Origin of the sequence: Moritella sp. 36 (genome assembly GCF_018219415.1) — a bacterium.
Classification (GTDB): domain Bacteria; phylum Pseudomonadota; class Gammaproteobacteria; order Enterobacterales; family Moritellaceae; genus Moritella.
This window is the reverse complement of the sequence record NZ_CP056120.1, coordinates 980,416-1,441,788: the sequence shown is the minus strand read 5'-3', so window position 1 is coordinate 1,441,788 and position 461,373 is coordinate 980,416. Positions and strand designations below refer to the sequence as shown.

General features: G+C 40.2%; 382 protein-coding genes, 13 tRNA genes and 5 pseudogenes (2 of these 400 cut by a window edge). 132 read left to right on the top strand and 268 right to left on the bottom strand.

Going from position 1 to position 461,373, the window contains the following annotated elements; all coding sequences use genetic code 11:
- The 4 genes and pseudogenes from HWV03_RS06485 to HWV03_RS06470 form a co-directional block, all read right to left on the bottom strand.
- On the bottom strand, window positions 1–743 hold the 5' portion of the coding sequence (locus HWV03_RS06485) for a DUF350 domain-containing protein (protein ID WP_211674600.1). Its footprint begins 148 nt before the window's first position; only the first 743 of its 891 coding nucleotides appear in the window; its start codon is at window positions 741–743; its stop codon lies beyond the left edge, outside the window.
- 89 nt (window positions 744–832) lie between these two features.
- Entirely contained in the window at window positions 833–1,807 is a 975-nt protein-coding gene (locus HWV03_RS06480) for a CHAD domain-containing protein (RefSeq protein WP_211679002.1), read from the bottom strand.
- A gap of 148 nt (window positions 1,808–1,955) precedes the next feature.
- Window positions 1,956–4,337, bottom strand: coding sequence for a fatty acid cis/trans isomerase (locus HWV03_RS06475; RefSeq protein ID WP_211679001.1), 2,382 nt, complete (start codon window positions 4,335–4,337; stop codon window positions 1,956–1,958).
- Window positions 4,338–4,541: 204 nt separating this feature from the next.
- Window positions 4,542–4,685, bottom strand: a pseudogene (locus tag HWV03_RS06470) (AbgT family transporter); the annotation flags it as partial.
- A 563-nt stretch (window positions 4,686–5,248) separates the two neighbouring features.
- Here HWV03_RS06470 and HWV03_RS06465 point away from each other — a divergent pair.
- Both HWV03_RS06465 and HWV03_RS06460 read left to right on the top strand, forming a co-directional pair.
- On the top strand, window positions 5,249–5,938 hold the full coding sequence (locus HWV03_RS06465; RefSeq protein ID WP_211679000.1) for a response regulator transcription factor: 690 nt from the start codon (window positions 5,249–5,251) through the stop codon (window positions 5,936–5,938).
- Window positions 5,931–7,274 carry an ATP-binding protein gene (locus tag HWV03_RS06460; RefSeq protein WP_211678999.1) on the top strand — a complete coding sequence of 448 codons (1,344 nt, stop codon included), beginning with the start codon at window positions 5,931–5,933 and terminating at the stop codon, window positions 7,272–7,274. Before HWV03_RS06465 ends, HWV03_RS06460 begins: the two co-directional genes overlap by 8 nt.
- A 17-nt stretch (window positions 7,275–7,291) precedes the next feature.
- Here the strand turns inward: HWV03_RS06460 and HWV03_RS06455 are convergent, their stop codons facing one another.
- Window positions 7,292–7,912, bottom strand: coding sequence for a 3'-5' exonuclease (locus HWV03_RS06455; RefSeq protein WP_211678998.1), 621 nt, complete (start codon window positions 7,910–7,912; stop codon window positions 7,292–7,294).
- A 117-nt stretch (window positions 7,913–8,029) separates the two neighbouring features.
- Between HWV03_RS06455 and HWV03_RS06450 the strand changes: the two genes are divergently transcribed.
- The gene (locus HWV03_RS06450; protein ID WP_211678997.1) at window positions 8,030–10,432 is read left to right on the top strand and encodes a Lon protease family protein; all 2,403 of its coding nucleotides are present in this window, start codon (window positions 8,030–8,032) and stop codon (window positions 10,430–10,432) included.
- Window positions 10,433–10,628: 196 nt separating this feature from the next.
- Here the strand turns inward: HWV03_RS06450 and HWV03_RS06445 are convergent, their stop codons facing one another.
- From HWV03_RS06445 to aspS, 24 genes are all read right to left on the bottom strand, one after another.
- Window positions 10,629–11,027, bottom strand: a complete 399-nt coding sequence (locus HWV03_RS06445; RefSeq protein WP_211678996.1) for a 3TM-type holin — start codon at window positions 11,025–11,027, stop codon at window positions 10,629–10,631.
- A gap of 39 nt (window positions 11,028–11,066) precedes the next feature.
- Complete coding sequence (locus HWV03_RS06440) at window positions 11,067–11,549, bottom strand: hypothetical protein (protein ID WP_211678995.1); 483 nt, start codon at window positions 11,547–11,549, stop codon at window positions 11,067–11,069.
- 69 nt (window positions 11,550–11,618) lie between these two features.
- The gene (locus HWV03_RS06435) at window positions 11,619–13,382 is read right to left on the bottom strand and encodes a hypothetical protein (protein WP_211678994.1); all 1,764 of its coding nucleotides are present in this window, start codon (window positions 13,380–13,382) and stop codon (window positions 11,619–11,621) included.
- A 31-nt stretch (window positions 13,383–13,413) separates the two neighbouring features.
- Window positions 13,414–14,430 (bottom strand): hypothetical protein, encoded by a 1,017-nt coding sequence (locus HWV03_RS06430; RefSeq protein ID WP_211678993.1) that lies wholly within the window; start codon window positions 14,428–14,430, stop codon window positions 13,414–13,416.
- A gap of 53 nt (window positions 14,431–14,483) precedes the next feature.
- Window positions 14,484–16,130, bottom strand: a complete 1,647-nt coding sequence (locus HWV03_RS06425) for a contractile injection system tape measure protein (protein ID WP_211678992.1) — start codon at window positions 16,128–16,130, stop codon at window positions 14,484–14,486.
- A gap of 15 nt (window positions 16,131–16,145) precedes the next feature.
- Window positions 16,146–18,554, bottom strand: a complete 2,409-nt coding sequence (locus HWV03_RS06420; RefSeq protein WP_211678991.1) for a hypothetical protein — start codon at window positions 18,552–18,554, stop codon at window positions 16,146–16,148.
- 84 nt (window positions 18,555–18,638) lie between these two features.
- Entirely contained in the window at window positions 18,639–20,018 is a 1,380-nt protein-coding gene (locus HWV03_RS06415) for a tail fiber protein (RefSeq protein ID WP_211678990.1), read from the bottom strand.
- 133 nt (window positions 20,019–20,151) lie between these two features.
- Window positions 20,152–24,885 carry a hypothetical protein gene (locus tag HWV03_RS06410; protein ID WP_211678989.1) on the bottom strand — a complete coding sequence of 1,578 codons (4,734 nt, stop codon included), beginning with the start codon at window positions 24,883–24,885 and terminating at the stop codon, window positions 20,152–20,154.
- 74 nt (window positions 24,886–24,959) lie between these two features.
- A complete protein-coding gene (locus HWV03_RS06405; RefSeq protein WP_211678988.1) occupies window positions 24,960–25,406 on the bottom strand; it encodes a hypothetical protein in 447 nt (148 codons plus the stop codon).
- Between the two features lie 37 nt (window positions 25,407–25,443).
- The gene (locus tag HWV03_RS06400; protein WP_211678987.1) at window positions 25,444–25,857 is read right to left on the bottom strand and encodes a GPW/gp25 family protein; all 414 of its coding nucleotides are present in this window, start codon (window positions 25,855–25,857) and stop codon (window positions 25,444–25,446) included.
- 3 nt (window positions 25,858–25,860) lie between these two features.
- Entirely contained in the window at window positions 25,861–26,052 is a 192-nt protein-coding gene (locus tag HWV03_RS06395; RefSeq protein WP_211678986.1) for a hypothetical protein, read from the bottom strand.
- Between the two features lie 8 nt (window positions 26,053–26,060).
- A complete protein-coding gene (locus tag HWV03_RS06390) occupies window positions 26,061–27,542 on the bottom strand; it encodes a hypothetical protein (RefSeq protein ID WP_211678985.1) in 1,482 nt (493 codons plus the stop codon).
- On the bottom strand, window positions 27,539–28,234 hold the full coding sequence (locus tag HWV03_RS06385) for a CIS tube protein (RefSeq protein ID WP_211678984.1): 696 nt from the start codon (window positions 28,232–28,234) through the stop codon (window positions 27,539–27,541). Before HWV03_RS06385 ends, HWV03_RS06390 begins: the two co-directional genes overlap by 4 nt.
- A gap of 3 nt (window positions 28,235–28,237) precedes the next feature.
- Window positions 28,238–28,381, bottom strand: a complete 144-nt coding sequence (locus HWV03_RS06380; RefSeq protein ID WP_211678983.1) for a hypothetical protein — start codon at window positions 28,379–28,381, stop codon at window positions 28,238–28,240.
- 15 nt (window positions 28,382–28,396) lie between these two features.
- On the bottom strand, window positions 28,397–29,047 hold the full coding sequence (locus HWV03_RS06375; RefSeq protein WP_211678982.1) for a phage tail protein: 651 nt from the start codon (window positions 29,045–29,047) through the stop codon (window positions 28,397–28,399).
- Between the two features lie 8 nt (window positions 29,048–29,055).
- On the bottom strand, window positions 29,056–29,691 hold the full coding sequence (locus tag HWV03_RS06370) for a hypothetical protein (protein ID WP_211678981.1): 636 nt from the start codon (window positions 29,689–29,691) through the stop codon (window positions 29,056–29,058).
- 54 nt (window positions 29,692–29,745) lie between these two features.
- Window positions 29,746–30,189, bottom strand: coding sequence for a phage tail protein (locus HWV03_RS06365; RefSeq protein ID WP_211678980.1), 444 nt, complete (start codon window positions 30,187–30,189; stop codon window positions 29,746–29,748).
- 195 nt (window positions 30,190–30,384) lie between these two features.
- On the bottom strand, window positions 30,385–32,055 hold the full coding sequence (locus tag HWV03_RS06360) for a phage tail sheath family protein (RefSeq protein ID WP_255547098.1): 1,671 nt from the start codon (window positions 32,053–32,055) through the stop codon (window positions 30,385–30,387).
- Between the two features lie 181 nt (window positions 32,056–32,236).
- On the bottom strand, window positions 32,237–32,854 hold the full coding sequence (locus tag HWV03_RS06355) for a hypothetical protein (protein WP_211678979.1): 618 nt from the start codon (window positions 32,852–32,854) through the stop codon (window positions 32,237–32,239).
- Between the two features lie 191 nt (window positions 32,855–33,045).
- On the bottom strand, window positions 33,046–33,417 hold the full coding sequence (locus HWV03_RS06350; protein WP_211678978.1) for a hypothetical protein: 372 nt from the start codon (window positions 33,415–33,417) through the stop codon (window positions 33,046–33,048).
- Window positions 33,418–33,472: 55 nt separating this feature from the next.
- Window positions 33,473–33,931, bottom strand: a complete 459-nt coding sequence (locus tag HWV03_RS06345) for a glycoside hydrolase family protein (RefSeq protein ID WP_211678977.1) — start codon at window positions 33,929–33,931, stop codon at window positions 33,473–33,475.
- Window positions 33,924–34,457, bottom strand: coding sequence for a transcription termination/antitermination protein NusG (gene nusG, locus HWV03_RS06340; protein WP_211678976.1), 534 nt, complete (start codon window positions 34,455–34,457; stop codon window positions 33,924–33,926). Before nusG ends, HWV03_RS06345 begins: the two co-directional genes overlap by 8 nt.
- 112 nt (window positions 34,458–34,569) lie before the next feature.
- On the bottom strand, window positions 34,570–35,157 hold the full coding sequence (locus HWV03_RS06335; protein WP_211678975.1) for an RNA polymerase sigma factor: 588 nt from the start codon (window positions 35,155–35,157) through the stop codon (window positions 34,570–34,572).
- A 361-nt stretch (window positions 35,158–35,518) separates the two neighbouring features.
- Window positions 35,519–37,297: an aspartate--tRNA ligase gene (gene aspS, locus HWV03_RS06330; protein WP_211678974.1), complete on the bottom strand. Its 1,779-nt coding sequence runs from the start codon at window positions 37,295–37,297 to the stop codon at window positions 35,519–35,521.
- Between the two features lie 374 nt (window positions 37,298–37,671).
- Here aspS and cmoA point away from each other — a divergent pair, with 374 nt between their 5' ends.
- From cmoA to HWV03_RS06300, 6 genes are all read left to right on the top strand, one after another.
- Window positions 37,672–38,400: a carboxy-S-adenosyl-L-methionine synthase CmoA gene (gene cmoA / locus HWV03_RS06325; protein ID WP_211674592.1), complete on the top strand. Its 729-nt coding sequence runs from the start codon at window positions 37,672–37,674 to the stop codon at window positions 38,398–38,400.
- An 81-nt stretch (window positions 38,401–38,481) separates the two neighbouring features.
- The gene (gene cmoB / locus HWV03_RS06320) at window positions 38,482–39,474 is read left to right on the top strand and encodes a tRNA 5-methoxyuridine(34)/uridine 5-oxyacetic acid(34) synthase CmoB (RefSeq protein ID WP_211674591.1); all 993 of its coding nucleotides are present in this window, start codon (window positions 38,482–38,484) and stop codon (window positions 39,472–39,474) included.
- A gap of 51 nt (window positions 39,475–39,525) precedes the next feature.
- Window positions 39,526–40,386: an ATP-dependent zinc protease family protein gene (locus tag HWV03_RS06315; protein WP_255547097.1), complete on the top strand. Its 861-nt coding sequence runs from the start codon at window positions 39,526–39,528 to the stop codon at window positions 40,384–40,386.
- Between the two features lie 425 nt (window positions 40,387–40,811).
- Window positions 40,812–41,495 carry an ATP-dependent zinc protease family protein gene (locus HWV03_RS06310; protein WP_255547096.1) on the top strand — a complete coding sequence of 228 codons (684 nt, stop codon included), beginning with the start codon at window positions 40,812–40,814 and terminating at the stop codon, window positions 41,493–41,495.
- A 2-nt stretch (window positions 41,496–41,497) separates the two neighbouring features.
- Entirely contained in the window at window positions 41,498–42,994 is a 1,497-nt protein-coding gene (locus HWV03_RS06305; RefSeq protein ID WP_211678972.1) for an inactive transglutaminase family protein, read from the top strand.
- A 2-nt stretch (window positions 42,995–42,996) separates the two neighbouring features.
- On the top strand, window positions 42,997–43,956 hold the full coding sequence (locus HWV03_RS06300) for an alpha-L-glutamate ligase-like protein (RefSeq protein ID WP_211678971.1): 960 nt from the start codon (window positions 42,997–42,999) through the stop codon (window positions 43,954–43,956).
- Between the two features lie 99 nt (window positions 43,957–44,055).
- On the opposite strand, the gene HWV03_RS06295 is transcribed toward HWV03_RS06300, so the two are convergent.
- Together HWV03_RS06295 and HWV03_RS06290 are read right to left on the bottom strand one after the other, a co-directional pair.
- Window positions 44,056–44,349 (bottom strand): DUF406 family protein, encoded by a 294-nt coding sequence (locus tag HWV03_RS06295; protein WP_211678970.1) that lies wholly within the window; start codon window positions 44,347–44,349, stop codon window positions 44,056–44,058.
- Between the two features lie 159 nt (window positions 44,350–44,508).
- On the bottom strand, window positions 44,509–45,036 hold the full coding sequence (locus HWV03_RS06290) for a ferritin (protein WP_211678969.1): 528 nt from the start codon (window positions 45,034–45,036) through the stop codon (window positions 44,509–44,511).
- Window positions 45,037–45,375: 339 nt separating this feature from the next.
- Between HWV03_RS06290 and adhE the strand changes: the two genes are divergently transcribed.
- Window positions 45,376–48,027 (top strand): bifunctional acetaldehyde-CoA/alcohol dehydrogenase, encoded by a 2,652-nt coding sequence (gene adhE, locus HWV03_RS06285; protein WP_211678968.1) that lies wholly within the window; start codon window positions 45,376–45,378, stop codon window positions 48,025–48,027.
- A 51-nt stretch (window positions 48,028–48,078) separates the two neighbouring features.
- Here the strand turns inward: adhE and HWV03_RS06280 are convergent, their stop codons facing one another.
- Together HWV03_RS06280 and HWV03_RS06275 are read right to left on the bottom strand one after the other, a co-directional pair.
- Complete coding sequence (locus tag HWV03_RS06280) at window positions 48,079–48,249, bottom strand: DUF1315 family protein (RefSeq protein WP_157534166.1); 171 nt, start codon at window positions 48,247–48,249, stop codon at window positions 48,079–48,081.
- 1 nt (window position 48,250) lies between these two features.
- Window positions 48,251–49,420, bottom strand: a complete 1,170-nt coding sequence (locus HWV03_RS06275) for a quinone-dependent dihydroorotate dehydrogenase (protein WP_211678967.1) — start codon at window positions 49,418–49,420, stop codon at window positions 48,251–48,253.
- Between the two features lie 442 nt (window positions 49,421–49,862).
- Here HWV03_RS06275 and HWV03_RS06270 point away from each other — a divergent pair, with 442 nt between their 5' ends.
- From HWV03_RS06270 to ggt, 4 genes are all read left to right on the top strand, one after another.
- Window positions 49,863–51,131, top strand: a complete 1,269-nt coding sequence (locus HWV03_RS06270) for an HD-GYP domain-containing protein (RefSeq protein ID WP_211678966.1) — start codon at window positions 49,863–49,865, stop codon at window positions 51,129–51,131.
- Between the two features lie 80 nt (window positions 51,132–51,211).
- Complete coding sequence (locus HWV03_RS06265) at window positions 51,212–51,979, top strand: DeoR/GlpR family DNA-binding transcription regulator (protein ID WP_211674582.1); 768 nt, start codon at window positions 51,212–51,214, stop codon at window positions 51,977–51,979.
- 145 nt (window positions 51,980–52,124) lie between these two features.
- Window positions 52,125–52,673: an acyl-CoA thioesterase gene (locus HWV03_RS06260; RefSeq protein WP_211678965.1), complete on the top strand. Its 549-nt coding sequence runs from the start codon at window positions 52,125–52,127 to the stop codon at window positions 52,671–52,673.
- A gap of 119 nt (window positions 52,674–52,792) precedes the next feature.
- Window positions 52,793–54,574: a gamma-glutamyltransferase gene (gene ggt / locus HWV03_RS06255; RefSeq protein WP_211678964.1), complete on the top strand. Its 1,782-nt coding sequence runs from the start codon at window positions 52,793–52,795 to the stop codon at window positions 54,572–54,574.
- 81 nt (window positions 54,575–54,655) lie between these two features.
- Here ggt and HWV03_RS06250 read toward each other — a convergent pair whose 3' ends face one another.
- The gene (locus tag HWV03_RS06250) at window positions 54,656–55,654 is read right to left on the bottom strand and encodes a DUF2860 family protein (RefSeq protein WP_211678963.1); all 999 of its coding nucleotides are present in this window, start codon (window positions 55,652–55,654) and stop codon (window positions 54,656–54,658) included.
- 338 nt (window positions 55,655–55,992) lie between these two features.
- On the opposite strand from HWV03_RS06250, the gene HWV03_RS06245 reads away from it, so the two are divergent.
- Both HWV03_RS06245 and HWV03_RS06240 read left to right on the top strand, forming a co-directional pair.
- Window positions 55,993–56,565: an NAD(P)H-dependent oxidoreductase gene (locus HWV03_RS06245; RefSeq protein WP_211678962.1), complete on the top strand. Its 573-nt coding sequence runs from the start codon at window positions 55,993–55,995 to the stop codon at window positions 56,563–56,565.
- Between the two features lie 2 nt (window positions 56,566–56,567).
- Complete coding sequence (locus tag HWV03_RS06240) at window positions 56,568–58,490, top strand: monovalent cation:proton antiporter-2 (CPA2) family protein (RefSeq protein ID WP_211678961.1); 1,923 nt, start codon at window positions 56,568–56,570, stop codon at window positions 58,488–58,490.
- A gap of 113 nt (window positions 58,491–58,603) precedes the next feature.
- Here the strand turns inward: HWV03_RS06240 and HWV03_RS06235 are convergent, their stop codons facing one another.
- The 3 genes from HWV03_RS06235 to HWV03_RS06225 form a co-directional block, all read right to left on the bottom strand.
- The gene (locus HWV03_RS06235; protein ID WP_211678960.1) at window positions 58,604–60,004 is read right to left on the bottom strand and encodes a MipA/OmpV family protein; all 1,401 of its coding nucleotides are present in this window, start codon (window positions 60,002–60,004) and stop codon (window positions 58,604–58,606) included.
- Window positions 60,005–60,105: 101 nt separating this feature from the next.
- Window positions 60,106–60,684 carry an Lcl C-terminal domain-containing protein gene (locus HWV03_RS06230; protein ID WP_211678959.1) on the bottom strand — a complete coding sequence of 193 codons (579 nt, stop codon included), beginning with the start codon at window positions 60,682–60,684 and terminating at the stop codon, window positions 60,106–60,108.
- Between the two features lie 46 nt (window positions 60,685–60,730).
- Window positions 60,731–61,447: an Lcl C-terminal domain-containing protein gene (locus HWV03_RS06225; RefSeq protein ID WP_211678958.1), complete on the bottom strand. Its 717-nt coding sequence runs from the start codon at window positions 61,445–61,447 to the stop codon at window positions 60,731–60,733.
- Between the two features lie 212 nt (window positions 61,448–61,659).
- Between HWV03_RS06225 and HWV03_RS06220 the strand changes: the two genes are divergently transcribed.
- Window positions 61,660–62,691: an NADP-dependent oxidoreductase gene (locus HWV03_RS06220; protein WP_211678957.1), complete on the top strand. Its 1,032-nt coding sequence runs from the start codon at window positions 61,660–61,662 to the stop codon at window positions 62,689–62,691.
- Window positions 62,692–62,700: 9 nt separating this feature from the next.
- Window positions 62,701–63,315, top strand: coding sequence for a glutathione S-transferase family protein (locus HWV03_RS06215; RefSeq protein WP_211674572.1), 615 nt, complete (start codon window positions 62,701–62,703; stop codon window positions 63,313–63,315).
- A gap of 97 nt (window positions 63,316–63,412) precedes the next feature.
- Here the strand turns inward: HWV03_RS06215 and HWV03_RS06210 are convergent, their stop codons facing one another.
- Window positions 63,413–65,026 carry a right-handed parallel beta-helix repeat-containing protein gene (locus HWV03_RS06210; protein WP_211678956.1) on the bottom strand — a complete coding sequence of 538 codons (1,614 nt, stop codon included), beginning with the start codon at window positions 65,024–65,026 and terminating at the stop codon, window positions 63,413–63,415.
- A 173-nt stretch (window positions 65,027–65,199) separates the two neighbouring features.
- Window positions 65,200–65,574: an MmcQ/YjbR family DNA-binding protein gene (locus HWV03_RS06205; RefSeq protein ID WP_211674570.1), complete on the bottom strand. Its 375-nt coding sequence runs from the start codon at window positions 65,572–65,574 to the stop codon at window positions 65,200–65,202.
- A gap of 367 nt (window positions 65,575–65,941) precedes the next feature.
- Between HWV03_RS06205 and HWV03_RS06200 the strand changes: the two genes are divergently transcribed.
- Genes HWV03_RS06200 through HWV03_RS06190 form a run of 3 tightly spaced genes read left to right on the top strand, consistent with a single transcriptional unit; the run spans window position 65,942 to window position 68,759 of the window.
- On the top strand, window positions 65,942–66,760 hold the full coding sequence (locus tag HWV03_RS06200; protein ID WP_211674569.1) for a metal ABC transporter ATP-binding protein: 819 nt from the start codon (window positions 65,942–65,944) through the stop codon (window positions 66,758–66,760).
- On the top strand, window positions 66,757–67,617 hold the full coding sequence (locus tag HWV03_RS06195) for a metal ABC transporter permease (RefSeq protein WP_211674568.1): 861 nt from the start codon (window positions 66,757–66,759) through the stop codon (window positions 67,615–67,617). The genes HWV03_RS06200 and HWV03_RS06195 overlap by 4 nt, the downstream gene beginning before the upstream one ends.
- 44 nt (window positions 67,618–67,661) lie before the next feature.
- Complete coding sequence (locus tag HWV03_RS06190) at window positions 67,662–68,759, top strand: metal ABC transporter solute-binding protein, Zn/Mn family (RefSeq protein ID WP_255547095.1); 1,098 nt, start codon at window positions 67,662–67,664, stop codon at window positions 68,757–68,759.
- 109 nt (window positions 68,760–68,868) lie between these two features.
- Here HWV03_RS06190 and HWV03_RS06185 read toward each other — a convergent pair whose 3' ends face one another.
- The 3 genes from HWV03_RS06185 to HWV03_RS06175 form a co-directional block, all read right to left on the bottom strand.
- On the bottom strand, window positions 68,869–69,972 hold the full coding sequence (locus HWV03_RS06185) for a nickel/cobalt transporter (protein ID WP_211678955.1): 1,104 nt from the start codon (window positions 69,970–69,972) through the stop codon (window positions 68,869–68,871).
- A gap of 25 nt (window positions 69,973–69,997) precedes the next feature.
- Window positions 69,998–70,666: a DUF1007 family protein gene (locus HWV03_RS06180; protein WP_211678954.1), complete on the bottom strand. Its 669-nt coding sequence runs from the start codon at window positions 70,664–70,666 to the stop codon at window positions 69,998–70,000.
- Window positions 70,667–70,812: 146 nt separating this feature from the next.
- Window positions 70,813–71,229 (bottom strand): Lrp/AsnC family transcriptional regulator, encoded by a 417-nt coding sequence (locus HWV03_RS06175; protein WP_211678953.1) that lies wholly within the window; start codon window positions 71,227–71,229, stop codon window positions 70,813–70,815.
- Window positions 71,230–71,416: 187 nt separating this feature from the next.
- Between HWV03_RS06175 and lysA the strand changes: the two genes are divergently transcribed.
- The gene (gene lysA / locus HWV03_RS06170; protein WP_211678952.1) at window positions 71,417–72,817 is read left to right on the top strand and encodes a diaminopimelate decarboxylase; all 1,401 of its coding nucleotides are present in this window, start codon (window positions 71,417–71,419) and stop codon (window positions 72,815–72,817) included.
- Window positions 72,818–72,944: 127 nt separating this feature from the next.
- Window positions 72,945–73,601 carry a Qnr family pentapeptide repeat protein gene (locus HWV03_RS06165; RefSeq protein WP_211678951.1) on the top strand — a complete coding sequence of 219 codons (657 nt, stop codon included), beginning with the start codon at window positions 72,945–72,947 and terminating at the stop codon, window positions 73,599–73,601.
- Between the two features lie 233 nt (window positions 73,602–73,834).
- Here HWV03_RS06165 and HWV03_RS06160 read toward each other — a convergent pair whose 3' ends face one another.
- A complete protein-coding gene (locus HWV03_RS06160) occupies window positions 73,835–74,374 on the bottom strand; it encodes a porin family protein (RefSeq protein WP_211678950.1) in 540 nt (179 codons plus the stop codon).
- A gap of 583 nt (window positions 74,375–74,957) precedes the next feature.
- On the opposite strand from HWV03_RS06160, the gene HWV03_RS06155 reads away from it, so the two are divergent.
- A complete protein-coding gene (locus tag HWV03_RS06155; protein ID WP_211678949.1) occupies window positions 74,958–75,587 on the top strand; it encodes an SHOCT domain-containing protein in 630 nt (209 codons plus the stop codon).
- A 92-nt stretch (window positions 75,588–75,679) separates the two neighbouring features.
- On the opposite strand, the gene HWV03_RS06150 is transcribed toward HWV03_RS06155, so the two are convergent.
- From HWV03_RS06150 to HWV03_RS06095, 12 genes are all read right to left on the bottom strand, one after another.
- Window positions 75,680–77,623 carry a bifunctional diguanylate cyclase/phosphodiesterase gene (locus HWV03_RS06150; protein ID WP_211678948.1) on the bottom strand — a complete coding sequence of 648 codons (1,944 nt, stop codon included), beginning with the start codon at window positions 77,621–77,623 and terminating at the stop codon, window positions 75,680–75,682.
- A gap of 5 nt (window positions 77,624–77,628) precedes the next feature.
- Window positions 77,629–78,261: a transglutaminase-like cysteine peptidase gene (locus tag HWV03_RS06145; protein ID WP_255547175.1), complete on the bottom strand. Its 633-nt coding sequence runs from the start codon at window positions 78,259–78,261 to the stop codon at window positions 77,629–77,631.
- 102 nt (window positions 78,262–78,363) lie between these two features.
- On the bottom strand, window positions 78,364–78,960 hold the full coding sequence (locus tag HWV03_RS06140) for an OmpA family protein (protein ID WP_211678947.1): 597 nt from the start codon (window positions 78,958–78,960) through the stop codon (window positions 78,364–78,366).
- Entirely contained in the window at window positions 78,960–80,372 is a 1,413-nt protein-coding gene (locus tag HWV03_RS06135) for a TolC family outer membrane protein (RefSeq protein ID WP_211678946.1), read from the bottom strand. The genes HWV03_RS06140 and HWV03_RS06135 overlap by 1 nt, the downstream gene beginning before the upstream one ends.
- A gap of 37 nt (window positions 80,373–80,409) precedes the next feature.
- Window positions 80,410–81,777 carry an HlyD family type I secretion periplasmic adaptor subunit gene (locus tag HWV03_RS06130; protein ID WP_211678945.1) on the bottom strand — a complete coding sequence of 456 codons (1,368 nt, stop codon included), beginning with the start codon at window positions 81,775–81,777 and terminating at the stop codon, window positions 80,410–80,412.
- On the bottom strand, window positions 81,774–83,951 hold the full coding sequence (locus HWV03_RS06125) for a type I secretion system permease/ATPase (protein WP_211678944.1): 2,178 nt from the start codon (window positions 83,949–83,951) through the stop codon (window positions 81,774–81,776). Before HWV03_RS06125 ends, HWV03_RS06130 begins: the two co-directional genes overlap by 4 nt.
- Window positions 83,952–83,995: 44 nt before the next feature.
- Window positions 83,996–101,329, bottom strand: a complete 17,334-nt coding sequence (locus HWV03_RS06120) for an Ig-like domain-containing protein (protein WP_211678943.1) — start codon at window positions 101,327–101,329, stop codon at window positions 83,996–83,998.
- 404 nt (window positions 101,330–101,733) lie between these two features.
- Window positions 101,734–103,056 (bottom strand): TRAP transporter large permease, encoded by a 1,323-nt coding sequence (locus HWV03_RS06115; RefSeq protein ID WP_211678942.1) that lies wholly within the window; start codon window positions 103,054–103,056, stop codon window positions 101,734–101,736.
- Window position 103,057: 1 nt separating this feature from the next.
- On the bottom strand, window positions 103,058–103,591 hold the full coding sequence (locus HWV03_RS06110) for a TRAP transporter small permease subunit (protein WP_255547094.1): 534 nt from the start codon (window positions 103,589–103,591) through the stop codon (window positions 103,058–103,060).
- A gap of 67 nt (window positions 103,592–103,658) precedes the next feature.
- On the bottom strand, window positions 103,659–104,675 hold the full coding sequence (locus HWV03_RS06105; RefSeq protein ID WP_211678940.1) for a TRAP transporter substrate-binding protein: 1,017 nt from the start codon (window positions 104,673–104,675) through the stop codon (window positions 103,659–103,661).
- 316 nt (window positions 104,676–104,991) lie between these two features.
- Window positions 104,992–105,504: a gluconokinase gene (locus HWV03_RS06100; RefSeq protein ID WP_211678939.1), complete on the bottom strand. Its 513-nt coding sequence runs from the start codon at window positions 105,502–105,504 to the stop codon at window positions 104,992–104,994.
- An 84-nt stretch (window positions 105,505–105,588) separates the two neighbouring features.
- On the bottom strand, window positions 105,589–106,602 hold the full coding sequence (locus HWV03_RS06095) for a LacI family DNA-binding transcriptional regulator (RefSeq protein ID WP_211678938.1): 1,014 nt from the start codon (window positions 106,600–106,602) through the stop codon (window positions 105,589–105,591).
- Window positions 106,603–107,002: 400 nt separating this feature from the next.
- Here HWV03_RS06095 and gndA point away from each other — a divergent pair, with 400 nt between their 5' ends.
- From gndA to HWV03_RS06055, 8 genes are all read left to right on the top strand, one after another.
- Window positions 107,003–108,505, top strand: coding sequence for an NADP-dependent phosphogluconate dehydrogenase (gene gndA, locus HWV03_RS06090; protein WP_211678937.1), 1,503 nt, complete (start codon window positions 107,003–107,005; stop codon window positions 108,503–108,505).
- Window positions 108,506–108,640: 135 nt separating this feature from the next.
- Window positions 108,641–109,402 (top strand): AzlC family ABC transporter permease, encoded by a 762-nt coding sequence (locus HWV03_RS06085; protein ID WP_211678936.1) that lies wholly within the window; start codon window positions 108,641–108,643, stop codon window positions 109,400–109,402.
- Window positions 109,399–109,701, top strand: a complete 303-nt coding sequence (locus tag HWV03_RS06080; protein WP_211678935.1) for an AzlD domain-containing protein — start codon at window positions 109,399–109,401, stop codon at window positions 109,699–109,701. The genes HWV03_RS06085 and HWV03_RS06080 overlap by 4 nt, the downstream gene beginning before the upstream one ends.
- Before the next feature lie 352 nt (window positions 109,702–110,053).
- Complete coding sequence (gene glmS, locus HWV03_RS06075) at window positions 110,054–111,886, top strand: glutamine--fructose-6-phosphate transaminase (isomerizing) (protein ID WP_211678934.1); 1,833 nt, start codon at window positions 110,054–110,056, stop codon at window positions 111,884–111,886.
- Window positions 111,887–112,191: 305 nt separating this feature from the next.
- Window positions 112,192–112,926: a glutathione peroxidase gene (locus tag HWV03_RS06070; protein WP_211678933.1), complete on the top strand. Its 735-nt coding sequence runs from the start codon at window positions 112,192–112,194 to the stop codon at window positions 112,924–112,926.
- 263 nt (window positions 112,927–113,189) lie between these two features.
- A complete protein-coding gene (locus HWV03_RS06065) occupies window positions 113,190–115,196 on the top strand; it encodes a type VI secretion system Vgr family protein (protein ID WP_211678932.1) in 2,007 nt (668 codons plus the stop codon).
- On the top strand, window positions 115,196–115,765 hold the full coding sequence (locus tag HWV03_RS06060) for a DUF6931 family protein (protein ID WP_211674539.1): 570 nt from the start codon (window positions 115,196–115,198) through the stop codon (window positions 115,763–115,765). Before HWV03_RS06065 ends, HWV03_RS06060 begins: the two co-directional genes overlap by 1 nt.
- A 1-nt stretch (window position 115,766) precedes the next feature.
- The gene (locus HWV03_RS06055) at window positions 115,767–116,063 is read left to right on the top strand and encodes a PAAR domain-containing protein (protein WP_006030359.1); all 297 of its coding nucleotides are present in this window, start codon (window positions 115,767–115,769) and stop codon (window positions 116,061–116,063) included.
- 50 nt (window positions 116,064–116,113) lie between these two features.
- Here the strand turns inward: HWV03_RS06055 and HWV03_RS06050 are convergent, their stop codons facing one another.
- The 19 genes from HWV03_RS06050 to HWV03_RS05960 all read right to left on the bottom strand — a co-directional run bounded on the left by HWV03_RS06050 (window position 116,114) and on the right by HWV03_RS05960 (window position 140,686).
- On the bottom strand, window positions 116,114–116,779 hold the full coding sequence (locus HWV03_RS06050; protein ID WP_211678931.1) for a protein kinase domain-containing protein: 666 nt from the start codon (window positions 116,777–116,779) through the stop codon (window positions 116,114–116,116).
- Entirely contained in the window at window positions 116,780–120,235 is a 3,456-nt protein-coding gene (gene tssM / locus HWV03_RS06045) for a type VI secretion system membrane subunit TssM (RefSeq protein ID WP_211678930.1), read from the bottom strand. It lies immediately after the preceding gene.
- On the bottom strand, window positions 120,235–121,383 hold the full coding sequence (icmH, locus tag HWV03_RS06040; RefSeq protein WP_211678929.1) for a type IVB secretion system protein IcmH/DotU: 1,149 nt from the start codon (window positions 121,381–121,383) through the stop codon (window positions 120,235–120,237). Before icmH ends, tssM begins: the two co-directional genes overlap by 1 nt.
- A 9-nt stretch (window positions 121,384–121,392) precedes the next feature.
- Window positions 121,393–122,715 carry a type VI secretion system baseplate subunit TssK gene (gene tssK / locus HWV03_RS06035; protein WP_211678928.1) on the bottom strand — a complete coding sequence of 441 codons (1,323 nt, stop codon included), beginning with the start codon at window positions 122,713–122,715 and terminating at the stop codon, window positions 121,393–121,395.
- A gap of 2 nt (window positions 122,716–122,717) precedes the next feature.
- A complete protein-coding gene (gene tssJ / locus HWV03_RS06030; protein WP_211674534.1) occupies window positions 122,718–123,191 on the bottom strand; it encodes a type VI secretion system lipoprotein TssJ in 474 nt (157 codons plus the stop codon).
- 1 nt (window position 123,192) lies between these two features.
- A complete protein-coding gene (locus HWV03_RS06025; protein ID WP_211678927.1) occupies window positions 123,193–124,215 on the bottom strand; it encodes a type VI secretion system-associated FHA domain protein in 1,023 nt (340 codons plus the stop codon).
- A 1-nt stretch (window position 124,216) separates the two neighbouring features.
- A complete protein-coding gene (locus HWV03_RS06020) occupies window positions 124,217–124,870 on the bottom strand; it encodes a substrate-binding periplasmic protein (protein ID WP_255547093.1) in 654 nt (217 codons plus the stop codon).
- Between the two features lie 71 nt (window positions 124,871–124,941).
- A complete protein-coding gene (locus HWV03_RS06015) occupies window positions 124,942–126,078 on the bottom strand; it encodes an ABC transporter substrate binding protein (protein WP_211678926.1) in 1,137 nt (378 codons plus the stop codon).
- Complete coding sequence (locus HWV03_RS06010) at window positions 126,075–128,297, bottom strand: MFS transporter (protein WP_255547092.1); 2,223 nt, start codon at window positions 128,295–128,297, stop codon at window positions 126,075–126,077. Before HWV03_RS06010 ends, HWV03_RS06015 begins: the two co-directional genes overlap by 4 nt.
- An 8-nt stretch (window positions 128,298–128,305) precedes the next feature.
- The gene (locus tag HWV03_RS06005) at window positions 128,306–129,460 is read right to left on the bottom strand and encodes a D-alanine--D-alanine ligase family protein (RefSeq protein WP_211674531.1); all 1,155 of its coding nucleotides are present in this window, start codon (window positions 129,458–129,460) and stop codon (window positions 128,306–128,308) included.
- Between the two features lie 61 nt (window positions 129,461–129,521).
- Window positions 129,522–132,131 (bottom strand): type VI secretion system ATPase TssH, encoded by a 2,610-nt coding sequence (gene tssH, locus HWV03_RS06000; RefSeq protein WP_211678925.1) that lies wholly within the window; start codon window positions 132,129–132,131, stop codon window positions 129,522–129,524.
- A gap of 8 nt (window positions 132,132–132,139) precedes the next feature.
- Window positions 132,140–133,120: a type VI secretion system baseplate subunit TssG gene (locus HWV03_RS05995; protein ID WP_211678924.1), complete on the bottom strand. Its 981-nt coding sequence runs from the start codon at window positions 133,118–133,120 to the stop codon at window positions 132,140–132,142.
- Window positions 133,102–134,886 (bottom strand): type VI secretion system baseplate subunit TssF, encoded by a 1,785-nt coding sequence (gene tssF, locus HWV03_RS05990; RefSeq protein ID WP_211678923.1) that lies wholly within the window; start codon window positions 134,884–134,886, stop codon window positions 133,102–133,104. The genes HWV03_RS05995 and tssF overlap by 19 nt, the downstream gene beginning before the upstream one ends.
- Window positions 134,879–135,301, bottom strand: a complete 423-nt coding sequence (gene tssE, locus HWV03_RS05985) for a type VI secretion system baseplate subunit TssE (RefSeq protein ID WP_211674527.1) — start codon at window positions 135,299–135,301, stop codon at window positions 134,879–134,881. The genes tssF and tssE overlap by 8 nt, the downstream gene beginning before the upstream one ends.
- Before the next feature lie 2 nt (window positions 135,302–135,303).
- Entirely contained in the window at window positions 135,304–136,674 is a 1,371-nt protein-coding gene (locus HWV03_RS05980) for a type VI secretion system contractile sheath domain-containing protein (protein WP_255547091.1), read from the bottom strand.
- A gap of 41 nt (window positions 136,675–136,715) precedes the next feature.
- Window positions 136,716–138,197 carry a type VI secretion system contractile sheath large subunit gene (gene tssC / locus HWV03_RS05975; RefSeq protein ID WP_211678922.1) on the bottom strand — a complete coding sequence of 494 codons (1,482 nt, stop codon included), beginning with the start codon at window positions 138,195–138,197 and terminating at the stop codon, window positions 136,716–136,718.
- The gene (gene tssB / locus HWV03_RS05970) at window positions 138,197–138,706 is read right to left on the bottom strand and encodes a type VI secretion system contractile sheath small subunit (protein WP_211678921.1); all 510 of its coding nucleotides are present in this window, start codon (window positions 138,704–138,706) and stop codon (window positions 138,197–138,199) included. The genes tssC and tssB overlap by 1 nt, the downstream gene beginning before the upstream one ends.
- Window positions 138,707–138,772: 66 nt before the next feature.
- On the bottom strand, window positions 138,773–139,291 hold the full coding sequence (locus HWV03_RS05965) for an Hcp family type VI secretion system effector (RefSeq protein ID WP_249185452.1): 519 nt from the start codon (window positions 139,289–139,291) through the stop codon (window positions 138,773–138,775).
- Window positions 139,292–139,330: 39 nt separating this feature from the next.
- Complete coding sequence (locus tag HWV03_RS05960) at window positions 139,331–140,686, bottom strand: type VI secretion system protein TssA (protein WP_211678920.1); 1,356 nt, start codon at window positions 140,684–140,686, stop codon at window positions 139,331–139,333.
- A gap of 813 nt (window positions 140,687–141,499) precedes the next feature.
- Here HWV03_RS05960 and HWV03_RS05955 point away from each other — a divergent pair.
- Window positions 141,500–141,895, top strand: coding sequence for a hypothetical protein (locus HWV03_RS05955; protein WP_211678919.1), 396 nt, complete (start codon window positions 141,500–141,502; stop codon window positions 141,893–141,895).
- Window positions 141,896–141,907: 12 nt separating this feature from the next.
- Window positions 141,908–142,513, top strand: coding sequence for an S-(hydroxymethyl)glutathione synthase (gene gfa / locus HWV03_RS05950; protein WP_211678918.1), 606 nt, complete (start codon window positions 141,908–141,910; stop codon window positions 142,511–142,513).
- 115 nt (window positions 142,514–142,628) lie between these two features.
- Here the strand turns inward: gfa and HWV03_RS05945 are convergent, their stop codons facing one another.
- The 3 genes from HWV03_RS05945 to HWV03_RS05935 all read right to left on the bottom strand — a co-directional run bounded on the left by HWV03_RS05945 (window position 142,629) and on the right by HWV03_RS05935 (window position 147,202).
- The gene (locus HWV03_RS05945; protein ID WP_211678917.1) at window positions 142,629–144,659 is read right to left on the bottom strand and encodes a M4 family metallopeptidase; all 2,031 of its coding nucleotides are present in this window, start codon (window positions 144,657–144,659) and stop codon (window positions 142,629–142,631) included.
- 319 nt (window positions 144,660–144,978) lie between these two features.
- Window positions 144,979–146,196 (bottom strand): M24 family metallopeptidase, encoded by a 1,218-nt coding sequence (locus HWV03_RS05940; protein ID WP_211678916.1) that lies wholly within the window; start codon window positions 146,194–146,196, stop codon window positions 144,979–144,981.
- 88 nt (window positions 146,197–146,284) lie between these two features.
- On the bottom strand, window positions 146,285–147,202 hold the full coding sequence (locus HWV03_RS05935; protein ID WP_211678915.1) for a LysR family transcriptional regulator: 918 nt from the start codon (window positions 147,200–147,202) through the stop codon (window positions 146,285–146,287).
- Window positions 147,203–147,310: 108 nt separating this feature from the next.
- Here HWV03_RS05935 and HWV03_RS05930 point away from each other — a divergent pair, with 108 nt between their 5' ends.
- The gene (locus HWV03_RS05930; protein ID WP_211678914.1) at window positions 147,311–147,604 is read left to right on the top strand and encodes a putative quinol monooxygenase; all 294 of its coding nucleotides are present in this window, start codon (window positions 147,311–147,313) and stop codon (window positions 147,602–147,604) included.
- Window positions 147,605–147,686: 82 nt separating this feature from the next.
- Complete coding sequence (locus tag HWV03_RS05925) at window positions 147,687–148,343, top strand: nitroreductase family protein (protein ID WP_211674517.1); 657 nt, start codon at window positions 147,687–147,689, stop codon at window positions 148,341–148,343.
- 104 nt (window positions 148,344–148,447) lie between these two features.
- Here HWV03_RS05925 and HWV03_RS05920 read toward each other — a convergent pair.
- The 4 genes from HWV03_RS05920 to HWV03_RS05905 all read right to left on the bottom strand — a co-directional run bounded on the left by HWV03_RS05920 (window position 148,448) and on the right by HWV03_RS05905 (window position 151,362).
- Window positions 148,448–148,524, bottom strand: a tRNA-Arg gene (locus HWV03_RS05920).
- Window positions 148,525–148,625: 101 nt separating this feature from the next.
- Window positions 148,626–149,408: an ABC transporter ATP-binding protein gene (locus HWV03_RS05915; protein ID WP_211678913.1), complete on the bottom strand. Its 783-nt coding sequence runs from the start codon at window positions 149,406–149,408 to the stop codon at window positions 148,626–148,628.
- Entirely contained in the window at window positions 149,405–150,445 is a 1,041-nt protein-coding gene (locus tag HWV03_RS05910; protein WP_211678912.1) for a FecCD family ABC transporter permease, read from the bottom strand. The genes HWV03_RS05915 and HWV03_RS05910 overlap by 4 nt, the downstream gene beginning before the upstream one ends.
- Before the next feature lie 2 nt (window positions 150,446–150,447).
- On the bottom strand, window positions 150,448–151,362 hold the full coding sequence (locus HWV03_RS05905; RefSeq protein WP_211678911.1) for an ABC transporter substrate-binding protein: 915 nt from the start codon (window positions 151,360–151,362) through the stop codon (window positions 150,448–150,450).
- A 220-nt stretch (window positions 151,363–151,582) separates the two neighbouring features.
- Between HWV03_RS05905 and HWV03_RS05900 the strand changes: the two genes are divergently transcribed.
- Entirely contained in the window at window positions 151,583–152,116 is a 534-nt protein-coding gene (locus tag HWV03_RS05900; RefSeq protein ID WP_067040562.1) for a cobalamin adenosyltransferase, read from the top strand.
- Between the two features lie 211 nt (window positions 152,117–152,327).
- Here HWV03_RS05900 and HWV03_RS05895 read toward each other — a convergent pair whose 3' ends face one another.
- Complete coding sequence (locus HWV03_RS05895) at window positions 152,328–152,963, bottom strand: alternative oxidase (RefSeq protein ID WP_211678910.1); 636 nt, start codon at window positions 152,961–152,963, stop codon at window positions 152,328–152,330.
- A 299-nt stretch (window positions 152,964–153,262) separates the two neighbouring features.
- Between HWV03_RS05895 and HWV03_RS05890 the strand changes: the two genes are divergently transcribed.
- Window positions 153,263–153,709: an Rrf2 family transcriptional regulator gene (locus tag HWV03_RS05890; RefSeq protein WP_211678909.1), complete on the top strand. Its 447-nt coding sequence runs from the start codon at window positions 153,263–153,265 to the stop codon at window positions 153,707–153,709.
- A gap of 98 nt (window positions 153,710–153,807) precedes the next feature.
- On the opposite strand, the gene HWV03_RS05885 is transcribed toward HWV03_RS05890, so the two are convergent.
- The 5 genes from HWV03_RS05885 to HWV03_RS05865 all read right to left on the bottom strand — a co-directional run bounded on the left by HWV03_RS05885 (window position 153,808) and on the right by HWV03_RS05865 (window position 164,111).
- The gene (locus tag HWV03_RS05885) at window positions 153,808–155,457 is read right to left on the bottom strand and encodes a response regulator (protein ID WP_255547090.1); all 1,650 of its coding nucleotides are present in this window, start codon (window positions 155,455–155,457) and stop codon (window positions 153,808–153,810) included.
- A 237-nt stretch (window positions 155,458–155,694) separates the two neighbouring features.
- Window positions 155,695–156,789, bottom strand: a complete 1,095-nt coding sequence (locus tag HWV03_RS05880; RefSeq protein WP_211678908.1) for an OmpA family protein — start codon at window positions 156,787–156,789, stop codon at window positions 155,695–155,697.
- 682 nt (window positions 156,790–157,471) lie between these two features.
- Complete coding sequence (gene glgB, locus HWV03_RS05875; RefSeq protein WP_211678907.1) at window positions 157,472–159,406, bottom strand: 1,4-alpha-glucan branching protein GlgB; 1,935 nt, start codon at window positions 159,404–159,406, stop codon at window positions 157,472–157,474.
- Between the two features lie 22 nt (window positions 159,407–159,428).
- Window positions 159,429–161,636 (bottom strand): 4-alpha-glucanotransferase, encoded by a 2,208-nt coding sequence (gene malQ, locus HWV03_RS05870; RefSeq protein WP_211678906.1) that lies wholly within the window; start codon window positions 161,634–161,636, stop codon window positions 159,429–159,431.
- Between the two features lie 18 nt (window positions 161,637–161,654).
- Window positions 161,655–164,111 carry a glycogen/starch/alpha-glucan phosphorylase gene (locus tag HWV03_RS05865; protein ID WP_211678905.1) on the bottom strand — a complete coding sequence of 819 codons (2,457 nt, stop codon included), beginning with the start codon at window positions 164,109–164,111 and terminating at the stop codon, window positions 161,655–161,657.
- Window positions 164,112–164,493: 382 nt separating this feature from the next.
- Between HWV03_RS05865 and malT the strand changes: the two genes are divergently transcribed.
- Window positions 164,494–167,205: an HTH-type transcriptional regulator MalT gene (malT, locus tag HWV03_RS05860; RefSeq protein WP_211678904.1), complete on the top strand. Its 2,712-nt coding sequence runs from the start codon at window positions 164,494–164,496 to the stop codon at window positions 167,203–167,205.
- A 65-nt stretch (window positions 167,206–167,270) separates the two neighbouring features.
- Here the strand turns inward: malT and HWV03_RS05855 are convergent, their stop codons facing one another.
- The 6 genes from HWV03_RS05855 to malE form a co-directional block, all read right to left on the bottom strand.
- Window positions 167,271–167,594, bottom strand: coding sequence for a hypothetical protein (locus HWV03_RS05855; protein ID WP_211678903.1), 324 nt, complete (start codon window positions 167,592–167,594; stop codon window positions 167,271–167,273).
- A 422-nt stretch (window positions 167,595–168,016) separates the two neighbouring features.
- Entirely contained in the window at window positions 168,017–168,808 is a 792-nt protein-coding gene (locus HWV03_RS05850) for a PhzF family phenazine biosynthesis protein (protein ID WP_211678902.1), read from the bottom strand.
- A gap of 311 nt (window positions 168,809–169,119) precedes the next feature.
- Window positions 169,120–169,479, bottom strand: coding sequence for an Imm51 family immunity protein (locus HWV03_RS05845; RefSeq protein ID WP_211678901.1), 360 nt, complete (start codon window positions 169,477–169,479; stop codon window positions 169,120–169,122).
- 390 nt (window positions 169,480–169,869) lie between these two features.
- Window positions 169,870–170,760 carry a maltose ABC transporter permease MalG gene (gene malG / locus HWV03_RS05840; protein WP_211674501.1) on the bottom strand — a complete coding sequence of 297 codons (891 nt, stop codon included), beginning with the start codon at window positions 170,758–170,760 and terminating at the stop codon, window positions 169,870–169,872.
- A gap of 38 nt (window positions 170,761–170,798) precedes the next feature.
- A complete protein-coding gene (malF, locus tag HWV03_RS05835; RefSeq protein WP_211678900.1) occupies window positions 170,799–172,397 on the bottom strand; it encodes a maltose ABC transporter permease MalF in 1,599 nt (532 codons plus the stop codon).
- 142 nt (window positions 172,398–172,539) lie between these two features.
- A complete protein-coding gene (gene malE, locus HWV03_RS05830) occupies window positions 172,540–173,715 on the bottom strand; it encodes a maltose/maltodextrin ABC transporter substrate-binding protein MalE (RefSeq protein WP_211678899.1) in 1,176 nt (391 codons plus the stop codon).
- 396 nt (window positions 173,716–174,111) lie between these two features.
- Between malE and malK the strand changes: the two genes are divergently transcribed.
- Window positions 174,112–175,221 (top strand): maltose/maltodextrin ABC transporter ATP-binding protein MalK, encoded by a 1,110-nt coding sequence (malK, locus tag HWV03_RS05825; protein ID WP_211678898.1) that lies wholly within the window; start codon window positions 174,112–174,114, stop codon window positions 175,219–175,221.
- Between the two features lie 386 nt (window positions 175,222–175,607).
- Window positions 175,608–177,287 carry a methyl-accepting chemotaxis protein gene (locus HWV03_RS05820; protein ID WP_211678897.1) on the top strand — a complete coding sequence of 560 codons (1,680 nt, stop codon included), beginning with the start codon at window positions 175,608–175,610 and terminating at the stop codon, window positions 177,285–177,287.
- 241 nt (window positions 177,288–177,528) lie between these two features.
- Here the strand turns inward: HWV03_RS05820 and lamB are convergent, their stop codons facing one another.
- Complete coding sequence (gene lamB / locus HWV03_RS05815; protein ID WP_211678896.1) at window positions 177,529–178,767, bottom strand: maltoporin LamB; 1,239 nt, start codon at window positions 178,765–178,767, stop codon at window positions 177,529–177,531.
- Between the two features lie 579 nt (window positions 178,768–179,346).
- Here lamB and HWV03_RS05810 point away from each other — a divergent pair.
- The 6 genes from HWV03_RS05810 (at window position 179,347) to glgX (ending at window position 187,349) form a co-directional block, all read left to right on the top strand.
- Complete coding sequence (locus HWV03_RS05810) at window positions 179,347–181,473, top strand: LruC domain-containing protein (protein WP_255547089.1); 2,127 nt, start codon at window positions 179,347–179,349, stop codon at window positions 181,471–181,473.
- Window positions 181,474–181,482: 9 nt separating this feature from the next.
- On the top strand, window positions 181,483–182,001 hold the full coding sequence (locus tag HWV03_RS05805) for a hypothetical protein (RefSeq protein WP_211678895.1): 519 nt from the start codon (window positions 181,483–181,485) through the stop codon (window positions 181,999–182,001).
- 216 nt (window positions 182,002–182,217) lie between these two features.
- Complete coding sequence (locus tag HWV03_RS05800; RefSeq protein WP_211674494.1) at window positions 182,218–183,651, top strand: ATP-binding protein; 1,434 nt, start codon at window positions 182,218–182,220, stop codon at window positions 183,649–183,651.
- Window positions 183,652–183,654: 3 nt separating this feature from the next.
- Window positions 183,655–184,332, top strand: a complete 678-nt coding sequence (locus HWV03_RS05795) for a response regulator (protein ID WP_211678894.1) — start codon at window positions 183,655–183,657, stop codon at window positions 184,330–184,332.
- A gap of 145 nt (window positions 184,333–184,477) precedes the next feature.
- Entirely contained in the window at window positions 184,478–185,167 is a 690-nt protein-coding gene (locus HWV03_RS05790; protein WP_211678893.1) for an EF-hand domain-containing protein, read from the top strand.
- A gap of 214 nt (window positions 185,168–185,381) precedes the next feature.
- Window positions 185,382–187,349 carry a glycogen debranching protein GlgX gene (gene glgX, locus HWV03_RS05785; RefSeq protein ID WP_211678892.1) on the top strand — a complete coding sequence of 656 codons (1,968 nt, stop codon included), beginning with the start codon at window positions 185,382–185,384 and terminating at the stop codon, window positions 187,347–187,349.
- On the opposite strand, the gene HWV03_RS05780 is transcribed toward glgX, so the two are convergent.
- The 6 genes from HWV03_RS05780 to HWV03_RS05755 form a co-directional block, all read right to left on the bottom strand.
- Entirely contained in the window at window positions 187,320–188,438 is a 1,119-nt protein-coding gene (locus tag HWV03_RS05780) for a lipase secretion chaperone (RefSeq protein ID WP_211678891.1), read from the bottom strand. The two genes, glgX and HWV03_RS05780, sit on opposite strands and share 30 nt — an antisense overlap.
- A 70-nt stretch (window positions 188,439–188,508) precedes the next feature.
- Window positions 188,509–189,498: an esterase/lipase family protein gene (locus tag HWV03_RS05775; RefSeq protein WP_211678890.1), complete on the bottom strand. Its 990-nt coding sequence runs from the start codon at window positions 189,496–189,498 to the stop codon at window positions 188,509–188,511.
- Window positions 189,499–190,093: 595 nt separating this feature from the next.
- Window positions 190,094–190,363, bottom strand: coding sequence for a YfcL family protein (locus HWV03_RS05770; protein WP_198438012.1), 270 nt, complete (start codon window positions 190,361–190,363; stop codon window positions 190,094–190,096).
- A 3-nt stretch (window positions 190,364–190,366) separates the two neighbouring features.
- The gene (locus HWV03_RS05765) at window positions 190,367–191,500 is read right to left on the bottom strand and encodes an ATP-NAD kinase family protein (protein WP_211678889.1); all 1,134 of its coding nucleotides are present in this window, start codon (window positions 191,498–191,500) and stop codon (window positions 190,367–190,369) included.
- Window positions 191,490–192,104 carry an elongation factor P hydroxylase gene (locus HWV03_RS05760; RefSeq protein WP_211678888.1) on the bottom strand — a complete coding sequence of 205 codons (615 nt, stop codon included), beginning with the start codon at window positions 192,102–192,104 and terminating at the stop codon, window positions 191,490–191,492. The genes HWV03_RS05765 and HWV03_RS05760 overlap by 11 nt, the downstream gene beginning before the upstream one ends.
- Before the next feature lie 136 nt (window positions 192,105–192,240).
- Window positions 192,241–193,197, bottom strand: coding sequence for a hypothetical protein (locus tag HWV03_RS05755; RefSeq protein WP_211678887.1), 957 nt, complete (start codon window positions 193,195–193,197; stop codon window positions 192,241–192,243).
- Between the two features lie 356 nt (window positions 193,198–193,553).
- Between HWV03_RS05755 and trhA the strand changes: the two genes are divergently transcribed.
- Window positions 193,554–194,240: a PAQR family membrane homeostasis protein TrhA gene (gene trhA / locus HWV03_RS05750; protein WP_211678886.1), complete on the top strand. Its 687-nt coding sequence runs from the start codon at window positions 193,554–193,556 to the stop codon at window positions 194,238–194,240.
- Window positions 194,241–194,269: 29 nt separating this feature from the next.
- Here trhA and HWV03_RS05745 read toward each other — a convergent pair whose 3' ends face one another.
- The 7 genes from HWV03_RS05745 to HWV03_RS05715 form a co-directional block, all read right to left on the bottom strand.
- Window positions 194,270–196,942, bottom strand: a complete 2,673-nt coding sequence (locus HWV03_RS05745; RefSeq protein ID WP_211678885.1) for a nitrate reductase — start codon at window positions 196,940–196,942, stop codon at window positions 194,270–194,272.
- 242 nt (window positions 196,943–197,184) lie between these two features.
- Window positions 197,185–198,906: a phospho-sugar mutase gene (locus tag HWV03_RS05740; protein WP_211678884.1), complete on the bottom strand. Its 1,722-nt coding sequence runs from the start codon at window positions 198,904–198,906 to the stop codon at window positions 197,185–197,187.
- Between the two features lie 322 nt (window positions 198,907–199,228).
- A complete protein-coding gene (locus HWV03_RS05735) occupies window positions 199,229–199,858 on the bottom strand; it encodes a LysE family translocator (RefSeq protein ID WP_211678883.1) in 630 nt (209 codons plus the stop codon).
- 165 nt (window positions 199,859–200,023) lie between these two features.
- A complete protein-coding gene (locus tag HWV03_RS05730) occupies window positions 200,024–200,233 on the bottom strand; it encodes a PhzF family phenazine biosynthesis protein (protein WP_211678882.1) in 210 nt (69 codons plus the stop codon).
- Between the two features lie 19 nt (window positions 200,234–200,252).
- Complete coding sequence (locus HWV03_RS05725) at window positions 200,253–200,528, bottom strand: putative quinol monooxygenase (RefSeq protein WP_211674479.1); 276 nt, start codon at window positions 200,526–200,528, stop codon at window positions 200,253–200,255.
- Window positions 200,529–200,750: 222 nt separating this feature from the next.
- The gene (locus tag HWV03_RS05720) at window positions 200,751–202,349 is read right to left on the bottom strand and encodes a BCCT family transporter (protein WP_211678881.1); all 1,599 of its coding nucleotides are present in this window, start codon (window positions 202,347–202,349) and stop codon (window positions 200,751–200,753) included.
- 245 nt (window positions 202,350–202,594) lie between these two features.
- The gene (locus HWV03_RS05715; RefSeq protein WP_211678880.1) at window positions 202,595–203,719 is read right to left on the bottom strand and encodes a DUF1800 domain-containing protein; all 1,125 of its coding nucleotides are present in this window, start codon (window positions 203,717–203,719) and stop codon (window positions 202,595–202,597) included.
- A 176-nt stretch (window positions 203,720–203,895) separates the two neighbouring features.
- Between HWV03_RS05715 and HWV03_RS05710 the strand changes: the two genes are divergently transcribed.
- Entirely contained in the window at window positions 203,896–204,747 is an 852-nt protein-coding gene (locus HWV03_RS05710; protein ID WP_211678879.1) for a tetratricopeptide repeat protein, read from the top strand.
- A gap of 58 nt (window positions 204,748–204,805) precedes the next feature.
- On the opposite strand, the gene HWV03_RS05705 is transcribed toward HWV03_RS05710, so the two are convergent.
- Window positions 204,806–205,690 (bottom strand): LysR family transcriptional regulator, encoded by an 885-nt coding sequence (locus HWV03_RS05705; protein ID WP_211678878.1) that lies wholly within the window; start codon window positions 205,688–205,690, stop codon window positions 204,806–204,808.
- A 116-nt stretch (window positions 205,691–205,806) separates the two neighbouring features.
- On the opposite strand from HWV03_RS05705, the gene rhtB reads away from it, so the two are divergent.
- The 7 genes from rhtB to purB all read left to right on the top strand — a co-directional run bounded on the left by rhtB (window position 205,807) and on the right by purB (window position 215,683).
- Window positions 205,807–206,430: a homoserine/homoserine lactone efflux protein gene (gene rhtB, locus HWV03_RS05700; protein ID WP_211678877.1), complete on the top strand. Its 624-nt coding sequence runs from the start codon at window positions 205,807–205,809 to the stop codon at window positions 206,428–206,430.
- Window positions 206,431–207,073: 643 nt separating this feature from the next.
- Window positions 207,074–209,311 carry an NADP-dependent isocitrate dehydrogenase gene (locus HWV03_RS05695; protein ID WP_211678876.1) on the top strand — a complete coding sequence of 746 codons (2,238 nt, stop codon included), beginning with the start codon at window positions 207,074–207,076 and terminating at the stop codon, window positions 209,309–209,311.
- A 271-nt stretch (window positions 209,312–209,582) separates the two neighbouring features.
- Window positions 209,583–211,460, top strand: coding sequence for an acyltransferase family protein (locus HWV03_RS05690; RefSeq protein ID WP_211678875.1), 1,878 nt, complete (start codon window positions 209,583–209,585; stop codon window positions 211,458–211,460).
- A 181-nt stretch (window positions 211,461–211,641) separates the two neighbouring features.
- The gene (locus HWV03_RS05685) at window positions 211,642–212,349 is read left to right on the top strand and encodes a pseudouridine synthase (protein WP_211678874.1); all 708 of its coding nucleotides are present in this window, start codon (window positions 211,642–211,644) and stop codon (window positions 212,347–212,349) included.
- A 176-nt stretch (window positions 212,350–212,525) separates the two neighbouring features.
- Window positions 212,526–213,665 carry a tRNA 2-thiouridine(34) synthase MnmA gene (gene mnmA / locus HWV03_RS05680; protein ID WP_211678873.1) on the top strand — a complete coding sequence of 380 codons (1,140 nt, stop codon included), beginning with the start codon at window positions 212,526–212,528 and terminating at the stop codon, window positions 213,663–213,665.
- A 2-nt stretch (window positions 213,666–213,667) separates the two neighbouring features.
- The gene (gene hflD, locus HWV03_RS05675; RefSeq protein ID WP_211678872.1) at window positions 213,668–214,291 is read left to right on the top strand and encodes a high frequency lysogenization protein HflD; all 624 of its coding nucleotides are present in this window, start codon (window positions 213,668–213,670) and stop codon (window positions 214,289–214,291) included.
- 24 nt (window positions 214,292–214,315) lie between these two features.
- Window positions 214,316–215,683, top strand: a complete 1,368-nt coding sequence (gene purB, locus HWV03_RS05670) for an adenylosuccinate lyase (RefSeq protein WP_211678871.1) — start codon at window positions 214,316–214,318, stop codon at window positions 215,681–215,683.
- A gap of 84 nt (window positions 215,684–215,767) precedes the next feature.
- Here the strand turns inward: purB and HWV03_RS05665 are convergent, their stop codons facing one another.
- From HWV03_RS05665 to HWV03_RS05655, 3 genes are all read right to left on the bottom strand, one after another.
- Window positions 215,768–217,141 carry a DUF1329 domain-containing protein gene (locus HWV03_RS05665; RefSeq protein WP_211678870.1) on the bottom strand — a complete coding sequence of 458 codons (1,374 nt, stop codon included), beginning with the start codon at window positions 217,139–217,141 and terminating at the stop codon, window positions 215,768–215,770.
- A gap of 22 nt (window positions 217,142–217,163) precedes the next feature.
- Window positions 217,164–218,948 (bottom strand): DUF1302 domain-containing protein, encoded by a 1,785-nt coding sequence (locus HWV03_RS05660; protein ID WP_211678869.1) that lies wholly within the window; start codon window positions 218,946–218,948, stop codon window positions 217,164–217,166.
- A 124-nt stretch (window positions 218,949–219,072) separates the two neighbouring features.
- Window positions 219,073–219,930 carry a DUF547 domain-containing protein gene (locus HWV03_RS05655; protein WP_211678868.1) on the bottom strand — a complete coding sequence of 286 codons (858 nt, stop codon included), beginning with the start codon at window positions 219,928–219,930 and terminating at the stop codon, window positions 219,073–219,075.
- Window positions 219,931–220,367: 437 nt separating this feature from the next.
- Here HWV03_RS05655 and HWV03_RS05650 point away from each other — a divergent pair, with 437 nt between their 5' ends.
- From HWV03_RS05650 to HWV03_RS05640, 3 genes are all read left to right on the top strand, one after another.
- A complete protein-coding gene (locus HWV03_RS05650; protein WP_211678867.1) occupies window positions 220,368–221,000 on the top strand; it encodes a 2OG-Fe dioxygenase family protein in 633 nt (210 codons plus the stop codon).
- A 118-nt stretch (window positions 221,001–221,118) separates the two neighbouring features.
- Window positions 221,119–222,357, top strand: a complete 1,239-nt coding sequence (locus HWV03_RS05645; RefSeq protein ID WP_211678866.1) for a cysteine desulfurase-like protein — start codon at window positions 221,119–221,121, stop codon at window positions 222,355–222,357.
- Between the two features lie 226 nt (window positions 222,358–222,583).
- Window positions 222,584–223,063, top strand: a complete 480-nt coding sequence (locus HWV03_RS05640) for an Mpo1 family 2-hydroxy fatty acid dioxygenase (RefSeq protein ID WP_211678865.1) — start codon at window positions 222,584–222,586, stop codon at window positions 223,061–223,063.
- A gap of 63 nt (window positions 223,064–223,126) precedes the next feature.
- Here HWV03_RS05640 and HWV03_RS05635 read toward each other — a convergent pair whose 3' ends face one another.
- The 3 genes from HWV03_RS05635 to HWV03_RS05625 form a co-directional block, all read right to left on the bottom strand.
- On the bottom strand, window positions 223,127–224,878 hold the full coding sequence (locus tag HWV03_RS05635; RefSeq protein ID WP_211678864.1) for a flotillin family protein: 1,752 nt from the start codon (window positions 224,876–224,878) through the stop codon (window positions 223,127–223,129).
- Window positions 224,879–224,945: 67 nt separating this feature from the next.
- Window positions 224,946–225,578, bottom strand: a complete 633-nt coding sequence (locus HWV03_RS05630) for a YqiJ family protein (RefSeq protein ID WP_211678863.1) — start codon at window positions 225,576–225,578, stop codon at window positions 224,946–224,948.
- A 338-nt stretch (window positions 225,579–225,916) separates the two neighbouring features.
- On the bottom strand, window positions 225,917–226,363 hold the full coding sequence (locus HWV03_RS05625) for a GNAT family N-acetyltransferase (protein WP_211674463.1): 447 nt from the start codon (window positions 226,361–226,363) through the stop codon (window positions 225,917–225,919).
- 230 nt (window positions 226,364–226,593) lie between these two features.
- Between HWV03_RS05625 and HWV03_RS05620 the strand changes: the two genes are divergently transcribed.
- On the top strand, window positions 226,594–227,223 hold the full coding sequence (locus HWV03_RS05620) for an outer membrane beta-barrel protein (protein ID WP_211678862.1): 630 nt from the start codon (window positions 226,594–226,596) through the stop codon (window positions 227,221–227,223).
- Between the two features lie 73 nt (window positions 227,224–227,296).
- On the opposite strand, the gene HWV03_RS05615 is transcribed toward HWV03_RS05620, so the two are convergent.
- A complete protein-coding gene (locus HWV03_RS05615; RefSeq protein ID WP_211674461.1) occupies window positions 227,297–227,791 on the bottom strand; it encodes a GNAT family N-acetyltransferase in 495 nt (164 codons plus the stop codon).
- Window positions 227,792–228,026: 235 nt separating this feature from the next.
- Here HWV03_RS05615 and ahpC point away from each other — a divergent pair, with 235 nt between their 5' ends.
- Both ahpC and ahpF read left to right on the top strand, forming a co-directional pair.
- The gene (ahpC, locus tag HWV03_RS05610; RefSeq protein WP_211678861.1) at window positions 228,027–228,584 is read left to right on the top strand and encodes an alkyl hydroperoxide reductase subunit C; all 558 of its coding nucleotides are present in this window, start codon (window positions 228,027–228,029) and stop codon (window positions 228,582–228,584) included.
- Window positions 228,585–228,777: 193 nt separating this feature from the next.
- Window positions 228,778–230,367 carry an alkyl hydroperoxide reductase subunit F gene (ahpF, locus tag HWV03_RS05605; RefSeq protein WP_211678860.1) on the top strand — a complete coding sequence of 530 codons (1,590 nt, stop codon included), beginning with the start codon at window positions 228,778–228,780 and terminating at the stop codon, window positions 230,365–230,367.
- A 204-nt stretch (window positions 230,368–230,571) separates the two neighbouring features.
- Here ahpF and HWV03_RS05600 read toward each other — a convergent pair whose 3' ends face one another.
- From HWV03_RS05600 to HWV03_RS05545, 12 genes are all read right to left on the bottom strand, one after another.
- Window positions 230,572–230,949, bottom strand: coding sequence for a nuclear transport factor 2 family protein (locus HWV03_RS05600; protein WP_211678859.1), 378 nt, complete (start codon window positions 230,947–230,949; stop codon window positions 230,572–230,574).
- A gap of 41 nt (window positions 230,950–230,990) precedes the next feature.
- Window positions 230,991–231,395 carry a GFA family protein gene (locus tag HWV03_RS05595; protein ID WP_211678858.1) on the bottom strand — a complete coding sequence of 135 codons (405 nt, stop codon included), beginning with the start codon at window positions 231,393–231,395 and terminating at the stop codon, window positions 230,991–230,993.
- Window positions 231,392–232,159 carry an AAA family ATPase gene (locus tag HWV03_RS05590; protein ID WP_211678857.1) on the bottom strand — a complete coding sequence of 256 codons (768 nt, stop codon included), beginning with the start codon at window positions 232,157–232,159 and terminating at the stop codon, window positions 231,392–231,394. The genes HWV03_RS05595 and HWV03_RS05590 overlap by 4 nt, the downstream gene beginning before the upstream one ends.
- Window positions 232,160–232,180: 21 nt before the next feature.
- Window positions 232,181–232,654, bottom strand: coding sequence for a GNAT family N-acetyltransferase (locus HWV03_RS05585; protein WP_211678856.1), 474 nt, complete (start codon window positions 232,652–232,654; stop codon window positions 232,181–232,183).
- Window positions 232,655–232,731: 77 nt separating this feature from the next.
- Entirely contained in the window at window positions 232,732–233,289 is a 558-nt protein-coding gene (locus HWV03_RS05580; RefSeq protein WP_211678855.1) for a TFIIB-type zinc ribbon-containing protein, read from the bottom strand.
- A gap of 217 nt (window positions 233,290–233,506) precedes the next feature.
- Window positions 233,507–234,253 carry an amino acid ABC transporter ATP-binding protein gene (locus tag HWV03_RS05575; protein ID WP_370629419.1) on the bottom strand — a complete coding sequence of 249 codons (747 nt, stop codon included), beginning with the start codon at window positions 234,251–234,253 and terminating at the stop codon, window positions 233,507–233,509.
- A 66-nt stretch (window positions 234,254–234,319) separates the two neighbouring features.
- Window positions 234,320–235,399 (bottom strand): amino acid ABC transporter permease, encoded by a 1,080-nt coding sequence (locus HWV03_RS05570; protein WP_211678854.1) that lies wholly within the window; start codon window positions 235,397–235,399, stop codon window positions 234,320–234,322.
- Window position 235,400: 1 nt separating this feature from the next.
- Complete coding sequence (locus HWV03_RS05565; RefSeq protein WP_211678853.1) at window positions 235,401–236,585, bottom strand: amino acid ABC transporter permease; 1,185 nt, start codon at window positions 236,583–236,585, stop codon at window positions 235,401–235,403.
- A gap of 101 nt (window positions 236,586–236,686) precedes the next feature.
- Complete coding sequence (locus HWV03_RS05560) at window positions 236,687–237,700, bottom strand: amino acid ABC transporter substrate-binding protein (protein ID WP_211674451.1); 1,014 nt, start codon at window positions 237,698–237,700, stop codon at window positions 236,687–236,689.
- Between the two features lie 874 nt (window positions 237,701–238,574).
- On the bottom strand, window positions 238,575–239,294 hold the full coding sequence (locus tag HWV03_RS05555) for an SDR family oxidoreductase (RefSeq protein ID WP_211680024.1): 720 nt from the start codon (window positions 239,292–239,294) through the stop codon (window positions 238,575–238,577).
- 251 nt (window positions 239,295–239,545) lie between these two features.
- A complete protein-coding gene (locus tag HWV03_RS05550; RefSeq protein WP_211678852.1) occupies window positions 239,546–242,674 on the bottom strand; it encodes an efflux RND transporter permease subunit in 3,129 nt (1,042 codons plus the stop codon).
- A gap of 3 nt (window positions 242,675–242,677) precedes the next feature.
- On the bottom strand, window positions 242,678–243,838 hold the full coding sequence (locus HWV03_RS05545) for an efflux RND transporter periplasmic adaptor subunit (RefSeq protein ID WP_211678851.1): 1,161 nt from the start codon (window positions 243,836–243,838) through the stop codon (window positions 242,678–242,680).
- 262 nt (window positions 243,839–244,100) lie between these two features.
- Between HWV03_RS05545 and HWV03_RS05540 the strand changes: the two genes are divergently transcribed.
- The 4 genes from HWV03_RS05540 to glpC all read left to right on the top strand — a co-directional run bounded on the left by HWV03_RS05540 (window position 244,101) and on the right by glpC (window position 249,396).
- Entirely contained in the window at window positions 244,101–245,030 is a 930-nt protein-coding gene (locus HWV03_RS05540; protein ID WP_211678850.1) for a LysR family transcriptional regulator, read from the top strand.
- Window positions 245,031–245,198: 168 nt separating this feature from the next.
- Window positions 245,199–246,842, top strand: a complete 1,644-nt coding sequence (gene glpA, locus HWV03_RS05535) for an anaerobic glycerol-3-phosphate dehydrogenase subunit A (protein WP_211678849.1) — start codon at window positions 245,199–245,201, stop codon at window positions 246,840–246,842.
- Window positions 246,832–248,175, top strand: a complete 1,344-nt coding sequence (gene glpB, locus HWV03_RS05530; protein WP_211678848.1) for a glycerol-3-phosphate dehydrogenase subunit GlpB — start codon at window positions 246,832–246,834, stop codon at window positions 248,173–248,175. Before glpA ends, glpB begins: the two co-directional genes overlap by 11 nt.
- Window positions 248,176–248,187: 12 nt before the next feature.
- Window positions 248,188–249,396, top strand: coding sequence for an anaerobic glycerol-3-phosphate dehydrogenase subunit GlpC (gene glpC, locus HWV03_RS05525; protein WP_211678847.1), 1,209 nt, complete (start codon window positions 248,188–248,190; stop codon window positions 249,394–249,396).
- Between the two features lie 184 nt (window positions 249,397–249,580).
- Here glpC and dbpA read toward each other — a convergent pair whose 3' ends face one another.
- Both dbpA and HWV03_RS05515 read right to left on the bottom strand, forming a co-directional pair.
- Complete coding sequence (dbpA, locus tag HWV03_RS05520; RefSeq protein ID WP_211678846.1) at window positions 249,581–250,981, bottom strand: ATP-dependent RNA helicase DbpA; 1,401 nt, start codon at window positions 250,979–250,981, stop codon at window positions 249,581–249,583.
- A 130-nt stretch (window positions 250,982–251,111) separates the two neighbouring features.
- Window positions 251,112–251,318, bottom strand: a complete 207-nt coding sequence (locus HWV03_RS05515; protein WP_211678845.1) for a cold-shock protein — start codon at window positions 251,316–251,318, stop codon at window positions 251,112–251,114.
- Window positions 251,319–251,635: 317 nt separating this feature from the next.
- Between HWV03_RS05515 and HWV03_RS05510 the strand changes: the two genes are divergently transcribed.
- The 3 genes from HWV03_RS05510 (at window position 251,636) to fusA (ending at window position 256,009) form a co-directional block, all read left to right on the top strand.
- Complete coding sequence (locus tag HWV03_RS05510) at window positions 251,636–252,982, top strand: DEAD/DEAH box helicase (RefSeq protein WP_211678844.1); 1,347 nt, start codon at window positions 251,636–251,638, stop codon at window positions 252,980–252,982.
- Window positions 252,983–253,167: 185 nt separating this feature from the next.
- The gene (locus HWV03_RS05505) at window positions 253,168–253,683 is read left to right on the top strand and encodes a DUF3087 family protein (protein ID WP_211678843.1); all 516 of its coding nucleotides are present in this window, start codon (window positions 253,168–253,170) and stop codon (window positions 253,681–253,683) included.
- Between the two features lie 238 nt (window positions 253,684–253,921).
- The gene (fusA, locus tag HWV03_RS05500) at window positions 253,922–256,009 is read left to right on the top strand and encodes an elongation factor G (RefSeq protein WP_211678842.1); all 2,088 of its coding nucleotides are present in this window, start codon (window positions 253,922–253,924) and stop codon (window positions 256,007–256,009) included.
- Between the two features lie 247 nt (window positions 256,010–256,256).
- Here the strand turns inward: fusA and HWV03_RS05495 are convergent, their stop codons facing one another.
- Window positions 256,257–257,396, bottom strand: a complete 1,140-nt coding sequence (locus HWV03_RS05495) for a cupin domain-containing protein (protein WP_211678841.1) — start codon at window positions 257,394–257,396, stop codon at window positions 256,257–256,259.
- 309 nt (window positions 257,397–257,705) lie between these two features.
- On the opposite strand from HWV03_RS05495, the gene HWV03_RS05490 reads away from it, so the two are divergent.
- Window positions 257,706–258,362 (top strand): hypothetical protein, encoded by a 657-nt coding sequence (locus HWV03_RS05490; RefSeq protein WP_211678840.1) that lies wholly within the window; start codon window positions 257,706–257,708, stop codon window positions 258,360–258,362.
- Window positions 258,363–258,787: 425 nt separating this feature from the next.
- The gene (locus HWV03_RS05485) at window positions 258,788–259,714 is read left to right on the top strand and encodes a patatin-like phospholipase family protein (protein WP_211678839.1); all 927 of its coding nucleotides are present in this window, start codon (window positions 258,788–258,790) and stop codon (window positions 259,712–259,714) included.
- Window positions 259,715–259,816: 102 nt separating this feature from the next.
- Here HWV03_RS05485 and HWV03_RS05480 read toward each other — a convergent pair whose 3' ends face one another.
- The 55 genes from HWV03_RS05480 to uvrY all read right to left on the bottom strand — a co-directional run bounded on the left by HWV03_RS05480 (window position 259,817) and on the right by uvrY (window position 307,200).
- A complete protein-coding gene (locus tag HWV03_RS05480) occupies window positions 259,817–260,566 on the bottom strand; it encodes a hypothetical protein (protein ID WP_255547088.1) in 750 nt (249 codons plus the stop codon).
- Between the two features lie 210 nt (window positions 260,567–260,776).
- Entirely contained in the window at window positions 260,777–262,045 is a 1,269-nt protein-coding gene (gene ccmI, locus HWV03_RS05475) for a c-type cytochrome biogenesis protein CcmI (RefSeq protein WP_211678838.1), read from the bottom strand.
- A 1-nt stretch (window position 262,046) separates the two neighbouring features.
- Window positions 262,047–262,514: a cytochrome c-type biogenesis protein gene (locus HWV03_RS05470; protein ID WP_211678837.1), complete on the bottom strand. Its 468-nt coding sequence runs from the start codon at window positions 262,512–262,514 to the stop codon at window positions 262,047–262,049.
- Window positions 262,515–262,523: 9 nt separating this feature from the next.
- On the bottom strand, window positions 262,524–263,072 hold the full coding sequence (locus tag HWV03_RS05465; RefSeq protein WP_211674435.1) for a DsbE family thiol:disulfide interchange protein: 549 nt from the start codon (window positions 263,070–263,072) through the stop codon (window positions 262,524–262,526).
- A 14-nt stretch (window positions 263,073–263,086) separates the two neighbouring features.
- Window positions 263,087–265,051: a heme lyase CcmF/NrfE family subunit gene (locus tag HWV03_RS05460; protein WP_211678836.1), complete on the bottom strand. Its 1,965-nt coding sequence runs from the start codon at window positions 265,049–265,051 to the stop codon at window positions 263,087–263,089.
- Between the two features lie 11 nt (window positions 265,052–265,062).
- A complete protein-coding gene (gene ccmE, locus HWV03_RS05455; RefSeq protein ID WP_211678835.1) occupies window positions 265,063–265,542 on the bottom strand; it encodes a cytochrome c maturation protein CcmE in 480 nt (159 codons plus the stop codon).
- Entirely contained in the window at window positions 265,539–265,745 is a 207-nt protein-coding gene (ccmD, locus tag HWV03_RS05450; protein ID WP_211674432.1) for a heme exporter protein CcmD, read from the bottom strand. Before ccmD ends, ccmE begins: the two co-directional genes overlap by 4 nt.
- Before the next feature lies 1 nt (window position 265,746).
- Complete coding sequence (locus HWV03_RS05445) at window positions 265,747–266,487, bottom strand: heme ABC transporter permease (protein ID WP_211678834.1); 741 nt, start codon at window positions 266,485–266,487, stop codon at window positions 265,747–265,749.
- A gap of 85 nt (window positions 266,488–266,572) precedes the next feature.
- Window positions 266,573–267,241 (bottom strand): heme exporter protein CcmB, encoded by a 669-nt coding sequence (ccmB, locus tag HWV03_RS05440; protein ID WP_211678833.1) that lies wholly within the window; start codon window positions 267,239–267,241, stop codon window positions 266,573–266,575.
- Window position 267,242: 1 nt separating this feature from the next.
- Window positions 267,243–267,875, bottom strand: coding sequence for a cytochrome c biogenesis heme-transporting ATPase CcmA (gene ccmA, locus HWV03_RS05435; RefSeq protein ID WP_211678832.1), 633 nt, complete (start codon window positions 267,873–267,875; stop codon window positions 267,243–267,245).
- Between the two features lie 103 nt (window positions 267,876–267,978).
- The gene (locus tag HWV03_RS05430) at window positions 267,979–268,392 is read right to left on the bottom strand and encodes a DUF2802 domain-containing protein (protein ID WP_211678831.1); all 414 of its coding nucleotides are present in this window, start codon (window positions 268,390–268,392) and stop codon (window positions 267,979–267,981) included.
- A gap of 85 nt (window positions 268,393–268,477) precedes the next feature.
- Window positions 268,478–268,966 (bottom strand): chemotaxis protein CheW, encoded by a 489-nt coding sequence (locus tag HWV03_RS05425; protein ID WP_211678830.1) that lies wholly within the window; start codon window positions 268,964–268,966, stop codon window positions 268,478–268,480.
- Window positions 268,967–268,982: 16 nt separating this feature from the next.
- The gene (locus tag HWV03_RS05420; protein WP_211678829.1) at window positions 268,983–269,978 is read right to left on the bottom strand and encodes a chemotaxis protein CheW; all 996 of its coding nucleotides are present in this window, start codon (window positions 269,976–269,978) and stop codon (window positions 268,983–268,985) included.
- Complete coding sequence (locus HWV03_RS05415; protein WP_211678828.1) at window positions 269,971–270,759, bottom strand: ParA family protein; 789 nt, start codon at window positions 270,757–270,759, stop codon at window positions 269,971–269,973. Before HWV03_RS05415 ends, HWV03_RS05420 begins: the two co-directional genes overlap by 8 nt.
- A gap of 26 nt (window positions 270,760–270,785) precedes the next feature.
- Window positions 270,786–271,991 carry a protein-glutamate methylesterase/protein-glutamine glutaminase gene (locus HWV03_RS05410; RefSeq protein WP_211678827.1) on the bottom strand — a complete coding sequence of 402 codons (1,206 nt, stop codon included), beginning with the start codon at window positions 271,989–271,991 and terminating at the stop codon, window positions 270,786–270,788.
- Window positions 271,992–272,061: 70 nt separating this feature from the next.
- On the bottom strand, window positions 272,062–274,224 hold the full coding sequence (locus HWV03_RS05405) for a chemotaxis protein CheA (protein WP_211678826.1): 2,163 nt from the start codon (window positions 274,222–274,224) through the stop codon (window positions 272,062–272,064).
- An 11-nt stretch (window positions 274,225–274,235) separates the two neighbouring features.
- Window positions 274,236–274,988 (bottom strand): protein phosphatase CheZ, encoded by a 753-nt coding sequence (locus HWV03_RS05400; protein WP_211674422.1) that lies wholly within the window; start codon window positions 274,986–274,988, stop codon window positions 274,236–274,238.
- A 12-nt stretch (window positions 274,989–275,000) separates the two neighbouring features.
- Window positions 275,001–275,384, bottom strand: coding sequence for a chemotaxis response regulator CheY (gene cheY / locus HWV03_RS05395; protein WP_017220961.1), 384 nt, complete (start codon window positions 275,382–275,384; stop codon window positions 275,001–275,003).
- A 99-nt stretch (window positions 275,385–275,483) separates the two neighbouring features.
- On the bottom strand, window positions 275,484–276,209 hold the full coding sequence (locus tag HWV03_RS05390) for an RNA polymerase sigma factor FliA (RefSeq protein WP_211678825.1): 726 nt from the start codon (window positions 276,207–276,209) through the stop codon (window positions 275,484–275,486).
- Between the two features lies 1 nt (window position 276,210).
- Window positions 276,211–277,086 (bottom strand): MinD/ParA family protein, encoded by an 876-nt coding sequence (locus HWV03_RS05385; RefSeq protein ID WP_211678824.1) that lies wholly within the window; start codon window positions 277,084–277,086, stop codon window positions 276,211–276,213.
- Between the two features lie 2 nt (window positions 277,087–277,088).
- Window positions 277,089–278,585 carry a flagellar biosynthesis protein FlhF gene (gene flhF / locus HWV03_RS05380; protein ID WP_211678823.1) on the bottom strand — a complete coding sequence of 499 codons (1,497 nt, stop codon included), beginning with the start codon at window positions 278,583–278,585 and terminating at the stop codon, window positions 277,089–277,091.
- Window positions 278,586–278,631: 46 nt separating this feature from the next.
- A complete protein-coding gene (flhA, locus tag HWV03_RS05375; protein WP_211678822.1) occupies window positions 278,632–280,731 on the bottom strand; it encodes a flagellar biosynthesis protein FlhA in 2,100 nt (699 codons plus the stop codon).
- Between the two features lie 89 nt (window positions 280,732–280,820).
- Entirely contained in the window at window positions 280,821–281,951 is a 1,131-nt protein-coding gene (gene flhB / locus HWV03_RS05370; RefSeq protein ID WP_211678821.1) for a flagellar biosynthesis protein FlhB, read from the bottom strand.
- 35 nt (window positions 281,952–281,986) lie between these two features.
- A complete protein-coding gene (fliR, locus tag HWV03_RS05365; protein WP_211678820.1) occupies window positions 281,987–282,772 on the bottom strand; it encodes a flagellar biosynthetic protein FliR in 786 nt (261 codons plus the stop codon).
- A gap of 3 nt (window positions 282,773–282,775) precedes the next feature.
- On the bottom strand, window positions 282,776–283,045 hold the full coding sequence (gene fliQ, locus HWV03_RS05360) for a flagellar biosynthesis protein FliQ (RefSeq protein WP_075471620.1): 270 nt from the start codon (window positions 283,043–283,045) through the stop codon (window positions 282,776–282,778).
- Window positions 283,046–283,123: 78 nt separating this feature from the next.
- On the bottom strand, window positions 283,124–283,870 hold the full coding sequence (gene fliP / locus HWV03_RS05355) for a flagellar type III secretion system pore protein FliP (protein ID WP_211674415.1): 747 nt from the start codon (window positions 283,868–283,870) through the stop codon (window positions 283,124–283,126).
- Window positions 283,860–284,183, bottom strand: a complete 324-nt coding sequence (fliO, locus tag HWV03_RS05350) for a flagellar biosynthetic protein FliO (protein ID WP_211678819.1) — start codon at window positions 284,181–284,183, stop codon at window positions 283,860–283,862. The genes fliP and fliO overlap by 11 nt, the downstream gene beginning before the upstream one ends.
- Before the next feature lies 1 nt (window position 284,184).
- Complete coding sequence (gene fliN, locus HWV03_RS05345; RefSeq protein WP_211674413.1) at window positions 284,185–284,568, bottom strand: flagellar motor switch protein FliN; 384 nt, start codon at window positions 284,566–284,568, stop codon at window positions 284,185–284,187.
- A 9-nt stretch (window positions 284,569–284,577) separates the two neighbouring features.
- Window positions 284,578–285,624: a flagellar motor switch protein FliM gene (fliM, locus tag HWV03_RS05340; RefSeq protein ID WP_211678818.1), complete on the bottom strand. Its 1,047-nt coding sequence runs from the start codon at window positions 285,622–285,624 to the stop codon at window positions 284,578–284,580.
- 7 nt (window positions 285,625–285,631) lie between these two features.
- Window positions 285,632–286,141 carry a flagellar basal body-associated protein FliL gene (fliL, locus tag HWV03_RS05335; RefSeq protein ID WP_211678817.1) on the bottom strand — a complete coding sequence of 170 codons (510 nt, stop codon included), beginning with the start codon at window positions 286,139–286,141 and terminating at the stop codon, window positions 285,632–285,634.
- 54 nt (window positions 286,142–286,195) lie between these two features.
- A complete protein-coding gene (locus HWV03_RS05330) occupies window positions 286,196–287,761 on the bottom strand; it encodes a flagellar hook-length control protein FliK (protein ID WP_211678816.1) in 1,566 nt (521 codons plus the stop codon).
- Window positions 287,762–287,831: 70 nt separating this feature from the next.
- The gene (gene fliJ / locus HWV03_RS05325; RefSeq protein ID WP_211678815.1) at window positions 287,832–288,278 is read right to left on the bottom strand and encodes a flagellar export protein FliJ; all 447 of its coding nucleotides are present in this window, start codon (window positions 288,276–288,278) and stop codon (window positions 287,832–287,834) included.
- 18 nt (window positions 288,279–288,296) lie between these two features.
- Complete coding sequence (gene fliI / locus HWV03_RS05320) at window positions 288,297–289,634, bottom strand: flagellar protein export ATPase FliI (protein WP_211678814.1); 1,338 nt, start codon at window positions 289,632–289,634, stop codon at window positions 288,297–288,299.
- Window positions 289,634–290,434 carry a flagellar assembly protein FliH gene (locus tag HWV03_RS05315; RefSeq protein WP_211678813.1) on the bottom strand — a complete coding sequence of 267 codons (801 nt, stop codon included), beginning with the start codon at window positions 290,432–290,434 and terminating at the stop codon, window positions 289,634–289,636. Before HWV03_RS05315 ends, fliI begins: the two co-directional genes overlap by 1 nt.
- Window positions 290,435–290,461: 27 nt before the next feature.
- Complete coding sequence (gene fliG, locus HWV03_RS05310) at window positions 290,462–291,505, bottom strand: flagellar motor switch protein FliG (RefSeq protein WP_211678812.1); 1,044 nt, start codon at window positions 291,503–291,505, stop codon at window positions 290,462–290,464.
- Window positions 291,498–293,207 (bottom strand): flagellar basal-body MS-ring/collar protein FliF, encoded by a 1,710-nt coding sequence (gene fliF / locus HWV03_RS05305; RefSeq protein ID WP_211678811.1) that lies wholly within the window; start codon window positions 293,205–293,207, stop codon window positions 291,498–291,500. Before fliF ends, fliG begins: the two co-directional genes overlap by 8 nt.
- Window positions 293,208–293,229: 22 nt before the next feature.
- A complete protein-coding gene (gene fliE, locus HWV03_RS05300) occupies window positions 293,230–293,559 on the bottom strand; it encodes a flagellar hook-basal body complex protein FliE (RefSeq protein WP_211678810.1) in 330 nt (109 codons plus the stop codon).
- 121 nt (window positions 293,560–293,680) lie between these two features.
- Entirely contained in the window at window positions 293,681–295,072 is a 1,392-nt protein-coding gene (locus HWV03_RS05295) for a sigma-54-dependent transcriptional regulator (RefSeq protein WP_211678809.1), read from the bottom strand.
- Window positions 295,073–295,076: 4 nt separating this feature from the next.
- Window positions 295,077–296,132, bottom strand: coding sequence for a sensor histidine kinase (locus tag HWV03_RS05290; protein ID WP_211678808.1), 1,056 nt, complete (start codon window positions 296,130–296,132; stop codon window positions 295,077–295,079).
- A gap of 167 nt (window positions 296,133–296,299) precedes the next feature.
- On the bottom strand, window positions 296,300–297,769 hold the full coding sequence (locus tag HWV03_RS05285) for a sigma-54 dependent transcriptional regulator (protein WP_211678807.1): 1,470 nt from the start codon (window positions 297,767–297,769) through the stop codon (window positions 296,300–296,302).
- A 271-nt stretch (window positions 297,770–298,040) separates the two neighbouring features.
- Complete coding sequence (secF, locus tag HWV03_RS05280; protein ID WP_211678806.1) at window positions 298,041–298,976, bottom strand: protein translocase subunit SecF; 936 nt, start codon at window positions 298,974–298,976, stop codon at window positions 298,041–298,043.
- Window positions 298,976–300,814: a protein translocase subunit SecD gene (gene secD / locus HWV03_RS05275; RefSeq protein ID WP_211678805.1), complete on the bottom strand. Its 1,839-nt coding sequence runs from the start codon at window positions 300,812–300,814 to the stop codon at window positions 298,976–298,978. Before secD ends, secF begins: the two co-directional genes overlap by 1 nt.
- A 273-nt stretch (window positions 300,815–301,087) precedes the next feature.
- A complete protein-coding gene (locus HWV03_RS05270) occupies window positions 301,088–301,561 on the bottom strand; it encodes a hypothetical protein (protein WP_255547084.1) in 474 nt (157 codons plus the stop codon).
- Window positions 301,562–301,685: 124 nt separating this feature from the next.
- A tRNA-Leu gene (locus HWV03_RS05265) sits at window positions 301,686–301,771 on the bottom strand.
- Window positions 301,772–301,908: 137 nt separating this feature from the next.
- Window positions 301,909–302,457: a prepilin-type N-terminal cleavage/methylation domain-containing protein gene (locus HWV03_RS05260; RefSeq protein ID WP_211678804.1), complete on the bottom strand. Its 549-nt coding sequence runs from the start codon at window positions 302,455–302,457 to the stop codon at window positions 301,909–301,911.
- A 311-nt stretch (window positions 302,458–302,768) separates the two neighbouring features.
- A tRNA-Leu gene (locus tag HWV03_RS05255) sits at window positions 302,769–302,854 on the bottom strand.
- A gap of 87 nt (window positions 302,855–302,941) precedes the next feature.
- A tRNA-Cys gene (locus HWV03_RS05250) sits at window positions 302,942–303,015 on the bottom strand.
- A gap of 87 nt (window positions 303,016–303,102) precedes the next feature.
- Window positions 303,103–303,188 (bottom strand) — tRNA-Leu (locus HWV03_RS05245).
- An 87-nt stretch (window positions 303,189–303,275) separates the two neighbouring features.
- Window positions 303,276–303,349, bottom strand: a tRNA-Cys gene (locus HWV03_RS05240).
- 88 nt (window positions 303,350–303,437) lie between these two features.
- Window positions 303,438–303,523, bottom strand: a tRNA-Leu gene (locus HWV03_RS05235).
- A 67-nt stretch (window positions 303,524–303,590) separates the two neighbouring features.
- Window positions 303,591–303,664 (bottom strand) — tRNA-Cys (locus tag HWV03_RS05230).
- A 38-nt stretch (window positions 303,665–303,702) separates the two neighbouring features.
- Window positions 303,703–303,788: transfer RNA gene (locus HWV03_RS05225), tRNA-Leu, on the bottom strand.
- Between the two features lie 226 nt (window positions 303,789–304,014).
- Complete coding sequence (gene pgsA, locus HWV03_RS05220; RefSeq protein ID WP_211678803.1) at window positions 304,015–304,593, bottom strand: CDP-diacylglycerol--glycerol-3-phosphate 3-phosphatidyltransferase; 579 nt, start codon at window positions 304,591–304,593, stop codon at window positions 304,015–304,017.
- A 49-nt stretch (window positions 304,594–304,642) separates the two neighbouring features.
- The gene (uvrC, locus tag HWV03_RS05215) at window positions 304,643–306,520 is read right to left on the bottom strand and encodes an excinuclease ABC subunit UvrC (protein ID WP_211678802.1); all 1,878 of its coding nucleotides are present in this window, start codon (window positions 306,518–306,520) and stop codon (window positions 304,643–304,645) included.
- A 35-nt stretch (window positions 306,521–306,555) separates the two neighbouring features.
- Window positions 306,556–307,200: a UvrY/SirA/GacA family response regulator transcription factor gene (gene uvrY / locus HWV03_RS05210; RefSeq protein ID WP_067040185.1), complete on the bottom strand. Its 645-nt coding sequence runs from the start codon at window positions 307,198–307,200 to the stop codon at window positions 306,556–306,558.
- A gap of 374 nt (window positions 307,201–307,574) precedes the next feature.
- On the opposite strand from uvrY, the gene HWV03_RS05205 reads away from it, so the two are divergent.
- On the top strand, window positions 307,575–307,736 hold the full coding sequence (locus HWV03_RS05205; RefSeq protein ID WP_211678801.1) for an oxidoreductase-like domain-containing protein: 162 nt from the start codon (window positions 307,575–307,577) through the stop codon (window positions 307,734–307,736).
- A gap of 75 nt (window positions 307,737–307,811) precedes the next feature.
- Here the strand turns inward: HWV03_RS05205 and HWV03_RS05200 are convergent.
- The 3 genes from HWV03_RS05200 to HWV03_RS05190 form a co-directional block, all read right to left on the bottom strand.
- Window positions 307,812–307,902, bottom strand: a tRNA-Ser gene (locus HWV03_RS05200).
- Between the two features lie 293 nt (window positions 307,903–308,195).
- A tRNA-Ser gene (locus HWV03_RS05195) sits at window positions 308,196–308,286 on the bottom strand.
- 311 nt (window positions 308,287–308,597) lie between these two features.
- Window positions 308,598–308,688 (bottom strand) — tRNA-Ser (locus tag HWV03_RS05190).
- 192 nt (window positions 308,689–308,880) lie between these two features.
- Here HWV03_RS05190 and HWV03_RS05185 point away from each other — a divergent pair.
- The gene (locus HWV03_RS05185) at window positions 308,881–309,543 is read left to right on the top strand and encodes a Bax inhibitor-1 family protein (protein WP_211678800.1); all 663 of its coding nucleotides are present in this window, start codon (window positions 308,881–308,883) and stop codon (window positions 309,541–309,543) included.
- Between the two features lie 181 nt (window positions 309,544–309,724).
- Complete coding sequence (locus HWV03_RS05180; RefSeq protein ID WP_211680015.1) at window positions 309,725–310,054, top strand: TusE/DsrC/DsvC family sulfur relay protein; 330 nt, start codon at window positions 309,725–309,727, stop codon at window positions 310,052–310,054.
- A 155-nt stretch (window positions 310,055–310,209) separates the two neighbouring features.
- Here HWV03_RS05180 and serS read toward each other — a convergent pair whose 3' ends face one another.
- The 6 genes from serS to lrp all read right to left on the bottom strand — a co-directional run bounded on the left by serS (window position 310,210) and on the right by lrp (window position 317,403).
- A complete protein-coding gene (serS, locus tag HWV03_RS05175) occupies window positions 310,210–311,496 on the bottom strand; it encodes a serine--tRNA ligase (protein WP_211678799.1) in 1,287 nt (428 codons plus the stop codon).
- A gap of 145 nt (window positions 311,497–311,641) precedes the next feature.
- Window positions 311,642–312,025, bottom strand: a complete 384-nt coding sequence (gene crcB, locus HWV03_RS05170; RefSeq protein ID WP_211674390.1) for a fluoride efflux transporter CrcB — start codon at window positions 312,023–312,025, stop codon at window positions 311,642–311,644.
- Between the two features lie 58 nt (window positions 312,026–312,083).
- Complete coding sequence (locus tag HWV03_RS05165; RefSeq protein ID WP_211678798.1) at window positions 312,084–313,421, bottom strand: replication-associated recombination protein A; 1,338 nt, start codon at window positions 313,419–313,421, stop codon at window positions 312,084–312,086.
- Window positions 313,421–314,041, bottom strand: coding sequence for an outer membrane lipoprotein chaperone LolA (lolA, locus tag HWV03_RS05160; RefSeq protein WP_211678797.1), 621 nt, complete (start codon window positions 314,039–314,041; stop codon window positions 313,421–313,423). Before lolA ends, HWV03_RS05165 begins: the two co-directional genes overlap by 1 nt.
- A 3-nt stretch (window positions 314,042–314,044) precedes the next feature.
- Window positions 314,045–316,681 (bottom strand): DNA translocase FtsK, encoded by a 2,637-nt coding sequence (locus tag HWV03_RS05155; RefSeq protein WP_211678796.1) that lies wholly within the window; start codon window positions 316,679–316,681, stop codon window positions 314,045–314,047.
- A gap of 227 nt (window positions 316,682–316,908) precedes the next feature.
- A complete protein-coding gene (gene lrp / locus HWV03_RS05150) occupies window positions 316,909–317,403 on the bottom strand; it encodes a leucine-responsive transcriptional regulator Lrp (protein WP_019440948.1) in 495 nt (164 codons plus the stop codon).
- Between the two features lie 447 nt (window positions 317,404–317,850).
- On the opposite strand from lrp, the gene trxB reads away from it, so the two are divergent.
- The 4 genes from trxB (at window position 317,851) to infA (ending at window position 320,662) form a co-directional block, all read left to right on the top strand.
- Window positions 317,851–318,807 carry a thioredoxin-disulfide reductase gene (gene trxB, locus HWV03_RS05145; protein ID WP_067040162.1) on the top strand — a complete coding sequence of 319 codons (957 nt, stop codon included), beginning with the start codon at window positions 317,851–317,853 and terminating at the stop codon, window positions 318,805–318,807.
- Window positions 318,808–318,881: 74 nt separating this feature from the next.
- Window positions 318,882–319,610: a leucyl/phenylalanyl-tRNA--protein transferase gene (aat, locus tag HWV03_RS05140; RefSeq protein WP_211678795.1), complete on the top strand. Its 729-nt coding sequence runs from the start codon at window positions 318,882–318,884 to the stop codon at window positions 319,608–319,610.
- 12 nt (window positions 319,611–319,622) lie between these two features.
- Window positions 319,623–320,306, top strand: a complete 684-nt coding sequence (locus tag HWV03_RS05135; RefSeq protein WP_211678794.1) for an arginyltransferase — start codon at window positions 319,623–319,625, stop codon at window positions 320,304–320,306.
- Window positions 320,307–320,443: 137 nt separating this feature from the next.
- A complete protein-coding gene (gene infA / locus HWV03_RS05130) occupies window positions 320,444–320,662 on the top strand; it encodes a translation initiation factor IF-1 (RefSeq protein ID WP_006032603.1) in 219 nt (72 codons plus the stop codon).
- Window positions 320,663–320,833: 171 nt separating this feature from the next.
- On the opposite strand, the gene HWV03_RS05125 is transcribed toward infA, so the two are convergent.
- Together HWV03_RS05125 and HWV03_RS05120 are read right to left on the bottom strand one after the other, a co-directional pair.
- Complete coding sequence (locus HWV03_RS05125) at window positions 320,834–321,124, bottom strand: YeaC family protein (RefSeq protein WP_211678793.1); 291 nt, start codon at window positions 321,122–321,124, stop codon at window positions 320,834–320,836.
- A 213-nt stretch (window positions 321,125–321,337) separates the two neighbouring features.
- Window positions 321,338–322,765 (bottom strand): glyceraldehyde-3-phosphate dehydrogenase, encoded by a 1,428-nt coding sequence (locus HWV03_RS05120; protein WP_211678792.1) that lies wholly within the window; start codon window positions 322,763–322,765, stop codon window positions 321,338–321,340.
- 363 nt (window positions 322,766–323,128) lie between these two features.
- Between HWV03_RS05120 and HWV03_RS05115 the strand changes: the two genes are divergently transcribed.
- Complete coding sequence (locus tag HWV03_RS05115) at window positions 323,129–324,001, top strand: DUF2989 domain-containing protein (protein WP_211678791.1); 873 nt, start codon at window positions 323,129–323,131, stop codon at window positions 323,999–324,001.
- A 4-nt stretch (window positions 324,002–324,005) separates the two neighbouring features.
- Here the strand turns inward: HWV03_RS05115 and HWV03_RS05110 are convergent, their stop codons facing one another.
- The gene (locus HWV03_RS05110) at window positions 324,006–325,325 is read right to left on the bottom strand and encodes a hypothetical protein (protein WP_211678790.1); all 1,320 of its coding nucleotides are present in this window, start codon (window positions 325,323–325,325) and stop codon (window positions 324,006–324,008) included.
- A 495-nt stretch (window positions 325,326–325,820) separates the two neighbouring features.
- Here HWV03_RS05110 and gap point away from each other — a divergent pair, with 495 nt between their 5' ends.
- Both gap and HWV03_RS05100 read left to right on the top strand, forming a co-directional pair.
- Window positions 325,821–326,834 carry a type I glyceraldehyde-3-phosphate dehydrogenase gene (gene gap / locus HWV03_RS05105; protein WP_211678789.1) on the top strand — a complete coding sequence of 338 codons (1,014 nt, stop codon included), beginning with the start codon at window positions 325,821–325,823 and terminating at the stop codon, window positions 326,832–326,834.
- 83 nt (window positions 326,835–326,917) lie between these two features.
- Window positions 326,918–327,805: a D-hexose-6-phosphate mutarotase gene (locus HWV03_RS05100; protein WP_211678788.1), complete on the top strand. Its 888-nt coding sequence runs from the start codon at window positions 326,918–326,920 to the stop codon at window positions 327,803–327,805.
- A 73-nt stretch (window positions 327,806–327,878) separates the two neighbouring features.
- Here the strand turns inward: HWV03_RS05100 and HWV03_RS05095 are convergent, their stop codons facing one another.
- Window positions 327,879–329,048 carry a hypothetical protein gene (locus tag HWV03_RS05095; protein WP_255547079.1) on the bottom strand — a complete coding sequence of 390 codons (1,170 nt, stop codon included), beginning with the start codon at window positions 329,046–329,048 and terminating at the stop codon, window positions 327,879–327,881.
- Window positions 329,049–329,238: 190 nt separating this feature from the next.
- A complete protein-coding gene (ydiJ, locus tag HWV03_RS05090) occupies window positions 329,239–332,307 on the bottom strand; it encodes a D-2-hydroxyglutarate dehydrogenase YdiJ (RefSeq protein ID WP_211680013.1) in 3,069 nt (1,022 codons plus the stop codon).
- 324 nt (window positions 332,308–332,631) lie between these two features.
- Here ydiJ and HWV03_RS05085 point away from each other — a divergent pair, with 324 nt between their 5' ends.
- From HWV03_RS05085 to HWV03_RS05075, 3 genes are all read left to right on the top strand, one after another.
- The gene (locus HWV03_RS05085) at window positions 332,632–334,473 is read left to right on the top strand and encodes an SUMF1/EgtB/PvdO family nonheme iron enzyme (RefSeq protein ID WP_211678786.1); all 1,842 of its coding nucleotides are present in this window, start codon (window positions 332,632–332,634) and stop codon (window positions 334,471–334,473) included.
- Window positions 334,474–334,924: 451 nt separating this feature from the next.
- Window positions 334,925–336,772 carry an SUMF1/EgtB/PvdO family nonheme iron enzyme gene (locus HWV03_RS05080; protein ID WP_211678785.1) on the top strand — a complete coding sequence of 616 codons (1,848 nt, stop codon included), beginning with the start codon at window positions 334,925–334,927 and terminating at the stop codon, window positions 336,770–336,772.
- 272 nt (window positions 336,773–337,044) lie between these two features.
- Entirely contained in the window at window positions 337,045–337,893 is an 849-nt protein-coding gene (locus tag HWV03_RS05075) for a hypothetical protein (protein ID WP_211678784.1), read from the top strand.
- Window positions 337,894–337,980: 87 nt separating this feature from the next.
- Here the strand turns inward: HWV03_RS05075 and ppsA are convergent, their stop codons facing one another.
- Window positions 337,981–340,356, bottom strand: coding sequence for a phosphoenolpyruvate synthase (gene ppsA / locus HWV03_RS05070; protein ID WP_211678783.1), 2,376 nt, complete (start codon window positions 340,354–340,356; stop codon window positions 337,981–337,983).
- Between the two features lie 191 nt (window positions 340,357–340,547).
- Between ppsA and ppsR the strand changes: the two genes are divergently transcribed.
- Window positions 340,548–341,357 (top strand): posphoenolpyruvate synthetase regulatory kinase/phosphorylase PpsR, encoded by an 810-nt coding sequence (gene ppsR, locus HWV03_RS05065; protein ID WP_211674361.1) that lies wholly within the window; start codon window positions 340,548–340,550, stop codon window positions 341,355–341,357.
- A gap of 65 nt (window positions 341,358–341,422) precedes the next feature.
- Here ppsR and pabC read toward each other — a convergent pair whose 3' ends face one another.
- The 4 genes from pabC to HWV03_RS05045 are packed head-to-tail and all read right to left on the bottom strand — an operon-like array spanning window position 341,423 to window position 344,343.
- A complete protein-coding gene (pabC, locus tag HWV03_RS05060) occupies window positions 341,423–342,262 on the bottom strand; it encodes an aminodeoxychorismate lyase (protein WP_211678782.1) in 840 nt (279 codons plus the stop codon).
- A gap of 15 nt (window positions 342,263–342,277) precedes the next feature.
- A complete protein-coding gene (locus tag HWV03_RS05055; RefSeq protein ID WP_211678781.1) occupies window positions 342,278–342,991 on the bottom strand; it encodes an HD domain-containing protein in 714 nt (237 codons plus the stop codon).
- A 57-nt stretch (window positions 342,992–343,048) separates the two neighbouring features.
- Complete coding sequence (locus tag HWV03_RS05050; protein ID WP_211678780.1) at window positions 343,049–343,852, bottom strand: glycerophosphoryl diester phosphodiesterase; 804 nt, start codon at window positions 343,850–343,852, stop codon at window positions 343,049–343,051.
- A gap of 38 nt (window positions 343,853–343,890) precedes the next feature.
- A complete protein-coding gene (locus HWV03_RS05045) occupies window positions 343,891–344,343 on the bottom strand; it encodes a PaaI family thioesterase (protein WP_211678779.1) in 453 nt (150 codons plus the stop codon).
- A gap of 238 nt (window positions 344,344–344,581) precedes the next feature.
- Between HWV03_RS05045 and HWV03_RS05040 the strand changes: the two genes are divergently transcribed.
- On the top strand, window positions 344,582–345,799 hold the full coding sequence (locus HWV03_RS05040) for a pyridoxal phosphate-dependent aminotransferase (RefSeq protein WP_211678778.1): 1,218 nt from the start codon (window positions 344,582–344,584) through the stop codon (window positions 345,797–345,799).
- Window positions 345,800–345,905: 106 nt separating this feature from the next.
- Here the strand turns inward: HWV03_RS05040 and HWV03_RS05035 are convergent, their stop codons facing one another.
- The 4 genes from HWV03_RS05035 to HWV03_RS05020 all read right to left on the bottom strand — a co-directional run bounded on the left by HWV03_RS05035 (window position 345,906) and on the right by HWV03_RS05020 (window position 349,394).
- Window positions 345,906–346,322, bottom strand: coding sequence for a GFA family protein (locus tag HWV03_RS05035; RefSeq protein ID WP_211674354.1), 417 nt, complete (start codon window positions 346,320–346,322; stop codon window positions 345,906–345,908).
- Between the two features lie 236 nt (window positions 346,323–346,558).
- Window positions 346,559–347,347, bottom strand: a complete 789-nt coding sequence (locus tag HWV03_RS05030; RefSeq protein WP_211678777.1) for a metal ABC transporter permease — start codon at window positions 347,345–347,347, stop codon at window positions 346,559–346,561.
- 3 nt (window positions 347,348–347,350) lie between these two features.
- On the bottom strand, window positions 347,351–348,256 hold the full coding sequence (locus HWV03_RS05025) for a metal ABC transporter solute-binding protein, Zn/Mn family (RefSeq protein ID WP_211678776.1): 906 nt from the start codon (window positions 348,254–348,256) through the stop codon (window positions 347,351–347,353).
- A complete protein-coding gene (locus tag HWV03_RS05020; protein WP_370629428.1) occupies window positions 348,246–349,394 on the bottom strand; it encodes a DUF4179 domain-containing protein in 1,149 nt (382 codons plus the stop codon). The genes HWV03_RS05025 and HWV03_RS05020 overlap by 11 nt, the downstream gene beginning before the upstream one ends.
- 188 nt (window positions 349,395–349,582) lie before the next feature.
- Here HWV03_RS05020 and yfbR point away from each other — a divergent pair, with 188 nt between their 5' ends.
- Window positions 349,583–350,161 carry a 5'-deoxynucleotidase gene (gene yfbR, locus HWV03_RS05015; protein WP_211678774.1) on the top strand — a complete coding sequence of 193 codons (579 nt, stop codon included), beginning with the start codon at window positions 349,583–349,585 and terminating at the stop codon, window positions 350,159–350,161.
- A gap of 97 nt (window positions 350,162–350,258) precedes the next feature.
- Here yfbR and HWV03_RS05010 read toward each other — a convergent pair whose 3' ends face one another.
- Together HWV03_RS05010 and HWV03_RS05005 are read right to left on the bottom strand one after the other, a co-directional pair.
- Window positions 350,259–350,897, bottom strand: coding sequence for a hypothetical protein (locus HWV03_RS05010; RefSeq protein ID WP_211678773.1), 639 nt, complete (start codon window positions 350,895–350,897; stop codon window positions 350,259–350,261).
- A gap of 57 nt (window positions 350,898–350,954) precedes the next feature.
- Entirely contained in the window at window positions 350,955–352,301 is a 1,347-nt protein-coding gene (locus HWV03_RS05005; protein WP_211678772.1) for an aminotransferase-like domain-containing protein, read from the bottom strand.
- Window positions 352,302–352,516: 215 nt separating this feature from the next.
- Here HWV03_RS05005 and HWV03_RS05000 point away from each other — a divergent pair, with 215 nt between their 5' ends.
- On the top strand, window positions 352,517–353,398 hold the full coding sequence (locus HWV03_RS05000) for an NAD(P)-dependent oxidoreductase (RefSeq protein WP_211678771.1): 882 nt from the start codon (window positions 352,517–352,519) through the stop codon (window positions 353,396–353,398).
- 74 nt (window positions 353,399–353,472) lie between these two features.
- Here HWV03_RS05000 and HWV03_RS04995 read toward each other — a convergent pair whose 3' ends face one another.
- The 4 genes from HWV03_RS04995 to HWV03_RS04980 all read right to left on the bottom strand — a co-directional run bounded on the left by HWV03_RS04995 (window position 353,473) and on the right by HWV03_RS04980 (window position 358,225).
- A complete protein-coding gene (locus tag HWV03_RS04995; protein WP_211678770.1) occupies window positions 353,473–354,630 on the bottom strand; it encodes a Bcr/CflA family efflux MFS transporter in 1,158 nt (385 codons plus the stop codon).
- Between the two features lie 101 nt (window positions 354,631–354,731).
- Window positions 354,732–355,460: a helix-turn-helix domain-containing protein gene (locus tag HWV03_RS04990; RefSeq protein WP_211678769.1), complete on the bottom strand. Its 729-nt coding sequence runs from the start codon at window positions 355,458–355,460 to the stop codon at window positions 354,732–354,734.
- Window positions 355,461–355,619: 159 nt separating this feature from the next.
- Complete coding sequence (locus HWV03_RS04985) at window positions 355,620–357,347, bottom strand: MOSC domain-containing protein (RefSeq protein ID WP_211678768.1); 1,728 nt, start codon at window positions 357,345–357,347, stop codon at window positions 355,620–355,622.
- A 113-nt stretch (window positions 357,348–357,460) separates the two neighbouring features.
- Window positions 357,461–358,225: a helix-turn-helix domain-containing protein gene (locus HWV03_RS04980; RefSeq protein WP_211678767.1), complete on the bottom strand. Its 765-nt coding sequence runs from the start codon at window positions 358,223–358,225 to the stop codon at window positions 357,461–357,463.
- 222 nt (window positions 358,226–358,447) lie between these two features.
- On the opposite strand from HWV03_RS04980, the gene HWV03_RS04975 reads away from it, so the two are divergent.
- Complete coding sequence (locus tag HWV03_RS04975) at window positions 358,448–359,212, top strand: 4'-phosphopantetheinyl transferase family protein (RefSeq protein WP_211678766.1); 765 nt, start codon at window positions 358,448–358,450, stop codon at window positions 359,210–359,212.
- On the opposite strand, the gene HWV03_RS04970 is transcribed toward HWV03_RS04975, so the two are convergent.
- From HWV03_RS04970 to pssA, 4 genes are all read right to left on the bottom strand, one after another.
- Window positions 359,188–359,829 (bottom strand): M50 family metallopeptidase, encoded by a 642-nt coding sequence (locus HWV03_RS04970; RefSeq protein ID WP_211678765.1) that lies wholly within the window; start codon window positions 359,827–359,829, stop codon window positions 359,188–359,190. The two genes, HWV03_RS04975 and HWV03_RS04970, sit on opposite strands and share 25 nt — an antisense overlap.
- A gap of 2 nt (window positions 359,830–359,831) precedes the next feature.
- Window positions 359,832–360,473: a peptide-methionine (S)-S-oxide reductase MsrA gene (gene msrA, locus HWV03_RS04965; protein WP_211678764.1), complete on the bottom strand. Its 642-nt coding sequence runs from the start codon at window positions 360,471–360,473 to the stop codon at window positions 359,832–359,834.
- A gap of 35 nt (window positions 360,474–360,508) precedes the next feature.
- A complete protein-coding gene (locus HWV03_RS04960; RefSeq protein ID WP_211678763.1) occupies window positions 360,509–360,841 on the bottom strand; it encodes an HlyU family transcriptional regulator in 333 nt (110 codons plus the stop codon).
- 256 nt (window positions 360,842–361,097) lie between these two features.
- Window positions 361,098–362,447, bottom strand: a complete 1,350-nt coding sequence (gene pssA / locus HWV03_RS04955) for a CDP-diacylglycerol--serine O-phosphatidyltransferase (RefSeq protein ID WP_211678762.1) — start codon at window positions 362,445–362,447, stop codon at window positions 361,098–361,100.
- Between the two features lie 313 nt (window positions 362,448–362,760).
- Between pssA and HWV03_RS04950 the strand changes: the two genes are divergently transcribed.
- Both HWV03_RS04950 and pdxH read left to right on the top strand, forming a co-directional pair.
- The gene (locus HWV03_RS04950; RefSeq protein ID WP_211678761.1) at window positions 362,761–363,024 is read left to right on the top strand and encodes a GrxA family glutaredoxin; all 264 of its coding nucleotides are present in this window, start codon (window positions 362,761–362,763) and stop codon (window positions 363,022–363,024) included.
- Between the two features lie 9 nt (window positions 363,025–363,033).
- Entirely contained in the window at window positions 363,034–363,687 is a 654-nt protein-coding gene (pdxH, locus tag HWV03_RS04945) for a pyridoxamine 5'-phosphate oxidase (RefSeq protein ID WP_211678760.1), read from the top strand.
- 90 nt (window positions 363,688–363,777) lie between these two features.
- On the opposite strand, the gene HWV03_RS04940 is transcribed toward pdxH, so the two are convergent.
- The 3 genes from HWV03_RS04940 to tyrR form a co-directional block, all read right to left on the bottom strand.
- Window positions 363,778–365,181 carry a cobyric acid synthase gene (locus HWV03_RS04940; protein ID WP_211678759.1) on the bottom strand — a complete coding sequence of 468 codons (1,404 nt, stop codon included), beginning with the start codon at window positions 365,179–365,181 and terminating at the stop codon, window positions 363,778–363,780.
- 22 nt (window positions 365,182–365,203) lie between these two features.
- Entirely contained in the window at window positions 365,204–365,914 is a 711-nt protein-coding gene (locus tag HWV03_RS04935; protein WP_255547075.1) for a DUF3108 domain-containing protein, read from the bottom strand.
- A gap of 105 nt (window positions 365,915–366,019) precedes the next feature.
- Window positions 366,020–367,582: a transcriptional regulator TyrR gene (gene tyrR, locus HWV03_RS04930; RefSeq protein ID WP_211678758.1), complete on the bottom strand. Its 1,563-nt coding sequence runs from the start codon at window positions 367,580–367,582 to the stop codon at window positions 366,020–366,022.
- Window positions 367,583–367,875: 293 nt separating this feature from the next.
- Here tyrR and sapA point away from each other — a divergent pair, with 293 nt between their 5' ends.
- From sapA to HWV03_RS04905, 5 genes are read left to right on the top strand one after another with little or no spacing between them, the layout of a single operon-like run.
- Window positions 367,876–369,489 carry an ABC transporter substrate-binding protein SapA gene (sapA, locus tag HWV03_RS04925; RefSeq protein ID WP_211678757.1) on the top strand — a complete coding sequence of 538 codons (1,614 nt, stop codon included), beginning with the start codon at window positions 367,876–367,878 and terminating at the stop codon, window positions 369,487–369,489.
- 3 nt (window positions 369,490–369,492) lie between these two features.
- The gene (locus tag HWV03_RS04920) at window positions 369,493–370,458 is read left to right on the top strand and encodes an ABC transporter permease (protein ID WP_211678756.1); all 966 of its coding nucleotides are present in this window, start codon (window positions 369,493–369,495) and stop codon (window positions 370,456–370,458) included.
- Entirely contained in the window at window positions 370,445–371,335 is an 891-nt protein-coding gene (locus HWV03_RS04915; protein WP_211678755.1) for an ABC transporter permease subunit, read from the top strand. Before HWV03_RS04920 ends, HWV03_RS04915 begins: the two co-directional genes overlap by 14 nt.
- Window positions 371,335–372,348, top strand: coding sequence for a peptide ABC transporter ATP-binding protein (locus HWV03_RS04910; protein WP_211678754.1), 1,014 nt, complete (start codon window positions 371,335–371,337; stop codon window positions 372,346–372,348). The genes HWV03_RS04915 and HWV03_RS04910 overlap by 1 nt, the downstream gene beginning before the upstream one ends.
- Window positions 372,333–373,157 (top strand): peptide ABC transporter ATP-binding protein, encoded by an 825-nt coding sequence (locus HWV03_RS04905; protein ID WP_211678753.1) that lies wholly within the window; start codon window positions 372,333–372,335, stop codon window positions 373,155–373,157. Before HWV03_RS04910 ends, HWV03_RS04905 begins: the two co-directional genes overlap by 16 nt.
- Window positions 373,158–373,162: 5 nt before the next feature.
- Here the strand turns inward: HWV03_RS04905 and HWV03_RS04900 are convergent, their stop codons facing one another.
- The 7 genes from HWV03_RS04900 to tig form a co-directional block, all read right to left on the bottom strand.
- The gene (locus tag HWV03_RS04900; RefSeq protein WP_211678752.1) at window positions 373,163–373,543 is read right to left on the bottom strand and encodes a hypothetical protein; all 381 of its coding nucleotides are present in this window, start codon (window positions 373,541–373,543) and stop codon (window positions 373,163–373,165) included.
- 127 nt (window positions 373,544–373,670) lie between these two features.
- On the bottom strand, window positions 373,671–375,575 hold the full coding sequence (locus HWV03_RS04895; protein WP_211678751.1) for a SurA N-terminal domain-containing protein: 1,905 nt from the start codon (window positions 375,573–375,575) through the stop codon (window positions 373,671–373,673).
- A gap of 87 nt (window positions 375,576–375,662) precedes the next feature.
- The gene (locus HWV03_RS04890; protein ID WP_211674314.1) at window positions 375,663–375,938 is read right to left on the bottom strand and encodes an HU family DNA-binding protein; all 276 of its coding nucleotides are present in this window, start codon (window positions 375,936–375,938) and stop codon (window positions 375,663–375,665) included.
- Between the two features lie 128 nt (window positions 375,939–376,066).
- Window positions 376,067–378,418, bottom strand: a complete 2,352-nt coding sequence (gene lon / locus HWV03_RS04885; RefSeq protein ID WP_211678750.1) for an endopeptidase La — start codon at window positions 378,416–378,418, stop codon at window positions 376,067–376,069.
- Between the two features lie 154 nt (window positions 378,419–378,572).
- Window positions 378,573–379,847 (bottom strand): ATP-dependent protease ATP-binding subunit ClpX, encoded by a 1,275-nt coding sequence (clpX, locus tag HWV03_RS04880; RefSeq protein WP_211678749.1) that lies wholly within the window; start codon window positions 379,845–379,847, stop codon window positions 378,573–378,575.
- 81 nt (window positions 379,848–379,928) lie between these two features.
- Window positions 379,929–380,552, bottom strand: a complete 624-nt coding sequence (clpP, locus tag HWV03_RS04875; protein ID WP_045111436.1) for an ATP-dependent Clp endopeptidase proteolytic subunit ClpP — start codon at window positions 380,550–380,552, stop codon at window positions 379,929–379,931.
- Window positions 380,553–380,647: 95 nt separating this feature from the next.
- Window positions 380,648–381,958, bottom strand: a complete 1,311-nt coding sequence (tig, locus tag HWV03_RS04870; RefSeq protein ID WP_211674310.1) for a trigger factor — start codon at window positions 381,956–381,958, stop codon at window positions 380,648–380,650.
- Between the two features lie 438 nt (window positions 381,959–382,396).
- On the opposite strand from tig, the gene HWV03_RS04865 reads away from it, so the two are divergent.
- The 13 genes from HWV03_RS04865 (at window position 382,397) to HWV03_RS04805 (ending at window position 397,046) form a co-directional block, all read left to right on the top strand.
- On the top strand, window positions 382,397–382,669 hold the full coding sequence (locus HWV03_RS04865) for a hypothetical protein (protein ID WP_211674309.1): 273 nt from the start codon (window positions 382,397–382,399) through the stop codon (window positions 382,667–382,669).
- A 149-nt stretch (window positions 382,670–382,818) separates the two neighbouring features.
- Window positions 382,819–383,991 (top strand): cytochrome c oxidase subunit II, encoded by a 1,173-nt coding sequence (coxB, locus tag HWV03_RS04860; RefSeq protein WP_211678748.1) that lies wholly within the window; start codon window positions 382,819–382,821, stop codon window positions 383,989–383,991.
- 16 nt (window positions 383,992–384,007) lie between these two features.
- Window positions 384,008–385,630 carry a cytochrome c oxidase subunit I gene (gene ctaD / locus HWV03_RS04855; protein WP_255547074.1) on the top strand — a complete coding sequence of 541 codons (1,623 nt, stop codon included), beginning with the start codon at window positions 384,008–384,010 and terminating at the stop codon, window positions 385,628–385,630.
- Window positions 385,630–386,169: a cytochrome c oxidase assembly protein gene (locus HWV03_RS04850; RefSeq protein WP_211678747.1), complete on the top strand. Its 540-nt coding sequence runs from the start codon at window positions 385,630–385,632 to the stop codon at window positions 386,167–386,169. Before ctaD ends, HWV03_RS04850 begins: the two co-directional genes overlap by 1 nt.
- 10 nt (window positions 386,170–386,179) lie before the next feature.
- Window positions 386,180–387,076: a cytochrome c oxidase subunit 3 gene (locus HWV03_RS04845; protein ID WP_211678746.1), complete on the top strand. Its 897-nt coding sequence runs from the start codon at window positions 386,180–386,182 to the stop codon at window positions 387,074–387,076.
- Window positions 387,077–387,492: 416 nt separating this feature from the next.
- Window positions 387,493–388,743 carry a DUF819 family protein gene (locus tag HWV03_RS04840; protein ID WP_211674305.1) on the top strand — a complete coding sequence of 417 codons (1,251 nt, stop codon included), beginning with the start codon at window positions 387,493–387,495 and terminating at the stop codon, window positions 388,741–388,743.
- Window positions 388,744–388,888: 145 nt separating this feature from the next.
- Window positions 388,889–389,920 carry a dihydroorotase gene (gene pyrC / locus HWV03_RS04835; RefSeq protein ID WP_211678745.1) on the top strand — a complete coding sequence of 344 codons (1,032 nt, stop codon included), beginning with the start codon at window positions 388,889–388,891 and terminating at the stop codon, window positions 389,918–389,920.
- A 218-nt stretch (window positions 389,921–390,138) separates the two neighbouring features.
- Window positions 390,139–390,879 (top strand): SURF1 family protein, encoded by a 741-nt coding sequence (locus HWV03_RS04830; protein ID WP_211678744.1) that lies wholly within the window; start codon window positions 390,139–390,141, stop codon window positions 390,877–390,879.
- A 2-nt stretch (window positions 390,880–390,881) separates the two neighbouring features.
- Window positions 390,882–391,412 carry a hypothetical protein gene (locus HWV03_RS04825; protein WP_211678743.1) on the top strand — a complete coding sequence of 177 codons (531 nt, stop codon included), beginning with the start codon at window positions 390,882–390,884 and terminating at the stop codon, window positions 391,410–391,412.
- Window positions 391,413–391,437: 25 nt separating this feature from the next.
- On the top strand, window positions 391,438–392,466 hold the full coding sequence (locus HWV03_RS04820) for a COX15/CtaA family protein (RefSeq protein WP_211678742.1): 1,029 nt from the start codon (window positions 391,438–391,440) through the stop codon (window positions 392,464–392,466).
- Window positions 392,463–393,359 (top strand): heme o synthase, encoded by an 897-nt coding sequence (gene cyoE / locus HWV03_RS04815; RefSeq protein ID WP_211678741.1) that lies wholly within the window; start codon window positions 392,463–392,465, stop codon window positions 393,357–393,359. The genes HWV03_RS04820 and cyoE overlap by 4 nt, the downstream gene beginning before the upstream one ends.
- A gap of 350 nt (window positions 393,360–393,709) precedes the next feature.
- The gene (locus tag HWV03_RS04810; RefSeq protein ID WP_211678740.1) at window positions 393,710–395,101 is read left to right on the top strand and encodes an L-serine ammonia-lyase; all 1,392 of its coding nucleotides are present in this window, start codon (window positions 393,710–393,712) and stop codon (window positions 395,099–395,101) included.
- Window positions 395,102–395,441: 340 nt separating this feature from the next.
- Window positions 395,442–397,046 (top strand): wax ester/triacylglycerol synthase family O-acyltransferase, encoded by a 1,605-nt coding sequence (locus HWV03_RS04805; RefSeq protein ID WP_211678739.1) that lies wholly within the window; start codon window positions 395,442–395,444, stop codon window positions 397,044–397,046.
- 49 nt (window positions 397,047–397,095) lie between these two features.
- Here HWV03_RS04805 and cysB read toward each other — a convergent pair whose 3' ends face one another.
- Complete coding sequence (cysB, locus tag HWV03_RS04800) at window positions 397,096–398,070, bottom strand: HTH-type transcriptional regulator CysB (protein WP_211674297.1); 975 nt, start codon at window positions 398,068–398,070, stop codon at window positions 397,096–397,098.
- 103 nt (window positions 398,071–398,173) lie between these two features.
- Between cysB and HWV03_RS04795 the strand changes: the two genes are divergently transcribed.
- Window positions 398,174–398,911, top strand: coding sequence for a sensor histidine kinase (locus HWV03_RS04795; protein ID WP_211678738.1), 738 nt, complete (start codon window positions 398,174–398,176; stop codon window positions 398,909–398,911).
- Window positions 398,912–398,967: 56 nt separating this feature from the next.
- Complete coding sequence (locus HWV03_RS04790; RefSeq protein ID WP_211678737.1) at window positions 398,968–399,741, top strand: DNA repair protein; 774 nt, start codon at window positions 398,968–398,970, stop codon at window positions 399,739–399,741.
- A gap of 72 nt (window positions 399,742–399,813) precedes the next feature.
- Here HWV03_RS04790 and HWV03_RS04785 read toward each other — a convergent pair whose 3' ends face one another.
- Window positions 399,814–401,097, bottom strand: a complete 1,284-nt coding sequence (locus HWV03_RS04785) for a CinA family nicotinamide mononucleotide deamidase-related protein (RefSeq protein ID WP_211678736.1) — start codon at window positions 401,095–401,097, stop codon at window positions 399,814–399,816.
- A 167-nt stretch (window positions 401,098–401,264) separates the two neighbouring features.
- Window positions 401,265–402,362 carry an RNA-guided endonuclease TnpB family protein gene (locus HWV03_RS04780; protein WP_211678735.1) on the bottom strand — a complete coding sequence of 366 codons (1,098 nt, stop codon included), beginning with the start codon at window positions 402,360–402,362 and terminating at the stop codon, window positions 401,265–401,267.
- A gap of 72 nt (window positions 402,363–402,434) precedes the next feature.
- On the opposite strand from HWV03_RS04780, the gene tnpA reads away from it, so the two are divergent.
- The 9 genes and pseudogenes from tnpA (at window position 402,435) to HWV03_RS04735 (ending at window position 410,214) form a co-directional block, all read left to right on the top strand.
- Window positions 402,435–402,854, top strand: a complete 420-nt coding sequence (gene tnpA / locus HWV03_RS04775; RefSeq protein WP_211678734.1) for an IS200/IS605 family transposase — start codon at window positions 402,435–402,437, stop codon at window positions 402,852–402,854.
- A 597-nt stretch (window positions 402,855–403,451) separates the two neighbouring features.
- Window positions 403,452–403,895, top strand: a complete 444-nt coding sequence (locus tag HWV03_RS04770) for a hypothetical protein (protein ID WP_211678733.1) — start codon at window positions 403,452–403,454, stop codon at window positions 403,893–403,895.
- A gap of 615 nt (window positions 403,896–404,510) precedes the next feature.
- Window positions 404,511–404,768, top strand: a complete 258-nt coding sequence (locus tag HWV03_RS04765; RefSeq protein ID WP_211678732.1) for a hypothetical protein — start codon at window positions 404,511–404,513, stop codon at window positions 404,766–404,768.
- A gap of 66 nt (window positions 404,769–404,834) precedes the next feature.
- Window positions 404,835–405,082: pseudogene (locus tag HWV03_RS22525) on the top strand (transposase); the annotation flags it as partial.
- 80 nt (window positions 405,083–405,162) lie between these two features.
- Window positions 405,163–405,747, top strand: a complete 585-nt coding sequence (locus tag HWV03_RS04755) for a type 1 fimbrial protein (protein WP_211678730.1) — start codon at window positions 405,163–405,165, stop codon at window positions 405,745–405,747.
- Window positions 405,744–408,095: a PefC/AfrB family outer membrane usher protein gene (gene pefC / locus HWV03_RS04750; protein ID WP_211678729.1), complete on the top strand. Its 2,352-nt coding sequence runs from the start codon at window positions 405,744–405,746 to the stop codon at window positions 408,093–408,095. Before HWV03_RS04755 ends, pefC begins: the two co-directional genes overlap by 4 nt.
- Window positions 408,085–408,789, top strand: coding sequence for a fimbria/pilus periplasmic chaperone (locus tag HWV03_RS04745; RefSeq protein WP_211678728.1), 705 nt, complete (start codon window positions 408,085–408,087; stop codon window positions 408,787–408,789). The genes pefC and HWV03_RS04745 overlap by 11 nt, the downstream gene beginning before the upstream one ends.
- Window positions 408,790–408,878: 89 nt before the next feature.
- Window positions 408,879–409,391 (top strand): DUF5462 family protein, encoded by a 513-nt coding sequence (locus tag HWV03_RS04740; protein WP_211678727.1) that lies wholly within the window; start codon window positions 408,879–408,881, stop codon window positions 409,389–409,391.
- A gap of 76 nt (window positions 409,392–409,467) precedes the next feature.
- Entirely contained in the window at window positions 409,468–410,214 is a 747-nt protein-coding gene (locus HWV03_RS04735; protein ID WP_211678726.1) for a F4 family fimbrial subunit, read from the top strand.
- Here HWV03_RS04735 and HWV03_RS04730 read toward each other — a convergent pair.
- Window positions 410,153–411,184, bottom strand: coding sequence for a reverse transcriptase domain-containing protein (locus HWV03_RS04730; protein WP_211678725.1), 1,032 nt, complete (start codon window positions 411,182–411,184; stop codon window positions 410,153–410,155). The two genes, HWV03_RS04735 and HWV03_RS04730, sit on opposite strands and share 62 nt — an antisense overlap.
- A 250-nt stretch (window positions 411,185–411,434) precedes the next feature.
- Between HWV03_RS04730 and HWV03_RS04725 the strand changes: the two genes are divergently transcribed.
- From HWV03_RS04725 to HWV03_RS22735, 3 genes are all read left to right on the top strand, one after another.
- Window positions 411,435–411,644, top strand: a complete 210-nt coding sequence (locus HWV03_RS04725) for a hypothetical protein (RefSeq protein WP_211678724.1) — start codon at window positions 411,435–411,437, stop codon at window positions 411,642–411,644.
- Window positions 411,645–412,071: 427 nt separating this feature from the next.
- Window positions 412,072–413,037: an OmpA family protein gene (locus HWV03_RS04720; protein WP_211678723.1), complete on the top strand. Its 966-nt coding sequence runs from the start codon at window positions 412,072–412,074 to the stop codon at window positions 413,035–413,037.
- Window positions 413,038–413,053: 16 nt separating this feature from the next.
- Complete coding sequence (locus HWV03_RS22735; protein ID WP_211678722.1) at window positions 413,054–413,320, top strand: transposase; 267 nt, start codon at window positions 413,054–413,056, stop codon at window positions 413,318–413,320.
- A gap of 21 nt (window positions 413,321–413,341) precedes the next feature.
- Here HWV03_RS22735 and HWV03_RS04710 read toward each other — a convergent pair whose 3' ends face one another.
- The 21 genes from HWV03_RS04710 to HWV03_RS04610 form a co-directional block, all read right to left on the bottom strand.
- On the bottom strand, window positions 413,342–415,453 hold the full coding sequence (locus HWV03_RS04710; RefSeq protein ID WP_211678721.1) for a motility associated factor glycosyltransferase family protein: 2,112 nt from the start codon (window positions 415,451–415,453) through the stop codon (window positions 413,342–413,344).
- Window positions 415,454–415,462: 9 nt separating this feature from the next.
- Entirely contained in the window at window positions 415,463–415,780 is a 318-nt protein-coding gene (locus HWV03_RS04705) for a hypothetical protein (RefSeq protein WP_211678720.1), read from the bottom strand.
- A 2-nt stretch (window positions 415,781–415,782) separates the two neighbouring features.
- Window positions 415,783–416,205, bottom strand: coding sequence for a flagellar export chaperone FliS (gene fliS / locus HWV03_RS04700; protein WP_211678718.1), 423 nt, complete (start codon window positions 416,203–416,205; stop codon window positions 415,783–415,785).
- 48 nt (window positions 416,206–416,253) lie between these two features.
- Window positions 416,254–417,648, bottom strand: a complete 1,395-nt coding sequence (fliD, locus tag HWV03_RS04695) for a flagellar filament capping protein FliD (RefSeq protein ID WP_211678716.1) — start codon at window positions 417,646–417,648, stop codon at window positions 416,254–416,256.
- Window positions 417,649–417,738: 90 nt separating this feature from the next.
- Window positions 417,739–418,152, bottom strand: coding sequence for a flagellar protein FlaG (locus HWV03_RS04690; protein ID WP_211678714.1), 414 nt, complete (start codon window positions 418,150–418,152; stop codon window positions 417,739–417,741).
- A gap of 59 nt (window positions 418,153–418,211) precedes the next feature.
- Window positions 418,212–419,033, bottom strand: a complete 822-nt coding sequence (locus HWV03_RS04685) for a flagellin N-terminal helical domain-containing protein (protein WP_211678712.1) — start codon at window positions 419,031–419,033, stop codon at window positions 418,212–418,214.
- Between the two features lie 371 nt (window positions 419,034–419,404).
- Complete coding sequence (locus HWV03_RS04680) at window positions 419,405–420,232, bottom strand: flagellin N-terminal helical domain-containing protein (RefSeq protein ID WP_211678710.1); 828 nt, start codon at window positions 420,230–420,232, stop codon at window positions 419,405–419,407.
- A gap of 498 nt (window positions 420,233–420,730) precedes the next feature.
- On the bottom strand, window positions 420,731–421,555 hold the full coding sequence (locus HWV03_RS04675; RefSeq protein ID WP_211678709.1) for a flagellin N-terminal helical domain-containing protein: 825 nt from the start codon (window positions 421,553–421,555) through the stop codon (window positions 420,731–420,733).
- A gap of 116 nt (window positions 421,556–421,671) precedes the next feature.
- Window positions 421,672–422,910 (bottom strand): flagellar hook-associated protein FlgL, encoded by a 1,239-nt coding sequence (gene flgL, locus HWV03_RS04670; RefSeq protein WP_211678707.1) that lies wholly within the window; start codon window positions 422,908–422,910, stop codon window positions 421,672–421,674.
- 5 nt (window positions 422,911–422,915) lie between these two features.
- Window positions 422,916–424,895: a FlgK family flagellar hook-associated protein gene (locus HWV03_RS04665; protein WP_211678705.1), complete on the bottom strand. Its 1,980-nt coding sequence runs from the start codon at window positions 424,893–424,895 to the stop codon at window positions 422,916–422,918.
- A 99-nt stretch (window positions 424,896–424,994) separates the two neighbouring features.
- Window positions 424,995–425,978, bottom strand: a complete 984-nt coding sequence (gene flgJ, locus HWV03_RS04660; protein ID WP_211678703.1) for a flagellar assembly peptidoglycan hydrolase FlgJ — start codon at window positions 425,976–425,978, stop codon at window positions 424,995–424,997.
- A 280-nt stretch (window positions 425,979–426,258) separates the two neighbouring features.
- Window positions 426,259–427,392, bottom strand: a complete 1,134-nt coding sequence (locus HWV03_RS04655; RefSeq protein WP_211678701.1) for a flagellar basal body P-ring protein FlgI — start codon at window positions 427,390–427,392, stop codon at window positions 426,259–426,261.
- Between the two features lie 141 nt (window positions 427,393–427,533).
- Entirely contained in the window at window positions 427,534–428,289 is a 756-nt protein-coding gene (locus tag HWV03_RS04650; protein ID WP_211678699.1) for a flagellar basal body L-ring protein FlgH, read from the bottom strand.
- Window positions 428,290–428,336: 47 nt separating this feature from the next.
- On the bottom strand, window positions 428,337–429,125 hold the full coding sequence (gene flgG / locus HWV03_RS04645) for a flagellar basal-body rod protein FlgG (protein WP_211678698.1): 789 nt from the start codon (window positions 429,123–429,125) through the stop codon (window positions 428,337–428,339).
- Between the two features lie 50 nt (window positions 429,126–429,175).
- Window positions 429,176–429,919 (bottom strand): flagellar basal-body rod protein FlgF, encoded by a 744-nt coding sequence (gene flgF, locus HWV03_RS04640; RefSeq protein WP_211678696.1) that lies wholly within the window; start codon window positions 429,917–429,919, stop codon window positions 429,176–429,178.
- A gap of 186 nt (window positions 429,920–430,105) precedes the next feature.
- Entirely contained in the window at window positions 430,106–431,413 is a 1,308-nt protein-coding gene (gene flgE / locus HWV03_RS04635) for a flagellar hook protein FlgE (RefSeq protein WP_211678694.1), read from the bottom strand.
- A gap of 21 nt (window positions 431,414–431,434) precedes the next feature.
- A complete protein-coding gene (locus HWV03_RS04630) occupies window positions 431,435–432,145 on the bottom strand; it encodes a flagellar hook assembly protein FlgD (RefSeq protein ID WP_211678692.1) in 711 nt (236 codons plus the stop codon).
- A 16-nt stretch (window positions 432,146–432,161) separates the two neighbouring features.
- Window positions 432,162–432,581, bottom strand: a complete 420-nt coding sequence (gene flgC, locus HWV03_RS04625) for a flagellar basal body rod protein FlgC (RefSeq protein WP_211678690.1) — start codon at window positions 432,579–432,581, stop codon at window positions 432,162–432,164.
- A gap of 2 nt (window positions 432,582–432,583) precedes the next feature.
- The gene (gene flgB, locus HWV03_RS04620; protein ID WP_211678688.1) at window positions 432,584–432,979 is read right to left on the bottom strand and encodes a flagellar basal body rod protein FlgB; all 396 of its coding nucleotides are present in this window, start codon (window positions 432,977–432,979) and stop codon (window positions 432,584–432,586) included.
- A gap of 326 nt (window positions 432,980–433,305) precedes the next feature.
- Window positions 433,306–434,130, bottom strand: a complete 825-nt coding sequence (locus tag HWV03_RS04615; protein WP_211678686.1) for a CheR family methyltransferase — start codon at window positions 434,128–434,130, stop codon at window positions 433,306–433,308.
- A gap of 54 nt (window positions 434,131–434,184) precedes the next feature.
- Window positions 434,185–435,120, bottom strand: coding sequence for a chemotaxis protein CheV (locus HWV03_RS04610; protein WP_211678684.1), 936 nt, complete (start codon window positions 435,118–435,120; stop codon window positions 434,185–434,187).
- A 165-nt stretch (window positions 435,121–435,285) separates the two neighbouring features.
- Here HWV03_RS04610 and flgA point away from each other — a divergent pair, with 165 nt between their 5' ends.
- From flgA to HWV03_RS04595, 3 genes are all read left to right on the top strand, one after another.
- Window positions 435,286–435,987 carry a flagellar basal body P-ring formation chaperone FlgA gene (gene flgA / locus HWV03_RS04605; RefSeq protein ID WP_211678683.1) on the top strand — a complete coding sequence of 234 codons (702 nt, stop codon included), beginning with the start codon at window positions 435,286–435,288 and terminating at the stop codon, window positions 435,985–435,987.
- A gap of 73 nt (window positions 435,988–436,060) precedes the next feature.
- Window positions 436,061–436,375, top strand: a complete 315-nt coding sequence (flgM, locus tag HWV03_RS04600; RefSeq protein ID WP_211674273.1) for a flagellar biosynthesis anti-sigma factor FlgM — start codon at window positions 436,061–436,063, stop codon at window positions 436,373–436,375.
- Between the two features lie 18 nt (window positions 436,376–436,393).
- Window positions 436,394–436,822: a flagella synthesis protein FlgN gene (locus HWV03_RS04595; protein ID WP_211678681.1), complete on the top strand. Its 429-nt coding sequence runs from the start codon at window positions 436,394–436,396 to the stop codon at window positions 436,820–436,822.
- 26 nt (window positions 436,823–436,848) lie between these two features.
- On the opposite strand, the gene HWV03_RS04590 is transcribed toward HWV03_RS04595, so the two are convergent.
- Window positions 436,849–438,216, bottom strand: a complete 1,368-nt coding sequence (locus tag HWV03_RS04590; RefSeq protein ID WP_211678679.1) for an L-serine ammonia-lyase — start codon at window positions 438,214–438,216, stop codon at window positions 436,849–436,851.
- A 369-nt stretch (window positions 438,217–438,585) separates the two neighbouring features.
- Here HWV03_RS04590 and HWV03_RS04585 point away from each other — a divergent pair, with 369 nt between their 5' ends.
- Complete coding sequence (locus HWV03_RS04585; RefSeq protein WP_045111479.1) at window positions 438,586–439,434, top strand: MurR/RpiR family transcriptional regulator; 849 nt, start codon at window positions 438,586–438,588, stop codon at window positions 439,432–439,434.
- Window positions 439,435–439,612: 178 nt separating this feature from the next.
- Window positions 439,613–441,049, top strand: coding sequence for a pyruvate kinase (gene pyk / locus HWV03_RS04580; protein ID WP_211678677.1), 1,437 nt, complete (start codon window positions 439,613–439,615; stop codon window positions 441,047–441,049).
- A gap of 156 nt (window positions 441,050–441,205) precedes the next feature.
- Here pyk and HWV03_RS04575 read toward each other — a convergent pair whose 3' ends face one another.
- The 3 genes from HWV03_RS04575 to HWV03_RS04565 all read right to left on the bottom strand — a co-directional run bounded on the left by HWV03_RS04575 (window position 441,206) and on the right by HWV03_RS04565 (window position 446,041).
- Window positions 441,206–443,494, bottom strand: coding sequence for an acyl-CoA dehydrogenase (locus tag HWV03_RS04575; protein WP_211678675.1), 2,289 nt, complete (start codon window positions 443,492–443,494; stop codon window positions 441,206–441,208).
- 85 nt (window positions 443,495–443,579) lie between these two features.
- Window positions 443,580–444,227 (bottom strand): TetR/AcrR family transcriptional regulator, encoded by a 648-nt coding sequence (locus HWV03_RS04570; RefSeq protein ID WP_211678673.1) that lies wholly within the window; start codon window positions 444,225–444,227, stop codon window positions 443,580–443,582.
- A 305-nt stretch (window positions 444,228–444,532) separates the two neighbouring features.
- Window positions 444,533–446,041 (bottom strand): fumarate hydratase, encoded by a 1,509-nt coding sequence (locus HWV03_RS04565; protein ID WP_211674268.1) that lies wholly within the window; start codon window positions 446,039–446,041, stop codon window positions 444,533–444,535.
- A gap of 296 nt (window positions 446,042–446,337) precedes the next feature.
- On the opposite strand from HWV03_RS04565, the gene pabB reads away from it, so the two are divergent.
- Both pabB and HWV03_RS04555 read left to right on the top strand, forming a co-directional pair.
- Complete coding sequence (gene pabB / locus HWV03_RS04560; RefSeq protein WP_211678671.1) at window positions 446,338–447,732, top strand: aminodeoxychorismate synthase component I; 1,395 nt, start codon at window positions 446,338–446,340, stop codon at window positions 447,730–447,732.
- A 319-nt stretch (window positions 447,733–448,051) separates the two neighbouring features.
- Window positions 448,052–448,126: transfer RNA gene (locus tag HWV03_RS04555), tRNA-Gly, on the top strand.
- Window positions 448,127–448,557: 431 nt separating this feature from the next.
- Here HWV03_RS04555 and HWV03_RS04550 read toward each other — a convergent pair.
- Complete coding sequence (locus HWV03_RS04550) at window positions 448,558–451,368, bottom strand: RHS repeat domain-containing protein (protein ID WP_211678669.1); 2,811 nt, start codon at window positions 451,366–451,368, stop codon at window positions 448,558–448,560.
- Between the two features lie 357 nt (window positions 451,369–451,725).
- Here HWV03_RS04550 and HWV03_RS04545 point away from each other — a divergent pair, with 357 nt between their 5' ends.
- Window positions 451,726–452,487, top strand: a complete 762-nt coding sequence (locus tag HWV03_RS04545) for an RNA-guided endonuclease TnpB family protein (protein WP_211678667.1) — start codon at window positions 451,726–451,728, stop codon at window positions 452,485–452,487.
- A 1,367-nt stretch (window positions 452,488–453,854) separates the two neighbouring features.
- Here HWV03_RS04545 and HWV03_RS04540 read toward each other — a convergent pair.
- The gene (locus HWV03_RS04540) at window positions 453,855–454,217 is read right to left on the bottom strand and encodes a hypothetical protein (protein WP_255547071.1); all 363 of its coding nucleotides are present in this window, start codon (window positions 454,215–454,217) and stop codon (window positions 453,855–453,857) included.
- Between the two features lie 6 nt (window positions 454,218–454,223).
- A pseudogene (locus tag HWV03_RS22730) lies at window positions 454,224–454,268 on the bottom strand (hypothetical protein); the annotation flags it as partial.
- A gap of 211 nt (window positions 454,269–454,479) precedes the next feature.
- Here HWV03_RS22730 and HWV03_RS04535 point away from each other — a divergent pair.
- Window positions 454,480–454,767: a hypothetical protein gene (locus HWV03_RS04535; protein ID WP_211678665.1), complete on the top strand. Its 288-nt coding sequence runs from the start codon at window positions 454,480–454,482 to the stop codon at window positions 454,765–454,767.
- A gap of 571 nt (window positions 454,768–455,338) precedes the next feature.
- On the opposite strand, the pseudogene HWV03_RS04530 reads toward HWV03_RS04535, so the two are convergent.
- The 8 genes and pseudogenes from HWV03_RS04530 to HWV03_RS04495 all read right to left on the bottom strand — a co-directional run.
- Window positions 455,339–455,977 (bottom strand): annotated as a pseudogene (locus HWV03_RS04530) (IS6 family transposase); the annotation flags it as partial.
- Window positions 455,978–456,173: 196 nt separating this feature from the next.
- The gene (locus HWV03_RS04525) at window positions 456,174–456,572 is read right to left on the bottom strand and encodes a GFA family protein (RefSeq protein WP_211678664.1); all 399 of its coding nucleotides are present in this window, start codon (window positions 456,570–456,572) and stop codon (window positions 456,174–456,176) included.
- 82 nt (window positions 456,573–456,654) lie between these two features.
- Window positions 456,655–456,910: pseudogene (locus HWV03_RS22725) on the bottom strand (transposase); the annotation flags it as partial.
- 205 nt (window positions 456,911–457,115) lie between these two features.
- Complete coding sequence (locus HWV03_RS04515) at window positions 457,116–458,105, bottom strand: FAD-binding oxidoreductase (protein ID WP_211678660.1); 990 nt, start codon at window positions 458,103–458,105, stop codon at window positions 457,116–457,118.
- Window positions 458,106–458,445: 340 nt separating this feature from the next.
- Window positions 458,446–459,309, bottom strand: a complete 864-nt coding sequence (locus HWV03_RS04510; RefSeq protein WP_211678658.1) for a sugar phosphate isomerase/epimerase family protein — start codon at window positions 459,307–459,309, stop codon at window positions 458,446–458,448.
- A gap of 4 nt (window positions 459,310–459,313) precedes the next feature.
- Window positions 459,314–460,354, bottom strand: a complete 1,041-nt coding sequence (locus HWV03_RS04505) for a LeuA family protein (RefSeq protein WP_211678657.1) — start codon at window positions 460,352–460,354, stop codon at window positions 459,314–459,316.
- The gene (locus tag HWV03_RS04500) at window positions 460,347–460,685 is read right to left on the bottom strand and encodes a hypothetical protein (protein ID WP_211678655.1); all 339 of its coding nucleotides are present in this window, start codon (window positions 460,683–460,685) and stop codon (window positions 460,347–460,349) included. Before HWV03_RS04500 ends, HWV03_RS04505 begins: the two co-directional genes overlap by 8 nt.
- Window positions 460,682–461,373: the 3' portion of an AzlC family ABC transporter permease gene (locus tag HWV03_RS04495; protein WP_211678653.1), read on the bottom strand. It continues 16 nt past the right edge of the window; the window shows 692 of its 708 coding nt (coding positions 17–708); its start codon lies off the right edge, out of view; its stop codon occupies window positions 460,682–460,684. Before HWV03_RS04495 ends, HWV03_RS04500 begins: the two co-directional genes overlap by 4 nt.

The following is a 461,373-nucleotide window of genomic DNA, read 5'->3' as shown; positions in this document are numbered from 1 at the left end:
ACCGAAAAGATAACGACACTAACAACAGCAAAAAATGCCCAATACATGAGACTTAAACCAATATTATCGGCAGCATATGGTGCAAGGCCTGTCGCCGCAGTGATCGCTAAGCCAGACCCAATTAAAAACCCAGCATAACGAATACCAACAGCCAGATTATCATCTAAGATAAGCTGTTGCAGGCAATCACCTGTGCGTTTAAATAAGTGCACACGATATTTACTCACTAATAGCATAATAATGTTAGCCACAACAAACGCGGCAATCACCACAGGTAAACCATGCCAACCTTCTGTAAGCACCCAAATCAGCGCAGAACGCACCACAATTGCAACCGTGACAATATGACCAAACTCAACAAACGCGGCAGTCACATTACCTTTAACTATTTCATCGTGCAGACTGACTTTTTGTAATGCCACCTTATCTTGGAAAAAATGACCTGCTTTAATTAGCGCGATCGCTAATACGCCATACCCTGCCATTTGTGTTGCTTCTTCAAAGAGTGAATCAGCAAAATCACCACTGGTGACACCTGTTAATACAATAGCTAGTCCAGCTAAACCAGCCGCAAAACTAATACCAAAAGCAAAGTTATCACGCTTTGCAATTTCATCATTGGCATGTAAATTTGATACCCAGCCTTTGATCATTTTTAAACTAACGAACAAAGCAATGATAATAATAAAATCAATCACCAATGCTTGTGTCGTCCACATCGTTAATCCATCAAACTTGTACATACTTAATCTCCATAACTTATTCTATCTATTTGCTCACGGCGTTCGATATATTCGCTCATGACAGTTCTATCAATTTGTTATAATAGCTACTATTTACCGCGTCTCACACCACGTGATGTACGGCTGCCACTATTACGAAATGACCCCGTATTACTTGTAGCTTTACTACTTGTGAACGACTTTTTCGGTTTAGAATAACTACTCACAGTTTTCGTTGGCGTGTAGCTAGAGCGGCTCAAACCGGCAGAACCTGAACGTTTTTTCGCATAAGGAGAGCTAAATGATTGGCCTTTACGCTGAAAAGACTTGCGAGTCTTAGTTTCAACAGCGGCTTGCTTAGCACTTTGCTTGGGACTGGTATAACGTGAACGGCCATAATCACTGTAATAACTATAACGGCGGTTGTTACTCCAGTTTGAATAATTAACACGACCCGTTAAATCACCAAGCATGCGATACATACCGTACCACTGCCAGAAACTAGTACCGCCACTGCCGCTTTGCCAGTTACCATAATTCGGGTTACCAACCATTTGACTACCCGCACCATAGTCCGAGCCATCGCCCGAACTTCTTTCAGCGATTTGACTAATAGCGCCAACACGTGCGAGGTGACCATCAGACATATCCGCCAACACATTAATTGGATCTGTTAACGCATCATTAAATAAACTCGGACTTGCCGCTTCTTGAATACGAGTAAGCTCATCAAGTAATGAATTAGCATTATCTAACGTGACCGACTCTGATTTAACATCTCTTAAACGCATACCAAGATTCTGATACAAAGGCCCTTGTCGAGTCGCATCTTCTGCAATCAGATTCGCTATACGTGTTAGCTCTGGTTTTTGTTGTTTTAAAACTTGCGCATACTCAGTTAACAGTCTTGCATTTCGAATACTGCCATTGTCAATTGCCGAGCCCAATCTATCAAGATCGCTTTCAACCCTTACAACTTGCTGGTTAATTGTCGTTTGTGTTTGTTCAAGTTTTGATTCACAGCCAGCTAATAACTGTAAAATAAATAACAGACTTATTAACTTCCATGGTTTAATCATTGACATAAATGGTCACCTATCTTGCCTGCCGACTCTAATATAATCAGCCATGACGTTCTGCGAATATCGATTTACACATCTCGTTCTGACTTTCTAATCCTTTGCTACTCTACGTTTTAAGCATCAAAAAATCAATTGGTTATAACCTAGTAAATTACCTATTTTGTAAACGATTATAATCTAATAAACCCGCGTTAATAGGCTGTAGCTGTTGATTTAGTGTCTGGATCACATCACTATGTTGCCAGAATCGAGTATCTGAGCGTCTAACACCATAATCATCTAACCAAGCGGTATAATCCTCAGCTGTTTTCATCGCAGCCAAATGCGCGACGAATACTGGAAGTTTATCGACCTCTACTGTTAAATAAACACTCGGATAGTCACCAATAATACCACTCACAACCGTTAGCGTATCTTCTGCTGGTAACAAATTAGACTCTTCATCGAGTAAACTCGAAATATTGCTGTGCGCTACATTTTTCAATAAGGTATAAACCCGTTTGTTATCACCATCATTCACGAGTAATACTGATACTTCAGGTAACTGATTGACTGGCGAGCCCACTAATTCCATAATCACCTGCATTAATGCTACTTCTTTAACAGGTGTACCTGGTTGTGCTAACGCATATTGGTTGGGTAATACCTTTTCTAAATGCGTCTTCAATAACGAAAAAAGCTCAGTTTTGTGCTTTTGTGTTTTGTAGTTAATATCAGTATTTTTCGCAAAAAAGTGATCGTTATTTTCTAAATACTTTTTGACATTAATACCTTCATCACGATACCAATAATCATGTTCTTTTTGACGGCTTTCTTTTGGCAACAAATTTAAGAAATTAAACTCTGCTTCCATACGTAAAAAATCCATATATAAACGAGTATTTAGCTGATGACCAACATTGCCATAGACGTCAAATCCAGCCACTAGCAAATAATGAATACGCTCAAGTAATGGATAATCAATTAACCAGGCTGTTTTAGGTTCTTGGCCAACAAGCCCTTTAACCACTGTTGCACTATCAAAATGACGAAAGATCGTCAATGCCGCATTATCATTTCCTTTCGGATCTTGACTGGTCGTAGTTAGGTTTTCACCACTCCAAACTAAGTGTAAATCCAATAATGAATCTTTATTAAGCAACTGATTAACCTTACGACTTTTAGCTTCTAAATATCCTTTTTGTGCTTGTGAATATTGAAACCAATTAACCACTACACCAGCATTACTTTCTGATTCAGCAGGTAACCGTAAATGTGCTTTTTGCTGAGAAAGAAAGTTATCGCTATTCAATCCAGCTTGTGCTTCTTGTGTAACAAAAAACACCCAGAAGTGATCATCGATAACATTTAAAGCAATTTGGCCTCGACAAACAGGACCTTTAATAAACCCCATGATGGTATTTTTGGCTTCTTGCAGCATAAATTTATAACGAGACTGTGGTGGTATCGCCTCAAACGTAACAAACGGATTAGATGCCACTTCTGGCTCATAGCTTGGTAAATGATCTACTTCATATTCTGGCTGATAAAATATTTCTTCAAATGTCGACATACGCGCAGCATTAAGCGCATATGGTAAGTGCGTCTTCGCTAAAATAGTCTCACGTTCACGCTGTAAACGATAATAAACACGCTCAATATTAGGGTCATCATACGGACGACGAGTCGCAATAATCTCAATGGGTTCCCCAGGCGGGGTTATCGAACGGACAAGCTTAAAATAAGTGTTATCTAGTTCATTAAAATACAGGTGCGACAAAAACAAATGTTCATAAATATAACGGCTCACCAACTGGTTTTTTAGTGGTGCTTGATTAAACCATTTTTCCCAATATGCTACTTGCACGATATGCTCATCAGACAGCGCTGGTAATGACGACATTTTTGCGCCTTTCATTAACCAAGAGGTTAATATTTTGAACTCATCATTATTTAATGCCGGTAAACCGTAAGGCATGCCACCTTCAGGATGCTGTAATTCATAATCATCAAACTCCCCTATCGTACTACATTGCTGTTCTCGGTTAAGTGAAAAGTCATAACTGTCAGACAACACTGTTGTTGATGCGGTTTCTCCAGTTAACACATCTCGCTGCTTTAGCTCCAAAGAGCGGTACAGCACACTGGCCATTAAGTTTGCTTCTTCAACTTGTTTACGCTCATTCAATACCGCAGAAAATCCTTGCTCACGCCACGCTTGTGTCGTCGTTGCGTCTTTATATAAACGACTTGGTGGTACAGCAAGTAATCGAGATCCACTGTGTAGCAAAGATTTACTTAATCCACGCTCAATACCCTCTGGAGATGTTAGTTTTAACTGACAAGGCGCATCATAGCAACCATGACAAACAACACATCGTTGATTTAACAATGGCTGAACATCATTAAGGTAAGTCGCGGCTTGCGAGCTTGATAGAGGCACCGAGCGATCTTGCACGTCTTCAGCGCCATACATAACATCGTAATTAACCGCGACCACCGCAGCACAACCAGATAAAAGAATAAACAAAACAAAAAAGAAAAAGCGAGACATTAGCATCCTTTCACAACTGATATTTATATATAAAACGTAAACACAGTAGGCTTTATATTAAAAGAAGGTTGATCATGATATACCGAGCCAAGTTACAAATACAAATTGCCTCACTATTTGCTTATATTACCACCTCTGAACACATAAAAAACCAATTCAAGTATATGCTTAAATTGGCTTTATTTTATATTTTAACAAAATTATTTAAATATTACGTCTACTAGCCCATCTATAATCATAAGGTGCTTGTATTCCAAGTGGAATACCAAGCGCCCAATAACCAAGCAAGAATATCGTCCAGCCAATTAACATTGCGATAGAGTAAGGCATCATTAACGCTAATAACGTCATCGCCCGATTTAAACGAACCAGAAGTACGGCCGTAAACAATACAGGAATAATAAACAACACAAAGATAAGCGGTACAATTGACTAAAAAGCGAGTGAATACCAGCAAACTGATTGAGAGTGGGCTTGGATTAGAGGTAGATAAGAATATATAACCAAAAAGTAGAATGTTAAAGCTGTGTAAATTAATTCAACAAATGATTTACCCTCCGCACTTATTAGCCAAACTTAGTTATATTTAGCCATGTATTATTTGCAACCAAATTCTATTGTAACGTGATTAAGCCCCATTTTTATTGTAAGCAAGTGTAAGAGAAAAAATCAATAATACAGGCTCAATAAGCACAAAATTGTAACTTAATCGCTATAAATGCAAATAAATGCAAATAAAGCACTTAAATATGCCCAAAAAGAACATTATAAATCACTGTTATTGTCACGCCTAATTTCGTACCAATTACGGATAGGTTACAGAACAATAAATATGTTTATACTCCACGGCAACAATCGTGTGTAGCTAAACCCACACACTCAGTATCAATATAGTTTTAAGGGAGAGGTCAATGCCTAGTACACGAATATTAATCGTCGAAGATGACCACGAAATTGCAAGATTAACCGCTATGTATTTAAACAGCGAAGGTTATGAAACGAAGGTTATTAATGATGGTGCTATAGCCTTGACTGCTATAAAGCAATATCAACCTGGCCTACTTATTTTAGATCTAATGCTGCCAGGTTTATCAGGCATGGACATTTGCGCTCAAGCGAGAACCTTTTTTAAAGAACCCATTCTAGTATTAACCGCTTGTGATGATGAGTTAAGCGAAATTAGCTTATTCAAACTCGGTGCTGATGATTATCTCACCAAGCCAGTGCGCCCACATATTATGGCAGCACGGATCGCAGCATTACTACGCCGCACAAGCAGACAGCAAAAAAGTAGCCCTGACGAAATTGAACTTAAAAGACTCAAAATAGATCCGAGAAGACAGCGTGTTGAATTTAGAGGGAAAGCCTTAGATCTAACCGATTCCGAATATGATCTACTGTTATTATTGACCCAAAATGTAGGTAAAATTATTTCTCGCGAAGAGTGTTGCCAACAACTGCGTGGTATCGACCATGATTTCTCTGATCGATCTATTGATATGCGGATCTCAGGCTTACGCAAGAAACTCAATATTGATTGCTCGACTCAGCAGATCATAAAAACAGTCCGTAACAAAGGCTATATGTTGATCAATGAATAATCGTCTGACTTCACTCTTCTCGCATATTTATATCTGCATCGTAATTGCTATCTGCGCCTGTATTTTGTTAACAGTATGGTTAATGAATATATTCGCTCATCAAAAAGATACCGAGCATTTTTACCAAAATACGATGCAAGTTTATCGAGTGTTGGAGTCCCAACGTAATAGTATATCGATGAATGCAGATGATTTTTATCAACGCGCCGAAGTTGATTTATACAACTACGACATTGAAAAAATCAGCTTATTAAAAAGCTTATCTCCTTGCCAAGAATGCAAGTACATAAAGTCTATTAATAAAGTCGATATTTATATGCAAAAAAGTAACGAATATCTCGCCGTGTACCGGCTCAGCAATGCCATAGCAGCGATCACCATAAGTGAAGATCTTTATGATGATCAACTTAGAAACGGCGTTAAAGACGATCTAATCTTACTTGGCACATTTGCTTTTATGCTTTTTCTTATTGCCCTAAACTTATATCGCCCTATTCGTAAGTTACAACTTCAGATAAATCATTTAGTTGAAATAAATCATACCTTTGGTAAAGGAGACCTGAATGCACGAGTAGATCTTCGAACCACCCCGCTACTGCATGATCTCTCTATTAGTTTTAATGCCATGGCAAAAGCAATTACTGAACGCGTTGATGAAGGTGAAATTTTCGCACAAGCCTTACCTCATGAAGTAAGAACACCGCTTAGCCGCATACAACTAGCCGTCGGAATCTTGAAACGAGATATAAGCGGAGATAAACATACAGAATTACTGGATAGTATCGATGACTATGTCGATGACATGGTTGAATTGTCAGAGCAGATAACCACGTTTTCACGCGTCAGCGCTAAACACTCCCATTATAATGATAACGCACAATCCATTATAATAACCGATTTCATTCAATCTCGAATCGCGCTATATCAGGTACCTAATAGTATAAAGGTAACTTATCGAGCTGATGATAAAATAACAATGACGACTAGCCAGATGTGCTTACGCTTAGCATTTGATAACTTACTAAAAAACATGTTGAATCATGCGCAGTCAGCTGTTCAGGTAAGCATTATTCAACTTGCTAGCACCATAAAAATAACAGTCGAAGATGATGGTCCAGGTATTCCTCCCGAAAACTATCATCAAATTTTTATTCCTTTTGCTCGCTTAGATAAAAGCCGCAGCCGTAAAACAGGTGGTTTAGGACTTGGTCTATCAATTGCGAAAAGTGCTTCAAAGCGCTTAGAAGCTCAAATAGTCGTATCAAAAAGTCAACTTGGCGGCGCTAAATTTGAGCTTATAATCCCTGTACACAAAAATGTACTGCCACCCTATTAAAGGTGACATAATGAGGGTTAATTGGCACAGTGAAGTAATAGTCTATCCACCGATTTTTTTGGTGTTTTTGCGATTTTCTGAACTAAATTAAAGGGGATATCAACTAACTGGGTACGTGATTTTATTTCATTTAACATCACTAACCAAAGCTTCGTTGTCATTTCCGAATCAAATAATGCTCGGTGAAAACCACCGCCTGACGGTATATTTGTATACTTAATCAGTTCACCTAATTTATGGCTCGGTGCATCTTGAAAGATACGCCTTGCCACCAATAATGAACAACTGAACTCACCATCATACTCGCGACCGATTAGCGCTAATTCCGCATCTAAGAAACGTTTATCAAATGATGCGTTATGCGCAACCAAATTATAACCCTGAATAAAATCAGCAAAACGATGCATCACCTCTTCACAAGGCGCAGCATCTTCTAACATGCTATTAGTAATACCAGTGTAATTAGCAATAAAGCCACTCACTCGTCGGCCTGGGTACATCAGTTCTTGAAAGCGTTCAGTGATCTCACCATTTTCTATCTTCACCGCACCGATCTCAATCGCACGGTCACCCATATTAGGTGATAATCCGGTAGTCTCGAAATCTAATATAATCAGGGTGTCAGCGTTCACTATCATTCTTTCTTTCTCTCTCTTTGTAGCCTATAAGCTGGCAGTAAAGTATAAAACAGTATGCTAACACAAGCGATCTATGTCTACACTAGGGGTAATGACTGTTTTAAAAGAGGGAACTGTATGTCAATAACACCTCTACGTGGTGGTCAATTATATCGACCTTCAACACTATCAAAGCTTGCTGCCGACTGTAAATCAACTAAGCACCTTCAACCATTAGATCAAATTATTGGTCAAGATCGTGCGCAACAAGCCGTCGAATTTGCCATGTCGATTAAAGAAAAAGGCTACAACATTTATGCGTTAGGTAACAATGGTCTAGGTAAGCGTACCATGATATTACGGTACTTAAATCGTCATGAACCTAACGACAATAACAGTGCCGTATTTGATTGGTGTTATGTCATTAATTTTGATGATGCTCGCCACCCTAAAGTGCTAAAACTACCTGCAGGAGAAGGACATCAATTCAAAAAAGATGTTGAGAGTCTGATACATCGATTAGTAAAAGCATTACCGATGGCCTTTGATAATGAAATCTATTTCACCCGATCCGATAAGTTAAAGAGCCAGCTGGAAGAAAAACAAGAGGCGGTACTGCAAGACTTAACCAAGTCAGCAAAACAACACAGCATCAGCCTATCACTCACAGCACAAGGTGATTACCAACTCATTGCGGTTGATCCCAAAGGTGAGGCCTATACGGAAGAAGGTTTCGATCAATTAACAGACAAAGAAAGAAAGCATTTTGAGAGTAATATCTCTGAACTTGAAAGCAAATTGCGTGACATAATCCGCCAGTTAACCATCTGGGAAGAAGAGTATACTGATAAAAGTCAGAAGATGGATGAACAAATCGCACTCGAAGTATTAGTACATTGCACCACGCCTTTAAAAGAAAAATATAATCATCTTTCAGAAGTTAAAGCACACCTCAGTGCGATGAATAAAGACATACTCACTAACCTCGAAATATTTGTAGAAGGCAGTGAGGATGATATTTCATTAGCTTATGCAGCGTTAGATAAAAAAATGCCTCGCCGCTATCAAGTCAACGTCTTGGTTTGCCAAGAAGCAGATTCCTTTCCTATCGTGGTAGAAGAAAGTCCTAACTACCATAGTATTTTTGGTTATATTGAAAATGCAACATTTAAAGGCACTGTTTTTACCGATGCCTCATTGATCCGCAGTGGCAGTTTACACCGAGCCAACGGCGGCGTATTGATGATCGACGCGGTTAAAGTCCTTGAGCGCCCCTATGTTTGGGACGGGTTAAAGCGAGCCTTACGCGCCAATAAATTAAATCTAAGCTCACTCGAAAGAGAAGTCAGTTTATCGGGTACTATCTCGTTAGACCCAGAACCGATCCCACTGTCAGTTAAAATTATCCTCTTTGGCGATTATGAAACTTACCAGCTTCTTCAGCAATATGACCCTGAATTTAAAGAGCTGTTTCGTGTGACGGCTGACTTTGAAGATGTGATGCCGAGAAGCGATATTGCAGAAGCGCACTATGCTCAGTTCATTTCGAGCATCGTGCATGATAACGCTATGTTACATTGCGATCGAAAAGCCATAAGCAGGATCATTGAATACAGCTCTCGTCAGGCTGAAGATCAAGAAAAACTATCGTTACATTCGCTTGATATAGCCAACCTATTACGCGAAGCAAACTACTGCGCACGCTTAGCTAATGCGACGCTGATCAGGCAACATCATGTCGAACAAGCGCTCTCAAATAAGCAGCAACGTGTCGGTCGACTACAAGACTACCTATTACAAAGCTTTATCAATGGCTCTACGTTAATCGATATCAGTGGTAAAAAAATTGGCCAGATCAACGCCTTGTCCGTCATTAGTACCTCCGAACATCAATTTGGGATCCCCGGACGAATAACCGCGACCGCCTCATTTGGTGAAGGAGAAATATTTGATATAGAACGTCAAGTGAAACTCGGTGGGAGTATACACTCTAAAGGGGTCATGATCTTATCTGCCTATCTTGCCTCTGCGTTTGGTCAAACCGCCAAGATCCCACTCACGACACGTTTAACCTTCGAACAATCTTACGGCCAAGTCGACGGTGATAGTGCATCACTAGCGGAATGTTGTGCGATCATATCCGCTTTTTCTAAATTGGCATTACGTCAAGATATCGCGATCACGGGTTCGATGGATCAGTTCGGCCATGCTCAACCCATAGGTGGTGTTAATGAGAAAATAGAAGGCTTCTTTGACGTGTGTTCAGCAAAAGGGTCACTCGCCACTCAAGGTGTGATCATACCACAAGCTAATGTCCATAATTTAATGCTACGCTGTGATGTCGTCGAAGCCATTGAGAATGGGTTGTTTCATATCTGGGCAATTGATCATGTAAAAGAGGCAATTAATCTTCTAATCAATATCGTAGCAGGTTCCAGTGATGCTGATGGGAAATATCCTGATAGCTCAGTATTTGGTATTACTCAATTCCGACTTAATAATTTGCGTGAAAATAATAATAGTGCAATCCCACGTAACTAAATGAAAAACATTGATAAACATTGATGAACATTGATGAACATTAACAAACTACTCATTTAGAGTTAAGCATTCATCAAATCAGTTGACATACTTTAATGCCAAAAATAAAAACTTATGTAATTCTGTAAATATGCGCATAAAAAATTAATAGATGTAAAAAAGCCAGCTACATGCTGGCTTTTACTGTCTATTAATATTATCTCGTTACACCTTTAATTTTCTCAACAGTGCGTAACCCTGCAAGTCCTAACATTGCCAGTGTTAATTCCATCATGACATTAAGGGGTAACTCTGGTGCACCAGCCCTTGGTAGTCCCCACTGTAATAAAGGGTTTATCACAAATGAGAATAAAAAACCGACACCACACACCCACATTAAAAACGGTCTCGCGCCTGCCACAAAAATACTTCGATGCTGCACTTGAGCTTGCATTATCGCAGCCTGAGCTAGCGCTGGTTTTTGTGCTAGTCGCTGTTTAACCAGCGCTAGTGACAATTCCTCTTCGTCAGACGTAAACAGATCATCAAGTACTGATCCCACCGCTTTAATCGGCTCAGTAGCACCTTGATTAAAAAAACTCGCGAACAAGTTCATATCTTCTCCAAGTAAGTAATAACCAGATACTAAAACTCACTACGCGCAACCAATAACGACTCGCGCAACATCGTGAATACCGAACTCTATATCTGCAAGTGGAAATTGAGTAATCACCACACCATATTGCGCCTGAGCATCTATCGGTTGCTCAATAATATCGTACGCAATATCCAATTTCTGTAATTGACGCTCTGCATAATCCCGAGTGCAGCCAATAATCAATGGCATGATTAACTTAACTTGCTCTTCGTCTATGCTTTCTGGCGCAAACTGAACACTGACAGTCGTATAATGTTCACCACCAAGCTCAATAAGCTTACTTGGGTCGACCACAATTACCTTCTCTGCATCTGCGAGTACAATTTTTGCTTCAACTTTGAAATCTGTTAATAATGCTTTGTTAGCACAGAGCAATTTTGCTTGATGAACCTGTCTCCCCAAATTTGCGACAAACTGCCCCATATCATAAATTCGTCCAAGTTCGTGTTCTGCACCTTGTTCAATATTACCTTCGTTCATTATAAACCTCGTAAATTACCTACTTAATACACAAGCGAATACCGCCAAAATAACACCCTAAATTAACGGCTATGCTAAAATCTGACATCCAGTAGTGAGCGAGCCCCTAACACCTTCAACCCCCTGAACAACGAGTTCAAACTGTTCGTTATTTTCAACAATACCATCGTCTCTGAATGGCACATTAAATGTCATGCGAGACTCTCCAGCAGATATCGAAAAATATTGTGTACCAACACTTCCTAATGTTCTTAGCCAAGTACCGACCCCATTAAACACCGTTATTTCAGACGTAAAGTCATTTTGCTCAGTATTTAAGTGACGGATAAATAATTTGGCACAAGTAACATCGCCAGTCGGCTTATCTATAATCAACTCGAAAGTAGCATACCCCCCCTCTTTCCAAGTACTAGGATCAGAAATAACTTTCAACGAACTTAATATGGGTAAATCCACCAGCGAATCATCTTCTAAAATGATCCCCTGTGCACTCACTAAGCCTGTCACACCAGATACGGCTTCGATGACGATCTTAAATCGTTCATGCCCTTCCATATCTGCATCTTCTTGAGTCTGAGCGTCAATATTGACGACAGTAACACTCGCAGGAATGGTAATCGTTGCATCCCCGTTGACAATATCAACCCATTGAGTTTGTCCAAGACTATCAACATAACTGGCTTGTAATAGTAAGAAATCATTAGCGTCTGTATCTTGGTGCTCTATTTTTACATTTACTTGATAATCGTCAGGTGACGCCTTATCAAGTGTCATGACAAATTTATGATTGAGCCCACCTTGACCTTGATTTAATGAGTCATCATCTGACCAACCACCTTCATAACGCTCTTCAACACCAGCCATATCAGCAACTAAAAGTAACGCAGGCAAAGTATTTTCACCTGTTGCGACAAGGGTGGTTTTGCGTAATTCATTTTTAGAAAATTTGAATGTCACGGGTAACTGCAACTCGCCTTTATTTATTTTGGCATTCGCTATTCTAAGCTCAACTTGTCCACTCTCGTTCGTGATTAACTCTGTTTGTCCAATACTGAGTAACTCACTAAAGTTGTTACCATTGAGGTTACTTGCCAGATCATGATCGATCGTAATCGAGAGAACTCGATTAGTAATAGGCTTACTTTCACTGTCTAAAACCGTAAAAATCATCGATAATAATTGTTCATCCCAGACCTGAGAATATAGCGTTACCAGACTCGGTTCTTGCTCAACATTCCCAGTTAAGGCAGTCAAAATAAAAGATTTATTCATAACTTCACAATGAATATCTATCGGGAAATCAAGATTCCCTTTGCCCGATATTGGCACTTGAATTTGAAACCTAACCTCACCGTCATCGTCCGTATATGCGATTGGATTCAATACCTTAAATTCAGACAAATCGACTAGATTATTCATATTTCTAGCTAAACTATGATCAATATTGATTTCAACTTTAGCTTGTTTAATGGGTGGTTCATCAATATCGTCGCCAAGAAAAATGACGGCGGTTACATCAAGCAGTTGCTCATTTTGCTCTACCACTTTAAGCTTGATCTGATTACTTACATAACAGCCGCTTTGGCAGGCAATCAATTTTCCTTCAACCCTACTTATCGGCAATAAATGATGAGCATGTGCGACAGGTTTCACCCTCAGTCCAGGATCACCGTGTCCTGAATGAAGCGATGACAATGCTAACTTAAGATCAAAACCAAGTTCCGGTAATTCATAAGGTAATTGCTCAGTTCTTAAATATTGGCGCGTACGCTCAACATCATGTGCTAAGGATGATAAAACACCACTGATCTTAGCTTTATTATTTAATGACATACCTGTCCTCCCTTAAATGTAATAAAGTTAACTAATCCAGTAATGTTTGTAATTGAACTAATGTTAATTCTTCGATAGCGTTTTTATCATAATTACTAATGCTTGTTTGATAAGTCGCAAGATTAGCCTCGACTAATCCGCTGACACCGGAGTCTTCCAATAGCTCAAACGTGATTGAATCCAGATTACTTAGCAATACATAACTAATAATATTAGCAATCGCATTAGTCTGTTCAACAGCGATCTGCAATAAATCAACATTATTTAAACTATTCAATTCATTAAACCTACGGCGATAATGCGCTAAATTCTGGTCGACGGTATTTATCACTCCCGTAGCATATAACTCGGTCATCATCATCGGACGTAAGTCATTAGCGAGTATATAAGTGCGTATAACAACCAATGCATTTATTTTGGTAATAATCTGCTGTAAATTCCCCACATCAGGCATTTCATCTGGATGTAACGTTTGCAATTTAGCCTTATAGTCAGATAAGTTAGCGTCAACTAACTCGTGGAGACTGGCCCTTTCTAACTGCAGGATCGTGAGCGAGTTTAAATCGGCGTTAATCACATATTCGCGAATAACCAAAAAGGCTGCATTAATATATTCTTTAAGCATTTGAGCTACACGTTTTTCAAACACATTTGGCACTGACGATGGCACCAGTTTAACCGACACTTCTGATGCGCCTAACGGGTCAAAACCATAGCGGCTGGTATAGTTTTCGCTTAATAAACTGCCAGTCACTGTCAATAAGTCATCGTTGTTTGCTCGTTCCAACTGCATGGCCATTTTCAAATTAATATTCGTTTCACCCAGCTGGTAAAACTCAGGCACAAAGCCAAGTTCTAGCAAAGAATATTTGCTGGTACCAAACTCCAATTGCTCATCGGGATCCGCACCGGCCATCCGCTGAGCGACAGCCATTGATTCTTGGTTTAGTTTTTCCTGAGTGTTGATGATGCTTTTAGATACTGTCTCTAAGATCTCATCCAGTGGTGCACTAACAAGGTGCTCAGACAGGGCTGCATTATAAGACATAATAAGTCTCCAAATTAAAAGGTAAAATTAAGGTCGGTTTAAAATTGATAGGATTAATTCAAATCATGTCCCCACTCCACGACAAGTGGATAAGGAGACCAAGAGGGGTGAATAGGTTTAAATTCAGGTATATTAGCTTGTATCAGCACATCTCTACCTTCAGCTTCAACACGTAATAACCAAGCCTGAGATCTTATACTAATCGAACCTCTACGCTGGATGTAAACACACTTAAAGTCTGCCAATGACATCCCATCATCATTGCAAATCAGTGTTATCAATCGAGTCATAAATTCATCACAAATATTAGTTTCTTGCGTACTCAGATCAACCTTGTGCCAAACTGGCTGTTCAGGTGAAATACCACACAAAATTTTATTCAAAACTAATTCAGGTTCAGCATAATCTTGCTCACCAACGACCATGTATTGCAAGATATGAACGGCACGTTGCTGTGCGTTTTCATTTACAAAAAAACCGTCTTTATTGGTGAAGGATAATTGCTTAAATAGGTCAGGTAAGTGAGGCAGACATAATGCTAAACCTGCATTATCTACCAATATATTATCTATTAACTCTAATTGCGGGTTAGAGGTTGATTGCGGTAATGTGGGAGACAGAAATAACGATTCGGGCACGACACAATCTATGTTTACAGGTGTTATTTTTGCATTTTCTAAAAAATACCAAAATAGAGTATCTTGACGCACTTCCGCACTATAAGACAATTGTGCACGCCAGCGCTCAAATCCAGACATTTGTTGCCAATCTTCTATCACCTGTTGTGATAATAGAACCTCGTCTAGCTGCCTATAATGATTCGAAACTATGGTATGCCACGCGGTTCGGATAAACTCATAGTGGTCAGAAACCGCTTCACAAGACTGTAAAATTAAGCGTAAAACGACTTGGCCAGCTCCCAGTTCATTCATGCCTTCAAGTACTTCAAGTTGAAACGGAATAGACCACTGATAACAGATTCGAGAAATTAACTCTGGCCTCTTTAGAATACGAGACAGTAAGATCCCCGCATCACGATGATCCAATTTAAAGTAAATATCACTTAATAGTTGAGCAATGTTTTCATTTGCCCACCAAGGTAATAACCCCGTATCCAAATAGTACCAAAATAACTCTTCATCGCTATGATCATGCGATTCAGCAATACCACTTAGACGAAGATTTTTATCCACCTCTGAATTGCTCTTTAGATTTCCCTCAATCAATTTCGATATAAAATCATCTGACTGTCGATTAACTAAAGAGACCCCCTCTTCCAGACGCGGTTGATTTAACCCATTCTTTTCTTCATATTCAACTTCATTGCGTTTTGCTAAAAAACGTTTGGCATTCGTCGTATTTTTAATCGTAATGTCTGAATTCGTTTTTACTTGCTGGGCGATTTCATTGGTAATTGCTTTGGTGATTATCTTAGGGAAGTCACGTAACAGTTTTGCTTGATCTAATCCTCTCTGATATTTACCTAAATCAACCTCCAAACGGTCAATACGAAGGTGCTCAATATTGTTATCCTTAAGAATTTCAGTGAAAGTTTCATCCAGCTTTCGTTTAAGCTTCCCTCGGCACAATCGACTAAAGCTATTTTGTAACTCAACGGCTTTGACTTGACTGTCTGTGTTAATGTCGACAGTCACTCTTTTTATATAATGCTTATCCCTAACTCGACGAGATATATCCATAAATGAACCTCATCGTTATAACAAACCAGCCATAACAGCGTTAGATTTACCATCAAGTGTCTCGCGAGTTATGGCTTCATCACCGAGTAGATAGCCCTGATATGTGGCTTTCCACTCTGTAATATGCGACGTAAACTCATTCCAATGACTCTCATCAAGCCAACGTAAATGCAGCTGAATATGCGCAGGCATCTCAGCACGTGCAATTCGTGCGACTAAGTTCCTGAATTCTGCATCCTTAAAACGACCTTGCTCGCGAGGTAGTACAACAGAGACTTGCATCGCATAAGGGTTTTTATACGTTATGCCCCGCTGCCACTTAACTGTAAACGTCTTATCTCGATCTGCGGCAGAGTCCAAATCAATACCCAAATCCAAAGCAATATCAATCTGATTAGTATCGACAATATTGACACTGTAATTACCTTCATATTCACTATGTTGGAATACACTGATAATCTCTCCCTCAATCAGCTGATGGTCATTACTTTCTAAAACAGTGTAATAATTACCATCATTACGCAATTGAGTAAGTAAAACACCATCATGATGTACATCTGGAATTTCAGTCTCGCTGTAAAGCAGCATATGCTCAATAACATGTAGTGCTTCAGTCTCTTCCTCAACGGCTAGTTTTGCCCTTAATCTACGCTCAAATCCTGATTTAACGTCATCTTGGTTATAGTTCTGCCCTTGATAACGATCGTGCGCGAGATCGGCCAGTTCATTCAAACAACGGTGTTTATCATGAAGGTATTGCTGGAACCCTGTGGCATTTAACGAGCGTTTAAGTAAATCATGGTCTGTAAACTGCTCCCCCAACCGAGCAAACAAGTGTGTAAGTAACCGATCTTCGTGTTTCAAATTATTAATCGCGCCCCAATCATGTTCCGCCTCATTCAGCACAGGTTCTAAAATATCTTTCATCGATTGCCAATAATCACCAGCCATGACGACCGAATCTCCCTGACAAGAAAACTCAGCAGCTTGATAAGTACGTGGTATATAAACATTTGAATCGACATCGTCGAGCTGTACATGTGAACGTGTTTTCATACTCAGTAGATCGCCCGTCATCGCAACTTGCTGTGTATAGTTTGCCAATAATTGATCAAATAATAATAAAAATGCTTGTAACTGTTTGACCTGGGCTAGGCGAGCGTCACCAGCAACAACCGGTAATTCATTATCTCCAACGCCATACACTGCGGGAAATATTTGTTGTACCGATTCATAACTTAAATCTACTTTAGCGCCGCCTGGTATCGGTAAGTCATACCAGAGCTTGTCTTCCAGCATTTGGTCTTGTTCGATCTTTCTCGCACTTAATAATGCATCAACGCGCTCATTATCGATGACACACAAGCTGTCATCTTTATAGCAATCAATAAAACTAGTCGCGATATTAGACACTTCGTCCATTTCATAAATCGCGTCTAAACGTGGAACACGGCCGCTTGAGATCGGCAGTACCCACTTACGCCAATCATCATCTTGCGGAACGGTGAAATTACTTATCGCGATCCCTTTAACTTGATTTACCTCGTCAAAATCCAGAATGATGCGTAATAGATCTGACACTCTAATATCTCTTCGTACCGTGACGGTATCAAGCAAGCTATCGCTGTAGTAACCAGTGTCTAAACGTGGACCTTGGTAAATACGGTCAATACTGAGCCCTTTATCTTTAAGTTCGACCTTACTTTCAACCACCAGCGTTGGATTAATATATTCTTCTATAGCGAGGTGAATATTCGTTAGTAGTAACTCCACATCTGTTCCCGATTTTACCTCGATGCCACCGTTAATCTTAATGTATTCAGGTTCAAGTAAGATTATTTCAACCAGCTCTTCACACAAGTTACGATAGCCAGACAACGTCAATGTGAGTTCTCGACGTAACAACTCTTTTTCATCCATCGTCAATTCAAGGTCAGGTTCAACCAGCGCTCGATAACGACCAGTAATATGAATAGGTTGAGTATATTCATCGGCGTCGTAATCCAGTTTATTCAAGCTCGAATTCCAATACATTGGGGACTCTAATAAACCAACAGGTTCAATCCAACCATTGCGAACTTGTTCATGGTCAAGCAGCACCCGACGTAAATCAGTCGCAGTGATGGGCGCACATGTTAATACTTCATCAGCGGTAAAAAAGTTATCGTCAGCCGATTCAGGCGTAACTCGCACTGGCATCGGAAGCGAAATATCGCCCCTACTAGCCAACAGACTCGGTATATCTAACTGTAACTTTTCTGCGATTTGAGCAAACTTAGCAACGAGTTGCTCTAAAATTGTAATACCAGGATCGGATACGCCATGATCCGTCCAACTAGCTTGGCTATATTGCTTAATATCTTCGAGCGTAAAATCGCGTAAAGAATTAAAATCCATTTTTTCAGGGAAATTGGTATTTTTCATAAGAAACATCTACATGTGAGTTAAAATGATGATTGCGCACAATGACACGGCAATAAGAATTAAAGCATTTAAGATGAGAGAGGATTAATGACTCGTTGTTTTAATTATGTAGCTAAGCGCATAATATGGAGGTCTATTTTCGTGAGCCTGCGAACCACCGACCGTACTTGTCTCAAAGCTGTGTGAATGAGAACCTGCCGATTCGGTATTTTGTTTATTTGAGCCTTCATCAAGTGGTGCATTACCACTTTTATTTGACCCCCATGATGCCCCAAAGTCCTTCCACCCGAGATCTACAACATGTTGATGTTCACCATTTGTTGAGGTTTCTCCACTATGCTTATGCGCTGGCATCTGCGCTTCAGTTAAAGTAACTTGATTTTCGCCGCCAGTCGCATGAACTTGATAATCAGCACCGGCACCAACAATGAATCGATTTAATAGATTAGGACGGCCGTCATTACCATCACACAATGCCCAACCAGTTGGAATTTGAGAGCCAGCCCACATAATAATGGCTCCCTTAGGCATAATTTGGTGGATATAAGTATTGATTGCATTCTCTGTCAGCAACTTATTATCATCATTGCCATTATCCGTTGACGTCGCAATATGGTTAATCGAAGTGCCATTTTGAACCGCTAATGACCCCGAAATTTCAACATCATCATCTATGATCAACGCCTGTGCATCCGAACCCATTAATTTCCCGGGGATACTCACTTTGTCATTATTATGATCGCCCAATAGGATTTTTTGCCCTTCAGCGCTAAGTGTCGCTTTAATTTCTAGCTCTTGTTCAACAATTAACTTACCGCTAATCGATAAATCACCATTGATTTTGGTGTCTTGATTAACCTCTAAGTAAGGCGTATCAGCAATTGCGGTGCCATTAAATGCGACCGCGCCATTTTCATTAATATGCAACCAGCTTTTATTTGTCGTTTCGTTCACCACGTTTATTGAACCGTTCACATATAAATCAGCATCCTCAACTTCATCTTCGCTCGACTTGATATAAACATTACCCGAGTTACTGACACGAAACGGCGTTGTATCCCCCTCTGCATCCTCAACATAAATGGCATCCTTACCTTGGTCGCCCGATAAATTCACATGTAACTTTGCTTTTGGCTGTGTTGTGCCAATCCCTATATCCCCAGCGCCTTGTTCTACAAATAGTCGACTATTACCACTGCCGGTCGTGAGGTTGAATCCCGAATAAGTCGCATCTGGTAACATATTAATGCGCCAGTTATGCGTTGTATCATCATAAAAATCCAATATATTTTTATCCGAACCAAAACTGGTAAATCGCAATGGTAAATAGGATTCTGAAGGCTTATTTATACCGTCATCACGTTTATTTAACACCGAATCAATTACATCGGCATAATCTTGCTCTGTAGGCTGTGCACCCGTTCTAAATTTTTCTTTTAACTCTCTGCGATTTTGTTCAGACATAATTCACTCTTTTGAATAGGTAGACTTATCCCTTAAAACGGATAAGTCTTAATTGAAAATTAGGATTAAATGAAGTTTTATTACAATGAAAAGTAACAGCTAGGATATGCGCCAGCTGTTTGAAGATTCGCTTTTAACGGACAATATTGTCTAATTCCATAACCACATAGCCGACGCCTTGAAATTTTTCGGCCTGGAAGTGTTCACTCGATATCACATCAACGACATGATCAACACTTGATACTAACAAACCGTCAGGGCGAGAAACTTGAGTTGAAAGTCCATCGATTTCACGCCATACCTGACTCTCATCATCCGTCCCTTCATATAAAGTCTCTTGTTCAAAGCCTTTAAATACTGCGACGTAATCGACATATTCTAATCGGTCAAGAAAATCGATAAGTTCACTAAAATATTGTTTATTACCGAGCTTTAATGCGGCTGAGCTATGATCTGACCAGGGTGTCAATTTACGCTTTAACGCTTCTACAATTTTAGCCCGGTAAATACCAGGTCCATAACCTGGTTTAAACCGTACCGCCATACGGTATTTACGTGCTTCGTGGTAAGGGCTATTAACCGTCAGTTTTACCCCCTGAGGAGCAAGACCTGCCAACTTATCTTCAATTCGCGTTAACAGTTCAGATGTGACCGCGGGCTCTAATACTGAATCTAATGGTTGACCAGATAAATCAGGTATAACCATCATATTCACCTGTCCAGGATCTACCGATTCATTGGCAAGTGTAACCTGCTCTCCTGCAGCCAAACATTTGGTATGGCGTAGTTCAGGGAAGTATTGCAATGCCAAACGTTCATAGTCCCATATGTTAACAGCACGTCCTCGATGGCGTAATCGCTCAGCACTATCCCGATAATATTGCTGACTATCAGCACCAGACTGGCCGCCATAAGAAGGATAGAACTGAGTCACGTTAATAATATCTGCATTTCCAGCCACAAAGCCAGTCACACTCTCTGCCGCAATCGTTGACGACTGGCCAGAGCCCATAGGAGTTATGCGTGTTGCAGACATTCCCTGAGATACAAGTTTAACCACTTTAGCTGCTGCATCAGCGTTTTTAGGAACCTGCATTGCTAACCAATGCTTTCCTTCTGGCATCAAAGGTCCCTCTGTCGTCGCGTCTTCTGGTAGTCGTACGCGGGTCACCCCCGAAAAGCTCATCGATTGTGTTGTATCGTCAAGGATATTTTCAACCGGTAAACTACGCCAACCGAGCTCTGTACGGTAGAACCAATGTACGTGAGGAGTATCGAGTTGAGCAGCTCCAGAGCCCGATATAACTTGGGTGAAAATATTAATCTCATCCAATGGTTGCGCATCCGTTAAACCAAGATATAAATAACCTTCGTCTTTAAACTCAGGCAACATACTCGCACCTAGCTCTTCTCGATTAGGGTTAATTGTCCAATCAACATTAACACCGCCAAATGGATGAATATGCGCTAAAAAGCTATGTTCATTATCATTCCAGATGTTCGGTGTTAATGTCTCTTCTGCTTTATAATTAACCGTGATCTTTTGTACCTTAGGTGTGTACGGTTCATTTATTATGTCGAGCTCTGATCCAGCTTGCTGACTTGCTTCAAGCATCTGTTTACGCATGACTAACGGATATATTTTATGCTGAAAATCCGGTCCCTTAAGATCTAATTTAAAATAGCGATTATGTTCTTGTGGTGATGATGACTTACTCTCGGTGTAATCAGGTAAGAATGTATAAGCACCATGCTTAAATCCTTGTGAAGCATGGATATGACTGATGCCTTCAGGGTCAGTATCAAATAATAATGGCGGTACATCGTCCAAATTAATCCAACCACGTTGATTATATAATGCAAGACCCACATTAAATTGGTTATTATTTAATGCCGGAACCTGAGTCGGATATGCATCGGTATAAGCTTTATAATAATCAGCTAAGTTGTCCGGTAATTGGACCCAGTCCAAATTAACAGTAATATCAGACAATTTTTTACGTGCTAGTTCATGATGCGTAAAATACAAGGCACTACCGACAAACGGTTGAAGGCCAAAAGGTTCACAAGGCTGATTAGCATTTAGCTCCCCGTCATCATTTCCTAAAATTAAAGACTCTAACCCCTCTACTTCCACCGATAGGTTCACATTCTCAAGCCGAATATGACGGAAGTACTCATAGGCCATATTGACGGCATCCTCACCTGACTCCTCGGGTGAAATATGACGAAGTTGGATCTTAAGTGCAGGCTCTGTTGCATTAAACCCTGGCACTGGCTCTGTCGGTGGTAGAATAGCCGGGTCTGTTCCTGCCAAATTAATATCAAATAAGAAGCCTGGGTACGTTTCCAATAGATAAATTTTATTCACATTAGCATTATCAACAGTTTCTGCATTCCATGCTTGCTCAACAGCAAGTGCATAGCGATAGCCTAGTTCGATATCCTCCTCATCCCCTTCAGGGTCTGGATCTTGTAAATAACGCAACTGTACAACGAGACCATTTGGATAAGTGACAATACGGTCAATATGCTCTGCGGTAAAAGGAAAGACATTACTGTCACTGCTCTTTAATGCCACAATTGATAAGTCATTACTAATGCGTTGATCACCAGATAATGCCAGATTAGTGAAGCGATACGCCAGTGTTTCGGTAACGCCTAACGACTTGCTCATCTCCTCCGGTAAATAGCCTAGAGGAGTAACACTTGCAGTCACACCACTCGCAGAAACGCTATCAACAGAAACCATTAAACCTGAATCTAATAAGATGAACTGACCTTGCTCTAACGATTCAGTAATTGCACCAAAACCATTATCTTCCGAGACTAAACTGATCTCTTGCTTACTGGGCGCATAGCTCAAACCAGTTAATGTTGTTGGCTGCTGTTTAAAACTAAGGTTATTCATGACAATATCTTGACCAGCACTTAGCCCCTGAATTCGGCCAAGGTAGACAAGTGATGCTTGCGAGGTACCCGCATCATATAAAACAATTTTCCAAATTGAACCATCTTTCATCAGTACATAGTTCTCACCATTAACCCTGCCAGCTAATTGAACCTGAAGGTATAAAGATGAGGTAGAAAATGTACTAACAATATCCTGACCTATATTAGCGACTTCAACATTAACAGCTTCATCTTGCGTACTTAATTCGAACCAATCATCACCTGCACTAAGCGATAAGTTAAAATGTAATAGCCCACTGTCTTGGGCTAAGGTCAAATCATCCAGCGGGAAACCTGTTTGCTGGCAGGCAACTGCAACCTTAATATTTCGTTCGCCCTCTGCCATCGCTAAAATAGGCGATACAATAGCGAGACCAGGTCCATAATAATCATTAGGGTCTTCACTTGTACTCATTTCACCAAATGCCGCTGTACCGACTTCATCGAATTCAACATTATCATTCGCAACAATATTTAGGACATCCCAACGGCCAACACTTGGCGCAACCTTACTGCGTGTTTGAGCATCTAAACGCTGTAAAATAGAGAAGAATCGAGGCCAATCCTCACCTTGAGTTCCATCAAGTACTTCTTCCACATTCTGCGCATACAAGTTAGTAGAAGTCGCATGAGTAGCGTGAATAAAACAATACTCATCAACAGTTAAACCTATAAATTGTGTTACGTACCGTGCAGATAAACTAAAATCATCAGTGGCTTTTAATTCAATATCATTAAGCGTCTCATAAAGGCTTTCTAACGTTGATGATGTCGTGGGTAAAGGTGGAAGTGGATCACTTGGGTTTGGCGAGCCTGCCACAAATTCTAATAACGCCTTAAGTCGACCTAATTCACCCAGGCTTGCAGGCTGATACAATTCAACCAGTTGTTTCGTTTGATTTTGCTTCCAACGTGAATCAAATGCGTCCTCAATATGTTCCATCGCGGTTACCCACAGATCTTCACTTGGGTAGTCTAATCCCTCATCGATAGATTGTTTATACACAGACATACAATCAATAAAGGCTGATAATGATATAAAACCTAACTGTACTTTTACGTAATAAACTAAATCGATGTTAAGGTCTTTGTCATCAGGTTCATCTGCTAACACTTGTTCATATTTTTCAAGCAATAAATCTAAGTTGATAGGCTCGTCGTAATAACGCCCTCTTGGATAAGGGGCCAGTAGATCACCTTGAAAATATTGGCCTAGCGCCCAACGAATCGCGACCTCAAAACCATTTTTATATTGCTTACGTAATATATTCAGTCCTTGATATTCCTGAGCAACACGTAAGCTTTTCACTTCTGTTATTTGAGCCTTATTAATACTATAAGTATCATCTAAGGCGTATTGAATAGCGGCTCCGCTCTCGTCGGTTCCTCCATCAAGTAAGCTCCCCTTAACGACAGTAGCGCCCTGAGCAGTCGCATTTAACTCAGCCACTACATGTAAATGATCAGCTTGACCTTCGTTAGGACTAATTTGTAATACTTGCTGGTAATAAAAATCAAGATGGCGCTGAGTTAAATCGGCAAACTGATAACGCATGACCTGTGTCATCCGTAAAAACAGATATACCATCACCCGCTGTGGCTGGCTTAACCTTGATAGACGGTCTAACTGTTCGCGCTGACGTCCTATAGGTAACTCGGTATCGACAGAAAAAATTTCTGGATTATCTATATATGCAAGTATCTGTTCTGGTTCAAGCGCGAGCAATCCAGACCAATCGCCTTCAACCTCACCTGATTCATTAATAAAATGGATATGTTTTGTCAGTTGCTGCATAAAAGCCAACTGCTGATCAATTGAGCGTTCTTCAATCGAGACAAATTCCGCGCTCAGCTCAGCAGCCAAGCGCTCATGTTGTTGGGTACCATTGCGCGCAATGGCATGCTGTATATTCATGAGGGCATGTTCCAAATAATAGTTAAAATTTAATTGATACAAAAACAGAAGGGGCTGTAACGAGATAAACGATACTAGGTAAACTGTATACGAAATTGGCCTTGTAATTTAAACTCACCGGTACCGGTATATTTGTTGTGTACACCGTCAACTTCAAAGGTTGCAGGCGGCATTATATTTTGCGAGGGTTGTGTCACGGTAAAAACGGCATCAAACAACTTACCTTGTAGAATAAAAAAAGCATTATTGTTCATTTTCGTGATTTTAGATTGCTGTTGCGATTTAAGCGCTTTAATAGTGAGTTCGCCTATACCTGGGGTATTATGTCCCGTTTTTAAATATTGAGCAGACACTTTCACACTTGTTTCATCGCCTTTAATACAGCATATTTTATTGCGGGTTTGAGGTAGGCCTTTCCCTTTAATTGACACAGGAGGAATCGAACCAAGTAAACTAATACCAGTAAAACTATTTACATCAAACACAACAAAATCATCCTGCATAATTACATTATCAGGCATATTGATAATCCTTTGTAGATGTCGAGCAGGTATGACGTTAGAGACTAATCGCTTTGGTTGCATTTAGATCCGCGATAACGGTATCCTGAGCAAATTCATTTGTTGATGTTGTATAGGCCACTTTAATCTGCAAAAGGCCCTCTTGAACTGTGGCTGGCACTGCTTCGACATTTTGTAATACTAAACGTGATTCATACGTTTCAACAGCATGACTAACGATGTCCTCAACACCTTCAAGTAGCTCATAAGACAAACTTTCAAAAGCATAACTGCTAAGATCACAACCATAATTTGAATGGCCAATTCGTTCTCCAGGCTGTATTGCCAACATAAGCTTCATACATGTAGACAATTGTGCAACCCCTTGGTCTGTTGCTGCGGCTTTATTATTAATATTAAAACGAGGGGGAAAAGTCCACCCAGTTTGGTCTAAGGTTCCGTTTTCTGACATAACTTAATCCTTGTTTTCTTTAAACACTATCTCATCAGCATTTAGTATTATTTTTTTTGCATTCAGTATTAACGTACCAGTATTTTCGTTGTACTCCATATAGTCGTGCTTAGCGTCGTTTTCACTATCTTGGCTACTTTTAGTAATGTAGCTATAAAATATAGTGTCTTCTACGACTTTTACTTCATATGCCATAATCAATCCTACCTATTTTTTGTATGATAATATCCAACAGCAACTGGATTGTTAGGATTATCATCCAAAAAGTTAATAATAATGAAATCATCTTTCTCATATAGTGGATATTCAATCTGAGTCTTTGAATAATTTACCTGTGTCGTCAATGCCATCTTTCTGGCTTTAACTTTTACATCAAGCTCTGGTTGCTCCCAAACATCGCCATCTAAGAGGTTAACCTCAACAATCGCAGAATTTGATGCGGATACTTTAGTTACTTGGCCAACAAGCATTCCATTCACACTTGGGCTTTCTCCAGAGGCAGGCACAGCATTAATATCAAAGTATTCTTCTATGTGTAATTTAGGTGATAAGCCATAGCCAATGTCAATATACCAACCTTCTTTATTAATCGTATGCTTGATAGAAGAAACAACAGAAGGCACTAATTTAAATTTGTCGATATTTAATGATATTAATCGTCCTAAGCATAAGTTTTTTGCACTATCCCCACTCTGTCCAATATCTGATAGTCCTTCAGCTAATACCCTGACAACACCACACCTTTCGGTATGAACAGAGTGGAGTGATTTTATTTTTTTAAATTTAATATTAGAGATGTTATTGCATAAATTACGTAAAGAATCATCGGCCTCACCTTCATAAGAAATAATTCTACGAGAGAGATCTAGTGGTTGTTTACTGATACTATATTCATCTACACCGTTCCCTTTTTTATAATCAATTTTACCGACCTGAAAGTTAGGAGCAAAGTTGAATTTATCTACCTCTGGCAGCGTAAAACTTCCTTCAATAAAACAATCATACTGATAATTATTTAACTCATATTCAGTTAAAGTCTTAAGATTATCTTCCGATACTTTTAAATCACCTATCAATCTGCGTCTTTTTTCCTTTAACTGAATACCCGCTTTTGTTGCAGTTTCCCCTCCATGCCAGCCTCCTAGTAGCACAGGTTCTGTTTTTTGAAGCTCACTGTTAACGCGATCTCGTTTCTGAGATGGGGTAAGACCATTTACACCTAATATTAAGACTGATTCTTTATCCGCAGTACATATGATATGCCGACCTGTCCTATCAGCAATCGACATTAAATGATCCCAATCAGAACAATTATATTGTACTGACATTGCTTTATTATCAATTTGATGTTGTACAAATCGTCTATTATTCGTCAGTTTAAAAGCTTGGTGTTTCAATTCAAGATACATATAGTGTCCGTCTGAATCACCTGAATATGACATTTTTTTTATAAACCCAACGAACTTGAATTCAGTCTTGTTTTGACTATGTGTAATTATTACTTTTAATGAAGTGCTCGCCTTATATATTTTATATATAGATTTAAAAGTAGCTGGATCTATATTATTAACTAACTTCATCACCATTGTCGGGATTTTATCGACTGCGCTATCAGTTAAAACTTCAACAATATGCTCGCTAATTTCAAGTTTTCCAGTCTGGGACGAAACTGTAAAATTAATCATGTGTTTTCACCGATATAATCCTCTAAGAAGACACAATCAAGCTCTGCACGCAAGGGCTCTCCAGCACTCGAAAATAAAGTATAATTGACATCAACACTTTGTAATAAACAAGGATAACTCGGTTGCCTTTTCGCTGCCCGTGTCCTCTTGTCGCCATTATTTGGCCGAGTGAATATAGAACCGAACTCGACCGTTAGAAATGCATAAGATAAGTCATCGTAATTAGAGCCTTTGTAAACATTCTTTTGTGTTGTCATATTCAAAAAATGTTCGACATACTTAACCACAAGATTTCCTCTATCACTACTATTCAGAGGGATTATTTTATATTCATCAATAGAGTAAGGATTTGATCTTGATACTTTAATTACACTACCTTTAGTGTCAAAACCAAATGTTCCTGAGTATTTCACAACATCAGAGTCGCAGATAATTAACTTACATCTAATTTCTTCCGGCTCGTTTGCTTCCAACGTTAAGCTGGCACCTGGAGCACCTAAAGCAATAGGACGTGATATATCATTATTATAAGAAACAGAGACTGATTCAGGGTTGAACTGGCATGTAAAAGTCGCATATCTAAATTCATATTCTCTTTTCTGATCAGCAAATACCCTGACTTTAAATTGGTTATCTTTGTTTGGTTTGTTAATAACATATTTATCAATACCTGCAGTTGCAGCGCCTAGCATAAATTACCTCCTCATTGATTTTTCTAACCATCGTTTGAATTTTTTTTCTGCCACATGGTTCGCCTGTTTATTTTCTTTACTTTCATTCGGGAGTTTCCTCACTTGGCTGACTTCGGCCTTTATCACTAACTCTCTAATTTCTAACATGTTAACTCCATTAAGTTAAATTCTAAGAGGAACACAATGACTGTAAGCAAATTCCATGGTTTCCATAGCCACATCGTTATCATCAGACCATAAATCAGAGTTTGACCATGCAACAGGATAAGCATTTCTATAAACCCAGGCCGAGATAGGTATTTTACCTGGTGTTTGTAAAGTGACTAAAACCTCTCCAGGGAAAGTAACGAACAAATTCATCGCAACACCAAACTCTATCGTTAACGGTGAACCGATAAATATCCCCCGCTCTAATACCAAATTATCATGTACGACACGATTGGGTAGCTGTAGCATTTGTGTATTCATTCCACCCACTCGGATATCTTCAACTTCAATTTCCTGCGCTAACCCAGACACTTTATTAAATCTGAAATCTAGCGGGTTTAAGCCAAGCGAAGGCAACAAACCTCCGAAGATAGCCTCGTAATTCGGCTCACCATCGATTATAGAGGATGCAATCGTATTCCCTACAATTGGAGTTCCGGCTAGTGCCCATGCTAGCTTCTTGTATGCTTTATCCTGAGATAAGAGCACCATTTTAAGTGGGTTTAGCCACGCTGGATAAAAGCTAACTTCAAAGTAGCAACCAGTAGGTGGGTATTCATTCGCAGATAACTGCTCACCGCCATAAGTAAGACCTTGAACTGCCATGTAGCCTCCTATAATGTTGTTAATTCTGATTCTTTAAGATAGGTATCATCTAGAAAATTTGACGAACTTATGGCTTGAGCAACAAAGGTAAGCTCTGCAACATTTATATCCTGATGGGGGTTCTGCTTTATTACCGCGTTCGTTGCTATTGCATTCGTTAACCTGAATATACAAACGCTGCCTTGACTGCCTAATACTTCGTTATCATTCTCATCAATAATCTTGGAATAAACATGTACTGGGGCACGATCTATTTTTCCACTGTTAATCAACTCAGCCCATTTAAATATACTTAACTCTTGGTCTGAACGATCACCAAATGATAATGACGTATTTTTTCCCAATTGATAAAGCCGTTTACCGAGAATTTTTGTTCCACTTTTGTTCGTAATATCCAGTGTTTTTCTAAATACAAATTGGATAGGATTAGTCGCACCTTTTGAATAATGTAAATTACCAGTCCCCTCTGTATATAGGCCGACACCAAGTTCAGCCTCCATAGAGACGATGCTATCAAACCTAAATGTCGACCACCTCCTGGGCGTCCCCTCACCAGTAATCCCATCAACAGCATCAGATTCATGCAAAAATGTTAAATGGTATTCATTTTTTAAATATAAATTTTTATTTTGTAACGTAGACATTTTAATCCCTCAACCAAGGGTGCTTATCATGAAAAACACCCTTGACTTCGCTAACTATTCAGGAAACTCAACCTCTAAATCTTCAGCGATGAGTTCTATTTTTTCAACGGCAATACTGTTTTCTTCAGCATCCCATTCAGGCGCATGTAGAGCCACAGGGAAAGCACGTTTTACACGCCAAACAACCGCAGGTTCATCCGTCTTTTGTGCGTTGTTATATAATGTAATAAGAATTTCTTTCTTGTCGACATCTCCATTACGAACATTCTTAAACCAGCTATAGAGGCCTTTTAGTCCCTTACCGACACCGCGCTCAAGGGTTAATGTGACAGGCTCAATATCACCGGCAATATTTTCCATTTTTCCGGTTTGATTAATTGAGCGAGCAGTCTTTAAACGTAGGTTTAAGCCATATACTTTTTTGAATACAATTGGGGCTTCTTCACCATCAATTGCTTCAACAAATTCAACACTGTAATTAGAGGCAAGTAGTGCCATATAAACTCCTAGTAAATTGTAATTATTCCATCAAAAAACAGACATGCGAAAGACTCATTCAAGCTGTTAACTGAATAAAAACAATGACAATATGTAGATTAAAATTTTAGAACGGCAACGCATGTTTAACGCACTCAGACATAGAGCCGCATTTGCATTGACTTGATAATTTAAAGTAGCGCGATGAAGTTAGATTTAGTTATCTTGCACATGATGGGTAAAGTTAATCGTAATGAACTCGGCAGGTCGACTCGCACGTAGACCAACTTCAATATTCATGCGGCCATTAAGGATATCATCCTCATTCATAGTGATACCCTTACCGACCTTAACAAAAAAGGCCTCTTCTTTCGTGGCGCCAACTAAACCACCAGCTTGCCATAGATCTTCTAAATAGCTCTCCATCATGGCACGTACTTTTAACCATGTAATAGGTGTATTCGGTTGGAAAACAGCAAAACCAGTCGCCTTTTGTAATGATGCTTTAACCATGTTAAATAAACGACGAACGTTAATATAACGCCACTCATTATCATTGCCCGCTAACGTACGCCCCCCCCATACTAGATGGCCTTTGCTGGTAAAAGAGCGGATCACATTAATCGATTTACCGGCTTCGACATCCACATTCAAATTTTCCTGCTCTTTATTGTTGATCTTACGGATAGGCTCAATCACAGAAGATACACTAATATTTGCTGGTGCCTGCCAAACACCAAAGTTACTGTCTGTATTCGCGTAAATACCCGCAATAGCTGATGATGGAGGCATGACCATTCGCTGCTGTTGTAACTCACTAAGAATGTCGTTATACAGTGCGCTTCTGTCATACTTAAGATCAATTAGCTTAACATTAGCGTCTTCGCTGTAAGTCAGCGTGGTTTTGACTAAAGCCGCGAGCACAACATTACCAGCCCCCTGCACCTGCACATCAAAATCACCTTGTGCTGCTTCAGTCTGCTTTTGCCATGCTTCGAACATTAAACCAGGTGTACGTAAACTTTCATCTTTTGGCAGTGTGACCGTTAGCGAAAGACCTGTATTAGCGAACAAGAAATCGGAATCATCAATCTCTGATACTTCAAAAGTTAGCTCACTTGTATTTTCGACATTACCGCTGTAATAAACAGCCACACCATTTTCATCGGTAATATGCTGAGCAATTTCATCGATATAACCTGCAATTTTGATTTGTTTATCATCAAATGCATGCGTTAATGTTGTTTGCAAATAAGGATAATATGAAGCACCATATTTCAGGTTATTATTACCAATGCCATTACGGAAATTAGCAACAGCGTCTTCTGTTGATAAAATATCACCATCATCATTACTATTTAATACATCAAAAATGCAAAAACGATTATCCATTTCTGAACAATGTAATAACGAGGACTGGATAAGCGCATGATAATCAGCGGTAGGTAAATTAATCGCATCACTTAACACAATAAGTGTCGGTTGCTCGTATTTATCAAGAACCGTAATAGCGTCATCAAAATGACCTGCAGAAATAGCCGTATCGTAGTCGCCTAACGAAATCACATAACAAACCCCACCGCCATTGCGATAAAATAAATCTAAGCTAGGTGATAAGGTATACTTAGTGTCAGGCACCTCAATATCAGTGATCTCATTTTCATCAATTGCTACTGTGTAACTTGGATCAAGATAAGCGCCACCAAAGGTTTCCGTAAACTCAAGCATTGAACTAATGCGTATAGGTTTAGGTAAACCATCTTCTTTGTCTACTGCGGTTTCGGTATAACCGATAAACACGGGAATTGCGGTTGCAACCTCGGCAACAGACGGTGCGAGTACGGCAGTTTCTTTGGTATACACGCCAGGTGTTTTTAATTGTGGCATTTTAATTCCTTTAATTATTGTAGGACAGTGAAGAAGAAATCAAATAAGACGTATTAATACGTTTAAATGAATAAATCCAAACGGTAATAAGAGGGTTATTACGCATTCAAAAAACAGTTTATTTATTAGTAAACAACGATGTCACAATGCAATTATCTACACATTCGTTGTAATAATCGGATTAACTACCGTGAGTCTGTAGTGGTTGATGAACAATTTCTAAAACTTTGTTCACTTCTATTTGTTCAAGCGTTTGCATACTGGCGACAACGTCTAATGTCATCCATACTTTATCGTCAGCTCGCTCAACATCGATAAATTCAACTTGATGTATCACGTTTTGATCAATACCAAATTCACCTGAATTAGGTGCTACCTGCAAGCCAAAATCTAATTTTCTGCTTAAATCTTGGCATAGGTATTTAATTAAGGTACTTATCACGAGTAGCTCTGCTGATTGCCCCTGAAGTTGATTGTCTATAAAGGGGGATTTCAATAATGCAGAATCATTCACATTTATCGCTAATTTAAATTTGCAATCAAGCCATACCGGAGCCATCACTTGCTGAAACATAATTTCATTATCATCTTGCTCAGGTAAAGCTAATGTCATGCCTTTTAATTCACCACGCTCCTTTATTTTCTCCAACATGAGGTAAATATCAACATCTGCTTCATCGTTCGGTTGTTGTGATAATGAACTCGCATTTTTGCTAAAGCTTAATGCTAAAAACGAATCATTAAGTTTAAGTTTGGATTCAAAGAAATCCAAAATAAGCTGGTTTAATTCCAATAACATAATGTTCCTATTTGGTTATAATAAGATGATAATTTGATAATTTGATAGGTAGGCTTCGCCACATTAGTCACATTGAAGTTAACTAATGTCGTTAATTATGAATATTAATTATTTAAAAATATTAACGTTGGGTTATATTTAATTCTTATACTATATAGACGGGTAAGCACTAATCTTGTGACATTTAATGATCAGTCATCTTTTAATACCTGAATATCAACTTGTGCCTTTTCCATATCTTTCTGCATGCGTTCCAAGATCACTTTGTTATAAACCATACTTTGTAATACATGTTGCATTTCTTTAAATTGTCCCGTTAATGAATCAATTAATAAGAACTGTTTTGAATCTGATGGTGAGTCACCTAACTGGCCTCGTGGCCACTTGATCCTAAAATCATTATTAAGCGAGAGATCTTTTTCTATTATTTCCAATTTGGTTTGATGAATATTTAGTTTTTCGACTAGCGTTGAATAAGTCCAAACACTGATCCCAGAAAATATAATAATACCGATAATTGACTTAATATCAGTGCTAACCTTAGTTTCTTCATTGAATTTCATATTGCACAACCTCGATATTTGATAACCTATCCATTTGATATACTTTATACATATTTCACCGATTTTTTTTATTACTAAAATCAATATGTCCCCCTTCCCTCATCATGACCGACAATTCTAAGGAGCGGGAACCAACCTGCCTTGCCCAATTAGAATTAAGCATTTCATCCGCGGCTAAATCATAATGTCCAAACCTCAATGCTCTCAGCATCATGCGAAATTCCAATAGTCCATTAACACCAAGATTGAATGCCATATTAAATATTACCAGTTTCCGTTCTTCTGATATGTCATTAATAAATGGGCACTTTTTTATGACTTGCTTTTCAATATCATTAATATCATTATCGAGTAAATACATCGCTTCTCGTTCGCTAATGCCCCGATCTGATAAGTTACGTCCAACACCAATCGTGTCTTTACCTGCCGAACATTGATACAAATTTAATTTTAATCCCTCATGTCTAATTAACTGTTCTTTTAATTCATCGCGCCAATATTGTTTTTCATTCATGATTCACAAACTCCGCAGTTGAATACACTTTGATTATATTTTCTAGTGGTACTGTTATTAGCATTGATTGTTGAAGCTGCTTAACTTCAATGGCTATTTTTTTAGCCCCATGATGTTCTGTGAGAATGCCTTTGTATCCAGTTAATACTCCTTTTATTATTTTTACCCGGTCTCCTTTCACCAGCTGAGTGGCAACGATATCGGTATTTTGTTGCATCGTGATTATATTTTTCATTAGATCTATTTCGCTCTGCTGTATTTCAGTTGGATAAGCACCAAAACGAATAAAATGAGAAAAACCAGGCTGCTTTTTCACAACCTGCAATCCATCTAAATCAACAAAAACAAATAAGTATGATTTAAATACTGGTAATGTTATTTTTTTTACTCGGTCAGTCCATTGCCGAGTAACTAATTTAAGTGGTAGATAGGATTCTAATTTGTGGCTTAGAATCCTTTCATGTAATTTCTTTTCAGCGTTTGAGTGTGTATAAACCGCATACCATTTTTTGCTTCCATGCTCCATGGTGACTCCCCATAAAATAAACTTAGCCTTATCAGTCCTATTAATAAATGAACTAACGTATTGGATGTAATTTACTAAATAAACGGAGATAGGGTTCATCTGTGACAGAAAATCATGAATCTAATACATATTTTCGTAATTGAGAGCGAGCTAACTGAACTTTTTTACGTACATTTGCAGTACTGATATTTAACCGCTCAGCTATTTCTTGATATTCCATACCATAAAGAGTGCGATATTTAATCGCTAACCGTTGTGTATCAGGTAGTTTACTCATTCCTAGCATAATGTTATCGACAAACTCCATATCACTATAAATATCATCCTGAGTCTCAGATTGATTACTCGAAAAGAAAAATGTATTTGGAAGATCTTGAACTTGCTTTACTAACTCACGCTGGCGTTTTGTATCACGGTGAACATCAATACAAACGTTGTAAGCCAATCGATATAGCCACGCCGAAAAGTTATTGATTTTACGTTCGGATAAAAAATTTAAAAATGCTTTTTCGGCAATCAAAGACATCGCTTCATCAACTTGATCTTCACATCGATTCAACCACCTACAACACCGTTTATACAGCTCACTTTTGTTTAACAGCCATAGTTCACTGAATTCACAGTTACTTTTAGCAATACAATATATACTTTCGTTTAACTCGTTATATGACAAATCCTTTGCACTATTAGCTAACAACATATTTTCTCCTTGAATATTGCTTTTACATATAAGAGACGGAGAAAATGTAGTTTTGTGAATTTTAACCCTTAATTTTCATGCAGTTATAAGTCACAGATTTGATATGTCATATATTCATATATAATTTATAAAGTAAGTTAGGCAATGAAGGTAAGTTAATTAGGTAAAAAAAATTGCAGAAGGGAAATTAAAATTGACACTAGGTAGCCATTGAAATCATAACCACTTATCTATAAAGGTATGAAATATAAACAAAAAAAAGCGGGTTTACTCGAAGGAGTAAATCCGCTTTTCATGACGATGTAATGTAAAATACAAAACGATTTAAAGTACGACCATTAACTCAAAAATAAATTAATGGTTACTCAGCGTCTTGTTTCTTTTCTTTTTTTACAACAGTAATGCTTAGCTCTTCAAGGGAAGCAGGGTTTGCTTCGCTTGGTGCAGATGTTAATAAACACGCAGCTGTTGTTGTTTTAGGGAATGCGATAACGTCACGAATGTTATCAGTACCTGTTAGCAACATCGCTAGGCGATCTAGACCAAATGCTAAACCAGCATGTGGCGGCGTACCGTATTTAAGTGCTTCAAGTAAGAAACCAAACTTGTCTTGTTGCTCTTGCGCTTCGATACCTAAGATCTCGAATACTGCTTTTTGCATTTCACCTTTGTGAATACGCACAGAACCACCACCAACTTCATAGCCATTGATAACCATGTCGTAAGCGTCTGAGATTGCGTTCGCTGGATTTGCTAGTAACTCTTCTGCGTTAACATCCATTGGCGCTGTGAATGGGTGATGAACCGCGTGTAGGTTTCCTTCTTCATCTTCTTCAAACATTGGGAAGTCAACAACCCAAAGTGGTTTCCAATCGTTTGAAGTAAGCTCTAAATCAGTACCCACTTTCAGGCGTAGCGCACCAAGCGCTTCTGTTACAACTTTGTTTGTATCTGCACCGAAGAAGATAATATCGCCGTCTTTCGCGTTAGTACGCTCAAGTAATGCAGTGATAACGTCCGCCGTTAAGAACTTCGCGACTGGCGATTGTACGCCTTCAGCACCCGCTGCAACGTCTTTCACTTTCATCCATGCCATGCCTTTAGCGCCATAGATGCCAACAAATTTAGTGTATTCGTCGATTTGCTTACGAGACAGTTTAGCGCCGCCAGTAACACATAATACTGCAACACGACCTTTCGGGTTGTTTGCAGGTTCTGCGAATACTTTGAATTCAACATCTTTTAGAATGTCAGCAACATCAACAAGCTCTAATGGGTTACGTAGATCTGGTTTATCAGAACCAAAACGACGCATTGCATCAGCATACGTCATGCTTGGGAACGCTGGTAATTCAACGTCTAAGATCTCTTTCCACATACTTGTGATTAAACGTTCAGTCACTTCACGCACTTGTGGCGCAGTCATGAATGATGTTTCGATATCTATCTGAGTAAATTCAGGCTGACGGTCAGCACGTAAATCTTCATCACGGAAACATTTAACTATTTGGTAATAACGATCAAAACCAGACATCATCAACAGCTGCTTAAATAACTGTGGTGATTGTGGCAATGCGAAGAATTGACCTTTGTGTGTACGGCTTGGTACTAGGTAATCACGTGCGCCTTCTGGCGTCGCTTTTGTTAGTACTGGCGTTTCAATATCAAGGAAACCGTGGTCATCCATGAAACGACGTACAAAGTTACTTGCTTTAGCACGGATCTTAAGACGGTTGCTCATTTCTGGGCGACGTAGATCCAAGAAACGGTGCTTAAGACGTTGCTCTTCCGTATTTGTTTGGTTGAAATCAAGCGGCAAAACGTCTGCTTTATTGATAACTTCAAGTTCTAGACCTTGAACTTCAATGCCACCAGTAGCCATGTCTTTATTTACTTGGCGTTCATCACGAGCACGTACTTTACCTGTAATTTTCACACAGAATTCGTTACGTAATTGGCTAGCACGTTCAAATACAGCTTCTACATCTGGATCATAAACAACTTGCACAATACCTTCACGGTCACGTAAATCGATAAAAATAACACCGCCTAAATCACGACGACGATTAACCCAACCACACAACTCAACCTGTTGGCCGATATGTGCTTCATTTACCTGTCCGCAATACACTGTACGCATCTGTATAATCCTACTAAATCGATGAATCGGGTAGCTACGTTTAGCTATCCTCAAAAAATTACCGTTATTGTAATAGAAATTAGCACGGCAACCAATAGCTATACTAAAACAACTTCAAGTAATGCCAAAACTACTAACAGTTATAGCCAAACTACTTAAAAAGCCACTGATTCGTTGCTGTTCCGATTGCGTCTTGCTGGTTAAATAACCGTTATTTTATTAACAAAAAAGTCTTTTTCACCGATGAAAAAACCAACACGATAGCGAAACAATGAAATTATTCACCCTATATACTGTTTAAGTAGAGACAAAGCCGGTCATTTTAACTAAAATACGCCGCCTTATTTTGATAATTTTTATTGCAGGTTATAACAATGCAACAACGCGATCAGATTTTCTCCGCCCCGTTAGATCAAATCGGTGATTTCACCTTTGACGAACGTGTTGCAGAAGTCTTTCCAGATATGATAAAACGTTCAGTACCTGGTTACTCTAATATCATTTCTGCGATAGGTATGATGACCGCGCGTTATGCCCAAGACAACACCCAACTTTACGATCTGGGTTGCTCACTTGGCGCAGCTACCATTTCAATGCGCCGTAACGTTCAAGCGCAGAACTGTAATATCGTTGCCATAGATAACTCACAAGCAATGGTTGAGCGTTGTGAACGCCATCTATCCGCTTATAAGAGCGATACACCAGTACAAGTTCTGTGTGATGATATTTGTGCGGTAGAGATTCATAACGCCTCAATTGTCGTCTTAAACTTTACCCTGCAATTTATTCCACCAGCTGAACGCCAAGCTCTACTGACCAAAATCTATGATGGTTTAGTACCCGGTGGTATTCTTATCTTGTCAGAAAAATTCTGCTTTAGTGATAACAAGGTCAATGACCTACTCATCAATTTACACGAAGATTTTAAACGAGCTAATGGCTATAGCGAGTTAGAAATCAGCCAGAAACGCAGCGCAATTGAAGATGTCATGCGCCCAGACAGTATTGAAACCCACTTAAACCGCTTTAAAAAGATTGGCTTTAGCAGCGCAAACTCTTGGTTCCAGTGTTTTAACTTTGGCTCAATGGTTGCTATCAAATAAGCTTAATCATCAGCACCATTATTAACATAACGATTTAGCACATACATCGAATTAATTTAAAGCAGTACACAAAGGTTACCCATGATCGACTTTTCAAATTTTTACCAGATAATTGCGAAAAACAAATTACACCATTGGCTTTACACGCTACCAGCACAAATGCACGAATGGGAGCGCGAACATAAACATGGTTTTTTACCGCGCTGGGAAAAAGTATTAAAAAAACTACCAAAAGTCGAAACTAAACACATCAATATCACTGACAAGTTTGAAGTTGGTGCACCGGGTGAATTAAGCGAAAGCGACTTACGTAAAACCGAAAGTTTGTTACAAAAATTTCATCCGTGGCGTAAAGGCCCCTTCAATATTCATGGTATTCATATCGATACAGAATGGCGCAGCGATTGGAAATGGGAGCGTCTACGTGAGTTTATCTCACCGCTAAAATACCGTTATGTACTCGACGTTGGTTGCGGTAGCGGCTACCACATGTGGCGTATGCTCGGTGACGATGCCGAATTTGTCGTGGGTATCGACCCAAGTCAATTATTTTTAGTACAATTTGAAGCGATACGTCATTTTGCTAACAATGACCAACGTGTACATTTATTACCACTTGGTATTCAAGAATTACCTAAATTACGTGCATTCGACACGGTTTTCTCTATGGGTGTCCTGTACCATCGCAAATCGCCGATTGATCACATTGAACAACTTAAAAACCAATTACGTGATGGTGGTGAGCTTGTTTTAGAAACACTGGTGATTGATGGTGATGAACAAGCAGTATTAGTACCCGGCGATCGTTATGCACAAATGCGTAATGTTTGGTTCTTACCAAGTTGTGCCGCATTAAAACTTTGGGTTGAAAAACTGGGCTTTGAAAATGTCCGTATCGTCGATGTATCCGATACCAGTATTGAAGAGCAACGCGCAACTGAATGGATGAGAAACGAATCTCTGGTTGATTTTCTTAATCCAAACGATCACAGTAAAACGATTGAAGGCTACCCAGCACCTAAACGCGCCGTACTTATTGCCACTAAACCTTACGCCGAACAGCTAGACGAATAACACGATATCAGCATCGGAAACGGTGCTCGATAAAGAATAAGGGAATATGTTATGCGAATTGTCAATTATTTAGAATTAGGAATGGATACTTTGAAAACACACCGTCAATTACTCACCGGTATTATCCTTAGCGCCTTACTCTCTGGGTGCGCGAGTGTTGACCAATTTCTAAATCAAGACGGTACATCGCCACAAACACTACATTCACAAATAGTGCAACAGAACCAACAAATCGAGCTATTAGTTAAGCAGCAAAATACCATATTGGCTGAATTACAAAAGCAACCAGCGTTATTCGAACAGCAAAAACAGGATATTGCACAGCTAAATCATAAACTCGAAAGTTATATTAAATTACGCCAACAAGTAACCAACAATAGCCAAGTTATCGCGAGTTACCAGGTTGATAAATCCGTTGAAGAAATTAACAATACTGAACATCTTCCCCTTGTACAGTCTTCAGAATCAATTACACCTATTGATAAATTAGTTATTGGTTCAGAAGAGCTGGTATTGCTCAATGATCTGCAAAGCAAATATAAAGCCCGCATTGATACTGGCGCAACAACTTCATCACTTAATGCAACCGATATTGTTGAATTTGAACGCGATGGTAAAAAATGGGTTCGTTTTAACTTCAGCCAAGAAGTTGATGATAATGAAGCGCAGATTATCGAAGCAAAAATTGCGCGTACAATTCTGATCCGTCAAGCAAACAACAGTGAACCTACGCGTCGTCCGATTATCGAATTACCCGTGCAACTCGGTGATATAAAAATGCTGACAGAGTTTACACTTGCCGACCGCAGTCGCATGACATTTCCAGTATTACTGGGTCGTACATTTTTAAAAGATATCGTCATGGTCGATGTAGCACGCACTTATACACTGACAGAATCTGCGATACAGTAATTTAAATATGCTATTAAAATAAAATACGCATCTATACTTTAGATGCGTATTTTATATAGACCAACACGCTTCATAGTTTCGTCTTATGCCGTATATAATGCTATTCCCCCGCCTTTTTCCTCTCCTGTCATATAATAAAGCACAGCGATAAATTGCTATTTACAAATAACTGACGTATAAATATTTGATATATAAGAATTGTATTCGATATGATTATTATCTCAATAGCGATTATACTTTATTAAATAATATGATTTATAATCAAATAACGGAACTATTTACCCACTTTAGCGAACTAACCCTCTTTTTCATCAGCTAACAGGGCCAAATACCTAATGAAAGATACAACAGCATTTTTCACATTAAAAACATCAAAGATAACTATTGCTAGTGTACTTAGTCTTGTATTTTTAAATGGCTGCTCCATGACACAAAATAAAGCTAATACAGCCATTGTGACAAAACAACAGGCACAAATTGAAACCATTTTGCAGCAGCAACAACAGATATTAACGACTTTGCAATCACAGCCTAATCAGTTCAAGGAACAAGATAAAGCGATAGCCAAATTAACAGATCAACTGGACGAACTAGGCGCTAAGCCTCCCGTGAAAAAAACAACACCAATCGTGGTACCTTTAGCTAAAAATAATACCGCAGGTAAGGTGATTCTTGGTCAAGAAGAATGGGTATGGTTTGATGAATTGCAAACCAACTTTAAGTCACGTATCGATACAGGTGCAACAACATCATCATTAAATGCAACAGAGATAGTTAAATTTGAACGCGATGGTCAAGACTGGGTTAAATTCAATTTATCCCACAAAGACGATAAAGCAGTGTTCCCAATGGAAGTACCTGTCGTCCGTACAATTAAGATCCGTCAAACCAACGCTGTCGAAGCATTACGACGCTATGTAGTCAGCTTACCCATCGAACTGGGCGATATTAAAACCGAAACAGAATTCACATTAGCCGACCGTAGTCGTATGATCTTTCCTATCCTCCTCGGTCGAACTTTCTTAAAAGATATTGCGATTGTCGATGTTGCACAAGAATACACTCAACCAAAAAAACAACCTAAACCTGCCAGCAAAGGGGCTAACTAACCATGCCGTCTAAGATCCCATTTCGCATTTTTGTTGCGATACTTTTCCTCCTTGGTGTAGGCTCTATCGCTCAACGCCATTACAGTGGTGAGATCCCTTGGTTTCCCGGAGAAACCTACTCAACGTGGATGATTGAAGCGAAAGTCGAATTTACAGCGCAAGGCGACGCCGTTAATGCGTCCTTCGCCACACCGTCTACCCAGTCTAACTTCACCGTATTAAGCCAAACAGCGGCATCACCTGGTTATGGATTGTCCTTTCTTGATAATCGCGCACAATGGACAATTCGTAACGCCGAAGGCAAACAGGATTTATACTATAAAGTTAACGTATTGACGAATGATATCCCACAAGATGTCATTAATGAGCAAGACGTGACAATTAATAAAACCACCTGGCTACCACCGTATGATATAGCCGCAGAGCAGCTCGTTAATAGTGCGATGGAAAAAAGCGCCGATGCTTTTTCATATAGCCGTGAATTACTCAAGCTACTGTCTGTCGATGATTTAGGTCAAAATGCGAAATTAATGCTACAAGAAAATAGCAAATCAACGTTATTTGTAGCCCTGCTAAATGAAGCAAATATCCCGGCATTACTGGTTAAAGGCCTATATCTTGAAGATGGCCGTCGCCAGCAGCAGTTACAACCATTTGTACTGGTATTTGGCCAAGATGATACGCGTTTAATCGATGTCAAATTAGGCAAAATAGCTGACGCGAAAAACTTGCTACTGTGGGAACAAAATGGCGAACCGACGTTAGATCTGATTGGAGGTACAAATTCTCGAGTTAGTTTCTCTGTTATTCAGCAAACTCAGCCTGTCATGCAAGTATTAAAAGAAAAATCAAACGATACGAACCTGTCAAACTTTAGTATCTATAGCCTGCCACTCGAAGAACAAGCACTATTCAAAGGGATTTTACTTATCCCATTAGGTGTGATGATCGTGGTAATGATGCGTATTCTTATCGGCTTACGCACGTCTGGTACTTTTATGCCCGTGTTAATCGCAATGGCATTTGTACAAACCAGTTTAGCAACCGGTTTGATTGGCTTTACGTTAATTGTCGGTGTAGGCCTTGTGATCCGCTCTTATCTGTCCCGGTTAAACCTCTTGCTTGTATCACGAATATCCGTGGTAATCATCACGGTTATCGCCATTATCTGTTTGTTCTCAGTGTTATCTTATAAAATAGGGTTAACAGAAGGACTCAAAATCACTTTCTTCCCGATGATTATTTTATCTTGGACCATCGAACGTATGTCTATTTTATGGGAAGAAGAAGGCCCGAAAGAGGTATTTGTACAAGGTGGTGGCAGCCTGTTTGTAGCAGTACTGGTCTACCTAACAATTAGCAATGAACTATTTCGTTACTGGGCATTCAACTTCCTTGGTCTGCAACTTATCATTATGGCAATCATCTTAATGTTAGGTACTTATACTGGCTACCGTCTGTTAGAACTACGCCGCTTTAAAGACATGCAAGGTGAGTAAAGATGACATTTTCGTTTTTTAAAGAATTCGCTAAGCCGAGTAAGTTAAAGCAACAAGGTATTCTGGGGATGAACCAGCGCAATAATATGTACATATCGCGCTACAATCCCAGAAATCTATTTCCATTAGTGGATAACAAATTAAAAACCAAAGAGATAGCCGAAGAGGCCAATGTCAGCACCCCAGAACTTATTGGCGTCGTTGATAGTCAACACTCTGTTAAATCCGTTGATAAGCTTATCGCAGGTTTAAATGGCTTTGTAATCAAACCGGCAAAAGGCTCTGGTGGTAAAGGTATTCTAGTGATCACCAAAATAGAAGATGGTCGCTATTACAAACCCAGCGGCAGTGAATGTTCACTCGATGATATTGAACGTCATTGCTCGAATATTTTAGCTGGTCTATTTTCACTCGGTGGTGGCATTGATGTGGCCGTTGTTGAAGCGCTTATCGTATTTGATGATAGCTTTGAGGGTTATAGCTTTGAAGGTGTGCCTGATGTACGCGTGATTGTATTTAAAGGTATCCCGATGATGGCTATGATGCGGCTATCAACATCCATGTCGGATGGTAAAGCCAATTTACACCAAGGCGCTGTCGGTGTGGGTATTAACATCACCACAGGCGAAGCGCTCAACGCCGTGCAATATGATGAAGTTGTCACTCACCATCCTGATACACAAAAAGAATTAGCCCTATTAAAAGTGCCCCATTGGGAAGACGTTATTCGTTTAGCGGCACAATGTTACGATATCTCAGGCTTAGGTTATTTAGGTGCGGATGTGGTGTTAGATCGTCATCACGGTCCTATGCTATTAGAACTCAATGCACGTCCTGGACTGGCCATTCAAATCGCCAATGGCATGGGATTGCTACCAAGGTTACAACAAATTGAAACGGCGAACACCGAGAGTATGGATCTAGACCAGCGTCTTGCTTATTGCAAACAACACTTCAGATAGATATGTTGTAGAAACGAATAAATAAAGACATAAATATAAAGGCATACAGTACATTTTGTATGCCTTTAATCATTGAGCTATTTAAAAAGGCGAAACCTTTTAAGCCAATAAATGACGTAAATTCATTTCGAAAATCATTTTTTCTGCAGTACAAGTAAAGCTCAATGTTACTAAATAGGCATGTTCATCTTGCGCGGTAAAGGTAATCGTGACTTCTTCATCAAATTGCTCATTAACATAAGCCTCAAGCTCACTGCGTTTTTCATCAGCAGCCTGTTGCGAATCAAATGTAATAGGAAAAGAGAGCTCAGTATCATCAGGCTGAATGATACTGCCAATTTCAGCAAACGCACCACAGCAATCTTTAATATCAGTATTGTTATTATTCGACATAATTATTCTACCTATTGATTAAAATCCACGATTAACACCGCAAGAGTACCACTAAAGTGTATTTTGTAAAAATAAAAAACCGCTTACACCAAGGTATAAGCGGTTTTATATTCAAATAATCATAATTTTAGCGTATATAAATTTGTTAGCTAAAGTCGATTAAATAACAATTGACGGCGCTGCAGGCGCTTTGCTCATTGCTTTTAACTCTTGATCCATAATAAATAGACCGTGACCATTATCAACACCAACACGGCGGATTTGACTCACAATACCATTAAATAATGCTTCTTCTTCTGTTTGCTCTTCCATCAAGGTATTCAGATGAGCTACAGATTGAAAATCGCGAAGTTCGTGCGCCAAACCAAGAATTTCAGAAATAGATTCGGTGATCATCACTTCATGATCCAAGGCTTTGCGAAACACATCAAGTAGATCTGTAAATTCAGACTCTGCCGCAGGAATAGCTTCCATTAATGGCTGGATACCGCGATCGATCATGTAACGGAATAACAATTGTGCGTGTTGCTGTTCTTCAGCTGCATGCTTATAAAAGAAATCACCCGCGCCAATAAAATCAGAGGCGTAGCAAAAAGATGCCATGCTGCGGTAAAGGTGCGATGCAGTAAACTCTTTTGTCATTTGTTGGTTAAGTGCTGTAGCCATAACCTTAGATAATTTCGGCATTGTATAACGTCCTATAATAAGCGGTTAAGGCAATGCTACCTAATGGCTCTAAAATTAACAATAACTTTGTTTGTTTTACGTCTTTTTTTTAAATTCAGCGTGTTACAGCCCTATAAATGAGTCTTAATCGTATTGAAATAAAATTACAAATGAAAGTGTTTACACATATTTACGACCAACTTAACACTATTTTGAAAATATAATACGTAATATTACTACAATTGATTTGCATCAATTTTAAATCCTTAAGATTACCTATAATTTAAATCAAAGGTATTCACTAAGAGGTAGCCCTTAGTAAATAACTTTTAGATTTTAAATGAATTTTAAGGATATATTATGACTGTCAAAAACATAGAAACACTCAATGCGATGGTTGCGAAAGTAAAGGGCGCGCAACAAGAATTCGCTACATTTAATCAAGAACAAGTTGATAAGATCTTCCGTGCAGCAGCCCTTGCTGCATCTACATCTCGTATCCCGCTAGCACAGATGGCTGTTGAAGAATCTGGTATGGGGGTTATCGAAGATAAAGTAACTAAAAACCATTTTGCATCTGAATACATCTACAACAAATATAAAGATACTCTAACATGTGGCATCATTGAAGAAGATAACGAATTTGGTACTATTACAATCGCAGAGCCAACCGGCATCATTTGCGGTATCGTACCAACGACCAACCCTACTTCAACGGCTATTTTTAAAGCGTTAATTTCACTAAAAACACGAAACGGGATCATATTTTCGCCACATCCTCGAGCAAAAAATGCCACCAATACAGCCGCTAAAATTGTACTCGATGCAGCAGTTGCAGCAGGTGCACCTGAACACATCATTGGTTGGATTGATGAACCATCAATTGAACTATCAAATGCATTGATGCATCACGATGATATCAACCTTATCCTTGCGACTGGTGGCCCTGGCATGGTTAAAGCAGCCTACTCTTCAGGTAAACCTGCGATTGGTGTTGGTGCGGGTAATACGCCTATTGTTATCGATGAAACTGCAGACATTAAACGTGCAGTATCTTCAATCTTAATGTCAAAAACATTCGATAACGGTGTGGTATGTGCTTCGGAACAAGCTGTTATTGTCGTTGATGACGTTTATGACGCGGTAAAAGCACGTTTCATTACACATGGCGGTTACATCTTATCGAAGAAAGAAGCAGATAAAGTACGTTCTATTGTGTTAATCAACGGTAATATGAACCCTGATATTGTAGGTCAATCTGCAATTAAAATAGCGGCAATGGCGGGGGTTACCGTACCTCCTTTCACAAAAATCCTCATTGGTGAAGGTCCAGAAGTACACGTTGATGATGCATTCGCTCACGAAAAACTATCGCCGACCTTAGGTATGTTCCGTGCTCGTGACTATAACCATGCTGTTGAACAAGCGATAACTATGGTTGAGCTAGGCGGTATCGGTCATACATCTGGTATTTACACAGACCAAGATGCTAACGAAGATCGTATCAAAGACTTCGGCGATAAAATGAAAACCGCACGTATTCTGATTAACCAACCAAGTTCACAAGGTGGTATCGGTGATTTATATAACTTCGGTTTAGCACCATCATTAACACTAGGTTGTGGTTCTTGGGGTGGTAACTCTATCTCAGAAAACGTGGGTCCTAAGCACCTTATCAATAAAAAGACTGTTGCAAAGCGAGCTGAAAATATGTTGTGGCATAAACTACCTGAATCAATTTACTTCCGCCGTGGTTCATTACCCATTGCGATGGATGACCTTGTTGGCAAAAAACGTGCTTGTATCGTTACCGATAAGTTCTTATTCAGTAATGGCTATGTTGATGACTTAGTAACGATTCTAAAAGAAAAAGGCATTGATACCGAAATATTTCATGATGTAGAAGCCGATCCGACACTGGCTATCGTAAAGAAAGGTGCAGCAGTGATGAACAGCTTCCAACCTGATATCATCATTGCCTTTGGTGGTGGTTCACCAATGGATGCTGCGAAGATCATGTGGGTAATGTACGAACACCCAGATGTACACTTTGAAGATCTTGCAATGCGCTTTATGGATATCCGCAAACGTATCTACAAGTTCCCTAAAATGGGAGTCAAAGCCAAAATGGTGGCGATCACAACAACCTCAGGTACGGGGTCTGAAGTCACCCCCTTTGCAGTAGTAACCGATGAAGTAACAGGGCAAAAATACCCAATCGCTGATTACGAACTCACACCAAATATGGCTGTTGTTGATGCTAACCTAGTCATGAATATGCCTAAGTCACTGACCGCATTTGGTGGTTATGATGCCGTAACACATGCTTTAGAAGCGTATGTATCTGTATTGCAAAATGAATACTCAGACGGTCAAGCACTACAGGCTCTTAAACTATTAAAAGAGTACTTACCAAGTTCATACAAAAACGGTGCAAAAGACCCAATTGCGCGTGAAAAAGTACACAATGGTTCAACTATTGCTGGTATAGCTTTTGCCAATGCATTCTTGGGTGTTTGTCACTCAATGGCACACAAGATCGGTGCTGAGTTCCATATTCCACACGGGTTAGCAAACGCACTACTTATTACCAATGTGATTCGCTACAACGCAACTGATATGCCAACCAAACAAGCCGCATTCTCACAATACGATCGCCCGAAAGCACGCGCTCGTTACGCTGAAGTTGCAGAACATTTAGGCTTCCGTGAAGGTAAAACAGCTGACAAGATTAACGCATTATTAAATTGGTTAGACGAACTAAAAACTGATTTAGATATTCCTAAATCAATTCAATCTGCGGGTGTAAACGAAGCCGACTTCCTTGCAAAGATTGACCAGTTAGCGATTGAAGCATTCGATGACCAATGTACTGGAGCTAACCCTCGCTACCCGTTAATCAGCGAATTAAAAGCACTATTACTTGCTTCTTATTACGGTAATGATTATCACGAAAGCTATGAAATGGAAATAAAACCAGAACAAACAAAAAATAAAGTTATTGAAAAATAATTTATAAATAAAATAGCCCAGTTAACATTAATTACTTAACTGGGCTATTTATTAATGATTACAGTTAGAATCATTACCTTCATGATAAAACAAAACCTGTTCACAGATCCGCCGTTGCTGCTCTGTTAACAGTAATCCACTCTTCCAACAGCCCTGTCTTAACGCTTGGCGAAACTCATAACAAATAGCCTGCGGTAAATTAACAGATACCTGTTCAAACATACTAAGCCACCTCTGCAACTTCCTCTATCGCCTCTTGAATTGCTAACTCTGGTAGAGGATTTCTAGAACCCACAGCTTGCTCAATTGAAGTAAAACCATCTGCTTTTAATAATTTAACTAAACCACGGTTTATTTCACTAATATTTTGCGGTCCATCAAAGATCATGGTAGTGATCATATGCAATAGATTAGCCCCAGATGTAATTTTTTCATACGCATCTTTTGCCGTGAAAATGCCCCCCACACCAATAATAGTAAGCTCACCCCGAGTACGACGATAAACATGGCGAATAACATTAGTAGAAATACGCTGCAGCGGTAACCCACTCATCGCACCTTTTCCTTCGGGTAATAAACCAAGTTTAGATGGGTATTCAGCCGAGATATGTTCTTGGTTACAGCCTGGTTTAGCAAGATTTGTTAATACAAAACCATCCATCTTATACTCAATACAACCATCAACAATGACATCGATCTCGTCAAAAGTAAGATCAGCCGCTAACTTAACATAAATAGGTTTATCCGAAATTGGTCTAATATTTTCATTCACAGCGGCCAATAGAGCCCCTAAATTATCAGCATCAACAAAAGGTTCGCCATCTTGAGTATTTGGACAACTAATATTAATTGTATAGTAATCACCAATATCCTTAAATAGAGTCATCGTTTTAAGATAATCACGAATTGATTCTGCTAATACAAAGTCAGGAGAGACATTAGATTTAGCTGCATTAATACCAACACGTAAATCACCAAAATCAGCGTCAGCGAGTCGAGCTGATATTTTTTCTGCGCCAAGGTTATTTAGGCCATACCACACCACAATAGACTTAGATTTTACCATCCGGAATAGACGTTTACCTGGATTTCCCGGACAAATTTCGCCGGTAAAAGAACCTAGTTCAGCTAATCCAAAGCCCAGATATGGGTAAATTTTTGTAAGTTCACCATCTTTGTCAAAACCCGCTGATAAACCGACCGGATTACGATATTTGACTCCGTCGACCTCTGTGTTCAAACTCTTATGGCTATAATTAAATAACAATCCTGTGATTAATCGTGTGATTACATTACTGCCTAAGAACACCCCTATTTTCTTAAGCGCGTAATGGGCTTGCTCTGGATCCATCAAAAATATTATCGGACGAAATATCCGATACAATATTTTCAAAATATAATTCCTTAACCCAACAATAGCACTCATAGAAATCCCTTATTTGTAAATGTCTGCAATCGTTATTGATCGCAAAAGAACGTAATGATAATCGATCTCATTCGCATTTACAACATGGTAGGTATGAGTCTTTAAAATATCTATTATGTTAATCCGTTTCACGTACCACGATTTTTTCAGTGATAGATAACATTGAGGCGTTAATATGCAGGTATAATAATTTAGAAAATAATGAACGAAAAAACGTCTAAGAATAAAGTTAATAAAATAAACACCAGCTAAAAATTTGGTCTTTGTCTATCCTCTACATTTATTTTTATCACAATAAATATATTCCCTATAATTATTAAAATCTTATTAATAATTATTAATAGTTATTTACAATGTCACAATAAACAATTAGGTTGTTATTATTAGGAAGGTTGTATAAGGAATAGAAATGGAAAATGTCTCATTAGCGATTAAAGACCTTAAAGTCGGTCATTATATTAATCTTCCCATCGGTTGGACATCCCACCCTTTTATCCTTAATTCATTTATAATTAAGGATACAAAGCAATTACAAATATTACAGCACCTTGGCTTCAAGACTATTGCCGTTGACCTATCTCGCAGTAAAGTGGCACAATCAGTACAATCAGCAGCACAGCGAACACCGGCAGCTAATGATCTCGCTTTAGCGGAAAAAATAGCAGAACAACAAGCTATATTAAAGCAAGCTGAAGAACAAAAAACACAATCATTACAACAGCAGCTATGGTGGAAACAGATCCGCCAAACTCGCTCAAAATACCAAAGTAAGGTTACTATACTAAAAGATATTTACAGCAAGTTCAGCCTTGAACCACAGCAAGCTATATCCCAATTAGAACAGCTCTCTGGTGAATTAACTATCGCGGCTGAACAACAGCATGATTATAGCTTTGTTTTATGCAATGAAGAATTATCTGGTGATACGCTTTATCAAAACGCCATGAATATTGCCGTATTAAGCACACGCTTGGCCCAGCAATTATCCTTTAGCTCACAGGATATTGCCATAGTGATGCAAACCGCGCTGCTTAGCCAATTCGGTATGTTATGGGTACCCGCTTCAATTCGTAATAAAAAATCAGAACTGACAAAGCCCGAAATTAATTATCTTAAACAACACCCTGCCTACGCATCGCAAAAACTGCAAGGTATTGAATCACTTACCGATATCGTGATTAACAGTGTATTACAGATAAATGAAAAATTTGATGGTAGCGGTTACCCACGTGGTATCAAGAAAGATAAAATATCTAAATACGCGCAATTAATTGCGGTCACTTCCCGCTATAACGAGATGTGTAATGCTAATTTACCTCAGCACCGTTATTCACCTAATCTCGCCATTGGATTACTGTTTAAAGCCGCAGACAAGCATTACAACAAAACTTATCTTGAACAGTTTATTAAAATGATGGGTATATATCCGATTGGTACAATCGTCAATTATGATAGCAACCAAGCGCAAGTACTGATGGGTATTATTAATAGCCTTCGAAAGCCCCTCATTGTCGACTTTAATAAACTTGAACCATTAAAAAAACAGCCATTGTTACGCCACTGTGGCCAGGACAATATTACGATTGCTAAAGCGATTAGCTGCAATGATATCGCACCTGACAAGTTAAATAAATTTAATCTCATACAACGCAGTAATTTATACTTTCCTGCGAGTTAATTTAGATTACTACTGACGTTAATTCATTATATTGCTACACTCCTATTTTAAATAAAGAACTAACAAGAACTCATTAAATTATGTCAAAACGTAACACTCAACAACGTCGTCATACCATCATTAAATTACTTGAAAAACAAGGTAAACTCAGCGTTGATGAATTAGCCCAACGTTTTGAAACATCAGAAGTAACCATTCGTAAAGACCTAACAGCCTTAGAGCAAAATGGTCTATTATTACGCCGTTATGGCGGTGCGGTTCCGCTCCCTAAAGAACTCTTACCTGAAATTGAAACAGATAAGGTTTCCCAGTGTAAAACAGAAATTGCAATTGCCGCCGCATTACGTATTCGCGATCATAATCGTATCATTATCGATAGCGGCACAACTACGGCCAGTTTAATTAAGCAGCTCGCAAATAAGAGAGGGTTAATAACCATGACAAACTCTCTACAAGTAGCGAATGCATTAAACGGCTTAGAAAATGAACCTACGTTATTGATGACAGGAGGTACATGGGATCCTCACTCAGAATCTTTTCAAGGCCAAATTGCAGAACAGGTACTGAGATCATATGACTTTGATCAGCTGTTTATCGGCGCAGACGGTATTGACTTAGAACGTGGCAGTACCACATTTAATGAACTAATTGGACTCAGTCGCGTGATGGCCGAAGTATCAAGAGAAGTCGTAGTCATGGTCGAATCAGATAAGATCAGCCGCAAAATGCCAAATTTAGAGTTAGCATGGGACACGATTAATACGTTAATTACCGATGCTGATATTACTGATGAACAACGCACTGCAATTGAAGCAAAGAATATTACGGTCATCGTAGCATCGAGATAAGGTGTGGCCTGCTGGTTACGTTTGGCGGGATTTACCACATAGGAATAAGTCGCAATTAACATTTTGATTACAATTGACGTGACAATAATAAAGAACGCAGTAGACTCTTTATTCTATTTCCTATAACAATCATTATTGAGGCTTTATGATCAGTGAGTTGATTCGCTGCTTTTACCTACGTAATAAGCAAACAAACCCGAAAGGCTTTTTCGATACTATCACCCGCTCTTTTCGAGTAGGGTTTCGTCATATCGATCTGAATCTACATATTAACAATGCAAAATATCTCATGTTTCTTGAAAAAGCGCGTTGGGATCATTCTATTCAGACCAATACGTTCAACCCATTATTGAAGAATAAATTAAACTTCATAGTGGCAGGTGTGGAGGTCGGTTATATTCGTGAGATCCGTTTATTCAAAAAGTTCGATGTAGAAACCACTTACTTAGGCTGGGATGAGAAGTATTTTTACTTAGAGCAAAAATGTGTCGCCGATGGAAAACTATGTAACTACAGCTTAGTAAAGGCTGTATTTACTCAACGAGGAAAAGTCGTGTCTCCGAATAAAGTCATGGAAATTATTCCCATGGAACAACGTACACAACAGTTACCAGAACATATGCAAATATGGAAAAATCTCGGTATCTCCAAACGCAACTTTTCCACCAGCGAATCAGCAGATAAAGTAGCTTAAACCTATTTATGTGAGTTCACGTGCAATTACGACCACCTAAAAGTTGATAGTTAAAACCATTTGCTATGCTGTTTTATATCAATTACATAACACTATGGACAATCGAATAGGGAACATTCATGTCAACAACGCATCTCATTAAAGGTTTTACCTTTGGACTCATCAGCTGCATGAGCTTAACGTTACCAACCGCCATTGCAAAGACGAACACAACAAGCACAGAAACAGTTGCCAATGTTAAACCATCAACCAGTGCTATTTATAATAAAATGGCGATCCATCATCCAGTATGGGCAGCAAACGGCATGGTAGCTAGCCAAGAAGCGCTTGCAACACAGGTAGGTGTCGACATTATGAAGCAAGGTGGTAACGCTATTGATGCGGCAGTTGCCGTTGGTTATGCGTTAGCTGTTACCCTGCCCCGCGCTGGTAATTTAGGTGGTGGTGGTTTCATGCTGGTTTATTTAGCAGAAGAACAGCGCGCGATTGCGATTGATTACCGAGAGGTAGCACCACAGGCTGCTTACCCAGATATGTTTTTAGACGGTGCTGGCAATGCAGACAGTCAACTGTCTCGCTTTCATGGTCTAGCCGTCGGAGTACCTGGCACAGTATTAGGCTTTGAACTCGCACTAAATAAATACGGCAGTATGTCATTAGCACAAGTAATGGCCCCCGCAATAAAATTAGCCCGTGACGGTATTGTTGTTACGCCTGACTTAGCAAATTCACTCCGCGCAACGAAAAAGCGCTTAAGCCGATGGCCAAGCACACAATCTATTTTCTACAAAGCAGACGGTAGCAGTTATCAGCCAGGAGAAATATTAAAACAGACCGATCTTGTCAATACGCTAACAACCATTGCTAAAAAAGGCAGTCCTGCATTTTATCAAGGTCCCATTGCCAAACAGATCAGTGATTCGGTACGTAATGCTGGCGGCATGATGACAATGCAAGATTTAGCCACTTATAAAGCCATAGAGCGAAAACCAGTTACCGGTGACTATCGCGGTTACCAAATAATATCAATGCCACCACCCTCTTCTGGCGGCGTGCATATTATTCAAATGCTGAATATGCTTTCGCAGTTCCCGATTGATAGAATGGGCCATAACAGTGCTGCAACAATCCATGTGATGGCAGAGTCAATGCGTCGTGCCTACGCAGACCGTAGCTTATATTTAGGCGACCCTGATTTTGTTAACGTGCCCGTTGCACAATTAACCAATAAGCAATACGCGAAGCAGCTTGTTAGTCAGATTAATCCAAACAAAGCGACACCAAGCAGCGAAGTGTCCCCTGGTACATTATTGCCTTACGAAAGTAACCAAACCACCCATTACAGTGTGGTAGATAAATTTGGTAACGCGGTCAGTAATACCTACACCCTTAACTTTAGTTATGGATCAGGACTCGTTGCTGATGGAACAGGGGTGCTACTCAACAATGAAATGGATGATTTTTCTGCGAAGCCTGGTACACCAAATGCTTACGGCCTCATTGGCGGAAAAGCAAACGCCGTCGCAGCCAAAAAACGTCCACTTAGCTCAATGACACCGACCATCGTCCTAAAAAATAATAAACCTTATTTGGTCACAGGTAGTCCAGGGGGCTCACGTATTATCACCACAACGCTACAAGTGATCATGAATGTGATTGACCATAATATGAATATTGCAGAAGCCAGTGCGGCAACACGTATTCATCATCAATGGTTACCGGACATGATCCGTATTGAGAAAGGGTTAAATGTCGATACGATTAACCTATTAGAGAGTAAAGGGCACAAGCTTGAAGTGAAAGCGGCAATGGGCAGTACCCAAACCATTATGCTGACAGAAGAAGGCGTTTACGGCGCATCTGACCCACGCAGACCGAGCGCGCTTAGCTTGGGTTATTAACACAATCCAGAGCAATCGGTAAAAGAAAGGGACATGATGCTCACTGTATCACGTCCCTTTTTGTTCTTTCTAATTCTCATTCTAGTTAAAACTATAACTCATACCGACTGAAAATAATTTTGTCGAGCTATCATAAAACGCAATGTTGGCATCATTTTTTTTGTTTTGATAAATAATATTAAGGTTGGTACCTTCTATATCAAACGGTTCAGAATAAGAATAAATAAATGAATAACGGGTAACATCGTCCTTTTGTACCTCTCCAAATATTGGATTTTTGGCATTGTATTCACGATCGCTAAATGCCGCTTGTACGGAGACAAAATGTCTTTCATATTTAGTCATAATACTAAGGCTATAATGAAATTCATCAAAACTCTGACTTTCACCTTTAGCATCTTGAGCACCATAAAACACATTCGCTTTACCGTATATCCCTTGCCATAACGGAAATAAGCTTTCTAAACTAAGTCTTTGATAATCACTGTCTCGATTTAACGAGGCTTGATCTTCTACACTCATTTGACTACCACTTTGCTCATTTTCTATCGAATATGATGCATACGAATATTCAATCTGAACAGGGGAAAATTTATAAGCTAAACGTACTGCACTCGAATCAATGTCACTCTTTTCTCTTGGCGCGTTGATCAAAAATGGATCTGACCAAGTTTCTTTTAAAAACGGTACGTCCGGAATATAAGCAAAAGTCATACTCTGACGTTCGTCAAACTGGTGTTTCACACCTATTTCATATTGTATGGCACTGTTTAATATTTTGTCAGGACTTTGGCCAATAAAATACTGAGTTTGTAAGTCCGAAGTTGTATAGTCCAGACGAAAAAAAGGAAAAAATATCTCAGTTGACACCGCTTTCCCATCGTTACTCAAATCTTGGGTTTGCTCATTATCATCATCAATATGAAATTGACTTTGCGTATCACTTACACCCATATTAATACCGACCGTACCAGAAAAACCAGCGCTTTTTGCCAATGGTTTTGCGACTGCAACACTACCAATTAAACCACAGGTCAATAATAAAGTGAGTGAAAGTATGCGATGGTTTTTCAAAATCATGTGTAAAAAGTGCCCCCAACAGTTAAGTTATTACCAATTAATAATGTCAAATATTGACCGAAATCAATTTAGTGACGAAAGCATAACATAACAACTAAAACATAAGACGCTTAATAATAGTGAATATGATTAATAATATTAACGAGCAGTAACCATTCAATAATTAGAAAATAAGAGTGATATCGGCCATATCAGTCAGAACAACTAAAAAAACACTGAAATAATTTGTTTTATATTATAAGCTTAGATTACAACAACTGATATAATTAACGTCTTAAACGCTAAACTATTGAATGCAGTTAAAAAGACCTATTTCAATAAAGGATGATTGAAAATATATGTACAAAATTCTCGTTTTATTCGCCCATCCTGCATTACAAAAATCTCTCGCACATAAATCACTATTCAATGAAATTCAAAATATTGAAGGCATCACTTGTCACGATCTTTACGATGCTTACCCCGATTCATTTATTGATATTAAGCATGAACAAGCCTTATTATTGAATCACGATATCATCGTATTTCAATTTCCACTTTATTGGTATTCATGCCCCGCGATTTTAAAAGAATGGCAAGATCTGGTGCTCGAACATGGTTTTGCTTATGGTGAAAATGGAGACAAACTCGCAGGCAAAAAACTCATGCTAGCTATTTCTACTGGTGGGAGTACAAACTCATATTCCGAATCAGGTTACAATGAACACAATATTAGCGAGTTCTTATTACCTTTTAGCCAGATGAGCAAAATATGTAATTTAGAATACCTGCCACCATTTGTACTCCATGATATTCATAAACGTCATGAATCACAGCGTATTGCACGTAAAGCAGCAGAATATCGCCAGCAATTATTAATGCTACAACAAACAGATGATGGAACCGTCGCAAAAAAAATGGAAGGTAACTAACCATGGAACATGGCGTATTATTTAATACTTTCATCTATCTTGCAGCAGGTGTCGTGGCAGTCCCAATCGCAAAACGTTTGGGACTTGGTTCGGTACTGGGATATTTGATTGCAGGCGTAATTGTCGGACCTTATGCATTAAGCTTAATTTCCAATCAAGAAGATGTCATGCATGTTGCCGAATTCGGTGTGGTTTTAATGCTGTTTTTGGTTGGCCTAGAATTAAGACCTGCTTTACTATGGCAATTAAAAATACCTATTTTGGGGACGGGTGGTTTACAACTTAGCGCCACGACCTTGTGCATTTTCTTGTTATTACTTGCTTGTGGACTTGCGTGGCAAACAGCACTCGCTATCGGTTTAATTGTTGCCTTGTCATCGACTGCGATTGTGCTGCAAAATTTACAAGAGCGGGAGTTGATGAAAACCGAAGCCGGTAAGAATGCCTTTGCGGTGTTATTATTTCAAGATATTGCCGTTATCCCGATTTTATCCATATTACCGCTGCTCGTTATACAAGACACAGCTATTGTTGAATCGACAATACCAAGTTGGCAAAGTGCATTAATGATTGCAGGCGTTATTGCTGGCATTATTATTGGCGGCCACTTTCTCGTTGTACCGCTACTGCGTATTATTGCGGGGTCTCGCTCTCGAGAGATTTTTATTGCAACCGCATTAGCACTGGTTGTCGGCATTGCCTTGGCGATGGAAGCCGTTGGTTTATCTGCCGCACTCGGGACTTTCTTAGCTGGTGTGGTATTAGCAGATAGTGAATACCGCCACGAACTTGAAAGTGATATTGAACCTTTCAAAAGTTTATTATTAGGTATCTTCTTTATCTCAGTTGGTGCCAGTATCGATTTTACCCTCCTACTTAATCAACCTATATTAATCGCCTTACTGGTAGCTGCATTGATTGCAGTTAAGTTTATTGTACTGTTTATCACCGGGATCGTATTTAAGATCCAGCGCAGTCAAAACTGGTTATTTTCTTGTGCCCTTGCACAAGGTGGTGAATTTGCGTTTGTATTAACATCATTCTCTCTGCAACGACAAGTACTGGATAATGAAACAGCTAGCCTGCTCGTATTAGTGGTTACTTTATCTATGGTGTTTACCCCACTACTGCTAATTATTTACGATAAAATTATCGCACCAACATTCAAACGAAAAATACCGCTGGCTGAAAATACAAGTACTCCTGAACATCAGATTCCAAATAATACTCACGGCTCTGTTATTATCGCTGGCTTTGGTGGTTTCGGACAAGTTGTGGGTCGATTGCTACATGGTTACCATATCAATACCACTATTTTAGAAAATGATGTAGGCCAGATAGAGTTATTGCAACAATTCAAATACAAAGTGTTTTATGGCGATGCTGAACAGCTAAATTTATTACATTCTGCAGGAGCCGATAACGCTAAACTATTTATTATTGCCGTCGAAAGTGCAAGCCGGACTAAACGCATTTTAATTCAAGTAAAAAAACATTTTCCACACTTAACGGTATTAGTCAGGGCAACAGATCGTAACCATGCCCAGCAATTAATCCGCCTTGGCGCTGATCACGTATTTCGGGAGTCGCTCGACTCTGGCATCAGTTTAGGTGTTGAAACATTAAAAGCATTAGGGATGCGTGCCAATCAGGCTCATCGTGCAGGTCAAGTATTCCGTCGCCATGACGAAGCAGTGTTGCATGAAGAAGCAAAACGAATGCATGAACAAGAGCCAGAATTTGTAAACCGCAGTCTTACTGAACGACGAATATTGAAAAAATTATTAGGGTTAGATGCATTAACTTATTACGACAACCTCAATGATGCTTGGTCAACAGAAGCCCACAGTAATGAAGATAAGAATACAGTTGGTAACTTAGCAGCCGCCCATAAACACAACAAATCGACAAGCGAGCAGACTTAATTAATAAATAAAAGAGCCAAGATGTTGACGATAGCGACTATCGTCAACTGCACCGTTTCTAATCATTGAGATAGTGCATTATTCTTAAAAAGAGGATGTCAGATTTACGGGGGCTAAAAGTGCCACTGTAAATAAACCGTTTGATAGTTACTGCCACCTTTAATACGCCCGAACACCGAGCTAGTTTCAAAAATACCCGAACGGTGATGAATGCTATAGCCAAACCAAGTTTTCGCTAACGCCTTACTTCCAAAAATATCCCCCACATTCACATCAAAGGAGAAGTCTAAATAATTAAGTAGTTTCGATGAGTTTTCATAACCACGTTTACTGTCTTCACCTGTCAATTCAAACCCTTCGATATAGGTAATATCAAATACATAAGATAGGCCTTCAGCAATACCTAAGCGCCAACGAGGACCAAGCCTAAAAGTATAGAAACCTTTAATCGCAAGCGCAACTTCAGTAATATCTTTTTGTACATCAGAGCTATAATGCCAAACAAGGCCAGGCGTAAAATAAAGATCAATAGGCATTGTTAATAAACTATCCGCAATTTGGGTACCATAAAATACAGAGCTCATTTGATTGTTTTCACTATCGCGTTCGGCTTGGAATTTTAAGATATCTCCAATATTCGACGGTGTTGCCCAACCATATGCTAAACGTAAGTATTCATCATTCTTATATTGCGTTGAAGTTGGGTTAAAAGGCTTATCATATTCAGGATAAAAAGCGAAACCGAAAAAAGATTCAACCTGATAGTTTTTATTAACAGAATCTAGATCGTATACATCATCTTCTAAGCGCGTTAGACCCAATTGACCAATCAGATAGAAATTGCTCGCTACATGGTATGACCCTTCCAGACCACCAGCCATTGAAACTCCAGCACCAGCGTCCTCTTTATCAAAGCCATAATAATGATTGTTAAAATCAGCACTTTTCCATTGTAACTCAGCAAATGGTACTAATGACCAACTACCTTGCTGCCAATTATACTTAATCCGAGTATAACTATAGTTGCGCTGATAGTGATCGGATAAAACAGCAATATCAGATTCCCAAGGACCATCGATGTAGCGATATTGCAAACCAAAGTCAAATGACTGTCCCTTAATTGAATTTTGAAACGCTTTAGGCACATCATGGAAACGGAAACGACTATATACATTAACTTGATGGTCTGCATTTTTCCATAAATGAATACCACCTTCTAAACCATGTAAAAAGCCATGATCATTTTCAAACCGCATTAATGGTAAAATATCATAAACAGCAGTATCTTCATTGTCATCTTTGACTGCAAATGGAATATCTGCACGGCGCATTCCAATACCAAGCCCCCACTTTTTGACATCTAATGCAGGAGCTTCCACTGTATCAATATCCAACGAACGTTCACTAACTTCAAGTACAAGATTATCGACTGGCACACTTGCAGCATGACTAATACTTGAACATAAACCGGAAATTAATGCTAAGCATATAATATTTTGATGGTCTAATAGCATATACTTCTAATATCCAAAAATTATAAATAATGGCGTATATTACTTATGAGAGTTAGAAACCACAATATAAATATACTTATAGCGGTTAAAGTATACTTAGGCTAATCATATACTTGCTGGCAAACTTCATCACAGCTTCGAACTAAACGTACTGTTAAGCGCTCGCCATTCGAAATGTCATATAATAATCCATTTTGAAAGTCGACTTGCCAAGCTTTACTTTGGTTACCACCACTTGGTGTACTCGACCACGATTTAGATACCGCTGGAGATAATGGGTGATTAGGAAAGATGGATTTATTTAAGCTTGGCTCTTCGCATGCTGTTTCTATAATACTATAAAGCTCTTTAATGTGAGGTAATCGCCAATCAGTATTACCATCATTTGTAGCATTAAATGCAGCTGGTTCTATCATCGCTTCCCACCACGTAAAATAACGAACTGTACCATTCTGACATCGATTTCCCATCAGGCCACGAACACAAGTTTGCCATTCTAAGCGGGTTGCTTTATCAAATAAAAATCCTTGCCTAGTATTAAAAAAACGTTGCCCTGGTGTTGATATCTCAGCATTATCATTACAGCGTTGTTCGAGTCCTTTGGCAGTCATCGACATCACGACTAATAAAATAGTGCTCGTAATAAGTAATAGGTGCCGGGTTATATTAAAGCTCATCATTAACATCCTTTTATGACAACTAAATAGCTTATATCAACGCTTTTAATTACTGGTTTTGATTACGCACTAAGCGTACAGCCCTTGGAATATTGGTTAAATTACCTTGAATATGACCGTATAAAAAATTAACCATCCAAGCTGATTCCAAATCGTCAATATCAATATCAGCAGTCCAGTAATTAAGACTTTGAGTATGAGGAAAAAATACAGTTTCAACGGCAGGTATTATTTGCGAATAATTGATAATACTTTGTAGCTCTAAACGAGTAGGTAAACGCCAATCATTGTAACCACACCAATCGAGTCCGTTCATAGCGATTTTGAATTTTTCAGTGTCACAACTACTGCTATCTACACAAATACCACCATTTTCGGTAACACCATGGCCATTAAAGTCAGCATCATTCGATTTAAACCACGAATAACTATAGTCAGCATCATTTACATCGCCACTACCAACCACCGATTTAACTTCCCACATCAATTTTGTTTTATTATCTAAAACACAAAACCACTCAGGTGAATCTTCTTCCACGCTCACGCCCTCAGGTCCTATTTTGGTTAAATCGAGTAAGTCTTCTCGCCGATTCTGCTTATCATCAAGACGGAGTCCAGCGGGGTTTAAATTGAGCCGTATGGCATAATCAGGTAGCAAAGCATCGCCGCCCTCACCGGGATAGCTATTCCGCTCAACGTTACCATCACTGCCAGTGGGACAACCAGTCAATAACAAACAACTTAAAAATATAGCTAAATATTTCATGATAATACTCGAATAAAAACAATAAAAAACGTGATGCACATCGAAGTTTAGATTACAAATATTGATAAGTCCTCAAAAAAAACCGCGAGTTAGTATACGACCGGTCTACTAAAGTGTATCGTTAACGCGTTAGAAATTAATCAAGATTTGCACATCCAATAAAAAGACGAACGGTCATCTAGTATCGTAAACGACTTAAATAAGGGTCTTCTATGCCTCAATCGCATTCAATTAATCGCCATATTACACTTGCTTCACGTCCTGTTGGCGCACCTACATCAGCTAACTTTAGTCTTAAAGAAACTGCCATACCTTCTCCTGAAAAAGGCGAAATATTATTACGTACAAATTATTTATCACTTGATCCTTACATGCGTGGTCGTATGAATGCCGGTGCATCTTACGCTGAACCTGTCGATATTAATGGCACTATAGTTGGCGCGACCGTGTGTCAAGTTGTTACCTCTTTACACCCTGATTATCAAGCTGGGGAATGGGTTCTTGCTTATATCGGCTGGCAAGATTATGGCATTTCAGACGGTGAAGGCCTGATAAAATTAGGCGCTGAGCCAACTAATCCCTCTTATGCGCTTGGCATCTTAGGTATGCCTGGCTTTACTGCTTATATGGGACTGTTAGATATAGGTCAGCCTAAATCAGGTGATACGCTTGTTGTTGCAGCAGCAACTGGTCCAGTGGGTGCAACAGTCGGTCAGATTGGTAAATTAAAAGGCTGCTACGTAGTAGGTATCGCAGGTGGAGCTGAAAAATGTAAATACGCAGAAGACGTATTAGGTTTTGATAAATGTATTGATCATAAAGCTGACGACTTTGATACACAATTACAAGCAGCTTGCCCTAACGGCATTGATGTTTACTTTGAAAATGTTGGCGGTAAAGTATTTGATAGTGTCCTACCCCAGTTAAATACCGGTGCACGTGTTCCTGTTTGTGGTTTAGTGTCGCAGTACAATGCAACCGAATTACCATCAGGGCCCGATCGTTTATCTCTATTAATGGGCACTCTATTGGTTAAACGTATTAAGATGCAAGGCTTCATCATTTTTGATGATTATGCACATCGCTATAACGAGTTTTTTGAACAGATGATGATGTGGCTACAATCGGGTGAAATTAAATATCGTGAGCACATGATTGACGGCTTAGAAAATGCGCCATCAGCATTTACCGGTATGCTACAAGGTGAAAATTTCGGCAAACTTGTAGTTAACGTAGCTAAGTAAGAGGTTAAAATGATTAAATTACACCATCTAAATAAATCACGTTCTAAACGTATCATCTGGTTATTAGAAGAATTAGGTGTGGACTATGAAGTCATCGCCTACCAACGTGATAGCCAAACATTCTTAGCCCCTCCAGAACTAAAAACCATTCATCCCTTAGGTAAATCGCCGGTAATCGAAGATGATGGACTTGTGATTACCGAATCAGGTGCAATCACAGAGTACCTTATTAATAAGTATGCCGCAGATAGGCTCGCACCAAAGCAATCATCACAAGAGTATGTCGATTATTCACAATGGATCCACTTTGCAGAAAGCTCTGCTATTTTACCGCTTTTACTGAAAATGTTTGTTGAAAAAGATGGTTGCGAAACAAACTTCATGGCTGCTTATGCCGATATAGAAATAACAAAAGTGATCAGTTATTTCGATGAATCGTTAACAGATAAAACTTACCTTGTTGGTGAGAAATTAACGGGGGCCGATATCATGATGTCATTCATTGTTGAGATCTTAGCAAATAATAACGTACTTGATAATTTTGCTAACCTTTCCCGTTACAGCAAACGACTTCACTCTCACGCGAGTTTATTAAAAGCGATAGAGGTTGAAACTAAGTACTAAAATAGCTGATTAGATCCAATGATAGTAAATGGATAAAATGCCACAAAGCCCTAATAAATTATCTATCAGGGCTTTTTATTCTATGACAATAGGCTAATTAATCATACTGACGAGAAAACACTCCACTACAATCGTCGCCAATCAAATAGTTACCAGACGATTTTAACATCACCTGATAATTACCATCGGATAAATTCTCAGCCCCAATGTCAAATGTCCAACCATTACCACCTAACATTAATTTATTACCATAACTACTCGTACAGATCTGCATTAATTGGGAGTGTGAAGCAGATGCGTTTGAATCCAGATATTGATCATTATAAGTGACTTCAACTACAGGTGGCTTAACATCTGTTCTTTCATTACCGAAAGAATCAACAAGCGCAATGTCAAGATTAAGAGCCATATCATCGCCTAATAAAGGCTTACCAGTAATTAATGCGGGTTGACAGGATAAAGTATCTACCACACTCGAATCGACCCCCTGTGACCCCAATGGTTGGCCCAATGTATTCGCCGTTAGTGCCCAGCTTGTAGGGTTGAACAAAAACACGCTACTTAACTTAGGATCATTTTCAAACAGCTGTGTGAAAGTTAAGTTCTCATGTACTAATTTCTTGAAATTATGCACGGATATATGGGTTAACTGGTTTTGTGCGTAAGATTGGCTTTTCGCGTCAATACCAATAGAGTTCAACTTATCGTTACCATAGAATAATGAGTTAATAACACTATTATTGGTACTTGGACCACCCATTTCAGAAAACCAAACACCACGCGAGGCATTGACTGATGTATGCTGGGAAATAACATTGCCCGATGATCGATAAAGTAAAATAGAAATACCATAACCTTCAAAATCATCAGTAAAGTAATCTAGATTATTTTCCATGGTGTTGTTATTTGAATTAATACTAAAATATACATTCTCATGAGTATTATCCCACAAAGTATTATGCTCAATAATGTTATTCAAACCTTGTGATAAACTGATACCCCATGTATTTTTATAAGAGGTGTTATAGGCAACATAATTATCATTACCTTGAATATTGATACCGCCACGGTTTCGCATCAAATACTCATTACCATTACTATAAACCGTATTGTTTAGCACGTGCATATCCGAACTCCAATAACCAACAGTAATACCATTACCGTTATCAGAATTCGCAATATTATTACGGGCAATACCACCACTTACATTGTGTAACCATAAATCATTGCCATTATTATTAAATACATTATCTTCTATGATTAAATCTTCACGCTGATCCGCTTTTGTATGGAGCACAAATAAACCATAACTCGCATTTTTAAATTCACAGTTTCGGACAATAATAGAGGTTCTTGCCCCTGTAGACACGAGCTTGTTCGATACCCCTTCACCATCAAATGTTATCCCGTCGATGACAATACCATCTCGGCCGATATGTAATATGCCTTGATAGGCGGATCCAGTACCTGTTAACGTCGGTGACTGTCCGGGTTCTGCGCGAATCGTTAAATTTCCTTTATAAACATTTAACCCTTCTTCATATGTTCTACTATCTGTAAATACAAGTTCATCACCCGGACTTGCTGCTTGGTATGCACTGCTTAAACTATCAAAATCAGAATATTCACCAATTTCTAATATTTCAGCATATGTCCCCCCAATCGAAAACACCCATACAACGAATAAAAACAAATGCTTACATAAATTCATGGTAATTTCCCTACATACAAGGCAATGAGTCATCAAATGAAATGAAGTGAAAGTGAAACATGCTATTTGAAGTTATACGTAAGTTTAGACTAGAATTATAAACGTGCTCCAGATCACACTTTTTAATCGATTAACAACAGAGTAAGTTATTTATAATCATCTGAAATTAGCCATTATTCTTTTTCAATATAGGCTAGTTCATCCAATTCCAGCTGTAATTTTTTAGTCAATTTACTCACAACTAAAGCATAAGATTGACTAGCTAAGTTTTCGATCATCCCTGCTGGTACATCCCCTTTAAGCTTTACGGTTATCCAATGTCTTTTGTTCATATGATAACCTGGGCTAATCGCCATAAATTCATCTACCAACACCTCAACATCACTCGGCTGAGCCTTAAAATTTACACTGCATCCAGCTTCATTTTTTGTCAGAAGAGCAAACATCTTACCCATCACTTTATAGACCAATACATCTGGTCCAAAGGGGTATCCTTGCTGGGCGGCTTTTAAATTATGGAGGTAATGTTCTAAATGCGCTTGTTCCATCTCGCTATCATCCTTAGCATATTATTTACTGACATGATGTCTTGGGATTAGTATAAGTTCAGTATCACACCCAGCTTGTTTAAACTCAAGTTAGGCATAAACATGCATAATTGTTTTGTTATAACATAACATTATTCTTGCACACCTATATTGTTATGTTATAACATTGCTTCAAATTCAATTGAAGTATTAGAAATCGATATAAAATGCCAGCATTATCATCTTATACACCAGAAAATAGTCATGCAATAAATCAAAGACAGCGATTATCTTTACTGCTATGCAGCCTATTCTCACGCCTTGCTATCTCTGCCATCATCACTGTTTTTCTGTGGTCTACTCTGTTTAAATTCATAGGGTAATGACCATGATCAAAATAAATGATTTAAGCGTTGCTTATCAGCAAAATCTCGCACTGAGCCATATAACAACCACCATTGACAATGGGGATTTAGTCGCGATTGTAGGGCCTAACGGTGCCGGAAAATCAACCTTATTAAAAAGTATCATGCAACAAATGACCGTAGAATCGGGCTCTATTGAGCTTGGTCACTTAAGTTTAAACAACATTGCCTACTTACCACAAACGAATCAGATTGATCGTAAATTCCCTATCACAGTGACTGAGTTTGTTTCTGCTGGCGCTTGGCAACGTTGTAGTTTTTGGCGGATATTTAGTCGTAAGGAACAGCATTTATTACAACAGGCATTAGCAAAAGTAGATCTAGAAAATATGGCTGAACGTCAAATAAGTCAGTTATCTGGTGGACAATTTCAGCGCATGTTATTTGCTCGCATGCTATTGCAAGACGCTGATATCCTGCTACTTGACGAACCATTTGGTGGCATTGATGCACAAACGACTGAATTATTAATGCGCGTGATTAAGGAATGTCAGCAACAAGGTAAAACTGTGATCGCTGTTATTCATGATCTGGCGCTGGTACAACGTTATTTCCCTTCAACACTCCTAGTTGCAACCACACTGATCGCAGCAGGAAAAACAAAAGATGTGCTTACCCAATCACATTTGATCCAAGCGGGTTATCAACATTTTGCCCATTGTGCTGTTCATAACACGTTTAATAATCCTTTTCATAGCCCTATACATAACATCCCAGACAGTAGCACTAACGAAAACACTGTGGCTTCTGTTTCAGCTGGTATCGAGAGTCAAGCATCATGAGTGCACAGTTATATGAATTATTTATCGCACCTTTTTCCGAGTTTGTATTTATGCAACGGGCATTATGGGGAATTCTCGTACTTAGTATTAGTGCCACACCGGTCGGCGTATTTTTAACACTTAGGCGCATGAGTCTAACAGGCGATGCAATGGCACATGCCATTTTACCTGGTGCTGCGATTGGTTTTCTTATCTCGGGTTTATCTGTCACTGCTATGACGATAGGTGGTATTGTCGCGGGCTGTGTTGTAGCTGTATTAGCTGGCATGGTGGCACGCCATTCCAATGCCGAAGAGGACTCAAGTTTAGCCGCCTTCTATCTACTTTCACTCGCGATCGGTGTATTAATCATTTCGGCTAATGGTAGTAATGTGGACTTATTACATGTGCTGTTCGGTTCAACGTTAGCACTTAATGATGATGCTTTAATACTACTCACCATTATCGCTACAATCTCTATTTTAGCACTCGCGATACTGTATCGTCCTTTAGTCATGGAGTGTGTTGACCCTCACTTTTTTAAAACCATCAGCAAACTGAGTGCTGTTGCTCACTATGGTTTTTTACTACTTGTCGTGCTCAATTTGGTTGCTGGTTTTCATGCATTAGGTACATTAATGGCGGTTGGTTTAATGATCCTACCCGCAGCGATTGCCCGTTTTTGGTCTAATCGCTTAGGTGGCATGCTGTTCGTGGCTTTTATCACAGCAGTTATCAGTGGCTATTTCGGTCTATTTCTTTCTTACCATGCAAGTTTAGCAACCAGTCCCGCGATTGTACTGGTACTCGGCATACTTTATATCATTTCATTAATATTTGGCCGTCAAGGCGGATTAATCTTTAAAAATAACAGCTAGAAAAAACTCAACGCGTTAATATCTAGCCCTATAAGGACAATAACATGTTTAAATCAACCCTTACTTCCTCCATGATAATTCTTGGTTTAAGTACCAGCAGCGCAGTAATGGCTGAGCAAAAAATTGCTGTCATCAGTAGCTTTTCGATTCTAGGCGACCTTGTATCAGAGGTAGGTCAAGAGCATGTAAACGTGACAAATTTAGTTAAAATTGACGGCGATGCGCACGTATTTAATCCGACACCTCAAGATGCTAAAGCAATATCCAAAGCACAGCTAGTTGTCACGAATGGATTACAATTTGAAGGCTGGATGCCACGTTTAATTGAAGCGGCTAACTACCAAGGCGTGCAAGTTGTTGCAGCTAACGGTATCGAAGAGATCAGCACAAAAGAAGGCCATAGCTGCGGACATGCGCATCATGACGACGAGCATAAACATCACGACAATGAACATAAACATCATGACGACGAACATGAACACCATGACGACGAACATGCACATCACGACGACGAACATGCACATCACGACGACGAACATGCACATCACGACGGCGAGCATAAACATCACGACGGCGAGCATGAACATCACGACCATGCACATCACGACCATGGCGATATAGATCCTCATGCTTGGCATAGCATAAAAAATGTAAAAGTTTACGTACACAATATCGCAAAAGGCTTGATTCAAGTAGATCCTGAAAATAAAAATGACTATCAGCAAAATGCGAAAGACTATATTCAAAAACTAGATAAATTAGAATTAAAACTAAGTGCTCAACTTGCGACGGTACCAGAAGCGCAGCGTAAAGTGATCACCCCACACGCTGCATTTGGTTACTTCGCACGTGACTTTAATGTAACCTTCTTAGCGCCGCAAGGAACCAGTACCGGATCAGAAGCAAGCGCAGCGGATGTAGCCGCATTAATTAAACAAATTCGTCACGACAACGTAAATGCTGTATTTATGGAAAACATCGCCGATAATCGTCTAATTGAACAAATAAGTCGTGAAACAGGCGTTAAAGTTGGTGGTAAATTGTATTCAGATGCGTTATCTGCTGCAGATGAACCCGCAGCAACATACTTAAAAATGATGCAATATAATGTTGATACGATCGTGAATGCGTTGCATAAGTAAAATCTATATCTAAACTACCTCAAGATACTATCTTTGAGACTAATTTGGATATAGCAATAAAAAAGCCCGAAACATAATATGTTCGGGCTTTTTTTATTACATTGAACAATTAAAACATCGGAGACATACCTGCAGGTCTCGATTCAAGTAATAACATCCCCAATAATATTAATAATAATCCACCAATAATTGGCACAATAAATTTAGCTATTTTGGGACTATTTTTAGAACGTTCTTTTCGTTTTCCTGTCGCTAAATAACGTCTTACAGCTTGCTTACCGGTAATGGTCATTATCGCAATAGTCGATGTGGTAAGCGCAGTACCTAACGCCATGACCACAGCACTGACAATACCAAGCCAATAAATATCAAGCATATTAGCAAACAACAACACCATAATTGCGCCCGTACAAGGACGAATACCAATACTCAAAATAATAGTTAAATACTCTTTGAATGAAGAGGCATCGTTAATTAGCTCTGGAGCCACGACATGTTGATGCCCACAGCCACAATTATCATGGTGCTCGTGATCAATAAGCGATGAACTTGCAGGAGCAGCGTACTGAGCAACAGATACCGATGGCCTCACAGGTGTTAATCGTTTAATCACCCTATCAGAGCCATTCGATACGCCTTGATTTTCTGTATCCTTGTGCTTTTTAATTACACGATACATCAAGACTAAGTTACTAAAAATAATAACAATACCTAATAAAATGACAGTATAAAAACTTAATGGAATGAGCAGTTCTGCTTTCTGATTAACTTCACGCATCGATGCATCAAATAGCATTAATAATACAGATACTAGCCCCACAGCAACTAAGGCCTGCACAAGCGAAGACACAAGCGTGATAATAAGGCTTAACTTCACTTTAGCTTCTTGTGTCGCAATATAAGTTGTCACAATCAATTTACCATGACCTGGTCCAACGGAGTGCAAAACCCCATACATAAAACTAAGTCCGATCAGTGATACCCCTGCCATTAAACTTTCATTTTTAGCGGCGTGTAATAATTCACTCAACTCATTATTTATCTGTTTTTGCCACTGCATACCAGTGGTAATAAGTGTTGGCCAAACCTGCCAAAGCACATAACCTAAAGCAAAAAATAAAGAAATCATGCCAACGAAACCAAGCATAGGTAACAAAGGCGACTTATTTGTATTTCCCTTAGCCATTCGGCTATTCGAAACTAACGGTGTCATTATTTATCCTTGTATAAAAGTAACGTTAAGGTTGGCAGTTGATAATGGCAGATTGAGTGAATAATTCGCCAATCGCATTATCTCTCTCAGCATCAACAGGTAATGACATAACATACGCAAGTTGTTCAGACGTAGGTGTCGCTTCAATAAGAGACAATTTACAATATTGACTCAGCTCCGGAGAAAGCTGAACTGCATTTTTTGCAGGCCAACTCATATCAACATAATAACTTGGATCATAAATAAGTAACTTGAGTGATTTATCAGATAGCACAAGGGGCTCTGCTAACGGTAGATAAAACTGTAGCGTCGCCTTTATTTTGTCTTGCACTAAAGTACCCTCTTTCGCGAGTGCATACTTAACTGGCTTCCCCCCTTCATAAAAATAGGTAAGGTAATGATTAGTCGTCATATTTGTCATAATCGAATCAGCGAGGTCCTGTAACGTCTGCGCTTTATTTTTAGCGGAGAGATCCTCGCCATCTAACATGTAAGCAGAAGTCATTGCATCAAACTCCCATGTCATTAAAAATCCAGTGATCTGCTTTCCATCTCCTTGGATCTCTGTTTTCATATCAATCCACGAGTGTGGATGAGCAGTACTATTCATACTCATTAATACACCAATGAGCATAATCGCCACTTGCAATAAGCGCCCTATGTACTTTAGTTTTAATACATATAAAAACATCATTTCAACTCTCAAACAGTAAACGCCAAATAGTCTAAAAACCATATTTCCACACAAAAATAATGATTTTCAACACCCCAGCGTATGTTATAACATAACAATGTCATTATAAAGAATGATTAGGATTAATATCGTAAATTAGGGGGAAACTAAACTAATGTATCTAATACACTAAACGTTTGGAGTTTATCTAAGTCAGGTAATGCTGCAAGTAGCTCTCTAATCTGCGAAACGCGTGTCATAGACTCCGCTTCGACATATACAATTAAATCGGTATCACCGCACAAAGTATGCGCGCGGGTTATTTCACCAATACCCTGTAAATACGGCGCAATTGACTTTGCATCAAATGGTCTAAATGTAAGTTGAAAATAGACCACCACTTTTGCCCCTTCAGCACTTCTCACATCGATGGTATAACGTAGGATAACGCCTGAATCTTTCAAGCGTTGGATTCGATCATTAACGGCGGTACGCGATAATCCAATGTCCTCACCAATGCTGGCAATTGAACGTCGTGAATTAGCAACGAGTGCATCAATAATTGCTTGATCGAACTTATCCATAAGTAGCTCTGTTTATATCTTATAAAACAGCTACTTTACACTTATTCATTGCTTTAACCAAGTTAAACACACGGCAGACAAAATCACCGTAATAACGATATTTTGTCATATCAAAACGTTATTTTCACATTGTGCATAATACCTCACTTAATTATCCTATTAGTTCATCAGCAAAAGGATTTAAGCCATGACACAATTACCCCCTCAACTGCGTTATTTACCGAATGTACAACAACAAGCATTATGGCTAGAAAATGTATCAATTCAGCAGTTAGCATCTCAAGTCGCCACGCCTTTTTACTGCTATTCGAAAGCTGCACTACTTAATAATATCCATGCTTGCAAAGCCGCATTTGAACCAGAAAATATCCATATTCACTACGCCATGAAAGCGAACAGCAATCTGTCATTATTACGCATTGTCGCAGAACAAGGATTAGGTGTTGATATTGTCTCTATCGGCGAAATGCGACGGGCACTCAGCGCCGGATTCAAAGCTGAAGATATTGTCTTTTCAGGCGTAGGTAAAACAACTGCAGAACTCACCGAAGCCGTACTTGCAGGTGTCGGACAATTTAACCTTGAATCTAAAGAAGAATTAGCGGTTTTAATCACAATTGCAGATAAATATCAACAGCTGGTTTCTGCACTCATTCGCGTCAACCCAGAAGTCACTGTTGATACGCATAAGCACATCACTACTGGTGCTAAAGGCAATAAATTTGGTGTTAACTTTAGCGATGTATTACCTATGTTAGAAACAGCTGAATATTCGCCGTTCTTGAAAATAAATGGGCTGGCAATGCATATCGGTTCACAAATACGCACAACACAACCTTACTTAGATGCGATAGCTAAAATACAGATATTGATAAACGACCTTAAAACACAAGGTTACTCCCTAACTCAGCTTGATCTCGGTGGCGGCTTTGGAGTTCAATATAAAGACTACCAACGACTTATTCGTAATACAGTACAACAAGGACAAGATTATTTAGCGTTTAGTGATTTTGCTAACGCGATAAAGTCTGCCCTAGCTCATTGGCAAGGACGCATTAGTATTGAACCCGGGCGCTCATTGATGGCCGATATCGGCGTAATGGTATGCGAAATAACGTATATAAAAGAAAGCCGACCAACATCATTTATCGTATTAGATGCGGCAATGAATGATTTAATGCGTCCAGCGCTGTATCAAACAACCCATGCATTAATACCCGTACAGTCACCTTCTAGCTCATTGCTAACCAAATACGACGTAGTCGGCCCTATTTGTGAAAGTACAGATACATTTTCCAAATCAGCATCGCTGCCAACTGATTTAGCCGCTGGAGACTTAATGTGTTTCTTATACACGGGGGCTTATTGTGCGGTGATGAGTAACAGTTATAACAGCCGTACAATTGCAGCCGAAATTTTAGTGGATGATGACCAAGCGTACGTGATCAGACAGGCGATTACCCAAAATGACTTAATGGTATTTGAACAACACAGAACGTTAATTCGAACAATACCTAAACAATCTGTAGAGGTTAATATAATTCTTCCTGCTACGCGGCCTCACTCGCCTAACAAAACGCAGCTCTGAGCGCTGATTTGACAGCTTACACTTGCGATTTGAGCGATCTCAAGGTAATGATTTAAAAGGGTTTTCTTTTGTTGTAATTTTTAATGCAGATGATAGTCTTCTGATCTATTCAACACAAGGGGGATTTATGTCAGAAGATTACGAAGTGTTTAATGAAATTGATTTTTCTAATCAGGATTTGAGTGAGTCTCATTTTAAGCGTTGTAAGTTTTATAGATGCGATTTTGGTAGTGCTAATTTAAGAGAGGCTCGATTTGTTGATTGCATTTTTATAAAACAGGGTGGTATTGAGGGCTGTCATTTTAATTATAGCGATCTACGCGATTCATCTTTTATAAACTGTCAATTATCAATGTCTAATTTCACTGGAGCGAAATGTTTTGGGGTCGAATTTAAGGATTGCGATCTAAAGGGGGCTAATTTCATACTCGCTACTTTTTCAAATCAGGTAAGTAATAGAATGTATTTCTGCTCCGCATATATTACGGGATGTAACTTATCCTACGTGAATTTTGAACGGCAGTGCATAGAGAAATGCGACCTCTTTGAAAACAAATGGATTGGCGCAAATCTACAAGGTGCTTCTTTAAAAGAATCTGATTTAAGTCGGGGTTCATTTTCAGAAGGTTGTTGGAGTCAATTTCACATGCAGGGTTGTAACTTAAGTCATTCGGAATTGAATGGATTAGATCCTCGTAAAATTGACCTTAATGGTGTCAAAGTCTGTGCTTGGCAGCAGGAACAGTTACTTGAACAACTCGGACTAATTATTTTACCCGACTAGTTATACTTTATGCGTGTGTAGTGGTTATTTGAATTAAGCCTCCGACTATGAAGGGAGGCTTTTTTCTCCTAATATAAATTCATCAATGCATACCCGATTTAACATTTGAAGGTTATATGTATAACGATGATCGGGTTTGGTAATGCTTGTTCTGAACTTACATAATATACGTTATGTGAATAATACTTATGGAGTATTATAAGGTTAGCTATACCACTACAATCAACTTTATTTTAAAAATGATAACTAGCACCTACATAAACGTTATTCATCTCAAGGATGGAATTTTTACCGTACTGGTAACCTAAATTAATACCTATCCCAGAGTTAAAGACTATTTCCCAGCCGAGTTGTAAATCGACTCCAACCTCACGCTCGGATTTATCTACTTTATTTAGGGTATAGTCAACTTGATAATAACTAGCGCCCAATTTAGTATAAAGAGCATTAGAACTATTTAAAGGGTATTGACCATATAGTGATAATCGAGGACCAGAAAACTCCGTAACGTTAAGCTCAGTGAATGTTCCGGTAATACCACTAAATATGCCTCCTATACTGTCAACATAACCAGCGTCAACACCTATATTTTTAGTCATCATTCGTCGATAATATAGATCATAGGTAAAATTATCACCGTCATTAGCGGTATGATTTTTAAAATTAAATTCTTGTGTACCATAACCGAGCGTTCCACCAAGAACATTATCATCCGCATTGGCCATCGCAGACATAGTAATCAAAGGAATTAAACAGCAAAGAAGTTTTTTCATAGAGTGCGGCCCGTTAAATATCATAACTATCATAACCTTATCAAACTTACCTAATAATGAACACATGAACGGGGGGATATTTTAAACGCCCCCAAAATCTACGCAGCCAGTTAAAGAAGCTATCACGGTAACATACTACATATTAAGTAAATCGTAGTTAAGCGTAGGCCATTACGCCAATATTTTATATGGCAGTAAAATTCATAATAACCGTCAACTAAGATTAAAGTATCATCAAATTTATACTTCCTCAAACTTTTAAATTCCTATACATGAACAGTATAACCTTACCTTCCCACCATACGATCTGCTCAATAAATACTAATATAACGGCTAAACTCTTTGGCAGCTAAATTACTCTACATATTGATTAGTAAGGTATAATCACACATCAAGTTCAATTATCAACGGTAATTACATCCATTTAGAGATAATAAGTTTGTTTAATGACTTAAAAGCTAAGTGTAATAATATTTTAAAAACTAATCACATTCCTGTATGGTGATGCTCAATAAACTGCCTATTTACATTGTCTGTAATTACAGTGTAAACAACACCATTTGTACGACATCAGGGAATAGTTATGAAAATTATCAGCCAAAAAATACGTAAATTATTATTGGTTATCGCGTTACCAGTATTAGCCTCGGGCTGTGCAGGCAATATCGAAAAACTTAATGCAGATACTGAGTTTGGCCCTGCGCCACAAGCATATCAACAAACCATTAAGGATTACTTTGCAGAAGAGTTAAATAACCCTGAAGTCGCTGAGTACGTGATTAGCGAGCCGATGAAATTTTATCGTTCAAAACCATCACTTGCTGGTCTTGGTGGCGGTATAAAGTGGCACGCTTGGGTAGCTGAAGTCGGTATTCCAGGTAAAGCAATATACAAATTCCTATCGGGAAGCGACAACGAGCTTGTTCATTACTATGTTCGTTTCAACGGTAATGATATTGACACTGTATATGAAGGCAATGGTTATACTTCATTAAAAAATGAAACTGGTTTCACTGTTGGTGAATACGCAACAATTGACAATATCACCCTTACTGCAGAAACAGCAAAAGTAATTGAAGATGAAAAAGCAAGAGAAGATGCAGAACTAATCAAAAGCTTCGAATCGATTCGAGAGTTAAACAAGCTGTATAAAGAAGGTATTATTACCGAAGAAGAATATAGCTTAAAGAAAAAAGCAATATTAAAAATATAGTTATTAATTTAACTGCTGTAAATCCAAAATAAAAACCGGAGTATCATCCTTGATACACCGGTTTTTATTTATCATTAATTTATCGAGTATGGTTAACTTAAGTGATCACCTGAATTATTAATGACATCTTCCGGTGAAGAAATATAGCCCTGATAACCTTGAGCACGTAATGGTTTTATTCTATCTAGTTGCTGCTGATTTTCTATCGCAGTGATGATCACATCAATACTTAACCCCTTACCAATATTAATCAAAGCACGACATAATTCATTGTTTTGTTGATTATTACTGTAGACAGACAAGGATTGATCTAATTTCACATAATCAGGTTTCAATTGTTGTAGATAACTTAATGACCCCATTTGGCGACCGCAGTGATCAATACCGAAATGAGCGCCGTATCGACGAACAATACTCGCTAATTGCGAACTCTCATGAGGATTATTACTTGCAGAAGACTCGGTTATTTCAATATATATTTGTTCTGCTGAGATCGTATTTTGTAAAAAGTGCGCTAACCACGAATGAAACGTCGGATCGAGCAAACTATCCTGAGTTAAATTAACTGCTACAGGCTCTTTATTTAGATCAAGTATATTTTGCGAAATTAAGCTTTCTAATAAACATCGGTCCAGTTGACTGCCTAACGATAATAGCTCAACGTACGGCATAAATTGGCCAGCTTTAACCTGCTGACCATCAATATTCAGACGACAGTAAAGTTCTCGCTGCAACACTTCACCACTATCCATCTGTAAGATAGGCTGCCATTGAAATACAAACTGATTATGATTAATCGCCGATAATAAACGTTTACGCCATTCTTCTCGGTTAAATTCATGCTGGCAATGACTATTGAACCAGCTACTCGTCTTATTATCGATAAGCGCTTGTTGCAATGCGTTATCCGCTTGAGCGAGCAATTCAGAAGGTGTCATCTCATCATTACGCTCCGTTATGCCAATCGCAAAATCACTATTAGGCATACAACCAGCTTTAAACATTTCTTGATTAATTAAACGAATAAGCGCCTGTAAATAAGACGCTATTTTCTGATGATCACCTTTGGTTATTAAAAACGCAAACTCCGTATTTGAAATACGAGCAATAACACATTCAGCAACATCCGGTAATTGCTCTGTCATGCGGAATGCGAGAACTCGGATACTTTCATCACGAACCTGATAGCCATATTTACTGTGTACTTCATTCAGCCAATCTAATTTAGCTAGCAATAAGCCACCATAACCAGGATCTGTTAGCCAACTTGTGACTTGCCCTGTTAAATATTGTCTATTTGGTAAATTCGATACACGATCAACAAGGTTATCATGCTTTAAACTATCGACTTCATCGTCCAAGGTTTGAAATACTTGTTTGAGCTGTCCCGACATCGAATTTATTGCTTTTACTACTACACGTAACTCTGCAGTAGCAGGTAAGTCCATATCAGGGTTAAATACCCGCTGTGATATATCACTAGCATGGCTAGCAATATCATGTAACGGCTTAAGTAAATATTTAAGATGAAAATGTAATACAAAAATAGATATCAAAAATAAAAGAGAGATAATCAATAACGTATTATTCATTACCCGCCACAATTCACGATAACCTAATCCAGGATGCGCTTCTATTTTTAATTTTGCGAGTTGTAACCAACCCGATTGAATTAAACTTTCTTTGGTTTGAACCTCAAATAATCCAAGATCAATGAACCACTGTGGCACCCCTTCAACGACAATTGGATTTTCCCATGATTGCTGCTTTTGATCGGCAAGCCAAGTTAAATTAACCTTACGATAAAAACCACCCTCAAAAATGACATTTACCAAAGTCTCAACCGCAGCGATATCACCCGTTTGTAAATGTGGTTTTAACATCAAACTTAATGATGTAGTGGTGTTATTAAGTTCAGACTCCATCTGATTAGCCATGAAATCACGTGTTTCTGTAAATTGAAAATACACCAGACTCGACATTACTAAGACAAATAAACCAAATAATAATGAATAGATCTGTTTAAACAAGGTCATTAATTTTACTCCAAACTCAGCTTAGGTTGCATCATACTGGACACGCCCATTCGCTGATTTAAATTACTCCAACGCTTTAATCGCTGTGATTTACCGGCCAAAATTCCTTGGCCCTTTTCTTTGTTCAACCATAATTGCTTACCGTTAAAACTGTATACAGGTAATAAATCATTGCGTTGATCTGCAGGCTTTATTTCGCCATCAATGTTATCCAAAATTAATGGGATGGAGCCAGGTGTAGGATAATAAGCGACAACCATATGGTATTGATTTAGAGTCAATGACTTCACCATAGTGATACGCATTTTTTCATCTTCAATACCTACCTCTAATAAGCTAAAATATTTCGCAATAGCAAAATCCTCACAATCCCCACCATTAGCACCGATAAACTCCAATGGAGTAGCCCAGTAATTTTCTTTTCCCCAAAGCTTAATATCATCAATAAATATCAACTGATTAAAAAAACCATTGACCTTATTCAGTTTATCTTCCAATGGAAGCGCCCTGCTTGATGCCATAATCTGTAGCCAAGTACGCCCTCTGAGAGCAGCTCTTTCACCATAATTTTTATCTAACGCAATAATAATGTCTTGATCATTTAAGCGCGCAGTTGGATTTGCAGATAACTCCCACAACCAACTAGAGAAAAATAAAAATATAACGGCTACACACTTATGACCCACTTTATTTGGCACTACACTAACCTGTAACAATATGACTATGAATAGATATAAGCATTATTTATCAACACTGTAAATATTCCATTTCATGTCTTTAGTCGTGCTTTCACTCGTAAGCTCAGCCACAATACGTCTATTTTTGGCATGTGCGCTTTTCGTATTACCATCATCGAGTATCCGCTCAAAGCCATAGCCAACCGCAGACACTCTGGATGTCGCAATACCAAAATTATTCACCAAAATGTTCATCACAGCTTGTGCACGCTCTTGAGATAAACGCATATTTAATGATTTACTGCCTAATTTACTCGTGTGTCCTTCAATAACAACTTCAGTATCAAGGTGTTTTTTCATAAAATTGGCTAACGCTTCAATATCACCAAAATATCGTTTACTCACGACTGCCGAATTACTGGCAAAGTTAACTTTTAGCTCTTGCCTCACTTTATTAATAATATCAGCACCACAACCATAATTATCCACTTTAGAACCAGCAAAAGAAGCAGGGCATTTTTCTCGACTTGTGATAACACCATCGTTATCAGCGTCACTCAAATCCTGCAGTTGAATCTGTGTATTATCTGCCATATCAACAATAGGTGTCGTACATGCCATTAATAACAATGACGAAATCAAAACAATAATATATTTCATTACTTAACGCCTCCAGCATATTCATCTTCACCCATCCAAATATCAGGTCTGGTTACCCGTAATGAATCTAATAATTGCCCTGTCGCATTTAATAAACGATAACGTGCAATTATTTCACTAAATTCTGCATCAACAAATTCTTTACGAGCTTGAAATAATTCATTTTCAGTATCAAGTAAGTCCAATAGGCTACGTTGACCTAGTTTGAATTGCTGTTCATAAGCGGCTTGTGAATCTTTCGATGCCACAACATGCGCTTGTATATAATATTTTTGTTCGTTCAATAGTTCATATGCATTCCAGGCTAAGTTATACCCTTCCGTCACCTGACGGTATGCACTTTGATTTAGCTCACTCGCTTCTGTAATTTTATAAGCCATTTCCCGTGCGTACGCTTTATCACGTCCACCTGAATATAAGTTATAAGAAAAGCGTACCATTGCGACTACGTCATTGTTATGACCGCCGACACCCGATATGCCATTATGCCCATCTTCACCATCAAGATCGTTGTTAAAGTTAGCATCAACCTCGAACGTTACTTTCGGATAGTAATTTGAATTTGCTGCATCATACTGATAATGAGCAGCAGTTATGTCATTAGTCGATGATTTAATAATTGGATGGTTCGCTAATGCTTGGTCTAAGCCTATTAGCCTATCTGTAGGTAATAAATCTGCGTCAGGCACAGGGACAACAAGGTTATCAGCGCGTTGCTCTGTAACACGATAAAATTGCGCTTCTGTATCGAGGTAATTGTTCTTTGCTGAAATAACATTAGATTGTGCTCGAGCCAAACGACCTGTAATTTGAGAAAGATCAGCAATACTCCCTAGCCCAGAATCTGTCCGTTGTTTTATCTGACTATAAATGGTCTTATGCGTCGTTAAATTCTTTTCCGACAATACTAAGATCTGCTTTGCTTTTAATAAGTTAGTGTACACTTTCGTTACTTCGAGTGCTACGTCTTCCGCGGTACTGAATAACCGCCATTGCTCAGCACTCGTTTCATGAATCGTACGATTAACATCGCTCGATGTTTGAAAACCACTAAACAAACTTTGCTTTAAGCTAATACCAAATTCACCACGGCGTAGTTCTTCAGTGTTATCGTGATCATTGACATCACTCTTTCTTGTCCCCGGGCTATCAGTATATTCATAGCCATAACCCCCTGTGAGATCAATACTCGGTAAATACCCAGATGATGCTTGCTTAACCTGTTCTTCACGTACTTTAAATTTACTAAAGGCGATGCGGATTTCAGGATGACTGCTTAATGTCAGCGCAACAGTTTGCTCTAACGACTGGGCATTGCCCATTGTCGGAACAGCCATAGCTGAGCACATTATCGCGAAATAAAGAAAACCCTTATAGCCTCTTTGTTTCGAGTAAAAATTAGTCGGGTTCATGTTATCTCCATTTTTATTATATGTTTTCAATAGCAATTTATAACTCCCTAAGCGCCATTGCTTTAGCCCTTAAAACAGGATTCAATATATATTCTAATACCGTACGTTTACCTATCATCACATCAACAGATGTCATCATACCGGGAATTATTGGCATATCCTGATTACCCTGAATATCGGAAATTTTAGTGCGGACACGGATAATATAAAAACTATTACCGTCTTCATCCTGAGTTGTATCCGCACTTATGTGCTCAACAACCCCTTTTAAACCACCATAACGGGTAAAATCATATGCAGTAATCTTCACCACTGCTGGTAAGCCCAGATGAATAAAGGCAATATCTTTCGGTTTTATTTTGGCTTCAATCAGTAATTTATCTTCGGTTGGTACAATCTCTAGTAACACCTGGCCCGGTTGCACAACCCCACCCATAGTGGTGATATGTAACGTTTTGATAGTCCCGACTACAGGTGAAATGATTAATGCTTTCTCTACCTTATCCTTAACCCCAACTTGCGCTTCAGTAATACGTGAGAACTTACCTTGCAATTCATTTAACTGCGCTCGTGCATCAGCACGATAATTAAGTACCGCTTCACGACGCTTTAACACCGCTTCTGCCATCACCGATTTTAATTTTGGTACTAATAAACGAAGAGAATCAAGCTCACCTTTAATGCTGTTAACACTCCGCTCTAACTTGAGTAACTCCACCTCAGGTACTATGTTCTTTTTCGCTAAAGGTCGTGTCAATTCAATTTCCCGCGAAGCCAATTTATAACTTATTTCCAAGGTTTTTATTTTTGACTTTAATTCCCTGCTTTCTTCATAACGCTGTTGAATTTGCTGAGCCTGAATAGCAACCTGATTGCTAAGACTATCTAACCGAGCCTGATATTCATCTTGTTGACGCACGACTAAATGCGGTAAGTTCTGCTTTAAATCATCAGGAAATATCAAGGTTTTTTTAGCTATCTTAATTTGTAATTGCCAGTCTGGAACATCGGCAACCAAGATACTCGTTAACTCACTGCGCAAACGAATAATATCCGCCCGCAAGCTATCAACTTCTTGACGTTGTTGTGCTAAGTCGGCTCGAAAACGTGTATCATCAATTCTCGCCAGTGGCTGATCTTTACTGACTATCATGCCTTCAGTTACATATAACTGTTGTAAAATACCACCATCTAAACTCTGAATAATCTGGATCTGCGAAGAAGGTACAACCTTACCCATTCCCGTTGCCACTCGGTCTAATTTGGCAAAGTAAGCCCATATAAGAAAGCTAAGTACAAATGCAGCCAACGCCCAAATAGTTAATCTGTGAACCTGCGGCGTTTGCGCTAACATAGCACCGTACACATCATCAGCCATCTCTAGGTCTTGCTTACTAACCTTCATTGCACAGCTCCCGGAGTCAGCAGTCCATTTTTCAATTTATTTAAAATAACCTCTTTATTGCCATCAGCAACCAAATGACCTTTATCTAATACTATGATCCGATCCACTAACTGTAATAGGTGCATTTTGTGCGTGATCAATACTAACGTACGATCTTGTGCGGTAACGTTCATGGACTGGATAAACTGCTTTTCTGCTCGCGCATCCAAACTTGCAGTAGGTTCATCAAGTAATAATATTTGAGGTTCGTTTAAGATCGCGCGCGCTAAAGCGATAGATTGACGTTGACCGCGAGATAACGCTTTACCGCCTTCACCGACTTGCTGATCTAACCCCTGCGAATCAAGATCTGTAAATATATTGACCCCGGATAATTGTACTGCGCGAATAAGCTGATATTCAGTTACTTGTTTAGCACCAAACAAAATGTTTTCGCGAATAGTACCGTGAAACAAGGTTATATCCTGTGGTAAGTACCCAAAGTTACGGCGCAAATCACTTGGATGGATCTGCTTGTGATTCATGCCGTCATAGTGCAAGCTACCCGTGGTCGGCAGATATAAACCTAACAATAGTTTAGCGAGGGTACTTTTCCCTGAACCATTACGCCCTATCACAGCGACTTTTTCACCAGGTTTAATCACTAAAGACAAGGGGTATAAACTCGGTTTATCGATGTCAGGATAGCTAAAACCAAGTTGTTCTAAACTGATATTACCTTCAAGTTTACGACGACTAATCAAATGTGCTTTGTCTTCAAATTCATCTTTCTGCGCCATGATCGCATCAAGTTGACGCATAGCACTCACGGTTTGATTAGAGCGAGTCATTAATGAGGCTATTTTTGCCATCGGTGCTATTGCGCGGCTCGATAACATAACAGCAGCAATAATAGCGCCCATCGAAATAGCATTATCCGCAACTCGATAAACCCCTAAAACCACCACACCAATTACCGATACTTGCACAATAAAACTTGCAACGTTAGACACGGAATTGGTTAATACTTTAGATTTAAGCTGCCAGCTAGAAATATGACCAAGCATCTGCTGCCAACTGTTTTGCACCACACCTTCTGCACCGTTGGCTTTAATCAGCTCTAATACCGATAAACTTTCAATTAAATGACCGTGTCGTAGACTAGAAAATTTATTACTTTCTTCAATTGCATGACGTAAACGTGGCTGGACAAGTAAGGTATAACCTAGGATAAGTAAGGTCGCAATAACGGAAAAAACCACGAGATCGCCAGCGACAAGCCAAATAATAAACATAAATAACAGTGCAAAAGGCAGGTCAACTAAGGCAGTTATCGTCGCCGAAGATAAAAACTCCCGCACACTGTCAAATTCACTGAGCTGCTTGGCCATGCCTCCGACACTGGCCGCGCGTTTTTCTAACGGCATGCCAATCACTTTAGCAAACAATTTAGCAGAGGTTTGTAAATCAATTTTCTTACCTGCTACATCAATAAGGTAACCACGTAATTGCTTCATGATAAAGTCAAATATGTAAGCGATGGTCGCACCAATCGCTAATACCCAAAGTGATTCAAAAGCTAAATTCGGTACTACTTTGTCGTACACATTCATCACAAATAACGGGGATGCTAAAGCAAATAAGTTAACCAAAATAGACGCGACAATAACATCACGATATATCGGCGCAGCAGACTTAATTGTTTCCCATAACCAATGCTTTTTAGTTTCATGTAGGTGTACATCAAAATCACGGTCACCATGATATTGCTGCTTAATCAAAAACAGATAACCAACATAGATCGCTTCAAGTTCAGTGATCGTTAATGATATTTCACCGCCAGTTTCAGGCATTGAAATAATGGCTTTATCTTGACTAAAATCCAGTTCCTGTAATACGCAGGCTTTTTGATCTTTTAATAACAAAATACACGGTAATAGCATACTCGGTAATTCATTCAGACCTTTTTGACTGAGTTTAGCACTCAGGCCCGCACGACCAGCCGCTTGTGGCATTAACTCGGGGGTAAGATTCGAACCCGATATAGACAGGCCAGCAGTGAGCGCATCTGCAGAACAGGGATTGCCAAAGTGCTCAGTGAGCAAAATTAAGCAATCCAGTAGTGCATCCTCAGTAATATGCTGAGAAGCTTTGATTGTCCACTGTGTCTTATTTGCAGTCTTAGTCGAGTCCACGTGTAATATTTCCCTCAAATTCCTTAATAAACAAACCTGTTGATTTAGAAGATCAATGGGTCTGCAACATCATCTAATATGCTATTAATGCCGCTAGGACTGGTAATATCCACATTTGTATAAGCGTCTCTGAGATCTACACTATCCAAAATAATCACTTGGCTGACTGCAGAACCAGCACCTTCTGTATGAATATTTATAGTTGTAGTAACGGTACCACCCGTTGCAGTGGCAAAGCTAAAGTCAAGGTAATCATCAAGCTCTCCGCTATTTACACTTTGTAATAAATCACTAAGATCGAGCTTATCTTCACTTATATTAAAATCGGTAATATGGTCAACGGCTGGCGCTTGCTCGGTCCCCTGATCACCATCCAACCAAACTGCAGTATCAATACCTGTGCCACCCGTTAATATGTCATTACCTGCGCCACCAATTAATATATCATCATCAGCTCCGCCACTTAACGTATCTCCGCCATCTTGGCCCATTAATAAATCATCGCCAATACCGCCACTGAGATCATCGTCACCAGCACCAGCAACTAAAGAATCATCACCCGCATTACCAATAAGCATATCCGCATTATCACCACCAAGCAGGATTTCATCGAATTCACCACCAGTGATAGTTGCACCACTGACTTCTTCAAATGTGATTTCAGCTTGATCATTTGCACCGCTATTATTTAATGTATAGCCGAAACTTACGTCATTAATGTTACTACCTGAAGCAACAGTGACCTGAATAGTCTCAAGCGGTGTACCATTACCAATAACCGTTGCATTTACCTCATCACTGATAGATGAGATTTCAGCTGATGCTCCTTTGGTGTCGTTGTGCATTAATGCCAACGTAGGGATCTCTAATGTTGTAACACCATTTTGGTTAGTTAGGATTAGATCTCGATTAGCGTCAAGATTTGCTTGATATTCCAAATTGATCGTCATATTAAGCTGTGTACTATCGCCATCATTATCGACAATCGTGATTTCAAAAATATCTTGTTCACCAGTAATACTTTCGTCTAATTCAATATTGTAGCTGTAATTTAAGGTAGCTAAGTCTAAGGTCAGAGTCCCCCCTTTCTCTGTTACAACTGATATTACCGAGTTTGCATCACCAGGTTGATAGGTATAAACCACACCATCGATAGTAATTGTTGATATGTAGCCACCATCAGCACCTAAAGCAGCACCTGCATTTCCACTTGCAGCCAGTAATGAAACGTTACCGCTAAGAATACCGCTATCAATCGTACTCAATAAAGTATCAGATAGCTCAGCAGCTGATGAGATTTTGATAGTATTTGGTTCGAGTTCACCACTATCATTCGTATTCGGATAACCAATAGGATTTAATTCATTTAATGAAGTGCTAGCACCAATACCAATCGAAAATGAGGTATCGATATTATTATTATCAAGGAAACCTTCCCAAGTTGCTTGATCTGTACCATCAATGCCATGACCTGAGGTTGGTGCACCATCAGAAATAAAGTAAACAAGTGATTTATCAGCCGCATTACCTGTAGGAGCTTGGTAATTGTCCATAACTGAATTTAGGGCTTCATCATAGTACGTCACACTTCCCGGGATAATTTGAGTTTCTAAATAATCCATAGCTGTAAATAAATCATCTTCAAACCACGGTGACTTAGTCGCTGCATAATTGAAGGCAACAAATTGGACATTAACATTACCCACTTTGTCATACTCTGCAAGCATACTCGTGATCGCTTCTTTGGCGACTTCCATACGAGTACGCCCTGTACCATCGCCAGCTGACCATCCCATTGAACCAGATTTGTCTAATACAACGGTTAAATTGACGGTATATGCTTCTGATGCGGCTTCCAGAGTCAACTCAACATTGTTGGCTACAGGTGCATCATCGACAATATTGACATTGAATTGTGCGGTAGTTTGGTGTCCGCTATTTTGATCCGTTAACTGATAATTAATAGTATCTACAGTACCATTACCGGCAACTTGAACTGCATTAGTTAAGGTATAAGTATAATCGCCCGCTCTATGACTACCGTCATCTTCGACATAAACAGTTAATAAACCTTGGTCCATATTAACCGTGACACTTGAGCTAGAACCAGGTGCAACCCCGTCCACAGAAGTTATTACTGTTGACGCACCAATACCCGCATCATTATCTAATAAATTACCAGTGAGAACCGTTGTTGAAACGCCCTCAGCAGTGCCATCTGTTAGACCTGATTCAAATACAGTTCCGCTATCATCAAATGCGGTTGAATCGCCAGAATGTTCAATCGTTAAGGTTGCATCACTGCTGTCACCATCCGAATCAACAATATTGTAATCAAATGTTTCATCTGGAATTACGCCGTGATCTGCTGGGATAACAGCGCCTGTTAATACAACGCTAGAATTATTATGCTGGTATACGGAGATGTAGGACACTTCCGTGCTAAACATAAATTCTTCAGATACTGTATTGTCAAGCTCTCCACTTACCCATTTGATACTATCAACGACATTACCACTGGCATCATAACCATAAACACTGATGTACTCATTATTACTTAATTCAGCAAAACTTAAATTCACTTTTTTAGTTGCAACACCTAAATCAAGTACGATTGATTCACCATGACCAACCGTAGAAGAATTACCAGTACCAACACCAATACCATTACTTGAAATATTTGAATGTGCAGTATTTGTCGCGCTATTAAGATTACTTGGGTTTAGTCCTAACTGAGGTGAATCACTCTGATAAACATTAGAAGAATCTGCATTAAAGTCATTAAAACCGTAAATAGTAATACCCGAATCATTCCAACTAGATGATTCTAAGTTTCCATTAGCAATAGCTGTATCAGCCAAGTCAGAAGTGTACTGATAACTGCCATCATCATGAAAAATTATTAAACCATTAGCAGTATCCAGCGTTAATTCACCGTTAACTAAATTTTGGCCATTTACACTCGTTAAAGTAACAGTATCAGCACCTAATGTATCAGCACCGTCATCTTGACCACCTGCTCCGGAGATCACATTACCATAAATCGTACCACCGTAACCGACACTATCAAGGTCATCCATAGATACTGGAGCACTATCAATTACAACCACATTAAGGTCAACACTCGTCGATGCGGTTTCATTCGCACCAGTACCATTTGCCTCAGTTGAGGTAGCTGTAAAACTTAATGTGTGCGTTGTACTATCACCCGTAGCTAGCCCATTAAATGTTAATGTACTTAAATCCCAATCACTGATATCAATTACAGAACCACCACTGGTGACAGAATTAGTACCATCACTGATAACGGCACCGACTGGCACACCACTCACCGTTATAGCAAAACTTTCTGAACCATCTAGATCAACAAAATCCGCATTAACACTTGAAAGTGAAATATCAGTATCTTCGATACCTTCATTCAAGCGTACAGGATAAAATCCTCCATCATTATTGCTATTCTCGGCATATCCACTATGTTGGCCATCTAACGAATTAACTTCGTTAATATCTGCATACGTTGGTAATACTGATAACTCTTGCTCTGCGCCACCATTAATTTTAACACTTACATCATAAGAACCGACACCAGAAGCGTTATAAGCATACATCTCAAAGCTGTAATAACCAGATTCAGATGGTACAAATGCCGTCGATGTGTAATTCCCCCAACTGTCAAATCCTTGAGAAAATACTTGCTCGCCGCCGATCTCCATATGGAAAGTATCATCACGATAACCGGTAAACTCATAACTAATGCCAGCTTCAAGGTAAATTAAACCAGTAGCTTTAACAGCACTATCCGTGGCTAAGTTAATTGTTCCGCCTGCGTCAGTAAGTGATAGCAAATTCTCGGTACTGTCTGGTGTTTCATTCGCCAGAGCCTGTTCCATGTAACCAGCGTTACTGCCAGATACATCAGATATATTAAACGCCGTTACATTATTAAATGTTTCAACTGACAAACCTGCACCTTGAGGGGCTACATAATTTGCAGAACTCACCACACCGCTTGATACTGTTAATGTCGGTACATCGGCGACCGCTTCAACATTCACTGTTGCAGTTACCGAATTACTCCACTCTGCACCATCTGATACACTAAAATCAAAATCACTATAACCTTGCCCCGATTCATGCTCATCATTCACAAAACGTAAATTACCGGCATTAATATCTGTAATAGATACCGTTTGACCATTTGTGACACTATTCCAACTCGAACCATCATATAATTGCAGCTCCCCATCACTGGGCAAGCTATCAATACGAATACTCACTAATGCATCACTGGCATCGCTATCTGCGAAATTAAAGTCACTTACATTCAGTATGTAAGGGGCATCCTCGGTAGCATCGATAGCCGCAGCTGTCGTTGTAGGCGCTATATTTATTTCGACAGTTTGCTCTGCTGTAGCACCTTGATTACCTGCAATATCAACGATACGCATCTCGTAATCGAAATCCGCTGTATGCGTATTAGCTGTATCATCATGGCTCCAGGTAGTGCCAGAAACGCTGCTCACATCAACCCAAGTTGCGCCGTTATCTGTGCTTATTTGTAGAGTTTCATCTGACTGTAGTGTATTAGCTAGACTACCATTAACAATTAGGTTGGTATCCGTTGTTTTAAAGTCATTACTATCAAGGCCAGTGTCATCAGTTATCGCCGCAATTGTAATTGTGTTTGCTGAGACTGTTGTATCAAAGGTAACAGCATGCTCTGCAGCGTTACTTACTACGGTATTACCTGCTGCATCTGATGAAGCCACGCTTGCATCAATGGTATTATCAACTTGTAAATCTGTGGTATTTACGTCAACAGTGTAGTTACCTGAACCATCTACAGTTGTGGTGTAAGCTGTGCCATTTACCGTCACGGTAACTGTATCGCCAGTGCTAATATCTCCGCCAGTCGCAGTACCGCTTACTGCGATAGTTGCCGCGCTAGCTTCAACGGCATTGATCACATCATCGCCTGCAACCGTTGATATGGTTACCGTACCTGCATCAGCTGCACCATCAAAAGTAACAGCATGCTCTGCAGCGTTACTTACTACGGTATTACCCGCCGCATCTGATGAAGCCACACTTGCATCAATGGTATTGTCTGCTTGTAAATCTGTGGTATTTACATCAACCGTGTAGTTACCTGAACCGTCTACAGTTGTGGTGTAAGCTGTGCCATTAATCGTCACGGTAACCGTGTCGCCAGTGCTAATATCACCGCCACTCGCTGTACCGCTTACCGCAATAGTCGCCGCGCCAGCTTCAACTGCGTTGATCACATCATCGCCCGCAACCGTTGATATGGTTACCGTACCTGCATCAGCACTTGTATCGAATGAGATCGCGTGTTCAGCCGCATTACTAACCACGGTATTACCCGCAGCATCAGATGAAGCAACGCTTGCATCGATAGTATTGTCTGCTTGTAAATCTGAAGTACTTACGTCAACTGTGTAGTTACCTGAACCATCAACTGTTGTTGTATAAGCAGTGCCATTTACCGTCACGGTAACTGTATCGCCAGTGCTAATATCACCGCCAGTCGCAGTACCGCTTACCGCGATAGTTGCCGCGCCAGCTTCAACGGCATTGATCACATCATCGCCTGCAACCGTTGATATGGTTACCGTACCTGCATCAGCTGCACCATCAAAAGTAACAGCATGCTCTGCAGCGTTACTTACTACGGTATTACCCGCCGCATCTGATGAAGCCACACTTGCATCAATGGTATTGTCTGCTTGTAAATCTGTGGTATTTACATCAACCGTGTAGTTACCTGAACCGTCTACAGTTGTGGTGTAAGCTGTGCCATTAATCGTCACGGTAACCGTGTCGCCAGTGCTAATATCACCGCCACTCGCTGTACCGCTTACCGCAATAGTCGCCGCGCCAGCTTCAACTGCGTTGATCACATCATCGCCCGCAACCGTTGATATGGTTACCGTACCTGCATCAGCACTTGTATCGAATGAGATCGCGTGTTCAGCCGCATTACTAACCACGGTATTACCCGCAGCATCAGATGAAGCAACGCTTGCATCGATAGTATTGTCTGCTTGTAAATCTGAAGTACTTACGTCAACTGTGTAGTTACCTGAACCATCAACTGTTGTTGTATAAGCAGTGCCATTTACCGTCACGGTAACTGTATCGCCAGTGCTAATATCACCGCCAGTCGCAGTACCGCTTACCGCGATAGTTGCCGCGCCAGCTTCAACGGCATTGATCACATCATCGCCTGCAACCGTTGATATGGTTACCGTACCTGCATCAGCTGCACCATCAAAAGTAACAGCATGCTCTGCAGCGTTACTTACTACGGTATTACCCGCCGCATCTGATGAAGCCACACTTGCATCAATGGTATTGTCTGCTTGTAAATCTGTGGTATTTACATCAACCGTGTAGTTACCTGAACCGTCTACAGTTGTGGTGTAAGCTGTGCCATTAATCGTCACGGTAACCGTGTCGCCAGTGCTAATATCACCGCCACTCGCTGTACCGCTTACCGCAATAGTCGCCGCGCCAGCTTCAACTGCGTTGATCACATCATCGCCCGCAACCGTTGATATGGTTACCGTACCTGCATCAGCACTTGTATCGAATGAGATCGCGTGTTCAGCCGCATTACTAACCACGGTATTACCTGCTGCATCTGATGAAGCCACGCTTGCATCAATGGTATTGTCAGCTTGTAAATCTGTGGTATTTACATCAACCGTGTAGTTACCTGAACCATCCACTGTTGTCGTGTAATCTTGACCATTTACCGTTACCGTTACGGTATCGCCAGTGCTAATATCGCCGCCAGTCGCTGTACCGTTAACCGCGATAGTTGTCGCGCCTGCTTCAACTGCGTTGATAACATCATCGCCTGCAACCGTTGATATGGTTACTGTGCCTGCATCAGCACTTGTATCGAATGAGATCGCATGCTCAAGCGCATTACTAACCACGCTATTACCCGCGCTATCTGATGAAGCAACGCTTGCATCAATGGTATTATCCGCTTGTAAATCTGTAGTATTTACATCAACTGTGTAGTTACCTGAACCGTCTACAGTTGTGGTGTAAGCTGTGCCATTTACCGTCACGGTAACTGTATCGCCAGTGCTAATATCACCGCCAGTCGCAGTACCGCTTACCGCGATAGTTGCCGCTCCAGCTTCAACTGCATTGATCACATCATCACCTGCAACAGTCCCAATTGTGATGGTACCTGCGTCAGCTGTTGTATCGAATGAGATCGCGTGTTCAGCCGCATTACTAACCACGGTATTACCTGCTGCATCTGATGAAGCCACGCTTGCATCAATGGTATTGTCTGCTTGTAAATCTGTGGTATTTACGTCAACTGTGTAGTTACCTGAACCATCAACTGTTGTTGTATAAGCAGTGCCATTTACCGTCACGGTAACTGTATCGCCAGTGCTAATATCACCGCCAGTCGCTGTACCGCTTACCGCGATAGTCGCCGCGCCTGCTTCAACTGCGTTGATAACATCATCACCTGCAACCGTCCCAATCGTTACCGTGCCAGCATCAGCACTTGTATCGAATGAGATCGCGTGTTCAACCGCGTTACTTACTACGGTATTACCTGCTGCATCTGATGAAGCCACGCTTGCATCAATGGTATTGTCTGCTTGTAAATCTGTGGTATTTACATCAACCGTGTAGTTACCTGAACCGTCTACAGTTGTGGTGTAAGCTGTGCCATTAATCGTCACGGTAACCGTGTCGCCAGTGCTAATATCACCGCCACTCGCTGTACCGCTTACCGCAATAGTCGCCGCGCCAGCTTCAACTGCGTTGATCACATCATCGCCCGCAACAGTTGATATGGTTACCGTACCTGCATCAGCACTTGTATCGAATGAGATCGCATGCTCAACCGCATTACTAACCACGGTATTACCCGCGCTATCTGATGAAGCAACGCTTGCATCAATGGTATTATCCGCTTGTAAATCTGTAGTATTTACATCAACCGTGTAGTTACCTGATCCATCAACCGTTGTTGTGTAATCAGTACCATTTACCGTCACGGTAACTGTATCGCCAGTGCTAATATCACCGCCAGTCGCAGTGCCGTTAACCGCAATAGTTGCCGCGCCAGCTTCAACTGCATTGATAACATCATCGCCTGCAACAGTCCCAATTGTGATGGTACCTGCGTCAGCTGTGGTATCGAATGAGATCGCATGTTCAAGCGCATTACTAACCACGCTATTACCCGCGCTATCTGATGAAGCCACGCTTGCATCAATCGTATTGTCAGCTTGTAAATCTGTAGTATCCACATCAACTGTGTAGTTACCTGAACCATCAACTGTTGTTGTGTAAGCAGTACCATTTACCGTCACGGTAACTGTATCGCCAGTGCTAATATCGCCGCCAGTCGCTGTACCGCTTACCGCGATAGTCGCCGCGCCAGCTTCTACTGCATTGATCACATCATCACCAGCAACAGTCCCAATTGTGATGGTACCTGCGTCAGCTGTTGTATCGAATGAGATCGCGTGTTCAGCCGCATTACTAACCACGGTATTACCCGCAGCATCAGATGAAGCAACGCTTGCATCGATAGTATTGTCTGCTTGTAAATCTGAAGTATTTACGTCAACTGTGTAGTTACCTGAACCATCAACTGTTGTTGTATAAGCAGTGCCATTTACCGTCACGGTAACTGTATCGCCAGTGCTAATATCACCGCCAGTCGCAGTACCGCTTACCGCGATAGTTGCCGCGCCAGCTTCAACGGCATTGATCACATCATCGCCTGCAACCGTTGATATGGTTACCGTACCTGCATCAGCTGCACCATCAAAAGTAACAGCATGCTCTGCAGCGTTACTTACTACGGTATTACCCGCCGCATCTGATGAAGCCACACTTGCATCAATGGTATTGTCTGCTTGTAAATCTGTGGTATTTACATCAACCGTGTAGTTACCTGAACCGTCTACAGTTGTGGTGTAAGCTGTGCCATTAATCGTCACGGTAACCGTGTCGCCAGTGCTAATATCACCGCCACTCGCTGTACCGCTTACCGCAATAGTCGCCGCGCCAGCTTCAACTGCGTTGATCACATCATCGCCCGCAACCGTTGATATGGTTACCGTACCTGCATCAGCACTTGTATCGAATGAGATCGCGTGTTCAGCCGCATTACTAACCACGGTATTACCCGCAGCATCAGATGAAGCAACGCTTGCATCGATAGTATTGTCTGCTTGTAAATCTGAAGTACTTACGTCAACTGTGTAGTTACCTGAACCATCAACTGTTGTTGTATAAGCAGTGCCATTTACCGTCACGGTAACTGTATCGCCAGTGCTAATATCACCGCCAGTCGCAGTACCGCTTACCGCGATAGTTGCCGCGCCAGCTTCAACGGCATTGATCACATCATCGCCTGCAACCGTTGATATGGTTACCGTACCTGCATCAGCTGCACCATCAAAAGTAACAGCATGCTCTGCAGCGTTACTTACTACGGTATTACCCGCCGCATCTGATGAAGCCACACTTGCATCAATGGTATTGTCTGCTTGTAAATCTGTGGTATTTACATCAACCGTGTAGTTACCTGAACCGTCTACAGTTGTGGTGTAAGCTGTGCCATTAATCGTCACGGTAACCGTGTCGCCAGTGCTAATATCACCGCCACTCGCTGTACCGCTTACCGCAATAGTCGCCGCGCCAGCTTCAACTGCGTTGATCACATCATCGCCCGCAACCGTTGATATGGTTACCGTACCTGCATCAGCACTTGTATCGAATGAGATCGCGTGTTCAGCCGCATTACTAACCACGGTATTACCTGCTGCATCTGATGAAGCCACGCTTGCATCAATGGTATTGTCAGCTTGTAAATCTGTGGTATTTACATCAACCGTGTAGTTACCTGAACCATCCACTGTTGTCGTGTAATCTTGACCATTTACCGTTACCGTTACGGTATCGCCAGTGCTAATATCGCCGCCAGTCGCTGTACCGTTAACCGCGATAGTTGTCGCGCCTGCTTCAACTGCGTTGATAACATCATCGCCTGCAACCGTTGATATGGTTACTGTGCCTGCATCAGCACTTGTATCGAATGAGATCGCATGCTCAAGCGCATTACTAACCACGCTATTACCCGCGCTATCTGATGAAGCAACGCTTGCATCAATGGTATTATCCGCTTGTAAATCTGTAGTATTTACATCAACTGTGTAGTTACCTGAACCGTCTACAGTTGTGGTGTAAGCTGTGCCATTTACCGTCACGGTAACTGTATCGCCAGTGCTAATATCACCGCCAGTCGCAGTACCGCTTACCGCGATAGTTGCCGCTCCAGCTTCAACTGCATTGATCACATCATCACCTGCAACAGTCCCAATTGTGATGGTACCTGCGTCAGCTGTTGTATCGAATGAGATCGCGTGTTCAGCCGCATTACTAACCACGGTATTACCTGCTGCATCTGATGAAGCCACGCTTGCATCAATGGTATTGTCTGCTTGTAAATCTGTGGTATTTACGTCAACTGTGTAGTTACCTGAACCATCAACTGTTGTTGTATAAGCAGTGCCATTTACCGTCACGGTAACTGTATCGCCAGTGCTAATATCACCGCCAGTCGCTGTACCGCTTACCGCGATAGTCGCCGCGCCTGCTTCAACTGCGTTGATAACATCATCACCTGCAACCGTCCCAATCGTTACCGTGCCAGCATCAGCACTTGTATCGAATGAGATCGCGTGTTCAACCGCGTTACTTACTACGGTATTACCTGCTGCATCTGATGAAGCCACGCTTGCATCAATGGTATTATCCGCTTGTAAATCTGTAGTATTTACATCAACTGTGTAGTTACCTGAACCGTCTACTGTTGTTGTGTAATCTTGGCCATTTACCGTCACGGTAACTGTATCGCCAGGAGTGATATCACCGCCAGTCGCTGTACCGCTTACCGCGATAGTTGCCGCGCCTGCTTCAACTGCGTTGATAACATCATCGCCTGCAACCGTTGATATGGTTACCGTACCTGCATCAGCACTTGTATCGAATGAGATCGCGTGTTCAGCCGCATTACTAACCACGGTATTACCTGCTGCATCTGATGAAGCCACGCTTGCATCAATGGTATTGTCAGCTTGTAAATCTGTAGTATCCACATCAACGCTGTAGTTACCTGAACCATCAACCGTTGTTGTGTAATCTTGACCATTTACCGTCACGGTAACCGTGTCGCCAGTGCTAATATCGCCGCCAGTCGCTGTACCGCTTACCGCGATAGTTGCCGCGCCTGCTTCAACTGCGTTGATAACATCATCGCCTGCAACCGTTGATATGGTTACCGTACCTGCGTCAGCTGTGGTATCGAATGAGATCGCGTGCTCAACAGCGTTGCTGACAACTGTATTACCCGCGCTATCTGATGAAGCAACGCTTGCATCAATGGTATTGTCTGCTTGTAAATCTGTGGTATTTACATCAACCGTGTAGTTACCTGAACCGTCTACAGTTGTGGTGTAAGCTGTGCCATTAATCGTCACGGTAACCGTGTCGCCAGTGCTAATATCACCGCCACTCGCTGTACCGCTTACCGCAATAGTCGCCGCGCCAGCTTCAACTGCGTTGATCACATCATCGCCCGCAACAGTTGATATGGTTACCGTACCTGCATCAGCACTTGTATCGAATGAGATCGCATGCTCAACCGCATTACTAACCACGGTATTACCCGCGCTATCTGATGAAGCCACACTTGCATCAATGGTATTGTCAGCTTGTAAATCTGTGGTATCCACATCAACGCTGTAGTTACCTGAACCATCAACCGTTGTTGTGTAATCTTGACCATTAACCGTCACGGTAACTGTATCGCCAGTGCTAATATCACCGCCAGTCGCAGTACCGCTTACCGCAATAGTCGCCGCGCCAGCTTCAACTGCATTGATAACATCATCGCCTGCAACCGTCCCAATCGTTACCGTGCCAGCATCAGCACTTGTATCGAATGAGATCGCGTGTTCAACCGCATTACTTACTACGGTATTACCTGCTGCATCTGATGAAGCCACGCTTGCATCAATGGTATTGTCAGCTTGTAAATCTGTAGTATCCACATCAACTGTGTAGTTACCTGAACCGTCTACAGTTGTGGTGTAAGCTGTGCCATTTACCGTTACCGTTACGGTATCGCCAGTGCTAATATCGCCGCCAGTCGCTGTACCGTTAACCGCGATAGTTGTCGCGCCAGCTTCTATGGCATTGATAACATCATCGCCTGCAACCGTTGATATGGTTACCGTACCCGCATCAGCTGCTGCATCAAACGTAACAGCATGTTCAGCCGCATGACTAACCACGGTATTACCCGCGCTATCTGATGACGCCACGCTTGCATCAATGGTATTATCCGCTTGTAAATCTGTAGTATTTACATCAACTGTGTAGTTACCTGAACCGTCTACTGTTGTTGTGTAATCTTGGCCATTTACCGTCACGGTAACTGTATCGCCAGGAGTGATATCACCGCCAGTCGCTGTACCGCTTACCGCGATAGTTGCCGCGCCTGCTTCAACTGCGTTGATAACATCATCGCCTGCAACCGTTGATATGGTTACCGTACCTGCATCAGCACTTGTATCGAATGAGATCGCGTGTTCAGCCGCATTACTAACCACGGTATTACCTGCTGCATCTGATGAAGCCACGCTTGCATCAATGGTATTGTCAGCTTGTAAATCTGTAGTATCCACATCAACGCTGTAGTTACCTGAACCATCAACCGTTGTTGTGTAATCTTGACCATTTACCGTCACGGTAACCGTGTCGCCAGTGCTAATATCGCCGCCAGTCGCTGTACCGCTTACCGCGATAGTTGCCGCGCCTGCTTCAACTGCGTTGATAACATCATCGCCTGCAACCGTTGATATGGTTACCGTACCTGCGTCAGCTGTGGTATCGAATGAGATCGCGTGCTCAACAGCGTTGCTGACAACTGTATTACCCGCGCTATCTGATGAAGCAACGCTTGCATCAATGGTATTGTCTGCTTGTAAATCTGTGGTATTTACATCAACCGTGTAGTTACCTGAACCGTCTACAGTTGTGGTGTAAGCTGTGCCATTAATCGTCACGGTAACCGTGTCGCCAGTGCTAATATCACCGCCACTCGCTGTACCGCTTACCGCAATAGTCGCCGCGCCAGCTTCAACTGCGTTGATCACATCATCGCCCGCAACAGTTGATATGGTTACCGTACCTGCATCAGCACTTGTATCGAATGAGATCGCATGCTCAACCGCATTACTAACCACGGTATTACCCGCGCTATCTGATGAAGCCACACTTGCATCAATGGTATTGTCAGCTTGTAAATCTGTGGTATCCACATCAACGCTGTAGTTACCTGAACCATCAACCGTTGTTGTGTAATCTTGACCATTTACCGTCACGGTAACTGTATCGCCAGTGCTAATATCACCGCCAGTCGCTGTACCGCTTACCGCGATAGTTGCCGCTCCAGCTTCAACTGCATTGATCACATCATCGCCCGCAACCGTTGATATAGTTACTGTGCCCGCATCAGCTGCACCATCAAAAGTAACAGCATGCTCTGCAGCATGACTTACTACGGTATTACCCGCGCTATCTGATGAAGCCACGCTTGCATCGATAGTATTGTCTGCTTGTAAATCGGTAGTATTTACATCAACGCTGTAGTTACCTGAACCATCAACTGTTGTTGTGTAAGCTGTGCCATTTACCGTCACGGTAACTGTATCGCCAGGAGTGATATCGCCGCCAGTCGCTGTACCGTTAACCACGATAGTTGTCGCGCCAGCTTCAACTGCGTTGATAACATCATCGCCTGCAACCGTTGATATGGTTACTGTGCCTGCATCAGCACTTGTATCGAATGAGATCGCATGTTCAAGCGCATTACTAACCACGCTATTACCCGCGCTATCTGATGAAGCCACGCTTGCATCAATGGTATTGTCTGCTTGTAAATCTGTGGTATTTACATCAACCGTGTAGTTACCTGAACCGTCTACAGTTGTGGTGTAAGCTGTGCCATTAATCGTCACGGTAACCGTGTCGCCAGTGCTAATATCACCGCCACTCGCTGTACCGCTTACCGCAATAGTCGCCGCGCCAGCTTCAACTGCGTTGATCACATCATCGCCCGCAACAGTTGATATGGTTACCGTACCTGCATCAGCACTTGTATCGAATGAGATCGCATGCTCAACCGCATTACTAACCACGGTATTACCCGCGCTATCTGATGAAGCAACGCTTGCATCAATGGTATTATCCGCTTGTAAATCTGTAGTATTTACATCAACGGTGTAGTTACCTGAACCATCCACTGTTGTTGTGTAATCTTGACCATTAACCGTCACGGTAACTGTATCGCCAGTGCTAATATCACCGCCAGTCGCTGTACCGCTTACCGCGATAGTTGCCGCTCCAGCTTCAACTGCATTGATCACATCATCGCCCGCAACCGTTGATATAGTTACTGTGCCCGCATCAGCTGCACCATCAAAAGTAACAGCATGCTCTGCAGCATGACTTACTACGGTATTACCCGCGCTATCTGATGAAGCCACGCTTGCATCAATGGTATTGTCTGCTTGTAAATCTGAAGTATTTACGTCAACTGTGTAGTTACCTGAACCATCAACTGTTGTTGTGTAAGCTGTGCCATTTACCGTCACGGTAACTGTATCGCCAGGAGTGATATCGCCGCCAGTCGCTGTACCGTTAACCACGATAGTTGTCGCGCCAGCTTCAACTGCGTTGATAACATCATCGCCTGCAACAGTCCCAATTGTGATGGTACCTGCGTCAGCTGTGGTATCGAATGAGATCGCATGTTCAAGCGCATTACTAACCACGCTATTACCCGCGCTATCTGATGAAGCCACGCTTGCATCAATCGTATTGTCAGCTTGTAAATCTGTAGTATTTACATCAACGGTGTAGTTACCTGAACCATCCACTGTTGTTGTGTAATCTTGACCATTAACCGTCACGGTAACTGTATCGCCAGTGCTAATATCACCGCCAGTCGCAGTACCGCTTACCGCAATAGTCGCCGCGCCAGCTTCTACTGCGTTGATCACATCATCGCCCGCAACCGTTGATATGGTTACCGTACCTGCATCAGCACTTGTATCGAATGAGATCGCGTGTTCAGCCGCATTACTAACCACGGTATTACCCGCGCTATCTGATGACGCCACGCTTGCATCAATGGTATTATCAACTTGTAAATCTGTAGTATCCACATCAACGCTGTAGTTACCTGAACCATCAACCGTGGTTGTGTAATCTTGACCATTTACCGTCACGGTAACTGTATCGCCAGTGCTAATATCACCGCCAGTCGCAGTACCGCTTACCGCGATAGTCGCCGCGCCTGCTTCAACTGCGTTGATAACATCATCACCTGCAACCGTCCCAATCGTTACCGTGCCAGCATCGGCTGTGGTATCGAATGAGATCGCGTGTTCAACCGCGTTACTAACAACCGTATTACCCGCTGCATCTGATGAAGCCACGCTTGCATCAATGGTATTGTCTGCTTGTAAATCTGTGGTATATACGTCAACTGTGTAGTTACCTGATCCATCAACCGTTGTTGTATAAGCAGTACCATTTACCGTCACGGTAACCGTGTCGCCAGTGCTAATATCACCGCCAGTCGCTGTACCGCTTACCGCGATAGTTGCCGCGCCTGCTTCAACTGCGTTGATCACATCATCGCCAGCCACAGTCCCAATCGTTACCGTGCCTTCATCGGCTTGTAAATCTGCATCTGCAGCAGATACAGAGGCAGATGCTGAGACATTACCTGCAATATCAGTTACCCTCGCTGTTACCGTATCGCCTGGAGCCACTTCAACACTGATACCTGTCACAATATTTACTTCGGTCAATTCAACCGAAATAGGATTTGCGCCATCAATGATATAAGTTAAAACATCGCCAATAACGGCATCATCAGGAACAGTGATAGTTGCAGTGATCGTTCCGTCGCCCCCCACTTCAGCTGCGTTATAAATTGCGTCATCACCGGTTGATTCAAAGGTTATTGTCGGGGCGTCAGTTGCATGGGTATCTAAAATAAATTCAACAGGGGTACTTTCACTACTATTACCAGCGGTATCCGTTTGACGAACAACCACGCTATTATCACCTTCCACAGGAGTATATTCTGTCGACCAATCACCGCCATTAACGCTGTATTCAACCGTTGCACCACTTTCGATGCCTGACACATCTAATGTGCCATCACTTGAAATTAAATCACTACCGTTAGCGGTATCGTTAGTTAATCTAACTATAGGCGGGGTGATCTGAGTGTCTAACGTTAAGGTTAACTCGCTGCTATTAGAGACATTACCCGCGACATCAGTCTGACGAACTGCAACTGTATTGCTGCCTTCAACCGGACTAAAGCTGTTGGTCCAAGTACTGCCGCCGTCAACGCTATATTCAACTACTGCTCCAGCTTCAATACCAGAAACATTAAGAGTGCCGTCACTTGAAATTAAGTCACTACCGTTAGCCGTATCGTTTGCTAATTCGACTATTGGCGCTGCTATTTGTGTATCGAGTTCAAATGATAAAGACGTCGTTAGAGAGACTCCTCCAAACCCATCAATCTGTCGAACATAAACCGTATTACCGCCTTCAATTGGAACAAAGGTATTACTCCAATCTATACCATTAATACTATATTCAATCGTAGCACCATCTAGCTTACCACCAATAACGAGAGCTCCATCACTGGTGATTAGATCATTCACCGCGGTATCGTTACCTAATGTTACCGTTAATGCAGGAAGTTGATTAGCTGAAACCCCTTCATCACTGGAATCATCGCTTTCAAAGTCATTCCCATTCACACTAAAAAATGCCGTGGTATTAAATTCCACATCAGCTAATGTTTCCGACGCACTCCGCTCTAAAGATACCGCAGAAGAACGGCCTCCATCACTTACATTACCTGCAGCAGTACTAACAGGGTCAATGAATTCAGCATCCGATTTAATGAGTGCTTGAATTGCCTCAATTTCTTCTAATGTTTCATCATCTATTTGTTTGTTTGTCAAATCAGCCAAGTCATCAGATGCAAAAACCTTAGCCTCTGAATAATGTTCATTAATAATAGCAATCGAGCCATCTGCATATTGCAAAACAATCTCGGCTCCAGGAGTTATGTCAATTGCACCTCCCGCTGGTATAGTGTGTCCATCAGCTAACAACTCCTCATTTAGTTCCAACCTAAAAGTTGCCTTACCGGTAACACTAATTACCTGCGCATGCTGTGGGGTGACAAATGTAATCATAGCTAAAGCCTTCCGTTATTTTCCATTATTCAGGAGCAGTTCTACATAGCACGATTATTTCATGCGTTATTGTCAGGCGATTAATATAATTAGACTGGGAAATCTTGGCGCTTGTTTACAGTAAGTTACTATACGTTACACAATGAAGGGTTAAGCCCCAAAATAGCTCACATTTCATACACTGCGATTACATTTGCTTACATTACCTGACACATTGATACATATTGCACATTTAAATAACATATTTAAATACGACTTAATGGATAAATATTGAACATTCTACGTTAAGGCTAGATAGAGAAATAAAGAAAGGGTACAAGAAGCAAGTAATTTATTTGTAAAAAAGCCCGATGTTATTGCTAACATCGGGCTTTGATTCTTATTTTATGCCTTATTCAGAGAGGCTACCTCCACCATAAAGCCAAATCAGGGAAAATGATTAATAGTGCTAGTGCAACAACTTGTAAACAGATAAACGGTACAAGTGCACTGAAGATTTCACCTAAGCTGATGTCTTTGGGTGCTACCGATTTAAGGTAGAAAGCAGCAGGACCAAATGGTGGTGACAAAAATGATACCTGCATATTCATACAGAACACCACACCAAACCAAATAGGATCAAAACCTAGCCCAACGACAATCGGAACAAAGATTGGCATCGTTAATAATGCAACACCAACCCAGTCAAGGAACATGCCTAATACAAACAACACTGCCATCATGATAAGAATAGTACCCATTGGGCTACCACCACTCATCGCCAGAATACCGTCACTTACAAAATCAATACCGCCCATTAAATTGTAAACACCAACTAATGCGCTCGCACCAATACCGATCCAGATGATCATGCCGCAAGTTCGTAAAGTCGCAATCGAGCTATCTTTTAACATGTTCCAGTTAAGTTCACCTCGGATAGCCGCACTGATTGCAATACCGACAACACCTAATGCAGATGCTTCAGTGATTGACGCGATACCACTGTAGATACTACCCAGAACAACACCAACAGATAGCATTGGGAATAATAATGCTTTTTTGAAGTTAATATCTTTCGCTGCATCTTCTGCTAATTCTTCGGCCGTCGGTAATGGTGCTAATGTCGGGTTTAAGTGACAACGAATTAATACATACAAAATATACAGTAACGCTAATATCGCGGCGGGTAAGAATGACGCTTTAAACAGATCGCCAATTGATACACTGGCCGTTAGACCATAAATAATCAATACGATACTTGGTGGTAACATAGTACCCAGCGCACCACCGGCACAGGTTGTACCGATCGCTAATTTACGATCATAACCAAGGCGCAGCATTTGTGGTAATGCAAGAATACCAAGTAGTACTGTTTCACCGCCGATCACACCCGACATTGACGCCAGTAATACCGCTACTAATAGCGTTTGAACCGCAACACCACCAGGGACATTACGACCCACTTTTTTCATTGCATCGAACAAATCACGCGCAATACCAGAACGATCAAGCAAGGCGGCCATCAATACAAACATAGGCACGGCTAAAAATACGTACCCACTAACAAAACTATAAATTCGACTGGTGATTAGCGGTAAGACCTCTGGCCCAAACCAACCGAATGTAAATATAACCGCAACTAAACCAGTAACAAATGCTAACTGCATACCAGTTAACAACAGGCCAATCATAAGCACCAGCATTAATAAACTGCCGTAACCAATACCAATAGATGAAAGATCAAACATATTATTTTTTCTTCTTAATTAAACCGTGGACTTCTTGAATCAGGTGCAACACAAACTGAACTGACATTAAGCACAAAGTACCAAAAATTAGCGCTTTAAGTAGCGCAGGAAATACAGGATTCCAAGCTGAGCCAGATGTCTCTAAACGCATCTCACCCCAAGGTGCATACCAGGCGCCTTCCACCATGGTATAAGCGGCATAAGAAAGTAATATCGTAAACAACAAACCCATAATATGGTGGAATACATTCAAGTACTGCTTTACACGCTCCGATACATGATCATAAATAAGCACAACGCGTACGTGTTTATCTGCTGCTAATCCATAAGCACCACCGATCACAAATAATGACCCACCAACGAAGGAAGCTGTTTCATGAACCCAAATTGTTGGCGCGTTGAATACGTAGCGCATAAGCACTTCATAAAACGATATTAATACCGTAAACAGAAACAAGATACTTAATACATTACCTGTCCATATAATGCCTGAGTCGAGACGATTTTTTGGTTGGAGTTCTTCTGGATTACTCATCGATTTTTTCATCTTCTAAGTGGAAAAAAGGCTGCGAAGCAGCCTTCATATATATCGCTTATTTGAATTACAGTAAGTTTTTCGCTTTCAAGTATGTCGTTATAGAGTCATATACTTTTTGTGCGTTTGGAGAACGTTTTGCGTATATTTCCCATTGGCTACGCGCAATAGTACGGAATTTTTTACGTTCTTCTGCAGGCCAGTCATGTATGGTGATGTTTGGATTTTTCATTGCGTCTGCAACCGCTTCCGCATCTGCTTTTTTCAGTGTATCAACCATAGTGTAAGCAAATGTTTTAACTGAATCTTGCATTACTTTTTGTAGATCAGCTGGTAGTTTGTTCCACGATTTTGCACTGATTGAAACTTCAATTGCAGGTAGAGAATGGAAACCAGGATATACCGGATGTGGTGCGATATCATTTAGACCCGCTTTATGATTCGTTGAGAATACAGTGTAATCAGCGGCATCAATAACGCCCTTACTTAGACCTGTAAATACTTCTGAACCCGGTAAATTAACTGGTGAAGCACCTGCTGCTGCGAATACCTGTTGTACTAGACCTTCTGGTGCACGTAATTTAAGCCCTTTAAGATCTGCAACACCGTTAAGTGGTACTTTAGAAACAAACGCTTCAAGACCTGTTGCTGATGCGCCAATATAGTAAATACCATAAGGTTTGTAGATTTCACGCATTAGCTCGTTACCGCCGCCGTTATACATGTAATCTAATAGTTGTATTGGATCAGACCAAGCACCAACTGTGTTACCCATTAAACCAAATGCAGGATCCTTACCAGCAAAGAAGCTTGTTGCTGTAATGTGGCCTTGTAAAACACCAAACTTAATACCATCAAGTGTTTCTGTATGCTTAATTACGGCACCTACTGGTAACATAGTCACATCGATACGACCGTTAGAATCTTTTTCTAATTGGTCAGCCCATGCTTGTTGCACTTGGAAGTTTTTCTCACCCGATGGATCAGATGATTGAAATTTGAAGTTAAATTCAGCAGCGAATGCAGATGCACTCATCATAGTTGCAACTGATGCTGCAATAATTGTTTTAGAAATGGTTTTCATTAGTAGCGGTATCCTTGTTTCTGACAAACCCGATAATGATGTTATCCAACCGTGTTACCGGTAACTGTTGGTGTAATCTTACTATTACAAACAGCTAAACTCTAGGGTTAACATCACATTTTTATATAAAATCATCGGATAATTTCAACTTTTAAGTCACTATTGTTACATATAATCAACTTTTAATTTCCATTTAAAATATAAAGTCGAGATAAAAAAAACGGTCATATTTTGATTAAAATATGACCATTATTATGGTTTATGGATATGCTGATATTTTATAAATCCTGTAGAATATCAATCCAAAATCGTAATACTAGTTCCGCGTTAAAGCAGTAATACTGAGGCTTACGATGTCGTCAATTGTACCATCAATAGGAACAGAAAGTACGTCTTTTTCGTCCTTAAGTGGTAACTCCAAAGTATTAAACTGACTTTTTAACATGTCATCTCCACTAAAGAAGTGCCCTGCTCGCTCTTTCATACGTGCTAAAATTAAATCAAAACTACCATCTAAGTAGATAAAAATTACGGATTTATTACCATCTCGAATTTGATCTCGATAATCTTTACGTAATGCAGAACAAACGATAACGCCTTTTTCATTCTTTTTTTCAATGCTAAAACATGCATCACGAACACGTTCTAACCAAGGCGTACGGTCTGCATCATTTAACGGTTGGCCAGCAGCCATTTTTAGAATATTCGCTTTAGGATGTAGGTCATCACCATCAATAAATTTAGCACCGAGCTGCTGTGCAATTTTTAATCCTATCGTAGATTTTCCGCTACCAGATACGCCCATGACTATAATACTTCTGCCTATCATATTCTTTACTTCTTAACATCGCTCTAAATCAACTAACGCAATGTTACCGATAACACAATAAAACACAAGTATTATCAGTGTGACTTAAGTGCTAGCACGCTCAGAAATAATAAAACCGAGATCTAAATGCTTATTTTCAATCGGTTCATCATTGATTTTTTTAAGTAACAATTTAGCCGCTTGCTCACCTATATCAAAACGAGGGATAGATACCGACGTTAACTTTGGATTTGTCGCAGAGCAAATATCAAGATCGTTAAAGCCAACTAAGGCGATATCTTTCGGTACTTTTAGATTACGACGTTGACACTCAAATAGTGCCCCTGCAGCCAAATCGTCATTGCAAAAGAAGATGCAGTCAGTATCAGGCCATTCACCTAATAACTCAGTCAACATATCAGCACCCATTTGGTAAGTCGAAGCATAGGTACTGGTCACCACACGCTCATCGCTCAATTCTGTTTCCCAAATTGCTTTACGCCAACCATCTAAACGTAACTGTGCACGTAAATCCATTCGCGCACCGGCAAAGCCGATATTTTTATAACCTTTACTGATTAGATGCTCGGTAATCTTATAACCCGCTAGGGCATGATCTAAACCCACAGACATATCGATCGCGTTATCATTGCACTCCATGATCTCCACAACCGGTAAGTTTGATTTACGTAATAAACGATTACTGCGTTCAGTGTGATGCGTACCAGAAATAATGATGCCATCGATACCAAACTGTAAATAGGTTTCGATTAAACGTTCTTCTTCTAATAGAGAATAGCCAGAGTGACCCAGTAAGATCTGAAAGCCTTCATTTAGCATCACATCATTAATACCGCGTACTACATCAGAAAATACACCGTTAGATAAGGAAGGGACAATTAATACAATAGTTTTACTTTGCTTAGTGCTTAACATGCTAGCAGCACGATTTGGTACATATCCCATTTGTTCAATGGCTTTGTGAATAGTCAAGCGTAATGATTCAGACACTTTTTCGGGTGTACGGATCGCCCTTGAAACAGTAATTTTTGTAACACCAACTTTATTAGCAACATCTTGTAAGGTCACGCGACCAGACTTACGACTGTTGGAACTCATACACCTAATATCCTTATTTATAAAATACTTACCTATATTACACCTATATATAATTAGGGGTAAGTAAAGTTTCCTATTAACTTTGAACCAGAAAATCTGTATAACTTTTAACATAACTGTAAATAATTTTAGCTAAACTTGTATAACTGAACAGGAAAGGCACAGGCTTAAATTCAAACTAACAATGATTATGTGAGGCAGATCTCATCTCGATAATCAGATTAACCATATAGATTTTAATGATTTAAAATTAGCTCATCAAAAATCTCGATTTAAATGAAAAAGCTAAATAACAGTAGTGTTCATATTGTATCTTTTTCTACTTTCTATATCATGCCTTAAACGACAAGGCATTAGCCCAATTCTCACCTTCATGACTTGCTAAGGCACAGAGGACCAGATGAATAAAAATATTGATATTGCAGTAATAGGTTTAGGCGTAATGGGTGCCAACATGGCATTAAACTTAGCTGAACGTGGATTTTCCGTTGCAGCTTTTGACATTAACGAAAGCCGTCGTACTGACATCGTTAAGCGTCATCAACCTCTAACAGCAGCAAAATTAATTGCGGTTGCCGATCTTGCAGAGCTAATTAACCAACTTGAAACACCACGTCGAATAGTGCTTTCTGTTCCAGCAGGTCCTGTTGTTGACATTATTTGTAATGACTTAATTGCAGCAGGCTTAGAAGCAAGCGACATTGTTGTTGATACAGGTAACAGCCAATGGCGTGATTCTATTGCACGTGCAGATACTTACGCAGGTAAGTTCAGCTTCTTCACTTGTGCTATTTCTGGCGGTGAAGTGGGTGCTCGTTTTGGTCCATCGTTAATGCCTAGTGGCGACAAAGCAGCTTGGGAATGGCTAAAACCTATGTGGCAAGCAATGTCTGCGAAAGTAGATCCTATCACTGGTATTGAAATTGCACGTACACACGTAGATCAGCCTCTACCAGAAGGTGAACCTTGTGCCGAATATATCGGTCCAATCGGTTCTGGCCATTTTGTTAAAATGGTACATAACGGTATCGAATACGCAGATATGCAAATGATTGCTGAAGTTGTACAGTTCATGCGTCAAATCTTAGGTATGTCAGCAGTTGAAGTTGGCGAAGTATTCAGCGAATGGAACAAAGGTAAATTACAAAGCTACCTAATCGAAATCACAGGTAACATCCTAAAAGTTGTTGATGAAACAACAGGTAAACCTATGGTTGACGTGATAATGGATCAGGCAGGCCAAAAAGGAACTGGTAACTGGACTGCACGTGAAGCACTCGAGCTAGGCGTGCCAGCAAACGCAATTGCAGAATCTGTATTTGCCCGTTGCCTAAGTACACAAAAATCTATCCGTCAGGTTGGCGCGACTAAACTTGCAGGTCCAGCGGTAACAACCGAAGACCGAAATGTATGGCTAGCAAAACTGGCTGACGCACTCTATTGTTCAAAGATCTGTAGCTACGCACAAGGTTTTGAATTGATGTCTGCAGCACAAAAAGAACATAACTGGACGCTTGATTACGTTGCAATTTCAAAAATCTGGCGTGCTGGCTGTGTGATCCGCGCTCACTTCTTAGATGATATCTCGAAAGCTTATCAAGCTGAACCAGAGTTATTAAACCTAATGTTAGCGGATCGTTTCACTACTACATTAGCTGAAAGCCAAATGGCATGGCGTGAAGTATTAGCGAAAGCGATAATGCAAGGTATGCCAATGCCATCGATTAGCGCAGCAATGAGCTATTACGATTGTTACCGTGAAGCAGATTCTTCAGCAAGCCTTATTCAAGCGATGCGTGACTACTTTGGTGGCCACACTTACCGTCGTAAAGATCAAGATGCAAGTCAAAGCTTCCACTATGATTGGCACTTTGGCAGTGGCGAGCACAAAGCCCAACACTAATTGATTGATGATAAATCATAAGTAATATATCTTCATAGGTATGACGATTGAAAACCCAGTTCGCTGGGTTTTTTATTACCCCCAGTTTTTATATTCTCGAATATAGTACACCACCGCCATCACAAGGATAATGCGATGCAGGATCAACAATCCGACTCAGAACAAGCGTCACCATCTAAACTAAAATCAGCATTGAAAGGCGCGGCTGCAGCAATGCCGCTAAGTATTGCGGTGATCCCTTGGGGTATTTTGGCAGGCTCTTATGCCATTGAAGCAGGGTTAGATGTCATTCAAAGCCAAGCAATGTCGGCGATTGTGTTTGCTGGCGCAGCACAACTTGTTGCAGTTGGAATGATCAAATCAGGAGTTGGACTGGCTAGTATTCTATTAACTACACTACTCATTACCTCTCGCCATTTTTTATATGGTATGGCCATGCGTCATCAAATGAGTCCCCTACCTTTACGCTGGCGACTAACATTAGGCTTCTTGCTCACCGATGAATTGTTTGCCATATGCAGCGAAACCAAACAGCACAAATTTGATCGCTGGTTTGCATTTGGGGGGGGCTTTAGTTTTTATCTTATTTGGAATATTGCTTCTGCGGTCGGTATTTTGGCTGGTCAACAGATCCCCAATTTAGATGAACTCGGTTTAGACTTCGCCATTGCTGCAACCTTCATTGCTTTAGTCGTCCCTTCCATTAAAACGCCCTCAATTTTAGTCAGTGTATTAGTTTCTTTAGTGACAGCGGTACTTTGCGAACTGTTCCATATACCCGGCGGGTTATTAATTGCGGCCTTATCTGGTATGAGCGCAGGTATGTTAACAGCCAAACTAACCCATGAAACGCATCCGAATAAAACCATATTAACCAGACCAGGAGACGGCTTATGATCTGGCTTACCATAATACTGATGACAGTAATCATCTTCATTAGTCGCTATATTTTCATTGAACCTAAGCTGCCATTGCGTCTTAGTCCCAGTTTAGTTAAGTTTTTAAGTTATTCTGCCCCGGCCGTACTCACCGCTATTTTAGCGCCGATTGTATTTATCCAAGAGAATACCTTGCACCTAAATTTGGATAACAGCTACCTGATTGGTGCTATTTTTGCGGTACTACTTATTCTGATTACGCGTAATACCTTACTGACAGCGATCCTTAGCATGCTACTTTTTTTCTTAATTCATTAGCTTTGTTTCATTACTTTGTTTCAAACCACTTATTACCTACAACTTTAGATGGACAAACGAAACAAACGAAACTAAAATACCGAAACTACGAAACTTAGTTGGTATTCATTGCTAAATCAAGCCATCTAGTGGGTAAGTGAAACTAGATAAATCACTATTACGCACTATATTTAAATGAAACGTAACTAATACATTCAATGTTAAGTTACGATTGAATATTTTAATGATAAAAGTTTCGCTTTCAAAATCATTAAAACAAGTTGTATAAGGACGAACGTCGTCACGGATCGATAGACAGCACTATCACGTGGTTATTACTTGTTTAAAAAGTTTATACATTTAGGAGAAGACCATGTGTGGCATTGTTGGTGCAGTAGCGCAAAGAGATATAGCTGAAATTTTAGTTGAAGGTTTACGTCGTTTAGAATACCGCGGTTATGACTCTGCAGGTGTTGCTATTGTTGATCAAGAGAATAACCTGCAGCGTGTACGTAGCCTAGGTAAAGTACAAGAGCTAGCAAATGCCGTTGACACTGAACAGCCTGTTGGCGGTACTGGTATCGCCCATACGCGTTGGGCAACACATGGTGAACCCTCACAAGCAAATGCACATCCACACGTATCAGGTGATATTGCAGTAGTACATAACGGTATTATTGAGAATCATGAGATGTTACGTGAATTATTACAACAACGTGGTTATATTTTCCAATCTCAAACAGACACTGAAGTCATTGCGCATCTTGTTGAATGGGAATTACGTTCAACAGATAGCCTACTTGATGCAGTTCAAAAAACAGCAGCTCAATTAGAAGGTGCATACGGTACTGTAGTACTAAACCGTCTCGAACCAGGTAAATTAATTGTGGCACGTTCAGGCAGCCCAATTGTGATAGGTTTAGGTGTAGGCGAAAACTTCTTAGCATCCGATCAACTTGCACTGCTTAATGTTACACGCCGTTTCATGTACCTTGAAGAAGGTGATGTGGCTGAAGTTACGCGTCGAGATGTGTCAGTATTTGATATTGATGGTAATCCAGTAACACGTGAAGTAACGGAGTCGAATGCAGAGCATGACGCTGCTGATAAAGGTAAATTCCGCCATTTCATGCAAAAAGAGATCTTCGAACAACCTGTCGCACTAACCAATACAATGGAAGGCCGCCTTACAGCTAACAGCGTTATTACAGAAAGTATCGGCGTTAACGCGGCAGAGATTTTAGCGAAAGTTGAACACATTCAGATCATCGCTTGTGGTACGTCTTACAATGCAGGTATGACAGCCCGATATTGGTTTGAATCGTTAGCAGGCGTAAGTTGTGATGTCGAAATCGCATCTGAATTCCGCTACCGTAAATTTGTAACACGTCCGAATAGCCTGTTGATCACGTTATCCCAATCAGGTGAAACCGCAGATACGTTAGCAGCAATGCGTTTAGCGAAAGAAAAAGGTTACATGGCTGTAATGACCATTTGTAACGTGGCAGGTTCTTCATTAGTACGTGAATCTGACTTTGCATTTATGACCCGTGCGGGTACCGAAATTGGTGTTGCTTCGACTAAAGCATTCACGACACAATTATCAGCATTGTTAATGCTTGTAACCGCATTAGGTAAACAAAAACACGTTATCGATGCAACTAAAGAAGCTGAAATCGTAACGGCATTACATGCATTACCAACACAAATTGAAAATGCATTATCATTTGATAAAGACATTGAAGCACTGGCTGAAGATTTCGCTGACAAGCACCATACCTTATTTCTTGGTCGCGGTGAGTTCTACCCTATCGCCATGGAAGCGGCGCTTAAGCTTAAAGAGATCTCTTACATTCACGCCGAAGCATATGCTGCGGGTGAATTAAAACACGGTCCTTTAGCACTCATTGACGCTGACATGCCTGTTGTGGTTATCGCACCAACCAATGAATTATTAGAAAAACTAAAATCAAATATTGAAGAAGTTCGTGCACGTGGCGGCCTACTTTATGTATTCGCAGATGCTGACGCTGGTTTTGTTGAATCAGAAGGCATGAAGATCATCACGATGCCGCATGTAAGTGAAATTACAGCGCCGATCTTCTATACCTTACCAATGCAGTTGCTTTCATATCATGTTGCACTGATTAAAGGGACAGACGTGGATCAACCACGTAACCTCGCTAAAGCTGTAACTGTAGAATAATTACGACTTTAGACTACATATCAAACTGAGCCCCAATATTTATTGGGGCTTTTTTATAACCGGAAATAACCTCAATTAACCCTCTCAATAGATAAAAATAAATAACAAGAATCCATTCCAAAAAACTATCGATAACAAAGGTTTAATCGATTGTGCCTATGATGGGTATTTCGACATAATAGCTACATCAAGACGACACAGACACAACGTCTTCACCCTATTTATTTTTATAGAACAATTTATATCAAACCTCTTTATAACAAACATAAGTTAGCTTAATTAATAGCTACGTTAAGGAATATATTATGACAACATTAGTATCGAAAGAAGGCCAAGCGGTTCCACAAGTTACATTCCCTATTCGCCAAGGTGACGCATGGGTTAACCGCACAACAGAAGAACTTTTTGCTAACAAAACAGTAATCGTATTTAGCTTACCGGGTGCATTCACACCAACGTGTTCTTCAAGCCATTTACCACGTTACAACGAATTAGCTAGCGTATTTTCAGCACATGGCGTTGATGACATATTATGCGTATCAGTAAACGATACCTTTGTAATGAACGCATGGAAAGATGACCAAGAAGCAGAAAACATCACTTTTATTCCAGATGGTAATGGTGACTTCTCTGCAGGCATGGGCATGTTGGTCGACAAATCTGACATCGGTTTTGGAAAACGTTCATGGCGTTACAGCATGCTAGTTAAAAACGGCGTGGTAGAAAAAATGTTTATCGAAGCTGACGAACCAGGCGACCCGTTCAAGGTTTCTGATGCAGATACTATGCTAGGTTATGTGGCTCCTGAGTACAAAGTACAAGAATCAATCACCGTATTTACTAAACCGGGTTGCCCGTTCTGCGCAAAAGCAAAACAAACGTTAATTGACCAAGGCCTAAACTACGAAGAAGTGGTATTAGGTAAAGACGCAACAACAGTCAGTCTACGAGCAGTAACAGGTCGCAGCACAGTACCACAAATATTTATCGGTGGTAAACACATAGGTGGTAGCGAAGAATTAGATAATCACTTCGCTTAATCATTCGATTTAATATTATCGGATAAGACACTAACGAATAGCCATACTCACATGCCATTATTCGTCATCGAAGGAAGCAGAAATGCTTCCTTTTTTCGTATCAAAAATACAGCGCTGCCCCCCCTTTACCCACAAGATACAACGCTCACAAACGCTTACATAAAAGCAATCCTGCATTATTTTTTCTTATGTTAGGATTTAGTGCGAATTGATATAACAAATAGTAACCATCGCATGGTAAAAAATAGTAACAAGGGTCCATTATGACAGCTTCAGCATATACTCAAAAACACAGGCCAACACTGGCTAAGTTAGACGGTAAAGGCCCTTATATTGTCACCGACTTAACCGTTACAGAACAGATATTTTCACGTTCCGATTATGCCGCAGTATTAATATCCAAAGACAAGATATCAGAATCCTTATTAGGCAAAGCGATTGATCTCAGCTACTCACCGGGTCTCGAAGGAAACAGAAAAGAAGCGCGCCGTTTTCATGCATTAGTCTCATCGATAGAAAGTCTCAGTTTTGATCCTGCAAAAGCACTTTACACCTACCGTATCGAAGCGATAGATCCATTGTCCGTATTTAACTATCGCGTATCGAGTCGTACTTTCCAAGACATGACCAGCAAACAAATCATTGAAAAAGTCTTGTCCGACTCCGGTTTAAAAAGCTATTTCAAACTATCAATGCGTAGTGCTGGCAGTAAGCACACCTATTGTATCCAATTTAACGAAAACGATTACGATTTCTTAAGACGAATGATGGCAAGTGAAGGCTGGCATTATCACAGTGATCATAACGGGAATCAGCCGTGTATTATCATCGGAGATAACAATCAAGACTTTGCAAATCTAGATAACAGCAAAATTCCGTTTATTACAGGTGCAAAAGATAAAACACACGCCATCATACATTGGCACGTACGTAGTATTCTTGGCGTAAGCAAATTATCACTTGGCGATCACAATGCCGAACTCGCCGAATGCCTGTCGAGTGGTAATAGGACAACGACCAATAGCGTTAAAAATAATGCCTTAACACAATACTTTTTTGGTCAGGGGCATAGCGATAAAAATACCATCAGAGATTCAGCTAAGCGCCAAATGGAAAGCATCGATACACAAAAAATAAATATTACGGCACAATCATCCATCCCAGCATTAGGGGCTGGATTGCGTTTTACACTAACTGACCACAGTGACAGTGAGCACAATCAAGAATACGTGGTAACACAAGCACAACATCACTTCTCAGCAACAGAAAGTGGTCATAAAACCGAATACACTAATACATTTCAATGTATGCCTGCATCCATTTTATGGCGTCCACCCTTCTTGCCAAAACCACAAATCCACAGTGTACAAAGTGCAGAAGTCACTGGGCCAAGTGGAGAAGAAACCAATCAAGACAAACAAGGACGAATTAAAATCCACTTTCATTGGGACCTACAAGGTAAAAAAGACGAAAAAAGCTCGTGTTGGGTACCCGTTTCGCAAGCCACAGCCAGTAACGGATTTGGCGTGCAATTTATTCCTCGTGTTGGTGACGAAGTATTAATTAACTTTATTGATGGCGATCCTGACCGCCCTGTTGTTTGTGGTTCTATCTACACAGGGAAGAACAAACCGCCCTACAGTACAGCAACACAATCAGGGATCAAAACCAGAAGCACGCCGAAAGGTAATGCCAGTACTGCGAATGAACTCAGATTCGAAGACAAAAAAGACAAAGAAGAAATCTTTTTACAAGCCGAAAAAGATCTGACAATCAATGTAAAGCAAAATAACAAAAAGACCGTCACTGGCACGTCGTTATTAACCGTCGAAAAAACAATAAATATCAGTAGTAAAGAAGCGACAAACCTGGAAAGTAAAGATGCCTTATCAACTAAATCTGTAAAAGATACTAATATAGCGTCAGATGCGAACATCAGTTTAGATGCAGGTAAAAATGCCAACATTAGTGCAACTTCTGCGATCAAGATTGATGGTCAGACAATTGAACTAAAAGGTAAAACAAAAATAAAGTTATCCGTTGGGGGCAGCAGTATCGAAATAAGTCCAAGCGGTATAAAAATAACGGGCCCACAGATCGCAATCGAAGGACAAGGTAGTGCGACCCTCAAAGCTACTATCATCACTGTCGAAAGCAAAGCAAAAACAGATATTAAAGGGGCACTTGTCGGCATTAATGGCAGTGCAATGACACAAGTTAAAGCAGGTGCCATGGTTCAAATACAGGGCGCGATCACAAAGGTAAACTAATGCATTATTTAAAGATCCCACACCAGCATGCACAAGACATTTTATCTTTGTATGAAGCAAGTGATGAAATAACCGCGCTCGCAGCGCAACATCTCACACCCGCTGCAGTCATAGATATGGCCATTGCAGCTGAACTTTTTGCCGATACCGCCTTATTCCTTGCGCATGCATTACCCGTCCGAGAAGCAATCTGGTGGGCATGTTGCTGCGCAAGTCAACGTAGCGACTGGAATGAAAACGAAGCCAATGCAATTCGTTCTGCCAAGGCATGGGTTCATGAACCCGATGAAACAGCACGTCGATTTGCCGAAGAGATGGCAAAAAAGGCAGACTTACAAACCGGTGCTGGTTGGGTTGCTCAGGCTGCATTCTGGAGTGGTGGTAGCATGACAGCTCCGAGCGAGCCCATTGTTCAGCCGCCTGAGTACTTATATTCACAAGCTGTAGCAGGCGCAGTTAACTTAATCGCAGCCCTGCCCGATGGCGAACATGCCACAGAACGATATGAACACTATTTTAAACTTGGATTGCATATTGCCCAAGGTGGCAATGGTCAATTAGGAGAATAATATGTTACCAGCAGCACGCGCGACCGACATGCATGTATGCCCTATGCAAACTCCCGCATTAGTCCCGATCCCACATGTTGGCGGGCCGCTGCTACCTCTGCCTACAACCGTATTAATCGGTAATTTACCCGCGGCGACCGTAGGACAAATATGTATGTGTGTTGGCCCACCAGACAGTGTAGTAAAAGGCAGTGCAACCGTTTTAATCAACAGTAAGCCTGCTGCAAGAATGGGGGATACCACCGCCCATGGAGGGACCATTATCATGGGGATGCCAACAGTGTTAATTGGTGGATAATTTTAAAATAGCAATGAAGAATAGAATAATTTTTTACTTGCTCTTAACTGTTAATCCGCATTCGGCTTATCTTTCATTTTGATAAGCCAATTAAGCCAGCGTGTTAATAACAGCTGTTCTGGCAAGGTTAAATCCGAATTATACAACTGCAATAACCACTGATAAAAAGCATACCAATCATCCTGAGGCACCACGATGTGCGACTGTTCATAACGATCTGCGGAACAAAAACCAGGGGTCACTTGCCATGATGACAAATTCGACAATGTCGTACCAGACTGTAATGCAGAGCCACAATCAATTAACGATATTTCACCTTTATTCACATTATAAATAACATTTGATGGCTTAATATCGCCATGCACCCAACCTTGCGCATGCATCGCCATAATCGCACGCACTATCTGTGGTACAAGTAGCAGAAATTCACTTGTTTGATGCACACTAAAAGAGAGTAATGACTCCCCTTCAATGAATGGCATCAATAATAAATTTTCCGACTTAAAATACTCCCTTACAGGACGAATGTAATACGAATGGCAGTCAGCTAAACAGAGCAACTCTCGTTTCATTGCAATGGGATCTGCTCGCTTCAGCACCATATACTCTGATGCTGAAGCAGATTCGCGATCTCGAACCAACCATGTCGTCGATGACAGTAATTTGATCACTGTAAAACGAGAAGCAAGTCGACCGTTTATCGCGTCCGTCATCATTTATAAACGCGCAGGTAAACCAAAGCGGGTAAACAAAGACTTATCAAATATTTGGTTACTACCTCTCAGACTATATTGTAAGACGATATTCTCATTATTAAGCTTATAGGTTAATTTCTTAATGCGTCGATCACCCGTTGCACTGGTACGCCCATCAAACAAGGCTCTGAACAGTGCCCATTGCCCTGAATATGACTTACTCGCGACACGGTTATCACCACTAAAGAAGTTCACCGACATGTAATCATCTTCACCGATTGATGGCCATGCAATGCTTTGCCATAATCGAGGGCCATGGCGATACGAGAATATGTTTTCTGTTTCCATGATATTAAATTGCGTCACAGAGGTACTCATCGAACTCGCTTTTAATTTCAACGTCATCGCTAGCTCTTGCCCTGATGCACCGAAGAACAACTCTCGAATCGTTTTTGCCTGTTTAAGTTGCTGTAAGCTTTTCGCATTAATTGGCAGCTTTTCACCATCAAATTCAGCCAATTTTAAAGTGCCATTATCCCAATACGTAAAGGGATGAAGCACTTCACTGACGAACTTATCTATACGTCCTTCAGGCTTGAACATCAATGCAAAATCATCAATGGCAACTTCGCCGCGCCCTGTTAACAAGAATGGGAAACGCCCTTCAACCGCTTGACGATAAAACCCATGTACTTGCTCTTTCCATTGCTGATTAACATGTTCTGCACTGCCGTTGATCACACTCTTCCATGACTGCGCGTACAAGGATTTAATCCAGCTTGCCACCTGGTTCGGCGAGCGACTTGATTGGCGACGGAAATTAACCAATATATCTTGGCTGCCTGACGCATGATCTTGTGCATACTGATATAACGCACGACTTGGATCGCCACTTGATAACGCAGTATCAAAATACGTATTCAATTGATCTAATTCAGCCATCAATTCATCTACGGGTGTTGTTTTACCTTTGCTCGCCATGAATATTGAATAAGGGCTAAACGCCTCATTAACAACATACGAAGGCTGTAAACGTAATAACTTATCACCCCCAAAGCGATTAACTTTTTCAACTTTTTTCAATACCGATGCCGTTTTTTTCAAACCTAATTTACCGACAGCCTTTGCGTTAGGTGCACCCTCAGCATTTTTAGCCAGGGTTGTATTAACAATTAATGCATCAAGCACATCAATAATCGGGCTACTGGCGGGTGAACGCGCAGTTTTAACCGCATAAGCAAGATCATCGATCGTATTAAATGGCTTCACTTCAATGTGGTTAATAAGTTCTTTCCACTGATATATGTAATCCGCATAATACAGACGCTGTACCTTCTTACTCAGATCTACAAGCTCAGAAATAGACGCACCCGACATATCACCTTGGATACTTTTAAATTCATTTAGCTGCTTTTTAAGTAACCTTGATTTCGCACTCAGATCGATATTTGCTTGTCCCTGACGAGTAAATAACTCAGGCAATAAATAACCATTAAATCCGGTTTTAAATTGAAATAGCACATCAAACTTATCCCCTAATTGACGACGCGTATCAACGCGATTACGGTATTCAGGAAGTGATTTTATACGGGTGTAAATCAGGCGTTCTGGTGATAAACCTTCTAAATTTTGCGTTGCCACCGAAATCAAATCATCACTAGGAACAAGCACCGTCTCATAATCACTACTGAATAAATCTTCCATTAACATGGTTAACGTTTCTATATTATCCAGCGAAATATCACCTTGTTCATTTAGCGTTTCAACCAAATAAGCTAATAATTCAGTCATGTCTAAACGTTGCTTATCAAACAGCATTTGATAATAACGCAGCACTTCAAATATCTTGCTAGAATTGCCCAAATTAACATATACATACAGTTCACTGCTTAATACTTCAACCAGCTTAGGCAGCAAGAACATCTGTAGTTGAGCTTCATAGCTCAAGTAGATTTGTTCCGTCGTTTTAGGCTGGTTAACACTGATACGTTGATATAAAGGTGTAGGTTTACGCCCTTCTTCAACCACCAGACGCAATTCATTTAGTACTGGAATAATGTCTTCAAAACCAACATTAGTATTACGTAATCGTTCCATGTCTTGCTGGTACAATGCTAATTGAGTAACCGCATGGTTTCGATAATCTTCATCTTTATTCCAGTTATCGCGCAACAGTAAGCCAAGTACAACAATCATCCCGATAAAACCTAACATCATCGATATTCGCGATGCAAGGTAACTATAATGACGCAGCTGGTTAACACCAACAATACTCGATTCAGGCAATACACTCTGCTGCAATATATTCATTGAGAACAATTGCTTACGGCCTGATAGTTGTTCTCTTGTCGTATTGGCATTAAACGCACTGCTGCTAGCAACAAGTTGTGTCAGTAAATCGTGACAGTTACCACCTTGCTGTGTCGAACATAAATACATGCCTCTTAACCACACAACATCTCGAACCCGGTTTTCCCGGCTTATACCCTCTAAGAACTCGGTAGCCTGCTCAAAGAAAAGACGTAACTGATAAGGGAGTGCAACTACAGAATGCGCATCCTCTTGACGTGTTTCTCGTAATGATTGGAATTGCTGCTGAGCTAACACATCGAGTAATTTCTGACATTCCAGCTCAAACATGCTGACTTCAAATCGATGGTCATCCGTGTTTGGAAACGTAATCCCCAAAGGTCGATCGATATCGCATCCCGAGTTACTCGAGAAAAACTCAACAAAATCAGCAATCGTATCTGACTTTGTGAATAATGTATAAACAGGCAGCGCTAACCCACAATGTTCGCCGAGTGTTAAAATAGCATCTTGTAAATTTGAGCTAAGAGATAAACGTTCTTTTTTATCCCCCGTTAATAATCGCTCACAGCTAATCGCGACTAACACGCCATTGATTGCTTGACGAGGTCGGTATTTCATTAATTGCTGAGCAAACACACGCCACAACGCGTCATCAATACCGTCTCGATCGAATAATCGGTGGTCGACTTCAATAACCACCATGTTTTCATTACTCCAAAACCGCATATATTGTGACGTTTCACTTTTATCACGATCGCGATAGTTAACCGGTTCTAGGTTATTTTGGTGTAGTAAGCTACTTTTTGCATCATCTTCACCTCCAATCAAAACATACCAAGGCAGCTCATACAAACTACTAAGCTTACTACCCTTATGCCCTTTCAACTTTATAACTGCTGACTTAAACAGTGAATTAATGACTTTCACATCTTGTTTAAATAAAATAACTTGCTCGTGGACAGCCGACTTTTCTTCACGCAGGTGTTGCCAAACCGCAATCACGAGAGCTATCGTAATCAAAGACCCACCAGAAATAGTAACCACCAGCCTTAATAATTTATCCCCTTCATCTAAGGTTGGGAGGTATATCCAGCTAAGTCCAGTACAAATCAATAACGCTAGCGCAATAAGTAAACACGCTATTTTTAATGTTATTTTTTTCATTATTTATCATCTACCTTATTACTACGGCGTATAACTGCATTTAATCCAAAGCGAGCATTAATTTCATTTTTTAAAAGTTTCGCCTTTGCTAAATCGCGATTGTTCGGAATAAATAATTCCACACCGGTAGGCACTTCGTTTAATACAACTTTATACCCAATAGCTTGTATGTCTTTTTCTAACCGCACAGCGCTGGCTTTCGTCGCAAAATTCGCAACGACGATATTCCATGAGATCGTATCAATAAGCGCAGCTGGTTTCACGCTCACAGCTTCTTGCACTTCAATGCCTAAGTCTTCAGGCGTACTCGTGTAAATCAAATCATCGTTATTCGTGCTATTGGTAAAACCTGCCATATCCAACGAGCTAAATGCGATTAAGGTTGATTGACTACGCTGGTCATACCAAAATTCTGAAAAACAATACGTACTGATGATTAATAATACGCTAATCCAAGATAATTTAACCGCACTGATAAATCGCCAAGGCGAGGTTGTTTCCGGCATCGAAATCGGCGTTGGCGGTTCCAGTATAGATTCGCTACGGTAGTGTCGGATCATACTGTAAAGTTCAGACTGTAACTCATTCATTTTCTGGCGATTATCATGACGATACTTGCCTAAAAAACCGAGCATGATCAACACATATTGAAGCTCTAAGAAGTCCACCAGCTTTGCAGGTTGACGGCTTGCTTGTTCAAGCAGTTGGAAGAAAACCTCACCACCATTACGCTGGCTAAAGACCTTACTGAGTAATGAATGATTTTCCCAACGAGCCACTTCGCCCCACGAGGTATACAAGATCAATTCATCAAACGCCGCGCATAATATAAAGCAAACCTTTTCAATCACACTAGGGTGATAATCTAAAAACAGCCCTTTGCGTTTAAAGTCTGCGATACCATCCAGCAATTGTTGACGAAAGGCATTAATATCTAAAGGTGAGGTTTGTCTTTCGACACTTGCCAAAATACCCAATAATTCACTGCATTCTTTTAAGATTGGATTGTTATAATTCGCTAATTGAGCGATTAACTTTTCAGAGCCTCTTAAATCAAGCTGTACCTCACCACTCGTTTTCACTGCTTTACGCGGGCTGTTACTGCGACGAATTGAAATCGTCGGTTGTTCATTAAATAATGATGTCATAGCGCCCCCCTACCGAATTACGTACAATTCAATATCAACATCGCCAATGCGATTATCGACATGTAATGCTATCGGTTCGTCTTTCTTCACGAGCTGCTGCCACAAATCAGATTGCGTATCTAGCTCGAAATAGGCCACATCAGTACGTGATTTTAATTCCGATGGCGCAATAGGTAACGCGCGTACTGGCACACCAGATAACGCATTACGCACGAGATCAGCAACCATGCTGTTACCTGCTAGCTTAACCGCGAGTGGGAATTGTTTACTTAACTGCACTGCACCTAACGGTGACGATACTACCAAAATAAATCGCCCGGCATTATAAAGGCTTGAGTCCTGCACTAACGTACGTAATAAACGACGCTTATCAAACAAGCTCTTATCCCAAACTAACGTAGTCACACTATCGAGTTGAACTTCACGTAATAGCACGCGAATATCAGAAAACAAGATCGAGAAGAGGCTATACAAACGGCCATTGTTCCAGCTGTCATATTCTTTTGGCATCTTGGTGTCTAAGCCCTGCATTTCACCTGCCATTGACATACATTCTTGGTAAATTTCTTGCGGTGATGTGGTCCCATTATCAAGCCAATACTTAATATTTGGTAACCAACGACCTAAAGCCTGTAGCCATAAATAATCACGAATTAACGCTTGATAGCTTTTGTTAGCAGAATCTACCTGTAAGCGTTGTGAGATGGTGCTCGCGCGGTATTTCATCTGTGCATATAGATCATTCACGTTATCTTTTAAGTATTCAGACACCGTGAAATAAAGTGACATTGGGATAAACGCACGGTTTAGCTCAATTCCGCCATCTGACTTATGCTCAGTGATATGCGCAATCGGGATCTGGGTATAATCCTGTAACTCTTCGCCTTCAAGCTTGAGTACGATGTTTAATTCCGCTAACTCCAATTGCAACGCATCGGCATTGTCTCGGGTCGTATCAAACACGTCGTAATCAGTGCGGTGGTAACGGCGGTGAGGGTCATCTTTACAACCTACATTCATCACACCAGATCGATAAATTGGCATCGCTAAATACACTAACTTATCCATGGCACCAGCAGGAATATCAAGCGCTAATCCATTACGAATATCAAAAGGAGTGCCATCAGGAAAAATACCTTTTGCACGCTTGATCCCAACTTTGCCAATATTAACTAATGAATAATCAAGTTCTAACTCAGCCAAACCGTGGCGCATTGGATTCATCAGACTGCAATATTGTTTGGTAAACTCTTCAAAATAACGTTCTTGTTGTTGAAAATGTTGCGGGCTTAAAAACATCCCCTCAGACCAAACTACTTTTTTCTTATCCATTATTAATCCTCTTCACCTGTCACGGTAATGTTTACGCCGTCAATACTGATGTTTACAACAATCGAAAATCCAGATTGCACACTCAAAATTGCGGTACTTTTGGCTTCTCTGTAATTAGAAAAAGCCGCTACCACACCGACATATTTAATTTCGCTGTTTTGTGGCAGCGCGACCTTGTGTGTTTCGCTCGGTAAGATACTGTCGAGCTGGCGTTTAGATAATAATCCCGCCTTTAACACACCTTGATCATCACGATACAAATCAATAAAGTTCGCCTGCGTAAATGCTTCACTGTCAGCCAGCTGATAGATTCGAATCTCAAGGGGTGACGCTAAACCATTTATATTAGGGTTGATGTTGTTTTCAGCCTCAATATTAACGACCACTTGCAATGCCTGTGCGTCTCGCCAAAACATCCAGCTACTACAGCCACTTAAAAATAAAGTACACATCAAAAAGACAAGCACACGTTGCATATTACTTGTCTCCCATTGACTGCTTAATGCGTAAACTTTCACTAAAATACGCTTTAAATTTCATCTGCCATTCTTTGTTCTCTTTCTGACGAGTAAAGAAGCGTTTGTACACAGTCCAATAGTCCGCTTTCTTTTGCCAGAAACGTCGCGGCGCAAAGTCATCAAAGAAACTTTCGAGCTCCGTCGGTGAAATATCTGACAATAATCGTTCTAACGCCATTTCTGCTGATTGCACCATCAGGTCATGCTGCTTAAGTTGTAACAACATCAGTTGCTGTGATTCCAACGCAGAATAATTAGATCGTGAACTCGTATCAGCAAACTGTTGGCCTTCATCAATCACTACAGACGCGGTATTAAGCATCTCATCACCAAAGGGGTCATCAGAAAAACTATCATCATCCGACCAAGTATTTTGAGGTATGCCTTGCCCCCGTTTTTTTACAGGTTCATTAGCAATAAATGGGTCTGCAAATATGCCGTCCAACTCTTCTTTTGGATCAGTTAACACCCATTCTGGTACTTCAAGATCATCTGACGACTCTGGTGCAGAATCTGCTTTATCATTAACTGAATGAGCGTTAACGCGGGCAGTCGATAAGGCATCACCAAACGGATCGTCATCCCAGGCACTCAGTAGTGACGACTTATCAGTACCTTGTGTTCCTGTTTGTTCCGACGCCTTTACAACCGCTTTATCGGGAGTGAAACAAGACACCATTAGGCGATATTTTCCCACATTAACCACGTCGCCATCGTTCAACGTCGATTGATTATTTGAACCTAACGGTTTACTCGCGCCATTTAAAAACACACCATTCGTGCTCACATCCATAATTTGATAACCACGGCTTCCGCGGTTAATTAACGCATGCGTACCCGAAATTTCTCTAGAGGCATCCGATAATTGCATCGTCATACCATAAGCACGACCAATGCTTCCTCCTTCATCGGGGAAATTGATTGTCCATTCTGGAATGGGTTCTCCATCAGGAGAGCTGATAATTCGTAATGATAACGGCATATTATTGACCCTCACATGCCACAATGGCTTGATTGAATTCATTGATAAATAACGGATATTTCCCCGTAAACTTCTTCGAGAAATACACACCGAGTGGTTTCTCATTTACCATTGTTTTGGTTATTGCTCGATGGCTAATACCCAATTGATTAATCGCATTTTCCATCACCACATCATTTGCCAATACTGCACCTACTTCGCCTGACAGTAGTAATTCAATAAGCACGGTTGCACGACGCGGTTTTTTCTCGACTCGGTAACCTTGTTTTTGTAACCATAACCACTTGTTCGAACCAAATAATGCGGTCACTGGTACTTCTTTTTTAAACTGGGGACTCTTGGTATCAATCGCGTCAGACAAACTAAACCAACTCCATGTTTGGTTCATTAAAGGCGCGGAATACTCTGCATATTTATCGCGAGTATCATTCTTAGACGCGAGGAAAAGGCCATGTAGTTCCCCTACTTCCGTTAGAATCTGAGAACGGTCCCAGTCTGTCATCGTTATTTGATAAGGCTGTTTCATTACCTTTAAAATACATTTCAACTTCACTATCCCAAGCCCTTTCATTTCACCGTTTTCTTGGTATTGATAAGGACTCCACACTTGTGTCGCTAACAGTAATCGTTCCGGACGGATTTCACTTTTTGCCATAAATGCCCCTCCGAGAAACAAACTTAACACCAGTGTTAAAGGCATTATTCTGCTTACGTTATGTATTACGTTCATTGACCGTCCTCCACAGACATTCCGTTAGAGCGGATCATTTTTCCTTCGATGCCATACACATCGCTGGCCATTTCCATTAATTCGAATGGGATTGCTTGGTTAATACGGGCCGCTTGCCTAAAGCTAATTGAAATGTCAGGTGGTGAAATAACACCGACAGGAAGGTCTCCTACAACGGCCTCTTTTTTTAAAATTTGGATGCCATACAACGCCGCTTGCGTCGCATTATTCACAAAGCTAACGCCAAACGACATTAATGCACTGGCTTTCGTTCCATTCACCACATCAGGAACCGCAGAAATCAACGCAAGCTGCTGTGAAAATTGATTAATGTCATCCACACGCGCGAGTAACGACGAGCTACCCGTTAACCAAAGCAAGGTATTATTCAGTTCTGGATCCGTTTGTTTAAGCCTCGTAATCGCAGTGTCCATCACTAACTTCAAACTCATCGCCGATTTCGATTCATCAACCACAATTGGCACAACAGTTAATCCCACTTTTTCAGCAAATTTTTTCATTGGTAAAAATTGCGTGAGATATGCACTCTGATTGCTACGTGAATACAAAATACCGATTTGCTTTAACTGTGGATTAAAGCGTTGCATAATGCGAAGAGTCACATCTGTTAGTAGATTCAATGACGTGAATGCAAAATTGTTCCCCGTACCAGCATAGTTATCTGTGAGACCTAATAACACCGGATCTTTTGAATTAACAGAAACAACCGGCAATAAACCACCTTGATATACCTTGTGCACAGACATGGTCGCTTTAGAACCTAAGGTATACACCAAGTCAACCTCATTCTCTGCATGATGAAGCAAATTCACTAACATGGTATTATCTACAGGTAAGCGTTTAACGACCCACTGCACTTGAGGTAATTGGGTACTGTACACATTTAATAGCGTTTTTAATGCCACATCATAAGACGATGCCTTGCGTGAGACGATCACCAATATTTTAGACAATGAACGCGCAGGCACAAACGACACCCCTTCAGCGGCAGACTCCGCACGCCAATGACTAGCTGTTTTAGGTTGTAGTTCTTCGCCTAACCATGTTGGCCATTCCGTTGCAGCATATGTTGGTAAACAGCATGCTACCCAGATGAATAAAACTCGGATCATATGTTTACCACCTTAGATGTTTGTCTATCGAATAGAGAAAACAGCACAGCTATAACAACAAAGAAAATTGCCAGTATTATCAGGGTATAATCCACGCCGAGCTGGTATAATAATTGCCCGACAATAAGCGGCCCAGACACATGACCTAGTCGTTCAAGGAAGCGATACGTCGCAGCGATGACAGAATCCACCTCTTGCCTATCGGCCATGGCGTCTACAACATGCGTCACCACAGGCGCATTAATAAGACCGTGTGATAACCCCATGCACATCATTGAAATAGTGGTAAAAACAACAATCATCAAACTGTCTTCCATTTCAAATGCCGCACCTAGAATAATAAGCGCAACTCCGGCAATCAGGTTACCAACACTCAATGCAAGCTTACTACTGCCTAACTTATCGACCCAAGGCCCAGCTTTATGGCTCACCAACAACACCATAGCAGCATAAGTCATCAGCACTTGGCCGATGCTTTCCTTACTGATACCACGCTCAGCAAGCATTAACGGCACCGCAAAAAAAACGATACCAGTTAACGCCGCTTTAGTCGGAATGCCCACCAATAACATGGTTCGAATAAACGCGGGGATTTTCATTAATCGCCAAGAATCTCGCATCATCATCGAGATATTATTTAACAACGAACCCGAGGCTTTCGTAGACGCTTTCATGCTCGGTAATACAAAGCTAAATAACGTCATCACACAGCCAATTACGGTCGCAATCATGAAGATAGCGCGGTCGCCAAAGTAGTTAGCTAAGAGTGCGCCAATCGCAGCGCCGGCAATAAATCCAGCATTAAAACAAAATACGATAATACCTGCGGCTTGGGTTTTATTTTTCTTATCACTCAAGCGTAAAATATAACCTTGTACCGAAATGAATACGAAGGCTTGGCCTACACCCGACACAACACGCGCAATCAATACACTCACAATACTACCTTCAGCACTGACACTAAGGATGCCACCGCCTAACGTCGACAAAAGCACGCCACATATAAGCACAGTGCGAATATCATAAGTTTCAATTAAACGTGCGGCAGGTAGTAAGGTTAAGGCAAAACCTAAAAAGTAGAGTGTGAAGAAAATAGCAGAAGTGCTTGCATCAAGCCCTGACGATTCCGCCAATGAGGTTAAGAACTGCGGCATGATTGGTGCCATTAAAGACTCCATCAGCACAGCACCTAAAAACAACGGCTTTAGACGTTCAAGCACTTGTTCTGATGAAGATTGATTTGCGTCGCCACCAAGCAAACGGATAAAAGCAAAACAGACCAAGCCACAAGCAAAAAATAAGATTGCGAAATTTTTTAATATTTTGGTTAACTGCCCCAGTACCACGCTTGATTGATAAGTAAGGTGCACCTCTGCAAATTTAGAGGTCGCTAAACTATAATCTAACCACCCTGTACGCCCCAGCATAGGTAGCATAATGCTTTGGTTGTATTGAGAATCCGCAACTAACTCGGTATTTTTATACACTGCAATAGTAGCCACTTCAGGATTAGCTTTGCGGAAGTTATCCAACATGCTATCAATCCCCGTCACCATGCTCTGGTCAATATTATATTCCAACACAGGGGCTAAACGGTGACTCACGATATCGGCTAACGATACGGCCTTATTGCGTAAACCATCATGATATAAGCTACCAACAAGCAGCACTACACTGATTGCCATACTAAAAAACACCACGATAAAACTCGTTAAATACACTTTCCGACGCTGACTTCGAAGCACTGAAACAATAAATAACACCAGTAAAAATGCAATCAACCACACCATAGGTTGAAAAACATTGGTCACGACTTCTTCTACTTTTTCAGGACTAAATGCAATTTTTAAATTGCCCACCTGCGTGAATTTATTGTTGAGTGGGATCGTAATGTAGTTATCATCGAGGATGGTTTCTCCCGCATTATACAGTTCATCGTGCCCAGCGAATAACGCTAACCCAGTAACCGATGAATTCGAGTTTACAATCGGCTGTAATACCAGATTTAGCCCTGCGATTTCAGGTAACGGTACACCCGAGTTGAGTATCTGTTCGATACCTAATTTAGCCGCTTGAGTTTGCGCTAAAATGGTGTCAGTTGATAATTCGCGATGACTTTTTAGCGCTTGTGCATAACCTACAACCAGTATAAGCAATAATGACATTGTCACTACTGCTACACCAAACGTAAGCCGAAGATTATCGTTAACGGTTCTCACTGTCGCTCCTAAGCGCTTTTCAAGCTGAAGAAGTCGTCGTTAAAACAATGCGCTAACGATTCAGGGCGTTGTGCTTGTAAATACACCAAACGATTGAAAACCAAAGATTGGATCAAGTCTTGATAGCTCATGCCTTCATTGTGAATATCGTGACAAACAATACTGAGTTTATCGCCTTCAGGACGTTTCAAATCTGGCTTTGGATTCGCTTCAAGGACATATAATTTACCCTTGCAGTCCATGCGTAAATCAACACGCACAAGCGTACCGAGTCCCAATTGCTGATAAATCTTATTACCCAAATCAATTAATGACTGGCGTAATTCAGGCTCATCGACTTTTAATAAACGATCACTGGTAATCGGTTTTACATCCATCGACGTAAAAATGGGTTCATCGCCTGCAAGTACACGTTCCGTTACCGAAAAGGCAAAAGGTGAAGCTAACTGATTCAACTTGTCGTTTTTAAATATCACAGAACCTGCAACCGCGACCACAAACTCACGGCCAGACAGATAAGGTTCAATCATGACGATGTTATTCGTCGCGGCCTGCACTATTTTTACTTTACCAGCGAGGTCTGCACGATCAAACACCGGATAAACATGTACCGAGGCACGGCCAGAAACAGGTTTCACAATAAATCGACCACCGAAATCAGCGTCCATTTGATCTAACGCCTCCTTATTCACCGCATCGGTAATGCACTCCCCCAAACCAACGGTAATAAAGGGCGCTGTTGGAATCCCAGCTGCTTTTATTTCATGTTTGAACAAATGTTTGTTATCAAGTAAGCCGGCCGTCATTGGCGCATGACCAACATAAGGCACACCCAACATTTCCAACATTGACGGTAAATGGCACATCGAATCAAAGCCTTGAAGGCCACCACTATTGGTGATCACCAGATCAATATTTAGCGCTTTTAAGCGTTGTGGCAAGTCCATGTTTTCAGGTAACACATCAATATGTTGAAATCCGGACTCACGTAAAGCATCTGCAATATCATAAGCAACGGGCTGATACGTTTTTGTTGAACGCGGACTTAAGTTCTTATAAATAAAGCTATCCGGCTGTGTTTTTTCGCCACCATGCACAACGGCAATTTTAAGTGAGCGTCGGATCCATTCGATTTGTTCAATGGTGAATGTGCTTTTTTCCACAATATTCTCTTCTTACAAAAATTTAAACGAATGCGTGATTAATATTAATCACGCCTCTGAGTTATTCAATGGCTATTGCCACTGCACCATCTACAACACTGATATTGATACAGGTGATGCTTTGTCCTTCACTCATTCTGGTGATACATTGCGTCGCTAGATCTGGTACTAATCGACGATTAATGATTTGTTCAATGGCTCTCGCACCTGTTTCTGGCGAGTTATTTTGGCTTACTAAATAATCCACCAAGTCACTGTCATAACTGAACTCAGCGTTATAATAGCCACTTACTCGTTTCTCAATTCGGCGTAAAGAAAGACGCGCAATTTCAGCCATTTCAATATCATTGAGAGGGAAATATGGCACCACGGTCGTACGACCAATGAAGGCAGGTTTAAAATACTGCTGTAAAACAGGCGAGATCGTTTGAGTCAAAGACGATACATCTGGACGTTCGACCTGGCAGGCATCAACAACTGCACTATCTGCCGCATTAGATGTCATGATGATAAGTGTATTTCTAAAGTCGATGTCACGACCTTCACTGTCTGAAATCGTCCCCTTATCAAAAATCTGATAAAATAGATCGTGAACGCCTGGATGCGCTTTTTCCATTTCATCAAGTAACAATACCGAGTAAGGGTTTTTACGTACCGCTTCGGTTAACACACCACCTTTACCGTAACCAACATAACCTGCAGGTGAGCCAAGTAGCATTGATACTTTGTGCTCTTCTTTAAATTCAGTCATATTGATAGTCGTGATATTTTTCTCACCACCGTAAAGTAGATCAGTTAATGCCAATGCTGTTTCTGTTTTACCCACACCGCTTGGGCCACACATTAAAAACACACCAACCGGTTTGCGTGGGTCAGTTAATCCAGCGCGAGACATACGGATCGCTTTGGCAATTTCATGAATCGGAGCATGCTGGCCAATAACACGCTGTCCGAGTTCTGCTTCAAGGTTAAGTAAACGTTTCACGTCATCTTTAACCATGTTACCAACGGGAATCCCAGTCCATAACGCAATCACTTCAGCAATAGTCTGCTTATCAACCTGTGCCATCACCAAAGGTGATTCACCTTGAATACTGCGCAGTTCCGTCATTTTGTTACTTAACAGTGCCTGCATTGGCGTATCTGCAACCTGTTTACCCGCAAGAAAACGCTCTGCAATAACATTCTGTAATCTTAAAATTTCAGTAACACATTCTTTTTCTAGATTCCAACGCGAGTTTAACGCCTCGTATTCAGACTCCAGCTGATTACATTTCTGTGCAATAGCCACCAACTTTTCAGTGCCGTTCGCATACATCGCATCTTCATATGCAAACGAGGTGCGCTCATTGTGCGCATAACGGATTTGTTCAGCTAACCCGTCTAATTTTTGCGGTAATGCGCTCTGGCTCAAGCCAATACGTGAACACGCCGTATCTAATAAACTAATCGCTTTATCAGGTAATTGACGTTCTGGTAAAAAGCGTACTGACAACTGAACCGCAGCTTCAATTGCTTCTTCCAATACCGTCACGTTATGGTGTTTCTGCAAACAGCCCGCAACACCTCGTAGCATTTGAATCGCATCGCCTTCACTCGGTTCACCCACAGCAACAAGCTGAAAACGACGAGTCAATGCGGCATCCGTTTCAAAATACTGCTTATACTCAGCCCACGTTGTTGCAGCAATCGTTCTGAACTCCCCACGTGCTAACGCTGGTTTTAATAAGTTGGCCGCATCATTTTGTCCTGCAGCACCACCTGCGCCAATTAACGTATGCGCTTCATCAATGAACACAATAATTGGGCGTTCAGATTGCTTCACTTCCGTTAACACATCTTTCAAACGGTTTTCAAATTCACCTTTGATGCTTGCACCCGCTTGTAATAAAGATAGGTCCAGCGTACGTAATTCCACATTCACCAATGACGGTGGCACATTACCATCAACAATTTGCTGTGCTAATCCTTCAACAATCGCGGTTTTACCAACACCCGGATCACCAACAAGGATCGGACTGTTTTGACGACGACGGCACAGAATATCAATCGATTTACGGATTTCAGGATTACGCCCTGAGATTGGGTCTAATTTACCTTTACGTGCCGCTTCAGTTAAATTGTGCGTATATTTATCAAGTGCAACAGTGCCCACAGACTCACTCGGTGCAATGTCATTATGTTGTACTTCACCTGCGTTTATTTGAGTGCCTTGCTTCGCGGCACAGCTCTTTAATGATTCAATCGATACCGTGTTCAACCATGTGGTCAATTCACCGTTGTATCCACCTTGTTCAATACGCTGCTTGAGTACGAGCAGTACGTGATAACCATTAATTGACGCGTTACTGTGGTTTAGCGACGCTAATAACCAGCAATCTTTAAGCAGTTCAATCAACGAAGGTGAAAGCGATGGCGAACTGTCGTTACCACGTGCGACACAATTTAAGTTACGGTTAAGTAAATCAATAATTTGTTCACGCTCAATACCGCTTTGCGATAACACGCCTTGCCAACCAGATTTTGACTCATTTAATAATTGATAAAACCAGTGTTCAACATCGACACTAAAATGTGTTCTAGCCATACAATCTGCAGCGGCCAGCTCGAGAGCGCTCTTTAATGTTGGCGTTAATCGCGTCACTAGTTTTTGTAATTCAACGTTAATCATGCAGTGTCCTACTTTAGTTTTAGTGGCATAACCACGTACTGTTGTGTTATTTCAGTCGATGCCAACCTCGCAGATTGGCTTAATCGCACACCATTACTTGCATCTCGTGTTAACTGACAAATAGGTAGTTGTTGTCCAGCCACTTTCATTGCTAAGTTGATTTTGATATTCGACCCCATGTAATGGCGAATAAATGCGTCGATGGCATAGCTCAAAATTTTGTTTTGATTGAGTTGTTCAAAGCCGTGATGATTGGGTTTCACTTTTACGTCAAGTTGTTGAAATGCGGTAACCGCGCTCTTTCCAAGCAATGCGTCAAATCCCAACTGGTTGTTTTTCCCTGCTGCCCCTAAGCGTGTCAAGCAGCACTCTAGTAGCGGCTGATATTCAATATCGCCATGATCTACTTCAAACTCATACCCAAAGTAATCCTCTAATAAGAGCTTGAGTGTTGTTAGACATGTCACCTTCAATCCCATTAACCCGGTGTATTGAATAAGGTGCCCTTGTGGTAATGCAGTATTAATACTCGTGTCACCCGCAAGGCTAGACAGCATCTTAGTGAGTGATTGGTGATGACGATTCCAGCTGAAACGCTCTTCTTCCGCTTGGATAACGATGTTGTTCTTGATTGCGGTCTGACAATAAAGGCGAAAATAACGGTTATTAAAGCCATCCAAAAAATCAACTAATGCGCTATTACCTTGCTCAAATGACTCACGTAACGCTTCACTGTAGTTATAACGAGGCATAACCCCTTGACTGCCAGACAGCGCAGGCAAGTCACACATAAAATGCCATGAATTGTCAGTGTATTGCTGAACTTCAACAATGTCAGATTGATGGTATGACGGCAGTAAATGCGTAATAAAATTAAGCTCAGGACGCACACCTAACTTAGCCGCATGGTGCTTCACTAACTGCATTGCCTGCGGTAATTCAAACTGATAAGGCGCGCAACGTAGCGAGCCTAATATAGATTTTTGCATCCGAGCCTCCGCGGGAAAACACGGTATTCGCCTTCTCGGCCATCAAGTAATATCACGACTTGTGTAAAACTATTAAAACCAGAGAAATACGCAAAAAAGCGATCCAATAATTGGGCGAGTAGCTCCACCCCACCAGCAAGACCCATCGGGTTTATTGTCACGCTCAGTCGTGTGCCATTAGCAAAACAACTTTTCCCCGAAATACGCACAGGCGCAACAACATGCGCTTGCGACAAACCTTGAATGGATTCGATATAAGCACTATTTTTAGCACTATTGTTATGATTATAAAGTTGCAGCATGGTTTTTAATGCCGACACCGGATCATCGCTACCAAACAGGGCTTGGTAGTTAAAATGTAAGTGCGCCAATAACGGCCATGCGCCTTGATCACCAGTATTGATGTTAATTTGTTTTGTCGGGCGACGTAATAAGGTCAAATCCGCAGGTAAAGAAATAGAGTCGTGACAATGTAACTCACAAGACGTAGACAATTGACTCGCCGCGTTACCATTTGTGCAGGTTGTCGAGATTAACCAAGTGTGTGCTGATTTATCAACATGACCATGGTCTAAATTTGCAACACGCAATGCACTCGATACTGACTTATCACTCATATTTTCAGACTGCGATAACTGCCAGCGTAATCCAATTTCAGCACTGTTAAATTTTTCACCGTATAGCGGCGGTACATTTCGGTTTTTTTGTTCTGTCACGTCCGTCACATCATCAACCGAAAATAACTGCAACTGTGCCTGACCGCCAACATCCAGCATTATTGGATACTGCGATTGGCTAAAATCGATACGTAATGGTTCTGCGGTGATTGGCTGCAAGTTAATGATAGGCGAACAGAATAAATTAAAATTATTTACACTTAAGCTACGCGCTAACTCCACGGGCATGTCGTCTAAAAAAAATTGGATTTTAAGTGTGTTGGTATTGGCATGTTGCAATGCAGACGATAGCACTAACTTAATCGCATGGAATCGCTCTGCGAACATAAAAAATTCGGTTAATAACTTAAAGCCACCGAAACTGCGTACACTATAAGGTAAGACGAATTCTTGATCTTCAAAACCAACCGGTAAAAGGGCGTCCGCCCCTAATAAAACAACGCTGTCATCATATTGAATGGCGATCTGTTGGATCCCCGAAAACAAATGATCGTAAAGGCGCAATATTGTTGGTGTTTCACCACGCAAAAATAACGATAATTCCGTCAATTCCAAATCAGAAAACAGGATCGTTGGATCTGTTGTTGTTAATGTGAGTTCAAGCATAGCTTTCGCATGCTCTGCCCCTTTTGGTTTCTGAATATCAAAGGGAGCAATAGACGCTGAACAATCTGTTAAGCTGATCGGGTATAAATCAACATCTTGCGTTGTGCGGAACACCAAGGTATCGGTATCGACATCATCAAGTCCTAAATGCGTACCGCGAGGCAGAGTGTACTTTGCAGTGACTTCTTCGTGAGGCTGCATTTTCACCATGCTATAAGCAGGAACAGGGCGTAGATAATGTGGAAATAAAAGTTGTAACAAGCTATCCGTTAACTGCGGATAATCCTCATCTAGACGCTGCTGTAAACGTGCATTCAACAAGGCCACGCTATCAATAAGACGTGTCACTTGCGGGTCATCAATACTATCGCGACTGATCCCAAGTGACTTAGCTGCACCAGGATGACGTTGAGCAAAGTTACCTGCGTCTTGGCGAATAAATGCTAACTCTTGTTCAAAATAACTTAGTAATGATTCAGACAAAGTTAGTTTTCCTTACATCGACACTGCTTGTGGTGAAGTCTAAGCTTGAATCAAAAACAACAAGCTCTTCACCAAACTCACTGACGATCACGCCTTCGATTCTAAATTTCAGTTTATTGGTAACGACAGATTCTTCTTCCAACTCAACATTAAGATCCTTGAGGCGGGGTTCGAATGTCGTAATTAACTGCTTAACATTTTGTAAAATATGTTCACTATTAGCTCTGTTCTGCCCCCTCACCGCATGGCTCATGCCCAGTAAAACGATAGATTCAGCAGTATATTTGGCAATATCATCGCCACCCCAAATGGGCGCTTTAGCGGAAAGCAATGACGCGATATTTTCAATAATGGCATCGCGAAGATCATCAATATTCGCCGTCCAATCACCTTTCATTTTTGCAAATAAGCTCATGATTATTGGTCCCCTAATTTTGTTGCGGGCACGTCGGTAAGCAGAACAATGTGTGTGTCTAACATTTCATATTGATATTGCGGCTGTAGGTTTATTTGGCAACTGTATTTTGTTGGGTCAAGCAGGTCTTGCGTAAAATTAACATCAGCGCGTTTAAGAGGATAACGGGCCATGATTGACTCATCACCAAAATCAACGCCACTGATATATTGGTTTAACCACTTTTCTAACGAACGCTGACATGTAGACGGGCTATCAAAGCTGCCGATTTGGTCGCGGATCTGCGCTTTAATGTAATGACCAAAACGACAGGCCATAAGATTTGTCTGTAACATACCACTCATTTTTTCAGTTTCAGTCGTTGCCTTCCACACGGACTGATTACTGAAAATGCCTTTTTGACCGCTAAGATAGACACTTGATAAAGGAACAAACCCTTGTGCTGACCAAAAATCATCATCTTCACTAAACAGATCAATCCGTGATAACAATGGATCTTGCTGACCATTACCCACTTGCACTATTGCGCCGTAACGCCCGCTTTCATCATAGGCACGTAAAAAACCAAACCAACTGATACGGTCAAATTCACGGATCACGTTTGCAGCCAATAAATAGGCGGGATTTCCCCACAGTACATGTTCTGTTAGCGCTCGTTCGTTAAACACAAACCCGGCTTGGTAATGCTGATAAGGGCTTCTTAAATGGTATTCTGGTAACACCAGATTTAAGAAACGGCTCGCACTATGAGAACGTAATAACTGCCAACTTTGTAAATCTGAACTGCTTAAAATACGCTGTATACGCTTATGGTCAGGTATTAATCGAGCGGGTTCGTCACCAAAGAAATACGGATCAACGCCAAGACTTACAGGGCACAGCGCGCGTTCACCTAATTCACCTAATAACTGCAGTGTGTACAGATCATCAAAATCAGCATCATCGTCTAAGTCAGAGTGAATAAGATGGTCAACAACCAACAGTCCAAATGGGTGGCCGCCAGCGGTATCGAGTTCATTCGCGTATATTTTTTGATATAACGCACTGCGGGTGACATTGAAAGATTGATTAAGATCGGCAGACACCATGTCCCAGCTGAGGTCTAACAACTTAACCTGCACGCGGCGTTGCGAAACAGGTAGCAAAACTAAGCTATGTAGTCCTAACCAGCGCGCTTCCAATTCTTTGAAATCAGTGGCTTGCATTACAGCAGAAAGTTGCTCGCTCATGACATCATCAAGTTGCATGATCAGTTTGCTTAACTGTGATTTGAATTCTGAACGATTATCGTTCTGAGCATGGTTTAACAGCATCCGCCACAGCCCTGCATCCGTCAGGACGTTGGCGGATGATGTTAGATTTGATGTACTCATAACAACCTCAACAACCCGGGGGAGCCCCCGGGCATCAACTATTAACCTGGAATATTAGCAACCATGCGTAATGACGATGATAACTCTTCCATTTGTAACCAAGGACGTAAATAAGCCACAGCAGAATAACAACCAGGGCGGCCCACTTGTTCTTCAACTGTTACTTTTGCTTCAACCAATGGATGTGTTGATTTTGCTTCATTGCCAATCGCACTTGGATTAACATACTGGTGGAGCCAGTTACTTAATTCTTTTTCAATGTTATCCGGATCTAGGTTAGAACCAATACGGTCACGACCCATTACTTTTAGGTACTGTGCAATTCGGCTACTTGCCATTGTATAAGGCAAGCGCGCTGAAATGGCTGCATTTGCTGTCGCATCAGGATCGGTATACGTTTTTGGCTTATGCGCCGTTTGAGCGCCCATAAATACGGCATAGCTCGTATTTTTATAATGCACTAACGGTAAGAAACCTAAGTCACTCAGTTCTTTTTCACGTTCATCTGTTAGGTTTACTTCAGATGGACATTGTTGAACTAAATCACCCGATGGTGTGTAGTAAGTAAAGTTCGGTAAGTTTTCAACTTTACCGCCATTATCATTACCACGGATAGCAGTACACCAACCAAATTGTGTATATGCTTGCGTTAATAATAAACCGTATTCAAACGCAGCATTACTCCACACAAGATCATCTTGTGTCTCTGGGTAAGCATTACCATTAGCATCATGTTTCAATTCTTCAAAATCGAATGACTTAACAGGCACTGTTTGTTTACCGTATGGTAGACGTGCAATTGTTTTTGGTAGTGTTAATGCAACATAACGCGAATCATCACTTTCACGGAATGCATTCCAACTTGCATAAGCAGGTGAATCAAAACCCGCAGCAACTGGCTTGCCTTCGTTAAAGTTAACGAATGAATTAAAGTCAAACATGCTCGCATTTGCAGCAGCAACGAATGGTGCGTGAGATGCTGCAGCAACTTCGCCCATGTAACGCATTAACGCTACATCTTCATCGCCATAACCGAATTCGTAGTCACCAAGTAACGCACCGTAAGGTTGACCACCAGCTGTACCAAATTCTTCTTGATAAATCATCGTAAAGAAGCGGCTACGATCAATCGCTGGCGCATCTTCAAATTGTTCTAATAGTTCGTCTTTTGTGTAGTCCGCAAGCTTGATTTTTAAGTCTGGGCCTAGCTCACTGTTTTTAACTAATTTTTGCAGACCTAACCAAGTGCCTTCCAGTTTTTGGAACGCCTTGTTTTGCATTACTGTTGAAAGCTGGTCTGAGATTTTTACATCTAATGCAGAAATCGCTTTTTCGATTGTTAACGTTAGGTTTTTATCCCAAGTAACAGTACCGTCTAGCGCTTGTGAAGTCAGAACAGATAACAATTCTTTTGTTGTATCTGCTGGTGTCTGTGTTGTTGCTGAAATCGCGCGGTCTAGAAAGTTTAATTCACCTTCTGCGGCACCGGCTTGTTCTGTTGCAGCTTGTTGTTCTGTGCTCATTATTCAGTCTCCCCAGTTTTTACGCCTAGCTCTTCAGCTAAATGTTGAATTGAATCGGTACTTTGCAGTACTTCTTTCAATAAGCGTTCTAGATCACGAGAGCGATCCGCTTTGCTTAATAACTCTTTTAACTGGTTACGTGTTTCAACCAATTGTTTTAGGGGATCAATTTGTTGAACTAAGCGCTCAGGGTGAAAGTCGTTCATTGAATTTAACTTCAGGTTAACTTCAAATTGGCTATCATCATTTGCTAATTTGTTGTCAACTTTATATGACAATGACGGGCTAATTTGTCCCATCACTGCATCAAAATTATCTTTATCAACACCAGTGAACTCACGTTCTTCTAGGTCAATTTTATCACTTTCAGCTTTATGACCAGAGAAGTCACCAATAACACCAACGACAAAGGGCAATTCTTTGGTTTCTGTTGCGCCATTAGTTTCAACATCATAGGTGATACTGACTCGGTTTTTGCTTATACGTTTATGTTGTGAGTTGAGAGCCATGCTTCCCTACCTTTTATTTTAACAAAAATAAAACGGTGCGCAGCCTAAGCAACACACCGGTCAAAATTATTTAGTTCCAGAAATTAACTTACCCTGTGGAACGTTATAAGAAACAAGACCGCCGTCTTCTAGCTTACCGCCATCAAGTTCATGACGATGTTTCTTATCAACTTGGATGTAAGAAAGTGAAATGCTTTCGAACGGTTGAGAACCGTCACTGCCACTTAGGTTGTATGAAACAAGGCGTGCTTTTTTCAGGCCTACTTGGTAATAAATTTCAGCACCAGAACCATCACGTGCAGCTTTAGTAAATACGATATCAATGTCTTTACCTTCAACACCTGGACTGAATAGGAACGACAGAAGATCTTCAGAAGCACCACAAAGTTCTTTTGTAATACTTACTTCGCTCATAGCAACCATGCCTGAGTCAGCATTGTTACCGCTACCAATGTCCATTGCTACTTGGCGCACAGCGCCCCAGCTATATGAATTCAAAGCAAACCAACCATCTTGTGGTAAACCTTCAACTGTTGCGCCACCATTAACTTTAACGCCATCAATTCTCATATATATACTAGCCATGATATTCCTCACTTATTTTTACTTAGGGTTGAAAACCAATTACCAGAGAGAATTACTGCTCGAGGTAGATACTGGTTTTTCTTGAGTTTTTTCTACAGAGACAGCAGTTACATTGTTCAAAACAGAGTGACTCGTTGTTGCACTAACCGCTCTTGTGTTGTTGTGCTGCACAGACATAGATTCATCCACATCTGATAGCGGTAACATTTTTTTGTGCGTTGGCTGAATAACATTCGTATCCCCATTCTCATCAAGAGCTGACAGATGAAATACTTGTTTAATCGTATCCTCTTGATTTAATAACAGCTCCGACATCAACTCAGGAAGCGATAAGTAGCCCCAGCGAATTGCTTTTTCTAACAAATAAGATACCGGGCTATGTGGTTCTACTTTCCTAAAAAATTCAGCTAACGTTCGTAGTTGATGAAATGCATCATCGCGATTGAACTCTTGATTATTAACAGGTAAACCATCTAACAAAGCGTGATCAGTAATACTATCTTCTTTAACTTGCATATTTTTTTCGCCGCCATCAACATGACTCGACTCATTCGTTTCAGGCAGACCTTCAGCCTTAGTTACCTGTGTATCTTTACTCTTTAAGCCTGATACATACTCCATCGCTTTCAATATTTTAGTGATCAGCCCGACCACAAATTTAAATCCAGGTTGAGGTAATAAATGTTGCTTACATACGTTAGCAACATGTGCTTCGACTGCACGCATGGCATCACGTATCAATACTAAATTTTGCATTAAGCTAGTCACTTTAGCCCGTTCACCCATCGCCACATTTTGGTACTGTTGGCGTAACTCAGGTAAACCGCCTTTACGTTCTTCACTTAAATAACGCGAATAATTTAAGTCTCCAATTAGCGGTAACATTAAGAAAGGTGAATACACCAAGCTGCTGTCTTCACTTTCACCGACTAGTTGTACAAAGCCCTTCACTTTAAATGCATTAATTTCTTTTAATTTGTCACTTTCTGACTTTATTTTATTGTCAGGGAGTATCGGATGAACCTCGTCCCAATGCCCCTCAACAAGTGCTTGTAACCATTGACTTACTTCACGCAACCCATTTAATGCAGGGTCAATGACTATCTGAGCCGCTAGCATCCAACCCGCTAGCTCAATGTCTTTAGATGTCGTTTTAAATATTTCAATCAAACTGCTTGATAACGAATGCCAGTGTTCAATGTTGGCATCTTGTAAACTATCCATTTCTGCTGGGTCTGGTGTCTGCATTAATTGACGCAGAGATGTTTGTGCAACATTAAATTCATTTCTAAGCGGTCTGAATTTTTGTTTGTCGGATTTTAAATAACCCCCACAAAATTGATCGCCATCAATTGGTAATAAAAGTAACTCATGTAATGTTTGATTGAATAACATATATGTTCTTGCATATTTAAATTACAACCATTGTTCCAACAGGATGATTCGTTGTAAATAAACTTATAGTAAGGGCGTGTAAGGGATGTAAGGGGGGGTAAGTTAAATATCCACAATGGGATAGGACAATATAAATTAAAATAGTTTGAAAAGATGAGAGGTAATTAAATCCGTACTTAAAAACAAATAACAAAACAACACAACAAGAAAACAACAACCCTTCAAATCAACAACTTACAAGGCAAAAGGTCACTAGCCCATCAAATTTAACCACGTTGTAATATTATTTAAAATCATGAGATTTAATAAATTAAAATAAGATCACATGCATTACACTTTAACCAAATCGTTTTAAAAACAACAATAATTAACTATAACAGGCTAAAATATAGAGCAGTAACGCTAGTCATTTAAGTTACTTTAAAATGAAAATATTGAAATAGTATTTAATCACAGCACAGTTATTAAATTACAATATTTTAACATTACATTGAATATAAACTTTAAATTACGATGTAATATATTAAAAACACAAAATACAATTATTAACAATATTTACCTTTGTATTTCACTGTGATGTTTCTGTGATGATATTTCTAAATCTAAAGGGGTATTACGCTTTAAAATAAACAACAATAAAAAAAATAACAGCAACTTAAACTTCAATTGTTACCTTTATGGTAATAATCTTTTACCATTTCAGTGTATTGTTTTGTCCCTAGCCAAATGTAGAATGCCCCTCATCGAAACATAAACAACTTTCCAAACTCAATAATCAGCACGTATGTGACTTGATTAACTAAAGGATATGAAATGTCTACATTAACAAACAAGCCAGGTATTTTTCTTTTAAAGTCAGGTTCATTCAAATTAAATGACTTAAGCAAATTACTTGACGTTGAAGGCCTCAAAAGTGACATGGCTGAAGTTGCTGTAACTAACAATAGCAACGCATTAACGATTGGTCACTTTACAATGGAGCCCGGTGTTGAATTTGAATACGCTTATGACTCAGTAGAATACAAAATTATCACTAAAGGTAAGATCGTAGTTCGTGATACCGATAACAACAAATACGTTGCTGAAGTTGGCGATGTGCTGCTGTTCTCACCATATACAGTCGTGATTTTTGATGCAGAAAGTGATGGCGAAGCTATCTACACAGCACACAGAAACGCTGACGCATCATTTGCACCTGCATCAAACTAATTGGAATTGAATATGATAAATAAAATTATAAGCAAATGTAAAAAAACATTTTGCACAACAAGTAACATAAAGATTCATCCAGCAATGGATAAGGGCATTACGCCAACAGCGAATAACTTTAATGGGGGCACATTACAGTGTCACTGTAGCAGTAACCCTGTAACTGTAAAAATTGACAGCCAGACAGCCCATAACCATGCATGTGGTTGTTCAAAATGCTGGAAACCTAAAGGTGCTTTATTCTCACAAGTGGCCGTAGTTTCAAAAGATAAACTAAGCGTGACAAACAACCGCTCAAAACTACAAGTTGTAGATAGCACTGCAACTATCCAACGTTTTGCCTGTAATGTTTGTGGTGTTCACATGTACGGTCGTATTGAAGATAGAACACACCCATTCTTTGGTCTCGACTTTGTTCACACAGAGCTATCTGCCGATAAAGGTTGGTCTGCACCTGAGTTTGCCGCCTTTGTTTCATCTATCATTGAAACAGGTACAGATCCAAAAGACATGACAGCAATCAGATCGCGTTTGAATGCATTAGGTCTTGAATCTTATGATTGCCTATCACCAACACTGATGGATGTGATTGCAACACATGTTGCTAACAGCAAATAATTCATACCGTTGAAAACAAAAAAGCCCGCTAAGACTAATCTTAGCGGGCTTTTTTCATATTATCTTAATGACATTCATTACCGTGTTTTTAGCTATCACTCAACCAAACGTGCTTCTACTGGCAAGGTTGAAGATACTGCCATACGCTAGGGTAATAGAAAGGGTCCATGGTAGTTGATGCTTGAATAGCGGTGAACATATAACCATTAGACTGTACAATCTCACCGTAATAATAAGTATAATACGGGCTCCATTCAGGTACATAAGCACAGTGGTCTTCTGGTTGCGGCGTTGGAGGTTGCTGCTGGTAATCCCCTGAAATCATCAAGCCGACATCAGAAAAATCCGACTTACTCACGATCAACACATGATAGCGACTGGCTGGGAAATCCAAGAACAGGCAGCTTTCAAAGTTACCCTCATTTTGAGAGGCACAATCGTAGTCGTTCTGCGTAGGTTGGCGATCAATGGCAATAAAAACATCGATATCACCTTGCCCACCCATCGTCTCAATATTGACATAGCCCTGTGATGGCGCATTGTTCAATACGTATCGTAAATTTTCACCGTAACGTCCTTGAATCCTGATCTGCTGATTTAGTACCAAGGCAGTTTCATCACTTGGTGTCGGTGGGTTTGGTGTTGGATCCGGTGTTGGTAAAGACCCTCCACACTCTTGTACCGTGATACCAACTTGTTGGAATGCATTCATAACAGATTGGGTTTCATAACCTAGTTGCGCAGCAGCCTGGCAAACACCGTCAGCACCTTGTTGAAAGGTAGAGCGCGGCTGCCAAAACAATTTATTGGCTGTTGCATAGACTAAGAAAGCTTTCTTGATATCCCACTCTTGGCTGGTAGCTAGATGGTAAAATGCTTTGTTAAAGATGCCCGAGCTGTTGTGAACATCAATGCCATTATAATACTGGCTGATGTGACCAATAGACGCACCATCATCTGAAGGATTAATGAAGAAGCGCATCGCTTCTGAATGCTTCATTACGTGCTCGCCCATTTTCCAGTTGAAAGAACCGTGGATGAAATAGCTCAAAGCTGCAGCTGCGACATCAGAAAAGGATTCGTTCATCCCACCAGACATGCCACGATACTCTAAATTAGAGTTTTGTTCGGTATAACCATGACTGACTTCGTGGGCGATCACATCCCATGTCGCTAGTGGGTACATATACGAACCACCATCACCAAAGGTCATTTGCTGACCGTCCCAAAAAGCGTTGCCATAATTATTACCATAGTGAACACGCATAGTGAGCTTTTGACGAATCGGACGGCTATTTAGCCACTCGCGGTACATGCCAAACACACGTTGACCAAAGTATTGTGCATCATTCATTGGCGCATAGGCACCATTGGCTGAACGAGTGGTGTTTACCGGACAGGTAAATTGGTGAATACGCCCACCCCACTGACTACTATTCATGTCGTACGTGACAACATTAGGGCTGTCCATCTGGCAGGAGTCATTGACTTCAAAGCTGCCAAATTTAGTGTTATTACCAAAATAATAACGGCCACTTTTTTGGTTACCTCCAGGCCCCTCTGCTTGCCTAAACGCAATACCGTCCCAACGGTCTAAAATTCGACCATCTTTAGCGTCTACAAAGGTAATTGGCCTTGACGGCTTGATGCCTTCCACTGTCACATAAGACACGCGATAGACCAATTTTGCAGTATTTTGATCATCCATGACAATCATTAGGTCCGCAGACTCTGCATCAGTACGTGCTGGCATAGTTGCGCTTTGAACAGCTTGCTGTGATGCTTTGGCAAGAGTAATCGCTTGTTCTTTGTTGATGAACGGTAACATTGAAGATATGTCTTGACCAATACCTTGCACCACTTTACCCGCAATAGGTTGAACCACACCATTTTGATCTTTCAATGATACGACGGATTGTCCATATACAGGAATACCACGGTAACGCTGTTGATGGCGAACCCATTCTTTTCCTTGTAGTTGGGCGTGGTTTTGTTCGGTAAAGCTGTACTCGGGGATTGCTCCTCTAGCAGTAGAGGGATTTAATAGTGAAGTAATGTTAACGTCGTTAACGTTGACCAACGTGGCACTCTGCACTGAAAATACGAGTGGTGTTAATCCTAACAAGATAAAATGTTGTTTTTTCATGATTGTATTTTTCCCAATTCATTGTTTTATTTATTATTTTATTATTTTTATGAATTAGCATTATTACCCACCTTACCGATACCTCAAACTGAGTACTCGTGTTTTTATGATACTGCTCATTAAAACTTCTTTCTCAAAATTATTTTAATGACAGTGTGTCACGATAGGTTTAAAATGAAGATAAGGCGAGAAGATAACCTAACGATCCCGTACTATCTTTAGAAAAATAGAGCGAGGTTCATTAGCATTGATGTGGCTTAAAAAAACATACTAGACTCACTCATCAATGAGCAAGTCTATGAATCATAGGTATAACAAATTACACTTCATAACCAAATGGGTCATCAATCGAGTGTGATGGTTGTGTAAACCATTCAGGTCCCGCATTAGTCATATAAAAATGATCTTCCAAACGAATACCAAACTTACCCGGGATCACTAACATAGGTTCATTGCTGAAACACATACCTTTCGCCAATGGCGTGGTGTCGTTACCCACTAAATATGGCCATTCATGAATATCTAAACCAATACCGTGACCAGTACGGTGCGGTAGCCCCGGTAAATCATAACCCGGTCCAAAGCCATCTGCTTCCAGCGAAACACGAGCGGCGGCGTCGACATCCTGACAAGCAACATTAATCTGCGCTGCATCAAACGCGGCTTGCTGTGCATTCTTTTCACTCAACCAAGCTGCGCGTACTTCGTCACTTGCTTCACCAAATACATAAGTACGGGTGATGTCAGAATTATAACCGTGTAACTGGCAACCAGTATCAATCAATACCACATCATCTTGTTTCAAGAATTGTGCATCTTTAACACCGTGCGGGAACGAACTGGCTTTACCAAATAATACGATACAGAAATAAGAACCTTTTGGCGCACCAACCACTTTATGTGCTTGATGAATGAATTCTTCCACTTCCGTCGTACAAATATCTAAACGTAAAATACGGGCCGCGGCTTTATGTACTTCTAACGTCATGTCTTTAGCACGTTGTAATAAAGCAATCTCGGTATCTGATTTTTGCTGACGGCAACCAGCTGTCACAACCTTCGCATCAATATATTCAAACTGCGGATACGCATGACGAATATTGTTAAACATAAAGAAAGCGGTCGCTTCATCAATACCAACAGTGCCGTCGGTAATATCAAGTTTAGCTAGGATTTCACCAAATAATTGTGCAGGACTTTCATGTTCATGCCAGCAATGCAGTGGGCCTTGTACCTGCATAAATTCATTAATGGTATCTTGCTCAAAGCGTGGCGCGATAAACTGTAACTCACCTTGTGCCGGTAAAATTGCACCAACCATACGCTCACCAACGCCCCAACGCATACCAGTGAAGTAATATAAGTTTGTACCCGCATTCAGATATACAGCTTTTATACCTTCACGCTGCATAATTGCTTGTGCGCTTTCAATACGTTCATTAAATTCTTGTAACGAGATAGCTTTAACGTCTGCAGTCATATCAGCCAGTTTAGCTAATTCTAATTCCGCAGTTGAACCACCAACACCAATAGTCATAAAAGTCCTTGTTATACAGCTTGATTAACAAAATATAGATGAAATCACTTTAGCATACCTGACTAGCGAGATGTAGCACCAAACAGAGCTAACTTAATTCAGCCTCACACTTATTGCGTAACAGATCGCGCAACATCAACATCGCAGGGGTGACTTGTGTACGGTTAGGACAAATTAGCCATAAATTAATGGGTGGCGAATTAAAATCACTCAATAGTTCAACAACATGACCCGAGCGTAAGTCAGCCGCCATATCTAACCGCGACTTCATCGTAATCCCCTTGCCCGCGACAACCCAACGATGAACGACATCAGCATCGTTACTTAATCGATTACCGGTCACTTTCACCTTGTATTTACCGCTATTTTTTCCAGTACTGTTTCCAGTACTATCAACAAATGGCCAAGTATCATAAACACGCTCACTAAAACGATAGAGCAAGCAGTTATGTTGTGATAGTTCGTTAGGATGATTAGGCTCACCATATTGCGCTAAATAGGCAGGTGATGCACAGACGACGCGATCTATTTTCGCAATCAGAAAGGCTACCAACGAGGAATCTTCGGGCTCGCCATAACGCAGTGCCATATCAACTTTGTCATGATAAAAGTCAGCCAGGTTATCGCCAACATTGAACTGAATAGATAGTTCGGGATAAGCGTCCATCACTTCATCGATCCAAGGTAAAACAATATTACGCCCTAGATCAGATGACGCGGATAAACGTATTTCACCGGCAATTTTACCCTGCATTTCATTTAATGAGGCTTTACCTTTCTCTAATGCCCCTAAAGCCTCAGTGCAATGTACTAAATAGCGTTCACCTTCGGCAGTGATACGTAACTTACGTGTCGAGCGAATAAAAAGTTGAACGCCGAGTTGCTTCTCTAAGCGTTTTAACGCAGCACTCGCCGCTGCAGGTGTCATCTCTAACTGCAGTGCTGATGCGGTGATATTGCATGTTTGCGCCGTACGCACAAAAAGAATGAGGTCTTGAATGTTCATTATCAAATATTTTTTGAAACTATAAGTTATATTACCGTCTTTTTAGAATAGCAATAATCAGAGATAATGTCCTCACTCAGTGCACGGCCAATGAAAGGTAACGAAAATATGACAAGTACACTCACTATTGTTGCAAACATCGAAGCTAAAGCAGATAAAATTAAGTTCGTAAAAACAGAGCTATTAAAATTGATTGAGCCGACACGACTTGAAGAAGGCTGCATCCAATACGACTTGCATCAAGACAATAACAACCCAGCGCTATTTACTTTCGTTGAGAATTGGGCGAGTCATGAATTATTGCAAAAACACCTCAATAGCCCACATTTAAAAATGTATGTGCAAACAACCGAAGGGGCTGTCGCAAGTTTCACATTAAATGAAATAACGAAAATCGCATAAGCAACATACATTCATCAATGTTCAGACTTACGCTATTAGTAAGTACAAATCAACAGTGCCCATTTATCAATAAGGTTTATCCATGACTCACCAAATTATCAAAGATCTTAGCAATCGTTACACAACCAAAAAATTTGATTCATCAAAAAAAATATCGCAAGACCAACTCGCCGTGATTATGGAAGCAATGCGTTTATCTGCATCATCAATTAACTCTCAACCTTGGAAGTTTATTGTGATAGAAAGCGATGAAGCAAAACAACGCATGCATAATACCTTTGCCAATAAATTTCAGTTTAACCAACCACATGTTTTTAGTGCATCGCACATTATAGTTTTTGCCCATAACCCAGCGTATACCCGTGCAAACTATGAAGCCGTGATCGATAAAGGTATTGCAGATAAACGCACTAAACCAGAAGACAAAGAAAGTGCATTTGGCGCATTTGCTTTTGTTGAGCTAAATACAGATGAAAGTGGCGACACAGCAGCATGGACTAAAGCACAAACCTATCTTGCGTTAGGTAATACAATGCATACGCTAGCACGCCTGAATATTGATTCAACGCCAATGGAAGGAATTGATAGCGAATTAATCAGTAAAGAGTTTGCTGTAGAACTAGATGGTTACGTTAGTGATGTGGCACTGGCGATTGGTTATCGAGATGCTGAAAATGATTACAATATTGCCCCACCAAAATCACGTTTAGCAATGGAAGATGTGATCGTTAAAATATAATAATTAAGTTGTCACCGCTGATAATGACGATTAAGAACTGAAGCGGTCCATACGTGCATTTTTGCGTATGGGTGCTATATGCATAAGTGCTATTCGTTTAAAATTGGTGTCCCAGAGAAGATTCGAACTTCCGACCTAGCGCTTAGGAGGCGCTTGCTCTATCCAGCTGAGCTACAAGGACATTTCGTTATTATATATAAAACAAACAAGAATAAAAGCCTTGCCTCACATATTCAAAGCAATAGAGTCAAATATTCTTATCAATTTGACTCTAAGATCACATTACTTTTTATACGGTGAGACGATGGTGTTCCCTGTTTCGGTATGCTGAGATACCATAACGAGATCGTGATACAAACGATGGATGTTATCTTTTGTCAAAACATCATTCGGTTTCCCTTCCGCAATTATCTGTCCTTGGTCCACTAAAATGAGGCGGTCACAAAACTCTGCCGCGGTATTTAAGTTATGGATCGCAACCAATGCCGATTTACCTTGCTGACATGCTTGATACAGCACATTCATTAGCTGTGATTCATGACCAATATCTAGACTGGCGGTTGGTTCATCAAGTAACATTAATGGCGCGCCTTGCACTAATAAACGCGAGAAGTGTACTAACTGTTTTTCTCCCCCAGATAATGCCGTGATAGTACGGTCTTTTAAATGCGAAATGCCAACTAAGGTTAACGCGTCAATAGTTTGCTCAGTTATTGTGTTAGCAGAGATGACTTGTGTTTGTTGCTTGACATGAAAGCCAAATCCCACTGTTTCCATCACACTAAAAGGAAATGCAGTATCACTGTATTGTGGCAAGTAACTTAAATCACGTGCGCGGTCTATATCAGATAACGTGGTTAATGACTGGCCTTTTATTAATACCTCACCACTGCTATAGCCTTGGAAGCCACTTAAACATTTCATCAAGGTACTTTTACCTGCGCCATTGGGACCGATAATCCCCACCAACTCTCCCGGTTGTATAGACAATGAAATATCAGTTAATAAATGTTTTGATCCCGCCTTATAGCTCAGTTGCGAAACTGTCAATAATGCCACGCTCATACAAAACTCCCTTTACGCTGAAAGCGAATGATTAAACCAATGAAATAACAACCACCAATAAAAGAAGTAATGATCCCGACTTTCAATTCGTTAGGGGCAATGATCCACCGCCCAATAAGATCGCAAACGAGCAAAAAAATAACACCGAACACCGCAGAGAAAGGTAATAATTTTTCATGCCTAGGCCCGACAATCAAACGTACTAAATGTGGCACCATCAAACCAATAAAACCAATAGGTCCAGCGACGGCAATCGACATAGCCGTTAATAAGGTGGCAAACATCAATAATTTAAAGCGTGTCTGCTTAATGTTTAATCCCATACCATGGGCGCTTTCTTCGCCTAATGCGAGTAGATTTAATGCCCGACTTTCCCTTAACAACAAAATCGATACAATCACGATAATCGGCGCGGGCCAAATTAACTGCGACCAAGAACTACCATCTAACCCCCCCATCGCCCAAAATACAAATTGGCTCATTTCATATTGTTGCGCCATAAGAAGTAATCCCATTCTGGCACCGCCCAATAAACTTGATAATGCCAAACCGGTTAAAATCAAAAACAAGATCTGTGTTGAAGCATGACGCGATGCTAACGTATAAATTACCGCTGCTGCTGCCAATGCGCCCACAGTCGTAAAAATAGGTAACCATATAGGCCCCATAAATGAATAGCCCGTCACAATAGCCACCACAGCACCAAAACTACTACCGGCACTAACTCCCAATACATCTGGACTGGCTAATGGATTTTTGAATAGGCCTTGTGTACACGCCCCAGCCAACGCCAACGCGCCACCCGCTAAAATAGCTGCGCAAGCACGTGGTAGACGAATATGTATAACCACAGCAGAGGCTAAAGGTTGTTCTTTCAGCGCGAGTTCACTGCCACCCACAAGATACGCTTTAAACAACGCCAAAATATCGACAATAGGAATATGAATAGCGCCGAAGCTGAGATACAACAAAAACAAGCCACAGAATAACAACACAGAAAACAGTATTTGCACTGACGTAAGTCGATAAAATGGCATGGTTACTTCTTATATACGGAATGATTAATAAAACGGATCGCATCCACAAAGTACTGACTGTATACACCTCGCAACGCATGCGGCACTTGATAAACACGATTATATTTAATCGCATTCACGGATTGTAATGAAGGATCAGATAACACCTGTTGTTTAAATTGCTCAGCGGTATTTTCATTGCCATATACCCATTCAGGTATAAACAATACATCTGGGTTTAGCAAAATAATCATTTCTTTAGAAACAGGAACTTGGCCATATTTATCCGTCACGTAATCTTTAATAATATTCTCCACATGCGCTTGTTCTAGCAAACCATTCCATGAAGAGTTTTGGCCACTGGACGTTCCCCATGGGTTGTAATCCATACCAGTGAATTTATGCTCTACAGGAATAATGTCTGCTTTTAAGCGTAAACGCATAGTGGCAACAATCTGCTTCGCGGCTTTATTGCGATTAACTATCTTCCCAACCCGTAAAATTTCTTTCTCAATCTCTTGGATATTTTTAGGTGCTTGTAGACGGAAAACAGTAATTCCTGCTCTTTCTAACATACTGAGCTTAGACGCATCACTCCAATTAGCGGCGAATACAATATCGGGACGATTAGCGATAATCATTTCAATATTCAATCCCATTAACGGCACATTCTTAGGTAAACGGTCGATGATTAACGAGTAGTTTGGGTTGTTCGCCAGATCGGTCAAGCTCGACAATGCCGATTCATCAATTAGGTCTAATAACACCGCGTCGGTAAATAATGTTTTTGATGAAATCCGTTGTGGTGGTTTCTCGATGACAATGGGATTACCCAATCCATCCATCAGTGTTAATGGATAGGTAGTATCAGCTAAAGAAGGAAAGGTAACGAGCAAAACGAACATATAAAAAATAGGCTTGAATCGAGGCCAAGGCATGGTAACTCCTGTAAATCGCGTACAAATTTAAACGGTTCACCTCATGTAAATCGTGCTCTTCGTATCTGACTCTGTATACTTGCACGTCTATAATGCTAGTGACACAACACAGTGGCGCGCCCGTTACGGATTTTCACCGTATTCCGAAGATGGCGCGTATTGTACTTGGCTATTACATGATATGGTAGCGTATTCTAAATTTTGATTAAGCGATAACGTCATGACATTAAAAGCATCTGGCAATGTAGGTGAACTTTGCTACCCATTCATTTTTGAAGACAGTCCGTTATGTGACTTTGAGATCTTAACCGATGAGTTATGCACTTATACCGGATTAGCATTATCGCAAGTCACCAACACAGAAGTACGTGAATCACTGGAACGTTTACAGCCCAAAATTTTCAATCTAAATGGCTCTATACGAGGTAAATGTGGGATATTTGAAGAAGACATACAAGCGCTTTTAACCGATCTTTATCACTTTAAAGCCCAAGTCACTGATGATGCCAAACGCTTCGTATTACCAAGAGGCACAGGCCCTGTGATCCAATTGCACCAATGCCGAAGCTTAAGTAAAAAGGTGGTTCGCCAGCTAGTCTTAGTAGACAAAACAGGCAAGAAAATTCCAGATACCCTGCCTCGATTTGCCAATGCTTTAGCTAATTATTACTTTGCTCTGACCCGTGTACTTAATCAAGAAGCTGGCATCGAAGAACCAGAGTACGTGAGTGTTAATTACCCAAAACCAAGATGATGTATAAATATACTGAAGTCTAATTTAAAAAGTTTAAAGGCTACTTTTCTTGGCGTGATTTACCTGAATGTTGTGATTGATAGAATACATTTACTGTCTATTTTTGGATAGGTCGCCATATTACTGACGACCGATTATCACGAAGGAAAGTAACGCAAAGTTTATTCGCTTAATTTACCCTTCACTATTTTTCATGTTTTACTCAGAAAGATCATTGCTGGTGCGCTGGTAAATCATTATTTTCATACGAATCAGCAAATAAATGATTACGATCACGATGTTTGGCTTCATCATTACGTATTTTAACAATAACATCTCGTAGCATGGCATCTGAAGGTAATTGATAATAGTTAATGCCAATTTGTGGTGCAGCTACGTTTTCGACTTCACCAGCATCAATTTTATTAAGGTATTCGGTGTAACTTTTACATGCTTCTTCTTCGAAGTAACCCACAACTCGATGTGCGACCTTAGAAGACAACACATAAATCAAGCTATACACCACAATAAATACAGCTTGGCCAATTAACACTAATGCTCGCTCAATCCAGCTTGGTTTGGCAATATCAATAAATATCATTAGGTGCATTCTCTCATTCTCAGCTTCATTTAGTAGTTCCTGAATCCACCCCTCATCATCTTTCATCCGGCGTAAAGCTTTTAGATGATTAAACATACCAGCGACCATACCGGGAACAGCTGCAATAGTTTCCAAAATTACAGCTCGTTTTGCGTATTTTTTTCCATAAAAAATATTTAAAAGAAACTTAAGGATCTGCGTAATTTTATACGCAATATGCTCATAGAATTTGGAGGCAGTTTTATGCTTTATTTCAAAATCAGACATGGCTAGAACTCTCTTTAGTTTTATTTGTGCATTTTAAATGCACCTTTTATTGTTGCATTTAAAATACACCTTTTATTTGTGATGTTCAACTCTATTTTATAAATAAAATACAAGCATGTTTATTTTAGGAATCGCTTAAACAACAGAAGGGTAACAGCTAAGTAATAGGTCACTAATTTAGTATGAAAAAGGAGTAGAGAAAGAAGCTACATCACTTACGATGGCGATGAAATATTGTATTATGAATACATCTTTATTATCATTACAGAGTCATAATAAATAAATAAACTGGTATGAGCATGCAGCTAACAAATTTCACAGACTTTGGTCTTAGAATCCTAATGTACTTAGCTAAAGGGGACAGGAAGGAACCTATAAAAATAATTGAAATTGCCGAGCAGTTCAATGTACCACGCAATCACCTTATCAAAGTGGCAAACAAGCTCAGCCATCTTGGTTGGGTCGAAACCCTACGAGGCCCTCACGGCGGTCTGAGATTGTCAATTAAACCAGCGGATCTCAGCATCGGAGAAGCCCTTCGCGAACTAGAGAACTGCACAATGCTAATCGATTGCGAAGCTAATGTCTGTGCCCTGCGCAACGGTTGTCAACTGAAAAGCATACTAGGCCTCGGACTCAACGCGTTCTATTGCGAGATGAACAAATACACTCTAGCCGATATAATAGCGGCGCCGACTGGTGGCAAAATCATCGAAATGCATAATAACTACATACGAGCAAGTTAAAGGATGACAACCCCTTAATGTTGTAGATAATGCTGCTTGATGAATTAACCCAATATTTAAGTACATTAGCATAAATACCCCCGACATTATTTATAACGTTATATGTGTAAACTCAGCTTATCGATGGCTACATGAAACAGTTCATGTGTACGACGTTTTTCTTCTGCTGTGGGACGGTTATCATTTTCGTAGATCCAGCCGCAAGATTTAAGAATACTTTCACGTTCATGAATACTGGTTTCTGATTGAGATTCTGAGGGTGTTGCCAATGCCGTTAATTCAATAATCAAACGGCAATTCTTATAATTAAACGGGACGCGATGAAAAGCTTTATAAGCATAGCTGATCGCTTGATTAGCCGCATTTTTTTGACGTTGTGCTTGTGCTTTTTCGGTCAGTATTTTACCTTCTTCTAGACGTTGCTGTATTTCATGTTTGGCACCATCGAGCATCTTAATTTGACTTAACATTAATACATCTTCATTGGTGTTTTTACACAATGTTTGCGCACGTAACATCGAGGCATCATACAAGTCCGGAATACCACACAAGCCATATAACCTTGTAATGTTCAATTCAGTATAAAAATCCACAGTAGGTTTATCAGCAACACTTAATTTATGCACGACAATCAAAGCGTTTTTAATATCTCCATTGATATAAGCAAAGATACCAAGCCCAATTAACAAATTAAACTCAGCGATACTGTCACCTTCAGATTTCGCACTATACTCATGGATTTTATGCTGCGCTTGACTCAATAATTCATCGTGTTCTTGGGTCGATTCAGTATATAAACTTGCGAGTAAAAGTGACACATAAGTATTCATCGCAACGCCGTAGCTATAACGACTAGTACCTTTAACCTTAGTTATGAAGCGCTGAAAACCACCTGCCGCTTTATCATGTTGCTGCAGTGCCGTATACAAATTAGCAAGTATCAGCTCACGATGTGGATTGGCAGGATTCACTTTATGCGCAATATTAAATTCACGAATGGCATCCGGTAATTTATCCCTAGCCATCATGCAATTAGCAAGGCTTTGACGGGCAACTGGTTGACAGGGATGCTTGGTTAATATTGCCTTGAACACATTCTCAGCTTTATCCAAATCACCTAGCGATTGGTAAGTTTGACCTAAACCTATTTCAGACCAGATAGCGTCCGTTTCTTCACAGGACTTTTGATAAAATGCTAAGGCTTCATCATGCCGTTTTAAACGTAATAAACAATCACCATAGATACGATCTATATAATTAACATATTGTATGTTATTGGTGCGGTAGTTATCACATAACTCCAGCGCTAATTGATAATCTTGATTATCCATGGCCGATAATAACGGGGCTATCACGGCTTTACGTACTAATACGCTTTCAATACGATGAATAAACTCTTGTGAGCATAAAGGCTTAAGCAAATAATCATCGGGTTCTAATTCAATAAAATGTGTAACGACAGAAAGTGAACTATCACCAGTAATACAAATGAACACGGTATTAGATGAAATTAATTTTCGCTGTTTAACCTCATCGAAAATAAGCGCGCCATCGATATGATGATTCATATTGTAATCACAGAGAACCACATCATACTGATGTTGAGATAACAAACGAATAGCTTTTAAACTGTCAGTAGTACTATCAATAAAGTCATTCGAAACACCAGCACTATTGAGCATCCAACGCATTAAAGAGATAATAGTGATAGAGTCATCAATGATTAAAAATCTTTTTTTATTTATCATCTACACCCCCAAATCCATTTGAAACATAGTTCTTATTAATATAGTTCTTATTAATATAGTTCAGTGGGTATTTTACAGCAGAAATTATCATTAAAATGTTATGGTTACAGTGTTTTAAACATAAAAACACTAGTATTAATTGATAATACTATATTAAAAAGCCAGCTTTCGCTGGCTTCTAATTTTAGCTCTGTATCTTTAGCTCGAACTAAGCATAGCCTCTATCATTAATGCGCTTTATTTATAGCTAATTTCAGCCATTACACGTCGATTTTCTAAGCGCCCTTCTTTCGTACTATTACTGGCAACCGGTTGTTCTTGCCCATAACCTACCGCAGATACCCGTGAAGTATCAATTCCATACTCATTAATCAGGATATCACGTACTGCATCGGCACGACGTTGTGACAAGGCTTTATTATAAGCTGCTTTCCCACTGCTATCTGAATGCCCTTCTATCACCACATCAGCATTTAAAAACTGCGTCATCAAGTCGGCAACGTCTCTAATTTCATTTTTTGCGGACTCAGGAATAACAGCCGAGTTATTGGCAAAATTAACTTTGAGTTTCATCGATGCGGGTTGTTCTATTACAATTACACAGCCATTGTCGTCAATAGAATCAGTCGACACACTATCAGGACAGTGATCGAGGTAATCTGGGATCCCATCACCGTCACGATCGAGTGCACAACCACTATCATCAACATAAACACCACTTGGCGTATTTAAACATTGATCATTCTTATCAAGGATTGCATCACCATCGCCATCCAGCAATACCACAACAGCAGCAGGTGCTTTACTCTTACGACCAAATGCATAACTCACACCCACAGTAATTAATGAGTCCCAACGTTCCTCGTCCAAACTGTTAATCATCTTAGCTTGTAATCGTGCAGACCATTTATCATTAAAATGATAACGACTACCAACACCGACATTAAGTTGTGTTTCTTTGGTGTCATAGGCTCCTACATCAAATGTGCCATGGCCAACACCTGCATTGATAAATGGTTGCCAATTCCCTATTTCAGGTGTGTAGTAAAGCCCATCAAGCGTATATTGTGCGTTATCTACATCGCCAGAAGATCCGTCAATATCAGAGTTACCATAGAGGTAACTGACTTCTGCACCAAACTTCGGGCTAATAACGTATTCTCCACCAATAACCAATGCAGCGCCGTCTTCAACGCCTAGTTTTGAACCAAACATATGATAACCGACTGCGGGATTTAGATAAGTCGTTCCCGCCTTTTCAGCAAGAGCAGGTTGCACAGATGCGACCATAGCGCACATAATCAAACTTAATTTTCCATTTATATTTTTCATTAACCTCTCCTTGTGTTTAAACAATATTAACTAATAGGTATTGAAAGTACATGGTTTTATTTAAAAATATTTTAAATATAGATAAGTATAAATCAAGTTAGATAAACGTGACGCCCTGTGTCACAAAACAGTGAATACTAGAGGATATAAATACCAATATTGAATAGAATAATGAGGATTAACGTTCACACACAATGGACTAAGTCGCCATACACATAGAATGAGTGAATTGCTACTCCAAAATACATATTTTAATGTCCGAAGGTAAACATGTGTTTAAGCATATAAAATTATATGTATAATAATCGCCATACGAACGTATTAAATAGCACAAGATGGACATTATGATTAGAAAATACTGTAAATTTTCGATAAGTAACCCAAAACTCCATAAGGTGCATATTGCCCTACTAGCGTGTGTTGTTTTTTATTCAGCATATGAGTTATTAGAAAATCAAAATTTGATATTTACTTTAGGTTTTGTGATCATCGTTCCATCATTATTTATACTTGCGAAGTCAGCTGAGTACGCTAGAAAATATTTTCCTTAACCGTTTTGTAGGACATCATTTAACACTACAACCTTCAACGGCATTTTCATTAGATAAGAAGACGAGCAAGGCAAGAAGATTGCTCCCCTTGCCTTTCAATTACATCGATTACTATTCAATTTTCTGCTATTTTAGCTAGCTGGTACCCAACGATAAAATACCGTTGACAGTGGTGGTAATGTTAACCGCACAGACTCGCGAAGTCCCTGACTCTGTACTTTTTCACTCTCAGCACTGCTTACCAGCGGATAATTACTGCCAGCGTAGCATTCAGCATCTGTATTTAATAACAGTTCATAACGACCTGTATTCGGTACACCGAGACGGAAATTATCTCTTGGTATTGGCGTAAAGTTACTGATCACCAAGATACGTTCGCCACTCTCACTAATACGTTCATGTGCTAACACACTTTCGCCTTTATTATCTTGTAAGCGCCATTCAAAACCCGCAGGGTCGCAATCAAGTTGATACAGTGCAACTTCCGCCTGATACAACAGGTTCAAATCTGCAGTCAATTGTTGCACACCCGCATTGTTGGCATGTTGTAGCAACCCCCAATCCAGTTGTCCATCATGGTTCCACTCTCGTGATTGCGCTATTTCAGCTCCCATGAAGTTAAGTTTTTTACCCGGTTGACCATACATATAACCCGTATAAGCACGTAAATTAGCAAATTTTTGCCATTCATCACCGGGCATTTTACCCAATAAAGAACCTTTACCGTAAACAACTTCATCGTGGGATAAGGCTAATACATAATTTTCACTAAATGCATAAACTAACGGGAACGTGATGGTATCGTGATGGTATTTACGGTTAATTGACTCTTCCTGCATGTAGTTTAAGCTATCGTGCATCCAGCCCATGTTCCATTTAAAACCAAACCCTAAACCACCTAAAAAAGTCGGTTTCGATACCCCAGGGTATGCCGTCGACTCTTCTGCAATCGTCATGGCATTAGGAAAATGGTTATAAATCTCTTCATTCATCCACTTTAATACCTTGATGGTATCGTAGTTATGATTGCCGCCATCGCAGTTAGGGATCCACTCGCCATCATTACGCGAATAATCCAGATACAGCATCGACGCGACGGCATCAACGCGAATACCATCGACATGAAATTGCTCTAACCAATACAAGCTATTCGACACTAAAAATCGTTGCACATGATCTTTACCGCAGTCATAAATATAACTGTGCCAGTCTTGATGCCAACCACGTTTTGGGTCGGGATCATTAAATAATGGCGTGCCATCAAAATTCGCTAAACCGTGATCATCTTCAGGAAAATGCGCAGGCACCCAATCGATGATAACGCCAAGGCCCGCTTGATGACACTGATCAACAAAAAACTTAAAATCATCAGGGTGACCAAAACGACTGGTTGGGGCGAATAGTCCAATCGGCTGATAACCCCAAGAACCATAGAACGGATGCTCAGAGATTGGCATCAATTCAACATGGGTATAATGCATTTTTTGCAGATACGGAATCAGTTTTTCCGCTAATTGGCGATAATTTAAAAATTCATCGTTTGTATCTCTCAGCCAAGAGCCTACATGGAGTTCATAAAATGATAATGCTTGTTTGTGCTTTTCGGTGACTGCACGTTGTTGCCATGTATCATCCTGCCATTGATAACTATCTTGCTGATACACCAAGGATGCAAATGAAGGGTACTGCTCTGCATGTGCCCCCCATGGATCGGCTTTATATGGCAAGCTCTTACCATTACTATCCACAATGGCAAACTTATAGCGCTCACCAATGTTTAAGTTAGCAATGAATACACCCCATAGCCCTGCGTCCAATTGACGCAAGGCATGGTCGTTAGTATTCCAATCATTAAAATCACCAATTACACTGACTTTACTGGCATGCGGCGCAAACACTAAAAAACGCACACCCGATACGCGCTGACCGTCGAGCATAAAACTGACACACTGCGCCCCCATCTCTTTGTGCATTAGTTTTGGGGTATGTAATGTTTCCATACTTGGCATCAAGCCAGAATATGCTTCAAGGTTGTGGATCACTGCCACATTTGCAACCAACTGCATTAAAACTTCCTTTCTACTACGATTAGCTGTTCACTGCTTCGCGATGTTCTGCTTCATCACTGGCTTTTGCACGTGCGGCAGTCAACTCTGTAGCTAAATAATTAACATTAGGGCAGCTAAACATGTCATCCAATGTTACTGATAGTTTACGACGCCAGTTCGGGTATTCATCTACCGTTCCCGGTACGTTAACAGGCTTATCCATGGCTAGCCAATCTTCAAGCTGTAAACTTAACAAACTGCTTGAACCTGCTGCTAAATGTAATTGTAAGCTGTTACTCAGTGCTTGGTCCATAGGAACATAATTTGCATTGCGTCCCACAGACTCCGCCAGATTACCGTGCCACGACACACTATTGAGTATTTCTTGTTTCGATTTGCAGCGATCATCAAACAAACCGTCCAGCTGTGCTTGATCTGGATACAGCCCTATGGTTTGACCTAATTTAAGATCTTCACAATGCCAGAAGCCACGTAGTGTCGGCATGTCATGGGTACACAGTGTTGCCATTGATTGCGGTTGGTAATGGGCCGGTGAAAAATAGCCACCATCTTCTGCGGTTTCAAAAAAGAAGACTTTATAAGAATGAATTCCCGCGTCACTTAACAAGCTCACGATCTCATCAGGCACAGTGCCAAGATCTTCACCAATCACAGCACACTGATGACGATGGCTTTCTAACGCCAAAATAGACAGCATATCCTGAACCGGATAATACATGTAAGCGCCAGATGTGGAACTTTCACCTTTGGGGATCCACCACAGACGTAGCAGCCCTAATACATGATCTATCCGCAAAGCACCACAATGCTGCATGTTGGCACGTAATAATTGAATAAAGGCATCATAACCCGTGGCTTTTAATTGCGCTGGATTGAGCGGCGGCAAGCCCCAGTTCTGCCCTAAAGGCCCTAATACGTCAGGTGGTGCGCCAATGCTAACATCTTGACACAAAGTACCTTCATCAGCCCAAACTTCAGCACCACTATCAGCGACCCCAACCGCAAGATCACGGTAAAGACCCATGTTCATGCCTTGTTCTAATGCGAATTTTTGTACATCAGCTATCTGCTCATCCGCAACCCATTGCAAGTACATATAACGTTGGATAGCGGACTGGTTTTGCTTAATAAATATTTGTACTGCATCGCTATTAATATCACCCAATTCAGCAGGGAATACTTGCCAGCCCCACACACTTTCATCTTTATCATGTAGCTGTTGATGTAGGGCATCGAAGCTTGCTTGATGTAATAAGCTATTCCCACCTTTCGCCACGAATGCTAAGAAATTTTGTGCTCGAGTGCTATTCGTCGCCAAATGACGTTGTTGGAACTCGCTAAATAACAGCGGTAACACGCTCATTTTTAAACGTGAAACTTCACTATAGTCAACCCACTCAGTGGCACGAACAGCATGTAAATCTTGCTGGAACTCACTACTACCAACACGTTGTTGGGCAGCTGAACACAATGCAAATTCAGGCACTGCAGTCACATCTATGTATAACAGGTTTAACCAGCGACGTGATGACGGGCTGTATGGACTCGCGCCTTCGGGATTAGCTGGGAATAAAGAATGAATAGGATTTAAACCAACAAAATCACCACCACGCGCGGCAATATCAGCCACCAACTGTTTCAGGTCACCAAAATCACCGATACCCCAGTTATGATCGGTTTTCAAAGTATACAACTGCACACTTGGGCCCCAAGACTTACAGCCTTGTTCAATCGAGGGTTGTTTGTAACACGCTTTGGGCGCAATGATCAGCGTCATTTCGTAAGCCGATTTACGACGACGGCGTAATACTTGTAATTTGTGATAGCCCAAAGCAAGATCATTGGGTAACGAAAAGGTAAGTACCCCGCCTTCGTCACGGGTATCGGCAACAATTTGCGATTGCAGATAACCTTCAACAACCTCACCTTGTTCCGTTTCAAGCTGCCAGCTAAAATCACTAACTCGCGCGCTTTGACCCAAATTCAAATCAATATGAATAGGGTCACCATCTTTAACTACTTTTACAGCCGCTAAAATTGGTGTTTGGTGCTTTTTATCAGCTGACGCGAGTAGTGTTTGTTCCGATTTAGTATCGTAGCCTAGCGCAGCTAATAAACGTGTTAGCGTGTCATCGGAGACGACTTCATTGTTACCCCAAGCATTGGTATAGCTATCTGCGATACCTGCTTGTTCAGCAACTTTTTTCAGCACATTACTTTGTTCCATTTTATCCTCCATGAATACTTAACGACTAACCGCGTTTAATTGCCAAATGTTGTTAGCATAATCACGAATACTACGATCAGAGCTAAACTTACCATTACGTGCTGTATTTAAAATTGCCATTTTTGCCCAGCCCTGTGGGTCACAATATTGCTTATCAATACGTGCTTGTGCCTGCTCATAATCAGCGAAGTCCGCCAATACTAGATATGGGTCTCCGCCTTCTAACAGGCTATGACGTGTGGCATTCAGTAGTCCAGATTGACCTGGCGTAAATTCATCACCCGCCAGCAGTTCCAGCGAAGCACGTAATAAGTGATCAGCGTCATAATAATCGTAAGGGTTATAACCTTGAGACTGTAGTGTTTTCACTTCATCAACGTTAAGACCAAAGATAAAGATGTTGTCATCGCCCACTTCTTCACGGATCTCAACATTGGCACCATCCATCGTCCCGATCGTCAACGCACCATTCAGTGCCATCTTCATATTACCGGTACCCGAGGCTTCTTTACCCGCCGTTGAGATCTGCTCAGATACATCCGCTGCCGGGATAATAATTTCAGCTAAGCTGACGCGATAGTCTGGCAAAAATACTACTTTTAAGGTACCACCAATTCGCGGGTCATTGTTAATCTTTTCTGCGACCTTATTAATCGCAAAGATAATTTCTTTAGCTAACTCATATCCTGGTGCCGCTTTTGAAGAAAAAATGAACACTCTTGGTTGCATAGTGAAAGTGGCATCGTTAATTAAACGATGATACAAAGATAAGATATGCAGTAAATTAAGGTGCTGGCGTTTATATTCATGCAGACGTTTTATCTGTACATCAAAGATGGCATCAGGATTAAGGGTTATATCCATATGTTCAGCAACCCAATCTGCTAGGCGTTGTTTATTGGCTTTTTTAACGCGCATAAAGTCAGTTTGGAATTCACGATCATCCGCAAATGATTCTAACTGTTTTAGCTGCTCTAGATTTCTGATCCAACCCGAACCAATTTTGCTGCTAATTAGATCGGACAGTAGTGGATTACAGAACTTCAACCAACGACGTGGCGTTACACCATTAGTCACGTTATGTAACCGTCCCGGGAACAACTCATTAAACTCGGGGAATAAATCACGCTTCACTAACTCTGAGTGCATAGCTGCGACACCGTTAACGGCATACGTACTTGCTACACATAAATTAGCCATACGAACACGACGTTCACCACCTTCTTGAATAATTGAAAGCTTACGTAACTTATCCACATCACCCGGCCATTTATCTGCAACAGCCCCCATCAGACGTAAGTTAATATCAAAAATGATCTCCATATGACGTGGTAACAACGTCATCATTAAGTTCTCACCCCAGGTTTCTAGTGCTTCAGGTAATAAGGTATGGTTGGTATAAGCAAATGTTTTTGAGCTAATCGCCCATGCGTCATCCCAACTTAGTTTATGTTCATCAAGTAAGATGCGTAATAACTCAGGAATGGCAATCGTTGGGTGGGTATCATTAAGTTGAATAGACTCTAGCTTAGCTAAATCCATAATCGAATGACCCGCGGCTTTATGACGACGTAAAATATCAGCCACAGAACAAGCACAGTGGAAGTACTGCTGCATCAAGCGTAGTTCTTTACCTTTGTCATGATTATCATTTGGGTATAGCACTTTGGTGAGATTGCCTGCCTGAATATGGCTTGCTTGTGCTGCAACATAATTACCTTCATCGAAGCGGTTCAAATTAAACGGCGCTGGTGCACGACATTCCCATAAACGCAGTGGATAAACAGAATTATTATTGTAACCAACAATCGGTAAATCCCACGCCATGCCTTCTACTTGTAAACCCGGAACCCAACGACGTTGACTGATACCATCACGATCTAAATACTCTTCTACATGACCATAAAACCCGACGTTTTGCGCCAGTTCAGGGCGAATAACTTCCCAAGGGTAACCTGTTTCATCACGCCATTCATCCGGTGCTTCTTGTTGACGACCATCATTAAAACTTTGCTTAAATAAGCCATATTCATAATGTAAGCCATAACCTACCGCAGGATATTCTTCCGCTGCCAGTGAATCCATAAAACAAGCAGCCAGACGACCTAAACCACCATTACCTAATGCTGGATCACGCTCTTCTTCTAATAAATCAGTGAGGTTTTGACCAAACTCAGCCATTGCTACTGTGACTTGTTCATACAAGCCCATGCTAATAAGGTTATTACCAGTAAGGCGGCCAATAAGGAACTCTAATGAGAGATAATTAACGCTGCGGGCATTTTTTATCTTGGTATCTTGTTCTGTCGCAAGCAAATTCATCGTCGTTGTTTCAGCTAGCGCATACTCCATCGCTAAGCGCCACGTATGTGCACTCGCTTGCGCTGGTAATGTCACTAATTTTGTCGTTAAGTATTTATTAACGGCGGCTTGGAATGCTGTTTTATCAAAGCTTTTGTTTACTGTCGATTTCATCTTACATCCTAATGCTAATGCTACAGGTTCAAAGTTAAAACTAAATAAATTTTCAATGAGATGAATCTTGCCTTAATGCGTAAACAGCAACATCCTCCTGCATTGATAAATTAAAGGAGGAGTGGTTTAGGCGTAGACACATCTATTTCTAGGCTGGCGTGCGAGTAGCCGTGATAGAGTTCGCAGTTTATGGGGGAGGATGAACGAATTTAAGTGATTTTAGTCGCATTATCACCACATCTAAATGTAACAAAATGAAACAAGTTATAACCCTATCACCGTTTTTAGCATCTGGTTTAGTTATTATATAAGTATTGATAATAAAAATAAAAATCAGCAAGACGCGACCTCGCCTTTATACTCTGACAAATAAGAACAGCTTATGTGGATAACATCAAAATTAAATCGCCCAACTCGCTTACACAATTCAATCTCTCGCACCCGTATTTTAGGTCATCTTCAAGACGCAGCATTTAATAAATTAGTCTTATTTCGTTCACCTGCAGGTTATGGTAAAACCACCATGGCAGCACAATGGCTCAAAGACAACAGCCAAGTAGGTTGGTTTAATATCGATGAAACCGATAACGATACATTTCGTTTTGTGAACTATTTTATTCAAGCCATTAATAAAGTCACTGAGCAAGCCTGCATCAATTCTCAAGCATTGGCCGAACGTCGCCAATATAGCTCGCTGCCTAATTTATTTAGTGAACTGTTTGCCGAACTAACAAACTATAAAAGTGAGTTTTATCTGGTCTTAGATGACTATCACTGTATTAACAATGATGAAATCCATGAAGGCTTACGTTTCTTCCTTAAATACATGCCAGCGAACTGCACGCTAGTCGTCACTAGTCGTACTTTACCACCCCTGAATACCGCAAACTTGCGTATTCGCGATCTGCTTATCGAACTCGACAGTGAATTATTAGCGTTTGACGACCAAGAAATTATACAATTTTTTGAACAACGTATTGGCTTTAACATGAGCGATACTGAAATCCAAAAATTACAACAGAAAATCGAAGGCTGGCCATCGGCATTACAATTAATCGCCCTGCAAGTAAAACAGAAACAACACAGTGTGGCCGAATCGACGGAGTGGATCTCACAAATCAAGCAATCCCACCTGTGGGACTATTTGGCTGAAGAAGTATTTGATTTATTAGATAAACCCTTACAAGTATTTTTAATGCAATGCTCAGTCTTTACCATTTTCAATACCAGTTTAATCACTGAGTTCTTTGATAATGAAGCGGCAAACAACTTATTAGAATCATTAGATAAGCACGGGTTATTTTTACACTCCCTCGAAGGCGAACAGAATTGGTATCGGTTTCACAACTTATTTTCTGATTTTCTTAAACACCAACGCCATACCAAGCTTGCACAGAGCAGCAAGCAATTACATAAAGACGCAGCGCGCGCTTGGTTAAAACACGATAACCCCCAACAAGCACTGTTTCATGCCCAACGTGCTAAAGACAGCACGTTAACCGCCGAGATCTTATTAGCACACGGTTGGCACATGTTTAATCAGGGTGAGTTAGCCAATTTAGAAACCACCATTGGCCAGCTGCAACCGGATACCTTATACCAAAGTCCCCACCTGCCGTTATTACGTGCTTGGTTAGCCCAAAGCCAACACAGTTATAATCAAGTTGGTGATTTACTCGCGCAAGCATTAATCGAATTAAAACAGCGTAATATTGAGTTAACCTTAACCCAACAAGGCGAATTTAATGCCCTGCGTGCACAAGTAGCAATTAACCAAAACACCCCAGAACTGGCATTACAACTGGCTGAAAATGCCCTGGAACAGTTAGATCCCCGTAATTATCGCAGCCAAATTGTCGCGACCTCGGTGATTGGTGAAGTCAACCATGTACTCGGCCACTTAGACCGTGCATTGGCCATGATGCAACAAGCAGAGCGCATGGCGCGCCAGTACCATGTTTACCCGCAAGCATTATGGTCGCTGTTACAACAAAGTGAGATTTTAATTGCCCAAGGCCATATTCAATCCGCGTTTGAATTACTCGACAGTGCAGACCAATTGGCTGACAAACAACATCTTCAGCAACTGCCCTTGTATGAATTTTTACAACGCATTCGTAGTCAGATCTATTGGCGTTGGAATCATTTAGATCTTGCAGAAGAGTTCGCCCATAAAGGGTTAAATGTGTTACCTAAATATTGTCAGTCCAAATATTTACAATCGTATGCCATCTTAGCGCGCGTACACATATCCCGTGGAGAACTGGATAAAGCAGGTCGTTATATCGACTTGTGTGGCGAGCTTATCGATCAGTCCGATTACCATGCAGACTGGATAGCCAATGCTAACTTTTCGCAATTGTTATACTGGCAAGCTAAAGGGCTGAACAGCCAAGTTGAGCAATGGTTGCAACAAAGCCAACCCGTCGCAGACAATGCCTGTAATCACTTTACGCAGAGTCACGGTCGTAATCTGGCACGCGCTTATATGTTAACGGAGAACTATAGCCAAGCACTCCAGATCTTCGATCATTTACAACAGGCGGCAACGCGTCATCAACTGGTTTTCGAACAGCAAAAAAATGCTACCTTGGAAGCCGTGTTCTACAGTCAATCCGGTGACCAAACACAAGCGTTAGACAAGTTAAAAACCGCACTGACATTGGCAAATACCACCAGCTCAATTTGCGATTTCTTGACTGATGCCAAAGTGATTGCAGAATTACTTAACGGCTTATTAAAACAAGGTAATATGGCCGAGTTAGAACGTTATCGCGCTGAAAAGCTACTTGCTGAAATGTCGATAAAACGTCACAACCGCGCGATTTATTTTGATAAAGACTTTGTGCATAAGCTATTGAACAATCACAACCTGCCAGAACTAATCCGCACCAGCCCACTGACACATCGTGAATGGCAAGTACTTGGCTTGATTTATTCTCGTTACAGCAATGAGCAGATCTCGATAGAGTTAGATGTCGCGTCCACGACCATCAAAACCCATATTCGTAATCTGTATCAAAAGTTGAATATTGCTAATCGTAGAGAGGCGATTGAAACTGCTGAGAATTTATTGAAGATGATTGGCTATTAGTACTAGCAAGAGATGACTTACATGCTAGCAGTCGATGTCAATATCGTACTGTTAGCATCGAACTATTAGCAGAGCAGCGTTAACATTTTGTCTATGGTTGTTAAACTAATCCCCCCCATCAGCTCAGGATCTGCTAGCGCATAAATATAGCCGTCAATCTCGCTGTAATCCAGTTCATCCCGACACTCTATAAAATTAGCCCAAAGCTCTAAATCATCAGCCGAGATCACGCCCGACATATACTTGGTTAATACTACTATCAGCGCGTGACTATCGACGCTAATCACTTCAAAACTCGGATCCCAACCAAACTTAGCCAGAGCCGTAACCGCAGCGTCTCGCTGTTCACCAAAGGCTATAATCTGTTGCAGTGCTTGTTGTCTATTCATTATTACAACCATTCTCTGTGCTGATGACATGTTAAATACATGCTTTCTGATGGGCGTTAATGTAAACAATCTAGCGGGATAAATAAAGGCGAATATTAATAGTCTCTAGCGCGGTCGAATTAGCCATGAGCCGGTAACGTTACGTTTTATTTTTCTAAAGTTGACTTCAAGTTTTGGTACATATTTGACCACCTAACGGTAATAATAATCAATATCACATAGACTTGTGCAAATATTTAGTTCATTAGAGTGGGGATATGAAAAATCACTCCAATCGCGCTTAGTGCTATTGCACTAAGCCATAACTGAAATGGTTTAGTGCTTATTTTCAAAGGGTATAATTCGCATTACTGGAAATATAACTTAATTTAGATTAACGCCCTGTTAGGCGTTTTTAATAGTTTCCTATAAAATAATAACCATTAAACCGTTATTTTTCCTTCTAAGTATTGAACAGCTTTACCTGAAATATAAACCTTATCACTTTCAACACTGCATATTAATTTTCCACCGCGCTTAGATGCTTGATAGGCAACGAGTTCAGGTTTATTTAATTTATCAGCCCAATATGGTGCTAAACCGGTATGAATAGATCCAGTTACCGGATCTTCATCCCCACCATTTGCAGGCCAAAAGTAACGAGAAACAAAATCATACTCAGTAGATTTAGATGTAACGACTACATCATAGGGGGCAAGTTGTTTTAGTAGTTCATTGTTATGTTCAACTGAAAGTACATCACTTTCTTGTTCATAAACAACGAAATATGCTTGGTCATTTAATAGCACTTCTATTGGCTTAATTGATAAACCGTTCAATAAGGCTAATGGTACATCATTAATGACTTCAGGTTTCCTATTTGGAAAGTTCATTCGGATATAGCCAGTATCTGTCTCTGTAACCGATAAATTCCCAACCGCTTCAGCAAAAAAATTTATCGTTTTTAAGTCGTTATTTTCAGCAAAGATTACAAATGAGGCGGCAAGAGTTGCATGCCCGCAAAAATCAATTTCTGTTATAGGTGAAAACCAGCGTATTTCATAATGTTGGCTATCGACTTTTTTGACGAATGCCGTTTCTGACAAATTATTCTCAACAGCAATTGATTGCATTAGCTCAGGTGATAGCCAGTTTTCAGTAATAATTACAGCGGCAGGGTTACCTTTAAAAGTAGCATCAGAGAATGCGTCTATAACATTAATTTTTAAATCCATTTTAGAATTACTCCTTAGTATATAATTGCTTTATACGCCCGACTCAACTACCGGGGACTATTAATATATGTACTACGTATTGTTAGTCGAATGTCACTCAAGGTACCGTATCTCTTGTCGCGATGCACTCATGTTCGAAACACGTTAATGTAAAAATCGAGCGCAAAAAAACCAGCGGACAGTACGTCTTAATCAAATAAAGAGTACATCATCTGCTGGCTTTCGTTATATAAAAACTATTACAAGGATACTGTTGCATAGCGACTGCTAAGGTATAGTTATTAACGTTTAAATCAGGTACACCTTAGGTATCAGCTAGGTTTACTTATAAATTCGGGTTCAAATTCGTACTGAGCATAACGGGCAATACATGCATCTAATAAATCATCATCATCATAAAATTCAAAGACCATATCAGCAATTGCATGCAATGCCTCTTTGTCTTCACTGTGAATGCTAAACATCAGCGTTTCATCACCAAATGTCAGTTTTTCTAACAAACTTGGATTCTTTTCTGAAAGCATATTTTCTAACAGCAACGCCCAATCTTCACCATCTCCTAAAAAATCGTGAGACTCAAAAGCTTTCCATTTTAAATCACTTAGTTTTAGGCTGTGATCGTGATTGAAAGTTGAAAACAAAAATGGATGGTAAACATTTGCTTGCTTCATAATATCTCTCTAATATGATGGGAATTGTCATTGAATAACTTCTCCGAAGAGATCAAGAAGTTAAAGTATCTTCAGCCTACTCTTTGTATTTAAATTAAATGATAGGTGCATCATGTTTTGCCTTATTACCGTTAAAAATAGCATAGTGAAACACCGCTATTTATGATATTTGTGAGCACAGAGATAACCTTAACGAGAAGTGAGGAAGTAAGAAGAATTTGCTGAAGCACATTAATGTAATTCCTTGTACTGACAAAAACTTAACGCAAAAAATAAAACCAGTGGACAACGATTTCTTTATCACAAAGAATTAATCATCCGCTGGCTTCAATGCTCTCGATTTCGTCACATAACTTTCGTTATATATGAAGCATTACAACATGAGTTAACCTACCCTTTCACACCACCTGATGTTAAGCCACCAACTAACCAGCGTTGCGCCATTAAGAATACCGCCGTGATAGGTAATGCAGATAACACTGCCGCCGCGGCAAAGTCACCCCACAGGTAATTTTGTGGATATAAATACTGTTGCATGCCAACAGCTAAAGTGTAGTTATTCACATCAGACAATAATAACGAAGCTACTGGTACTTCTGTTACCGCAGCAATAAATGCCAAGATAAAGACCACAGCCAAAATAGGCACTGACAAGGGTAACAATACTAAACGGAATGCTTGCCAAGGCGTTGCGCCATCCAATGCAGCAGCTTCTTCTAATGAACCATCAATCGACTCGAAGTAACCTTTAATTGTCCATACATGCAGAGCAATACCACCCAGATAGGCGAAGATCAAACCGCCGTGGGTATTCAACCCTAAGAAAGGTACATACTGGCCTAACTTATCAAACAAAGCATATAACGCCACTAGCGCTAATACTGCTGGGAACATCTGGAAGATCATCATTGCTTTTAAAATAGTGTCTTTACCACCAAAACGTAAACGTGCAAATGCATACGCAGAGGTGGTCGACAACGCCACAATCATCACCGACGATATCGCAGCTACTTTTACCGAGTTCCACAACCATAACAACACAGGGAATGGTGGCGGTGTAATACTGCCATCCGCATTCGTTACCGAGAACCCTAACGCTAAACGCCAGTGATCTAATGTAGGTGATGTAGGAATAATGCCACCCGTCGCAAAGTTACCTTCACGCAACGAAATTGCCACTACCATAACCAAAGGGAAAATAATCACCACCAGCAGTGCACACAGTGCTAGGTGAGCAGCCCATACCCGATATTTTAATGATTTACCTTGTACCATAGCCATACTGTTACTCCTCATATTTTGTAGGTTATTGCTGTCGATTACTTTTCTGACAGCTTGGTGAAACGTAAATTAAAGAGCGCTAAACCACCCACTAACAAGAAGATAAGCGTTGTAATTGCACTGGCTAAACCAAAGTCTTGACCACCAGCACCTTCAAAGGCAATACGATAGGTATAATTGACTAACAAGTCGGTATAACCCGCCGGTTCACTAGTCCCAATCATGTTTGGCCCGCCCTGTGTTAACAGCTGAATCAATACAAAGTTATTAAAGTTAAACGAGAAGCTGGCAATCATTAACGGCATTAATGGTTTCATCATCATCGGGAACGTAATGTTCTTAAAGTTTTGTAACGGCCCAGCACCATCAAGCGCCGATGCCTCATATAAATCATCCGGAATTGATTTCAACATGCCCATACTTAAGATCATCATGTACGGGAAACCGAGCCAAATATTAACCATTAATACCATGGCTTTCGCTGAAATAGGATCCGAGAACCAACTTGGCGACAGACCGAACATGGCTTCTAACACCATATTAATTTCACCAAAGCTTTGGTTGAATAAACCTTTAAAGATCAAGATAGAAATAAATGACGGTACGGCATAAGGTAAAATTAACAGCATGCGGTAAATAGCACGACCACGTAACGCTTCCCACTGCACGATACTGGCAAGTACTAATCCGATGATCACCGTGGCAACCACAGATAACCCAGAGAAAATTATCGTCCAAAAGAAAATACTAATGAAGGGTTCTTTAATACCGTCATCTTGCCAAATACGTTCAAAATTGGCAGTACCGATAACAACCGTAAAGCCGGGTGATAATGGGTCGCCAATATAGTTACCTTCGGCATCAATAGCTTGATAAAAACCAATGTCCATATTCGGGATCAATACCGTTTTATCTTTATTATTAATTAACGTGGTCCCGTCGCTTTCTACACTGTAAAGCGGTTGTACTGCGGCAAATTTACGTAACCCGCTCATGCGAATTTCATTACCATTAGGTAGTACTAAATCCACCGAGTTTAACGTTGCACGGTTTTTGATAATTTCTTTTATTTTCGCTTTGCTGCCAACAACGTCATCCACCGCTGTAAGCACTAAACGCCGGGTTGCTGGCTGCGTAAAATTTATCTCATCAGTCACTAATAATTGCGCACCGTCTTTAATCGCAAGACGATAGCCATTTTCACTACGATACAAATCGAATTTATAATTGTCACCGCTTTGATAAGTACTATCAAGTAACACTGACTGCGCGCGTTCAAAAGACAATTGGTTTTTAGCGCTGTAATTGGTAAATGCGATACCTACCGTATACACCAGCGGAAAAACAATAAACAAGATCATGCCTGCAACACCTGGATAAATATAGCGGTGCGCGTACGTCTTTTTACTACCAAAAATATACAAAGCTAACGAGGTCAAAATAAGCGTTAATACCGCAAACGAAGTTTCACCACGTGAGTACATCAATACCGACGCATAACCGTTCATTAACCCAATAAGTGTGAGAGTGCACCATTTAATAAAATGCGGAGAAAAAAATCTAGAATTGACTTGGTCGCAAGTCTGTTGAGAGTCTGGTGTATCACCCAGAATTTCAGCTACTTTAACAGTCTGCATGGAAAAACCTACCTCATAATACCAATCACACTAAACAGATGATCATTTATTTAATGCAACGGATATAAACAGCAAGAGGAGAGATAATCTATCCTCTTATTTTATAACTTCCTATCACTACAACAGGAAGTACTTAAAAACACTATTTAGTCATCTGTTTCTCTGCATCACTTAATGCATCAGTAATAGATTGACGACCATCGACAATGTTAATAATCGCGTTTTTAGTCGCGCCCCAAAATGCATTCATTTGTGGGATATTCGGCATGATCTCACCGTTCATCGCATTATCCATCGTAGCAGCAATACGGCTATCACTCGCTAACTGTGCTTGGTATGACGTCAATGCCACCGCGCCTAATGGTTTGTCGCGATTCACTGTAGCCAGACCTTCATTGGTCAATAAATAATTTTCAATAAACTCAACCGCTAAATCTTTGTTTGGTGACGCTGTACTAATACCCGCCGTTAATACGCCAACAAACGGTTTAGAGTGATTACCATTAAACCTCGGCAACTGAGCAACGCCATAATTAATCTCAGACTTGTCTATGTTACCCCATGCCCACGGGCCATTAATCGTCAGTGCTACATTACCTTTGATAAACTCAGACTCTGACACCGAGTAATCCATATCCGGTGAGATAACCTTATCGGCTAATAGTTTTTGTACTAACTGCATACTATTTTTAACGCCCGCATTATTCACACCCGCATCTTTTACATCATACCCGTTGGCATTCGCTTTAAAGGCATAACCACCGTCAGCCGCCATTAACGGCCAAGTGAAGTATGGTTCTTTTAGATTCCACATAATCGCAGACTTACCTTGGGTTTTAAGCTGCTTGTCTAATGCTGCTACGTCTTCCCAATTTTTGGGTGGGGTTTTAACTAAATCTTTATTGTAGATAAGTGATAACGATTCAACCGCCACTGGATAGCCGATATATTTACCCTTGTATTTAACCGCATCCCAAGTAAAGTCAATCATGCTGTCTTTTAACTCTTTTGATGGCTTAATTTCAGCTAATAAACCCGCCTGAGCATAACCACCAAAACGATCATGTGCCCAAAATACGATATCTGGACCATCACCTGTAGCAGCTACTTGAGGGAACTTGTCTTGTAAGCTATCTGGATGCGAAACCGTCACCTTAATGCCAGTATCAGCTTCAAACTGCTTACCCACTTCAGCAAGACCGTTGTAACCTTTATCACCGTTAATCCAAATCGTTAACTGGCCTTCTTCAATAGCAGCAAAAGCAGAAAAAGAGTTCATTGCAGTTAGTAGTGCTACCGCGGTTAAGGTTTTTCTCATCACTTATATCCTTATTAAATTAGCTTTCAAACTTACCAGACAAGCTGTCTGCGTTGGAGGATATAGTCATCCAAAAGCTCTCGGCTCACATCATCCTTTATCCTACGCCTAACCCCTGCAAAGCCAAAAGCGTGAACTTGAACGATTAATTTTACTTAGTTGGTTAATAAAGGCGATAAAAATGCGATGGTTCGCACACTAAAACGCGATCAAGTACCTATTTGGAGTAGTAATTAGACAGCTATTGTTAAAATGTGATCCATGCACTCCTCCTATCTTCTCCACCCTAAAAGTTTTTGCCAAGGATGATGCAGTATAAGGGCATATAAAACACACTATCAACATCGAATAATGCTGTGTAAGATATTATAATTAATCATAAAAAGGACTCACGAGATGGCAAATGTCACGTTAAAAAATGTATGTAAAGCATATGACGATGTACTTATCTCTAAAAACGTAGATCTCGAAATAAATGATGGTGAATTTGTGGTTTTCGTTGGTCCATCAGGTTGTGGCAAGTCAACCTTACTCCGCTGTATTGCAGGCCTTGAAGATATCACCTCTGGTGACTTATTTATTGGCGGTAAACGTATGAATGATATCGAACCCTCAAAACGTGGTGTCGGCATGGTATTCCAATCTTATGCCCTTTACCCCCACTTAGATTTAACCGATAACATGTCATTTGGCTTAAAATTAGCGAAAGCAGATAAACAACTAATCAAAGATCGCGTTAAACATGCCGCTGACATTCTGCAACTAGCACCATTATTAGATCGTAAGCCGAAATCCTTATCCGGAGGTCAACGCCAACGCGTGGCGATTGGTCGTACCTTGGTATCACAACCAAAAGTATTTTTATTAGATGAACCGCTATCGAATTTAGATGCAGCGTTACGTGTAAAAATGCGCATTGAATTAGCCAAACTACACAAGCAACTGGGCTGCACGATGATCTACGTGACCCATGATCAAGTTGAAGCAATGACTATGGCCGATAAGATCGTGGTACTCGACGGTGGTGATGTGGCCCAGGTCGGAGCACCATTGGAGATTTATCATTACCCTAAAAATATTTTTGTGGCAGGTTTTATTGGCTCACCAAAAATGAACTTCATTAACGGGCATATCCAAGCTGTCGAAGCCGAACGTGTCGAAGTACTGTTACCTAATTGCCAGAGTATTTGGATCCCGGTTGACGGAAAAACGGTGAATGCCGGTGATGAAATGTACCTCGGTATTCGCCCTGAACATTTAGTACCAGTTGAAGACGCTGATATCGTCATTGCGGGTGAAACTATCGTGGTAGAAAAACTGGGTAATGAGACACAAGTCTATTTGCACATTGAAGGCTGTGACGAAGATGTGATTTATCGCGTCGCTGATACCCTGTCGATTGATGCAGATGAAAAGCTAGATATTGGTATTCCAGCACACCGCTGCCACTTATTCCATAAAAATGGTTTAGCTTGCCAGCGTTTGTATAAAGAAACGACGCGTTAGCCGATACTCCCCCCTATCAACGAACGAGTTAGCTAGCCTCGCTAACTCGAAATATCCCTTCTGTATTAGCACTTCAGCCCCCTCAAAATATGCTTATGTCCATTTTCCATATATTCTCTCATACGAAAAGTGTGAGTGACGTTCAGATAAACCAGCGAACAAAAACAGATACTTCCAAAGGGTAATAACAAATGTTGGCAATATGTTGTATAAATGTAAAATAAATGGGTGAAAGTATTATTCAACCAAGCAATTATGGTGAAAGCACTTCTATTTACCCTTCCGTGACACATGGTTTATAAAGTTTATGCAAACTGAAATGTTTATCAAAAACTTATGCCTCAATCACCTTTTCAACAGAATTTATTAGACAGCAGGTACTTAGCTTGAATTTATTTAAAAACTTAACGCTATCATTTAAAATATCAAGCCTTGTCATTGTTTTACTGTGTTCATTGCTGTTTATTTCTGTCAATCTCATCGTCAATAGTCGAGCCGTGGTTGAAAACATCGTCTTAGATTCTGAAATTAGGCAATTTTATTCAAACATTAACAATAAATGGAAAGACATTCTAAAAGCCTATGAATTTTCAGAAAATATGGGCATGAAGTTCTCAGCAAGAGCAGTGGAACAAGCACAGCTAGAAGAAGCCACCACTAAAGTTGAAACGCTGATTAAAGATTACGTAGCCAGTTTATTGACTGCGGACACCACGCTTGAAAGTGAATGGAATTCGGTACTGAAACTCAGTCAGGACGACGGCGTATTTTATACTCGGGACCAACTTGTAGAGCGAGCAGAACACCTTAATTCATCACTAGCAACATTAACCAATGTTTGGCTAACCAAGGCAACGTTCGTCGTCCGAAAAAAAGCAGAGAAGGCGGCTAACCTCGCTTTTCCACCAGTTGTTGAAACCATTGAAGCTATCAATCTGATGCATGACGAATTAGTCAGCATACGGTCAGAAAAAATTATTACAGCTCAAAATAAAATTGTTATTCAATCGACGATTCTAGCAATCAGCATCTTCTTTATCGTTATTATTATGTCCTTCTTAATGCTTCGAAAACTGAAGAGAGATTTACAATCCATTGTGTCAGTGACACATTGCCTCGCCAAGGGTGACCTTAGTCGAACGCTCGAAACTGGAGACGATTTGGACGAAATTAGTGAAATAAAAAGATCGGTATTCAGCATGACTGACAACCTGAATAATGTTTTTAAGTCTGTCACGTTACTCGCTAACAATTTAAACGAGTCGACCGATGGCCTGCTCAGTGACAACAAGCAAAGGATTAATGAAGCAGAATTCCAGCATTCACAAATGACCAAGCTTTCTAGTTCCGTCGACGCGCTTTATTCCGTTTCAACACAAGTGTCTGAACATGCAGATGACGCACTGAATAAATCAGATAATGCGATTGAATCGGCCAAAAAAGGGAAAACAATCGTCAATGAAACCATTGCGTCTATTGAAAATTTAGCAGGCGAAATTGAAAATTCAGTCTCTGCCATTCAGCAACTGGATACCGAAGCCGACAGCATTACCAGTATTCTTGAGGTCATCAAAAGCATTGCCGAACAAACCAACCTCCTGGCGTTAAATGCAGCCATTGAAGCGGCTCGTGCTGGTGAGCAAGGTCGTGGCTTTGCAGTAGTTGCTGATGAAGTCAGAAATTTAGCGAAACGGACTCAAGATGCTACCGCTGAAATCCAATTAACACTGGAAACGCTTAAGAAGAGTACCCTTGCCGCCGTATCAACCATCAATAACAGTCATACCAAATCACTGGAAAGTGTGGAGCATGTATCGAATGCTGGCAACGTGATAGATGAAATTAATATGTCCGTTAACCAAATTAAAGACATTGCCAAAGAGACATCGGCCGCGTCATTACTGCAAACTAACACACTTGATGAGATCCAGACCAATGTTAACGATGTCAATCAAGTCACCGAGGAAAACACGACTCGCGCCCAAGTATCCATGACTTCAGCATCTTCACTATCAGGTCTTAGCAAGGAGCTAATCAGTTCGATCTGTTACTTCAAATTAAAGTAACTCACCAGCAGCGGAAAAATATTAAAACTGAGTGCTTACCGTAAACGGCAAACGTTTTAAAGGACGACGAGGCTCGTTTTACAACACGTTGTTCTTCATATCATGACATCAATATGACAAAGAAATGCCTAACAGCTTTCACTGTCAGGCATTCTTATAATTCGGGGTTTTTGCTGCAAACAAAAATACGTCCCCTTTTTAACTATCTTGCTTTCTACTTATGCCAGCTATACGCGAGGTATTAGAACCAAGCTTCAACTTGCATACCTATAGTATAGTCGCTATCGCCTTTACTTGATCCCAAGGTCGTCCCTTCATCATCTGTGATGTATGACGCGAATACGCGCAATTCAGGTCGAGCCCAGAAACCTTCCCCCATTGACCATGCTTGTGCAATGGTTGCTTTACTGCCACCTTTATCTGTAGAACCTTGTGATTCAGAGAACACACCTAATTCCAAAATGGTTTTCATGTTCTGATTCCATTTGTACATCGGACGTACCACAGCACTGAGCAGTTCATGTTCTTCTTTGACCAAGCCTACATCAGTAGAGTTTGCATACATTAATTGGTGACCCACTTCGATCTTATCGCCAAAACTAACCACACCCCAGTTAATCACGCGGTAACCCGTCGCATCGTTTTGTTTTCCTGAACGGTCAAACCAAGCACCACTGCCTAAATCAGACATTTGAGCACCATAAGAACTGGTGCCATATTGCAATACAGTTTGGTTAAAACCGTTGCTTAAGCCCTGCTGTAAAATAGCCGTTAACATCACGCCATCATCAGCCTCTAGAGTTTGTTCTGCTTTTTTATTGGCAAAATTATAAATCGCAGCGACTTCTAAATTTGCACCACTCCATAATTCAAGGCCAGAATAACGAACATCAAAAATATTACCATTTACCTTAGAATCATTAGACCATGAGTGGTCTTGAGATAAGCCATTCGAACTTTTTTGGCTACCTTCATCGAGCATCCAAGCTGCAGACAATTTACCAGGACCTACAGTTAAGTTTTCAATACCGCCACCAGCACCCGCAGAGGTATTTAAGTAGTAAAAATCAGTAATATGAATATCTTTACGTTGGTAATAGCGTTTACCCGCCCACATCGTTGCTTCTTTATCGCTCGCAATCAGTCCCGTCGCTTGTACGTTAAATTGAGCCACGTTGAAGTCACCGTCTTCCCAACCATTATTACCCAAATTGCCCTGCGCGATCATTGCGTCAACAATCCAAGTTTGCTCTTCCATTCCGGTTATTTCTGGTAACTCTTGACGGAAACCAAACTCAGCATAAAGATCATTTTCATTACCTAAACGACCAATTTTGTTTTTTTCAAAACTAATATTTTCGCCATTATTACCACTAATACCAGTACCAGCTCGCATGTAGCCATTAAAATCAACAGCGCCAGCTGCAGAAGAAAGTAAGGCTGCTGATACAGCAATCGCAACACGATTTAAGTTTTTCATATAATCTAAATCCTTGAATGAGTTTGGTTTCATTTTTCGAGCCGTGACCAGGATAGGATTGGCTCAGAAGACAAATTCATACTAAAGAATTTTCAAATAACTGACCTCCTCCACCTCTCGTTAATTTAAGGAGGATGAAAAAGGCTGAGAAAAAAATAAGTGGCCTATTTTTATGAGGGAGATCACCAAAGCAGGGCGTATTTACATGATTTTAAAATCATCACATAAAAGACACTGTTAACTGGATCATGTTTAATCGTCTAAATCGCTATATTAGCGCTCTGAGTTACATAAAATGCAACTCATTTAATGAATGTGATCTAAGCTGCAAACTGAATAATTAATAAATTAACAAATTCACAAATTAACAAATTAACAAAGCAACTATGTTCTTTGCAAACTGCGAATTAAAATTGCATTTTGCGAAAATCAATTCTTAAAATGCGATTAATTTAACAAATAAAAAACAACAAAAAAATAAATCTATGTTTTTAAAGTACAAAAAAGATGGCACGAGATATGCGATAACAACAGTACCAATGATATTTACTTTAATACTTCGCAATCAAGGGACTGCTTATGAAAACATGTCAGTACAAGACACTATTATTAATGTCTACCTGCCTTTATAGCTTAAATGCTATCTCGGCGCCTTTTGCTAGTTGCCCGACTGAAGCATTTTTATCCCAATACAAACATGGAAAAACACATTATAAATCTGTAGACCTGAGTTCAGGTTTAATCACAACGCTACAAACCGATGATGGCTTGGGCTCTGATTCGATTAATGCGATTGCCTTCAATAACACAGATAAATATATCTATGGTTTTGACCGTCATCAACTAGCAATAGTCAAATTTGATAGCGATTTTAAAGCAACCGTTTTAAACTTTACTAATCCACCAAACAATAACTTTTTTGTGGGGGATATAAAAGATAACAAGTTCTACTTCTATCGCCGCTACCTTGGCCTTTATTACACGAATCTAGACAGTAGTGCACCTGACTACCTCACATTGACAAAAGTAGTGGGGTCGAATAAAAGCATTCGAATTGCTGACTTTGCATTCCACCCTATCGATGGAAAGATATACGGAGTAGAAGGTAGAACGGGTAACTTATACCGTATTGACCCAACAACAGGTGTTGCAACCAATGTAGCCTACACAGGATTTAAATCCCCGCGTAGCGCATTTGGTGCAGCTTATTTCGACTCTGCTGGTTATCTCTATTTCCTTCGTAATAATGACGGTAATATTTACCGGACTGACATTACAGATCCAGACAATATTACTGGCGCATCCGTGTATTTTGCTAAAGCCTCAGCAAGTAACAGTAATGACGGCGCTCGTTGTTCAGAAGCAGCCGTTGTATCAACGAGTACAGATTATGGTGATGCCCCCGAATCATATGGAACAAGCTTAGCGGTAAATGGTGCAAGGCATCTTATTGACTACAACAACTATATACTTGGTGACCTTGTTGATGCTGAAGGTGATGCTAACGTAGCACCCAGTACAGATGATGCAGATAACCTTGCAGATGAAGATGGTATTCTATTTCAAACCTCACTTATTACAGGTCTAGATGCTCAAATCAATGCAACGATCAATGGTAGTCAAGCAAGTGCCTATTTCAATGGTTGGTTTGATTGGAATCAAGATGGCGACTTTGATGATGCCGACGAGCATGTATTTAATAGTTTGCAGTTAGATTCAGATTCACATAATCTCGCTTTCACCGTACCAGCAACCGCAGTAATCGGTAATACGTGGGCGCGATTCCGTGTCGGAGATCAAGATAATATAACCAGTGGTGGTGGTTACACAAATGGTGAAGTCGAAGATTATCCGGTTGCCATTGCAGATGGTAATACCACCAGTATTTATTACCCAGGTGAAGGTGAGTATGTAACTCTGGCTTACGAAGATCGCTGGCCAGAACAAGGTGACTATGATTTTAACGATGTCGTTATTTTTTATCGAGTAGTGCAGACCGTTAAAAACGGTGAAGTATCTCGTATCGATATAGAAGGTGAACTTGTCAATTATGGTGCCTCATATTCCAACGGTTTTGCAGTCCACTTACCCGGAATACTACGTAGTAATGTTGATCAAGACTTATTACGAGTCAGTTTTAACTCTGTATCAGCGTCTACCGATGGTGTTTTAGAAGCGGGCCAGACTGATGCTGTCGTTGTTATTTCTGATAACTTAAAAACAGAATTCACTTCCACTTGTGGAGAGTTCTACTTTAATACCGAACCTGCTTGTATGGGCAACACGAGTATCTTTACATTCGAAATCAATATCCCATTAAATAGTCCAATTGATGTTGCTAGCATGCCAGCAATGCCACTGAACCCCTTTATATTTGGGGCCGAAAATAGTTCCAGAAATGATTTCTTTAGTGGGCAAATTGGACGTGATTTAGAGATTCATTTACCAGATAAACCTCTCACGGATTTAGGTAACAGTGCTTACTTCGGACTTGGTGATGATGACTCAAATCCACCGACTACCACATTCAGAACCTCAACCAATTTACCTTGGGCTACTGAGATTGGTAATACAGAATGGAAAGCACCACTCGAAGAAACAGATATTTCTTGCGCCTATCCTGAGTTCAATAACTATATCATCAGTGATGGCGTCAATAACGAGTTTTGGTTTGATAACCCCGATTTCCATAAAATCGTCGATTAGGAACAGATCATGAAATTTATTAAAACACTGATTATTTGTAATATTGCCTTTATTTCTGCTTGTAGTGATAGTGGAAGTGACACTCCAACGGGAAATGTAAGTACTCCCACAGGGAATGTTGCCACTCCTGCAGTCGATGGTCCTAAACTAGAGTTACTCTCTGACGATGATGGTTTCATTTCCACCGAGAATGATGACCTCAAATTACAGGATATAGTGGCACCAATAACACAAAAATTCACTGCAGCTAAATCGCAGCAATTAACGATAACATCACAGGGTGGTAGCGCTTGTCATATCAATATATACACACAATATAATAAAGCCTCAGGGCATAAATTCGCCCCTAAAAACGGCAGCAGAGTCCTGCAAGTGTATTCAGAAAACTGTGCATATTCAGGTTCAATCTACCTGCTAAGTCATCAACATAAATTATTAATCGAGGTGATTAACTTAACCCAGGAAGACACAACCAGCTATTATGAGGAAACAATACAAGAGACGCCTATTGAAGTTGCAATACTATAGCGGTGCTAACAGCACGTTAATTTAACTCCAAAAGTAATGCTCCAGCAAAAACCACCACACAATATTAATTGGTGGTGGTTTTTATTTATCGCCAAAATTCATTTCAGCTTAGATAACGAAAAACAGTCTCCTCTGTCCCAACCTACTATTTAATTTTCCATAATCAGTCACAACCACATATAATGAAATAGATTTATTCATTCAAAGGTCACTTAAATGCGTTTAACCATTTTTCATAAATTGTTTATCTCTTTAATGCTCATTAGCTCAATTATGATGATTGGCATGGCATTGTTGATTAACAATAGCTTTCAAAATGGTTTTCAAAGTTATCTGAATCAGAGCGAAATTGAACGCATTGAAAATATGGCTGAAAATATATCTGAGAATATCAATGATTATTATTCAGAGGACCAAGGCTGGCGCAGGCTACAGCAGCAGCCCCAATTATGGAGAAGACTATTAAGGAGCATTGGTGAGCATCCCAGCAGACCAAAAGACGTCTCTAAAATGACATCCAGAAAAACCAGAACAAATTACAACCAACTTGAAGTTCGCCTTCATTTGCTCGATGTAAATGGCAACACGATTATCGGCGACCCTAAGAATTTTCATCGTTTACATTCAAATATACAAATTACTAAGGTTGCGGTCACCAAAGATAAGCAAACCATTGGTTGGTTATCTATTCAACAAAGAGAACACATTAAAGGTCATTTAGCCGAACGTTTTTTAAGGCAACAACTGGACAACTTTTATTGGATTGCCGCTTGGGCCGCTTTATTTTCCTTTATCGTTGCTGCGTTATTAGTTCGTCATTTTTTAAAACCGTTAAAAAATTTACACTCGGCAGCTAAATCACTGTCTAATGGTAATTTTGATTATCAAATTGACGTGCGCGGTAAAGATGAACTCGCCGAACTATCACTCGCATTTAATTTATTGACCACCACTTTAAAGACTCAGAAATTATCGCGAGAACAATGGCTCGCCGATATTTCTCATGAACTGCGAACACCGATTGCCGTCTTACTCAGTGAAATAGAAGCCATTGAAGACGGACTCCGTAAACCGGAACCTAAATATATTAAGTCATTACATAATCAAGTCATTGCCCTAACCCGTCTAGTGGATGATTTATATTCACTATCACAGTCTGACACTGGCGTCCTTATCGATAAATCACACAATGTCGATATCACTAATATCATTAACAATATAGCCAATCAAAACGAAGTACGTTTAGCTGACAAGCATATTGCAATACAAAGTTTATACGATCACCATCAACCCATGTTATTACATGCCGATGCCAAATCATTGGCTCAGCTTATCGGTAACCTACTCGAAAACAGCTATCGCTACACAGATCAAAATGGGCACATACAAATCAACTTACAACAAATCAACGACAACATATTATTAACCATTGAAGATAGTGCACCCGCTGTACCTGACGCAGCATTACCAAAGCTATTTGAACGCTTGTACCGCGTTGATAAATCCCGCAGTCGTGCCAATGGCGGTTCCGGCTTAGGTTTATCCATTTGTGAAAACATCGTCAAAAGGCATAACGGTCATATCAGTGCACAGCATTCCGAACTTGGCGGCTTAAAAATAGCGATATCACTTCCGATTAAGGACAATTAACCCATGACCAACTTAGCAAAAAAAATACTTATGGTTGAAGATGAACCTTCCCTTGCTATCGTATTATGTGAATACCTAGCCCAAGCAGGATTTCAAACCCACATCATTGATAACGGCCTCGAGGTTATTGACTGGGTGAAGCAAGAAAATCCTGACCTACTGATCCTTGATTTGATGCTACCGAATCGTGACGGTTTAGATATTTATCGTGAATTGCGTACTTTTAGTCAAGTCCCAGTCGTTATGGCAACTGCTCGTGTGGATGAAATAGACAGATTATTGGGACTGGAACTCGGCGCTGACGATTACATTTGTAAACCATATAGTCCACGTGAAGTAGTAGCCCGTATCAAAAATGTATTACGTCGCACTGTAGAGGCTGCTACACCACAACAAAATGGCTTGGTTATTAATGATCAACAAATGAAAGTCGCATTTAATGAGCAAGAGTTAACATTAACGCCCGCGGAATTTCGCTTACTGAGTTTCTTTAATCAGCATCCAGGGCAAGTATTTAACCGTGACCAACTCATGCAAAAAATTTATGCCGATAATCGCCTAGTCACCGATCGAACCATTGACAGCCACATTAAAAATTTACGTAAAAAGCTACAAGATGCAAATCCAGACGGTGAATACATCAAATCAATTTATGGGGTTGGTTATAGGTTTACCTTGTGATTATCCATACTTTTTTAAATTACGATTAATCTCCATATTTTCTCCATAATTCCTGCGCATTTGTTGCTTATAGTTACCCCATCAACAGATTAACTCACACAGAGTTAATCTGCTTAATACTAACAACAAGCAACAAAGTGAGATTATGATGAAAAAAACATTCTTTATTACCGCCGCCTTATTAACAGCGATGACAACCACAACGTTTGCTTATGCAAATTCAAATAGCGATAACAATCAGCGTCATCATCTGTCTTTTGAACAAATGGACACCAACAACGATGGTAAAATTTCCCGTGAAGAAGCAACCGGTCGTATAGCCAAGAACTTTGATAAATTAGATAAAAATAGCGACGGCTTCATTACCAAAGATGAACTACCAAAACGTGGTAAGCATCATAAAGGCATGATGTTCAAAAAAATGGACACCAATAATGACGGTAAAATTTCAAAAGAGGAAATGAATCAATACTTTGATAAGTTAGACAAAAATGGCGACGGCTTCATTACCAAAGATGAACTACCAAAACGTGGTAAACATCATAAAGGCATGATGTTCAAGAAAATAGACACCAACAATGACGGTAAAATTTCAAAAGAGGAAATGAATCAATACTTTGATAAATTAGATAAAAATGGTGACGGCTTCATTACCAAAGATGAGCGACCAAAACGTGGTAAACATCATAAAGGCATGATGTTCAAGAAAATAGACACCAACAATGACGGTAAAATTTCAAAAGAGGAAATGAATCAATACTTTGATAAATTAGACACTAATAGCGATGGCTTCATCACGAAAAAAGACATCGCTACGCAACATAACAAGCGCTAATGAGTCAAAAATAATTCATCCCTACATACTCAAATGCCTGTAAGTTTTAACTCACAGGCATTTTTATTGGTCGTTGACATCTTTTTAACCGGAAAGTTAAAATATAATGTTAACTCGATCATGTTTATTCGTGTAGAAGCTCCTTTTAACACCCTGAATTACATAAGATAAAGCTAATCTATAAATGTGACCTAGCTAACAAACTGAGTGATTTATGTCAAAACCTTATCCCCTTGGTGCACACTTACAACCAGCCAACACTTTAACAAAGCAAGGCTGTAACTTCGCAATATACGCACCAGACTGCCGCAATTTGCAATTGGTATTGTTTAATGACAAAACACAACGTAGTTTCACTATCGAAAAAAAATATGCGGATATTCACCATATATTTATCCCAGGTGTCACCGCGGGACAAGAGTATGGATTCTCAGCCAATATTGACGGGAAAGACTGGCTATTACTCGACCCTTATGCAAAAGCAGTCAGCAACGCGCCTTATTATCAGCCTCCTTATGATGCTGAAAAAAGTTGGCTTCTAACCAAAGCGATTGTCATCGACAACGCGTTTGATTGGCAAGGTGTCCCCCAGCCAGATGTGCCCCTAGCAGAGACATTATTGCTAGAAACGCATATCAAAGGATTCACTCAATTAAACCCCGCTATTACCTCAGCAGATCCTGGAACTTACCAAGCGCTCGCCGACCCGGCCAATATCACATTATTAAAACAACAAGGTATCACTAGCGTACAACTATTACCTGTTGCAGTTTGTATGCACGAACCGCACTTATTAAACCAGCAAGGTGTCAATTATTGGGGTTATAGCACCCTAGCCTTTATGGCGCCAGACCCTCGCTTTGCTAGCAAAGATGCTGTAATCGAATTAAAAACGGTGATCAGAGAGTTACATAAACACGGCATCGAGGTGATCTTGGACGTGGTATTCAACCACACCGCAGAAGGTGGCAAAGATGGGCCGATATTCAATCTTAAAGCCTTGGACCACCGTTATTATTTACGTGATGAAAACGGCCTGAGAAACTACACGGGTTGTGGTAATAGCTTGGATCTAACCCACCAAGCCAGCCTTAATTTAGTCATGGATAGTCTACGTTATTGGGTAACTGAATATCATATTGATGGCTTCCGTTTTGATTTAGCCGCGACACTTGGCCGTAATGGCGACCGTTTCAATCAACAAGCACCATTTTTCCACGCTGTTGCGCAAGATCCTATTTTACAACCGACAAAACTTATCGCCGAGCCGTGGGACATTGGTCCTGACGGTTATCAGCTAGGGTATTTCCCAGATGGCTGGAATGAATGCAATGATAAATTCCGTGATACAGTGCGAAGTTTTTGGCGAGGTGATAACGGTTATCTAAAAGATTTCGCGACGCGGATCATGGGCTCTCGCCACTTCTTTAGTGGTGGACGTTGGCCACACAAACTCCCGGTAAATTATATCGCTTATCATGATGGATTTACTCTGCAAGATTTAGTGTCTTATAACGATAAACATAATAACGCCAACGGTGAAAACAACCGCGATGGTCATGGTGACAATCGCTCATACAATTGCGGTATTGAAGGTAAAACAAATAATTTAGCTGTTATCGCTTTTCGTGAAAAACAAAAGCGTAATCTGATCACCACGTTAATGTTTAGTTTTGGTATTCCACATATATTAGCAGCTGATACAGTTTCTCATACACAAGACGGGAACAATAATTCCTACTGCCAAGATAATGAGATCAGCTGGCTAAACTGGGACATGGACGAGGTAAAACAAGATTTCCAAGATTGGTTAAGCAAGATGATCAAAGTACGCAAGCAGTACATGCTACCGTTCATTAATGCGTTTACGGGTGATGGCCGTAATGGCCACCGTATTCATTGGTACTGCAGTGATGGTAGTACCATGCAACAACATGACTGGGAGCACCAAACCTGTATGGGGTTACATCTGGGTCTAGGCACTGAAGGCGATGAATTATTATTATTATTCAATCAAGTCGATACTCCAGTCGACTTTAAACTGCCTAATGTACCGCCAATTTGGCATCGTGTTTGTGATACCAGTTCGATTCAATTAGCCGCTCTGAATGTAAATGATCACTATCAATTATCAGGCCGTTCTATGGTGGTATTACAACGCAGTGGGCTTGATTCTATCTAATGCACTAACGCGTTTAATTTCTTGGGGGGTAAAGTAAACCTCCCGCAATTGTGTAATTTCCCGCTGTTGTTGCTCACTAGCGCTATCATTGTCGTTATTATGAGTAGCGCTAATAATTACAGCAAGTTGCTCTCTGTATTCGTCTAGCTTGACTTGCCACTGCTGACGCTTTTCATCAAGCTTCGCTAATCGGTCAGCCACTTCGGGTGAAAATGACTGTTGAGTGAAGTCTTGCAATTCAGTCTGACTCGCCCCTTGTTCTTGCAGCGTCTTATATTGATCTCGATATGTGTTTAGTTGATTTGCATTACGCTGTTGCGCCAATAACCACTCAGGTGCCGCAGCATCGAGTTCTTCTTTTGCCAATTGCTTTTCGGCAGTATCTAATTCATTGTTTTTATTAATCATAGCCAGACTTAACATGTAATCTTCGTACTCATCAGCTTGACCAAAAAATGCATCAATCACATCACTATCAAGATAACTCGCCCTGGCATCAAGTACCATTTCACGGGCTTGAACAACATTTTCTAATGCATACTCACCCGTATTATTTGGGTCAATATTCTGTTCAAACTGCTGCTTAATTGCCGAAACTTCATTAAGGTACTGTAAATAACCCGTTAATATCTCCACGCCTTGTGTCAGTGCAGGTTCAACGAGTTGCGATGTAAGGCTGTGTTTAATGCGTGTAACTATAATGTCTAAACTTTCCTCACCCATAGCAGATAGGTAAAAGTCGAATAAATGCTGAATTTTTTGATTAATGATCAGTTCCCCACTCTCATTAACATCAAGTGTTAATGGTAGCGTTGAACCTAATAATGAGCTTGGTAATAACAAAGGTATTACTTGTACTGGTTGAGAATCTAGTTCCTGAGCCGAACTATCTCTTGTCACATTAACTAGCGCGTTAATTTTCTCTGTTGATAATGGATAAATCTCTTGATGAGGCTCTAACGTTGGGGCAGGCTCTATGGCAATCGAGTTAGCATCACCTTCCGATAGAAATAATGCGCTACCACCAACAATGGCAATACCACAAGATAATATAGTGACGACAAGAAGTACGTTTGGTTTTAATGACATAACAGCGTCCTATGCAACTAAGCACTGCAATATATTTACAGCGCTTAGTCTTTTATTAAAGATAAGTTGACTACAGGCCTGCGCTCGTTAAACGCTTAGCATGTGCAGCATATAACGGTAATGGACTTGTACTACCTAAACCACGTAGACCAAACATACCATTGATTTCATCTGCATGGTTCATGGTATAATCATCACGGATTACTTTGCCTAAATGTGTCGAACAACGACCTACAAGCCCATCATTGGCTTCATCAATCGTTAAATAGGTAACAGCAAGTAAACCATCAGCAAGGTCAATTACATTTGAGTTGAATAGTGGATTGTATGTCCCACTCCATGAATAATAAGAAACACCATTCACGTTATGATCGCCGTCATTGACTGAGTAATCATAAACCCAATTTGGCCACCACCACGAACCAGCGTTATCACTTGGCGTTACTTTACACTCACCTTGTCTTAAACCTTCAGGATATTTGGCATTGAAAATAGCCGCATCTTTAGAATTCAAGGCTTCGAGTGAACCCATCACATTGGCTTGCTGAGCATTATTACCAGTTACAATAGATAACAAGCTTGCGACAGCATTACCAATGGCCATCGCTGGACCTTCTAATGGTGAGTCTTTAATTAAATCGGCAGTACCTGTACCACGATGTGGAGAACCCACAGAAGTAACCGAAGCCACAAGGCTTGGTCGAACAGAGGCAACATAACGTGAATCAATCCCACCTTGAGAGTGACCAATTAAGTTAAATTTATCCGCGCCAGTAATCGCACTCAGTTCCTCTAAATAACTGAGTAACTGTTCGCCACGTACTTCACTGGTATCATAACCACTGACTTGTGGTGTATATACTTCAGTCGCGCCAACATCTGCTAGCGCCCCCTTCACACCATAAAAATAATCTGCTAACACACTATCAAACCCCGCTAGTCCATGTACTAATACCACCGGATATTTGGTTTTACCCGAGCTATCAGCTTGAACAGGTGCAACGATGAAACATAAGGCTCCAACTAAGATAGGGAGTAAATTCCGAGTTTTTTTTAACATATCTAATCCTTTATTTTTGAATTATCGCAAAATAACGCACCCGATGGTGACAACCTGTCTCGATTTGAGTGCAGGAAAGTTATAACGCAAAAAAATAACAGGTACAACCAGATTGAACCTGATAGTGTTATTCATCAAACTAACAGGCGTAACAGAATTAAATGGGAAGTTTAAATTGAAGATTTAGCATTAATAATCACAATAAGTAAAAAGTGCAACATAAGACGCCAAGCGATAGGGGTTCACTGCCATCCTGAATTTCGTATCATTAACTTTATGACTTTAAGTAATTCACTGTTAATAAAGAATATTATTGTTGAAAACTAATATTTAAATTAAGTTTCATTTTTATAAAAACATTTATATTTATCAGACCTAGATCATACTAAGGTATGGCTTGAACGTTAATCAGAGCAAATAAATTAAATTTAAATGGATATCAAGTTGGCACTTTATTAAAAAATGTAATCTTAATTACGGCAAATAACAGACGAAAAAAAACCAGCAATATAATCGCTGGCTTTAACTGACAAACAACATTAATTTATAGTACAAAATTAACGAGGGTAGCTATTAATAATCATGTTATCGAATATCAATGTTTATTGATCGCATCCCACATGCTAAGTACCAGCTCTTGTTTCTGAGGGGTTAACTCATTAGCAACAAGTGCATCTCGCAAACTGTTCACGACCTGAAATTTAATGTCGTGGGGATAGATTTTACCTATATTTTCGCACTTCGCTGTTGCGAAAGTGACGTGGCCATGCAAATATTCAGCCGCAAATAGTTGATCCGACGTTCCTTGTTCTACAAATCCATCAAGCTTTTCCATTAGCTTGCTTTGATAAGTAGCTTTAGACAATGATTATTCCTCATACTCTGGGTTGGCGACACGATACATGATGTAATCACGATAACCTGTAGTTACACGAATAAAACCTGATAATGCTTGGTCTAATTCAGCATCCCCTGTGTCTACAATTAAGGGACGCCCTGCTAATGCCGACAGCTTCGTTTTGGTTGCCAGCACAATAATATTTTCTTTGCCGATTTGTTTAATCAACTGCGGCGACAGTTGTTGATTTCCACGTCCAAAAATATGGCCCTGACCACCAATTAAGGTGATCACTAATTTGCAGGGTTTGTCTTCCGTCAACGCGATTAACTGCGCAGCCGTTTGGTCCGAAGCGATCAATTTATGCTGATGCACAACATCAACACCTAATAAAGTATTATCCAGTCCCAGTTCAGCCATGGTGAATGCCACCGTTGATCCGGAACCCATAATATAATATTCATCTTCCATATCTGCCATTACATCGGCAGCTATGTCTGTTAGCACTAATTCATCCGACTCAATACCACCCATTTTCACGCTTTGTACATACCGTAAATCAGACGGCACCATCATCTCGCCATAACGTTTCGCTTTAACTGTACCTTGACGAAATGCGACTTCGTCAATATCCATGACATCAGCGTCAGCCAAGGTAACAAGTTCGCCTAAGATCAGTCGACGTACAACACAACCTGCAGCTTTAGGGGTCACACCATAAACACCAGAATGGATTTTACAGCCCGCTGGCACGCCTAATACAGGGACGGTATCGTTAATGGTGGCGCAAATATTACGCGCGGTACCATCTCCACCAGCAAACAATAACAAATCAATACCTTGCGTTAATAATGCATCAACTGCCGCATAGGTATCTTGCTCGGTTGTGACATCATTTTTAGGTCTATAAGCAACTTCAACATTAAACCCTAGTTCTAAACTGCAGCGCTCGCCCATTTCGCCACCCGCAGTCACAACGGTAAAACGCTGAGCAAGCTCAGAAAACTGGCCTAATGCTTGTAACATACGATTATTCGCTTGTGGAATAGCACCTAAACTAAGCGCTTGCAAGGCAACATTATCACTACCTTTTAGTGCAACACTACCACCAACACCGGCAACTGGATTAACAATAATTCCCAGTTTAAATGGCTTAGCATTCATACATACCTCGATAATCAAAATCTGCTAATGTCAGCGGTTTGGTCTTGTAAAACGCTTTTAGTGCACTAACCAAAGCTTGCGTGCGCGTTGATAAGCCTTTTTCTAAATAGATTTGTACTTGCTTATGGATCTTGTGCTGAAAAGCCAATCGGTCAATAACAATATCAGATACGTTATCTACACTGACACGATACTTAGCACCTGCAGCAACACAAATAATCCATTCAATCGCCTGTGGCACAATTTCTACTTTTTCAAATTCAGCTTGCTGCTGCGCATTACGACCATCAGCAATATACCAGTAACCAAAATCCACCAATTGATGACGTGCTAATCCCGCCACTAACCAATGCGAAATTTCGTGCATGCCACTGGAAAAAAAACCATGGGCAAAAATAATACGGTGATGATCACAACTTACATATTGTTCAAAATTAGTATTCATCGGCATGTATATGGGCTCATCATCACCTTTGACTAATTGAGTATTAAATTCGCTTGAAAATGTGTGGTTAAAAATACGAATCAAATCTTGATAGTGATGCTTATTGTGTAAATCGTCTGGTAAACAATCTTGTAAGTTATTTTTTAAATCGTTTTGCATACTGCGCCTAGCTAATCATTAAATCGCTGAGCACGCTATCAACAGCAGAATTATACCTCGATAGTAGTGGTATGTCCGCTAATATATCGCACTCAAATTGGTAATTTTCGCTAGTAGAATACTCTTTTACGCGATATTAATCTAATACTGTTAACGCACTTAATGTCACAATACCAACACGTCCAGCACTCCCCCAACTGGCTTCAGCCGTCAGTAATAATTGCTGTTCGCCTTGCCAAAGAATACTTTCCCATTGTCCGTAAGGCGTAAGGTTAAAACGCTTTGCAACATCCCAATTCAAGTCTTTATTTTCAACAGGAATAATCCAAATGAAGGGATGTTTGTAAATCATATTGCTATCATAACCAAGTAAAACCAGCTGACCTGTGTCAGCATTATAATCTGCCGCTGTTATCAACCCGTCCACATTCAGTGTTTGGTCTGGAATCACTGGGATCACCTTATCACTTGCTGTACCGCTAGTAATCTCAATTAAATCTAGACGATACAAGCGACTTTGAAAGTTCGTCCAATTTTTACTTAAGACCCACAGTTCTTCATCAACCACAGCCGACGCCTCACAATCATAATCATGCATATACATGGTTAACGCTTCTTCAGGTTTATCCGCCATTGAAAAACGAGTGGTGTTAATCGCAGCAATACTTGAACCGTCCTCCGCTGTCATAAGTGCGTCAGTATCTATGTTAATAATGGTGCGACTGTCACGGTTTCCCTGGTTGTTACCGCAATCCATAACAAATAGATTACCGGAATCTTGCGCTAACGATTCCCAGTCATAGCTGATGACGTCATTGACATAGACCTGTTTAATAACCTTCCCTGTTTTCTCATCTATTTGATATAAATTAGCACCGTCCCCACTATCATTAGCCGTCCAAGTTTGCCCGCTAAATTGAGCCAGCGAAGAGCTTTCCTTCACACTATTTTGTAGTGATGTTTGTATTTGGATCTCAAGTACAGGATAGTTTTGCAGAGGTCTTGACCAATAAAAGTGGCCTATGACAGCAACAACGCCTGCAATCAATAAGCCCCACACGACTATTTTCGATGTCAATTTCAATGCTGTCATAATTATTCTCTGCTATTTTCTGTGATATCAATGATCGAACTATCTAAAACCTTCATTTTAAAATAAAAGTACAATTATATATACCCAAGCTACTTCAAAATACAAAATCAGCAAATCGAATGGAGAAAATATTCAAGGCTTGAAGTCGAGGATACCTTCGTTCGGCTGCCCTGCTCGTCTCTGGTATAGCATCAGAGAAGTAACTTGGGTATAGCATTGATAATAGTCCTTAATATTATAAAAAATCATTTTATAATATTTTAAAAAAATAGAATGAATTTATTGCCTTTAAATTAAAATACTTTAAGCGTACACTTGTACGTCTAAATGGTAGAACAACTAAACGAGGATGATGTATGCCAGACAGTGCTACACCAATAATAACGAATATAGGTACGGTAGCCGCCCCTTATAGTGTAAAAGAAGAAGCCGCGAACACTTGGTCTCATATCATCGGTGCATTACTGAGTATCGTCGCGCTTATCGTACTATTAGTACCCTCAATACAACAAGCTGATCCTTGGCGTATTACCAGTTTTAGTATTTATGGCATCTCGATGTTTTTATTATTTTTTGCATCAAGTGCTTACCATTATGCAACGGTTCCAGCGACTAAAGCAAAATTAAAAACTCTCGACCATTGCGCTATTTTCTTGCTAATAGCTGGGACTTACACTCCACTATTACTCATTGAATTGCGTGGTGTATTAGGCTGGAGTATCTTTGCTGTGGTCTGGTCAATGGCGATATTTGGTATCATAGCTAAAATCTATTGGGCTGAACGATTTAAGAAGGTATCGCTGTTTTTCTATCTTATTATGGGTTGGTTAATTGTTTTTTCTGGCGATGAATTATTAGGTAAACTCGCCACCGGCGCACTGTATTGGCTGATTGCCGGTGGACTTGCTTATTCAATTGGCGCAATCTTCTATGCCAATAAACGTATTCCGTATAACCACGCTATTTGGCACATATTCGTGTTACTCGGTAGCGCTTGCCACTTTGTGACAATTTACCTTTATATACTGCCAGCAAGCCACTAATCCGATGAGTTAAATCTCTTAGCAATGAATTAACTCACCAGGGTAATGGCAATTTCACAACTTGCCATTACCCGTTTAATTTCGGGAATACAAGAACCACACCCGGTCCCCGCTTTGCTGCAACCGCTAACAGCTTCAACAGTATCAGCGCCTGATTCGACGGCTTTAATAATGTCATTCTCCGTCACTTGATGACATGCACATATCATACGACTTGACGGGGTTTCCGCTTCTCCTTTTAGCGTTGCACGTAAACCGACATCCGGCGTTAACATGGTTAAGCTGGTTAACCAAGAATCATCATCAACATCATTAGCAGGGGTTACCATTAAGCTGACATCCAAATTGTCCTGAAAGCTCATAGCAAAACGGTATTTCTGTTCGGCTGCATTGTTATAATCAACTTGCTTGGTCATATAGCCATTATACAAGGCTAATTTTAATTGCTGAAAGAAAGTCGCAGGCTCAGCAACACTCGCAAGATAATATAAGAAACCTTGCTCTAAACGACGCTCAACCCAATAATCCACCATAGGTAATATCTTAGCAACTTGTAAACGACGTTGACTCCATAACGCAGCACGAGATGAATGTGACCACGCACTGACGCTCACGGGAGTATACTTGTTTTCCGGTTGTCCAGATAACGGATCGGTATGTCCAGCTACTAAACTAGAAATAGCACCTGCACTGGCGTTTTGACGACTCCAATGAATCGGTAGAAATAACTCACCAGGGTTTTGGCTCACCGTGGCATGTGTACGTACTAGAAGCTTACCTTGTAAACTTTCAACCGCAACTAAGCTACCGTCAACAAGACCGCGTTCGGTGAGATCTTGTGGGTTAATCGACAATAACGGTTCAGGCATATGACCGTTAAGTTTTGTTGCTAACCCTGTTCGGCTCATGCTGTGCCATTGGTCACGGTTACGACCCGTATTTAAAATCATTGGATAATCTTTACAGACTTCACTTGCCGCTGATTTGTAATAAAGCGAGATGAAATTAGCTTTACCAGACGGTGTTGAAAACTGGCCATCAGTGAATAATCGCGCTTGTGACTCGTCACCATGTATTGGCCACTGCATAGGCTGGTGCTCTTGATAATCTTGTTCTGCTAATACCGCGATATCTAAACCTCGCGGTAAAGTTTCTTGTTTAAATCCGGTCATCTGCGCATATTCAGAAAATACGTCTGCTTCGCTGTCAAAACTAAATGCTTTACCAAACCCCATGCGTTTGGCTACCTCAGCTAATAACCACCAATCGGCTTTTGCTTCACCCACACTCGGTAAGAAACCACGTTGACGCGATATACAGCGTTCTGAGTTAGTCACGGTACCGGTTTTTTCACCCCACCCCTGCGCAGGTAACAATACATCGGCACAGGCGATGGTATCTGATTTAGCAATACAATCAGAGACAACCACCAGCGGGCAATTTAATAACGCCTGCTGAATTTTGTCAGAATCCGGTAAGCTTACAACAGGATTGGTACCCATAATCCAAATTGCTTTAATCTTGCCTTCGTGCACTTGGTCAAACATATCAATAGCTTTGGCACCAGTATTTGTCGCCAATTTATCGGTATGCCAGAATTCACTCACCAGTGCATGACTTTCTGGGGTAAAATCCATGTGCGCGGCTAGCATACTGGCAAGGCCACCCACTTCACGGCCACCCATGGCATTAGGCTGACCGGTCACAGAAAATGGACTAGCGCCCGGTTTACCAACACGGCCTGTCGCTAAGTGACAGTTAATAATTGCATTTACTTTGTTCGTACCACTGGTCGACTGATTGACACCTTGACTAAATAGCGTCAAGGTTTTATCAATATCAGTAAAACGACGGAAAAAAGCCATCATAATATCGAGTTCAAGATTACAGAATTCAGCCAGTTCAGCCCAACTTGGTGTTGATTGATAAGCAGACGCGAGTGCTTCTTCAAAACCTTCGGTATGTTGAGCGATATAATTGAGGTCACATGCATTTTCTTGATCAAGAAATTCTAACAAACCATTGTAAAGTGCGACATCCGTACCCGGTCGAATAGCTAAATGCAAACTCGCTATATCACAGGTGTCCGTGCGACGCGGGTCGATGACAGTTATTTTCAAATTCGGATTTGCCATTTTCGCCTGTTTAATACGGCGGAATAAAATGGGATGACACCAAGCGAGATTCGAGCCCACTAAACAAATATGTTCAGCTTCTTCAATATCGGCATAACAGGCAGGTACTGCATCTTCACCAAAGGCTCGTTTATGAGCGACAACAGCAGAAGACATGCACAGACGTGAATTAGAATCAATATTACTGCTGCCGATGAAACCTTTCATCAATTTGTTGGCAATATAGTAATCTTCGGTAAGTAACTGACCCGATACATAAAAGGCTACAGCATCAGGGCCGTGCTCGGCAATCACTTTGTTAAACGATGATGCAACATAGCTTAATGTGGTTTCCATACTCTGCGCTTGGCCACGAATATAACATTCGGTAAGACGTCCTTCTGGGACTAGGGTATCGGCTAGCGTTAATCCTTTAGAGCAAAGATTACCTAAATTGGTTGGGTGTGATTCATCACCACGAATAGTAACGGAGTTATCTTGATTTACTTGCGCTTCGACACCACAACCGGTACCGCAATAAGGACATGTCGTTTTAACCCACTTGGGTATTTGTTTTAGCTTCTGCATATGTTCATCCTTGTTTACGCATATTCATATTCATTTATATATAGATAAAGCAAAAATTCAGCCAAGTCTATAATTTTGGGGGAAGTAGGCGTAGATCACAAGGAAAATGTATTTAAAATACGTGAAAATAAGGGTTACAGTAAATTTTAGTACTTTGAAATAAGGTTTTAAAGGACGATAGTAGTGCTTGAAATAGCTAAGCGCACCAAATTAGTGCGCAAAATCATAATAATAAAATCGACTTACTGAGGCAATGATGCCTGATGAACCAAAATAAAGGCATCCATCTCGGCCTGAGCTCGAGCCTGAACACTATCTAAACTATCTTCAGCGGTCATGGTTTCGACCACTTCATAATAACATTTGATTTTAGGTTCAGTGCCTGACGGCCTAACAATAACGCGCGAGCCACCTGCTAACTTGAAGATAAGCACATCACTAGCAGGTAAATCAATTGACTCTGTAGAGCCATCTTTAAAGATTCGTAGACCGCTGCTAATATCATCCGTACTCAAAACCAGTTTATTAGCAATCTCTGTCGGTAGATCTTTACGCAGACAATCCCCAATGTTCGGCGTCGTCGGTTGAAGGGCTATACTCACCTGAGTGTTTAAGTGAAACCCATGCTCACGATAAATCTCTTCTAACCGATCCCAAACAGTCTGTCCTTGGCTAGCCAACTCTGCCGTTAACTGGGCAAATGCCACAAGTGCAGATAAACCATCTTTATCCCATACCATAGAGCCAACCATATAACCTAAGGCTTCTTCATAGGCAAACAAACACTGGTTATCATCACTTTGCTCAGCCATAGCCACATTCGTTAACCACTTAAAACCAGTCAGGGTTGTCAAACAAGTAGCACCTAGGCTAGCTGCTACTTTCGATAATAGACTAGAGGAAACAATAGTTGTGCAGGTTAAACGATTATGTTCACTTGCGTGGTTCATGAGGTAATGACCCAATAATACGCCGACCTGATCGCCAGTGAGCATCTGATACTTACCAGTCTCTGTACGCACAGCCACAGCAAACCTATCTGCATCAGGATCGTTAGCACAAGCCAGCGTTGCATCATGCTTCTGCGCCTCGGCAATAACAAGATCCATCGCACCTTTCTCTTCAGGATTAGGGAAATTGACTGTCGGAAAGTCTCCATCAGGCTCTCGCTGCAACGCCACTGAATAAACCTGAGATATCCCTGCATCGTTAAGCACTGTTTCGGCCATTTCGGCGCCAACACCATGCATGGCAGTATAGGATAGGCTCACTAACTCTGGCCGGGTATGATTCTGCAGCACAGCTGCATCCTTTATCCCTTGGCGGTAGCTTTGATAGTAATCATCCTCCAGCATAATAAGTCGACCTTCAGCACACGCGGCTTCAAGTGTCAGTAAACGAATACTTTCTGTTGCTGCCTTATCTATACATGCTGCGATTCCTGAATCATGAGGCGGAATGATCTGTGTACCGTTACCCCAATATACCTTATACCCATTATACTGAGGCGGATTATGGCTAGCAGTTACGACAATACCCGCAGCGGCATTAAGGTGAGTTACCCCAAATGCAACTAACGGTGTCGGCGCTACCTTACTGGTCAAATAAACTTTAATTCCCATTGCAGCGAGTACACCTGCAGCATCGTGGGCAAACTGCTTTGAATCATGGCGGCCATCGAATCCAATGACAACACCTCGAGTCTCAATATCTTTTACCTGTTGTTTAAGGTATGCACCTAAACCCGCAGAAGTTTGTTGTACTACTAAGCGATTCATTCTCATAGGACCAGCGGCAACAATACCTCTAAGCCCAGCAGTACCAAATGCGAGCCGTCCCGAAAATCGTTGCTGCAACTCAGCTTCATTATTGATATCAAGAAGCGCCTGCAATTCCTGTCGAGTACGGGGATCGGGATCGCTTTTAATCCAATGATTAACTTTAAACTTTAAATTTGTATCCATAATTCACTTCACCTGATATCAATTGTACTGCCCAGCCAAAAACCCGACCAGCAAATGAAAATAATTATCATTACACTAAGCCTAGCATCCATAGAGAACAAGGAAATTTTCACTTTAGAAGAAAAGGTAGATAAAAAAATATGATATTAATCATCATAGGTGGATTACTGCTCAAACAAAACAGACAAGATTAAATAATTTCAGATCGTAACGGCATAAGTACCCGCTGAGGCACCTGGAGAAGTCAAAAATTTGCCATCATCAAATACCAAAGCTAGAATTTTCATCGTGTTTTCTTTTGTGGCTACAGATAAACTTAATATTACTTACTTATCGCCAAATACGCACCTGCTGCGATCATAATACTACCAGCACCTCGGTTTAATCGCTGATGTGCCGCTGGTGTCTTTAGCATTCCAGCCATTCGACTCGCACCTAAAGCGATCAACATCAACCCAGACATCAAGGCAATCGATGACAAGACGGATACTAACGCAATATCTTGCGCCGTTAGTACGGTCAGATCGATAAACGTTGGCAAAAATGAAATATAAAACAAGATCACTTTCGGGTTTGAGGCTGAAATTAAAAAACCTTGAGTAAAACTCGCTAACATTGCTTTTTCTTTCTGCGCTGTTGTTTCAGCTTGAATGTCACTTTTAATCTGAGGTAAGGCTTTCAGCATTTTATAACCAAGATAAATCAGATAACTGGCACCTAAATAACGAATAGCGGTGAATACTTCGGACCAGTTCTCAGCAATGGTAGCAAGACCCAAACAGGCCAATATTAGATAAAGCACATCACTACCAATCATCCCCATTGCGAGCATGATACATTTTTTGGGGCCATCGACCATGGCTCGCGCCAAGATCGCGAATACACCCGGTCCAGGCGTGATACCAAAAATAAATATCGCGATAAAAAATGTAATTGCAGACTCAAGTGACATTTACAGTTCCTTATAAATAGGTTTTTTTATAAATGATTCAGCACAATAAAAATGACTACATCATAGCCATTCATCGAACCGATTTTATTCGCGACGCCACCCACTTTAACACTGGTTATCTTAGCGTCCTGAAACCAACAGATGCTGTGATAATCGACGCACAATTCATCGCCCTGCCTTGTTCAAAAATATAGTCATTGGTGGTGGTAAAAAAGACACCTCAAAATCGACTTCATCATTCGACACAAAGGCCGTTTCAGAATAGCCAACCGCTTGCGCTACCTTTAGCTTTTGCGCATCTGATAGCTTATCGGCATTAAGCACCACGCCCGCAGGGTTGCCACCAGAATCTCCTTTCTCTGTATTCACTGACATATTGTTAACCGATTATAACTTACTCAAGTATCTCATAATGTCTTTCTACATTAGCGGCAGCCTTGCCCCACGCTGAGTTTTTAACCCTAGCTTGGTGCTGATCAAACGCAGCCTTATTAATGAATTCTTCATACACATCGAAACGGTTAAGGTTAATTTCAGATTGAGTGACGTTAAACATCAAGCATCCTGGTTCATTACGCGTTAACTCTTTATGACTTATTAGCGCTTTCTTAACCGCAGACAAATCAGCCGTCGGGACTATGATAAATCCTTTTAGAATTACTTTATTCATCCATATCTCCGTGTGTATTTAAAATAACCCATATCCTAAAATATAACGTAAAACACACCGTTGAAATTATAATGCGTGAAATTTGCGATCTGACTAGAACAAAAAACGGCCTCAAGCATACATTTGAGGCCGTTGGCGTTCACCAAATGACATTTTAAAAGATGCCATTTTCAAACTTAAATTTAATACTTAAGCTTTAACACTTAACTTTCAATTCAGTTTTTACTTGTATAAATGGCGCTCTGAGTTCAGACCTTTAATGAGGCTGACACACATGATTAGCAATACAAACGTAAATGGTAATGCCGTCGTTACAACACCGGCTTGCAGAGCTTGTAGAACTTCCGTACCACCCACCCATAGCATAACACCCGCAATTGTACCTTCTACAGTGGCCCAAAAAATGCGTTGTGGCACTGGCGCGTCAATCTTACCGCCCGATGTGATGCTGTCGATCACAAGTGAACCAGAGTCAGATGACGTAATAAAGAAGATTAATACTAAGATAATCGATAATACTGATAACACATCACCAAACGGCAGTGCATCGTATACGTGAAATAAAGACAGTGAAATATCAGTTAAACCATTGGTACCCAATTCACCGACTTTATTAACAACTTGATCGATAGCAATACCACCGAACGTCGCCATCCACACAAGTGTTATTAGCGTTGGAATAAAGATCACCGCACAAAGAAACTCACGTACTGTACGGCCTTTAGAAATACGTGCAATGAACATACCTACGAATGGTGACCATGAGATCCACCATGCCCAGTAGAATACAGTCCAACCGTGCATCCACGCTGTATCATCACGACCATGAGGATTACTTAAACTAACAAAGTTTTGTGCATAAGCAATAAGGGTTTCAGGAATTGATACCGTTATCACATCAAAGCCAATGATCATGACAAAAATAAGTAATGCGAACGCAAACAGCATATTGATATTGCTCAATACTTTAACGCCACCGTCAATACCACGTATAACCGAGAAGATCGCAATTAAAGTCACAAAGGCAATCACAATCAATTGTAAGCCAATACCGCCATCAATACCAAACACGTGATTGATACCACTTGCCGCTTGTTGCGCGCCTAGACCAAGCGATGTCGCAAGACCAAATAACGTCGCAAGCACAGCCATAACATCAACAATGTGTCCAGCCCAGCCCCACGCTCTGTCACCAATTATCGGATAGAATACCGAACGAATTGATAGCGGAAGTCCTTTGTTATAAGCAAAGAAAGCCAATGATAAGGCAACGATACCGTAGATAGCCCAGCCATGGATACCCCAGTTATAAATCGTTGCGGCAAGTGCTAACGATTTTGCTTCAGGCGTTAGTGGCTCAACATTAAATGGTGTTCCCCACCAGTTAGTGAAGTAAGCCGTCGGCTCTGCAACCCCCCAGAACAACAGACCAATACCCATACCTGCCGCAAATAACATCGCCATCCAAGAAATGGTTGAATGCTCTGATTTTGCTCCTACACCACCAATACGGATCTTACCAAGCGGCGATAAGATCAATACCATAGTGAAAAAGACAAAGAAATTAGTCGACCACATAAAGAACACATCAAAGTCTGCCATGATGCTATTTCTAACACTGTTTAATGTTTCTTTAGCGGTAGTTGGGTCAACGAGGAGGAGTGCGGAAAGGAAGAAGAAAATGAGGCCGGCGCTAATGCCGAATACGGGGTTATGTATATCGAAACCCCACTTTTGAACGTTATCTTGACCGACTTGGTAGTCAGTGGTTTCAATACTATATTTGTTGAACGTACTATTTTTGTTTAACGAGCTATCCATAAATTATGCTTGAGCATATATCCTGCAATACTTTTTAATCGAAAAGTAAAAACGAAAAGTTCACCAGTTATAACCATGGTGATACCAATGATAAAACGCTTAACAGGGTAACAAAAACGCTATTGAAACTCAAATAAGCTCTATTTATAGCGTTTTCAACAATATAACGGAATGAAACACATAAAACCTGCATATATACATCTATAATCACTTATAGCATGCGTAATATCATACCAGTGAAGTGGTTACACCTTGACGTCATCATCGAGTAAGATAGCTTGTACAACGGCAGCTAAATCACCACGTATACCTTCGCCATTGTCATTAAATACCGTTGCAATACGTTTAATATAATCGGATGATGGATTTGATGACACCAAGCGCTGGATTAACTGGCGGCTAATAAAAGGCCCGACATTGGGATGATTAAATAATATATCGAGACTGATAAACAATTCCTTATCTGCTTTCATTCCCGCAGTGATACTCTGACCAAATAATACTTTTTCGTTGTAGTCATGCTGTTGAGGCGACAACGCCATAAAGGTGTCATAACGCCCACTACGACGATGACCATAGCGTTTATTTTCGACTAAATCCCAACCTGTAAATACCCGGGCTAAGTTTTCAACATCAGCTTGTTGATAGCTCGGAATTTTATTCCCCTGTTTATCCAAAATAACTCGTCCACTGATGTCTAATTGATATAGCCCAATACTGAATGACTGCATCACTTTACGGGCATAGTTTTCGTCTGGGAAAGTATTTTCATTAAGATTAGCTTTACGGTTACCTTGCATCGATAGGTAAACCCCCATCGCGGGCGACAAGGTGATATCTTGCAATAAATCACGGTAATTACCAAAGCTATGCTTCACGAACAGATCGTAATACCAAGCTAAACCATCACCGTATTTAGCCAATGTAGACTCTTGGCTCGACACAACAAAGATCTGCGACAAAGCAAATGCCACACGCTGACGTAATTGATCTTTCGCCGTTAACGCATGTTCTAGCCAAACTGACTCTTGTGCTTTTAAACAAACACGATCTTTTTCCTGTTTAGTATTACTCACGCTATTAACGTTTAAATTACACTTATTATCAGCTGAATTAAATTGTGCCGTTAACGGATAATGCCAACTGGGTGCCAATTGCATCTGCGCAGTAATCCATTGCTGGCGCGTGATTTTCTGAACACTTAGCAATATTTCAGCTGTTGGCCCAAAACTAACTTGATACGATAATTTTTCCGCCTCATTACCACTTTCCGTAGTCACTTCCGTATTAGTGCTGGCAAACGCAGAGGTTGAATTTAAACAAGCAAGCAGAGCACAACTGATACCATTTATAAATAAAGATTTACTCATCCTAGAACACATCCTTGATACCGGTAACCATCAATATATGTTGTTTTTGTTTTGACGACAGTGATCAAGATCTCACTCATGGATAGATACACTAGACTTGATTATAGTAACTTGATCCCCCATATGTCTTTCATATACCGAATTTATATCTATACGCAATTTGACGGAGTTAATCAGTGCAGAATTATATCCTTGACCTTACCAGTGACAATTTTCAAGAGATCTTACTACAAGGTAAATACTCGCAGCCAATCGTCATTGATTTCTGGTCTGAACGTGCGCCAGAAAACCAAGTAAGTGCCCGCCTATTAAATATCGCCCAAAGCTTAAATGGCCAAATAATCCTTGCCCGATTAAATTGCGACCGTCATCCTGAATTAGCTCAGCAATTTGGCATCAAAAGCCTACCGACGACAGCCATCTTTAAGGATGGTAAGCCCGTTGATAGTTTTGTCGGAGAGCAAGAAGAAGCAGCGATTCGTGAAATCATTAGTCGTCATTTACCAAAGCAAGAAGAAGTATTATTGCAACAGGCACAGATGTTGTTAATGGACAGTAAATTTGCAGAAGCAGTGCCACTAATGGGTCAAGCTTACGAACTGGCACCAGATAATAGCGATATCAAAATAGCTTATGCGCAAGCATTACTCGGTTCACATCAAGTTGAAGCCACTGAAGCATTACTTGATACATTTGCTGAAGATGAACAACAAAGTAACCAATATAAAACGCTACGTTCACATTTAGAGACAGCTAAAAAATCAGCTGAAACACCGGAAATCATCGCATTAACAGCTGCGTATGAAGCAAACCCAGATGATTTACAAGTGGCTTATGATCTGGCACTGCAACTTCAAATTGCCAACAAACATAACGATGCGATGGTATTGTTATTTAAGATCTTAAGCACGGAATATGATTTCTTAGAGGGTGGCGCAAGAAAAGTTTATTTAGAATTATTATCGGTAATGACTGATGCAGCACTAGTGGCTGACTACCGCCGTAAACTCTATAGCTTGATGTATTAATAACTTAACCCAAAGCCCTGATATACCTAGATCAGGGCTTTATTGTGCTTTACAGCCCCTATGGTGCAACAACATCAATCGATTCAAGCTCACTTAAGTGCTTCATAAATAGTTCCTGTAGCCTTGGCTGGCGGGGATGATAAGCATGCATTAACACCATTTTTCGATCATACTTTTTATCAGGAATAATGACCGTGGTAATGATTTCTTTAAACTGCTCTAATCCTGCCCAGATTGGCACCATTGACACACCCACCTCTTCAGAAACAAGTTGAGCTATCGCTTCAAGTGAATCGAGATCGAAGATCGTATTTTTGGTCATCCCTTTTTCAATCATATATAATTCAGACATCTGCCCTCCCCAACAAGTAGGGTCATATCGTATATAAGGGTTATTATCCAGTATTTCAGTAAGGGAACCTTCGATGCTTTTATGATGAATTAGAGCCAAGGGTTCATCTCTCAAAACCCAGTACCTCAACGATTTAGGTATCACAGAGGTAGGCATGACCATGATTGCTGTATCAATATCACCATTGATTAGACTCCGGTATAAATCAATCGAATTACCCGGTGTAATATGAAACTTTGCTTCAGGCACCGATGTACGAATTGACTTAAGTGTCGCCGGAATAAAAGCCATTAGCGAGGTAGAATTAGCTCCGACCCTTAACGTGCCACTAAACCCTGAACCCTGAACGACTTCAAGTAGATCTCTAGCCTCCCTGACAAGGGATTTAGCTTTTGGAAGAATGGTCAAACAAGCATCGGTTGGCTGTACCGTATTGCCAGCTCGGCTGAATAACTTACATTTAAATTCACGCTCGAGTGACAGAATTCTCTGGCTGACTGCGGCAGCGGTTATCATTTGTGACCTTGCTGCCCCAGCAATTGATCCTTCCTCTGCAACAGCAATCAGGCTATCAATAAATTTAGTATCCATCACTTTTCCTTACGAAGAAAGAAACATAAACATGCTATGCCTAACGAACAATGCTAATTAAACTAGCTCCAATTACAGCTCAAGTCCAGAGCTGTCACGATTAACCGGAGTAATCTATGAATTTTGATTTATGGCTAGCATTTTTAATTGCCTGCATCGTACTGGCTATATCCCCTGGTGCAGGGGCGGTAAATAGCATGTCTATCGCCATGAAACATGGCTTTAAGCGTAGTTTAATCTCTAATCTTGGATTACAAGTTGGTAATATCATTAATATTACAATTGTAGGTGCAGGGCTAGGTGCATTACTTGCCCAGTCTGAGGTCATGTTTTTTACAATCAAGTGGGCAGGTATTATTTACCTGATTTATCTAGGCGTCCAGAAATTCAGAGAAAGTACCACCGACTGCAGTGAATTAGAACGTAGCCAAGATGAAAGCGCATGGAAAGTGTTTACTCAAGCAATATTTATCAACATAACCAATCCTAAAAGCATTGTTTTTCTAGTTGCCTTATTGCCTCAGTTTATCGAACCATTAGGCTCACACTTACAGCAAATGCAGATTCTTGGTATTACTATGGTCGTTGTTGATATGATTGTAATGATGGGTTATTCAATATTAGCGGCCAGAGTCACTCACCTAATACAGAGCAAACGCCATGTTATGATTCAGAACCGAATTTTCGGCTGTATGTTTATTGGCGCAGGCTCATTACTGGCAGCGATCAGTAGAAATTAATGTTCGCTTTTAATCAATCCAAAACTGTCGTCTTAAATATTAATTGGAAGGCAGCTTAGTTTGTCGGATAAGAGGTGTTACACCAAAACACCTTTTATCCGCATTCCGAAAAATATACATATGCTTCAATTTCACCAAATAATACTTATGGCGATTCAAACCAACGCAGCATTTTACTCCACCAACGTTCAACATTTAATTATATGAGTCTACGTAAATAAATTAGTTAAGAATAAAAATCGTTAACTTCCTGTTTATCCAAAAATTTATTGATAGAGAAAGCTTACCTCAGATCCTATAAATGTAGAGCTTTAGTTAACAAATGGTTACTAACAACCCACAGTTTAGTTTTGCCGAACACGAAAATATAGCGATTCAATGACAAGTGCTGACGTTGTAAATAATTACAAAGTGGTATGATTTCAAGTATTTTGAAGTTAAACAAGATGGATAGTACGATTTTTATGATACTATGAAAAAAGTAGATACGGAACATCTGCTAGGATAACAGCTGTTGCGAATTCTGCAACCTAGCTATAACAATTTTCAATCCCTCTAGAATCTGCTCTTATTTAAAAGACGCTAGCAGACGATGTTCCGAACAGTAACAGGGGGACAATACGCTAGTAATCCAGGGAATAATATGTCTGACAAAAATTCAACGATTATCTATACATTAACGGACGAAGCGCCGTTATTAGCAACCTACTCACTTCTACCTATTATTGAAACATTCACGTCAACAGCGGGAATTGATATAGTTAAAAGTGATATATCTGTTGCAGCCAGAATTCTGGCCGAATTTCCAGATTATTTAACTGAAGAACAAAAATTATCTGATAACCTCAGCGAACTAGGTCGTCTGACACAAGATTCAAGCACTAACATTATTAAACTGCCTAACATCAGTGCATCTGTGCCACAGTTACAAGCAGCAATTAGTGAATTACAATCTCAAGGTTTCAACATACCAAACCTGCCAGAAAACCCACAAACTGACGAAGAAGAATTACTTCTACAACGCTACTCGAAAGCACTTGGTAGTGCGGTAAACCCTGTACTTCGTGAAGGTAATTCAGATCGTCGCGCACCAAAAGCAGTTAAAAACTTCGCCCGTAAACACCCGCACTCAATGGCTAAATGGAGCCAAGCATCACAAACTCACGTTGCACATATGCGTGAAGGTGACTTCTACCACGGCGAGAAATCAATAACGCTAGATCGTGCACGCGATGTAAGAATGGAACTGCTTACAGATACTGGCGAAAGTATCGTACTGAAAGAAAAAATAGCATTACTTGATGGCGAAATTATAGATAGCATGTACATGAGTAAAACAGCGCTATGTGATTTCTACGAACAAGAAATGCAAGATGCTTACGAAACCGGCATGATGTTTTCGCTACACGTAAAAGCAACAATGATGAAAGTATCTCACCCGATTGTGTTTGGTCACGCGGTCAGAATTTTCTACAAAGACGCATTTGCAAAACACGATGAGTTATTTAAAAAACTTGGCGTAAATGTAAATAATGGTTTATCTAACCTTTATGATAAAATTGCTGACTTACCAAGTTCACAACGTGAAGAAATTCGTCGTGATTTACACGCATGTCACGCCAATCGTCCAGAGTTAGCGATGGTTGATTCCGATAAAGGTATCTCTAATCTACACGCGCCAAACGATGTTATCGTGGATGCGTCGATGCCTGCTATGATCCGTAGTGGCGGTAAGATGTGGGGCGCAGATGGTCGTCCAAAAGACACTAAAGCCGTGATCCCAGAATCAACGTTCGCCCGTATTTACCAAGAAATAATCGCATTCTGTAAAACCAACGGCGCATTTGATCCAGTCACTATGGGTAGCGTACCAAATGTTGGTTTGATGGCACAAAAAGCCGAAGAGTACGGTTCACACGACAAAACGTTTGAAGCACCAGCAACAGGCGAAGCACGTATTGTGGATGTCGACACTGGTGAAGTACTGATGACTCAAAACGTTGAAAAAGACGATATCTGGCGTATGTGCCAAGTTAAAGATGCACCAATCCGCGACTGGGTAAAACTAGCAGTAACACGTGCACGTGATTCCGATACTCCCGTCGTATTCTGGCTTGATCGCTACCGTCCGCATGAAAATGAACTGATCACTAAGGTAAATGAATACCTTAAAGATCACGACACTGAAGGTTTAGACATTCAGATCATGTCACAAGTACGTGCGATGCGTTACACACTTGAACGTGTTGTTCGTGGCCTAGATACAATTTCAGCGACAGGTAATATTTTACGTGATTACCTAACCGATCTATTCCCAATTATGGAACTCGGTACAAGTGCTAAAATGCTGTCTATTGTTCCGTTAATGGCGGGCGGAGGCTTGTTTGAAACAGGTGCAGGTGGTTCAGCACCTAAACACGTACAGCAACTTGTTGAAGAAAACCATTTACGTTGGGACTCACTCGGTGAATTTCTGGCGTTAGCCGTTTCACTAGAAGCCGTAGCGAAGAAAACAGACAGCACTAAAGCTAAAGTACTTGCTTCAACACTAGATCAAGCAACTGAAATGCTACTTGATAACGGTAAGTCACCATCACGCCGTACTGGTGAGCTGGATAACCGCGGTAGTCACTTCTACCTTTCTCTGTTCTGGGCTAAGAGCCTATCTGAGCAAACTGAAGACAAAGAACTCGCTGCACAATTTACGCCTTTAGCTGCAAGTCTTGCTGAAAATGAACAAAAAATTGTCGAAGAGCTAAATTCAGTTCAAGGCAAAGCTGTCAATATTGGTGGCTACTTCAACGCAGACCCAACTAAATTAGAAGCTATTATGCGCCCAAGTAAAACATTCAATGATTTACTGAGTACTGCGCTTAGCTAAGCAATAACCGTTGCGTATATTCAGCCCGCAATAGATTAATCTATTGCGGGCTTTTTAATTTTTATATTCTAAAGACACTCGCCACATTCAATTAATATATCGCGTATCTCTTACTCCTATCTCTCATCATAATTTTGATGTCTCTTGTAGCTAAAGCTTTCTTTTTGGAAACCGTGATTTAAAATAGTATATGAAAGGTGACAATGACGTAGAATCGAATGTTGCGATACATTGGAAGCAAAGATCACGACAATTACGTCTGAAGGTATACATGGTAAAATTTAGAAACGATATAAATGGGTTAAGAGCAATCGCACTTATTGCTGTCGTATTGTTCCATTTTAATCCGAGCATCGCGCCCGGTGGTTTTGCTGGTGTCGATATTTTCTTTGTCATTTCTGGTTTTTTAATGACTGGTATTATCTTTAAAGGATTAAACACGGATTCATTAAATTTAGCTGATTTTTATTTATGCAGAGCAAATAGAATTATTCCCCCGCTCGCTGCTCTTTGCTTCATATTATTATTCGTTACTTGGTTTATATTGCCGCCATTCGACTATCTAACCCTAGGTAAGCATGCCGCTAGCAGCATCACTTTTCTATCAAACATTACTTATTTTTATGAATCTGGTTACTTTGATGCGAGCGCCTATGAAAAATGGTTGCTACATACCTGGTCATTATCCGTAGAATGGCAGTTCTATATTATATACCCCATTATACTGCTGTTTTTAAAACGCTATTTATCTCTCGAAAATTTAAAACGCCTGTTAATAGTAGCCACTATCCTAGGGTACATCTTTTGCGTTGTAGCAACAGAGAGATGGCCTACATTCGCTTATTATTCTCTCCCAACCCGTGCTTGGGAAATGTTGTTAGGCGGTGTCGCTTATTTCTACCCGATAAAACTACACGAGAATCAAAAAAGATTACTCGAAATCATCGGTATTACCTTAATACTATTATCATTTACGCTCACGTCTAAAATGACGCCTTGGCCGGGCTACGTGGCTTGTGTGCCTGTATTTGGTACCTATCTCATTCTACTGAGTAACCGAGAGACCAGTATATTTACTAATAACAGATTATTTCAAACACTCGGGACATGGTCATACTCAATCTATCTCTGGCATTGGCCTATTGCGGTCTATGGCGTGTATTACCAATTAGATAACTGGGTGCCAATTGGCATCGTATTGTCTGTGGTTTTTGGTGCACTTAGCTATTATCTTATTGAACAAAATCAGTTTGAAAACCGAAAAAAAACACTTGTTTTTACACTCATTACAACCTTGGCTTTTGTCGTTTTTTATAAATCGACCCCCTTTCTGTTATATCAAATATCCGGTATGCCGAAACAAATTATTGCAGCCAATTTAGACCAATCAGATAAAGGTGAGCTTTATACTTGGCAAATGATGAACACATTAAAAAATAACAAAATTGATAACAATAAATTAAATGTTATGTTTATCGGTGATTCTCAATCAGCAGATTTTGTTAATGTCATCAATGAGAAAGTAAGTGTCATTAATAATGACCGAATTAATTTTATGGCTCAAAAAATATCAGCCAAATGTGGCGTTTTTTACCACCTTCCAGAGCCATTAAATGCGCTCTACGATAAGATTAACCTTTCTGAAAATATCGGCGAGAAAAAGTTACTTAAATGTGCTGCAAAAATCAGAGAAATAACAGCTGACTCTCGCTTAATCAATACTGACTTTATTTTTCTTGCGATGAATTGGCGTAATTGGTCTTTAGACTATAATCTCGACGCAATTAAACAGATAAAACAAAAAAATCCACAAGTAAAAATATACATTATCGGTAATAAAGGTATGCACAAACCACTGCCTATTATAATGGTTAACGCCTTTAAAGATGATCAAGATGTAAGCGAAGTCGTGTTCAAATCACTGCCTGAAACGAATATTAAAAATAATGATTTCTTCCGTAAAAATCAAAATTCAGGTTATCAATTTATTAATATGACTTACGCATTCTGCCCAGTTAAAAAATGTAATGTCGTCGATAAAACTGGCCTGCCATTTTACTATGATGAAGTACATATAACAAAACAAGGAGCTATGTATCTCTCTGACAGGCTAAAACCACTATTACCCCCAGAGTTTTATGCACCCTAAACTGATTTACCGTAAGCTGTACCTAACAAAAACACCTAACAATCGTCGCTGTCATACCAATGTATTTTAGCCGCTAATTAAATTACCCTTTATTAAATTTATCTAAATTAAATTACCTTATAAATAGCCCTTCAAAATTTGCTACAATTGCCTCATAAGCATTTTAATTATTAGCGATACCATGTCAAAACCAGCACCAGCAAAACCAAAACTAACTCTAGGTAGAAAGAAGGGCCCATCTGAACAGGCTAAAAAGAGCCAAATCAGCTACTCCAATACGGTAAAACCACGTGGTAAAAGCAATCGCCCACAACATACTAAACCAAAAGACGCTGGTCCAACCCAAGTGTATGTATTCAATAAACCTTACATGGTACTAACTCAGTTTACTGATGCAGATAACCGTGAAACCTTAAAAGACTATATCAAGGTGCCGGATATTTATGCAGCTGGTCGCCTAGATCGCGACAGCGAAGGGTTACTATTGTTAACCAACAATGGTCGCCTCCAAGCAAAGCTGACTCAACCAGGTGAAAAAACAGAAAAGACCTATTGGGTCCAAGTTGAAGGTGAACCAAGTCCAGAAAAACTGAACGATTTACGTTACGGCGTGGTATTAAAAGATGGGTCAACACTGCCAGCTAAAGTTGAAATAATGACAGAGCCTAATATATGGCCACGTGTACCGCCAATTCGTGAACGCCAAAATATTCCAACCACTTGGTTATCTATTACAATTATTGAAGGACGTAACCGTCAAGTTCGTCGTATGACTGCACACATTGGGCACCCTACCCTGCGTTTGATCCGCTATCGCATTGGTCCTTGGACGTTGGATAACATCCAACCAGGTGAACTAGTTGAAAGCAGTATTAACATGATGAATTAGTACCAAAGTCTGTTTTTGCGCTAGCCTTCATGGTAAAATTCGCGCGATTGGATCTTAGGATCCTAAGAACAGTAACTAACTGTGGCCAGAACACCTATTTCAGTTATATATTTAATACATTAGCAAAAAAGCCTTTAACTTTATTTGCATTACTACAAGAGTAATTAAAAGGTCCTATGACAAATAATACAATCGACGCCCGTACTAAAGCGTTAAACAGTACTAAAAAAGTAATCGTTGGCATGTCCGGCGGTGTTGACTCATCTGTTTCTGCTTACCTGTTACAACAGCAAGGTTATCAAGTAGAAGGCCTGTTCATGAAGAACTGGGAAGATGACGATAATGATGAATATTGTGCCGCTGCTGAGGACCTAGCAGATGCACAAGCAGTATGTGATAAATTAGGTATCGAGTTACACGCTATTAATTTCTCTGCTGAATACTGGGATAACGTATTTGAATACTTCTTAGCTGAATACAAAGCTGGTCGTACACCAAACCCAGACATTCTTTGTAACAAAGAAATCAAATTTAAAGCATTCCTGCAGTTTGCATCAGAAGTACTTTCTGCTGACTATATTGCCATGGGTCACTACGTTAGCCGTCGTCAAAAATCCGATGGCACATTTGAAATGTTACGCGGCTTAGACAGCAACAAAGACCAAAGCTATTTCTTATACACACTAGATCATGTACAGGTTTCACGTTCATTGTTTCCTGTAGGTGAATTAGAAAAACCAGAAGTACGTCGTATTGCTGAAGAACAAGATCTCATCACAGCAAACAAAAAAGACAGTACCGGAATTTGTTTTATTGGTGAACGTAAATTCACTGAATTTCTAAGTAAATATCTCCCTGCACAGCCGGGGAAAATTGAAAGTGTTGATGGCGAAGAAATTGGTGAGCACCAAGGTCTGATGTACCACACACTGGGCCAACGTAAAGGCCTACATATCGGCGGCATGAAAAACAACAACAGCCAAGAACCTTGGTATGTAGTTGATAAAGATATGGCGCGTAACGTATTACTTGTGGCACAAGGTCATAACCACCCGCGTTTATTCTCGACAGGTTTAATGGCATCGCAAATCCATTGGGTTAGCCGCGAACCACTAACGCAGTCATTACGTTGCACTGTAAAAACACGCTACCGCCAGACGGATGTACCTTGTTTAGTGACACCAATCGGCGAAGACCAAATAGAAGTAACTTTTGATAAACCCGAACTTGCGGTTACACCAGGCCAATCAGCGGTATTTTACCTTGATGACGTTTGCCTAGGTGGCGCAATTATTGACGTTCAAATTAGGGGCTAACCGTGTCAACTAACTTCCAAGAATCAAATATTGCCTTTGCAGGTGTTTGTCAGGCGGCAGCGCTTGTCCACCAACTTGCAACAACAGGTAATTGTGATGATACACAATTAAGTAATACCTTACGTTGCGTAATAGTGACAGACCCAAGTCAGACCATTGAGGTTTATGGCGATTACGCAAACTTAGAATTAGGGTATAAAACCCTTGTAGCACAGTTAAGTAATACGTCTTCGGGGCCTGATAGCGCTTTAACACGCTACATGATCGGCTTAGTAGCACTAGAACGTAAACTTGCTAGACGCAATGATATTCTTGGCATGTTAGGTGAGCGTATCTCACAAGTGAAGCGCCAAACTCACCACTATGATTTAACGGATGCACAAATTTTAAGTAACATGGCGTCAATTTATGTAGACTTAATCAGTCCACTTGGCACCAAGATCCAAATTGCAGGAACCTCAAGTTTCCTACAACAAACATTGGTGAGAGATAAGATCCGTGCGGTATTATTCGCCGGTATTCGCTCAGCAGTGTTATGGCGACAAACAGGCGGTAAACGTCGCCAAGTAGTTTTCAATCGTAAACACATGGTAGAGCAAGCGAAACAACAATTAGCTCGAATTTAACCTAAACACACCCAGGAGTATGTAATGGAATTATCAGCGTTAACAGCTGTTTCCCCGGTCGATGGTCGCTACGGTAGTAAAACAGTAGCCCTGCGTTCAATTTTTAGTGAATTTGGTCTAATCAAATACCGTGTACAAGTAGAAGTTCGTTGGTTACAAAAACTAGCTGAATGTGACGCTATTGCAGAGGTTCCAGCACTAAGTGCTGACGCGAATGCTGCATTAAACAGCATCACAGATAACTTCTCTGAAGCTGACGCTGCGCGTATTAAAGCAATTGAAAGCACAACAAACCACGATGTTAAAGCAGTTGAATACTTCCTGAAAGAGAAAGTGGCTGATAACGCAGAACTACATGCAGTTTCTGAATTTATCCACTTCGCTTGTACTTCAGAAGATATCAACAACTTGTCTCACGCGTTAATGTTAACGGAAGCACGTGAAACAATTCTTTTACCTTACTGCGAAAAGCTTATCGACAGCCTAACAGTATTGGCAAAAGAATATGCTACAGCGCCATTATTATCACGTACTCACGGCCAGCCAGCATCGCCAAGTACTATGGGTAAAGAATTTGCTAACGTTGTTATGCGATTACGCCGTCAAATGCTACAAATTGCTAACGTTGAAATCTTAGGTAAAATCAACGGTGCAGTAGGTAACTACAACGCACACATCTCAGCTTACCCAGCTGTAGATTGGAACGAGTTCTCTGAAGAATTTGTTACTAGCCTAGGTGTTGTATGGAACCCGTACACAACGCAAATCGAACCGCATGATTACATTGCTGAACTGTATGACGCAATTGCACGTTTCAACACAATCATTCTTGATTTTGACCGTGACATCTGGGGTTACATTTGCCTAGGTCACTTCAAGCAAAAAACGATTGCTGGTGAAATTGGCTCTTCAACAATGCCACACAAAGTTAACCCGATTGATTTTGAAAATTCAGAAGGTAACATTGGTATTGCTAACGCACTATTCAATCACCTTTCTGCAAAATTACCGGTTTCTCGCTGGCAGCGTGACTTAACAGATTCAACTGTATTACGTAACCTAGGTGTTGCTATCGGTTATTCTGTTATTGCATACGAGTCAACGTTAAAAGGTGTAAGTAAATTACAACTTAACGAAGAAGCGCTACGTGCCGATCTTGATCGTAACTGGGAAGTTTTGGCTGAGCCAATCCAAACAGTTATGCGTCGTTACGGTATCGAAAAACCATACGAAAAGCTAAAAGAGCTTACACGTGGTCGTCGTGTTGATGGTCCTGCTATGCAAGAATTCATCGATACACTAGAGCTAACTGATGCAGTTAAAGCGGAATTAAAATTAATGACGCCAGCTAACTACATCGGTCGTGCTGTTGAGTTCGTTAACGAACTTTAATTAGCCGCTAGATAAAAATAAAGCCCAAGTTTCACTGCCTTAAACTAGAAATAGCGAAAGGTAGCTTGGGCTTTTTTGTACCTATTAACGCCCTAATCGTTTCAGTGCAAATATTGAGAAATCATTACGTTTCACATCAATATCAAACTGAGTTCCTTTTCTTTCTTCATTCGCCAATCCACTCGCTAAATAACGTCCAGCAATAAGATCATATAAAATTTCTGCGGCCACCCAAGTCACGCCAACATTATAATATTGAACCGCATGGGCTTCTGATACTCGCCATAATAAATCATGCGCATCATAATGGTCGACAATACTAGCTTGCCAACTATCTTCATCAATAAAGAAATTACGTTTTGCATAAACATGACGTTTGCCCTCTTTCAGTGTGGCCTGAACTTCCCACACTCGATGTTTTTCATAACGCGTATGCTCTTGGTTAATATGACCAGGTCTTATAATGTCGTCGTAGCTCAAATCAGTAGAAGAAAGTTGATAAGCATTATAAGGAACGTACAGCTCTTTTTTACCAACTAACTTCCAATTATAACGATCGGGCGCACCGTTATACATGTCGAAATTATCCATTGTAGCTAAGCCTTCTGAACCTGTAGACTCACTATCATATGCGATACTTGGAGCTCGACGCACACGCCGCTGACCAGCGTTGTAAATCCACGCCTTACGTGGCTCTTTCACTTGGTCCATCGTTTCATGCACTAAGGTTACAGTACCCGTTAAACGTGCAGGTTCTAAAATACGTTTTATATAATAAAATCGAATGTTGTCATCTTTTTTAAGATTTCGACCGCTTCGCAGTGTCTCTGGTATCGATGAAATTTCTTTACTTTTAATTTTGGTATAACCACCATTTTTTTGCACTGGTATACTCGTAAATACCCGTTCAGCACGGCCGCCTCGGTAGCGGGTGATGTGATTCCAAATCACTTCTAAGCCATTTTTAGGGATCGGGAAAGGAATAGCTATATTATAATTACTCACGCCATTCCCTTCTTCCGTTAAGGTTGCTGTTGTCGCATTCGCCTTAATCACATCATACATGTCATCTTTTAAAGCAAAACTTCGGCGGGTTTGATAGATCGGCATTTTATATGTCTTAGGGTAAGCACTAAACATCGCCATCTGCCCCGGTGTTAAGTTATTCTTGTACTGTTCCACATTATCAGCCGTGATCGTGAACAATGGTTGATCTGCGATATAAGGGTTGTCGACACGTTCATTTTCACCATAGTTCTTGCCTAAGCTCATATTCGTTATGCCGCCAGTCCAAGCTGGAATTGAGCCATCTTTATTACCCGTAACAAGGGCTCCAACTGGCGTCAGGGTATCCCCCAATTGACTCGCTTCTTCTTTACTTACTTTTGCCATAGCAGTTGATGACATCATAATCATCGCAATAGCGACGACACAAGGCGCTTTATTAAATGCTTTCATTAGTTAAATCCTTTTACTAATCTTAAAATGACAGGCCAAATACGAGAGAGATATAATCACGGTCGGAAATAGGATTAAATCGCCCTTCAAATCCGCTATAACTTAATGACATGCTATATCGTTGTGCGTAATCCGCTTTCAATGCCAAATTAATACCTCTTCGTCCTTCTTGAAAGGTACCTTGTGGTTCAGGACTGTAACCATAGACATCGTGAGACCAAGCAACAGAAGGTGATAAATCAACACCCGAGAAAACGTTGCGATAATTCGCTTGCACAGATAAACGGTAACCCGCACTATTTGATGTCGTGAAACCATCATCAGTATTGTGACCATCACTGGTATTAAAGCTATTACCATAAATAGAGCTACGACCATACTTTCTCGAATCATCTAAATTCCATACATGACCAAAACCAAATTCAGCAACCGTACTAATCCGATCCGTACCTAATACTTGGTCAAACAGCCTAATAAAAGTAAGCTGAGCTTGGGTATAATCGAAACGGTCAAAACCATCAATGGTATCGCCTACATCAAGACTTCGGTATTCTTCTTCAATTGGCGATCCAGTTGGTGATGCTGATAACGCAGGCGTAAATAAGTCAGAGCCATTAATTTGTAGTGGTAAGCCTAAACGATGGCTAACCTCACCAGATACCGCTAAAGCATTAAAGGTCGTATTAAAGCTTAAACCAAGTAGTTGGATATCTTCCGGGTAGACAGTATGGTATTTTGCAAGCGAGTCAGGATCTGGAGCAAGGGGATTAAAAGTTGACTGTCCAACCTCTAAACTAACGTAAGGGAGACGACTGTGGTAATTCATATAATATAACGCAAATACTGTTGAATTGAGGTCCTCAGCATAGTACTTCAACGCGAGACCAAACTGACCGTTATCCGATGCATATTCATCAGTGCCACGATGTTGATAGTAACCTGCGTTATACCCTGCTTGTTCACCAATTGCATCGGTAATAAGAGATACGTTACAACCTTCAGAAAAAGTATCTGAAGTTGAAAAGTAAGTACCGCAACTATCGATGACAGTTGGTTCAAACTTAAGTTGATAGAAAGCCTCTACGGCCAGATCTGCTGTAATACCAACATTTGTAAATAGCATATTAACAGGCAGCAAACCTTCTTTAACTTCAGCGCCTGGCCGATGAAATGCGGCAGCATCGACAGGGTTAACCGTGTTAATACCACCTTGAATATAAGAACTCTCCCCCCAATTAACGACCTGCTTACCTAATCGAAGATCAACAACTGAATCACCAATATCAAAATCAGCAAAAATATAGGCATCTAATAATGCTACGCCCTTCGCTTTTGTTAATGAATTAAAATCATCATCATTAATAACCTGGTTCGGTACGTAACTATTTGTCGCGCTACCGTGGTGAACATCTTTTTGATCAAGCACATAATCGTACCAATATTTACCACGAAAAAAAGCACCAAAATTATCATATTGCAATGTAAAATCATGCAGTCCTTTTACTGTCTGCGAAAAAGCATCTCCGCGATTATAATTCAAATTACCATCGTCCCCGGAAGAGGAGTTACCAACCATACCCGGTGGTACAGCACCAGCATAAGTGATACCATTTTGCCCACCTAAATTCTTCACATCTGCGTTTTCGACTCGCCAACTTGATCCGGCTGAAAACTGGGAATGAAACGCACCTTCTACATCTCCCCAATTAAACTCGAATGCAACTGCCGAACTCGCGTAACTGAGTGTAATTAATGCAAGTGTAACGCATTTGCTTTTATATTTTATTTTCTGTTTTATAGCATCCATACTAACTTTACTTTCATCCCTTTATTAATAATTAACCAGCACGAATGTTAAAATTCGTACCTGCTCGAACAACCCACTGTTAGTTGATGTAAATGATATTGGCGTGATTTTAACTGATCGCTTGCTATGGCTGATTTAATCGCCAGTCATAGTCATAATCGATGTCTTCGGGGTTTTGTTGGAACTTTACCAAGGCTTGCTTTAATGCCGGTTTAGCAAATAACTTCAAATGTTCAATAAGATCATTCTCATTACTTCCAAAGTCTTCTTCATACCAACTGTATATTTTGGATAATACTAAGTCGTCACCAGATACCGTTACACCTCGAGGATGGTTTATAAAACTTACCGCAGCAGTATTTAATTGTTGTTCGATATTATCAGCAGTGAATGCTTGAGCGGATAAGTTGGGGCACCCATAACTCGCGCAATTTATTGCATAATGTATACGTGGGTCTTTCCAGATAGGACGTAAGATAGTTTGCTCAATATCGTTTAAGCTAATCGTTCTATTATTAATTGTTGCTAGTTCATCATCCCAAGGGCCAATAGCAAAAAATGTATCCCCTATCCAGATAATTGACGATGCTGGATAGTTATCTAGCACCAATTTAACAGTTAGCGCATTATATAGATTTATCCAATACGCCTTTTGTTGATCACGATTAAAATCGAGTGGATTAAGCCCCTGTAAACGCGTTAAATACTGACTCAGTATTTGTTTATCACCTGCTGTTACGGCCTTATAATCAAATAGGTTAATGATAGCCTTGTCTTCTGAAACAATTAAATAATTATCGAGTAATAATTGCCACGAATCATGGTTAATAACGTGCTCTTCAGACTCATTACTTTGCTCCCAATAAACATCAGGTTCGGCAAAAACATTGCCAGAAAACAGAATGAAAACGAGTGTAACTACTTTATTCCTCAGTATTTTAGTGGTCCTTTCAAACTGTTCTCGAACTATCGTATGATTCATCCTTACATCCCTTTATGCATACACATCCATATATATACTTATTATTTAACTATATAACTAGGTAGCATGAAGCTGTCTAATAAATAACGCACGAACAAAGATTGGTTAACAAATTAGATCCAATTTGTGTGTACTCCCTTATAAAATCTAATGGATTGTTAAAGAAATGATGAAATAGTTTGTTATTTCTTCGTCTTTTTTGTGCGCCAGCTATCACTTTAATTTTGTGAAGCAACAAACCCAAAACTGAAAATCGATACTTTTTCGACATATAAATTCAAAACGAAACAAAAAAGCAACCCCAAAGCTTCAAATCGAAACACTAAATAAGTCATTTATAAAATATACTTTTGAAGTTCAGTTCCTGTCTTGAAAGTAATTGTCATACACGGATAATCAGCACCTTATCTACATTTGATTAACCAAGGATTTACACCATGAATGGATCATTTCTTATTGAAGCATTTCAAGCACCCTCAACCTGCGCGCAAAACTTAGGTGATTTTTTTAATGATTTAGGTGCTGATCCTTACCTTGAAAGTAACTGTCGATTCCGCGCATTTTCGCAATACCAAAAGACCGAAACACAATTTGAAAAATTAGATACAAGTACCTTCATGCAGTCATCTGATGTAAACCGTCTTATCGGTAATGTTGAGCGCAAGTTCGAAGACATCTCACCAGCGCTTGACCAGCATCCTGATTTTCAAAATTTATTAAATGCATTTCTTGAACGAACAAACGTCGATACCACAAAACAACCGATTGGCGTTCACCAGATCCGTGTCGTTTGTTCACAAGATAAGTCAGGGTCACCAGCACCCGAAGGTATCCATCAAGACGGTTTTGATTTTGTGGGTATTTTTTGTGTAAAAAGAGACAACATCGCAGGTGCATTTACGCAGATATTTTCATCGCCAGTTGACCAGCATCCACACATGAGCACCACGTTAGAAGAAAACCAATTTATCATTTTTAATGATCGTCGTTATTACCACTACGTAACAGAAACACTGCCAGATCAACAAGATGAAACCGGACTACGCGACGTATTTGTTTTCACTGCTTGATCTATAAAACCAGCATGATATCAGCAACCAAAACATCACTCACACTCAGAGAACAAGATTACTCTTTGCACAAATAGAAGATGCAGAAGTAACAAAAAATTTATTAAAGGAATAACCTATGAACTTATGTATTGAGTCAATCCGCCAAGCTTTCCCAGCTTTACAACAGCAAGTAAATGGCGAGTCAGTGTACTTTTTTGACGGTCCTGGTGGCTCACAAGTTCCACAATCAGTGCTTGATGCAATGACTGCTTATTTAGGTAAATATAACTCGAACCTTGGCGGTCGTTTTTTCTCAAGTGAAAAGACCGTTGATGTGATGCGTAACGCACGCCTAAGCGGCCAAGCATTACTAAATACGCCATCACCAGATAACATCGTCTTTGGTGCAAACATGACGTCTCTGACTTTCCAGTTAAGTCGTGCTATCAGCCGTGATTGGAAAGTAGGTGATGAAGTTATTGTTACTTCTCTCGACCATTATTCGAATGTATCAACATGGCAGCAAGCAGCCGATGACAAAGGTGCACTAGTGCATCAAGCTCGTGTTAATGAAGCCGATTGCACGTTAGACTGCCAACATTTAATCTCGTTAATTTCCAACAAAACTAAATTAGTGGCTTTAACATTTGCATCGAACACCACAGGCTCATTGGTCGACGTGAAGCAAATCATTGAAGCGGCTCATGCAGTGGGTGCTAAAGTATATATTGATGCGGTACATTACGCGCCACACAAGCTTGTTGATGTACAAGCGTTGGGTTGTGATTTCCTCGCCTGTTCAGCCTATAAATTCTTTGGTCCTCACGTAGGTATAGCTTACGTGGCACCTCAATGGTTACACACCTTATCACCATACAAAGTAGAACCCGCTACAAACCAAGGGCCAGGTCGATTTGAAACTGGTACACAAAGTTTTGAAGCGCTAGCTGGATTTAGCGCTGCAGTTGAATATCTTGCGCATGCTGGTGATGAAGCGCTACCGCTACGTGAAAGGCTTGTACAAAGCTTCGAACTATACCAAGCCCATGAGCAACAACTCAGCCAGCACTTTCTTGAAAAGCTAGCACAATACAGCAACGTGACGCTGTATGGTATTAATGATATGGACCGATTAGCAGAGCGTACCCCTACCTTCTCTATCCGTATTGACCATGCCTCACCAGAAGATGTATCAGGCCTGCTTGGTCAACATAATATGTGTGTTTGGAATGGTCATTTCTATGCGATCGGCTTATGTAAGCAGCTAGACATCTTAGATAAAGGTGGCGTGATCCGCATTGGCTTTATGCATTACAATACCACCAGCGAAATTGATGCTCTATTTGATGTGTTAGCAACAGTATTGATTAAATAGCCATTAACACAGCCTCAAATTAATATCAGTAAACCCAAGTGCCTTACCTCACTTGGGCTCTGCTTAAAATACGTTCCATCTCAATATAAACACATCATAAATAACATTAAATATCCAAAATAATATCTCTATAACACTTTCATTTTATGAGTCATGCTAGCCTATTAACATCTCATCGATACACATTATCACTCGTGTAATTTATAGCATAGCCAGGAAGTAAGATATGTCACGTCAGTCGAGAACAGTACAGCAATGGTTTGATGAATATGGGGTCAGCCATCAGAACAAAACCAATAAGCGTATTCATTGGGTTATGGTACCAGTCATATTCTTTACCATTGTTGGTTTGTTATGGTCTATTCCGAAAGCAGATTGGATGGGAACATCAACTTTAATCAATTGGGCAACACTAGCCATGCTACCTGCGCTGTATTTCTATTACACCTTGTCAGTACGTATCATGTTAGGTATGTTAGTGTTCACCGGTGCGTGCTTAGCTACGTGTTATGTTCTCACCCTGACCTTATCCATACCGTTATGGATATTTAGTGCGGTACTGTTTGCAGTTGCTTGGGTATTTCAGTTTATTGGTCATAAAATTGAAGGCGCGAAGCCGTCATTTTTTGAAGATCTACAGTTCTTATTAGTTGGCCCAGCTTGGTTACTGGGATTTATCTATCGACGCGCGGGCATTAACTATTAAAAAATCCCCTTTATCGTGAAATAAAGGGGATATAGAAACTCAATAATTAAGTTCGGTATTCCATTATCCGATATCACTGTCCGACTTGTTTATCGGATCATTGGTTGGTGCTTTAGTCACCGACTGTTTGATGAGATTATGATTACCCGTCAGTAAATCTTCCAGCGAACCATTTTCTTTATCAACGAGTCCAATCTCTTTAAGCATATTATCCACCAGCGGTGCATTAGCACGATAATTTAACGCCGCCATAGTGACTTGCTCAGATAGACTTTGTGGCGCAGATGAGCGCTCATCATTTGAACCTACACCAGTCACGCTGTGACCGTTATTACCACCATAGCCTTGCAGGATCTTGATGCCTTCAATATTCTCTAATGGCTTAACCGCATTAGCAATTAACTCTGGTAGTACTTGTAAAATAGCCAACGATTTTTGTAGGTCTATCTGCTCAGTACTCAAAAGATTATCCGCCTCATAACGCGAACGTTTACCTGCCGCTTCAACGGCATACACTTTCTCGTTTGCTTCAGCGTTCAGTTTTAACGCATTCGCTGATGCTTTTGCTTCAATTAAAATTGATTCAGCATTATCTTCTGCAGCTTGTTTTCCCGCATGTGCTTGAACGGTAATACCAACAGCTTCACGCTCGGCTTCTTTAGTTGCCGCGATAACTTCAATTTGCTTGTTACGATTTGCTTGTGCAACTTCACGTGCTGTAATCACAGCTTCTTCTTTCTCTACTTTGCTCTTCTCTGCTTCCGCCGCTTTAGCACGTGCAGCAGATTCTTCTTCAGACTTAACCGCAACGGCAATTTGCTTTTCTTGCATCGCAACTTCAATGTCACGCTGCTGTTGAATTCTGGACTGCTCTAATACTTTTATTTTTTCAATTTCCGCTGTTTCAATGAATTTGGCTTTTTCAATTTCAGCGGCTTCAATCGCTCTTTGCTTTGCGATTTCAGCTTCGCGTTCTTCTTGTGCTCTTTGCTCTCGCTGCTTAACAATCGTCGCTTGTTGTTCTGCTTTACGCATTTCAAGGACTTGCTCTTGGTTTAATTGTGCATTCTGTTTTTCTTGTTCAATTTCTAATGATTGTTTCTCTGCAAGTACATTACGTTGCTCAATCAGAATTCTATTCTCTTGCTCAATGTCATTGGTTTCTTTACGTTTACGCTCAATAATCTGAGCAAGTAACGCACGACCTTCAGCATCGAAGGCATTATTTTTGTTGAAGTATTGTAAGTCTGTTTGATCAAATCCTGTTAACGATACCGACTCTAGTTCCAGTCCATTTTTTTCTAAATCATTCATCACACTCTGCTGCACTTTTTGCACAAAATCAGAACGCTTTTCATGCATTTCTGTCATCGTCATTTCAGCCGCAACGGCACGTAACACATCGACAAATTTAGATTCCATTAACTTTTTCAATTCTTCCACGCGCATGGTTCTAAGGCCAAGTGTCTGCGCCGCCATTGAAATGCCTTCTTTAGTCGGTGCAACACGTAAATAGAAGTCGGCTTTTACGTCCACACGCATACGGTCTTTGGTGATCAAAGCATCTTTTTGGATTTTTTCTACTTCAATACGTAAAGTATTCATACTGACAGGGATAGTTTCATGCAATACCGGTAATACCAACATCCCGCCATCTTTAGCAATTTTTTCACCACCCATTCCCGTTCTTACAAAAGCTACTTCTTTAGTTGAGCGCACATACAATTTGGCAATAATAAGACCGATTGTCAGTAATGCAACAACGGCAATGCCCGCTATGGTTAAGGTAAACGTGAGATTTTCTGATAATTCCATATGATAATATTCCTAAAGTGAATGGTAGTTTTATTGATTAATTATTTATAGCTTAGTTATTTGAAACTCACTTAAATGGGATCGCGAGCCAGCTCGTTGTCAACTTTTCAACCACAACGACTTCTGAACCTTGCGTAAAAATTTCATGTTCGTAAGCAGGCTCAACCATCAAGTAATGCTTTTGATTAACGTCATCAATGAGTACTGCTTCTGCGGGGTTACCTTTCGTTGCGGTCCCTATCGTAATGCGGGCTAATTTACCATTGAACTCTGCAGTTGATGTTACTGACGCGTCACGTTGTGGTAATAGTTTGGCCAACTTAGCCCCTATTAAATGCAGGAAAACCAAGGTGATAAATACACTAATTGGTCCAGTGATTAAGAATGAAGGCTGCCACTGAAAAATCGATATTGCGGTAAAATTGAGTACAAAGCCTGAAATAGAAAATAAGGTAAATGACAAAATTAACCAAATGAATAAGGGTAATTTACTCAGGCATAGCCAGTCTAACGCCGTGGTAAAACCACCCGCTTGCACAGATGCCGAACCATCAAGATTAAAAGGCGAGATATTATCGAATATGTCTAATAGGCTGAGCCCTATGAGTAACCCTAAAATTTCAATTACGGTAAATATAAATACGATACTAATCGCTATGGTATAAGCTAAATTAATATCAGATAAAAAGAACGCCAGCATATTAACTCCATAAAATCACAAGCCAAAAGTCTATAACTACTTGAATTTTATAGAATACACTAACTAACACTTACCTTTGTGTGGCTGAGGTCACATAAAATATTTTATAACACTAATATCAACCATAAGAATGAGTATATAAAACTTTTAAATCAAAGTATTAGGACAAAACTATAGGTCTTTGATTAGTACCATGAGTAAACCGTAATAGATTAATACTAGGTTTGTGAAATCAGCATTGAAGAAATGTTTATAGAAGAAGAAAGGCTAATCGTTAACCTTTCGATATCAACTCAAATACGGTATATGGATGCGTGGTGGATTGTGAGCTGCAGTACTTATTTGACGGCTAAATGGTAACTAAAATATTCCGTATTTTTTAAAAATCCTAGTTTTTCGTACAGTGCTTGCGCTGAGAAATTATCTTGTGCAGTATTTAAATCTACTCGAATTGCACCGATGTTTTTTGCTTCTCGCACCACCCGATGAATCAACTCATTTGCGACGCCCTGTTTCCGATACGCAGGTACAATAAACAAATCGTTTAAGACCATGATTTTACCTAATGATACCGACGAGAACGAATGATAATTAAGGACAAATCCCATCGCTTCCCCCGCTTTGTTATAAGCGATAAACACGGTCGCATCATTATTCATTAAACGCTCACCTAAATACGGACGGTATTTTTGAGGGGCAGATGGTTGCTTATAAAACACCATATATTGATCAAATAAACTAACGAGATCGTTTAATTCTTCCAGAGAGGCTTGCTTGATGTTCATAAAATCCCTTTTAAATATGAATCGACAGATTACAACGACTAATACAGCCCATCATATGTCTTCATTTTAACGAGTGTTCATCCAGAATATCAATATTTCATTAAATTACAATAACCAGAAATTCCTTATTTATTCATACTTTAGCCAGATTATTTATCGATATACTACGATACACTATAACCAATGAAAATTAATTCTCGACTTTTAGCTCATTTAACAAGGAACGTAAAATGAAACTAATATATCTGTACTTCACATTAGCCACGCTATTTTCTAGTGCGGCTTTTGCCAATAATAACTATACTCCGGTCAGCTATCGCTATTACCAACTAAACTATACGGAAGTTGTAGCTGAAAATGCTGATGACCCGTTAAAAACCTACCAGATCAATATATCCAACTTAATTAGCCCTTATATCTTTAGCAGGACAAGTTTCAACTATTTAAGTAAAGAAACGATTATTGACGCACAAAATTCAATGACAACAACGTCAATGCAAGCCGTATTCAACATGGGTACAAGGTTGGCGCTATTACCCAAAATTGATCTCACAATTGAAAGTGGTGCTATTTATGAATTTGGTAAAGAAATCGAACTTAAATCGAATTCGGTTTCCGCTACTAATGATGATTTTGACCGTGAATTCGGATTTAATGCAGCTGTAGGTCTCGCCATGCAATTCAGTCACCAACTAGAGTTTATTATTGATGCGGCTTATATCGATATCGGTGACGAATCAGAAATGGAATACAGTGCGGAACTCGTTGCCCACCTACTGCCAAATCTAGCACTAGTCGCAAGTGGCGTGATGTATGAAGAAAGCTCAGGGTTTGGTTTTGGCTTGCAATTTGACTTTTAATTACGAGTGATACCAAATAATTACAGCGGCTAATACAATTTAACCGCTGTAATATTGATATCTAAAAAATAGCTTATATCGAGGATAATTGATATCTCAGCACGTGTTGGTTTTCTTCTTCACAATAGAATTGATTAATAAATTCGCCGTCACAACTTTCGATAACTTTACGTGAGGCAATATTGACGGGATCACAAGTGATAATAACATTATCGGTTAATACTGTTTTTTGAATACTCGCTAACATGAATTTAGCGACGCCTTTACCTCTAGCAGATGACCTAGTTTCATATCCAACATGACCGATCACGTCCTCGATATAAGCATTAGTCCCCAGCCTCACTCGTATTGATCCAAGAATAACCCCATTCTCGATACAGAAATAAGTAATGATCGGTGTCCAACCTTTCGGGAGTTGCTCACCACGAGCATAAGCAATCCGCTTGTTAAGATAGCCAGCGTAATTATTGAAGATAAACTCATAGAGGCTAATACCATCATCTACGCATTCATCGACATAAGATTTGAAGGCGGTTAAATGCGTCATGTGTGCAATCTCTATTTTCATATCACTATCCACTCTCGAGTATCCCTATTTCCAATACGCTCACAATCACTGCGCATCATACCAATCACAAACTATATCACGGCGCTTAATCACGTTCAAAACAAGTGATAGATTTAAACTATCATTTTCATAGATTCAATCAGATGTACCTATCCGTATAATTACCCCATAATCCTTCTCATGGATTCGCAACAAGAATCCAATCGAGTAATCAACTAATTAATAGGATGACAACATGATCAACACTGAAATTAAACCGTTTAACGCAACCGCTTTCAAACAAGGCGAATTCGTAGAAATATCAGAAAAAGACGTGAAAGGTAAATGGGCTGTATTCTTCTTCTACCCAGCTGACTTCACTTTTGTTTGTCCTACTGAACTAGGTGATGTTGCAGACCATTACGAAGAACTACAAAAACGTGGCGTAGAAGTTTTCTCAGTATCAACTGACACTCACTTCACTCACAAAGCATGGCACGACAGTTCAGACACTATCGGCAAAATCAACTACTACATGATAGGCGACCAAGCTGGCAACATTACAAACAACTTCGGTGTAATGCGTGAAGGTCAAGGTCTTGCAGACCGTGCAACGTTCCTCGTTGACCCACAAGGTGTTATCCAAGCAATGGAAATCACTGCAGAAGGTATTGGCCGTGACGCTGAAGACTTAATGCGTAAAGTTAAAGCTGCACAATATGTAGCAGCTAACCCAGGTGAAGTATGTCCAGCTAAATGGAAAGAAGGCGAAGCAACACTTGCTCCTTCACTAGACCTAGTAGGTAAAATCTAATTTAGAGGCGACCTCAGTATCGCTTAGCAGTCGCTGAGGTCATTTAAAAATACATTTTCGATGAACATCTCTGCATAAATTTCACAACCGATTGTTGAGTAAGAAAGTAGATTTTTAAATTAACCAAATTGCTAATAGCGTTTCCAATAAACGTATCTAATCTAGCCATAAGCAAAATTTAAAAGGTGTCACTATGTTAGACCAAAATATGAAAACTCAGTTAAAGGCGTATTTAGAAAACTTAAAGACGGAAGTACAACTTGTGCTGAGTCTTGATGACAGTGATACTGCACAAAAATTACATACCTTAGCAAATGACATTGCTTCACTAAGCGAAAAAGTAATCGTGATTGAAGATCAAAGTGCGAGCACGCGTAAGCCGATTATGCAGGTAATCAATCCTACCAAACAAACCGCGATTGGTTTTGCAGGTTTACCGATGGGGCACGAATTTACGTCACTGATATTGGCACTACTGCACAGTGGTGGTCACCCAATGAAGCTCGATGCAGAGGTGATTGAACAAATTACTAACCTTGAAGGTGAGATGAACTTTGAAATATTCATTTCATTAAGCTGTCAGAATTGCCCAGACGTTGTGCAAGCATTAAATATGATGGCGGCAACTAACCCAAATATCAAAACAACCATGATTGACGGTGCAGCATTCCAAGATGAAGTAGCTGAACGTAATATCATGGCAGTGCCAAGTGTTTACTTAAACGGAGAAGTCTTCACCCAAGGTCGTATTTCATTAACGGAAATATTATCAAAAGTAGATACTGGCGCAGCAAAAAAACAAGCCACCGCATTAAATGAAAAAGAACCGTACGAAGTACTTGTTGTGGGCGGTGGTCCAGCGGGTGCATCAGCTGCAATTTATGCCGCACGGAAAGGTATCCGCACTGGTGTCGTGGCAGAACGTTTTGGTGGCCAAGTCATGGATACAATGGCTATCGAGAACTTTATTTCGGTAAAAGAAACCCAAGGACCTAAACTCGCTGCAGCACTTGAAGAACACGTAAAAGAATATGACGTGGATATCATGAACGAACAAAGAGCGAGTGGTTTAGTCAGTGCAGAAAAAACAGCCGATGGCTATATTCATGTTGAACTCGACAGTGGCGCGATATTAAAAAGCCGTAGTGTGATCTTATCAACAGGCGCACGTTGGAGAGAAATGAACGTACCCGGCGAACAAGAATACCGTAACAAAGGTGTTGCTTACTGCCCACACTGTGATGGTCCGTTATTCAAAGGTAAGAAAGTAGCCGTGATAGGTGGCGGTAACTCTGGTATCGAAGCCGCAATCGACTTAGCAGGTATTGTTGAACATGTGACTGTACTTGAGTTTGCAGATACCTTACGTGCCGATCAAGTACTCGTCAACAAAGCCAACAGCATGGCTAATATTGAGATAATTAAACAAGCACAAACCACAGAAGTTATCGGTAACGGTACGCGTGTAACTGCACTTAATTATGTAGACCGTGCGACTGGTGATGCAAAACAGATCGAACTTGCTGGTATCTTTGTACAAATTGGTTTGATGCCAAACAGTGACTTCTTAAAAGACAGTGGTGTTGCTTTATCACCGCGTGGTGAAATTGAAGTGAATGCTAAAGGTGAAACCTCTGTTGCAGGTATATTTGCAGCCGGTGACGTAACCACTGTGCCTTATAAGCAAATAATTATTGCCATGGGTGAAGGTTCAAAAGCCAGTTTAAGTGCATTTGATCATTTGATTCGTACTCCAGCGCCAACTGCAGCAAACAAGACGTAAATATAAAACATAGCAAAAGATAAACGTCACACTAGTCCCCACGTATAAGGCTTATCATCCCTGCCAAAATCTGTGTTTTATCCCAGCAATTGCTTATTATTGCTGGGTTTTTACTATATGATAACCAGCAAATCTCGCACCTCAGTAATACCAGTTGGTCTGATAAGCGTGCGGCCGAGCTTTTTACCCTTACCATCTGCAACTTTAATATGTGGTAATTGAGAATGAATCGCACGGAGTGCCTTGATGATATTTCAATTGCCATTGAACACCATTTAATACCCAGATGGAAACACGTTTCGCAAAGAGGCTTTTGATACCAAGTTCATTAACCCACGCTGATTTGTATAATAGCATTTGAACGCATGACTCTAGGTTAATACACTCGAAGTTTTGAGAATGGATATAGCCGTTTGACGCTTGCTCTTCTTCCATCATGGCATTAATACTTTGGAAATCGTAACTCGCTCCCGATTCCCCGACCTCCTGAAATTCAACATGCAGTAAACGCGTGATTTCAGCTTTATTCTGTCTAATCTCATATTGATGAAGTGCAATCTCTTGTTCAATTAAAATATTCATCTAGACCTCGATAGATACCATAGTTAACATTTATATCAGCGCTACTTTACAGGCTCTTTTTCAAACTGTTTTAACTTGTCATTAATATCAAGCCATGGCGCTTTTGAAGCGACAAAGATATGAAAGTTAGGTTTATGTGTAGGGGTGCTGTCTAAAATTCCCAAGCGGATATTGTGCTTACCACCCGTGATTTTTTTTGAAAATAAGCTCGAACCACAACACTGACAAAATGCTAATTCAGTCTCTTCACTTTTTGGATATATCGAAACAAATTCTTCACCTTTTGAAAACGTAAATTTTGAAGATGCAATGCCCCCCACAGACGAGTAATCTGAACCCGTGAATTTACGACACTCTGTACAATGACAATTACCCATATAGTCAAAGTCATCAGGAACTTCAATGCCAACTTTTCCACATAAACATGATCCGTTCAATATTCTCATTTTTCTTCCTCTAAAAGTATGTCTAGCATTGACCTATGATTATTCAAGTAATGCTTGGTGACTGAATATGTATCTGTATCTTCATAATCGACTTGTACTAATTCATGTTCACGTATTTCATAAACCGTTGAATTTGGATAAGAAAGCAATATTGGCGAATGAGTGGCAATAATGAACTGGCAACCTTGATTAACAAGTTGATGTAACAAAGTAATCATGGCCATCTGTCGATTAGGTGATAATGCAGCCTCTGGTTCATCTAAAATGTATAAGCCATTTTCACCAAATCGATTTTGCATTAGGGCGAAAAAAGATTCCCCATGTGATTGTTCGTGTAACGACACACCACCATAGGAGTCGATGACTGGCGGACCGAATGACGGTTCATTATCAAGCCGCTCGATTTCAGTAGCTACATTATAGAAACTCTCAGCCCGAAGAAAATAACCTGTTTTTGGTCTTTTAATCGCTTTAGCAATACGGAGGTAATCGCTAAGATTGGAGTGAGAACTTCTCGTCGAAAAGTTAAAATTCTTAGTTCCCCCTTCTGGATTAAACCCTTGAGATAGCGCGATTGCTTCAAGTAAAGTCGATTTACCCGTGCCATTTTCGCCAACAATAAATGTTACCGCTTCATGAAACATTAACTTATCAGTTAGCCCTCGGATAGCCGGTAAACATAAAGGGTAGGCATCATATCCATCAACTTTATCTTCTTTCAACGTTGCAGAGAGTAAGTAGTGTTTTGAATCAAGTAAGTTCATATTATCCAGGCTGTTTAATTCTCAGAACGATACACTTATATATCTTTCCATTGTAAAGTTAACCAAAGTAACACCATTTCGTTGGAAGGTATTTCTCTTTATTACAGAAAATCCCCGATGCTCGAAGAACGGCTTAGCAATAAATGATGCTTCAACATATAAACGCTCGATATTTCTGAGTTTTGCTTCCGCAAGCAAATGCGCATAGAGTGCAGACGCGACGCCCATCCCCTGAAAGTTTGGGTGTGTGTAAGTACAATCAATATGACCATCGGCATCTAGCTCGATAAAACCAGCGACAAGACCATTGATGATAGCCACAAATGGTCTTTTTTCGTCTAATCGCAGGGACCATTTAGCATAGTCAGGAGGCGTAGAAGCCCAAGCTTCTTTCTGTTCTGGGGTATATACCGAAGGATCTATTGCGTGAACAGATTGATGAAACAAGTCAGCAACCTCAATCGCCCATTCGGCAGAATATGATTTAATTTCCAAAATATTTTATCCCCATCCATAACGCTATCTTTGTGCCTGAACTAAAAACCATTGGGATACCTAGCGCCTTGTTATATTTATTTTTCTGCTGAGTAAGGGTCTTCAGCTAAAAGATATGCCCTTAGATCTGATTTTTGGTCTTGAACTAATAACCATTCACGCATTTGCTTTATTTTGGAATAAACTTCATGACCAAATTTAGCATCGTAAATATCGGAAAAATTATCTTTAGCACTTTTTTCTCGTATCTTTTTTTGCCAGTGTTGAGTCACTACGGCATTTAAACAGCCAGCTAACCCTTCACTTTTTAGCAATTCCCACTCCCCTTTATCTAGCCATATGCCGCCAACGACTGCACTGTAATCCAGCTTATGCTCATTGGTTGAAGATATTCTAAATTTCCGCATTATGCTCCCCGAAGCAGGACAAAGAAGCGCTTGTTTGGAATCTGGGATTTCTGATTCTTCAATAGAGATATCATCAGAAAACTGATAATCAATATTTCTTTCTTTCCATGAAACATAATCTTCGATGAGGATCCAGTTACCGCCACACGATGAACAGGTATGGGCCCTAAATAGCCCTTCGATAAAGCTTGGAAATAAAGCACCGTTTTTACAGCTTGTACAATTCATAATTTTCCTTAATGTAGAATATTGAATAAATTATATTATACATTAATAGGTACTCTTTGTGACTTGAATCCCAATAGTACCGAATGATTAATGATCGTCAGTAGTGGGTTGATAGATCAAAAAAGCCTTACCCCGACCCCATTTGACAACGGATTCAGAGTAAGGCTTCTTAATTGTACCGACTGTTAGTAATCGGTACTGTTGTAGTAGCACTAGCTTAGTGCGATAAAATCTGATCTAAGAACATTTTTAAACGATCTGATTGTGGATTATCGAAGAACTCATGCGGTTCATTTTCTTCAATAATTTGCCCTGCATCCATAAAGATAACGCGGTCTGCCACTTTCTTAGCAAAACCCATTTCGTGGGTTACACAAATCATGGTAATACCTTCATCCGCGAGCTCGACCATTACATCTAACACTTCAGATACCATTTCTGGATCCAGTGCCGATGTTGGTTCGTCAAACAACATGATCTCAGGGTTGATACACAGACAGCGAGCGATCGCTACACGTTGTTGCTGACCACCAGAAAGCTGATTTGGAAACTTATGCGCTTGGTCGGCAATTTTCACACGTTCAAGGTAGTTCATCGCGGTTTTAATCGCTTCATGCCTTGGTTTCTTATGCACCCAAGTTGGTGCTAATAACAAGTTTTCCAATACTGAAAGATGTGGGAACAAATTAAAGTGCTGGAATACCATGCCGACTTGCGAGCGGATATGACGTACGACCTTTACATCATCAATCAAGTCAGTACCGTTAATATTAATTTTACCTTCCTGAAACTTCTCAAGGTGGTTTAGGCAACGAATCGTGGTGGACTTACCCGAGCCTGACGGGCCACAAATAACCACTTTTTCACCTTTTTTAATATTTAAGTTAATGTCTTTAAGTACGTGAAAATCACCATACCATTTGTTAACGCCTTGCATGCTGATCATATTTTCTTGTTCTGACATGATACTTCCTTATACCAATTACCTTACGTAAATGGTCAGTTTAAACTGTAAAATTTACGGTGATTGTTAATGCTCGGTATTATATTTACGTTCTATCACACGCGAGTATTGCGACATGCTGAAACAAAACACCCAATAAATAATAGTAACAAATACGTACCCTTCGATTTCAAAACCAAGCCAACTGGTATCACTATTAGTCAGAGTGACCATTGCAAGAATATCGAATAAGCCAATAATAAGTACCAGCGTTGTATCTTTAAACAGTGAGATGAAAGAGCCCACTAGGTTCGGGATCGAGATCTTTAACGCTTGTGGCAGAATAATCAAAATCATCCCTTGCCAATAGGTTAACCCTAATGACTCACTGGCTTCGTATTGACCTTTTGGAATAGCTTGTAAACCACCACGAATAACTTCGGCAATATAAGCAGCTTGGAACAGTGTGATACCAATTAACGCACGTAATAACTTATCAAACTCGATACCATCGCTAAAGAACAATGGCAGTACTACCGACGCCATAAACAAAATAGTAATGAGCGGTACACCACGAATAAATTCGATAAAACCAATACATAAGGTTTTAACAATCGGCATGTTGTCTGACTGACGCCCTAACGCCAATAAAATACCAATTGGGAATGATGCAATGATACCGACAGCAGCAACCAAAATAGTCAGCATTAAGCCGCCCCACTTTTCAGTACTGACCACTTCAAGTCCTAGTCCACCACGGATCAAGATAAAGCATACAATTGGGTACAATAGCATTGCCGTAAGTTTAATCTTAATATTACCAATGCGTGGCACACCAAATATAAGCGCTAAACTCAACACCGCAACCAGATTTGGACGCCAATGTAAGGCTTCAGGGTAGAACCCATACATAAATTGATCGAACTTTTCGATGATAAATATCCAGCGAGCGCCTTCTTTTACCACTTCCTCTTTAGTGCCACTCCAAGTCGCATCAAAAATCATCCAATCTAATAATGGTGGTATCGTCGAATAGATAAAGTAGATGCCAAGCAGCGTTAACAGTGTATTAGGAATATTAGAAAATAAATTCTCTCGTAACCAGAATACAACACCCTTACTGGTTGAAGGTGCAGGTTTGGCCTCTTTCATCGTATAAACAGCCATATTATCTTCCTTTAATTTCCATTCTTGCATTAACCCAATTCAACAGCAGTGATATAACAATACTGAAAACAAGATACACGGCCATCGTCATTAAAATGATCTCAATAGCCTGCCCAACTTGGTTAAGCGTCGTCCCCGAGAACAAGGTAACAATTTCCGGATAACCAATTGCAGTTGCCAGTGATGAGTTTTTCACTAGGTTAAGATATTGGTTAATAACAGGAGGAATGATCACGCGTAATGCTTGCGGTAAAATAACTTTACGTAAGATCACATACTCTTTTAAACCCAACGATTTGGCTGCTTCTTTTTGCCCTTGGGGTACAGATTCAATCCCCGCACGCACTGCTTCTGCAATATAAGTAGCAGTATAGATACTTAACGCAAAGATCAGCGCAAGTAACTCAGGGATAATCGTAATCCCGCCTTTGAAATTAAACCCTTTTAATGCTGGATATTCAGCACTAATTGGTTGACCCGTAATAAAGAATACAAGTAAAGGTGCTGAAACCAAAATAGCCAGAGACACTTTCACTAAGGGAAATTCTTCACCGGTTAAGTCATGACGTTTAGTCGCCCATTTAGCAAGAAATACGACACTGATACACGCCAGAACAAACGCAATAAGAATAAAGCTACTGCTCGATTCGAAGATCGGATCTGGAATAATTAAACCACGGTTATTAATGAAGACAGAATCAAAATAAGAAATGCTTTGTCGTGGGCTTGGTAACGCAGCAAGTACCACGTTATACCAAAACAATATCTGTAATAAGATAGGTATATTACGGAATGTTTCAATGTAAACCAACGACAGTTTAGCAATTAAATAATTTGATGATAGACGACCAATACCAACCATTAAGCCAATAATTGAAGCTAAAACAATACCAATAACACCTACTAGGATTGTATTTAATAAACCAACAATAAATACATCTAAAAAAGTCGAGGTTGTATCATCATAGTGAATAAGCGATTGACTGATACCAAAACCAGCTGTTTCACTTAAGAACGAAAAACCTGTGGTAATCCCCCTTTTTGCTACATTATCAAACATGTTGTTAACGAAGTAAAAAATGCATAAAATCACAACAGCCAAAGAAATAACTTGGAAAATAATCGCGCGATTTTTGGGGCTGTTAAATAAACCATTGGAGGTCGGGGCGAGCTTTGAATTATTCATAACAAAATAAACCTTTTAAAAAGGGGGCCAGGCCCCCGATATACCAAGGTCACTTCAGCATATGCGTGCTGATAAGATGATGAAGTGACTAAGGTATTAATTTATCGAATTGGCATTGCGTACATTAAACCGCCTTTATTCCATAAATTATTGATGCCGCGATCAATGTTAAGAGGTGAATTTTTACCTACATTATTCTCGAACATTTCTTCATAGTTACCAACTTGCTTAACAATTTGGTAAGCCCAATCTGCTTTAAGCCCTAAGTTTTCACCCGCTTTACCAGATACACCTAATAGGCGTTTCACAGATGGATTAGCTGATTTTAATTGCTTATCAACATTGCTTGCTGTTACACCTAGTTCTTCTGCTTCTAGTGTTGCAAACATGGTCCAGCGCACGACGTTAAACCATTCATCATCACCCTGGCGAACAACAGGGCCTAAAGGTTCTTTAGAAATGATCTCTGGTAATACGACTGCCGATTTAGGATTGTCTAATTTGATTTTTAAACCGTATAACTGAGAGGCGTCAGATGTAACTGCGTCACAACGGCCTTTTTTGAATGCATCAATTGTTTGACCTGATGTATCAAATGTAACGGCTTTATATTCCATGTTGTTTGATTTGAAATAATCGGTTAGGTTAAGTTCGGTTGTTGTACCGGCTTGGATACAAAAAGATGCTCCGTCGAGTTGTTTCGCAGATGTTACACCAAGTTCTTTTTTAACTAAGAAACCTTGGCCATCATAATAGTTAACCCCCGCAAAGTTTAAGCCAAGTGAAGTATCACGCGTTGCAGTCCAAGTAGATGAACGTGCTAACACATCAATTTCACCACTTTGCAATGCTGTGAAACGCTCTTTAGCAGTCAGTGGAATAAATTTCACTTTCGATGCATCACCTAATACGGCGGCTGCAACTGAACGACAAAAATCAACATCGATACCTTTCCAAACACCTTTTGAATCAGTCGCTGAAAAGCCTGGAATCCCTGTCGATACACCACAGTTCAATACGCCTTTTTTCATCACCTTATCTAATGTAGCAGCATTAACTAAATTCGGTAATGTTGATGCTAGACCTAGTATTAAAGCTATTTTTGTAACCTTCATATTAATTTCCTTGTCTATTTTTATTATTTTAAATATCAGTCTGAAGAAGCTAATCGCCACTTGAAAGTGTTATTTTCTCTGATTCGGGAACACGAAATAATCATAAGGGAATTTTTATACAACATCTACGCAGCAACAATCGATTAACAAAAGCATTAACAACTATTTGATCGCGATCACAAACTTAACACTTAATTAACACAGCGGCGGTTATTTAAGGTGAATAATACTTTATGGATATTCACATTAAGGCTTTTATCCATATTAAAATCAATAATGGCAAGTAATATGCTTTTAAGATTAACAACTATTTAACACGTTTTTTTTATATCGACACCATAGTCAATCACCCTGTTCATAAGCCCTCTCAAGTATTAAAGTCACTTTTAACGTCGTTCGTATATAGAATTAATTTAAACATGTATAAATGTAACAATACTGACAAGCCAAGCCTTATCTAGCCCTCTCGATAACAATGACAATCTTGTAGTCCGTGTTAAATGGTTGATAATATCATGTGACTCTCCTCCGATGAGCATCAGCAATATTCTGTTGCATAGCTCACACAATAGAACAATGGTAGTGACGAACACAGTCGATACGTCAGTTAAGTCAGTATTAACTATAGGTCTTAAACACGAAAAGTGAGCGGGAAGCGTATGATGAGATTGCAGAGTATCGATTTAATGTTTATGTTGATCGGTCAGGATAATGTAAAGTTTATACCAATTGTATAGCTCCTTTTATCTTAGCTAAACAATGTCATCTTCAAGCATGAAATAAGTGCGAATAATCTGTTTATTCGTTGTGAAACGGGTTATTCGCACTTTTAAAATCTAGCACCACTCAAACAAGTCGTGGTAATAGATATCTATTAAGGTTCTTGACGTGTACTTGCTAATACGATCTCACGGATACATACATCTTGTGGTTGTGCGTAAGCAAATTCAATTGAACGTGCAACATCATCAGGTGCAAGTATATTACCCATCGTTGATTTCCACTCTTCGTAACCCGCTTTAATGTCTTCTGAAGTTGTATGTGATAACAATTCAGTTTCAACAGCACCCGGAGCGATAGTGATTACACGCACATCAGACGTTGCCACTTCTTCACGAACATTTTCAGTAATAGCGTGTACCGCAAATTTAGTACCACAATAAGCAGCATGTGCACCAAATGTTTTACGACCAGCAACTGAACTAATATTAATAATAGTACCTGTATTACGGGCTTTCATTGGCGCAAGTACAGCTTGCATGCCGTTTAATAATGCAATCACATTAATATCGAACATGGTTTTGAATTCTTCAGCAGGCTGGGTATCGATTTGACCTAATAACATCATACCAGCATTGTTAATCAATAGATCTGTTGGACCGTATAACGCTTCTGCTTTAGCAAGTGCAACGTGAAATTCGGCGTGAACCGTTAAGTCTACTTTTTCACATAAACAGTTTGGTAAATCTAGCGCTTCAAGTTTTTCAACACGACGAGCAACTAATAATAACGGGTGACCAGCGGCGCTTAAACGCTTCGCTGTAGCTTCACCAATACCTGAACTTGCACCTGTGATCACGACTAATTTTTTCATCATATACTCTCTATTTTTGATTATATTCATACCCAAAAACGAATCTTTCAATGTTAGATCTAAGCGCTTCTGAGTGGATGAAAGAGAGTATATACAAATGACTATTGTTGATATATACACAATAAAGAACATAACTGTTACGTTTTAAGCTACAATGTTGAATATTTACTTTTACTCCATTTAATCAATACAGGTATAGCACGTATTGTCTACGTTAGAGTGTAAGGAAATAATAGCTAAAACTAAACGAGCTATTCAGCTCTATTTAGAGTCACCTCTTTTGTGTCAGAATTAAACAGCGTGCAAATTAATACAAAAAATAACGGTGCAAAGTAGATGACTAATAGCGTTGCCGCCATGATCCCCCCCATTACCGAGGTACCAATCGCATTACGTGCATTTGCGCCCGCCCCGGTGCTAATAACTAGTGGTAGAACACCTAGTCCAAATGCCAGCGAAGTCATGATGATAGGGCGTAGTCGCATCTCACAAGCCTGCACAGTAGCATCAAGCAAATTCATCCCTTTGTCATAAAGCTCTTTGGCAAACTCAACAATCAAGATCGCATTCTTAGCGGTTAAACCAATGGTGGTTAAGACGCCAACTTGGAAGTAAACATCATTCTCAAGACCACGCAACATGATGGCAGCTAATGCACCCAGTAAGCCCAGAGGTATCACAAGTATGATCGCGATTGGAATGCTCCAGCTTTCGTACAATGCCGCTAAACAGAGGAATACCATCAAGATTGATATTGTATAGAGAATTGGGGCTTGGTCACCCGCTTCTATTTCTTGATATGACATACCAGTCCAACTAACCTGTACATCACTCGACACCTCTGCGGCGAGCCTATTGACCTCAGCCATTGCCTCACCTGTACTGTAGCCTGGCGCTGCTTCACCTACAATCTCTACCGCGGGGTTACCATTATAACGTTGTAATTGTGGTGAACCTTTCCCCCAATGCGATGTGCTAAAGGCTGAGATTGGCACCATTTCATTTTGGTTATTGCGCACAAACCATAAATTAAGATCTTCTGGTGTCATACGGTATTGAGCATCAGCTTGAATATATACTTTCTTAGAGCGACCTCTATCAATAAAGTCATTCACATAAGAAGATGCCCAAGCAATCGACAAGGATTGGTTAATATCAGCGATTTCAATGCCAAATACTTTGGCTTTTTCATAATCTACATCAAGGAACAGCTGCGCTGTATCTTCTAACCCATTTGGTCGCGTTTTTTGCAATAGTGGGCTTTGTGCTATTTTTCCGAGTAACTGATTACGCACTTCGATTAATTTATCGTGACCTAAACCACCAACATCTTCAAGATAAAAATCAAAACCAGTCGCAGTACCTAACTCTCTGATTGCAGGGCTACTAAAGGCAAATACCTGCGCATCTTTGTAACTAGAAAAATGCGCCGAAACACGCTCTATAATGGCGTCAACATCGGTACCTGGTTCGGTTCTTTCAGACCAATCTTTCAAACCAATGAACGCCATACCCGCATTTTGACCTGAGCCTGAAAAGTTAAATCCAGAAACAGTAAACACATGGTTAACTGTGTGTTTTTCGCTTTTTTCGAAGTAGTCTTTTACATCAAGCATTACCTTTTGAGTTTGCTGTAACGTGGTGCCTGTGGGTGTAGTTGCCATCACCATAAAGTCACCCTGGTCTTCATTGGGTAAGAAAGAGCTCGGTAATACGTTATATAGGTAAGCAGTGCCAACAAAAAGTAAAAGATAAAGAACAACAAAGCGCAGTGGGCGTAATAAAACATGCTTAACTGAGCCTCGGTATTTGGTAGATAACGTAGAAAACGCGCGGTTAAACAGCGCGAAAAATTTAATATTAGATTCTTTATCTACTGGCTTTAACAATGTCGCACAAAGTACAGGGGTAAGTACTAATGCCACGATCACCGATAGTACCATCGCAGATACAATGGTAAGCGAGAACTGCTGGTATATAACCCCTGTCGATCCCGACATAAAGGCCATCGGAATAAATACCACCGATAACACCATGGTAATACCGACCAATGCACTGGAGATCTGCCCCATCGATTTTTTAGTTGCTTCTAATGGTGACAGTTTCTCTTCGTGCATCAAGCGTTCTACGTTCTCTACCACGACTATCGCGTCATCAACGAGCAGACCGATAGCTAACACTAAGCCGAACATGGTGAGAGTATTAATAGAAAAGCCAAGAATAGACATGACAGCAAACGTACCAAGTAGCACCACTGGTACAGCAATGGTTGGGATCAAGGTGGCACGCCAGTTTTGTAAAAATAGCAGCATGACAATAAACACTAGTGCTACCGCTTCAAAAAGCGTTGTCACCACATCACTGATAGATATACGAATAAACAAGTTATTATCCGTTGATTTAACCAATACTAACCCTTCGGGAAAACCTTTTGAGAGTTGTTGTAATTTTTCATCCACGGCACTTTGCGTGTCTAACGAGTTAGCCCCTGTAGCAAGTGTGATTGCGATACCCGATGCTTCCTTACCCATATAGGCAGGAATAACCGTAGAGTCTTCACTCGCTAATTCGACACGAGCAACATCTTCTAGCTTGATCTGAGACCCATCGCTATCGACCTTAATTAATATGTTTTTAAACTCATCAACAGACGTGAGCAGACTTTGTGCGGTGATACTTGCATTGATTAATTGTGAGTCAAGGGCGGGTGTTCCACCTAACTGCCCCACGGTTACTTGGCTATTTTGTATCGATACCGCGTTAGATACGTCTACCGATGTTAGGTTATAACTATTTAATTTAGCAGGATCTAACCAGATACGCATTGCGTACGATGGACCAAAGATCGTAACACTACCCACACCATTAACCCGACTTATAATATCTTTAATACTTGAGTTAGCATAATCTTGAATATCACCTGCACTCATGCTGCCATCGGGCGAATATAGGTTAGTCACCGACATAAAACCTGAGGTACTTTTGGTTACTGATGTACCTTGGTTTTGCACTGCTGTTGGTAAGCGATTGCTCACCTGCTGCAAGCTATTTTGGACTTGAACTTGGGCAATATTGGGATCGGTTTCTGCGCTAAAAGTTAATGTGATACTTGCCTTACCTGAAGAGTCACTTTTTGATGACATATAAAGTAAATGATCAAGCCCGGTCATACCTTGCTCAATAACCTGAGTTACACTGTCCTCAATAGTTTTTGCTGAAGCGCCCGGATATGAAGCTGAAATCGTAATCGCAGGTGGTGCAATCGTTGGATATTGTGCCACAGGCAGAGTAACGATAGCTGCAATACCAGCAACCATAATAACAATGGAGATCACCCAAGCAAAAATGGGCCTGTTAATAAAAAAGTTAGATAAGGACATGGTTTACTCCTCAACTTTTACAGCGGAAGCTGCGCTTTCCGAACTGCTATCAACAATAACAGAAAGGTCACTCTTCATATTGATGATGTTACTAACCACGACTTGATCACCGCTTGCTAATCCCGCTTTAACAACCCAGCCATTACCGATTTCATTACCTAGTACAACCGATTTTTTGGCCGTTTTATTATCTTGGTTAACAACAAATACAGAGGGAACTCCAGATTGACTTCTTACTATTGTTGATTGGGGAACAACTAAATAATCACGGGCTTCCGGCATGGATATATGCGCACGTACATACATACCAGTTAATAGTGTGTTGTTTTGATTTGGAATGATCGCTCTTAGCGTCACAGTGCCCGTTGAGCCAGAAACGAGTGTATCGGAAAATGCTAAATGACCGACTTGATCGTAGGTACTACCGTCTTCTAGCGTAATCGATACAGGAATGTCTGCATTCTTATCTTTAAAATCAGAAAATTCTTCTCTTATTTTATGAAGGGCTAGTGAGGATTGCTGCATATCGACATAGACATTCGAGGTTTGAACAATCGTAGTAAGGTAGGATGACTGTTCGGCAGTTAACAAAGAACCCTCAGACACCAAAGAAAGGCCCGCTTGACCTGATATGGGTGCTTTAATTTTGGTATAAGAAAGCTCAACATTGGCATAATCTAAGGCTGCTTGACGGATAGCTACTTCAGCTTGAGCTTCTTTATAAACCGCGTCAGCATCATCATAATTTTGTTGACTGGTCAGCTTTTTCTTTAATAGCACTTCATAGCGAATAGCCGTTTTCTTACTTGTCGCTTCGCTGGTAAGTGCTTTTGCTAATTGAGCTTGTGCACTATTCACGTTTGATTGATAGGTTGTAGGGTCAATTTCATAAAGCACATCACCCGCTTCAACTTCCGTGCCCTCTGCATATAATCGATTCTTTAAAATACCTGTTACTTGCGGTCTTACTTCTGCTTGTTTAAAGGCTGTAATACGTCCTGGTAATTCTGTGGTTAAACGCAATGTTGTGGGTGTTAAATTTAGTACATCAACATGGAGTGGGCCCGCGGCCTGTCTTTGGCTCTGAATGTCTTCCCCGCAGCCCAGTAACGTGAAAGAAAGAAAAAAACACAAAGACAGCCTTAATGGATGGGGAAAATACATATGAACACCTTAAATTGAAAGTATAAAATAACTATAAGTATAATAGTTGAATGGTTAAGGCTGGGTTAACGTTAAGTGTTTTTCATAAATGATGTAGATAAGGTGTATAATATCGGTAACTTAATTATCAATCATTTAAAGATATAACATGTTACATATATTTTTGGTAATACGTTAAAATCATCCAAAAGCGTTACAAATAATAAACACTTAAAAACCAAAGGTATAAATATGAAAACATGTGACAAGGAGGGCTAAACGCTTGCAAAGTAATTCTTCTCTTGCCGACATCCGCGCTTTTGTAACTATTGCTGAACAAGGAAGCTTTACCAAAGCCGCTGAAGTTCTACAGTCATCTCGCGCCCATGTATCCCGTCAACTCGCACAGCTAGAGCAACAGTTAGGTGTACAATTGATTATTCGCACAACTCGAGCACAGCGCCTTACTCCTGTTGGCGAACAATTCTTTCAGCAATGCCTTAACTCACTGCAAACGATTAACCAAGCCGTAATCGCAGCCAAAGATGATACAGAACAATTAAAAGGCAACATTTGTATTAACTGTGTTGGCGGAGTGATTGGCGAGGATATCTTAACGAACATTATCAGCGAGTTTAATTTACAGTATCCCGATATTGAAGTTGAGCTCGACTTTAGTAGTCCTCGTGTAGATTTGATTGCAGAAGCTTTTGATTTGGTCGTGCGCATGGGGGAGTTAGAAGATTCAGGCTTGGTCGCTAGAAAGCTCACCGACATTAAAGTGCAGGTGTTAGCCAGTCCTGATTACCTTGCCAAGCACGCTGTCGTCGCTCATCCAAAAGATTTAGAACAACATAACTGCTTAACCGGTAGTATCAAGCGCTGGCGCTTCCATCAAAAATCACTTCAACACAATAATGCGCCAATACACGAAGTAGAGATACACGCGAAGGGTAACTTTAGTTGTAAGAGTGGTCGTGCATTAATTAACGCCGCTAAGAATGGTAATGGTATTGTGCGATTACCCGAGCTGTATTGCGACACTGAAATTAAGGAAAATACCTTAGCCCCTGCTTTAATATCAGCATCGCATGCAGAACAATGGCACTCACCGAATGTACCGCTGTTTCTGCTGTATCATCGCAATCGTTATCAACCAGCTAGATTAAAAGTATTAATTGATTTTATTTGCCAACACTTTAATCAATTTTAAAACCTGACAATAACAGGGCATTAGTCGTAATAGAACAGCTTTACGTATAAATGTTCGAATAAGAACATTGAACCATTCATTCGAACATTAATGATTAAGATCAATTCATCAATAATTATATTAGTCATACTTATAAATAGTTAATTGACATGAATATATGGATGAATCATGGGAAAGATAACCCGTTTCAATACCGAAGTATTGATCATTGGTGGTGGCGCGACTGGCACCAGTATTATGCGCGATTGCGCATTACGTGGCATAACATGCATATTGCTTGATAAAGGTGATATCGCCTCAGGTACAACAGGCCGTAACCATGGTTTATTACATTCCGGCGCGCGTTATGCAGTCACAGACAGCGAGTCAGCACGAGAATGTATTCAAGAAAACAAGATCCTCAAAGCTATCGCTAGTCACTGTATCGAAGACACTAGCGGGTTATTTATTACCTTACCAGAAGATGATCTAGATTTTCAACGTACCTTCATTGACGCATGCAGTAGCGCTGGTATCGACACACAAAGACTCACCCCACAACAAGCTATCGACCTTGAACCGAATGTAAACCGAAGTCTACTCGGCGCAGTCAAAGTCCCTGATGGCACCCTTGATCCATTCCGTTTATGTGCATCGAATGTATTAGATGCAAAAATCCATGGTGCAAAACTGCTTACCTATTCGATGGTAAAATCCTTAATCCGTATTGGCGATCGTATCATTGGCGCAAAATGTATTAATACTCGTACCAATGAACAGTTTGAAGTATACGCTCAAGAAGTTGTCAATGCGGCAGGAATTTGGGGTAAAAACATTTGCCACTACGCAGAACTAAACGTGCAAATGTTACCGGCTAAAGGATCGTTATTAGTATTCGAACACCGTATTAATAATCTAGTTATCAACCGTTGCCGTAAACCTGCCGATGCCGATATTTTAGTTCCCGGTGATTCAATTTCGTTAATTGGCACCACTTCCGAAGAAATTGATTACAAAGATATCGACGCCCTAAAAATCAGTGAGAGAGAAGTTAATATCTTAATTGAAGAAGGAGCAAAACTGTCACCAATACTCGCACAAACCCGAGTTTTACGGGCTTATGCTGGTGTTCGTCCTCTCGTTGATGTGGGGGGTGGTGATGGCCGAAACATCAGTCGCGGTATCGTATTATTAGATCATGAACAACGCGATGGTTTAGCCGGATTTAACAGTATTCTTGGTGGTAAGTTAATAACCAGTCGCTTAATGGCTGAAATGACCACCGATCTTATTGCCAGCAAACTAGGAAATACCAGCGGTTGTACAACCCATTTACAGTCACTACCCGGTTCTGTTGTTAATAAAAAGAGTAAACCTCAAAAAACAGTCTTCACAACCAAAGCAGCCACTCACCGTCACGGTGAAAATGCAGTTGCCACATTTGACCAAAGCACTAAAGGTAAATCCATTGTCTGTGAGTGTGAAATGGTGTCTGTTGGTGAGATTGAATACGCCATCAAACAACTCGATGTCACCAACTTAGTCGATTTAAGAAGACGTACCCGTCTCGGGATGGGGTCGTGTCAGGGTGAACTGTGTACCTATCGTGCTTCCAGCCTATTTTGTGATTTTGCCAACTGTAGCGGTCATGAATCAAGTAAATTATTAATGCAGTTTTTTGAAGAACGCTGGAAAGGCATTAAGCCGGTGTTATTTGGTGATGCACTACGAGAAGCCGAGTTTACCTATTGGCTGTATGAAGGACTTTTCGGCGCAACAGACATTAACAAGCTAGGCGAAAAACAAGAAGATAAGGAATATTATGAAATTTGATAGCATCATTATTGGCGGTGGTATTGCAGGCTATACCGCGGGATTACGCAGCCTCGAAGCTGGATTAAAAACAGCTATCATTTCAAATGGTCAAAGCGCCCTGCACTTTTCATCAGGCTCTATCGACCTACTTTCGCATACGCCAACGGGCAAGGCCATTCGTAATCCTGCAGCGATATTTGACAAATTTACCGATGAATTTCCTAGCCATCCTTATAGCAAGGTAGGTAAAAACACCGTATTTGAATCGCTTGAATGGTATAAAAACTTGCTCACCAACGCTGGAATTTCATTACTGCAGCAAGACAATGGTGACAATCATCTGCGTATCACCCCACTAGGCACATTAAAATCGACCTGGTTATCGCAACCTTATGTGCAGCAGCTACCAATGCGCCTAACGGAACATAGCATCACGCGAATTGTAGTCGTGCAAATTAATGATTTCCGCGATTTCAATGCCAAAATGATGACGGATAATTTGATCCAAACACCTGAATTTAAAGACGTTGAAATAAGTAATACCAGCATTTCGATTGATGGATTCTCAGGACTGAAACGTAATGCTTGTGAACTGCGTTCGATTGATATTGCCCGTATCTTAAGTAACGAAAGTGAGGTTGAAGCACTAGCAACTAAGCTAAAGGCTATCGCAACATCTAATGACTTGGTGATCATCCCCGCAATTACAGGTAATGGTATGGGGCTGTCTGTCCTTAACAAATTACACGCATTAACCAATCTGACGTTTCATGAAGTACCGACTATGCCACCTTCAATGTTGGGGATCCGCCTTGAAGAAACCATGATTGATTTATTCATCAAGCGTGGCGGCATGCTGTTAAAAGGCGATCAAGTCACCCATGGTGATATGGCTGAAGATAACGGCAAGTTAACCCTTAAGCGCATTTACACCCGTAACTTAGAAACCATGCCATTAACCGCAGACAACTATATTTTCGCATCTGGTAGCTTTTTTAATAAAGGGTTAATTGCTCACCATAACAAATTGCAGGAGCCTGTTTTTGATTTAGACATGAATAGCATTGAAGCACGCAGTACCTGGTACAACCCACAATTTTTTGCGGCCAATTCACAGCCATTTTTATCCCTCGGCATTAAAACAAACCAAGCATTTAACCCCATGCTAAAAGGCAAAATAATCAATAATCTATTTTGTGCAGGTTCGAATTTAGGTGGCTACGATCCTATCGCCGAAGGCTGTGGCAGCGGTGTCGCGATAAGTACTGCTTATCACGCCGTAAATCAGTTATTACAACAACGTAGCGTAAAAGCTCATTCACAACAACCAATCAGCAACAGCTTGGCATAAGGGGATAACACAATGAATTTAGCATCAACACGTTTTGAAAAATGCATCAAGTGTACTATTTGCACCGTATATTGCCCAGTTGCCAAAGCCAATCCAAATTATCCAGGGCCAAAAGAATCGGGCCCAGATGGTGAGCGATTAAGAATAAAAAGCCCAGAATATTATGATGAAGCATTAAAGCTTTGCACTAACTGTAAGCGCTGTGAAACGGCTTGTCCGTCCAACGTCAATGTCGGTGATATTATTGCGGTGGCACGCGGCAAGTTTGAGAAGAAAAAACTTAATCCAAAATTAATGCGTGATTACATTTTAAGTCACACAGATTTATTCGGTACATTATCGACACCTGTCGCACCCTTGGTAAACAAGATCACTGATTCGAAAATTATCAAAACCATCATGGATAAAACCGTGGCGATTGATAAGCACAAATCCTTACCTAAATATTCATTTGGTTCGTTTAGGCATTGGTATAAAAAACAAGCCAATACACAAATCCAGTTTGAACGCCAGATCAGCTATTTCCACGGCTGTTATGTTAACTACAACAATCCGCAGCTTGGCAAAGATTTAGTTAAAGTATTAAATGCCATGAATATCGGCGTCAAATTATTGAAGAAAGAAAAATGCTGTGGTGTGCCGCTGATCGCCAATGGCTTTCATGACAAAGCTCGTAAAAATGCAGAATTTAATGTTAAACACATGACCGAAGCTGTCGAGCAGTTTAATACCCCTATTCTATCAACATCATCAACTTGCTCGTTGACCTTAAAACAAGAATTCCCGCATGTATTAAAAGTCGATAACAGCAAGATTTCCAATAAACTTGAATTCATCACGCGATTTTTATTACGTGAATTTATGAATGGCAATATGCCAGAATTAAAACCCGTAAATAAAACTATTGTCTACCATACACCCTGTCATTTAGAGCGCAGTGGTTTGGCTATATTCACTATCGAACTGTTACGCACTATTCCCGGCTTAAATGTCATTGTACTGAACAGTGAATGTTGTGGATCTGCCGGTACTTATGGTTTTAAGAAAGAAAACTATGAGGTGTCGATGAAGATAGGTAAAGGTTTGTTTGAACAGATTAAACAGGCGAATGCTGACTTTGCTATTACCGATTGTGAGACCTGTAAATGGCAAATTGAAGAGAACAGTAATTTAGAAACTATCCACCCTGTAAGTTTACTAGCGCAGTGTTTAATCGATTAAAGCGTTATACGCTTATCGGTGTTCACTTATAGAGAGCGATAATAAGTAATAAAAATAGATAGAAAATAATAACGGTCAGTAACGAGTCATTCGATCGCTACTGACCGTTATCCCCAAACGACTTCAAGCTGCTAATATCCCGTAGGACAAACCGAATGAAGGTATCTTAGGTATATATTAATGATTAATCGTTAAATGAACGTACAATCCAAGCGCGGAACGTACGGCCTTTCAATTTACCTTTACCAATTTTCTGTACAGCCGCTTTAGCAACTTTACAGTCAACAGCAACATAAGCACAGTGATCAAACAGTTGGATTTTACCAACTAGCTTACCATCAATACCGTCTTTACCTGTTAATGCACCTAAGATATCACCCGCACGTACTTTCTGCTTTTTACCACCATCAATACGGATACATTCCATCGGTGGTGTCATTGGTGATTCATTTAAGACACTTTCTGGTGGTAGGGTTTCTGCCGTAATCATACCAAAACGATCTTCTAATAACGCAACTTGGTATGCTTCTTTATCATCAAATATAGTACAAGCAATACCTTTACTACCCGCACGACCAGTACGGCCAATACGGTGAACGTGAACTTCACTGTCATGCGCAACTTGGAAGTTAATCACAGCATCTAGAGAGTCAATATCCAGACCACGTGATGCAACGTCAGTCGCTACCATGATAGAAATACTCTTATTAGAAAAACGCACTAACGCTTGGTCGCGATCACGTTGTTCTAAATCACCGTGCAGAGCAATGATACTAAAGCCAAAATGGCCTAATTCATCAGCAACATCTTGCACATCTTTCTTGGTATTACAGAAAATAACCGTTGATTCAGGTTTGTGCTGTAGTAATAATCCGCGAACCGTATCTAAACGTTCGCCAAAGTTTTTCACTTTGTAGAAATGCTGTTTGATTGAGCTATCGTCATGCGTCGCTGCAACTTCAACCATTTCAGGATTGTTCATTATTTTCGATGCAATCGCTTGGATTTTTTTCGGGAAAGTAGCACTGAATAATAATGTTTGACGATCACTTGGTGCTTTTTCGACAATTGCGTCAAGTGCATCTTGGAAACCCATTTCTAGCATTCGATCCGCTTCGTCCAGCACAAATGTTGTTAGATTATCTAATCGTAACGTGCCTTTGTTTAAGTGATCTAATACACGACCTGGTGTACCAACAATAATATGTGCTCCATGTTCTAATGAACCGATTTGTGGACCAAATGGCATACCACCACACAGCGTTAATACTTTAATGTTGTGAATAGCACGTGCCAGTTTACGAATTTCTTTAGCAACTTGGTCTGCTAACTCACGTGTAGGACAAAGCACTAACGTTTGAATACGGAAACGTTCAACGTCTAAACGCTGAAGTAAACCTAAACCAAAAGCAGCTGTTTTACCTGAACCAGTTTTACCTTGGCCAATTACATCTTTACCTTCAAGAATACTCGGTAAGCTTTGTGCTTGGATAGGTGTCATTTCGGCATAACCGAGAGACTCAAGATTAGAGACAAGCTCTGGACGTAAATTTAGAGAAGAAAAATCAGTTTGGCTCACAGGCATACCTTTAATGGTTATAATAGATAAAACAAAAAGGGCAAGCTCCGAAGAACATGCCCTTTATACTTAAACTTTTTGATTCATCATCAATCCATTTAAGTTAACAATCTTAGTGACTATTAATTCAAAAGAATTAAAGTACTACGATGTTTTCTGCTTGAGGACCTTTTTGGCCGTCAACAACAGTGAATTCAACTTTTTGGTTTTCAAGAAGAGTACGGAAACCGTCGCTCTTGATAGCGCTGAAATGTGCGAACACATCAGGGCCGTTGTCTTGTTGAATGAAACCGAAACCTTTAGTTTCGTTGAACCATTTTACTGTACCAGTAATTGTAGACATAATAGAATCCTATTTATCAGAGTAATTTAATTGGCATAAAGCCGGTGTTGCTGGAAGTGTTACTACTTACTTATGATCAAACAGGACGAGGTACTAAAAAAAACTTCGAAATGGAATTCATTCATAAAACTAACCTTAAAGCTGCTGCGAATTATATAGACTTAAAATTAGCTGTCAACAAAGTTATTTACCATTGCGCTATAGATAGCAATAATTATCTAGTTTGCACTTAGACAGTCTATCATGTACCCTGCAGCACCGCTGTTATACTAAGCACAATCCATTAAATAGCAACCATCTAGATAAAGAGACACTATATGAGTTTTACCGACCTCGGTTTATCCGCACCAATCCTAAAGGCTGTAGCAGAAAAAGGCTACGACACACCATCGGCAATTCAGGCGCAAGCAATACCAGCTGTACTGTCAGGTAGGGATGTAATGGCTGCGGCACAAACAGGGACAGGTAAAACAGCTGGTTTTACTCTACCTATTTTAGAAAAGTTAAGCCAAGGCCCACGTCCACGAGCCAATCAAGCACGTACATTAATCTTAACGCCGACACGTGAACTAGCAGCACAGATTGCAGAAAACGTTGAAGTATATAGCAAGCATTTACGTTTAACTTCGACAGTGGTATTTGGTGGCGTTAAAATTAACCCACAAATGGCGCGTTTACGTCGTGGTGTTGATATCTTAGTAGCAACGCCTGGCCGTTTATTAGATTTATATAATCAAAACGCTATTCGCTTTCACCAATTAGAAATTTTGGTATTAGATGAAGCCGATCGCATGCTTGATATGGGTTTCTTACGTGATATCCGTAAAGTCCTTGCAGTGCTACCACAAAAACGTCAAAACTTATTATTCTCAGCAACCTTTTCTGATGACATCCGCCAACTTGCTAAAGGCTTAATCAACGATCCAGTTGAGATTTCAGTGACGCCGCGTAATGCAGCTGCTAAATCGGTTGAACAATGGATGCACCCGGTTGATAAGAAGAAAAAACCACTTCTTTTAACACACCTAATTAAAGAAAACGACTGGAAGCAAGTGTTGGTATTTACTAAAACTAAACACGGCGCGAACAAGTTAACCAAACACCTAGAAGAGCAAGGTATTAATGCTGCTGCTATTCACGGTAACAAGAGCCAGAGTGCACGAACTAAAGCACTAGCGAACTTCAAATCAGGTGAAGTAAGAGCACTTATTGCGACTGATATTGCCGCTCGTGGTATCGATATCGAACAACTACCACAAGTAGTTAACTTCGATTTACCAAACGTACCAGAAGATTATGTTCACCGTATCGGTCGTACTGGTCGTGCTGGCGCTGAAGGTACTGCAATCTCATTAGTTTGTCATGACGAAATTAAAGAGCTTGTAGCGATTGAACAATTAACGCAGAAGCACCTTGAGCGTGTTGTTGTAGACGGTTTTGCACCAATGGATTCATTCCCGACTACACCGGGTATTCGTCCACCAAAAGCGAAAAAGCCAAAAAGAGATCATCAAGATGGTCAACGTTCAGGTGAAAATTCACGTGGTCACAAGCCGGCAAGTAAGAACCGTCGTCACACAGGCCCACGCAGTGAAGTAAATCCATCAGCAAATAAAGGCAACCGTCGTCGTCCTGCTGGCTCTGCAAACAATAGCGCGAAATAGTCGTATTGCACATTGTCTTTAATCACAAGGCAATGTGCTTCTTTAAGAATCCTTTAACACGCCAAGTTTGACGCCCCCCAATTCAATCTACTCGCAATTTATTTAATCATTTGTCCTTAGTTAATATTATTATTTACGTCCGTATTTGCTAGAATATTCACTCTTCATTAAAGAGCGGAAAGTAAATGAAATTACAACAAATAAACAAAGTTCGTTACCGTAAACACTTAAACATGGCGAGTATTGTCGCTACAGCCGTGTTAATCGCGTTTGCATTGTTTTATGGTCAAGTTTTAATTCATTTTTTTGCCGAGCCTGACAAGGATAATTTTAAACTAAATTTAGCTGGTGTGATCCTTGGTGTGATTAGCTTATTGGTCGTATTTAACCTTATCCGCCGCCATCCTTATTTAGTTGAAGTCATGTATGTCTGGAAGCTAAAACAAGAAAACAATAAGATTTACCGTAAGCTTCACCATATCCAAACAGCCTTAAGTGACAGTGACAACACCAATATAGATGCCATTACCATCCTAAACTACTATTATGCCGCATCGAAGCAACTGTACCATTTAGACAACAATACATTAACGATGGAAAGTTTAACGGCCGACATAACAAAGTTAGATAGTCTCATAACAGAAAAGAATTTAACCATTACCCTTGATGACTATAATTCAAGCTTATTAAAACAGTTTTGAATCATATATAGGTAAGTATATAAAAAACAGGCTCGGCTAAAATTGCGCCTGTTTTTAGAATATAAACCCAACTTTTTTACCTGGAATCCTATTTTTATAGCCTTAATGCAAATTAATTATATCGAAATGGAAAAAAACACCGTAAATGCATCTTATAGCCCCCTATCTCTTTTTTGTTCTCAAAAAAACGTGATATACTCCGCGCGAATCTTTAAATAAATAAATTATAGAGAACATAATGGCAGATTTATCTAAATACAGAAATATCGGTATCTTCGCTCACGTTGATGCTGGTAAAACAACAACAACTGAACGTATCCTAAAACTTACTGGTCAGATCCACAAAACTGGTGAAGTTCATGACGGTGAATCAACTACAGATTTCATGGAACAGGAAGCTGAGCGCGGTATTACTATTCAGTCAGCAGCTGTAACTTGCTTCTGGGATAATCACCGTTTTAACGTTATCGATACTCCTGGACACGTTGACTTCACAGTAGAAGTTTACCGTTCACTTAAAGTACTTGATGGCGGTATCGGTGTTTTCTGTGGTTCTGGTGGTGTTGAACCGCAATCAGAAACTAACTGGCGTTATGCGAATGACTCAGAAGTTGCTCGTATCATCTTCGTTAACAAATTAGACCGTATGGGTGCTGATTTTTACCGTGTTGTTAAGCAAACTCAAGACGTACTAGATGCTAACCCACTAGTAATGGTTCTACCAATCGGTATCGAAGACGATTTCGTTGGTGTTGTTGACCTTCTTACACGTAAAGCATACGTATGGGATGAAACTGGTCTTCCAGAAAACTACGAAATCACAGATGTTCCTGCGGACATGGCTGACAAAGTAGAAGAATACCGTGAGATGCTAGTTGAAACTGCTGTAGAGCAAGACGATGATCTATTAGAAGCTTATATGGAAGGTACTGAACCTTCTATTGAAGAAATCAAACGTTGTATCCGTAAAGGTACACGTACAATGGACTTCTTCCCAACTTACTGTGGTTCAGCATTCAAGAACAAAGGTATGCAACTAATTCTTGATGCTGTTGTTGATTACCTACCTAGCCCAACAGATGTAGATCCTCAACCGCTTACTGATGAAGAAGGCGAACCAACAGGTAAATTTGCACTTGTTTCAAGTGATGAAACTTTTAAAGCGTTAGCATTTAAAATTTCAGATGACCGTTTTGGTGCACTTACTTTCGTTCGTATCTACTCAGGTACATTGAAGAAAGGTGATACGATCCTTAACGCTGCAACAGGTAAAACTGAGCGTGTTGGTCGTATGTGTGAAATGCAAGCTGACGATCGTAACGAATTAACTAGCGCTCAAGCTGGTGACATCATTGCAATCGTAGGTATGAAAGGTAACGTTCAAACTGGTCACACTTTATGTGATCCGAAAGATCCTATCATTCTAGAAGCAATGGTATTCCCTGAACCAGTAATCTCTATCTCTGTAACACCTAAAGATAAAGGTTCTACTGAGAAAATGGGTATTGCGATCGGTAAAATGGTTGCTGAAGATCCAACATTCAAGGTTGAAACTGACCAAGATTCAGGTGAAACAATCCTTTCAGGTATGGGTGAACTTCACCTAGACATTAAGGTTGATATCCTTAAGCGTACATACGGCGTTGATCTAGTTGTTGGTGCTCCGCAGGTTGCTTACCGTGAAACTATTACGCAAGAAATTGAAGATAGCTACACGCATAAGAAACAATCTGGTGGTAGTGGTCAATTCGGTAAAATCGATTACCGTATCAAGCCAGGTGAACCTGGTTCAGGTTTCGTTTTCACAGCATCAGTTGTTGGTGGTAACGTTCCTAAAGAATTCTTCCCAGCTGTTGAGAAAGGCTTCAAGAGCTTGATGGACACTGGTGTTCTAGCTGGCTTCCCAGTACTAGACGTTGAAATCGAACTATTCGATGGTGGCTTCCACGCAGTGGATTCATCAGCAGTAGCATTCGAACTTGCTGCACGTGGTGCATTCCGTCAGTCTATCCCTAAAGCGGGTGCTCAACTGATTGAACCTATCATGAAAGTTGACGTATTCACGCCAGACGATCATGTTGGTGACGTAATTGGTGACCTTAACCGTCGTCGTGGTATGATCGCAGGTCAAGAAGCTGGTAATACTGGTGTTCGTATTAAAGCTGACGTACCTCTTTCAGAAATGTTTGGTTACATCGGTTCACTACGTACTATGACATCTGGTCGTGGTCAGTTCTCTATGGAGTTCTCACACTACAACCCTTGTCCAGCTAACGTAGCTGAAGGCGTTATCGCTAAAGTTAAAGAAGAGAACGCTAAAAAATAAGTAATTATTTTTAGTTAATCTTCCTAACCCCAGTTATGCAAATAGCTGGGGTTATTTTTTTCCTGAAAAACAGTGAACGCCCTCCTACCCGATTTCAGCTTAGCCGATAATGTTTAACCTCTTTTCTTACCCTCTACTCTACTAGCTTTACTATTACTGCCAAATTACAGACAAAAAAAAGCACCAAGACCATCAAGCCTTAGTGCTACTGATTGTGCTTATTGACTCAGCTAACAGCGTATTACCGTTATTCGAAGTGCCAGTAACCTAAATTAACCCATTCAATCAACAGTTGACCAAATACTTTATCTTCCATTAATACTTCAAGTTCTTTTGCTGACTGCTCAGTGGTGTTGCATAACGTCTGTACACTTGCAGCAATGCTTGCGTCAAAGTCATAACGCTCACCATCAATAAAGCAACTCGTTGGCATTTCAGGGAAGTATAATGTCTTCAATCCATTCACTTTACGTAAGTAAGACTCCATGCCAATTTCATCTACTACAATCGCGTAATCTGCAATGTAACCACCTTCAGGAGCCACTAAATCTAATTCGTGCGCAGATTCACTGTAATGACGGCCAAGAAAATCATGCATAACGCTTTTATCAGCCATTAACGATGTCATGATATCTGTTAAACCTTGAACTTCACTAGGTTCGATAGAACCATGCTGTGCACGTGGTTGTAACTTAGGATCGCTATAACGAACAAACTCTTTGTCCTGTTGTAATAGGTAATCACCAAAGTCATTTAACAGTTCTTTCTGGTCTTGCGCACGGAAACCAACAGAGTAGTTAATCGCTTCGCCAACAGCATAACCTTCATGCGGTGCATAAGGCGGAATATATAAAATATCACCAGGTTCTAATACTGTATCAATAACGGCATCAAACGCTTCACAATGCTTCAGCGCGCCGTTTGCAGCAAACTCTTGAGGATTCATATCCTGAGCGCCAACACGCCAGTGACGCTTGCCTAGACCCTGAATGATGAATACACAGTAACGATCGATATGCGGACCTACACCACCTGTATCTGTGCTGTAAGATACCATCAGATCATCAAAGCGCCAGCTAGGAATAAAATTAAACGTATTTGCTAATTCAGCGGAAGGATCATGCCAGTGATTAATCGCTTGCACTAAGATAGCGGCGCCCGGTGCTTCCATACGCTCAAAGTCAGTAAACGGACCGCATTTAGCTTCCCACTTACCATCTTCACGTGAAACCATACGTGACGTAATCTCTTCTTCCATCGCTAAACCAGCAATTTCATCCGGGCTGATTGGATCGATAAAGTCCTTGAATCCCGCTTTAATTAACAGTGGTTTTTTCTGCCAATAATTTTCCATGAAATCAGCAATATCAAGATTTAATTTATACATAGTCAACCCGTATTCAATAATCGAAGTAATAGAGCGCGTATCATAGGTATTTTCGCGATAATAGCAAGTCCCTGTTCACCTAGAGTCGCCATTTAAATTTTATTACTGGCTTATTTGAGGCGCGAGTTTTACAACAAGATCCTGATCGCTTAACACTAAAAGCATATGAGCCCAGCATTATCATTTAGCAAAGCATAGCCTTACTTTTACTTACACACCCATTTCTTGTTAAATTTAATTATATGGTATATTACATACATCTCCGTCACACGAGATAACATTGAATAATCAAAAATATCAGAAGGATATATGTCAGGAAATAAATTCTACAATAGCTTAAACAATTACTCATCAAAGCTATCTAAGTCACAACAGCGCCACACTATTGACAAATTAGACATTACAGATACAAACGGATTTTGTTCCGACTTAGCCATCATTTGGTTGAAGGAGCAATTAACTCATCGTTTTTATCAAAGAACGCAATTTCCCCGGCTAGCGCATAAAAATGTAGTGGATAGTAAAAGGGCAAAGAAAGTTACAGGCATCGCTAATATAATGCAGAAACAAGCACGGCAAGTACCGGGCTATAGTGGCTCGCAGCAAATTGCAATACTTGCTCGAACACTGGAGCTACAGTCTAAACCCCTCATTAACTGGAAGGGCGCTGAATTTTCAACACTAGCTGGTTATTTAAAGCGTTCATCAAGTCTGGGAAAAAGACAATACGGTGCTCTTATCTCTTTCTCAGTCGATGATTCACTCCACTGCATCGCCTTTTATTATAATCAAGGAGTATTAACATTCTTTGATGCGAACGCAGGTTCCTACTTAATAAATGGCAAGCTAAATGAAACAAACAACGTCTCAGATTTCATTGCAAATTATAAGTCGGTATGTCTGCCTAAAAAGTGGCCGAGTGCAAAAATTGGCGATAGACTAACCACAACCTTAATACATACCTAACAGGTTATATTTTAATAACAGCGTTATAACCTCTATCGCGCGTTGATCCAAAGCCTGAACCACCAACTTTGTGTATCTGAGTTCACATTCATTCTAATCTCCGTTAATAAGTCAGGATTTACCGGTCTCACTTTCAAACTGAATAATCTCCTGCTGACCAGAAGAGTTACTGGTCACACTCCAATTCAGAACTTATTATCTACGTTCACAAATTATCGGTAGCTAACCTTGTCCTTTTTTAGATATATAATGTCTCTAACTCGAAAGTCACATAAGAAAACATTCTGTAGTATTAGCTTATTGAAGGTCATTTATTGTGGCTGAAATAGCATAACGCCCTCGATGTAATTACTTATCTAAACAAATAATTCGTGTATTGTCGCGTATTTTTACGAGCCTTGAACAGGATGACTTTAGGAGTTTAAATGCCAGGTAAGCACCACTACTATTCAGCTATTCATTCCCAAGAAAACCGAGATTACAGAATTAATAAATCCAATTCCATTGCGCTTGTTGTCGAAGGTGGCGGTCAAAAAGGTATTTTCACTGCGGGGGTGCTAGATGCTTTTCTTAAAGAAAAATTTAATCCGTTTTCATTATTAATTGGTACATCGGCAGGCGCATTAAATCTTGCCTCCTATATTTGTGGACAATATCGACACGCCTATCGTGTGATTACAGAAGCCACAATGCATAAAAATTTCTTTAACATGCGCTCTTTTTTATTCGATAATAAAGGTATGGATCTTGATTGGTTGATTGAACAAACAAAAACAAAAATACCACTTGATTGGAACCGTGGTGATGAAAACATGAAAAACCGTGAAGTGTTAGTGACGGCGACTCAAGCTGATAATAACCAGGTGGATTATTTTGACTTATTTGGGGCTGGTTGGGAGCTGGCATTAAAAGCGAGTTGCTCTATTCCAGGCATTTATAATACACCAGCCACACTCGATAAATATCATTGGTTAGATGGTGGTGTGCAGGCGCCAATACCTTTAGAAGAAGTACATAGACGAGGCTATAAGCATATTGTTGTGATTAGAACGGCTCCGCCAGAGGTCAAAAGTGAACATAAATTTTTAGCTAAGCTAACACCGTATATTAAAAATTTAAAAACCAAAGAGATAGTGAATAACTTAATCGATCATGAAGAGTCGTATATCAGAGCTCAGATGTTTTTAGAGAGTCCACCAGAAGATGTTTCCATATACGAACTGCATCCAACTCAATTATTAAAATCAAAATTGATTGGTAGCAAGAAGACATCGCTTGATTATGATTATCAACAAGGACTTGATTGTGGTCGCCAATTTTTACAATCTTACCAAGGGATTGATATGTACTAATGATATAGAAGGCTGAGGGCTAAATACAGCGAAGCGAACGGCTCGGTATATCCAAGCAACTTCAAGATGCTTGGGTATATATTTAAGTCCTACAGGATTGGCTTAGTACTCGGATACATAGACATCGGGAAAATAGACAGCCCTGACCAACTGAGATTTAATTTCATCATTCAACAATACATGGAGCTCATATATTATATTGATAATACCACCTCGCAAGTCATTCACTTTTTCAGCAAGTTCTACACATGATAAATCTTGAGCTGAACATTTAGGATTGATAGCATCCTCATTATACTGAGCCAATTGTACTTGAAACAGATCCCAAGATTTCTTATTACTATCTAATTCTTTGCCGCCAGATAATATTGGAACCCACAATTTTATTTTGTCTTCTAAAGAAGCAGGGCTTCCTTGAGCGTCTTCTAACTTGTCTTCATTTTCAGCATTGTAGCATTCAGCTTTAAGGTATAAATATGATGCTAAAGATGCGAACAGTTTGGCAATACATGCGTGGTAGGCTGCAATATCAGCGTTGTTAATCGCTGAATTACGGTATTCCAGTGCTGACTCAAATTCACTTTGATAATCACTTACATTGATAATGCCTGCACCGCTGATGTAGACCTTGCTATCCATCGTATTTTCGACAAATGGCACCGTATATCCCCAATCTCGCGTATCTGAAATTAAACGTTTAAAAGGATATTTATTCTGCTCGAACCACTGCTCAATTGTTTTATTTTTCAGTCCATCAGTCAAACTTCGATTTGAGTGGTCACTATACTTCACCAGATCAAAAATTAGCTTTTTCGCTTGTTTCTCTGAAATTTTAATTCTTACGTTTAGCACTAACAGCTCCTTCGATGCTGCTTAACGCCTTATCAACTGGCGTGCAGCGTAATATTTTTTGGAATTTCATCATAAACTTTTTGTCAGTGTTTAATTTAAAAACCAGATAACAGATACCAAAAAGCCCTGCGGATATTATATAAATAATTTCCGCAGGGCTGATTAACAAGCGCTAATAAGACGTTACAACATCAGTAACATCTTATTTAATTAACGACTAAAATTAAGCGTCACTGAACGTGAATCGCCTTCATTAACAATCACAATATTACTATTGATGTCATCATCTTTCGTCATCACATTCTCATCTTGAGAAAGCTTCGCGCTCACTTTAATCGATGGGAATTGTGACATCTTCATTTGCGCCATCATCGCATCACTATCTGATAATGAGATAGTTAATGGGAATGTTGGGTTCGTGATACGTTTAACAGCCAGTGGCGCTTTAGGACCCGCTGCCGCTTGCACGTAAATATACAAGTAACCTTTAAGCTTCGCTTGGTCAGAAGTGATACTGATCGTCACTTGCTCATTACCCGCCGCGGCTTCATTTGCGGCTGCTGCAGGTCGGCTATCCGTTGCAGTATCAGCAATAGCTGGAGCTGTACCACCTTTCGCTTCAATCTGTTTTCTTGCGTATTCAATACTACCTTTAATCATCTCGATACGATCTGGTTGACCAGCAAGTAACGGTAACATACGTTGCCATTGCTCGATTGCGCCAAGGTAATCTTGGTTTTCTAACGCCATGAACGCAGACGTAGATAATACTTCGATATCACCAGGCTTTTCTTTTTTCAGACCCATCAATATTTTACGTGCTAAGTTATTTTTATCTGGATCATCACTCAGCATTAATGCTTGCGCATAACCTGTCACAATAGATGTGTTCATCGGTGCGAGTTTATACGCACGATCCATCGCAATGAATGCCGCGTTTGGATCACCTAAGGCAACGTTTAAGCGACCCAATAATAACCAACCAAATTCATTGTCCGGCTCTTCTATCATCTTAGTAGTCAATGCTAGCTTAAAGTCTGAGATCTCTTGATCAGTAACTATATCACCTTCATTCATTACGCGATTTGTTAGCTCAGGTAAACGTGAATATACATCTTCCCAGTTAGCTACCTTGTCACGTGCACCTAATGTCAGATACATAGACACAGAGAAAACAACTAAAAACACTACACCAGCAAGCCAGATAAATGGTGAGTGAGCTGTATTAACTTTAGCAACTTTCTCATCAAGAACGTCGTCCAATAGACCACGTTGCATTTCATCAATAAACTCTTCGCTTTTGTCTAACAAACCTTGATCTTCATCGTCAACCAATTCACTAATTCGACTTTTATAAAGGTCTTTGTTTAATTGGTCTCGTGTCGCGCCAGTTAATTTGCTCTTACCCGTAACAGGGATAACAAATGCCAGCGCAGCAACGATCACCATTACAATACTTACTATCCAAAATAACAACATGCTATTTCTCGCTATCCTTTAAAATTTTGGCCAAACGGTCTTTCTCCGCACTCGATAACTCTTCGTCGCGATCGTCCGTTTCAACACTGACTTTACGACGGCTGTTACGAACAATAATCAGACCACCAAATAGTATAAACAAACCTGGACCAACCCATAAAATGGCTGTACCTAAAGTTACTGGCGGCTTGTAGAGAACAAAGTTGCCAAATCGGTCAATCCAATAAGTAACAATCTCATCTTCTTCCTTACCATCAACAACCATGTTGTAAGTTTTTTGACGCATGTCTTTAGCAATCGAGGCATTCGAGTCCGCAAGGTTATTATTTTGACATTTAGGACAGCGTAACTCTGCCGTTAATGTTCTAAACAAGGCTTCTTGCTCTTCAGTCTCAAAGTCATAGACATCAATAACCGCAGCAACACTGAAACTGAGCATTAAAGTCATTAATACGAATATTTTTTTCATCTTAAGTCCTTATTTCAATTGCTCATAAACAGCTTTCAATTCACCATTCCAATTACGCGGGTTAATGTCACCTACGTGCTTGTATTGGATAATACCTTTACTGTCGATGAAAAAGGTTTCAGGCGCGCCGTAAACACCCAGATCAAGACCAAGCATACCATCAGGATCATAAAGACTGATCTTGTATGGATTATCTAACTCGTCTAACCATTTCAACGCTTTTTTACGTTCGTCTTTGTAATTCATACCAACAATATAAACACCGTCTTCAGCCAGTTCATTTAAGTACTTATGCTCGGAATAACACGTTGGACACCACGTTGCCCATACGTTTAACAGCATAGGTTTACCTGACAGCACACTTTTATCATGCTGCAACTCGGGTTCAACTAAATCGTTTAATGCAAACTCAGGAACAGGTCGACCAATAAAGGTCGACTCTAAAACGGTAGCGTCACGAAATAAGCCAATGTAAAGGAATATAGACACACATAAAAATACAATTAAGGGTATTAGTCGTGTCATTAACTGTTTCTTTTTTTTCACATCATTAGTCATTATACTTGTCCTAATTATTGCGCTTTCGCTACACGTTTATTCACAAAACGATAACGGCGATCAGATACAGCTAATAAACCACCGATAGCCATGACTAAGCCACCCCACCAGATGAAACGAATGAAGGGTTCGTAGTAGATACGAATTGCCCATGAGTCATCTTTTAACTGTTCACCCAATGCGATATAAAGGTCACGAGTGATACCCCAATCAATCGCAGCTTCAGTCATTGGCATGCCACGTTGAGCTAAGTAGTTACGTTTCTCTGCGCGTAATACCGTCTCAAACTTACCGTTTTTACTGACCTTAAATACCGCTTCATAGCCTTCGTAGTTCGCACCATTTGATTCAGCAATACGCTCGAACTCGAATAAGTAATCCGCAAAGACAACTTCATCGCCCGGTAGCATACGTAAGTCTTTTTCGATTTTGTAATTCTGAGTTGCAGAAATACCAATCAGCATCATCGCTAGACCAACGTGACCAAGTACCATCGCCCAATGGCTACGACCTAGTTTAATCACACCAGACGCAAAACTATGGCGATGCGTTGCACGGATATACACTTCTAGCGCACTGGTGATAATCACCCAAAAAGCTAATGCAAAACCAATAACAGCAACAATCTTAATTTTGTCCGCAAAGATTGCCGGTAACGCAACGGCTAACACGATACTCGCGACGGCAATTACCGCTAACTGTTTAAACAGTGGACGTAAATCTGCTTCTTGCTTCTTCCAACGTAATAACGGAGCAACACCCAAGGCAATTGCAAACGGAATTATCATGTAGAAGAAAATATTATTAAAGAATGGTACACCGATTGAAATCGAGCCCATACCCAGCTCTTTATGTACCAGTGGTAATAAAGTACCAATCAGTACAACTAATAGCGCTGCAATTAATAATACGTTATTCACCAACAAGAAAGTTTCACGAGAAAACAGACCGTATTTACCACGACTCTTAATCTCTGAACCTTTTACTGCGAAAAGCAGTAATGAACCACCAACAACCGCAATTAAGAAGGCTAAAATAAACAAACCACGCGCAGGATCTGACGCAAAAGCATGCACAGATACCAATACACCAGAACGAACTAAGAAGGTACCTAATAGACTCAAACTAAAGGCCGCAATCGATAATAGTACAGTCCATGATTTAAACACACCACGCTTTTCACTTACAGCAAGTGAGTGAATCAACGCAGTACCTGCAAGCCAAGGCATAAATGATGAATTCTCTACAGGATCCCAGAACCACCAACCACCCCAGCCGAGTTCATAATAAGCCCACCAACTACCCAATGCGATACCAGCAGTTAGAAATACCCAAGCAACTAATGTCCAAGGACGAGACCAACGCGCCCATGCCGAATCAAGACGACCAGCCATCAAGGCCGCAATCGCAAAAGAAAAAGCAACAGAAAAACCAACATACCCCATGTATAACATCGGTGGATGGAAAATCAGGCCAACATCTTGGAGTAATGGATTTAAGTCATTACCATCGAGCGGTAAGTAAGGCAAAGTACGATCAAATGGATTTGACGTTAACAAAATAAACAAGTTAAAACCAATCGCTATCATACCCATCACAGAAAGCACGCGAGCGAGTGCAACCTTCGGAATACCACGGCTAAACACCGCCACAGCAGCAGTCCAAATAGCTAACGTTAAAGACCAAAGTAATAATGACCCTTCATGACCGCCCCACACAGCAGATATTTTATACTGTATCGGTAATAATGAATTTGAGTTAGTTGCAACATAACCGACTGAAAAATCATCAGTCGCGAATGAGTAAGCTAAAACAGAAAATGAAAGACTCATTAGCAAAAATTGCATAATAGCTAATGGTTTAGCACTATTAATCATACCAGGATGATTAATCTTTGCGCCTATAAGTGGATAAATTGCCAGCAAGAACGACAACGCCGTCGCTACAATTAAACTAAAATGTCCTATCTCAGGAATCATTACAAACTACCTTATTTAGTTTCGTTACCGTATTCAGGTTTCATATGCTTAATGCCTTTAATTGCTTCAGCAACTTCGGGTGGCATATATTCTTCGTCATGTTTAGCAAGTACTTCAGACGCGGTAATCACATTCGCGGACTTTAGTACACCTTGTGCAACAATCCCTTGCCCTTCACGGAATAAATCGGGCAAAATACCTTCGTATTCCAGTGTAACCAAGCCACCTCTATCATCACTTAAGACAAAGCTAACTTTAAGATCTTCCATATTACGTTTAACAGTGCCAGGCATTACTAAGCCACCAATACGTAAACGCTGACCGATTTCAGGCTTGACCTTATCTTCACCTAAGCCTTCAACAAGTTGAGTCGGCGTGTAAAATAAATCAATGTTCTGTTTTAATGCGTATAGAACAAGGCCTGTCATACTACCTAAACCAATGATAATCACCAGAGCAATAGATAAGCGTTTTTTACGTCTTGGATTCATAGAGTATTCTCCATTTTTTCAGCAGCGCGCATTCGCTGAATACGTTGATGCTTATTTTTAATTTCGTTAATAATTTGGCGACGTTTGACAATAGTACTTACCGTTAATGCGCCTAAGGTCAATACGCTAAAAGCGACCGCTAGCCAGACATAAAAGCCATAACCACCCATCGCTAAAAAAGCAGAAAAGCTATCAAATTGCATGTTACTTGTCCTCGATAAATAATTTTTTCACCCAAGGTCTGTGCGACTCACGGGTAATTAACTCATTTCTAAAGCGCATCAAGGTCAAGGTTCCAAACAGTAAACCAAAGCCTAATAAGTTAATAAGTAATGGCCACAACATATCAGTATCCATCGACGGTTTATCGAATTTACTAATAGTGGCTTTTTGATGTAGGGTGTTCCACCATTCAACAGAGTAATGAATGATAGGTAAGTTAATCACGCCAACTAAGGCAAGGATACCCGCAGCACGACCAGCTAATAATTTGTCGCTAAATGCACCATAAATTGCAATAACGCCAAGGTATAAGAATAATAGAATAAGTTCAGATGTTAAACGCGCATCCCATACCCACCAAGCACCCCACATAGGTTTCCCCCATACAGCGCCAGTGAATAATGCTATAGCTGTAAATACCGCACCAATCGGTGCTATCGCAGCAACAGCCATATCTGCCATTTTTAATTGCCATACCAAGCCAATAAAAGCAGCAATGGCCATACTTAAGTATGCACCCATTGATAATGAGGCAGCTGGTACATGCAGATAAATAATACGGAAACTATCGCCTTGTTGATAATCAGCGGGCGCGAATGCAAAACCCCAAATCATTCCAATTGTCAGTGATATAGCACTAAATAGTGCAAACCAAGGCAACATTTTACCAGCTAAGTTATAACTTTTTTCTGGTTTCGCATAAGGATGGAGCCATTTCCACATATTAAACTCTCTACATTAATGACGGCCCAATTATATGAACCTATACAGTGATTGAAACTAACTTTACTTATCTTTAACTAACAATTTAACTCAAACTAACCCGTAATGACGCCGCTATTGCAAACGGTGATAAAGTAACTGATGCAACAAGCATCGCCCCTAAAATCGCCACAGGTCCAGAATAAGATACGCCAAAACTCGCCGCATCAATGGCACTGGTTGCAAAAATCAATACCGGAATAAATAATGGTAAAATAAGCAAACTCAGTAATACCCCACCTTTACGTAAACCGACCGTCAACGCCACGCCAATCGCACCAACAAAACTCAGCACTGGCGTACCGAGCAACAAGGTAATAAAAGTAGCCATGAAGGTATTCGCATCTAATGACAAAAACACTGCCAACAAAGGCGATACAAATAATATAGGTAAGCCAGTCAGTAACCAATGTGCAACCACTTTTGCCGACACAATGACACCTAACGGGGTCTCCGTTAGCATCAACTGCTCTAATGAACCATCGAGGAAGTCATCTCGAAATAAACGTTCCATCGACAATAGCGCCGATAATAATGCCGCGACCCAGATAACGCCAGGGGCAATACGCAATAATAAGTTTGGCTCAGGGCCTATTCCTAGCGGAAAAAGGGTAATCACAATAATAAAGAACCAGAGTGGATTTAAAATATCTGATTTACGACGAAAAGCCGTGATCAATTCACGCTTTATCACCTGTATAAAAACAGCAAACATATTAATACTCAGTTAAGTGGTGACGGGTTAAGGTGATCTTACGTAAACGTCCCGCAGAAAATTGTAAATCTTGGTGTGTTGTCAGAATAACGCAGCCACCTTTATCGGCATGAGCTAAAAATAAACGCTCTAATACTTTCACGCCATTTTTATCAATAGCAGTAAAAGGTTCATCAAGGATCCACAACTTTTTATCCGACAGCCATAGGCGCGCTAAAGCAATACGACGTTGCTGTCCTGCTGAAAGGTGACACGCTAATTGATCTTCATAACCAGCAAGGCCGACTTGTGCAAGCGCTTCCCAAATTTTATCTTTGGCGACAGTTTTATGCATGGCATGGTAAAAAAATAGATTTTCGAATGCGGTCAGTTCAGCTTTTACTCCGGGTAAATGACCAAGGTAGAGTAAGTCTTGATGATAGCTCTCACGATCTTCTAAGGTATTGCTTTTCTGCCAAAGAATATGGCCATCTGCTGGCGATGAAAGTCCGGCTAATAAACGCAGTAAACTGGTTTTACCTACGCCATTCGGGCCTTCTATTTGAATTATTTCACCACTAGAAGCGGTGAAACTAAGATCAGAAAACAACACATTATCTTCACGTATACAGCTTAACTTAACAACTTCCAACATACTTTTTTATTCTTTCAGCATCAACCTGAGCGAATATTAACATATTCCTGCTTTAAGCATAATTAAGCTATATCAATAACCGGTCAAATATAATCAATTAAAGCTACTTTTTATGGAAACTTAATAATAATTCGGCTTCTGCGCGTGGTAGTTCGCACTCACGCATGATTTCTTCAAGAGTCGCGCCAAGTTCAACAAGCTTCACTGCGCGCGTATAAAAACGGCTAGCAGGATCTTGCTGTTCGTGTGTAGTCATCTCTTCTTTCATTTCATCTTGCTGGTATTTAGTTTGCTGTAATTCCGAAGCCATGCCTTGAATTGCACCACCAAGATTAATATTTGAAGTACTTAACTCAATGATACGCTTTTGAAGAGAGTCTCTTGATTTAGATAAATCTTTAAGCAATAAATTATGCGTTGCCTGTAATTTGGTTAACTTACGAAGCAATAAAACGTAGCCAATAACCGCAGCAACAGCTGCTGTAAGCGCAACGCCTGACAAAATCAAAGCAAGCATATTGAGTCCTTCAATAAAATAGCAATTAAAAAAGCACTGTAACAATCATTACAGTGCTTTTCTAGATAGGAATAAGGAATTAAGCTTACATACCGCTTAATTCCTCCCATTCCTCATCACTTAAAAATTTATTCAAATCAACAAGGATGAGTAACTCACCGTCACGGTTCGATACACCTTGGATGAATTTAGCGCTTTCATCAGTACCTACATTAGGTGCCATATCGATTTCTGAAGAACGTAGATATACGACTTCAGCAACACCGTCAACGAGTATACCAATCACTTGTTTTTCAGCTTCGATGATGACAATACGTGAGTTTTCACTCACTTCTGATGGCATCAAACCAAAACGTACACGTGTATCAATCACAGTGACAACATTACCACGTAAATTAATAATACCAATCACATAGTTTGGTGCACCAGGCACTGGAGCAATTTCTGTATAGCGTAATACTTCTTGTACTTGCATTACGTTAATACCGTAGACTTCATTCTCTAACTTGAATGTAACCCATTGTAATACTTCATCTTCAGCTACATTTTCCACTAGGTTTCGAGACTGACTCATGTTTTATTTCCTTCTACTATTGCCCATGAATATTGATGCCATTATCCAGCAATTTAATCATTTCGGTTACGTGTAATAATACGCACATGCGGGATTTAACCATGCCAGCTAACCAAGGTCGACTACCAGGTGTACTTCGCCATTTAATATCATTACTGTTTAAAGTTTCAGTACCATGCAGGCTTTCGCAGCCTAGTACCCAATTCGACTGACTCAATTGGATCTGATATTTATAATCTATCTCGCCCATATTTTGCTCTGGCATAACCCATTGTGCAGTATCGACAACACTCAATTTCTGCTCTCGGTGCTGCATAAGACCTAAATACCAACCCGGTTTACCAAATAAGCTGTTTATTGTTTCGGTTTGATGAATACCACCAAGCTCGGTCAATGGCACCGCAAAAATAACACCTGCGACTTCAAAGAACAGCGCTTGAAAGTGCTCTTCTAACTCAATATTCTTCCATTGTTCAACAGGTTCAGATTCCTGTACTCGCTCAACGTCCGATCCTGACACACTTTCCGCATGATTATCTAGGATAGTATTACTTTCTGCAGGCTCAATGATTAGCGCTGTTTCACTAACGATAATATCTGTAGGTGTGATAGTTATCATAGTATCAGTGCTTTCAGTTTCAACATCAACATCAACATCAACATCAGGAACAGTCTGTATTACTGTCGCATCGACATTATCTAATACCGATAAATCAATATCCGCCAAGTCAATATCAATGACAGAGCCTAACAACTGATCTAAATCGCTTAATGACCCCGAACCATCTGGTTCAGGTATTTTAAAGTCACTTTTTATCGTTGGCTCAATTTCAGAAAATAAGGGTGCAAACACTTTCTGCGGATCTTTTGTTAACTCTTTTTTTAATGTGGGTTTGAGCACTACCGTTTGTTCTACAGCAGCCTTAGCATCCTGTGTTTTTTCAACAACAGGCTCAGATAGCATGGATGTAAAATAATCATCCAACGCAGAATGCTTTGCGTGCTTATCCATACATTCGGTCCTGTTCTGCCTCAATCAGTAAATCTTGTAGTAATGCGGCATAAGCTGCGACACCTCGGCTACTTCGAGTATACATAGATGGCGGCATATGTTTTAAGCTAGCATTTCTAAATTGTGTATCTACAGGGATCACAGCTCGCCAAACATTGCTGCTATAATTGTTCTGCAAGGTTTGTAACGATATCAACGATGCTTTAGTTCGCCGATCAAACATGGTGGGAATGACCGTATACTGAAATTTATTAGCACAACTACGCTGCATAATTTCAAAGGTTTTCACCATGCGGTCTAAGCCCTTTAATGCTAAGAACTCGGTCTGTACTGGCACTAAAATACGATCACAACTGGCGAGTGCATTCACCATCATCACGCCCAATACAGGCGGACAATCAATAAGTACAAAATCATAATCATCGGTAACTAAAGTAATAATATTCTTAAGAATAAGTCCCATACCATCACGATGCCCTAATGTTCTATCTAACGTGGCCAGTGACATTGTGGCAGGTAATAAATTAATGCCGCTATAAGGCGTTTCTATTATCGCATTATGAACCAGCTCTGCATCCAATTTGGCTGCGACAAAAAGGTCAAACAATCCGACAGTTAAATCATCACTATCATAATTTAGATAACTGGTTAATGATGCATGCGGATCCGTATCGATCAATAATACTCGCTGCCCCTGTTCTGCCAGTAAGCCTGCTAAAGAGATTGCAGTTGTCGTTTTACCAACACCACCTTTTTGATTAGCAACAGTCCAAACTTTCAACTTTACCCTACCTTGTCTGCATGTCGTTATCGACAGCCAACTTCAATATTAATACGCTCTGCAATTTGTTGCAGATTCACCTGTTCATCAGCTAAACCAGCGTTCACAATTGCTTGTGGCATACCATAAACAACACAAGACTGTGCATCTTGCGCCCATATCGTACTGCCTTTTTGTTTTAGTAATTTAGCACCATCACGTCCATCTGCGCCCATACCCGTGAGTACAATCGCTAATACTTTATCGTGATATGACTGAGCCGCAGAACCAAATGAAATATCAACACTCGGTTTATAATTAATCCCCGCAGGACTTTCCATTACTTTTAAAGTAAAACCACCCGCTTTGCTTTCAATCAGCACCTGCTTACCACCAGGCGCTAAATAGGCAACCCCAGGCTGTAAACGATCACCATGCTCAGCTTCTTTTACTTTAATTTGGCATAAGGTATTCAGTCGTGCAGCAAATGCAGCAGTAAAGGTAGCAGGCATATGTTGAATTAACAAAATAGGCAGAGGAAAATCACTGCGCAAAGGCGTTAATACATTTTGTAATGCCACAGGACCGCCGGTCGAAGCACCGATAGCCATTAAACTGTATTTTTTACCTGATGCACGTTTTCTTACACGGCCTGCAGTAACTGGCGTTCGAGCTTCAACTGCCGCGTTATCGACATGAGCAACATGCCTCACATTCACCGAATTCGCCGAATGTAATCGACTTGCATCAGCACTTTTACGCGGTAACGTTGCTGTATTAATACGATTATCAGCTGCGACTGTCGCGCTGCGAACTGCTGTCGCTGGTGAAATACGCGGTGTTCTCAATAAACTTCTACGTTTACTAATTTCTTTAATGTTTTGTTGTAGTAATCGAACCGCTTCCGCTTTGTCTTTGGCTATATCTTCAAATTTTTTCGGTAAGAAGTTAGCCGCTCCCGCTTCTAATGCTGCAATCGTTGACTTAGCACCTTGATGTGTCAATGACGAAAACATTAAAATGGGTGTAGGTGTATCTTTCATGATCGCTTTAACAGCGGAAATACCATCAAGAACCGGCATTTCAATATCCATGGTGATCACGTCAGGACGTAAAGACTTCGCTTTAGTAATAGCCTCTTCACCATTTTTAGCAGTATCAATCACTTCCATTTCAGGATCTGCATTAATGATTTCACTTACTCTACGTCTGAAAAAACTGGAATCATCAACGACTAAAACTTTTATTTTCATCTAATCTATCTACTTCAATGTGTTTACTTCAATGTAAAAGCACACAGGGGTTTCCCCCTGCATCAACAAATTAGCGTTTTGCGTAATGATTTAAGAGACTTGGAATATCTAAAATCAGCGCAATACCACCATCACTGGTGATTGTGGCTCCCGCCATACCCGGCGTGCCTTGCAATAAGTTATCTAACGCTTTAATAACAACTTCTTCTTGCCCAATAAGGCTATCGACAACAAAGCCAACTTGCTTAATACCGAGCTGAACAATAACCACATGCCCTAATCCACGATTATTACGCGTAGTGGCTTGTGGGTCCATTTTAGTTAACCAATCCTGCAGATAAAATAATGGGATCGCTTTTTCTCTGACAATAATGGTCAATTGGTTATCGACTACATGGGTTTTATTTAAATCCAAGTGGAAGATTTCATTCACACTCGTCAATGGTAAAGCAAAGATTTGCTTACCCACCTCGACCATCAAGGTTGGTAAAATCGCCAGTGTTAACGGCACTTTAATTTCAATCGTTGTGCCAGTACCCAATTTTGAGTCGATCGAGATTGTACCATTAAGTTTACTGATACCCGTCTTAACCACATCCATACCAACACCACGACCAGAAATGTCTGATATCTGATCTTTGGTTGAGAAACCTGGAGCAAAAATAAGGTTGTATGCTTCGTTATCTGAGATCCTTGCTGCGGCATCAGCATCAAGTACACCACGGTTAACCGCAATATCTTTTAATCGTTCAGGGTCCATACCCGCACCATCATCTACAATTTTGAGACGAATATGATCGCCCTCTTGCGATGCTGATAAGGTAATCTTCCCTTGTCGCGGTTTGCCATTTTTTTCACGTACATCTGGCATTTCAACGCCATGATCCACCGAGTTTCTCACTAAGTGAACCAGTGGATCAGCAAGTGCTTCCACTAAGTTTTTATCTAAATCGGTTTCTTCACCAATCATTTCAAGATTAATGTCTTTTGATAAACTACGCGCTAAATCACGTACGACACGCGGGAAACGACCAAACACTTTTTTGATTGGCTGCATACGTGTTTTCATTACCGCACCTTGCAAGTCGGCAGTAACAACATCAAGATTAGACACAGCTTTCGTCATATCTTCATCATTACTTGAAATACCTAAACTCACCAAACGATTACGGACAAGGACTAACTCACCGACCATATTCATTATTTCATCGAGAGTCCGAGTATCTACACGCACTGTTGAATCAACTTGTGGCTTCGCTTTTTTCTCTGCTTTTACAGCCACGGTTTCAGTCGATATTGTTGCAGCTGGAGCCACTTTTTCTACTGGTGTAGCAACCGCAGTTGCAGTTTGTGCAACAGGCGTGGGCTTGATATCTGCCACAGAATCAGCAACATTAACTACATTCTTGATTGCTGCAGCTGCACTCGGTGCATTACCCTTACCGTATAATTCATCCAGTAAGTTTTCAAAATCATCGTCATTGAGTTCACCGCTACTAGCAGCCGGCGTAGCAACAACAGGCGCTGACGTTGCTTTTATATTCGTCGCGCTAGCATGCTGACCAACACCGTGCAGATCATCAAGTAGTTTTTCAAATTCATCATCTGTAAAATCTGAATTGGAACTGGTCGCGACAGTTGCAGTCGTAGGCTTCGAATCAGCAGTATTTATTGCTGTAGGAGCTGTACCTTTACCGTGTAGTTCATCAAGCAATTGTTCAAATTCAAGTTCTGACATACCATCGATATCAGAACTATTTGCTGATACGGCAGGTACTGCGACCTTCGGAGCTTCAACCTTCGGGGCTTCAACAACAGTTTCTATCACTGCTGCTGGAGTCGCTTCAGGTTGGGTAAGCAAATGAAGTTGATGAATTAATTCCGCATCTGCAGCAATTAATGGTTCACGCTCTTGAATCGCTACAAACATCACATTGACACAATCCAAAGATTTAAGAATGACATCCATGAGCTCTGGTGTTACTGTTCTTAAGCCATTACGCAGGCTATCGAACACATTTTCTGCACCATGGCAAATATCAACCAATTCTGATAATGCTAAAAATCCTGCGCCACCTTTAACGGTATGAAAGCCCCTAAAAATTGCATTAAGTAACTCAGCGTCTTCTGGGCTTTTTTCTAAATCAACGAGTTGTTCAGAGAGTAGCTCCAGAATTTCAGATGCTTCAATCAGGAAGTCCTGTAGAATATCTTCATCAACATCAAAGCTCATCAATATCTCCCTTAAAATCCTAAACTTGATAATAAATCATCAACATCATTTTGGCCGTCTAGTACATCAACGCGTTCACTCGCATTCATGATTGGACCTTCCGCCTCAATGCCACTTATTTCACTTTTAACTGATTCTGTCATTACATTTAGTGGTTTTGAAGCCTCACCAAACATAGTCAACATTTCAACTAATTTAACTTCAACTTCTTGTACTAAATTGATCACGCGACGGATCATTTGACCAGTCAAATCTTGAAAATCTTGCGCCATGAGAATTTCAGTTAAATACTGTCTTAAACTATCGGCATCAGATACTGAAACTTGAAGAAAATCGTCTAATAATTTACAAAGTTCTTTAAATTGACCCAATTGTAAATCACGACTCATCAAGTTCTTCCAATTTGGCATCACTTGTTGAATGCGGTCGTTAAAACTATCAGCAATTGGTAAGCAGGATTCAACTGCATCCATCGTTCTGTTTGCCGCTTTATCCGTCATCTCAATAACATAATTCAAACGCTCTCGAGCATCAGGAAACTCATCGTTAGCTAAGCTTTCAATACGTGTATCTAACTGGAAATCTTCTAATGAATCATGTAATTGACGTGTTAACACACCCACTTTTTCAAATAGTGCATCTGAATTTGTATTCTGAATTTTAGTAATTATTTCATTTGCCATTTCTACCTGACCACACTCTAGCAGTGTCACCAGTTCTTTAGCGTCTTCTAATGAAATCAACGATTCTTGTTGTTCACTCATGCGCATCCTTGCTTATTGAATTCGTTCGAAGATCTTCTCTAATTTTTCTTTTAGTGTCGCCGCTGTAAATGGTTTAATAATGTAACCATTCACACCTGATTGAGCAGCTTCAATAATCTGTTCACGCTTCGCTTCAGCCGTAACCATTAGTACTGGGATATGACATAGCGCTTGGTCTTTACGGATCTCTTTAAGTAGATCAATACCTTGCATACCAGGCATATTCCAATCAGTGACAACAAAATCATAATCGCCATTTTTTAGCATAGGTAATGCCGTGTTGCCGTCGTCCGCCTCATAGGTATTGCTAAAACCAAGATCACGAAGTAAGTTTTTAATGATGCGTCTCATCGTAGAAAAATCATCGACAATAAGAATTTTAATTTGCTTTTTCAAGTTGTTCTCCAAAATAAGTAATTACAATATTCACAGTCCCTGATCCCATAAATATCTTACTTCAATATTCAAGTACTAGATAAATAGTACCAATTAAACTTAGTCATCTAACCAAGCATGCATGCGCGCTTTCACTCGATGCATCGCTTGGCTGTGTATTTGACTCACACGAGACTCGCTGACACTGAGTACTTCCCCGATCTCTCTTAGATTTAACTCTTCATCGTAATAAAGCGATAAGACTAAGCTTTCTCTTTCGGGTAGTGTTTTAATGCAGTTTGCTAATGCTTGCTGAAAACGTAGCTCAGAAAAATCAGCACAAGGAGTGCTTGATTTTCCTTCGTAAATTGAATAGGCATCTTCATTACTCGCGGTCAAATCTTCGACCGCCAATATATGCCCACTATTAACATCCATCAACATACTATGGTAGTCAGTCAGGTTTACGCCTAATTCTTCAGCAACATCCGTATCTTTTGCATCCGTACCCGTTTGTTTTTCGATACGGTCAATGGCAGCAGCAATATCACGGCCATTTTTATGCACCGATCTTGGGACCCAATCCCCACGTCTCATTTCATCAATCATTGAGCCGCGGATACGAATACCAGCATAAGTTTCAAAGCTAGCGCCTTTAGAGCCATCAAAGTTGCGCGCAGCATCCAGTAATCCAATCATACCCGACTGGATTAAATCATCTAACTGAACACTCGGCGGCAAACGGAGAAGCAAGTGATGGGCAATTCGTTTTACTAAAAAACCGAATTGCTCAACAGCATGACTCTGTTGCGACTGGATGTTGCTGTAAGCGGATGCCTTATTCACTTCAATCTTCTACCCTAGCTTTGTTTTCAAACAGGTTCTCAATGAAGAACTCCAAATGACCGCCGACTTTATTCGGTACTGGCCAAGTTGCAGCTCGACTTGCTAACGCTCTAAACGCCAATGAAGCGGGCGCTTTTGGAAATGCTTCTACAACCACTTTCTGTTTACGAACGGCTTGACGAACACTGTTATCAAACGGAATACAAGCAACAAGCTCTAATGTTGCATCTAAAAATCGGTCCGTTACACGTGTCAATTTAGTAAATAATTCTTGGCCTTCACGTAAACTACGCACCATATTGGCCACAATTTTAAAACGATGAACACCGTGTTCTTTTGATAATAACTTAATTAACGCATAAGCATCCGTGATAGATGTCGGTTCATCGCAAACCACCATTAAAATGTCTTGTGACGCGCGACAAAAACTTAATACCATGTCCGAAATACCGGCGGCGGTATCAACCAGTAATACATCAATAGGTGTTTTCAATTCAGCAAAAGCACGAATTAGACCCGCGTGCTCTTGTACTGATAATTCAACCATCGAACGCGTACCAGATGTTGCCGGTGCGATTAAGATCCCATTCGGACCTTCAATCAAAATATCATCTAATGTACATTCACCCGAAATAACGTGAGAAATATTTTTATGTACGCGTAAACCGAGTAAAACATCGACATTTGCCAACCCAAGATCGGCATCTAAAACCATGACTCGCTTACCTTGGGCCGCGAGTGATACTGCCATGTTCAGTGTTACGTTAGTTTTACCTACGCCACCTTTACCACCTGAAACGGCAATGACTTTAACTTTTTTGTTATTACTCATTTGTCTTAGACCACTTGCTTGATCGAAAAAAATATTTTTATTCATTACTATTTATCATCGCCTAACCAAAAATGCGTATCGTTTTGTTCTTCTAGCGTATCTCTGTTAAATACAGTACGAACTAATTGCTGTGCATTGGCTGAGTCTATATCTTCAGGAACCCTTTGCCCATTTGTTATATATGCAATCGGTAGTTCATGTTGTATTAGTACACTTAAAATCTCACCTAAGCTTAAACTTTCATCCACTTTACTTAAAATACAGCCCGCTAACGGAATATGATGAAAATGCTCTAATGTTTCTTGTACAACCCTACGCTGCGCAGTTGCAGGGACAACCAAATAGTTACGAATCACGACTTTTTCATTATTAACTAATGTATCTAACTGTTCGGATAAACGCTTGTCACGCTGTCCCATCCCGGCAGTATCAATCAAGACTAAACGTTTACTTCTTAACTGATACAAGTATTGTGCCAACTCTGCTTCATCACGGGCAACCTTAACAACACACCCCATAATACGCCCGTAAGTCGCCAATTGTTCGTGAGCACCAATACGATATGTATCAGTAGTAATCAACGCAACATTCTCTGAGCCATGCAACATGGCAAATTTTGCCGCTAATTTGGCGATAGTTGTCGTTTTTCCCACGCCGGTTGGGCCAACTAATGCAACAGCACCACCTTTACCCAAAATATCATCTTGCGCAATGAGCACACTGTCCGTCAGTAACGCTTCGATCTGATCCCAAGCCGACTCAATCGAACAGTTTTCAGCCACACAGTTAGCGAGTTGGTCTGCAACCTCTTCGGTAAAACCAATCTTAACAAGATGTTTGATCAACATAGCACGAATAGGTTCATTACGTTCAACTTCCTGCCACTGTAATCCTGAGACTTGGTGCTCAAGCAACTTTCGAATTGAGGCAAGCTCAGCCTTCATCGCACTCATGTCTTGTTGGTTGTCACTTTTCGGTGTAGTCGACTCAAACTGCTTATAACCAGCTTGTTGAGAAGAGCGCGCCATACCATCACGCATTTCATTTTGTTCTGCGAGTGTCGCCGGAGCAGTATTTGGGCGTTCAGCAAAGCGACGAGCGACCGGTTTCTTTAAAAAACTGGTATCCCAATTATTTTTTTCACGCGTATTATCATCGTTATTGATTGCTTGTGACATTTGCTGTTTATGTTCTTGCTGACGTGCCAATAAGCTCGCTAATGAGTCATTTGGCGCGACGGGTCGCTCTGGTTCTGCTTGCTGTGACAGTTCATTATTCATTAATTTTTTGAAGTTGAATTTAGATGCCGATAAATTGACGGAGTCTTCAGAAAGTTGACGTTCTGATTTATTTGCTACAGTTTTTGGTTCGCTTACTTTTTCAGGTGCGACAGGCTTACTTTCAGAGAAATCCACAGCAGCAACTATTTCAATGCCACCGGTGACCTTTTTGTTAGACATAATAACAGCGTCGGGGCCAAGAACCTCTTTGACCTCAGCCAATGCCGCTCGCATATCTTTGGCAAAAAAGCGCTTTATTTTCAACTTAACATCCTTAGTTCTGTTCGCTACTTAAATTTTTATTTACGTGTTATTGACCAACAACACTGACAATTCGAATCTGTTTATCATCAGGTACTTCTTGATATGATAATACGCGTAATGAGGGTATTGAGTATTTCACAAATTTCGCTAATGTTGACCTTAATACCCCAGAGGTAAGTAAGATCGCCGGTTGTCCCGCTAATTCTTGATTTTGTGCCACCTCTGTTAATGAAGTTTGCATCCGTTCAGCTAAACCAGGTTCAATACCCGCACCTTCACTACCAGCAGCCTGTAAAGACTGGTGTAATATTTGCTCTAATTCAGGGGCCAGTGTCACGACAGGTAATTCACTGTCGATACCATTTATATCCTGAACAATCATGCGGCGTAAGCTTACACGGCAAGCAGAAATCAACACTTCTGGATCTTGCGTTTTAGTACCATATTCAGCCATTGTTTCAACAATGGTGCGAATATCTCGAATTGGCACGTTATCATGTAATAGCCCTTTCAACACCTTCACAACAACCCCTAACGGTAAAATTTCAGGGACTAAACTTTCGACCAATTTAGGATGTGTTTTCGCTAATACATCTAATAAATTCTGCACTTCTTCATAACCGAGTAATTGCGCAGCATTGTTCAGTAGTAACTGACTCAAGTGTGTCGCAACAACTGTAGCTGAGTCAACAGCTGTATAACCCAAGGTTTGCGCTTGATCACGCTGTTGAGGATTGATCCATAAAGCAGGCAGGCCAAAAGCGGGGTCTATGGTTGAAATACCATCAATCTTGCCATATACCTGACCCGGATTAATGGCTAACTCTTTATCATGGAAAATTTCAATTTCGCCATTTGAAACACCCATAATATTAATACTATAACAATTTGGTGGTAATTCGAGGTTGTCACGAATATGCACTGCGGGCACCAAAAAACCTAATTCTTGAGAAAGCTTCTTACGAACACCTTTAATACGGTTTAATAACTCACCACCTTGGCTCTTATCAACCATGGGAATAAGTCGGTAGCCAACTTCCAGACCGATCGTATCTACGGGTTTAACATCGTCCCAATCGAGATCTTTCTGATCATTCAAACTCGCTTTAATATCTGCATCTTCTGGCATATTGGTTTTCTCTTCTTCACGCTTGGCTGCTGACTTCATTAGCCACCAAGCCCAAGTGCCAGTAAGCACACCAAAACCGATGAAAGCAAGGTGTGGCATACCTGGTACTAGCCCCATTACTGTCATAATGGCAGCAACAACAGCCAATGCCTTTGGATTGGCCACCATTTGGCCCGTGACTTGAGTGCCGAGTTTTTCGTCTTTATTTTGACGGGTAACAATAATAGCTGCAGAAATCGATAAGAGTAGTGACGGTATCTGCGCAACCAGACCATCACCAATAGTCAATAATGTGTAAATTTCACCAGCTTCCGCAAAACTTAAATCATGTTGTGAAATACCAATGATGAGGCCACCGATAATATTAATGAATAAAATCAATAAACCGGCAACCGCATCACCTTTAACAAATTTACTAGCACCGTCCATCGAACCATAAAAATCAGCTTCTTGAGTGACTTCTTCTCGGCGCAATTTAGCTTTATCTTGGTCAATAATACCTGCGTTCAAATCGGCATCAATCGCCATCTGTTTACCCGGCATAGCATCGAGCGTAAAACGCGCACTTACTTCCGAAATACGTCCCGCACCTTTGGTCACCACGGCAAAGTTAATAATCATTAAAATCATAAACACGATGAGACCCACCGCCAAATTCCCACCTATTACAACAGAACCAAAGGCATCGATAACTTGTCCCGCAGCATCACCGCCATTATGCCCTTCTAACAACACCACTCGTGTTGAGGCCACATTCAAGGCTAAGCGTAGTAATGTTGCAATTAACAAAACAGTCGGAAATGCAGCAAAATCAAGTGGTTTATTGACGTATACCGAAACAAGCAGAATTAATAACGATAAAGCGATATTAAAAGAAAAGAATACATCTAATAGGAATGCAGGTATCGGTAACACAACCATGCCGAGTGTAGCTAACACAATTATCGGGGTGCCGATATTTTCTAGCGCAATCGCTCTTTTACCCCATATTTTTGACAGATTTGTTGCTACTTGCATTCCGAGACCTCAAAATTTAATGCTTGATAGTATAAAGCAATAATCATACCGAAGGCAAAATCATTCAGTGCTGAAGTCCACAAATGACACTAATATTTTAGGTCATCAGGAATATCTATGGTTTTTGGTAACGGTTTAGGCCGATTACCTTTACGTTGTTTAAATTGTTCGAGCTGATAAACATAGGCAAGTATCTGTGCTACCGCGATAAATAACCCTTCAGGTATTGGATCATCAATCTCAGTAGTATGATAAATAGCACGTGTTAAAGCCGCTGACTCTAAGATTGGTACTTTGTTTTCTTTCGCCATTTCACGAATACGGAATGCCACTTGATCAACACCTTTAGCCACAACTTTAGGTGCCGCGTTACCGGTTTTTTCATATTTTAATGCCACAGAATAATGTGTTGGGTTGGTAATAATCACATCAGCGTCAGGAACATCACCCATCATACGACGTTGCGATACCTCCATCTGCATTTGTCGGATCTTGCCTTTTAACTGTGGATTACCATTCACATCTTTCATTTCATCTTTAACTTCTTGCTTGGTCATCCGTAATTCTTTGGCATGTTTCCAGTATTGGTAAGGCACATCAATCGCGACAATAATAATCAAAGACGCACACAACCAAATAAAAATATCAGTCAAAAGACTCAGCGATTGGATAATCGAAATATGCAATGGCTGGAGACTAAACTCCATAATCTGTAAAAATTGCACTTTTAGCACCAACAAGGCAATCGTCACGACAACCGTAACCTTGGCAATTGATTTAATCAATTCAACCATGGCTTGCGGCCCCATCATTCTTTTAAGACCCGCTTTAGGTGACATTTTTGACGCTTTCGGACGAATAGATTCTCCACTAAAAACCATGCCCCCCATCATAATATTACCAATAATACCGGCAAAAAACCCGGCAATCATAATACCGAACAGAGGCCAAAATAACGGTTTAACACTCGCGCTAACAATTTCGAGCAAGGCATAAGGATTGAATACATCTTCACGGTCAAGTTGAAATAAACGCGTCATGTTAGTCTCAAGCGCACGGGCGAGTGCATCACCAAAAGCAAGGAAAGCGGCACCACTTGCCGTTAGAACTAAGGTCGTCGCGAGTTCTTTCGAACGTACTACCTGACCTTTCTCTCTGGCTTGGGTGAGCTTTTTCTCGGTGGCGTCTTCGGTTTGTTCTTGTCCGTCTTTTTCAGCCATGAGGAAATACCTTTATCCTAATGTGGTGAGCGGCGTTAATACGCACAAGCATTATTGAGCAGCGAACAAATCAATTCACCCGCTCTCTGCCATTGGGCATTAAAATGAAACATAAAACTTTTTAATGATAAGTAAATAATAAATAAGCCTGCGACCATACCAACCGCGAAACCTAAGCTAAATACGTTTAGTTGCGGTGCAGCTTTGGTCATCACACCAAATGAAAAGTTAATCACGAGCATAGCAACAACCGCAGACAATGACATACTCAATGCAGCAGCAATCATTACCGACATCCAGCCCGCTATTTCATAGTACTGAACTGCCATTAGACCAGACGCGGACACGGGGAGTGTCTCAAAAGATTTAACGACTGTTTCGATCATAAACAAATGACCATTCACAGATAGATAAACCAGAGTGCCTAATAAAATATAGATTTGACCAATAACAGGTGAAGTTTGACCTGATGCAGGATCGGCCATCGCAGCGAAACCTAAACTGGTTTGCATCGCAATAATTTGCCCCGCAATAACAAATGTCTGAATCAGCATGACGGTGACAAAGCCAATCGCAATACCAATCAAACTCTGTTGCAGGATAATCATAAAACTGCCCAAAGAGAACAGTTCGACATTAGGCATAGGTGGTAATACAGGCGCGACCATCACGGTAAGCGCAAGACAGTAAAATAACCGGATCATGGGTGGCGTTGTTTTCGCACCACTGACTATCATGACCATAACCATGCCTGAGAGGCGTGCAAACGGCCAAATATAACTGGCCATAAACGTCATAATATCAGCCGATAGAATCTCCACTAATTAACCTACAACTTGTGGGACTTGGAGCATCATGTTGGTAAAAAATTCCATCAAACGAGCAAAGCCCCAATGCGCACCATAAATGAGTGCCAACAGGGTCGCGATTAAACGTGGTAAGAAACTTAATGTTTGTTCATTAATTGAGGTCGCGGCCTGAAAGACTGATACTACTAAACCGACTAATAACCCAGGAACAACAACCGCACATACCAGCAGTAATACTGTCCATAATGCTTGCCGAAATATATCTACAAAGACTTCAGGTGCCATGATGCTCCCTATTGCTTACTAACAGGCTGATAAGCCGATTGATGAACTTGTATAAGGTCTTGTATATAAAGAGCCTCGTCATAAACCAAAACTAGCCGCAAGCGTGCCCATAATTAAGCTCCAACCATCGACTAACACGAACAGCATAAGCTTAAAAGGTAATGAAATAATCATCGGAGATAACATCATCATACCCATCGCCATCAAAATACTCGCCACTACCAAGTCAATAATCAAAAATGGAATGAACACCATAAATCCAATTTGAAAGGCTGTTTTTAATTCGCTGGTAACAAATGCGGGAATCAATACGCGGAAAGGGACTTCTTCTGGAGAATTAGCTTCAACTTTCGCTATCCGCATGAAGGTATCAATATCGGTCACCCGGGTTTGTGCCAACATGAATTGTTGCATTGGTAGCTTAGCCTGTTCAAAAGCTTGCATCGAGGTCAGTTCTTCGCTCAAATAAGGCTGTAGCGCATTGTCATTAATACGCTCAAATACTGGCGTCATAATGAAAAAGGACAGGAATAAAGTGATACCGACTAATACCTGATTAGAGGGGCTTTGTTGTAACCCTAATGCTTGGCGTAAAATAGACAGTACAATGATGATGCGGGTAAAAGAGGTCATCATGATAAGCGCAGCTGGTATAAAACTCAGCGCCGTCATCATGGCTAAAATTTGTAATGACACCGAATATTCCTGTGAGCCATCACTGTTTGTGATCACTTTCACCGCCGACATAACGGAGTTATCAGCCCATGCTACAGACGTGAAGAAGAGCAGGAACAACGACAGTAATACCGTAAACTTATTTTTCATTATGCTGTTTCATCATCTGGGCTAATTTAGTAGCAAATGGGTTGAGTTCTGGTTGGCTATTTTCCAGTGGTTGTTCAAGTTCTTTAAGCAGATTGATTTGTTGCCCTGTCACGCCGAGTAGTACTTGTTCTGTACCCACTTGTACGACCATGATACGTTCTTTAGGCCCTAATGGTAATGTTGCGACAACGTTTAGCTGTTGATGATTACTGCCAAATACACGCGCCTTTTTAGCCAAGAAAGCGAGCATTACGATAACCGCAATAACCACAAACAATGATAATAGCCATTGCAGCATATCGATATCGTTCATATTATTTAAGCTTTTTAATTCGTTCGGTTTGACTGATAACGTCAGTTAAACGAATACCAAATTTATCATTGACGACAACGACTTCACCGTGGGCAATCAATGTACCGTTAACCATGACATCGAGCGGTTCACCCGCAATGCGATCGAGTTCAACAACAGAGCCTTGGTTTAACTGTAATAAATTACGAATACTAATTTTACTACGACCAACTTCCATTGATATCACAACCGGAATATCAAGAATACTATCTAGCTTTTGTTGTTGTTCCGCCGAGAATGGAACCTCATCATTGTTAAAGTCTTCTAATTCAGCGGCCTCAACAGTACTTTGTTCAGCCATCGCTGCAGCCCAATCATTCGCCATCTGATCTTGATCTGTACTCATTTAAATACCTTATTTATCGTCATTTTTATCACCTAAATTCAATAACCCACCACGTAATGCAACGTGGTCAATCTCTGATTTAGTTAAATTACTTACTTTTAACTTTTTACTAATCTTAACCGCAACGTTATCTTTATTTCGGCCAAGTTTGGCTTTATAACTCGGTAAATCCTCAATAAAAACGGTAAGGTCCTCTGGCATATCAACCGGGATGATATCCCCCGCTTTCAATTCCATTATCTGCCTTAATGAAAGCTCAGTTTCAAGTAATCTTGTACTTAACTCTACCGGAACATCTAAAATTTCTTCTTGTAATGCCGAGCTCCAACGTTCATCAGTATCCTCTTTATCACTTTGCACACCTGCATCGAGCAACTCACGAATCGGTTCGAGCATAGAATACGGCATGGTAATATGGAAATCACCGCCACCGCCATCAAGCTCGATATGGAATGAACTCACCACCACAACTTCGGTTGGGCTTACAATATTTGCCATTGCCGGGTTGACTTCAGAATCAAGATATTCAAATTCCGCATCCATGACCGGTGCCCATGCCTCGTGATAATCTTCAAAAACAATCTTTAATAGCATTTGAATAATACGGCGTTCGGTTGGGGTAAATTCACGACCTTCAATTTTGGCATGATAACGACCATCACCACCAAAAAAGTTTTCAACCAAAATAAACACTAACCGTGCTTCCATGGTGACTAACGCCGTTCCTTTTAATGGACGAAAACGGACCATGTTTAAACTGGTTGGTACGAATAATGTGTGAACATACTCACCGAACTTCAGCATCTGTACGCCATTAATGGACACTTCGGCAGTACGACGCATCATATTAAATAGGCTGATCCGCATGTGCCGTGCGAAACGTTCATTAACCAACTCCAACGTAGGCATTCGCCCACGCACAATACGGTCTTGCGATGAAAAGTCAAAATCGACAATATTGCCACTCTCTTCTACGGTGTCAAATTCATCTTCTTCAACATCATCAACACCGTGTAATAGCGCGTCAATCTCGTCTTGGCTTAATAAATCACTCACACATAACCTACTGCATTACAAAACCAGAAAACAGGATCTTTTCAACAACCCCTTTCCCAGTATATTTAATCAAAATTTCATTCACACTCGCCAATGAATCTGAACGCAATAATTCTTTGCCTTCATATGTAGCGAGCTGCTGCTCTGTTGTTGCGCTAAAAACTTGCAACAAGGTACTTTCAATTAAAGGAACATTGGTCTTAGCTAATTCTTGATTGTCACTACCGCGTACCATTAATTGAACTTTAATCTGCACTAAGCGTTCGCGCTTTAATCCTATAATATTAAAAACAAAAGGACGTGGCATGGCAACATAATATGCCGTTTCAGTTACACCTCTATCAACACTTTCAGTCATAGATTCTACGTTATCGGAGGGGGCTCTATCATCACCACTTAAAAAGAAAAACGCCGCGCCAGCCCCTACAAGCATTAATATTAAAATCACCGCGATAATAATGATTTTTTTATTACCTTTACTTTTATCGTCTATTTTCAAATCGTTGTCGTCAGCCATTATCGTCCTTAAATCGAATTTTATATTACGCTAAATAAATGCTAATCAAACTGTTTAGGCGTAAAAGTCTACCCCTTTAGCCGAGTCTTGCCAATACTGAGTAGTAACAGGGACTTCAGTCTGTGAATCTATCGTATAATTCGCTTCGTTATTGCTATTTTTTTGTCCATGTTCTTGTCTTGACTGTTGAAATGCAGATTGCTGCTGCCCACTGTCTGCTTGCACTTGCGTCTCACCTAATGTCATGCCCTGTTGCTGTAACATTTCTCGTAATCGCGGCATTTGTTGTTCAAGTAAATCACGGCTTTGGTTATTCTGCGCTTGAATTGTCACATTTATTTGATCGTTTTGCACAACCAATTTAACATTCATACTGCCTAATTCTGCTGGGTCTAAGCGGATTGTCGCTGTTTGTAATTCTTTACCTGCCATAATAGCGATTTTTTCATTTAATTCCGAAGTCGCGAGATTGTTATTAAGATTAACCCGTTTCTCTAATACTTGTTGTTCAGCGTCCGTTAATATCGGCGTCTTTACCAAGGTACGTGTGGTTTGGTCTAACGGCTCTTGCTTACGTGCTGATTCCATAATTTGCGCAAAATCTAATTGCTCAATAGGTTCAGATGATGTCATATCCAGCTGTTCTAGTGCTGAACTATTACTCTCTGTTACTGCACTGCTGATCCCTGCGGCTATGCCACTAGCTTGACCAAAAGGTGTATTTTTCGCCAACTCTATTTCGCTAACACCCGTGGCTAAGTTTGCTTTTCCAGCGCCACCTAAGAGTTCACGGTCAAGTGTCCCATCACCATTAACTAAATCACCCGTAGCGAATAAATCGCCTTTCGTAAATCGAGGGTTATTGTCAGTAAGGCCTGCGACTGTCGACATACCGACTAACGTTGACGCTGTGATAGTATCTGTTGAGATTATTGAATCTGTTGAACCTGCTGAATCTGTTGGCTCTATAGATAGCTCGCTCGTTTGCAATACTGGTTTCAGTTCATTATTACTAACATCGAGCGTACCTGCCACGCGACTATCGGGCGTGGATAAGTCAGTTATACTCACGGGACCTGGTGAGGCAATATTCGCCTCCTTTGCCTGTAAAGGCAATATATTACCGTTAGGTTTACCTTGAACATATGTCCCAGCGTCACTCGCAGTATTACTTTGTAACAGCATCGATGATTGATCGAGACGCGCCAAAAAGTCATCACTACTTTCATTTTTCAGCAAGCTGTCATCTTGGCTTATTACATTTAAGTCATCGCCAACGATTGCTTCAGCTTCATCAGCGTTATCTATCAGCCCAGCGACAAGACCATCATCAAGACTCGCAACAGTACCTGGTTCAGCACTCGGTACAGAACTATCCGCCGCACTATCTGCCGCTATATTCTCAGCGCTATCAATGGCTGTTTGCCCGACGATAACATCTGTTTGATTATCGCTACTAAAGAGAGAAAATAGTTTAGAAAAGCTACTTTCAGGCGTATTCAACTCTCCATCACTCGCCATATCGTCAGCTGTATCGCCTTTGACATTAAGCGCTTGCGATTTATTATTCGTCGCCTGTATATCAGTCATCGCAGTTGATTTATGTAGAGAGAAAGTCATCGTTCAAGCCTAAATATCATCAATAGAAGTTATAGCGAAACAATGCAAAATTCACGCCAGATTAATCGTATTATCGGTTATTCTTACGCTTGAAGTATTGGAAGTTAGAAAATTCATCAAGATCTTTTTGCTCGCGTCGCTGTTCGACAAGCTGTGCAGCGGCTTTGCGTTTATCTAATAATAAACCCAGCGCATCACGCTTCTTACGAATTTCCATCCAATCCGAGTGCTTGCTCTTAACTGTCTGTTGGATATTATCGAGTGCTTGTTTCTGCTCAAATTCAGCTAATTCTAGTTTTTTCATAAAGTTATGATAATGCGCATAACTACTACCTGAGATACCTTCTTCCCCACGTTCAGTGAATTGCTGTAAATATTGTTTACGGTAATCACTTAATTGCTGCATTTGACTATGGTAACGCTCAGCATCTTGTTGGATCAGCGCATAAGCTCTCGCGGCGTGTTTTTCTTGCTCTTCAAGTTGCTGATAGACCCGTTGTAGCGCTGTATTAGACATTATATTGACACTGTTTCATTATAAGGTTGCCACGCCGAGATGCGGCGCGATAGCAGCAAGCATTTCTTCACATTGTGAGAAAGGAATAACTTCTTTCATACCTTGCTGTAAAAATTGGTCCATTGCTGGTTTTAAGCGAATAGCGCGATCAATTTTTGCATCCGCACCTTGGTTATAAGCGCCAATCGAAACCAAGTCTTTGTTCTGTTGATATAGCGAGTAAGCTTGCTTGAATCCGCGAGCGGCAGCTTGATGAAAATCAGTCGTCACCATCGGCATAACACGGCTAATAGATTTTTCAATATCAATCGCAGGATAGTGCCCCGCATCTGTTAACTCTCGAGACAATACGATATGCCCATCAAGAATGGCGCGTGACGCATCTGCAATAGGGTCTTGTAAATCATCACCTTCGGTTAATACGGTAAAGAATGCGGTAATCGAACCTTGCTCGTCACTACCGTTACCGGCACGCTCTACCAGCTGTGGCAATTTTGCAAATACTGACGGTGGATAACCTTTCGTTGCCGGTGGCTCACCGACCGCTAAAGCAATTTCACGCTGTGCTTGCGCAAAACGAGTCAATGAATCCATTAACAGTAATACGTTCAACCCTTGATCACGGAAGTATTCCGCTAACGCCAATGAAGTTTCACAGCCTTTTAGACGCATCAACGGCGAGGCATCTGCTGGAGCAGCAACGACAACAGAGCGTGCAAGCCCTTCTTCACCGAGGATCTCTTCAATAAATTCTTTTACTTCTCGGCCACGCTCACCGATCAAGCCAACGATTACAACATCCGCAGTTGAACCGCGAGTCATCATACCTAACAGCACACTCTTACCCACACCGGAACCAGCGAAAAGCCCCATACGCTGACCTTGACCAACGGTAAGCATCGCATTGATGGCTTTAACACCCACATCAAGTGGTCGTGAGATTTTTTTACGCGCCAGCGGATTAATACGCTTGGCAGTAAAAGACGTAGTTTGTCCGGTAATGATCTCGCCTTTACCGTCAATCGGCTTACCAACACCATCTAATACACGCCCAAGTAGTTCCATACCAACAGGAATACCTTGCGTCTCATTTAGTGGCGTCACTTTTGCGCCAGGAATAATACCTATCACTTGCTCACTGGGCATTAAAAATAATTTATCGCCATCAAAGCCGACAACCTCAGCATCCATCAGGCCATTGTCAGTTTCAACAGAGCACAAACTGCCAATCGCAGCCCGGCAACCAATCGCTTCCAGTGTTAAACCAACCACGCGAGTAAGCTTACCTGCAACGGTTGGCTTATTCGCCAGAGAGTCAGTTTTCAATTGTTGTAATCGAGTCAGTAATTCCGTCATTATGCACCCGGTTTATTGGTAATAAGGAACTGACGCATCATCTGTTTTATACGTTGTTCCATTAACAATTCAACCGAAGATACGTCGTTATTAATAACCAAGTCACCTTGTTTCATCATCGGTTCTGAAATTAATACCCAATCACGCTTTACGCACTCTTCAACAGAATAGTATTCATTGATCACCGCTAAATCATCAGGATGTAATGTTATGGTAATTTTTTGTTCAAGCACAGGTAAAGCATCCAACGCGAGCTTTAATGTCTGCAGTAATATATCGTGATTAAACGTAACTTCGGTCTTAATTAATTCTTCTGCTAAACCTGTTGCTACGCGAATTAATTCGTTTTCAACTTCACTATTTACCGCGGCAAGAGGTGTATGCATTTGCGTTTGCAATTGTTCCCAAGCCAAAGCCTTATCAACAATTTGTTGCTGGCCATCAGCTAAGCCTTGCGCTAGACCTTGCGCCAAACCGTCGGTTTCACCTTTGCTAAGACCGTCAGCTGTACCGCTCGTGAGTCCATCTTGATAACCCAATTCTTTACCTTCATTGTAACCGTCGTCATATGCAGCTTGGCGTATTGCATCAAGTTCTTCTGCCGTCATAGGCTGAGGTTCAACGTCTTCAACCTGTTCACCTGTAACAAGCTTACCTTCATACCAATCAGATTTCATACCAAGCGCATTGGTATTTAATGCGGCAGCTTGAGTCTGTTCAAAATCCGGTAAATACCAATCCTCAATTTGATGGTCACTACTATCAAGTGGTGAAAACGTTGATTTTAAAGACTCTGTCATTCCACTTTACCATTAATAATCATGCAATTATAAGAAATCATCGCCACCACCTCCGCCTAACATAATTTCACCACTATCCGCTAAGCGACGCGCGATTGATAAGATCTCTTTCTGCGCAGACTCCACTTCGCTAACACGAATTGGTCCCATAGCTTCCAGATCATCTTCCAGAATTTCAACTTGGCGTTTCGACATATTCTTAAAGATCTTATCTTTAAGCTGATCGTCGGCACCTTTAAGTGCTTTTTGTAATTGTTCTTGTGCTACTTCACGCAGTAGTGCTTGAATACCACGATCATCAACATCAATCAGATTTTCAAACACAAACATAAGGTCTTGGATCTGCTGACTAATCTCTTCATCAGACTCACGAATAGCATCCATTAATTGGCCTTCGATATTGGTATCGAGGTAATTCATAATATTTGCGGCTGCTTTCAGACCACCCATCTTCGCGGCTTGAGCGCCAGATTGACCAGCAAACTGTTTCTCCATGATCTCGTTTAATTCATGCAGAGCTGCGGGCTGTACTTCTTCTAGATTAGCAATACGCATCATTAAATCAATACGCACCTTATCTTGGAATTGCGATAAAATTTCAGCTGACTGTTCAGGTTCTAAATAAGATAATACAATAGTTTGGATCTGCGGATGCTCATTATGAATGATACTAGCTACCTGACGTGCATCCATCCATTTCAATGAATCGAGACCTTTAGCGCCACTACCCATAATAATTTGATCAACCAGATTACCGGCTTTGTCAGCACCCAGCGCGGCTGTTAATGCATTTCGAACGAAGTCTTCGCTGCCCACACCAATATTAGTGAACTTTTGAATGTCATCAATAAACGCACGGTGCACACCCGCTACTTTCACCTGAGAAAAATCTTTCATGGATGCCATTGCCATACCCAAGCGCTGCACTTGTTTCGGCTCTAACTGGCGGAAAATAATGGCAGCATCTTGTTCATTTAAACTCAACATTAAGATCGCAGAACGCTCAATACCAGTTAAGGTTGTTGCATCGAACTTTGGCGTTGTCGCTACTTGTTTATTAGAATCAGGCATCTTCTATCATCCATTCTTTAATTACTAATGCAGTTAAGTCAGGTTCGTTAGCAACCAGTGCACGAACCGCTTCTAACAAATCTTCGTCTTTGTGTAAGTTCGGTAATTGTAAATGACCTCTGCGCATTGCAAAGTCGGTATCCACATCGGTATCGGCAGTAAGCAATTGCATATCTTCGTCATTTTCAATCGCACTGATACCTAAATCTAAATCTTCTACTTTTTCTTCCGGTTCGTTGTTAATTAAGCGTTTAATCATAGGACGAATAATCGCCATGATTAATATCACAATGACGATTAAGCTAGCAGCAATACGTACGGCACGCCAGAACCATTCTTCTTCCCAAATTGGAAGTTCAGCCATCGCAGCCAATTCAGGGCGATTAAATGGGATAGCAACCACCTCAAGAGCATCACCTCGGTTAACATTAAAGCCCACGCCACCTTGTAAAACACGACGGATATTGGCGAGTTCAGCTTGACTACGAGGTTCCCTCACCAGTGTTCCATCGGCTCCTGTACTATTGATGTAATCTATCGCAACAGACACACTTAAGCGCCGAATAACACCGGTTTGTGATTTAGTGTGACTGATTGTTGTATCAAGTTCATAATTTCGCGTTGATTCTTTTTGAGATTGACCAATAGGACGAGCTGCGGCATTCTCTCCAGCTGCCTCTTCAGGTATATCCGCGTCTAGTGGTGGTTGATTGGTTAATGCCCCCGGAATACCTTGACTATCATTACCAATCGATTGACGCTCTAATAACATTTCACTGCGTATTGCAGGTAAATCGGGATTAAAACGTTTTTGTGTTTGCTCTGTAACACTAAAGTCCATTGATACATCAACTTCAGCGGTATAATTACTGACACCTAAGATAGGGATAAGTATAGAATCTATTTTATCTCGGTACTCACGTTCATGATTTTGTACAATTTCAAATTCACGTCGACCTTTTGCAGCCATCATGTCTTGACTGCCCGAGTTCAGCAAGCGGCCATTTTGATCAGTCAAGGTTACGCGGGTGGGTTCTAAGCCTTGAACAGCAGAAGCAACCAATTGCACCATAGCATCAATATTTTCTTGCGAGATTGCGTTGCTGTTACGTACCGTTAATACAACTGTTGCACTGGGCTTCTTGTCGCGCTTAGCAAACACATTTTCTTTTGGGATGGCTAATAATACTTGTGCCTTTGATACATGTTTAAATTCTGTTAATGCCCGTGATATTTGACGTTCACGACCCAATTTTAAACGTTCTCGTTCGACACGCTGGCTGACACCAAAGCCCATATCTTTCATCAAAATATCGTCACCTTCTAATTCTGCAGTGACGAGTCCTGAGCGACGTAATCGTAATTTAATGTCTTGATACTGCTCAGCAGGAACAGAGATCGTATCACCATTAATTTTATATTCTATTTTCTGTTGGTCTAAAAATTCGAGGGTTTCAATGAGTTCAACCGTTTGATACGTACCTAAAGGACGCATTTCAGGCTCTTTGCCCCAGAGTAAAATAAATACCACTAAGGTTAGCGAGATCGCTAATGCTAAGATTAGGATGATTTGACGTAAGATATCGGCATTAGTGAAAAAACCAAATGCTGAGCTTTTTTGCTCATTTTCATCTAGTTGCGCTAAATCATTACCCATATCGTCATTACTTACGATACCTGTATTTGAAGCTATGTCAGCCACAGAGTTACTCCTTTACCCGAGATTAAACAGGCATACTCATTATTTCTTTATAAGATTCGATCAATTTGTTACGAACCTGTACCGTAGCATCGAATGCTATCCCCGATTTTTGCGATGCTATCATAACATCACTTAGGGACACACTGCGATCACCTTGATCGAAACGGGTGCGTAAATCACCAGTATTTTGCTGTAATCCGTTAACACTATCCATTGCTTGCTGCAACATATCACCAAAATTGGCAGATGTTGTGGTTGGCGCTTTTACCGCGGTAGGATCTGCTTCAAATTTAGTCGCCTGTAACGACATGCTTTGCATTTCGGAGTAGAGATTATTGGCTGCGATATTCATTGATTATCCTCGTTGTCATATTTTTGACCTACCTTGAGAGAAGCAATTAACATGCCAACAAAAAAAAGACCGTAACTTCAATTAATTACGGCCTTTTTATAACGATTGTTTTTATAAATAGTTATGCAGGGATTTCGATGCCTTGTTCTCGCATTTTCGCTAATTTATAGCGCAATGTACGTGGACTGATACCCAATTTTTCTGAAACGTTTTTACGCACGCCATTACAGCCAATCAAGGTTTCCAAAATAATTTGATACTCTTGTTGACGTAATTCATTACCTAAAGGCTCGTTGGGTTGATTAATACTGCGCACAGGGATTTCCGATTTAATATGTAGCTGTGGCACTTGAGCAATCGGCGCTATGACTTGAAAATCTGCGGCAGTAAAATCTTCTAAAATAAGATCTGCATCTTTTATTTTCCCATCAACCGCTAAAATCATAGCGCGTTGGATCACGTTGTCCAATTCACGTACATTACCCGGCCAATGATAAATCTGTAACTTCGCCTTCGCGCAGTTAAGTAATTCTAACGTTGGAATATTATTTTGTTTGCAGTGTAATTTTAATAAATGTTCCGCAATCGGTAAAATATCACCTTTACGCTCAGTTAACGGTAGCCAAGCTAATGGGAATACATTTAAGCGATAATATAAATCTTCTCTGAAATCACCATTCGAGACAGCTTGTTTCATATTACGGTTACTGGTAGCAATGACTCGTATATTAAGTTTAATGGTTTTACGGCTACCTAAGCGCTCAACTTCACGCTCTTGCAATACCCGTAATAATTTAACTTGCAACGATAAGTCCATTTCCGAGATCTCATCCAGTAAAATGGTACCGTTTTGTGCTTGCTCAAATTTTCCTGGGCATGCTTGTATCGCGCCAGTAAATGCGCCTTTTTCATAACCAAACAGTGTTGCTTCTAACATATTATCTGGGATAGCCGCACAGTTAATAGCCACAAATGGACCGTCATAACGCAGTGAATTATCATGAATATAACGTGATAGCACTTCTTTACCCGTTCCACTTGGACCTGTCACCATGACCGTTGCATCTGATTTAGCCACTTTACGCGCCAAACTTAATAGTTGCTCTGTTTTCTCATCACCGTAACAAGGTGTGCGCTTAGCTATTTTTTGTGGTGGTACATAACGACCAACCTGATTAATCAATACTTCTGGAGAGAAAGGTTTACCAATGTAGTCAACTGCACCATTACGCATTGCCGTTACCGCATCATCTACTTTGGCATAAGCCGTCATTAACAATACCGGTAAATCGGGGTGTTTTTGTTTAATATTATGCAGTAAAGTTAATCCCGTCATGCCACCCATTTGAATATCACTCACGACCATATCATAGGTTTTTTTACCTAATGCAATCAGTGCACTTTCACCGCTATCAACTTCATCGCACTCATAACCAGCCATTAATAAGGTATCAACTAAGGCTTCACGAAGACCTAAATCATCTTCAACTACAAGAATTTGAGAATGGGACATACTATTATCCACCTATTACCATTGGTTGAGGTTCTGCTACGCGATGTAGCGGTACGATTATACTAAAACGACTTCCTTCACCGACAGTTGAGTTCAACTCTAAACTGCCATGGTGCGCTTTCACCACACTTTGTACAACAGCAAGGCCAAGACCCGTGCCCTGTGATTTGGTGGTAAAGAAAGGTTCTAAGATTTTTGCTTGCATGAGCGTCGAGATCCCGGGACCATCATCAGATACCACAATTGCGACTTTGTCATCACCGGAGCGGACTGCAGAAATAGCGAGGTTAGCCCCTTGACCACAAGCGTGTAATGCATTTTGTATCAAATTGCCAATCGCACTAGAAAGTGCATTACGATTAGCTAGAATTAATAAATCGGGTTCGGGTAGTGTCACTTGCATGTTGCTACCAGTCTGCAACATCATAGCTTCGCTGCCCGCTTGCACTTGAATTAATAAGTTCTGCAGTGAAATCTCTTCAACCACTAAATCTTTGCCGGTACGTGCAAATAGCAGCATGTCATTAACTTGGTTTTCCAAATCATTAAGCCGTTCAATAAGTTTACTTTGAAAACGTTTCTTTGATGCTGGCGGGAGATTCGGGTTGGCTAGATTAGATCCATATAATAATGCCGCTGATAATGGCGTGCGGATCTGGTGTGCTAATGACGCTACCATTCGCCCCAATGACGACAACTGTTTCATATGACTGACACGCTCTTGTAAATGACGTGTATACGTTAAGTCTGTCAACATTATTAACTGACCAGGCTGCGTGCCAAGTGTCGTGATCGAAAGTTGAACTTTACAGCCATTCTTTAATGAAATTTCATGTCCGTCATCTTCTTTAGGGGTAAACGCACGTTGAATGACATCCATCCAACGTGAATCGATCAATGGTTCACCAAGTAATTGCACAGCAACTTTATTGACTTCAATAACCATACCGTTGCCATCAAGAATAACCAACCCTGACGGCAATGCTTCTACTAACTTTTCACTACGATTTTTGTGTGCTCGTAGTTCTGCTAATTCGCCGGGATAAGATTCTTGTACCATGGTAGCACTCCGCTAAAAAATTGACTCGCACCTAACGATGCATTTAGTGTGCCAATAATTAAAGGGGCGTAAACCATTGTATATATAAAGAAAAAAGCCCAACATCACGTTGAGCTTTCTCGTTTGTTTTATCAAGGATAAGTAAATCTATACTTGGTTACATTTATTTAGGCTTCTTTCTGTAATCCATACTTACGCATTTTTTCAACCAATGTCGTTCTACGCATGCCAAGTTGATCTGCAGCTCGGGCGACAACGTGCGCTTGTTGATCAAGGGCTTGTTTAATCATGTCTATTTCGAATTCGGCCAGCATCTCTTTCAGATTAACGCCGCGTTCAGGCAAACTATTTGGCATCGAGAAGAAACCATCTTCTTGTGATTCTTCTTCTATATCGGCAAAAATATCATCATTAAACATTGCAGATATTGCATCACGCTCAGCTAATTCACTCGGTAACTCTGAACTAATGCTCTGACTTTCACCATCATCGTTATAACGGTATTTAGCAGGTAACTCACCAATATCAACAATATTACCAGCCGTCATGATCAGTAAACGTTCGATCAAATTCGATAATTCACGTACATTACCCGGCCATGAATGTTGCATTAACGATTCCATTGCCCGTTGCGTAAATAAGATTGTCGCATCACGCTCTGCTTCGTGTCGGCGTAATAACTCTTGGATCAGTAATGGTATATCATCAGGGCGCTCACGCAATGCAGGGCTTTCAATTGGGAATACATTCAGACGGTAATAAAGATCTTCACGAAATTCGCCATCAAGGATCATTTTCTCTAAATTACGGTGTGTTGCAGCAATAACCCTTACATCAGCTTTAATTGCTTTACTGCCACCCACGCGTTCAAAAACTCGCTCTTGTAAAACACGTAATAATTTCACTTGCATTGGCTGCGGCATATCACCGATTTCATCAAGGAATAAAGTACCACCACTTGCGAGTTCAAAGCGTCCTTTACGTGCTGAAAACGCGCCCGTAAACGCACCTTTTTCATGACCAAATAATTCACTTTCTAATAATTCAGCCGGGATCGCACCACAGTTAACAGGAACAAATGGGCCGTGATTACGTGATGATGCATCATGGATTGAACGGGCAATAACTTCTTTACCCGTACCTGATTCACCGAGAACTAAAACATTAGCACCCTTAGTCGCAACTTGAGTAATCAAATGGCGAACACTTTGAATCGCATCACCACGCCCTACTAACTGTTTAATTAATGCTTTTGAGGCCGAGGTTGATTGACCTAACTTACTCGTAACACATTGGCGATAAGATTGACAACGCCCGAGTAAAAGTGTCAGCTGGTGATAGGAAAAAGGATGTTCGATATGACCGATTAAATTACCTTGCTTTGATGCTGTTTCCTGTGTACCAAACGTCAAAAATGGATTCATTGGGTTAGCATCAAGTAACGCAAATAGTTCCTTTTCTGAATACCTATCTGAAGACACGATAACACTATTTGCAGCAAGATCGATCTTTGCACTAATGTCGATGTGAGAGTCATAACTCTGCCACCCTTCTCCAAGAAAGGACAATATCGTTTCTAAATTTTGTCTCCGTTCAATATTTTCATCAATTACAAAAACTGACTTAGTAGTATCCATATTACTGCCTACGCTAAACTTTACTCAAACTTAAATAAACCACAGTTAACCTACTGTTAAATAGTGTCAAAAACTAACCGACGCCAATTTATTGACATAGCTATAGTACACATTCCTAAATCAAGATGAAACAACGGTAGGGGTTAATTAGAAGTTAGAGTAAAAATAGTCTGTGCTATATCACATTATCTACATATTGATCTGTTTATCATAGATAAACGCGCAGGATTAACAAACCCACGCGCTCAAATTACCTACAATAATAAATGTATTAGTCTTCGTAACCCCCCTTTTTCAACTCAACGACCTGATAATGTCGGGCATTTAACCCCCAGAATTCAGGTAACGTAGTCGAAACAGCAATCGATGACCATGTACCGACAATTAAACCAATGAACATCGCAACAGAGAATCCATTCAAAGGTTCGCCCCCAAGTAACCACAATGCCGAGACCGTCATTAAGGTTGTTCCAGATGTTACCATTGTGCGCGATAGAGTTGCCCCAATAGCATCATTATTCACATCAGCAATTGCTAAATTAGGCTTAAGAATAAGTAACTCGCGGATACGATCCCCAATAATAATAGAATCATTTAATGAATAACCGATAATCGCCAATATCGCCGCAAATACCGTCAAGTTAAACTCGAGTTGTAATGCAGCAAACACCCCAAGTACAAATAATACATCGTGCAGCAAGGCAAATAATGCACCCGACGCTAAACGCCATTCAAAGCGATAACTTAAATACGCCATGATACACAACATCGAGACTAAGATCGCTAGGCCACCTTGTTCCGCTAACTCTTGTCCAACTTGAGATCCGACAATACTGGTGTTTAGTACTTGAATATTTGTTGATAATGGCGCGAGTACCTCTGTGATATCCGGAATACCTATGCCAGTCGTAGGTTCCGCGTAGCGTAAGATCCATCGACCCATCTCCCCCCCTTCAATAACATTAACATTTTGGTTCAATGCCGATTGTAATAAAGGCGAGATCTCACTCATTGTAATCGTTGGATCCATCTGCACTTCAGTAATAACACCACCAGTGAAGTCAACTCCCCAATTCAGTCCATTAATACTAAGAAATGCTATCGCAACAAGCATAAAAACCACTGATACAGCACTGCTGATATAACGTAATTGACTGTAGTTATTACTCTTTTTTTTGTTACTATTGTTTATATTGATAGTCATCATTATACCTTCAAGTCATGACGAGTATCACGACCCCATAATTTATTAATTAATGCACGTGATACCAAGATGCCTGTAAACATACTGGTTAAGATACCTAAGCCCAGCGTTAAAGCGAATCCTTGCACGGGTCCCCTGCCAACCGAATACAGTACAACCGCAATAATTAAGGTGGTTATATTGGCATCAAGAATCGTAGCAAATGCACTATCAAAACCACAGTCAATGGCTTGTGCAAAACTACGTCCTTCTCGTAATTTATCTCGAATACGCTCAAACACCAGTACATTTGTATCGACGGCCATACCAACAGTAAGCACTAACCCTGCAATACCCGGTAGCGTTAATACAGCACCTGGGATCAAAGCTAATAAACCAAATAAAATAATAATATTGGCAATGAGCGCGATATTTGCAACCCAGCCTAGACGACGATACCACAGCGCCATAAATACCAAGGTTAAACCCAGCCCGAGCGCTAATGCTGAGAAGCCATTTTGAATATTATCGGCCCCCAGTGAAGGACCTATCGTTCTTTCTTCAACAATAGTCACAGGTGCAGTTAACGACCCTGCACGTAGCAACAATGCAAGCTCTTGTGCATCAGCCATATTGCCAGCACCCGTGATTCTAAATTGACTGCCTAGCTGGGCTTGAATAGTAGCAACACTAATAATGTTGTTGGTCTTTTTAGTGGAACCATCCGCGTTACGACTGTACTCACTGTAAAGCGTTGCCATCGGCTTACCAATATTATGCTTGGTAAAACTCGACATTTTTTTACCACCCGCGTTATCTAACGTAATATTAACTTCTGCAGCCCCTATTTCACCAACACTGGCTCGAGCATCAATAATATGTTCACCACCCAAAATAGCATCACGCGCAATGCGGATTGGAATACCATCGTTATTGTTAACCAGCATGCTGCCACTGCGCACGGTTTCAAGTTCGTGGAATGCTAGGCTCGCGGTTGCACCTATCACATTTTTTGCCGTCGCAGGATCTTGCACACCGGGTAATTCAATACGGATACGATGCTCACCTTGGCGCTGAACCATCGCTTCAGTAATACCTAACTCTGCGATACGACTACGCATAGTTTGCAAGTTTTGCTGCACTGTCAGGTTAATGATGTCGGTCTTTTCAGTTTGCGGAATACCCACCTCTACCAATAACCCCGAACTCTGAGTTACTTTCCATTGCGGATAGTTGTTGTGCATTAATTTCAACAATGTGACTTTTGCTTCATCGGTGGGCAAGTTCAGTTGCAAACTATTATTATGATTAATGCTAATTCGAACACCTCGAAACCCTTCCTCACGAAAATCAGTGCGTAGGTTATCTACCAATTGCTGTGCTCTGATATTGAATACCGGTTCCATATCAACATCTAGCAAGAACTGCACACCACCACGTAGATCTAAACCTAATTTGATTGGCTTCAACCCCATACTCTGTAACCAAGACGGCGCAGCAGAAACGAGTGCTAAAGTAATATCATCATCTGCTGGCAATGTGGCTTCGAGTATCGCCTTAGCACGTGTTTGAGTGCTTAAGTCTGTTAACACTATCGTGGTTTTATCCATGTCTTGATCGATACGTTTTACCGCAATATTACTTCCTTCTAGTGTCTGCTTAAGCACGTGAAGAGCGGGTTGTTGGTCTTGTTTATGGTTAATTTGCAGTGCCGGATCTTCACCATATATAGTAGGGATCGCACTTAATAGCATAATTAAGACAGTACAGATTAAAACCACATACTTCCAACCTGCATAATGGTTAAGTCGTTTACGTTGAACTTTTGAATTTGTTATTTTTGTCATTTGATAGCAGTCCATCAATGCCAAGCTTTACATAAAGACCATTTATATACTGTTTTCTGTATATAAATGGTGCGTTATATAAGTACCGTTTATAAAAATAAAGCGGTGGCATATAGGTGATTAACTCGCTTATAACTCGCTGACAATAGGACCATTAAAAACGCTATTTACAGTACGTTTGCACTATTTGCAATACCATATACGGCGCTATTTATAGAACTCTTTAGGGAATATAAGCAGATAATAAAGGCAACAAAAAAGCAGTGTGATTAATACTTACATTTTTGTCTAAACAAATGTAATAACAGCAGGATACTGACGGTGGGAATATAAAAGATTACTGTCTTTCCAGCCCGATAGTCGAGACTTAGAACACGATATCTGAGTCAACCAATGTTGATAAAAATTAATATTAACCGCATAGCCAATCACAAAAGACGGCGATGGTGGAATAGATAATTCAATCTCTATCTGATAGTCCGGTTCAGGATTATTTAACAGTAATCGACCAGCACTGGTATAACGAGAGGTTTCCGTTAAAGCAAATTCATAAGCATGAATTGGTAATGATACAGAAGGTTGTTCTGATTCAGCGAGATCTTGGTAAGCAATACCCGCTTCATTTGCATTTACAAGTAAAGAGGCTGGTGCTAATAACGGTTTTGATGATATCGCTAATTCTGTGTATGTGTCAGCCTGAGAATTAAAGCCCATAACCATAACAAACAACAGAGTAAAATAGCGCATCAACCGAAGTAGCATAGAAGATAAATAACCATAAAGGATAATTAGATATCATAATCACTCGAGTTTAAAGATACAAGGATTATTTTAAATGCCAGAAAGCAAAAAAGGCTTACCGTTAAGGTAAGCCTTTTTCTAAATTTGGTGCCCGAGGCCGGAATTGAACCGGCACGCCTATTAAGCGAGGGATTTTAAATCCCTTGTGTCTACCGATTTCACCACTCGGGCTGAGTGATAAACTGTTAAGCTGCTGCCTAACCGGATATGCGCTTACTTTACCGTATTCTAAATATGAGTCAATGAAAACCTTTGCATAGATATCATATGGTTGAAAATAAATCCAATATGCTTATTATCACAACGATTTAACAATCGGCACTGTGCACTGTTATTATATTCTTACGTGTTTCAGCCGCGTTTTCATATTCGACATAACATTTAAAATTATGATTTGTTATCTCAGAACGTTCATTTTCCCAACTCCTAGGAATAATTTTCAACGTGGTTCCTTCAACAAAAACAAACTGACTATCACTTAAGCCCATTGCAGGTTTAAAATGAGTATCTTCTTCACCTTGATAAAATGGATAGCTATCGCGGATAAACAGCTTTGAGCCATCGGCCATGAAAATATAATAATATCCCTTAGTGACACTCCAATTATTATGCCCATCACAACCAAAAGTACACTCACCTGCGGCTGGAATATTATCAACCAGCGCCTTAAGATGCGCTATCTGACTTTGCTCTTCCAATTGCGCAGCAATACTAGATAATGTAACTACCTTCCCATCGCGGTGAACGTGCATGAAGCTAGGTAACGCTACCGCGGCTAAAGCAGCCAATATGATCACGGCAACGATCAATTCTATTAATGTAAAACCCGTACTACCTTTATATCTTTTGGCTTTCACTTTTACCACCCAAGTTGACTAAACGGCAACTTAAATAACCATAAAATATTTCATAGTTTCATATAAACGATAATAGACGGTAAATGAAGGTAAGCTTGAAATAAACCAGAGTTCAGGAACAATATCAATCATCTTTCTTTTAGCCACAGCTGTAAAATCGACTGTCAGAGATACTATTTACAATATAAGATGTTATCCGATAAAGTCGGCTTTGATGAATTCAGATAATCCGAAAAATAAATAGCCAGTTTATACAAGGTAAATTTTAGACATAAAAAAACCAGCTATAAGCTGGTTTTTTTATAAAATGTTGGTGCCCGAGGCCAGAATTGAACTGGCACGCCTATTAAGCGAGGGATTTTAAATCCCTTGTGTCTACCGATTTCACCACTCGGGCACTGAATTCTGTTGTTTATTGCTAAACATTTATAGCTTATTCGTTCACAGTGCTGAACCAATAAACTTGCTCTTACGAGCTAAATCATGGAGGCGGGTCCCGAAGTCGAATCGAGGTCCACGGATTTGCAATCCGCTGCATAGCCACTCTGCCAACCCGCCATATACTGCGATGACAAATTAATTGTTAACACAGAGTGCTAATTTTACATCTTAGCGAGATATACTATTTCTAGTATTAGTATTAATTGGTGCCCGAGGCCAGAATTGAACTGGCACGCCTATTAAGCGAGGGATTTTAAATCCCTTGTGTCTACCGATTTCACCACTCGGGCACTGAATTCTGTTGTTTATTGCTAAACATTTATAGCTTATTCGTTCACAGTGCTGAACCAATAAACTTGCTCTTACGAGCTAAATCATGGAGGCGGGTCCCGAAGTCGAATCGAGGTCCACGGATTTGCAATCCGCTGCATAGCCACTCTGCCAACCCGCCATATCCTGCCATCACAACTTTCGTTGCTAATACAGGGTGCTAATTTTACATCTTAGCGAGATATACTATTTCTAGTATTAGTATTAATTGGTGCCCGAGGCCGGAATTGAACCGGCACGCCTATTAAGCGAGGGATTTTAAATCCCTTGTGTCTACCGATTTCACCACTCGGGCACTGAATTTTTATAGTTTATCCGTTCCAGTGCAGAACCAATAAACTTGCTATTTACAAGCTAAATCATGGAGGCGGGTCCCGAAGTCGAATCGAGGTCCACGGATTTGCAATCCGCTGCATAGCCACTCTGCCAACCCGCCAAATTATATGTTTAATGTTATACCTAACAAAAAGAAATTGGTGCCCGAGGCCAGAATTGAACTGGCACGCCTATTAAGCGAGGGATTTTAAATCCCTTGTGTCTACCGATTTCACCACTCGGGCAATTTCTTTAACATTTCATCTAAGCTGCTTTATATAAACCGCTGTAGACCCTATGTGCTGACGCATTCTACAGACCTAAAAGATAGAGTCAACACCCTTTTATCTTCCGCGATCAAAACGCTTACGTTTCAACCTAAACAGTCTGTTTTTTAACTAAAAGGGGTTAAATATCACCGGAATAACGGGATAACCAAAAAATAGTCTACCTGGCCCGTAGCAGTTACGTCTAATCTTCGCTTGTTAACTCACCCCATGCTGCAGAAAAGTACTGCACCATAGAAACAACCGTTAACACCATTGCGGCATAAAACACGATATAAGCAAGGTAAACCATCCAAGGGCCTTGTTGCCAAACAAAACCGCCTAGCGCCATCATTTGAAAGCTTGTTTTCCATTTACCTGCATTACCGACAGCAACATTAGCACGTTTGCCCAAGTCCGCCATCCATTCACGTAAGCCAGAAATAGCCAACTCTCGGCCAATCATGATGAGTGTTGGGATCATTATCCACAATGCACTGTGTTCGCCGACACTCGCCGCGATACGGTCGTGATCACCCGCAACCATCACCAATGCAGTGATAACCATTATTTTATCTGCGACAGGATCAAGGAAAGCACCCAGCTTACTTGATACATCCCAACGTCGAGCTAAATAACCATCAAGGTAGTCAGTTGCACCTGCAACAAAAAAGATCCATGCAGCAATATAAAACGAATTTTCAATTGGTAAATAAAACGCGAGAACAAAAAAAGGAATTAAAATCACGCGAAACAAAGTTAAAATATTTGGTATGTTTTTCATTATTCTCATGCTTTTGAAATTGAAACATCCCTATAGTCCTATATCTTGCTTATTGATGCAATGAATCATAAATTTTTTCTGCTAAATCAATACTTATACCTGGTACTTTTGCTATTTCCTCCCTACTCGCACTACGTAACTGCTGTAACCCCCCCATAAATTTAAGTAATACTTGGCGGCGCTTCGGTCCAACACCAGCAATATTTTCTAAAGAGCTGGTACGTTTAACTTTATTACGACGAGCGCGATGGCCAGTAATCGCAAAACGATGAGATTCATCACGAATATGTTGAACAAGATGCAAAGCTGCTGAATCACTGGGTAAGTAGAACTCTATATCAGGTACATTGTCCAACGCACCCGACAAGATTAGCGTCTCTAAACCTGCTTTACGCGTCACACCTTTAGCAATACCAATGATTTCGGGCCGTTTAACAGTAAAATTATCAGCGTATTGAGTTAGCACTTGCTCCGCCTGTGTCATTTGCCCTTTACCACCATCGATAAATAGAATATCAGGTATTTTGTCGATTTCTGTAACCTTCTTAAAGCGGCGATCCAATACTTGGGCCATCGCGGCATAATCATCCCCGCCCGTGATCCCAGTGATATTAAAGTGTCGATAATCTGCTTTATTGGGTCCATCTCGATTAAATACAACGCATGAAGCAACCGTCTGTTCGCCGCCAGTATGACTAATGTCAAAACATTCCATACGTTGGATTTTGCCATCAAAGTTTAATACTTTTTCTAATTCTTTAAAACGATTAAGTACCGTGCTTTTCGTTGCTAGCTTCGTTGTTAATGCCGTTTCAGCGTTAGTAAGCGCCAACCTTAAAAACTTAGACTTGTCCCCTCGTTTAGGGCTAGTTAGCTTTATTTTACGACCCGCAAGTTGACTTAAACTTGATTCAATCAAGTCATTATCTTCCGCAAATTCCGTTAACAATATTTCCTTAGGAATCGCCTGTTCAGTCTCTTTATTCAAGTAGTACTGTAATAAAAACGCCTGAATCACTTCACTCATTTCTGTATTTGCAGGCACTTTAGGGAAATAACTACGACTGCCAAACACCTTACCCGAGCGTACGAATAACAAATGTACACAGGCGATACCATTTTTAAAGGCAAATCCGATAACGTCCATCTCACCTAAATCAGATGTCACATACTGCTGCTCTTGAATCGTTCTTAATGCTTGTATTTGATCGCGATAGCGTGCTGCCTCTTCAAATGCTAACTCTTGGCTGGCTTTCTCCATCTTAATTACTAATTCATTAATTACGTCAGTATTTTTACCCTTCAAAAATAGCGCAGCAAGTTCAACCTGTTGTTGATATTCCTCAGGATTATCCATTTTTACACAAGGGCCTAAACACCGCTTAAGTTGGAACTGTAAGCACGGACGTGAACGATTTTGATAATAGCTATCTTCACACTGACGCACAGGAAATAGCTTTTGCATTAAATGCAAACTTTCTCGTACAGCGCTGCCACTTGGATAGGGACCAAAATATTGCCCTTTACGCTTATTTTTATTACGAATAGACGTTAATTGCGGATGCTTATGATCGGTTATCAAAATGTAAGGGTAAGACTTATCATCACGTAATGAAACATTATAACGTGGCTGATAGCGTTTAATATACGTATGCTCAAGCACTAACGCTTCGGTTTCAGAATGCGTCACAGTTACATCAATACTCGTAATATGAGTGACTAATACACGCGTTTTTTCACGATCGACGGTTTTTCGAAAGTAACTGCTTAGGCGTTTATGTAGATCTTTCGCTTTACCGACATAAATAACCACATCTTTATGGTCATACATACGGTAAACACCGGGTTGGTGTGAAACTGTTTTCAAGAAATCTTGATAATTGAATTGTTCTTTTGAAGGCATAAAATAAAAGACGCCCGAAGGCATCTTTCTCAATTGAAATTAAGTAAGGTCATGCTTAATTATAGTGTATCTGCATCTAAGATACCGTGTCTTATCGCAAGGTGAGTCAGTTCTACGTCACCATTAATATTAAGCTTACTGAATAGGCGATAGCGATAAGCATTAACCGTCTTAGAGTTAAGGTGTAATTGTTCGGCAATATCGACCACTCTCTGCCCTTTCGTGATCATCATCATGATTTGTAATTCACGCTCTGACAGACTTTGGAAAGGGTTCTCATCTGCAGACGAAAATTGACTTAATGCCATCTGTTGTGCAATTTCAGGCGCAATATAACGCTGCCCACTATGTACTTTACGGATTGCACTTAACACTTCGTCAGGTGCTGCACTTTTAGTTAAATAGCCTGCACCGCCTGCTTGCATTACTTTGCTTGGAAATGGTTCTTCCGTGTGTATCGTTAATACGATAATTTTAATATCAGCATTGTTCCGTAAAATTTTGCGAGTCGCTTCTAATCCGCCAATACCTGGCATGTTCATATCCATCAAGATCACATCTGGCTGATTTTCTCGACAAAACTGAACGGCATCCTCTCCGCATGAAACTTCACCCACGACTTTAATACCACGTACATCTTCAAGAATTCGGCGAATCCCAGTACGGACTAATTCGTGATCATCGACAAGGAATACATTAATCAAAAGAATATCTCCGCATACACATAATTTCTAAAGAACATAATACATTAGATGGCCAAAAATAGGTTGTTATTTTTACGCTAAAGTTAACCATAGAAGCTAATATATTTATGCCAAATAATAATATGCCATTATATATCAATAATTTAATAACTATATTACTTTAAAGCTAAAATGCGGTTCAGTTAGCAAAATAAATATAGTTACTAAAAAAATGTGAAATATCAAGCTATGTATAAGGCCTTTATATAGATATATAAAGGCCTTATACATATTTATTATTGATAATACAGCTTATTAATTAACCACCACTGATTTGATCAATGCCATTCAAAATATGTTACATTTTGCCTAACGCTAGCGAAAAGGATAAATCAATGGAAAAACCGCAACCTGAGTTAATAGAAAAACCCTACCCACCCGCAGATGATGATTGTTGTGGTGGCGGCGCTTGCTGCCCTTGTGTTTGGGATTATTACTACGAACAACGAAAACGATGGAATGCACAACGTGCCGCATTACTTGAAGAAGCTGAATAAATTAGAGAGATTAAATAATACCAGATAGCAAAAAGCCGGTACTTAAATGAATAAGTACCGGCTTCTCTATATAGATGGCGGAGGAGGAGAGATTTGAACTCTCGAGGAGCTATTAACCCCTGCTGGTTTTCAAGACCAGTGCATTCGGCCACTCTGCCACCCCTCCGCAGCAATGGAGCGTATAATAGAGATACACCGTCCAGTTGTAAAGTAAAAAGACCAAACCTTCAAACTTCGCACAAAATAAAACCAACTCGATCAATTTTCTAGCGACAGAATAACACAAGTGTTTAAAAAACGTCAGATTCGATATATTTATCAACAAAATAACGGTGAGAATAAACTACGCTGAAGAATAATAGCTAAATGACAACGAAGCAGTGGCGTGATGAAAGAAAAATAAGGCTTAAGATGCAAAAAAGGCGCTACCTTTTCAGGTAGCGCCTTTCTCTATATAGATGGCGGAGGAGGAGAGATTTGAACTCTCGAGGAGCTATTAACCCCTGCTGGTTTTCAAGACCAGTGCATTCGGCCACTCTGCCACCCCTCCGCAGCAATGAGCGTATAATAGAGATATGATTGAGTATTGTAAATGTCTATAAGCTAAAAAAACACGCTCAACGATCTAACCGTTTACTTTTCACTCGCTTCGCGCTGTAATCCAACAAAGAGGGTGTGCGAATTGATATGAGCAGATATAAGCAAATGTTATGTTAGCGGAACGGGGCAGTATACGAGCAAAACAAGAAATTCGCCTAAACCAAACTCGTGAGGATATTAACGGTCAAAATGAGATGGATGAGGGATGCTAAAATGCAAAAAAGGCGCTATCTTTTCAGATAGCGCCTTTCTCTATATAGATGGCGGAGGAGGAGAGATTTGAACTCTCGAGGAGCTATTAACCCCTGCTGGTTTTCAAGACCAGTGCATTCGGCCACTCTGCCACCCCTCCGCAGCAATGGAGCGTATAATACAGCGTTTGACCTAAAAATAAAGTGTTTTTAAAATTTAATCACATTTTTAAGCAGAAAGGCTTGTTTTTAGCTTATTTGGCTATAAATTAACTATATTGTCATATTATGTCGGAACTTTAGGGTATACTGACAATCTAACTAGCTGTGTTAATAATTAAGGAAAAGACACCATGCAACAACGTACGATTCAGACTCAGTCGCAGGCAAGCGTACTCGCGACGAATAAGGTGCTTAAAAACACCTATATGCTATTAGCGATGACACTAGCGTTTTCAGCGTTAGTTGCTAGCGCAGTGGTTACATTAAACTTACCTTCTCCAGGTATCATCATTACCCTAATTGGTGTGTACGGATTGATGTACCTAACAGAGAAAAACCGCAACAACTCAATGGGTATTTTATTTGTATTTTTATTCACAGGTTTCTTAGGTTATACCGTTGGCCCATTAATTAACATGTACTTAGGCGCGGGTATGGGTGATGTTGTCGTATTAGCACTTGCTGGTACTGCATTTACTTTCTTTGCTCTGTCTGCATATGTGCTAACAACCAAAAAGGATATGTCTTTTCTTAGTGGCATGATGATGGCAGGTTTTGTCGTACTTATCGTGGCTATGATTGGTAACATATTTTTACAAATTCCAGCACTTAGTCTAGCAATCAGTGCTATGTTTATTCTGTTTTCATCTGGCGCTATCTTGATGCAAACAAGTTCTATCATTCACGGTGGTGAAACAAGCTATATCTCAGCGACTGTCACTATCTTTGTGTCACTATATAATATCTTTGTTAGCTTATTACAAATCTTAGGTATTATGAGTAGCGACGACTAATCTCGTTGTTAGTGTTGATAAAGTAGATCTAACGCCTTATTAGTTAAGTCCCGTTAATTCAAACTCTACTCATAGAGAATTGATTTAAGTTATACTATACATAAGAAGTTATATTTATAAATAGTGAAAAGCCTCGTTTGACGAGGCTTTTTTGTTTTCCCTCTAAGATTAGTTTATGCCTATGTTAATTATCAATGAACAAGAAATCGCAACCGACAAACTGGGTTATTTACTTAACTCTAACGATTGGAGTGAAGCACTTGCGCCAATTATTGCTGAGCAAGAAGGTATCAGCCTTAGCCCAGCTCATTGGGAAGTTGTTCATTTCGTGCGTAATTTTTACCTTGAATACAATACCTCACCTGCTATCCGCGCATTAGTAAAAGCAATGGCGAAGAAACTGGGGGCAGATAAAGGTAACAGCATCTATTTATATAAGCTGTTTCCTAAAGGCCCTGCGAAACAAGCAACCAAAATAGCGGGATTGCCTAAACCAGCGAAATGCCTTTAATCGACGCTCTAGTTAGCGTTCCTGTTAACACGAGTCCCATTATATTGAATAATTAATGAAGGGATTTTGTTAAACCAGAAACCAAAAAGCCCCGCTGAGTTGTTCGCATAACTCAGCGGGGCTTTTATTTAATCGACTCTTTATTAGCGGTCAGATTAACCCATGTGCGTTAGACCGCCCATGTAGCCTTGTAATGCTTCAGGTACTTCAACACGGCCATCAGCAAGCTGGTAATTCTCTAGAATCGCGACTAACGTACGACCTACCGCTAAACCCGAACCGTTTAGAGTGTGTAGTAGCACAGGCTTCTTATTGTCTTTAAGACGTGTACGTGCTTGTAAACGGCGTGCTTGGAAATCTTCACAGTTAGATACTGAAGAAATTTCACGGTACGTTTTCTGTGCAGGAACCCATACTTCTAGGTCATATGTTTTCGTTGCGCCAAAGCCCATATCACCCGTACACAATGTCACTACACGGTATGGCAAGTTAAGCTTGATTAAGATGTTTTCAGCGTGCTGACGCATCTCTTCAAGTGCTTCGTATGATTTTTCAGGGTGTGCTAATTGCACCATCTCAACTTTATCAAACTGATGCTGACGAATTAGACCACGAGTATCACGACCATAAGAACCCGCTTCACTTCGGAAACAAGGTGTATGTGCAGTCAAACGTACAGGTAGATCAGCTTCGTCAGTAATAGTATCACGTGCAGTATTCGTCACAGGTACTTCAGCAGTTGGGATCAGGCTTAGACCTTGACCTTCTTCTGTTGCAGGTTTTGTGTGGAATAGGTCTTCACCGAATTTAGGTAATTGACCAGTGCCGTATAGCGAATCAGCGTTAACAAGGTAAGGTACATATAATTCTGTATAACCGTGTTCTTCTGTGTGCGTATCAAGCATAAATTGCGCAATAGCACGGTGCATACGTGCAATCTGGCCACGCATAACAATGAAACGTGAACCGGTAATTTTAACTGCGTTTTTAAAATCCAGACCGTTAAGCGCTTCGCCTACATCAACATGATCTTTAATTTCAAAATCAAATTCTTTTGGTTGACCCCAACGCTTTAACTCCACATTGTCATCTTCATCTTTACCTAGTGGCGCAGATGGATGTGGCAGGTTTGGTAGCGATAGTGCAATATCTTCAATTTTAGTGAGTAACTCAGCGAGTTCAGCTTTAGCCGAATCAAGTTCTTCGCCTAATTTTCCCACTTCAGCTAATAGTGGTTGAATATCTTCACCACTTGCTTTTGCTTTACCAATGGATTTAGAACGTACGTTACGATCATTCTGTAATTGCTCTGTACGGATCTGTAATGCTTTACGCTGTTCTTCTAATGATTTGATTGTATCAACGTCTAGTTCAAAACCACGGCTCGCTAAACGCTGTTTAGCTTCTTCTAAGTCTGCTCGAAGAAATTTAGGATCTAACATTCTTTACCTACTCTGCTTGTTTTATTTCGACCTGAGTGCGATTTCCTTGCACTGGGCCCAAAATATCTGTTGGTATTATTAACACGTATTATTTTAACGTGTATTTACTCTTTCATCACGGTATTTATACTTAAAATACGGGTCTTTATGCTCGAAATACTAAGCGCATACCTAAATATGCAACAAAAATACACACGAATACGTTTAAAGATACATTTAGCCCTGCTTTTAACCACTCACCTTGCTGTAATAACAACAAAGAATCCATCGAAAATGTCGAAAATGTCGTCAACGCACCTAAGAAACCTAAACCTATAAGTTGGCGCCAAGGTGTTTCTGCAATGATGTTGTCATCAAGTAGGGCGAACAATACGCCCATCAATAACGAACCTAAAATATTAACAATTAGTGTACCGAAAGGAAAACCCTTGCCCAGTACCGCCGTTGCAGTCTGGGCAATAACAGTCCGTAATACCGCACCTGTTGCACCGCCAAGTGCAACAAAACCGTATAATGCTAAATTATTCATTGATAGTGCCCTGCTTTATTCATTGATAGTTCTGTGTTCATTAATTAAAGTACCGTGTTTATTTATAACGTTGTCTTGGACTATTGATATCGAGCTGATGCAAGTAATCAAGTTTTTGCTTAATTTGCTTTTCAACGCCGCGATCAACAGGATGGTATAACTTAGTACCTTGCAATGCTTCTGGCATATAACATTCACCCGGTGCATACGCGCCTACTTCATCATGAGCATAACGATAGTCATCACCATAACCAAGATCGGACATTAGCTTAGTTGGCGCATTACGTAAATGCAGGGGTACATCAAAGTCAGGTTGTTCTTGTACTAACATTTTCGCTTGTGAGAATGCAGTATAAACCGAGTTACTTTTGGCCGCGGATGCGAGATACACGATCGCTTGGGCAATCGCTCTTTCACCTTCATAAGCGCCAACACGGCTAAAACAATCCCATGCCGATACAGCAACTTGCATCGCCCTTGGATCCGCATTACCGATATCTTCTGACGCAATAGCAAGCAGACGTCGTGCTATATGCAATGGATCACAACCACCTGCCAGCATACGTGCAAACCAATATAAAGCGGCATCGGGAGATGAACCACGAATTGACTTATGCAGGGCAGACATCAAATCGTAATAAAGCTCACCTTTGCTATCAAAGCTATTCACTTTTCGACCGACAACAGACATCAGCCTTTCAAGGGTAATAAATTTTCCTTGCCCTTCGTCTTCAGCCATATCATTTAATAGCTCGAGATAATTAAGGCTCTTTCTGGCATCGCCATCAGCTAACTCACAGAGCTTTTCTTTCACACCTAACGCAAAGTTAAATTTAACATTAACAAGACCTCGCGTATCAGTCAGCGCTTGATCAACAACTCGTTGGATCTCGTCAACGGTTAATTTTTTCAGTACATACACACGCGCACGTGATAATAACGCGTTGTTTAATTCAAATGACGGGTTTTCGGTCGTTGCACCGATAAAGATAATCGTGCCATCTTCGATATGTGGTAAAAATGCATCTTGCTGGCTTTTATTAAAGCGATGTACTTCATCCACAAATAAAATGGTGCGATAGCCTTGGATGGCATTATCTTTGGCTTTTTCTATCGCTAAACGAATATCTTTAATACCCGATGTAACGGCATGTACCCGCTCTACTCTAGCATCACAGTAATGGGCAATCATCTCTGCGATCGTGGTTTTACCTGTACCAGGTGGCCCCCATAAAATCATTGAGTGAGCATGACCAGCCAGTAATGCACGATGTAAAGGTTTACCCTCACCAAGAATGTGAGTTTGACCAATATATTGCGACATTTTCTCTGGTCGCATTCTTGCTGCGAGTGGTTGAAAATCAGGACTAAAATCAAGTGACATCGTATTATTCATTAGCGTTGATCATCTATATCTGTATCTTCCGGGATAATAAAGTTAAACAACGCAGGATCCATCTTATTCATTGTCTTATGATTTGTTAACGCAAACAGGCTATGTTGACCTTGTTGCTCTTGCACCGAGAATTGTGACATTTCACCTTGCTTAAATTGTAAAGTAAATACAGCCGCAGTAGGATCATTAGGCGTGATAACAGTATAAACACCCGCCTTTTTAGTGACGCGATAATTTCCCCATGCAGCTTGCTCTGAGCCTGCAATTAACATAAAGGGTGTATTTGCAATCGCATCTTTAAGTGAGTAAATACTAACTTGTTCAACAAACGGATTGTAAAACCACAAACTTTCACCGTTCGAGACAATCAATTGCTCATCAGGTGACACAGTTTCCCAACGAAACTGATTCGGGCGCTGTAATTGCATAGAGCCTTGCGCTGTCGATAAGTTATCCCCCTCAGCAGACGTAACGGTTTGTGTAAAGTCAGCACTGAATGGTTTTAACTGAGCAAGTTGACCTTGTAGCTCTTCTTTAACACTTTGTGCGTGCGTTAGCATTGATGCAGTCATGAGTACTGCAGTTGCTACGATTTTTTTTAGTGATATTTTCTGTTTCATAAATTAATCCTTCGGAGGCGGTGGCGCCAATACTTCTCGATTACCGTTATGTCCAGGTGAACTCACAATGCCCTGCACTTCCATCTCTTCGACGATACGTGCGGCACGGTTATAACCGATTTTAAACTTACGTTGTACGCCCGATACTGAACCTCGGCGTGTTTCTGTTACATGGTATACCGCTTGATCAAATAACTCATCAACATCGGATGAACCTTCTGCGACTTCACCGGGTAGTAAAGTATCAGCCGTTGCTTCACCATTTAAAATTTCGTCAATATAATTCGGTTCACCACGTAATTTCCAATCTGCTACAACACGATGAACTTCATGATCGTCAACAAATGCACCATGAACACGAATTGGCACACTGGTACCAGCTGGCTGATACAACATATCACCCATACCTAATAGTGTCTCAGCACCAGCTTGATCAAGAATGGTACGAGAATCAATTTTACTTGATACTTGAAACGCAATACGCGTTGGAATATTCGCTTTAATTAACCCCGTGATCACATCAACAGAAGGACGCTGGGTCGCTAAGATTAAATGGATACCGGCAGCACGGGCTTTTTGGGCGATACGCGCTATTAACTCTTCAACTTTTTTACCGACAATCATCATCATATCGGCAAACTCATCCACGATAACCACAATCGCAGGCAGTTTAATCAAGGCAGGTGCGGTCTCGTCCATACTATCGCCCGGCTTCCATAATGGGTCGAGTATTGGCTGACCAGCATCAATCGCTTGTTGTATTTTACTATTAAAGCCTGCGAGGTTACGAACGCCTACCGCTGATAATAATTTATAACGACGTTCCATCTCACCCACACACCAGCGCAACGAATTAGCCGCATCTTTCATATCGGTAACAACTTCAGTTAATAGATGTGGGATACCTTCATACACCGAAAGTTCCAACATTTTAGGATCAATCATGATCATGCGGACTTCTTCTGGCGAGGCCTTATAAAGTAAACTCATAATCATCACGTTCACACCAACCGATTTACCCGAGCCCGTAGTACCCGCAACCAATAGATGTGGCATCTTAGCCAGATCAACCACCACAGAATCACCTGCAATATCATGACCCAATACCATTGAAGTTTTTGATTTAGCTTCCGTAAATGATGGACTCGACATCACATCAGAAAGAAACACGGTTTCTCTATACTTGTTCGGCAGTTCAAGACCAATAACCGATTTTCCTGGGATAACTTCGACAATACGAACACTCATTGCAGATAATGAGCGGGCTAAATCTTTCGATAATGCCGAGATCTTACTGACTTTAATACCTGGTGCTAAATTTAGTTCAAAACGCGTAATAACGGGTCCAGGGTGTACATCGACAACTTGTGCTTTAATATTAAATTCGAGTAATTTTTCTTCGACTAAGCGCGCAACATGGTCTAGTTCAGCTTGAGATATCGGATTAATTTTCTTATCAGGCTTATCTAATAACTCTAAACCCGGTAGTAAGGTTAACGGCTTTTCTTTAAATTGCAGCGGGTTCGTTGATACAACTTGGTCACCGACAATTTCAAAACCATTATCAGAGCCATTATTATTAATTTGGAATACTGGCGCTAAAGCAGGCTCATCCAGTTGCAGGTCAGTACTTTTCTCTACGGCAGTAGATTCTTCAGCGCTCTGGTTATTAAAGCTTTGCGTATGTAAGTTGTTAGATTCGATAACACCATTATTGTCAGTTTTAATATCATTATCAGCAGGATAATCGTCCTGCATATGCTCAAACTCAGCAACATCGAATGCTGAGTTTGACGGTTCTTGGCATGGTATAAGCTCATCAACGGCTGTGAATGATATATTAACTGCATCATTATATTCATCGGTCAGTGGTTTATCCGCTTGTTCAGGTATCACTTTTTCGCTTTCACCCTGAGCATTTACAGAGGGAGTACGTGTTTTCGGTACAGAAGCTTGATATTCATCCTCAGATACCAACGCGTCTTCATTTACTTCCGTTTTCGCCGGTCGATTACTGAACTCTTTCACTTTATCGACAACAAATTGGCAGGCATTAATCACGCTCGCACCAAGCATATCAACAATTGTTAACCAGGATATCCCTGTTAACAGCGTAAAACCAATCGCAACAAAGCTCAGTAAAATAAGTGTTGAACCCAATATACCAAATAACTCACTGATCGCTTGTTCAACAACATCTCCAATTAAACCACCTGATGAAAAGTAATAAAGATCATCAAAATTAACAGATGCCAGTCCACAAACACCGATTAACAGCAATAATGCGCCAATCATGCGTAAACCAACAGTAAAAAAGTCTATTTCATCAAGTTGTCTCGGACGCCAAAAGATAAACCAAGCCAATGAGACAAATGCGAGTGGTATTGCATAAGCATAAAGACCAAAAGTGAAGAATAAAACATCGCCCATCCACGCACCGAGTGAGCCAGCGGCATTCTTTACAGGCCCTTCCCAGCTAGTTTGGGACCACGAGGGGTCTGCAGGATCAAAAGTCACTAATGCGACCATTGCATAGCAAGCGATAAAGGTAGAAAAAATGAATCCAACTTCAAAAACGCGCTGGATACCTGATAATGGGGCAAGATATTTAGATGGAATAGCTAAATTAAATTTGTTCATCTTGATTTATGACTCTTGAAGGCGACGGTTTTACGTTATCTACTATACCTAAGTTACTGCAAGATGCACAATCAGCAAACCGAATAAAGGTAACTTGGTATATGAGCTATCAACTTTAAATAAATGCTAGAAACAAAACAAGCGGCAATATGCCGCTTGTTGATTATTTATCATTTTATTTGCGTTAATCTAGGATTACGCTAAAAGATTATGTGCTATAAGTTAAATTAACGCGTTTTAATAACTAAACGGTTACTTTGTTTTACTTCTTCCATAACAACATAAGTACGAGTGTCATTAACACCCGGTAAACGTAATAGCGTTTCACCAAGTAAACGACGGTAAGCTGACATATCAGATACACGTGTTTTTAATAAATAATCGAAGTCGCCAGATACTAAATGACACTCTTGAATTTCTTCAAGCTCTTGAACCGCTTTATTGAATTGCTCAAATACATCAGCAGCACCACGGTTTAAAGTGATTTCAACAAAAACAAGCAATGAAGCATCAAGAAATTGTGGATTTAGAATTGCGGTATAACCTGTAATATAACCTTGGCGTTCTAAGCGACGCACACGCTCTAAACATGGTGTTGGACTTAATCCTACACGTTTCGACAACTCTACATTGGAAATTCGGCCGTCTTTTTGTAATTCATTAAGAATATTACGGTCGATTCGATCTAGTTCCTTCATTGGTCGAGTTTTTACTTCCATCATCATTTCCACCCTTTTACATCCCAGTAAAACTTTGTTTTTCAAATAATCCATTCATTTGAATACGCAATAGTTAGAATTAACTTAAAGTACTAGCTAAATCCTAACCAAGATTATAATAGCCTACAATAATTCAATTTACGAGGCTTATGTTATGCGTTCTCGTCTCTAGAGACACATAATATTTACAAAGACACCGCTTACATAACAATAGGCTAACATCGATGTTTTATTTCTAAGCCACCAAAATAGACGTTTCGGTGGCTTAATTAGACATTAACAGAACATTAATTCCATTGAAAGGGGGGATATGCAAAATATATAGCTGAATCGCGGTTTTCACTATTTTTGCATTATTATGCATTTTAAAATTATATTTTTACTCTACTATTTACCCCGCGCCACAAAGTTTTTACAATTGACCTCAATTATTGGTATTAAGGAATCGTAATGAGTAATACAAAACACTGCCGTCTACTTATATTAGGCTCAGGTCCAGCAGGATATACCGCAGCGGTTTATGCTGCTCGTGCAAATCTAAACCCTGTAGTAATCACCGGTATGCAGCAAGGTGGTCAACTAACCACTACGACTGAAGTTGAAAACTGGCCGGGTGATGCTGAAGGGCTAACGGGTCCTGCATTGATGGAGCGTATGAAAGCACACGCTGAGCGTTTTGAAGCTGAGATCATTTTTGATCATATCAACGATGTTGATTTATCAGTTCGCCCATTTAAATTAAAAGGCAATGATGTTGAGTACACATGCGATGCGCTCATCATTTGTACTGGCGCATCAGCGAAATACCTTGGTTTACCTTCAGAAGAAGCATTTAAAGGCCGTGGCGTATCAGCTTGTGCGACCTGTGATGGTTTCTTCTACCGCAATCAAAAAGTGGCAGTTGTTGGTGGTGGTAACACCGCCGTTGAAGAAGCGCTTTATCTATCAAATATCGCTTCTGAAGTGCATTTAATTCACCGTCGTGAAGAATTCCGCAGTGAAAAAATCTTAACCAAGCGCTTACAAGAAAAAGTAGCCAACGGTAATATTACATTGCACCTGAACAAAACACTTGATGAAGTATTAGGTGATGAGATGGGTGTAACCGGTGTCCGTATGCGTGATACACGTACTGACGAAACCAACGACCTTGATGTAATGGGTGCCTTTATCGCTATCGGTCATCAGCCAAACACGGATTTATTCACTGATCAATTAACCATGAAAGATGGCTACTTGAAAGTAAATTCAGGTACAGAAGGCTTCGCGACACAAACAACTATCCCTGGTGTGTTTGCTGCTGGTGATGTTTCTGACCACATTTACCGTCAAGCAATTACGTCAGCTGGAACAGGCTGCATGGCAGCATTAGATGCCGAACGTTTTCTTGATGGATTAGGCGATTAATCCGTTTATTCTGCTAAGGTGATACCCAAGGTATCACCTTTTTCAAACCTCCTCCTTTTTCAAGATCCCCCTATATGCCAATCTATTTACCTGAACTTACTCACGACTTAACTTATTTTCCACCAGTCAACACCGCGTTAAGCGAACCCGATGGTTTACTTGCTATGGGTGGCGATCTCAGCCCTGAGCGGCTTATAAATGCGTATCAACAAGGTATCTTTCCTTGGTTTGAAGAAGATCAGCCTATTCTTTGGTGGTCACCGAGTCAACGCATGGTATTAATCCCAGGTGCAATGCATATATCACGTAGCTTACGTAAATCTTATCGTCGCCAAAACTTTAGCCTGTCTATCAACCATGCATTTGCAGAGGTGATTGAATCTTGCGCAGAGCCTCGTGGCTATTCAGGTGAGACTTGGATAACAGATTCGATGCAAAACGCATATTTACAACTGCATGAAATGGGCTTTGCACACTCTATTGAAGTCTGGCAAGAGGAGCAATTAGTTGGCGGTTTATATGGCTTATATATTGGCGATATTTTCTGTGGGGAGTCGATGTTTCATACTATTACCGATGCCTCTAAGATCGCCTTTATCGGTCTACAGCAACACCTCGCAGATATGGGCTGTAAGCTGATCGACTGCCAATTACATAATGAACACTTGGCCTCATTAGGGGCAACAGAAATTAGTCGTGACACATTTATCAAGCAACTCAATAACCGAGACGTTACCGCGAACCAGCATCTATGGCAGCCTCAAGCGCTTGTATTAGACTTAATAGATAAGGCCAGCACATAGGAACACTATAATATGATTAAAGTAGCCTTAACGCCGCCAATGCCTTGCAGTTACCTTAGCGAGCAGCAAGAACAAATTCTTGTTGTCCAAGATGACCAATTACACAGCCAAGCAGGTTATGAAGTCTTATTACTCAATGGCTTTCGTCGCAGTGGTAATGACGTATATCGACCACACTGTCAAACATGTCAGGCTTGCCAATCAATACGTATTGATAGCCAATTATTTAAGGTAAGTAAAAGCCAAAAACGCTTACTCAAAAAAAATAAGCACATTGAAATGCGGGTTAGCCATCAACCACGACCGGATTATTATCCATTGTACGAACGTTACATTAATACCTTACACAGTGATGGCGCCATGTTTCCCGCCAGCCAATCTCAATATGATGGTTTTATAACCAGTGCTTGGTTAACCCCCACCTTTCTCGAGTTTTATCTTAATGACACCCTTATCGCGGTAGCCGTCACCGATGTGATGGCTAATAGTATGAGCGCCATGTATTGCTTTTATGACCCCAATTTTCTACACAATTCCTTAGGTACCTATGCTATTTTACAGCAGCTTTTATTAGCAAAGGCGACAGGTAAACAATGGCTATATTTAGGCTATCAAATTGATCAGTGCGGCAAGATGAATTACAAGGTTAACTTTAACCCACATGAGCGCTTGGTGGCAGGAAAGTGGCAGGACTAATCCAGCCTAAGAGTCAATAATAAAGCGTTTTAAAAATAAAACGTAAATATCTTACCTATAATATATACAGGCCAGCGTAAATCTGGCATCATCTTGCGGTCAAATATAGCTATTATAATTAAATTTTAAGAGGACTCATGGCAAAAGAAGACAGCATTGAACTACAAGGTACAGTTCTAGATACACTTCCTAACACAATGTTTCGTGTTGAATTAGAAAACGGCCACGTTGTTACTGCGCATATCTCAGGTAAAATGCGTAAAAACTACATCCGAATTCTTACTGGTGATAAAGTTACTGTTGCACTAACACCTTACGATTTATCTAAAGGTCGTATCGTCTTCCGTGCCCGTTAATCACGAGCCTCTAAAAAAACCAGCGTAAGGCTGGTTTTTTTAGGTCTACGATTTACTGTATTTCCCACAACTGCATCTATCTAATAAGGTCTTAATACCCTTCAATTTCAGACTGCCTACGACTCAATTTCGATCGTCTACAGTTGACCCCTTAATTACCCTATTTATCGATTATTCAACATCAACGCGTAAGATCTCTTCTTCCTGCGCTGCTTTTTTATCTCTGAATTGTTGCTTTAATACAGCTTTCTTAAGCATAGCAATTTCACCATCAGTACCAATTGTAAAATGCTCAGGTTCAGTATTGAAACGTGACTGATACAGCATCACAGCTTGCAGAGAGCTATCTTTTTGTGCCGATGTCAATACTACACCGTTTTCCCACTTACCGAGCTCTACCGCCGTTCTAAGCTTTTCATATACTTCCGGTGTCATGCTTTCAAGTAACTTATCAACTGACATATTTACGTCCTTTGTTAATGCTCAGGGGCGTGCCCTGCTAAATAATAAAATATACAACAACCCTACTATAAATACGCACCGATTTAAACTATAACAGCGTTGGGGATAACTCGATTCACATAATCGAACAGAGTTTGCTATAAACAAAAAAGGAAGCCAATTGGCTTCCTTCATACAACTATCTTATATAGATAACTCTAATACACTGTTTGCTTATGCAAATTCGTGCATATCGATACCAGCCATTTTTTGCATTACGCGTAAAACCTGGCAGCTATAACCAAACTCATTATCATACCAAACGTATAATACTGCGCGGTTACCTTCGGCAATAGTAGCTAATGAATCAACGATACCAGAGAAACGGCTACCAACCATATCTGTTGATACTAATTCTTTAGACGTACTGAAATCAATTTGATTGTGTAATGGCGAACTTAAAGACATTTCTTGTAAGTAGCTGTTCAAAGATTCTCTTTCAACTTCTTTATCAAGGTTTAAGTTAATGATTGCCATTGATACATTCGGCGTTGGTACACGAATAGCGTTACCAGTCAGCTTACCTTTTAACTCAGGTAGTGCTTTTGCTACTGCAGATGCAGCTCCCGTTGACGTTAATACCATGTTCATTGCAGCGCCACGGCCACGACGGTCGCCTTTGTGGAAGTTATCAATCAAGTTTTGATCATTAGTATATGAATGCACCGTTTCAACGTGACCATTAGCAATACCGTATGCATCTTGAATCGTTTTCAGTACTGGTGTGATTGCATTCGTTGTACAACTTGCCGCTGATACAATGTTATCTTCAGGTAAGATATCAGTATGGTTAACACCATAAACGATATTTTTAATCTCACCTTTACCAGGAGCAGTTAGCAGGACTTTTTCTGTACCCGGCGCTTTTAAGTGCAGACCTAAACCATCTGTATCACGCCAGATACCCGTATTATCTACTACAAGTGCATTCTTAATACCGTGCGCAGCGTAATCGATTTGATCAGGACCATTTGAATAAAGGATCTTGATGTAAGTACCGTTAGCAATGATTGCATTGTTTTCTTCATCAATATCAATCGTACCATTGAAGGGACCATGTACTGAATCACGACGTAATAAAGAAGCACGCTTCTCAATATCGCCAGGACCACCACGTACAACTATTGCACGTAAACGTAATAGATTGCTCTCACCTGTTTTATCAACAAGTAAACGCGCAAGTAAACGACCAATACGGCCAAAACCATATAGAACAACATCACGAGGTTCAGGCTGAGTATCGTTATTTAATGCAGGTGCTAATTCAGCACGTAAAAATGCGTCGATACCAGTAGAATCTTCATTATCAGCCCAATAGCGAACAGCCAAACGACCGATATCAATTTGAGAATTGCTAATTGGTAATTCACTGATCATTTGCAGTAATGGGAAAGTTTCAGTGAAGCGTAATATACGTCCTTCATGACGTTTAACTACACGGTGTGCTTTTTGGAGATCAATTGCTGTGGCATTTTGTAATGGACGACCGTAAATTAATACTTCAACGCCTTTATTACGGTACAGCTTTCCTAACAACGGTAGCATAGATTCTGCGAGTTCTTGGCTCTCTTGCCAGTTCAACAAATGACTTTCAGATGGCATCTTTTTTCCCTTTTAATCACAACTACATGTAAGAAACATTAAAACAACAGCCAGTTAACCAACGGCTGGTTTTTAATCAATTAGATAAGGTAATCATACAAAAATAACCACTAATTTACCAATTAATCATGTGAATTAGGTCTTTTTTTACTTTCTTACTTTCATTCAAAACACAAAAATTTAACAATGAAATAGTAACGGCTTTACTTTTTCCGCTTGCTCACTTTATGACCGAGGTGATAACTCAGTAATTCAGCACAAACATCGATAGCTTTAATCCCTTCAGTAATTTAAAAACGGAGTTAGACACAATTACTTAATCTGTGGTAGTGTTCCAAAATCACTCGTTTTAATCTTATTTTTATGTATCGTTTATTCTCTATTGGTCGTTTAATTCCAGTTATTGCTATTGCTAGTTTATTGGCAGCCTGTGGCGAGCCGAGCGATGTAGTGACTATATGCGAAAATGATAATGCGCTCTGCCAAGATCTAAATTCAGACCAATGGTGTCAAAGAGAAAGAGATAGTCTTATCACTGCCCGTTTTCACCTAAAGCAGAATGAGACAGAACAAACACAGTATTCATTATTAACATCCCTCAATACTTATCAAGAGTGTATAAAAATTGCGGCACTAATCGAGCCAAGAACGCACCCAGAATTAAAAACCCAACGTGTTTCGGCGATGTTAAGTACTTATGATGAATTACTGGCATTAGAAAAAAAGACACTTAAGAGTAATAACCCGTATATCCTCAATTACCACTGGGTCACTCATAATAATGAAGCGGCAAAACGACGCTTTATCGCTTTATCTAAAAAACAAAGCTTTGATGATCCAGTATTGTATTTCGCCATTGCTAATATTTATGACAACAATACCGACAAAGCAACTGTTAATTTATTGAAAGGTATCCGTCTACTCGGCGATGATCACGAGATGACAACAAAGCTTATATATGGGTTAATCACCGCTTATATGCATCAAAGAAATTATGACCTCGCATATTTATGGTCACATGTGGCTATTATTTTAGAGGTTGAAAATATAAATCTAACGCTATTCACACATAACAAAATATCGCAAATTAAAAAGACACGTTTAGAAGTATTGGCAACAAGGATTGCAGAACAAATAGAAGATCAAGAGTTTACTGACGAGAGCTATCAATACATACTCTCATCAGTCAGTTTAATACCGCGATTAAAACCCGTTACGTACAGTAATAAAGGTTAACCTATTATAGCGATACAGGTTGAATTCCACGTCCTTCTAAATAAGCAGTTAATTCGTCAGGTAACTCATTATCCACTTGATAATAACAAGCACAAGCATGACGTTCGCAGCTTAATAAGATAATACTCAGTAATTCATTAAACTCATGATTCTGCCATATGCCAGCGTCACCAATCGTTAACCATTGCTGCATAATCGATAATGGCTGATTAATAACTAATCCTGTTGACTGGACCGTCGTGAAATCAATAAGCGCACGAAACGCCGCATAGTTATCTTGGCGAAGTTGATAACTGTTAATACCTTTTACAACACCACTGACCAATGCATTGTCTAATTGGCAATGCGCTAGTTCATAATCCGCCAATAACCAAGCCGTAAATGTACCTGAGTTCGCGCTATCACTCGCAAAATCAACATCGCGTAATAGCGAGACGCTGTTCTTCTCGTCATTTACAGATACTAATAACCATAAGTAAAAATCATAGCTATCACGATTAGCATCTTGCCATTCAACCGTTTGTGTTTCTTGTCGAGGCGCGGTCATACCATCATTAACATAAGCCGCTAAATATTGTGCTAAATAAGTTTGATACAGTGCGGCTGTTTCGCTCATGATTTTTAGTGTCGTTGCAAATTCGTCTTGTTCTTTCTCAACATTAAAATGACGTTGTAATTGCGCTTGTAGGGACTGTTCAGCGTCTGAGTTATCAGTAACGAAAGCAGACAAGTTAGACTGCGCGCGTGCGTACAGTTGACTCAGTAATGTATCCGTTATTGGTAATGCAGTCACAGTTGTCGGCTCCGCTACAGCGACATTAACCGATGCTAACGTGGCAGGTGGATTAAATACCCAAGTCTCACCTAACGGTTCTTCACTGCCTTGGTCAAGAATAACCAATTGATAAACACCAACAGCAAGTGGCTGCTCGAGACTAATTTGGTAGCTCTGCATCTCCATATCATGCAAATGATAAATACCATTTAATGACCATTCAATTGGTGTAAATTCACCGGTCTCAATGACAGCTCGATTTGCTCTTATTTCCCAGATCAAATCCTCGGTCACAAACTCAATAGGCAGATGCAGATCAAATTGAATCATCGCCGATTCATCCGCTATTATCACTGGTGGTAATGCATGTAGCCAAAACTGCTTAATTTCTTCTTCTAGCTTTACGTCTAATTCGTCTGTAAAACCAAAATCAGCCAGTGCTTGAGTAATTAACGTTGCAGGTAACGCTTGTTCTTCGCCATCGGCGTTTAATTCGGTACAGCTAAGGCCAATCATTTGGCCTAATTGCAGAATGTGTTGTGCTGTCATTTGACACCTTAAATAGTAAACCTAGCACCATTATACGCTATCACTATTAAGATGCGAGAATACTCCGTATAACAATAATTCAGTTAATTGGTTTTTATCTACGCTTGTCTATACTCCACTAAAGTGAATATTTGTATTATTCAAACACATGCACCTTAATTTTATCTGTCGATTTAAAAATGATACAAATAAGACACTTAGTCAGGATTTCGACAGTTACAAATGAAACCAAAAAATATTTCAGGGAAATACAGATGCCAATATAGCGGTCTATAATATCAATTTGTGATCTAGGTTATTTATCTATTGTAATAAATAGTACAAAAACACATGCGCAATTGACATAAAACAGTTAATTTTCGTAAATTTGCAACATTTTGTGATTCAACGCATACATTTTGGTATTTATTCTTGTCTTTCTATCAAAATCTTGTAAATTTACAACCAAGCAAGATTATTAATTCAAACTTACATTTAATTTAATGGATACAAGTTATGACAATTAAAGTAGCAATCAATGGTTATGGTCGAATCGGCAGAAACGTACTTCGTGCATTCTACGAAGGTGGTAAAGAGCAAGATCTAGAAATCGTTGCAATCAACGACCTAGGTGATTCAAAAATCAATGCTCACCTAACTAAATATGATACTGCACATGGTCGTTTCCCTGGTACTGTTGATTTTGATGCTGAAGCACTAATCATCAACGGCGATCGTGTTCTAACGTTCTCAGAGCGTAACCCAAAAGATCTACCTTGGGGTGAATTAGGCGTTGATGTAGTACTTGAATGTACAGGTATCTTCACAAGTAAAGAAGCTTGTCAAGCTCACTTAGATGGTGGTGCTAAAAAAGTACTAATCTCTGCTCCTGGTAAAAATGTTGACGCAACAATCGTTTATGGTGTTAACCAAGACGAATTAACAGCTGACATGACAGTTGTTTCAAACGCTTCATGTACAACTAACTGCCTAGCGCCAATTGCTAAAATCTTAAATGATAGCGTTGGTATCGTTAGCGGTATGATGACAACTATTCATGCTTACACAAATGATCAACGTCTATCTGATGTATATCACACAGATCTATACCGTGCTCGTGCTGCTGCACAAAACATGATCCCAACTGGTACTGGCGCTGCTGCTGCTGTTGGCCTAGTAGTTCCTGAACTACAAGGCAAATTCCAAGGTATGGCGGTACGTGTACCAACAATCAACGTTTCTCTAGTTGACCTTACATTTGAAGCTGGCCGTGATACTACACCAGAAGAAATCAACCAACTTATCACAGATGCAGTAGCTGCGGATCCAATCCTAGCACGCGCACTAGCTGTTAACTTAGAGCCGCTAGTTTCTAGTGACTTCAACCACGATGCACACACATCTAACTTTGATGCGACTCAAACTAAAGTTCAAGGTAAACTTGTTAAAGTTATGTCTTGGTACGACAATGAATGGGGCTTCTCTAACCGTATGTTAGATAACGCTATTCTACTTATGAGCGCTAAATAATCAAACTTGATTAATAATTCAAAGTTAATTGAATTATAATGTAAAGGCGGCCAATAGGTCGCCTTTTCTATGTTGGGGACTTTATGTCATATCGCAATACAATCACGGATCAAATTAAGTTAACTGAGCACATTCAGTTAGTCACAAGTAACGGTCTTAAATATCTTCATGTTGCACATCCAAAAGCGGCTGCACATATCAGTTTGTTTGGTGCGCATCTACTTAGCTTCACACCGACCAATTCTGCCCCTGTAATTTGGATGAGTGATAATGCTATTTTTAATGGTGTAAAAGCCATTCGAGGTGGTGTGCCTATTTGCTGGCCTTGGTTTGGTCCAGCAAAGGACAGCCCGACAGTACAGCCTCTTGCACAAACACAAGATTTCCCCTCCCACGGTTTTGCTCGAAATAATCATTGGCAATTACTTGAGAGCCAAAGCAATGATGATGCCTGCCATATCCGTTTACAACTAACAGAAAGTCCTGAAAGCAAACGATTATGGCCACATAGCTTTAACCTTATTGCTGAGTTTATTATCAGCGATACATTAACGATAAACCTCATCACCCATAACACGGGTAATGACAGTTTTGATTATGGTGGTGCATTACACAGTTATTTCCAAATATCACAACCTGATGCAGTCTCCGTTGATGGGCTAGATAATGATGCTAAAACGACTCGCACATTGGATGGCCATATTGATATCGTTTGTAAAAACCCAAGCGCAATCATTAAACTAAATGATAAACAGCATCAACATCAGATCAAGATCAAGAGCGAAGGTAACAATGCAATGGTTGTTTGGAACCCTTGGGAAGCGGGTGCAAAAGCATTTGTGGATATGCCTGATGACGGTTATCAAACTATGTTTTGTTTAGAACCCGCAATTATAGGTAAGAATGCGGTAACCGTGACGCCAGGAGCCAGCCACACACTGACAACAATTTTAAGTGTAACATCAGCATAAATACAATCTCAAGATGAGCGGATAATACATACTCTCGTGCCCATCTTGAAATAACATGGGTATAACGACACGATTAACGTTGTGCTAACGGTGTATCAACACTCCCATCAACTAATGTTCGAGCAGCAAAAATAAGGTTATCCACTTGCTGAGAAATACTGTATTTACTCATATCCTGTCCCGTTAACAAACGACCTAACTCTGCAAGTTGATTGCGTAAATGTAGGTCATTGCGTACTTTTTCTTTGTCTCGCTGTGATAGTTTCGATGCAACCGCATCTTTTATACCACTCACCTGTGATTGAAAATCCAATGAGGTTAAGTTTTCCGTGCCTAAATAGCTATTTAACGAGCTTAAGTGGTCACGGTAATTTATCACGACCCGTTCAGCCGATGTTTCAATTCTCGACTTAACCCAAATCACTTCTTTCGCAATACTGTCTGCTTGCTTTATTTTATTGTGACTCGCCGTTAATTTTTGTTGAATGGCGGTATTATCACGTGGATCGGTTTCAATTAACCGCTCTAAACTATATAAGCTATTCAGTGCTCGATTATAGCTTTCTGGAATTATTTCCTGATCGAGTAAATTAAATTCAGACGTTGGTAAACGTAATATTTTACGTTTTATTATATCAATTTCGAGCGCCTTATAATCACGCTCTAACTTAGTTTTTTGATGCTCTAAACCTAACCCAGAACCTCGATTTTCAATGAGGCTCGCAAACTGAATAGTCAAGTCTCGTAATTTTCTAAGACGTGCACTAAAGCCATTCATATCAACATTATGAATAAATTCATCATGGTCACGGATCGTCGATAGCAATGGTGCAGTGATAAGTTTAGCCTGAAATGCTTTATTCATACTCAGAACAAATAGCGCCGATTCAGTTTCAATATCTTCACTGCCCGAATTAGAAAACCAACCACCGTTATTAGGCGTATAGTTTTCATACATTTTCAATAATTTTTCACGTTTTTTAACCGCGGTTTTAAAATTAGTTGGTGAGTAATAAGCAAGATCTTGTTTATCACCACGTTGATATAAAACCTCTACTGCATTCATCGCAGCATTTACCGCATTCATTTCTTCGAGCGCCGCTTCTGACATAACAAAACTATCGGCACTATTGGTAAAATCGGCCATAGATGCACAGCCAGAAAACATACTTGTCGCCAATAAAACACCAGAGAGTTTTAGCGATAATTTAAATTGTCGTTTGATTGGTAATGTAATAGGCATGAACATCTTCCTTTTGTTCGAGACAGACTTGAATTGCAACAACAGCATACGCTGCCAATATCAAGATATGTGTCAAAAAAAAGAGAAATGCGACAATGCGTTATAAAATGGCACTTAGCTAAATACTAAAGGTGGAGAAGGTATGAGCAGCATATCATTAACAACTAATACCACTCATACTTAGTCATGACTAATTTAAAGCACCTAATAACGCTTTAACAGGATGGTTCAGCCGTACTTCATCAATCCGTTTAACCTGGCTTCGACAAGAGTACCCCGTCGCTAAGCAACGCGAAGGATCTCGTTGTGCCAAGGCATGTTTCCAACTGTGGGTGTAAATGGATTTTGATGCGGCTACGTTCTTAGCATCATGCCCATAACTTCCAGCCATGCCACAGCAACCAGTCGCAACAGTCTCTAATGCTAAACCAAAACCATTAAATACACGTTGCCACTCTTGTTCAGCCGTTGGCTTATTGGTTTTTTCAGTACAATGGGCGAATAGATAATAAGGCTGAGCATCATTACGCTTAACTAACTTACTCAAATTAGTTTGCACCTTATCGTTTAATAACCACTCTTGAATAAGCTGAACAGAGAAGTCTCCGCGTTTATCAGCCAGTGCTTGTTTGTATTCATCACGATAACAAAGCACCAATGCAGGCTCTACACCGACCATTGGGATACCTAAGGCGTGTAGCGAATTTAAAAAGTCAGCGGCCGTTTGGGCTGTTTTAGCAAATTTAGCCAAGAAGCCTTTCACATGTTGCGGTTTACCATTTGGTTTGAACGGTAATATTACTGGTTTCAAGCCCAGCTTTTCAACCAGGTTCACCAGTGATGCCACTAATTCAGCTTCATAAAAACTGGTAAACGGGTCTTGTACAATTAAGACATGCTGCGCTTTATCTTCCGCGCTTAATCGCTGTAAAAATGCCAAGTCAAAACTTTGCGCATAATGTCCACGTAATGACTCCGATAAGGTTGGTGTACTTAATAACGGAATATCAACCATGCCTATTGTATGTTTTACTGCGCTTTGCACCCAATCTTGCCCTAACCAAAAATTAAAGAAGTTCGGCATCTTAGCCATCATTGGGGTGTAGCTTTCTGAATATCCAACTGCGAAATCTTTAACAGGACGCATATAGCGGCTGTGGTATTGATCTATAAATCGCGATCTAAATTCAGGTACATCCACTTTTACAGGACATTGAACTGTACATGCTTTACATGCCAAGCAACCTTGCATCGCGTCCATGACTTCATGTGAAAAATCATAACTGCCACGCGCTTTGTTCCAGCTATTTTTTAAGCGCATAGTAAACGTCGCAACACCATTTTTCTGTACCGCTAATTGCTGACCTAGTTCTTGCTCATTCATCTCATGACAAGACAATTGACGTAACCATTCGCGCATTAAACCAGCACGGCCCTTTGGCGAATGACGACGATCGCCAGTATGCTTAAAGGAAGGACACATAGGACTTTTGGTATCATAGTTAAAACATAAACCATTACCGTTACAATCAATGGACTTTGTGAAACTTTCACGGATTGAAATGGGTATTTGACGATCAAAAGCACCGCGCTTTTTCGCATCAACAGAAACAAGCTTTGCATCGCTATTAATTGGCGTACATATTTTACCTGGATTTAAACGATTATCAGGGTCGAACGCGGCTTTAATCTTACGTAATTCAGTAAACAATTCATCACCGAAGAATTCTGGGCCGTACTCAGAACGAAAACCTCTGCCATGTTCACCCCACATCAGCCCTCTATATTTCGCAGTTAGAGCCACTACTTTATCTGATATTTCACGTAGGGTAACTTCTTGCTGAGGATCAAGCATATCGAGTGCTGGACGTACATGTAGAACGCCCGCATCAACATGCCCAAACATGCCGTAATGAAGGTTATAGCTATCTAATAAGGCTCTGAACTCAACAATATAGTCTGCAAGATTTTCAGGTGGCACGGCGGTATCTTCAGCAAACGCGAGCGGTTTAGCCTGACCTTTTGTTGCCCCGAGCAAACCAACCGCTTTTTTACGCATGCCGTATATTTTCAATACATCGCTTAACTGATCACAGACTTGATAACCAATAACACCCGCTTCGCCCGCAGCCATCAGACGGTCAAGTTCAGCCGTTAAATAGTCTATTTTTTGTTGCTGGATATCACCATCATCTTCGGCAAACTCTACAAAGTTAATACCCTGCATATCTTTATTGGGTATATCAGTGATCAGTGATTTGACTGAATGCCAAACGATGTCTTGCTTGGCTAAATTTAATACAACCGAATCAACAGTTTCTACCGACAATGCATTGGCTTTAATTAAAAATGGTGCATTACGTAGGGCAGAGTCAAAGCTGTCATATTTTACATTGACCAAACAGCGATATTTTGGAATGGGTGTTAAATTAAGTTTCGCTTCGCTAATAAATGCAAGTGATCCTTCAGAGCCACACAAGATCCGCCCTAAATCAAATTCATCCGTGCTTTTATCATAAAGGTGGACTAAATCATAGCCAGTAAGAAAACGGTTTAATGGTGGAAAGGTGTCTGCAATTTTTTGCTGCTTATGCGTAATCGTATCAATAACTTGGTGGCAAACCTTACCAAAATAATTATTATTCTGAGCTTGGTCCTGCACTTGTTCAGCAGACAAGCTTGTCGTCACCAATTCGGTGCCATCCATTAATACAGCCGAAACAGACAGTACATGGTCACTGGTTTTTCCGTATTTTAATGACCCTTGGCCAGAAGCATCCGTATTAATCATGCCACCAATAGTCGCGCGATTACTGGTTGATAAATCAGGAGAGAAAAAGAAACCATAGGGCTTAAGAAATTCGTTCAGTTGATCTTTAACAACACCAGTTTGAACTTGTACCCAACCCTCTTCAACATTGATATCAATAATATTATTCATATGTCGAGACATATCAACAATAATACCGTCAGTGAGTGACTGACCATTTGTACCTGTACCTCCACCGCGTGGAGAAAAGGTAATCGTTTTGAATTCGGCCTGTAATGACAACGTCGTCATGGTAACTAAATCTTGATGATTACGAGGTAATATTACGGCTTGTGGCAATAACTGATAAATACTGTTGTCTGTCGCAACTGCCAATCGGCTTGCATACGACCTTTCGATATCACCACTAAATTTACTTTGCGCTAACGCTGCCAAAAAAGCGAGATATTCTGATTTTACTGCATCCTGATAACTTAATACGGGGATCATCATCCATTCCCTTGTGACAATTTTCAACTAAATACAGTGTAACATGAGTGAATTAATTACTCTCCCTATAGATAAAGGCTAAATTTACCTCTCTTATAACGACAGTCCATTAGGCAAGGTATTCACCTAAAATTAACGATTTTAATGCCAACATACGTTTTATATAACATAATAGTAACATCAACTATTGTTTAGCTTGTGGTTTAAACCTTGAAAAATGCCATAAACGACATTTACTACATAACTTATACGTTGATCAAATCTGAGCTTCAATAGGGGTTACTTCATTGACATCTCAGACAAAATTATTAGGAAATATTCAAAATGCGTGTTGCTTTAAGAGCCCTTGCTGTGAGTTGTATTCTAATTAGTAATGCAACCCAAGCAACTGAAAAAGAACAACAAAACAATACAGTAGTCAATCTACAGATAGCACTTAAAAGTGTTCAGTCTGAATATGACGTATTCAACGAATTACTCGCTGTGGTGAATGACGATATAGCGATAGAGAAAAGCAAATTAACAAACATAAGAATGCAAAAAAAAATGCTTTCTCGGAACACGGAAAAAGCCTTAGCCCAAATGAATGCCCAATATCAATTAATGATTGATAACCCACTACAAGATATCACTGCATCACAAAAAAACTATCGCGCCGCAATTCAGCAACAGGAAAAATATAATCTATTAATTAAAGATTCAGTTACAACCCTAGCGCAACTCAGCAAACAATTATCCGAAAAGAATATTGAACGCATGCGGCTACTAAATCAACGTGAAACAATCAGCGAAGAGATAAACATTGCACGTATTAATCGTTTGAAAAATGAGATACAAGAAACTCAATCACAGAACATTAGCCAAAGTGTTAACTGTGATCTAGAAACGTCATTCACGAAATGTATTGATCGTAGTAACCGATTGAGTAAGCAAGAGATTTCAAAGACGTATTTAAATACAATTTTTAACTCAGTAACAGAGTCCAAACTAGTCAATCAATATAAAGCTAACTCTAGCGCTCATGTAAAACTGATAAGTCATAAAATATTAACGAGCGAATTCAGCGGGCAAGGTACTTATAACTCAACCATACGGGTAACAGTACAAGGAGTATTACCAAAAAATGAAGCCTGCAAACTATTAAACATTTCAATTCGCTATTGTGCAGCTCAAGCATCGCAAATAGTACTACCCGACATAAAAAAGAAGCTTAAAGATAATAAAGACGCGTTGTATCAACTCACTATTCGCTCTAACAAATATGATGATGAAGTATTCATTGATGGCGTGAGCTATGGTTCTAGTAAGCTTTCAGTAATGCTGCCACCAGGTGCCCACCATGTCATAATAAAAAAATCGAACTACATCGATTTTGAACAACATGTTAAATTAAAAAACAACATGATGTTAAGAGCTAAGTTAGTGAAAGCCACCGTTTTACTAAAAAATGGTCAAGCAGTACAAGACTTATTAGCTTCTGGTGAACGTGGGCCAGAATTAATTTCGGTGCCAGCTGGCAAATTAACAACATCTGTAGATAAAACAAATCACCAACCTATCAAAGCCTTCTCAGTCGGTAAGAATCCGATCACTGTCGCTGATTTTAAACGTTTTGTTAACGCCAGCAACTATATTACAACCGCAGAGTCAGGTAGTGGTTGTGTCGAATATGTTAACGGAAAAGAAACATATAATGCCAATTTAAACTGGCGCCAGCCAGGTTTTTCGCAGACTGACGAGCATCCAGTTGTCTGTATTAGCTCTACAGACACCAATGCATACTTAGCTTGGTTATCAAAAGCAACAGGTCAAAAATACCGCTTACCGAATAACGGTGAATGGGAATATGTAGCGCGAGCAGGCAGTAACGACAACTACTGGTGGGGCAATAATGCAGGAAACTCAAAAGCCAATTGCGCTTATTGTGGCAGTCAATGGTCAAATAAAAGTACCGCGCCAGTACGATCATTTAAAGCCAACAAATTTGGCCTATATGATACCGTAGGTAACGTTTGGGAACGAACCAGTGGAGATAGTTTAGTGGCAAGAGGCGGCGCTTGGAACTTCACACCAAAACTTGCTCAGGTTGATGTTCGCTTAGAACTAAGACCCAATTTTCGCGCTAATTATGTTGGCTTTAGAGCGCTACGTGAAAACGAACATTAGCAGTACGACAAGCCTCAAAAGATATTGACTCAGACATAACTTAAAACGCCCGGTGTAGTGCATCGGGCGTTTTGTATTCTAAGACCCCAGCAGATAAGAATTAACTTAATTTCCCTGATGACTTAATACGGGCTCCATCATCTATTCCCTTGTGACAATTTCAACTAAATACATTGTAACATGAGTGAATTAACTCCCTTCCCATAGATAAAGGCTAAATTTATCTCTCTAATAACGTATAAGCATTAACCTAAAACCCACTATTTTAATCGTAATATATGATTTACGTAACATAATATTAAAATCAAACTATTGTTTAACTTGCGGTTTAACGCCTTAAGAAATAATATACGTAACATTTACTACATAACTTATACGTTAGTCAGTTCTGGGCGTAGATGAGGGTTCTTTTCATTGTCATCTCAGACAACATCAATAGGAAATATTAAAAATGCGTGTTGCTTTAAGAGCCCTTGCAGCGAGTTGTATTTTGATTATGAATACAGCTCAATCCACTGAAACAAGCCAACAAAATAACACTGTAGGCAATTTACAAACAGAGCTTAAAAGTATTCAATCTGAATATGACACATTTATCACATCACTCGCTGTGATCAATGACAGTATAGCTATCGAGAATACCAAATTAGCACAAGCAAGAACGCAAAGAAAAGCACTTGTTGGACAAACAGCAAAAGCCTTGACGCAAATGAATGCGCAGTATGCATTGATGATTGATAATCCAATGCAAGACATCACCACGTCACAGAATGACTACCGCTATGCAATTCAGCAGCAGCAAAAAAATAAACAATTCATTAAAGATTCTGTTGCTACCCTAGCGCAACTCAATAAACAAGTTTCAGAGAAAAATATTGAGCGTGTTAGACTACTAAATCAACGTGAAACAATCAGTGAAGAGATAAAAATTTCACGTATAAACCGCCTGAAAAATGAGATGCAACAAGCTCACTCACTCGATATTAACCAAAGCGTTAGTTGTGATCTGCAAACTTCATTCTCAAAATGTATCACTCGTAGTAATCTATTGGGTAAGCAAAAAGCCTCAAAAACGTATTTAAATACGCTATTTAACTCAGTAACAGAAGCTAAACTAGTCAGTAAACATAAGACGAACTCTAAGGCGCATGTTAAATTATTAGGTCACAAAGTTTTAACCAGTGAATTCAGTGGTCAAGGTACTTATAGCTCAACCATACAGGTGAAAATGCAAGGCGTTTTACCAAAGAATGAGGCGTGTAAGCTGTTAAATATCTCGACTCGTTACTGCGCAGAACGATCACCGAAAATAGAACAAGCAACCGCAAAAGCGGATAACAGCGATAATAAAGGTGCGTTATATGAACTCACCATCCGTTCTAACCAATATGATGATGAAGTATTCATTGATGGCGTTAGCTATGGTTCGACCAAACTTTCAGTGATGTTATCACCAGGCCCCCACCATATCGTCGTAAAAAAACCGAACTACGTGGATTTTGAACAAAATGTTAAACTAAAAAACAACCTGATGGTAAGAGCAGAACTAATTAAAGCCTCCGTGTCATTGAAAAATGGTCAGGCTGTACAAGACTTTTTGGCCTCAGGTGAGCGCGGTCCAGAATTAATCGCTGTGCCAGCAGGCCAATTAACAGCATCAGCAGATAGCGGCATTGAACAAGTCAAAAAGCAAATTATCAAGGCTTTCTCAGTAGGTCAAAACCCTATCACTGTCGCTGATTTCAAGCGTTTTGTTAATGCCAGTAACTATACGACCGCGGCAGAATCAGGTAATGGTTGCATGGAGTACCTTGACGGTAAAGAAACATATAATGCCGACTTAAACTGGCGCCAACCTGGTTTCAAACAGACCGATGAGCATCCTGTTGTCTGTATCAATTCAGCCGATACTAACGCTTACTTAACTTGGTTATCAAAAGCAACAGGCCAAAAATACCGTTTACCTAATAATAGCGAATGGGAATATGTGGCACGTGCAGGCAGTAGCTACAACTACTGGTGGGGTAACGATGTGGGCAACTCAAAAGCCAATTGTGCTTATTGTGGCAGCCAATGGTCAAATATAGGTACCGCGCCAGTACAATCATTTAAAGCCAACAAATTTGGCCTATATGATACAGTAGGTAACGTTTGGGAACTAACCGGTGGAAATAATTTAGTGGCAAGAGGCGGCGCTTGGAACTTCACTCCAAAACTTGCTCTGGTTGATACTCGCTTAGAACTAAAACCCAATTTTCGTGCTAATTATGTTGGTTTTAGAGTGCTACGCGAAAACTAAAATCAACAGTACGACAAGCCTCAAAAGATATTGACTCAAATATCACTTAAAACGCCCAGTGTAGCACATCGGGCGTTTTGCATTTTAAGCCCCCCATAGAAAAAACCTAAATTAATCTCCCTTATAAACTCTCACCATTTTAGGGAATTAAAGTCATATTTTCACAATTTCGGTGCATGATTACCGCTATATAGGCCGATTTCCCTACTTATACGCTGGTACTATACTTGCTTAAGTATATACGACCCTAGATGGATATAAAGGTATGTAATATGAACTCACTATTAACCGCCCTGCTCAGCGGAGCACTCATTCTTTGCACCTTGATTAGCTTATGCTTCCTCTTACTGCAAATGCAGCAACAACAGCATAACCGCCGGCAGTTACAGCTCGATGGTTTAATTAAGCTCAATATCATACGTAAATTATTAACACGTATGCAGCAACATCGTGGGCTATCAAATGGAATTTTACACGGCGAAGTAGATCTAAAGGCGCGTTTAGACGCGGTAACAGAACAGATAAATCAATTAAATATAGAAATCATCGATATGTACCCTGATTTATTAGAAAATGAACGCTGGCAAGCCATGACTGACCATTGGCAACGTTTATCCATCGATTACTTCAACTTAAATATTAGGAATAATCTCGAGCAACACAACAAGTTAGTATTAAATTTACTCTATCTTATCAACGATATTGCGTTTGATAATAAGCTACATCAACTCAATAATGAGAATAGCGAATCAATCCAATTCTTATGGCAAGAGTTACTGTTTACTGCAGAAAGCATTGCACAAATACGCGCGCTAGGCACAGGAATTGCGGCAGCCAAAGTCTGTACACGCGCAGAGCGTATTCGACTTAACTATCTTTGCCAGTCGTTAGAACAAAGTATCAATATTCAAAACAATCCAGACTACTTATTAAAAATATCTCATTTGCTCAAAGTGATTGATAGTGAAATAATGATTAGTCGACCAACAATAAAAGCGGACCGTTTTTTTAATATTGCGACAGAGTCCATCGATATGATTTTAGTCCATTTTGACAATCAACTTAACAATGTCGAATATCAACTGCACACATCGACAGGCATAAATAAGTACGCGGCATAACCAATAAAAAAACCCCAAACCAGTGCTAATTAACACTAATTTGGGGCTTTTATCTATATTAAACTAAACAGGTTTAACACGCTTAATTTATTTAGCGTGTTTATCCGCTAGGTATAACCAAGTACTTAATACTGTATCAGGGTTTAACGATACGCTGTCAATACCTTGTTCAACTAACCAAGCAGCGAAGTCGTCATGATCCGATGGACCTTGACCACAAATACCAACGTATTTACCCGCTTTCTTAGCCGCTTTAATTGCCATTGATAACAGTACTTTCACCGCTTCATTACGTTCATCAAACAAATGAGAGATAATACCTGAATCACGATCCAGACCCAGTGTTAGCTGTGTTAAATCGTTTGAACCAATCGAGAAACCGTCGAAGTACTGTAGGAACTTATCAGCCAGTAATGCATTTGAAGGCAGCTCGCACATCATGATAACGCGTAAACCGTTCTCACCACGTTTCAGACCGTGTTCAGCTAATAAATCGATAACTGATGCAGCTTCGCTTAATGTACGCACGAATGGGATCATGATTTCAACATTGGTGAGTCCCATGTCATTACGAACGCGTTTAATCGCTTCTGTTTCTAGTGCGAAACAATCACGGAAATCTTCAGAGATATAACGTGATGCACCACGGAAACCTAACATTGGGTTTTCTTCTTCAGGCTCGTAACTCTCACCACCGACCAAGTTAGCGTATTCGTTTGACTTAAAGTCAGACATACGCACAATTACTTTTTTCGGGTAGAAAGCCGCAGCCAAGGTTGAAATACCTTCTTGCAGCTTAGCAATATAGAATTCAACTGGTGATGCATAACCCGCGATCATTTCATTGATTTCAGCTTGCAGCTCTGGCGATTGCTTATCAAAGTTAAGCAGCGCTTTCGGGTGAATACCGATCATACGGTTAATGATGAACTCAAGACGTGCTAGACCAACACCTTCGTTTGGTAATGCAGCAAAATCAAATGCACGATCAGGGTTACCCACATTCATCATTACTTTTACTGGAATTTCCGGTAAGTTAGCAATTTCTGAAGCCGTTTCACGGAAAGGTAAGATACCTTCGTAGATAAAACCTGTGTCGCCTTCAGCACAAGATACTGTTAGCTCTTGACCATTGACGATAAGGTCTGTCGCGTTACCACAACCAACAACAGCAGGGATACCCATTTCACGTGCAATAATTGCAGCGTGACAAGTACGCCCACCACGGTTTGTTACGATTGCAGAAGCACGTTTCATGATAGGTTCCCAATCTGGGTCTGTCATGTCTGTTACTAATACATCACCTTCTTGTACTTCATCCATTTGATCAATTGATGAAATAACTTTAGCAGGACCCGCGCCAATCTTACCGCCAATCGCACGGCCTTCTGTAACCACCCCTGATTTAGCGTCTAAGTGGAAACGTACCATAATTTGCTTATCTTCACGGCTACGTACGGTTTCTGGACGTGCTTGAACGATATAGATTTTTCCATCAATCGCATCTTTAGCCCATTCGATATCCATCGCATGCCCGTAATGTTTTTCGATGATCACAGCTTGTTTCGCCAGTTCCATTACTTCTTCATCAGTAATAGAGAATTGACGTGACTTGCTTGCTTCGACATCCACAATTTGAACTTGTTTGCCATGCCCTTCGTCAGCAGAATAGATCATTTGGATCTGTTTGCTACCGATGTTACGACGTACAACCGCAGGGTTGCCTTTAGCAAGTGTTGGTTTATGAACATAAAATTCATCAGGGTTAACAGCCCCCTGTACAACCATTTCACCAAGACCGTATGAAGAAGTAATAAATACTACATCTTCAAAACCAGACTCAGTATCAATAGAGAACATCACACCAGATGATGCTTCATCACTACGCACCATGCGTTGAATACCCGCAGATAATGCCACGCCACGGTGGTCATAACCAGAATGTACGCGATAAGAGATAGCACGGTCATTAAAGAGTGATGCAAATACGTGTTTAATTGCAACAATAATGTTGTCATAACCACGTACGTTTAAGAATGTTTCTTGCTGACCAGCAAATGATGCATCAGGCATATCTTCAGCTGTTGCCGAAGAACGTACTGCAAATGATGCTTGCTCGCCTGCTTCACCAGCTAGTACTTCATAGCTTTCAGCAATAGCGGTTTCTAATTCAGGTTGGAAAGGTGTGTCAATGATCCACTGACGAATGGTAGCACCCGCTTTAGTTAGCGCTGCAATGTCATCAACGTTGAGATCGTCAAGTAGTGCATAAATTTTATCGTTTACACCACTTTGCTCTAAAAACTGATTAAACGCATCAGCGGTAGTCGCGTAACCACCAGGAACTTGCACGCCTGCGCCAGCTAAGTTACTGATCATCTCACCTAGAGATGCGTTTTTGCCGCCAACTCGTTCTACGTCGTTCATTCCAAGTTTTTCGTACCCAATTACGTACTCTATCACGGCAGTTCTCCAGTATTAAATCTATCTCAAAAATGATTTTAATTGTGAACGATATTCGATATTGCTCACATATTATCAATGCAAAATAATCATCTTGCTTTCCTTAGTGTTTTTAATCATACACAGCTATTAATTTCAATGTAAGATACTAACTTAGAAAATTTCATCTGTTTATGAAAAGGATAAAGTTAATGCAAACTGTTTTTTATGTCTCTGATGGCACGGCGATCACCGCTGAAGTCTTTGGTCACGCGCTTCTAAGCCAATTTCCGATCGAATTTGATCAGCATACTTATCCCTTTATCGAAACCGAAGAAAAAGCAAAATATGTTACTCAAAAAATTAATGAACATGTTGCTAAAACAGGACAGAAGCCACTCGTGTTTCATTCGATAGTTTCATCTGAAATAAGGACAATTATCGAATCAAATGAAGGCCATTCTCACGACTTTCTAAGTACATTTGTGGCGCCGCTTTCTGAGCAATTAAATATCAAGGCAGAACCAAAATCACACCGTACACATAGCCTTAAAAATGACACTTATGATGCCCGTATTGAAGCGGTCAATTATGCCCTCGCCAACGATGATGGCATTACCTGTAAAGATTACGATGATGCAGATTTAATCTTAGTCGGTGTATCACGTAGTGGCAAAACACCAACCAGTTTATATCTAGCATTACAGTTTGGTATCAAGACTGCCAACTACCCATTTATTGCCGATGATATGGATCATTTGAAACTGCCACCAGCATTAAAACGCAATAAACATAAAATATTTGGCTTAACCATCGATGTGAAGCGTCTGCAAGATATTCGTAGTGAACGTATTGCTAACAGTACTTATGCGTCACTACGTCAATGCAAATTAGAAATTTCGGAAGTGGAATACTTATACCGTAGCGAAAAAATTCCATACATTAACAGTACGTCATTTTCGGTTGAAGAGATCGCCACCAAGATCTTAGATAAGAAAGGGCTTAAACGTCGTATTTATTAATACCTCATTTATGTTAGTCATAATGGATAACGCGAGTGAGCTAACGTTATCCATTACATTGCATATTAAGCGTGTAATTCTTGTTGTAGTAAACGCCATACCGATGGATCATTCACTGCCAGATCATAACGAACAACATGAATATCGTCTTGAGCTCCCTGCTTTAAAATACGGTTGACAGGCACCACTTCCATCACTGAGTTGGTAATAAAAACTTCATCGGCACCCAGTACATCAGTAATAGTGTAATCTCCGGTTTTCAGTGTCAAACCCAGTTTATTCAATAAGTTTAAAATGTGCGTTTTCATCACACCTTCAATACCACTGCGCTTAGTACTCGGTGTATAGATTTTATCCCCAATAACCCAAAACACATTGGCTACAGATGTCTCGATAACATAACCGTCTGTCGAGCAAACCAGTCCATCAGCCATGCCATTAGCATCGAGTTCTTGCTTAATCATCACCTGGTCAAGTCTGTTTAACGTCTTCAATCCGGCTAATACTGGGTTCACCGTTTGTTGATATTGGCAAAGCATTAATTCAATACCCACACGCGCCCATTCACTGTATTGCGCAGGAATAGATCGATGCTGTAAAAACCAATTTGCGCTACTGCAATCTAACGTACCGTAACCACGACCCCCCTCGCCTCGGGTAATGGTGACTTTTAATACCCCGCCTTGTAATGCCAGTGCTTGCTGAGTGATAGCAGCGACCAGCTCATCCCATTCGGTAAACTCGATTGCGAGCACTGCACACGCCTGTTGTAAACGTGCCAAGTGTAAATCGAGTAGTAAGGCTTGCCCTGCAGCTATCTTAATGGTGGTAAAGTGCCCATCTCCAAAGTTAAAACCACGGTCGGCAATTGCAACATCTTGACTGACAGAGCCATTAATAATCATGATTTATGTATTCCATTAGGAGCTGAGTACTGATTGTATGTTCACTCTGGCTTGCTGTTCAAATTTTTCTTTAAAATAAGTCGAATAATAAATGATTGGCTGGCGTAAAAACCGTTTTAGCAAACATTTCCGAGCACGTTTATATAACCACAATGGTACATGTTGGTACTCGCTGCGAATAGCTTTTTCATAGTGTTCATAAATAGCGTTATGTTGACCTAGTATAGTTAAATCAATATCTAAAAATAACGCCTGATCATTAAGACTTGTTCGCGCTGTATCGGTTGCTTTCGACAAGAATTTTCCTGATTGCCTTTTGATTGTACGACTTGGCTTACTTGGGTGCTGGCTTAACAACACTAACTCATACACTTTTTGTACTAACTGTATCGATACCGCAAAGTTGGTGAGTGCTGTCACCGCATACTGTGCACTTTTGAGCTCGTTGTCAGCACGTCTCACATCATAAATAATATCATGGAACCAAATGGCGAGTGCTACCGCTAATGGATCATCAAGCTGATCTTGCACTTGATCAAACCAAGTAAAACAGCCCTCAATATGCGAGAGGTCATGATAATACCGATGCGCTTCTTGGTAATGGAGTAACAAACGCGACCAAGCTTGCTGTATTTGTACCATCGTCAAATGCGTAAAGTTATCTTGCAGTAATAATTGCCAACGCAGGGCTAAGCGTTCACTGACTGCATCGATATTGTTATCCGTCATGCTCTGCTGTCCTTTCCGTATGATATTTTCACCGATATACTTGAAGTTATCTCGCTATTAATTTCGGTAACAAGGCGGAAACTGTTGAGGAATGTCAGTGCAAATCCCCGTTACCCCCCAATTATAAAGCTGGTTCGCACGCGCCAAACAGTTAACCGTCCATACATTCACACTGTAACCTGCGACAGTCATAGCGTTGACTTGTTGTTCGGTCAAACCACTATCCTTAGGATGAATAAACTCAGCGCCTACATATTGCATCGAGGTTAGCCAATCATCCGGTAATGGCGCGTCGAACAAACACGCTAAACTTATTTCGGGCGCTCGACGTTTTATTTCGGCTAATAATAGATGATTAAAGCTGGAGATAAGTAACTGCTGCCCCCCTTGCCAGTGATGGTTAATGTCACGAATAACACCGTCTATCAATCGGTCTGTCGTGGCTTTATCAGCTCCTGACATCAATTCTAAATTCAGATTCATACCAGTTTCATTAGTGAATAAGATTAGATCCACCAGCGTCGGAATGCGTTCTCCAACAAAATCCAGCCCAAACCATGCACCCGCGTCAATATCATCTAGGTCGGTGACGATTTTATCGCATAATAACCCCCTGTGATCACTACAGCGGTCGAGGGCTTTGTCATGACAAATAACCACACTACCATCAGCGAGCATATTGGCATCGACTTCAATCCAAGGAACGTTATTGTCCTCTGCTAATTGAAAAGCGGCCAAGGTGTTTTCTGGGGCTATAGATGACGCACCACGATGCCCTATCACCATCTTTCCCGCGTTTTCACTGGCCGATGGATTAAATTGAAATGTATGCGGTGCTATTTCAGAAATACTATTTATCATAAACAAATCTCAGATGTAGTGTTTATCATAAAGAAAACCTATTTAGCTAGGCGAGTAATGGCACACGTTGCGGTACAGTGCGCATAAAGCTTACCATCGGCATCACAAATATCACCTTCCGAGATAATCACGGTTTTTGATATGTTTAGTACCTTGCCTCTTGCCTTTAATGCTGTATTTTTCGGAATTGGACGTACCATTTTTACATTCAGATCAACCGTGCCATAACTCTCACCAGCAACCAATGTCGAGTGTGTCGCGCAGCCCGTTACCGAATCAAGTATCGTTGCCGCAAAACCACCGTGTACACCGCCCATTGGATTTAAATGGCGATCATCGGCTTGCACGCTAAAATGAATCTGCCCTTCACTTACATCAACACATTGCATTGGCATTGTTTGGCAAATTGAAGGATGTGGGAATATTCCTTCCGCCATTGCTTGTAGTATCTCTAATCCACTCATTTTTGCTGGGTTTAACTGCTGACTCATGCGTTTTCCTTACTTCTATTAACATTGAATTTAACTGCTGTATTACAACAATATTCTCACAAAATCACCATAACTTGGTAACTATTGCTGACAATGTTACACCAGACCCGAGTTATTTAACAATGCCGCAACAATAAATCGACCTGAACGTCAAATATCACTTCCAACAATGCCTTATATACGTTACTTTTATTGCAGAAAGAAAAATAATTTACATATTTACAGCGTTGGAGCCGGGATGTACTCAATAGAAAAATCTCATAAGTTAGATAACGTGTGTTACGACATACGTGGACCAGTATTAAAAGAAGCGAATCGCTTAGAAGAAGAAGGTCATCGAGTAATCAAATTAAACATCGGGAATCCCGCCCCATTTGGTTTTGAAGCCCCAGAGGAAATCGTAAAAGACGTTATTCATAACCTACCATCGAGCCAAGGCTATTGTGACTCAAAAGGGCTATACTCTGCGCGTAAAGCAGTGATGCAACATTATCAACAGAAAGGTCTACTGAATGTGTCTATTGACAACATTTATCTGGGTAATGGCGTTTCAGAATTAATCATGATGTCGATGCAGGCATTGCTAAACAACGGCGATGAAGTGTTAGTACCGTCACCGGATTATCCATTGTGGACAGCGGCAATTACCCTTTCGGGTGGTAAAGCAACGCACTACATTTGTGATGAAGAATCTGATTGGTACCCTGATTTGGATGATATTAAAGCCAAGATCACACCAAATACCAAAGGTATTGTGTTAATCAATCCGAACAACCCAACGGGTGCGGTATACAGCAAAGAATTCTTGCTCGAAGTGATTGAAGTGGCGCGTCAGAATAAGTTGATTATTTTTGCAGATGAAATCTATGACAAGATCTTATATGACGGTGTTGAGCATGTGCCTATGTGTACGCTGGCACAAGATATTCTGATTGTTACCTTCAATGGTTTGTCTAAAGCGTACCGTATTGCCGGTTTCCGCTCTGGTTGGTTAGTATTAAGTGGTGCGACGCATCTTGCTAAAGACTATATTGCCGGATTAGAAATGTTGGCGTCTATGCGTCTGTGTTCAAACGTACCGATGCAGCATGCGATACAAACGGCGCTAGGTGGTTATCAAAGTATTAATGAATTGATTCTACCAGGCGGTCGTTTACTGGAACAACGTGATTTAGCCTGGAGGATGTTAAATGATATTCCGGGTATCACGTGTGTAAAACCAAAAGGTGCAATGTATCTGTTCCCAAAAATTGATATGGAAATGTACAATATCAAAGACGATCAGAAATTTGCATTAGATCTGTTACAACAAGAAAAGCTATTGATTGTACAAGGCACTGGTTTTAACTGGGCTCGCCCTGATCACTTCCGCGTAGTATTTTTACCGCGAGTTGAAGAGTTAACATTTGCGATCAACAAGCTGGCTAACTTCTTATCAACTTACCGTCAGGATTAGTTTGTAGGTAATACCATTGTAGATATTAGAAAGGCGTTGTAATGACGCCTTTTTTAATAAAAAATCTAATCTCGATGCTTTTTATTGGTCATTTTAAACATGCTTGTTATATCTGTTTTGCAAAATAAGCCATAATTTCAGCTTTGGTCATTTCTTTCGTTTCGTTTGAAAAGCAATAATAGTCAGGTCGCTGATCACTAAAGTATTGCATATCCATTTCTAATCCATTCAAATCTTTAAATATGCCCACTGGCATATTGTAATCACCACTGTCATTAAATTTAAAAAATAAATGGGTTCCACAATCAGTGCAAAAACCACGAGATGCCCAAGATGATGAATTATACGTCTTCACTTTATCCAACCCTGTAATACTTACATTCGTTCCACATTGAACAGCAAAAAATGGAGCACCACCCCATCCCCTGCATGAGTCACAGTGGCAGACAGTAAATCTAGGATTAATTTCGTTTGCGGTAATTTCAACAGCACCACAAAGGCAGCTTGCTTTTGAATGTAACATTTATATATTCCCCTTAGTTTATAACCATAGATGTGTTCCATTTAATAAATCAACAAAGCACTGTATATAATAACAGTACCCTAAGGCGGTATTAATGTCGATTAAATCTATTCCTAACAACTGTAAAATCAATTATTGATCTCTAAATCGAAACGTAAACTATATTGATGTGAAACGAAAAAAGCCCGACTCCAGAGTATTCTGAGATCAGGCTTTATTTTACGTGCGACTTTATCTTATGAAGCGCGAACTTCAGTCTTCATCACTAAAGGTTGCAGCAATAAATGAAACAGTACGCCAGATACAAACAAGGTAATGACGATACTTGCACCACTGGGTAAGTCATAGTGAGCTGACATTGCGATACCAGACAAAATACCTCCAACACCAATTCCCATGCTCGCGATAAAAAACCGTATACCTTTTAACGCCGATGCACAAAGAGCTGGGATCACCAATAACGCAAATTCAAGGTAGATCCCCGTCAACTTGACCGTTATCGGCATTAATATCGCGAAGATAATGTAGAAACCACTGCCATGCATAAACTCAGGTTTCATCGTGACCAAAGTCACCATCGCAGCAGTGATGATCGCCAACGGCCAAACATCATCCCATGTTGCCCATAATAGCTGACCATTTAAGATACCTTGGATAAAGTCGGCACCGTGCGGGTCTTTACTTGCCAATAAAATAGCCAATGAAGCAGACACCACAAATAAGCTTCCAATCATAGGTTCAAGGTGCTGTTGATAGTGCTTTTCCATTAAAGCGATTAAACCACACAGTAGTAGCGATAATACCCAAGGCCCAATCATTTGCCCTAACCAAGTCTCGGGTAATACATCAAAACCACTTAACCAATACTGGCTAAATGCAGCACCTAATGCGGCAACTTGTGCGACGGCTAAATCAATAAAAATGATTTTCCGCTGTAGCACTTGTTGCCCCAATATCACATTGCCCACCAGCGCAATCAAACCACACAACACCGCGGGGGCGAGCCAAAGATAATCCGCTAGCATAGGTTAACGCTTCTCTGATTGCGCAAGCACATCAAGTAAATCATCCAATATACCATCATACAGTTCGTCAAGGCTTTGCCCTTCCGATACCGTTAGTGGTAATTGAATCACTGGCTTTTGTGTTTGCTGATGCAGCCAATTGGCCGGTCGTTGATTCTGATGAGAAGAGTAAATAATCGCATCAAACGACGCTGGGTCTAACTTCGTCAACGATTGCAAATGTGCAGTCGTCGGCGAAATACCTGGCTTAGGCTCAAGATCTGCAACCTGCTCCATCCCCAACCAATCAAACAGATAACGATAGGTCTCGTGATAACTCACTACTTGCATACCTCGCAGCGGTTCAGCTCGCAGTTTCCATTCAACTAATTTTTTTCGCCAATGTTCACGGAACTTCACACCATTGACTAGGTAACTAAATGCATTAGCGGGATCTATACTTTCCAAACGTTTGCTCACCACGCGAGAAATTCGGATCATATCGTTGGCAGCAAACTGCACATGCGGATTACCATAGGCGTGAATATCCCCCATACTGCGGTCAACATGATGATGCGTATCCAACATGCTGACAATCTCTGACGCATACAGCATACTTTGCTTATTGTTTTGCACCGCCGGATTACTGCTTCGCGCCTGTAACATCGGCAACCAACCAATTTCCAACTCAGCACCTGAACACATGGCCATATCGGCTTGGCGCATCTTTGCAATTAAAGACGGCCTCGCTTGCACATAATGTGGGTCTTGCAGTGCCGTTGTCGCAGAATAGATGGTCGCTTTTGGTGCATGTGCAGCCAATAGTGCTTTCCATTCAGGCTCGCAGACAAAGATATTCAACGCGAGAGCAGGTGCAGACAACATTACCGCACTTACCGCCAGCATTAATGTTCTTTTCTTAAAACGCATGTGCACCATGGGCTCCAAACGTCATTACATATTGTAGTGTGAATACGTTATCCGTTTCTTTAGATTGGTTTTCAACACGTGAGTATTGGGCACGAACAGTACCAAAATGAGAAGAGTTCCACGCCAGCATCGCATCAAACTCACGGTCTTTCAGAGAGGTCAAATGTACATGTTCGCCATGTGCATGCCCGTCATAGCTTTCAGCTTCACCGTAGCGCAGACCTGTCGACCAACTAGGAGTAAAACGGTATACACCCGATACGTAATACGCGGCTAGATTATCAGGTGCATTCTTTTCACCTTGGTATTTACTATCCAGAATATCGTCTAACAACATGTATTCAGCTGATAGCGTTAAATTACGATATTTATAGTTGCCATTGGGCGCCCATTTCCACACAAAGTCAGCGCCGTATAGATTTGATCCCGTCACCGCCGATGCGTGGCTGTGATCATGGCCGTGATCGGCATGTTCACCATGCTTATGCTCTTTAAAACTTTTGGTTTTACCGTTGTCATTACGTAGGTAACTTAAACCAAACTGCCAGCTGGACGACGTAGAAAAATCATCTCCTAGTTTTAATGTCGTGGTATAAACACCCACTTCGGAGCCATCTTCCACAGCAGACATCTTACTGCCACTCAATGCCTCGACCCCCAGTTTCACATACATATCCGTTGGTAGTACTAGGTTTGCACGCAAACCATCATCATAATAATGGGAACCCAAGAAAGTACGGTAAGCGATTGGACGTTCAACAAAACTGTCCGTGTGTACATGCTGGTTGTTCAAATAACCAAAGTCTGACAAGAATCGTCCCGCTCGGATATTAAGACCATAAGGCATTGCCAATGTTTCAACAAACGCCTCTTCTAAAAGAAGCTCAGTTTCATCGCCATGCACCTCTAGCACTGTCGTTAATACGCCATGAAACTTGTCATCAATATTAGCGGACATACTGATTTCAGTGTGCCCGAGTCCAAAACCCTCCCCACGTTCTGAATTATTACGCTCACCATTTTGGTAGTAACCATCAAGTACAACGCCAATTTGTGGGTTTGACAACGTATTAGCAAAAGCAGGTGATACCAAGATGCTACCAATCGCGAGGGAGACCAATTTCTTTTTCACAACTATTTTCCTTAATTGTTATAATATAACACTCATATTTTGTTATGTTATAACATAACACTTCAAATGCAAAGCGAGAAATCTAACTATTTGAAATTTTGAGAGTATGCAAAGAGGTGCTACAGTAATGAAACCGATGACTTACGTGGTTTTAGCCTGTATCGTCATTAGATACTTTTTATTTGGAGAAGAGCATGAGCCATTTTTTTGCCCACCTTGCCCGCATGAAGTTAATTTATCGTTGGCCGCTGATGCGTAATGTCACCAATGAGAATATTGCCGAACACAGTTTACAGGTTGCAATGGTTGCCCATGCACTTGCGCTGATCGGGAATACTTATTACGACAAAAACTATGATCCTGACAAAGCAGCCTCAATGGCATTGTTCCACGACACCACCGAAGTGCTTACCGGTGATTTACCCACCCCAGTGAAATATTACAATAAAGCCATTATTCGTGAATATAACAAAATTGAATTGGCCGCTGAAAAAACCTTACTCGATATGTTGCCAGCAGAATTACGCGATGCATATAAGCCACTATTATCAAGCCCTGATCTTGATCCTATTTATAAAAAGTTAGTCAAAGATGCGGATATTCTCTGTGCTTATATGAAGTGTATTGAAGAGGAAAGCTGTGGTAACCATGAATTTGCGAAAGCCAAATTACGCTGTAAAAATGCATTAGACGAACGTATAACAGATGAAATTCGGTATTTCCTTGATGTGTTCTTACCGAGTATTGGTCAACCTTTTGATGACATGGACTAAACGGTCTTACGACAAATAAGCAGCTAAGAGTGTTAGCCAGCTATTTGTCATGTGCTGAAATACCTTATGCCTAGAATAACGTGAACTGATACATTATTTAATTATTAATAATAGGCGTCCAATTGAATTCGGCGTTGTAGCTAGTGCAATCAACGAGATCCACGTCTGCATTAGCCAGATATACCTGCTTCTTCTCTGAGGTCGGATATTCAAGATAATCTGAGCAGGTCGCACTTTGGCCTGTGCCAATAACCACTTTCGCCCCCGCGTTTAAACTGCATAAGGTAAGTTTATCTAGCGGCGACCATTGATAGCATATTTGATAATCACTACGATATTCAGCTATTTGTCCACGTGGACTTTTTAATGCCCACCACTCACCAAATTTACTCGCCGGATTGGCACTATTCCAAGCACGAAACAGTAAGATTTTAGTGTTCTGTTTAGCTACATAGACTTGCCCCTGACAGAGTCTGCCTTCCTCAGGTTCACCAATAGATTGCGCTAGTAATTCAGGGTCAGATACAGCGGTGAACTTACGACTAAACTCTATAGGTAATTCCATATCACCTGCACATTCCGCTGCCGAGGTCGGCGTTACTGTTGACGGTAATAGTAATACCGGAACTTCTGCATCCGCTGGTTCTATCTCTGGTGGTGTCGGATCTTTTTTAACGAACAAGGCACAGCCAGAACAACTTAAAATAAGTATACCCGTAATCATATTTTTCAACATAAACTCTCCTTAGCCTAATGTCCTATTATGGGTCTACATCATGAACAGTTAAAATAATTAAAATAGGAAGTGTGACCCCTGCCCATCTTGGAGTAAATTAGCTAGAGATACAACACCTTGCTGAAAACGTTGTTCGTCATCTATCGCCATTAAAGATAAACGAATATGATTGCTTTTATCACTCTGTTGCGAGAAGTAACCACCACTACTCACTAGTAATTTTTGGTTTTTAGCTTCCATCACAAAATGCTCTTGTCGCCAATGTTCCGGTAATTCCACCCAAATATGGTAACTTGTCGGCTGGCTAGAGCAAGACAAAAAACCCAATTTATCTGTCACAAACTGTTGTCGTTGCGCGGCCAATAATTTTTGTTGATGCGCCATAATAAAAGCCTCACCAGAGTTAATTAATTGTGCTGCTACAGCAAAATTAAGTGGTGAGGCCAGCCAGATAGAAGTACGGATGCATGCGCCTATTTTACGAATTTCACTTTTAGGCGCTTTAATAAATGCACAACGTAACGCAGGACTAATCGCTTTCGACAGACTGGTAATATGAAAACTTTTTTCGGGTATATAGTTTGTGATTGCCGGGATCGTCATTGGGTTTAAGAAGCCATAAATATCATCTTCTAATAACCAGATATTCCCTTCTTCGATCACTTTAGCAATGGTTTCTCTACGCGCTTGCGGCATAGTCACACCTGTTGGGTTTTGGTGTGACGGTACAATGACAACCAATTTCGGCTTATCGTTAAGAATAGCGTTTTTAAGTGCAGTCGGACACATCCCTTCATTATCCATTGCAACGTCAACAACGCGGCGACCCAATAAATTAGCGATAGAGAGAATACCAGGATAAGTAAATGCTTCAACCGCAATGCAATCACCTGGATTAGTATAGGTTTGGATCAGTATTTCCAGTGCATTCTGCGCGCCACTGGCAAGTAGTATTTCGTCAGGACCAGAAACGGATAAACCAAATTCCGCCGCCCATTTAACACCCGCTTCTCGGTGAGATAAGTGCCCAGAATGTTCGATATAACCCAATAGCTCACTCGGCAATGCCGCATACGTTTGCTGAAATGCAGCCTGTAAGGGTAAAACATTATATTTTAGGCAGGGTTGTAAAATTGAGAAATTATAATCTGCATCATCGTCGGAGGCTTGGATCACTGTTTCCAATTCAGAATTACCGCAAACAAACGTGCCACGGCCAACAAAGGATTCAACCTTGTTTTTTTCAACCAATAATTTATACGCCTTGGACACAGTTGTCGGCGTGGTCTCAAGCTCGTCGGCTAACACCCGGTGCGGCGGTAGTTTAGTATTAGGTTGATATACACCAGTATTAATTCTAGTTTCAATTGTTTCGGCTATTTGTCGAAACTTAATATCACTCATTAACTTACCTCTAATGAACACAGCAAAAACATAACATTGATAAGCCCTAGTTTACCTTGCTGAAATAAAACATACAGCGCTAGAACCATTACATTTACCTATTAATACCATAATATTTGTTAATTAATTGTACAAAACAATTGACTTACCACAAGGTAATGCAATAAATTACAAATGAAAATTGACATATGTCATTATGAATTGGAGTGTGAAATATGAATTATTTAAACGTTGCTTTTGTAGGCCTTGGTGTCATGGGCTACCCAATGGCGGGTTATTTAAAACGTGCTGGATACCAAACCAAGGTATTTAATCGTACCACAGAAAAATCCATACAGTGGGTAAAAGACTACCAAGGAGAGTTGGCCTCGTCCCCTAAAGAAGCCGCAGAAAACGCAGATATCGTGTTCATTTGTGTTGGTAACGATGACGATGTACGCAGCGTGGTATACGGTGAGTCAGGCGTATTGGCCAGCCTCAAACCGGGCGCGATCTTAGTGGATCACACCACGACATCAGCTCAACTTGCCATCGAGTTAGCCGCAGCATGTACAAACCATGATATTGAATTTATGGATGCGCCCGTTTCAGGTGGACAGGCAGGTGCCGAAAATGGCGCATTAACCGTCATGTGTGGTGGTAATGCTAATACCTTTACGACAGTTCAACCTGTGCTTAACGCTTATGCAAAACAGGTAACGTTGCTGGGCGGTCACGGTCAAGGCCAACGTTGTAAAATGGTAAACCAAATATGTATTGCAGGGGTTTTGCAAGGTTTAAGTGAAGCTTTAACGTTAGCAGAAAAAGCATCATTAGATGTTGCACTCGTAGTAGAGACACTTAAGCATGGCGCAGCAGGATCATGGCAGATGGAGAACCGAGCAGAAACGATGGCAAAAGATCAGTTTGATTTTGGCTTTGCGATCGATCTAATGAGAAAAGATCTTGGGATCTGTTTGGAAGAAGCTGAACGCTATCAACTGCAATTACCTTTAACAAGTCAAGTCGATAGTGATTACGAGCTATTACAGCAACATGGACTGGGGAGCATGGATACATCAGCGCTCATCAAAGCTAACGCGATAAAATCAGTCTAAGGATCATAACCAGTTCCAGGCAACCGCTATGTGCGGTATGCCTTGTTCACAAGTCTCAACAAATCCCTCTAGCATTAGCCTTTCCGCCACTGGGCAGTAAGACTAAGCGTGGCCATCATAACGAACACAACCGCCATGACAAACTCGGTATTAGCGATGTGACTGACTAATAGCGTTAACAAGAACATTCCAGCCATTTGCAGCGAGCCGAAAATAGCGCCTGTTTGCCCCTTATGTTGAGGGAATAAGTACAGGGCATTGACCGCTGCGATACTGGTGGTAAGACCGGCACCAAAACAATAAACAGCGACGCTAAGTATCATTAGGCTAAAGCTAGCATAAGTAATGTTAGCCAATAAACCACAACTACCAATAACCATGATGATGCTAGCTGAAAGCAGCAATTGCTTTTCGCTAAAGCGCTGTTTGAGTAGGCTGTTAAACACGAGTCGTGCGGAGATTGTGCTACCTATCAATAGTAGTGAGGTTAAACCAAACGCGTGCGGGGCAATCGAATAGTTTTCTTGTGAGATAAAGGCGCCCATCAGATAGAAAACAATAACGCCACCGTTTGAGACAATCATCAGCAACAGATAGCGTAAGAACTTACTGTTGGATGCGATCATCCAGTAGTCTTGCGCAATATTAGACAATCTTACTGCGTGCATATTCTTTTGCTGATGCGTCTCACCAAGACACAGCGTAATAACCAAAAATATTGTTATCGCTAAGGCGGACATAAACCAAAAGCTAGCTTGCCAACCAAAATGCGTTTGTAATATGCCACCGAGCGCTGGCGTTAGTCCCGGCAAGGTTAAAAATAAAATACCGAACCAAGACATTATGCCGATAAGCTGCGTCTTAGAAAAAGAGTCCTGCAAAATTGTTCGACACAATAGGTACAGAGCGCCAACACCAATACCTTGCACTAAACGGCCTAAAATAAGTACATTAATATCCTGAGTACTGGTACAAATGAGTGAGCCGAGTGCGAATACCAGACTACCGATTATTGCAATAGGACGGCGTCCAAAACGTTCCGATAAGGGACCGCAACACAGCTGGCTTATCGCCACGAAAATAAAGAAAATGCTGACAGTCTGCTGTACCGTGCCACTTGAGGCGTTTAGCGCGTTAGCCATGTACGGTAGACTTGGGGCATACATGTCAGCAGCAAAGAAATAACTGCTTGCCATTAATAGGCTAATTGCGAGTAGTTTAACTAAAGGCATAATAACTCTTCCTAGATTGAATATGCCTTTATTTTACTCACTCATAGACTCAGCCGCTTTAGTCTAAACGCCAGTCTATTGCGCGTAGCCGCCAAGTTGGCTCAGTATTTTTTCTCGCGAAGGTATTTATTAAACACAGTGGAGAAAGCAGAGAGACTATTATAACCAAGTTCCAGAGCAACCTCAGTGTGTGGTATGCCTTGGCGGTTGAGTTGCAAAGCTTTCTCCATCACAATCTGCAACCTCAGGCTGCGGAACGGTTGCTCAAAGCATTTTTGAAACATCCGATTAAGCGTTCTAGTCGAGGCGCCACAACTCTCGGTAAAGTCCTCTAGCGATAATTTGATATCAGGCTTAAGGGTAAGGCTCTGGATTACAGGCAACAAGCGTCGGTCAATCTCACCAGTGGCTTTGTAGCCTTGTTCTTTGATGCTCTGCTGACTAATTTGATCTTTTAGTACCGCTAAATAGTGTGCGGGAATATCACTGACCTCGGTCAATTCGATCTCATCAATATACTCCATAAGCGGTACCACCAGCCCATTGACTGTGAGCCACCCCATATCGTGGCTAAACATCGGCAGTTCATTAGGTTCACAAAATAATACACTAAAAATAGTACTTTTTAGCACTTCTAAACGATGTTCGACACCAGCTGGTATCCAAAGCAGCTGGCCGTTGACCGCAAGGGTACTATCGTTGCGGGTAGCGATAATGCAGCAACCGGAGTGTATGTAGACAAGCTGTACTTTATCGTCGTGTTGATGAAAGCTCTTCTCGGCAGATTTAGCATAAGTTCTTAAATGATGACATAACGGCATTAGCGACATAGCTCTCAATCGATAGGCATTTTATTATATGACAGAACCCTTGATTGTTGTACTCTTTACTGAAGCAAACCCACATCAAAATGAACACCTAAAGCACTGATTATTATGAACTCACTACCAAGGTGTATCCCCTGATATTTCAGCATTTAGCAGCATTGTCTAAACATCGATAATAAGTTGTGAGCTATCTGGAACACCGCAACATAAAAGCACTTCATCTTCCCCTATTCCCTCGACGCTTAATGTGTGCCTTACTTTACCCTCTAGCACTTTCACCTTACAGCGGTGACATTGGCCACTTCGACATTGATACTGTGGTTTTAAATCGTAAAACTCAGCCAATTCCAAGAGTGATACGTCATCCTCTAAATGCCAACTTAATTGCTTTTTCGCATTTTTATAAGTAACCGTTGCAACATCTAACGTATTATCCGCATTATTCATTGCTAGAGCGGAAACGAACTCTTCAAAAAAGACTTTCTCGACTCCTTTCTCTTTTAAGCCTGAATACAGAGCTTGCTGCATTGGTTTAGGTCCACATAGATAGAAACTAAAAAATGCAGGAGGGATAGCAATTGTTTTACCGTTAAACTTAATATTTTCTGTTTTTAATATAGACATAAGTTTATCAACAGACAGCAGGCCGCATGAATGATAATCATGCCCAATCGTCTCATTTTCGGTGGGCCCTGAATAAACAAAGTGAATATGTACTCCTAGCTCTTCAACTTTTGCTAGTACATCATCTCTAAACGGATGATTATCTTTGTTTAACACACACTGAATCCAATAAATCGGTGCTCGCGTGTTTTTGTCTTTTAGAAGATGAGCCTGCAACATCGCAAGCATCGGCGTCACGCCTATCCCACCTGATATCAGCACGATAGGCATAATATCAGTGTTATCTAAATAAAAATCACCAGAGGGTGCTTTGATCTCAACTTGTACTCCTTCTTTTGCAGCATGCATCCATGAAGAGCCTAAGCCATTGTCTACTTTTTTAATTGATATACGATATTGCATTTTGTCTGGGCAATATTCAGAAAGACTCCACCGTCTCTCGATTACTTCATTTTCAACCTGTAAGCGTACAGCTAAATGCTGACCAGGGCGAAAAGCTGGAACAGCTTGTATATCTGATGGTGACAAATAAAAAGAATAAATATCATGGGTTTCTGCAACGATATTATTAATCGTAAACGACCGCCATCCTAACCAACGATATTCTTTTAACAGTGACAGCTCTTCAATAGTATGTATTTTTTTGTTAATCCAGGTTAACCCCCAAGGTGTGAGGTCTGGCAAACTTTTTACCTCAAGCATCTGCCCTATACTCGTATCTGAACTTTGCAACATACGAGATATACCAGCGACGGTAGGATGCTGTGGATTACTCTTTATAACGGTGAATGCATCATTGGGCTCTATTGTTCCCGGTTCAATAACATTCATGTAGAAACCAATTCGTCCTGAATCAATAATATCTGATAATACGCTGACCGCTTGCCCTAAACGCCAAGACAGCTTAAAGCACGGGATTCTAGGAAACGTCACCTGTAACACCGCTTCATTTCCAATACGTACGATGTCACCAATACGTAATGTCTCCTCACAGGCATGGTTTAAGGTAATGTTTTCTCCCCAATGCGCATGCTTCCATGACGAACGTTCTATATTAAAAACTTCACACCAATAGTCATAATGATTCTCTGAATATACAAAGACATCTTCGATATGGTCTGCAGGCTTATTTCCAACGGGGCCCGTTTGATCAAAATAAACGGGATGATAGAGGGGCTCTCTAACAATTGATGTTTTTAAATCTTTTCCATTAATGTTCTCAAGTTTAGGCTTTGAGACACTTAAAGCGACGACATAATTTTCCATTAGCATTTCTTCACTATCAACTTAATTGAATCAAATATGCTAACAGGATAATAATTATCGACTATCAAACTGGGGACATTGAGTAACGATAATCAGACAATAAACCCTAACCGCTATTCAAAATACTTTCTATATTGACTTGGAGTGGTATGCATTGCCTGCTTAAAAAAGTATATAAAAGCACTCGTAGTTGAAAAATCTAACGTTAAGGCACAACCTGTCACTGATTCGCCTTCTGACAACAGCTCAATGGCTTTTAATAACAGCCACCTTTTTCTCCATTCTTGATAGTGCATACCCGTTTCTTTAAAGAAAATACGGCTGATGGTTTTTTCACTTGCACCAATTTTCTTTGCCATCACGCCGAGTTTCTGGGGAGCATATTCTCCTAAAGAGTTTAACCAAGCCAACAAACGACTATCAGTTGGTAATGGCAGTGATAAATCAGTCAGTGGCGCTTGATAACTTTCATAACACAGTAACTCAATCAATGAGGGATGGAATTGGCGATTATTAGAGGCGTAAGATACTCGCTGTATTAATGCATTTAACAAAGAATTTAATCTTAGTACACGCAGATCATTGGGGACCGTATAACCAATGCTTGATTTAAAGAATAATGTAACCAAACTCTCCCCACCGCGACGCTCAATACTATGTTGTATTTTTGGCGGTAGCCAAATTGCACAATTTGGTGGTATCACCAGTTTTTGAGATTGAAGATTTACAGTGATACAACCAGAAGGAGACAGTATTAACTGGCTTTCTTGATGGGAATGCATGCCCCAGTCAAATTGATGCTCATTAGAAACAAAGCCATAAACATCATCAAATTCTTCATCACAAATATAATCATGATTACCTTTAACTATAGACATACGTAACCTATTTTTATCACTTCAATCATGACGCTGGAAAATATAATCGAAAAACTATTCATCCAAACGACCTAAAATGAAGCCTTAAGCGACAATGTCGCATTAGCTATTCCACAAAACCACCAAGTAATGACTTATTAAAGTGGTCTAACTTTTGAGAGTCTACACTGTATCTTATTATGTTATACTCCCATTAATAGTGATATAACGGTTCCATTTCTAATGCCACACACTGAATCATTCTTTAGCCCACAATTAACGTTTACCTCTAATGCCGACTTAACTACCAATATCAATTCAACAATTGAGGCTTACCTATTTAACAGTAATACCATCAGTAGCGAACAGATAACATCATTTTCTGAGCATTATTTGCATCCTCATGAATATGAAGTATTTACGAAACGTAAACAGCAGCAGGCTCAACAAGAATACCTTGCGACTCGCATTATCATTAAGGCTTATGCTAGCCAATGCTTAGGGTATAATTTTACTGAGCTTTATGTGTTATTCGACACTGAAAAAAACGACTTAAATATATACTATAATGAGGACATCGTTCCGTTAAAATGTTGTATTTCTCATTCTCATGGCCAAGTTCTTATTGCCCTAGCACCAACAACACAACCAATTAAACTCGGTGTCGATTTAGAATGGATTTCAACCAAACGTTCTCTCGAAAGAATCGCACACCACTATTATCATGCCGAAGAATTGGCAGCTTGTACTGCACAATCCTTAATGTTAAAAGCGCAGGCTTTTTATCGTATTTGGACATTAAAAGAAGCATTAGCAAAAGCAATTAAGCAACCAATAGCAGCACTACTCCGCGACAATGTATTTAACCACTGCGAACAATTACATGTGCGTTCAGGCTGTTATGGAGAGTTTGATTTAAGTATTATCAGTGACCTTGAATTCACCGATAATACTTATATAAAAATACTAACTGGAGTATTAGATCAGGATTTTCGTAACGTTAAATAAATAAAATATAAGCTGGCAAGAAACCACAGACCACCCCACATAAAGGTCGCGCCACCAATTTCATTTGCTAACATACGCGCATCAGATAATGAACCACTATGGATAATGGTATCCTGCCAAATATCTAAGGGCACATAGATCATGCTGGCACTAGCGAACACCAATAAAACTGTTTGCTTAATACCTGTGCTCGCATACTTGAGTAACCCCAGAATCACAAGAGCAATGACAGCAGCAAAGCCGATAGTGTATAAAGTGCCACCAAAGAATACCGCAACCAATAACATGGTTATTGCCAATAAGGCTAAACTTATATCGGTTGTTTGACGGCGTATACTAGCTGCATAAAACAGCAGACCAAACAGTAGCGAACCCAAATAACCTGCACTAAGAATAATAAAACGCGAGCCCCCCGCAGAGCGAACATGCCCACTCTGATAGGCAGATACGACAAACTCCACGACTTTACCGCCGGTTAACCAAGTCGCAAGCGCATGGCTTAGCTCATGTAAAAAAACAACCAGTATCTTAAGTGGAGCAATTAATGCACTTTGCCACATAAAGGCGAGAACGGTAAACACGAGTATAAATAAGATTCGTCTATTTCTCGCTTTCATGATTAATTCCCTGGGTAACAGATACCAGAACCACCTAGCCCACAATAACCTTGAGGATTCTTAGCAAGATATTGCTGATGATCTTGTTCTGCATAATAAAATGGCGCAGCTAGGTCGATCTCAGTGGTGATTAACTCTGAACTTCCCCCGCCTGTAAGCGCTTGTTGATACTGGTCAGCAGAAGCTTTAGCCTGAACTAATTGCTGCTGTGAAGTGCAGTAAATAGCAGAACGATATTGCGTACCTTGGTCAGCACCTTGGCGCATGCCTTGCGTTGGTTGATGGTTTTCCCAAAACAAAATCAAGAGTTCCGCATAACTAATGACTTCGGGGTCAAATACGACTAACACCGATTCCGTATGCCCAGTTTGACCTGAGCATACTTGTTGATAACGCGGATGTACAGTATAGCCACCTTGGTAACCAACTGCCGTCGTTACAACACCCGGTACAGACCAAAATAATCGCTCAGCGCCCCAAAAACAGCCCATCGCAAAATAGCAGACTTGATGTTGAGCTATAAAAGGCGGAACCATATTCGTTGCCGATACATAATGTAACGCATCAACAGTTATTGCAGTTTGATTATCAGGTAGTGCATCTGCTTCACTAACCATGGTCAACTTATTTTTTGCAAAAAACATTGTGAACTCCAGCGTTAATTAATCGAATAAGTAAATTACTTAAACATGTTATCGCCGACTTGGTCGATAAATAATTTACATTTTTGTAAAGTGATTTGCTCAGCTTGCGGCTTACTCATGCAAAGATCGGAACGAATAAACGAATGTTTTAAATTTTCCACTTCGTTTTCTTTTCCATCCGCATCTAGCTCTGCCGTGTCTTTTACAATCGGCTTTTCAATTAAACCCGCAACACGATATTGCCCCCCTTCTTCCTTCGGCATCACAAAGATAAGATAGCCATTGTAATGTACAGGTTCAACACTCGGCATATTGTCGACAGATTTAGCATCTGAGTCAGAAAAAAATCGTTTTAAAAATCCGAACATGAAAATAACAGCCAATTTAGTTGTTTAATAGTTAATCAGAGTATAATCAGCAAGCTAGAACAGAGCAATAGCATTTACGTAGAATGAAAAGAATTTACGTCATCCGCTGGCGGTAAAGATAACGATACATCATTGTGAAAGTGACACGAGTACCAAAATATTAGTGACTAAAAATAGTCAAAAATAAAAAAGCTTGTTACCGAAACAGTAACAAGCTTTTTCTATCCTATTCATTTAGTTTTTTAGAACAGCTAAATTATAGAATCCGTTTGAGTAACATATCCAAGCGTGTTGTTTTAATACGACGCATAAATTTCTGTACTGGTGCAGGATAGTCCGCCAAGCTGTCTAAATCAGAAAGGTGCTTAATACGACGAGTATTTTTCAACACATGTTCTTGCTCAGCTTGTAGAGTATCTTTTAATAACTGTTTAGGATCATGAATTAAAATACCATTCTCTAAATCTAAGCCCCACGCACGTGGATTCAAGTTATTACCTGTTAATAAGTGGTACTTATAATCACAGCACAGACCTTTAAGGTGGAAACTGTTACCTTCATCTTTCCATAATCTAACATTAAGCAGACCTTGATCGATAAATGACTGACAGCTTTTCACAAACTTATACAGGTAACTTTCGTAAATATAAGGCAACGCCGAAATAACTTTAAACGGTTCTGACGGTGGAATGTAGAAATCGTTAGCCGTTTTGTCACCAATAACTAAGGTTACTTTCACATTACGTTTTAGCAGGCGTTTAATGTCTTTTGATATGGACAATGGCAAGTTAAAATACGGTGTAAAAATAGTAATTTCGCTTTCTACCGCACGTAATAAATTGGTGATCGTTTGGTTTAGTTTATTACCGTGACGACCAAAACCAGAAATCGGAGTGATGCCCACTTCAGTACTGTCTGGCGTAGTATTAATGTAATGATACTGCGCACTGCGTAGCGTTTGTTTGAACTGACGAATATCTTGCTTCAAAGTTTTGCTTGACGGGATAGTATCGTCATCAAGTCGCGTCACCGCATTTTGACTTACAAAATAGTCTTCTAAATAAGAGACCATCGAGTCAGCTAGCGCAGGATTATAAAGCACATGATAGCGATCGCAGCGGTATTTATCCCCTTGATGCAAGTAGATATCATTAATACTCGCACCACTGTAAAGCACGGTGTCATCAAAGATAAAGCCTTTCAGATGCAATACACCTAATACTTCTTTACCTTTCACAGGCACGCCTAAGATCGTGACTTTGTCACCGAGTCTTTTACGCATTTCTTTATAGAAGTCGGCATTACCACCATGATCTTTTTGGCCAATAAGACCGCGTTGTGCTCGATGAAAATCAACGAACACTTTAATCACTAATCTAGGATTATTTACACGAGCTTGATAAAGCGCATCAAGAATTTCTCTGCCGGCTTCATCGTCTTGGATATAAAGAGCCGAAATATAAATGCGTCTCGAAGATGAAGCAATTAAATCTAATATTTTGGCTTTAAAATCACGCGCTGAAAATAAAACATCAATATGCCCTGCCGACATTGGCAGTTGCTTTAAGTTGGTAATCGTAGACTGATAAAACTCTAATGATTTCATATGTCGTTTCAAGCTGATTTATAAAAGTTAATCGATAATTATCACTGATTCCCACTGTGATTGCTATGTATCTCTGCAATTATTAGAACTCGGTACTCAAAATTTACATTTATTAACAGAAGTTATACGTATGTTAAACTCTTAATTAATAGCTATTGACTATCAATTATTATTAAATAAACAATTTCATTTTATTTCAGAAAAACATATTATGTACACATTAAGAGTGAATTCACTCACTAGCAACTGGTACTTGATCATAGAGTACAGATAGCGTGCTAACCAATTTTATTTACGTGGAGTATTTTATATTATGTATACAGTTATCTTTGGTCGTCCAGGTTGTCCTTTCTGCGTACGTGCAAAACAAATTGCAGAAACATTAAAAGCTGAGCATGAAGATTTTGATTTCGACTACATCGATATGCTTGCTGAAGGCATCAGCAAAGCAGACCTAGAAAAATCAGCAGGTGTACCAGTGAATACTGTTCCACAAATCTTCATAGATGAAAAGCACCTTGGTGGTTGTACTGAGTTTGAACAGTACGCTAAAGAAAATTTGGGTTTATATGCATAAGGTTTAACAATGCCTTTATTAAATAAGATTCGTTGTGCATTTACCTTAGGGCAAGGCGTATTAGTCGACTTGCCCGACCTTGATCCTAGCGTAGATCCATTTGATCAGTTCCAAAACTGGTTCAAAGCGGCGCAAGACTGCGGCATTGTCTTACCTGAATCCATGACAGTGTCTACGGTTGATGCGAATGGTTACCCTTCTTGCCGTGTTGTATTACTCAAAGAATTGAGCAAAGAAGGCTTTGTTTTCTTTACCAATTACGACAGTAGAAAAGGCCGAGAACTCGCTCAGAATCCCCATATCGCGTTAACTTTCCATTGGAATATTTTACAGCGTCAAGTGCGTATTCAAGGTGTGGTCGAAAAGATCTCAGCTGAAGATTCTAATACCTACTTCCAGTCTCGTGGACGTGGCAGCCGAATCGGTGCATGGGCATCAGAGCAAAGTGCAGTGATCACTTCACGCAAAGTCCTTGAACAACAAGTTAAACAGTTCACCGATAAATTTGCAGATAAAGAAGTGCCACTTCCTGAGTTTTGGGGTGGCTACGTGGTGAAACCGACAAGTATCGAGTTTTGGCAAGGTAAAGCCGATCGCTTACATGACCGCTTTAGTTATGTGAAAGATGGGAATATCTGGCGTGTTGATCGCCTCGCGCCTTAATCAAGGTCAGCTTATTAATAAACTCTTATTAAGAGCACAGCTATATTTAAGCAGGTAACTCCGTTTACCTGCTTTATTTTTATCTACACTTTATAACCAGTTCAATTTTTCAAACATATCACCAACACGGTTTAGTTCCGCATCTAAGCTTACGGCATGCTCGTCCGCTTCACCTACCCAGCCTAAATTCGCTAAAAACTGATTGATAAAACCTTTATTATCAAACAATCCATGTAAATAACAGCCATAAACATTCCCTTTCTGCCAGCCTAAATCGGTTTCGATAAAGCTTTTACAACGCATAGTTTGGCTCACATCGCTGATCGTTGTTTTACCATGGTGAATTTCATAACCCGACAATTTAAAACCTTGCCAATCGATATTACGCTGTCGTGTCGTTTTAGTCTCGGCATGTGCAGTGATGATAGGTAACAGTCCCAAGCCTTGTTCATCACCACCTTCAATGTGGTGTGGGTCTAGAATATGTTCACCAAGTAATTGCATGCCACCACAAATACCGAGAATAGGTTGCCCACGCTGCGCCGCTTTGTAGATCTCATTGGCTAAGCCGGAACCACGTAAATGTAATAAACTCGCCGCTGTATTTTTACTACCGGGTAAGATAATGGCATCAAAGTCAGCCAATGATTGACCATCTCGTAGTGGGACTACGCTGACATTATCTTGATGGATCAAGTTATCAAACTCGTCCATATTCGCCGCATAAGGGTAAGCAATCAACGCAATATTGATATGTCCACTTTGATAAACGGCACGATGATGTAAAGTATCCTCTTCGGGTAAACGATGCGGAAAGTAGTGAATATTAGCAAGGGTCGGCACACCCGTTTTTTCTTCTAACCAAGTCATGGCATTACCCAGTAATAACGGATCACCACGAAATTTATTTAATACAAAGCCTTTAATCAGTTTTTGCTCTTCTTCTGCAAGGCACATAAAAGTACCGAGTAGATGCGCAAACGCACCGCCTTTATCAATATCAGCAACTAAATAGACATCTGCATTACAAGCCAGCGCAACGCTCATGTTCACAATATCACTGGCGCGTAAGTTGACTTCGGCCGGACTGCCCGCACCTTCAATAATGATTTGCTGGTAGTCTTTCTGTAAACCGTTAAGTGCCTTTTCAACATGCTCAAAAAGGTGAGACTTACGTTCCATCCACGGAATGTTACTTAATTCTGGAGCGGGTTTACCGTTTAAAATAAGCTGGCTTTGAGTGTCCGCACTGGGTTTTAGTAATACAGGGTTCATGCGTACATCGGGGAGGACTTTGGCAGCAATAGCTTGTAGATACTGCGCGCGGCCGATCTCTTCTCCTTGCGCTGTTACAGCGGCGTTATTACTCATATTTTGCGCTTTAAATGGCGCGACATTAATACCACGATTGGCAAACATGCGGCATAAACCCGCGACAACGAAACTTTTACCGGCGTCACTCGTGCACCCCATGATCATGATTGGTTTTGTCATTTTATCTTCTAATTATGATAGGTTACTGAAAAGTAAGATCGGTGAGTTTTAAGTACGATTTGCGTACGCCATGTTTATATACTTCAACTTGCCCAAGCTGGTAATCTAGTTTGGGAATAAACCAGTAATAAGTCGCGCGGTTTTTCTTCTTTTTAACTTCTTTGACTTTAACCGCTGTCATGTCACCAAATATAGTGTTGATCGTTTCTTTCTGTACAACTTCAAATTCAATGGTTTCTAGTTTTTTTTCAAATACCCATTCGTAGCTGAATGCTGTTTTACCTAACTTAAGATCATTTTGAACAACAATAGTCATGGCACCAACATCCATCACACCCGGCTTTGATTTAATTTCTACATGGCCATCTTCAAAATCCATTAAAATGTCACCATTATCTTCAAAGGAAGCTGATGATATGTTTCCAAAGCCCATTACCGATGTTTCATGCTCGTAACGGTCAGTGGTTAAGATGTTGTCTTTAAAGCTAAACCATGAATTATTTTTATAGCCGCCGGTACCAAATAATACACTCGCTTGTGTCGTGAGCTTATAGCTATCACCACTTAAACGTCGTAATGTACGCTCACCACTACCAAATTTTACGTCTTTGTAATACACCGCATACTTAGCTTGAAAAGGATAGACTTCAGCTTGGGCTGCAGATACGGTCATAGCGAAAGTCCCTATACTCAAAGCAATCAAGTAAAAAAATTTAGCAAATGTATCCATCATATGGACTCCCTTCACAGTAGCTCGCATACGAGGGATGCAAGCCGTCACTGTTTTGGCCTATAAGCCTTAATAATTTTAGCTTATAACGACATTTGCGGCGTAATACTATTTTTTAGTAATTTTATAATCTCGTAGTTTATTGGCAATAGCTGTATGAGAGACACCCAAGCGCTTGGCCAATTGACGTGTGCTTGGGTAAGACGGATATAGGCGCTGCAGTAACAGCTTTTCAAAACGTTTACACGCTTCATCTAATGAGCCATCAAACAAGCCTTCATCATAACTTTCATTTTTCGCTTTCGGTAAATTTAAATCACACGGGTTTAGCGTATCCCCCTCTAACAAGGTCAATGCGTGATATAACACGTTACGTAATTCACGCACATTTCCTGGCCAAGGGTAAGATTGTAATAGATCTAATACATTACGGCTTAACAGCGGTTTAGTTCGCTGTAATTCATGACTGAACACAGTGCAGAAAGAATGACATAGCGGGATAATATCTTCTTTACGTTCACGCAGTGCTGGCACCGTCATCGATAATACATTTAAACGATAATATAAATCTTGGCGGAATTTACCTTCGCTGATTAATTTAGCCAGATCGTTTTGTGTTGTGCAAAAAATACGCACATCAACACATACCTCTTGCTCGTCACCAACCCGTCGGAAACAGCCTGTTTCTAACAAGCGTAAAAACTTAGTTTGCAAGTAAGGTGACATATCACCAATTTCATCAAGTAATACCGAGCCTTCATTTGCAAGTTCAAAAATACCTCGTTTGGTTTCACCATCATGAGTGACCACACCAAACAATTCAGACTCTGCAACCGCATCAGGCACCGCTGCACAGTTTAATGCTAAAAATTGATTTTGTGAGCGTCCACTTGCTTGGTGACAGGCTTTAGCAATAAGTTCTTTACCCGCCCCAGTCTCACCTAAAATCATTAACGGCGCATCTAGCATAGCTAACTTTTTCGCCGTATTGATTAGCGTATGCATTTTGTCGCTTTTGGCGAGAATGTCATCAAATGCAGCAAACTGGAAAGTACGTAAGAAATTAAACTGCTTGCCAATGCGAACAACCGATTTAAGAATAATCACCGCACCAACGAGCTCGTCTGGTGTTGCCATTGCTTTTGAACGTGCGACTTGATTAATATCACTACTAATAGTCAAGGGTAATATATCACCCAGAAAATCCTCATCCAATAACGTTAGCTTTTGCGTTTGCGCACAAACTTCATCTGATTCCAGCCATTTTAAAATAGAGAAACCCTTCACGAAATGGCTAATACAATGACCTTTCACCTGCGACTCAGATAGCCCAAGAGCAGTCAATGCGGGAGTGTTAACCAAAGACACGGTACCTTTGACATCAACGGAAAATACGATATCAGGTAAGTTAGTCATCAAGGTTTGAATTTCTTGATGCTCGAGTTCAGAAGGCAAATAACCGACTGTTTTCACATCGCATACACCACTGATACGACGAAGACTCGTCATCAATGCCTGTAAATCAGAAAATTCTAAATTAGGTGATTTAATAAATATCCGGTCGGGTTGCTGGATCTCAATCGCGGATAAATTAATATCTCGAGCTAAAAAGCAATCAAGTATCTCACGACTAATACCGACTCTATCTTCACAAACTAATTCCAAACGCATTACTGTAACCACCATAAAGTTCTATGCGCATATAATAGCATGTAAACAAGAGGCCCATCGTCAATAAAAATAGAGCCGCTAAGATTAATATAGTCCGAATACCTGATTTGAATAGATCGCTTAATAATACTGCTAAATATTACTCGTTTACGGTAAAAACTAGCTGATATAATTAAAATTTTTACATCATATTGCAATAAACTTAACTATTATGATGTAAAAGACACAGATTAACTTGGTTGAACATTACCTTAGTGATAAATTAGCGAGGTAAGTAATAGTGATAAAACAATATGCATATTCCAAACTTGATTAAATATATACTGCCATTGACCGTTATGCTCTCCTTAACGGCATGTGATAAGCAAACTAAAATTAAACAGCACGGCCTGTCTTATTGCACAGAGGGAAGTCCGTCCTCATTTAACCCTCAAACGGCGACATCAAATGTAACGCTCGATGCAACGACTAGCCAACTTTACAACCGCTTGATATATATTGATCCGAATACGCAGCAATTTAAAGCGGGGTTAGCCATTGACTGGGAAATATCTGAAGACCGTCTCTCTTATCGTTTTTTCTTGCGGAAAAATGTACGTTTTCATCACACCGATTACTTTACACCAACACGACCATTTGATGCCGATGATGTCATCTTTAGTTTCTCGCGCATTTTAGATAAAACGAATCCTTATCATGACGTTTCTGCGACAGGCTACCCTTTCTTTGAAGGCATTGAATTAGACCAACAAGTCCAAGCCCTCGTAAAGATTGATGATTACACGATTGAATTTAAACTCGTGCGACCTGACTCTTCGTTTATTGCTAATTTAGCCAGTGATTTTAGCGTGATTTTATCCGCTGAATATGCCGATACTTTGACTGCGTTAAATAAACAGGCCGATATAGACAATCTACCTATTGGTACTGGCCCATTTAAATTTAAAGAATACCGCACTGATAATTTCATTCGCTATCAAAGACATGATGATTATTGGGGGGAGAACGCCAAGATAAAACAATTGATTTTTGATATCACCCCAAATGCATCATCTCGATTAGCGAAATTACTGACTCAAGAATGCGATATCATGGCTTATCCAGCGGCCAGCCAGGTTGAAATGATCAGTGAGCATGACCGAGTCAGTATATCAGTAGAAACAGGCTTAAACGTCGCTTATTGGGCATTCAATACCGAAAAAGCACCGTTTGACAATCCAAAAATTCGCCGCGCATTAGCGCACACGATCAACCAAGAAACCCTATTACAAGCGGTGTATTACAATACTGGTGTCAATGCTAAGTCTATTTTACCTCCAGTGTCTTGGGCCTATAACCCTTACCTTAAAAACTATAAATATAACATTGCATATGCGCGTCAACTATTGACTGAAGCTGGCTATCCAAATGGTTTTAGCATGGATATTATGGCGCTGAAATCATCACAAGTTTATAATCCAGATGCAGTGAAAATGGCCGAGCTTATTCAATCTGAATTAGCACAAATCGGAATTGAGGTAAGAATTATTAAATATGAGTGGCAGCTCATGGAAAAGAAATTACAACAGAGTGACTATGATAGTTACCTATTAGGTTGGGTTGCTGATAATAATGACCCAGATAATTTCTTCCGCTTTCAATTGAGTTGTAATGCAATTAACACGGGGTCGAATTATACCCGTTGGTGTAACTCAGAATTCGATGATTTAATTAATCAAGCGGTCACTGAAACAGAATACATTGAACGCGTAACACTCTATTATCGCGCTCAAGAGATTATTCAACAAGAACTACCACTCATTCCACTGGCACATTCGTTACGTTTACATGCCTATACAAGTGGACTAAAAGGCGTTGAAACAACCGCTTTTGGTGGCATCAATTTCATTAATACAGTACGGCAGTAACTCATGTTTTTTTATATAATAAGACGTATTAACCTATTGGTCATTACGGTCGCAGCATTAACCGTCATTGGTTTCTATCTCCGAACCCGTGTAGCCGGTGATTTGGCTTTAGATGGGAATGTAATCAGTAATTATTTAGATTATTTGATGGCAATTTCACAAGGTGACTTGGGGATTACCACAGGTACGGCTCAACCCGTTTTCGATGAAATATTAACGGTATTTCCCGCAACATTAGAGCTTTGTTTTAGTGCCTTCATATTATCTATTTTAATTGGGGTACCCATTGGCACAGTGGCAGGGATGCAACGTGGTAGCTCACTCGACAGTACGATCATGGGTATTTCTCTGTTTATCTTTTCCATTCCGGTATTTTGGTTAGCATCGTTAGTCATGATGTACTTTGCCCTTAACTGGAATTGGCTACCTGTTACAGGCCGACTGAACTTACTTTATGAGATTGACTCAGTAACTGGCTTTATGCTTATTGATACACTTATTTCCGATAACCCGTATAGCCAAGATGCATTTTACGATGCGCTTAAGCACTTACTGTTACCGACAATTGTATTAGCAACGGTACCGACAACGGAAGTTATTCGCCAAATGCGTAACCACGTCAGTGATGTCATGAAGCAAAAATACATTAAAGCCGCAGCCAGTAAGGGGTTAAGTAAAACCCAAATTATCCTGCGCCATGTACTGCGTAATGCAATCCCAAATATGATCCCACACCTTGGTCTTCAATTTAGCACGGTATTAACGACAGCAATGGTCACTGAGGCCGTATTTTCATGGCCGGGTATCGGCCGCTGGCTAATTAACAGTATTTATCAGCAAGACCATGCTGCTATCCAAGGCGGAATGTTAACAGTGGCCATCTTTGTAGTCACCGCAAATGTATTAACCGAAATATTAACTGTCGTCATTCATCCAATTCGCAGGAAAGAACTTTATGCCCAACATTAATGTCTTTGCGGATGAACATATTCTTTCTCCTACGGAACAAACCTGGAAGCACTATTCATCCCAACAAATTGCGATGGCCGCGCTATGGGCTCTTGGTTTTTTATGTTTCTTAATGGTTTTTGCACCTTTGATTGCACCCCATGAACCAGACTTACGACAAGCCCATTTACTCTTACAGCCCCCCTCATGGGATGAGCAAGGTACCGTTGACTATTTCTTTGGCACCGACGATTTAGGCAGAGATGTGCTTTCACGGTTATTATATGGTTTACGCTTAACCTTTGGTAACGCTCTGCTCGTTAGCTTTATCGCCTTAATCATCGGCACAACAATTGGAATTACCGCTGCAATCAGCCGTGGTCTGCTATCTAGCACCTTGCATCATATAATGGATACAGCGTTATCGATTCCGTCGTTGTTATTAGCGATTATCTTTATTTCAATACTTGGACCAGGCTTGGATCACAGCTTATTAGCAATCTTACTGGCTTCTATCCCACAATTTATTCGCGGTGTCTATTTATCGGTTTATCAAGAACTGCAAAAAGAATACATCATTGCACTCAAACTTGACGGTGCAAATAACTACCGCATTATTCGTTATGGCGTGTTTCCAAATATCATTGAAACACTGGTTAACTTACTTACTCGAGCGATCTCGTCAGCTATAATTGATATAAGTGCATTAGGATTTTTAGGCTTAGGTGCACAACGTCCCCTTTCTGAATGGGGCACGATGTTATCGGGTGCAACCGACCTTGTATTTATCGCACCTTGGACCGTTGTATTACCTGGTTTAGCTATTTTAGTGACGATTTTCATTGTTAATGTCGTTGGCGAAAGTTTAAGACAATCTGTTATTGCGGGAATTGACTAATGGCACTACTCGACATTCGAAATCTCACCATTGAAATTGAAACACCACAGGGTACCTTAAAAGCAGTAGACCGATTTAACCTGACCCTGAGTGATGGTGAAGTGCGTGGACTAGTAGGTGAATCGGGTTCAGGAAAGAGCCTTGTTGCAAAAGCAATTATGGGGATCACTAAAGATAATTGGCGTATTCGTGCAGACCGCTTACGATTAGGTGATATCGATTTACTTAACTTAACCCCGGTACAACGTCGCCGAGTGATGGGCAAAGAAATTGGTATGATCTTTCAAGATGCAGCCGCGCATTTGGACCCATCAGAAAAAGCGGGCGATCAGCTTGCAGAGGCCATCCCGTGCGATCAGTTTACCGGCCATTTTTGGCATCGTTTTAACTGGCGTAAAAAACAAGCCATTGCCCTATTGCATAAAGTCGGTGTAAAAGATCATAAAAAGGTGATGAATAGCTACCCTTTTGAGCTCTCTGAAGGTCTCTGTCAAAAAGTGATGATAGCAATGGCAATTGCGAAAAAGCCCCGCCTGTTGATTGCTGACGAGCCGACAACAGCAATGGAGCCTAAAACGCAAAATCAAATTTTACGTTTACTCGATAAGCTAAATAAGTTGTCACACACCACCATTCTTCTTATTAGCCATGATTTAGAAACAGTGAGTTTGTTAGCAGATAATATGACTGTAATGTACTGTGGGCAGATGGTTGAAAGTGGCACGATAGATCAAGTGTTTAATCATACCCACCACCCCTATACTGCTGCATTATTACGTGCCAATCCAGATTTTAGCCAGGTGCCACATAAAGGACGGTTAAATACCTTAGCTGGGCAGGTTCCGCTCTTACACCATTTGCCAATTGGTTGCCGACTTGGACCTCGCTGCCCTAATGCCCAAAAAAACTGTGTGATAATACCACCAATGCAAAAGGTAAAAGGCCATATGTTTAGTTGCCATTTCCCATTAAATGCAGATGAATTAAAAGGTAAAAAATGTCAGAAAAAATAATCGACATCGCAGCGGAAAAGCGTGTGCAACCTTTACTGCGTGTAGAAAGTTTAGGGAAAACCTATATAAACCCAACCGGTTTTTTTAAACGCGAAGAAGTCGTTGCAGTCAATAATATTTCATTTAATTTAAACCGTTCAGAAACGCTCGCGATTATTGGTGAAACAGGTTCAGGGAAATCAACACTAGCCCGTTTACTGGCTGGTATAATACCGCCGACTAAAGGCAATATTTATATTGATGGTTGCAAGCTAGATGACAGCAATACGGACTTACGTTGTCGTTCGATAAGAATGGTATTTCAAGATCCTGAAACATCACTTAATCCCCGTACCAGTGTCGGTCAGATTCTAGATGCACCATTGCAATTAAATACGGATATGTCTGTAAATAAGCGCACAGAAAAAATCACCGAAACGCTACGTTTGGTCGGTCTACTACCAGAATATGCAACATTCTACCCTCCAATGTTATCGAGCGGCCAGAAACAACGTATTGCTCTGGCCAGGGCGCTTATTTTAAACCCGAAGATTATTATTGCTGATGATACATTATCAACGCTGGATATATCCTTGCGTTCACAAATGATCAATTTGATGCTAGAACTACAAAAAACAATTGGCATCTCTTATATTGTGATTACCCATAATATGGGCCTAGTGAAGCATATAAGTGACAAAATGATTGTTATGCATCAAGGGGAATGTATCGAACAAGGTAATACAGAGCAGCTATTCTCTCGACCTACAGCCGCATTATGTGGACAAATATTATCTAATCAATATAACATGAAGAAACACAGCTGCTAATGCCCTTATTCTTGAGTATAGCGCCTAATCTCATTCTGATTTAACTTTGCTTCCATACCCTCAAATGCCTCGGCACGTAAGAAAAACCGCCACGTCTGACGTGGCACACGCTGCTTAATCATATTCTCACTCACAATTAAATATTCGGTGCTTGCTATATTAGTTGTTACTGTCACCTTCTGACGACCAATGACAAAATCAGCGGGTACATGTCGACCATCTTTCAACATGCCAAATTCTGTAAACACTAATGACTCAGGCTTGCCATAAAAATCATCAGTCGAAACCCAATGCCCTAGGATCGGGTTGTCCTTTGGCGAATAAAACCATGCGCCAGCGAGTAACAAGAGAATAATAGTAATAAATGTAATAATGTATTTAGCCATAACTTCTTATTATAGTTAATAAATCGCTGTTATTACAGCGAAAAAAAATCCCAATGCAATATAAAATTACATTGGGATTAATTAAACTACTAAGTAATACTTTATATAGTATTACTTAGTTTTTATATCACTCTGCAGCAACAGGGTAAGATACGTCAGCGGCTTTAATCAATGTTTTTATTAACATTTCATAGTCAGCTTGCGCATTAATATTTTTTAATGTGTCACCTAAACGAGCGGCTTCTTCAGCTTTCATTTCAACATCACGCACAGATGTGAATTTAAGCAATGTGACGTCACCATTTAGTGATGTTTCAGTCGCAACACTTACTTGATCTGCAGCAGGTTTTGGCATTGAAAATAATTTGCTCAACACTTTAAAGTCCGCTTTTGTATAATCAAAACGGCTTAACCATTCAGGTGCTGTAAAGTTTGCATCAACCTTTGCCAGTTCAGCATCAACACTTTCACCCGCATCAATCTTAGCGGAGACTGTAGCCATAAAGCTTCGCGCTTTTTGTTCAGCTTTCGTTGCTTTTAAACGTTCTACAATTTCATCATTTACATCCACTAATGATTTCGTTGTTTGTGGTTTATATTCGTTAATACGAACCACAATACTTTGCTCATCAGAAATGTTAATGATTTCAGAGTTTAGCGCTTCGGCAATAAAGTCTTGATCGAATAACGTTGCTGCAACTTTTGGGTCATTCAAGGGTGCAGGAATCGCATTCTCAGAAAATAGCTCTGTTGATACAATTGTTAAACCCGTTTCTTCAGATGCAACATCCAGTGAATCAGGTACTTCAAATGCTTGTTCTGCTAATTTTTCAGCTAACTCATCAAAATGGGTCACGGCTTGCTCATTCTTCAAACGTGTTTCAATTGTTGCTTTAACGTCTGCGAATGCTTTTACTTTACCCGGTTCAACCGCTAATAGTTTAATGATATGGAAACCAAAATCACTGCGCACTAGATCAGTCGTTACGTCACCGTCATTCTTCAGTGCAAATGCTGCCGTTTCAAATGCCGGATCCATGATATCTTTTTCTAACCAATCCAGTTCACCGCCATTTTCACCGCTAAACGTATCATCTGATGATGATTTCGCTAATTCAGCAAAATCTGCGCCAGATTGAATTTGAGCCAGTAAGCCTTTAGCTTTTACTTCAGCAGCAGCTTCATCACCCTTGAATGCAACAAGGATATGTGCAACTTTACGTTTATCTTCTTGAGAATAAGATGATAAGTGTTCGTTATAGTAATTTTCAGCCGCATCCGCATCTAATTCAATACCTGCACTGATCTTCTTCATATCAACTAAGATATAATCAACAGACGCTTGCTGTGGGGTTTGAAAGAACGCTTTGCTGTCTTCGTAATAACTATTCACTTCAGCATCAGTGACGACTACATCATTAGCAAATTTATTTACTGGCACGATTAGTTGACTTAATTCACGCTGTTGATTTTGTAATGCAGCTAATAGTTTCACTTCACTTGGTAAACTAAATTCTGAGTTTACTAATGCATCAGTTAATTGTTGTTGTGCAAAATCAGCACGTAAGCGCTCAACAAATTGTGCTGGCGTCATGCCGCTTTGACGTAATAAACTGATGTAACGTTCGTCATTAAATACGCCATCCGTTTGAAATTGTTCCATAGCAAAAATATAACTACGGATCTTTTCATCACCAATACGTAACGCTAAGTCATCTGTCATTTGCTGTAATAAATTTTGAGCAACTAACGTATTTAGTGATTGTTGACGTACTTGATTTTGAAATTCTGGTTGTTCCCAACGTGCGGCGAATGATTCCCCCTGTTGAGACTCTAAGCGAGAGCGGTCAGTTCTAACTTGATTTTCAAGTGCTTGCTTTGAAATGTCGACGCCATTCACTGTCGCAGCGGACTGAGCGCTACCACTACCTAGATAACTACTTACACCAGCAAGGGCAAACGTAACGATCACTGCGCCTAAAATAATCTTAGCACCCGGTCCTTGTGAACCTTCGCGAAACTTCTCTAACATAATTGTATTCTCTAAACTGCAATACAGTAAATAACAATAAAAACGCACCTCATAGGACGCCTTTACTCAAAAATTAAAATCAATAACTTAAGATTTCAACGCGTCTTTTAATAACTTCCCAGCTTTAAATACGGGTAGTTTAGATGCTGCGATTTGAATCTCTGCACCAGTTTGTGGATTACGACCAATTCGTGCAGCACGATCTCGTACACTAAAAGTACCAAAACCCACTAAAGTAACAGATTCATCTTTTTCTAGTGTTTCTGTTACAGATTCGATCATTGCATCAATAGCACGGCCAGCAGCAGCTTTAGAAATATCAGCTTTAGCGGCAACATAATCTATTAGTTGAGCTTTATTCACTTTCTTCCCCTAATCTTCGTTATTTATATAAATAATCGAACATAAATATGACTAACGTTATTGCGTTTATAACAAGGTTAGAGTGACTATTCAAGTCTAGATAGGCACTCTAACCTAAATCAATCACACTATTTTGATACAACTTCAAAACCGGCGGGACTATTCTCTAGCGCAAGCTCTAGCACTTCCTCAATCCAACGAACAGGGTGAATCTCAAGATCGCCAATTACATTGGCAGGGATCTCTTCTAAATCACGTTCATTTTCTTTTGGAATCAAGACACGCTTAATACCACCACGATGTGCTGCAAGTAGCTTCTCTTTCAAGCCACCAATGGGTAATACTTCACCTCTTAACGTGATCTCACCTGTCATTGCAACGTTTGCACGGACAGGATTACCCGTTAAGCTAGACACAAGTGCGGTGCACATTGCAATACCCGCACTTGGACCGTCTTTTGGTGTAGCACCTTCAGGAACATGCACATGAATGTCACGCTTTTCATAAAAGTCACCATTGATGCGTAACTTATCCGCTCGAGAGCGAACAACCGTCATAGCAGCTTGGATAGACTCTTGCATAACTTCACCCAGTGAGCCGGTATAGTTCAACTTACCTTTACCTGGAACAGATGTTGTTTCGATAGTCAATAAATCACCACCGACTTCTGTCCATGCTAGACCAGTGACTTGACCAACACGACTTTCACCTTCAGATTTGCCAAAATCAAAGCGTTGTACGCCTAAATATTCAGACAAATTATCTTGATTGATCGTCACTGATTTAAGTGATTTCTTCAGCAATATTTGCTTCACTGCTTTACGACATAGTTTTGAAATTTCACGTTCAAGTGAACGCACGCCCGCTTCGCGAGTGTAATAACGGATAATACCCATTATCGCACTATCTTCAATGGTAATTTCTTTTGCTTTTAAACCATTTCGCTCTATTTGCTTGTCCAGTAAATGCTGTTTAGCAATATTCAGCTTTTCATCTTCGGTATAACCCGATAAACGAATCACTTCCATACGGTCAAGTAGCGGACCTGGAATGTTCATCGAATTAGATGTCGCAACAAACATTACATCAGACAGATCGTAATCAACTTCTAGATAGTGATCATTAAACGTTGTATTTTGTTCAGGGTCGAGAACTTCCAATAATGCCGACGCTGGGTCACCACGCATATCCGATGCCATCTTATCAATTTCATCTAATAAGAATAATGGATTGCGCACTTCAACTTTTGCCATTTTCTGGATAAGTTTACCCGGCATAGAGCCAATATAAGTACGACGATGCCCACGAATTTCCGCTTCATCACGTACGCCACCCAGTGCCATACGAACATACTTACGTCCTGTTGCTTTCGCAATCGATTGACCTAACGAAGTTTTACCTACGCCTGGAGGACCGACAAGACAAAGAATTGGACCTTTGAGTTTATTAACTCGGCTTTGTACTGCTAGATATTCTAAAATACGTTCTTTTACTTTATCCAAACCATAATGGTCTGCATCGAGAACTTCTAATGCTTTGCCAATGTCTTTTTTAACTTTTGAACGTTTCTTCCAAGGAACTGAAATCATCCAATCGATATAACTACGTACTACAGTTGCTTCTGCAGACATAGGTGACATCATTTTTAATTTATTTAATTCAGCAATGGTTTTAGCTTTAGGTTCAGCAGGCATTTGCGCTTGCTCAATTTTCTCAGCCAATTGTTCAAATTCATCAGTACCATCTTCAGACTCACCAAGCTCTTTTTGAATAGCTTTCATTTGCTCATTCAAATAATATTCGCGCTGGCTTTTTTCCATCTGCTTTTTAACACGTGTACGAATTTTCTTTTCAACGTGTAATAGGTCGATTTCAGATTCCATCTGTGCCATTAAGAATTCAAGACGTTCTGCAACGTTACTTAACTCTAATACCACTTGCTTGTCTTCTAATTTCAATGGCATGTGAGCAGCCATTGTATCAGCAAGACGCGCAGCTTCATCGATCGCGGTCACTGAAGTTAAAACTTCAGCAGGGATCTTTTTGTTTAATTTGATATAACCTTCAAACTGGCCAATTGCAGATCGAATAAGTACATCTTCTTCTTCATCAGATACTGATTCAGAGATAATATATTCAATCTCGGCTTGGAAGTAATCATCGCTATCACTCAAGCTATTTAATTTTGCTCTTTGTGTGCCTTCGACCAATACTTTAACCGTACCATCAGGCAATTTTAACATTTGTAAAATATTAGCGACTGTACCCACGCTATTCAGATCATCAACTTGGGGATCATCTTGAGCTGCATCTTTTTGTGCAACTAAAAATATTTGCTTATCTGTATCCATTGCGGCTTCAAGACAACGAATTGACTTTTCTCGGCCAATAAACAAAGGGATTACCATGTGGGGATAAACCACAACATCACGCAATGGCAATACAGGTATATCTACGCGTTCCGTACGCTCAAAACTCATCTTGTCCTCACTTATAAAACTGGACTAAGGGCTAATATTGAATATATAGGGGTTATTACTCAACAATCAATGCTAGAGGCTAAAAATATGAAAAATAATATAAAAAAAGGGGCATTGAGCCCCTTTTTAATATTAAGTGTTTAAAAATCTAACACTAATCTGCTGACACAGCCTTGTTCTCTGTATTTTCATAAATCAAAATTGGTGCTGATTCTGCATTAATTACAGATTCATCAATCACAACTTTGCTAACATCTTCAACAGAAGGTAGGTCATACATAGTATCCAGTAAAATGGCTTCTACGATTGAACGTAAGCCACGAGCACCCGTATTTCGAGACATCGCTTTTTTTGCAATTGCAATAAGTGCATCTTCACGGAACTCTAGGTCAACACCTTCTAAATCGAATAGTGCAGCATACTGTTTAGTCAGTGCATTTTTCGGTTCTGTTAAGATCTGAATTAATGCACTTTCATCAAGTTCTGTTAATGTCGCAGTCACAGGTAAACGACCGATAAATTCAGGGATAAGACCGAATTTAACCAAATCTTGTGGTTCAACTTTAGCGAAGACTTCAGATAAAGTTGCTTTCTCAGCTTCACCTTTCACTTCAGCTGTAAAACCAATACCACTATTAGTGTTAGTACGCATTTCAATAACTTTATCTAAACCAGCAAATGCACCACCACAGATGAATAAGATCTTAGATGTATCTACTTGTAAAAACTCTTGTTGAGGATGCTTACGACCACCTTGTGGTGGTACTGAAGCAACAGTCCCTTCAATCAGTTTTAACAATGCTTGCTGAACACCTTCACCCGATACGTCACGAGTAATAGATGGATTATCAGATTTACGCGAAATTTTATCAATTTCATCGATATAGACAATACCACGTTGGGCTTTTTCTACGTCATAATCGCATTTTTGCAATAATTTCTGAATAATATTTTCAACATCTTCACCAACATAACCAGCTTCAGTTAATGTTGTTGCATCAGCCATAGTAAAAGGAACATCAAGAATACGTGCTAGTGTTTCAGCCAATAATGTTTTACCACTACCAGTTGGACCAATTAACAGGATATTACTCTTACCTAGTTCTACACCATTTGATGTATCGCCATTGCGTAAACGCTTATAGTGATTGTATACCGCAACAGCTAACACTTTCTTAGCATGCCCTTGACCAATGACATAATCATCGAGCTTGCTACGAATTTTATGCGGTGTAGGTAATTCATCACCTTCACGTTTTGGTGCAATTTCTTTAATCTCTTCACGAATAATATCGTTACAAAGATCAACACATTCATCACAAATGTAGACAGATGGGCCGGCAATTAACTTACGTACTTCATGTTGGCTTTTGCCACAAAAAGAACAATAGAGTAATTTACCGTTATCCCCACTTTTTGTTTCTGTCATTCGATAACCTCATATTACAGGTAAAAGCCCAATGCCTAATCTTCATTATGGCTAAAAGACAATCGACCTGTCAAAAATTACTTAATCACGTTTTGTAATTACTGAATCAATCAGACCATAATCCATCGCTTCAGCTGACGTCATGAAATTATCACGATCCGTATCTGTAGCAAGACGATCATACTCTTGACCAGTATGTTCAGCTAATATTTCATTTAATTTACGCTTAGTTTTAATAATTTCATTCGCGTGAATTTCAATATCAGATGCTTGGCCTTGATAACCACCTAAAGGTTGGTGGATCATGATTTTAGCATTCGGTAATGCGTGACGCTTACCTTTTTCACCACCAGCAAGTAGGAAAGCGCCCATACTCGCAGCCATGCCCATACAAATCGTAGACACGTTTGGCTTAATAAATTGCATGGTGTCATAAATTGACATACCAGCGCTCACAGAACCACCTGGCGAATTAATATAAAGGAAAATATCTTTATCTGGGTTTTCTGATTCTAAGAAAAGTAACTGTGCAACAACAAGGTTCGCCATATGATCTTCGACCTGACCAGTCAAAAATATTACACGGTCTTTTAAAAGTCGAGAATAAATGTCATAAGAACGCTCACCTTTAGCTGTTTGTTCAACAACCATAGGTACTAACGCGTTTGACGGCGACTCTGTGATATTATTAAAGAATTGTGACATATTATCATCCCTAAATAAAAATGGCCCAAGTGAAATACCCCCCACTCGAGCCATTATAGCGCTTAATTACGTATTTTGTTCAATCTAATAAACAATTATGCGTTTTGAGTCGCTTTATTCATTAGCTCTTCAAACGCAACTTCTTTCTCTGTTACATTTGCTTTTTCTAAAACTAAATCAATAGCTTGGTCTTCAACAGCTACATTACGAACGTTTTCTAAAGCTTGGTCGTTGTCTTTGTAGTGTGCGATAACTTCAGCTGGGTCTTCGTATGCAGAAGCCATAGATGCGATCATGTCTTGAACACGTGCGTCATCAGCTGTGATTTCGTTTACTTTGATGAATTCACCAAGAACTAGACCGATTTTAACACGACGGCTAGCTTGCTCTGTGAATAGTTCATCAGGAAGTTCTGGTGCGTTTTGTGGTGCCATTTGGCCAAAACGTTGCATAGCTTGTTGACGTAATGTAACGATTTCTTGCTTAATTAATGCAGCAGGAATTTCGATGTCATTTGTTTCAACTAGTGCGTCAAGAACTTTAGTTTTTGTATCAGCTTTGATAGCTTGCTCAAGTTCACGGCTCATGTTTTTGCTGATTTCAGTTTTTAGAGACTCAAGCGTACCGTCTTCAACACCGAATTTACCAACGAACTCAGCGTTAATTTCTGGCAGCTCTTGTGCTTCAACAGCGTTTAGCGTGATAGCGAAACTTGCAGTTTTACCTTTTAGGTTTTCTGCATGGTATTCTTCAGGGAAAGTTACTTCAACAGTGAACTCTTCGCCTGCAGATTTACCTACGATGCCTTCCTCGAAACCAGGGATCATACGACCTTGGCCCATAGCTAGTGTAAAGTCTTCAGCTTTGCCGCCTTCGAATTCTTCACCGTCGATGCTACCGTTGAAGTTAACTTTAACTTGGTCGTTAGCTTCAGCAGCGCGATCTGCAGTAACCCACTCAGCGTGTTGCTTACGTAAAGTTTCGATCATGCCATCAACATCAGCGTCTGTTACTGAAGATACTGATTTTTCGATTTCGATTGCTTCGATACCAGAAACTTCAAACTCAGGGTAAACTTCAAGCGTTGCAGTGAAAGAGAAGTCTTCGCCTTCTTTAACTTGTGCAGGCTCTAGTGTTGGTGCGCCAGCTAAGTTTAATTTTTCAGCTACGATTGCTTCGTAGAAGTTACGTTGCATAATTTCACCAGCAACTTCTTCAGCTACAGCAGCACCAAAACGTTTTTTGATTACTTTAGCTGGTACTTTACCTGGACGGAAACCGTCGATACGTTGAGTTTTTGCTAAACCACGTAAACGGTTTTCGATTTCTTTGCTAACTGTTGCAGCTGGAACTGTGATAGTTAAACGGCGCTCTAGGCCTTGAGTCGTTTCTACAGAAACTTGCATTTAGATACCTCTAATGAATTTATTAACATTTCCAACTGGAAATTTATGACGCGATATTATAACTAGCAGCAAGAATAAAATCGAGCATTGCGACTCTAAATAACGCTTTAATATTTTTATTTGCTTATAATGTATGGATGAAAAGTCAGAATTCAAGAATAAAAATGATTTTTATGGATAAATAAGATGAAAAACAGGAAATTTATTGTTTTCAATCTTGAGTTTGGTTAATTACTCGCCATCCCTTTATCGCGTTAATCAATTCCATCACCAAGTACTCACCCCTCTCCTTACCTTAAATTAAAGCAATCGCCGCAAGGTATCAAACAGCTCGTATTTAGGTCTCAACGTTAAAGATTGAAATTTACACTATAATATCTTTTAAGCTGTTCACATTAATCTTCTTTGAATCATCAACAATAATATTTAGGGGTTGCTATGACTATTATCGAAATTGAACGTATCTTTTTAGACTTTTCGAATCAGCTAGAATTACTCAAAGAGAAATACCCTAATCCAGAAATGATTCAGCATATTGATAATCTCATGACCGATACACAAATCATCAAGCTAAAAGTGATGCGCTTAGACAGCGTTAAAGAACAAGACAAGCTGGACCTATCGTGCTCAGTCTCTAATCACATTGCTAAATTGCAGAAACAAATTACAGCGCTAAAACAATCATTTGAAGTAATCACCTTTGAGGCATAAAAAAAGATAGAAACAACATTATCTGAGAAACAAAGTCACACATTTAACATTTCTGTAACTATACTTTGGCAAATAACAGTGGATTGTTAGATGCTTAGGGCTGTAGCAGCGAATTAACACAATTCACTCATTATCTAATCTATATCGTTATGGATAATTTTGAGGGAGGTTATGTGCGCTTATTCAAACCAAAAAAAATAATAAACACATTTATGCTAGGGATAGTTTCAACACCATTATTTGCTCAGCAGTCAAATATAAATATGACTGAGGGGGTCACAGGGATAAGTAATACCGTATACAGTTTACATATGACAATTTTGTACATTTGCATAGCCATCGCCTTCATTGTGTTTGGCGTCATGTTTTGGTCCTTATATAGTCATCGAAAATCCAAAGGCGCAGTGTCTGCCTCATTCCATGAAAGTACAACAGTTGAGATAATTTGGACTGCGATCCCCATCGTTATCTTAATTGGTATGGCGATCCCATCAACACAAGCGCTAATCTTAATGGAAGATACCACTAAAGCTGATATCACCATTCAAATCACCGGTTCACAATGGAAGTGGCACTATCGTTATTTTGACCATGACCTTGAGTACTATAGCCGTTCAACCACCAGCCAAGCTGAAATCAACAACGAAATAGAGAAACAACCTCACTACCTAAATGAGGTGGATAATCCACTCGTATTACCAATCAATAAAAAGGTCCGTTTTCTAATCACGGCTGATGATGTCATTCACTCATGGTGGGTGCCTGCATTTGCAGTGAAAAAAGACGCGAACCCCGGCTTTATTAATGAGGCTTGGACCAAAATAGACACACCCGGAACTTACCGAGGCCAATGTGCCGAATTATGCGGTAAAGACCATGGCTTTATGCCAATTGTGGTCACGGCATTAGAACCTGCAGCATTTGATGATTGGTTAGCCCAAGCGCAGATCACGGCAAAGCAGCAGTTACAAGCGGAACAACAAAGTTTAACGAAAACCATGGATATGCCGACCATGATGAAGATCGGAGAAGAGGTATATAATCGGACCTGTGCCGCTTGTCACCAAGTTGCTGGACAAGGTATTCCAGGTGCATTCCCAGCATTACAGAATAGTCCTATCGCACTGGGTGATATAGATAAACATATCAATGTTGTTCTTCAAGGCGCTTCCGGTACTGCAATGGCATCATTCGCAAAACAACTAACCAAAAAAGAACTCGCGGCAGTGATCACTTACGAACGCAATGCATGGGGTAATAATACCGGTGATATTATACAACCCTCACAAATAGATGCGGCATTAAATAGTATCAATCAGTAATTCAAGGGATAGAAAAATGAGTGAGATACAATTAAAAGATAATGCTGATCAAACCATCTTGGATGTGCCAGCAATAAAAATACAAACAGATCACCATGGTGCCCCCCATGGGTATAAACGGTGGTTATTTTCAACCAATCATAAAGATATCGGTACATTATATCTGTGGTTTAGTTTGACCATGTTTTTCATCGGGGGAGCGATGGCAATGGTCATTAGGGCTGAGTTATTCCAACCCGGTTTACAATTAATTGAACCCAATTTTTTCAATCAAATGACCACGTCGCACGGTTTAATTATGGTCTTTGGGGCTGTCATGCCTGCTTTTGTAGGACTTGCTAACTGGATGCTACCGCTTATGATTGGTGCGCCAGATATGGCATTGCCACGGATGAATAACTGGAGTTTTTGGATCCTACCTTTCGCATTCTCTTTATTACTATTGTCATTATTTACCGAAGGCGGCGGGCCTAACTTTGGTTGGACTTTCTACCCTCCGCTATCGACTCAATACAGTCCTGACAGTACCGCCATGTTCGTATTCTCTGTCCACTTAATGGGGATCAGCTCAATTATGGGCGCGATTAACGTCATCGTTACCATCTTAAATATGCGCGCACCTGGAATGACATTGATGAAAATGCCCATGTTCGTATGGACTTGGCTCATTACTGCATTTTTATTAATCGCCGTCATGCCCGTTCTTGCTGGTGCGGTCACCATGATCCTAACCGATAAATACTTTGGTACCAGTTTCTTTGATGCTGCAGGTGGTGGTGATCCGGTGTTATTCCAGCATGTCTTTTGGTTCTTTGGTCATCCCGAAGTATATATCATGATTTTACCATCATTTGGTATCATCTCGGCGATTGTTCCCGCATTTGCACGTAAGCAATTATTCGGTTACCACTCTATGGTCTATGCAACCGTATCCATTGCTATTCTTAGCTTTACCGTATGGGCTCACCATATGTTTACCGTTGGTTTACCGCTGGCTGCTGAATTGTTCTTTATGTATTGTACAATGCTCATTTCTGTGCCAACTGGGGTGAAAATATTTAACTGGATAGCGACCCTCTGGCGTGGCTCCATTACCTTTGAAGTACCCATGTTATTTTCACTCGCATTTATCGTATTATTTACTATCGGTGGGTTTTCGGGATTGATGCTGGCCATTACACCTGCGGATTTTCAATACCATGATACTTACTTTGTTGTGGCCCATTTTCATTATGTGCTCGTGACTGGTGCTGTTTTTTCTATTATGGCTGCCGCTTATTATTGGCTACCAAAATGGACCGGATACATGTTTAATGAAAAGCTTGGTAAGTGGCATTTTTGGTGCTCACTAATATCCGTCAATATCCTATTTTTCCCGATGCATTTCTTAGGTCTTGCAGGTATGCCACGTAGGATCCCAGATTACGCACTGCAATTTGCCGACATAAATAAAATAGTCAGTATTGGTGGTTTCCTATTTGGCCTTTCACAAATCATCTTTGTCGCAGTTGTGATAATGGCTGTTCGTGGTGGTAAAAAAGCCCCCTCAAAACCTTGGGAAGGTGCTGAAGGATTAGAATGGACCGTGCCATCTCCAGCGCCATATCACACTTTTGATACACCACCCGAGGTGAAATAATGACAACACCTAAAATGAAAAAGCAATTACGGCTATTAATATTCAGCGTCGTTGGTATGTTCGGTTTTGGTTTTGCACTCGTCCCTCTTTATGATGTATTTTGTGACATTACAGGACTAAATGGTAAAGATTATAGCCGCTCAACGACAGTGCCGGTATCAAGTGTTGACGAGTCACGCACGGTTAAAGTTGAGTTCGTCACTTACTTAAATAAACAATTACCTTGGTCATTTAAACCTGAAATCAGGAGCGTGGTTCTACATCCAGGCGAACGCTATCAGGTTAGTTTTGTTGCCATTAACCAAAGTGACCAAGATACATTCGGCCGTGCAGTGCCTTCTATCTCCCCTGGTTATGGTGCGCAATATTTGGTAAAAACAGAATGTTTTTGTTTTCAAGAACAGATGTTAACTGCAAACGAAGAAGCAATGATGCCGCTGATCTTTTATATTGACCCTAATATACCATCCGATATATCAACGTTAACCCTCGCCTACACCCTATTTAAAAATGAACCGACAGAAGTAGCTATGCGCTAGGAGCCCTTTAATGCAAGATAATAATGAATATGCCAAAGCCCCAAAAAACTACTATGTTCCAGCAAGTAGTATTTGGCCTTTCGTCGGTGCTATCGCGCTCTTTATTATTGCCATCGGTGCGGCAACGACAGTTCAGCAAGTAGATAAAGACGGTAGTAACAGCGGGATACCTATTTTATTAATAGGCATTGGCATACTGCTGTTTATGCTCATTAGTTGGTTTAGAAATGTGATAACCGAATCAATGAACGGGCTGTACAATCAGCAGCTTGATCGTTCTTTCAGAATGGGCATGTTATGGTTTATTTTTTCAGAAGTTATGTTCTTTATCGCGCTCTTCGGGGTATTATTTTACCTGCGTAATCTATCTATACCTTGGTTAGGCGGTGAAGGAAATAATGCCATGACTCATGCTGTGATTTGGGCTGATTTCATACCTCACTGGCCATTAACAATCACACCCGACGGACGAGAAACACAAGCCATGCCTTGGTATGGTTTACCGCTAATCAACACCATTATCCTGATTAGTTCATCGGTAACGTTACACTTTGCCCACCACAGCCTGATAGCAACACAACGTACAAAGTTAGTCATTTGGCTATCCATAACCGTTGCTTTGGGGGTTACTTTCTTATTTTTTCAAGCTGAAGAATATGTACATGCTTACCACGCATTGTCATTAAAATTTGATTCTGGTGTGTATGGCAATACTTTTTATTTACTCACTGGCTTCCATGGCATGCACGTAACGCTAGGTGTCATCATGCTTACCGTCATGTTATTTCGTATTATCAACGGGCATTTTACTCCGGGTAAACATTTTGCTTTTGAAGCGTCTGCTTGGTATTGGCATTTTGTCGATGTTGTGTGGATAATTCTGTTCATTTTTGTCTATATTGTTTAATCATAAACAAGCCTGACTATCACGAATATCTAACCCTCTAAACGATACTTAAATAAGTATAGTGATGAGGGTTAGATCACAGTTAAACACTTTTCTATTTATCCCTGTTTATTTTAGGCCGCTCATATCTACCTCTTTAGGCTACTAATTCCTGTTTTGTGATCTCACTTCAATCCACGTAACCACAGCGCCAGCGTGTACCAATTTCATGCAAATAAGGCTCTTTTCATACAAATAACACTTAAGATGCATACAATTCGACCCTGCGCACCAGGCGAAATATAATTCCAATTAAATTAAAGTAAATAACTACAAACTCTTCCAGTTGCTCAATAAGCAGTGATTAATGTATATTTCAATTCGTAATTTAGTTATTCATTACGCTTTTTATATACGTTAAACTGACAAGGAAGAAGATGGAAAATTCAATCAATCTTATTACCAACGATGCTGTAGTTATGGGTTTACTCGCAGTAATTTTGGGCGCGGTGTTCGTTACTGAAAAAAGTGAACATCCTTTTTGGAAGAAGTTTTACAAGTTCGTTCCAGGCCTCTTGTTATGCTATTTCCTCCCGTCACTACTTAATACGTTTGGAATTATCGATGCAAGCTCATCGAATCTTTACTTTGTCGCTAGCCGCTATTTATTACCAGCAGCGTTAGTGCTACTGATAATATCCGCTGATTTAAAGAAGATCATGGGCCTAGGGTCTAAAGCGATTATTATGTTCTTAACGGGCACTTTCGGTATCATGATTGGTGGCCCAATCGCGATTATTATTATTGACCAAATAAATCCTGACCTTGTGAGTGGCGATGTATGGCGTGGCCTAACGACAGTTGCCGGCTCATGGATTGGCGGTGGTGCGAATCAAGCCGCGATGAAAGAAGTATTCACTGTTGATGATAATTTATTCTCAGCAATGATCACTGTCGATGTTATCTGTGCCAACATTTGGATGGCCATTTTATTAGTCATGGCAGGTAACCAAAAACGCATGGATAAATGGCTTAAAGCTGATACGAGTGCGATTGATGAACTAAAAGCAACAGTTACAAAATATGAAAAAGAAAATGCACGTCCAATAACAACCACAGATATAATGTCAATTGTTGCAGTTGGTTTTGGTTTAACAGGTCTTGCACATTACTTCAGTGATAAAATTGCACCTTGGATTCAAATTAATGCACCTGAGCTTGCAAAATACAGCTTAACATCAGGCTTCTTTTGGTTAATTGTATTGGTAACAACATTTGCACTGATTGCGTCTTGCCTACCAATGTCGCGTAAGCTTGAACATGCAGGAGCCTCAAAAGTGGGTTCTGGCTTTATTTATATCCTGGTGGCAACCATTGGTATGAATATGGATATCACAGCTATTTTTGAAAATCCTGGTTACTTCTTCATTGGTATTATCTGGTTATCAATCCATGCCATTCTAATGATTGTTGTCGCTAAAATGATCCGTGCACCCTTGTTCTTTATGGCGGTAGGTAGTCAAGCTAACGTCGGTGGCGCTGCATCAGCACCCGTTGTTGCCGCTGCATTTCATCCATCATTAGCACCAGTGGGGATCTTACTTGCTGTAATGGGTTACGCATTAGGAACGTACGGGGCTTATATTAGTGGTTTGATGATGCAATGGGCTGCTAGCTTCGGTATGTAATTACATATATATAATAGAGGCCAAGTAAGCTAAAATTAACTATAGGCTTACTTGGTTTCGTCTTTTATCATCAATTAAGACTGCGTCTTTGACTTCCCCTACATTACTCTTTAGAATCTGCGGAAATTAGCGATGGAGAAATCAAATGGAAACTTTAACAATCACCCGCCCAGATGACTGGCACCTACACCTTCGAGATGGTGATGTTTTAAAACATACTGTTGCTGACATTAGCCGTTACATGGGTCGTGCTATTATCATGCCTAACCTTGTACCGCCGGTAACTAATGCTGAGATTGCCCAAGAATACCGCCAACGTATCTTAGCTAACGTACCAGCCGATTCTTCATTTAGTCCATTAATGACTATCTATCTTACCGATCAAACAACTGCTGAAGATATCCGCGCAGCAAAAGCAACCGGAATTGTTTATGCGGCAAAGCTTTACCCAGCTGGCGCAACAACAAATTCATCATCGGGTGTAACATCAATTAAGAATGTTTACCCTGCACTACAAGCATTAGAAGATGCAGGAATGCCATTGCTATTACATGGTGAAGTAACAGATGCTGACATTGATATCTTTGACCGTGAAAAGGTTTACCTAGATACAGTATTAAAACCAGTTATTGCTGATTTTCCAAATTTAAAGATTGTACTTGAGCATATTACCACTGCGGATGCAGTTGAATTTGTAAATAATGCCAGTGACAATATTGCAGCTACTATCACAGCACACCATTTATTATTCAACCGTAATCATATGCTAGTGGGCGGTATTAAACCTCACTACTATTGTTTACCAATCTTGAAGCGTAATACGCATCAAGCAGCATTAGTTAAAGCAGCTACAAGCGGTAGTAATAAATTCTTTCTTGGTACAGATTCAGCACCACATTCCGATGACAAAAAAGAGTCAGCTTGTGGTTGTGCTGGCGCTTATACTTCACATGCTGCGATTGAGCTTTATGCAGAAGTATTTGAGCAAGAAAGTGCACTTGACAAATTAGAAGCATTCGCAAGCTTCAATGGTCCTGACTTTTATAACTTACCACGCAACGCTGACACTATTACGCTAGAAAAATCGGCATGGAAAGTACCTGAAACGTTACCTTTTGGTAACGCTAAAATGGTGCCAATCAGAACAGGCGAAACTATCGCCTGGCAAGTAAAATAACGCACGATTGAGTTGACCTTAATCTCACGTTAATCATTACAATTCTGATGACACCTCTATCCCAGCGTCCTTCGCTGGGATATTCATCTGTAAGCTGTTAATTAAATTTAACTTTATACTGTTTTCTTACCAATTTATAAAAACATATCTATCCTTAATTGTATGCTCAAAATGGGCGTTTATAACATTATCCAAGCCGTTATTTTTTAAGGTTAAATATGCAGACTTTATTTAGCACTATGCAATGCTATAAATTCTCCAAACGCTTAATCAGTTTTGTTCTGTTTAGCCTGCTCGCGATTGTCGTTTGTATAAAATTAGGGTTATGGCAAGTCTCCCGCGCACAAGAAAAACAAGCGCTATTAGATATCAACCAACCGGCACTCACATCTCTCACTCAAATAACCGCAGACAGTTTACATCGGGAGGTATCTTTATACGGTTATTTTGATAATGAAACACCGATATTATTAGATAATCAAACTTACAATAAACAGTTTGGCTATCACTTGTATCTTCCCTTTCACAGCGATAAAAAAATTATTCTCGTTAACCTTGGTTGGTTACCTGGTTCAGCGTCCCGTTCATTACTACCTGACATTCCGCTACTGACAGGACATTATCAATTAGACGGGACTTTAAGTGCACAGCAAGGTTCACCTTTGCTTCTTGGTAAGAATATCGCACCTACAACACAAGGGCCTTTGGTTATACAGCGTACCGATATACCTCAACTACGAACCACGCTAAACATGCCTCTCAATCCGCTACTATTACAACTAAATCCAGACACACACATCGGCTTTATTAAAACATGGACGATAACGGTCATGCCTCCCGCTAAACATACGGCTTATGCAGTCCAATGGTTTGCTTTAGCATTCGCGTTAAGCCTATCGAGCGGCTATTGGTTAAAAAGGTATCAAACTCAGTATAAACAAATGCAAGATAAGGATTAGTCATGCAGAAAAAGCCATTATTCATCATCATGGGTTTATTTATAGCGCCCATTTTAATCGCTAAATTAGTGCTAGTTAATGACTGGTACCAAGGGGCTAAAACCAATACAGGAAAACTCTTATCACCACCGCTAACCATGTCACAGCCACCACAAGCATGGTTACTGCTCTATAATCCAAGTGATAGATGCGCACAACAATGCCAACAGAGTTTATGGCAAATGCAGCAAGTACATACATTACTGGCCGCCGAAGGAGCGAGAGTACAGCGCTACCTAACGAAATATCCAGTAACAGTCATACCACCAGCAAACTTATCTCGCGATCACGTTGAAATACCAGCCCTAGAAAAATTTCAATTAGGTGAGATAAACCAAAACCAATTATCCACGGATACACTATATTTAGTTGATCCGCATGGGAATATCTTTATGCGCTATCAATACCCCGCAGATAGAACTGCGGCAATAAAAATATCAGCGGGCTTATTAAAGGATTTAAAACGCTTACTTAAAATATCGAAAATTGGATAAGTCAGCGAATATACAAGGATTGTCTATGTCAAAACTGCTCAACCTGACGATACTACTTGCCTTTCTAGTGGTTGCACTCGGGGCTTACACGCGCTTAACCGACGCAGGGCTTGGGTGCCCTGATTGGCCGGGCTGTTATGGTTTTAACTCTGTCCCTACCAATGCACAAGATATCGCATCAGCTCAATTAGCTTATCCTGATAAACCACTGCATACCGAGAAAGCATGGAACGAAATGATCCATCGCTATATTGCAGGACTATTAGGCATGCTTATCCTGCTCATTTTCATCACTTGTGGCAAGCGCAAACAACAAGTTCCATTAGCGACTTTGTTAATCTTATTAGTGCTATTTCAATCTGCTTTAGGTATGTGGACAGTGACCATGAACTTGCAACCCATTATTGTCATGGGGCACCTATTAGGCGGGTTTAGTATTTTAGCACTGCTTGTATTACTTCGATTACGGCTATCCAATATAAAAGGGACACTCATCCAAGCTACGCAAACACTAAATAACAAGGTTATATTACCAACACAGCGGCAACGGTTGATCCGGATCCAATTATATTGCGGCATTGCCCTGCCGATATTAATCATTCAAATTGCACTCGGTGGCTGGACAAGCTCAAATTACGCCGCCATTGTCTGCACTGACTTCCCAATATGCAACGGTGACTGGCTCAGCCGTTTTAACTTTAGCGATGTATTTAGCCTGAGTCCTTTGGCCGAAACTTATCAATACGGTGTGCGCGATACGATCGCCAGAATGAATATTCATGTTACTCATCGGATTTGGGCTGGTGTGACCTTCATTTTTTTACTATTAACCGCCTATCAATTATTTAAATCACAACCTGAAAAAAAAATCCGCCTTACGGCCAAAGTACTCGTTATCGTTTTATGTTTACAAGTCAGTCTGGGGGTAGCAAACGTGTTTTTTCAATTACCACTGAGCATTGCTGTGGCACATAATTTAGTCGCTGCGATCCTACTCATCACCTTAGTAACCCTACTTTGGTTAAACCAACAGCAACTGCAAGAGGTGTTATGAATACGCAATCAATCAAATTAACGCTCACACCAAACTGGCGCGCATATTATCAACTAACGAAGCCCAAAGTCGTTGCCTTATTGTTATTGACCGCTTTAGTCGGGATGGTACTCGCCTTACCCGATTTACCTCCACTCAGTTTATTAGCTCCTGCATTAATCGGCATAGGGTTACTTTCTGCCGCCGCCGCAGCATACAATCATATTCTTGACCAGCGTATTGACGCCATCATGACCAGAACCCACCACCGGCCATTAGTACAAAATACCATTAGCACACCAAAAGCATTATTTTTTGCTACAAGTATGGCAATAATCGGTATGGCAACACTCTTTGTATTTGTAAATGCGTTAACCGCTTGGTTGACCTTTGCCAGCCTGATTGGTTATGCCGTCATTTATACTATGTACTTGAAGCGAGCTACACCACAAAATATCGCGATTGGCGGGCTAGCTGGTGCAACACCACCGCTGCTTGGCTGGACCGCAATGACGGGAGAAGTGACTGGGCAGGCATTATTATTGGTGATGATTATTTTCATTTGGACACCGCCACACTTTTGGGCACTGGCCATCCATAAAGAGAAAGAATACGCCAAGGCCAAGATACCTATGTTGCCCGTTACTCACGGCGCTGAGTACACTAAGACTCTGATATTGCTTTATACACTGCTATTACTCCCTGTAACCTGGCTACCTTGGCTCACCCAGTTAAGTGGTCTACTCTATTTAACTGGTTCTACTATCCTAGGGATAAGTTTTATTTATTACGCTTATCGCTTAAAATTCAGCCCTACGCGTAAAACTGCATTCCAAACATTTAAATTCTCAATCATACATTTAATGATGTTATTTATATTATTATTAGTTGATCACTGGATTATTAATTATTAACAGAAAAACACCCCAGCCACACTAAGCCATTAATTATTAAAGGTAATAATGACCACATAAATTAAGGTCATTATTACCTTGGCACTCGAAATATCCTACCGGAGCAAATAAAGCAAAACTTTACACTGCAATTATGAAACATAATGAATTGTTATATGGGATCAATCTCTAAATAACAGTACGGACTGCTATATTGACAGTTGTGTTTTCCAATTAAAGCGCTATGATAACGACCTAAAAATTTGAGAGATTAAAAAAAAGTTTAGTCTCTATTATTCTGCCTAACAAGAGTCTGTTAGCGCGCTATTTATTTAAGCTTATATAACTTAAGCATCTGCTGAGGAATTACTATGATCAGTGTATTCGATATCTACAAAATTGGTATTGGTCCATCTAGTTCTCATACTGTTGGTCCAATGAAAGCTGCCAAACAATTTATCGACGACCTACGAGCGACAGGGAAGATCCGCGAAGTCACTCAAATCACAGTGGATGTGCATGGTTCATTATCGTTGACTGGTAAAGGTCACCACACTGATATTGCTATTATCATGGGTTTAGCAGGTAACTTACCTGAAACTGTTGATATTGATGCGATCCCAGAGTTTATACACCGTGTTGAACAAACACGTCGTTTACCAATCGGTCTACACTGCCATACTGTTGATTTTCCCGCTTCAGCTATGAACTTTATTGATGAACCGCTTGCACTACATGAAAACGGTTTGAGTATTCATGCTTACATCGATGGAGAAGTTTCGTTCACAAAAACGTATTACTCTACTGGTGGCGGTTTCATCGTTGACGAAGAAAACTTCGGTTTAACACAAGGTGAAACGGCAGACGTTAAATACCCATTTACCAACGCCGCTGAATTAGTCGCACACTGTAACGAAAATGCATTATCTATCAGTGCATTAATGTTAGAAAATGAGCGTTCTTTCCGCAGTGAAAATGAAACATATCAATCGTTTTCTAACATTTGGACTGCAATGTCTGAATCTATTGAACGCGGTTGTAAAACAGAAGGTTTACTTGCTGGTCCATTACGTGTGCCACGTCGTGCTGCCGCGCTTAAACGCCAACTAGAAGCCAGTGATGGTTTTAACACTGATCCAATGACTATCATTGATTGGGTTAACATGTTTGCACTGTCTGTTAGTGAAGAGAATGCAGCCGGAGGTCGAGTAGTAACAGCTCCAACCAATGGCGCAGCGGGTATCATCCCGGCTGTATTAGCTTATTACAATAAGTTTATTCGTCCGCTAACGCGCGAAGAACAGACTAAGTTTTACCTTGCTTCAGGTGCTATCGGTATCCTATACAAAACGAATGCATCAATCTCTGGCGCAGAGGTTGGTTGCCAAGGTGAAGTGGGCGTATCCTGCTCAATGGCAGCAGCTGGTCTTGCTGAATTAATGGGTGCAAGTCCTTCACAAGTCTGCCAAGCGGCTGAAATCGGCATGGAGCATAACTTAGGTCTAACTTGTGATCCTGTTGGTGGCCAAGTACAAGTACCTTGTATCGAACGTAACGCGATTGCAGCTGTAAAAGCGATTAACGCTTCACGTATGGCAATGCGTCGTACCAGTGAGCCTTGCGTATCGTTAGACAAAGTTATCGAAACTATGTACGAAACAGGTAAAGACATGAATGCTAAATACCGTGAAACGTCACAAGGTGGTTTAGCAATTAAAGTATTAAATGTAGGCGACATCAAAAAAGCCCACACTTGTACTTAATCTGACACTAACCTAAATAAGCATAGATTATTTAGGTGTAGATAAAGTAAAAGCCAGAATGTGCTCGTCACTATTCTGGCTTTTTTATACCACAAAGAAAGTAACCACAGACCACCTCATAACAGGCATTATGCTTCCCTCACCCCTTTGATTACGCATTTCTTTTAATACTCAGCAGCCTATGGCATAAACACTCATACTTTTAGGTGTAAATAGCAGTGATTAGCATCTAGACTAATGACTTTACTCTTTAATTATTTTCTACTCATTAGGTCACTTATTCTATTAAAATCGCACGACGTAGCTAGCTGTCCGCTCTGCAAAAATGAGGGAAATATTAATGAAAGCGCTCACTCTACCCGATATGGGTTTCCTATATTGCGAAACGGTATCGCGGCCAAACCATGTAGCTGCAATGCAAGTTTTTGATATTCCGAATGACTATCAAGGCGATTACGGTACAGACCTATATCAACAACTGATGCTATTCACGCAAATAGAAAAACCTTTTAATTACAAACTATATACAGCTTACTCGGGCATGATGTACTGGCAAGAGGATGATAATATAGACCTTAATTATCACGTTCGCCGCGTTCGCTTACCTCAACCGGGGACACGAGAGCAACTCATTGAATACATAGAACACGCCCACTCAAATCTGCTCGATCGTAACCGTCCATTATGGGAAGTACATTTAATTTCAGGTCTCGCTAACAATCAATTTGCGGTTTACCTAAAAATGCATCACGCTTTCACTGATGGTGCTAAAGGTAACCAAATAATGCTTAGCTATTTATCACAACAAGCCGAAGGTCCATTACAAGCATTTTGGAGCCTAAAAGGCTTTGAAGGCAAGCAACCTAATCCTGAAATTAAAGCGGGTTTAGTGCATAAATTGAGACAAAACAGCGCTTTATTAACAAAACAAGTACGTGCAATACCCTCGATTATTGGACTTGGATCTCGGTTGTTATTACAAGCTGTCAACGTTTATAAAACCAGTATACCAACGCCATTTACAGCTCCCAAAACGCCATTTTCAGTCAGTCCTAAACGTGCTCGCCGCGCCGCAACCAGCGTACTCCCACTTTCACGAGTGAAGAACATAAGCAAAATAGCCGGAACGACGATCAATGATGTCGTGGTGTGTATTTGTGATATTGCATTACATCGTTATTTATCCGACCTTAATTATAAGCTTAAGCAGCCGCTAACAGCACAAATCCCGGTGAACCTTAGGGCACCGAACGACACCATATCAAACAACCGCATTGCAATTACTATGGTGGAATTAGGTCACAGCAATACAGTACCACTCGCTCGATTAATGGCAATTAAAGAGTCTTGTAATAAATTAAAGAAAGAAGCAAGATCATTATCAGATGAAGCGCTAACGAGTTACACACTGGCAAGTCAGGGGTTAGCGGTAATCAGTGAGCTACTGAAACTCGATGATGTGTTACCACCAGTCGGTAATGTGCTAATCTCAAATGTGCCAGGTCCGCGTAAGCCCATGTATATGATGGGTGCAAAAATGCAAGAGTGCTTCCCGTTATCAGCATTACCACCTGGCATGTCACTGAATATAACACTGTACAGTTACATGAATAATCTCAATGTGGGTTTAATCGCATGTCGAACAAATCTGCCTGATCTGACGAAATTATCCGGCTATATCGAAGATGCATTTACAGAGTTAGAACAAGTCGTGATGAGTAGTGCTATCGATATTGTTAGCGAGCAAATCACACGGCTTACCCATGATGATAGTCTGTCACAAAGTATGCATGCGTTAATTAGTGTGATTAACGATAATGCTTGCTCTTCCGTCGTACGGGGTTCTGCGAAGAAAGAAGTGGGAAAAATAAAAAGTAATCATAAAAGTACAGCCAAAAAGAAGCCAAAAAAGGTAACTAAACAGGCTGAAAATACCCTCGGCTAAGTACACAGTGTTAGCCGAGTGAATACTATTTCGTTATCTAGTTATCTAGTTACCTCGTTGATAGCTGGATATCTTTAAACATCTCATCAATCTCTTCTGCTGTTTTTAGCATAATCGCTTTATCAACAATATCTCGCGTTAAATGCGGTGCAAATCGTTCCATAAAATCATACATGTAAGTACGTAAGAACGTCCCTTTACGGAAACCAATTTTAGTCGTACTCGAGGTAAATAAATGACTTGCATCGATGCGAACTAAATCATCATCAATTTCGTCATCAAATGCCATTGTCGCCAAAACACCGACACCAATGCCCAATTTCACGTATGTTTTAATCACGTCAGCATCGGTTGCGGTAAAGACAATTTTAGGCTCTAAGCCCGCTTCATCAAACGCACAATCTAATTCTGAACGACCAGTAAAACCAAATACATAAGTCACCAATGAATATTTTGCGATATCTTCAACCGTGATCTTACCAACTTTCGTTAATGGGTGACCCGGTTTAACAATAATTGAACGGTTCCAGTGATAGCAAGGCAGCATTACCAGGTCGCTGTATAAATGCAATGCTTCAGTGGCGATAGCAAAATCAGCAGTACCTTTAGAAACTGAATCACTGATTTGTGCAGGCGTACCTTGATGCATATTTAGTGATACATCAGGGTAACGTTCAATAAAGCCTTTAATTACTTTTGGTAATGCATAACGCGCTTGGGTATGCGTAGTCGAGATATTTAACGTACCTTTAGAGGGGTGCGTATGTTGACTAGCAACAGCTTTAATACTCTCAACTTTGCCTAGGATATCAGCAGCAATACGAATAATATCTTTACCAGCAGGTGTCACTTTAGTGAGGTGCTTGCCGCTACGCTCGAAGATCTGTACACCGAGTTCATCTTCTAACATACGAACTTGTTTACTAATGCCTGGTTGCGAAGTATAAAGACTTTCTGCTGTCGCAGACACATTCAAATTGTGATTTAGGACTTCAACTATGTATCTAAATTGCTGTAACTTCATTCGTGATGTGCTCTATATACCAAATAATTTATTGTATTCTAACAAAACATAGCAGAATACTGTTATTTATTCTTAATAATATATCCTAGGGGTAATTACTTTTATGCCGAACAACAATATGATGACCCCTTTAAACGATAACACTAAACCAAGTAAAGACACCGTTGATTATGCATTGATCCTAACATCTGCGGTACATGATATGAAAAATTCATTGTGCCTCTTATTACAATCAATTGAATCGATGTCTGCAGATATCCCCCCCTCGCAAGATGACCATAAACATGGCGCTAAACTCGCTGATTTACACTATGAAGTATTACGTCTTAATAGCGGCTTAATCCAAGTACTTTCTTTATACCGTGATGAGCATGATCAGCTACCATTAAACATTGCCGAATGCTTTATTTCAGATTATTTCAATGAGTTTCGCACTAAAAATCAGATGTATAGTGACAGTCATAACATTGAAATTAATATTAACATCGATATCGATCTCGCTTGGTATTGTGATCACAATTTAATTAGTTACTTATTATCAGATGTATTCATCAATGCATTACGCTACAGCAAAGGACAAATCCTCGTAACGGCGAATGTCGTCAATAAAAAGCTTGTGATCGAAATTGCCGATAACGGCGACGGCTACCCTGACAGCATGCTCCAAGCACAGCACTGTGCAATGGGCGAGTTAAGTTGTAAGCAAGGGCGTACTGGGTTAGGCTTGTATTTTGCTCGATTAATTGCTGGCGCGCATATAATTAAAGGGGAAATAGGACATATCGCGCTAACAAATGGTGGTAGTCTTGGTGGGGGTATCTTCACGTTAACACTACCTTAACTAAAGTATTTATAGTAACATCTTATATACCGCAGCAAAATTAGGTCTATTATACAATGAAGTTCACTCTTATGATTATCGCGATTGCTGTCCTACTATTTTTGGTGATCGGTTATAACATCATCTTACAATACAAGCGTAAAGCTGAAACCGAAAAACGCCAGATAATCATAAAACACAGACAAATCATTGAAGAAGCTGAAGAACTGCTGCTAAACTCAACATCACTACCTTACAGTAAAGTACTTACGTTAGTGCTACATAGCCGTATGCATGACTCACTTACAGCGACATTACAAATGGACCCTTCCCTACCACAAGTCCGTCAACGCTTAGTGAATGTTAAAGCGCAAATGGCCCAATTAAAAGATGCACCAGCACAGACTGAAAACAAAATGTTTCGCTCTCCGAATTCAGATAGAGAAGCGATTATATTATTACAACAAATTAAAAAAATTCGCGCAGTATTACGTGTCGAGCATGCAAAAAGCAAACTTAATACCCAAACATTTGTGATTGAAGATCGTAAACTTGAACTGATGCAACTGAACGTCAACATTGATAATTTATTGAAGCGGGCTTATGAAGCACGGGCAACGAGCCAATTTGGTTCTTGTAAGCAATTACTCCGTAAGGGTATAGATACCTTAAATAATATTAATGATAAAAATGAATCCCTTATCAATAAACACCAAACGCTCACCTCTTTACTTAATGAGGTGAACGAACAACTCACTCAAGCTTCATCAGATGATTTAAAAGATCGCCAAGACAAAGAAAACGAAAAGAATGAATTAGACCTGCTGTTTCAACCAAAACAGAAATGGTAAAAAGTAGAATAAAAACGCGTTGTGATTGCTTAATCTATGCTGCTATCACAACGCTATTACAGTATTAAAAGACTAGTTCTTCACCTTATCCTGTTCAGCTCGACGCTCTATTGAGCCAAATTCTGCCGCTAAACTTAATCCCAACAACTCTCTTCTCAACATATCTAAAGCTACGTATAACGCCACCGTTCTGATCCCCTGTCGACTCCATCGCGGGATAAATAACAATTGACTGTAAGTGTGTGTCTTACTCGCCAGAGCAAACGCAACCGTGCCGACTGGTTTTTCTTCGCTACCGCCACCTGGACCAGCAATACCGGACACTGCAATACCAAAGTCAACCCCCGCATTCAGCATCGCGCCTTCAGCCATCTCGGCAGCAACCTCTATTGAAACAGCTCCGTGGTTAGCTATCGTCGTTTTATCAACATTGACTAAGCGACTCTTAGATTCGTTACTATAAGTCACATGACTCGAATCGAGGTAACCAGAGCTACCCGCGACAGCAATTAATTCACTCGCGATAAGTCCACCAGTACAAGATTCCGCAAGCGATAATGTTTGCCCTTTTTCGAGTATTATATTTTGCAAGTATTGTGCAAACGAATAATCCCCTTCGAACAGCACAAACTCACCAAGCTCTGCAAGTACTCGCTCTCTAGCCTTCGCTAAATCAGCTTGGACTATCGATAATAATTTCACTTCAACAGTCGGAAAATCAACGCGAAAGCCCAACGTAATTGACTGGGGAAGTGACAATGCGGCTAAGCGCTCATTCAACACTGATTCCGAGATACCAAATGTTTTAATCTTGATTAAAGTAGGTATTTTTACTGGCGTAAAACGTTGTTGGATATCGGGTAGTATTTGCTCGGTAACCATGTGTTTGAATTCACTTGGCACCCCAGGGGTAAAGTAAAAACGAGCACGATTAAATTGAAAACTAAAACCACATGCAGTGCCAACAGGATTATCAACCACTTCGCTACCTTGTGGCAACCAAGCTTGTTTTTCATCACTCACAGACAAAGTACGATTAGATTTGGCATATTTAGCCACTAAATGAGCGAACCACTCTTGAGAAAATGTTAATGGTACGCCCATCGCTTTCGCCGCGGCTTCAGCACTTAAATCATCTGATGTTGGACCTAAGCCACCATTCATGATCACCACATCAGCACGAAGGCTTGTTTCCGTAATAATATCAATGAGCGATTCAAGATCATCCGCAACCGTATGACGGCGCGTAAACTCACGACCTTGATGAAAAAAAGATTGTGATATCCATGCCGCATTGGTATCGACAATTTGGCCTGATAATACTTCGTCGCCAGTACTAATAAATTCAATCCGCATTAACAGTCCTTATTATTTGCTCTACCCGTCAGTTTGAAGTACCCCTAGCTGAAGCAAGGGGATTCTTGTCGTCAACGGTTTAAGCATTGTGATACTAAATCACTTTAGACTTCTAAAACCTCTTACAAGCATTTAATGTGTCGGTACTACCTACCGCCACAAATTATTTAAGCCGCTAACCTTAATCCCTCATTGTGGATATTGATAGCGGCATTATGATCTCTATCGTGGATAGCACCGCATTCACAAGACCACGCTCTTATAGCTAATGACCATTTTCCAGAATACAGCGAACCACACTCATTACACATTTTGCTTGATGGAAACCACTGGCTAATAGCTGAAACTTTACGCCCATACCAATCAGCTTTATATTCTAACTGCCTTACTATTTCACCGAAATTAGCATCGTGGATATGCTTAGATAGCTTGCGGTTCTTAACCATGTTTTTGACTTTTAATGACTCAATGCCTATTAGTTGGTTTTCTTGGATAAGTTTTGTTGTCATTTTGTGGGTAAAGTCTTTGCGGGAATTTGCTATCTTTTCGTGAATTTTAGCAACAGAAATTTTTTGTTTTTTGAAGTTGTTAGAACCTTTTTTCTTCTTGGCTAGTTTGCGCTGCGCTTTAGCTAGTTTGTTAGCATACTTATTTGTTAAACGCGGATTATTGAACTTAGTCCCATCCGAACAGATAGCAAGATCTTTAATGCCAACGTCAACGCCTACCGTTTTATTAACTACTGGCAGTTTTTTAATATCCTCTTTAACTAAGGTACTAACAAAATACTTACCTGATTTAGTTTTAGATACAGTCAACGAACTAGGTTTACCAGTAAATGAGCGTGACCACTTAATCTTTAATGGTTGCTTCATCTTTGCAAGTGTTAGAGATTGTTTATCTTCATCCCACTTAAAACCATTACTCATGTAACTTGCTGATTGATTGCCGTGTTTATTTTTAAACTTAGGATAACCAAAACCAGATTTAAAGAATGATTTAAATCCTTTATCTAAGTGCTTTAATGATTGCTGCAATGGCACACTTGAAACATCTTTCAGCCATGCAAAATCAGGATTCTTTTTTAGTTGAGTCAGGTTTTTAGACCAATCATTATAATTAGTTTTATTGCCTAAATCGTATTGTTCTTTAGAGTACCCAAGTGCTGAATTATAAGCGAAACGAACACAGCCAAACGTATGCACAAGCATTAACGCCTGTTCATTATTTGGGTAAACTCTGTATTTTCGTGCGATTAAATTCACTTGGTCTTACCCCTTGCTTTCGTTTAGTATACACACCTAAACATCGCAATCAACAGTTGGTCTACTTTAATTATGACGCATAAGAATGAAACAGAAGTAAGAAAAGGTCGGCACTGTGTTAGCGCATTACATGCACATTTAGTATTCGTGACAAAATACAGGCGCAAAGTGTTTAATGATGCAATGTTAAATCGGTTAGAGGCGATACTATTAGATGTGTGTAAAAATTTTGAAGTTGATTTAGTCGAATTCAACGGTGAACAAGATCACGTTCATTTGTTAATTGAATACCCACCTAAAGTACAATTAAGTAAGTTAATTAATTCACTTAAAGGTGTTAGCTCAAGACTAATGAGAAAAGAATACCAAGAAATACACCGCTACTTGTGGAACGGTGCGCTGTGGTCGCCTAGTTACTTTGCTGGATCTTGCGGTGGTGCATCACTTGATGTATTAACAGCTTATATAGAACAGCAAAACAGACCTAAGTAATGTTAATGCTACGCATTAAAGACTTACATCCCCGACATAAATGACGGGGTTTTTCATCTGGACCAATAAAAAAACTTTTTTGAAGCAATCAAAATATGGGAACGAAATGTTAATGAGCCTTCATCGGTTAGCCTTTATAACTTAGGTTTAGCTTTTAACCATTCCGAAGTTTCACAAGATGCAGATGCCATTGATATATGGCGATTAACTTTAAAAAGAAAACCTGATTATGAAAAAGCACAAGGCAAAATAAAAGAGTCATTACCAAGGTTAATAGAACTTGCTGAAAATGCTCATTCAATTTGTGACTCTGTATTAAAGGAAGAACTGTATTGCTTAAATTATATCAATCCATTTCAATTGCTTAACCATCCAGCTGATATATAGAGTGAAGTTGACGCTCTTGATTTTAAGAAAACACAAAAGCTTAGAAAAAGGTTATTACAGGAAGTAGAGCTTGAGGATGGTTGTATCCATTGGCTATCTAATATCCAAATTGATAGATCTAAAGCTATAAGTTTATGTGATGAATTACACGATAAACAAAAACTTGAATTTCATCGCCAAGTCTATAATTGCAAGCCACTACTTAGATTTTTGACACTAGGCGAACATGCTCATTTTTGTGTTGATAAAAATCACTCCCCTATAGAAATAATAGAGCTATTAAATAACTCTGAAAATGGTTTTCGTGAATGGCTAAGTACACCATTCAGTTGCCAATTCAATCAAGTACTTTCCACCGCAATAGAAAAAAAATATTTGGATATTATCGAAGTACTTCTTGATGGTAGAAGGTGTGTCACTTCATCATATACTGAAAATTGCTTCGTAAATTCAAAGAAAAAAATATCTGAACTTACAAAAGAGTTAGTTGCATTAGAAGTTGATTCAGAGTTTGAGAAACCTGTTTTAGACGATATTAAAGCCATTGAAGATATTATAAATGAAGAACGTAAAAATGAAGTGCATTTAACCATTGGTTCTAAAAAAGAAAATTTAAATATTACTAAAGACGGAATTCATCGAGGTGATAAATAGCTTGAAAACCACCGCTACGTAAATGCAGTTTGTTAATTAGACACAATACATTTCGATACTCCTCCTTCATTAATGAATAAAAGAATACATCTGGTCTTACCTGCACTCCACTTTTATCAATATAAATCCGGGACAATGCTTCATATCCGATTATATCTTTATTAGCATCAGCAATAGCTTGAAATGCACTGCGAACAATATAGCCTTTAAAAGAAAGAATATAACTACGTTTATATTTGCAATAATAAATATTCATTAGTCACTATTCATCAAAAAAAATAATAAATTAACTTAGCTAAGCATCATGATATGTCACGCCAACTTTTTATATTACTCAAGTAGCGACTTTTATAAATTAATTAAAGTTAATAAAAGTTAATAAAAATTAATAAAAAACTAATAAAAAACTAATAAAAAATTAATAAAAAATTACCCACCCATACTTCATGGCGAAATTAAAATTAAAGCCTCACTTTAATTGCGCCTAAACAAATCACACCTTAATTATTTTTTAATTATTTTTAATTGTATTTTAATTACTTATCAATTTCAAAATGTAACTATAGACCCGAAAAGAAAAGAGAGCAACCTGTCACGTAAGAAGTGAGGGGAGTTATGATTAAGAGTGACACAGTGACGACAACAAAACATTTATACATTGGCAGCGTAGTGCTCAACCTAAACTCAGGGATATACTTTACCAATGGTGATGATGCAGCACAATATAAAAAGATGGGCAGTAATGAGTTATTACTACTCAACGTCTTACTTGAAAACATTGGAAATATCATAGAAAAAGAACGTCTCTTAAATGCGATATGGACTAACAAAGTTGTTACAGACAGTTCATTATATCTGCGTCAAGCAATATGACTATAAAGAATTTTTCGGGGGTCGGTTATGTCCTATATAACAATAAACAAGCCAATACAAATTCTTATTGTTGGTGACAGTGAAGTACCACCCTCGTTGCTCACCCCTCTACGTCGACGTATTTCAGAGGTCTCAGGCGATGGTGCGTACGACACAAAAGAGTGTCATAAAATACTGAAGAAAAAAAGATAAAACCACTTACCCCACCACGAAAAAGTGCTGAATTTTGGGAAGGTGGACATCCGAGAAATGAAGCTGTAATAGCACTCAAAGCGGGTGAACTGAAACAGTGGAAAGCAGATACTGGTTATCACTACCTGCTATTGAGAAGCTGGTAGTTCGAGATGTTATTTTTAGGATAATTATATGTGTCGATGAATTTTATGGAGAGTGTGTGAGTAAACAATTAGTTTTTTTTATGGGTAAAATATATCTACTGTTATTAATAATGTTAAACGTACCGGTTGTTTACGCTGAATCTGAAATATTGTTGCGAAGCCAGCTTTATGTTGAAGGGTTTGTTGTGGGCTCAACCTGCTCTGTTAAGATTGAAGGGAATAACGGCAGCATGATTGATTTTGGTGAATATAATCAAGCGTCGCAAACTGGACTTCGAACCGTTCCGTTTTTTGTCAAACTTTTTCAGGATGACCCATCATCGCCTGGGTGTGATGCGTTTATGGGCACCCCTGGGAGGGTAACACTTAAGTTTGGTGGTGACTCAACGAATCAATTAGATGAATCAGGGGTTGTCACTCACGGAGCTGGTGGTGACATTCGTATTGCAATTACCTCAACGGATGAGAAAGCTAACGTTGATAGCAAGGGAAAAATAATATCTGGACATTCAGAGTTAACTTATTCAAAAGACTTCGCCCAAGAAGGTGTATTCTCGTTTAGCGCCAGGGCGGAAGGATTACAAGAAGCAGATGCAGGGCGTTATCATGGGTCGTTATCGTTAGTGATGTCTTATAAGTGAACAATAAATTATGCAAGTTTATCGTAGGTATATTGATTAGTTTGTACGGTGCAGGGCTAAAAGCTAATGAGCTTAACTTATCCTTTTTGCAAGGCGGGGGCAAGGTAAGTGCGGCAGCTTGGGAAAGCTTAAACAGCAGGTACATACCAGGACGGTATTTGGTTGATGTAGACCTGAATGGTAAAACGTTAGGCAAGCGCCTTATCTCTATAGTGGATGAAGATAAGGATGAATTATGCTTGAGTGAAGCTTGGTTGCAAGAGGCTGGTGTTGATATTGATATCAAGTTCTATGCTGCCACGCTAAATCAAGCTCGCCAGTGTTACCACTTAGGACTTGAGCCCAATACGCAAATTGAATTTGATTATTCAGCGCAAAATCTCAAATTTATGCTCCCTCAGGCAGGTTTGTTACGACAGACTAAAGCGCTGCAGGGTTGGGATTACGGCATGAATGCAGTGCGCTTAAATTACAATGCAAACGTCAACGCGAATGATGTTGATGTTAATACATATGGCGGTTTTGGAATGGTTGTGAACGCAGGTGAGTGGGTGGCCAACAGCTCGGTGAGCGCGACTGAGAGTGACGTTGATGTTTCAATGGTGACCGCAACGCGCGCACTGCATGATTTGAAAGCGGATTTAACCATCGGTAAAACGTTTGTTAGCAACTCTCTGGTCGGTGGTGCGAGTCTATTGGGCCTTGGGGTGACAAGTAACAGTAGCATGTTACCTAATGATATCGGATATACCCCGAAATTCTCGGGCTTTGCGAGCACCAACGCCCGTGTCACGCTGATTCAAAATGACAAGGTGGTCCATTCGGAAATGGTGCCCCCAGGGCCGTTTAAAATAGAAAATGCCAACTTTCTGAATAGTGGTGATGTGCTTATGACCATCACAGAGGTTGATGGTTCCGTGAGCACTCAGCTTTTCCCGTTGACGATTCTGGCTAACATGCTGAATCCCGGAGAATTTGAATACGGATTTTTTGCAGGTCTTCGAGATAGCGGTCAAGAAAAACTGGATGGGGTTTTTGCAGCAGCGTCATATGGCTATGGTTTTAGTGAGTATACTGTCAAATCAAGTGCACTATTGCATGCAAAGTATGGCGCCGCAGGGGCTAGCCTTATTCGAGGGCTGGGTGGTTTTGGCACTATAGAGCTTGAGGGTGCTTATTCTGTTGCTCGATATGACGATAGTGATTTGCGTAATAGTGGTAAATTTTCCCTTACTTACGCAAAAACATTTGATAAAAACACTGATTTGAAGTTGGTTGGGGCGCAATACACCTCGTTAGGCTATGTGGAGTTCTCGGGTTTTTCACCCAAGGATAACGATGATAATAAGTTAAGCAAACAAAAAACTCAATATGAGGTGGGCCTTAGTCATCGGCTGTCTAATTCAATTTCGGCAAGTGTGTCAGGGTGGCACCGTGTTTATTGGAATAATAATAGGCCGAGCACGGGTCTTAGTGCCAGTGTGTCGACTCGATTTGATGGCCTCAGCTTGTCTTTGGGTGGTAATTACGGCAAAAGTGGTGATAAAGAAAATTATGGTGCTTCGTTATCAGTTTCTGTTCCGCTTAGTGGGTTTGGTCAGTCGTACAGCTTATACAGTAGCCTTAATGCAACAGATAGTGGCAGTCAAAGTATTACATCTGGGATTACATCTTCTATTGATAAGCTTGATTACTCCGCCAGTGTGGGGTGGGCGAACACGGGTGGTGATGAGACGTATTCGTTACACTCGAGTCACCAAGGAGAGCGAATGCAGCTTAATGGTAATATTTCACAATCAGGTGCGGATGCGACAGGTTCAGCTGCGGTATCGGGCTCTGTTATTATTTTACCGAAGCAAAAAGATATTATTTTTACGCGAAATATGAATGACACGATTGTTATTGCGAATGTAGCTGATACGGAAGGCGTTAAGTTTACCTCTTCACCGTATCCGACGAACAATAAAGGCAACACGGTCATTCCGGTGAGTAGTTATAGTGTGAATAACGTGACATTGGATGGGGCTACATTACCAATTGAACTTGAGTTGCTTACAACTAGTGAAACGGCTGTGCCGACGTCGGGCTCGGTTGTTTACATGCCCTTTAACGCGGTAAAGGTAAAACGTTATTTATTCCAGATAAAAGATAAGGACGGCCAGTTTATGCCTAGCGGAACATGGGCTACGTCATCAACAGGAGTTCCGTTAGGGTTTATTGCTCAAAATGGTGTTCTGTTTGTTAATTCGGTTGATGAGCTGAAAGGTTTACAACTTGGTCGATGCGCCATTAACGGTGCGAAGATTAAAGAAACTCACTTATTACAAGAGGTTACATGTGAATATTAAAAGAACAGTCGTAGTGGCAACGGTACTTTCATTTCTAACAATAATAACAATAAACAGTGCATTCGCAGCATTGGCACTTGATACAACGCGTTACATTTACAGTGGCGATATCCCGTTCATTGCAGCGACGGTAAATAATGGGTCAGATGCTAACTATGGCGCTCAAATATGGGTCGACAACATTGTGGAAGATGATACGCGCCCAGCGTTTATTGCAACGCCATCGTTTTTTAAAATCAAAGGCGATGGGCGACAGGTCGTTCGAATTATGAAGGTGTCGGACCACATGCCAAAAGATAAAGAATCTATTTATTGGTTGAATTTACAGGAAATCCCACCTGCACAAAAAGGCAGTGGTTTATCGATGGCTATTCGAACGCAGGTTAAGTTAATTTATCGTCCTGAAGCAATCGTAGATGGTCGCCCTGGTGCTGAGGCAAACTTAACGGTTGAGCGCCTTCCTGGTCAGCAGTGGCTAGTTAACACTACACCTTACATCTTTGCGATTGGTAGTGTGATTGATAACGATGATAAAGCGATAGTATTTAGCAGGGGTGATAGCGATAAGTTAACGATGTTTATGCCAGGAGACCAAGTCGATGTTACAGGTAGTAGTGTGAAGTCTGTAAGCGCACTCAGTGATTATGGCAGCCTGGAAACATATCAATTAAAAGCAAATAGTATTAAAAAATAAGATAAGCAAAACGTACAATAACACGAGCAAGCGTTATGTCCGTTGAAATTACCACTCGGCGTGGCCTGGAATTCTAAATGGTAGGCAGTATGAAAAAGACAATCGGATGGTGGCTTGGTATCGCGCTTCTCGTCAATGGCAGCGTGATAGCACAGGAGTTATCAGTGACGCCGCCTTCAGTTTCGTTGGGTGTTGTTAATGGCGATATTGTTAATGACCGGATAGAAATAAAAAAACTACTAAGCAACCCTACATTATTGACCGTTAAACAAAGTGAGTTGGACGCTCCTTTGAAGTCGCTATCCGTAAAGAATGCGACATTATTAAAAAACCAGCAAGGAGAGGTGACCATGCAGCTTGATGCGGGTAACCAAATACGTACTATTGTCACGTTAAGCCTTTGGCTTGACGGGGAAAAAACAGGTTTCCACGGCACGCAATCAGGCTCGATTGTGGCGTTGAATATACCTGAAAAATTTGAGCGGTTGGAAGTTAAAGCGATCACACATATGACCATTACCCTGCATAAGTCATACCGAGGTGGATTTAAATTCAGAATAGACATGGAAGGCGGGCGCCTACTACCCCACCTCTTAAATTAATCCGACGTTGAGCACAATCGCTTAACGGACGGGTGGACCGAAACCATCAAGACACACTAAAACAACTCGAGATAATATGAAAAAAACATTGCTAGCCATATCCATTACATCACAACTGTTCATGCCCGCAACCGGAACAATCTTGCACCCCAACGACGTTTATCACCCAGAAGTGGAATTCGGTGGAACGATAAAAATCATACCTACCGCGTGGGAATGGACGACGCCTACTACCTCACTCACAGACATTAACTTATCCGAGGCGACTAACACACAAGTGAGTGGTGGCATTACCACCTGGACGAATATACTCGACCCCGGACACATTACGATCCTAGAAGGAAGACTGAGGTCACCGACCAGGAAGCGTTCAACGGGCATATTCCCGACAATCACTATCAATGGTAGCACAGTCGGCGGTACCCACACTACAAAAGTCGATGCATTCATCACACCGGATGGCGGCGCCAAAACAAAAATCGGAGAGCTCGACATCACTCTTTCCAACCGCCTCGTAATCGCATACTATAATAATCGAGACGTTATGTATAATATTGCATCGACCTACGGGACGACCGCTTCCGAAACCGACATTAGCACCCTCACTACTGGTAAAATAGAATTCGACGGTCACGATCACTACAGTACAGATTACGCCCAACAGTTTGCGACAATACAAACAACAATGACAAAACCAAATGTACACAACATTGTTGGTTATGACGATCTAGAAATCACCAATATCACACTTAACGCGATCACTAAAGATCTCTCCGCTGGCACATGGTCTGCAACGCTTCCGATAACCGTGAGCCTGCAGTAAGTGGGGTAAGAATGTTGTTTTTCCAACGGTTCCATCTGGTTAAATAACTCATCATACGTATTGCCTGCCATTTGGCAGGCAATTTTCGCACTTGCTCGTAAAGCCGATTGAGTTTCATTACATGATTAGAATACGCACGAGGAGCGACCTTGACACAACCATGGTCCGTAAACCAAAAGCCCATCCAGTCAAACCCTTTTCTAAGGTGACCAATAAAGGTTTTGACTGGATGTTGTTTAAAATCAAAGTTGTTAAAAAAATGATTAAGCTTTGCAACGGCGCGTTTTAGTTGCCACCGTGTTTTCGTTAGGATGATAAAGTCATCCATATAACGGGCGTAGTAAAGATGTGGCTGTTTTGCAAAGTAATCATCAATACAGTAAAGATGAAACGCCGCCAACAGGGGACTAAGTGATGAACTTCTCGCTATGCCTTTTTTTGTTGTATGAAAATTGCCGCCGTCTTCAACAGTATAATACAAAAATTGAACCAGTAAATCCAATACGACGGGGTCGGTAACGTACGCACTTAATTGACTTAGTAAACGTGATTTATTGATGTTGGCGTAATAACCTTTGATATCAGTACGGCAAATGTAGTTGTATTGAGATTGTTTAATGATGGTATGAACACGTCTGATTGACGATACTCCTCCTTGGTGGCTTTTGCTGTGTTCACATTTTATATGTACAGGTAATAGTGGGGTTAAATAGAGGGTGAGCATATTGATAACTAGCGCATCTTCAGCGGCCCATAGCGCAACGTGTGTTTTATCTGATTTTTGTACTAATTGCAGAGGGCGAAATACGTAACGCCCTTGGGATAGTTGGGCGCTTATATTTAGTGATATCTGCGCCCAGTGATACCGAAAGTGCCAGATATCACTGTTCGGCGGAAAGTGAATTCGATTTTTAATTAATGTGAGATAAGCACTATTGATATTCGCGCTTGATAAAAATCCAGTTGTCATTGGGTGGGCTCAGGCTCAACACGCACTCAGTATACAACATCCCATTTAGAATGGAAATGTTAATTAAATTATACAAACCTTATATATTTTATCACAAATAAGGTTTGTTATGAAAAATTTAATATCATTATTTTTAGTCACTTTCTTTTTTTTATCTCTCTGTATGGCTGAAAGAAATCAATTTGAATTACCTGACGATATCCAATTTACAGGTTCAGTGGTTGATACCTCTCCGAATTAGTTGTGGAGAATGGACTCTGCCGCCACTAAGTGGGCGACAAACTGGAATGCAGAAAGTCATGATGGCATTAAAAATAATGGAGTAACTACTTTTAGCTACTCTAGAAGCGTTAAAAGACAGGCCTTGATTCAAGGTTATATGAAAACTGCCTCTTCTACTGGCCGCTCTGGTATTGCGCCTGTAATCAGTATCCGTGATGGAAATAGAAGTGGTAATTGAATCTGATTTTGCTGCTTTTTATAAAGAAAAAGGTGTGGTAAGGGAAATACATGGTAGTACATTACAACAATAAAGTTGGTTCGGCTGCGCATAGTGTTATCGAACTATACAACGAGGAACAGTTGAGAAAAATATATACGCTCAGCTGTACAAGTAAGCCCTGTACTCGAGTCTATGATGTGGTAACAAGTGGTTATTCTATTCATTCACTATTAAAAGGTAGCATTGAACCTCAGGCTTACGATATTTTTGGTGGATTCACTTCACACATGTCTGATATTAAAACCAGTTGGGTAGAGGTTCCTTATCATTGGAATGCAAATATGATAATTAACGTACGAACTCTGTAGGTCCTGAAAATTTAGTTATAGAAGGCGTATTTAATGCCTATCTATTCATGTTTAACAGTAAATAAAAGGTTATAAAAATGAAATTATCGTCATTATCAAAAGCAGTTGTATTGTCTTTATGTAGTGTTAGTTCTGCTATGGCGAATAATGCTGTGGATAGGACCGAATTATGGGGCGGAGCAGGCCTTGCTATCGGTTTTTTAGATGAGTCGATTGAAAGTCAAGATAAAGGAAAAACCAATACCAACGATTTTAGTTCTAAATTAGATATTGGGTATGACTTTAATGATTATATTGGTGTTTATGGCAGCTATGATTATATGCAACATGTTTTAGTTAAGGACAACCTGCATATTGGTACCGTTGGTATTAAAGGACGTGAACAATTAACTGATGATTTGACGTTATTTGGCAAGTTAGGTGGAAGTTATCTTTTTGGTGAAAAAAACGATAGCGGATTGATTGGTGTTATTGGTTTAGGGCTGGAATACCAACTAACTCACGCGGTATCGACTAGGATTGGTATCGATTACTATAATGATTTAAATGTCGATGTGAACCGTACTGGCGATTTAACGCAGGTGTACTGGGGCATGAGTTATCGATTTGGTCAACCAGCAACACCTATGGTTGTTACAAATACGGTAGAAATCATTAGAGAGGTCCCTGTTGAAGTGATTAAGGAAGTCTACGTTAAAATTATTACCGAAAATTATAAAACCTTATTCTTGCATGACTCCAGCGTATTAATGTCAATTAAATCTCTTGAAGTACCTTTAGACGTCTTGAAAAGTGATGAACGATTGACTGTTCGTATTACTGGTTATACCGACAGTACTGGTACGGCTAAATATAATCAATGGATGTCAGAGAAACGAGCTAAATCAGTGACTGATTATTTCGAGTCTAATGGTATTTCCGCTACACGTATCACGGCCATAGGAAAGGGAGCAGCAGACCCGATTGCAAGTAATAAAACCAAACGAGGCCGAGCTCAGAATCGTCGTGTTGACATTTCGATTACTTCGGAAAATATCAACTGATGTTTAATGATGTAGCGTGACAACATCTGAGCTCACTTGTTTTAACCGGTTTATTAAAACCTTGGTGAATTATCAAGAACAAATTACTAACTATTTCATCGAGCGACATACAAGTGGATTTGTCGAAGGATTCAATAATAGAGTGAAAGTGTTGAAGCGACGATGCAATGGTTTATCAGGGCCCATTAAGCTATTTCAACGATTACCTCGTGGATACCACCGGTATGACTCGCTTCGCTCCTGGCGTGGCTGTTTTTTAAGCGTTCCACGCAAAGACGCGTAGAGCCAATAAAACTAACGTCTGCTATTTCCAAATATCTGAAATATCCGTTTGATCGACTTCAAACAGTTCTCGCTTATATTTCACCTTCGCTTCTTCAAGGTAGTTAATATAAATATCGATGCCCTGCTGATAATAAACTAAGCCTTGATCAGCGTCAGCAGGTAGCAACAACATTTTAATGAGTGCTGCATGACAATGCTGTAGCGTACCGTTTAATAACTCAACCAAGAACGCATGTTTCGTCTTAAGTTGACCATTTAATAACATAAACTGTTGCTGTAGTTGCTCTAATGCATCATAACGGCTGGTAACGGGTGATTTAATTATCGCGATCATGTCATCAACAAAATGAGCAAATATATCCTGCTCTAATATCGCGCTGTACTGCTTAGCTAACACTTTCGTATCTGCAGAATAATGAGTCAGCATACGGTCAACAAATTCAGTTTTATCAAACACTTCATCTGTCAATACAACATCGGCTTGAAAAGTTGGAATGGCATTTTCAATCTTGATACCAGTGCCAAGGTTGTAGCATTGAACATCAGGATAAAAGTCTAATAATTCGCCCATACCTTTGGCAGACATTTGGAAAATCATTGTCGTTTCAACTTCTTCAACATGATTACCGGGTGAGACAAAACCAGATAGTTTTTTCTTATCGAATAATAACTTATCTTCTCCAGACTCATGGTAATAAATACTTTTTTTACTGTGATGCGCATCACCAGAAAAGCCAAGATCAATGCCAAACAAATAAATGTTTTTAAAACCCATTCGCGTGAAATAAGATAAGGCTAAATTAGACACCGTAGGATTAGCGAAGACCAATTGCGTTAAATTATCACTGTCACAGCCTAACTCTGAATTCAGAATTATTTCAGTTGAGGGCTCTTGTAATTTTAACCCCATCAAGCTGCGATCAAATAAATTGAGCACATCAGGTGTCACAGTGTTTAGCGTTAAGAGTGGAATTGATCTTAAATAGGCATCATCAGCAACCGATTTTAAAACCGTATAGGTAGCCTTAGTACGCTCCATCTCTAAATGGAAGTCTGGGGTAATACCATATTGCTGCAAAGCACGAATGGTCGTCCCCCCGCTAACAAGTAATACCTTGTCTCGATTTTCTCGAATATAATCGATGTGCTCATCAAGTGAGGGACCGTTCCCTAATATAAACACAGATCGTGTTGCACATTCCGGTAATGGCTCTACTTTCGCTAACAAAGGTACATGACTATTTAAAGTATGATACTGATGTGCCAGCGCCATTAAGCTATCATCAAAAAAGCCTAAACCGAACGCGACATGGAAATTTTTCTGATTGAACTTTTCTAACGCGCTATTTGTTTGCTCTGTTTGGTAATGCTGATAACAAAAACTAAATGTCGAATCATAACGACCTTTAGTCATTAACTGATACGAAATGTCATTAAAAAAGACATCTTCATCTGCCCCGAGGCATAAATGTAAACTGCTGCCACTATCATCCAAACGTTGTAGAATATCAGCCCAATCTAGCGTAAATAAACTCGCATAGAAAAAATCATTCTCTGGTTCATAAATATATAACCGTTTCACACTGTGCTTGCTGAGCATTTCAGGTAAGAAATAACCCAAACCTAAGCCGAAACACACCATCATATTAACCGCTTCAGGCAACACAAATTCTTCTTTATGTTTGCTATTAATCCCCTTTAATGCCCTAATAAATTGATTAAGATATTTCACATGGATGAAATCACCAGCACTCTCGATTTCTTCCGAAAAATCAATACGAGCCAATTGAGGGTTAACACGAAACTGCTCAAAATCAATCAAACTATCATGAAAATAATCTTCACCTAATACCACGTTATTATCCACATCAACCAAATGTAATGCGTCATCAACCCTCGTTAATTCAAATTTAGTTGGTTGATAATTGACAAAAGATTGGTAAATATCGGGAATGTACTGCTCAAACGCACGCATATTCGTCTGGTATAAAGCGATAGGGTCTGCGCTAGGTTGTTCTTTAGCATTAATCGCATCGATAGCATGAGCCAAGCTCACCTGCTTTTTACGCTGTTGCTGTTGTACTTCTAGCGCAGCAATGTGTGCGGCAATATCCTGATTTAAATGGTCCATAATAACAACCTAAAATTGTTTAATAGTAAGATAGCGATTAATTGATTTAGCACTACGCTTAGTGATAACTTGCTGTGATTCAAGGGCTAATTTCGATTTTTTTAATGATGCGATTTGCGTTTGGTCATCCGCCATTAACTGAGTAAGAAAAGCATGGGTATTAAGAGATTGAGCAGGGTTTGAACGCATTACTAACTGCTCAATTAAAACCTGACGTTGGATTAATAGTTGATCACATTCAGCCAACAGCTCTTCTATAATTGCTTGCTTTGCTTGCGCGGAGATAGCCGATATTTTCGCCATTAATTCAACGTCAGTCGCATTCATTATTAAGCACCACTAGCTTGCTTGCGCATCGATTCCGCTTTTTCTTTTTCCGCTTGAGGAATGTTTAACCATGCATCTTTAATCGGTGTGACTAATTCTGTGATTTCATCTAGCGGTTCGACTGAACGCTCTAATGACGCATCATTTAAACGCACTTGTATATAACGATAAAGCGCATCAAAATTTTCACCAATCTCGGGATGAATCTTATGGTTAATACCATCGATCAGACCAGATGTAATATTAATTGATTTATTAATAGATTTGGCTTTACCTTCAATATCTTTACGTAAAATACAGCCTTTTGTTACCGCTACAGAATCTAATAACCCCTGTAACAGCATAAAAATCACTTGGTGGTTATCAGCAGTAGAAATACCACTTTCTCGGCTGACTTGCTGATAACGTCTTATATTAGCTCTCATGTTTTTTACCTAACTATTGATTTATTTAAATACCAAAAAATAATATGATTAACCTAATACACTACGAATATAATCACCGGTCGCATTATAACGTGACACCGTATTATCTAAAGCGGTATATTTCTTCCGTAATGTATCTTCAAATGATGTAATGTGGCGGTCCAATTTATCGCGATCATCATCAATACCACGTAAATTATCATTCAGCATATTTTCCTGCTGATAAATCATCCCCCGATTTCCCAAATTGTTTTCCAACACGCTATTCACTTGTGCCGCAATACCATTATTCCCTGCAAAAAGTTTGCCAAGATCATCTAATGAGTTATTTACTGCATCATTTAAGCGTTGGGTACCAGACTTAGACCCATGCATACCAAACGGATTAACAGCTAACAACCCACCTTCTTCTAACGAGATACCTGCGCCGTATAAGGTGTTTAGTTTCTTATTGGCATCATTAACCACGCCGCCAGTAATACTCTGCAGTTGCTGTTTGATACTTCGTGCGCTTGAGTCATACTTCAAGACACCCGTCTCAGGGTGGGTCAATACATTGATACTCTCCATCAAGGTATTATAACCATCTACAAAGCCGTAAATGAGTTCTTGCACCGCAGCGTGGTCTGTCGACGTTGAAAAATTGGCAGGCTCGTTCAGTTTAGTCAAACTATTGGCAGTAATAGTGACGCCTGATACCGCATGATTAAAGACATTAGTATCTTTGGTTATAGTATTTCCATCCACCGTAATAATCGCATCGGTAGCAGGGTGGCCACCCATACTGGATGAAATAATACTCAAGCTCGAATCTGAGGTGAAAACGGCTAAATCATTTGCTTTACCGCTTTTTTCTGAGGTATAGACAATTTTAGCCCCCAGATCAGAGCTAATTACATTGGCACTAATACCGTAATTGTCAGGCGCATCGTTAATCTTCTTTTGAATGTTTTGTAAGGTATCTGTGATATTAACATTCACTTGGAAAGTATCTTTACCTGCGTCAAAGTACAGCATGCCCTGCCCAGGTTTGGTTTCTCGATCAGGTAAAAAATCAGACTCCAATCGCGCACCCTGTGCAAGTTGTTTCACTTCAACATCAAATGCACCTTTTGGTACCACACCTTTCGTTTTAATAGTAATAGGCAACGCAGCGCTATCAACACCGTTACCGGCAGTGGTTTGCTCGACATTTCGGCCTTGATAATTAATATTAGTTTTACTTTGATAAAAAGAGTCCAGATTACCCAATTGGCCAGTAATGGTCTTAAAGTCGGCCAAGCCCGCTTTCAAAGTGCCAATACCAGATAACTCCGTTGTAAGGTCGGTTTCTTTCTTGTTTAAGCGTGTTTCTTTTGGCGTTTTTTCAGCAGTTACAAATGTTGAAATGATCGTTTCCAGATCTAAACCTGAACCTGAACCTGCCATCGTAATACCGGCCATGTGTATCCTTAATTTTCATCAATAGTAATGCGATAGGCAAATAATTGCCTATCGCATTAAACATCCGACTATTTTATCTCGCTGTATTAATCAAACCATCTCATCAAATAAGAGACCTGAACTAGCTGATATATTGTCTTGAAATTGTTCAATGTTAGCGACCATCTTTAAAACAGCTTCTGATGGTAGTTCTTTCAGTGTTTCACCACTTTCAGGATCAACAATTTTAACTACCATACGGCCAGTATCACCATGAACACTAAAGTTTAGCTTCTTACTATTAACATCAAAATGAGCTTGTAGCGTATCCTTTGCTTCAAGCAATTTTTGTTCCAAATTTATATCATTCGCTATTTTGGGTTCAGATAATGAATTTTCGATCGGTAAAACTTGTTCGATTGGTGAAATTAAAACGGCAGGATTCGTTATGACAGGTTCTTTTGTCACAACAGGGTCAGGATTAAAACGAATGCTCTTATGATCCATATTATTATCAATGGACATGGTAACCCCCAAAGACCAAAATGCCCTGCAAGGTGCAGGGCAAATATAAACCTAAACGATTAAAGCAGTGATAGCGCTACTTGTGAGGCTTGATTGGCTTGGCTTAACATCGAACTTGCCGCCTGTTGCTGTACTTGAGTTTGTGCAAGTTTAGCTGATTCAGCAGCAAAATCAGTATCAACAATACGTGATTTAGACGCTGATACATTTTCAGAAATATTGCTGATGTTACGAATCGTTGATGAAAAACGGTTTTGTTTCGCACCTAGGTCAGCACGTGTACCCGTTACAGTTTCAAGCGCTGCATCGAGAGCCGTAATTGCTGATTGTGCGCCTGCAGCAGATGAAACATTCGTTGTAGTACTACCCACAGCCAACGCTGTCGCATCCATACTTGTTGTCATTTTTAGTGTAATGGTTTGGTTCGCATCAGCACCAACTTGAATCTCACGATTGAATTTACCATCAAGTAACTTTTCACCACCAAACGTTGTATCCGTTGATACACGCGTGATTTCAGTTTGTAATTCATTGAATTCTGATTGCAATGCATTACGATCAGCTTGAGAGTTTGAACCATTCGAAGATTGAATTGAAATTACACGCATACGTTGTAACATGTTCGTTGTTTCATCTAGCGCACCTTCCGCGGTTTGCGCCATTGAAATACCGTCATTTGCATTTCGAGATGCTTGGTTTAAACCATTGACTTGTGACTCTAAACGAGAACCGATTTGTAAACCAGCAGCATCATCAGCAGCGCTATTGATACGCTTACCAGATGATAAACGTTGGAAAGAAGTTTGTAATTCGTTGGTAGCACTACCTAAATGACGTTGTGAATTTAAAGATGCTACATTGGTATTTACATAAACAGCCATATTCGTCTCCTAAAAGAAATCCTGTAAAGGACTGCTGTGTATATAAAATACAGCCCTTATTAATAATCAGTTATTTGTATCGTCATGAAAGTTATCGACAATAAAAATACATCCTTTAGAGTTATTTTTAATTTTTATTTAATTTATTTCCAATTCAGTTCTAAACTTGAACAGATATCCACATTTAACCGTTTAATTTCAACCGATTACAGCAACCACTCAAAAATGTTTAATAATTGTTAATCAACTCAATCTAATGTTACAAAAAAGGGGGCGGGGTAAATTAAAAATTGAAAAGGAAATTTCCAAGAATAGAAATGTATTATTTTGGCCCTTTCGAGCCAAATAATAGGCTATTAGCCTTGCAACGATTAACCTTGCAATAATGACATGGCTACTTGCGATTGCTGATTCGCTTGGCTAAGCATGGTACTTGCAGCTTGTTGCGATACTTGATTTTGAGCTAGTTTTGCTGATTCAGCGGCAAAATCGGCATCCATAATACGTGACTTAGACGCAGACACATTTTCCGAAATATTAGTTAAATTACGGATCGTTGATGAGAAACGGTTTTGCTTGGCACCCAGATCACCACGGATGTCCGTCACCGTTGCAATTGCGGTATCTAGATTATCAATAGCCGTTTGCGCATTTAAAGGGTTTAAAATATCAGATGTCGCAGTACCAATACCTAAGCCGAGCGCATTCATGTTCGTCGATATTTTTACAGTAATGACTTGATTCGCATCGGGACCAATTTGGAAATCTTGATTAAACGTCGAATTTAATAAATTCATACCACCAAACGTTGTATCCGCAGCCACGCGATTAATTTCTTCTTGCAACTGACCATATTCATTATCCAGTGCAACACGGTCTGCGGCACTATTTGAGCCATTCGCAGACTGAATTGATAATACTCGCATACGTTGTAGCATATTGGTGGTTTCGTCTAGTGCACCTTCCGCTGTTTGCGCAAGAGATATGCCATCATTGGCATTACGTGCAGCTTGATTTAAGCCATTAACTTGAGACTCTAAGCGAGAACCAATCTGTAGTCCTGCCGCATCATCTGCAGCGGAGTTAATACGCTTACCAGAAGATAGGCGCTCAAATGATGTTTGTAACGCATTTGTAGAGTTCGTCAAATTACGTTGTGAATTTAAAGATGCTACATTTGTATTTACATATAAGGCCACGGTATCTTCCTTTTTGCTTGTTTCAAATTAAATAAATGTTATGTATCTTAGATAAAGCAATCAACATGCCAAATACATTTAAAATGAAAACAAAGTTATAACACACTGTTTTTAATTACAATTAAACTGTACCCTCATTTTTTATCGTGTGTATATTAATAATTAATAAACCCTAAGAACCATCAAGACAAAATTTTGCCGTCATATTGCCAGTTGCGAATGTTCAACAACAAATAAATGTCAGTTATATTTTTGATGACAAAAATGACACTACCACTACCAGTACAAGTACAAGTACAAGTACAAGTAAACAATGATTTTAAAGATAAGATTTAATATCGGAATGATTAAAATTCGATGTAATAAAAGAGAGTAGAGAGTAGAGAGTAGGAAGATAAAATACTTTTACCTATGCGCTTAAATAGGACTATAACGATAAGGATATAGGTAAAAGCAATATATTAGGCGGCCCCAAAGGGGCCAGAGGGAGCCCCCCTCTTAGCCTAATAACGACATAGCAACTTGAGATTGCTGATTAGCTTGACTTAGCATTGTGCTTGCAGCTTGCTGAGAAACTTGATTTTGCGCTAGTTTCGCAGATTCAGCAGCAAAGTCTGCATCCATAATACGAGATTTAGATGACGATACATTCTCAGAGATATTTGATAAGTTACGAATTGTTGATGAGAAACGGTTTTGTTTCGCACCCAGATCACCTCGTATATCTGTTACCGACGCAATCGCCGTGTCCAAACTTTCGATAGCCTTTTGAGCATCCACCACAGTAAGTACATTAGACGCAGCAGTACCAACACCTAAACCGAGTGAGTTCATGTTTGTAGTAATTTTAACATTGATGACTTGGTTAGCATCAGCACCAACTTGAAAGTCATTATTAAATGATGAATCAAGTAACGTCTCGCCACCAAACGTTGTATCTTTTGCTACACGATCAATTTCATTTTGTAGCTGACCAAATTCTTTATTAAGTGCAGTACGGTCTGCATCACTGTTTGAGCCATTGGCAGATTGGATTGAAAGCACACGCATACGTTGTAACATATTCGTTGTTTCATCTAACGCACCTTCAGCAGTTTGTGCCATTGAAATACCGTCATTGGCATTTCGAGCGCCTTGGTTTAAACCGTTTACTTGCGCTTCCAAACGAGAACCAATTTGTAATCCCGCAGCATCATCAGCAGCCGAATTAACTCGTTTACCAGATGATAAACGTTCAAACGATGTTTGTAGTGCATTCGTCGAATTAGTTAAATTACGTTGTGAGTTTAAAGACGCAACGTTAGTGTTTACATATATAGCCATTCGTTTTCCCTCTGTGTTTAACGTGATTAAGCAGCGACATAATGTCTATGTAAGTCGTGCTTAAGTTCCAGTCTATAAATTATTTATGTATTTAAAATAGCAAGTTGTGTGCCAACCTATGACACGGAGTTAAATAAACTTAAGTTATTGATTTTATTAAATGACTTATAACTCATCTCAAGAATGTTTTGCTCTTTCGTTAAGTCAGTCATTGCCGCGGCAAGATCTGCCTCGGTAAGAATTGCCATCGCTTCCTGATTAATAACCTTAAACGATTCATTTGACTCTGTTACACGTGTAATCGTGTTATTACGACCACCAAGCGTTGACATAGTAGACATCACTGAATTTTTAGCATTTTCAATACCAATTTGTGCATCCGCCATCCGCTCTCGAAATTCGGTATTTGATAATGAAGTATCCGTTAGTGCCGTTTTTAATGACTCGAGTGTGTTCAAAATATTGACATTATTCGGTGGCTCTAAAGATATATCGACACTACCCGGTGAAGCCCCTTGCGCCGTAATGTTGACACCATTAAAACGAATTCCCTTTTCTGAAGTGAAATTACCACTTTGAAGCACACTATTAGTACTATCTAAGATCTCAAAAGTATCACTATTACCGGGAAGTAACGGCGCTATAACATTAAGCTTAAAGGTATTGTTTGCTGGGTTACTATGATCATAATTCTTGCCGTGGAAATTATCATATTCCCCTTGGTCTACGACTTCAGTCGTCACGGTCATGATATTACCGGTAAGATTACTGCTATTCGCGGTTAACCGAGCTGGGGCAGATTCAAACACTCGCTTGCCATTATCGCTCCCCTTAATATAGACATTGGTCGCGATTTGAATATCATTATCTTGTTCATTACCACGATAAGTATATTCTCCCGTTTGATCATCTTTGACATACGCTTGTAGATGCGACGCAGTACCAGAAAAAATAAAATCGCCACTGGCATTTTTACTATTTACTAAACTGAATACTTCTTTTTGTACTTGGTCTATTTCTAACGAAATGGCATATCTATCTTGCGAATCAACGGAACCATTAAGCGCACGAACCGAAAGCACCCGTCCACGTTCCATCGCAATATGTAAGTTATTGAGTGTTGACTCTTCTAAGCCTAATGTACTTTTCAGCATCAACCCATTGGTTTGGTATTGGGTATTTTTTTTGATTTCATCATTCAGGTAACTCGATTTCGCTATTTCAGCTGGTGCATCACCCGAAGTACGAAACTTTTCTTGAGAGGTGACTTGCGAATGTGCCGTATTCAAGCGCTTTTGTGTTTGCGACATGTCTTGCATCGAGCGAGAAAATATTTGGTTATTGGTTAATCGCATCTTAGTTACCTCGCTGCATTCAGAATGGTATCGAATATTTTTTGGGAAATACTCACCACTTGTGCGGATGCATTGTAAGCCTGTTCATATCGCACCATATTTGCAGCCTCTTCATCAAGATTAACTCCAGACACACTTTCAATCCAATTACGGCTTTGCACTAATTTCGCTTCATTTGCAGCTGAATCAACGCGTGCGGCACGGGTTTTATTACCAACCGTTGAGATCATGGTTGAAATACCCTCCGCAAACGTCATCTGGTTTTCACCATTGTTTTTATGATTTTTACGTAATTTGGCGTCATTTTCTAAGCCCGCTAGTTTTAAACCATTACTGTTATCTGCAATGGCGTCACGGTTGTAAGCTAATGTGAAAATTTCGCCAGGATTTGGTTTACCATCCATTTTAATTTCATAACCCACGCCCGGATTTAAAGGTGGAATAGCATTAGCAAATAAATCCTGTCCATTCAATGCGCCAGAACTGGTGGCCATATAACTGCCATTACCATCATAAATATCAAAATCACCGCTGTTATTCACCGAGATCTGTTGTGGTGCCGTGATATTTAAATCGTTATTTGTAAAAGAGAGAGTTGAATCCGATATCTCCGTAACGGAAATTCGGCTCATTGTCGTATTAGTCGGCCCTGTCTTTGCTCGCAAGATCGAGGCTAACGCAATATCTTCAGGCTGAGAACGTGTTACGTCATAATCGTTAAGATTAAATAACGTTGGGCTCATTAAAAATTTATCACCGTTTTGAAAGCCACCTGCAGCTGCAGAAAAATCAATTTCAAAACCATGATCAGTGACTTCGACAGGTCCTGGGTAAGCACCATTAATCGCCAACGGATTCGCACTGCGCTCACCATTTTTAATTTCATAAACATCGAAACTCATCGAGCTGGTCATCGATACTTGATATTGACTGGTTGTTAACGAACTCCCCTCGCCAGCGATTAGTTGAGTTGTGATCACATGCGCAGGATTAGAGTTACCTGAATAATGTTTTGCTTGTGTTGACGGTACTGTGTATATCTCTTTACCCATTTTGCCATTCAAGTCTAAGCCCATTCTGTTTTGAGTGTTCACAGCATCAGCAATACCAAGGCTTAATTGGCCTATCTCTCGTAACGATGAATTAATGGTTTTATCGCGGAATTCTATCAATGCGCCAATACGTCCACCAAGCTCAATATCTTGTAGCGGCATGGTATTTTTATCAATTTTTAAGACCAGCTCCATATTGCTGGGATCGGGATCACCACCAACCGCTTGGAACTGACTGACACTGTTTTGCATCACTAACGGTTGCCCGTTCAGCAAATTAATTGAAACGCTTTTGTTGTCATTCACAATCGTTGATATGTCGAGTTCTTTTGCCAGCGCTTCGATCGTAACATCACGCTGATCAAGTAACGTGCCAGAAGCACCTCGTGAGGTATTTTCCGCAATCATCACCTGCTTATTAAACCCTTCGACTTCTTTAATCAAAGAGTTAAGTAACGCTGGTTTCTCTATAAGTTCACTGTTTACTGTTCTTGCTTGATTATTTAACTGCTCACCAACATTACGGAAACCGGCAGCCAACGTTTGCGCATCGGCAATCACTAATTGACGATTTGAAATCGACGTTGGATCATCATTGGCAGTATGAAAAGATTCAAATAATTGCGAAACACCTGAGCTCATATTATTAGATTCATCAGAAAGGACTTGGTCTGTACGCGTGATTTCAGCAAGCAATTTTTCTTTATTACTAAAAGCACTGCTATCAATTAATAATTCAGCTTGCGCAAATTTATTAACTTCACGACCAGTAACAGAACGAGCAAGGCCCATGTTATCTGTTTGTGAGTTATGCTGGGTGCGCTGACGGCTATATCCATCCGTATTAACATTCGAAATGTTATTACCTGTGGTATTAAGCATTTGCTGGTGACCTAAAACACCAGACGTGCCTATTTGTAATAAATTTGCCATCAGATTACTGCTCCAACCATCAGATCATCACTCCAAAATAGATTATCTGTATTTCTTTATATTCAGTTATAACTTATTCAGTTACTCAACTAAGCAAGGCTATTTAAATGCATCATGTTTCATGACGTTTTGTATTTTCGCTGCATAGTTAGGATCTGTTGCATAACCCGCATTCTGTAAACCATTCAAGAACTGTGCCGAGTCTGCAGAATTACGTAATGCCTCACTGTAACGATCGCCTGATTGCAAGAAATCAGCAAAATCATTAAAGCTCGACTGAAAGTTTTGGTAACTTCTAAATTGATGTTTTTCACGTTTAGCCACACCGTCGGTAAACTCTAGGGTATCCACACTTGCTGTCGGACCTTCCCAACGTTTATCTGCTTTAATATTGAATAAGTTGTATGAGCTATCACCTTTATTATCAGTCGATACCTTCTTGCCCCAGCCCGTTTCTAACGCTGCTTGAGCAAGTAATACATCCGGAGAGACATTTAAGCGCTTAGCCACCGAGTCCGCAAAAGGCGCTAATGCAACAACGAACTCTTCAGGGCTGTTGAATTGTACCTGGCTAGGCTTTTCTGCCGTGGGTAATGTGGCATTCGCTTGTTTCCCATCAGCGATAGAATTCCCCTCTTTATCAATAGTAGGGACTACAGCTGCGTCTTTATCTTCTATTAACCCTTTATCTACAGCCTTAGTGGCTTGTAAGTTTTGCAATGGGTTACTATCCCCTTGCAGTGACGAGGCTGGCATATAATTGCCGCCATTATTCGACAACTGCTTAACGATAACATCCGCTAAACCCATACTGCCTGATTGGCTCATATCCGCTGCCATTTGCTTATCTTGCATATCACGATAAAACTGGGTGTAGTTGTTATTCATTGGACTTTCGGTTTCAAATGCAGTATTCGCGTCACGCATGCTTTTCATCAGCATATTGGTAAACAAAGACTCAAACTGCTTTGCGACTTCTTTCAATGCAGCTTCATCATTATTCAGCGCGCTTTTACGCAAAGAATCCAGATTATGTGTATCTAAGACGTTACTGCTTACATTTGTTTTAAATGAATTATCCATACCCAGCCCGTTACTATTTTCGATAGTTATTATTTGTCAGTTATTCGTATTACTGACTTAATGATTGAAAGCTACTGCCATTTATCCGGCGCCGTTCAAAGCAATATAATCAATGACTTAAAATTAAAAAATGTATTAACTTCAACCTTTATACATAACACTGCAATTCTTAAACCAACTCTGATAATAGAATGAAATAGATACAAAAAAGCGCTATAGCCAATCACTGGTTATAGCGCTCATAAAATAAATCATAGCGTGCTTAATTAGCTTCACGCCATTAAATGATAATTAGCTGCCCATCTAATGCACCCGCATCTTTAAGCGCTTCTAAAATTGACATTAAATCACCCGGCGCGATACCAACCTGATTGACCGCGCGGATCAAATCATCAAGTGTCGCACCTGCATCAAGTTTAAACATACGTGCATCTTCTTGAGTCACATTAATGGTCGACTTATTAGTAACCACAGTTTCACCATTGGCGAAAGCGTTGGGTTGTGAGACGTCTTGGGTTTCATCAATGGTTACCGTTAATCCACCATGAGTAATTGCAGCTGGTTTTAGCCTGACGTTTTGACCAATAACAATAGTACCGGTACGTGAGTTAACAATAATTTTAGCTGATTCATCCGCCATTTTTAATTCAAGATTTTCTAATGTCGCTAAATAAGCAACACGTTGGGAAATATCACGAGGAGCAAGTACCCGCACTGACGTCGCGTCCATTGGATAAGCTGTATTAGGACCGACAAGATTATTAATTGAGTCAGCAAGACGTTTCGCGTTAGAAAAATCGCCACGGTGTAAATTAAATGTGAGAAAATCACCATCGCCAAATGGATTCGCGACTTCCTTTTCAACAATAGCGCCACTGCTGATACGACCGACGGTAGGCGTATTAATTATCACCTTTGAACCATCTTTCCCCTCGACGCCAAGGCCACCTACAACAAGACTACCTTGTGCTAACGCATACACTTGTCCATCAGCACCTTTCAGGAAGGTCTGCAATAATAAACCACCGCGTAAACTTTTCGCTTCACCGATTGCAGCAACCGTGACATCAATCGTTTGACCAGGTTTCGTGAATGCGGGTAATACCGCACTCACCGCAACGGCCGCGACATTTTTAATTTTAACTTTCGCGCCTTCAGGCATGGTGATACCAAAATTATTCAACATAGTTTTAAAACTTTGCGCTGAAAACGCATTACTTTTTTCACCTGTACCTGGTAAACCGACCACTAAACCATAACCGATTAATTGGTTATCACGAACCCCTTGCACAGAACTTATATCTTTAATTCGCGCTGCATGTGCAGTATTGATCGTAACAACAAAAAAGCTTAACAAGACAATGCTCATGCCGAATAAGAAATGTTGTCGTTTAATCCGAGTTGATAGTTTCATCTAAATAACCTGTGCTATAAGAATTGTCATTATTTTGGTTTATACAGCTTACTGCCAAAATTATGACAACCGCGAAATAATGGGCGTTATAGAGCTAAAAGCAATTGTCATACCAAGATGTTATTTACAGATTGGCTCAGATTAAAAAGGCCATTTATTACCATTCAGGAATTTAGTTGCCCAGCCTTGTACTTGCGCTTCCCCCAAATCATCAATTGCGCCATATTGAATACGCGCATTCGCGATCAAAGAAGAATTCACTTTATTATCAGCGTCGACATCTTGTGGGCGTAATAAGCCAGTAAGACGAATATACTCACTCCCATTATTCAGCATGAGCCACTTCTCACCACGAATAACTAAGTTATTATTAGGTAACACACGCACGACGGTAACAGAGATATTACCTTCTAAACTGTTGCTCTGATCGGCAGAACCATTTCCAGAAAAAGAACTCGTTTGATTTAAACTACCTTCAATCGTATAACCGCTAATAGTCACCTCGTCACCGCCAAGCTTGATAGGGTCTAATTCAAACGAGTTATCTTTACCTAGGTTTGAGCTGGCTTTCTTTTTAGCACTAGTTGACTCTGTCAATGTAACAGTAATGATGTCACCGACACGACGTGCTTTAATATCCGAGAAAATATTATTATTGTATTGTGGATTAAATAACGATCCCGTTACTTTCGCTTGTACTGGGTTATCATCGGGTACAATCGGTGCATAATCAGGTGAGTCTTGCTGTGGCGTGTCGTTCACATCAGCTGGTTCTTCCACATCTTCGGTTTTGGTCGAGTCTGTATTTTTAGCGACCATGTTATCTTTTACTTTAACCAAAGACGAGCAACCAGCTAGCTGGATAAAAACAAACAAAGCAAGGATAAGATTACGCATTATATTTCTCGATGTTATTAATGAATGTTTAACGACTAACCGTTAAATTATAACTGTTGATTGGTATAACTTAACATTTCATCAACCGCTGAGATTACTTTTGAATTCATCTCATATACACGTTGGCTTTCAATCAGATTTACTAATTCTTCCGTCACGTTTACATTCGATGTTTCAATCGCACCTTGCACTAATTTACCCAGACCTTCATTACTTGGAAGACCTTGTACTGGATCACCACTCGCACCTGTTTGAATATACATGTTTTGTCCAATTGGCTGTAAACCACCAGGGTTAACAAAGTCTGAAATATTAATCTGGCCAACGGTTTGATTGTTTGTCTGACCCGGTAAACTTACCGAGACTTCGCCATCTTCCGAAACGGTAACAGTTTGTGCATCTGCAGGTATTTGGATCTGCGGCTGCAATGGATAACCCGTGCCAGGTGTCACGATAATCCCTTCATCATTTAAAGTGAATTGACCGTTACGAGTATATGACGTAGTACCATCAGGCATTTCCACCTCGAAAAAACCACGACCACTGACCATTAAATCCAGCGAGTTATCAGTCGTTAACATATTACCTTGAGAATGATCTTTTTGGGTCGCAACAACCCGAGCACCCGAACCAACCATTAAGCCAGACGGTAGTTTGGTATTTTGCGATGATTGACCACCCGGTTGATTTACCGCTTGGTACAATAAATCTTCAAAGATAGCGCGTTCTTTCTTAAAACCAACCGTGCTGGCATTGGCTAAGTTATTTGAAATGGTTGAGATATTCGTTTGCTGTGCTTCTAAACCGGTTTTACTTATCCATAATGCAGGATTCATAACACTTTCCTCATCTAATTTATACTTTATGTAAACTCATCAACGAACAATTAATTCACTCGTAATAGTGAGTCTGATGCTTTGTCATTTTCTTCTGCTGTTTTCATCATTTTTATCTGCATTTCAAATTGACGTTGCAAATTAATCATTCCTGTGAGTTCACTAACAGCACTAACATTACTGGTTTCTAACGCGCCACCTGCTACTTGGACATTTACATCAACGGCGGCGGGAGTACCATCCGCTTGTCGAAACATACCATCATAGCCTTTCACTAAATTTCGAACATCGGGATTAACCAGTTTCAATTGGTCTACTTCTTCCAAGGCATTTGCCGGTGCCCCCTGAGGACGAATCTCGATACGACCATCAGCATGGATTTTTATTTGTTCCACAGGTGTTGGAATAATAATAGGACCACCTTCACCAAGTACTGGGCGCCCTGATGATGTCAATAATTCACCAGTAGGACTCATGTGTAAGCTACCACTGCGGGTATAACTTTCCTTGTTCTTATCATCCAGCACACTTAACCAACCATCACCTTGGATCGCAACATCGAGTGCATTACCCGTTTGTTGTAGTCCTCCAGCAGTAAAATCCTGCCCCGGACTTTCGGTAATAGCAAATACACGGGTTGGTAGGCCTTCACCAAACGCTTGCATTGAACGCGCTTGTTCAAAATCAGCCTTAAAACCATGTGTATTCACATTGGCGATATTATTGGCACGAACAGCCAATGCATTCATATTTTCTTTGGCACCCGACATAGAGATATAAAGCATATTGTCCATTCGTCAATCCTCTGTCACTTTTCGTTGAAATCGTTAATTACCCGTCTAATATCAGTAATAAAGCAATTAAAGTGCCAAAATTAAAAAGCCACCCTAAATAGGATGGCTTTTTATCAAAAATCTATCTTTTAGATAAATTATATGTCGAATAATTCCGCTTGCTATATGGCTTACTCGCCCGTTACATTAACGGATCTGTAATACTGTATCTTGTAATTTCGAGTTAACCTCTAACGTTCTTGAATTGGCTTGGTAGTTACGTTGTGCCGTAATTAAGTTAACAAGTTCACTGGTCAAGTTTACATTAGACTGTTCTAGTGCCGATGAATTAATTTTACCAAAGGTACCTGAGTTGGCTTCGCCAGCAATCGCATTGCCCGAAAGTTGTGATGCACGCCAGCCCGTATCACCCGTCTGACTCAAGCCTTGTTCATTGGCAAACTTAGCCATCGCAATCATACCCAACTTGTCATTACGACCATTACTGTAGCTCGCCGCAACCATACCATCCGGGCCAATATCAATCCCCGTTAATCGACCCACAGTCGCCCCGTCTTGCTCAAGCTTAGAAACTTCAAATGCAGACGCAAACTGAGTCGGGTTATTGATATTAAGTTTAATCGTCTGAGTGGTATCCGCACCATTAGTTAAAATAGCGCCTAGTGGCAAGGTCTCTGCGATCGCAGGGAGTTGCTGTTGCAATAGTCCTGATGAATCAAACGTCATTCGCATCGCGGTCGGTTTTATTGGTGTTCCCGGAGCCGATGCAACAGCCTGACCACCAACAATATTAAGAGGTTGATCATCCACATAGTTAAACTCTAACCAAGAGTTTGCTGGTGCCCCCGCAGAGCCATCTTTTACGTAATAAGTTGATAAGGTATGTGATTCACCTAACGAATCATAAATAGAAACAGACGTCGCAGAGGTATAAGTGCCACTGTCTGCGGGATCAAATTTCAATGGGTCTAATCCTGGTGATGTCGCCGGCAAATTCATCGTCATATCAACATTGCGCGTTGACTCAGGCACACCTGCTGTATCCGGGATTTGTAACGGTTTGGTTGACGCCATACTCACCGCTTTTGGTGATCCATCGTCATTGACGTCATAAACTTGCAGATAATTACCCGCTGAATTAGTCACAAAACTATTTGAATCAAGCTTAAAGGCACCTGCACGCGTATAATTACGGTCCATAGACTCAAGTCCATCAGACATAACGAAGAAACCATTACCGTTAATCGCCAAATCAAGTGAGTTATCGGTAAAGTTCAAACTACCTTGTTGGAACTGCTGTGCAACATGAGCCGTTGCCACACCGTTACCAACAGACGTTTTTGCATTTGAGAAAATCGATGTTGCATAAACATCACCAAACTCGGCGCGAGACTCTTTAAAACCCGTGGTGTTAACGTTAGCAATATTATTTGCCGTTGTATTAAGGTCTTTCTGAGCAGCGTTAATCCCACTCAAGGCGATGTTAAATGACATAAGATTTCCTTATTCAATAAATTAGTAAGTTTTAGCTGCAACTTCTGTTGCTTCGCTCAGAGGAAGACTACCCATACCTTTCAAGTTCAGCATAATACCGTTACCTGTATTACCAATATTCACACTTTCGACATGCTGGAAACTTGAGATTTTAAGGTCTTGTGCATTGCCGTCTATCGATGCAGATGCTTTTAAGCGGTAACTTCCTTCCGCCACTTTCTTGCCGTTCATGTCTGTACCATCCCAATTAAAGGCAATAGCACCACTTTTTTGTTCACCCATATCGAGCACTTTAACAACTTCACCAACTTGATTGGCAATTTGTAAACGCAAATTTGGTGCGCTCTGTGGTAATTCAATACGACCAGATACATCCTCACCTCCAGACAAAAATGCTGACGATGCAGGGGCCAATACTTTAGTACCGACCAGACTCGATGCCTGCAGCGCTTGGTTTGAGCTCATGATCGTATTTAGCTGCTCAAACTTGCTATCCATATTAGAAATACCATCAGCAGTAGTAAATGACGCCATTTGCGCCACCATGTCTGAGTTTTCTACCGGTTTGAACGGATCTTGATAAGCCAATTCTTGTGTAAGTAACGAGAAAAAGTCTTCTTGACCTAGCTCTTTGCGGGTAGTTTCTGCCGCTTGCTCTGCCGCATCTTTTTTTTCTGCTTTAAACTGACTGCTGAAGTCAGCTATATTATTACTGTTATTAATTGTCGTCACAGCCAAATACCCTCTATTAACCTTGACCTAACGTTAATGTCTTATTCAACATTTGTTTAGCAGAATCAGCTATTTGCACGTTAGTTTGGTATGAACGAGATGCGCTAATCATGTTTGCCATCTCTTCCATTACGTTTACATTCGGACGATATACATAGCCATTTTCGTCAGCTAATGGATGATTTGGATTAAATTCATTAACTAATGGCGCATCACTTTCTACAATCCCTGCAACATTCACGCCAACTGCTTCATTTTGCGCAGCATTAGCTTGATCAAATTGTGCTTTGAAAATAGGATAACGCGCTTTATAGGTCTCACCGGCGCTACTACTCACACTATTCGCGTTAGCAAGGTTACTCGCGGTTGTATTTAAACGAACCGATTGTGCACTCATTGCCGAACCGGCAACGTCAAAGACTCGAAATAAACTCATAATTATTGTCCTTTAATTGCCTTGCGCATAGTTTGAATTTTACTGCTTAAAAATGACAGTGATGCCTGATATTCCATGCTGTTTTGCATAAAGCTAGCACGCTCAGTTTGTACATCAACTGTATTACCGTCACCAGTATCGGGTTGATTCGGAATTCTATATTGAAGATCAGACGCCATATCCCTGCCGCCTGATATATGACGTTCACTGGTTTTTGATAAGTTAAAACTGCTGCCCTGGGTCGCACTAGCAAGTGCATCCTTAAAGCTTAAGTCTTTCGCTTTAAACCCTGGCGTGTCTGCATTAGCAATATTACTGGCTAATACCTCTGCACGACGCTCTCTTACGCCAACAGAATATTGGTGTATACCCAATGCATTATCAAAATTAATAGCCATGAACGCCTCCTATAACATTTATATCGTAATCAATCGCAGGATAATTACGATGATACAAATGATGAAAGCAACATATGTGCCAAAATAGGTAATTAGAGATTCGCTTTATTTAACCCATAAATCAAAAAATAAATAATAACCTTAAAATCAGCACCTTAAGCTTATATTAAGGTGGTTTTTATGAACGTTATAATTTAAAGGCATGAGAGGAAATACAGGAGGCTATCTAAAGATAAACTGTTAAATCAATTTTTTGACGGTTTATGGCGATCAATTATAGCCAATAAACGAACATCCATGTTCAAGCCGTAACCGTTACAAATAAACTATTTTAACCTATAGACTATCCCTGGGTTACAACGGACCATTTCAAACTTATCCGTTAACCCAGTCAAGGATTCTGATGCGCCTAAGAAGAGGTACCCACCCGGCTTTAATGATCCTGCAAATTGATTAAGGATCTGACTTTTAATCTTTGGGGAAAAGTAAATCAGTACATTACGACAAAAAATAATATCGAACTTACCGAGCAAAGCATAGCTTTCCAATAAATTGATTTCACGAAATGTCGTTAACTGCTGCACGTCACGATTCACCTGCATTTTATCATCAGGTAGTGTCGTGAAAAACTGACGCTTACGTTCAGGAGACAGGCCCCTGCCAAGAGCCAAGCGATCATAAACACCATCTTTACAATGCTTAATCATAGTTGGGGATATATCCGTACCGACAATTTGTACATTAGGCTTCACTAAACGCTTAATCTTTTCTTGCGTTTCAATCGCAGACATTGCTATTGAAAACGGTTCTTGTCCAGATGAAGAGGCGGCAGACCAGATCTTAATTGGCTGACCTTTATTCATAAATTCAGGTAAGATCTGAGCCTGTAAATACTCAAACGGGTAAACATCACGAAACCACAACGTTTCATTAGTGGTCATCGCATCAATAACATCATTACGTAAATCACGCGCTAACATAGTCATCGATTTTTGTACTAGCTCAGTTAAACTCGTCATTTTATGCTTTGCCAATAGTGGCAATAAGCGACTTTTAACTAAATATTGTTTATTTTGCCCTAATACAATACCACACTGAATTTCAAGAAATTCACTAAAACGGGTATAAACTTCATTTGACAATGTTTGCACTATTTTTTACTCAACTTTCTATATGAAAATACATTTATTCAATACAACTATTCCCTAGCTAGGGTCTGCTGCTTTTAATGCTTTTAAAACCGCACCCGCAAGTTCATCGGGATTAAATTTTGCGATAAAATCGTTTGCGCCAACTTTAGTTACCATCGCCTGATTAAACACACCACTTAACGACGTATGTAAAATAATATATAAACCATTCAATGATTGATCATTTCTCACTTCTGCAGTGAGTGTATAACCATCCATTTCTGGCATCTCAATATCTGAGATCATCAACGCGATTTGGTCGGTAATTGGGCCATTGGCAGCCATTTCACGAAGTTTATTTAATCCGTCTCGACCATCTTTAGCTAATACTATCTTAAAGCCAAGGTCAGAGACTGCTTTCTTAATCTGATTACGTGCAACACTTGAATCATCTACAACAAGAATCACTTTCTCTATTTCTTTCGTATCTATTTGTGTTGCCGTTTCAAGTATTCCTTCACTAACTTCCATTTTCACCGGCGCCACTTCATGCAGGATTTTCTCCACATCTAAGACTTCAACAAGTTCTTTATCAACTTCTGTCACAGCCGTTAAATAGCTAAATCGACCAGTACCTTTTGGCGGGGGTAAAATAGCTTCCCAGTTAATGTTGATAATACGTTCAACGCTCGAGACTAAAAAGCCCTGTACTGAACGATTATATTCAGAAATAATGATGAATGCCTTACTTAGATCCTCAATTGGACGACCACCAGTGGCTAAGCTTAAATCAATCACAGAGATCGTTTTTCCACGTATATGAGCAACGCCACGCACTACACGATGAAGCTGAGGCAGAGTCGTTAATGGCGGACATTGTAATACTTCTTTTACTTTAAATACATTGATACCAAAACGCTGACGCCCGTTTAAACGGAACATAAGTAATTCTAGACGGTTTTGTCCGACCAACTGTGTCCGTTGATTGACCGTATCGAGTAATCCTGCCATTATTCATCCTTAGGTAAATGTTGCTTATTTTCAACATGGCTTAAATATTGCTTACCACTGTATTATTCATTTATATTTGTTGTTTACAGTATAAAACAGTCAAAAGTTTGGCTCTTAAATCACTTTATACGTAACCGTTAATCTTATATCGGCTTAGAAACCTAAATGCTTAAATATATTTTTTCATTGTTGTTTTTCTATTGTTTTAGTTTGGTGAGTTATTTACCACTTGCGAACGCAACAACAGATCAACATCATGTTATTGAAGAGTTTGCAGAATCTTTTATCAAAGCGCAACTACCTAGCTCTCAGAATGAAAGAGTAAGTATAGAAGTAACAAAAATTGACCGCAGAATAACAGTAACTCAGTGTGAAGGTAATATGTCTGCAGAGTTAGTTGGTAATAAAAGCTTACAACGCTCCGCGACAGTAAGAATACGTTGCAAGCGTGCTGATGGCTGGCAACTCTACGTACCAATAAAGATTATTCGACTAGTACCCGTGGTGGTTAGCAATCGACCTTTATCAAAAGGTAGCCGATTAACGAAAAACAATACTAAAATAGAATATATGAACCGTTTATTATTACGCTCAGGTTATATTTCGGATTTGACTTTTGTTAATAGAGCACGCTTAAAGAGACCACTCTCGGCTGAACAAATGATCTCAACACGAGATATATGTCTTGTGTGTAAAGGTGAAAGCGTTACAATTACCAGTTCAGTGGGCAATCTAACCGTAAAAACTGATGGTGTAGCATTGGCTAACGGTATTTTGGGTGAAAAAATCAAGGTGCGTAATAGTAAATCGAAACGAACTGTTTCGGGTATTGTCCAAGCAGCAGGTATTATCCAAATAAACTATTAAATTTTGCTAAAGTTTTATTGTCATAAGTCGATAATCTTTTAGTACACCTGTTTACAATTCAATAGGTAGAAAAATGGCCATAAATTTAACCAATTTAAATAACCGTAGTCTCCAGCTAGATCAAGCAAGAAGTGCGCAGCAGAAAACCAGTGTTCAAAATGGTAATCCGGCTCAAACTTCACCGCAACGTATAGCACAAGGCGACTCTGTTAATATTACATCACAAGCCAAAAGTTTGACCGCTATGGAACATGATTTAGCTCAAGGTACACCTGTTAACACATCGAAAGTCGAAAGTTTGAAAAAGGCCATTGCTGATGGTAGCTATCAAGTTGATGCGAATAAATTAGCAAAGAATATGTCTAACTTCGAATCTTTACTTGCATAACCGAGTACCGTAACAGAGATGACAATAAAAGCATTGCCCGAATTACTCGTTTTACAGGTATCTTATGTAGAACAATTACTGGCTCTACTGACAGCTGAAAAATCAGCGTTAGAGTCACGCGACGTCACGGCACTAGAAAAGCTCAGTCAAGATAAGCAAGAAAAAATAACCCAAATTGCCGAACTCGATGTCAAAATCAACCAGCACCCTGATGTTGCAGAATTACTCTCTACCTACTTATCTCAAAAACAACAAATTGAAACAGAACTCACTCAATGCCAAGAATTGAATGACGTTAACGGTAAGTTGATTGAACTCAATCTGCGTAATTGCAAACGATTAACTGATACCATCATCCGTAGTCGCTCACGTAATAATATTACCTATGATAAGTTAGGCCGTACTCGCGGATCATCTTCGACCCTAGGTTTAACATTCAAATCCTGATCCAGCGCCTTACTGTTATATTTGAGTTAACAAACCGTCACATTAATTGCTAAACCGCCTTTCGATGTCTCTTTATATTTATTCTTCATATCATCCCCTGTGGCTTTCATTGTTTTAATCACCTGATCAAGCGATACCTTATGGTCTCCAGCTCCCATACGCGCCATACGTGACGCATTAATCGCTTTCACCGCACCAATGGCATTACGTTCAATACAAGGAATCTGAACCAAACCAGCTATCGGGTCACAAGTTAGCCCCAAATTATGTTCCATGCCTATTTCAGCAGCGTGCTCAACTTGCTCTAGTGTCCCGCCTCTTATTGCCGTCAAGCCTGCAGCGGCCATAGAGCAAGCAACACCGACCTCGCCCTGACACCCCACTTCAGCGCCAGAAATAGAGGCATTTTTCTTATATAAAGTCCCAATTGCGGCACAGGTTAATAGGTAAGTTTTTATTTTATCTTCTGTTAATGGGCTAACGAACTGATCATAAAAATACATCACGGCAGGAATAATACCGGCAGCACCATTGGTCGGCGCCGTAACAACACGTCCACCAGCCGCATTTTCTTCATTCACGGCCATCGCATACATATTAACAAAGTCCATGCCGTGAAACGTATCATCTTTGGCATCTGGCGCCTGTAATCGCTGGTATAACCCAGGTGCACGACGGCGAACCTTTAAACCTCCGGGTAAAATGCCTTCTTTACGACAACCTCGATGGATACAATCAACCATGATGCTATGCAACTGTAATAGCTTTTTGTTGATGACATCATCGGGATTTAATTGGCGCTCATTTTCATACATCAGCTTGGCAATAGATAACCCGTGTAATCGACAAATAGAGAGGAGTTCATCAGCACTATCAAATTTATATTTTGGCGGTATCTTGGCATTCGCTTCCAATGGCTGTTCGATGTGATCATGGTCGATAATAAAACCACCGCCAATTGAATAATACGTCTTACTCAATACAATATTATCTTGGCTTAAGGCTGTTATCGTCATCCCATTACTGTGATAAGACAAGGTTTTACGCTGGTGCAGTATGATGTTTTCAGCACGCGTAAAAGGCACAAATCCAATCTCGTTCAAGTCAATGCCTTGTTGTGCTTCTATTTTCGTTAATATTGCGGGCACCAGCTCAGAATCGATCTTGTCTGGTTCATAACCTGCTAACCCCAAAATAACCGCGACATCACTGCCATGACCAGCCCCCGTCTGTCCTAACGAACCAAAGAGTGCAGCGTTAATACCTAAAATAGATTCACTATTATCGAGTGCTTTAAGCTGTTGTAAGAAATCAAATGCTGCGCGCATAGGACCTACAGTGTGTGAACTCGATGGCCCAATACCAATACTAAACATATCAAAGGTACTGATCATAAAATACTCCCTGATTAATGAATATTACTTACTGTAGGTATAGCACATGATTGTTTGTGCAATTTTATTACTATTTTGAAAACATATTACGACTATAACTAGTTATAAACCTACATAGATTTTGCTTGTAAATTCGTCATTATCACGATGTTTATGCTGTTTAAGCTACTTTAACCATAATAAAGTCACAAAAATCTGTGGAACGATGCTAAACATAAGTAAAAAATGTAATAATAGTTCGACTTACTTCATATTTTTTACATAATTCACGTAATAAATATCCATCAAGGCTTATAATGCTGCTATAGATTCGCATTTACCTTCATTACTTTATCATGCGCCCATTGCGGAGCTTGCCAGGGAAATATCATGAGTATGCTCGAAAAAATAATCCAAAATTTAGAAATATTCAGTAAATCTGAAAAAAAGGTTGCTGATGTTATTCTAGAATCTCCGCAATCAGCTATTCATTCAAGTATTGCGACACTTGCCAAAGTTGCAGATGTAAGTGAACCGACAGTTAACCGTTTTTGCCGTCGTCTAGATACCAAAGGTTACCCTGATTTTAAATTACATTTAGCACAAAGTTTGGCTAACGGTACCCCGTACGTAAACAGAAACGTAGAAGCAAACGATGGCCCTGAGGTTTACACGCAAAAGATCTTTGAAACGACTATCGCTCACTTAGACTCAGCAAAAAATAGCTTAGATCCAGAAGTGATTAATAAAGCGGTTGATCTACTTATTCAATCGAAACAAATTTCATTCTTTGGCTTAGGTGCTTCTGCATCGGTTGCCCGTGACGCTGAAAATAAATTCTTCCGTTTCAACGTACCCGTCATTTGTTTTGATGACATTATGATGCAACGCATGAGTGTAATTAACAGTACTGAAGACTCGGTAGTGGTATTGTTCTCACATACAGGCCGTACTAAAAGTATGGTTGATGTGGCGAAACTCGCACGTGAAAATGATGCAATCGTGATTGGTATCACAGCACAGGACTCACCACTAGCAGAATACTCGAATCTGGTTATTTCACTTGATGTAATGGAAGATACTGACGTATATATGCCTATGGCATCACGTGTCGCGCAATTGGTACTGGTTGATGTACTGGCGACTGGTTTCACATTACGTCGCGGTGAAAAGTTCAGAGAGAACTTAAAGAAAGTAAAATCCGCAATCAAGGATTCACGCTTTAACAAAATAGATTAATCTAAAAATGGCCGCTGATATGTGGCCATTTTTATTTCCCCTATCACTTTTTTACTTATTTTGTCACCAAACGGTAATCAAGCCTTTGCATACTAATACGATTTAAGATCACCTTTTGTCTGACAGTATTTAAATAACATACTTTAAAATATCATCTCATTATTCATATGGAGTCATTATGTTACGTCGTACTAAAATTGTAACCACCTTAGGTCCAGCAACAGATCGCGATAATAATCTAGAAAAAATTATTCTTGCTGGTGCTAATATGGTACGTATGAACTTTTCTCACGGTAACGCCGAAGACCACATCAAGCGTGCCGAAGACGTTCGTGAAATTGCTAAAAAACACAATAAACACGTGGCTATTTTAGGTGACTTACAAGGTCCTAAGATCCGCGTATCTAAATTTACAGATGGAAAAATTCACTTAAACCTAGGTGATAAATTCTGCTTAGATGCAACATTTGATAAAACTGCGGGTAATAACGAATGCGTTAGTATCGATTATCCAGAGCTAGCAAATGATGTTTTCGCGGGTGATGTACTGCTACTTGACGATGGCCGTGTACAATTAAAAGTAACCGAAATTAAAGGTCAGCAGATCCACACAGAAGTGACGGTAGCAGGCCCATTATCAAATAACAAAGGTATCAACAAGCAAGGTGGTGGTTTATCTGCTGAGGCGCTTACTGACAAAGATAAAGCTGATATCCTTACCGCAGCTAAAATTGACGTCGACTTTATTGCGGTTTCTTTCCCGCGTAACGGCAATGATATCAATTATGCGCGTGAACTTGTTCGTGCTGCAGGCTCTAATGCGAAAATCTGCGCCAAAGTTGAGCGTGCAGAGACTGTAGCAACAAAAGAAAGCATGATAGATATCATTCTAGCATCTGACGCAATTATGGTTGCACGTGGCGATCTAGGCGTTGAAATTGGTGATGCGGCACTTGTGGGTGTACAAAAATCACTGATCCACTTATCACGTAAATATAACCGTGTTGTGATCACCGCAACACAAATGATGGAATCAATGATCAATAGCCCAATGCCAACGCGTGCAGAAGTGATGGACGTGGCAAATGCGGTTCTTGATGGTACGGATGCGGTCATGCTATCTGCAGAAACAGCGGCCGGTGACTACCCTGTAGAAACAGTGAAAGCAATGGCTGAAGTATGTTTAGGTGCAGAAACACACCCAAGTATGAATGTCTCAAACCACCGTATCGAGTATACATTCGATTCAGTTGAAGAAACCATTGCGATGTCGACGATGTATGCGGCGAATCACTTAAAAGGTGTAAAGGCTATTGTTGCATTGAGTGAGTCAGGTACTACGCCATTATTGATGTCACGTATTAGCTCTGGCTTACCGATCTTCTGCTTATCTCCACATCAAAAAACATTGAATGCGACAGCCCTTTACCGTGGTGTAACCCCACTACTATTTAACACGGAAGGCTTATCTCAGGAACGTATCATAGAAGGTACTTACGCGGTACTTAAAGAAACAGGTCAGGTGCAACCTGGTGATATTATCTTGTTCACATTAGGCGATAAAATGGATACAGTAGGTTCAACCAACACCAGTAAAATCCTAAAAATAAAATAACTGTATTCCTGTACTCAATGAGTCCAGCACTAATAAAAGGTTAAGCGTCGTTTTATAATAATGCTTAACCTTGTAGAAAAGAATACAGACATAAAAAAACCGAGACTACTATAAGATAGCAGTCTCGGTTTTTTTCATGAGTGGCTCAGTTAAAACTTAAGCTACTTTATCGTCTTTTATTACTTTTGAAATTCCCGCAAACTCTTCTGGAGTGAATGAGTCAACGTTAATCGCAGCAAAACGTAGTTTATCAGCAGCAAGTAATTCGTCTGCTTCAACTTGTGTAATGATACCTTTTTCAACAGCAAGTGGCGCTGCAACGTTTACAGCTAACTTACGTGGTATTGTACCTTTAGATGCAGCAATTGCGATTTTCTTCTCAATTGGCTGAACTTTGTACATCGCTTGGAACGCAGCTTCCATATCGAACATTGCCGTGTTTGCATCTTTCTCGTCACCAACATAACAAAGGTGTGTTAGACGGTCACGCGCTTCGCTTGGTTTAAGCAGTACTTCACAAATTTCTTTTGCAATATCATCTGCAGGCATTTTGTAGCTGATGCCGAATGGGAATACCACAACTTTAAGTGTATTTGCAATCGCTTTGTTACCGAAGTTTTGGAAGAAACCAGAAAATGCTTTACCAATTTCAAACAAGTTACGTTCGATAGCCCAAGACAGCATAGGTAAATCTTCAGCTTGACGACCTTGCTCTTCAAAATGTTTCAACGTTGCAGATGCAAGGTACAAGTTACTTAGTACATCACCTAAACGTGCAGAAATCATTTCACGACGTTTCAAGTCACCACCAAGCACAAGCATAGATACATCAGCACACAATGCTAATGCTTTACTCATACGCGTAAGTTGCTTGTAGTATTTCTTCGTTGGACCCGATACAGGCGCAGAGTTTAACATGCCGCCAGTCAGACCTTGGCCTAATGCACCAAAGAAATTTTTCGTACCAAAGGCAATATGCTTAAACAATAATTCGTCAAATTGCGCTAATGCTTCTTTTTCATTTGGATTGGCAGCCGCTTGTAATTCACCGAGTACATATGGGTGACAACGTGTTGCACCTTGACCAAAGATCATTAGGTTACGCGTAAGGATATTTGCACCCTCAACCGTAATAGCTACCGGAATACCCCAATAAGCGCTGGCTAAATAGTTCTTAGGACCACACTGAATACCGCTACCTGCTTGTATATCAAGTGCATCATCAATAACAGTACGCGCCATTTCAGTCATGTGGTATTTAGAGATTGCCGTAACAATCGCAGGACTTTGACCAAGATCTAGTGCACCAGTTGTAAATTTACGCGCTGCTTCAAGTTGGTAAGTTAGGCCACCAATACGAGCCAGAGACTCTTGCACACCTTCAAATTTACCAATTGATAAACCAAACTGTTTACGTACATATGAATAAGCACCCGTCATACGCGCAGTTAAATGGCCACAAGCACTGCCTAGAGCGGGTAAAGAAATACCACGACCAGCAGATAGACATTCAACCAACATACGCCAGCCTTTACCAACCATTGGTGCGCCACCGATAACCCAATCCATAGGAATGAATACATCGTCACCATAAGTGGTACCATTCATGAACGCCAGACCCATTGGGTAGTGACGGTCGCCAATTTCAACACCTTCGTGTGACGTTGGGATTAATGCACATGTAATACCGATATCAACGTTGTCACCCAGTAGACCATCAGGATCTTGCAGTTTAAATGCCAGGCCAAGTACAGTTGCAACAGGTGCTAACGTAATATAACGCTTACTCCACGATACGCGGATACCAAGCGTTTCTTTACCTTCAAATTCTTCTTTAACTACGCGCCCCATATCTGGAATACCACCAGCATCAGAGCCCGCTTCAGGACCAGTCAGTGCGAAACATGGTACTTCAGTACCATTTGCTAGACCTGGTAACCAACGATCTTTTTCTGCTTGTGTACCGTAATGTGCAAGTAATTCACCCGGACCTAATGAGTTAGGAACCATTACTGTTACAGCCGTAGATAAACTACGTGTAGCAATCGTTGTTACAATCGTTGAGTTAGCGTAAGAAGAGAATGCTTTACCGCCGTATTCTTTTGGAATGATAAGCGCAAAGAAGCCGTTTGATTTAATGAAATCCCAAACTGGTTTTGGTAAATCACGATCTTCATGAACGATTTTATAATCATCCAGCATCGACATTAATGTTTTAAGTTCGTTATCAATGAAGCTTTGCTCATCTTTAGTTAACTTAGGCGTTGGGTAGCTAAGCATTTTATTCCAATCAGGATTACCTGCGAATAAATCACCATCCCACCACACACTACCAGATTCCATTGCTTCCTGCTCTGTTTGTGAAAGCGGTGGCAAGATGTTCTTAAACACTTTAAATAATGGTGCTGTGATATTATTCTTTCTAAACTCACTCATTGCGCTCATAACGATTTCCTTTTGTTTCACTATTTTGATGCTGTATTTACAACTTTGGATCTGAATTCACAACATCCAAATAGCTAAATTGCATCTACATGCTTGTAGTTTCTGTTGAGGTGTTCATTCCAGATGCCAAATAAGGGATCACTTTACGAATTAGTCCCTCGACATCAATATCTTGGTTAAAATCTGCTTTCGCAATATCCATCAATGCGCCGCTTGAGCCCATCGTAAATACTGCTGTACCCAGGGTAAAATGTAATCGCCAAAAGAGCTCTTGCGATGACAACGCTGGGTTCGCTTTCAATAAAGCCTTAGTTATGTTGGCTAAGACTTCACCGTAATGCGTTGTGGTATACCAACGTAAATGCCCTTGCTCATCAGTATAACTTCGACCAAGCAACTGCATAAAAATCACGGTACCATTTTTACTTTGTTGCTCTAACGCTAATAGCGGATCAACAAAACAGTTAAACACATCTAACAACGATGGTTTTTCAGCTTGTGCACATAAGGCGGTTAACTTCTCATTCAGTAGGGGCATGAAGAGTTCGAGATGTCGGGCGATAACCGCCTGAATCAATTCTTTCTTAGAACCAAAATGATAATTAACCGATGCCAAATTCACACTTGCTCGTGTAGTTATCAAGCGTAAAGAAGTATCTGAAAACCCATGTTCAGCGAACAAACTTTCGGCTGCATCGAGAATGCGAGTTTTTGTATCCAACTTACTAACCATAATTAACCCTTTTTAAACGAACGTTTTAAAATTACGTTCTGACGGACTAAATGTCAATACAATGTAAACAAATGTTTGAAACAAATGTATTGAACTTGTCCTAGTTCGCATTTTTCTACGTATACAAAATTAAAAATACTCATTAATAGGTAGCTACAGTAAGGGTTTTAAAGATAAACACGAGCGCCGATATTTATCTTCTATTCCCTAAAAATAGCACAGTTAAAATGAATAAAGCGCCAACCTAAGTTGCCGCTTTATGCATATTCAAACAATTTTTAAAACACTAATGCGTTATTTTCGTGTTATTCATTAAGTTTTATTTTCCAAATAGCTGGACCTTCGACATGTGCAGATACACCATTGGTATCCACTGCAACTGTCATCGGCATATCAACAACATCAAATTCGTAAATCGCTTCCATACCTAAGTCTTCAAACGCGACAACACGTGACTTCTTAATCGCTTTTGATACCAGGTATGCAGCGCCACCAACAGCCATCAAATAAACGGCTTTATGCTTCTTGATACTTTCAACAGTTGCAGGACCACGTTCTGATTTACCGATCATGCCTAATAAACCCGTCTGTTCTAACATAGTATCGGTAAACTTATCCATACGTGTTGCAGTTGTTGGACCAGCAGGACCGACGACTTCATCACCCACAGCGTCAACCGGACCAACGTAATAGATAAAGCGGTTAGTAAAGTCTACCCCTTCTGGCAAGCCCTCACCTTTATCTAACATATCTTTAATACGTTTATGCGCCGCATCACGACCTGTTAAAATCTTACCTGATAATAGAACCGTTTCGCCGGTTTTCCATTCGAGTACTGACTCAGGTTTAATATCATTAACATTAACACGACGAACGCTATCACTTACTTCCCAAGTCACTTCAGGCCAATCTTCTAATTTCGGTACATGCAATTCTGCAGGTCCTGAACCATCAAGGATAAAGTGAGTATGGCGTGTCGCTGCACAGTTCGGGATCATAACGACAGGCTTTGATGCTGCATGAGTTGGGCAAGATTTAATCTTAATATCCAATACCGTCGCCATTCCGCCTAAACCTTGCGCGCCGATACCTAGCTTATTTACACGGTCAAAAATGTCTAAACGCATTTTTTCATCCGTTGTTTCCGCACCTCGCGCCATCAACTCGTGGATATCAACCGGTTCCATTAATGATTCTTTAGCCATAACTGCTGCTTTTTCAGCAGTACCACCAATGCCTATACCTAACATACCCGGTGGACACCAACCAGCGCCCATCGTAGGTACAGTTTTTTCAACCCAAGCTGCAACGTCATCAGACGGGTTTAACATCACCATCTTACTTTTATTTTCAGAACCGCCGCCTTTCGCTGCGATCATTACTTCAACTTTCGCGCCAGGTACCATTTCGACATGCACTACGCCTGGTGTATTATCTTTGGTATTTTTACGTGCGCCAGCAGGATCTGCGACAATTGAAGCGCGGAGTGGATTACCTTCAAATCCATAACCACGACGAATCCCTTCATCAACCATTTCTTGCACTGTTTGATCAGTTTCCCACTGCACATTCATGCCGATTTTAACGAAACAAGTCACAATGCCAGTGTCTTGACAAATTGGACGCTTACCTTCCGCAGACATACGTGAATTAATGAGGATTTGTGCAATCGCATCTTTAGCAGCTTGGCTTTCTTCTGCATTGTAGGCTTTTTCCATTGCTTGGATAAAATCAAGCGGATGGTAATATGAAATGTATTGTAGCGAATCTGCAATACTGTCGATAAAGTCCGCTTTACGGATAACTGTACTCATGGTCAACTCCCTTTTGCTTACTCACAGTGCTAACTAATTATTATATTTATCATGTTCAAAGCCATGGATCGGCCTCAAAATAGCTAGCAATAAGATATCTAGTTCTAATTTTGCCTCTATCATACCTTTGCTGATCACTTCTCTCCACTAAAAACTATGCTTAATCTATACGAAATAACAACAGCGACACAACTTTATAGCAACACCGAATTCAGTTTATATCACCTTAGAGCCAAGATTAATCAGACGATTTATGATAATCTGCGCGCATCAAAATTGAGGGATATGCTGTACCGATGAAAACACTTGTAATAAAACCAATCGCCTTTCCTAGCAATGGCATTCACTCACTTTTTTCCCCGCTAAGTACCGCCCCTTGGTCAATTTTACTCGAGTCAGGTTCTGTCGATCACATTGATAGTCGTTTCCACATTATTGTGGCGGATCCGATTGCTACCCTCGTCACAGAAGGTACCCAAACAACCATTAATCAGGCCAGTGGTAAAACCGTCACCACCGAAGATTCATTTTCAGTATTACAAACCCTAAACCAGCAACTTATTGGCGACATAGCCCCGCATAGACTGGATGTTGATTTACCTTTCATTGCCGGTGCGCTGGGTTATTTTGGTTATGACTTAGGCAGAAATATTGAGAAAATTGACAACCTTGCTAATGACGATCTGAACTTCCCAGATATGGCGGTTGGTTTATATGATTGGGCGATTGTCGTTGATATAAAGCAACAACAGGCATGGCAAATACAATTTAGTGACAATGCTGAGCAGGCTTGGCAAGATCGTTATGATTGGTTAGTGCAACAAGGTGTAGGTAAACAATTATCAGCCAAAACAACTGCAACAACGTTTGAATTAAAAAACAGCTGGTCCTCTAATATGTCAGAGCAGGCTTACCATCAAAAATTTGATCAAATCCAGCAATATCTACGATCGGGTGATTGTTATCAAATTAATTTAGCCCAACGCTTTAACAATCAATATCAAGGCGATGAATGGCAAGCATACTGCACCTTAAGTCAACATAATAAAGCCCCCTTCTCAGCATTTATGCGCCTCGAAGATAAAGCGATATTGTCTATTTCACCAGAGCGTTTTATTCAAGTCAAAGAAACGCAGATTGAGACAAAACCAATTAAAGGCACCCGTCCACGCAGTCAAGACCCGAGCATTGATCATGCAAATGCACTGGCATTGCAAAGTGCAGAGAAGGACCGTGCTGAAAATTTAATGATTGTCGACTTATTACGTAATGATATTGGTAAAATTGCGGTACCAGGTTCGGTTCGAGTTCCTAAATTATTTGATGTCGAGAGTTTTCCCGCGGTCCATCATTTAGTAAGCACGGTCATCGGTCAGATGCCCGCAGACAAACAACCAAGTGAATTATTACGTGCATGCTTCCCTGGTGGTTCAATCACTGGCGCGCCAAAAATAAGAGCAATGCAAATTATTGAAGAGTTAGAGCCCCATCGCCGTTCATTGTATTGCGGTAGCATCGGTTATTTATCGGCACATGGGCATATGGATACCAGTATTACTATCCGCACTCTATTGTGTGATAGCGGTGAGATATATTGTTGGGCTGGCGGTGGTATTGTCGCAGACTCGGTAGGCGAAGAGGAATATCAAGAAACATTCGATAAATTAGCAAAAATATTACCTATACTTTAGCTGATTAATGGTAACGCATTGAGAAACAATTAAATCATTGTTTTTCAATGTTTAATAAAAACGTATAGCAGTAACACTCCAGCACTGGGTTATAAAGTATTTAATTCACGTCTTGTGATTACCGAGGAAACTGACGGAGTAATTAGCAAAGGAGTTAGCCCTACAGCGTGATAAGAGAATTTTTGTCGCAATTGATATAATTGAGCGAAATACTGTATAAAAAAAAGAATGTATTGGGCATTTGTTGTTCTCCAGTTACTAAGAAAACGATGGGGGACTAGACAATGCCATGATATTTATGAGAATATAATTAAAATTAGCGTGCATCGTATAATGGCTATTACCTCAGCCTTCCAAGCTGATGATGCGGGTTCGATTCCCGCTGCACGCTCCAATTCTAAAGCGCTCGTCATTCTTAAATCTCCAATTTCTTATTTAGACCTTAAATAACATACATAACGATGATCGTGCCTAGTAATAATTATCAGCGACTCTCACCATCAATAATAAGATATGAGGGGGAAGAGTTCTTAGAACATAGAAAATACCTTAATTGTGTCATGATTGAAAGTGACACAAGTTTACTAAAATTAACTATTCCACGCAAAGACGCGTAGAGCCGATAAACGTTCACTCAGTAAAAAGCCCCCAAACGTTCCGCTCAAAAGCGGGCAATAGAGCAACTGAGGGCTATAAATCCTGTGTTAGTTAACCCCGATAAATTCAAGCCAAGTTCATCAACTCAGTGACAGATAAATTGATTTGTCGCCGTTTGTTACATATATTTATTAAATACCAAAAGCGACAATTATGCCTCAGTAGATGCTATTTTCTTGCAGGGAATCGCTCCCGAGCCTTTGATGAACGGATATCTTGTTGCTGCGAACCAGGCAATCTACGATAGTGATGTTCTGAGGACATTGTTACGCCACCACCATGATAACCAGCAACATTCGGATTAGCGAATCCCACCTTACTCAGTGCATTACTCAGACTTTGCGCAAATGGTTCCGCCGTCACCGTGGATGGAGACTTGCTATCGTAATCAGGCTTGGCTGCAGCAGCCAAATCCTTGGACTTGAACGATTTTGGATCCCGAGTATCTGCACTGTAGCAGGAGACGGCACGGATATCGCTGAATTTTTTATCGAGCCCACCATTACTCAGTTGTTCAGCTAGGCCAGATGCATCCATCATCCCAATCTTACAATCTTCATCAGCCGCGAGCATATTCAGACCCGGTCCACCATGTCCTATAATGTACAACTTATGCTTCTTGTTCTTCAGTTTAGTCAATTCCTTTCCTCCCTCATTACTGAGGATCTCCATGCGCTTGAATATATCGGCCTGACGCAGAAAATTTTTACCATCTAAAATTGCTTTATCGTAGTCCGCCGCCCCCATTGCTTTGCGAATTTGATCCACACTCATCTTACTAGCGGCCTGCATGTCCTGAACTTCTTGAGGAAACTGATTACCTTTCTTAGTAAAATAACTTATTTTCTGCTGCCGAGATGCCTCAATTTCTGACTTATCTTTGTTATTGGCGGCTATCAGCGGGTACAACTTCTTGCCCTTTTTATCTCGGGACAAATTTCTCCCCATAGCTTGAGATATAATATCTTCCGAGGCGAAAGATGCATACATAACCCCGTTCACAGATGCTCTCCCATCCACATCCCTCAATGTAACCGGATTATTCCTTACCATGCGGTACAGGTTTAAGCCATCTATCGTCCAAGCCGGGTCAGGGTTTAACCAACGGCCCATCCATGACGCATAATAACGGTAACCGTAGTAATACAGTCCCGTTGCGTCGCGCTCTTGACCCGAATAACGAACCGTTTTGTATTTGGCTTCAGCGTCACTTTTCGCTGACCACACCGCTGTGCCACCAAACGGGTAGTATTCTTCTTGGCTAATAATCTCCGCATCCTGATTCAACTCAAGATTACTGCTGCCCAAATGATTATCTAAACTATAACGTAACTGGTTATTCGGAATATCTTTTTCATTAGCTGGCTTACCTGCCTCCCAATGTTGCAGTCTTACCTGCGCACGCCCTGCCTGCCCCAGTGTCAAAACATGCAAGTCTTCCGTCACCGTATCGACTGACTTCGCTGTATTGTATTTACGGCGGAGCTCTAATCCTGGCAAGTAAATAACTTGCTCTTGCTTTTTGTCATCCAGTTTCAAGGTCTTGCGAATACGCTGCCCCTGCACCGTGTATTGATAGTGCTCCTGCTGCTGACCTGTAATGACCACTTGCTTTAACTGGTCTCGTCGACCCCAGACTAAATTTTTACTGCCCTCAAGCTGCTTGAGGTTACCATGAACATCAAAGTAACCGTCAACATCACCCCGGGTGATGGTTGGTTGAATATTCTGCTTTATTACTCGGTTACTACGCTCAGAGACAACCATTTTTGTGGTATAACCTTTGGCACTGCTCGGAATATGCTGAACTTGTTCGAGATTACCGCCGCGGTCATAGCCATAGGTACGGCTGTAGTTACGCAGTTGGTGACTGTCGCTAGGAAGTGGGATATTCGGTGTCGGTAGTGAAGAGCTTTGCGCGTTATCTGTGGCATTTTCTCGGCCTGAAGCCTTAGTAAGTTGGTACAGGGCATCGTATTCATAAGCATTGGTTGCAGACACTTTTTGGTTCTTATAGAACCGAGTCGCACTCGCTTGGTCTGCTATCGCTAAGATATTACCGACAGGGTCATAACTGTAACGTAAATCCTGTAGTGGTGAAGCATCATTCTCACGCGTCGTTTTCACCTCATTCAGACGTGATGTTTTTTCATCATAGCTATATTCGGTTACAACACCATTACCGGCGACTTCTCTCACCTTCTGACCACGTGCGTTGTATTCGAAGCCAGAGACAATACACTGTTCGTTTTTCCCATTCTGCTTTAAGTAGCTGGCTGTAAGACTACCTGTAATATCATACTCACTACGCTGTACGTTGCCCTTAGCGTCCTGTTGTGTCAGCAACATTCCCAAAGCATTATAGGTCCACGCTGTAGTGTATCCATCATCACTAGCGAGTAAAATTTGCCATGCAGCGTCATTGCCACCTTGCCAGTCACTGTCAGCCGTTTCTGATGGTAATAACTGTCTGGTTTCTGATAATGGCTGACCCGTTAGACTGGTACTGTTAATTTCCTGTAGTCCGGCGTTGTCGTAATGGCGCACCAATTGACCGATAAGGTTCTTGCCAGCTGTATCATCATCAATACTGTCGTTATAGACAAAACGTTCCGTTATTTTCGCAGTCTCACCATTCACTTGTTCAGTGATGGCTGTAGGACGGTGTAAGACCTCATCATATTCAAAGCGGCGCAGGGTTTTTCCATCCCATTCCAGATGTGGAGCACCTGTAATATCAGTAAGCGTGATACGAGAGCCAGCATCGATACTGTCAACCCCCAGTGGCTGACCTGCTAGCCCTGTTTTGTACGTAAGGTTAGCCTGAACAGGCGCCGTGTCACCTTGCTCCTGCAGGAGATTAAAGAAGCGCGGGTCAATACTGGTGTGCAGGTGACCGGCAGCATTATAAGTGTGTCTGGTAATCCGGGTATCTAACTCATCGCCTATCTTGGCGCGATTAAATTGAATTTCTCGCACGGTTAAGCCGCAGTTATCCAGTACGCTAATGGTCGGTGTGCCCTTGCAGAGCTGACCGATGTCGTCTTCATTCATCATCTATTAATACCTTTTTATTATGGATTGGATGGTGTTTTTATTTTTTCAATTCTATCCTCGGACGCGTGAGAACAACTCATGAGGTAAGGAGAAGTCCGCCAAATATAAAATAGTGACACATTAAACCAAGCAAAAAAACACTTCTCTCATTTTTGGAGGTATTTTAAGGTAAATATAATGATTGGTCTAAAAACCTGACTCAACTAAAAAAGAATCCTGATTTTGCATGGCTGAAAGATGTTTCAAGTGTGCCATTGCAGCAATCAATCAGCAAGTTACATGAGCAATGGTTTTAAGTGGGATGAAGACAAACAATCTCTAACACTTGCAAAGATGAAGCAACCATTAAAGATTAAGTGGTCACGCTCATTTACTGGTAAACCTAGTTCGTTGACTGTATCTAAAACTAAATCAGGTAAGTATTTTGTTAGTATTTTAGTTAAAGAGAATATTAAAAAACTGCCAGTAGTTAATAAAACGGTAGGCGTTGACGTTGGCATTAAAGATCTTGCTACCTGTTCGGATGGGACTAAGTTCAATAATCCGCGTTTAACAAATAAGTATGCTAACAAACTCGCTAAAGCGCAGCGCAAACTAGCTAAGAAGAAAAAAGGTTCTAACAACTTCAAAAAACAAAAAATTGCTGTTGCTAAAATTCACGAAAAGATAGCAAATTCCCGCAAAGACTTTACCCACAAAATGACAACAAAACTTATCCAGGAAAACCAACTAATAGGCATTGAGTTATTAAAAGTCAAAAACATGGTTAAGAACCGCAAGCTATCTAAGCATATCCACGATGCTAATTTCGGTGAAATAGTAAGGCAGTTAGAATATAAAGCCGATTGGTATGGGCGTAAAGTTTCAGCTATTAGCCAGTGGTTTCCATCAAGTAAAATGTGTAATGAGTGTGGTTCGCTGTATTCTGGAAAATGGTCATTAGCTATAAGAGCGTGGTCTTGTGAATGCGGTGCTATCCACGATAGAGATCATAATGCCGCTATCAATATCCACAATGAGGGATTAAGGTTAGCGGCTTAAATAATTTGTGGCGGTAGGTAGTACCGACACATTAAATGCTTGTAAGAGGTTTTAGAAGTCTAAAGTGATTTAGTATCACAATGCTTAAACCGTTGACGACAAGAATCCCCTTGCTTCAGCTAGGGGTACTTCAAGCTTGAGTACCGAAAATCTCAAAGACATTCATCAAATCTAAATCAGAAAATAAAGAGAATGAATGCCGATAATAACGCAAAAAACAATCACCACAATAAAATATAAAAAAATCTACCAACACCAAAAGTAAAATACACTAAACCACAAAGTGTTCCTGAATCAGAAAAGCGCTATATCGCTGAAGGTCTTGCTGGCTCAAGAAAAGATAATCTACAGATGCGTTCTAGGCAATCTCAACGTAATAGAGCAACAAAGACTTAGACTTAAATTTAAAGCATTGATTGGTTGAGATAATGACAAATCATTGTGCGATTTGTACAAGGTAGTGAGAGCTAGGATTATTAATATATCGAGAAATCATTAATGACGACTTTAACCCGCGAATAATAATCGCCACAAAAACTGAAAATTCAGCCAATCGACATCAACAAAAAGCAACATGCTAAGATATATAAATCCAAGCAAGCTTTAATATAAATAACGAAAATAAAAGAATAAATCGCATAAAAATGAAATAAATATGTAATCTGAAAATTTATTTTTACATATATGAATACCACTTTCCATTAAAGTGATGTCATTTTTCATAAAGGTGATATTTGCAATATAACAACAAAGTTATTTTCACATTAAAATCTACAGTTTACCCCCCCTCGGATTGTATCAGAAAGAACGCTGTGGGGAAGCTGTAGGGATAGTGCAATTATTTATGATTAAAAGTGCTATTTTTCAAAAACCTATATTCGATGTATAATGATTTTTGAAATTGCTTTGGGCAATAAAAAGGCCCTAAGAATTCACTTAGGGCCCTTCTAAACTAGGAGAGTCAAGATGACCGACCCAGAATTAATTTTAGCTTTTGCTGCATTGCTAGGTGCTTTAGCTAAATTAATTTCAGCATTAAAATAGAAGTAACCTAAATCTTGAAATGGTTCCAGCCATATTAAGATTTAACTAACCAAACCTTGAGTAGGTTCCAGCCTTCTGAACATAGGCCGCCTGCGGCGGAAACTAACATTCTGAAAATTTAACTATTCATAATAAAAATACGCGGATTCTGCCTGACCATATATCTCGACAACAACATACGATAAGTTAAGTATTAAAAAATCATGTTCTCAAAGTAAAGAATATGACCCCATCCTCCACCTCTTCTTTAATCTTATAATCGACAATATTTACATGCTTTTTAAATTCTTCTAGAGATAATGAGTCCAAATCATATGCAGCCCCTAATCTAACTCGTCATGCTTATGATGACCGTTCTTATCATAGTTCTTATCATCGCTCTTAACGGGCAGAAACATTTTTGTGATGTTAAAAATACTTGATAACGTGGCTTTATCCCAAAGTACGTTGTTAATAATTACATTGTCGTTCATTGAACATTGTTCATAAGTAGGGTAAATGGAACTTCTACGGTTGCAATTAAGCGCAAGAGCAACCGCCATTAAGACTCCTTCAGCACCTACTAGATTTGTTCTGCCGTATTGAACTTCTAACACCTGGTCCTCACCATATCCCTCACCAAAACGGGTGAGTTGATTACTTAATGCACCCCAATTGTTTGTTAAAAGTATATCATCTACAGCCATTCGATAGGTAATAGCCTCAGGAGTTAAGGTGTCACTAACAGGACGCTGAATTTGTCTAAACCTTGCTGCCTCGGCAATTACAGTTGCGAACCTTAGTATTGCTCTTGCAGAACCTTAGTATTGCTCTTGCAGAACCTTCAGTTAAACTACTACCACCGAACCTACGCAATGCAAAATATCCCTCTTCAAGCGATGCTCTACTTATATTCAAATTACCTCGATTTGTCCCTGCAACAGATTCTATCGTGTTATACTGTGAATCTTGAGTAAGATCCACAATATTGGTGCCTGGAAAGGTAACGTTTCTAAAGTCACTGAATCTATAAAAAATGTAATTGTTTCATTTGATTTGCCAACAAGTCATCAACTAATGCAGAACAGCGATGAATTCACCAATCGAATGTTGTCAGCAATAAATGATTTAATGCTGGATCTATTAGCGGCAGTAGCCAGAAAGGATTATCAAGATCGACGCAGAAGACAAAAAGAGGGGATTACCAAGGCTCTATCGAATGGTTTGTATAAAGGCAGGAGAGAAAATAGTGTGTAGTTGAATAAAGTAGAAATGTTGCTTATTGATGGAAAATCTTACTCGATGATTATGCATCTACTGGGTTGCTCACGAGGAACCATTGCAAAAGTTTCTAAAAGGCTAAAAAATAAAGAATCGGAATCATAAGGGTTTAGTGTTGCAACAAAGCCGGGGAGTAATCGGTATTGGACGGGTTGAGAGTGTCGTGATTTGCGTGAGTGTAGCCCAATTAATTACCACTTAACCCGTAGGCAAGCGCAGCGCGGCAGTTCAAGCAAATCAACCGTTGTTGTTTGATGAAATATAAAGTCCCGTTATTGTTAATAAGCGTACCGGTTGAAATGATAACTTGGTTGTACTTCGTGAATTGATATCAAAGTCGAAATCTTATTTTATGTCACATGTGACGGGTGATGCCCGTGGATGTTAATGACCGTCAGTTACGTCGAAGGAATTATTTTTTGTGGGTGTTAGTTCGCTAGATTTTACGTAGCGAAGCATCATATTGCTCAAATCTTACATAACGCGCGTTATACGAATAACCCTTATGGAGTGAATTATTGAATGTTACTCTTTGAGGGGAAGGAAACATCTGGCCTTGTTTGATCATTGACCAAACTTCAACTCCCACTAAGGTTGACTCTGCACCTCCCCAGGACTTCCATCCCAAACACTGATGCATTTTTTCCTTCACTTTTCGATGGCTTTGTTCAACAATATTGTTGAGATATTTCACCGCTAACACTTCAATTATAGAAAGCATATATCCAGACAACCAAAGGCGAATATTGATAGTGTCTAGCGCGGCTGAATTCGCACCACTTTTATCAATCACGACTTTACTTGGTAACCCACTACTAAGGATCTCTTTATTAAAGAATGCCCGTGCGGCGAGCTCATCACGCTTTTCACTTAAGTGAAAATCAACAACAGCGCCATACTTATCGACAGCTCTGTAATAATAAACCCACTGACCTTTAACCTTAATGTAGGTTTCATCCATTCGCCATGAGTCGGCTACTTTACGTTTTCTTTTTCTGAAGCTGGCTTCAAGTTGTGGTGCATATTTGATCATCCAACGGTTTAACGTTGAGTGGTCAAAATGAATATTACGCTCAGAAAATATCTCTTCTATTTCACGATAACTGAGTTTGTAGGCAAGATAATAACGCAGCGCCATCATGATAATCTCTGATGGATAATATCGCCCTGAAAAATTGATTTTCATATCATAATGCCTCTTCTGATGTTGAAACATTATCAATATTTTTATTTACTTAGTCAACTTTGCGACAGAACCCTATCTTACTCTAAAATAGACGAAAACACATTTCGACCAAATAATGAGCACTTCAACAAAGTCGTTCCACACCAACAAGAAACGCAGAAGAGCCAGATCAAATTAATCATATGGATTGATTATATTATATTTTATTTTTTTTATACCTTACTCTTTCAGGATAAGCGCTAAACCAGCCAGATTTAGACTCGCAGAATATTTCGTAATTTGGTTCCGGTATGTAACCTTCAGTTACCGTACCAAGTCTTAGCCTAATTGTTTCAGGGATATCTGTTCTTTGGCTATACAGCAGGCTGCCACAGTTACTGCAAAAAACACGTTTTTTATTTTCACTTGAGAAGAATGTTTTTAGTAAGTGACAACCGCTAATAAAAGTAAGTTGTTTGAATTTAATTGGTGCGTTGGTGGCAAAGGGACCCCCCTGCGCTTTTTTACATTTATTACAATGACATACTGCAACTTCATCTATTGAACCATCATATTGATATTGAATCCTTCCGCAGAGGCAACTTCCTATTATCATCTTATCCTCGATATATATTTATAGTATTACATGGTTTCATTCTGTTATATTTTAAATATCTAGTTTTTAAAGGCTGCATTTGTTACCAAGCCTTAAATGCTTCTTTTTGATATTTTATATAAAGCGTCGTTTTTAATGCTCAACCCTTCCTATTTCGCTGTTGCGAGCAGCGACATGAAAATATGATTACTCTGCGCTTTTACTTTTTTGGCAAGTGACGTTGATAATCCTGTGTTTGACTTTAGGTTTTTGTGAAAAACTTCAACTTTCCATCTTTTTTTATAGATTGTTTCCATTGACTCTTTGTTTAGCTCAATATCATTACTGATCAAATATAATGGCTCTACGCGTCTTTGCATGGATCTGTTAATAGCTGTAAATTGTATTTATGGCCTATATATAATATTTTAAATGTAAATAAATACTACTTAAAATACAAAGCATTGAAATGAACAGTGGTAACCGATATCATATAAATATATCAACCATGATGATAACTACTTCTCAAGCGTTTCACGCAAAGACGCGTAGAGCCCATAAATGTTAGTAAAAAGCGTCAGAGTAGAACTGAGATGCAGGCAAACTGAGATGCTTAGTAAAAATATTAAATGCGTCCTGTATCATTTCAGGCGACCCACAAGCGTAAACATCAAAAGAATGAAGGCTGTTGACCTCATCCAAAACGCAGTTCTGGACATAACCTACCACACCTTCCCAGTTGCCTTCAGCGGGCCTAGAGAGGATAGGAACAAACTCAAGACGAGCAAACTTATCAATGACAGACAATATCGTATCCATATAATAGAGGTCTTCACTATATCGGCATCCCCAGTAGAGTAAAATCTCTCTATTACTGTCGATATGTTCGGAACGTAACATAGAAAGAATTGGAGCCAGGCCTGTTCCTGTCGCGATTAAAAGTAAGGCACGTTTGGAAGCCAAATTAAACGTTGTTTCACCGTAAGGCCCCCTAATCCATAGGACGTCATTCAACACAATAGAGTTTCTTAAGTGTTTGGAAAACGCGCCACCTTCTCGATAGCGTATATGTAATTCAACATAGCCATCCCTGCGAGGATTATTAGCGACTGAATACTTTCGATATTTATTGACTCCAAACTCAACCTCTATGTAATCACCGGGACGGGCTGAAAATGATGAGCTAGCTGAAAGCTTGAGGCGCAGAATACACACCGACCCTTTATCTTCTTTAGAAATAACTAGTACCCCCTCCTTTATATACTTCTTACCAGACATACTGTTATCCTGGCTACACACAAGGTCGCTTTGTGGTAAAGCACAGCATGGCAAAATATAGTTTTCAACTATTTCGTCTGAGGTAAGACAAATAGTTGAGCCTTGAGGATATTTGATATCTCCGGAAACCAGTATCATTTTACAAACACGGCAGATACCTTTCACACAGCCATCCCGCAGATTGACGTTGTTATTTTTTGCAGACTCTAGGATTGTTTCACCTTCATTCGCTACGAAAGCGACTTCATCGGAATCAATATAAATACTAAAACTCATAATTAAACTAAACTCTTAATATATATTAGGGTGCACGACAAGTGATAAATAACAGGGCACGTGCAGGTTATATAGGTCTATCCTTAAGTCTCTAAGTCAATATTTAAAATTTTGATAAATTTGCATTCAAAATAGTGTCAGATTTTAAGTAGTGGAGTTCAAAAACGCTTGGTGATTGTTTTTGAACTCCAAATATACAAGAATAAAACTATTTTTAGTCAGTTCGGAAAGATTGTTAGGTCGATCATGCCCGATTCTTGTGCCGCACCGACTATATGACCAAATTCAGTATGCCACTGCACTATGCCACTGCACTATGCCACTGCACTATGCCACTGCACTATGCCATTTCACTCGACTCTATATGTGAAATATATTCGCGTGTGGAATCAACAAAATCCTTAGGCCTATATCCTCCACCAGATTCTTCAACTATAAAGTTTCCTTGATACCCCTCTTCCTTCATGAAGTTGATTACTTGATGATAATCAAAGTTTCCTTTCTTAAGAGGTAAATGAACGTGTTCGCCGTTTAAAACGTCATTAAAATGAGCGTTCTTTACACGGGGAAGTATAGATTTCAGTTTTTCAAAGTATTCATATGGGTCTTTTTTAAAATAAAACCCATGAAAATGTACTAAATCCAAGGTAAGCGAGATATTGCCCAACTGGCACAACGTTTCATGCTGTTCGTCAGAAAGTACAATATAATTTATCCGGTCGGGACCAGTATTTTCTAAAAGAATTTCGACGTTATTCTCTTCAGCAACAGCGAGTAGCGACCGAAGTGACTTAACAAGCTGGTTGAAATCGAATGCTGTAATACCTGACTGATCTAACTCGACATAGCCAGGATGTATGGTGTAAATTTCAGCTCCAATCTCCGCAGATTTAACTATGTAGCGGCTTAGGTAGTCAACAGCGCAACGCCTCGTAACTTCATCACTGCTGCAAATATCAGTTTGTTCTCCAATGTACGGAGCATGAGCCGAGTAGTAAACGCCTGTAGCTTTACGAATACGATTCAGCTTGTCGCACTGCTCATGCCAACTAGATTCGTCTGAGTCGATCATTTCACGCAAATCTTTTTCGAATTCAATTTCAATGCATTTAAAGTTAGCAGCTAGATCTTCAACTAGACCTGCTATATTTGATGGATTATCAAATATATTGGTTGAAAAACCAATTTTATGACTTAGATTCATTTCATTATTCCTTAGTTAAAACAATATTTTCGGGGTTGAAAGAGGCGAGTTTCTTACTAGACAGCTTGCTTCTGTAAAATTTTCTCTGTAAACCCAAGCTAATGGGATCTATAAATTCGTACGTTTCTGGGTTTTTATTAATCGCGTTCTGATGAATCCCTGCACATGTTGCAAAAGCATGTGAGCCTATAAGAGGTTTATTGGCATATGGATGTTTACCTATTACGTTATAAAAAAACTGGCACATTTCAACTGATTCTTTTAGTGTCACACTTGATGAAAACCTACCTTTATATCCCAAACCATGGTTAAGTACAGCAATCACTTCTTCAAGGGAAGCATTTCCACATCGTTCTCCAATTCCTCCTAACGTAACCTGAACTTCACGCACACCGGCTTCGATAGCTGATATAGTATTAGCTACAGCTAAACCTAGATCGTTATGAAAATGGCATGAAAACCTAACCTCCGGGTAAGAAGTTATATACTTATAGAAAAATTTGTACGACTCTAAAGGCGTCATTTGTCCTACTGTGTCAGCTAAACATATATCCCTTATGCCTCGGTCTATCAGGTACCTTATTTGTTGATTTAGATACCTGTCGCTTCCCCTAGTAGCATCTTCAAAAATAGCGTATATGTTCCCTTTATATCCGGCTTTATGAATTTGTTCTAAAGACTTTTCAAGAAGCGCCATTACTTGCGTAGAACTCATGTTCATTTTTTTGTTTAAATGAATTTCTGAACTAACACAGAGCAAATTAATTGTAGAGTTTTTAAAGTAGCTCAAAGCAGTGATTGTATTTGTAACTTCTGTCTCATTAAGACGGCACAACGCAGAAATATTCGTATCGCTAACAATCCTAGAAGCTTCCTCATATAGAGCTTGGTTATCTTTGTCAGTAACCATCCCCAACTCTATTACCGCCACGTTCAGTTTTGATAGTTTTTCAAGAGTATGAAGCTTCTGCTGATTAGTGAGTGAAAAACCAATGCCCTGCTCACCGTCTCGCATAGTGGTATCAAATAACCTAATATTATTCATGTAAAATAATCCCCATTGTTGTAATAAATAAAGTCATTGATATGAAAAGGCTTGTTAATATTGCACCAGTTGAGCGCGTAATAAAGAAAGCAATCATTATTGCTGAAACAGCAATGACATATCTAATCTCTAAATCGTGTATCATTGTCGAGTATGTGATATTTCCGAGGGTGACGTTTATAATTATGGTGCCCATAATGAAGCAGACTGCATATTCAACTGCTTTAGCTATAAACCCTGATGGTTTAAACACAAGCCTATTTGTCACAAAAGGTAATGCCTTTAAAAAATAACTAACAATCGAAACTACAACAAAGATAGTCATCATCATACTCCCTGCCTTTTGGCTCTGTTTTCTCTCAGTGCTAGAAGGAACCCAACAGTAATGGGAGCGCCTATTAATAACCAAGGGGATTGAAATTCAGCTAACATTGGCGCGCACACACCTCCGATAATTGTTGCTAATACTGTGAAACCTGGCCCAGTGTTCTTAGCTGTCAATATGGTAAAATGTAATGGTAAAATCATTTTTATAAACATATCCATAGAAGCATAATCAATTCTACTTGATAGTAAAAAACCGAATATGGTAGCGACTATAGCTATTAGATAACTTGGGATAGCGACGCCCAAATAATAATCGAATTGATCCTTCCCGTTGCTCAGACCCGAAGCTTTAAAATGGCTATGTGTGACAGCATAGGTACTTGCGCTAAACATTAACATTGAAGTTAGCACTTTTGCCTTGCTAACCCCCACGAAATACTGGACAGCCACCATTGACATAAATAGAAACCTGAAGTTTATCAATATGGTTAATGCTAGTGCCGCAATAAGCTGCCCATTACTAAAAGCATCGATTCCGCTAATTTGCAGTGGCGCTGCAAAGATAAGCGCAGTGCCCAACGCCGTATCAAGTAACTCCGCCCCTTTTTCATGGTACAAAGCACCAAGGGAAGAGAATACGAAAAAGAACGAAACTGCTGTTGGCAATGAAGAGAGCATCCCCTGCCTAAAAT

Coding starts and splice junctions, on each gene's coding strand:
- HWV03_RS04985 (WP_211678768.1), bottom strand. CDS start 357,347: ATGGAAAATTATGTCGTCGCTTTAAGTGTCTCAAAGCCTAAACTTGAG.
- HWV03_RS06115 (WP_211678942.1), bottom strand. CDS start 103,056: ATGTTTGATCTTTCATCTATTGGTATTGGTTACGGCAGTTTATTAATG.
- HWV03_RS04720 (WP_211678723.1), top strand. CDS start 412,072: ATGAAATTATCGTCATTATCAAAAGCAGTTGTATTGTCTTTATGTAGT.
- fliQ (WP_075471620.1), bottom strand. CDS start 283,045: ATGGCACCTGAAGTCTTTGTAGATATATTTCGGCAAGCATTATGGACA.
- clpP (WP_045111436.1), bottom strand. CDS start 380,552: ATGTCACAATTCTTTAATAATATCACAGAGTCGCCGTCAAACGCGTTA.
- HWV03_RS05640 (WP_211678865.1), top strand. CDS start 222,584: ATGTCACGTCAGTCGAGAACAGTACAGCAATGGTTTGATGAATATGGG.
- HWV03_RS06365 (WP_211678980.1), bottom strand. CDS start 30,189: ATGGCACTACTTGCCTCTAATTACAGTGTTGAATTTGTTGAAGCAATT.
- cmoA (WP_211674592.1), top strand. CDS start 37,672: ATGCAACAACGCGATCAGATTTTCTCCGCCCCGTTAGATCAAATCGGT.
- HWV03_RS05025 (WP_211678776.1), bottom strand. CDS start 348,256: ATGCGTTTTAAGAAAAGAACATTAATGCTGGCGGTAAGTGCGGTAATG.
- HWV03_RS05660 (WP_211678869.1), bottom strand. CDS start 218,948: ATGGATGCTATAAAACAGAAAATAAAATATAAAAGCAAATGCGTTACA.
- HWV03_RS05155 (WP_211678796.1), bottom strand. CDS start 316,681: ATGAACAAATTTAATTTAGCTATTCCATCTAAATATCTTGCCCCATTA.
- HWV03_RS05560 (WP_211674451.1), bottom strand. CDS start 237,700: ATGAAGGTTACAAAAATAGCTTTAATACTAGGTCTAGCATCAACATTA.
- HWV03_RS06480 (WP_211679002.1), bottom strand. CDS start 1,807: ATGTCAATGATTAAACCATGGAAGTTAATAAGTCTGTTATTTATTTTA.
- HWV03_RS05410 (WP_211678827.1), bottom strand. CDS start 271,991: ATGAAAATAAAAGTTTTAGTCGTTGATGATTCCAGTTTTTTCAGACGT.
- nusG (WP_211678976.1), bottom strand. CDS start 34,457: ATGGAGCATGGAAGCAAAAAATGGTATGCGGTTTATACACACTCAAAC.
- HWV03_RS05945 (WP_211678917.1), bottom strand. CDS start 144,659: ATGAAAAAACAACATTTTATCTTGTTAGGATTAACACCACTCGTATTT.
- lolA (WP_211678797.1), bottom strand. CDS start 314,041: ATGAAACAGAAAATATCACTAAAAAAAATCGTAGCAACTGCAGTACTC.
- ahpC (WP_211678861.1), top strand. CDS start 228,027: ATGATCAACACTGAAATTAAACCGTTTAACGCAACCGCTTTCAAACAA.
- HWV03_RS05915 (WP_211678913.1), bottom strand. CDS start 149,408: ATGAGCGTGGCATTATTGACAGTTTCGCAACTGAGCTATAAGGCGGGA.
- HWV03_RS06445 (WP_211678996.1), bottom strand. CDS start 11,027: ATGAACTTGTTCGCGAGTTTTTTTAATCAAGGTGCTACTGAGCCGATT.
- flgB (WP_211678688.1), bottom strand. CDS start 432,979: ATGGCTATTAATTTTGATAATGCATTGGGTATACACCAATATTCTGTT.
- HWV03_RS05690 (WP_211678875.1), top strand. CDS start 209,583: ATGGTAAAATTTAGAAACGATATAAATGGGTTAAGAGCAATCGCACTT.
- HWV03_RS06235 (WP_211678960.1), bottom strand. CDS start 60,004: ATGCTATTAGACCATCAAAATATTATATGCTTAGCATTAATTTCCGGT.
- HWV03_RS06155 (WP_211678949.1), top strand. CDS start 74,958: ATGAAAATTATCAGCCAAAAAATACGTAAATTATTATTGGTTATCGCG.
- HWV03_RS05125 (WP_211678793.1), bottom strand. CDS start 321,124: ATGTCAGTTGATAAGTTACTTGAAAGCATGACACCGGAAGTATATGAA.
- HWV03_RS06205 (WP_211674570.1), bottom strand. CDS start 65,574: ATGGAACAAGCGCATTTAGAACATTACCTCCATAATTTAAAAGCCGCC.
- HWV03_RS04515 (WP_211678660.1), bottom strand. CDS start 458,105: ATGAGTTTTAGTATTTATATTGATTCCGATGAAGTCGCTTTCGTAGCG.
- HWV03_RS05580 (WP_211678855.1), bottom strand. CDS start 233,289: ATGAATTGTACAAGCTGTAAAAACGGTGCTTTATTTCCAAGCTTTATC.
- HWV03_RS06400 (WP_211678987.1), bottom strand. CDS start 25,857: ATGTCAGAAAACGGAACCTTAGACCAAACTGGGTGGACTTTTCCCCCT.
- msrA (WP_211678764.1), bottom strand. CDS start 360,473: ATGTTTTTTGCAAAAAATAAGTTGACCATGGTTAGTGAAGCAGATGCA.
- HWV03_RS05550 (WP_211678852.1), bottom strand. CDS start 242,674: ATGTCCTTATCTAACTTTTTTATTAACAGGCCCATTTTTGCTTGGGTG.
- pgsA (WP_211678803.1), bottom strand. CDS start 304,593: ATGAAAAACATACCAAATATTTTAACTTTGTTTCGCGTGATTTTAATT.
- HWV03_RS06280 (WP_157534166.1), bottom strand. CDS start 48,249: ATGTTTGAACAGGTATCTGTTAATTTACCGCAGGCTATTTGTTATGAG.
- HWV03_RS05960 (WP_211678920.1), bottom strand. CDS start 140,686: ATGTTATTCAATCAAACATTACATGAGTTACTTTTATTACCAATTGAT.
- HWV03_RS04785 (WP_211678736.1), bottom strand. CDS start 401,097: ATGCGGATTGAATTTATTAGTACTGGCGACGAAGTATTATCAGGCCAA.
- HWV03_RS04565 (WP_211674268.1), bottom strand. CDS start 446,041: ATGAGTACAGTTATCCGTAAAGCGGACTTTATCGACAGTATTGCAGAT.
- tssK (WP_211678928.1), bottom strand. CDS start 122,715: ATGGATAAGAAAAAAGTAGTTTGGTCTGAGGGGATGTTTTTAAGCCCG.
- HWV03_RS05775 (WP_211678890.1), bottom strand. CDS start 189,498: ATGTTAAAAAAAACTCGGAATTTACTCCCTATCTTAGTTGGAGCCTTA.
- HWV03_RS06310 (WP_255547096.1), top strand. CDS start 40,812: ATGACACAAAATAAAGCTAATACAGCCATTGTGACAAAACAACAGGCA.
- ppsR (WP_211674361.1), top strand. CDS start 340,548: ATGCAAACTGTTTTTTATGTCTCTGATGGCACGGCGATCACCGCTGAA.
- HWV03_RS05740 (WP_211678884.1), bottom strand. CDS start 198,906: ATGGATACAAATTTAAAGTTTAAAGTTAATCATTGGATTAAAAGCGAT.
- ccmA (WP_211678832.1), bottom strand. CDS start 267,875: ATGTTGGAAGTTGTTAAGTTAAGCTGTATACGTGAAGATAATGTGTTG.
- malF (WP_211678900.1), bottom strand. CDS start 172,397: ATGCAGACTGTTAAAGTAGCTGAAATTCTGGGTGATACACCAGACTCT.
- HWV03_RS05085 (WP_211678786.1), top strand. CDS start 332,632: ATGCGTGTTGCTTTAAGAGCCCTTGCTGTGAGTTGTATTCTAATTAGT.
- HWV03_RS06410 (WP_211678989.1), bottom strand. CDS start 24,885: ATGAATATACAGCATGCCATTGCGCGCAATGGTACCCAACAACATGAG.
- HWV03_RS06055 (WP_006030359.1), top strand. CDS start 115,767: ATGTTACCAGCAGCACGCGCGACCGACATGCATGTATGCCCTATGCAA.
- HWV03_RS05510 (WP_211678844.1), top strand. CDS start 251,636: ATGAGTTTTACCGACCTCGGTTTATCCGCACCAATCCTAAAGGCTGTA.
- HWV03_RS05595 (WP_211678858.1), bottom strand. CDS start 231,395: ATGAGAATATTGAACGGATCATGTTTATGTGGAAAAGTTGGCATTGAA.
- HWV03_RS05430 (WP_211678831.1), bottom strand. CDS start 268,392: ATGCTTGCTTTGATTTTGTCAGGCGTTGCGCTTACAGCAGCTGTTGCT.
- HWV03_RS04830 (WP_211678744.1), top strand. CDS start 390,139: ATGCAGACTTTATTTAGCACTATGCAATGCTATAAATTCTCCAAACGC.
- flhA (WP_211678822.1), bottom strand. CDS start 280,731: ATGCAAGTAGCAACAAATCTGTCAAAAATATGGGGTAAAAGAGCGATT.
- HWV03_RS05295 (WP_211678809.1), bottom strand. CDS start 295,072: ATGTCCCATTCTCAAATTCTTGTAGTTGAAGATGATTTAGGTCTTCGT.
- HWV03_RS05075 (WP_211678784.1), top strand. CDS start 337,045: ATGAACTCACTATTAACCGCCCTGCTCAGCGGAGCACTCATTCTTTGC.
- HWV03_RS05650 (WP_211678867.1), top strand. CDS start 220,368: ATGAATGGATCATTTCTTATTGAAGCATTTCAAGCACCCTCAACCTGC.
- HWV03_RS04710 (WP_211678721.1), bottom strand. CDS start 415,453: ATGGACCATTTAAATCAGGATATTGCCGCACACATTGCTGCGCTAGAA.
- HWV03_RS04765 (WP_211678732.1), top strand. CDS start 404,511: ATGATTAAGAGTGACACAGTGACGACAACAAAACATTTATACATTGGC.
- HWV03_RS04655 (WP_211678701.1), bottom strand. CDS start 427,392: ATGAAACTATCAACTCGGATTAAACGACAACATTTCTTATTCGGCATG.
- HWV03_RS04545 (WP_211678667.1), top strand. CDS start 451,726: ATGAGCAATGGTTTTAAGTGGGATGAAGACAAACAATCTCTAACACTT.
- HWV03_RS05655 (WP_211678868.1), bottom strand. CDS start 219,930: ATGAATCATACGATAGTTCGAGAACAGTTTGAAAGGACCACTAAAATA.
- flgE (WP_211678694.1), bottom strand. CDS start 431,413: ATGTCATTTAACATCGCCTTGAGTGGGATTAACGCTGCTCAGAAAGAC.
- pabC (WP_211678782.1), bottom strand. CDS start 342,262: ATGATTATTAATGGCTCTGTCAGTCAAGATGTTGCAATTGCCGACCGT.
- HWV03_RS04895 (WP_211678751.1), bottom strand. CDS start 375,575: ATGTTAGAGAAGTTTCGCGAAGGTTCACAAGGACCGGGTGCTAAGATT.
- HWV03_RS06240 (WP_211678961.1), top strand. CDS start 56,568: ATGGAACATGGCGTATTATTTAATACTTTCATCTATCTTGCAGCAGGT.
- HWV03_RS05185 (WP_211678800.1), top strand. CDS start 308,881: ATGCAACAACGTACGATTCAGACTCAGTCGCAGGCAAGCGTACTCGCG.
- HWV03_RS06450 (WP_211678997.1), top strand. CDS start 8,030: ATGTCAATAACACCTCTACGTGGTGGTCAATTATATCGACCTTCAACA.
- HWV03_RS06455 (WP_211678998.1), bottom strand. CDS start 7,912: ATGATAGTGAACGCTGACACCCTGATTATATTAGATTTCGAGACTACC.
- HWV03_RS04525 (WP_211678664.1), bottom strand. CDS start 456,572: ATGATAATAGGAAGTTGCCTCTGCGGAAGGATTCAATATCAATATGAT.
- HWV03_RS04790 (WP_211678737.1), top strand. CDS start 398,968: ATGAAGTTCACTCTTATGATTATCGCGATTGCTGTCCTACTATTTTTG.
- secD (WP_211678805.1), bottom strand. CDS start 300,814: ATGGACTGCTATCAAATGACAAAAATAACAAATTCAAAAGTTCAACGT.
- HWV03_RS06160 (WP_211678950.1), bottom strand. CDS start 74,374: ATGAAAAAACTTCTTTGCTGTTTAATTCCTTTGATTACTATGTCTGCG.
- HWV03_RS06185 (WP_211678955.1), bottom strand. CDS start 69,972: ATGACACCGTTAGTTTCGAATAGCCGAATGGCTAAGGGAAATACAAAT.
- HWV03_RS04585 (WP_045111479.1), top strand. CDS start 438,586: ATGAGTATGCTCGAAAAAATAATCCAAAATTTAGAAATATTCAGTAAA.
- HWV03_RS05805 (WP_211678895.1), top strand. CDS start 181,483: ATGAAATTTATTAAAACACTGATTATTTGTAATATTGCCTTTATTTCT.
- HWV03_RS04915 (WP_211678755.1), top strand. CDS start 370,445: ATGCCCAACATTAATGTCTTTGCGGATGAACATATTCTTTCTCCTACG.
- HWV03_RS04845 (WP_211678746.1), top strand. CDS start 386,180: ATGCAAGATAATAATGAATATGCCAAAGCCCCAAAAAACTACTATGTT.
- HWV03_RS04935 (WP_255547075.1), bottom strand. CDS start 365,914: ATGATGGATACATTTGCTAAATTTTTTTACTTGATTGCTTTGAGTATA.
- HWV03_RS06135 (WP_211678946.1), bottom strand. CDS start 80,372: ATGAACCCGACTAATTTTTACTCGAAACAAAGAGGCTATAAGGGTTTT.
- HWV03_RS06360 (WP_255547098.1), bottom strand. CDS start 32,055: ATGCCACAATTAAAAACACCTGGCGTGTATACCAAAGAAACTGCCGTA.
- HWV03_RS05665 (WP_211678870.1), bottom strand. CDS start 217,141: ATGAAAGCATTTAATAAAGCGCCTTGTGTCGTCGCTATTGCGATGATT.
- HWV03_RS05995 (WP_211678924.1), bottom strand. CDS start 133,120: ATGCAAAAATCTATATTAGGCTCGCTACGTTGCGCGCCTTATCAGTTT.
- HWV03_RS06265 (WP_211674582.1), top strand. CDS start 51,212: ATGTCAAAACGTAACACTCAACAACGTCGTCATACCATCATTAAATTA.
- HWV03_RS05940 (WP_211678916.1), bottom strand. CDS start 146,196: ATGACTATTGGTGTTGGTGGTTCAACTGCGGAATTAGAATTAGCTAAA.
- HWV03_RS05790 (WP_211678893.1), top strand. CDS start 184,478: ATGATGAAAAAAACATTCTTTATTACCGCCGCCTTATTAACAGCGATG.
- glmS (WP_211678934.1), top strand. CDS start 110,054: ATGTGTGGCATTGTTGGTGCAGTAGCGCAAAGAGATATAGCTGAAATT.
- HWV03_RS05615 (WP_211674461.1), bottom strand. CDS start 227,791: ATGAAAATAGAGATTGCACACATGACGCATTTAACCGCCTTCAAATCT.
- HWV03_RS05570 (WP_211678854.1), bottom strand. CDS start 235,399: ATGGCTGTTTATACGATGAAAGAGGCCAAACCTGCACCTTCAACCAGT.
- lon (WP_211678750.1), bottom strand. CDS start 378,418: ATGAGTTTTGAGCGTACGGAACGCGTAGATATACCTGTATTGCCATTG.
- HWV03_RS05685 (WP_211678874.1), top strand. CDS start 211,642: ATGTCAAAACCAGCACCAGCAAAACCAAAACTAACTCTAGGTAGAAAG.
- fliO (WP_211678819.1), bottom strand. CDS start 284,183: ATGAACGATATCGATATGCTGCAATGGCTATTATCATTGTTTGTGGTT.
- ydiJ (WP_211680013.1), bottom strand. CDS start 332,307: ATGATCCCCGTATTAAGTTATCAGGATGCAGTAAAATCAGAATATCTC.
- HWV03_RS06210 (WP_211678956.1), bottom strand. CDS start 65,026: ATGAATTTATGTAAGCATTTGTTTTTATTCGTTGTATGGGTGTTTTCG.
- HWV03_RS05005 (WP_211678772.1), bottom strand. CDS start 352,301: ATGAGTGATATTAAGTTTCGACAAATAGCCGAAACAATTGAAACTAGA.
- HWV03_RS04505 (WP_211678657.1), bottom strand. CDS start 460,354: ATGAATAATATTAGGTTATTTGATACCACTATGCGAGACGGTGAGCAG.
- HWV03_RS05400 (WP_211674422.1), bottom strand. CDS start 274,988: ATGAGTGAACAACAAGAATCGTTGATTTCATTAGAAGACGCTAAAGAA.
- HWV03_RS05420 (WP_211678829.1), bottom strand. CDS start 269,978: ATGGATAAGCACGCAAAGCATTCTGCGTTGGATGATTATTTTACATCC.
- HWV03_RS04725 (WP_211678724.1), top strand. CDS start 411,435: ATGGACTCTGCCGCCACTAAGTGGGCGACAAACTGGAATGCAGAAAGT.
- HWV03_RS04575 (WP_211678675.1), bottom strand. CDS start 443,494: ATGAGCGCAATGAGTGAGTTTAGAAAGAATAATATCACAGCACCATTA.
- tssE (WP_211674527.1), bottom strand. CDS start 135,301: ATGAGCTTATTTGCAAAAATGAAAGGTGATTGGACGGCGAATATTGAT.
- pabB (WP_211678671.1), top strand. CDS start 446,338: ATGAAAACACTTGTAATAAAACCAATCGCCTTTCCTAGCAATGGCATT.
- HWV03_RS05110 (WP_211678790.1), bottom strand. CDS start 325,325: ATGACAGCACAACACATTCTGCAATTAGGCCAAATGATTGGCCTTAGC.
- HWV03_RS04540 (WP_255547071.1), bottom strand. CDS start 454,217: ATGGCTGTAGATGATATACTTTTAACAAACAATTGGGGTGCATTAAGT.
- flgF (WP_211678696.1), bottom strand. CDS start 429,919: ATGGACAATATGCTTTATATCTCTATGTCGGGTGCCAAAGAAAATATG.
- fliE (WP_211678810.1), bottom strand. CDS start 293,559: ATGAATATCGCAGCCAATAATCTCTACTCCGAAATGCAAAGCATGTCG.
- cysB (WP_211674297.1), bottom strand. CDS start 398,070: ATGAAGTTACAGCAATTTAGATACATAGTTGAAGTCCTAAATCACAAT.
- pyrC (WP_211678745.1), top strand. CDS start 388,889: ATGGAAACTTTAACAATCACCCGCCCAGATGACTGGCACCTACACCTT.
- HWV03_RS06200 (WP_211674569.1), top strand. CDS start 65,942: ATGATCAAAATAAATGATTTAAGCGTTGCTTATCAGCAAAATCTCGCA.
- HWV03_RS06355 (WP_211678979.1), bottom strand. CDS start 32,854: ATGTTATTGGAATTAAACCAGCTTATTTTGGATTTCTTTGAATCCAAA.
- HWV03_RS05135 (WP_211678794.1), top strand. CDS start 319,623: ATGATTAAAGTAGCCTTAACGCCGCCAATGCCTTGCAGTTACCTTAGC.
- HWV03_RS04810 (WP_211678740.1), top strand. CDS start 393,710: ATGATCAGTGTATTCGATATCTACAAAATTGGTATTGGTCCATCTAGT.
- HWV03_RS05935 (WP_211678915.1), bottom strand. CDS start 147,202: ATGAACATTCAAGACCTCATTCTTTTTGTGCGTACGGCGCAAACATGC.
- secF (WP_211678806.1), bottom strand. CDS start 298,976: ATGATGACTATCAATATAAACAATAGTAACAAAAAAAAGAGTAATAAC.
- HWV03_RS04900 (WP_211678752.1), bottom strand. CDS start 373,543: ATGGCTAAATACATTATTACATTTATTACTATTATTCTCTTGTTACTC.
- HWV03_RS04865 (WP_211674309.1), top strand. CDS start 382,397: ATGACTATTATCGAAATTGAACGTATCTTTTTAGACTTTTCGAATCAG.
- fliD (WP_211678716.1), bottom strand. CDS start 417,648: ATGGCCGGTATTACGATGGCAGGTTCAGGTTCAGGTTTAGATCTGGAA.
- HWV03_RS06225 (WP_211678958.1), bottom strand. CDS start 61,447: ATGAAATATTTAGCTATATTTTTAAGTTGTTTGTTATTGACTGGTTGT.
- HWV03_RS05955 (WP_211678919.1), top strand. CDS start 141,500: ATGTCTACATTAACAAACAAGCCAGGTATTTTTCTTTTAAAGTCAGGT.
- ccmB (WP_211678833.1), bottom strand. CDS start 267,241: ATGTTTGCTGTTTTTATACAGGTGATAAAGCGTGAATTGATCACGGCT.
- HWV03_RS05330 (WP_211678816.1), bottom strand. CDS start 287,761: ATGACTTTCTCTCTACATAAATCAACTGCGATGACTGATATACAGGCG.
- HWV03_RS05980 (WP_255547091.1), bottom strand. CDS start 136,674: ATGAGTACATCAAATCTAACATCATCCGCCAACGTCCTGACGGATGCA.
- HWV03_RS05545 (WP_211678851.1), bottom strand. CDS start 243,838: ATGTATTTTCCCCATCCATTAAGGCTGTCTTTGTGTTTTTTTCTTTCT.
- fliG (WP_211678812.1), bottom strand. CDS start 291,505: ATGCCTGATTCTAATAAACAAGTAGCGACAACGCCAAAGTTCGATGCA.
- HWV03_RS04685 (WP_211678712.1), bottom strand. CDS start 419,033: ATGGCTGTTTATGTAAATACCAATGTAGCATCTTTAAATTCACAACGT.
- HWV03_RS05645 (WP_211678866.1), top strand. CDS start 221,119: ATGAACTTATGTATTGAGTCAATCCGCCAAGCTTTCCCAGCTTTACAA.
- HWV03_RS04500 (WP_211678655.1), bottom strand. CDS start 460,685: ATGATGATGACTATCTTTGTTGTAGTTTCGATTGTTAGTTATTTTTTA.
- HWV03_RS05630 (WP_211678863.1), bottom strand. CDS start 225,578: ATGCTGGCGTTCTTTTTATCTGATATTAATTTAGCTTATACCATAGCG.
- HWV03_RS06105 (WP_211678940.1), bottom strand. CDS start 104,675: ATGAAAACCATTTCTAAAACAATTATTGCAGCATCAGTTGCAACTATG.
- HWV03_RS05515 (WP_211678845.1), bottom strand. CDS start 251,318: ATGTCTACAATTACTGGTACAGTAAAATGGTTCAACGAAACTAAAGGT.
- HWV03_RS05810 (WP_255547089.1), top strand. CDS start 179,347: ATGAAAACATGTCAGTACAAGACACTATTATTAATGTCTACCTGCCTT.
- HWV03_RS06230 (WP_211678959.1), bottom strand. CDS start 60,684: ATGATGAGCTTTAATATAACCCGGCACCTATTACTTATTACGAGCACT.
- HWV03_RS06025 (WP_211678927.1), bottom strand. CDS start 124,215: ATGCCGTTATCATTACGAATTATCAGCTCTCCTGATGGAGAACCCATT.
- HWV03_RS05780 (WP_211678891.1), bottom strand. CDS start 188,438: ATGTCATTAAAACCAAACGTACTTCTTGTCGTCACTATATTATCTTGT.
- flgJ (WP_211678703.1), bottom strand. CDS start 425,978: ATGGATAATTCATTTAAAACAAATGTAAGCAGTAACGTCTTAGATACA.
- HWV03_RS04975 (WP_211678766.1), top strand. CDS start 358,448: ATGCCACACACTGAATCATTCTTTAGCCCACAATTAACGTTTACCTCT.
- HWV03_RS04850 (WP_211678747.1), top strand. CDS start 385,630: ATGACAACACCTAAAATGAAAAAGCAATTACGGCTATTAATATTCAGC.
- HWV03_RS05635 (WP_211678864.1), bottom strand. CDS start 224,878: ATGGAATTATCAGAAAATCTCACGTTTACCTTAACCATAGCGGGCATT.
- HWV03_RS05270 (WP_255547084.1), bottom strand. CDS start 301,561: ATGCTACTTCGGTTGATGCGCTATTTTACTCTGTTGTTTGTTATGGTT.
- lamB (WP_211678896.1), bottom strand. CDS start 178,767: ATGAAAAACTTAAATCGTGTTGCGATTGCTGTATCAGCAGCCTTACTT.
- HWV03_RS05030 (WP_211678777.1), bottom strand. CDS start 347,347: ATGCTAGCGGATTATCTTTGGCTCGCCCCCGCGGTGTTGTGTGGTTTG.
- fliJ (WP_211678815.1), bottom strand. CDS start 288,278: ATGTCTAATACAGCGCTACAACGGGTCTATCAGCAACTTGAAGAGCAA.
- ctaD (WP_255547074.1), top strand. CDS start 384,008: ATGAGTGAGATACAATTAAAAGATAATGCTGATCAAACCATCTTGGAT.
- HWV03_RS05880 (WP_211678908.1), bottom strand. CDS start 156,789: ATGAAAAATATAAATGGAAAATTAAGTTTGATTATGTGCGCTATGGTC.
- adhE (WP_211678968.1), top strand. CDS start 45,376: ATGACTGTCAAAAACATAGAAACACTCAATGCGATGGTTGCGAAAGTA.
- cmoB (WP_211674591.1), top strand. CDS start 38,482: ATGATCGACTTTTCAAATTTTTACCAGATAATTGCGAAAAACAAATTA.
- sapA (WP_211678757.1), top strand. CDS start 367,876: ATGCATATTCCAAACTTGATTAAATATATACTGCCATTGACCGTTATG.
- flgM (WP_211674273.1), top strand. CDS start 436,061: ATGGCCATAAATTTAACCAATTTAAATAACCGTAGTCTCCAGCTAGAT.
- lrp (WP_019440948.1), bottom strand. CDS start 317,403: ATGATGGAAGTAAAAACTCGACCAATGAAGGAACTAGATCGAATCGAC.
- ccmE (WP_211678835.1), bottom strand. CDS start 265,542: ATGAATCCAAGACGTAAAAAACGCTTATCTATTGCTCTGGTGATTATC.
- HWV03_RS05800 (WP_211674494.1), top strand. CDS start 182,218: ATGCGTTTAACCATTTTTCATAAATTGTTTATCTCTTTAATGCTCATT.
- tig (WP_211674310.1), bottom strand. CDS start 381,958: ATGCAAGTTTCTGTAGAAACGACTCAAGGCCTAGAGCGCCGTTTAACT.
- HWV03_RS06140 (WP_211678947.1), bottom strand. CDS start 78,960: ATGAAATATATTATTGTTTTGATTTCGTCATTGTTATTAATGGCATGT.
- HWV03_RS04590 (WP_211678679.1), bottom strand. CDS start 438,216: ATGATCAGTACCTTTGATATGTTTAGTATTGGTATTGGGCCATCGAGT.
- HWV03_RS05385 (WP_211678824.1), bottom strand. CDS start 277,086: ATGAATAAAAATATTTTTTTCGATCAAGCAAGTGGTCTAAGACAAATG.
- HWV03_RS06080 (WP_211678935.1), top strand. CDS start 109,399: ATGATCTGGCTTACCATAATACTGATGACAGTAATCATCTTCATTAGT.
- HWV03_RS04950 (WP_211678761.1), top strand. CDS start 362,761: ATGTATACAGTTATCTTTGGTCGTCCAGGTTGTCCTTTCTGCGTACGT.
- clpX (WP_211678749.1), bottom strand. CDS start 379,847: ATGACAGAAACAAAAAGTGGGGATAACGGTAAATTACTCTATTGTTCT.
- HWV03_RS04510 (WP_211678658.1), bottom strand. CDS start 459,309: ATGAATCTAAGTCATAAAATTGGTTTTTCAACCAATATATTTGATAAT.
- HWV03_RS06095 (WP_211678938.1), bottom strand. CDS start 106,602: ATGAGTTCCAACAGTCGTAAGTCTGGTCGCGTGACCTTACAAGATGTT.
- ahpF (WP_211678860.1), top strand. CDS start 228,778: ATGTTAGACCAAAATATGAAAACTCAGTTAAAGGCGTATTTAGAAAAC.
- HWV03_RS05205 (WP_211678801.1), top strand. CDS start 307,575: ATGGAAAAACCGCAACCTGAGTTAATAGAAAAACCCTACCCACCCGCA.
- fliN (WP_211674413.1), bottom strand. CDS start 284,568: ATGAGTACAGATCAAGATCAGATGGCGAATGATTGGGCTGCAGCGATG.
- HWV03_RS05180 (WP_211680015.1), top strand. CDS start 309,725: ATGTTAATTATCAATGAACAAGAAATCGCAACCGACAAACTGGGTTAT.
- HWV03_RS05460 (WP_211678836.1), bottom strand. CDS start 265,051: ATGATTCCTGAGATAGGACATTTTAGTTTAATTGTAGCGACGGCGTTG.
- HWV03_RS05850 (WP_211678902.1), bottom strand. CDS start 168,808: ATGGATTTAAAAATTAATGTTATAGACGCATTCTCTGATGCTACTTTT.
- HWV03_RS05900 (WP_067040562.1), top strand. CDS start 151,583: ATGACATTAAAAGCATCTGGCAATGTAGGTGAACTTTGCTACCCATTC.
- HWV03_RS05290 (WP_211678808.1), bottom strand. CDS start 296,132: ATGGTACAAGAATCTTATCCCGGCGAATTAGCAGAACTACGAGCACAC.
- HWV03_RS06180 (WP_211678954.1), bottom strand. CDS start 70,666: ATGATGTTTTTATATGTATTAAAACTAAAGTACATAGGGCGCTTATTG.
- HWV03_RS06100 (WP_211678939.1), bottom strand. CDS start 105,504: ATGATAGGCAGAAGTATTATAGTCATGGGCGTATCTGGTAGCGGAAAA.
- HWV03_RS04735 (WP_211678726.1), top strand. CDS start 409,468: ATGAAAAAAACATTGCTAGCCATATCCATTACATCACAACTGTTCATG.
- HWV03_RS05735 (WP_211678883.1), bottom strand. CDS start 199,858: ATGTCACTTGAGTCTGCAATTACATTTTTTATCGCGATATTTATTTTT.
- HWV03_RS06350 (WP_211678978.1), bottom strand. CDS start 33,417: ATGAAATTCAATGAAGAAACTAAGGTTAGCACTGATATTAAGTCAATT.
- HWV03_RS06110 (WP_255547094.1), bottom strand. CDS start 103,591: ATGAGTAATCCAGAAGAACTCCAACCAAAAAATCGTCTCGACTCAGGC.
- glgX (WP_211678892.1), top strand. CDS start 185,382: ATGTCAAAACCTTATCCCCTTGGTGCACACTTACAACCAGCCAACACT.
- HWV03_RS05755 (WP_211678887.1), bottom strand. CDS start 193,197: ATGACAGCATTGAAATTGACATCGAAAATAGTCGTGTGGGGCTTATTG.
- HWV03_RS04675 (WP_211678709.1), bottom strand. CDS start 421,555: ATGGCTATATATGTAAACACTAACGTTGCGTCTTTAAACTCACAACGT.
- HWV03_RS05600 (WP_211678859.1), bottom strand. CDS start 230,949: ATGAATATTTTAATTGAACAAGAGATTGCACTTCATCAATATGAGATT.
- HWV03_RS04740 (WP_211678727.1), top strand. CDS start 408,879: ATGAAAAAGACAATCGGATGGTGGCTTGGTATCGCGCTTCTCGTCAAT.
- HWV03_RS04690 (WP_211678714.1), bottom strand. CDS start 418,152: ATGTCCATTGATAATAATATGGATCATAAGAGCATTCGTTTTAATCCT.
- glgB (WP_211678907.1), bottom strand. CDS start 159,406: ATGCAGTTGGTTGCAAATGTGGCAGTGATCCACAACCTTGAAGCATAT.
- HWV03_RS05405 (WP_211678826.1), bottom strand. CDS start 274,224: ATGAGCTTTGATGTTGATGAAGATATTCTACAGGACTTCCTGATTGAA.
- HWV03_RS05890 (WP_211678909.1), top strand. CDS start 153,263: ATGCAGCTAACAAATTTCACAGACTTTGGTCTTAGAATCCTAATGTAC.
- HWV03_RS06300 (WP_211678971.1), top strand. CDS start 42,997: ATGACATTTTCGTTTTTTAAAGAATTCGCTAAGCCGAGTAAGTTAAAG.
- HWV03_RS05465 (WP_211674435.1), bottom strand. CDS start 263,072: ATGACTAATGATGTGAAAAAAAAGAAACAGTTAATGACACGACTAATA.
- HWV03_RS05485 (WP_211678839.1), top strand. CDS start 258,788: ATGCCAGGTAAGCACCACTACTATTCAGCTATTCATTCCCAAGAAAAC.
- HWV03_RS05885 (WP_255547090.1), bottom strand. CDS start 155,457: ATGATAAATAAAAAAAGATTTTTAATCATTGATGACTCTATCACTATT.
- flhB (WP_211678821.1), bottom strand. CDS start 281,951: ATGGCTGAAAAAGACGGACAAGAACAAACCGAAGACGCCACCGAGAAA.
- HWV03_RS04970 (WP_211678765.1), bottom strand. CDS start 359,829: ATGAAAGCGAGAAATAGACGAATCTTATTTATACTCGTGTTTACCGTT.
- HWV03_RS06060 (WP_211674539.1), top strand. CDS start 115,196: ATGCATTATTTAAAGATCCCACACCAGCATGCACAAGACATTTTATCT.
- HWV03_RS05010 (WP_211678773.1), bottom strand. CDS start 350,897: ATGTTGAAAAATATGATTACGGGTATACTTATTTTAAGTTGTTCTGGC.
- tssM (WP_211678930.1), bottom strand. CDS start 120,235: ATGAAAAAAATAACATTAAAAATAGCGTGTTTACTTATTGCGCTAGCG.
- HWV03_RS05505 (WP_211678843.1), top strand. CDS start 253,168: ATGAAATTACAACAAATAAACAAAGTTCGTTACCGTAAACACTTAAAC.
- HWV03_RS04940 (WP_211678759.1), bottom strand. CDS start 365,181: ATGACAAAACCAATCATGATCATGGGGTGCACGAGTGACGCCGGTAAA.
- fliI (WP_211678814.1), bottom strand. CDS start 289,634: ATGACGGAATTACTGACTCGATTACAACAATTGAAAACTGACTCTCTG.
- glpA (WP_211678849.1), top strand. CDS start 245,199: ATGGGAAAGATAACCCGTTTCAATACCGAAGTATTGATCATTGGTGGT.
- malQ (WP_211678906.1), bottom strand. CDS start 161,636: ATGGAACAAAGTAATGTGCTGAAAAAAGTTGCTGAACAAGCAGGTATC.
- HWV03_RS04825 (WP_211678743.1), top strand. CDS start 390,882: ATGCAGAAAAAGCCATTATTCATCATCATGGGTTTATTTATAGCGCCC.
- HWV03_RS05315 (WP_211678813.1), bottom strand. CDS start 290,434: ATGACAGAGTCTTTAAAATCAACGTTTTCACCACTTGATAGTAGTGAC.
- flgG (WP_211678698.1), bottom strand. CDS start 429,125: ATGAATCCTGCATTATGGATAAGTAAAACCGGTTTAGAAGCACAGCAA.
- mnmA (WP_211678873.1), top strand. CDS start 212,526: ATGACAAATAATACAATCGACGCCCGTACTAAAGCGTTAAACAGTACT.
- ggt (WP_211678964.1), top strand. CDS start 52,793: ATGTCAACAACGCATCTCATTAAAGGTTTTACCTTTGGACTCATCAGC.
- HWV03_RS06085 (WP_211678936.1), top strand. CDS start 108,641: ATGCAGGATCAACAATCCGACTCAGAACAAGCGTCACCATCTAAACTA.
- HWV03_RS05625 (WP_211674463.1), bottom strand. CDS start 226,363: ATGAACATCAAGCAAGCCTCTCTGGAAGAATTAAACGATCTCGTTAGT.
- flgC (WP_211678690.1), bottom strand. CDS start 432,581: ATGAGTTTATTTCGAGTCTTTGACGTTGCCGGTTCGGCAATGAGTGCA.
- gap (WP_211678789.1), top strand. CDS start 325,821: ATGACAATTAAAGTAGCAATCAATGGTTATGGTCGAATCGGCAGAAAC.
- HWV03_RS05765 (WP_211678889.1), bottom strand. CDS start 191,500: ATGAATGCTAAGCCATTTAAACTGGGAATTATTGTTAATCCAGTTGCC.
- HWV03_RS05855 (WP_211678903.1), bottom strand. CDS start 167,594: ATGAATAGACAACAAGCACTGCAACAGATTATAGCCTTTGGTGAACAG.
- HWV03_RS05575 (WP_370629419.1), bottom strand. CDS start 234,253: ATGTCAGAACAAGAAAATATGATCAGCATGCAAGGCGTTAACAAATGG.
- HWV03_RS05705 (WP_211678878.1), bottom strand. CDS start 205,690: ATGGATACTAAATTTATTGATAGCCTGATTGCTGTTGCAGAGGAAGGA.
- HWV03_RS06335 (WP_211678975.1), bottom strand. CDS start 35,157: ATGTTGTTAGCTAATAGTGCAAAGGATTTGTCATATAACGAGTTAAAC.
- HWV03_RS06375 (WP_211678982.1), bottom strand. CDS start 29,047: ATGGCAGTTCAAGGTCTTACTTATGGCGGTGAGCAGTTATCTGCGAAT.
- HWV03_RS06440 (WP_211678995.1), bottom strand. CDS start 11,549: ATGAACGAAGGTAATATTGAACAAGGTGCAGAACACGAACTTGGACGA.
- HWV03_RS04795 (WP_211678738.1), top strand. CDS start 398,174: ATGCCGAACAACAATATGATGACCCCTTTAAACGATAACACTAAACCA.
- HWV03_RS06465 (WP_211679000.1), top strand. CDS start 5,249: ATGCCTAGTACACGAATATTAATCGTCGAAGATGACCACGAAATTGCA.
- HWV03_RS06345 (WP_211678977.1), bottom strand. CDS start 33,931: ATGAATGAAAAACAATATTGGCGCGATGAATTAAAAGAACAGTTAATT.
- HWV03_RS04730 (WP_211678725.1), bottom strand. CDS start 411,184: ATGACAACTGGATTTTTATCAAGCGCGAATATCAATAGTGCTTATCTC.
- glpB (WP_211678848.1), top strand. CDS start 246,832: ATGAAATTTGATAGCATCATTATTGGCGGTGGTATTGCAGGCTATACC.
- HWV03_RS06070 (WP_211678933.1), top strand. CDS start 112,192: ATGACAACATTAGTATCGAAAGAAGGCCAAGCGGTTCCACAAGTTACA.
- HWV03_RS06415 (WP_211678990.1), bottom strand. CDS start 20,018: ATGTCTGAACAAAATCGCAGAGAGTTAAAAGAAAAATTTAGAACGGGT.
- flgL (WP_211678707.1), bottom strand. CDS start 422,910: ATGCGATTAACCAATAACCAAATATTTTCTCGCTCGATGCAAGACATG.
- glpC (WP_211678847.1), top strand. CDS start 248,188: ATGAATTTAGCATCAACACGTTTTGAAAAATGCATCAAGTGTACTATT.
- rhtB (WP_211678877.1), top strand. CDS start 205,807: ATGAATTTTGATTTATGGCTAGCATTTTTAATTGCCTGCATCGTACTG.
- HWV03_RS06425 (WP_211678992.1), bottom strand. CDS start 16,130: ATGGATATATCTCGTCGAGTTAGGGATAAGCATTATATAAAAAGAGTG.
- HWV03_RS05055 (WP_211678781.1), bottom strand. CDS start 342,991: ATGACGGATAACAATATCGATGCAGTCAGTGAACGCTTAGCCCTGCGT.
- HWV03_RS06190 (WP_255547095.1), top strand. CDS start 67,662: ATGTTTAAATCAACCCTTACTTCCTCCATGATAATTCTTGGTTTAAGT.
- HWV03_RS06165 (WP_211678951.1), top strand. CDS start 72,945: ATGTCAGAAGATTACGAAGTGTTTAATGAAATTGATTTTTCTAATCAG.
- pdxH (WP_211678760.1), top strand. CDS start 363,034: ATGCCTTTATTAAATAAGATTCGTTGTGCATTTACCTTAGGGCAAGGC.
- yfbR (WP_211678774.1), top strand. CDS start 349,583: ATGAGCCATTTTTTTGCCCACCTTGCCCGCATGAAGTTAATTTATCGT.
- malE (WP_211678899.1), bottom strand. CDS start 173,715: ATGAGAAAAACCTTAACCGCGGTAGCACTACTAACTGCAATGAACTCT.
- HWV03_RS04665 (WP_211678705.1), bottom strand. CDS start 424,895: ATGGCAAATTTATTACAAATAGGCACGTCTGGTGTTTTAGGTCACCAG.
- HWV03_RS05725 (WP_211674479.1), bottom strand. CDS start 200,528: ATGAATAAAGTAATTCTAAAAGGATTTATCATAGTCCCGACGGCTGAT.
- HWV03_RS05045 (WP_211678779.1), bottom strand. CDS start 344,343: ATGAGTCAGCAGTTAAACCCAGCAAAAATGAGTGGATTAGAGATACTA.
- HWV03_RS05965 (WP_249185452.1), bottom strand. CDS start 139,291: ATGGCTAGTATATATATGAGAATTGATGGCGTTAAAGTTAATGGTGGC.
- cyoE (WP_211678741.1), top strand. CDS start 392,463: ATGAATACGCAATCAATCAAATTAACGCTCACACCAAACTGGCGCGCA.
- HWV03_RS06195 (WP_211674568.1), top strand. CDS start 66,757: ATGAGTGCACAGTTATATGAATTATTTATCGCACCTTTTTCCGAGTTT.
- HWV03_RS06435 (WP_211678994.1), bottom strand. CDS start 13,382: ATGTCATTAAATAATAAAGCTAAGATCAGTGGTGTTTTATCATCCTTA.
- HWV03_RS05795 (WP_211678894.1), top strand. CDS start 183,655: ATGACCAACTTAGCAAAAAAAATACTTATGGTTGAAGATGAACCTTCC.
- infA (WP_006032603.1), top strand. CDS start 320,444: ATGGCAAAAGAAGACAGCATTGAACTACAAGGTACAGTTCTAGATACA.
- HWV03_RS06150 (WP_211678948.1), bottom strand. CDS start 77,623: ATGACCTTGTTTAAACAGATCTATTCATTATTATTTGGTTTATTTGTC.
- HWV03_RS06065 (WP_211678932.1), top strand. CDS start 113,190: ATGACAGCTTCAGCATATACTCAAAAACACAGGCCAACACTGGCTAAG.
- HWV03_RS04980 (WP_211678767.1), bottom strand. CDS start 358,225: ATGTCTATAGTTAAAGGTAATCATGATTATATTTGTGATGAAGAATTT.
- HWV03_RS06015 (WP_211678926.1), bottom strand. CDS start 126,078: ATGATCCGAGTTTTATTCATCTGGGTAGCATGCTGTTTACCAACATAT.
- HWV03_RS06245 (WP_211678962.1), top strand. CDS start 55,993: ATGTACAAAATTCTCGTTTTATTCGCCCATCCTGCATTACAAAAATCT.
- HWV03_RS06175 (WP_211678953.1), bottom strand. CDS start 71,229: ATGGATAAGTTCGATCAAGCAATTATTGATGCACTCGTTGCTAATTCA.
- HWV03_RS04910 (WP_211678754.1), top strand. CDS start 371,335: ATGGCACTACTCGACATTCGAAATCTCACCATTGAAATTGAAACACCA.
- HWV03_RS05620 (WP_211678862.1), top strand. CDS start 226,594: ATGAAACTAATATATCTGTACTTCACATTAGCCACGCTATTTTCTAGT.
- tssC (WP_211678922.1), bottom strand. CDS start 138,197: ATGAGCACAGAACAACAAGCTGCAACAGAACAAGCCGGTGCCGCAGAA.
- HWV03_RS06260 (WP_211678965.1), top strand. CDS start 52,125: ATGATCAGTGAGTTGATTCGCTGCTTTTACCTACGTAATAAGCAAACA.
- HWV03_RS06430 (WP_211678993.1), bottom strand. CDS start 14,430: ATGTCTTATAATGCAGCCCTGTCTGAGCACCTTGTTAGTGCACCACTG.
- tssJ (WP_211674534.1), bottom strand. CDS start 123,191: ATGCAACGTGTGCTTGTCTTTTTGATGTGTACTTTATTTTTAAGTGGC.
- HWV03_RS05910 (WP_211678912.1), bottom strand. CDS start 150,445: ATGCCATTTTATCGACTTACGTCAGTGCAAATACTGTTTTCTGTGTTG.
- HWV03_RS04805 (WP_211678739.1), top strand. CDS start 395,442: ATGAAAGCGCTCACTCTACCCGATATGGGTTTCCTATATTGCGAAACG.
- HWV03_RS06270 (WP_211678966.1), top strand. CDS start 49,863: ATGGAAAATGTCTCATTAGCGATTAAAGACCTTAAAGTCGGTCATTAT.
- HWV03_RS04610 (WP_211678684.1), bottom strand. CDS start 435,120: ATGGCAGGATTACTCGATACGGTCAATCAACGGACACAGTTGGTCGGA.
- HWV03_RS06215 (WP_211674572.1), top strand. CDS start 62,701: ATGATTAAATTACACCATCTAAATAAATCACGTTCTAAACGTATCATC.
- gfa (WP_211678918.1), top strand. CDS start 141,908: ATGATAAATAAAATTATAAGCAAATGTAAAAAAACATTTTGCACAACA.
- pyk (WP_211678677.1), top strand. CDS start 439,613: ATGTTACGTCGTACTAAAATTGTAACCACCTTAGGTCCAGCAACAGAT.
- HWV03_RS05050 (WP_211678780.1), bottom strand. CDS start 343,852: ATGATAAATAGTATTTCTGAAATAGCACCGCATACATTTCAATTTAAT.
- HWV03_RS05470 (WP_211678837.1), bottom strand. CDS start 262,514: ATGAAAAAAATATTCGTATTAATGACTTTAATGCTCAGTTTCAGTGTT.
- HWV03_RS04595 (WP_211678681.1), top strand. CDS start 436,394: ATGACAATAAAAGCATTGCCCGAATTACTCGTTTTACAGGTATCTTAT.
- fliP (WP_211674415.1), bottom strand. CDS start 283,870: ATGAAAAATAAGTTTACGGTATTACTGTCGTTGTTCCTGCTCTTCTTC.
- fliS (WP_211678718.1), bottom strand. CDS start 416,205: ATGAGAGCTAATATAAGACGTTATCAGCAAGTCAGCCGAGAAAGTGGT.
- HWV03_RS05490 (WP_211678840.1), top strand. CDS start 257,706: ATGTCAGGAAATAAATTCTACAATAGCTTAAACAATTACTCATCAAAG.
- purB (WP_211678871.1), top strand. CDS start 214,316: ATGGAATTATCAGCGTTAACAGCTGTTTCCCCGGTCGATGGTCGCTAC.
- HWV03_RS05730 (WP_211678882.1), bottom strand. CDS start 200,233: ATGTCAGTGAATACAGAGAAAGGAGATTCTGGTGGCAACCCTGCGGGC.
- HWV03_RS05495 (WP_211678841.1), bottom strand. CDS start 257,396: ATGTATAAATTAAATCTTGATATTGCTGATTTCATGGAAAATTATTGG.
- coxB (WP_211678748.1), top strand. CDS start 382,819: ATGGATAATTTTGAGGGAGGTTATGTGCGCTTATTCAAACCAAAAAAA.
- HWV03_RS05080 (WP_211678785.1), top strand. CDS start 334,925: ATGCGTGTTGCTTTAAGAGCCCTTGCAGCGAGTTGTATTTTGATTATG.
- HWV03_RS05445 (WP_211678834.1), bottom strand. CDS start 266,487: ATGTGGAAATGGCTCCATCCTTATGCGAAACCAGAAAAAAGTTATAAC.
- HWV03_RS06395 (WP_211678986.1), bottom strand. CDS start 26,052: ATGGCATATGAAGTAAAAGTCGTAGAAGACACTATATTTTATAGCTAC.
- tssH (WP_211678925.1), bottom strand. CDS start 132,131: ATGATTAACGTTGAATTACAAAAACTAGTGACGCGATTAACGCCAACA.
- tnpA (WP_211678734.1), top strand. CDS start 402,435: ATGACGCATAAGAATGAAACAGAAGTAAGAAAAGGTCGGCACTGTGTT.
- HWV03_RS05720 (WP_211678881.1), bottom strand. CDS start 202,349: ATGGATAGCTCGTTAAACAAAAATAGTACGTTCAACAAATATAGTATT.
- HWV03_RS04650 (WP_211678699.1), bottom strand. CDS start 428,289: ATGCGTAATCTTATCCTTGCTTTGTTTGTTTTTATCCAGCTAGCTGGT.
- HWV03_RS06315 (WP_255547097.1), top strand. CDS start 39,526: ATGCGAATTGTCAATTATTTAGAATTAGGAATGGATACTTTGAAAACA.
- malT (WP_211678904.1), top strand. CDS start 164,494: ATGTGGATAACATCAAAATTAAATCGCCCAACTCGCTTACACAATTCA.
- HWV03_RS05100 (WP_211678788.1), top strand. CDS start 326,918: ATGTCATATCGCAATACAATCACGGATCAAATTAAGTTAACTGAGCAC.
- HWV03_RS04705 (WP_211678720.1), bottom strand. CDS start 415,780: ATGAATGCGACTGACGTTGAATTAATGGCGAAAATATCGGCTATCTCC.
- pssA (WP_211678762.1), bottom strand. CDS start 362,447: ATGAAATCATTAGAGTTTTATCAGTCTACGATTACCAACTTAAAGCAA.
- HWV03_RS06475 (WP_211679001.1), bottom strand. CDS start 4,337: ATGTCTCGCTTTTTCTTTTTTGTTTTGTTTATTCTTTTATCTGGTTGT.
- HWV03_RS06420 (WP_211678991.1), bottom strand. CDS start 18,554: ATGAAAAATACCAATTTCCCTGAAAAAATGGATTTTAATTCTTTACGC.
- flgA (WP_211678683.1), top strand. CDS start 435,286: ATGCTTAAATATATTTTTTCATTGTTGTTTTTCTATTGTTTTAGTTTG.
- HWV03_RS05285 (WP_211678807.1), bottom strand. CDS start 297,769: ATGGATACTACTAAGTCAGTTTTTGTAATTGATGAAAATATTGAACGG.
- HWV03_RS06250 (WP_211678963.1), bottom strand. CDS start 55,654: ATGATTTTGAAAAACCATCGCATACTTTCACTCACTTTATTATTGACC.
- HWV03_RS05095 (WP_255547079.1), bottom strand. CDS start 329,048: ATGCCTATTACATTACCAATCAAACGACAATTTAAATTATCGCTAAAA.
- HWV03_RS05895 (WP_211678910.1), bottom strand. CDS start 152,963: ATGTCTGATTTTGAAATAAAGCATAAAACTGCCTCCAAATTCTATGAG.
- dbpA (WP_211678846.1), bottom strand. CDS start 250,981: ATGCCTGTGAGCCAAACTGATTTTTCTTCTCTAAATTTACGTCCAGAG.
- HWV03_RS05000 (WP_211678771.1), top strand. CDS start 352,517: ATGAATTATTTAAACGTTGCTTTTGTAGGCCTTGGTGTCATGGGCTAC.
- HWV03_RS05845 (WP_211678901.1), bottom strand. CDS start 169,479: ATGAAGCAAGCAAATGTTTACCATCCATTTTTGTTTTCAACTTTCAAT.
- HWV03_RS05555 (WP_211680024.1), bottom strand. CDS start 239,294: ATGAAAAAATTAGTCGTGATCACAGGTGCAAGTTCAGGTATTGGTGAA.
- fusA (WP_211678842.1), top strand. CDS start 253,922: ATGGCAGATTTATCTAAATACAGAAATATCGGTATCTTCGCTCACGTT.
- malG (WP_211674501.1), bottom strand. CDS start 170,760: ATGGCTATGGTACAAGGTAAATCATTAAAATATCGGGTATGGGCTGCT.
- aspS (WP_211678974.1), bottom strand. CDS start 37,297: ATGCGTACAGTGTATTGCGGACAGGTAAATGAAGCACATATCGGCCAA.
- serS (WP_211678799.1), bottom strand. CDS start 311,496: ATGTTAGATCCTAAATTTCTTCGAGCAGACTTAGAAGAAGCTAAACAG.
- HWV03_RS04905 (WP_211678753.1), top strand. CDS start 372,333: ATGTCAGAAAAAATAATCGACATCGCAGCGGAAAAGCGTGTGCAACCT.
- HWV03_RS06390 (WP_211678985.1), bottom strand. CDS start 27,542: ATGATTAATTTTACAGTTTCGTCCCAGACTGGAAAACTTGAAATTAGC.
- HWV03_RS06380 (WP_211678983.1), bottom strand. CDS start 28,381: ATGTTAGAAATTAGAGAGTTAGTGATAAAGGCCGAAGTCAGCCAAGTG.
- HWV03_RS05695 (WP_211678876.1), top strand. CDS start 207,074: ATGTCTGACAAAAATTCAACGATTATCTATACATTAACGGACGAAGCG.
- HWV03_RS04820 (WP_211678742.1), top strand. CDS start 391,438: ATGTCAAAACTGCTCAACCTGACGATACTACTTGCCTTTCTAGTGGTT.
- HWV03_RS06220 (WP_211678957.1), top strand. CDS start 61,660: ATGCCTCAATCGCATTCAATTAATCGCCATATTACACTTGCTTCACGT.
- HWV03_RS06120 (WP_211678943.1), bottom strand. CDS start 101,329: ATGATTACATTTGTCACCCCACAGCATGCGCAGGTAATTAGTGTTACC.
- HWV03_RS05905 (WP_211678911.1), bottom strand. CDS start 151,362: ATGCCTTGGCCTCGATTCAAGCCTATTTTTTATATGTTCGTTTTGCTC.
- icmH (WP_211678929.1), bottom strand. CDS start 121,383: ATGACATCATTATTTAATGAACAACCGACGATTTCAATTCGTCGCAGT.
- HWV03_RS04960 (WP_211678763.1), bottom strand. CDS start 360,841: ATGTTCGGATTTTTAAAACGATTTTTTTCTGACTCAGATGCTAAATCT.
- uvrC (WP_211678802.1), bottom strand. CDS start 306,520: ATGCCTTCGGGCGTCTTTTATTTTATGCCTTCAAAAGAACAATTCAAT.
- HWV03_RS04990 (WP_211678769.1), bottom strand. CDS start 355,460: ATGTCGCTAATGCCGTTATGTCATCATTTAAGAACTTATGCTAAATCT.
- HWV03_RS05035 (WP_211674354.1), bottom strand. CDS start 346,322: ATGTTACATTCAAAAGCAAGCTGCCTTTGTGGTGCTGTTGAAATTACC.
- HWV03_RS04570 (WP_211678673.1), bottom strand. CDS start 444,227: ATGGTTAGTAAGTTGGATACAAAAACTCGCATTCTCGATGCAGCCGAA.
- HWV03_RS06460 (WP_211678999.1), top strand. CDS start 5,931: ATGAATAATCGTCTGACTTCACTCTTCTCGCATATTTATATCTGCATC.
- HWV03_RS05425 (WP_211678830.1), bottom strand. CDS start 268,966: ATGAGTCAGTCTCGAAACCTAGTGGAAAATGTAGCTGAAGATGAAGTA.
- HWV03_RS06020 (WP_255547093.1), bottom strand. CDS start 124,870: ATGGCAAAAAGTGAAATCCGTCCGGAACGATTACTGTTAGCGACACAA.
- HWV03_RS06385 (WP_211678984.1), bottom strand. CDS start 28,234: ATGCTAGGCGCTGCAACTGCAGGTATTGATAAATATGTTATTAACAAA.
- HWV03_RS05040 (WP_211678778.1), top strand. CDS start 344,582: ATGTACTCAATAGAAAAATCTCATAAGTTAGATAACGTGTGTTACGAC.
- HWV03_RS05865 (WP_211678905.1), bottom strand. CDS start 164,111: ATGAAATCGACAGTAAACAAAAGCTTTGATAAAACAGCATTCCAAGCC.
- fliL (WP_211678817.1), bottom strand. CDS start 286,141: ATGGCTGACGACAACGATTTGAAAATAGACGATAAAAGTAAAGGTAAT.
- crcB (WP_211674390.1), bottom strand. CDS start 312,025: ATGAATAATTTAGCATTATACGGTTTTGTTGCACTTGGCGGTGCAACA.
- HWV03_RS05925 (WP_211674517.1), top strand. CDS start 147,687: ATGACTCACCAAATTATCAAAGATCTTAGCAATCGTTACACAACCAAA.
- HWV03_RS05115 (WP_211678791.1), top strand. CDS start 323,129: ATGTATCGTTTATTCTCTATTGGTCGTTTAATTCCAGTTATTGCTATT.
- HWV03_RS05120 (WP_211678792.1), bottom strand. CDS start 322,765: ATGCCATCTGAAAGTCATTTGTTGAACTGGCAAGAGAGCCAAGAACTC.
- HWV03_RS06295 (WP_211678970.1), bottom strand. CDS start 44,349: ATGTCGAATAATAACAATACTGATATTAAAGATTGCTGTGGTGCGTTT.
- ccmI (WP_211678838.1), bottom strand. CDS start 262,045: ATGTTGTTATTTTGGATAGTAAGTATTGTAATGGTGATCGTTGCTGCG.
- malK (WP_211678898.1), top strand. CDS start 174,112: ATGGCAAATGTCACGTTAAAAAATGTATGTAAAGCATATGACGATGTA.
- HWV03_RS04920 (WP_211678756.1), top strand. CDS start 369,493: ATGTTTTTTTATATAATAAGACGTATTAACCTATTGGTCATTACGGTC.
- trhA (WP_211678886.1), top strand. CDS start 193,554: ATGCCAGACAGTGCTACACCAATAATAACGAATATAGGTACGGTAGCC.
- HWV03_RS04840 (WP_211674305.1), top strand. CDS start 387,493: ATGGAAAATTCAATCAATCTTATTACCAACGATGCTGTAGTTATGGGT.
- HWV03_RS06130 (WP_211678945.1), bottom strand. CDS start 81,777: ATGAAGGTTAGTAAGCAAGACCTAGAGATGGCTGATGATGTGTACGGT.
- HWV03_RS04995 (WP_211678770.1), bottom strand. CDS start 354,630: ATGCCTTTAGTTAAACTACTCGCAATTAGCCTATTAATGGCAAGCAGT.
- aat (WP_211678795.1), top strand. CDS start 318,882: ATGCCAATCTATTTACCTGAACTTACTCACGACTTAACTTATTTTCCA.
- lysA (WP_211678952.1), top strand. CDS start 71,417: ATGACACAATTACCCCCTCAACTGCGTTATTTACCGAATGTACAACAA.
- HWV03_RS05760 (WP_211678888.1), bottom strand. CDS start 192,104: ATGCAAAACGATTTAAAAAATAACTTACAAGATTGTTTACCAGACGAT.
- ccmD (WP_211674432.1), bottom strand. CDS start 265,745: ATGCAATTTGATAGCTTTTCTGCTTTTTTAGCGATGGGTGGTTATGGC.
- HWV03_RS06050 (WP_211678931.1), bottom strand. CDS start 116,779: ATGATGACGGACGCGATAAACGGTCGACTTGCTTCTCGTTTTACAGTG.
- HWV03_RS05590 (WP_211678857.1), bottom strand. CDS start 232,159: ATGAACTTACTTGATTCAAAACACTACTTACTCTCTGCAACGTTGAAA.
- HWV03_RS06405 (WP_211678988.1), bottom strand. CDS start 25,406: ATGCCTGATAATGTAATTATGCAGGATGATTTTGTTGTGTTTGATGTA.
- HWV03_RS06305 (WP_211678972.1), top strand. CDS start 41,498: ATGCCGTCTAAGATCCCATTTCGCATTTTTGTTGCGATACTTTTCCTC.
- HWV03_RS05165 (WP_211678798.1), bottom strand. CDS start 313,421: ATGAATAATACGATGTCACTTGATTTTAGTCCTGATTTTCAACCACTC.
- HWV03_RS05930 (WP_211678914.1), top strand. CDS start 147,311: ATGACAAGTACACTCACTATTGTTGCAAACATCGAAGCTAAAGCAGAT.
- gndA (WP_211678937.1), top strand. CDS start 107,003: ATGAATAAAAATATTGATATTGCAGTAATAGGTTTAGGCGTAATGGGT.
- HWV03_RS05715 (WP_211678880.1), bottom strand. CDS start 203,719: ATGAGTAAATCTTTATTTATAAATGGTATCAGTTGTGCTCTGCTTGCT.
- HWV03_RS05565 (WP_211678853.1), bottom strand. CDS start 236,585: ATGAATAATTCAAAGCTCGCCCCGACCTCCAATGGTTTATTTAACAGC.
- tyrR (WP_211678758.1), bottom strand. CDS start 367,582: ATGCGTTTGGAATTAGTTTGTGAAGATAGAGTCGGTATTAGTCGTGAG.
- HWV03_RS05745 (WP_211678885.1), bottom strand. CDS start 196,942: ATGCAGAAGCTAAAACAAATACCCAAGTGGGTTAAAACGACATGTCCT.
- tssB (WP_211678921.1), bottom strand. CDS start 138,706: ATGGCTCTCAACTCACAACATAAACGTATAAGCAAAAACCGAGTCAGT.
- HWV03_RS06370 (WP_211678981.1), bottom strand. CDS start 29,691: ATGTCTACGTTACAAAATAAAAATTTATATTTAAAAAATGAATACCAT.
- HWV03_RS06290 (WP_211678969.1), bottom strand. CDS start 45,036: ATGCCGAAATTATCTAAGGTTATGGCTACAGCACTTAACCAACAAATG.
- trxB (WP_067040162.1), top strand. CDS start 317,851: ATGAGTAATACAAAACACTGCCGTCTACTTATATTAGGCTCAGGTCCA.